The organism is Terrabacter sp. AAH1, from assembly GCF_054456855.1.
On record NZ_JBTJJV010000001.1, the window covers coordinates 112020 to 565570 of the forward strand.

Below are 453551 nucleotides of genomic sequence, written 5' to 3' on the forward strand. Positions count from 1 at the left end.
CAGCCCGGCCGGCACCTCGTAGGGCAGGCCCGAGACGCCGTACTTCTGCTTGACCGCCTCGACGAGGATCAGGGTCAGGCCGAAGGTGAGCAGGAAGTTGTAGAGCGGGTCGAGGGCGAGGAGCCAGCGCACGAGCAGCCGCTCCATCAGCACCCCGAACCCGAACATGAGGATCGGCACGACGACGAGCGCGACCCAGAAGCCGACGTGCAGCTCGGCGAGCAGCACCGCGGAGATGACGGCGCCGAGCATGTAGCAGGCGCCGTGGGAGAAGTTGACGACCCCGAGGACGCCGAAGATGACGGCCAGGCCCAGCGCGGACAGCGCGTAGAAGCCGCCGGCGGCCAGACCCTGGAGGGTGTACTGGAGGAATGCGCTCATGTCTCTCGCTCGCTCGCGGTCGATCGGGCTGGGACGGACCCTGCCGTATGCCGTCCGGTGCGGCCTCGTGGGACGCGGCCGGACGGCATACGGCCTCGGGTCAGCCCATCTTGCAGGCGGGGTTCGCCTCGCCGTACGCGTCGGCGGCGGGGATCGTCTTGACGATGTCCTCGTAGTCCCACTCCTCGGGTGCGGAGCTCTTGACCTTGGCGAGGTAGACGTCGTGCGTGACGGCGTGGTCGGCCTTGCGGACCTCACCGTTGCGGAGGAACACGTCGTTGATCTTCTTGCCCTCGAGCTTGCCCACGACGGCGTCGGCGTCGTCGGTGCCGGCCTCCTGGACGGCCTCGAGGTAGTTCATCGCGGCCGAGTAGTTGGCAGCGTGGGCGAACGACGGACGGGTGTTCGTCTTCTCCTTGAAGCGGTCGGCCCACTTCTTGTTCTGGTCGTCGAAGTTCCAGTACCACGCGTCGGTGAACTGGGTGCCGGCGAACTGGTCGACACCGAGCGAGTGGATGTCGGTGATGAACATCAGGCCGACGGCGAGCTGCGCCTTGCCCTTGAGCGAGCTCTGGTTGAACTGCTTGACGAAGTTGATGAGGTCGCCACCGGCGTGCATCGAGCCGATGACCTTGGGGCTGCCCTCACCGGCCTTGGTGATGAACGTGGCGAAGTTGTCGCTCGGGAACGGCGACGCGATCGACTGGCCCACCGATCCGCCGGCGGCCGTGACCTCCTTCGTGAAGGACTTGTTCATGTCCTGGCCGAAGGCGTAGTCGGGGTAGACGATGTTCCAGCTCGTCCCGCCCTCCTTGGTGATGGTGCCGGCGGTGCCGCGGGCGAGCATCGCGGTGTTGTAGGCCCAGTGGAACGTGTACTTGTTGCAGCTCTCGCCGGTGAGCTTCGTCGTGCCGGCGCCGATGTTGATGTAGAGCTTCTTCTTGTTCGCGGCCTGGGTCGCGACGGCGAGCGCGGCCGCCGAGTTCGGCACGTCGAGGATGATGTCGGCCTTCTGGCGGTCGTACATCTCCTGCGCCTTGGAGTTGGCGACGTCGGCCTTGTTCTGGTGGTCGGCCGTGACGATCTCGATGGTCTTGGCGACGGCCTTGTCGCCGTACTTCGCCTTGTAGTCGGCGATGGCGAGCTCGATGGCCGTCTTCGAGTTGGGGCCGGAGAGGTCCTTGTAGACGCCCGACTGGTCGTTGAGCAGGCCGATGACGATCTTGTCGTCGGTGAGCTTGCCCGAGCCGCCCGACTGCGGGCCGCCGGCGCCGCTGCCGCACGCGGCGAGCGCGAGGGAGGCGGTCGCCGCGATGACGACGGTGCCCTGGACTGTCCTGCTACGCATGTCCCCTCCTGGGGTGTGACGAGATGTGAGGTGGTGCGGTGACGTGGTGCGGTGACGTGCTGGTGGTCCGGCCGGTGCGACCCGCGGACGGGCCGACCGGGCGGCTACATCCCGAGATAGGTGAGCAGCTCGCTCTCGCGAGCCCGGAAGTCGTCGTTGCCGAGGTGCTCGACGACCTTCCCCTGCGCCAGCAGGTAGTGCCGGTCGGCGACCGTCGAGGCGAACTTGACGTTCTGCTCGACGAGGAGCACGCCGACCCCCTGGCCCTTGATCTCGCGGATGATCTCGCCGATGCGCTGGACGATGACGGGGGCCAGGCCCTCGCTCGGCTCGTCGAGCAGCAGCAGGCGCGAACCCATCCGCAGGACCCTGGCCATGGCGAGCATCTGCTGCTCGCCACCCGACAGCTTCGTGCCGGGGAAGTCGCGTCGTTCGTGGAGCACCGGGAAGAACTCGTAGACGCGCTCGAGCGGCCACGCGTCGGCGTGGACGACGGGCGGCAGCAGGAGGTTCTCGGCGACGGTGAGGCTGGCGTAGATGCCGCGGTCGTCGGGCACCCAGCCGATGCCGGCACGCGCGCGGGCGTCGGCCGACCTCCGCGTGAGGTCGGTGCCGTCGAGGCTGATCGTGCCCTCGATCTGGCGGTGCAGGCCCATGACCGACCGCAGGAGGGTCGTCTTGCCGGCACCGTTGCGACCGACGAGGGTGACGACCTCGCCGGGGGCGACGTCGATCGCCACGTCGGTGAGCACACGCGCCTCGCCGTACCAGGCGGACAGCCCGGTGACCTCCAGCATGCGGGAGGAGCCTTGCCCTGCAGGGGTCTCGGCAGCCGCGCCGGTGCGCTCGGTGGTGGTGGTCTCGTCACTCATGGGTGGCTCCGAGGTAGGCCGTGATGACGCGCTCGTCGGCGCGCACCTGCTCGTAGGGACCCTCGGCGAGGATCTGTCCGGACTGGAGCACGGTCACCTGGTCGGCGAGCGAGCCGACGACGTGCATGTTGTGGTCGACGAAGACGACGGTGCGCCCGGCCGACAGCTGCTTGACGAGGGCGATGGTTCGGTCGACGTCCTCGATGCCCATGCCGGCCGTCGGCTCGTCGAGGAGGAGCAGCTTCGGGTCGAGGGCCATCGCGATGGCGAGCTCGAGCGCGCGCTTCTGGCCGTACGCGAGCGACGAGGCCGGCGCGCCCGCGCGGTCGGCGAGACCGACCTGCTCGAGCAGGTCCATGGCCCTGTCCTTGAACGTCGCCATGCGGGTGACCGAGCGCCACCACTGCTTGCCCATGCCGGTGGGGCTGGCGAGGGCGAGCTCGAGGTGCTCACGCAGGGTCATCGCCTCGAACAGGCTCGTGATCTGGAACGAGCGGGCGATGCCGAGAGGGGCGATCTGCTCCGGCGCCCGGCCGGTGATGTCCTGCCCGTCGAAGGTGACGGTTCCGGAGGTCGGGGTGAGGAAGCCGGTCAGCAGGTTGAACAGCGTGGTCTTGCCCGCACCATTGGGGCCGACGAGGGCGTGGACGGTGCCCTGCGCCACCGTGAGGTCGACGTCCGAGACGGCCCGGAAGCCCCGGAACTCCTTCGTCAGGGCCCTGGTCTCGAGCAACGGGGTACCCGTCAAGACCTGCACCTCCTCGTGCGTCGCGCTCGCTGCGGGCCGACCGGTCGGTCGGCGGCATCTTCCGGTGGTCAGGCTCCGTGGCACGGAACCGGAAACTTCGGGCAAGCCTAGGAGGACCGCCTCCCAAAGTGACGGTGGGTACCCACACACCTGCGCTGGATCTGTGGTGCGGGCACACATGAGAGCGCGCGCACCCCTCGCTGGTCGCCGAGCCACCGACGCGCCCTGCCCCACACAGCCGGCCGTGCGGCCGGAGCCGTCCCAGCCCCCGTACGGCGGGGACGGCTCCGATCAGTCGGGCGAGCCGGTCTCGAGGAGCCGGCGAAAGCCGTCCTCGTCGAGGATGGTGAGCCCCAGCTCCTCGGCCTTGGCCGCCTTGGAACCGGCGTTCGCGCCGATGACGACGAAGTCGGTCTTCTTCGACACGGAGCCGGAGGCCTTGCCGCCGCGGCTGATGATCGCCTCCTTGGTCTCGTCGCGCGAGAAGCCCTCCAGCGACCCGGTGACGACGACCGTGCGCCCCTCGAGGGTGCGCTCGACGGAGGTGTCGACCTCGTCGGCCATCCGCACGCCGGCGTCGGCCCACTTGCGCACGATCTCGCGGTGCCAGTCGACCTCGAACCAGGCGGTGACGGCCTCGGCGATGACACCGCCGACGCCCTCGGCCTGGGCGAGCTCGTCGGTCGAGGCGGCCCGGATCGCGTCCAAGGACCCGAAGTGGGTCGCGAGCGCGCGGGCCGCGGTGGGCCCGACGTGCCGGATCGAAAGGGCGACGAGCACCCGCCAGAGCGGCTGCGACTTCGCCTTCTCGAGCTCGGCCAGCAGCTTCTCGCCGCCGGCGGACAGGACCCGCCCGTCGACGACGCGGTCGTCGGGATCACTCTTCTTCGCGGCGCGCGTGTAGAGCGGGACCTGCGCGAGCTTCTCGCGCGTGATGCCGTACTCGCCCGCGTGGGGGCTGTCATCGGCCGGCGTGAAGAGGTCGCCCTCGTCGGTGATGATGCCGGAGTCGAGCAGGGCGCTGGACCCCTCCCAGCCGAGGGCCTCGATGTCGAGCCCGCTGCGGGAGGCGAGGGCGAAGACCCGCTCGCGCAGCTGGCTCGGGCACGAGCGGGTGTTGGGGCAGCGGATGTCCTTGTCGCCCTCCTTCTCCGGGGCGAGGGTCGTGCCGCAGGCGGGGCACTCGGTCGGCATGACGAACGCCCGCTCGCTGCCGTCGCGCAGGTCGACGACCGGCCCCACGATCTCGGGGATGACATCGCCCGCCTTGCGCAGCACCACGGTGTCGCCGATGAGCACGCCCTTGCGCTCGACCTCGTACGCGTTGTGCAGCGTCGCCTGCTCCACCGTGGACCCCGCCACGACGACGGGCTGCATGACGCCGTAGGGCGTGACCCGGCCGGTGCGGCCGACGTTGACGCGGATGTCGAGGAGCTTGGTGTTGACCTCCTCGGGTGGGTACTTGAACGCGATGGCCCAGCGCGGCGCCCGCGACGTCGCGCCGAGCTGCCGCTGCAGGGGCACCTCGTCGACCTTGACGACGATGCCGTCGATCTCGTGCGCCCGGTCGTGCCGGTGCTCACCGTGGTAGGTGACGAACTTCTCGACGGCAGCGATGTCGTCGAGCACGCGTACCTCGTCGGAGGTGGGCAGCCCCCAGCCGCGGAGGCGGTCGTACGCCTCGCTCTGCCGCTCGATGTCGAAGCCGCGACGGGCGCCGATGCCGTGCACGAGCATTCGCAGGCGGCGGCTGGCGGTGACCTTGGGGTCCTTCTGCCGCAGGGATCCCGCTGCCGCGTTGCGCGGGTTGGCGAACGGCGCCTTGCCCGCCTCGACGAGCCCGGCGTTGAGGTCGGCGAACGCCGCCGTCGGGAAGAACACCTCGCCGCGGATCTCGACGAGCTCGGGCACGTCGTCGCCCGAGAGCCGCTCGGGGATGCCGTCGATGGTGCGGACGTTGTTGGTGACGTCCTCACCGGTGCGCCCGTCGCCGCGCGTGAGCGCGCGGACCAGTCGGCCCTTCTCGTAGAGCAGGTTGATCGCGAGGCCGTCGATCTTCAGCTCGGTGAGGAAGTGCGCCCCCGCCCCGACCTCGCGCTCGACCCGCTCGGCCCAGGTCTGCAGCTCCTGGAAGGAGAACGCGTTGTCGAGGCTCAGCATGCGCTCGACGTGGTCGACCGTCTCGAAGCCCGTCGCGAAGGCCGCTCCACCGACGTTCTGCGTCGGGCTCTCCGGGGTGCGCAGCGAGGGGTGTGACTCCTCGATCTCGTTGAGGCGCCGGATGATCTGGTCGTACTCCCCATCGCTGATCGTCGGCGAATCCTTGACGTGATAGGCGAACTGGGCCGCAGCGGCCTGCTCGGCGAGGTCGGCCCACTCCTGGTGGACCTCGGTCGGGACGTCGTCGGTGACGGGCGTTGGGCCGCTGGTCTCGCTCACGCGACCATCCTGCCAGCCACCCCCGACGCCACCGGGCCGTGAGCCTCGGCACGTCGCGCGCCAGGTCTGTTCACCGGGCGACCCAGCAGTAACAATGAACCCGAGCCCAGCGCCCCACCCCCTGCGAAGGAGCAGAGATGACCAACCTCGCCGCCAACCTCGTCGCCACGGCAGGGCGCGTTCCCGACAAGGTCGGGATCAAGCTCGACCAGGCCGAGGTCAGCTGGTCGGCCCTGCACCGGGCCGCAGCGGCCGTCGCGGGACAGCTGCGCGCGGCGGGGCTCGAGCCGGGCGACCGTGTCTCGCTCATCCTGCCGAACGTGCCCGCCTACCCGGTCACGTTCTACGGCACGCTGCTGGCCGGCGGGATCGTGGTGCCGATGAACCCACTGCTCAAGTCCGGCGAGATCCAGTACTTCTACGAGGACAGCGGCGCCCGGTTCAGCTTCGTCTGGCCCGACTTCGCCGAGGAGGCCGGCAAGGCCGCCGCCGAGACCGGCACGCGCCTCGTCGTGTGCGGTCCGATGGGCCCGGCCGACGGCCAGTTCGACACGTCCGAGACGGCGGCCGCCCCCGTGACCGAGCCGGTCGACCGCGCCGACGACGACACCGCGGTGATCCTCTACACGAGCGGGACCACCGGCAAGCCGAAGGGCGCCGAGCTCACCCACTTCAACCTGCACCGCAACGCCGAACGCTCGGCGACCGACATCATGCAGATCACCGAGGACGACGTGATCATGGGCTGCCTGCCCCTCTTCCACGTCTTCGGCCTGACGTGCGGCCTCAACACGTCGGTGCAGCGCGGCGCGACCCTGACGCTCATCCCCCGCTTCGACCCCGCCAAGGCCATCGAGGTGCTCGGGCGCGACCACGTGACGATCTTCCAAGGCGTCCCGACCATGTACGCCGCGATCCTCAACCACCCGAACGCCGACCAGGCCGACACGAGCAGCCTGCGCACCTGCGCCTCCGGCGGCTCGGCCATGCCCGAGGCGGTCATGAAGGCCTTCGAGGCGAAGTTCGGCTGCCAGATCCTCGAGGGCTACGGCCTGTCCGAGACGTCTCCCGTCGCCTCGTTCAACATGCCCGACAAGCCGACGAAGCCGGGCACGATCGGCCGCGCGATCCCGGGGTGCGAGATGAAGCTCGTCGACCTCGAGGGCAACGACACCCCGCCCGGCGAGATCGGCGAGATCGCGATCCGCGGCGAGAACATCATGAAGGGCTACTGGAACCGCCCCGAGGCCACGAAGGAGGCCATCCCCGACGGCTGGTTCCGCTCCGGCGACCTCGCCACCGTCGACGACGAGGGCTACTTCACGATCGTCGACCGCAAGAAGGACATGATCATCCGCGGCGGGCTCAACGTGTACCCCCGCGAGGTCGAGGAGGTGCTCTACACGCATCCCGACGTCCTCGAGGCGGCCGTGGTCGGGGTGCCTGACGACCTCATGGGCGAGGAGGTCGGCGCGGCCGTCGTCTTCCGACCGGGTTCGAGCGCGACGCTCGACGACGTCCAGGCCTACGTCAAGGAGCGGCTCGCGGCGTACAAGTACCCCCGCCGCCTGTGGACGCTCGACGAGCTGCCCAAGGGGCCGACCGGCAAGATCCTGCGCCGTGAGGTGCGCCCGGCCGACGCCTCCTGAGGCCGTGGGCGCGTCTGGGAGGCACTCGAGAAAGCCCCGAGAAGGGCCCGGGAACAGCCCCGAACGGCATAACGGCGGGTAGGCTCGGGTGCCCGCGGACGGCCTGCGACACGCGCAGTTTGGACTCGCCGTACGTTTTGGAGTATCAGGTCGCCATCGGTGACACTGGAGCAGGGTCTATCGACGCGCCGCACCCCGTCCCGCCGTGGGACGCCCGGCGTCGCGTCCGTGAAGGGTTTATTGAGCGTGAAGTCGAGCATCCGTACCGCCACAGTCTCGGGGATGGCCATCCTGGCCATGCTGGGCGTGACCGCCTGCAACGCCTCCGCCACGGCCGACAACGGCAAGCCGGCGAGCTCGTCGGCGTCCGCCGGGCCCGACAGCTCCGAGACGTCCACCCCGACGCCCACCACCGACCCGGTCGCCTACACGACGACCCCGGCCGCCGACGCCGACGACGTCGCCGTGGACACGCGGGTGACCGCCTCCGCCGAGAAGGGCACCCTCAAGAAGGCCTCGCTGTCCTACGTGAGCAAGAAGGGCAACAAGGTCACCGTCGACGGCACGCTCAAGGACGGCACGTGGACGGCCGGCGACCTGCTCGAGCCCGGCGTCAAGTACACCCTGGCCCTCGAGGCCGAGGACTCCGACGGCCGCACCGACGAGACGACCCGCTCGTTCCGCACCGCGAACCTCACGCTCGACGATCAGGTCTACACCTCGGTCTCCCCCCGCGACGGCGGCACGGTCGGCATCGGCATGCCGGTCGTCATGCGCTTCGACCTGCCGGTCAAGGACAAGGCGAACTTCGAGAAGCACATGGTCGTCACGTCGACGCCTGCGCAGGCCGGCTCCTGGTACTGGCTGTCGTCGAAGGAGGCCCACTGGCGCCCCAAGACGTACTGGAAGCCCGGCACCAAGGTCCACGTCGAGGCGAAGCTCAACGGCGTCTCCGCCGGCGGCGGTCGCTGGGGCGAGCAGTCGCGGACGTCCGACTTCACGATCGGCCGCTCCGTCATCGCCAAGGTGAACCTGCAGACGCACCAGATGGACGTCATGATCAACGGCAAGCTCGCGCGTCGCATCCCCGTCACTGGCGGTCAGCCCGGCTTCATCACCCGCTCCGGCGTCAAGGTGATCATGGACAAGGTCACCAACATCACGATGCGCGCCGAGACCATCGGCCTCAAGAAGGGCGACACCGGCTACTACGAGGACACCCCGGTCAAGTACGCCATGCGCGTCACGAACTCGGGTGAGTTCCTCCACACGGCCCCCTGGTCGGTCAAGGACCAGGGTCACCGCAACGTCAGCCACGGCTGCACCGGCATGAGCGACGCCAACGGCCAGTGGCTCTACGGCCAGACCCGCATCGGTGACGTCGTCGAGACGGTCGGCACCAACCGCCCGATGACCATGGGCAACGGCTACGCCGACTGGAACCTCAGCTGGTCCAAGTGGACGGCGGGCTCGGCGCTCTGAGCCCGCTCCCCCGGCACGGCGAAGGCCGGTCACCCTCGGGGTGACCGGCCTTCGCCGTGCCGGGCTGCCCGCTGGTCAGACGACGCTGCGCTCGTCCAGCTCGCGCACGGTCTCGACGGCTGCACGCTGGATGGTGCGGGCCAGCTCGGGGGTGGCAGCGGCCAGGCCGCACGCCGGCGTCACGACGACGTCGGCCAGCGAGGCGGACGGCATACCGATGCGGCGCCAGGCGTCGACGAAGCGGTCGGCGACCGCCTGGGGCCGGGTCAGGCTGCCGTCCGTCGGGATCGCTCCCGCGTGCAGCCGTATGCCGTCCTCGACCGCGACGGCGACGCCCTCCCACCCGCGCGGCCGCAGGAGCGAGGTGTCGACCGACAGGGCCGACGGGCCGGTCGAGCGCAGCAGCGCCAGGGGCGGGTCGGCGGCGCAGCAGTGCAGCACGGTCTCGCCGTCGTGCGCGGCGAGCACGGTCCTGATCCCGGCTGCAGCGACCTGCGGGTCGAGGCTCGGCAGGCGGCCGAAGCCCGAGGAGGTCGGCAGGCGGCCGGCGAGCACGGTGGGCAGCGACGGCTCGTCGACCTGCAGCACGATCTCGGCGCCCGGGACGAGCCGCCGGACGGCGCCGACGTGGAGGCGGACGCCCTCCGCGAGCGACTCGACGAGGTCGCGGCTCGCGCCCTCGTCGACGACCATCCGCTCGCCGCGGCCGAGCCACACGTTCGCGGCGAGCGTCCACGGCCCCACGACCTGGAGCTTGAGTCGACCCGCGTGCCCGTCGAAGGCCTCGGCGAGCTGGTCGAGGTCCTCCCGCAGGAACGCAGCGGTGCGGGCCGCATCGCGGCCGGGGCGGTCGACGAGCCGCCAGCCGACCGGCTGCAGGTCGACCGGCATCTCGACGAGCAGGCCGGCCGTGCGCCCCACCATGTCGGCGCCGGGCCCGCGGGCGGGCAGCTCGGGCAGGTACGGCAGGTGACCGTCGAGGATCTCGCCCACCTGTGCGAGGGCGTCGCGCACGGACGTGCCGGGCCAGGATCCGATACCGGTTGCCAGGGTCACCGCGCCAGCCTATGGGCAGCACGCTGCGGCTCGACGCAGGGGCGGGACCGCGGCCGGCGGGCGGTGTGCGGGAACCGGGGCGACGGACGGCCTCGGGCGCCCCTAGGCTGGCGCGATGCCGGCCGCACGTCGTGACTTCTCGGGGCCCGACGACCTGCGGGCGATGCAGGCCATGGCGTCGCGGCTGTGGTCCCCCACCAGCAGGTTCCACCCCGGCCAGCTCGCGTGGAGCCGCTACCACCGCCCCGTCGACCCCACCCGGCTGGACGAGGGCGAGGCGATCGCCGCCTGGAGCGACGGCGGCCAGGTCGTGGGCTTCGGCTGGGCCGAGGCACCGGACTGGGTGGAGCTGCAGGTGGCCCCCGACCGCCCGGACGTCGCCGAGGAGCTCGTCGACTGGTTCGAGGAGGTCAGCGACGCCGAGACGCAGTCGGCTCTCGTGATGGAGCACGACGTGGCCGGACCGGCCCTCGCCGCAGCAGGTTTCGAGCCACAACCCGACGCGTGGTGGTTCACCCACCACACCGTCGCGGTGGGCGACCTCGCCGCGGCGCCCCGCGTGGACGGCTACCGGTTCCGGCACGTCGAGCCGCACGAGGCTCGCGAGCGTGCCGCCGTGCACGCCGCAGCGTGGTCGGACTTCGGGCCGTCGAAGGTCGACGAGACCGCCTATCGGCAGCTCATGGCGGCGTGGCCCTACCGGCACGACCTCGACTGGGTGGCCGTCGACGCGGACGGCCGGATGGTGGCCTCGGTCGTCGTCTGGCTCGACGAGGCCACCGGGGTCGGTCTCGTGGAGCCGGTCGGGTGCGTGCCCGAGCACCGTGGCCGGGGCCTGGCCGGCGCCGTCACCCTCGCCGCGCTGAACCACCTCGGCGCGCTCGGCGGCTCGTCGGCACAGGTCAGCCCGCGGGGCGACGACGACTACCCCGGCCCGCAGCGCCTCTACCGGTCGCTCGGCTTCCGTCCGACCGCGCGCACCCTCACCTGGACCCGCACGCTCGACTGACGACGGCCGGCCGGTCCGACCGAGGGTCGCGACGGCCTGCCCTGCCGCGCTGCGGGCTCAGGCGACGGACGTGCGCTCGAGGCGTGCGGCGGCGATCGTCGAGGAGCCCACCACACGCGTGCCGTCGTAGAGGACGACCGACTGCCCGGGCGCCACCCCGCGGATGCGCTCGTCGAGCCGCACCTCGACGTTCTCGCCGTCAGCCCACGCGCGGGCTGGGTACTCGGCACCGTGCGCGCGCACCTGCGCACCCACCTCCACGACTCCCTCCGGCGCCGGGCCGCACCAGCGGGCGTGGTCGCCGGTGAGGGCGTTGACCCCGAGCAGGTCGGCGGTGCCCACGACCACCTGGTTGGTGTCAGGGCGCACCTCCACGACGTAGCGCGGCTGCCCGTCGGCGGCCGGTCGTGAGAGCCCGAGTCCGCGGCGCTGACCGACGGTGTAGGCGAACGCACCGTCGTGGCTGCCGACGACGGCACCCTCGGTGTCGACGATGTCGCCCGGCGCCTGCCCCAGCTCGCGCCCGAGCCAGCCCCGGGTGTCGCCGTCGGCGATGAAGCAGATGTCGTGGCTGTCGGGCTTGTTCGCGACGTAGAAGCCGCGCTCGGCCGCCTCCTGCCGGATCTGCGGCTTGGTGGTGTCACCGAGCGGGAAGAAGGAGCGGGCGAGCTGCTCGGCGTCGAGCACGCCGAGGACGTAGCTCTGGTCCTTCGCCGCGTCGACGGCCCGGTGCAGCTCGCGCCGCACGCCGCCGTCGATGTCCGGCACCTCGACCACCTGGGCGTAGTGACCGGTGGCGACGGCGTCGAAACCCAGCGCGACCGCCTTGTCGAGCAGGGCCGCGAACTTGATCTTCTCGTTGCACCGCAGGCAGGGGTTGGGCGTGCGGCCGGCGGCGTACTCGGCGCGGAAGTCGTCGACGACGTCGCGCTTGAACCGGGCCGCCATGTCCCACACGTAGAAGGGGATGCCCAGCACGTCGGCCACCCGCCTGGCGTCGCCGGCGTCCTCGATGGTGCAGCACCCGCGCGCCGACTCGCGCAGGGTGGCGGCGCTCTGCGACAGGGCGAGGTGCACGCCGACGACCTCGTGGCCCGCGTCGATCATGCGGGCGGCGGCGACGGCCGAGTCGACGCCGCCGCTCATCGCTGCGACGACCCTCACGACGCCCTCACGATGCGGTCGCCTCCCGCGCGCGGCGGGCCCGCTCGATGGCGGCCGGCAGCGCGTCGATGAAGGCGTCGACGTCGGCTTGGGTCGACGTGTGGCCCAGTGTCACGCGCAGCGCCCCACGGGCGTCCGCCTCGGGCACCCCCATGGCGAGCAGCACGTGGCTCGGCTGCGGCACGCCCGCCTGGCAGGCCGAGCCCGTCGAGCACGAGACGCCCGCCGCGTCGAGCAGGTAGAGGAGCGAGTCGCCGTCGCAGCCCGGCACGAGCAGGTGCGCGTTGCCGGGAAGGCGCGTCGTGCCGTCACCCGCGGCCCAGGCGCCGGTGACCCGGATGTCGGGCGAGAGGGCCATCGCCCGCTGGACGAGGTCGTCGCGCAGGGCCACGAGCCTGGCCGACTCGGAGTCGACGGCGGCCGTCGCCTCGACGAGCGCCGTGGCGAAGCCGACGACCGCCGGGGTGTCGAGCGTGCCCGAGCGGACCTGCCGCTCCTGCCCGCCGCCGTGGCTGAGCGGCACGAGCTTCACGTCACGCCGGACGACGAGCGCTCCCACGCCGATGGGGCCGCCGAGCTTGTGCGCGGTCACCGACATGAGGTCGGCCCCGCTGGCGGCGAAGTCGACGGGCAGATGACCGGCTGCCTGGACGGCGTCGGTGTGGAACGGGACGCCGTGCTCGTGCGCGACCTCGGCGATGGCGCGCACGTCCTGGACCGTGCCGACCTCGTTGTTGGCCCACATCACCGACACGAGCGCCACGGAGGCTGGGTCCGCCTCGATGGCCGCGCGCACCGTCGAGGGCTCGACGACGCCTTCGGGCGTGCACTCGAGCCAGGTGACCTTGGCGCCCTCGTGGGCGACGAGGAAGTCGACGCAGTCGAGCACGGCGTGGTGCTCCGTGACACCGACGAGCAGGCGCACCCGGGCCGGGTCGCGGTCGCGGCGGGCCCAGTAGGTGCCCTTGATGGCGAGGTTGTCGGACTCGGTGCCGCCGGACGTGAAGACGACCTCCGAGGGGCGCGCGCCGAGGCAGCGGGCGATCTTCTCGCGCGACTCCTCGACGGCACGCCGGGCCGCCCGGCCCGTGCGGTGCAGCGACGACGCGTTGCCCACGATCCCGAGCTGCCGGGTCATCGCCGAGATCGCGGCGGGCAGCATCGGCGTGGTCGCCGCATGGTCGAGGTACGCAGTCACCCACCGATTCTAGGACGGTCCCGAGCGTGCCCCGTCCGGCCGTCGCGGCCGCTACCCGGGCGTAACCTCGGTCGACCGCGCCTCGTTGGCCCTGCACATCGCCGTCTTCCACTGCAGCAGGACGGCCCTGCAGAGAGGCAACTCATGCGCTCCACCCCATCCCGTCGTCTCCGTCTGGGAGCGGCCACCCTGACCGCCGCCGCCGCGCTGACGTCGGCCTCCGTCGCGGCCGCGTCGCCCGCCCCGCAGGCCGGGCCCGCCACCGCCGTCGGAGGCCTCCTCGGCTCGGCCTCGGCGAAGGCACCCCTCTCGCCGTGGCTGTCGGCCAACTGGTCGACGCTGTCGGCCGCCACCCCCACGACCGTCATGGTCCACGCCGCCGACGTGGCCACCGCGCGCAAGGCCGCCACGGCGTCCGGGCTCGTCGTGCGCGAGACCTTCGACAAGATCGGCGTCGTCGTCGCCGCCGGCCTGCCCTTGCAGATCGACGCGGTGCGCTCGCAGTCCGGGGTCACCTATGTCGAGGGCAACGAGCCGATCGACATGTTCCTCTCGACCTCCAACACGGCCACGCGCGGCTCCGAGGCCCGTGCGACCCTGACCGGCGCCAACGGCAAGGCCCTCGACGGTTCCGGCGTCAGCGTCGCCGTCATCGACTCGGGCGTCGACCCGACCCACCCGTTCCTCCAGAACGCGAACGGCACGTCGGCCGTCGTCAAGAACCTCAAGATGGTCTGCGACCCGCTCGAGGTGCTCCCCTGCCAGCCTGTCGACGCCGGCAGCCTCGACACCGACCTGCTCGCCGCGGGCGGCCACGGCATGCACGTCTCGGGCATCGTCGCGGGCCGCGACGTGACGCTCTCCGACGGCACGAGGATGCACGGCGCCGCCCCCGGCGCCAGCATCGTCAGCCTCGGCACCGGCGCCGTCCTGCTCATCGTCGGAGCCGACTCGGCCCTCAACTGGGTGCTCGAGAACCACGCCGCCCCGTGCGGCGCCGGCGTGCCGGCCAGCACCTGCCCGCCGATCAAGGTCACGAGCAACTCCTACGGCCCCTCGGGCGGCGGCGAGTTCGACCCGAACTCCGCCACGGTCAAGCTCCAGCGCGCGCTCGTCAAGGAGGGCGTCGTCACGGTCTGGGCCAACGGCAACGACGGTGGCGACGGCTCAGCCAACCTCTCCAACCCGCCCGGCCAGGACCCCACCGGCGGCATCATCTCGGTCGCGTCCTACTTCGACCAGAACACCGGAACCCGCAACGGCACCGTGAGCGACTTCAGCTCGCGCGGCAAGCAGGGCCAGTTCGGCAGCTACCCCGACATCTCGGCCCCCGGTGAGGACATCACGTCGTCCTGCCGCGTCTACCTGCCGATCTGCTCGACCGGTGGCGACCCCCGCGAGGGCGGCGACTACAACACGATCAGCGGCACCTCGATGGCCACCCCGCACATCTCCGGCATCGTCGCGCAGCTCTTCCAGGCCAACCCGAACGCGACCCCGGCTCAGGTCGAGGCGGCGATCAAGTCGACGGCCTACAAGTACTCCGACGGCTCGGCGTACGTGGCCGACCCCACCGGCAACGGCACGACGTCGTTCGACAAGGGCCACGGCCTCGTCGACGTCGTGGCCGCCGCCGCAGCCGTCCGCTGACCGCTCGGGTCGGACACGCGACGGGCACGCGTCCGACGCGCGTCCGAACCGAGAGACGTCACCCCTGGGGCCGATCGACCTAGGATCGGCCCCATGGGTGACGCGCACCTGCAAAGTGGTGGCACCGGGGGCAGCCGTCTGCGTGCCCCGGCCGCCCACCGCGCCGTCTCGGCGCTGGCCTGCCCCGTCCTCGGCTTCTTCGTCGCGCGCCTCGTCCTGCGCCTCCTGCCCGGCATTCCCGCACCCGTCGCGTATGCCGTGTGCCTGGCTGTCGCGGTCGCCCTCGGCTGGCGAGCGTGGTCGGCCCGGATCGACCTCGGCGCGACGAGCCTGCGGGTGCACAACACGCTCGCGTCGACCACGGTCCGGCGCATCGACGTCCGCCGTGTGTCCTCCGGCGGCCGCCTCGAGTGGAGCCGCGACGACGGGCGGCCCGTGCGGCTGCCGTCGGAGGCCCTGCGGGGCGCCTGGTGGACGCTCGGCACCGGGAGGGCGGCATACGCCCTCAACCGCGAGCGCCTCGAGAGCTGGGCTCGCCTCGCCCGTGTCGACGTCGACCCCGAGGCCGCCTGAGCACGGCCGCGGCCAGGCCCCCTCGGCTGGTTGGTGACCCCGCACAGCACCGTGCCCACCCGACCGGTCGGTCGAGTGGGCACTGTGCTGCGGAAGAGTGGGAAGGGTTCAGTCCTTGGAGGCCTTGATGGCCTCGGTGGCCTGGGGCAGCACGGTGAAGAGGTCGCCCACGACGCCGAAGTCGACGAGCTCGAAGATCGGGGCCTCGTTGTCCTTGTTGACGGCCACGATCGTCTTCGAGGTCTGCATGCCGGCCCGGTGCTGGATGGCACCGGAGATGCCGCACGCGACGTAGAGCTGCGGGCTGACCTGCTTGCCGGTCTGGCCGACCTGGCTCGTGTGCGGGTACCACCCGGCGTCGACGGCCGCACGGCTCGCACCGACCGCGGCACCGAGGCTGTCGGCGAAGTCCTCGACCTTGGAGAAGTCACCACCGGTGCCGCGGCCACCGGAGACGACGATGGCCGCCTCGGTGAGCTCGGGACGCCCGGTGGCCTGCTTCGGCTTGGACTCGGTGATGCGCGCGCCCTTGGCGGCATCGGACGGGGTGAAGTCGACGACCTCGTCGGCGGCCGCACCGGCCGCCTCCTCCGGCGTCGCCGAGTTCGGCTTCACCGCGATGATCGGCGTGCCCTTCGTGACCGTCGCCGCAACCGTGTAGGAGCCGGCGAAGACCGACTGCGTCGTGGCCACGCCACCATCGGCAGCCTGCACGTCCACGGCGTCGGTGATCAGGCCCGACTCCGTCTTGACGGCGAGGCGGGCGGCGACCTCCTTGCCCTCCGGCGACGCCGGCACCAGCACGGCGGCCGGGGACTTCTCCGCGACGAGCTGCGCGAGCAGCTCGGCCTGCGGGACGACGAGGTGCTCGAGCACCTCGGGCGACTCGACGCGGTAGACCTTCTCGGCGCCGAAGCGGGCGAGGGACTCCTTCGCGGCGTCGAAGCCGGCGCCGACGAAGACCGCGGAGGGCTCACCGAGACGGCGGGCGATCGTCAGCAGCTCGGCTGTGGTCTTGCGGACCTTGCCCTCGACGTGGTCGACGAGCACGAGTACTTCAGCCATGGTGTGGATCTCCTTTGCTGGCTGGGAAGTTCGGGAGGAGAGAGCGGTCAGACGAACTTGCGCTCGGACAGGAACGCGGCGAGCTTGCTGCCGCCGTCACCCTCGTCGTTGACGATCTCGCCCTGCGTGCGCGGCGGGCGGGCGTCGAACGACGACACCTTCGTCCACGCGGCGTCGAGGCCGACCTGCGACGCGTCGACACCGAGGTCGGACAGCGCCCACGTCTCGACCGGCTTCTTCTTCGCGGCCATGATCCCCTTGAAGGAGGGGTAGCGCGGCTCGTTGATCTGGTCGGTCACCGACACGAGGGCCGGCAGCGTGGCCGTGATCGTCTGCGTCGAGGCGTCGCCGTCGCGGCGGATGGTGGCAGTGCCCCCGGCGCCACCGTCGACGGTCAGCTCGGAGGCGAAGGTGACGGCCGGCAGGCCGAGGCGCTCCGCGAGCATCGTCGGGACGACACCCATGGTGCCGTCGGTGCTGGCCATGCCGGTGATGACGAGGTCGACGTCACCGAGCTTCTTGATCGCCTCGGCGAGCACGAGCGAGGTCGCGACGGCGTCGGAGCCGTGGATCGCGGCGTCGTTGACGTGGACACCCTTGTCGGCGCCCATCTGCAGGGCCTTCTTGATGGCGTCGGCGGCCTGGTCGGGGCCGACGGTGAGCACCGTCACCTCGCCCTCGCCGGCCTCGACGATCTTCAGGGCCTCCTCGACGGCGTACTCGTCGAGCTCGGACAGCAGGCCGTCGACGTTCTCGCGGTCGGTCGTGTTGTCAGATGCGTTGAACGTGCGCTCGGCCTGGGCGTCCGGCACGTACTTGACACAGACGACGATGTTCATGGGTGAACGTCCTCTTCCGTTTGCGGATGGTGGTGCTCATGGAGCTGCCGGAGGTCGCTCCGGCACTGCCAGCCATCCTCTCACCGAGCGCTCGCTCCCCGAGCACGCCCGAGGCGTGACGCTCACCACCAGTGGCCTGCGCCACGCCTGACGGAGGGGCAACGCCGGGGCGCCGCCAGGGCGCCGTCAGGGCGCGCCGTCGGTCGGGGCGGTCTCGATGACGTGGAAGGCCGGCTCCTCGTAGGGGTGGGCGGCGCGCAGGGCCGCCACGACGGCGCCGCGCAGCGACCGCTCGAGCACGACCTCGACCCGATCCTCGGGGAGCCGCTCGAGGTCGCCCACCGTGCCGATCGCCGGCCGGGCGCCCGCGACGGGACGGAAGCGGCCCGTGCCGCGGGTCACGAACGCGCACTCGCGGTAGTCGCCGAGCGCGCCCGCACCGGCGCCGTGCACCGCCGCCAGGACGTCCTCGGTCGACTCGACGGGCGAGTAGAACACGAGGACGTCCAGCGGTGGTGTCATCGACCCTCGAACTGCGCCTTGCCCGGGCCGTGCTCGACGAAGGAGCTCATCCCGATCTCGCGGTCCTTCGTCGCGAAGAGCGAGGCGAAGAGCATCCGCTCGATCTCGAGACCGCTCTCGAGGTCGACCTCGAGACCGCGGTCGATGGCCTCCTTGGCGGCGCGGACGGCATACGACGCGGCACCGACGAACGAGCCGGCCCACTCGCGGGCGGCGGTGTAGACGTCGGCGGCCGGGACGACCTTGTCGGCGAGGCCGATCGCCAGGGCCTCCTGCGCGTCGACGAAGCGGCCGCTGAAGATGATCTCCTTGGCGCGCGAGGCGCCGACGAGGCGCGAGAGGCGCTGCGTGCCGCCGGCCCCCGGGATGATGCCCAGCAGGATCTCGGGCTGACCCAGCTTCGCGTCGTCGGCCACGAGGCGGAAGTCGCACGCGAGGGCGAGCTCGCAACCGCCGCCGAGGGCGTAGCCGGTGATCGCGGCGATGACCGGTTTCGGGATGCGGGCGACCGACGTGATGGAGCTCATGAGGGGCCCGGAGCGCTGGACCATGTCGGTGTACGACATGGTCTGCATCTCCTTGATGTCGGCCCCTGCCGCGAAGACGCGCTCACCGCCGTAGACGATGACGGCCTTGACGTCGGTGCGTGCCGTCGCCTCGGCAGCGGCCTCCCGGATCTCCTCCTGCACCTGGACGTTGAGGGCGTTCATCTTCGGCCGGTCGAGGCGGATCGTGCCGACGCCGTCCTCGACCTCGAGCCGGACGAACTCGCCCATCAGGCGGTCGGGCCGGCGGGCACGTCGTCGACGGGCAGCCAGGACTGGAAGAAGAAGCCGACGCTCTGGAGGATGTGGTTCACCGACAGCGGCACGAGGATCTCGAGGTCGGCGTTGGGGGTGATGACGTGCTCGGCCGAGACGACGAGGCTCTCCTGCACGAGCGAGAGCTTGACGATGTTGAGCTGCATCGTGAGGTCGTTGCAGCGGGCGATGCGCTCGTTGCGGTCGGGCGAGACGGGCTCGGCGAGCTGCCACTGACCGAAGAAGCGGACCAGGGCGAGGTCGCCCTCGGCCACGCGGGCGAAAAGGGTCGTGCTGGCACCCTCGTCGTCGACGATGGCGAACTCGAGGTCGCCGTCGCCGTCGATGGACGCCTCGATGCCGAGGCCCTTCAGCACCTCGAGGATGCGGTCGCGCACGGGGGTGGCGCTGGCGGGGGCCTGGCCGCCGTCGGGCCCGGCGTCGGGAGCGCTCGGCATGAAGTTGGGCAGCGAAGTCGGATCGGTCATGCGCCAACCGTAACGAGAGCGCGCGTCGAGGTCGATCCGGCCCGGACCCCGGCCCGGACCCCGACCGGCCCTCCACGGTCCGCCGGGGGCGTCGGGTCCGCCACCCCTCCCCCGGCCCCCTACGCTCGGATGCATGTGCCCGCCCCCGCCCGCGACGCCCGACCTCCCACCGGAGCTCGGCGCCCGGCTCATCGACGGCAGCGCGCAGTTCTCCGTCTACGCCGGCCACGCCCGCTCCGTGGAGGTGTGCCTCTTCGACGAGCTCCCCGACGGGTCGCGGGCCGAGCGCCGCGTCCTGCTTCGGCACCGTGCCCACGGGACGTGGTTCGACACGGTGCCCGGGATCGTCGCCGGGCAGCGCTACGCCTTCCGCGTCGACGGCGAGTGGGACCCCGACCGGTCGCTGCTGCACAACCCGGCCAAGCTGCTGCTCGACCCGTACGCCCGCGCGATCGAGGGCGAGGTCAGGCTCGACCCCGCCGTCTACGGGCACCGCGTCGGCCCTGACCTGCGGGGCGACCTCTGGGTGCGCGACGACCGCGACTCGGCGCCCCACATGCCGCGCTGCGTCATCGTCGAGGACGAGTTCGACTGGGGCACCGACGATTTCCCGCGCAGGTCATTGACCGAGTCGCTCATCTACGAGGTGCACGTCAAGAACGCCACGAGGCTGCACCCCGGCGTTCCCGAGGAGCTCCGGGGCACGTATGGCGGCCTCGCCCACCCGGCGTTCGTCGAGCACCTGCTGGGGCTGGGTGTCACCGCGGTCGAGCTGCTGCCCGTGCACACGTTCACCCACGAGCCCGACCTCGTGCTGCGCGGCCTGACCAACCACTGGGGCTACAACACCCTCGGGTTCTTCGCGCCGCACGCCCCCTACGCCGCGGCGACCGACCCCCAAGGCGTGCTCGACGAGTTCAAGGGCATGGTCAAGGCGCTGCACGCAGCCGGCATCGAGGTGCTGCTCGACGTCGTCTACAACCACACGGCCGAGAACTCCCGCGACGGCATGATGCTGTCGTGGCGCGGCCTAGACCAGCGCGCCTACTACCGGGTCGACGCGCGCGGCCGCGACATCGACGTCACCGGCTGCGGCAACACCCTCGACCTCACCCACCCGGTCGTGGCCCGCATGGTGCTCGACTCCCTGCGCTACTGGGTGCAGGAGTGCCACGTCGACGGGTTCCGCTTCGACCTCGCCGTCGCGCTCGGTCGCGGCAAGGACGACGGCTACGACCGCGACCACCCCTTCCTCGTCGCCCTGCGCACCGACCCGGTGCTGTCGCGCGCGAAGCTCGTCGCCGAGCCGTGGGACCTCGGCATCCACGGCTGGCGCACCGGACAGTTCCCGCCGCCCTTCTCGGAGTGGAACGACCGCTACCGCGACACGGCTCGCACGTTCTGGCTGCGCGACCTCGCCGCCTCGGCCGCGGGCGGCATGGGTCACGGCGTGCGTGAGCTCGCCACCCGCCTGGCCGGCTCGCAGGACCTCTTCGACAGCCACGACCGCGGCACCATCGCGTCGGTCAACTTCATCACGGCGCACGACGGCTTCACCCTCGCGGACCTCACGGCCTACGACACGAAGCACAACGGCGCCAACGGTCACGGCGGCACCGACGGCTCGAACGACAACCGGTCGTGGAACCACGGCGTCGAGGGTCGCACCGACGACCCCGACATCGTGACGGCGCGCAGGCGGTCGATGCGCAACCTCCTCGGCACGCTGCTGCTCTCGACCGGCGTCCCGATGCTCAACGCCGGCGACGAGCTCGGCCGCAGCCAGCGTGGCAACAACAACCCGTACTCCCAGGACAACGAGATCAGCTGGATGCGGTGGGACCTCGAGCCGTGGCAGGACGACCTGCTCGAGACGACCCGTCACCTCGTGCGGCTGCGACGCGACCACCCGGTGCTGCGTCAGCGGGAGTTCTTCTCCGGCAGGCAGATCCACGAGGGCGGGTCGACCGACCTGGCCTGGTTCGCCGCCGACGGCGAGCTCATGGGGCACCGCTGGGACGGCCCGGCCGTCGACGTGCTCCAGGCCCTCTACAACGGTGCGTGGTTCTCGCAGCAGTCGGTGCTCGTCGTGGTCAACGGGTCGGCGCGCAGGACCGAGGCCACGCTGCCCCACGCTCCCGGCGTGACCGCATACCAGCTGCTCTGGGACAGCGCCGACGAGCGTCCGGCCGCACCTGGCGAGCCGGTCCAGTCGCGCAGCATCGTCACGATGGACGCCGCCTCGATGCGCGTCTGGTGCTCCGTCCCGCCCCACTGACCGCAGACAGCGACGGCGCCTGACGGCATACGCGAGGAGCCCGGGCCCACACGGGACCCGGGCTTCTCGACGTGCGTCGGACGCGTCAGGCGTTGCGCGCGAGCCCGAGCTCGGCCGGGCCGGCGAGGCCCGCGTGCTTCGGCACGACGCGCACGCTGTAGCCGAACGACCCGGTGCGGCGCAGCGGCTGCGACCCGGCGAACTGGTGACGGCCGTCCTCGTAGGACTCGACGAGGTGGAGCGGGGCGACCTCCATGCCCCACAGCTCGTCGACGTCGTTGACGTGGCCGTGGACGAGCTGGACGTCGATGTCGTCGGGCGTCAGACCGTCGAGCGCGACGTAGGCGCGCAGGTCGAGGACGTCGCCGATCTGCGGCGAGTCCGACAGGCCCGAGGGCTCGACGTGCTCGACCTTGACCTTCGGCCAGGAGGCGCGGATCTTCGCCTTGAACGCTGCGAGGTCCTTGGCTCCGGCGAAGTCCGAGGCGATCACCGAGCGGCCCGCACCCGCGGCCGGGCTGTAGAGCTGTCCGGTGTAGTCCTGCACCATGCGGCTCGCGAGCACCTTCGGCCCGAGGGTCTTGAGGGTGTGGGTCATCATCGCGATCCAGCCCTGCGGCAGGCCGGCGGCGTCGCGGTCGTAGAACTTCGCGGCGACGTCGTTCTCGATGAGGTCGTAGAGCGCGGCGGCCTCGATGTCGTCACGGCGCTCGGGGTCCTCGACACCGTCGGCCGTCGGGATGGCCCAGCCGTTGCGGCCGTCGAACCACTCGTCCCACCAGCCGTCGAGGATGGAGAGGTTGAGGCCGCCGTTGAGGGCCGCCTTCATGCCGGAGGTGCCGCAGGCCTCGAACGGGCGCAGCGGGTTGTTGAGCCAGACGTCGCAGCCCGGGTAGAGGTGCTGGGCCATCGCGATGTCGTAGTTCGGCAGGAACACGATGCGGTGGCGCACCTCGGGGTCGTCCGCGAAGCGGACCATCTCCTGGATGAGGCGCTTGCCCGTCTCGTCGGCCGGGTGCGACTTGCCGGCGATGACGAGCTGGACGGGCCGCTCGGGGTGCAGCAGCAGCGCCTTGAGGCGGGCCGGGTCACGCAGCATGAGCGTGAGCCGCTTGTAGGTGGGCACGCGACGGGCGAAGCCGATCGTCAGCACGTCGGGGTCGAGCACGTCGTCGACCCAGCCGAGCTCGGCGTCCGTGGCACCGCGCTTCTGCCACGACGAGCGCACGCGGCGGCGGGCGTCGGCGACGAGCTTCTCGCGCATCTCGCGCTTGGTCGACCAGACGGCGTCGGCGGGCACCTCGTCGATGCGGCCCCACGCGTCGGTGCCGGCGATGTCGGCGGTGCCGAGGTGCTTGCGGGCGACGTCGTAGACGGCACGGTCGACCCACGTCGGGGCGTGGACCCCGTTGGTGATGCTGCTGATCGGCACCTCGACGTCGTCGAAGCCCGGCCACAGCCCGTCGAACATGCCGCGGCTGACGACGCCGTGCAGCTGGGAGACGCCGTTGGCGCGCTGTGCGAGGCGCAGGCCCATGACGGCCATGTTGAAGATGCCGGGCTGGCCGCCCTCGTAGTCCTCGGCGCCCAGGGCGAGGAGCCGCTCGACGGGCACGCCTTCGATGGCGTTGGCGCCGCCGAAGAAGAGGTTGATCTTCGCCGCGTCGAAGCGGTCGATGCCGGCCGGGACCGGCGTGTGCGTCGTGAACACCGTGGCAGCGCGCACGGCCTCGAGGGCCTCGTCGAAGGTGAGCCCGTGGTCACGCACCAGCTCGGTGATGCGCTCGATGCCGAGGAAGCCGGCGTGGCCCTCGTTGGTGTGGTAGACCTCCGGCGTCGGGGCGCCAGAGAGTCGCGACCAGAGGCGCAGGGCGCGCACGCCGCCGATGCCGAGCAGCAGCTCCTGCTCGAGGCGGGTGTCGCCGCCGCCGCCGTAGAGCGACTCGGTGACCTTGCGGGTCTGCTCGTCGTTGCCCGGGACGTCGGAGTCCAGCAGCAGCAAGGGAACTCGCCCGACCTGCGCCTTCCAGACGTGCGCGTTGAGCACGCGCCCCGCGGGCAGGTCGATCGTGACGACGGCCGGTGTGCCGTCCTCCTCGCGCAGCAGCGAGAGGGGCAGCCCGTCGGGGTCGAGCACCGGGTAGGTCTCGACCTGCCACCCGTCGCGGTTGAGCGACTGCTTGAAGTAGCCGGTCTTGTAGAAGAGGCCGACGCCGACGATCGGCACGCCGAGGTCGGAGGCCGACTTCAGGTGGTCGCCCGCGAGGATGCCCAGGCCGCCGGAGTACTGCGGCAGCACCGCGGTGATGCCGAACTCGGGGCTGAAGTACGCGATGGCGGCGGGCGCGGCCTTGCCGGCGGCCTCCTGCTCGCGGCTCCACGACTGGTACCAGCGCTCGTCGGTGAGGTAGTGGTGGAGGTCCTCGTTGGCCGCCACGACCCTGCTGACGAACTCGTCGTCGGCGGCGAGCGCGGCCAGCTCGTCGGCCGAGAGCCGCGAGAGGAGCTTGACGGGGTCCTCACCGGCGTCGGACCACTTGCGGGGACTGATGCTCTCGAACAGGGCGCGGGTCGGCGGGTGCCACGACCAGCGCAGGTTGCTCGCGAGGACGCCGAGACCTTCGATGCGGCTCGGCAGGACGGTGCGGACGCTGAAGCGACGGATGGCCTTCACAAGGGGACAGCATAGGGGTCGCCATGTCGTGTTCTTGCAACACTTGCAGCCGAGTTTCACCGGTTGGAACGTCGCGTGCCACGTCATGGGCGTAGCGCCCCAACTTCGATACGGTCGATCACGTGACTGGCTCAGCGAAGAAGTCCCGTTCCAGCAAGCCAACCCCCGTGCGCAGCACCGCCGCCGCACCAGCGGCACCCGAACCGTCCCCACGCCTCGACGCCAACCCCAGCGCCGACGAGGCCTTCGTCGACGACACCGAGGCCGGCGCCGTCCACCTCGCCCCCGAGCACCCGGTCAGCGCCGCCCCGACCGTCGAGGGCATGCCTGGCGGCGCCCTGCCGATCGGCCGCATCCCGGTGAGCGACGTGCGTCCGCTCGTCGACGGCGGCACGCGCCCCGCCAAGTCGGTCGCGGGCGAGGAGTTCACGGTGCGGGCCAAGGTCTTCCGCGAGGGCCACGACGCCGTCAACGCGACAGCCGTGCTGACCGACCCCGACGGCGGCGAGCACTTCTTCGCGATGCACAGCGACAACCCGGGGCTCTCCGAGTGGTCGACGACCGTCGTCGCCGACCGAGAGGGCTGGTGGACCTACCGCGTCGAGGGCTGGTCCGACCCGTACGCGACGTGGGTCCACGACGCCGGCATCAAGATCGCCGCGGGCGTGGACGAGGACCTCATGTGCGCCGAGGGTGTACGCGTGCTCGAGCGTTTCGCCGCCGCAGTCCGTGGTCTCGGCGTCGACGCGGCCGAGATCGACAAGGCCGTCGTCGCGCTCGGGGACACCCGAGCGCCGGCAGCGCACCGGTTCGGCGCCGCGACCTCGCCCGAGATCACCGGCCTGCACGCGCTCGTGCCGCTGCGCGAGTTCGTCTCGCCCTCCCCCGCCTACTCGCTCCTCGTCGAGCGCGAGCGCGCCCTCTACGGCGCCTGGTACGAGATCTTCCCGAGGTCCGAGGGCGCCCACCGCGACGAGAAGACCGGTGAGTGGGTCTCCGGCACGTTCCGCTCGGCGGCCAAGCGCCTGCCCGCGATCGCCGACATGGGCTTCGACGTGGTCTACCTGACCCCGATCCACCCCATCGGCACGACGGCGCGCAAGGGGCGCAACAACACGCTGACCGCCGAGCCGGGCGACCCCGGGTCCCCGTACGCCATCGGCTCGCCCGACGGCGGCCACGACGCCATCCACCCCGACCTCGGCACGTTCGACGACTTCGACGAGTTCGTCGCCGAGGCGCAGCGACTCGGCATGGAGGTGGCGCTCGACATCGCGCTGCAGGCCTCCCCGGACCACCCGTGGGTGCAGACGCACCCGCACCTGTTCACGACGCGGGCCGACGGCACCATCGCCTACGCCGAGAACCCGCCCAAGAAGTACCAGGACATCTACCCCCTCAACTTCGACAACGACCCGGCCGACGCCTACGCCGAGGTGCGTCGCGTCATCCAGGTGTGGCTCGACCACGGCATCCGCATCTTCCGCGTCGACAACCCGCACACCAAGCCGGTCGCCTTCTGGCAGTGGCTGATCGCCGACGTCGCCAAGGACCACCCCGACACCATCTGGCTCTCCGAGGCCTTCACCAAGCCGGCGATGATGCACCAGCTGGCCAAGGCCGGCTTCCAGCAGAGCTACACCTACTACGCGTGGCGCAACGCGCGGTGGGAGCTCGAGGAGTACGGCCGCGAGCTGGCCGGCGAGTCGAGCGGGGCGGCCTACATGCGGCCGTCGTTCTGGCCGACGACGCACGACATCCTCACGCCCTACATGCAGTACGGCGGCCCGACGGCCTGGAAGCTGCGGGCGGCCGTCGCGGCGACGATGGTGCCGACCTACGGCATCTACGCCGGCTACGAGCTGATGGAGCACGTGGCCCGGCCGGGCGCCGAGGAGCAGATCGACAACGAGAAGTACGAGTACAAGGACCGCCAGTGGTACCTCTACGAGCCCGGCGGCCCGCTCGAGAGCCGTTCGTTGGCGTGGTACCTCAAGCGGCTCAACGACATTCGCGGCTGGCACCCCGCCCTGCGGTGGCTGCGCAACCTGCGCTTCCACGCCGCCGACGACGAGAACGTGCTCGTCTTCAGCAAGTCGCGCGTCGTCGACCACGCCACGGGCGAGCGCGACACCGTGCTCGTCGTCGCGAACCTCGACCCCCACGCGACCCGTGAGACGTGGGTGCACCTCGACATGGATGCGCTGGGTATGGCCTCGTGGTCGACCTTCGACGCGCACGACCACATCACCAACCAGACGTGGGAGTGGCGTCAGGACAACTTCGTCCGCCTGGGTCCCGACTCCGAGCCCGTCCACATCATCCACGTGAGGAGCCATTGACCACATGCAGGGACTCAACCTCTCCCAGCCGGGGCTCAAGCACGACCCCCAGTGGTTCAAGAAGGCGGTCTTCTACGAGGTGCTCGTGCGGGCCTTCGCCGACAGCAAGGGCGTCGGGGCGGGTGACTTCACGGGACTGATCCAGCGGCTCGACTACCTGCAGTGGCTCGGGGTCGACTGCCTGTGGCTGCCGCCGTTCTACGCCTCCCCGCTGCGCGACGGCGGCTACGACATCTCCGACTACAAGGCCGTGCTGCCCGAGTTCGGCACGCTGCCCGAGTTCACCGAGCTCGTCTCGCAGGCGCACGCGCGCGGCATCCGCATCGTCACCGACCTCGTCATGAACCACACGAGCGACCAGCACCCGTGGTTCCAGGCCAGCCGCGCCGAGCCCGACGGTCCCTACGGCGACTTCTACGTCTGGTCCGACACGGACGACGGCTACGACGACGCGCGCATCATCTTCGTCGACACCGAGGTCTCGAACTGGACCTTCGACCCGGTGCGCCGACAGTTCTTCTGGCACCGCTTCTTCAGCCACCAGCCCGACCTCAACTTCGAGAACGAGGCCGTGCAGGAGGCGATGTTCGACATCGTGCGCTTCTGGATGGACCTCGGCATCGACGGCTTCCGCCTCGACGCCGTGCCGTACCTCTTCGAGGAGGAGGGCACCAACTGCGAGAACCTCCCCCGCACGCACGAGTTCCTGGCGCGGCTGCGGGCCATGGTCGACAAGGAGTACCCCGGGCGGATCCTGCTCGCGGAGGCCAACCAGCCGCCGGCAGAGGTCGTCGACTACTTCGGCTCGGAGGAGTCGCCGGAGTGCCAGATGTGCTTCCACTTCCCCGTCATGCCGCGGCTCTACTACTCGCTGCGCGAGGAGAAGGCGAAGCCGATCATCGACGTCCTCGCCGACACCCCCGCCATCCCGGGCGGCACGCAGTGGGGCACGTTCCTGCGCAACCACGACGAGCTGACGCTCGAGATGGTGACGCCCGAGGAGCGTGCCGCGATGTACGGCTGGTACGCCCCCGACCCGCGGATGCGCGCCAACGTCGGCATCCGCCGCCGCCTCGCTCCCCTGCTCGACAACAGCCGCCCGGAGATCGAGCTCATCCACGCGCTCGTGCTCTCGCTGCCTGGCTCGCCCTGCCTCTACTACGGCGACGAGATCGGCATGGGCGACAACATCTGGCTCAACGACCGCGACGCCGTGCGCACGCCGATGCAGTGGACCCCCGACCGCAACGCCGGCTTCTCCAACGTCGACCCCGGCAAGCTCTACCTGCCGGTCATCAGCAGCCTCGTCTACCACTACAACAACGTCAACGTCGAGGCGCAGATGGCCTCCTCGGCCTCGCTGCTGCACTGGGTCCGGGGCATGCTGCAGGTGCGCGGCCGCCACCCGGTCTTCGGGCTCGGCGCCTTCGACGTGGTCGATGCCGACAACGACGCGATCCTCGCCTTCACCCGGGTGCTCACCGGCGACGCCGACCACGCCGACGAGGCGGTGCTGTGCGTCAACAACCTGTCGAGCCGCCCGCAGGCCGCCACCATCCAGCTGCCCGAGCACCTGTCGGGACGCCAGCTCATCGACCTGTTCGGCGGTCAGGGTTTCCCGTGGGTCGCCAACGACGGCCGCGTCACGCTGACGCTGGGCTCACGCGACTTCTTCTGGTTGCAGCTGCGCGGCGGAGAGGACAACGGCTGATGGCCATCGTGCACAAGGGCGCGACGATCGTGCCCACCAAGACCGAGATCGTCACCGAGTGGATGCCGCGCCAGCGGTGGTACCACGGCAAGGGCCACGTGCCGCAGCTGCGTCGCGTCGGGGGCTTCCGCTTCGAGGATCCCGAGGGCGAGGTCGGGTGCGAGACGCTGCTGCTCGCCGACGAGGCCGTGACACCGGCCGTGGTCTACCAGGTGCCGCTCACCTACCGGAACGCGCCGCTCGAGGGCGCGGAGCACGCGCTGCTCGGCACGATGGAGCACAGCGTCCTCGGCACGCGCTGGGTCTACGACGGGCCGCACGACCCCGTCTACGTCTCGCAGCTCATGGCGACGATCCTCGGGTCCGGGGTCGCCGACGAGGCCCAGGCCTCGGTCGGCAGCAACGCCCTCGCCGAGGGCTCGAGCACCGGCCAGGTCGACGGTTCGGTCTCCTCGTCGTCGGTGCTCAGCGGCGAGCAGTCCAACACCTCGATCATCTGCCGCATGGCGGCCCCCGACGGCGGGCCGGCCGAGCCGCTCATCGTCAAGGTCTTCCGCACCGTGCAGGACGGCGACAACCCCGACGTCGTCGTGCAGTCGGCGCTCACCCGCGAGGGCTCCGACCGCGTGCCCATGGCGGTCGGACACCTGGCAGGAGCGTGGGACTCTCCTGCGGACGGCTCCGCGCAGCAGGGGCACCTCGCCTTCGCGCAGGAGTTCATCCCCGGCGTCGAGGACGCCTGGCGCGTGGCGCTCGTCGCAGCCGCCTCGGGAGCCGACTTCACCGCGCGCGCCCGTGACCTCGGTGTCGTCACGGCGCAGATCCACACGGCCCTCGCCCACGCTCTCGGCACCTCCGAGGTCACTCCCGAGTCGCGGGACGCGCTCGTCACCTCGATGCGACACCGGTATGCCGCCGCGGCCGCCCTCGTGCCCGAGCTCTCCTCCCATTCGGCCGCGGTCGACCGCATCGCGCAGTCGGTGCGTGACGTGCGCTGGCCCCCGCTCCAGCGGATCCACGGCGACTACCACCTCGGCCAGGTGCTCGACGTCCCCGAACGTGGCTGGGTGGCACTCGACTTCGAGGGAGAGCCGCTGCGCCCCCTGGCCGAACGGACGCAGCCCGACCTCACGGCGCGCGACGTCGCCGGCATGCTCCGCTCGTTCGACTACGCGGCCGGCTCTGTGGCGCTGGCGGAGTCACCGGTCGACGCGTCGGCCTGGGCCGCCGCCTGCCGACGGGCGTTCCTCGACGGATACGCCTCCGTCGCGGGCGAGCCCGACGCCGACGCGGTCGCCCTCACCCGTGCGCTCGAGCTCGACAAGGCGCTGTACGAGGTCGTCTACGAAGCCCGCAACCGCCCGTCCTGGCTGCCGATCCCGCTCGGCGCGGTCGAGCGGCTCATCACCCCGGAAGGCACGCCATGAGCAGCCACACGTCCCACGGACCCTCGCTCGACGAGGCCGCCATCACGGCCTTCGTCCACGGCCGCAACGGCCAGCCCCACGACCTGCTGGGGCACCATGTCGGTCCCGGAGGGCTGACCATCACGGCGTTCCGGCCCTTCGCCACGCGCGTGGCGGCTCGCCTCGACTCGGGCGACCGGGTCGAGCTGCAGCACGTGCGCGACGGCATCTGGTCGATGACCTCGCCCGACTTCGGCTCGACGCACGACTACCGCCTGCTCGTCGAGTACGGCGACGGCGTCGAGCACGAGCAGGACGACCCCTACCGCTTCGCGCCCACGCTGGGCGAGATCGACCGCCACCTCATCAACGAGGGACGCCACGAGCAGCTGTGGACCGTCCTCGGGGCCCACGTGCGCCACTACCCGGGTCCGCTGGGCGACGTCTGGGGCGTGTCGTTCGCCGTCTGGGCTCCGCGGGCCAAGGCGGTGCACGTCATCGGTGACTTCAACGACTGGGACCGGCGCTCGCACCCGATGCGGGCGCTCGGCGAGAGCGGCATCTGGGAGCTCTTCCTGCCGGGCGCGAGCGAGGGGATGAACTACCAGTTCGCCGTGCGCGGCCCCGACGAGCTCGTGCGGCTCAAGAGCGACCCCATGGCGCGGATGACCGAGGTCGCCCCGAAGCAGGCGGCCATCGTCACCGAGAGCCACTACCACTGGGGCGACGACGCCTGGATGGAGCACCGCCGCACCTCGAACGCCCACCAGGGGCCCATGAGCATCTACGAGGTGCACCTCGGCTCCTGGCGCCAGGACCTCGGCTACCGCGGCCTCGCCGAGCACCTCGTCAACTACGTGCGCGACCTCGGCTTCACCCACGTCGAGTTCCTGCCCGTCATGGAGCACCCGTACGTCCCCTCGTGGGGCTATCACGTCACGGGCTACTACGCGCCGAGCTCCCGGTGGGGCCGGCCCGACGACTTCCGCTACCTCGTCGACGAGCTGCACAAGGCCGGCATCGGCGTGCTGCTCGACTGGGTGCCCGGCCACTTCGCCACCGACGAGTGGGCGCTGGCGCGCTTCGACGGCCTCCCGCTCTACGAGCACCCCGACCCGCGGCTGGGATGGCACCCCGAGTGGGGCTCCAACATCTTCGACTACGGCCGACCCGAGGTGCGCAACTTCCTCGTCGCCAACGCCATCTACTGGCTCGAGGAGTTCCACATCGACGGCCTGCGCGTCGACGGCGTCGCCTCGATGCTCTACCTCGACTACGCCCGCGACGCGGGCGCCTGGGTGCCCAACAAGCACGGCGGGCGCGAGAACCTCGAGGCCGTCGAGCTGCTCAAGGAGACGAACGCGACCGCGTACAAGCGCGTCGGTGGCATCGTCACCATCGCCGAGGAGTCGACGACGTGGCCCGGCGTCACGAAGCCGACGAACCACGGCGGGCTCGGCTTCGGCTTCAAGTGGAACATGGGCTGGATGAACGACTCGCTGAAGTACCTCGGCGAGGAGCCCATCTACCGCAAGTACCACCACGGCAAGCTCACGTTCTCGCTGATGTACGCCTTCGACGAGAACTTCGTGCTGCCGATCAGCCACGACGAGGTCGTCCACGGCAAGGGCTCGCTGCTGCGCAAGTCGCGCGGCCCGCGCGAGGAGCAGGTGGCGACGCTGCGCGCGTTCCTCGCCTACCTCTGGTGCCACCCGGGCAAGCAGCTGCTCTTCATGGGCTGCGAGTTCGGCCAGGAGTCCGAGTGGTCGGAGGGCCGCAGTCTGGACTGGTGGTTGCTCGAGCAGCCCCTGCACTACCGCGTGCACAACCTCGTGAAGGACCTCAACGGCATCTATCGAGGCAACCGGGCCCTCTGGGAGCTGGACGCCGACCCGAGCGGCTTCGAGTGGCTCGAGGCCGACGACGCCGACCACAACACCTTCTCGTGGCTTCGCTTCGGCCGGGGTGACCGGGCGACCGGCGCCCCCGTCGTCGCCTGCGTCATGAACTTCAGCGGCGAGACGCAGCAGTCCTACCGCATCGGGCTGCCCCGTGGAGGCCGCTGGACGGTCGTGCTCGACACGGCCGGATACCACCCCGACGCCCCCAGCAGCGCCGGCATCGTCGTCGAGGCCCGAGCGGAGCCGTGGCACCAGCAGCCGTATGCCGCGGACCTGACGGTCCCCCGGCTGTCCACCGTCTGGCTCGTCCCGGTCGACGGGCCCACCTCGGCTGCGTCGGCCACCATCACCGGGACGGTCGGCTCCGATCCGACCACCGCCCAGCCCACGACGACGAACGGAGACCCCTCATGACCCACCCGCGCGCCGGCAAGCCGGCACAGGCCGAGGACCTCGTCGACGTCGACGCCCTCATCGGCGCGTACTACGACCGGCACCCCGACGTCGACGACCCCGACCAGCAGGTCGCCTTCGGCACGTCGGGGCACCGCGGGTCGAGCCTGCGCACGGCGTTCAACGAGGACCACATCCTCGCGACGACCCAGGCCATCGTCGACTACCGCGTGTCGCAGGGTTTCGACGGGCCGCTCTTCATCGGGCGCGACACCCACGGCCTCTCCGAGCCGGCCTGGCGCTCGGCGCTCGAGGTGCTCGTCGCCAACGGAGTCCGGGTGCTCGTCGACGACCGGGACGGCTTCACCCCGACTCCGGCCGTCTCCCACGCGATCCTCCGCGCCAACCACGGGAAGCCTTCAGGCGCAAGCGGTCTCGCCGACGGCATCGTCGTCACGCCGTCCCACAACCCGCCTGCCGACGGCGGGTTCAAGTACAACCCGCCGCACGGTGGCCCGGCCGACACCGACGCCACCTCCGTCATCGCGGCCCGGGCCAACGACCTCGTGCGTGGCGGCCTCAAGGACGTCAAGCGGGTCGCGTTCGAGAAGGCCCGGGGCGAAGCCGGCGCCTACGACTTCATGGGCACCTACGTCGACGACCTGCCCAACGTCGTCGACCTCGCGAAGATCCGCGAGGCCGGCGTCCGCATCGGCGCAGACCCGCTCGGCGGGGCCTCCGTCGCCTACTGGGGCGAGATCGGCGAGCGCCACGGCCTCGACCTCACCGTCGTCAACCCGCGGGTCGACCCGCAGTGGGCCTTCATGACGCTCGACTGGGACGGCAAGATCCGGATGGACTGCTCCTCCCCCTCGGCCATGGCCTCGCTCATCGGCAACAAGGACGCCTACGACCTCTCCACCGGCAACGACGCCGATGCCGACCGGCACGGCATCGTCACGCCCGACGCCGGCCTCATGAACCCCAACCACTACCTCGCCGTGGCGATCCAGTACCTCTACGGCGGCGCCCGGCCCGGCTGGGGCGCCGGCACGGCCATCGGCAAGACGCTCGTGTCGAGCTCGATGATCGACCGCGTCGCCTCCGACCTCGGGCGCCCCCTGCTCGAGGTCCCGGTCGGCTTCAAGTGGTTCGTGCCCGGGCTGCTCGACGGCACGGTCGGCTTCGGCGGCGAGGAGTCGGCGGGCGCGAGCTTCCTCCGGTTCGACGGCACCGTGTGGTCCACCGACAAGGACGGCATCCTCTTGGCGCTGCTCGCCTCCGAGATCCTCGCAGCCACCGGGCGCACCCCGAGCCAGCACTACGCCGAGCTGACCGCCCGGCACGGCGACCCGGCATACGCCCGCATCGACGCAGCGGCGTCGCGTGAGGAGAAGGCCAAGCTCGGCGCCCTCTCCCCCGACGACGTGAGCGCCGAAACCCTTGCGGGAGAGTCGATCACGGGCAAGCTGACCGCAGCGCCCGGCAACGGCGCGAAGATCGGCGGCCTCAAGGTGACCACCGACAGCGCCTGGTTCGCAGCTCGGCCCTCGGGCACCGAGGACGTCTACAAGATCTACGCCGAGTCGTTCCAGGGCGCCGAGCACCTCGCCCGCGTCCAGGCGGAGGCGAAGGACGTCGTGTCGGCGGCACTCGGCGGATGACGGCTTCCGTCCCCGAGCCGGCCGGCACCCCCGGCCGGCTCGTGCTCGTCACGGGCGCCGACGCGTCGAGCCTGGGCCGGCTGGGTCGCGCCATCGGCGAACGGCTGGGCAGCTCGGTCGTCGTCGACGGCCAGGTGCTCGACGCCATGCTCGTCGAGGCCGCCCAAGGCGACTCCGGCGGCGAGCTCACGGCCGTCGGACTGATTCGGCGCCAGCTGCTGCGCTGGTCGGCCGGCCTCGCGCTGGCGGAGACCTACCTCATCGAGGGCTACGACGTCGTCGTCGTCGACCGGGTCGAGGGTGACCGCCTGGAGGACTACCTCGACCTGGCGGCGCCGGCCCCGGTGCACCTCGTGGTCGTCGGCACCGGCATCGACCCGTCGACGCCGGGATGGGGGCTGTGGGTGACGACGCCGCCCGACACCGACGACGCGGAGTCGCTCGCGGGCACCGCCGCCGAGGTGGTCGAGCGCCTCGCCGAGTCGGTGGTCGACACCGCCACCACCGACTGACGACCGGGCGACCACCCGTCACCTCTCGATCGAGAGAACGCTCCGTCACCCTTCGACGGACGCAAGGAGCGGTCCGCCCCGAGGGACGGACCGCTCCTGCGCGAACACGTCAGAAGAGGGCGCTCATGAGCGACTTGCGGGCCCTGGCCACGCGCTCGTCGGCCGAGCCCACGACCTCGAAGAGCTCCACGAGGTGCTCGCGGGCCTTGTTGCGGTCGGCGTCCGCCGTGACTCGCACCGTGTCGATGAGGCGCACGAAGGCGTCCTCGACGTGACCTCCGAGCAGGTCGAGGTCGGCGACGAGGATCTGGGCGTCGACGTCGGCCGGGGCGGCGGCCGCTGCGGCACGAGCGGCTTGGAGGTCGACGTCCTGCGTGCGCTGCATGAGGCCGACCTGCGCGAGCCCGACCTTCGCGTCGACGTCGGCGGGACTCTGCAGGAGCGCCTCGCGGTAGGCGTCGGCGGCTCCCTCGAGGTCACCCGCCTCGATGGCGTCGAAAGCCTTTTGGTGCAGCGGCGGCAGCGGCGGCTCCTCGTCGACGTCGCCGGCGCCGTCCGACGGCTGCGCACCGTCGACCGCGACCGTGCCGGTCACCCCGTGCTGCGCGGCGAGAGCAAGCACCTGGTCGATCACGGCGGTGACCTGGTCGTCGGGCTGCACGCCCTCGAAGAGCGGCACGGGCTGACCCTGCACGAACGCGAAGGAGACCGGGACCGCCTGCACCTGGAAGGCCTGCAGGATGGTCGGGTTCGCGTCGACGTCGACCGTCACGAGCTGGAAGCGCCCAGCGTAGCGGCGGGCGATGGCGCCGAACGTCGCGACGAAGTCGGCCGACTCCTGCAGCCGCGGCGACCACAGCACCATGACGACCGGGTGGGTCGCCGAGGCTGCGAGCACATCGCGGATCGAGGCGTCAGTGCCCTCGACGACGAGGGAGGCAGCGTCCGCGGAGGTGGAGCCCGCGCCTGATGCGGGGCCACCCTGCGGGGCCGGACGCTTCAGCGAGGACAGGTCGACGGCACCGCGAAGTGCTGCTGCGGTGAATGGCTGGTGACTCATAGATCAATCCTGCCTCACCGACCCGAGCCGGCGACGAGCTGGTCCGAGGCGGCGACGATGCGGGCCTGTCCAGTCGCGGGGATGACGATGGCGACGACCTCGTTGGAGGTGAGGTCGGCCTCGGTGGTGATCTGCTTGATGCCGGTGAGGAGCGTGAGGTCCTTGGCCGGGGTGAGCTTGACCGGCGTGCGCATCGCGATGGTGTCGTGGCGCACGAGGTGGCCGAAGACGATCGCGCCGTTGCCGTCCTTGAGGCGCAGGCCGCCGATGACGCCCTTCGGCTCGTGGTCCTGGGTGAAGGCGCCCTGGTTCTTCAGGGCCTGCGACTGTGCGTTCGCGGACTGGCGCAGCTGCTCCGAGAGCGGGTCGGCGGCCAGCACCTTCGCCGCGGTCGGCTTCGGGAACTTCACCGAGGCGGCGAACGCTGCCAGGACGTCGTCGGGCGAGGCGACGAGGCCCTTGCCCTCGGCGACCGCGGCCGAACCGTCGCTCGTCGGGTCGAGCGCGTCGAGCTTCGCGTCGGGCAGCATCGGCGTCACGGCTGCGGCCTTGAACGCGCCACCGGCGTCGCCGACGAGGAGCACGAGCACGGCCGCGCCGGTCTTCTTGAGGGTCGTCTGGGCGAGGATCTGGCGCGGCTTGTCACCCTCGCGGGAGATCCCGAGCACCTTGACGCCCGTCGTGGCGAGCTCTGCCTCGGCCTTCTCCGCCGCCGTTCGACCGGGGAGGGTCTTCGCGTACGCGTTCGCCGACTCGAGAGCGACACCTGCGAAGGCCTTGTCGCGGGCTGCGGCTCCGCCGGCCGACGCGTCGAGCGACGCGGATGCGGCGGCCGCCACTGCCGAGGACGCGGTGGTCGCGGCGGCGTCAGGCGCCACCACGGGGGTCGCCGACACGCCGGTGCCGTCGGTGCCGTCGTCGGCGTTGCCGGTGCACGCCGAGAGCAGCGCGGTGGACGCGAGCACGGCGGCCATGGCACGTCGGATCGCAGGGCGGGGCATGGGTGAGCCTTTCGATGGTGCAGAGGGGATGCGGCCGAGGAGCCTCGACCGCGCCCCACGATACGGCGCAGGGCACCCGCAGCCCCAATCCGCCGAAAGGCGCGTCGCCGGACAATGACGGACAATCCGGGCGCGATTCGTGCGGGGTGACGCAAATTACCGGCCGGTTGGCCCTGTCGCCGTTTGTCCCCAGATGACCGCTGTGCGTCCCCCCGCCGCCGGCCGCGACCGACGGGATCGGACTCAGCCGAGCCGCATCGTGGGACTCGCCCGCCTCACCAGCCGCATCTCGGGGGCGCCGGTGGCCGGGTGCTGGTCGCGGCCGCCCTCGTCGACGAAGCCGCGCCGGGTGTAGAAGGCCCTCGCCCGGGCGTTGTCCTCGAGCACCCAGAGGGTCGCGTCACGGTCGTCGAGGAGCTCGTCGAGGAGCCGGTCCGCGACGCCGGTGCCCCGCGCGGCGGCGGCCAGGTTCACGGCATACAGCTCCCACTCGGTGGGTGCGTCGTCGTCGCGGCTCGGCCCGGCACTGCCGAAGCCCGCGAGCCGCCCCCTCTCGTCCACCACCACGAGGGTGCGCGCCGGGGCGTCAGGGGGCTGGCCGGCGACAGCACGCCAGCGGTCGGCGGACCGCTCGTCGCTGAGACCGGCGAGGTAGTCGTCGGGCATGATCCCCGAGTACGCGTCGCGCCAGACGGCGATGTGCACCCGCCCCAGCTCGTCGCAGTCATCGAGCGCGAGCGGCCTCAGCTGCCAGCGGTGCTCACTCATCTCGCTGACGGTCGAGAGCATCCTCGAGCCGCTCGAGCTTGCCGTCGAGCTCGCCCGTGAAGCCGGGCCGGATGTCCGCCTTGAGCACGAGACCGACACGCGGTGAGCTCTGCGCCAGCACGTCGCAGCACTGCTTCACGACAGCCATGCACTCGTCCCACTCCCCTTCGATCGTCGTGAACATGGCGTCCGTGCGGTGCGGCAGCCCTGAGTCACGGACGACGCGGATGGCACGGGCGACGGCCTCGGACACCGATCCGGTGTCGTCGGCCGCGACGGTGGGGGCGACGGAGAAGGCGATCAGCATGGCCTCACCGTATGCCGCCCGCACCGTCGCGCCGGAGTCACCCCACCCGTCTCCCGACCGTCGTCACCCCTGCGTCGCCCTGCCGGGAGTCAGAACGCCTTCTTCACCGACAGCGCCTCTTCGATGATCTCGAAGCCGAGGTCCTTGTTGATCTGGACCATCCACGGGTTCTGCTCGTCGTTCATCGTCTGGACCGACCGACGGTCCGGCGCGATGCGCGCCAGCTCGTCGAGGTTGGCGACCTTGACGGCCATGCCGAGGCGGTGACCACGGAACTCGGGCAGCACCAACGTTCCCCACTGGAACACCACGTCGGGATCGCCCGCCGGGACCGACAGGTCGGTGTAGGCGGCCACGACGCCCGTGGCCCGGTGCACGGCGACGGCCGTCACCATCCGGCGTCCCAGGTCGCGCTGGTGCTCGAGCATCGTCTGGTAGTCGTCGACCGTCATCGACTCCGGCTCGAACTCGACGTCACCCGTGGGCGCGTCGAGGATGAGCCGGTTGGAGGCGTCGCACACGCCCTGGCGCAGGTGCTCCGGCACCCCGTCGACGTGGACGCTCAGCTCGAACTCATCACCCATGGCCTCGGCCGAGCGCCGACGGTGCTCGGCGAGCACGTACGCCGGGACGGGCAGCGGGAGGGAGCGCACGATCTCGACGCTCGACACGGCATACCCACGCCTGAGGGCGAACTCGCGGTCGGCGTGCGACTCGCGGTCGCCGACGGGCACGTAGACCTCGGTCAGGAGCATGTCGCGGCCGGCGGCACGTGCCCGCTCCTCCGTCCACTCGAGCAGGGCCGAGCCGATGCCGCGGCCCCGGTGCTCCGGGTCGACCGCGAGGTCGTTCCAGCACTTGTCGAGGTTGTCGCGCTCGGGGAAGAAGACGCGCGTCCAGCCGACGGGTGAGCCGTCGACGACGGCGACGGCCCCCTCCTCGCGCTCCCCCGGGAACGAGAAGCGCACCATCTTGAGGAACTCGTCCTCGGAGCGCTGGATCGGCTGCACGCGGGAGACCGCCTCGCTGCGGGTCGCGACGCCGAAGAGCCCTTTGAGCATGACGTCGTCGTCACGGTCGAGCGGGATGATGTCCATGTCTCGACGGTGACACCGGGGCTCCCCCGCCGACAACGGGTTTTCGTGTGCCGCCGCCCTCGTCCTCCTGCCCCCCCGCAGTGACGCGTCCCCAAGGCACACACGAACTCCGCGGGATGCCTGGCGGTCGAGCAGGGTCGTGTCCGACGCGCGGTCAGGAGCCGAGCTGCTCCACCAGACGGTCCGCGGCGGCATACGGGTCGGTGGTGCCGGCAAGCACCTCGCGGGCCAGCGCCAGCACGCTGTCGCGACCGCCGAGGTCACCGAGCCGCGAGCGGAGCGTCGCGAGCGCGATGGTCTCGATCTCGTCGGCGGCGCGCCGCTCCCGACGCCGCGCGAGCTCACCGTTCTCCTCGACGTGGGCGCGGTGCTTGTCGAGCGCCTCCATTACCTCGTCGATGCCGACACCTTGTGCCGCAACGGTTTTCACGACCGGTGGCCGCCACAGGCCCGGCTCGGTGCGGTCGCCGAGCGAGATCATGTGCCGCAGGTCGCGCACGGTCGCGTCGGCACCGTCCCGGTCGGCCTTGTTGACGACGAAGACGTCGCCGATCTCGAGGATGCCGGCCTTGGCGGCCTGGATGCCGTCGCCCATGCCGGGCGCGAGCAGCACGATCGAGGTGTCGGCGAGCCCGGCGATCTCGACCTCGGACTGGCCGACGCCGACCGTCTCCACGAGCACGACGTCGCACCCCGCTGCGTCGAGCACCCGGATGGCCTGCGGCGTGGTCCAGGAGAGACCGCCGAGGTGTCCTCGGGAGGCCATCGACCGGATGTAGACCTCGGGGTCGAGGACGTGGTCCTGCATGCGGATGCGGTCGCCGAGCAGCGCCCCGCCCGAGAAGGGCGACGACGGGTCGACCGCGAGCACCCCGACCCGCAGACGTCGCTCGCGGAACGCCCCGACGAGCGCCGTGGTCGTCGTCGACTTGCCCACGCCGGGCGAGCCCGTGAGACCGATGACCCACGCCGAACCCGCATGTGGCGCAAGGGCGGCCATCACCTCACGCAGCGCCGGGTGGCCGTCCTCGACGAGGGAGATGAGACGCGCCACGGCGCGCGGCGAACCCGCCCTGGCCGACTCGACCAGGGCGGGGACGTCGACGGGTCGGCGCGCCACGCGGCTACGGATGGGCGGTTGTCAGGCGGACGCGGGAACGCGGACGATGAGCGCGTCGCCCTGGCCGCCACCGCCGCAGAGGGCGGCTGCACCGACGCCACCACCACGACGCCCCAGCTCGAGCGCGAGGTGCAGGGCGATGCGGGCACCGGACATGCCGATCGGGTGGCCCAGCGCGATCGCGCCGCCGTTGACGTTGACCTTGTCCACGTCGATCCCGAGCTCCTTGGCGGAGGCCAGACCGACCGCCGCGAAAGCCTCGTTGATCTCGACGAGGTCGAGGTCGGCGGGCGTGATGCCCTCCTTCTCGCAGGCGCGGGCGATGGCGCGGGCGGGCTGCTGCTGCAGGGTCGAGTCGGGACCGGCGACGACACCGTGGGCACCGATCTCGGCGATCCACGAGAGGCCGAGCTCCTCCGCCTTCGCCTTGCTCATGACGACGACCGCGGCGGCGCCGTCGGAGATCTGCGAGGCCGAGCCGGCCGTGATGGTGCCGTCCTTGCTGAACGCCGGGCGCAGGCCGGCGAGCGAGGCAGCGGTCGTGTCGGCGCGGATTCCCTCGTCGTTCTTGAACTCGACCGGGTCACCCTTGCGCTGCGGGATCGAGACGGGGACGACCTCGTCGTCGAAGAGGCCGTCCTTCCAGGCCTTGGCGGCGAGCTGGTGCGAGCGGGCCGAGAACTCGTCCTGCTCCTCGCGCGTGAAGGCCTGCGACCCGGTGTTGGCCTGCTCGGTGAGCAGCCCCATCGCCTGGTCGGTGAAGGCGTCCCACAGACCGTCGTAGGCCATGTGGTCGCGCATCGTCACGTCGCCGTACTTGTAGCCCTCGCGCGACTTCGTCATGAGGTGCGGCGCGTTGGTCATCGACTCCTGGCCGCCGGCGACGACGACGTCGAACTCGCCGGCGCGGATGAGCTGGTCGGCCATGGCGATGGCGTTGATGCCGGAGAGGCAGACCTTGTTGATGGTGAGGGCCGGGACGGTCATCGGGATGCCGGCGGCGTGCGCGGCCTGGCGGGCCGGGATCTGGCCGGCGCCGGCCTGCAGCACCTGGCCCATGATGACGTACTCGACCTGCTCGGGGGCCACGCCCGCCTTCTCGAGGGCGCCCTTGATGGCGATGCCACCGAGGTCCGATCCGGAGAAGTCCTTGAGCGAGCCGAGCAGCCGACCCATGGGGGTGCGGGCGCCCGCGACGATCACGGAGGTGGGACGGTCAGCAGTCATGGGTGAAGCCTCTTCCGACGTCATTGGGGATGTCCGCGTCAACTCTAGTCGCGCTCCCCGAGGGCCCCGGACGAGCATGACCAAGCGCACACGGCATACGGCGGCCGTATGCCGTGGGGCGTCCTACGTTGGGACCATGAGCGCGACTCCCGACCCCCTGTTCACCCACATCGACCACGTCGGCATCGCCGTGCCCGACCTCGACGCGGCCATCGCGTTCTACGAGGGCACCTACGGCATGCGGATGCTCCATGAGGAGACGAACGAGGAGCAGGGCGTGCGCGAGGCGATGATGGCGGTCGGCGACTCCGGGTCGTGCATCCAGCTGCTCGCACCGCTCTCGCCCGAGTCGACGATCGCGAAGTTCCTCGACCGCAGCGGTCCCGGCATGCAGCAGCTCGCGTACCGCGTCACCGACATCGAGGCCGTGTGCGAGACCCTGCGGGAGCGCGGGATGCGCCTGCTCTACGACACCCCCAAGCGCGGCACGAGCAACAGCCGGGTCAACTTCATCCACCCGAAGGACGCCGGCGGCGTGCTCGTCGAGCTCGTCGAGCCGGCGGCGGACGGTCACTGACCCGAGACGGTCAGTGCGGCGTGCCGGCCGCGACGAGGTCCTGGACCGGCACGCCGAGCAGCCCCCTGCGGCGCAGGCTCTCGAGCAGGGAGGGCAGCGCCGCCAGGGTGCCTGAGCGGTCGATGTCCTGGGGGTTGGCCCCGACGACGCGGCCGCCGTCGTGCGCGAGCAGCACGTCACCGGCCCGAAGCCCCTCCCCGACCTCGGTGCCGGCCGCGAACGGGCCGTCGTGCAGCGCCGACTCCAGACAGGCCGTCCAGAAGACCGACCGCAGCCCCAGGTCGCTCGTGCACCGGGCGACCGTCCGCGACGTCCAGCCGCGGGGCGGGCGCACCAGCTCGCCGCCGGCGGGGTCGTGGGCCATCACGGCGGCGCGGCCGCGCGTGAGCTGGTCGGCCACCGCAGCCGCCTCGATGCGGTCGAGCCAGAGGTGGTCGTGCGTGTGGTTCGAGAGGCGGTGCCCCTCGGCGACGATCCTGCGCGCCAGGTCGGGGTGGGCCTCGACGTTGCTGCCCACGGCGAAGAACGTGGCCCGGCACCCGTACGCGCGGAGCACGTCGAGCACGCCGGGCGTCCACCTCGGGTCGGGACCGTCGTCGAAGGTGAGGGCCACCCACGGCCGCGACGTGCGCACGCGGGTGATGCCGTGCGGGTCGACGTCGCGGCGCAGGGCCGGGCTGTCCGTCTCGTGCCCGGGGCCGCCAGGGTGCAGCGCCTCGTCGACCCGGGGCCAGGCGAGCAGGGCGCAGAGGCCGGCGACACCGGTCATGACCGACCGCCGGGAGACGGCCGAGAAGGCGTCGGCCCGGGGCCCCTCGTGGGAGCGTCCGGGGTGCTGGGCCTGTGACACGGCGACAGTGTGGCCGAGCGCGGGCGGCCGCGGGCCGGAACGCGCGAAGACGCGAAGATCGGCTCGTGACTCAGGTCACCTGTGGTGGGAGTCTCAGAAGTACTCACCAGTACTCGAGGCGTCGCTACGTTCGCTGCAGCAGGCACAGCCAGCCCACCAATGACGCTGCGACGTAAGGACCTTCAATGCAGGCCATCCGCGACGCCATCCTCTCCGGCGACCGCACCCAGGAGACCTACGCGAACCTCGAGATCCCCGGGACCTACCGGGGCGCCACGGTCCACAAGGACGAGGTAGGGATGTTCGAGGGGATCGCCACGCGCGACAAGGACCCCCGCAAGTCGCTGCACATCGACGAGGTGCCGGTGCCGGAGCTCGCGCCCGGCGAGGCCCTCGTGGCCGTGATGGCGAGCGCCATCAACTACAACACCGTCTGGACCTCGATCTTCGAGCCCGTGTCGACGTTCGGTTTCCTCGAGCGCTACGGCCGCATGTCGGAGTTCGCCAAGCGCCACGACCTCCCGTACCACGTCGTCGGCTCCGACCTCGCCGGCGTCATCCTGCGCACGGGCCCCGGCGTCACGAAGTGGAAGCCGGGCACCGAGGTCGTCGCCCACTGCCTCTCGGTCGAGCTCGAGGACGCCGAGGGCCACGACGACACGATGATGGACCCGCAGCAGCGCATCTGGGGCTTCGAGACGAACTTCGGTGGCCTCGCCGAGCTGGCCGTCGTCAAGGCGAACCAGCTCATGCCGAAGCCCGCGCACCTCTCGTGGGAGGAGGCCGCCTCCCCCGGACTGGTGAACTCGACGGCCTACCGCCAGCTCATCAGCAAGAACGGCGCGGCGATGAAGCTCGGCGACCGCGTGCTCATCTGGGGCGCGTCGGGTGGTCTCGGCTCGTACGCCACCCAGATGGCCCTCGCCGGCGGCGCCACCCCGATCTGCGTCGTCTCCTCGCCCGAGAAGGCCGAGATCTGCCGCGCCATGGGTGCCGAGCTGATCATCGATCGCAACGCCGAGGGCTACCGGTTCTGGAACGACGAGGGCACGGAGCAGAACCCGCGCGAGTGGCAGCGACTGGGCAAGAGGATCCGCGAGCTCACCGGCGGCTACGACGTCGACATCGTCTTCGAGCACCCGGGCCGCGAGACGTTCGGTGCGAGCGTCTACGTCGCGCGCAAGGGCGGCACCATCGTCACCTGTGCGTCGACGTCGGGCTACATGCACGAGTACGACAACCGCTACCTCTGGATGAACCTCAAGCGGATCGTCAGCTCTCACTTCGCCAACTACCGCGAGGCGTGGGAGGCCAACGAGCTCATCAACCGTGGTCTCATCCACCCGACGCTCTCCAAGACCTACACGCTCGACGAGGTCGGCCAGGCCGCGCTCGACGTGCACCGGAACGCCCACCAGGGCAAGGTCGGCGTGCTGACGCTCGCCCCCGAGCCCGGCCTCGGCGTCACCGACCCCGAGAAGCGCGCCGGCTTCGAGAAGGCCATCAACCGCTTCGCCGACCAGTAGCCCCATCCGTCACACGGACCGAGGGCCGGCCCACCGTCGCGGTGGGCCGGCCCTCGTCGTCGTCCAGGGCATGCGCGCACGGGCGCTGCTCGTCAGCGTGACTCGAGGACCCGTGTCAGCTGCTCCTCGGTGTCGTTCGCGAGCTTCTCGAAGACGAGCTTCATCGCCGGTGACGCGAGGTTGGCGAGCCCGTGCATGTCGAGGTCGGCGTGGTAGGTGATCTCGCTCCCCTCACCCGACGGCACCACGGTGATCGTGTCGGTGGACGTCGCGCTGTCGTTGCGGCCCACCAGCACCACCCGTGAGTCGGTGAGCTCGGTCAGCTCGTACTCGAGCTCGGTGGTCACTCCGGCGATCTTCGAGACGTTGTGCCAGCGAGCCCCCACTGCGACGGGCCCGTCCCCGACCCGGGTGCACGACTCGGTGCCAGGGTCCCACTCCTCGGCGTTGGCGAAGTCCTTCAGGTAGTCGATGACGGCGGCGGGTTCGCGGCGGACGGTGAAGCTCCGGGTGACGCTGGGCATGGTTTCTCCTCGTCAGGTCGGGTGCACAAGGGCACACGCAGCGCGCGCCCTCCCGCCTCGTACCCGGACGGCGACGCCGGGCCGTGGTCGATGCGGCCCCCGTCCCCGAGGCGACGACTCACGTAGGCTCGCGCACGTGAGCATCTGGGGACGCTGGTCGCGCTACCGGCGCGCTCAGCGTGCCCGGATGGACACCTTCCTCGCGCGCGACCTCGGCCTCGACGAGCGCCCCCCTGGCCCGGACGAGCCCACGCGCGACGGCGCGGGCAGGGACGTCCCCGAGCCTCCGGCGTCACCCGGCGACGTGGAGCCCGGATCGCCGAGCCGCACCCAGCACGACGCGTACGCCCCGGGTGCCGCACCAGGCGAGGAGGGCACCGACGACCCCCAGGGGAACGACGACGCGTACGCCCCGCCCGGACGACCCAAGGGCCCACGGCGCGACTTCGGCCCGACCGGCACCCCCTTCAACCGCCAGTCGCCGTTCTACGTCGGCTTCGTCGGTGCCGTCGGCGTGCTCACCGCGTATGCCGTCGTGCAGGCGGTCGGGCGCCTCGGCACCGTCATCACCCTGCTCGTCATCTCGCTCTTCCTGACCCTGTCGCTCAACCCTCTCGTCGAGGCGCTGACCCGTCGCCGGGTCTCGCGCGGGTGGGCGGTCACCATCGTCTTCCTCGGCGTGCTCGCGGTCTTCACGCTCGTGGGCTGGGTCGTCATCCCGCCCGTGGCCGAGCAGGGCTCCGAGCTGGCCACGAACGCGCCACGCCTCTTCGACAACCTGCTCGCGAACCCGTGGGTCCAGGAGGTCGACCACCGCTACCAGCTGATCCAGCGCATCCAGGAGGAGGTCAACCGTCGCGTCGCCGACGGCAACCTGTGGGCCGGCATCTTCGGTGGCGTGCTCGACGCCGGCAAGCTCATCGCGGCGGGCGTCTTCAGCGTGCTGACGGTCCTGGTCCTCACCCTCTACTTCCTCGCGTCGCTCCCGGCGGTCAAGCAGGCGGCCTACGCCCTGGTGCCCGCCAGCCGGCGCCCGCGCACCGTCTCCCTCTCCGAGGAGGTCATGCGACGCGTCGGGTCGTACGCGATCGGGCAGGTCGTCGTGGCCGCAATCAACGCCTTCTTCGCGTGGATCATGATGAGCCTCATCGACCTGAAGTTCGCCGCCGTGCTGTCCGTCGCCGTCGGCTTCCTGGGGCTCGTGCCCATGGTCGGCGCCACCCTGGGCGCCTCGGTCGTCGCGATCACGGCCTTCTTCGACGAGCCGAAGAAGGCGCTCATCGTCATCATCTACTTCGTCGTCTACCAGCAGATCGAGAACTACGCCGTCATGCCGCGCATCATGCAGCGCACGGTGGCCGTCCCGGGCGCAGTCACCGTCGTCGCCGCGCTGGCCGGCGGCACGCTGCTCGGTATCCTCGGCGCCCTGCTCGCGATCCCCTTCGCCGCCGGAGCGCTGCTGCTCTACGAGGAGGTGCTCGTCCCCAGGCAACGACGCCACTAGGCCCGGAGCACCCGGTGCGCACGCGTGTCGCCCCCGCCGTGGCTCGTACGCTGGCGGCATGGACGCGAGCGCCCGGGCCAGCGACTACTGGACGACCGACGCGGCCACCCGCCTCGGGTACGCGAACGGCGTCAGCGTCGACCCGGAGAAGCCTGCCGACGTCGAGCTGGTCGGTGACTTCCTCGCCCGGTTCCCCGAGTGGGGCGAGCGCGCCGAGGCGGGCGCCGACTACCTCGAGCTCGGATGCGGTGTGGGCGGCGGCCTCCTCGCGCAGCTCCAGCTCTTCCCGCGGCTGCGGGCGACCGCGGTCGAGATCTGCGCCGACCTCGTCGAGGAGGCACGCGCCCGGGCAGAACGGCTCGGGCTCACCGACCGCGTCGAGTTCGTCGTCGCCGACGCAGCGGCCCTCGACCGGCCGGCCAGCGCGGACCTCTGCTTCTGGAGCCAGTTCTTCTTCCCTGCCCCGTCACGGCCGGGGGCACGTGCGGCAGCGCACCGGGCCGTGCGCCCGGGCGGCCTCCTGGCGGCTCCGCTCGTCGCCGCTCCCGCTCGGGACGACGCGAGCCACGTCGCCGCCTTCCGAGCGAAGCTGGCCTCGTGGGACATCCCGCTGCGCACGCCCGCAGAGCTGGCGGCCGAGCTGCGCGACGCCGGCTTCGCCGATCCGCGCATCGTGCGTTCCCCGCTGGGCAGGTCGTTGTTGGTCCGGCGCCCCTGAGCCAGCGAGACCACGACGGTCCAGACTCGTCCGCCGCGTGGCAGGCTCGGCCCATGACCTTCCCGCAGACCTTCGCCCAGGACGTCATCGCCCAGCCGTCCAAGGCCCAGATCGAGTCCTTCGTCGACGAGCACCGCGCGGCGCTGCGGCAGAGCCTCGAGGGCCTGGGCGAGGCGGAGGCGAGGCGTTCCCTCGTGCCGTCGGCCACGACCCTGCTCGGGCTGGTGAAGCACGCGACCTACGTCGAGAAGGTGTGGTTCGACCAGGCCGTCACGGGCCGCAGCCGCGCCGAGATCGGCATCCCGGAGGACTCGAGCGAGTCGTTCCTGCTCACCGACGCCGACACGGTGGAGTCGGTGACACGGGCCCACGCCGAGACGTGCGAGGTCTCGCGCCGTGCGACGGCGTCCATGGGACTCGACGACGTGCTGACGGGCCACCGCCTCGGTGCGCTGCCGTTGCGCTGGGTCTACCTCCACGTGCTGCGCGAGCTCGCCCAGCACTGCGGGCACGCCGACATCCTGCGCGAGCAGGTGCTCGCCGAGCGCCGCTGAAACCGTTCAGCGGTACGCGTTGCCCGGCGGCCTGGCGTCGCGCTTCTGCCAGCACCCGGAGTGCCAGTGCCTCCGGTCGCCGAGACCACCGACGCCCTCGGCCGGCCACACGACGACGTGCGGAACGCCGGGCGGGACGTCCTGCTGGCAACCGGGGCACAGGTACGCCCGGGTGGCGGACGCCCCGCTCACGGCGCGCACGGTCCAGCGCGTGCCGGCATACGCCTCCTCGCGTGTCGACCCGCCCTGGATGCGCGTCACGTCGAGGGGGACGTGCTCGCGCGCGTGCTTGCTGGGTCGACGGCGCGAGGGCATGCCACCAGCCTAGGTGTCAGGCGTACGTGCGGAACCCGCGCCCCGTCTTGCGCCCGAGGTAGCCGGCGGTGACGAGGTGCTCGAGGAGCGGCGCCGGGGCGTAGCCGCGCTCGCGGAACTCGAGGTAGAGCTCGCGCTCGATGGCGAGCGACACGTCGAGGCCGACGACGTCGAGCAGCTCGAACGGGCCCATCGGCAGGCCGCAGCCGGTCTTCATCGCGGTGTCGATGTCGTCGGCCGTCGAGTAGTTGGCCTCGAGCATCTTCACGGCGTCGTTGAGGTACGGGAAGAGCAGCGCGTTGACGATGAAGCCGGCGCGGTCGCCGCACGTCACGGCGTGCTTGCCGATGCTCGCGCAGAGCGCCTGGACGGTGGCGACCACGTCGGGTGCGGTCGAGACCGTGTGCACGACCTCGACGAGCTTCATCACCTGGGCCGGGTTGAAGAAGTGCATCCCGATGACGTCCTGAGGGCGCTTCGTCGCGGCGGCGCACTCGACGACGGGCAGCGAGCTCGTCGTCGTCGCGAGGATCGCACCGGGCCGGCAGATCTCGTCGAGGTTCTCGAAGAGGGCGCGCTTGACGGTCAGGTCCTCGACGACGGCCTCGACGACGAGGTCGACCCGGGCGAGGTCGTCGAGACGCGTCGTGCCGGTCACGCGGGCGAGGGCGGCGTCGCGCTCCTCCTCGGTGGCCTTGCCCCGCTGCACGGCCTTCTCGAGGCTCTTGGCGAGGGCTGCCCGCACGGCCTCGACCTTGGCCTCGCTGCGTGCGACGAACGTGACGTCGAGGCCCGCCTTCGCGAAGACCTCGACCATGCCGGTCGCCATGGTGCCGGAGCCGACGACGCCGACGGTGCTGATCGTGCGAGCGGCACCCGCACCCGAGGCGGTCCCCTTCGGGGTCAGCGCGTCGTCGACGACCTGCGAGCTGCCCGGCTCGGCGTACGTGTAGAAGCCACGACCGCTCTTGCGGCCCTTGAGGCCGGCGCTGACCATCTGCTTGATGATCGGGCTCGGCGCGTGCAGGCGGTCACGCCCCTGCTTGTACATCGTGTCGAGGATCTCGTAGGCGGTGTCGAGACCGATGAGGTCCATCAGCGCGAGCGGGCCCATCGGGTAGCCGCAGCCGAGCTTCATCGCGGCGTCGATGTCCTCGCGCGTGGCGTAGCGGCTCTCGTACATCGACACGGCATGGTTGAGGTAGCCGAAGAGCAGGGCGTTGGCGATGAAGCCCGCCTTGTCGCCGACGATGACCGGCTTCTTGCCGAGCCGCTCTGCGAGCGCCTTGACGTCCTCGAAGATCTCGTCGCTCGTGATGACGGTCTTGATGACCTCGACGAACTGCAGCACCGGCGCCGGGTTGAAGAAGTGCATGCCGACGACCCGCTTGGGGTTGATCGTGGCCACGGCGATCTCGGTGACGGGCAGCGAGCTCGTGTTGGTCGCGAGGATCGCGTCGTCGCTGACGATCGTGTCGAGCCGGCCGAAGATCTCCTTCTTGAGGTCGAGGTGCTCGGGCACGGCCTCGACGACGAGCTGGCACTCCTTGAGGTCGGCCATGTCGCTCGTGAACTGCACGCGGTCGTGCAGCGCGGCCTGGTCGTCGGCGCTGAGCTTGCCGCGGGAGACGGCACGGTCGGTCGAGTGCTGGAGCACCCCCCGGCCCTTCTCGACCGCCTCGTCGGTGACCTCGACCGCGACGACGTCGATGCCGTTGCGTGCGAAGACCTCGACGATGCCGGCACCCATGGTGCCGAGTCCGATGACGCCAACCTTGGTGAACTCACGAGCCATGCGCCAGAGTCTCGCAGAGGGCGTGTGCCGCCCACACCCGTCCTCGGGGTGACGCTCCCCACGCCGGGTGCGCGCGAGCGCCTGCGCCCTGCCCTAGGGTGGTCCGGTGCGTCTCGTCATTGCCCGCTGCAGCGTCGACTACGACGGCCGGCTCACGGCCCACCTCCCGCTCGCGACCCGGCTGCTCCTCGTCAAGTCCGACGGCTCGGTGCTCGTGCACAGCGACGGCGGCTCGTACAAGCCGCTCAACTGGATGTCGCCGCCGTGCACCATGGCCGAGGTCGAGCCCGACGAGACGCAGGCCGGCGACGGCGTCGTGGCCGTGTGGCGCGTCCAGCACGCCAAGAGCGAGGACCGCCTCACCGTCCTCATCCACGAGGTGCTGCACGACTCGGAGCACGAGCTCGGCGTCGACCCGGGCCTGGTCAAGGACGGCGTCGAGGCGCACCTGCAGAAGCTGCTCGCCGAGCACATCCACACCCTCGGCCACGGCTGGTCGCTCGTGCGCCGCGAGTACATGACCGCCATCGGGCCGGTCGACATCCTCGCGAAGGACTCGTCGGGCGTCAGCGTGGCGGTCGAGATCAAGCGTCGCGGCGAGATCGACGGCGTCGAGCAGCTGACCCGCTACCTCGAGCTGATGAACCGCGACCCGCACCTGGCCCCTGTCACCGGCGTCTTCGCCGCGCAGCAGATCAAGCCGCAGGCACGCACCCTCGCCGAGGACCGCGGCATCCGGTGCGTCGTGCTCGACTACGACGCCCTCAAGGGCATCGACGACGCGGAGTCCCGCCTCTTCTGACACCGGCCCGGTATGCCGTCCGGCCGGCCCGCATCGTCAGCGCCCGACCCAGCGGGCCCGGAGCTCGGGCGGCAGCTTCTCGACGGCCAGGCGAACCGCCGACCTCGGCATCGTGTCGACGTGCGACTCGAGGAAGGCGACGAGTCGGTCGCGGTCGCGCTCGCCCGCGTGCTTGAGGAAGATGCCGACCGGCTTGTGCACCAACGGATCCCGGTCGTCGTGCAACGTCGAGGCGATCTCGTAGCCCGCCTCCACGTCGGTCACGTCGAGGAAGCCGAGGGGTGCCGTCATCGCGGTGCGACGGCGCAGCGGATCGGGTGACGCCGCGAGGTCGCGCAGGATCTGCTTGTCCTTGCCGACGAGCCACTGGCCGATGACACGCGGCGCGGCACGGTCGACCATGTCCCACGACGTGATGGCGTGGTGGTGCCCGAGGTAGGTGCGAGCCAGCGTGCCGCGCTCGTGCGCCCCGGTGCGCTTGCGCCGGGCCTTGAAGTCGAGCACGCAGAACGCTGCGAGCCGCGGCTCGTAGGCCGGGTGCGCCAGCAGCCGCTGCACCTCCGCGAGGGGCATTCCGGTGTGCGTCCTCGCCACGGCGAAGAGCGTGCCCATGCGGACGCCCAAGGCCGCCTCGCCGTCGGTGAGGCGGGCCTGTACCTTCGCGAGGTCCGCCTCGGTGGCTGCCTGCCCGAGCTCTGCGACGACCGCGGCAGCGGTCGACGCACGCGGCATCAGGCGAGTCCCTCGATGGGCTGGCGGGTCGTCCCGTCGGCGTCGACGAGCAGCATCACGGGCTCGGTGTCCGCGCCACCCCGCACGACGACGATGCACTCGCCGCGGTGGCGGTCGACGAGCTCGCCGAACCCCTCGGAACCGTCGTGGAGGTCACCGTGCCCGAGGTGCGAGGGCACGCCCAGGTCGTCCGCCAGGGTCTCGACGGGGCCCGTGTCGGGGACGTCGTCGGCGGCATACACCGCCTGGACCTTCTCGAGATGGATCGCCGAGGCGAGCCAGGCGACGTCGGACAGCCCCGGAGGGTTCACCACGACGATCCGTGCGGCGCACTGCAGGTCGCTCATGCTCCGACGCTACGCCAGTCAGGCCGGCGCGGTCTCGAGCGGCGCGAGTCCGCGAGCGGCCCGGATGACCCCGACCATCTCGCCCATGATGTCGTTGAGCCCGAAGTCCTTCGGGGTGAAGACCATCGCCACCCCGGCCGCCTTGAGGGCCGCGGCGTCGGACTCGGGGATGATGCCGCCGACGATGACCGGCACGTCGGCCGCACCTGCCGCCGCGAGCCCCCGCAGCACCTCGGGCACGAGCTCCATGTGCGAGCCGCTGAGGATCGACAGGCCCACGAGGTGGACGTCCTCGGCCACGGCGGCGGCGACGATCTGCTCGGGCGTCAGGCGGATGCCCTGGTAGACGACCTCGAAGCCGGCGTCGCGCGCCCGCACGGCCACCTGCTCGGCGCCGTTGCTGTGCCCGTCGAGCCCGGGCTTGCCCACGAGGATGCGCAGCTTCTCGCCGAGGTCCTCGCCCGTGCGGGCCACGAGGTCCCGGACCCGCGCCAGGGCGTCACCGGGCTCGCTGGAGCCGACGCCGACAGAGCCGGAGACACCTGTCGGAGCGCGGTACTCACCGAACTGCTCGCGCAGCGCGGCGGCCCACTCCCCCGTCGTCACCTCGGCCCGAGCACACTCGAGCGAGGCGGCCATGAGGTTGGTCCCGGAGGCCGCGTCGGCCCGAAGCCGATCGAGCGCCGCGACTGCCCGGTCGCGGCGGGCCGGGTCGGCGTCACGCGACTCGCGCCACACGCGTACGGCCTCGGCGGCCTCGCGCTCGACGCCCGCGTCGACGGTCTGGATGGCCGTGTCGAGGTCGGCGGTGAGCGGGTTCGGCTCGGTGGTCTCGAACTTGTTGAGGCCCACGATGATCGAGTCGCCTGCCTCGATGCGGCGCCGGCGCTCCGCGTGCGACGCGACGAGGGCGGACTTCATGTAGCCCGACTCGACGGCGGCGACGGCGCCGCCCATCTCCTCGATGCGCGCCATCTCGGCCTTGGCGCCGGCGACGAGCTCGGCGACCTTGGCCTGGACGACGACCGAGCCGGTGAAGAGGTCGTCGTACTCGAGCAGGTCGGACTCGTAGGCGAGCACCTGCTGCATGCGCAGGCTCCACTGCTGGTCCCACGGGCGCGGCAGGCCGAGCGCCTCGTTCCACGCCGGCAGCTGGATGGCCCGGGCCCGGGCGTCCTTCGAGAGCGTCACGGCGAGCATCTCGAGGACGATGCGCTGCACGTTGTTCTCGGGTTGTGCCTCGGTGAGGCCGAGGCTGTTGACCTGCACGCCGTAGCGGAAGCGACGCGCCTTGGCGTCGGTCACGCCGTAGCGCTCACGGGTCAGCTCGTCCCAGAGCTCGACGAAGGCGCGCATCTTGCACATCTCCTCGACGAAGCGCACGCCGGCGTTGACGAAGAAGGAGATCCGCGCGACGACGCTCGGGAACTCGTCGGCGGGCACCTGGCCGGAGTCGCGCACGGCATCGAGCACCGCGACCGCGGTGGACATGGCGTACGCGATCTCCTGGACGGGCGTCGCCCCGGCCTCCTGCAGGTGGTAGCTGCAGATGTTGATGGGGTTCCACTTCGGGATCTCGCGCACCGTGTAGGCGACCATGTCGGTGATGAGCCGCAGCGACGGCGCGGGCGGGAACACGTAGGTGCCCCGCGAGAGGTACTCCTTGATGATGTCGTTCTGCGTCGTGCCGGCGAGCGCGTGCACCCAGTCGGCGGGGTCGTCACCGGCCGCCTCGGCCTGCCGCTCGGCGGCGACCTGGTAGAGGGCGAGCAGCCACATCGCCGTCGCGTTGATCGTCATCGACGTGTTCATCTCGCGCAGCGGGATCGCCTCGAAGAGCGCCTCCATGTCGCCGATGTGGCTGATCGGCACGCCGACCTTGCCGACCTCGCCGCGCGAGAGCACGTGGTCGGGGTCGTAGCCGGTCTGGGTGGGCAGGTCGAAGGCGACGGACAGGCCGGTCTGGCCCTTGGCGAGGTTGCGGCGGTAGAGCGCGTTGCTCGCAGCGGCGCTCGAGTGGCCGGCATACGTGCGCATGACCCACGGACGGTCGGGCGTCACCCGGGCGGTCGGGTGCGGTGTGCTCTCCGTCGAAGACATGGCTCGACGGTAGCGGCGGGGTGCTGCGGTGGGGAGGCGCTCAGGCGGTGAGAGGCGCCACAGTAGCGGCCGGGTGGCGCGGCGCGAGGATCCGCTCCAGACGACAGCCACGCAGCAGACGCGTCGTGCGGTCGCTCGCGTCGACGAGGAGCAGGCGCCGCTCCGCGCGCGTGGCGCGGCGGTGCAGGTGGACGATGACCCCGAGACCCGTCGCGTCACCGATCTCGGCATCGCCCAGGTGGAGACGGAGCTCCCCCGGCCCGAGAACGATCACGGCGTGGATGGCGTCGCGGATGTCGGGAACGGTGTGGACATCGAGTCGACCCTCGATGATCACGTCATGGCCGTCGGGTGCATCAAGCACTCTGACCGGTCCCCTGCGGTGGGTGTTCAGCGTCATGTAGACCCCTCTCAACGCTGTGCCGTCACCCATGATGACGCGCCAGCCTCCCGAAACGTTGCCCCTAGGAGTCAAGAAGTGGTCAAGAAAATACGTACGTCGAGACAAAGTTCCAGGCCGCCCCGGAACGGCTTCCGGCGGGTCCGGACAAAGCGGGCAGCCAAGCCCGCAGTCGCGGGCGACCGGCCTCGGGCGGCCTCGGGCGGCCTCGGGCGGCCTCGGGCGGCCTACTCGAAGGGCGCGTCGTCGGGCTCGCGGGTGACGTCGGCGCCGAGGGCCCGAAGCGCCTCCTCGAACCGGGGATAGCCGCGGTCGATGTGGTGCACGCCGCTGACGAGCGTGTCGCCCTCGGCGACGAGCCCCGCCAGGACGAGGGCCGCACCGGAACGGATGTCGCTGCTCTCGACGGGCGCGCCCGAGAGGATCGGCACCCCGTGGATCATGACGTGGTGCCCGTCGACCTGGGCGTCCGCGCCGAGGCGGGCGAGCTCCTGGACGGTGCGGAAGCGGGCCTCGAAGAGGTTCTCGGTGATCATCGCCGAGCCCTCGGCGACCGCGTTGCAGGTGAGCGCGAAGGGCTGCAGGTCGGTCGGGAATCCCGGGTAGGGCAGCGTCGCGACGTCGAAGGCCCGCACGGTGCGCCCCTTCGCCGAGACGCGGAACCCGCGGTCGGTCGTCTCGACGTGGCACCCGGCCCGCTCCAGAGCGCCGAGCGGCGCCCGCAGGTGGTCGGCGACCCCGCCGACGACCTCGATGTCGCCGCGGGTCGTGACGGCGGCGAAGGCCCACGTGCCGGCCGCGATGCGGTCGGGCACGACGGCGTGCTCGCACGGTGACAGGGACTCGACACCGGAGACGGTGATGCGCGACGTGCCCGCACCCTCGACGCGGGCTCCCATGGCGTTCAGCATCTCGGCGATGTCGACGATCTCGGGCTCCTTGGCCACGTTGTCGATCGTCGTCGTGCCGCGGGCCAGGACCGAGGCGGTGAGGATGTTCTCGGTGGCGCCGACGCTCGGGAAGTCGAGCCGGATCTCGGCGCCGTGCAGACCGTGCGGGGCGGTTGCGACGAGGTAGCCGTGGGTGACGTGCACCTCCGCGCCCAGGGCCTCCAGACCGGCCGCGTGCAGGTCGAGGCCGCGCGAGCCGATCGCGTCGCCGCCCGGCACCGCGACGTCGGCCTCACCGACGCGGGCCACGAGCGGGCCGAGCACCGAGATCGAGGCACGCAGGGCACGCACGAGCTCGTAGTCGGCGCGGTGGCCGATGCGCTCCGGCACGTCGAGCACCACGGTGCCCGCAGCCGCGTCGTAGTCGACGCCCACCCCGAGCCGACGCAGCAGCTCGGCCATGATCGTCACGTCGGCGATGGCCGGCACGTTCGTGAGGGTGGTGCGGCCGACCGCGAGCAGGGCCACCGCCATGAGCTTCAGGGCACTGTTCTTGGCCCCCACGACGGCGACCTCGCCGACGAGGTTCGCGCCGCCGACGACCCGGAATCGCTCTCTCACCCACCGAACCCTATCGGCCACCGACCGCCGCCGAGCCCGGCTCCGGCGGGTGAGAGAGTGTGCCCATGGTCAACCTGACGCGGATCTACACGCGCACCGGCGACGACGGCACGACGAGCCTCGGCGACTTCTCACGGGTCAGCAAGAACGACGCCCGGCTCCACGCGTACGCCGACTCCAACGAGGCCAACGCGGCCATCGGCATCGCGGTCGCGTGCGGGGACCTCCCCGACGAGGTGACGGCGACGCTTCAGCGCGTGCAGAACGAGCTCTTCGACGTCGGGGCCGACCTGTCGACGCCCCTCCGGCACACGTACGACTACCCGCCGCTGCGGGTCGAGCAGCCGTGGATCGACGACCTCGAGGCCGACTGCGACCACTACCTCGAGTCGGTCGAGAAGCTGCGGTCGTTCATCCTGCCCGGCGGCACCGCAGGGTCCGCGCACCTGCACCTCGCGACGACGATCGTGCGTCGCGCCGAGCGCTCGGCCTGGGCGGCCGTCGACCAGCACGGCACCGAGCCGGCGCCCGAGGGCACCGACGTGCGCGGTGTCGGCGGCGTCAACGTGCTGACGGCCAAGTACCTCAACCGGCTCTCGGACCTGCTCTTCATCCTCGCGCGGGTCGCCAACAAGCCGATCGGCGGCGACATCCTCTGGCAGCCGGGTGGCGGCCGGGTCGAGAAGCCCGAGCGCCACCGCAAGCACTGACTCCACCCGAAAGACGCGGGTCGCCGCTGAGCAGCGCCGGTTTCGCTCAGCGACGTCGCAGGACTGCGGCGCTGCTGAGCGGCGCCCTGCCACGTGAGCCGGAACGGGGCACGTCCCGCGCCCCTGCTGCCCGGCGAGGTCAGGCGACGTTGACGTTGTAGCCGGGGGGCGCGGCCTCCTGCCACGACCGCAGCGCGGTGTAGGCCGGGCCCTGCAGGGCCAGCTCGAAGACCTTGTCACCGTCGGTGCAGGGGACGCGGCTCGCGTCGGGCAGCAGCGGGATCGAGTCGCGCCCGACGAGCAGCTCCGGGGCGTCGAGGATGAGCCGCTGGCGCAGCCACCGGTGCTTCGGGCGCACGGAGACGCCCCCGAGCGCGTGCCACTCGAGGGCGTTGTCACCGAACCGGATCAGACCCAAGCGCCAACGGTCGGTCTGCGTGCAGCGCAGACCGCAGAGCGTCAGGGGCAGGCCCTTGGCGATGTAGCGGCGGCGCAGGTACGTCGTCGCGAGGACGACCACCGCGACCACCAGGAGCGTGCCGATCACGATCTCGGTCGAGACGAGAACGGACGGCACGCGGTGGCCTCAGTTCGCCTGGAGCGACGACGCGTCGACGTGCTCGGCCACGATCGTGACCACGTCGGAGTCGACCGACAGGAAGCCGCCGTCGACGGTCACCGTGCGACGGTCGCCCTCGAGCGACTCGATGGCGACCTCGCCCTCGACGAGGACGCCGAGGAGCGGCGTGTGGCCGGGCAGGATGCCCAGCTCGCCCGAGATGGACCGGGCGCGTACGAACTTGGCCTCGCCCTCCCAGACCTTCCGGTCGGCGGCAACCATCTCAACCTTGAGCGAACTCACGTTTCCTCCGGATCGTGGGGGTGTGCTCTGCAGTTTAGTGCCTCTGGAAGGATGCTCCGTACGCGAGGTGGCACGGGCCGCCCGCGCCGATTCCCCACCTCCACAGGAGTCATTACCGATGAGCACTGCCGTGTCCGATGCCCTGCTCGAGCCGACCCGCCGCCCGGTGGCCGTCGCGACCCTCACCGACGTCATCGACGCCGAGGTCGCCGACAAGTCCGGCCTCGGGGGCGCCGCCGTCAAGGCCGGCTACGCCGCCGCGAAGAAGCTGGGCGGCAACTTCGTCTCGAGCGCCACAGACCGACTGCTCCCCCAGTTCGCCACGGCGCTCGACCCGTTCTGGGCGACCAAGGGAGAGCAGTCGTTCGGCGCGCACCTCGCCGCGCAGCCCGACGCCGCAGCCGACGCCCTGCTGGCCGTCACCGACACGAAGGCCGCGAGCACCTCGCACGGGGCGGCCGCGAAGGTCTACGGCTCGCTGCGCGGAAAGGCCAAGGAGCACGTCGTGGCCGCCCTCCCTCGCCTCGGTGCCGCCGTGGAGCGCCTCGTCCCCTGAGCGGCCTCCCGAGCCGTCCACCGGGCGTGCGCTGACGCCGACCACGTATGCCGCTGGGCCGGCTCCCGAGGGTGGGAGCCGGCCCAGCGGCGTCTCGTGACAGAGGCCGGTCAGTCGGCCTGGGCCTCGTGCGGTCGGTCCTTCTCGAGCCGAGGCAGCTCGGGGCTGTAGTCGGAACCGAGGTCGGCGATCGCCTGCCTCGCGAAGACCTGCTGCTCGGTCACGACCCGCTCGGAGCGGCCGCGCCCGATGAAGGTGACGACCCAGTGCAGCAGCGTCGTGATGCGGTGCTTGAAGCCGATGATGTAGACGAGGTGCACGGCCAGCCAGAGGATCCAGGCGAAGAAGCCGCTGAACTGGGCCTTGCCCACCGAGGCGACGGCCGAGAAGCGTGAGATCGTCGCCATCGAGCCCTTGTCGAAGTACTCGAACGGGCCCTTCGGCGGCTTGCCCTCGAGCCGGCGCTCGATCTGCTCTGCGGCGTAGCGACCGCCCTGGATCGCGACCTGCGCGACTCCCGGCAGGCCACGCAGGGCCATCATGTCGCCGACGACGAAGACCTCGGGGTGACCGGGCAGCGTGAGGTCGTCGTTCACCTCGACGCGGCCGGCGCGGTCGACGCCGGCTCCGGACTGCTCGGCGAGCCGGCGCCCGAGCGGCGACGCGCTGACGCCGGCCGCCCACACCTTGCAGACCGACTCGATGCGCTCGCGCGAGCCGTCGTCGGTCTCGACCTCGATGCCGGTGGAGTCGACGTCGACAACCTTGGCGCCGAGGCGCACCTCGACTCCCATCTCGGTGAGGCGCTTGACGGCGCGCTCGCCGAGCTTCTCGCCGAACGACCCGAGCACGGCCGGCGCGGCGTCGAGCAGGATGACCCGCGCCTTGGTCGGGTCGATGCGCCGGAAGTCGCGGCGCAGGGTGCGCTTGGCCAGCTCGGAGATCTGACCGGCCATCTCGACGCCGGTCGGGCCCGCGCCGACGACGACGAAGGTCATGAGGCGCTCGACCTCGGCCGGCGTCGAGGCGAGCTCGGCCAGCTCGAACGAGCCGAAGATGCGCCCACGCAGCTCGAGCGCGTCGTCGATCGACTTCATGCCCGGGGCGTGGCGGGAGAACTGGTCGTTGCCGAACCACGACTGGCCCGCACCCGCCGCGACGATGAGCGAGTCGTAGGGCGTGACGGTCTCGCGGCCGACCGCCGTGTGCGTCACGGTCCGCGCATCGAGGTCGATGTCGGTGACGTCGCCGAGCAGCACCTTGGCGTTGCGCTGCCGGTGCAGCACCTCGCGCGTCGAGGGCGCGATCTCGCCCTCGGACAGGATGCCGGTCGCCACCTGGTACAGCAGCGGCTGGAACAGGTGGTGCGTGGTGCGGGCGATGAGGGTGACGTCGACGTCGGCGCCCTTCAGCTTCTGTGTGCTGAACAGTCCTCCGAAGCCCGAGCCGATGACCACGACGCGGTGGCGCGACGCGGTGGACGGGGTGGGCGAGGTGGGCTGAGTCATGACGGCGGCTCCTTGCTGCTCGACAGGTTCTCGTCAACTCCTACAACGCGACGGCGCCGGCATCCCTTTCGGGACACCGGCGCCGGCGCATGTCTGCTCGATCACACTGGTGGTCGAGTGGTGCGAGCTCAGAGGTTCTTCTGGATCTCCGCCCACTGGCGCTCGACGTCGTCGAGGCCACCGCACATGAAGAAGGCCTGCTCGGCGACGTGGTCGTACTCGCCGTCGGCGATCTTCGTGAAGGCCTCGATGGTGTCGGACAGCGGAACCGTCGAGCCCTCGATGCCGGTGAACTGCTTGGCGACGTAGGTGTTCTGCGACAGGAACCGCTGGATGCGACGAGCGCGGTTGACGAGGATCTTGTCCTCTTCGGAGAGCTCGTCGATACCGAGGATCGCGATGATGTCCTGGAGCTCCTTGTTGCGCTGCAGGATCGACTTGATGCGCACGGCCGTGTTGTAGTGCTCGGTCGTGATGTAGCGCGGGTCGAGGATGCGCGAGGTCGAGGACAGCGGGTCGACGGCGGGGTAGATACCCATCGACGCGATGTCACGCGAGAGCTCCGTCGTCGCGTCGAGGTGCGCGAACGTCGTGGCCGGGGCCGGGTCGGTGTAGTCGTCGGCCGGCACGTAGATCGCCTGCATCGAGGTGATCGAGTGACCACGCGTCGAGGTGATGCGCTCCTGGAGGGTGCCCATCTCGTCGGCGAGGGTGGGCTGGTAGCCCACGGCGGACGGCATACGGCCGAGGAGGGTCGAGACCTCCGAGCCGGCCTGGGTGAAGCGGAAGATGTTGTCGATGAAGAGGAGCACGTCCTGCTTCTGGACGTCGCGGAAGTACTCCGCCATCGTCAGCGCCGACAGGGCGACACGAAGACGCGTGCCCGGCGGCTCGTCCATCTGGCCGAAGACGAGGGCGGTCTGGCCGAGGACGCCGGCCTCCTCCATCTCGACCATGAGGTCGTTGCCCTCACGGGTGCGCTCGCCGACACCGGCGAACACCGACACACCACCGTGGTCGCGGGCGACGCGGGCGATCATCTCCTGGATGAGCACCGTCTTGCCGACACCGGCGCCACCGAAGAGGCCGATCTTGCCACCCTGGACGTACGGGGTGAGCAGGTCGATGACCTTGATGCCCGTCTCGAACATCGTGGTCTTGGACTCGAGCTGGTCGAAGGCCGGGGCCTTGCGGTGGATGCCCCAGCGCTCCTTGACGTCGAGGGTCTCACCCTCCTTGAGGTTCATGCACACTCCGGTGGTGTTGAACACCTTGCCGAGCGTGACGTCACCCACGGGCACGGTGATCGGGCCACCGGTGTCCTGCACGGCCGAGCCACGCACGAGGCCGTCGGTCGGCTGGAGCGAGATGGCGCGGACCATGTTGTCGCCGATGTGCTGGGCGACCTCGAGGTTGAGCTCCCTCGTCTCACCGGCGAGGGTGACCTCCGTCGTGAGCAGGTTGTACTGCTCGGGCATCGCGTCGGAGGGGAACTCGACGTCGACGACCGGGCCGATGATGCGGGAGATGCGGCCGACGCCACCCGCGGCCGGAGCCGTCCAGGCGGTGTCGCTGACAGTTGCAGTCATGGTGGTCTGCTTCCTTACCTGTGGGCGTTACTTCGTGGCGTCGGCGAGGGCGTCTGCGCCGCCCACGATTTCGCTGATCTCTTGGGTGATGCCGGCCTGGCGGGCCTGGTTGGCGAGACGCTCGTACTTCTTGATGAGCTCGCCGGCGTTGTCGGTCGCGGACTTCATCGCGCGCTGGCGGGCGGCCAGCTCGGAGGCGGCCGAGCTGAGCAGCGCGGTGAAGATGCGGTTGCGCACGTACTTCGGCAGCAGCAGGTCGAGCACCTCGGCGGCACCCGGCTCGAAGGAGTACTCGGGCGGGATCTGCCCCTCCTCGTAGCGGTTCACCGACAGGTCGAGGTCGCTGTCCTCGCCGGCCTCGTCGGCCTCCACGACCTCGAGCGGCAGCAGCCGCAGGACGTGCGGGTCCTGGCGGACCATCGAGCGGAACCGAGTGAAGACGACGTGGATCTCGTCGTTGCCGCCCTCCTCGGTGTCCTTGAGGAAGTCGGCCGTGATGCGGTCGGCGATCTCCTTGGCGTTCTCGAACGTCGGAGCGTCGGAGAAGCCGGTCCACTCGGCGGCGTACTCGCGCTTGCGGAACTTGTAGTAGCTCACGGCCTTGCGACCGACGAGGTAGGGCACGACCTCCTTGCCCTCGGCGGTCAGCCTGGAGATCAGCTCCGCGCTCTCCTTGATCGCCGCGACGGAGTAGGCACCGGCAAGTCCGCGGTCCGCCGTGATGATGACGACGCCGGCCCGCTTCGCGGTCTCCTTCGCCGTCGTCAACGGGTGGTCCTCGTTCGTGTTGGTCGCCACCGCGGACACGGCGCGCGTCAGCGCGGTCGTGTACGGCATCGCCTCGGTGGCCCGCTGGCGGGCCTTGACGACGCGTGCGGCCGCGATCAGCTCCATCGCGTTGGTGATCTTCTTGATGGAGTTGACGGACTTGATGCGCTGGCGGTAGATCCGCATCTGCGCTCCCATGTGCTCCGCCTCTCTTGGTCTCTAAAGGTCTGTGGTTGCCGACAGGGTGGGCTCACGCCCGCTTCCGTATGCCGCCCGGCCGGGCCGGGCGGCATACGGAAGGTGTCACTTCTGCTTGACGATCTTCGCCTGGGTGATCTGGTCGTCGGCGATCTCGTCGAACTCCTCGTTGCCGGCCTCGAGGCCGTCACGCCCGGTGCCGCGGAAGGTGAACTTCACCTCGTCGACGACCTTGGTGAGGGCCGCCTCGGTGTCCTCGTCGAGCTTGAGGGTCTCGCGGATCGTCTGGAGGATCTTGCCGTCGCGACGCAGGGTCTCGAGCAGCTCGGTCTCGAACGCGCGGACGTCCTCGACGGCGACGTCGTCCAGCTTGCCGGTGGTGCCGGTCCAGATCGAGACCACCTGCTCCTCGACGGGGTACGGCGAGCTCTGCGGCTGCTTGAGCAGCTCGACGAGGCGCGCACCACGGGCGAGCTGGGCACGCGACGCGGGGTCGAGGTCGGAGGCGAACATCGCGAACGCCTCCATGGCGCGGAACTGCGCGAGGTCGAGCTTGAGTCGACCGGCGACCGACTTCATCGCCTTGATCTGCGCGGCACCGCCGACTCGGGAGACCGAGACACCCACGTCGATGGCGGGACGCACGTTGGCGTTGAACAGGTCGGCCTGGAGGTAGATCTGGCCGTCGGTGATCGAGATGACGTTGGTCGGGATGTACGCCGAGACGTCACCGGCCTTGGTCTCGATGATCGGCAGACCCGTCATCGAGCCGTGGCCCAGGTCGTCGGACAGCTTCGCGCAGCGCTCGAGGAGCCGGCTGTGCAGGTAGAAGACGTCACCCGGGTAGGCCTCGCGGCCCGGCGGACGGCGCAGCAGCAGCGACACGGCGCGGTAGGCCTCGGCCTGCTTGGACAGGTCGTCGAAGACGATGAGGACGTGCTTGCCCTGGTACATCCAGTGCTGGCCGATGGCCGAGCCGGTGTAGGGCGCGAGGTACTTGAAGCCCGCCGAGTCGGACGCCGGGGCCGCGACGATCGTGGTGTACTCGAGCGCGCCGGCCTCCTCGAGGGTGCCGCGGACCGACGCGATGGTCGAGCCCTTCTGGCCGATGGCGACGTAGATGCAGCGGACCTGCGCGTCGGGGTCACCCGACTCCCAGTTGCGCTTCTGGTTGATGATCGTGTCGATCGCGACCGTGGTCTTGCCGGTCTGGCGGTCGCCGATGATGAGCTGGCGCTGGCCGCGGCCGATCGGCGTCATGGCGTCGATCGACTTGATGCCGGTCTGCAGCGGCTCGTGCACCGACTTGCGCTGGACCACCGTGGGGGCCTGCAGCTCGAGGGCGCGGCGCGCCTCCGACGCGATCTCGCCGAGACCGTCGATGGGGTTGCCGAGCGGGTCGATGACGCGACCGAGGAAGTCGTCGCCGACCGGGACGGAGAGGACCTCGCCCGTGCGCTTGACGACCTGGCCCTCCTCGATGCCGGCGAAGTCACCGAGCACGACGACGCCGATCTCGTGAACGTCGAGGTTCAGGGCGAGGCCGAGCGTGCCGTCCTCGAACTGGAGCAGCTCGTTGGTCATGGCCGAGGGCAGTCCCTCGACGTGAGCGATGCCGTCACCGGCGTCGGTGACGCGGCCGACCTCTTCGCGGGAGGCCGCGCCGGGCTCGTAGGACTGGACGAACGAGTCCAGTGCGTCCCGGATCTCCTCCGGACGGATCGAAAGCTCCGTCATGTCAGATCTTCTCCTCGGTTTCGACCCGCGGAACGGGCCGGTGGTTGTTCACAGCTTGTGGTGGGCGCTGTGTCGGGCGCTGTGGTGGCGCTCAGGCGCCCATGGCCCGGCGGGCCGCGTCGAGCTTGCGGATGACGGTGCCGTCGATGACCTCGTCACCGATCTCGACCTTGACCCCGCCCACGACCCGGGGGTCGACGACGGTGTTGACGTGGACCGTGCCGCCGTAGATGGAGGCGAGGCCCGCGGCGAGGCGGGCGCGGTCGTCGTCGGTGAGCGGGACGGCCGAGGTGACGACGGCCGTCTGCTGCTCGCGGCGCCTCGAGGCCGTCTCGAGGTAGGACTCGACGACCCGGTCGAACCGGCGCCCGCGGGCGGCGACGACGGCCTGGCGAGCCAGCACGAGCGTCTCGGGCGCCACCTTGTCGCGAAGCAGCGAGGACACGAGGTCGGCACGCTTGTCGGCCGGCGCCTGGGAGTCGGTCAGGGCCGCCCGCAGCGCGGGGTCGGCCGCGACGATGCGCTCGAAGCGGAACAGCTCGTCCTCGACGCGGTCGGCGCGGTCGCCTGCCTCGGCCGAGGCGATGACGGACTCGACGGCATACGCCTCGAGGGTGTCGGAGAGGTCACGCTCGGAGCTCCAGCGCTGGCTGACGACTCCCTTGAGCACGACCAGCGCCTCGGCACTGACCTTGCCGGAGAGGAGCCGCTCGGCGAGCTGCGCCTTCTCGGAGCCCTCGCGCGAAGGGTCGGCGACCGCGCGACGCAGGGTCGCGTTGCCGTCGAGCAGGTCGACGACGGCGAACAGCTCCTCGGCCAACCGCGACCGGTCGGCACCGGCCGCGAGCGCACCGGTGAAGGCGTCGCGGCTGGTCGCCGCTGCTGCGCGTGAGGGTCCCTGCATCAGGCGTCTCCGCCCTGGCTGCCGGCGGGGCCGCCGACCTTCTCGCGCACGACCTCGCCCGACTCGAGCTCGGCGAGGAAGCGCTCGACGATGCCCTTCTGGCGGGTCTCGTCGTGCAGCGACTCACCGACGATGCGGCTCGCGAGGTCGGTCGAGATGCGGCCGACGTCGTTGCGGAGCGAGACCACGGCCTGCTGGCGCTCGGCCTCGATCTGCTTGTGCGCCGTGTCGGTGATCCGCGCCGCCTCGGAGGCTGCGTGCTCGCGCATCTCGGCGATGATCTGCGCACCCTGGGCCTTCGCGTCCTCACGGATGCGGGCGGCCTCGGAGCGGGCCTCGACGAGCTGTGCCTGGTACTGCTCGAGCGCGGCCTGGGCCTGGGCCTGGGCCTCCTCGGCCTTGTTCATGCCGCCCTCGATGGCCGCGGTGCGCTCGGCGTAGATCTGCTCGAGGCGCGGAACGACCTTCGTCTTGACGACGTAGTAGAGGATGGCGAAGCACGCGAGGCCGAAGAAGAACTCCAGCGGGTGCGGGATGATCGGTGCCGCGGTGGCCCAGAAGCCGCCCTCGCCGCCCTCGGCGGTCACGGTCACTGCTTGCATGAGGTGCTCCTCGTGAGAATCGAACGATGTCTCGGGATGCCCCGGGAAGGGGCGTCAGCCCTTGAAGACGAAGGCGAGCGCGATACCGAAGATGGCGAGCGCCTCGGTGATGGCCATGCCGAGGAAGGCGATCGGCTGGAGCATGCCGCGGGCCTCGGGCTGACGGGCGACGCCGTTGATGTAGGCGGCGAAGATCAGACCGACACCGATACCGGGGCCGATGGCGGAGAGGCCGTAACCGAGGATGGCGATGTTGCCAGTCATGTTTGTTCCATTCCTTCTTGTGTTGTCCGGCTGGCGGTTGTCAGCCGGGCTGGGCGAAGCTCGGGTCGTGCAGGTGGTGCAGTCGGTGAAATCGGTGGGCGCTCAGTGCTCGTCGGCGACCGCGCCGGCGATGTAAAGAGCGGCGAGCAGGGTGAAGACATAGGCCTGCAGGAACTCGACCAGCAGCTCGAAGAGCGTCATGACGAAGGCGAAGACCCACGTGACGCCGCCGGCGGCGATGAGGATGCCGCCCGAGGTGAGCATGTACCAGCCGCCGGTGATGAACAGCACCATGAGGATGTGACCGGCGAACATGTTGCCGAAGAGTCGCAGTGCCAGGGTGACGGGGCGGGTGAAGAGGTCGGTGATCAGCTCGAGGATGAAGATCGGGATGATCATGCCCTTGGGCAGGCCAGCCGGGACGAGCGACTTCCAGTAGCCGAGGAAGCCGTGCTTCTTCATGCCGACGACGTGGAAGACGACCCAGACGATGAGGGCCAGGGCGATCGGGAAGCCGATGCGGCTCATCGTCGGGTAGCTCATCGGCGGGATGACGCCGAAGAAGTTGTTGACGAGGATCAGCACGAACATCGAGAACAGCAGCGGCACGAACTTCATGAACTCGTGGCTGCCGATGAGGTCCTTGGCTACGCCGTTGCGCACCAGGCCGTAGACGGCCTCGGTGCCCATCTGCCCGCGGCTCGGGACGAGGGCCTTCTTCTTCGTGGTGGCGAGCAGCCACCAGATGATGAGGCCGGTCGCGAAGACCATCAGGAAGATGGGACGCGTGATCGCCCACGCACCGTCACCGATGAGGGGCTGCCAGAACTCCTCGACACCGGGGGCGGTGTAGTCCGTCGGGGCGGCGGCCACGATGCTCACGGGTTACTCCTTCGTAGGTTCTGGGCACTTCGGGTGACGCTCTGCGTCAGCGGTGCTGGATCAACGCCTGGCTTCGTGCTGCCGGCGGGATCCCAGGTCGGCGTGCTGGCTCGGTGCGCGCTGTGCGACAGCACGGGGGCCGCTGGGCTCAATGGGTACCGTATCGGAACCAGATCAGGTAGAGCGACAGGGCCATCCCACCCACGATCCCGGCTCCGACGAGCCACGACGTGCCGAGCCAGTGGTCGGCCAGGGCACCCAGGCCGCCGTAGACCAGCGGTCCTGACAGCAGGTAGGCGACGGCACGCCACGCCGAGTCCTGCTCGCGGCTGTTGAACGCACGCAGCTCCTCGGCCTTCTCGGCCGCCGTGGGCTCGGACGGCTCGGATGGCTCGGACGACGTGGTGGGCTCGTCGGGCGGTGTGGGGGTGGTCATGGTGACCTTCCGTGTCACGGCTCATCACGCGGCTCCCGGCTCTGCGGCTGGTCGAGCGAGGCCTCGCCGTCGGGGTCGTAGGCGAAGATGCGCAGCCGCTTGTAGGCGCGCATCTCGAAGAACAGCCAGACGACGGCGCAGACCGTGACGGACAGTCCGATGGCGTAGCCGGACGCCCAGGTGACGTCGCGCAGCGCGAACATGATGACGCCGAGGACGACCACCTTGAAGGTGTACGTCGCCATCACGATCATCATCGTCGTCGTGGGCGGGAGGTCGGCCGTGCGCTTCATGACGAGCAGCGTGAGGCTGAAGAAGAAGATCACGAGTGCGGCGCCCAGCGCGGCCGACCAGGCGGCCTTGGGGCTCGAGAAGAGTCCGACGACGACGCACACGAGGCCGGCGGCGGCGGTCGGCAGCAAGGACCCCCGGAGGAGCTGCGCGAACGCATCGGACTGTGATGCGCTCGGGGCCGGTGTGGCGCTCAAGAAAACCTGCCTGGGTGCGTCGTGAGGCGTAGTGCGGGCGGGACCTGGGCTTGATCCGGGTGAGGCTCGGATCGACTGCGCGTGAAGCGATTTCAGCGCCTCGGAGAGCCTCTCTCAGACTCCCCTCAGGTGCTTGTGAATGCTATCACAAGCGCTCGGAGGGCCTCCACCGCGGAAGCCAGACGGTGAGCACGACCCCCAGCGCGGCCGCCGCACCCACGACCGCGAGCGGACGCGGTCCGTCCCAGATCACGAAGGAGACGGAGCCGAGCGCCACGATGGCCGCCCACAGGTAGAGGATGAGCACGGCCCGGCGGTGGCCGTGCCCGATGCGCAGCATCCGGTGGTGCAGGTGCAGGGCGTCGGGGTGCCAGGGCCGCTTGCCGGCGCGGGTGCGCCGCACGACGGCGAGCAACATGTCGAGCAGCGGCAGCAGCAGCACCGCGAGCGGCACGAGGATCGGCAGGAACGCCGCGGACACCTCGTTGGTGCTGACCTCGCCGGGGTCGACGTTGCCCGTCAGGGTGATGGTCGCGGCCGACAGGAGCAGCCCGAGCGTCAGCGCACCGGAGTCCCCCATGAAGAGCCGGGCCGGGTGGAAGTTGTGCGGCAGGAAGCCGGCGCAGCACCCGACCAGGGCTGCGGAGATGAGGGTCGCCGTGGAGAAGACGTTGGCCGGCTGGAAGGCCTTGGACACCGAGTAGCTGTAGACGAAGAAGGCCAGGGCCGCGATGCCGACGACCCCCGCCGCGAGTCCGTCGAGGCCGTCGATGAAGTTGACCGCGTTGGTCGAGGCGATGACGACGACGACGGTCACGAGCACGAGCACCGGGGTGGGCAGGATCGTCGTGCCGAAGATCGGCAGCGAGAGCAGCTGCACACCCGTGTAGGCCATCAGCCCGGCGGCGAGCATCTGCCCCGCGAGCTTGGTCAGCCAGTCGAGCTCACGGATGTCGTCGAAGGCCCCGAGGAGGCAGACGATGCCGCCGGCGACGAGGACGCCCCACAGCTGGCGCGTCGAGAAGAGCCCGCCGAGGTACGGGAGCGCGCGGGCGACGAGGACCGCCGCGACGAAGCCCACGTAGATGCCCACTCCCCCGAGTCGGGGGATCGGCGTCTTGTGGACGTCGCGCTCACGGACGGCCGTGAAGGCCCCCGTCGCCACCGCGACGCTGCGGATGAAGGGTGTGGCGAGGTACGTGACCGCGGCGGCCACGATGAGGACGAGGACGTACTCGTGCACCTACCGACCTTCGTTCGTGCCCCGACGCGTGCGGGCGGACCCCACTCAGCGAGGGTATGCCGGGAAGCGCGTCACGAGGTCGGTGACCTCTGCGCGCACCTGCTTGCTCACGGCGTGCTCGGGGTCGGCGTCGCCCTTGGTCACGGCCGTGTGGATGAGGGAGGCGATGGTCTTCATCTCCTCGATGCCCATCCCCTGGGTCGTCACCGACGGGGTGCCCACGCGGATGCCCGAGGCGATGTTCGGCTTCTGCGGGTCGAAGGGGATCGCGTTCTTGTTGAGCACGATGCCCGCCGCGTCGGCGCGCTCCTCGGCCTCCTTGCCGGTGACGCCCACGCCCTGCAGGTCGAGCAGCGAGAGGTGCGTGTCGGTGCCGCCGGTGGTCGGGCGGATGCCGACCTCCTTGAGGCTCTCGGCGAGCTGCTGGCTGTTGGCGATGACGTCCTTGGCGTACTGGGCGTACTCGGGGCTCGCGGCCTCCTTGAAGTTGACCGCCTTCGCCGCGATGGTGTGCATCTGCGGGCCCCCCTGCATCATCGGGAAGACGGCCTTGTCGAGGGCGGCCTGGTGCTCGGCCTTGCAGACGAGCGCGCCGGAACGCGGGCCGCGCAGCACCTTGTGCGTGGTGAAGGTGACGACGTCGGCGTAGGGCACCGGCGACGGGATCGCCTTGCCGGCGACGAGACCGATGAAGTGGGCGGCGTCGACCCAGAGGATCGCGCCGACCTCGTCGGCGATGGCGCGGAAGCGCTCGAAGTCGATGAGCCGCGGGATCGCCGAGCCGCCGGCGCAGATCACCTTGGGCCGGTGCTCCTTGGCGAGCGCCTCGACCTGGTCGTAGTCGATGTCCTCGGACTGCTTGTCGACGCCGTAGTGGACGGCGTTGAACCACTTGCCGGAGAAGGAGACCTTCGTGCCGTGCGTGAGGTGGCCGCCCATCGGCAGCGCCATCGCGAGGATGGTGTCGCCCGGGGCCATGAAGGCGCCGTAGACGGCCTGGTTGGCGCTGGCGCCCGAGTGCGGCTGGACGTTCGCGTGGTCGGCGCCGAAGAGCTCCTTGGCGCGGTCGATGGCGATCTGCTCGGCCTTGTCGACCTCGGAGCAGCCGCCGTAGTACCGGCGACCGGGGTAGCCCTCGGCGTACTTGTTCGACAGGGTCGACCCGAGGGCCGTCAGCACGGCCGGCGAGCTGATGTTCTCGCTGGCGATGAGCTGCAGTCCCCCGCGGATGCGGTCGAGCTCGGACAGGAGCACCCCCGCGATGTCGGGGTCGAAGGACTGGAGGGCGCCGAAGTCGGAGCCGTAGAACGTGTCGTCAGCCATGGGGGATCTCCGGGTGGGTCGGGAGTGGGGCGCGAGCGCTAGCCAACTCTATGCCGTCGGGGGACGCTCGCCCGAGGGGCTCTCGGGCGGCGGCAGCTCGCCCTGGACGACGACCGCCGACGAGAAGCCGGTGGGCTCGTCGGAGGACACCGCCTCGGGCGCGGCTCCGGAGCCGTAGGGGTTGGTCTCGGGCTCGTAGTCGAGCCCGGCGTCGTCGGGCCCGTCGGCGCCGTCTGCCCCATCCGCCCCGTCGGCCCCTTCGGCTCCTTCGGCCCGGTCGGGTTCGGCCTCCGGCTCCAGCGCGGCGTCGATGTCGGCCTGCGAGAGGGCGCCGTGGCGCAGGGTCACGGGCGTCTCTCCCGTGCAGTCGACGATGGTCGACGGCTGTCCCTCGCCGGCCGGGCCGCCGTCGAGGTAGACCGCGACGGACTCGCCGAGCATCGCCACCGCCTCGTCGACGGTGCGAGCCGCGGGGTCGCCGGTCGTGTTGGCGCTCGTGACCGCCATCGGGCCGATGTCGCCGAGCAGCTCGAGGGCGAGCTCGTTGTCGGGCACGCGCAGCGCGACGGTGCCGTTGGTGTCGCCGAGGTCCCAGTGCAGCGACGTCTGGGCCTTGAGCACCAGCGTCAGCGGCCCCGGCCAGAAGCGCTCCATGAGGCGCTGGGCGTAGTCGGGCACCTGGGTGGCGAGCCCCTGGGCGGTGCGGGCCGTCGGGATGAGCACCGGCGGCGGCATGTCGCGGCCGCGGCCCTTGGCGGCGAGCACCGACGCGACGGCGTCGGCGTCGAAGGCGTCACACCCGATGCCGTAGACGGTGTCGGTCGGCAGGACGACGATCTCACCGCGTCGGACGGCGGCCCCGGCGGCCGGGATGCCCTCGGCGCGCTGCTCGGGATCGGTGCAGTCGTAGCGCTCGCTCACGGTGGCGAGCCTACTTGTCGCAGCTCGCCCGGCCCGGCCCGGCCCGCCGTACGCCGCTCGCGCTCCCTGCGCGGGACGGGCGGCGTACGGTGCGGGCGGGGCTCACAGGGCGTCGAAGGCCTGCTTGCTGCCGGGGGCGAGCGGGATCGGGTCGGTCTGCGGGCCGGTCTCGGCCGTCAGCTCCTTGGCGGCGGGGTGCACCTTGGCCAGCTCGGCGCTGCTCCCCCAGATCAGCTTCGTCAGGGCGCACGCGTTCGCGGCGGCGAAGTCGTCACGCACGAGCAGCACGTTGGGCACGACGATGGTCTTGACGTCGCCGGGCAGGCCGTAGGTGGCGGCCGGGACAGTGCCTTCGGCGTACACCGGGTTGACCTCCTTCATCTTGGGAAGGTTGGCGGTGATGTCGAGCAGCTCGACGGTGTCCTTCTGCGAGGTGAACAGGTCGGTGAGGGCGGGCGTCGGCAGGCCGCCGGACCAGACGAAGCCGTCGATCGAGCCGTCCTTCATCGCGTCGACGGTCTTGCCGAGCTCGAGGCGCTGCGCCGCGACGTCCGAGTTGATGTCGAGGCCGGCCGTCTTGAGCAACCGTGTCGCGATGACCTCGGTGCCCGACTTCGGTGAGCCCGTCGAGATCCGCTTGCCCTTCATGTCCGCGACGGTCTTGATGCCGGAGGCCTTGCGAACGACGACCTGCGTGTAGTTCGAGTGGATGCGGCCGAGGGCCTGCACCTTCTGGGGCTGCTTGAAGGCACCCTTGCCGGCGACCGCGTCGGCTGCCGTGTCGGCGAGCGAGAAGGCGATGTCGTACTGCCCCGCGGCGAGCTGCTGGATGTTCTGCACCGACGCACCGGTCTCGGCGGCCGTCGCCTTGAGCTTCGTCTTCGCCGACATGAGGCTCGCGATGCCGCCACCGAGCACGTAGTAGACGCCGGTGCTGTTGCCCGTGGCGATCGTGACCTGGCCCGCCGACGCCTCGCAGCCGCCGGCACCGGTGGCGCCGCCCGCGGCGCTGCCCTGTGGTTGCTTGCCGCCGCACGCACCGAGGGCGAGCGCCGCGACGGCAGCTGCGGCGACGAGCGGGACGGCTCGGCGACGGGTCCGGGAGGGCGTGGTGCGGGTGTGGGTCATGACAGCTCCTTCGCTGGCTGGGGTGCGGAGTTCGGCGAGAGTGGGGTCGGGGGTCCGTCGCGCCGGGAGCGCGACAGGTTGAGCAGCACCGCGGCCGCGAGGCAGGCGGCGCCGATGAGGATGGTGACGGGCTGCAGGAAGAGGAGCAGGCCGGCTGCCGGCACGCAGAGCAGGCGCTCGACCCCGTTCGCCGGGCGCAGCAGCCAGCCTCCGGTGACGGCGGCCAGAGCGGCGACCGCGAGCATCGAGACGGCGGTCGTCCAGACGATGTCGACCACCGGGCCCTGCAGCAGCAGGTGCGAGCCGTTGTCGGTCATGACGAACGCGAGCGGCGCGAGGAACGCGGGCAGCGTGTACTTCGCCGCCTGCCACATGGTCTTGATGGTGTCGCCGCCCGTGATGGCCGCCGACGCGACGGCGGCCAGGGCCGTCGGCGGCGAGACCTCCGACAGCACGGCGTAGTAGAAGATGAACATCGCCGTCTCCGGCCCGCTCACGCCGAGCGTCTGCAGGGCCGGACCGATGACGACCCAGCTGATGATGAAGCTCGCCGTGACCGGGACGGCCAGCCCGAGCAGGATGATCGCCAGCGCCGAGAGCACCGCCGTGATGACGATGACGAGGGCCGGGTTGTCGGTCACCGCGTTGGCGGCAGCGACAAGCAGGTTGGCGAGGTTCTGGCCGAGCCCGGTCTTGACGATGACCGACGTGATGATGCCGGCCGCCGCGCACACGGCGGCGACGGGGAGTACCGAGCGCACCCCGGCCGCGAGCGCCCGGTAGAGCTGCACGGCATACGTGAGCACGGCCCGACCGCGCGACTGCACCCTCGAGTCCGGGTCGAGCGGGTCCCGGCGGGAGACGAACCGCTCGACGAGGCCGACGGCCGCGGCCAGCGCGGTCGAGTAGATGACGGCCTTGAACGGCGGCACCCCGAGCGCGAGGAAGACGACGATGACGCCGAGCGAGAGCAGGTGGTAGCCGTAGCGGAGCAGCAGCCGCCACGGGTTGCGCCGCGGCACCTCCACGGCGTCCACCCCGAAGCGGCGGGCGTCGATCTCGACGGCGAGCACGATCCCGAGGTAGTAGAGCAGCGTCGGCACGCTGGCCCAGAGCAGCACCTGCAGGTAGCTCGTCTGCAGGTACTCGGCGATGATGAACGCCGCGGCACCCAGCGTCGGCGGCGACAGGATCGCGCCGATACCGGCCGCCGCCAGCATGCCGCCCGCGTTCTCGCGGGGGTAGCCGGCCTTCCTGAGGATCGGCCACGAGACCGCGCCGAGGCTGACGGCGGTGGCCGTGCCCGACCCGGACACCGTGCCGAGCAGGAAGCCGCTCAGCGTGACCGTGCGGCCCGGAGCGGTGCGCGAGCGGCCGAAGACCGAGAAGCTGAAGTCGATGAAGAACCGCCCGGCGCCCGTCGCGTCGAGCACGGCCCCGTAGATCGTGAACAGCACGATGTAGGAGGCGCAGACGTCGAGCGGCACCCCGTAGAAGCCGGACTGGTCGTTGTAGAAGCCGTTGACGATCTGGTCGAAGTCCACCCCGGCGTGCGAGATCGGCCAGCCGACCGGCAGGAACCCGCCGTAGTACGCGTACGCGAAGAAGGCGACGCAGACGACCGGCAGCACGAGCCCCGTCGTGCGGCGGCACCCCTCGAGGACGAGCAGCGTCAACAGCGTGCCCATGGCGACGTCGGTCGCGGTCAGCTGGCCCTGACGGTCGAGGAACGCGTTGAAGCCTCCCGCGCTGTCGCCGAGGGTGACGGGGAGCACCGGGTAGAGGCAGACGGCCAGGGTGACGAGGGCCAGCAGCCAGTCGTGGACGCGAGGATCGTCGCTGGGGCCGCGGTCGCCCGGTGCACGCTTGCGGCTGCGGTAGGTGACGAACACCAGCGGCAGGACGAGGCCGAGGAAGAGCATGAGGAAGAACTGGTTGCCCTGCCGCAGCGGCACGAACACCTGCAGCAGCACGAACACCGAGATGGCGAAGCAGTAGAGCGTCACGAGCGAGTCGAGCCGCTCCCCCAGCCGTCGCTGCGGACGCTCCTCGTCGTACTCGGCGATGAGGTCGTCGACGTCGACCGCCGAGGCCTCCGGATCCTGCTTGCTCGCCCGGACGCGATCGGGGCCTGCTGTCACCGCTTCGTTGAGGGACATGCCCGGGAGGCTGCCACCGATGGTGGCCCTCGAGAGGTCCGCGAACCGATTCTTAACACCCTCTTGAGGATTCAGCGGGCTAGCATCGCCGGATGCGTGTCCTCATCGTCGAGGACGACGACTCCGTCGCCTCCGCCCTCGCCGACGCCCTGCGGGCGACCGGCCACGACGTCGACCGCATCGACTCGGGAGTCGACGCCCTGCTGCGCCACCACGACCGCGAGGTCGTGCTGCTGGACCTGGGTCTGCGCGACGGAGACGGCTTCGAGGTGCTGCGCAAGCTGCGCCAGGTCAGCCGCGCCCCGGTGCTCGTCGTGACGGCCCGATCCGACGAGCGGTCGACGGTGCGAGCCCTGCACCTCGGCGCCGACGACTACCTCGTCAAGCCGATTCGTCTGCGAGAGCTGCTCGCTCGCATCGACGCGGTGACCCGGCGACAGCCCACGGCCAGCCCTCCCGATGATGTCGTGGCCACGCATGGGCTCCTGATCGACCTCGCGGCACGGACCGTGATCGGCGCGGACGACACGCCGATCTCCCTGACGGCCAAGGAGTTCGCTCTCCTCGCTGTTCTGGCGAGGCGTGTCGGCACCGCCGTGAGCCGCCAGCAGATCCTCGACGAGGTCTGGGGCGACGCGTTCGCGGCCGCCTCGCGGTCGTTCGACGTGCACCTGACCCAGGTCCGCGCCAAGCTCCCGGTGCCGGAGCTGATCACGACGATCCGCGGCTTCGGCTACCGCCTCGAGGCCTGACCGTGCGGACCCGGGTGCTGGCCCCGATCCTGGCGTGCGTGCTGCTCGTCGTCGTCGCCATCGCCGTGCCCGCGCTGCAGGCGATCTCGCGCGAGCGCACGCAGGAGCTCGTGCTCAAGAGGTCCACGTCCCTCGCCCGCTTCGCCAGCCTGGCACGCTCGAGCATCGACACCGGTGACACCACCGCCCTCCGGCAGCACGGAGAGACCTACCTCGAGCTCTACGGCGAGCCGGTGCTCGTCATCGACCCCTCCGGCACCGCGATCTTCCAGACGCCTGAGCTCACGCTCGACGATCCGGGAGTGGCGGGGGCGGCCACCGCGGCGCGCCGCAACCAGCCGATCGACACCCTGCCGGTCGTCTTCCCCTGGAGCCGGGCCGACCACCTCATGGCCCAGCCCGTCGTCGGCACCGCCGACCTGACCGGCGGGGCGGTGGTCACCCGTGTCGACGCCACCGCGGCCATCGGCGACGTGCGGGCGCGGTGGGCGCTGGCGCTCGCCGCAGCCGTCGCCGGTCTCGTCGTGCTGACGGTCCTCGGACTGTGGCTGGGCCGCTGGGTGCTGCGCCCGGTGCGCGAGCTCGACCTCGCCTCGCAGGCCCTCGCCGAGGGGCGCCTGCCCGACAGCCTCGGTCGCACCGGCCCGCCCGAGCTGCGGCGGCTCGCGGAGTCCTTCGACCGGATGGCCGCCTCGGTCACCGGCACCATCCGGGAGCGCGGCCGCCTCGTCGAGGACTTCTCGCACCGGCTGCGCAACCCGCTCGCGGCCCTGCGGCTGCGCGTCGACGCCCTCGCGCACGACGAGGTCGAGACCACCCGCGGCGCGTCGCTCGCGCAGGTCGACGGTGACCTCGACCGTCTCGAGCGGATGGTCGACACCATGCTCGACCTGGCGGAGGCGGAGCACCGCACCGGCGCCGGCTCGGTGCGTGGGCTGCTCGACCCCGACGAGCGTCCCCTCGAGCTGACCTGCGACCTCTTCGCCGACGAGGTCGTCGCGCGGTGGCTGGCTCAGGCCACCGAGCGAGGGGTCACGCTGCGTCGCAGCGGCCTGGACCACCTCGGGCTGCGCTGCTCGGCCATGGACGCCCACGACCTCGTCGACGAGCTCGTCGAGAACGCCCTGCGGTACGCCGGCCGCGACGCCGAGGTGGTGCTGCACCTTCGGATCGAGGACGGCACGGCGGTCGTCGAGGTCAGCGACACGGGCGCGGGCCTGCCCGCGGACGAGCTCGCCCTCGCGCTCGACCGCTTCTGGCGCTCCCCCGCCCACCGCGACACGGACGGCACGGGCCTCGGACTCGCCATCGTCGCGCAGCTCGCCCGGGCCAACGGCGGTGCCGTCGAGCTCGCCGCGAACGAGCCCACCGGCCTGCGGGTTCGGCTCGCGCTGCCGGTGGCGGAGGCGACGTGAGCACGCGCCCGACGTCACCGCGGTCTCGCCCCTCCCGTCGCACCGTCGTGCAGGCGGTTCTCGGCGGCGTCGGCGCGGCCGTGCTCCCGGTCGCCGGCTGCACCTCCTCCTCGAAGCCGGGACGCCTCGACATCGCGTGCGGTGAACCGGGAGGCACCTACATCCAGTTCGGACGGCTGCTCGGCGGAGCCGCCGTCGCCGAGGGTCTCGCCGAGTCGTCGACCGCCCTCGTCACCGCGGGCAGCGTCGACAACCTCGACCGGCTGCGGAGCGGATCCGCGGCCCTGGCCATGTGCCTCGCCGACTCCGCGCGTGAGAGCTCGTGGGCGCCGGCGGCCATCGGGCGGGTCTACCAGAACTACCTGCAGGTCGTCGTCCCGGCGGACAGCCCCGTGACCTCGGTCGAGCAGCTGCGTGACCGGCCGGTCTCGATCGGGGCACCGGCGTCGGGCACGGCGGCGACGACCCGGCGCGTCTTCGGCGCGCTCGGGCTGCTCGACGCGAGCACGCGTCCGGTGCGCGTCACCGAGCTCGTCCTGGCGGAGGCGGTCGCGCGTCTGCGCACTGGCGCGCTCAGCGCGCTCGTCTTCAGCAGCGGCATCCCGATCCCCGCCCTGACCGCCGTCGCCGCCGACCTTCCCGTGCGGCTGCTCGACCTCTCCGACGCCTTCGGGAGGCTGACGGCGGCGCAGCGGGAGGTGTTCGTGCGCACGACCGTGCCCGCGGCCACGTACGCCATGGCCGAGGACGTGACGACGGTCGGCGTCGCGAACCTCCTCCTGTCGCGGCCCGACCTGCCCGACGACACGGCCGCTCGCCTCGTCGACCTCGTGCTCGCCCGGGCCCGCGACCTCGTGCCACCGCCGTCGACCGGCATCCAGTACCTCACCCAGCAGACGCTCGTCGACACCTTCCCGATCGCGCTGCACCCCGGCGCCGCACGGCGCTACCGGGAGCTGCACGGCTGATCGACGGCCCCGCTCAGCCGGCCCGACGCGCCGTCGTGACCCGCGGGCGCCCCGACAGGTCGGCGTGGTCGGCCTCGTCGACCCACAGACCGGTCGAGGCCATCCGGCGCGGCAGGCTCTCGCCCTGGGAGTCGGCGTGCTCGACGAGCACGAGGCCGCCGGGACGCAGCAGCCCGGCCGCGACGCGCACGACCGCGAGCGGGATCGCCAGCCCGTCCTCACTGCCGCCGTAGAGCGCCATCTCGGGGTCGTGGTCGCGCACCTCCGGGTCGAGCGGGACCGCCCCGACCGGGATGTACGGCGGGTTGACCGTGACCACGTCGACCGTGCCGGCCCACTCGGGGAAGCACGGGGCCGTGGCGTCGCCGTTGGCGAGGCCGACGTCGAGACCGAGGCGGTCGCGGTTCGCCACGGCCCAGGCGTACGCGTCGGGTGACAGCTCGAGGCCGCGCACCTCGGCCACCGGGCACTCGTCCTTGAGGGCGAGCGCGATCGCGCCGGAGCCCGAGCAGAGGTCGACGACGCGCGCGCCGTCACCGCCGTCCGCGAGCTGCGCGAGCTCGGCCAGCGCGAGGTCGACGAGCACCTCGGTCTCGGGTCGGGGCACGAAGACGCCGGGGCCGACCGCCAGGGTGAGCCGCCTGAAGTGTGCCCGGCCCGTGAGGTGCTGCAGCGGGACCCGGCGGGCGCGCTCGTCGACGAGGACGGCATACGTCGGCGGCAACGACCGGCGACCGAGCACCATGAGGCGACGCACCTCGGACCCGTCGGTGCCCAGCACGTGGGCCGCGAGCTCGACCGCGTCGACGTCGGCCGAGGCGACGCCTGCGGCGCGCAGCTGCCCTGCGGCGGCGCGTATGCCGTCGCGCAGGTCGGTCACGCCGACGACCCCGTGCCCTCGGCGAGGGCTGCGAGCTTGGCCGCCTCGTCGGCGTCGAGGGCGGACTGCACCACCGGGTCGAGGTCGCCGTCGAGCACGGCGTCGAGGTTGTAGGACTTGTAGCCGGTGCGGTGGTCGGAGATGCGGTTCTCGGGGAAGTTGTAGGTGCGGATGCGCTCGGAGCGGTCGACGGTGCGCACCTGCGAGCGGCGGGCCGCGGACGCCTCGGCGTCGGCTTCGTCCTGGGCGATCTGGTGCAGGCGGGCCCGGAGCACGCGCATCGCGGCCTCCTTGTTCTGCAGCTGCGACTTCTCGTTCTGGCACGAGACGACGAGGCCGGTGGGCACGTGCGTGATGCGCACGGCCGAGTCGGTCGTGTTGACGCTCTGCCCACCCGGGCCGCTCGACCGGTAGACGTCGATGCGCAGGTCGTTGGGGTCGATCGTCACCTCGACCTCCTCGGCCTCGGGCATGACGAGCACGCCGGCCGCGGAGGTGTGGATGCGGCCCTGGCTCTCGGTGACGGGCACGCGCTGTACGCGGTGGACGCCGCCCTCGTACTTGAGGCGCGCCCAAGGGGCCTCGCCGAGACCGGGCGTGCCCTTGGCCCTGACCGAGACGCGCACGTCCTTGTAGCCGCCGAGGTCGCTCTCGGTGGCGTCCTCGATGGCCGTCTTCCAGCCCCGCTGCTCGGCGTAGCGCAGGTACATCCGCAGCAGGTCGCCGGCGAAGAGGGCCGACTCGTCACCGCCCTCCCCCGCCTTGACCTCGAGGATGACGTCGCGGTCGTCGTCGGGGTCGCGGGGCACGAGCATCCGCCGCAGGTGCTCCTCGGCGTCGGCGAGGCGGGCCTCGAGCGCCGGCACCTCCGCCGCGAACGACGCGTCCTCGGCGCCGAGCTCACGCGCTGCCGCGAGGTCGTCGCCGGCCGCGGTCCACTCACGAGCCGCAGCGACGGTTGGGGCCAGGGCGGCATACCTCTTGTTGAGGGTGCGCACGAGGTCCTGGTCGCTGTGGACGGCCGGGTCGGCGAGCCGGGACTCGAGCTCGGCGTACTCGTCGAGGATCGACTGCACGGAGTCCAGCACGGTGGGGTCCTTCGGTCGGAGCCGGCGTCAGGGGGACGTCAGGTCGGGGAGGAGGGAAAACGAACGCCGGCCCCCGACGACCGAAGTCGTGGGAGCCGGCGTGCGGGAGACCTACTTGGCGGCCTTCTTGCCGTAACGGGCCTCGAACCGGGCCACGCGGCCACCGGTGTCGAGGATCTTCTGCTTGCCCGTGTAGAACGGGTGGCACTGCGAGCACACGTCGGCAGAGATCTTGCCGGACTTCTCGGTGCTGCGGGTGGTGAACGTGTTGCCACAGGTGCAGGTGACCGTGGTCTCCACGTAGTCGGGGTGAAGGTCCTTCTTCAACGTCGTCTCCTCGAGGTAGTCGGCCGGGTCGGTGTCGTCGCTCGCCACCGTGGTGGGTCGCTCGGCCGTGAACCGGTCCAAAGGAAGAGTGTGCCAGAAAGGCGCACCTCCTCCCAAACGCGCCTGGGGAGGCGGGCATTCCCGTCGGGTGCTAGGCCATGACCCCTGCCGGCTGGGCCACCGGGAGCACGACCTGCATCGTCGAGCCCTCGCCCTCGACGGACGCGATGACGAGCTCGCCACCGTGGCCCTCGACGATGGCCCGCACGATCGCGAGGCCGAGGCCGGTGCCGGGGATGGCGGCCGCGGTCGCGTTGCCCGCGCGGAAGAACCGCTCGGACAGGCGGGCGAGGTCGGCCGCCGGGATGCCGATGCCGGTGTCGTGCACCGAGATGATGGTCGAGCCGCCGGAGCGCTCGGCGGTGAGCACCACCTCACCGCCCTCGGGAGTGAACTTCACCGCGTTGGAGCCGAGGTTGATGAGGGCGCGCTCGACCTGGCCCCGGTCGACCTTGACGACGAGGTCGTCGGGCACCACGGGGCAGATCAGCCGCACGCCGGAGGCCGCCGCGACCGGCTCCATCGTCTCGGTGACGGTGCGCAGCAGATCGCGCACCGCGACCTCCTCGGCGATCGCCTGCAGCCCGCTGATCTCGATCTTGTTGAGCACGAGGAGGTCCTCGATGAGACCCCGCAGGCGGGTCGCGTTGCGACCGATGATGTCGAGGGCGACGTGCTGGCCGTCGGAGACCTCGCCGAAGTCGCCGTCGACGAGCAGCTCGAGGTAGCCGCTGATCGAGGTGAGGGGCGTGCGCAGCTCGTGGCTCACGGTCGCCATGAAGTCGGTCTTCTGGCGGTCGAGCTCGGTGAGCCGCTGCACCTGCTCGTCCTGCATCTGCGAGAGGCGCAGCGACACGATGGACTGGGCGGCGATGGCGGCGCACTGCTGCGCGGCCTGGATCTCGTGCCGGTGCCAGCGCCTCGGGGCGTTCACCATGAGCACGGCCATGATCCCGAGGCCGCGCCCGCCCGTGCCGACGGGCAGCATGAGGAGCGAGAGCGCACCTGTGGCCCGGTGGAAGGCGCGGACCCGCTCGTCGGCGTACGCCCCGTGGGCGAGCAGGTCACCGAGGTCGAAGAAGCCGGCGTCGCGTCGCAGCTCGTCGTTGACGGCACCCACCTGCTGCGCGAGCGAGCGCGGCAGCGGCGGGAGGTCGGGCAGGTCGTCCGTGTGCCACTGGAGGCGGTCCTCGATGGACTGCCCGTCGTCGGCGAGCGTGTAGAGCAGCACGCGGTCGGCCCCCAGCCCCGCGCCGAGCTTCGACGTGACGCGCTGGAGCGCCTCGCGCACGTCGGCCGCCCCGCGGGCGCCCCGGCCGACGTCGAGGACGAGCTCCTGCATCTCGAGCACGGCCGCCTGCTGGTCGACGAGGCGCGCGTTGGCGCGCGTGAGGTCGTTGAAGTCGCGTGCCAGCATGCGCACCTCGAGCGCCCCCTCCTCCTGGTTGGCCATGGCGATGACGTCCTCCTCGGCCTGGCGGCGTACCACCTCGCGCAGCCTGGCCAGGGGGCGGCCGACTGCGCGGTCCATGCCGAAGCCGGCCGCGACCAGCACGATGAGCACGAGGGCCGCCGCGGCGATGATGACGCCCGACGTGATGCCCGTGGCCTCGCGGGAGTCGACGCGGGCGGCGTTTCGGTGGGCGCGGATGGTGTCGCCGAGGCTGGCGCTGGCCTGGCCGAACCGGGCGTATGCCGTCTCGGCGCGCGTGCGAGCAGCGGGGTCGACCGCCGGCGAGCCCGACGCGCTGCTCGGCGCCCCGGCGAGAGAGGCCTTCGCGGCTGCGAACCACTCGTCGACGGTCGCCCGCTCGGCCCCGAGGAGCGTGGCGTAGCGGGCCCGGTCGGCGGCTGCGAGCTCGGTGCTCTGGGTGCCCCGCTCGACGCGGTCGAGCTCGTCGTCGATGCGCGCCTGCAGCGACAGCGGGTCGACCGGGGCGGGTGCCCCGACGACGGCCTGGCGCCAGGCCCCCTCGGCGCGCGTCATGTCGAGGACCACGGAGCTGTTGGCCTCGGACGCGGGTCCGAGTGCCAGGGTGAGCGCGCGCACGGCGGCGCTCTGCGAGTGGATCGTGGCGACCGAGACGACGGCGCTCAGCGGGACGAGGATGACCAGGATCCCGATGAGCACACGGATCTGGCTGCCCACCGAACGCCTCGAGACGGCCGGTAGGCCGCCGCTCACGCGGCTTCCTCGTCGAAGCCGGTGCGGGTCATGACGCCCCAGACGTGCTTCTTGCCGCGCAGGCTCGACCACCAGCCCTCGAGACGCCACCACACCGTGAGCTGCCGGTAGCCGATGTTCTCGAGCACGGAGGCGGCGACCGTCTGCCAGATCGCGCGCCAGCGGTCGTGCTTGTGGAAGGCCCACTCGTCGACGACCATCGCCGCCAGGGTGACGAGCACGGCATACCCGTAGGCGAGGACGAGGAAGAGGATCGCGAACGGCACGTTGACGACACCCAGCAGCAGCGCCAGCGGCACGATGAGGATGCCGAAGAGCTCGAGGAGCGGGGCGATGAGCTCGAAGAGCCAGTAGTACGGCAGGGCCACGGATCCGATGCGGCCGTACTTCGGCCGGAACAGCATGCTGCGGTAGGCCCAGAGGGTCTCCCAGAGGCCGCGGTGCCAGCGACGGCGCTGGTTGCGCAGCACCTTGGCCGTGACCGGGACCTCGGTCCAGGAGACCGGCTCGGGCACGAACTCCACCTTGTAGTCGCGGCCCTCGTCGCGCATGCGCTTGTGGATGCGCATGACGAGCTCGAAGTCCTCGCCGATGCTGCCCGGGTCGAGGCCGCCGACCTCGACGACGACGTCGCGGCGGAAGAGCCCGAAGGCGCCGCTGATGAGGATGAGGCCCCCGAGGCGTGACCAGCCGGTGCGGCCCAGGAGGAAGGCCCGGAGGTACTCGACGAGCTGGATGCGCGGGATCCACGTCTGCGGCATCTCGACGCGCACGATGCGGCCCGAGACCACCCGGCTGCCGTTGACCGGACGGATCGCCCCGCCGGTGGCGACCATGCGGGTGGGGTCGTCGGCGAAGGGCCTCGTGACGTGGAGCAGGCCGTCGGGCTCGAGGATCGAGTCGCCGTCGATCATGGCGACCAGGGGCTCGCTCGCCGCGTTGATGGCGACGTTGATCGCCTCGGAGCGACCGGAGTTCTCCTTGCGCACCACGACGAGGCGCGTGCGTCCGTCGCGAGGCACCCAGATGCCGAGCACCCTGGCCCGGATGGGCACCTCGGCGGGCAGCTCGCGAGGCACCTGGACGAGGTCGAACGCCTCCTCGAGGCGCGCGAACGTCTGGTCGCTGCTGCCGTCGTCGACGACGACGACCTCGTGGCGCGGGTAGCGCAGGGTGAGGAACGACTTGACCGCCGTGACGATGCCGGCCTCCTCGTTGTAGGCCGGCACGAGCAGCGAGACGCCCGGGGCCATCCCGGCGCCCTGCCACGTGAGGGCCGTGGCACGCCGCCGCTGCTGGGCTCGGAACTCGAGGTAGGCGAGCCCGATCAGCAGCAGCAACGAGGAGTTGATGAGCACGAAGTAGATGATGATGGGGACGCTCGAGACGTCCATGACCCACACGACGAAGGACCGCAGCCCGTCGGTGAAACCGTCCCAGCTCATGCGTTCGCCTTCTGCAGACTGGCCATGAGCCGGGCGGTGCGCACCGCGGGATCGTCCTCGTGGCCGGCGAGTGCTGCACCGCCGCCGGGTCCGAGCACGAGCAGGGCGCTCGCGGCGAGCTCGGCGAGACGCGGGTCGGGGTCGTCGAGCAGGGCGGCGAGGGTGGGGACGGCGGTGTCGTCGCCCAGCTCGCCGAGCGCGTGGACACACGCACGGCGGAGCGAGAGGGGTTCGGTGGGCACCGTGTGACGGGACAGCACGGCGGCGTCCTCGTCGCGCCCCAGCCGGCCGATCGCCGTCGCGGCGGTCTCGCGGACGGTGAGGTCGGTGTCGTGGTCGAGCAGGTGCCGCAGCTCGGGCAGCCCACGGGTGAAGCTCCGCTCGCCGCTGAGGTGGGCCGCGACCATGCGGGTGCGGGCGTTGTCGTCACGCATGCCCTCGCGCAGGACCTCGGAGATGCCGACGCCCATCGACTGGAGCGCCTCGGCCGCCGTGGCCGCGGGCAGACCACGGTCGGGGGCGCCGATCGCCGCCAGCACGGCGCCGGCCGCGCTCGGGTCGCCGATGAGGCCCAGCGCGTAGGCGGCGCTGTTGCGCACCTCGACCGACTCGTCGCTCAGGGCCTCGACCAGCAGCGGGACGGTGTGGTCGGCGCGCGCGAGGCCCAGCAGCTGCGCGGCCCGGGCTCGTCGGACCGACGACCGGTGGGTCAGGTCGGAGACGGCCGCGTCGACGGCGCCGTGCACCTCGAGCACCCGGATGAGCTGGTCGCCGGGGCCGCCGCGGATCTTGGTCAGGAGCTCGACGATGTTGCTGTCGAGCACCGTGCGCGTGACACCTGTGGCCCACGTGAGCTGCTCGGCCGCGGACCCGTCGTCGTCCTCACCAGACGCCACGGTGATGAGCGGCACGCGCAGAGGGGACAGGAGCATCTGGTCGCGCTGGTTGCGGCTGCGACGCCTGGAGCGCACCGTGACCACGGCCAGGACGAGGAGCAGGCAGCCGCCGAGGACGGCGATCGTCGCGCCGATGAGCAGGGCACCGCCGACGATCACGACATGGCGCCGTTCGACGCGGTCGCCCGCCCGCTGGTCATAGGGCGGTTCACCGCGCCCGGGCGAGCATGCCGTTGACGCGGTGCAGGAGCTCACGCGGGCTGAACGGCTTGATGACGTAGTCGTCGGCGCCGACGGCGAAGCCGGTGTCGACGTCGGAGTCGCGCGACTTGGCGCTCAGGAGCAGGACCGGCACGGACGCGTGCTCGCTCTCGCGGATCTTGCGCAGCACGTCGATGCCCGACAGACCCGGCATCATCACGTCGAGCACCGCCAGCTGGGGCGGGTTGGCGGCGAACGCCTCCCAGGCGCTGATGCCGTCCGGAACGGCCTCGACGGCATACCCGGCCTGGGTCAGCTTGAACTCGACGAGGTCGCGGATGTCTGCGTCGTCGTCGGCAACCAGGACGCGGACGGAACTGGCATCGGGATCGCCGGCAGGCGCAGACATGGCACTCCATGGAGACGTTCGGGTATCGATCACCATTTTAGGAACAAATCACCCGAATGGGCCACGAAACGCCGAAGGGGAGCGGTGCTGTCAGGCACCACTCCCCTCCCGGCGCGACGTCGCGCGGACGTCGCTGCAGGACGCGCGTCAGGACACGTCGTCGAGCTTCGACCCGCTCGTCTGCTGGACCTGCGTCAGGAACTCGTAGTTCGTCCGCGTCTTCTTGAGGCGGTCGATGAGCAGCTCGATCGCCTGCTGCGCGTCGAGGCCACCAAGGACCCGGCGCAGCTTCCACATGATCTTCAGCTCCTCGCTCGCGAGCAGGATCTCCTCGCGGCGCGTGCCGGAGCTGTTGATGTCGACAGCGGGGAAGATGCGGCGGTTGGCCAGGTCGCGGCTGAGGCGCAGCTCCATGTTGCCCGTGCCCTTGAACTCCTCGAAGATCACCTCGTCCATCTTCGAGCCGGTCTCGACGAGCGCGGTCGCGAGGATGGTGAGCGAGCCACCGTTCTCGATGTTGCGCGCCGCGCCGAAGAACTTCTTCGGAGGGTAGAGCGCAGCGGAGTCGACACCACCAGAGAGGATGCGACCGCTCGCCGGCGCCGCCAGGTTGTAGGCGCGACCGAGCTTGGTGATCGAGTCGAGCAGCACGACGACGTCGTGGCCCAGCTCGACGAGACGCTTGGCCCGCTCGATGGCGAGCTCGGCGACCGTCGTGTGGTCCTCCGCCGGGCGGTCGAAGGTCGAGGAGATGACCTCGCCCTTGACGGCCCGCTGCATGTCGGTGACCTCCTCGGGGCGCTCGTCGACGAGGACGACCATGAGGTGGCACTCGGGGTTGTTCGTCGTGATCGCGTTGGCGAGGGTCTGCATGATCATCGTCTTGCCGGCCTTGGCCGGGGCGACGATGAGCCCGCGCTGGCCCTTGCCGATGGGGGCGACGAGGTCGATGATGCGCGTCGTCAGCACGTTCGGCTCGGTCTCGAGGCGCAGGCGCTGCTGCGGGTAGAGCGGCGTCAGCTTGCCGAACTCGACGCGCTTGGCGGCCTCCTCCGGCGTGGTGCCGTTGACCGTGTCGAGGCGCACGAGGGCGTTGAACTTCTGGCGTCCCACGTTGCCCGACGGCTGCTCGCCGTCGCGCAGCGCCTTGACGGCTCCGGTGACGGCGTCGCCCTTGCGCAGGCCGTTCTTCTTGACCATGCCGAGCGGCACGTAGACGTCGTTGGGGCCGGCGAGGTAGCCCGACGTGCGCACGAAGGCGTAGTTGTCGAGCACGTCGAGGATGCCGCCGACGGGCACGAGGACGTCGTCGTCGCCGACCTGCAGCTCGGCGTCGTTCCAGTCCTGGCCGCCCTCGCGGCCACGGCCCCGCTTGCGGTCGCGGCTGCGCTGGCGGTTGCGGCTGCGACGGCTGCCACCGGCGTCATCGTCGAAGTGCGACTGCTGACCGCGGGTGTCGCCCTGGCGGTAGTCCTGCTGCCGGTTGTCGCCCTGCCGGTTGTCGCCCTGTCGCATCTCGTGCTGGCGGTCGCCCTGGTCCTGCTGGCGGTCCTGCTGGCGGTCCTGCTGGCGTGCCTGCTGACGGTCCTGCTGCTGGTCCTGCTGGCGGTCCTGCTGGCGGTCCTGCTGGCGTGCCTGCTGACGGTCCTGCTGCTGGCCGCGCTCGTTCTGGCGCTCGGCGCGGCTGCCCTGCTGCCGATCCTGCTGGCGATCGGACTGCCGGCTGGAACGGTCTTCGCGGCGCTCGGACTGGCGCTCGGACTGGCGGTCGGACTGCTGGCCGCGGCCACGCTGTCGGCTGCCCCGGTCGTCGTGCTCGCCTTCGGCGCTCGTGCCGGCGCTACCGGCGGCCCCGTCGTGGGACGTGCGGGTGCCGGTGTCGGTGCCGGCGGACGAGTCGGCGGGAGCGGCCGCCCGGTCGGCGTCGGTGCGGCGTGCGGCCGGTTCTGCCCGGTGCGCCGTCTCGGCCGTCTCGGTCGTCTCGCTCGTCTTCTCTGCCTGGCCGGACGAGCCGGCCGGGCGGCTCACGCGACGGGACGTGCGGGCCGGCGCAGCGCCGTCGGACGTCTCGGTCTTCGCAGCTGCGGGGGCGGTGGCCGCCGGGGCCGACGAGCCGCCTGCCTGCCGGGCCTTGATGGCCTCGACGAGGTCGCTCTTGCGCATCTTCGTCGTGCCGGTGATGCCCATCGAGGACGCGACGCCCTTGAGCTCGTCCAGCTTCATGGCCGACAGACCGGACACCGGACGGGTGGTTGTTTCTGACACGAAGGATCCTTCCCCCTCGTTTGCGGCCCGGGAGACAGTGCGGGCCGGAGCTGGACCAGGTGACCTGGTCGTCTGAGATCCACTTCGGCGCAGAACGCGCCCAGAGGCAGGTGACTTCGCCTCAGCGTGGGGGTGATGCACCGTCCTGCGAGTGTCGCGGCTGTGGTGCGCGCCAAGAATACCATCCGACCGTTCCGCCGACCGGGCGGTTGCCCGGTGTGTCTTCGCTCGGGCGCTCTCAGCAGGCGCTGACGGTGGCGCCGTGGCTGGGCACGCCCGGGGTCAGCCGCTCCCAGTGCGGCGCGAGCCGGCCCGCCTGCACGCTCGCGGCAGCCTCGCGCGTCGTGAGCACGAGGACGCTGGGGCCTGCGCCCGAGACGACGGCCGCGTGCCCCTGCGAGCGCAGCTGGTCGACGAGCTCCATGGTGTCGGGATAGGACGGGCGGCGCGCCTCCTGGTGCAGCCAGTCGCGCGTGGCCGCGTGCAGGTGGGACGGGTCCGCCGTCAGCGCGTGCACGAGCAGCGCGGCTCTGCCCGCTCCCGCGGCAGCTGCAGCGAGCGGCACCGTGGCGGGCAGCACGGCGCGGGCCGTGCGGGTGGCCAGCTGGGTCTCGGGGACGAACACGACGACCTCGACGTCGGGGTGCGGCTCGATGCGCGCCGTGACGGTGCGCTCGCCGTGGTCGTGGCCGCTGTCGTCAGGCATCCAGCTCACGGTGAGGCCGCCGAGGGCGCTCGCCGAGGCGTTGTCGGGGTGCCCCTCGAGCTCGCTCGAGAGGTGCGTCGCCAGCCCGAGGTCGATGGGCACCTCGTCACCGGCGGCCGGCCAGCCGGCATACGGCTCGGCGTCACCCGGCTCAGTGACATCGGGGGTGACCCCGAGCGAGAGTGCCTGCGCGGCAACGACCCCCGCGACGATCGCCGTGGCGGACGACCCGAGTCCCCGGCTGTGCGGCACGCCGTTCACGGCGACGATGCGCAGCCCGGACGGCGGCTCGACTCCCAACGCGTGCCAGGTGTGCTGCATGGTGGCGTGCACCAGGTGGCGCTCGTCGGTGGGCACGTCGGCGGCGCCCTCGCCCGTCACCTCGATGACGAGGCCGAGCTCGTCGGACGTCGTCAGGACGTAGTCGTCCCAGAGGCCGAGCGCCAGACCGACGGAGTCGAAGCCCGGGCCGAGGTTGGCGCTGCTCGCCGGCACCCGGACGTGCACGGACCGCCCCGCGGGAACCCGGCTCACGCGCTCAGCCCTCGAGGCCGAGCGCCTGCGCGGCGCTGAAGGCGTCGACGCTGACCCGGGTGGGCACGACGTCGCTGCCGTCGGCGGTGCGCAGCGCCCACTGGGGGTCCTTGAGGCCGTGCCCCGTGACCGTGCACACGATGCGCGCGCCGGACGGCACCAGGCCGGCCGCGTGGGAGGCGAGCAGACCGGCCACCGAGGCGGCCGAGCCGGGCTCGACGAAGACGCCCTCCTCGGACGAGAGGTAGCGGTGGGCCTCGAGGATCTGCTCGTCGGTGACGGCGTCGATGCGGCCTCCGGACTCGTCGCGGGCCGCGACCGCCTGCTCCCACGACGCCGGGTTGCCGATGCGGATGGCGGTGGCGATGGTCTCGGGGTGGTCGACCGGGTGACCCAGCACGATGGGGGCGGCGCCGGCGGCCTGGAAGCCCCACATCGCAGGGAGGTGGGTCGCCGGGCCCGCAGGCGCGTCGGTCACCGGCGACGCGAGGTACTCGCGGTAGCCGCGCCAGTACGCCGTGATGTTGCCGGCGTTGCCGACCGGCAGGCAGTGGATGTCGGGGGCGTCGCCGAGGGCATCGACGACCTCGAAGCTCGCGGTCTTCTGGCCCTCGATGCGGGCCGGGTTGACCGAGTTGACCAGGTCGACCGGATAGGCCTCGGCGAGCTTGCGCGCGAGCGTCAGGCAGTCGTCGAAGTTGCCGTCGACCTGCAGCAGCGTGGCTCCGTGGGCGATGGCCTGGCTCAGCTTGCCCATCGCGATCTTGCCGTCGGGCACGAGGACCCCGCAGGCCATGCCGGCCTTCGTCGCGTATGCCGCCGCCGACGCCGACGTGTTGCCCGTGCTCGCGCAGATGACGGCCTTCGCGCCCTTTCGGGCAGCGACGCTGATGGCCGTCGTCATGCCGCGGTCCTTGAACGAGCCCGTCGGGTTGAGGCCTTCGTACTTGAGGTGCACCTCGGCGCCGACGCGCTCGGAGAGCTTCTCGGCGTGGATGAGGGGCGTGCCGCCCTCGTGGAGCGTGACGACCGGCGCACCCTCGAGCATCGGGAGCCGGTCGGCGTACTCGCGGATGACTCCGCGCCACTGGTGGGCCATCACGAACCTTCCACGCGCATCACGGAGTTGACGCCACGGACGACGTCGAGCGTGCGCAGGCGCTCGACCGTGGACGAGAGGGCCGCGTCGGTCGCGGTGTGGGTGACGATGATGAGGTTGGCCCGGGCGGACTCGCCGTCGGACGCCGCCACGAGCTGCTGGCGGACGGTCTCGATGGACACGTCGTGGTCGGCGAAGGCGGCGGCGACCTGCGCGAGCACACCGGAGCGGTCCTCGACGTCGAGGCTGATGTGGTACCTCGTCTCGGCGTCGCCCATGGTGAGGACGGGCAGGTCGGCGTAGCTCGACTCCCCCGGCCCCAGGCCCCCGCCGACGCGGTGGCGGGCGACGGCGACGAGGTCGCCGAGCACCGCGGAGGCGGTGGGGTCGCCACCGGCGCCCTTGCCGTAGAACATCAGCTCACCGGCGGCGTCGGCCTCGACGAAGACGGCGTTGAAGGCCTCGCGGACCCCCGCGAGCGGGTGCGAGCGCGGGATCATCGCCGGGTGCACGCGTACGCTGACGCCTCGCTCGCCGCGCTCGCAGATGGCGAGCAGCTTGACGACGGCGTCCATCTCGCGGGCCGCGGCGACGTCGGCCGCCGACACCTCGGTGATCCCCTCGCGGTAGACGTCGGTGCCCGAGACCCGGGTGTGGAAGGCGAGCGAGGCCAGGATCGCGGCCTTCGCGGCAGCGTCGAAGCCCTCGACGTCGGCGGTGGGGTCGGCCTCGGCGTAGCCCAGCGCCTGGGCCTGCTCCACGGCGTCGGAGAAGCCGGCGCCTGTGGTGTCCATCTTGTCGAGGACGTAGTTCGTCGTGCCGTTGACGATGCCGAGGACCTTGCGCACCTCGTCGCCCGCCAGCGACTCGCGCAGCGGACGCAGCAGCGGGATCGCGCCGGCGACCGCGGCCTCGTAGTAGAGGTCGACGCCCTTCTCGGCGGCGGCGGTGTAGAGCGCCGGGCCGTCCTCGGCGAGCAGCGCCTTGTTGGCGGTGACGACGGAGGCGCCGTGGTCCATGGCGCGCAGGATGAGCGAGCGGGCGGGCTCGATGCCGCCGATCACCTCGACGACGACGTCGGCCCGCGTCACGAGGTCGTCGGCGTCGGTCGTGAAGAGCGACGGGTCGACCCCGAGGTCCGAGCGGTCGCGCCCGGCCCGCCGCACGGCGATGCCGACGATCTCGAGCGGCGCACCGACGCGGGCGGCCATGTCGTCGGCGTGCTCTGTGAGCAGTCGGGCCACGGCTCCACCGACGACGCCGGCTCCGAGCAGGGCGACGCGCAACGGCCGAGGGTCACTCACAGGACTGTCCACGGTGCGAATCCTGCCGCCTGTCCGGGATCTGGACGGCCATTGTTTCGCGATCCGGACATGCCCGGTGCAGGATCTGCGGTGTCATCAGACGTCGAGCGCGAGCAGGTCGTCGATGGTCTCGCGCCTCACGATGAGGCGCGCCACGCCGTCGCGCACCGCGACGACCGGGGGGCGCGGCGTGTGGTTGTACTGGCTCGACAGCGACCGGCAGTAGGCCCCCGTGCCGGGCACGGCCACGAGGTCACCGGCGCTCACGTCGGCCGGCAGGAACTCGTCCTTGACGACGATGTCGCCGCTCTCGCAGTGCTTGCCGACGACCCTCGCGAGAACCGGGTCTGCCGTCGAGGCACGGTTCGCGAGGGTGCACGAGTAGTTGGCGTCGTAGAGGGCGGTGCGCACGTTGTCGCTCATGCCGCCGTCGACCGAGACGTAGACGCGCTGGGCCCCGCCGTCGAGGTCGACCGGCTTGACGGTGCCCACCTCGTAGAGGGTGAAGGTGCTGGGCCCGGCGATGGCGCGGCCCGGCTCGACCGAGATGCGTGGCACGGCGACGCCGTCGGCCCGGCACTCGCGCTCGATGATCTCGGCCATGCCCGCGGCGAGGTTCTTCGGCGGCAGCGGGTCGTGCTCGGTCGTGTAGGCGATGCCGAAGCCGCCGCCGAGGTCGAGCTCGGGCAGCTCGGTGCCGAGCTCGCGGGCGATCTGCGTGTGCAGGCCGACGATGCGACGGGCCGAGACCTCGAAGCCGGACGTGTCGAATATCTGCGAGCCGATGTGGCTGTGCAGTCCGAGCAGCCGCAGCGACTCGGGACGGGCCAGGATGCGCCGAGCCGCCTCGAAGGCGTGCCCGCCCGAGAGCGACAGCCCGAACTTCTGGTCCTCGTGGGCCGTCGCGATGAACTCGTGGGTGTGGGCCTCGACGCCCACGGTGACGCGGATGAGGACCGGGGCGACGACGCCCAGCTCGGTGGCGACCGCGGCCACGCGGTCGATCTCGTCGAACGAGTCGATGACGATGCGGCCCACGCCGTAATCGAGGGCGGTGCGGATCTCGGCGAGGCTCTTGTTGTTGCCGTGCAGGCCGATGCGCTCGCCGGGCACGCCGGCGCGCATCGCGACGGCGAGCTCACCCCCGGTGCAGACGTCGAGGCTCAGCCCCTCGTCGAGGATCCACCGCGCCACCTCGGTGCAGAGGAACGCCTTGCCGGCGTAGAACACGTCGGCGCCGCCGGAGAGGCTGTCGAACACCTCGGCATACGTCTGCTTGAAATCCCTTGCGCGGGAACGGAAGTCGTCTTCGTCGATGACGTATGCCGGCGTGCCGAACTCGCGCGCGAGGTCGGCGACGCTCACTCCCCCGACCGTCAGGGCGCCGTCGGAGCCACGTCCGACGGAGGTCGCCCAGAGCGAGGGCACGAGGGCGTTGACGTCGACGGGGGTCTGGAGCCACGCGGGGCCGCGATAGCCCTCGGCGTGCAGCGCTCCGGCTTCGTGTGCGCGCATTCCTACATCCTCTCGGGGGCCGCGGCCCCCAGTCGTGCGAGTCCATTGCGCAAGACGACGCGGACGGCGTCGGCGAGCAGCAGCCGGGCGGCGTGGACGGACCGCACGGGCTCCCCGACGACCGCGGGCCGGAGGGGGTGGTCCCACCCGTCGGCGAGGTCGGCGAGGTCGGTCACGGCCCGACGCTGCTGCGCCGGGTCGCCGGCATGGGTGTCGAGCCGCTGGGGCAGGTCGGCGAGCGCCACGAGCAGGTGCCGCTCGACCACGTGGGTCAGCCGCTCGACGCGGGCCGACGCGCGGCGCTCGACGCCGGCGGCCTCGGCGTTGCGGATGAGTCGGCAGAGTCGGGCGTGCGCGAGCTGCGCACCGAGGACCGGGTCACCTGGCGGCCTGCTGCCGGGCACCTCCGCGGGAACGGGCAGCACCGCTCCCCCGAGGGCGTACGCGTCCTGGTGCTCCAGGACGTGCTCGACGATGGCCGACCGCGGGGCGTCCTCGAGCGTCACCGCGATGAGGCCGCTCGGCGCGACCTCCACCGCGGCCACCGGCTTCTGCAGGGTGAGCCCCTGCGCGAGCACTCGGGCCAGGTCACGGGCGCCGAGACCCAGGCGCGGCGCCCACCGCTGCGCCACGGGCGTCACCCAGTCGGCCACGACCCCTGCCGCCCGGGTGTCGGTCGGCCGGAAGATCGCGCCGTCGGGCAGGCCGCCTGCGGCGCTCTCGGGCAGCTCCCCGCTCCTCGCCGCCTCCGCGGCGACCTGCTCGAGGAGGGCACGCAGCTGCTCCGGCGTCATGGCGGCGAGTCTACGAGTGGGCGTCGGGCCACCCGGAGCGGCACCCAAGGCGGCGTGACGGGCCCTGCCTCGGGGGTGCATTCAGCGATCGGGCGCCTCGGCTGCTAATCTCACCGGGCGCACGAAAGTGCGCATCGCCCCCGTAGCTCAGGGGATAGAGCACCGCCCTCCGGAGGCGGGAGCGCAGGTTCGAATCCTGCCGGGGGCACCACACCGGAAGAGGCTGGTCTGAAGACGCGAAGCGTCACTCGGATCAGCCTCTTCCCGTTTTGTGCCCCCGACGGATTCGAGGAGGTGCCTTCCGAGGAACGAGGACGGAACCGGAGTCCTGCCGGGGGCACCGAACGATGAGATCCGGTGCCACGATGGGGCGTGCTCATCTCGAAGCCGGTCGCCGAAGCCATCCGCGCGGGCACCGTGACGCAGGCCTTCCGGCGCTGGGACGTGCCACGGGTCAAGGTGGGCGGGCTGCAGCTCACACCGGCCGGGCTGGTGCGGTTCGACGCGGTGAGCCAGGTGCGCGACCCCGCGAAGCTGACCGAGCGCGACGCTCGCAGGGCGGGCGTCAAGAGCCTCGCGGCGCTGCAGAAGGCCCTGACCCCGACCGACCGCAAGCCGTCCGCCCGCGGTGGCCGCGGCGGCGACAAGGTCTACCGCATACGGCTGAGCTGGGCCGGCGAGGACCCACGAATAGCGTTGCGCGAGAAGGTGCCCGACGACCATGAGCTACAGGAGATCGCGACCAGGCTCGCTCGGCTCGATGCGCGACCGAGTGGCGCCTGGACCCGCGACATCCTCGAGTGGATCCGCGACAACCCTCGGGTGGTCTCGAAGGAGCTGGCTGCACTCCGTGGCTGCGAGTTGCTGCCGATGAAGGTCGACATCCGCAAGCTGAAGACACTGGGGCTCACCATCAGCCACGAGGTCGGATACGAGCTCTCGCCGCGCGGCGCGGCCTACCTCGGCTGGGCCGACCGGAACGACCGCTGACGGCGGCGGTGCCGACCCAGGAGTCGGCGAACGCCCTGGGGACCGTGACGGTGAGGAGGGCTCCCCCGCCGTCCGGTGCACTGAGCACGAGGTCTCCGCCGAGGTCGCGCACCGTGTCCCTCAGCAGGTGCAGGCCGACGTGCCCCTGCCCGGAACCCTTGTCGGCCCCGCGCGGTGCGAGGCCCCGCGCATCGCGCGGGCCGACGCCGTCGTCGCGCACGCTGACGACGACCTGGTCGGCGACGACCCGTGCCCGGAGCAGGACCGTTGACGCGTCGGCGTGCTTGAGGACGTTGCGCAGCCCCTCCCGGATCGAGCGGTAGACGACCTGGGCCATGGGGAGGCCGGTTGCGGCGACCGCCGGGTCGAGGTCGATCTCGACGGCGAGGCCTGCGGCGCGCGCCTGGTCGGCGAGCCGGTCGACGGCCGGCACCAGGCCGCCCTCGGCGAGGTCGGCCGGGTAGATGTCGGTCATGAGCGAGCGCAGCCCCTCGGCGTCGCGCTTGAGACCGCTCGAGAGGTCGCCGACGATGGTGCGGGCCCGGGTCGCCTCCGGCGGCAGGTCGTCGACGAGCGAGCCCATGAGGTAGCCGAAACCCGCGAGGTTCTGCAGCACCCCGTCGTGCAGGTCGTCCGCGATGCGGCGCCGCTCGAGGTCCGACGCCGACAGCGCGTGGCGCAGCATCCTGCTGCGGTCGGCCTCGCCGCGTTCGACCCTCCGGGCCAACGACACGGCGAGCGGGAGCACCATCACGGCGAAGAGCAGCAGCGACCCGAGGCCCAGCAACGCCAGCCGTCCGAGGAGGGCCGACTCGTCCTCGTGCACGGGGTCGGCGGTCCAGTAGGACTCGAAGACGAGGGGAACCCCCTCCGCGTCGTGGAGGCCGGCATACACCTCGAGGAGCTCGCCGCTGGCACGCTCGTCGGCGTTCTCGGCCTTGGACAGGTCCGACACGGCCGAGGTGACGTTCTCGGTGCCGAAGAGCTCGGCGACGTCCTCGTCGAGCGGGAAGGTCTTGCCGATGAGCTGCAGCTCGTCGGCCCAGAGCACCCGCCCCTCCGCGGTCCAGATCTTCGCGTGCACGATCGAGCCGTCGCGCATCCGGTTCTGCAGCAGGTAGGCCAGCGTCGACGTGGGACCGGGGTCACCGGCCCGCACTCGCCGGTCCACCAGGGGAGCCACGACGTAACGCGCCAGCCCCGAGCCGCGCACCGTGGCGTCGCGAAGGGCGATCTGCGACGCGAGAGGACGGGCCAGCAGCACCGTGCCGAGTCCGACGAGCGCGAGCGCGGCCAGCGTCCAGAGGAGGAAGCGCCGCAGCGCGGATCGCGTGACGCCGCCCGGCAGGGGGTCGGCCGAGCGCACCAGCGCCACGTCAGCCAGCCCCTCGGAGGCTCACCATCCCCAGGCGGCTCGCCGTGACCACGGCCTCGAGCTGTGAGTGGGCACCGAGCTTCGCGAGCACGCTCTTGATGTGCCCACGGCTCGTCAGCACCGAGATGCCGAGACTGCGGGCGATCTCGGTGGCGTCACGGCCCTCGGCGAGCAGCCCCAGCACCTCCGCCTCACGGGAGGTCAGGTCGACCGGTGGCAGGCCACGGGCCGGCTGGGAGCCGACGAGACCCCGGAGCAGCTTCGGGTGCACGTGGAAGCCGTCGCGCGACGCGGAGTGGATCGCCTCGATGACGTCCTCCCACGAGCCGTCCTTGGGCAGCAGCGCGCACGCGCCCGCGTCGGCCGCGCGGCTCATCAGGCCCTGGTCGAGGTGGGCGGTGAGCACGATGACCCGCAGGTCGGGCAGCCGCTTCGTCAGCTCCGCCGTGAGGTCGATCCCGTCGTCGTGGCCGAGCCGCACGTCCATGAGCACCGCGTCCGGGTGCTCGCGTTGCAGCAGCTCGAGCGCCGAGGCGGCCGAGTAGGCGACCCCGGCACAGGTGAGCCCGGCCTCTCGCTCGACGGCGAAGGCCATCGCGTCGGCCACCGCGCGGTGGTCGTCGACGACGGCGACCGCCAGCAGCTCCACGTGCTCGCCGGCGAGCTCGTCAGCATGCTTCAGGTGCCCTCCGGGCAGGCCACGACCCATCTGAATCCCCCATACGTCCGCGTGCGGGCCACCCCTCCCGTCCCGCAATTATCACAAGGCGCGGACGGCGACGTAGGCGTTTCACCCCAAATCTTGGGGAGGGCTCCCGCCCGCCGATGGGTGTTGCCGCCGAGCCTGCCACGACCCACCCTTGGACGTGCTCCCCCGCACCGACTCCCCCGCCGGTGACCCGGTCCTCCTGCCCTCCCCGGACCGGTGTCATCACCACGGTGGCCGCGCGCCACCGGCTGACGCCCGCCGAGCCGTCCCGGCGGGCGTCAGCGCTGGGTCGTGTCGGTGACCTCGCCGACGAGCTCCTCGAGGACGTCCTCGAGGAAGACGACGCCGGTCACGGCGGCGTCGCCGTCGATGACCCGGGCCAGGTGCGAGCCGCTCAGCTGCATCGTGGCGAGGACGTCCTCGATGTCGTCGCCGTCGCGGACGGTGGCCAGGCGCCGGATGCGCTTGGGCGGGATGGGCTGCTCGTGACGCTCGTCGTCGGCGTACAGCACGTCCTTGAGGTGGATGTAGCCCGCGATCTCGCCGGCCGCGTCGCGCACGGGGTAGCGCGAGAAGCCCTGTTTCGCGACGAGCCGCTCGATGTCGGCCGGGGTGGCGCCGAGCTGGACCGTCGTCAGCTCGGTGACGCCGACGGCGACGTCGCGGGCCAGCTTGTCGGAGAACTCGAGCGTCTTGGCGACGAGCCCGTGGCGCTCCTCCTCGATGAGCCCCTCCCGGCGTGACTCGCCGACGATGTGGGCGACCTCCTCGACGGTGAAGACCGAGGTGATCTCGTCCTTGGGCTCGACCCGGAAGAGCCGCACGAGGGCCTTGGCGACGGTCTCCATCGCGTGCACGATGGGCCGCAGGGTGCGCGAGATGAGGAAGAGGGGCGGCACGAGCACGAGTGCCGCCCGGTCGGGGCCGGCGATGGCGAGGTTCTTCGGGATCATCTCGCCGACGACGACGTGCAGGTAGCTGACGATGAGCAGCGCGAGCGCGAGGGCGACCCCGCCCGCCCAGGCCTCGGAGAGCCCCCACGCGTGGAAGACGGGCTCGAGCAGGTGGTGCAGCGCCGCCTCGGCGAGCGCACCGAGGCCCACCGAGCAGACGGTGATGCCGAGCTGCGCGGTGGCGAGCATCGAACCGAGCCGTTCGAGGGCGAGCAGGCACGACGCGGCGCGCTTGCTGCCGGCGTCGGCGAGCGGCTCGAGCGTCGAGCGGCGCACCGCCATGGCCGCGAACTCGGCACCGACGAAGAACGCGTTGCCGAGCAGCAGGAGGAGCGAGACGACGTAGACCCAGGGCCCGTTCACGATCGCTCCCCCTCGCCGGCGGAGGCCGTATGCCGGGTGCCCCCTCGTGCGGCGCCGCCCGGTTCGCTTCCTGCCGGGTCACCGGCGGCGCCGTCGCCCGAGTCGCCGTCGTCGCCGACGGCGCGCTCGGCGGCCGGCAGCGAGTCGGGGTCGGGCACGAAACGGAGCCGGTCGACCCGGCGCCCCTCCATCCCGACGACGTTGATGCGCCACCCGGGCAGCTCGACGACGTCACCGACGACGGGCACCCGGCCGAGCACGTGCATGACGTAGCCGCCCATCGTCTCGTAGGTGTGCCCGTCGGGGACGTCGGCGTCGAAGGCGTCGCGCACCTCGTCGGGACGCCACAGACCCGGGACGGTCCACGACCCGTCCACGAGCTCACGGCCGCCCTGCCGGCTGCGGTCGTGCTCGTCGGACACCTCGCCGACGATCTCCTCGACGACGTCCTCGAGCGTGACGATGCCGGACGTGCCGCCGTACTCGTCGACGACGACGGCCATCTGGAAGCCCCCCTCGCGCAGCTGGCGCAGCAGCGGGTCGAGCCGGATGGTCTCGGGCACGACGAGCCGCTCGGACATCAGCGCCGAGACGGGCACGTCCCGGCGCCGCTCGTGCGGCACCGCCATCGCCTTCTTGACGTGGACCACGCCGTCGATGTCGTCCCAGTCGTCGCCCAGCACGGGGAAGCGCGAGTGGCCGGTGCGCCGCGAGAGGCGCAGCACGTCGTCGGCGGACTCTTCGCGGTGGATGCCGGTGCAGCGCACCCGGGGGGTCATGACGTCGTCGGCGGTGCGCTCCCCGAAGCCGAGCGAGCGCGTCAGCATGCGCGCCGTGGTGACGTCGAGGGTGCCGGCCTCGGCGGAGCGCTGCACGAGGCTCGCGAGCTCCTGGGGCGTGCGGGCGCCGGAGAGCTCCTCCTGCGGCTCGATGCCGAGCGAGCGGAGGAAGGCGTTCGCCGACCCGTTGAGCACGACGATGAGCGGCTTCGCGATGACGGCGAACACGCGTACGGGCAGGGCGACGACCTTCGCCGTGGACAACGGCGCCGAGATGCCGAGGAACTGCGGCAGCAGCTCGCCGAAGACCATCGAGAAGACGGTCGCGAGGACGAGGGCGATCGTGCTCGAGACCGCCTCCACCGCGCCGTCGCCCAGACCGGACGCCTCGAGCGGTCCCGACACGAGCACGCCGATCGAGGGCTGTGCGAGGTAGCCGACGACGAGGGTCGTGATGGTGATGCCGACCTGCGCCGCGGACAGCTGGGTCGAGAGCTGCTTCAGCGACTGGAGCACGACGCGGGCCCGTGAGTCGCCCTCGTCGATGGCGCGCTGGACCGTCGGCCGGTCGAGCGCGACGAGCGAGAACTCGGCGGCCACGAAGACCGCCGTCCCCGCCGTCAGCAGCACGGCCCCCAGGACGAGCAGCCACTCGGTCACCGTCGCGCCACCCGTCGGGCCGGGACGGCGGGCACCTGGGCTCGGATGGACGTCATGGTGCGCCAACTATAGGGAGGCAGGCAGGTGGCGAGGCCACCAGCGCCCGGGCCGTGCGGGCGGGCTGCCGTCGACGGGACCCCGCCGGCCCCCGCCGGCTCTGTCCGGTCCGTCTGCCGCCGTGTGCCGTGTGGTTGAGTTGGGCGCATCAGGGGTCTCGGCGGGGCGAGCGAAAGAGGGCACGGTGGAGGGCGCACGAGCTGAGCGGGGCGGTCGCATCGAGGTGCGCGGGCTGACCAAGCGGTTCGGCTCCTTCACCGCCGTCGACCACCTCGACTTCGACGTCGAGCCGGGCCGGGTCACCGGGTTCCTGGGCCCCAACGGCAGCGGCAAGACGACGACGCTGCGCATGCTGCTCGGCCTCGTCCGCGCCACGGCCGGCACGGCCACGATCGACGGCCACCGCTACCGCGACATCCCCAACCCGCTCACGGTGGTCGGGTCCGCGCTCGAGGCCACGAACTTCCACCCCGGGCGTACGGGGCGCAACCACCTGCGCGTGCAGGCGGCGGTCGCGGGCGTGCCCGACCGGCGCGTCGACGAGCTGCTCGAGCTCGTCGGCATCCCCGCCGCCGCCCGCAAGCGCGCCGGCGGCTACTCGATGGGTATGCGTCAGCGGCTCGGCCTCGCCGCTGCCCTGCTCGGCGACCCCCGCGTCATCATCCTCGACGAGCCGGCGAACGGCCTCGACCCCGAGGGCATCCGGTGGCTGCGCGGCTTCCTGCGCCACCTCGCCGACGAGGGGCGCACGCTGCTCATCTCCAGCCACATGCTCTCGGAGGTCGAGCAGACCGTGGACGACGTCGTCATCATCGCCAACGGCAAGCGGGTCGCCCAGGGCACCGTCGCCGAGCTGCGGGGCAACCCGACGGCATACGTGCGCACGTCCGACCCCGACCGGCTGGCCGAGGGGCTTCGACGTCGTGGGCTCACCGTGACCGCGGCCGGCCGTGGCCTCCGCGTCACGACCGACGACCTCGCGAGCGTCGGCGACGTCGCCCACGCGAGCGACGTCGCGATCCACGAGCTGCGGTCGGAGCAGACCCACCTCGAGGAGCTCTTCTTCAACCTCACCGAGAGCGAGGAGTTCCGCAACCGCAACCTCCTCGCGGAGTCGGGTGGGGCCGCGGACGAGGTGGCGTCCGGGCCGCCGAGCGACCTGCCACCGCCCAGCGGCCCACCCGTCGACCCGGCGCTGCTCGCCGAACCGGGCCCCGACGCGCGTGAGCGCGAAGCCGGGGTCCACGGCCGACGCGACGGCGGCGCGCGATGACCGCCGTACGCGCCGAGCTGCGCAAGTTCTTCACGACCCGCCTGTGGTGGGGCATGGCGATCGCCGTGCTCGTGAGCGGTGCCGCCTTCGCCGTCCTCTTCGCCTTCTTCTTCACGAGCGACGCCGTCCAGGGCCCGCAGGGGGCGGTCGCGCCGCGCACCGACGCGGCCATCGCCAAGGCCGTCTTCACGGGTGGGCTGCAGGTCGGCTACCTGCTGACGCTGGCCGTCGGGGTGCTGACCATCGGGTCCGAGTACCGCCACCAGACGATCACCGCGACCTTCCTCGCCATCCCTCGCCGCGGGCGGGTCATGGCGGCGAAGGTGGCGGCGCTGCTCGTCATCGGCGCCTTCTACGGGGTGCTCTCGCTGGCCGGTGCCGTCGGCGCCGGGTCGCTCGTGCTCACCTCCAAGGGCGTGTCCCCCTACGCCGACACGTCCATCTGGCGCACCCTCGCGCTGTGCCTGCTCGTCCTGGGCCTCTGGGCCATGATCGGGCTGGGCGCCGGCATCCTCATCCCGAACCAGGTCGCGGCCCTGCTCATCTCGGTCGCCGTCGCCTGGATCGTCGAGCCGGTGCTGAGCCTCGTCCTCGCCCTCACCGAGTGGGGCAAGAGCATCTCGCCGTACCTGCCTAGCCGGGCCACGAGCGCGATGGTCGAGGCGACGAGCGGCGGCTTCGACGGGCAGCCGGTCGAGCAGCTCTCGTGGTGGGCGGGTGCTCTCGTCCTCACCGCGTATGCCGTCGTCATGGCCGGTCTCGGCACGTGGCGCACACTGCGCTCCGACATCAGCTGAGGCCTCTTCCGCACGCGTGCTGCCGTGCCGCACAGGGGCGCTCGGCGGCCACCGGTGTCAACGTGACGAAGCCCTCGTCGACGGCCCGGCTCGACATCCGAGCCGCCGTCCGGTATCGGAGCGTTCAGGGCTAGGCTTGACCCCTGTATACGCAACGTCGCTCCCAAGCCAAACGAAAGAGGCGCATTCGCCGTGTCCGATCAGTCCACGTCCGGTGACCCGATTGCAGCGTTCGGGCCGAACGAATGGCTCGTCGACGAGCTCTACCAGCAGTACCTGACCGACAAGTCGTCGGTCGACAAGGCCTGGTGGGGGTTCTTCGAGGACTACCGGCCGGGTGAGGCCGACTCGGGCCGGCCCAAGGGCACGGCAACGAGCGCGGCCCCGAGCCGCACGGCGACCGCGACGAAGGCCGAGCCGGCCGCCGCGCCCAGCAACGGGGCGAGCAACGGCTCCCCGGCGCCCGCGCCGGCCAAGGCCGCCCCTGCGCCCGCCGAGGCGAAGACCGCAGCACAGCCCAAGGCTGCCGCGCAGCCTCCGGCCACCGCGGCTGCGCAGCCTGCTCCCGCTGCCACCGAGGCGAAGACCGAGGCGAAGACCGAGGCGAAGACCGAGCCCAAGTCCGACCCGAAGGCAGAGCCGTCGGCCGAGGCGCCGAAGCCGCGCGACATCCCCGCCGTCAAGGGCACCGGTCCCGTCAACGAGGACGTCGTGACGCCGCTGCGCGGCGCCCCGTCGCGGGTCGTGTCGAACATGGAGGTCTCGCTGTCGGTGCCGACCGCGACGAGCGTGCGCGCCGTCCCGGCCAAGCTGCTCATCGACAACCGTGTCGTCATCAACAACCACCTCGCCCGCTCCCGCGGCGGCAAGGTCAGCTTCACCCACCTCATCGGCTACGCCATGGTCAAGGCCCTGGCGATCATGCCGGAGATGAACAACGGCTTCACCGAGGTGAACGGCAAGCCGGCGCTCGTGCAGCCCGCCCACGTCAACTTCGGTCTCGCCATCGACCTGCAGAAGCCCGACGGCAGCCGCACCCTCGTCGTCCCGTCGGTCAAGTCGGCCGAGGAGATGGACTTCGTCCACTTCTGGACCGCCTACGAGGACATGGTCCGCAAGGCGCGCAACAACAAGCTGACCGTCGAGGACTTCCAGGGCACGACGATCTCGCTGACCAACCCCGGCGGCATCGGCACCGTGCACTCGGTGCCGCGCCTCATGGCCGGCCAGGGCGCCATCATCGGCGTCGGTGCGCTCGACTACCCCGCCGAGTGGCAGGGCGCGAGCACCGAGACGCTCAACCGCAACGCCGTGAGCAAGATCCTCACGCTCACCTCGACGTACGACCACCGCATCATCCAGGGCGCGCAGAGCGGTGACTTCCTGCGCATCATCCACCAGCTGCTCCTCGGCGAGAACCGGTTCTACGACGAGATCTTCGAGTCGCTGCGCATCCCCTACGAGCCGGTCCGGTGGATCCAGGACATCGACTCCTCGCACGACGACGACATCAACAAGGTCGCGCGCGTGCAGGAGCTCATCCACGCGTACCGCGTCCGCGGCCACCTCATGGCCGACACCGACCCGCTCGAGTACAAGCAGCGTCGCCACCACGACCTCGACGTGACGACGCACGGCCTGACCCTCTGGGACCTCGACCGCACGTTCGCCACCGGCGGCTTCGGCGGCTTCCCGTTCCTCAAGCTGCGCAAGGTCCTCGGCATCCTGCGTGACTCCTACTGCCGCACCGTCGGCATCGAGTACATGCACATCCAGGACCCCGACCAGCGCAAGTGGATCCAGGACAAGGTCGAGCGGCCCTACGAGAAGGCCAACCGGGACGAGCAGATGCGCATCATGCGCCGGCTCAACGCCGCCGAGGCGTTCGAGACGTTCCTGCAGACCAAGTTCGTCGGCCAGAAGCGCTTCTCGCTCGAGGGCGGCGAGTCGGTCATCGCGCTGCTCGACCGCATCCTCTGCCGGGCCGCCAGCGAGAACCTCGACGAGGTCTGCATCGGCATGCCGCACCGTGGCCGCCTCAACGTGCTGGCCAACATCGCGGGCAAGTCCTACGGCCAGATCTTCCGCGAGTTCGAGGGCACCCAGGACCCGAAGTCCGTGCAGGGCTCCGGCGACGTGAAGTACCACCTCGGCACCGAGGGCGAGTTCGTCTCCGAGGACGGCAGCAAGACCAAGGTCTACCTCGCCGCCAACCCGTCGCACCTCGAGGCGGTCAACCCGGTGCTCGAGGGCATCGTGCGCGCCAAGCAGGACCGCCTCAACCTCGCCGGTGAGTCGTTCACCGTGCTGCCCGTGCTGCTGCACGGCGACGCGGCGTTCGCCGGCCAGGGTGTCGTGGCCGAGACGCTCAACCTCTCGCAGCTGCGCGGCTACCGCACGGGCGGCACGATCCACGTCGTCATCAACAACCAGGTCGGCTTCACCACCTCGCCGAGCAGCTCGCGCTCCTCGGTGTACTCGACGGACGTGGCCCGGATGATCCAGGCGCCGATCTTCCACGTGAACGGTGACGACCCGGAGGCCTGCGTGCGCGTCGCCGAGCTCGCCTACGAGTTCCGCCAGGAGTTCAACAAGGACGTCGTCATCGACCTCGTCTGCTACCGCCGACGCGGGCACAACGAGGGCGACGACCCGTCGATGACCCAGCCGCTGATGTACAACCTCATCGAGGCGAAGCGTTCGGTGCGCAAGCTCTACACCGAGTCGCTCATCGGCCGTGGCGACATCAGCGTCGAGGACGCCGAGGCCGCGCTGCGCGACTACCAGCAGCAGCTCGAGCGCGTCTTCGTCGAGACCCGCGAGGCGAAGAAGGCCCAGGCGGCCGGCACGCCGGCGCCCGCCGACCGTCGCGACTCCGACGCCCCCGACAACGCCGGACTGGAGCGGCCGATGGCGCAGGTGCTCGACGACGAGGCGCCGGTGCGGTCGGCCACCGAGACGGGCGTCCCGGCCAGCGAGATCGTCCACATCGGCGAGACGTTCGCCAACCCGCCGCAGGGCTTCACCATCCACCCGAAGCTCAAGCAGCTCATGGACAAGCGCGCCGCGATGGTCCACGACGGCGGCATCGACTGGCCGATGGCCGAGCTGCTCGCCTTCGGCACGCTGCTCAAGGAGGGCACCCCGGTGCGCCTCGCCGGGCAGGACAGCCGACGCGGCACGTTCGTCCAGCGCCACGCCGTCCTCATCGACAAGGACACCGCGGAGGAGTGGACGCCGCTGCTCTACCTCGGTGAGGGCCAGGCCCGGTTCTGGGTCTACGACTCGCTGCTGTCCGAGTACGCCGCGATGGGCTTCGAGTACGGCTACTCCGTCGAGCGGCCCGATGCGCTCGTGCTCTGGGAGGCCCAGTTCGGCGACTTCGCCAACGGCGCCCAGACCATCGTCGACGAGTTCATCTCCAGCTCCGAGCAGAAGTGGGGTCAGCGCAGCTCGGTCGTGCTGCTCCTCCCCCACGGCTACGAGGGCCAGGGTCCCGACCACAGCTCCGCGCGCATCGAGCGCTACCTGCAGCTGTGCGCCGAGAACAACATGACGGTGGCCTACCCGTCGACCGCGGCGAGCTACTTCCACCTCCTGCGCCGTCAGGCCTACGCCCGCCCGCGCACGCCCCTCGTCGTCTTCACCCCGAAGTCGATGCTGCGCAGCAAGGCGGCGGCCAGCCCGGTCGAGGCGTTCACGACGGGCGGCTTCCAGCCGGTGCTCGCCGACCACGAGGGCGTCACCAAGGACGTCACCCGCGTGCTGCTCGCGAGCGGCAAGATCGTGCACGAGCTCGACGCCGAGCGTGAGAAGCGCGGCGACACCGCGACCGCCATCGTGCGCGTCGAGCAGCTCTACCCGATCCCCGAGCAGGAGATCGTCGACGCCGTCGCGAAGTACCCCGGCGCCGAGCTGGTCTGGGTGCAGGACGAGCCCCGCAACCAGGGCGCCTGGCCGCTCATGGCGCAGTGGCTGCACGAGGACCTCTGCGGCATGGGTGAGACCCGTCCGTGGCGCGTCGTGGCGCGCAAGGCCGCCGCGTCGCCGGCCACCGGCTCGTCGAAGAAGCACGCCATCGAGCAGGCCGAGCTCATGGAGCGCGCGTTCGGGCGCTGACCCGGGCGGCCCTCGGGCCGGTGCACGAGACGGAGGGACCCCGCCACCACGGCGGGGTCCCTCCGTCCTTCCCGCCGCCGTGTGCCGTCCGCCTGGGCGCGTGTGCGACCGCTCACCGGCCCGCCTCCGCCGGGCCCCCGGCCAGTCGCGATAACCTCCACACGTGTACTTCACCGACAGGGGCATCGAGGAGCTGGCGGCCCGGCGCGGCGAGGAGGAGGTCACCGTCGAGTGGCTGGCCGAGCAGCTGCGCACGTTCGTCGACCTCAACCCCGAGTTCGAGGTGCCCATCGAGCGACTCGCCACCTGGCTTGCTCGGCTGGACGACGACGAGGACTGAGCACGTGAGAGACCGCAACACCGGGCCGCAGGCCACCCGGTCCCCCGAGGCCCCGCGCGAGCCCTACGGCGTGGGACCGGCCTACCCGTCGTCCCACACCCAGTTCACCGACGACGCCCCCGGTCGGTATGCCGCCGCGCCCGCCCCCGACGACGCCGCACCGTCCGACCCTCCCGCACCCGCTCCGCCCTCCCCGGCGGCGCCGCCCGTCGCGGACGACCCGTACTACACGCCGAGCGCCGAGTTCACGGTCGCCGAGGGCCTGCGCGACGTCGGGATGGTCTTCGTCGGCGCCTCGATGACGGCCGGCTACGGCGACCCCAAGGGCCTGGGCTGGGTCGGTCGCGTCGTGGCTCGCACGCAGCACCCCGACCTCGACCTGACGGCATACAACCTCGGCGTGCGGGGCAACACCTCGGGCGACGTGGTGACGCGCTGGGGGGCGGAGTGCCACCCGCGCTGGAAGGGCCGCAGCGAGCGCCGCCTCGTGCTGTCGGTCGGCACCAACGACGTGCTCTCGGGCATGACCATGGCCCGGTCGCGGCTCAACCTCGCCAACGTGCTCGACGAGGCCACCAACGCCGGCATCGGCGTCTTCGTGGTGGGGCTGACGCCGACGCTCGACGACGACCTCAACCGCCGCATCGAGGCCCTCGCCGAGGCCCAGGCCGACGTCTGTGCGCGGCGCGGCATCACCTACGTCGACTGCTTCCGGCCGCTCGCCACGCACGACCAGTGGATGGCCGACCTGGCGGCGAGTCCCGACCGCGCACACCCCGGGCAGGCCGGCTACGGCCTCATCGCCTGGCTCGTCCTGCACAACGGCTGGAACGACTGGCTCTCGATCAGCTGACGACGTCGGTCTCCGCGTCCGCCCCGTCCACCTCGTCGTGCCGACCCGGGCTCGACAGCGCGGCCACGATGCTCGCCACGGCGACCGCGGCGACGGCCAGCGCGACCGCGTCGCGCTCGGACTCGTGCAGCGACCACGCGACCGGCAGCAGCAGCGCGTTCCACAGCACCGTCGGGGTGCGTGCCCACTGCGACGCCCTCGCCCACGCCCTGGCGAGGGCCAGCAGCGCGATCCCGAAGACCAGGATGAGCGCTCCCGACGTGGCCGCCCGCGTCAGGTCGTCTGTGGCGCCCGTCACCATCTCGTAGACGTAGAAGGCGGCGAAGCCGAGGACGACGAGGGCCTCGACAAGCGTGAGCAGGGCTGCTGCGCGGTGGGATCGGCCCACCTCACGGCTCGGAGTGGTCGGTTGGGTCACCCCGGCAGCCTAACGACCCGGGGCACGCACGGCCCTCCCCGCTCCCCTGCGCACCCCATCGGGCCGCTCGAGGTCTGGAACTGGGAGCCGTCTGCCGATAGACTCCATCCTTGGTGTGACCAGCGCCCACGGCGTTGAAAACGGACACGGTTGCCGGTCACACTGGTTCATGGTCCACGACGCGTACGGAACAACTTCGTGCGCGTTTCCGTTGGTCAGGGGGTCATCCCCCGATGACCACCCCCGACACCATGACCAGGCTCCGACAACGACGCTGGCGCCCGAGCACATGCACCGCGACCGACAACCCGGACGCAAGGTGCCGAACACGACACATGAAGGAGCACGATCCACATGGATTGGCGCGACCGCGCTGCCTGCCTGGATGCCGACCCCGAGCTGTTCTTCCCCATCGGGAACACCGGACCGGCCATCCTGCAGATCGAGGAGGCGAAGGCCGTGTGCCGGACCTGTCCGGTCATCGACACGTGCCTCAAGTGGGCCCTTGAGTCCGGCCAGGACGCCGGCGTCTGGGGAGGCCTCTCCGAGGACGAGCGCCGCGCACTCAAGCGCCGCAACGCACGGGCCCGCCGAGCCGGCTGAGCCCGCACGAACCCCTCGTGCGCAAGCCCGGTGACCGACACGGTCGCCGGGCTTTTGGCTGCCCGGCCGCCCACCGTGCGGCGGGACCGGCGACGCTCAGCTGATCGGGCGCAGGCTCGCGGTGAACCGGGCCCGGGTGCCGTGCGGTGTCACGGGCTCCCACGTGATGCGGCCCTGGAGGTCGCCCACGAGCGACTGGACGATCTGCGTGCCCAGGCCGGACCCCGGCCGCCGTTCGGGGTCGATGCCCTTGCCGTCGTCCTCGACGGAGACCGCGAGCCTCGGCTGACCACGCTCGTCGGGCTGCCGCTCGATCGTGATGCGCACCTCGCCCCCCGCATCGCCGAGCCCGTGCTCGATGGAGTTCTGCACGAGCTCGCTCATGATCATCGCCAGCGAGGTGGCGTCCTCGGCCCGCAGCCGGCCGAACGACCCCTGCGTCACGGTGTGCACCGGCGCCCCGTTGGCTGAGACCTCGACGACCGCGTTGAGGCCGCGCTGCGCGATGCTGTCGAAGTCGACCGTCTCGTCGAAACCCTGGCTGAGCTGGTCGTGGACCATGGCGATGGTGCCGACCCGTCGCTCGGCCTCGGCCAGCGCGACCTTCGCCTCGCCGTCGGGCAGGCGCCGCGCCTGGAGGCGCAGCAGCGCGGCCACGGACTGCAGGTTGTTCTTGACCCGGTGGTGGATCTCGCGGATCGTCGCGTCCTTGGTCATCAGCTCGCGCTCACGTCGGCGCAGCTCACCGACATCACGCATGAGCACGATCGCGCCGAACCGCTGGCCCGCCTCGGTGAGCGGGATGGCCCGCATCGACACGGTGGTGCCACCGGCGACGACCTCGGTGCGCCACGGCTGGCGGCCCGTGACGACGAGGGGCAGTCCCTCGTCGACCGGATAGGACTCGCGCACGTTGTCGGTGACGATCTGGGCGAGGCTCGCCCCCACCACCTCGCCGAGGTGCCCGAGCCTGTGCAGCGCCGAGACGGCGTTGGGACTCGCGTAGGTGACGACGCCGTCGACATCGAGGCGGATGACGCCGTCGCCGACGCGCGGGGCGCCGCGCCGCAGGCCGGTCGGGGCGCCGCTGTGCGGGAACTCGCCACCGGTCACCATGCGGCAGAGGGCGTCGGCGGTGGCGAGGTAGGTCAGCTCGAGCCGGCTGGGGGTACGCGTCGTCCAGAGGTTCGTGTGCCGCGTCAGCACGGCCACGACGTGGCCGCCACGGACGACGGGGATGTACTCCTCGCGGACGGCCTGGTCGGGGCCCGGGTCGTGCGGCACGACGACCTGGCGCACCCGCAGGATGCGCTGCTCGGCGGCCGCCTCGTCGAGGAGGTCGCGGGTGCGCCCCGGGTCGGCGACCCTGCCGACCTGGTCCTCGACGAAGACGAGCTGGCCCGTGGTCGGCCGCACGTGCGCGACGGCCTCCCACCGGTCGCTCACCGAGCGGACCCAGAGCACGAGGTCGGCGAAGGAGAGGTCGGCGACGAGCTGCCAGTCACCGACGAGAAGCTGGAGCCACTCGACGTCGTGGTCGGGCAGGTCGGTCCGCCCGCGCAGGAGCTCGCTCAGGGTTGCCACGGCACGAGCCTAGTGAGCCGGCCCGCCCACCGGCCTCGCGGCCTCCTGCGCCCGCCCGAGCCCGGCCGTCAGGGTCGGGAGCGAGGCATGGCGGCACTCGCGGCGTGGAGCGTCGGCGGGAGTATGCCTTGACGCCCACTCCCAGCGCTCGGCTCCCGCCGCCGATGCCGCTCGCACCACCACGCCCCGCTCCCTCAGACCCGCCGGAGCAGCGGGCTCGAGTCAGGTGCGGGCTGCGGCGGCCACCTTCTTCGCTGCGGCCTTCTTGGTGGAGGGCGCCGCCTTCTTGGCCGAGGACGCAGCCTTCTTGGCGGCGGCCGTGGGTGCCGATGTCGCCGCCACCGCCTTCTTCGTGGCGTTGCCCTTCGTGGCGGTGCCCTTCTTGGCCGTCACCTTCTTGGCTGTGCCCTTCTTCGCCTGAGCCGCCTTCGCCGGCTTCGGGCTGGGTGGGCTCTTCTTCTCGGCGCTGGGCTGCGACGCCTCGGTCTGCACCGGTGCCGGCTGGCCCGACGAGGCGGGCTTGGTCACGGTGCGGAGCGTGCGCAGTGCGACGGACAGCGCGGCGATGCCGGCGTGGCTCATCCGCTCGATGCCGCCGAGGGCCGCACGGGCGCGGCCGAGCGCGTCGGCGTTGAGCTCGGACCACTCGGCGAGCCGGGCTGGTGCGTCGTTCTTGGGGTTGCTGACCTCCAGCACCGAGCGGGTGAGGCTCTCGAGCACGGCGTAGAGGTCGTCGCGCAGGGCCCCACGGGCCATGGCGTCCCACCGGTCGTCGCGCGGGAGCTTGGTGACGCGGGTCAGCATGGCGTCGATGGAGAACGTCTCGGACGTGAGGAAGTACGTCGGGACGACATCGGCGAGCTTCTCGCCCGTCTCCTCGGCGATCTCGATGCAGTCGAGCAGGGAGTACCCGTCGAGCAGGCAGGCGGCCGAGACCGCCAGCTCCTCGGGCACGCCCTTGCCCTCGAGCTCGCGAGCCCGGCGCTGGAGGCGCGTGCGCTCGCTGCCCTGGAGCAGCTCGGCGATACGGCCGCTGAAGGCCTGGATGCCGGGGCGGAACCGGGCCACCTCGGCAGCGATGTCGAGCTCTGCCGGCCGTGACGAGAGGAACCAGCGCACCGAGCGGTCGATGAGACGGCGGAACTCGAGGTAGAGCGCCGTCTGCGCACCGGTGCTCACGACGTTGTCGGTGGCCTCGACGCGTCGCACGAAGCCGGCCAGGTCGAAGATCTCGCGACAGACGACGTACGCGCGAGCGACCTGCTCGGGGGTGGCCCCGGTCTCCTCGCCGGCCCGGTAGGCGAACGTGATGCCACCACGGTTGACCATGGAGTTGGCGACAGCGTTCGTGATGATCTCGCGGCGCAGCGGGTGGGCCGCGATCTGCGCGGCGTACTTCGCGCGCAACGGCTTCGGGAAGTACTCGGCCAGCGTCGTCTCGAACCACGGGTCGTCGGGCAGGGTCGTTGAGATGAGCTGGTTCTTGAGGTAGAGCTTGGCGTAGGCGACGAGCACGGAGAACTCCGGCGACGCGAGCCCGAGGCCGTCCTTCTGGCGGCGCGCGATCTCGGCGTCGCTCGGCAGGAACTCGAGCGAACGGTCGAGGTCGCCCTTCTCCTCGAGGAACTGGATCAGGCGCTCGTGCACGCCGAGCATGGCGTGCTGCTGCGCCCGGGCGTTGCCGAGCAGCACGTTCTGCTCGTAGTTGTCGCGCAGCACCTGCTCGGCGACCTCGTCGGTCATCGAGGCCAGCAGGGTGTTGCGGCGCTTCATGGTCAGCTCGCCGGAGCGGGTCAGCTCGGTGAGGAGGATCTTGATGTTGACCTCGTGGTCGGACGTGTCGACGCCGGCGCTGTTGTCGATGGCGTCGGTGTTGACCCGCACGCCGGCGAGCGCCGCCTCGATGCGGCCGAGCTGGCTCGCGCCGAGGTTACCGCCCTCGCCGACGACCTTGCACCGCAGGTCGGCGCCGTTGACGCGGATCGCGTCGTTGGCGCGGTCGCCGATCTCGGAGTTCGTCTCGGCCGTCGCCTTCACGTAGGTGCCGATGCCGCCGTTCCACAGCAGGTCGACCGGCGCGAGCAGGATCGCCTTCATCAGGTCGGCGGGCGTCATGGACTTCGTGTTGGGGCGCAGCCCGAGCGCCGCGACCATCTGCGGCGACACCGGGACCGACTTGGCCGAACGGGCGAAGACACCGCCGCCCTTGCTGATCAGCTTCTCGTCGTAGTCGGCCCACGACGACCCGGGCAGGTCGAACATGCGGCGGCGCTCGGCGTACGAGGTGGCGGCGTCGGGGTCGGGGTCGACGAAGATGTGGCGGTGGTCGAAGGCCGCGACGAGCCGGATGTGCTCGGACAGCAGCATGCCGTTGCCGAAGACGTCGCCGCTCATGTCGCCGACGCCCACGCAGGTGAAGTCCTCGGTCTGGGTGTCGACGCCGAGCTCGCGGAAGTGGCGCTTGACGGACTCCCAGGCGCCGCGCGCGGTGATGCCCATGGCCTTGTGGTCGTAGCCGGCCGAGCCGCCGGAGGCGAACGCGTCGTCGAGCCAGAAGCCGTAGTCGGACGAGATGCCGTTCGCGATGTCGGAGAACTTCGCGGTGCCCTTGTCGGCCGCGACGACGAGGTAGGTGTCGTCCTCGTCGTGCCGGACGACACGCTCGGGTGCGACGGCGGCGCCAGCGACGAGGTTGTCGGTGATGTCGAGCAGGCCCGAGATGAACAGCTTGTAGGACGCGATGCCCTCGTCCATCCACGCGGCGCGGTCGACCGCCGGGTCGGGCAGCTGCTTGGCGTAGAAGCCGCCCTTGCTGCCGGTCGGCACGATGACGGCGTTCTTGACCATCTGCGCCTTGACGAGGCCGAGGATCTCGGTGCGGAAGTCCTCGCGGCGGTCGGACCACCGCAGGCCACCGCGGGCGACCTTGCCGAAGCGCAGGTGCACGCCCTCGACGCGCGGGCTGTAGACCCAGATCTCGAACATCGGGCGGGGTGCCGGCAGGTCGGGCACCTTCTTGGGGTTGAGCTTGAGCGAGACGTACGGCTTGGCGTGACCGTGCTCGTCGGGCTGGTAGAAGTTCGTGCGCAGGCTCGCCTGGATGACGCCGAGCAGCGCCCGGACGATGCGGTCGTGGTCGAGGCTCGCGACGTCGTCGAGGGCCTCGCGGACCTTCGTCACGACGTGCTTCTCGCGCGCGGCGCGCTTGTCGCGGCCGGCGTCGGTGGCGGGGAACGCGTCGGGGTGGAACCGTGCCTCGAAGAGCTCGACGAGGCTGCGGGCGATGCCGGTGTTGGCGACGAGCGCCGACTCGACGTAGTCCTGCGAGAAGGTCGAACCGGTCTGGCGGAGGTACTTCGCGACGGTGCGCAGGATGACGACCTGCCGCCACGTCAGGCCGGCCGCGAGGACGAGGGCGTTGAAGCCGTCGGACTCGGCGCGACCGTCCCACACCGCCCGGAACGCCTCCTCGAAGCGCTCGCGGACGTCGTCGGCGAGAGCGGCGTCGCCCGCACCCCACGTGCGGGCGTCGGCGCACAGGCCGAAGTCGAAGATGTGCAGGGTGCGGCCGTCGGAGCCCGGGATCTCGTAGGGGCGCTCGTCGGTGACCTCCACGCCGAGGTGGGTGAAGAGCGGGAGCACCTGGGTCAGCGACAGGTCGGCGCGGCGGTAGAGCTTGAACCGCCGCTCGCGCGGGTCGTCGGACGCCGGGTCGTCGTAGAGGTGCAGCCCGGTGGTGCGGTCGCCGTCGCCCAGCGCGTCGATGCGGTCGAGGTCCTCGACGGCGGTCTCGACGTCGAAGTCCTCCTTGTACGCCTCGGGCAGCGCCTTGGCGTAGGCCGCCATGGTGCGGGCCGCGCCCTCGAGCCCGCGGGCCTGTCCGAGCGCCTCCGAGAGGTCCTCGTCCCACGTGCGGGTGGCGTCGATGACGCGACGCTCGAGCGCCGCCTCGTCGACGTCGGGGATGTCGGTGCCTGCCGGCATACGCACGACGAAGTGCAGGCGGGCGAGGGTGGACTCGCTGACCCGCGTGGTGTTGTCGATGTTCTCGCCACCGAACGCCTGGAGCAGGATCGCCTCGATGCGCAGGCGGACCGTCGTGTTGTAGCGGTCGCGCGGGAGGTAGACGAGGCACGAGACGAAGCGGCCGAACTCGTCGCGGCGCAGGAAGAGCTTGGTCTTGCGGCGCTCCTGCAGGTGCAGGACGCTCGTCGCGATGTCGGCGAGCTGCTGGGCGCTCGTCTGGAAGAGCTCGTCGCGCGGGTAGGTCTCGAGGATCTGGAGGATGTCCTTGCCCGAGTGGCTGTCGGCGCTGAGGCCCGTGAGGCGCAGCACCTCCTGGGCCCGCACGTCGATGAGCGGGATGTCGTGGATCGTGTCGTTGTAGGCCGCCGAGGCGTAGAGCCCGAGGAAACGCTGCTCGCCGACGCACTCGCCGCGGGCGTCGAACTTCTTGATCGAGATGTAGTCGAGGTAGACGTCGCGGTGCACGGTGGCCCGCGAGTTGGCCTTGGTGATGATGAGGATGCTGGAGTCGCGGGCGGCTCGGCTCGCAGCCGGCGTGAGCACGAGTCCCTTTGCAGCGGAGGGCCGGTCGTAGCGGAGCAGACCGAGGCCGGTGCCCGGGACCTGGCGCGAGACGTCGTGGCCGTCCTCGTGAGAGAGGGAGTACTCGCGGTAGCCGAGGAAGGTGAAGTTGTTGTGGGCGAGCCACTCGAGGAAGCGGCTGGCCTCCCGCGCGTGGTGCGGGTCGGTGCCGGGGGGCGTGGCGGAGCGCAGCTCGCTCGCGATGGTCAGCGCGTGCGCGCGCATCTTCGGCCAGTCCTCGACGGAGTCGCGCACGTTGTCGAGGACGTGGCGCAGTCGCGCCTCGACGTCGGGCAGCGCGTCGGCGGGCAGGCGGTCGATCTCGAGGTGCATCCACGACTCGCGGACCAGGCCGAGACCCGACGACTCCACCGTGGTGGACCCGTCGGTGACGACCGACTTGAGCTCACCCGTGATGGTGCGCGACACGGTCATCTGCGGGTGCACGATGAGGTGCACGCCCCGGTCGAAGCCACCCAGGGCCGCCACGACCGAGTCGACGAGGAAGGGCATGTCGTCGACGACGACCTGCACGACCGTGTGACCCGTCGACCAGCCCTCGTCGTCGGAGCTGGGGTTGAACGCGCGGACGTTGAAGGTGCCCACGGGCCGGTCCTGCGCGAACGCGCGGTGCTCCGAGGCGATGGTGGCGAGCTCGCGCGCCGGACGGGCCAGGAGGTCCTCGGTGGCCACGAGGCGGTAGTAGGCGAGGAGGAACTCCTCGAACTCGGCCTGCGCGGTGCCGGCGGCCCGGCCCCGGCCCCGCTTGTTGGGAGGCGCCACTGCCGCGGCCGCGGCCTTGATGACGTCGATTCGAGACTGTTCGAGTGACGCTGACATGCGGTTGTCGGATTCCTCACCGTGCGGCCCGTGTCGCGGCACCTCGCTGTGCCGCGCATCTCACGATGTGAGCCTATCCCCGTCGAGGTCTCCGCCCGAACCACCCCCGGTGGAGAACTCGCGGGGACCACCGGGGTCAGTCCCTAGAGTGGTGCCATGAGCGAGGGGAACCGCGGTCGGCAGGGTCGCAGCGGCGCGGACCCCGCGACACTGCGGGCGCTCACGACCTCCCGCGCTGCCACCCGGTCGATGTCCGACGAGCTGCTCACCCACGTCCCCGACCTCGGTGACCTGCCCACGCAACGAGCGCTCGACACCTGGGTCGAGCAGGCCGCCGACACCCTGCGCGCCCTGTCCGAGGCGCTCGAGGAGCGCCTGCTGGACCTCGGTTCCGCAGCGTCCTCTGCGTCCTCTGCGTCCTCTGCGTCCTCGGCGTCCTCCGTGGTCGCCGACCCATCGGGCCGGGCGCCGCAGAGAGGCGCGGGATGAGCCTCTCCCCTGGCGACCCCGGTTCGGCCTCGGCGCTGGGCGGTGCCCTGCGCACCCAGGCGGGCCGGCTCGCCGACCTCGTGGTCGAGCTCGACTCCGCGGCGGCGCGCGTCACGCGGGCGGGCGCACCCGACCCGTCCGGTCACGAGCGCGACCTCGTCACGAGGGCCGCGACCGAGCTCGACCGCGTCGGTGGGCTGCTCCAGTCGTGGACGACCACAGCGGTCGAGTCGGCGGCGGGGCTCCGCTCGCTCGAGCCTGCCCTCGCCCGCAGCGACCTCGTCGTCGACGGGCAGCTCGTCGTCGAGCGGAGCGGTCCCAGCCGCGTCGAGCCGGCCCACCGGCTCGCCGAGCGCGAGCGCCTCCAGGAGCTGCTCAACCGGGTCACGGCCGTCCGCTCGCGCGAGCTGGCGCGGCTGCGGCGTGAGCTCGAAGCGTCGCACCGGTCGCTCGTGGCGCTCTCCGACCGGGCGAGGTCGGGCGGCTGAGGGCCCCGGCACCGGGCGCCCGCGAGCCGACGCCGGGGCGTCGCGTGCGCGTGCAATAGCGTGTGCGCCATGAGGATCACCGAGACGATCACGTATGCCGCACCCCCCGAGTCCGTCTACGCGATGGTCACCGACCAGGCCTTCCAGGAGCGCAAGTGCATCGAGGCCGGGGCGCAGCGGCACGAGGCCGCGGTCAGCGCAGTCGGTGACGGCGCCCGCGTCGTCACCAAGCGCGACCTGCCGGCCGACGACCTGCCCGACTTCGCGAAGTCGATCGTCGGGCCCACCCTCTCGGTGACCGAGACCTACGAGTGGGCGGCGGCCTCGGGCGACGGCGGTCGCGACGGCACCCTCACGGTCGAGGTCGCGGGCGCGCCCGTCGCGATGCGCTCGAAGATCCGGCTCGCTCCCTCGGGTGGCGGCAGCGTGATCACCATCGACGGCGACCTCAAGGCGTCCATCCCGCTCTTCGGCGGCAAGGTGGAGAAGGCCGCCGCGCCGGCCGTCATCGAGGCGATCCACAGCGAGCAGCGCACCGGCGCCGACTGGCTCTCCGAGCGCGGCTGACGGCCCCGCCGCTCACCGCGCGACACGTCGGGCCCGCCCCCTGCTGGGGACGGGCCCGACGGCATACCTGCTCGGACGACGGAGGCGTGCCTGCTCAGCCCATGTGCGGGTAGGTGTGGTTCGTCGGCGGGACGAACGTCTCCTTGATCGAGCGGACGCTCGTCCAACGCAGCAGGTTCTGGGCCGCGCCGGCCTTGTCGTTGGTGCCGGACGCCCGGCCGCCGCCGAAGGGCTGCTGGCCGACGACGGCGCCGGTGGGCTTGTCGTTGACGTAGAAGTTGCCGGCGGCGAAGCGGAGCCGCTTCGTGGCGTCGGCGATGGCGCGGCGGTCCTGGGCGATGATCGAGCCGGTGAGTCCGTACGGCGCGAAGCGCTCCATCTGGTCGAGCACCTTGTCGTACTGCGCGTCGGGGAAGACGTGGACCGACAGGATCGGGCCGAAGTACTCCGTGCGGAACGACTCGTCTGCGGAGTCCTTGATCTCGAGCACCGTCGGGCGCACGAAGTAGCCGACCGAGTCGTCGTACGTGCCCCCGGCGACGACGTCGATGCCGTCGGTGGCGTGCGCCCGGTCGATGGCGTCCTTGTGCTTGGCGAACGCGCGGTCGTCGATGACGGCACCCATGAAGTTGGACAGGTCGGTGACGTCGCCCTGGGTGAGGCCGTTCGTGATGTCGACGAGGTCGCCCTTGATCTGCTTCCACACCGAGGCCGGCACGTACGCACGCGAGGCCGCCGAGCACTTCTGGCCCTGGAACTCGAACGCGCCGCGGATCATTGCGGTGCGCAGCACGGCGGGGTCGGCGCTCGGGTGGGCGAGGATGAAGTCCTTGCCACCGGTCTCGCCGACGAGGCGCGGGTAGGTGCGGTAGCGGTCGAGGTTGGTGCCCACTTCGTGCCACAGGTGCTTGAAGGTGGGCGTCGAGCCGGTGAAGTGGATGCCGGCGAGGTCCTCGTCGGCGAGCGCTGCCTTGCTCACGTCGATGCCGTCGCCCGTGACCATGTTGATGACGCCGGGCGGCATCCCCGCCTCCTCCAGCAGTTCCATCGTCAGCGACGCGGCGAGCTGCTGGGTGGGGCTCGGCTTCCAGACGACGGTGTTGCCCATGAGCGCGGGTGCGGTGGGGAGGTTGCCCGCGATGGCCGTGAAGTTGAACGGCGTGATGGCGTAGACGAAGCCCTCGAGCGAGCGGTAGTCGGAGCGGTTCCAGATGCCCTTGGCGTTGAGCGGGGGCTGCTGCTCGAGGATCTGGCGGGCGAAGTGGACGTTGATGCGCCAGAAGTCGATGAGCTCGCAGGCGCTGTCGATCTCGGCCTGGTAGGCGGTCTTGCTCTGACCGAGCATCGTCGCGGCGTTGAGGCGCGCACGCCACGGCCCGGAGAGCAGCTCGGCCGCCTTGAGCAGGATCGCCGCGCGGTCGTCGAACGAGAGCTCGCGCCACATCGGCGCGGCGGCCTTGGCGGCGTCGACGGCCGCCTGGCCCTCCTGCACGGTCGCGTTGCGCAGCGTGCCGAGGACCTTCGCGTGGGCGTGCGGCTGGCGCACCGCGACCTCCACGCCGGTTCCCGTGACGCGCTCACCGTTGATGGTGTGCGGCAGGTCGCGCGGGGTGGCTCCCAGCTCGACGAGCGCGACCTCGAGCGCGGCTCGCTCGGGCGAGCCCGGGGCGTAGTCGAGCACCGGCTCGTTGGCCGGTGCGGGCACGTGGGTCACGGCGTCCATCAAGTTCTCCTGCGGGGTCGGCGCGGTGGTCGTCGCCCGGGACGGGCGATGGGGTGACCTCGCCTCGTGGGCGGGGCCACCCCATCGTTCCATGCGTGCAGGGTCGGGCCGTCAGCGCAGGATCGTGATGCTCCACGGGTAGCGGAAGGACTCGCCGCGGTTGGCGGCCATGGCGGCGCGGATGTGGAACCATAGCGCCGCGACGACCGCGACGATCCAGACGATGATCGCCAGCGGGATGAGGATCACGGTGAAGAACATGACCCAGCCGACGATGATCGCCGCCCAGACCGCCAGGTTGAAGTTGAAGGAGCCCGCGGCAGCCTGACGGACGAACGCGCTGCGGTCCTTGTAGATGGCCCAGATGAGGAGCGGACCGACGAAGCTGAGCCAGCCGACGGAGACGACGGCGGCGACGATGGCGGCGAGGTGCCCGAGGATCGCCCACGTGCGCTCGTCGCTGGTGGGCGTCGTCAGGTCCCGGCCGGACGGGTTGGGGATCGGTTGTGTCATGGGTCCATCGTGCCCGTCACCGGCGTGGAGCGCTGCCGGGGACGGCCCTGATCGGACCCTGAGCCGCCCCTGACCCGTGAGGGTCGAGACCGACCAACGGGCCTCAGGATCTGGCGCCGACCCTCAAGCGCTCGCGCCGACGCCGTCCTCGACGACGAGCGAGCAGACCGCGCTGTCGGAGGCGGCGATGCCCAGGGTCGACAGGAGGGTGAGCGTCATCTGGTGGTGGCCCCGGGCGCCCGGGTGGAACGCGTCGTCGAGCCAGCCCGCCGGGGCGACGTCGTCACCGGCCGCGGCGGCGGCGTCGTGCCACGCGGCCGCGTGGTCGACCACGAGGACACCCAGGTCGCGCGCCACCTCACGGACCGCCTCGGCGTAGAGCGAGATGAGACGAGGGTTGCGGCCGCCCTCCTCGAACACGGGCGGCGGGGTCTGCAGCACGACGGTCGCGCCCACGTCGCGCGAGCGCTGGACGATCTGGTCGATGCGGAAGCGGAAGCCGCGGACGCCGTCCTCGCCGGCGAGGATGTCGTTGGTCCCGAACATGACGAGCACCACGTCGGGTGCGAAACGTCCCGCGCGCCAGTGGAACTCGGGCAGCAGGTCCTCGGTGGTGGCGCCGGACACGCCGCTGTTGACGACGGTGTCTCCGCGCCGACCGAGCTCGCCGCGCACGCGCTCGGCGAAGTGCTCCACGTAGCAGCGGTAGCCGTGCGTGTGCGTGACTCCCTGGGTGATGCTGTCGCCCAGGAAGGCCCACGTCACGGGCGGTCCGGAGAGGATCTCGCGGAGTCGGTCGGCATCGCGGCGGGCGTACTCGTCGGCGGTGAAGTCCATTCGCGCAACGTAACAAGCGGGCACACCATCGCGACTCCCCCGGACCAGCACGTGGACGCTCAGGCAGCTCCCGCGACCGAAGCCCCGGCCGGCGTGGCCAGACCGTGCGGGAAGGGAGCCGGTCGCTCGTCGCCGTGCAGCGTGGCCTCGACGGGCAGCCGGTCGACGAAACGGGACACCGCTCCCCCGACGGCGGCGTCGGCCAGGACGCGGCGGTGGCCGAGGCCGGCGGTCGAGAGCAGCTGGGCGCCCGGCCACGACCGCACGAGGCGTGCCGACGGTTCGTGCGGCGCCTCGCGGTCGAGCAGGTCGTGCACCACCAGCAGCTCGGGTCGTTCCCGCACGCCGAGGCCGGTCGCGATGCGGACGAGGTCGAGGTCGTCGACGGCGTAGCCCGTGCGACGGCGCGCTCGCTCGGCGAGCAGGCCGGTCGCCCTCGGCCCGAGGCCCAGCTCGCGCCCGATGCGGTCGAGCAGGTCGGGTATGCCGCTCGGCGGAGCCACGAGGACGAGGCGCTCGGAGGCGAGCCATCCGTCGCGGATGGCGAGCAGGGTTGCGAGGGCTCCCATCGAGTGCGCCACGACCGCCCGCGCCGGGCCGAACCGCGCGGCCACTGCATCCAGGGCCCGGCCGAGCTCTACCGCGTCGCTGGAGCGCGGCCCGTGTGCACCCGCATCCGAACGGCCGTGGCTGAGGCCGTCGAACGCGACGACCTGCAACCCCCGGTCGAGCAACGGCGCGACGAGCGGCACCATGTGCTCGAGGCTGCCGCCCCAGCCGTGCACGAGGTAGACGACCGGTCCGTCGCCCCACGACCAGCCACGGACGGCCCGGCCCCGCAGGTGCACCTCGAAGGGCGCACCGAGCAGCTCGCGCACGGTGGCCGGCGGACCGTCCGCCGCATCTCGCGCGGTGGCCTGGGGCAGCCGGAACCACAGGCGCTCCGCCGTGCGGGCGGCCAGCGCGGGTGACGTGCGGGCGAGGAGGCTCGCGCTGCGACGTAGAATAGTCCGAACGATCGTGCTTTTCTTGGCTGACGTGTGTGCCATGGTGATCACCTGTCTTCGGGGTGGTAGGGGTGTGAGCCGGTCAGTGGACCGCCCGGCCCGGCCGGTCAGGCCGGGCGGGCCTCGCCGGCGCCCGGCCGGCAGCTGTCGAGGAGCCGTTCGAAGGCTCGACGGGCCCGCCCCTCGGCGGAGCTGTCGCGCATGAGACGGCGGGCGTGGTGGTGGGCGAGCACGATCCCCTCGAGCTCGTAGGCGAACTGCTCCGGGTCGACGTCGTCACGGAAGTGCCCCTCGGCCACGGCCGTGCCGACGATCATCGTCACCGACTCGGCCTTGTCGCGTTCGGCGCGCACGAGCTCGTCTCGCACGGCACCCTCCTGGTCGTCGAACTCACTTGCGGCGTCGACGAACACGCAGCCTCCCCCGAAAGCGGTGGACTGCCACGTGAGCCAGCGGTCGAAGTACTCGCGCAGCCGGGGCTCCCCTCGCGGCGTCGCCAGGGTCGGCCTCATGACGACGTCGACGAACTTCTCGCGGGCATGCCGCAGCACCTCGACCTGCAGCGACTCCTTGGACGCGAAGTGCGCGTAGAGACCGCTCTTGCTCAGCTTGGTGGCAGCGGCCAGGGTGCCGATGGTGAGACCACCCAGGCCGACCAGCGAGGCGAGCTCGGTCGCTTCGTCGAGGACGGCGGCCTTGGTGCCCTCTCCCTTGCCCACGACCCAATAAAAGCACGACCGTTCGGTTGTGACAAGCCCCGTGCGCGCGTCAACGGCGGGCCGACCAGTCGCGGAGCACCGCGGTCCACACGGCAACGCTGTCGGGCACGAGGCTGTCGGGCTCGTCCGTGATGCGCCGCAGCAGGTCGTCCACCGGCACCCACTCCCCCCACGAGACCTCCTCGGGCTGCCAGCGGATCGGCCCGTCCCACGACGTGACGAAGCGGAACGCCCGGTAGCGGGTGTGGTCGTCGGCGTAGTCCACCGGTGCGAGCTCCACGAGAGGCTCGCCTGACACCCCGAGCTCCTCCTCGACCTCGCGCACCGCGCCGTCGCGAGGGTCCTCCCCCGCAAGCACGACTCCCCCGGCCGCGAAGTCCAGCAGCCCCGGGTAGACGTCCTTCGTCTCCGTGCGCCGGTGCAGGTAGACCCGCCCGAGCCGGTCGCGCACCACCACCGACGACGCGGCGTGGCGCAGGTTCCGCGCCCGCATCACCGAACGCGGGGCCGACCCGACCACCTGACCGGCTTCGTCGTAGAGGGCGACTACTTCGTCGGCCACGGCGCCCCCTCAGCCGAAGAACGCGCGTACGTCGTCGAGCTCGGTGACGTCGTACCAGAGCAGCTCGTCGGCCTCCTCGTCGACCCCCGCCGTCACCTCGTCGTCGACGTGGAAGGAGGCGACCCGCGACAGCGGCACCGGGGCCGTCAGCACCACGCGGGACACCGGCCGGCCGTCACCCGGCGCCACCCAACCGGGATCGGCGTCGGCGGAGGCGACGACCCGCCGGTCGCGTGGCGTCGCCCGCAGCCCGCCCGCGGCCTCGACGGCGTCGCTGAAGGCGGCGTACTCGAGGTCCTCGACGTCGAGACCCGGCGCGCTCTGCTCGAGACCGGCCGTGACGGCATACGCGACCCTGGGGTTGCCCGGGCCGGCCGCGAGCGAGCCGCCCGCCGACAGCTCCTCGAGGCCCTCCCGGCCCAGTGGGACGTAGACGCGCACGACGGGCATCAGCCCTCCCTCCCGCTCGTCAGCTCGGCGAGCGACTCGACGATGGCCTGCCCGAGCACGTCGACGTCGGGCATCGCCTCGCGGTCGGCGTTGAGGCCGAAGTAGACCCCGCCGTTGTACGACGTGATGCCGATCGACAGCGCCTGCCCCTTGGCGAGCGGCGTCACCGGGTAGGTCGAGAGCATCTCGGCGTCGCCGGCGTACAAGGGCTCCTGGGGGCCGGGGACGTTGGTGATCATGACGTTGTAGAGGCGCCGCGACATCGCCGAACCGAGCCGGGCGCCGAGCGCGTGCAACGTCGGCGGCGCGAAGCCGGCGAGGTTGGCCAGCGACGTGGCCCCCACGGCCTGACCGCCCTCCATCTGCTGGCGCATGGCGAACGCGATCTGGTGCAGCCGCATGGAGGCGCCCGGCTCGCCGACGGGCAGGTTGACGACGCACGCCATGACCTGGTTGGCGTACATGCCCGCCGGGTCGTCGCCGTAGATGCTCACCGGCACCATGGCGCGCACGACCGTGTGCGGGCTGACCGGCTCGCCCCGGCCCAGCAGCCACGCCCGGAAGCCGCCGGCGATCGTCGCGAGCACGACGTCGTTGATCGTCACGTCCTCGGCGTAGGCACCGCGCGCGAGGCGCTTGCGCACCAGGCGGTAGTCGTCGAGGTCGGTGGCGACCATGACCCACCGACGGGCCGACCCGATCTCGGCGTTGAGGGGAGAGTCCGGCGCCGGGCGGGCCGCGGTGCGGGCGACGGTGGAGAGCACCTGGCCCGCCGACTCGACCGCCCGCAGACCGACGTTGAGGGCGTCGTTGAGACCGCCGCGCACGAGGTCGACGACCTGCGTCGGGCGCCGCACGGCGTCGACGACCGCCCCGGTGACGAGCTCGACGGACGAGGGGCCTCGCTGCGGCTCCCACGGCGGCGGGTCGTCGTCGAGGTCCTCCCCCTTCACGGCGTCGACGATCACGTGCGCGATGTCGAGGGCGTTGACGCCGTCGATGAGGGCGTGGTGCGTCTTCGTGACGATGGCGAACCGCCCGTCGTGCAGGCCCTCGACGAGGTAGACCTCCCAGAGCGGGCGCGTGCGGTCGAGCTTGCGCGGCTGCACGCGGGCGACGAAGTCCTGCAGCTGCCGGTCGCTGCCCGGACGGGGCAGGCCCGCGCGACGGACGTGGTAGCCCATGTCGAAGGCCTCGTCGTCGACCCACACCGGGTTGGCGATGCGCCCCGGCACGTCGCGCACCTTCTGGCGGAACCGCGGGATCGCGCCGATGCGACTCTCGATGATGCGCACCAGCTGGTCGTAGTCGAAGCCCTCGCGTGGCGGCTGGAAGACCATGACCGAGCCGACGTGCATCGACGTGGTGGACTCCTCGAGGTAGAGGAACGACGCGTCGAGCGAGGTCAGCCGGTCAGACATGGTCACACTCTGCCAGAACGCCTTACGTAGGATCGTGGCCATGCCAGCGTTTCGCGCCCTGCCGTATGCCGTCTGCGTGCTCGCCCTCGCGGGCGTCACCGCCTGCTCGTCCAGCAGCGCGACCGACGGCACCGCGGCGGCCACCGGCGTGAGCTCCACGGGCTCGGTCAAGCGACTCCAGGTCTCCGTCACGGGCACCACCGTCACGCCCGCTCCCGCCCAGGTCGAGCTGCCGGTCGGGTCGACGCTCGAGCTCGTCGTGACGTCCGACCACGACGACGAGCTGCACGCCCACGGCTTCGACGCCGAGACCGAGATCAAGGCCGGCGTGCCGGCGACGCTGCGCCTCACCGCCAAGGAGCCCGGCTCCTACGAGGTCGAGACCCACGAGCCGGCCCTCACGCTGCTCACGGTCGCCGTCCGCTGACGACGCCGCACCCGGAACGCCGACCGTCATGGCCCCTCCCGTAGCCCTCACCGCCGGCGCCGCGCCGGCCCTCGTCCCCTCGATCCCGGAGGCCGCGTGGCCCGCCGTCGCACCGGCGCACGGGGTCGGCAGCCGCGGCGACCTGCCCCTGCCCTTCGCGGCGCTCGTCATCGCTGCCCTCGCCGCGCTGGTCATCTCCTTCGTCGCCATCAGCACCCTGTGGCGCGAGCCGCGTCTGCGCGCCAGCGACGGCATCCTGCTGCCCGCCCCCGTCGCGGCCGTGCTCGACTCGCGGTGGCTGCGGCTCGCGGCGCGGCTGCTCGCGGCGCTGCTGACCGTCTGGACGCTCGTGGCGCTCGTCCTCGGTCCGGACTCGGCGCGCAACCCCGTTCCCCACGTCGTCTACGTGTGGCTGTGGGTCGGTCTCGCGTTCGCCTCGATGCTCCTCGGCCCGGTGTGGCGGGTCATCAACCCGCTCCGGGCCCTGCACGCCGTGCTGCTGCGGCTGGCCAGGGTCTCGCCCGACCTCGCGGCCCTGCCCTACCGGTGGGGACTCTGGCCCGCAGCGGTCGGACTCGGCGCCTTCACCTGGGTCGAGCTCGTCGCCGAGGACAACACGTCGATCGGCTTCCTCCGGGTGCTCGTCGCTGCCTTCATCGCCCTCTCGATGCTCGGCGCCGCCGTCTTCGGCCGAGCCTGGTTCGAGCAGGGCGACCCCTTCGAGGCCTGGTCGCGACTGCTCGGCCTGCTCTCACCCCTCGGTCGTCGCACCGACGGGCGCTGGGTGCTGCGCACTCCGCTCCACGGCGTGAACGGGCTGCGGGGCCGGCGGGGGCTCGTGCCCACGGTGGCCGTGATGCTCGGCGGGACGGCATACGACGGCTTCTCGGCGAACCTGTCGTGGGCCACGTTCGTGCAGACGTCCTCGGTGCCCTCGTCACTGCTCAGGACGGCGACGCTGCTCGCCTTCTTCGCCCTCGTGGCCGGGACGATCTGGCTCGCCTCGGTGGTGTCAGTGGCACTTGCCGGCGAGCCCCTGCGGCGCTCGTTCTCCTTCGTCAGCGACATCGCGCCGTCGCTCATCCCGATCGCCGGCGGCTACGTCGTCGCCCACTACTGGTCGCTGTGGGTCTACCAAGGGCAGTACGCCTGGGTGCTGCTCACCGACCCGCTCGGCACCGGCGCCGACGTGCTCGGAACCGCCGACCTCACGCCGGACGACACGCTCATCCAGCCGACGCTCGTCGCGACGATCCAGGCGGTCAGCATCGTCGTAGGCCACCTGCTGGGCGTCCTCGCCGCCCACGAGCGCGCGATCACCGTGCTCGAGCGGCGGGCCGCCGTGATCGGGCAGGTGCCGCTCATGGTCGTCATGATCTTCTACACGGTCGGTGGGCTGACGATCCTCTTCGCACCCTGAGGCCGCACGGCGACTCTCTCGATCGGCCCTGTCAGGCCTCGACCGCTGCCGCCGCGCGTCCCGACAGCCGCCTCCGGTGAGCCCGCCGATCCTTGTGGTGCCGACGGTCCCCGTCAGGAAGGGTCCACGGGAGCACCGCGCTCGCGAGGTCGGCGACGGCACGTCGCACCGGCGAGTCGGGCGCGTGCTCGACGACCGACCGGCCGGCGAGCAACGCCGCGTCGAGGGTGGCGGGGTCGTCGGGCACGAACCGCACCGAGTCGAGCCCGGCGAAGCGCAGCAGCGAGTCGGCGATGCGCGACTCGGGCCGCGACCCGACCGCCCCGGCCCGAACGCGGTTGACGACCGGCACCGGATCGCCCGAGGGCACGGTGCCGAGCTCTTGGAGACCGCGGACGAATCGCTGCAACGCCACGGGGTCCGCCCCGCCGACGGCCACGACGAGATCGGACGCGGCCAGCGACGTCAGTGTCGCCTCGTTGCGCCGGGGCGCGGACGTGTCGTAGCTCAGCTCCTCGTCGTCCTCGAGGCAGAAGCCGCAGTCGACGACCACGACACCGACGAGCGACCGGCTGAGGTCGAGCACGCGCTCGAGCGCGGCCGCCCGCACCTCGGGCCAGCGCTCTGCCTTCGGCAGGCCGGTGAGGACGCGCAGCCCGGGCACGACCTCGGGCGCCACCCGAGCCAGCATCGGCAGGTCGAGCAGGCCCTGGTCGGCCGCTCGGCACGCGGCCGCGATCCCGGGCGCCTCGTCGAGCAGGCCCAGCGACTGCGCGACGCACCCCCCGTAGGTGTCGGCGTCGACGAGCAGCACCTCGACGCCACGGCTGGCGACCTCTGCGGCGAGCGTCGTCGCGAGGACCGTGCGGCCGGGTGCCCCGGTCGGGCCCCAGACCGCGACGACGGGAGCCCTCTCCGGACCGCGGGGTGCGCCGTGACCCTGCCGCGGGCTGCGGCCGTGCGGATCGCTCGCCCCTGCGGACGACCTGTCCCCCTCGGGGAGTGCGCCGGAGGGAAGCCAACCGGTCGCGCCGTCAGCGCCTCCGGGCCGGTCGCCCTCTGACGGGGCGGCCCCGACCGCAGCCTGGTGCGCCGCGTCGACGCCGCTCGCACCAGATGCGCCGTCAGGCGTCGGCTCGGCCACCCCACCGGCGAGGGCGGCTTCGAGGTCGTCGAGGGTGGGGTCCTCGTCGAGGCACGCGGCCCAGCGGTCGGGCCCGGCGTCGACGGGCAGGGTGGTGCTGACGGTGAGCTGACGCAGCCGCCGCTCGGACTGCTCGTCGTCGGGCGGGTGGACGCCGATGATGCGGATCCGGTGGGAGCGCAGCCGGTCCACGACCGACAGGTCCAGACCGCGCAGGTCGGACGACACCACGGCGGTGTCGCCGAGCCCCGCCTCCGCCACCGACAGCAGCTCTGGCACGTCGGCACACCGTCGGCTGACGACGACGCCCCGGACGCCTTCGAGCGCCGTCGCGACCGCGGACTCCCAGCGGTGGCCCAGGGCGGTCAGGACCTCGGTCATGCCCCGCCGCCGGACACCGCACCGACCGAGGGCACGAGCGTCAGCTTGGCCTCCGCGTCGACCGCCTCGACGAGGGGCTGGACCTTGTCCGCCGGCACGTAGATCTGGACGGACGTCATCGACCCGGCCCCGAAGCCCCCGCTGCTCGTGAGCACGTTCGCGACAGCCGCAGAGCGCAGCACGCGCTGGGTCGAGACCGCGGCCCGCTCGCCGGTGGTCGCAGCCTTGGGCGTGACGAACACGTCGACCCGGCTGCCCCGCGTGAGGCCGGAGGTCGACATCGCGTCTGCCCGCACGGTCACCCGCTGGACGTCCACCTCGTCGGCCGCGCCGACGGCAGACGCGGGGACCAGCTCACCCGCCCGGACGTCGCGGAGCAGGAACGAGCCGGTGGGCGCCGGGGCGTCGGCACCGAGGTAGGCGTTCATGCCGTCGGCCAGGCGCACGTCGGCCCGCACGAACGACGTGGCCTCCACCGCGTCACCCGCGACGAGGTTGGTGGCGGCGACCCAGACGGGCACGCGGTCGTCGGCGCTCGCCACGGCCTTGGCGCCGAGCGTGGCGGCCACGATGACGAGGAGCACGCCCACGACGAGGCGGCTGTCTCGCCACGAGGGTCGTTGGAGTCTCTTGGCGCTCGGCCTGGCCAGCTCGGTCATGTGGGCCCCCTGTGGTCCGCTGTCGATGGCGACGCCGCCCGAGCACGAAGGCCGTCCGACGCCGGGAACATCTTGCATCAGGTGGCGGCACACCGCGCGCCCGGAGCCACAGCTGTGGACGGCGTGCCACGACGTGGTCGCCACGCAACTACGATGAGGGCGAGATCGTCGCGTGCCGGTGCCTGAGGAGGATTCAACGTGGCCCAGCGGTTCCTGCAGCTCGCCGAGGTGTCGGAGATCCTCAACATCTCCTCGGCCCAGGCGTACGCCCTCGTGCGATCGGGCGAGCTGCCGGCGATCAAGATCGGCGGGCGCGGCCAGTGGCGCGTCGAGGCGACCGAGCTCGAGAGCTACATCCAGCGCATGTACGCCGAGACCAAGTCGTTCGTGCAGGCCCACCCGTTCGGCGGCGGCGCCGAGGAGTGAGCCGGCGCCCTCCCGTGGGGCTGATCGCTGTCGCTGGTGGGCCGACCCGCCGCTCAGCTGATCCGGCGCACCGACCCCAGTGACCAGAAGGGCACGATCAGCCGACCGGTGACGTTGGCCGAGCGTCGCGCCTCGTCGGCAGCGTGCTCGGCCAGCTCGAGGTGGTCGGCACCGACGACGTCGATCGTGCCGGTCGCGAGGCGCCCGTCGACGTCGGCGAGCTCGACGACAGCCCGGTCGCGGCTCGCGGCCCGGAGCGCGGCGCCGAGGCCGAAGCGCTTCGCGACCACCGACGGCGTGCGGGCGCCCGGGCCGATGCCCGTGATCCCCCGGACGGCCGCGAGGGCCACCAGGCAGGGGCGCCCCGGCGCCGTCTCGACCAGCGCCCAGTCGGGCCCCACGTCGACGAGGCGACCCGTGACCACCCGCCCGGGCAGGTGCAGACCGACGCGGTTCGCGTCGACGTTGGCCAGCAGGCGCGTGTGGACGTCGAGCAGCGCCCGCTCTCGTCGCACGCGGTCGGCGACCTCCGAATCGAGCTCGCGGCTCTCGTCGAGGGCGAGCTGAGCCGCGAGGTCGTCGAACAGCCGGTCCCAGCGCATGGCCACACCCTTCCCTGCCGCGTGGCCGCGAGCCACCCGGCACGATCTTGACCAACACCATACTTGACCAAACGCAAGCAAACTGCATTGAATGAACGCATGCACAGGGGAACGCAGCGCGGGCAGGGCGCCACCACCGACAACCCCCAGGAGTCCCGGGGCCGCCCCGTCCGAGCGCCGGGGCGCTTCGCTCGCCTCCCGTCCGGCCTCTGGTCACGGCCGTTCCTCCGGGGCGTCGCCGCTGCCGCCGTCGGTCTCGGCGTGGCGCTCGCGGCCCTCCGGATGCTGGCGGCCGTCGCCATCCGTGGCACGGGCGCACCCGCCGGGGCCGCGCGACCCGACGACGTGCTCATCCTGCTCCTGGCCTGGGTGGGTGTCGCCCTCGCCGCCTGGCTGGCCCTGGGCTCGCTGCTCGGCCTGTTTGCAGCGCTTCCCGGCGCGGCCGGGCGCGTGGCGGCAGACCTCGCGCGGCGCATCACGCCGGTGGCGGCGCGCAAGGCGCTGACGCTGGTGCTCGGGGCCTCCGTCGGCTCCGTCGCCCTCCCCCCGGCGCAGGTGTCCAGCGCCGGCTCCGCACCCACGCACTCCGCCACGGCACGCGACGTGACCTCGGGGGCTCCCGTCGGGTCCTCAGCCCCGGAACCGGGATTCGCGCCCAGCGGGTCCGCTGCCGCCCCCGTCCCGGAGCTCGTCCCCGCCTTCGTCCCCACACCGGGCGCGCGCCCGGTGCCCGGCGGCGACACCGAAGGTCCCGGCTACGTCCCCTCCGCGCCGCCACGAGTGCTCCCGGCCGACCGCTCGCGGCTGCTGGCGCCCTCGCCCCGGGCGACCGCCGGCACCCATGACGTCGTGACCGTCCGCCGCGGCGACACCCTGTGGGCCGTCGCCGCACGGCACCTCGGACCCGACGCCTCCGACGCGCAGGTCGCTCGCGAGTGGCCCCGGTGGTATGCCGCCAACCGCGACGTCATCGGCGACGACCCCGACCTGCTCGTCCCGGGCCAGCAGCTGCGACCGCCTTCCCACCTGACCAGCGCGCCCACCGCCCACCACGCGGCGCCCGTCCCTGCCGAGCGAGGAGCACACCGATGAGCAGCGTCTCGAGCACCCCTGAGCACTCCCCCACCACGTTCCGCGAGATGGGCGCCCCCGCCGGCGTCCGCGGGCCGGAGGGCTTCGTCGTGCGCCGCATCCCGCAGACCGCGCCGCGGGTCATCAGCGCCGACGAGGCCTGGCACGGCGAGCAGCCCTACGCGCAGGACGCCCTCGCCCTCGACTTCTTCGGCGCACGCGACGACGAGGACTTCGGGCGCCAGCCGACACGCAGCAGCCTGCTCCCCGACCCGGCAGGAGTCGTGGGGCGGCTCGCCCAGGCCGTCGTCGAGGTGGTCTCCGGTCAGCGGCCGGCGCCCCAGCTGATCCGGCACACCGCGCCCACCGTCTACTCCGTGATCGCGCGACAGGCGATGGTGGCGGCGCGACGGCGCACCCCCGGCCCACGACGGGCGGCTGTGGTGCGGCGGGTCCGGGTCTGCGAGCCGGCCGACGGCATCGTCGAGGCCTGTGCCGTCGTGGTGTCGCACGGCAGGGTCCGGGCCCTCGCACTGCGCCTGGAGGGCCTCGACGGTCGTTGGCTGCTGACCGCGCTCACCATCGGGTGAGGTCACGGCGCCACTCATCGAGAAAGCGATCCGTCCGGCCGGACGGATCGCTTTCTCGATGGTTGGGTGGGGTGCCCGTGCGGGCGTGTGCCGTGCCGCGCACGTGCGTCACGGCATACGGGGTCAGCGGCGCTTGCGCTTGACCTTCTTGCCCCGGCGGTCGGCCTTGCGCTCCACGGTCTGCTGACCGCCCGTCTCGACGGCGCGGCCGTCCTCGCCCGGCGCGGTGTAGCGCAGTGTGCCGGAGCGCTGCCCGTCCGTGTCGAGGTCGACGCCCGAGACCTTGACGCCGGCCCCGAAGGCGCGGCTCCCGTTCGTGCCGACCGGCTCGTCCGCCGACGCGGCACCCGTGGTGTCGTCGGGCACCGGCGCCGCCGCGAGGCCACTCACGAGGTCGCCCACCGCCATGGGAGCCGCGCCCACCGGCGCTGCGGGCGCCTCGGGCACCTGGACCTCGACGGAGAACAGGTGCGAGACCGACTCCTCCTTGATGGCCTCCATCATCGCCTCGAAGAGCTGGAAGCCCTCGCGCTGGTACTCGATGAGGGGGTCGCGCTGGGCCATTGCGCGCAGCCCGATTCCCTCCTGCAGGTAGTCCATCTCGTAGAGGTGCTCGCGCCACTTGCGGTCGAGCACCGAGAGCACGACGCGGCGCTCGACCTCACGCATCGTCTCGGAGCCGAGCGTCTCCTCACGCTGGTCGTACGCGTGGTGCGCATCGGACATCAGCTGCTCGCGGAGCAGCTCGGCGGTCACGGCCTGCCGGCCGCCCGCCATGTCCTCGACCTCCTCGATGGTCAGCGACACCGGAAAGACCTGGCGCATCGCGTCCCACAGCTTCTCGAGGTCCCAGTCGGCGGCGAAGCCCTCGGCCGTGGCCGCGTCGACGTAGGAGTTCACGACGTCGTTGACGAAGAGTCGCAGCTGCTCGTGGAGGTCCTCCCCCATGAGCACCGCGCGACGCTCGTCGTAGATGACCTGGCGCTGGCGGTTCATGACGTCGTCGTACTTGAGGACGTTCTTGCGGATCTCGTAGTTCTGGGCCTCGACCGCGCCCTGGGCCTTCTGGATCGAGTTGGTGACCATCTTGCTCTCGATCGGCACGTCGTCCTCCATGCCGGCGGTCTGCATGAAGCGGTCGACGAGACCGGCGTTGAACAGGCGCATGAGGTCGTCGTTGAGCGAGAGGTAGAAGCGCGACTCGCCCGGGTCACCCTGACGGCCGGAGCGACCCCGCAGCTGGTTGTCGATGCGGCGCGACTCGTGCCGCTCGGTGCCCAGGACGTAGAGACCACCGAGCTCGGTCACCTCCTCGTGCTCGGCCGCCACGTCGCGCTCGGCCTTGGCGAGCGCCTCGTCCCAGGCGGCTTCGTACTCCTCCGGCGTCTCGTGGGGGTCGAGGCCGCGCCGCTTCAGCTCCGCGACGGCCCGGAACTCCGAGTTGCCACCGAGCATGATGTCGGTGCCTCGGCCGGCCATGTTCGTCGCGACGGTGACGGCGCCCTTGCGGCCGGCGTCGGCGACGATGGCGGCCTCGCGCTCGTGCTGCTTGGCGTTGAGGACCTCGTGCTTGATCCCGCGCTTCTTCAGCTGCTGCGAGAGGTACTCGCTCTTCTCGACGGACACGGTGCCCACGAGCACCGGCTGGCCCACGGCGTGCTTCTCGGCGATGTCGTCGACCACGGCGTCGTACTTGGCGACCTCGGTGCGGTAGACGAGGTCCGGCTGGTCCTTGCGGATCATCGGGCGGTTCGTCGGGATCGGGATGACGCCGAGCTTGTAGATCGAGTTGAGCTCGGCAGCCTCGGTCTGGGCCGTGCCCGTCATGCCGGAGAGCTTCTCGTACATGCGGAAGTAGTTCTGGAGGGTGATCGTGGCGAGCGTCTGGTTCTCGTTCTTGATCTCGACGCCCTCCTTCGCCTCGATCGCCTGGTGCATGCCCTCGTTGTAGCGGCGACCGGGGAGCATGCGTCCCGTGTGCTCGTCGACGATGAGGATCTCGCCGTTCATGACGACGTAGTCCTTGTCCTTCTTGAACAGCTCCTTGGCCTTGATGGAGTTGTTCAGGTAGCCGATGAGCGGCGTGTTGACCGTGTCGTAGAGGTTGTCGATGCCCAGGAGGTCCTCGACGCGGGCGATGCCCGACTCGAGCACGCCGACGGTGCGCTTCTTCTCGTCGACCTCGTAGTCGCCGCGGCCGTCCTCCCCGCGGTTGAGGCGCTGGGCGATGCGGGCGAACTCGACGTACCACTTGGTCGCGAGGTCGGCCGGGCCCGAGATGATGAGCGGCGTGCGGGCCTCGTCGATGAGGATCGAGTCGACCTCGTCGACGATGCAGAAGTTGTGGCCGCGCTGTACGAGCTCGGACGGGTCCCACGCCATGTTGTCGCGGAGGTAGTCGAAGCCGAACTCGTTGTTCGTGCCGTAGGTGATGTCCTTGGCGTACTCGGCCCGGCGCTGCTCGGGCGTCATCGACGCGAGGATGCAGCCGGTCTCCATGCCGAGCGCGCGGTGCACACGGCCCATCAGCTCGGACTGGTACTCGGCGAGGAAGTCGTTGACGGTGATGACGTGCACGCCCTTGCCGGACAGGGCGTTGAGGTAGCTCGGCAGGGTCGCGACGAGGGTCTTGCCCTCACCGGTCTTCATCTCCGCCACGTTGCCCATGTGCAGGGCTGCGCCGCCCATGATCTGCACGTCGAAGTGACGCTTGCCCAGGGTGCGCTTGCTCGCCTCACGGACGGCTGCGAACGCCTCCGGCAGGAGCATGTCGAGGGTCTCGCCGTTGTCGAGGCGCTCGCGGAAACCCTTGGTCTCGTCGCGCAGCTCCTCGTCGGTGAGCTTCTCGAAGTCGGCCTCGAGGGCGTTGACCTGCTTGGCGATGCCCTGGAGCTTCTTCAGGGTCCGGCCTTCGCCGGCGCGAAGCAGCTTCTCGATGACGGCCATCTGGTGATCTCACTCCCGACTGAACGTGTGGACTCGCCCGGTGGGCGGGCTCCATCGCCCGTGATGGGTCACGGGACCCGCCTAGGCTAGCCGCCTTCCCGACGGAACGACCAACGCACCGGCCGGCGCAGGGGTTCCGGATCGGCAACGGTGGGTGGGGCGACGATCAGGCCGCCGCGACGTCGATGCGCGCGAGGCCAAGCCAGGCAGCCATCGACTCGAGGTTGGCCACGAGCGCGGGTCGTGCCTCGGCCGGCGCGCCGGGCTCCCAGGACACCCGGTGGCAGCGCAGCACGCCGGCCGCGCGGTCGGCCTTGAGGTCGCAGCGCGCCACGAGCGCGTCGCCGAAGAGGAACGGCAGCACGTAGTAGCCGTGCACGCGCTTGTGGGCCGGCGTGTAGATCTCGATGCGGTAGTGGAAGTCCCACAGGGCGTGGATGCGCTCGCGTTGCCAGACCAGCGAGTCGAACGGGCTCAGGAGCGCCTCGGCGTGGGCTCGCCGGGGCAGCCTCGCGTCGGCGTGCAGCCACGCGGGCTTCCATCCGGGCACCGTCACCGGCACGAGCTCGCCGTCGGCCACCAGCCTCGCGATCGCCGGCCGGGCGTCCTCGCGGCGGATGCGGAAGTAGTCGGCCAGGCACAGCTCGGTGCCCACCCCGTGCGCCCGGGCGGCGATGCGCACGAGCTCGACGTAACGCTCGGGGTCGGCCTCCGCGCCGGGTCTGTGGGTCCAGGCCGGCCGCAGGGCGGGCGGGGCGGTGGCCGACAGGGCTGCGTAGCGGCGCTCGAACTGGCTCGTGCGTCCGGCGGAGCTGATGCGACCGGCCCAGAAGAGGTACTCGAGGGCCTGCTTGACCTCGGACCAGTTCCACCCCCAGTGCGCGGTGCTGCGGGGCTGGTCGTGCTCGAGGGCAACCTCGACCTCGCGTGCCGTCATCGGCCCGCGGGCCTCGACCTCGGCCTGGACGACGTCGACGAAGTCGGGCCGTTCCTCGAGGATGCGGCGCATGCCGCCCCAGGCCTTCTCGGCGGCGGCGCGCATGCGGAAGTCGAGCAGCGGCCACGTCGAGGGCGGCACGAGGCTCGCCTCGTGAGCCCAGTACTCGACGAGGCGGCGCGGCGCGCGGTCCCGCGCCCGGTCGAGCAGACCGGTGTCGTAGGGCCCGAGCCGGGCGAAGAGCGGGAGGTACTGGCTGCGGGTCAGCACGTTGACGCTGTCGATCTGGATGACGCCGACCCGGTCGACCACCCGCTGGACGTGCCGCATCGTCGCCGTGAAGGGCGCCGGTCGTGGGTCGAGCAGCCCCTGGGCGGCGATCGCGACGCGGCGTGCCTGGGCGCGCGACATCGCGCGCCCGCCTGTGGTCGCCACGGTCATGCGGTCACCCGGCGCTCACTCCTCGGGGTCGATGAGGCGCTGGCGGACGGCATACATGGCCGCCTCCATGCGCGAGTGCATCTGGAGCTTGTCGAGGATGTTGCGGATGTGGTTGCGCACCGTGTTCTCGGAGATGAACAGCTCGGTGGCGATCTCGCGGTTGAGCCTGCCGCGCGCGACGAGCCTGAGGATCTCCAGCTCGCGCTCGGTCAGCCGCGGCAGCTCGAGCCCGGGGGTGGGCGCGGGCACGGTCTCGCGCTGGCTGATCTGCGCGAACTCGAGGAGCAGCTTGGAGGCCATCAACGGCGACAGGAGCGACTGGCCGTGGAAGACACCGCGTATGCCGGCCGCGACCTCCTCGGGAGGGACGTCCTTGAGCAGGTAGCCGTTGGCGCCGGCCCGGACCGCCTCGAAGAGGTTGGCCTCGTCGTCCGAGCTGGTGAGCATGAGGATGCGGGCCGACGGGACCCGCTGCTTGATGACGCGGCAGGCGTCGATGCCACCGCGCTTGGGCATGCCGACGTCCATGACGATGACGTCGGGCAGCTTCTCCTCCGCCTGGTCGACCGCCTCGACCCCGTCAGCGGCCTCGCCGACGATCTCGATGCCGTCCTCGGTGGCGAGGACGGTCTGCAGCCCCCGACGGTAGAGCGCGTGGTCGTCGACGATGAGGACGCGGATGACGTCTGGCGGGGGGTTCACGCGCCTAGTTTGTCAAAGACTGCCGACACCGTGCCCGGTGAGGCGCACGACGAGGATCCGTGTCGGCGCGAACGCGGTCGGAAGAGGCGTCGAGGCACCCTCCGCAGCGGAGGGCGCCTCGACGTGGGGTGTCTGCGGACGACGGTGTCAGCCCGTCGCTGCGACGTCGACGTCGGTCTCGAGGTGCAGCACGCCGTAGCTCCATCCGCGCCGCCGGTAGACCACGCTCGGGCGGTCGGTGTCGGCGTCGTGGAAGAGGAAGAAGTCGTGACCCACGAGCTCCATCTGGTTCACGGCGTCCTCGAGCGACATCGGGGCCGCGGTGTGGATCTTCTCGCGCACCTCGATCGGTGAGTTGCCCAGGGCTCCGAAGCGCTCGAGGTCGTCGACACCGCCTTCTCCGGCTGCGGTGTCGGCCTCGACCGGACGCGTGCCGTTGGCGGACGCGTCGATGCGGGCGGTCGCCTGTGCGACCGACTCGGGGATCCGTCGTCCGCGGCTGACCCGCCGCTTGTCGTGCACCCGCCTCAGGCGTTCCATGAGCTTGTCCACAGCCGCGTCGAGAGCGGCGTACTTGTCGTCGAGACAAGCCTCCGCCCTGATCACGGGTCCCTTTGCGTGGCAGGTGATCTCGACCTTCTCGGACCCGCGGGCAACTCGCTCGTGGGTGACGACGACGTCGACACGGTGCACCTTGGGGGCGAGCGCCTGGACCTTGGCCAGTCGCTCGTCGAGCTGCTCACGGAATCGGTCGGGGATCTGGACGTGGCGTCCAGTGACGACGATCTCCACAGTTCCTCCTTGATCGCGCACGTCTTCTTCGTGCGGCGGCAGTGAGAGTGGTCCGGGCCTCTGGTCACCTAGGACAGGCCCGCGGTCAACGCGGCACCACCTCTTCCGGTCGATCACGTCCCGCGGAGTCCACCGGAAGGCCGCTCGCAGTGGGACGGGGGTCCATGACCCGACACTACTTGGGCCTCGCGTCCACTGGGAAGGCATCCGACGCAACCTGCTGGAACATCACATTCCGCTCGCTCGGCGGGCGCTCGAGAGCCCCGCCAGCGGCACCCGGGAGTCAGCCGCGGGTGCGCTGGGTGGCGGCGATCGTGGCGCCCACGACAGGTCCGGCGCCGACCGCTCTCAGGGCCCGTGCGGCCTCCGCGAGGGTGGCCCCGGTCGTCACGACGTCGTCGACGAGGAGACACCTTCGGCCACGAACGACGTTGTACCACAGGGGTTTCACCGTCAGCGCACCCTTCAGGTTGCCCCGCCGAGCGGCCGTGCCGAGTCCCGACTGGTCCTCGACGCGACGCACGTGCACGAGCGCGGGGGCCACCCGGATGACCAGGGCCGGGCCGGCGCGTTCGGCGCAGGGGACCCCGGTCGGGCGGGCACGTCCGACGATCCCGGCCGCCGCCTGACAGAGGCCCACCATCGGCGTGTCGCCGCGCTGCCGTTCGGCGTGCCGCGACGACGGCGCCGGCACGACGAGCACCTCGCCGTCATCCCAGCCCAGTCCGTCGAGCGCACCCACGATCGACGCCGCCAGCAGCGGCACGAGGACTCTGACGAGGTCGCGTCGGCCCCCGTCCTTCCACGCCGAGACGACGGCCCGGAGCGGGTCGGCGTAGATGCCCCAGGCATGCACCGGGGGCATCCCGGCCGGCGCGCGGTGCGGCACCACCCACGGGGCGCCTCCGCCCCGTCCCGGTCGCTCGTCATCCGGCGCGGGCGGTCCCACCCCGGCCGGCCGTCCGCCGTGGGCGCGCAGCCGCTCGTCCGCAGCCGGACGCGTACGGACCCGTGGTGGCCCCGCACCGGCCGCGGGCTCGGCGAAGGCGAGCGCCGCCAGGGCTCGGGAGCACCGCGCGCACCACTCGTCGCCGGGGCGGAGGCAGCCGCCGCACTCGCGCGGGAGCACCAGGTCGAGCAGCTCGCTCGCTCTCAGCGTGCGGGCCCGCCGCTCGACGAGCTCGCGGGTCCGGCGCGTCCAGCCCACCGACCTGCCGGCACCCATCCGGTCCCCCTCCGCTCGCCACGTCTCTCGCGACCAGCCAAGCGGATCCGTCGGTGGGCATCGACCCCGCCACCGGCCCTTGGGGACAAGGGCTCGACCGACAGAGGGGATGTGGAGGAGGATCCCGGCGCGGTGGATGCGGCCACGGTGGCCGCCTCAGCCGCCGGGCACCAGGACGTCGCTCCCCCGCTCGATGGGCGGCCAGTTCGACCCTGCCCGGGCCAGCACCCGGTTGTCGCTCGTGACGATGAGGATGCCGCGAGGCCCGCCGACCGACGTGATGGTCACGGCACCGGGCACCGCGTTGAGGCGCCCCGCCTCGCGCCGCGCGCCGTCCACGCCGGACCCGATCGTGGCGAGCCACGGTCGCATCGGGTCGTTCGGCGCCACCTGCCCGAGCAGCGCGTAGCTCGTCGGGTCGAGCCAGGTGACGTCCTGGATGCGGGTCAGGGACTGGGCCTGGCGCAGCGGCGCGGTCACGGACTTGGGTTCGCCGTTCGACGCCCTGACGACGCCGCTCAGGCCCACCTGCTCGTCGATGCCGTTGCGGTCGGTCGTGATGACCAGCAGCCGCGTCCCGTCTGCCGACATGGACAGCCGCTTGACCCTGCGGTCCTTGAGCCACGGCGTGGCAACGGCCCTGGGCGCAGCCTTCGGGTCGCTCGACACGGCGTCGAGCGCGAAGATGCGGTAGGCGCCCGACTCGTCCACCCCGGCGACCCAGAGGTAGCCCCCCGCGTCGTAGACCGGGCGGACCAAGGACGTCGCGAAGGGCGGCACCGCCCTGGTGGGGTCGGTTGCCCGCCAGATCGACAGGTCGTTCCGGTTGCCCGACACCGCGGCGACCTGCTTGCCGTCGGCCGACAGGGCCAGGTCGCGCCACGTGTCGGGGATGCGCCCGACGTCGATGTCCTTCGGTTTGAGGTCCGGACGCTTGACGGCCGGGGTGTCGGGCACGCGCGGGTCGATGCGTCGGATGGTGTCGCCCCGCCGCAGCAGCGCGGTGTCGAGCGCCGGCGTGGACACGACGTCGTAGCCGAGGTCGGCCGCCGACCCCACGGACGTGACGCCGCCGGGGAGCTCGAGCGGCGTGTTGTCGACGGAGAGGGACACCGACCCCACCGACGCGACCTGGCTGAGGGTCTTGGTCAGCTGGGCCCACATCGCGGCGCGACCGGCTGGGTCGGCCGAGAGGGCCTGGCTGCTCAGGTTCACCTGGGCGCGGCTGTTCGAGACCGGGACCGCGTTGACGGCGAGGGTCGTGCCGCGGGGCACCCCGGTCGTGACGGCCCCCAGCAGGTGCGTCGGCACGTCGCTCAGCTGGGCTCGCGCCAGGGTCGTCGCGAGACGAGACCCGTTGGGGAACCAGCGAGAGTCGGGCACGAGGTCGCGCCCCGTCGGACTGACGTAGTAGATGAACCGGTTGGCGAACACGCGGTTGAACTGGTCGTTGTCGAGCCACAGGCCGAACCCGCCGGTGGGCAGCTCGATCCGCCACTCGCCACCGACCCTCGCCATGCCGAGCAGGAGCCGCGCACGCTCGCCCGGCGGCTGCTCGACGTAGCGCCCGTCGGGGCTCACCCTGGCCAGCACGTCGGCGGTGACCTCGACGGAGTCCTCGTCGACCCGCCGGAACGAGAGGTCCCCGTCGTAGACGACGACGTCGGCGCTGGACCAGCGCCACAGGTCGACCGACTGGGGGGCGAGGAAGCTCTTGCCGGTGGCGTGCGTCTCGTCGGCGTCCTCACCTGCCCGGAGGAAGCCCCGCACCACGGCTTCCTGGCTGGCACCGTCGGCCGGACCGACCGCGACGACACGCACCGGCTCGTTGACGGCGTCGCCGAGCACCCGGCCCTCGACCACGGGGCCCGTGGTCGGCAGGCCGCCGCACCCCGCGAGGAGGGTGGCGACCGCCACGAGCAGGGCGACGAGCGCGCGCCGTCTCACGGGGAGCGCTCCACCGTGATGCGCCGCAGCCGCAGCGTGTCGTCGTCGGCGCCGCCGGCGGAGGCAGCCGCCTTGGCCGCACGAGCGGCCTCGGCCGCGAGCGGGCTCAGCGGCAGGGGCGAGCTCGTGATCGTCGCCTCGGCCTTGCGCGGGAGGGTCAGCCGGAAGCAGGAGCCCTCGCCCCGTGCACCCCACGCCTCGAGACGGCCGGCGTGCAGACGGGCGTCCTCCAGGGCGATGGCGAGACCGAGACCGGTGCCACCCGTCGTGCGCGCTCGTGCAGGGTCGGCGCGCCAGAACCGGGTGAAGACCAGCGCCGCCTCGCCGGGGCGCAGGCCGACGCCGTGGTCGCGGACGGTGACCGCGACGGCGGAGTCGTTGTAGCCGATGGTCACCTCGACCGGCTTGCCCTCCCCGTGCTCGATGGCGTTGGAGACGAGGTTGCGCAGGATGCGCTCGATGCGGCGCGAGTCCATGTCGGCCACGACCGGCGCCGCCGGCGTGTTGACGACGAGCCGGGTGCCCTTGCGGGCGGCGAGGGTGCGGTGGGCGTCGACGGCCCGCTCGACGCAGGCCCGCAGGTCGCCCGCCTCCACCTCCAGCACGGCGGCGCCGGCATCGAAGCGGGAGATCTCGAGCAGGTCGCTCAGCAGCGACTCGAACCGGTCGAGCTCACCGCGCAGCAGCTCGGCCGAGCGCGCCACCGTGGGCTCGAAGTCGCCCCGGGAGTCGTGGATGAGGTCACCGGCCATCCGAATGGTCGTGAGCGGCGTACGCAGCTCGTGGGAGACGTCGGAGACGAAGCGCTGCTGCACGCGCGAGAGGTTCTCGAGCTGCGCGATCTGCTGCTGGATCGAGGCGGCCATCCCGTTGAACGAGTTGCCGAGACGCGCGAGGTCGTCCTCCCCCTTCGCCCGCATGCGCTCGTTGAGGTTGCCCTCGGCGAACCGCTCGGCGACGGCGGCCGCGCGCCGGACCGGGTCGGCCACGAGGCGGGTGACGACGAAGGCGATGGCACCGATGAGGACGATGAGCGCGAAGCCGCCCACGAGGAAGGTGTTGCCGATCGAACGAATGATCTCGCGCTCGCGGTCCATCGGGTAGATGAAGTACAGCCCGTAGTTGCCGGCGACGGGCAGCACGACCGTCTGTCCGACGATGACGGCCGAGATGCTGTCGTTGCCCTCGTCGATGGTCGCGACCTGCAGGTGCTGGCGGTCGGTCTGGGTCGCCACCTGGCGGCGCAGCTCGTCGGGGATGTAGCGCAGGCCGACGCTGCCGCTCTCGATGGAGCGGACGGTGAACGGTGAGGTGTTGTCGTCGGAGCGCGTCAGCACGACGTAGCGGGTCTCGTTGCCGGCGTCGCGACGGTACGAGTTGACCAGCGTGGTGGCGAACTGCGTCAGCTTCGCCTCGGTGTCGGTCTGGTCGGTGGAGTCGAACTTGTCCTGCGCGTCCTGCGCGTCACGCAGGCTGTCCTCGGCCGCGATGCGCTGCCTGCTGTCGACGAGGTTCTGCGCGATGGATCCGTAGAGGTAGGTGCCCACCGCAGTGAGGACGAGGATGCCCAGCAGCATCGTCACGACGACGACGCGGAAGCCGAGGGACGCCCGCCACAGGTGCAGCACGCGCTGCCACCAGCCACGCAGCGTCGATCCGGCCCGCGAGGCCAGGCCCCCGAGTCCGCTGGTGGCCGCGCGCTCGCTCATCTCAGGAGGGACCGGCCTTGTACCCCACGCCACGGACGGTCACCACGATCTCGGGCCGCTCGGGGTCGTGCTCGATCTTCGAGCGCAGCCGCTGGACGTGGACGTTGACGAGGCGCGTGTCGCCGGCGTGGCGGTAGCCCCACACCTGCTCGAGCAGCACCTCGCGGGTGAAGACCTGCCAGGGCTTGCGGGCGAGGGCGACGAGCAGGTCGAACTCGAGGGGCGTCAGCGACAGCGCCTGGCCGTCGCGCTTGACCGAGTGGCCGGCGACGTCGATCTCGAGGTCGCCGATCGCGAGCTTCTCGGGGGCCGGCTCGTCGCCACGGCGCAGCCGGGCGCGCACCCGCGCGATGAGCTCCTGCGGCTTGAACGGCTTGACCACGTAGTCGTCGGCTCCGGACTCCAGACCGACGACGACGTCGACGGTGTCGGTGCGAGCCGTGAGCATGACGATCGGCACGCCGCTCTCGGCACGGATGCGTCGGCACACCTCCATGCCGTCGAGCCCCGGCAGCATGACGTCGAGGAGCACGAGGTCGGGCCGCGAGTCGCGGAACGCGCCGACGGCCTCGGAGCCGTCGGCCACGTGCGTGACCTCGAGCCCCTCGTTGCGCAGCACGATCCCCAGCATCTCGGCGAGCGCGAGGTCGTCGTCGACGACCAGAACCCGACCCTTCACGACACACTCCTTCCCGGGTCCGCGGACCACGGCCCCGTATGTCCTGACCAAATCATCACACACGCAGGTCAGCGGGCCGGTGCACGCCGGAGCCGGGCGCGCGCGCCGGCCTGCACGCACGCCCGCCGGCGTACCCGGTCGGGGCTCGGGTTCAGCCCTGCGTGATGTACCACTTCCCGGCGATCTTGACCGCCTTGAAGCTGGCGACGACATCAGCCGCCAGCGCCGGCTCGGTCGTGACGCTCTCGAACGTTGCGGTGTTGCCGCTGACGGTGGCGCCGTTGATCTGCAGCCCCTGGAAGGCCGCGCCCAGCTCCTTGATCTGGTCGAGCATCGGCGTGATCGACTTGCCGCACGCGGCCGCCGCGCCGGGGATGCTCGTGATCGCCTTGCCGCTCGCCGCCATGAGCGAGCACACGGAGTTGCCGTCGCCGGCGACCATGGAGCCGAGCCACGACGTCATCGCAGCCTCGGGGGTCGACTGGTCGATCGGGACGCGGGTCGCAGAGGCGGTCGCGGTGCCGGAGTCGTCAGCGGTGCCCGTCGACATGGAGTCGGTAGGGGTGGTCACGCTCGACGACGAGCCGGCCGGAGCGGACGGGGTGGCCGCTCCCTGGTTGGCCGACTTCGAGCAGCCGACGAGCGTGACGGACAGCGCCAGTGCGAGCGCACCGGGGAGGAGCTTGTTCATGGAGGGTTCCTGAGATCCAGGTGGTCGGTGAGTCCGGCAATCCTCCCACGGGCGAGCGCGGTCGGCCCGCCGTGGAGGCCGCCGCAAGAGCCCGCCAATCCACCCAAAACGCCCCGGACACGCGTACGAACGGGGATGATCGGGCGGTGACGAGCGACATGAGGGAACTCGCCGCGTCGACCGTCGCGTCGACCGTCGCGTCGACCGACGGCGAGGTCGACGCGAACCCGGCCCAGCCCACCGACGGCGGGGCCGCGGGCACGGCTGCCGCCCGCCGGTCGGTGCTGCCGCTGCTGCTGCGGCAGGTGCTGCCGGGACTCGTCGTGCTCTTCACCGTCCTTCGCGTGGTCCGGCCCGTCGACGACCCCGACACGTTCTGGCACATCGCGGCCGGCGACCGGCTGCGCGAGACGTGGTCGTTCAGCGGCCCCGACCCGTGGAGCACGATGTCGACGCAGCCCTGGCGGCTGCACGAATGGCTCCCCGAGCTGCTCATGAGCCTCGTGCAACAGGCCTTCGGTCTCGCCGGGGTCTCGTGGCTGCTCCCGGCAGGCGCCGCGGCGGTCGTCCTGTGCTTCTGGGTCGTCGTCCGCCGCCAGGCCCCGCTGCTCGTCGCGGCCATCGTGCTCGTCGTCGCCACGGTGGCGCTGAGCGGCAGCCTGTCGCTGCGTCCGCACCTGGTCTCGTTCGCCCTCGCCGCGGTGACCACCGGCGCGTGGCTCGCGACGCGCCGCGACCTGCGGCCCCGCTGGTGGCTCGTCCCGCTCACCTGGGTCTGGGCGTGCAGCCATGGCATGTGGTTCGTCGGTGTCGCGATCGGCGTCGTCGCCCTCGTCGGCTTCCTCCTCGACGGGACGGTCCGCGGCCGCGCCTGGCTGCGCCTCCTCCTCGTGCCTCTGGGCTCGCTCGCCGCCGCCGCCCTGACGCCCGTCGGCCCCGAGCTGCTCGTGGCGCCGTTCTCGGTGCGGGAGTACGCGAAGTTCGTCACCGAGTGGCGGGCCCCCTCACTGACCGACGTCGCCTTCGTGGCCCTGCTCGTCCTGGCGGCCCTGACCCTTCTCATCTGGTCCAGGGAGCGTCGACGCACCCCGTGGACCGAGATCCTGCTCGTCGGCCTGGCCATCGGCTTCTCCCTGCTCTACGTCCGCACGATCGCCGTGGGAGCCGCGATCATCGCGCCGATGGCCGCCATGGCGCTCGCGCGGGTCGTGCGGCTTCCTCGAGAGCCCCTCGCCAGGCGCGAGGTGGTGCTGACCCTGGGCCTCACGACGGCCGCGCTCGCCGTCGCCGGCCTGCTGGCGCCGGCCCGGGGGGCCCAGCCCGACTGGGGGCCCAACGACCTCGACCGGCAGATCGCGGCCCTGCCCGCGGGCACCGTACTCTGCAACGACTACGGCAGCGGTGGCTGGCTCATCTGGAAGCACCCCAACGTGCGCCCTGCCATCGACGGCCGCACGGAGATCTACGCCGTCCCGCACGTCGAGTCGTACATGACCTTCCAGAGCGCCGCGACCGGCTGGGACGACTACCTCGACGAGACCGGCTGCCGGTGGGCCCTCGTGCCCGAGGACCTGCCCGTCGCCGAGGCGCTCGTGCGCCAGGCCTCCTGGACCGTGGCTGCGCGCGGCTCGACCTACCTGCTGCTCGAGGCGCCCTCGAGCTGACAGCCGCACGGCAGTCGGCGCCGAGAGCACGTATGCCGCCCACCTCGCGAGGTGGGCGGCATACGTCATCGGTCGGCTGGGCCCGTGGGCCCGGGGCGGACCGTCAGTAGCGGTAGTGCTCCGGCTTGTACGGGCCGGCGACGTCGACGCCGAGGTACTCGGCCTGGCCCTTCGTCAGCTCGGTGAGCTGGACGCCGAGGGCGTCGAGGTGCAGGCGGGCGACCTTCTCGTCGAGGTGCTTCGGCAGCGTGTAGACCTGCTTGTCGTACTCGCCGGTCTTCGTGAAGAGCTCGATCTGGGCGATCGTCTGGTTCGAGAACGAGTTGCTCATGACGAAGCTCGGGTGGCCGGTGGCGTTGCCGAGGTTCATCAGGCGGCCCTCGGACAGCACGATGATCGAGCTGCCGCCCTCGAAGGTCCACTCGTGGACCTGCGGCTTGATCTGCGTCTTCGTGACGCCGGGCACGCGGGCGAGGCCGGCCATGTCGATCTCGTTGTCGAAGTGGCCGATGTTGGCCACGATCGCCTTGTTCTTCATCTTCGTCATGTGGTCGGCCGTGATGACGTCGTAGCAGCCGGTCGTCGTGATGAAGATGTCGGCGGAGTCGACGACGTCCTCCATGCGGGCGACCTGGAAGCCCTCCATCGCGGCCTGCAGCGCGCAGATGGGGTCGATCTCGGTGACGATGACGCGGGCGCCCTGGCCGCGCAGCGACTCGGCGCAGCCCTTGCCCACGTCGCCGTAGCCGGCGACGACAGCGACCTTGCCGCCGATGAGCACGTCGGTGGCGCGGTTGAGGCCGTCGATGAGCGAGTGGCGGCAGCCGTAGGTGTTGTCGAACTTGCTCTTGGTCACCGCGTCGTTGACGTTGATGGCCGGGAAGAGCAGGTCGCCGGACTCGGCCAGCTGGTAGAGGCGGTGGACACCGGTGGTGGTCTCCTCGGTGACGCCCTTGATGCCGGCGGCGACCTTCGTCCACTTCTGCGGGTCGGAGGCCATCGTCTGGCGCACGAGCTCCTTGAAGACGCCGAACTCCTCGGAGTCCTCCTCGGTGGTGGCGGGCACCTGGCCGGCCTTCTCCCACTCGAGACCCTTGTGGACGAGCATCGTGGCGTCGCCGCCGTCGTCGAGGATCATGTTCGGGCCCTCGCCGCCGGGCCAGGTGAGGATCTGGTCGGTGCACCACCAGTACTCGGGGAGCGTCTCGCCCTTCCAGGCGAAGACGGGGACGCCCTGCAGTTCGTCGGCCGAGCCGTTGGGGCCGACGACGACGGCCGCAGCGGCCTCGTCCTGCGTCGAGTAGATGTTGCAGGAGGCCCAGCGGACCTCGGCGCCGAGCGCGGTGAGCGTCTCGATGAGGACCGCGGTCTGGACGGTCATGTGGAGGGAACCGGCGATGCGCGCGCCCTTGAGGGGCTGGGCGGCGGCGTACTCCTCACGGATGGCCATGAGGCCGGGCATCTCGTGCTCGGCGAGACGGAGCTGGTGTCGGCCGGCCTCGGCGAGGCCCAGGTCGGCAACCTTGTAGTCGAAGGACATGAGTGATCGCTTCCTTTGATGGTCGGTGTGCAGACCCGGCGCGCCCCTCTGGGCTCATCTGGCGGGTCATCACCCACGCCGGCAGTCCCCGAGTCTAGCGGCGACGCCGCGTCGGCCCGAATGCCGTGTCGAGCGTTCGCGGCCACCACCCGCGACACCGCGCCTGCTCCGCCCCGGCGGAGTCGTGGCGGAGTCGTGGCGGAGTCGTGGCGGTGTCGCCGGCTCGAGAGCCGGCGCGTCAGTGGGCCGAGGCGGTCTCGTCGGCCTTCTTGCGGCGCGGCAGCACGTGCAGCACCGCGACGACGACCGCGCCCACGACGAGGCCGATCAGCGCGGAGGCCAGCGTGTTGACCAGCCAGGCGAGGATGCCGCCGACACCGGCGACCCCGGCGACGCCCTCCTCGAGGTGGTGCACGAAGTCGTAGAGCGGGTGCCAGCCGAGCTCGTCGACGCCGACGAGGAGGATGTGCCCGCCGACCCAGAGCATGGCCGCGATGCCGACGGTCGACAGGATCGAGAGCAGCCTCGGCATGCCCTTGACGAGCCCGCGGCCGATGCGCTGCGACGCGCCGGACTCGCGCCCGGCGAGCTTGAGCCCGACGTCGTCCATCTTGACGATGAGACCCACGACTCCGTAGACGAGCGCGGTGATGAGCAGCGCCACGATGACGAGGATGATGAGGCGCGAGACGAACGGCTCGGTCTCGACCTCGTTGAGCGCGATGACCATGATCTCGGCCGACAGGATGAAGTCGGTGCGGATCGCTCCCGCGACGACCGAACCCTCGTCGACCTCGCCCTCGGCGGCGTCCTGCTCCTCGTGGTGCCCCGAGAGCAGCTCCCAGACCTTCTCGGCCCCCTCGTAGGCGAGGTAGGCGCCGCCGACCATGAGGACCGGCGTCAGCAGCCAGGGCAGGAACTGGCTGAGCAGCATGATGACCGGCAGGATGATGAGCAGCTTGTTGCGCAGCGAGCCGAGCGCGATCTTCTTGATGATCGGCAGCTCGCGCTCGGGCGCCAGCCCCTGGACGTAGCGTGGGGTGACCGCGGTGTCGTCGACGACGACGCCCGTGGCCTTGACGCTGGCCTTCGCGGCGGCGGCCCCCACGTCGTCGACCGACGCCGCCGCGAGCTTCACGAGTGCCGCGATGTCGTCGAGAAGGGCTACGAGTCCGCCTGCCATGGCGTCATCCTAGGGGCGTCTGGGAAACGGCTGGGAACGCGCTCAGGCGCTCGGCTCGAGCCGCAGGCCGAGCAGGGCGTTCTCGACGACCTCGGCCAGCGCCGGGTGGATCCAGTACTGGCCGCGGGCCAGCTCGGCCACGGGGGTGTCGAGCGCGAGCGCCTGCACGAGCGGCTGGATGAGCGAGGTGGCCTGTGGTCCCATCAGGTGGGCGCCGAGGAGACGGCCGGTGGTCGGGTCCGCGACGAGCTTGCACACGCTGGACCGGTCCTCCATCGCCCAGCCGTATGCCGTGTCGCCGTACGCCTGCACGTACGTGACGTGGTGGCGGCCCTGCTCGACGCACTCCTGCTCGGTGAGGCCGACCGTGGCGATCTGGGGGTGGCTGAAGATGCCGGAGGGCACGTGGTCGTGCGGCAGCCGCCTCAGGTCGTCGGGGTGGACGAGGTTGTGCGCGATCACCCGGGCCTCGGCGTTGGCGACGTGCTTCAGCTGGAAGGGCGAGCTGACGTCGCCGAGCGCCCACACCCCGGGCGCGCCCGTGCGCCCGTACGCATCGACCTCGAGGCGTCCGTCGTTGAGCACGGTGAGCCCGCCGGCCTCGGCGCCGAGGGCCCCGGTGTTGGGGCGGCGTCCGGTGGCGACGAGCACCAGGTCGGCGTCGACGACCGCGGTGCTGTCGAGGTGAAGCCGGACGCCCGCTCCCCCGTCGCCACGTTCGAGTGCGGTGACGTTGCTGCTGGTGCGCACGTCCCACTGCTCTCGGGCGAGGTCGGTGAAGCGCTGCGAGATGTCGGTGTCGAGGTGCCGCAGCAGCTGCGAGCCACGCGCCACGATGGTCACGCGCACGCCGAACGAGGCGAAGACGTGCGCCATCTCGACGGCGATGAACCCGCCGCCGATGATCGCCAGCCGCCTCGGCAGGTCGCCGATGCGCATGATCGTGTCGGAGGTGTGGACCTCGACGCCCAGCTCGAGGCACGACCGGGTGACGACGTCGGGCAGCACGGGGTGGGCCCCTGCGGCGACGACGACCTGGTCGGCGATGACCGTCTCGCGGCCGCCGCCGTGCAGCTCGACCGCGAGGGTGCGGTCGCCGGTGAAGGTCGCGCGTCCGAGGAACGCCGTCGTGTTCGGCCCCTCCTGTCGGTAGCGGCGCCCACCGTCGGAGATGGGGTCGATGCGCCCGAAGACCCGGTCGCGCACGTCGGCCCAGCGCACTCCCTCGAACGTCGCGTCCACGCCGTAGCGGCCGGCCTCGCGCACCGTGGTCGCGACGTCGGCGGCGTAGACGAACATCTTCGTCGGGATGCAGCCGACGTTGAGGCAGGTGCCGCCGAAGGTGCCGCCCTCGATGACGGCCACCCGCTTGCCGTCGAAGTCGGGCGTCACGAGCGAGTTGCCGGAGCCACTGCCGATGATGGCCAGGTCGAAGTGCTGGGTCACCGGGGCAGGATACGTTCCGCACACATCCCGGGCTGCGCGCGGTCGGTCAGGTGCCTCGGGCACCGCGCAACAGGCGTACGTGCGGGGACGTGGCTGGGTCGAACCCGAAGCCGAGCGCGAGGTAGGTGGCGGCGAAGTCGGTGAGCGCCACGTGGTGCGCGAGCCGCAGCAGCGGGTCGGGTGCGTCGGCGTCGAGCAGCGACACGCGTACGCCGGCGTCCTCGGCCACGGACACCACGGTGTCAGCGAGGCGCGGGCCCTCGCCGCCGGACGTGTCGCGCAGCATGATGAGCCGCAGCGGCGGCCGGGTCGGACCGTCGAGGAACGGGTCGGCGAAGATGTCGTCCGTGCCGCCGCCCCCGGACTGCCCGGGCGCGAGCGGGCCGTCGAAGCAGGCGACGATCTGGCTCGCCGCGTCGGGCAGGCAGCCGTGGGCGACCGGGACGCGGCCGGTGCGGCCGAACATGGACGCGGCCCGGCGGGCCGTGACGTCGCCGAACGGGCCCTCACCCAGCACGATGGGGGTCGACTCGGCGAGCTCGGTCGCCAGCACCTTCGCCGGGTTGACGAAGGACTCGGACCCGGGGCGCGCGTCGGTCGCGACGCGGTCGAGCACGTCGGCGAGCTCGGTGAGGGTCTCGGGCGTGCAGGAGGCGATGCCCATGGCGTCGGCCGCGAGCAGCGCCGGCGTGGCCTGGGCCCACATCGACGTGCGCGACGAGGAGCCGACGACGGGGATCGGCACGTGGACGCCGTGGGCGCGAGCGGTGACGTCGGCGAGCGGCGACTCGTCGGCGCCCACGGTGACGAGGAAGGCCCCGCGACGTGCGGCCTCGGCGGCGAGGGCGAGCGTGCCGGCGGCTCGGCCGGACTGCGACACGGCGATGACGACGTCGAGCGCGCCGACCCAGCCGGGCAGCGACCCCGACGAGCAGCTCTGGACGGGCAGCGCGGCAGCCCCGTGAGAGACGGCCTCGAAGAGGTCGGCGACGGCGACCGATCCACCGGCAGCCGCCACCACGACGCCCCGCGGCTCGATGTCACGCAGCCGGTCGAGGCCGGCCTCACCGGCCGCGGCCATGGTGCGGCGCACCTGGGCGCCGGACCCGGCGAGCGCGCGCAGCGACTCGCTGCGGTCGAGGGCGCTCAGCGCACCGTCGTCGTCGAGGCGGGCTTCGTCGAACACGGCGCCCACGGAACTCAGCCGTCGGTGCGGCGGGCGAGGTCGACGAGCAGGACCGGGACGCCACCCTCGACGGGGTAGGCGAGGTGGCAGGTGTCGCAGCGCAGCTCGACGAGCTCGGCGCCGCCGGGTGCGGCCGCCACGTCGGCGACCTCGCCCTTGCACTGCGGGCAGCGGATGATCCCGCGCAGCCACGGCTCGATGGTCTGGTGGCTCTGGGTCACGAAGCGTCTCCTGCGTCCTGAGTGGTGGAGCTGGTGGTGGAGCTGGTGGTGGAGCCGGTGGTGGACCCGCTCCGGTCGTCTGTGGCGGCGGTGGCGTCCGAGCGGATCAGGGCGAGCAGCTCGTCGCGCACGTCCTGCATCGTCTCACGGTCGGCAGCCTCGACGTTGAGGCGCAGCAGCGGCTCGGTGTTGGAGGCGCGCACGTTGAACCACCAGGTCGGTGACTGGCCCTCGGGGCTGGTCACCGTCAGGCCGTCGAGCTCGTCGGTGCCGGCGCCACGCACCTTGGCCCAGGCGCGCACCTGCTCGACGACGGCGGCCTGGTCGGTGACGGTCGAGTTGATCTCGCCCGACGCGACGTAGCGCTCGTAGGCGGCGCAGAGCTCGGACAGCGGGCGCTCCTGCTCGCCAAGGGCCGACAGCACGTGCAGCGCGGCGAGCATGCCGGTGTCGGCGAACCAGAAGTCGCGGAAGTAGTAGTGGGCGGAGTGCTCGCCGCCGAAGACGGCTCCGGCGCGGGCCATCTCGGCCTTGATGAAGGAGTGGCCGACCCGAGTGCGCACCGGGGTGGCGTCGGCCTCGAGGACGACCTCACGCACTGCGGCGCTCGAGATGACGTTGTGCACGATCGCGACGTCGGTGTCGCCGCCCTCACGGGCGCGGGCGATCTCGCGCACGGCCACGAGCCCCGTGACCGCGCTCGGTGACACGGGCTCGCCGTCGGCGTCGACGACGAAGCAGCGGTCGGCGTCGCCGTCGAAGGCGAGGCCGATGTCGGCGCCGTGCTCGCGCACCGCGGCCTGCAGGTCGACGAGGTTGGCCGGGTCGAGCGGGTTGGCCTCGTGGTTGGGGAACGTGCCGTCGAGCTCGAAGTAGAGCGGGACGACCTCGAGCGGCAGCGCGGGCAGCCCGGCGCCCGTGCCGAGGACCGCGGGCACGGTGTGGCCGCCCATGCCGTTGCCGGCGTCGACGACGACCTTGAGGGGGCGGGAGCCGGAGAGGTCGACGAGCCCACGGAGGAAGGCGGCGTAGTCGCCGAGCAGGTCGCGGGTCGTCACCGTGCCGGGTCCGCCAACGGGCTGGGCGAGGCCCGAGCCGCCGTCGAGCATCCACTGGGCGAGGTCGCGGATCTCGGCCAGGCCGGAGTCCTGCCCGACCGGGCGGGCGGCCGAGCGGCAGAGCTTGATGCCGTTGTACTGCGCCGGGTTGTGGCTCGCCGTGAACATCGCACCGGGCAGGTCGAGGGCACCGCTCGCGTAGTAGAGGCCGTCGGTGGAGCACAGGCCGATCATCGTGACGTCGACGCCGCGCGAGGTCACCCCGGCGGCGAAGGCCGCGGAGAGCTCGGGCGAGCTCGGGCGCATGTCGTGGCCGATGACGATGCCGGCGGACCCGTCGGGAACGGCCACCACCTCGGCGAAGGCGGCTCCCAGCGCCTGCGCGACCGCCGGGGAGAGCTGGTCGGGCACGGTTCCGCGTACGTCGTAGGCCTTGACGAAGTCTGCGAGGCGAGGCACGCCGAACACCCTAGTGCTCAGGAGTCCTTGAGGATGCGCAGGTGTCCACGACGGCCCGACTCGACGGCGCCGGAACCGGCCTCCGCGTCGGCCTGGCCGCGGGAGGCGGTGCGGGGGTCGCTGCCGCGTGGGGCGCGGGGGCGGCCGGCCTCGCGCACGGCATCGGCCAGGGCGAGCAGGTCGTCGGCGGCCAGCGCGGGCTCGGGGAACTCCCCACCGACGCGGACGACCTCCCAGCCCCGCGGCGCGGTCATGCGCTCGGCGTGCTCGAGGCACAGGTCGTACGTGTGCGGCTCGGCGTACGTCGCGAGCGGACCGACGACGACGGCCCGGTCGGCATAGGCGTAGGTCAGGGTCGCGACGGCCGGGCGAGCGCATCCCGTCTTCGAGCAACCACGTGTCAGACCCACGATCCGGGACTCTAGCCCGCGCCCGCGCCGAGGACGAAACACCACGCCGTCCGCCGCCTCGTGAGGTCTCCGCGGCCCGGGCCGCCGGCACTCCCGCACCGACGGCGCCGGTCGCCGGAACGCCGTCGTCGAGGGCGGTCGCCGGTCCGGCGGTTCGGTGCGACCGCGCTCCCGGGTCGCGATCTAGAGTGGAGGTGTGGACACCGTCTCGCCCCGCACGCCAGCGCGACGCCGTCGACGTGACCGTCACGGGCGGGGCCGCCGGGGCCCGCTGGCCTGGCCGCCGGTTCCCGCCATGACCTCGCGCCGCGACGAGTTCGACGACTTCGTGCTCGATGCCGCGGCCCGCCTCGAGGCCACGTGCGGCCGCGCCTTCCCCGCCGTGGAGTTCGCGGTCGAGGACGTCCCGCGGGGTCCCGCGCCCTGGGACCACCGGGAGGTGCCGCTGGGGCGGCTCTACCCCGCGACCAACGCCCGCCCGGCCCGCATCGTCGTCTACCGCCGCCCGGTCGAGACCCGGGTGACCGACCGGCGCGACGTTGCAGCGCTCGTCGCCGACATCGTCACCGAGCAGGTCGCGGGGCTCCTCGGGGTCTCCCCCGAGGAGCTCGACCCCGGCTTCGGCGAGTGAGCCGACCGGCCCGGTCGACCTGTCTCCTTTCAGACCGTACGGAGACCGCGCGTCAGTTGCGCACCTGGCGCACCGGCACCGAGAGCGCCCTCACGGGGGCATCGACCAGCGGGGCCACCGAGTAGAACGGCACCCCCGCGTCCTGACCCGTCACGGACAGGGCGGCCCGCACGGTCCCCTCGACCGGCGTCACCCAGACGCCCGAGGCGGGGCCGACATCGACGACGGTCGTCGAGTCGGGGGCCACGGTCACCGTGGAGACCTTCGACGCGCCCGCACCCGACAGCCGGACGGTGACCGTGCTCTGGGCCGGACCAGCCGTGAGCAGAAGACGTTTCGTGGCGGTTGGCAGCCCCGGCAGGAGCACGCCCGCGACGCCGCGGATGGCGGGCGTGGCGGGGGCCCAGGCGAAGTCGCCCATCTGGTCGCCGGTGGTCGCGCGGCGCTCGGACCACGCGGCCCCGACCAGCGGCTGGTCGGACCGGATGCCGATGGCCGAGGCCGACGACACTGCGACCGGCACGTCGAGCGTCGACCCTGCCGGCACCCGGACCGCGCGCAGCGCGGCGGGCTGCTCGACGCCCTTCGCACCGAGCAGACGCACCTGGGCGAGGGCTTCCGTGTCGCCGGGGTTCGCGAGGCGCAGCAGCACCTGGGGTGCGGCCTCGATGCCCGGGACGACGAGGTCGGTGCCGGGCGAGGCAGCCCGCGTGGCGTCGTCGATGCCGCGTCCGGTGGCGCCGGAGATCCACTGGTCGTCGAGGACGGCCGACACGACGCCTCCCGTGGCCACGACATGGACGACCGGGCCGGCCTCGGCGGGCGCGATCGCGTCGAGCGAGATGACCTGTCGGGACAGCGGTGGGATCGGGATGCTGCGATCGGCGGAGCCCTCGACGCGGCCCGAGCGACCCAGGACGTCGAGCGACACGGAGACGGCGTTGGCGCCCGGGTTGCTCACGATGACGCGCTCGGTGCGGGACGCGCCCGCCCCGCCACCCACCAGCCAGACGTCGGACGACGGCAGCTGGCACGGGGTCAGGGCCACGCCTCGGTCGTCGTCGCCCGTGTGCCTCCACACCTGGGTGGCGACGAGGCCCGGCGCGAGGGCGCCGCTGGCCGCTGCGACCACCAGGTCCGGCGTCGAGACGTCAGCAGTGGCAGGGCTGCCCGCCGACGAGGACTGCGCGAGGCCGGTCGCCGACGTGCCGAGCGACAGCCGGACCGACCCGCTGGCGCCCGCAGCCGCTCCCGCGACGACGCCGACCTCCGGGGCCGCCGCGGCCACGGAGACGGTGCCCGCGACGTCGCGCAGGCCGACGGCGCCGAGACGTTGCTGGCCCGGGCACACCAGGGCGGCCTCGTCGACGAGCACGCTCGACGACTCCGGCAGGCCGGCACGTTCGTCGGCGGAGGCGAGCTGCACCGAAGCCCCCGAGGCCCCGACGCGCGTCGCGCCGACGGCGAGCGCGGCGGCGACGAGGGCGACCGATGCGACCCGGACGATGCCGGACGTGTTGTTCACGAGCGCCTCCTCGAGCGGCGGTTGCCGAAGGGCACGGCGAGGAAGACGACGAGGCCCACGAGCAGGGCCTGGCCCAGGCGCCACCAGGGCTGTGCGGCGGCGAGGTCGACGACGAGGTCGCCCGACGTCGGCGGCACGGCATACGTCGGCTGGGTCGCGCCCGGGACGGGGTCGAGGCGGCGACCGTCGAAGGTGACGACGGCCTGACCCGACCACTCGGTCGGCTCGGCCATCACGAGCAGCCGTCGGCCCGAGCCTGCCGGCAGCGTGGTCTCGACCGCGCCGTGCGGTCCGGTCGTGGGGACGACCTGGAGCAGGGCTCCGTCGGCGTCGACGAGCCGTGCCCGGGACGGGGCCGGCGCGACCGAGGCGCCGTTCGGACCGGGCAGCGGCTGCACCTTCCAGAGGATGCCCCGTTCGCTCGCGCCCAGCCGGCTGAGCCCTGCGGAGGAGTCGAGACGTCGGGTCAGGGGGGAGTCGCCGGTCGCCCCGACCTGCACGAAGCCGATGCCCAGACGGGCCAGCGCGGCGGAGTCGAGCGAGTTGGCACCTCGACCGCCCACGATGTTCGCGACCGCCTCGACGAGAGGGGCGTCGTCGGCGTCGGGAGCCCGGTCGAGGTCGCGCAGCACCTCGCCCGGCTCCTGCCCGGCCAGCACGAAGTCGACGACCTCGTCGGACGGGCGCAGGACGAGCAGTCGGTTGCCGAGCGGGCCGCTGCCCTGCTCGACGGCGACGGCAGGCAGGGTCGCCTGGCCGACGGACAGGGTGCGTCCGAGACCGTCGTACGCCTGGAGGCCGGCGGTCGTGAGGAGCGGCAGCACCGCGAGGGTGGCGGCGCCGACCGCCGCCGCGAAGCCCCAGCGGCGGCCGGGCCGTCGCAGTGAGGCGAGGACGGGCCGGCTGCCGGCCAGCAGGCCGACGAGGAGCCCGGCCAGCCAGAGCTGGACGCCGAGCCCCGCCCACAGGTGGGCGGGCCGTGACTCGCCGACGCCGGTCTCGGCCGAGCCGAGCACGACGACCTGCGAGGCGAGAGCCCCCGCCAGCCCCAGCAGCGCCACGAGCGAGCCGGCGGCGAGCCCGACCGACTCGGCGCGGCTGCGGCCACGGACGGCGAACCCGAGGAGTGCCAGGAACACGAGCGGTGCCCCGAGCCAGACCGCGACGCCGACACCGCCCGGCTGGCCGAGCACGACGGCGAGGACGCCCCAGGGGCCGCGGTCGTCGGACGTCGACAGGAGGCCGGGGCCGGAGAGCAGCAGTCGCCAGTCCTCGACGAAGCGCGCGGACCAGGGGCCGAGCAGGGCGGCCGGGACGACGAGGAGGACGAGAGCGCGCGCCCGGCGCAGGCCCGGCCCGAGGACCAGCAGCACGAACGCGGCGAAGGCGGAGAGCCCGAGCAGCGGCGGGGCGAAGGCGCCCAGCACCGCCGTCGCGAGCGCCGTGGCGAAGGTGGCCGTGAAGGTGCCGTCGCGGCGCCCCGCGAGGCAGAAGCCGGCCAGCACGAAGGGCAGGAGCACGTGCACCACGGCGACGCTGACGCGGCCCTGCGCGATGCCGCCCGCGGCGACGCCGGCGGTGCCCCAGGCGACGGCGCCGAGCGCGCGGGCCACGCGGGCCTGCGTGACGACGCGTGCGGCGAGGTAGGCGGACCACGCCGCGACGACGGGGGCGAGGAAGAGCAGCCAGGCAATGGTGACCCCGGCGCTCGATCGGCTCTCGGCCACGCCGGGCACCCGCTCGGCGAGCCAGGTCAGCAGCGAGAGGACGGCGAGGTGCGGCCCCGAGTCGGCCCCGGTGCCGAGTCCGGCGCCGTGCCAGGCGTCACGGAACGCGTGCCAGAGCCCTGAGGAGCCGGAGGTGACGGGACGCAGCTCTCCGCCCGCGACTCCCGTGTGGGTCGGCGAGAGGGCGCCGGTGCGGATCGCGTCACGCCAGGCCACGACGGTGGCGACGAGCACGGCGGCGACGGCGAGGAACCCGGGGTGGCTGACGATGCGCCTGGGCAGCGATGCCGGCAGGTGGTCGAGCGACTCGGACTCGTCGGCGACGGGCCCGGTCTCGGTGGTGGTCGCCGCCTCGCGACGCACTCGCGCACGCTCGGGAGTGATGGCGTCCTGGATGTGGTCGACGGTGGTGCGGGCCGCGACACCCGGCGGCACGAACAGCGTGCCGAGGTGGTCACGGCGCAGGCGCTTGGTGCGCCGACCGCGCCAGCGGGCGGCGAGCGTGGCGAAGGGGTGGAACAGGGCCGAGACGTCGGTCAGCTCGCGCCAGGCCTGCCGCGGCCGTTTGGCCACGAGCAGGGTCAGCGAGGCGACCACGGCCGAGAGCGCCATCCAGAGCGCGAGGAACGGTGCCGCGAACGGCGAGCAGCGAGCGAGGGTGACCTGCCGGGACGCACGTCGGGCACGACGTTCGAGCTCCCTGGGGCGGGCGCCGCCCGGGCGCTCACCGTCGAGGCCGGCCGAGGCGTCGCGGACCACGGCCGCGGGCACCACGACAACTCGGTGGCCGGCGAGCTGGGCCCGCCAGCCGAAGTCGAGGTCGGCGCCGTGCTCGACGAACGCGGGGTCGAACCCGCCGAGGTCGTCGTAGGCGGAGCGCCGGACGAGCATGCCACTCGTGCTGACGGCGAGCACGTCGGCACGGTGGTCGTACTGTCCCTGGTCGGCCTCGCCGCGGGCGGGCGACGCCAGTCGTCGGCCCGTGCGCGTGATCTGGATGCCCATCTCGACGAGACGGCGCGGGTCCTCCCAGCTGACGATCTTGGGGCCGGCGACGCCGACGGACTTCGAGCTCAGGCCGGTTTGAAGCAGCTGCGCGAGGGCGTTGCGCCGCGGGACGGTGTCGTCGTGCAGCACCCAGACCCAGCTCGTCGACGCGTCGTCTCCGACGGGGAGCCGGGACATGCCGCGCTCGATGGCGCGGCCGACGGGCACGCGGGACTCGAGTGGGAGCACCTCGACGGAGCTGATCCGCTCGCGCACGCCCTGGTGCGCCGTCGCGATGGCGACCGAGGTGTCGGTGCTCGCGACGTCGACGACGACGAGCCGCGCTGGCGGCAGCGTCTGGGCGGCCAGGCCGTCGAGACACTGCGCCAGCCACGCAGCTCCGTTGTGCACGATGACGATCGCGTCGACCGTCGCACTCGGTCGCTGCCCGGTGGAGGGAGGGGCAGGCAACGACATCGGCGACACACTCCCCGCTCCGGCGGGGGTGTTTCGGTCTTCGGTGAGCTCGTCGGGCACAGCGGCTACCTTCACCCGGACACCAGCGTGAAGGGCTGGGTGCCGGGTTCGTACCTCACGGTCAGACCGCGCGCTTCTTCAGCTTGCGGCGCTCCCGCTCGGAAAGCCCACCCCAGATGCCGAACCGCTCGTCATTGGAAAGGGCGTACTCGAGGCACTCGGACCGCACCTCGCAACCGACGCAGACCTTCTTGGCCTCGCGCGTGGAGCCGCCCTTCTCCGGGAAGAACGCCTCCGGGTCGGTCTGGGCGCAGAGCGAGCGCTCCTGCCAGGAGAGCTCACCCTCCTGCTCGCCCGTGTCCGACCAAACCACCATCAGCTCGTGCATGACCCCTCCTCGACCCTGACTCCTCTTGTGTCAGCACATGCTGTACCCGCCTGAACCCGTTTTCTGTAGGAATCGGACGAACTGCCCCGATCTTCACAGCGTCTGCGGAACCAACGAATACAACAATGAAATTACATGCGTGTCATACCCCCCACGTCAAGCGAGTTGGTGATATTCGCTGTCGGAAATGTCGGCATGCACCCCGCGCGACGGCACGCACGGCTCCTGCTGAGAGGATCGGTGCATGCGCATCACCGCCCTGGCCGGAGGAGTGGGCGGCGCCCGGTTCCTCCGCGGCCTGCTCCACCACGTCCGTGCCTCCCGCCCCGACGGGCACTCCCCCGATGCGGCCGAACCGGTCGAGCTCACGGTCATCGGCAACACCGGTGACGACATCACCCTCTTCGGCCTGCGGGTCTGCCCCGACATCGACACGCTGCTTTACACGCTCGGCGGCGGCATCCACGAGGGTCAGGGCTGGGGTCGTGCCGACGAGACGCACAGCCTCGCGGGCGAGCTGGCCGCGCTGGGGGCCGAGCCGCAGTGGTTCACCCTGGGAGACAAGGACTTCGCCACGCACGTCTACCGCTCGCAGCTGCTCGGCCAGGGTATGCCGCTGAGCGCGGTCACCGAGCGGCTCTCGGCACGCTGGGGGCTGGGCGAGCTCGGGGTGACCCTGCTGCCGATGACCGACACCCCCGTCGAGACCCACGTGGTCGTGTCGGCGGAGGGCGACGACGGCGGCGGTGACGGCGGGCAGCGCGCGATCCACTTCCAGGAGTGGTGGGTGAGGCACCGCGCCGAGCTGCCGGCCGAGCGCTTCGTCGTCGCCGGCCTCGACCGGGCGACGCCGGCCCCCGGCGTGCTCGAGGCCATCCGCGAGGCGGACGTCGTCGTCCTGCCGCCGAGCAACCCCGTCGTCTCCATCGGCATCATCCTCGGCGTGCCCGGGGTGCGTGACGCCCTGCGCGGCACCCGGGCGCCTGTCGTGGGCGTCTCGCCGCTCGTCGGCGGACGCCCGGTGCGCGGTCACGCCGACGTGTGCCTGCGCACCATCGGCGTCGACGAGAGCAGCGCCGGCGTGGCCGGGCTCTACTCCGACTTCCTCGACGGCTGGCTCGTCGACGAGGAGGACCCGATGCCCGATCGGCGCGGCCTGGAGGTCGTGCGCCGCCCCCTGCTCATGAGCTCCGTCGAGGCCGCCGCGGACATGGCGGGCGCCGCCCTCGACCTCGGGCTGCGGCTGCGCGCCGAGCGAGCCCCCGCGTGAGCGGGACCATCACGATCACCCCGCTCACCGGCATACCCGAGGTGGGCGAGGGCGACGACCTCGCGGACGTCATCCAGCTGGGCCTCGACCACGCGGGCGTCTCGCTCGCCGACGGCGACGTGCTCGTCGTCTCGAGCAAGATCGCGAGCAAGGCCCTGGGTCTCGTGACGCACGACCCCGACAAGGACCGCGTCGTGCGCGCCGAGACCGAGTACGTCGTCGCGGAGCGTGCGGTCGGCGACCGGGTCACCCGCATCGTGCGGGCCAAGGCGGGCCCGATCATGGCGGCCGCCGGCGTCGACGGATCCAACACGGGCGCTCGGGGTGGCTGGCTGCTGCTCCCCCACGACCCCGACGCCGTCTGCGAGCACCTGCACGACCGCCTGCTCGAGCGCCACGGCGTACGCGTCGGCGTCGTCCTCAGCGACACCGCCGGCCGGCCGTGGCGGGTCGGTCAGGTCGACTTCGCGCTGGGGGCGCACGGCCTGTCCGTGCTCGACGACCTCCGGGGCGGCGCGGACGCAGACGGCAAGCCGCTCGAGGTCACCACGCGAGCGGTGGCAGACGAGATCGCAGCCGCCGCCGACCTCGCCAAGGGCAAGGTCGCGGCGGTGCCGGCCGCGCTGCTCCGCGGCCTGCCGGACGTCCTCGTCGCCGAGCCGCTCGAGTCTCACCCGCGCGGCCGCGACCTGGTGCGCACGGGCCCGGGCGACTGGTTCGGCTACGGCCGGGTCGAGGCGGTGCGCGCCGCACTCGGGGTCGAGCCGGGCAGCGCCGACGCCTCCGCCGTCGGCATCGCTCCGGCCGGCGACGACACGAGGCTCGACGCCGTCGGGCGGGCGGTCCGGGTGGCGCTGCACGGCGTACCCTCGGCCACGGCCGACGTGGGTCCGCGCACGGTCACGCTGGGCGCCGACACGGCATACGACCTCGGGAGGCTCGTGTCGCGGCTGTGCACGGCCCTGTGGTGCGAATGGCTCGAAGGCTCGCCGGCCACCCCCTCGGCCGACGGGCTGTCGGTGGACGTGCACGTCTCGGGGGCCCACCCCGGCTGAGCCACCGCTGAGACCCGGCAGCGTCAGCCGACGGTGAAGACGACCTTGCCGAAGACGTCGCCCTCGACCATCCGCGCGAACCCGTCGCGGGCGTCGGCGAGTGGCACGACCGAGTCGACGGCGGGCTCGATGCCGCGCTGCTCGACGAGGCGGGCGAGCTGCGCGAGCTCCTCGCGGGTGCCCATCGTGGACCCGACGACGCGCAGCTGCTTGAAGAAGATCTTCGTCAGCTCCGCCTTGGCCGGGGCGTCGCCCGACGTCGCGCCGGAGATCACGACCGTGCCACCGGGACGCAGGCTGTTGATCGAGTGGCTCCACGTCGCCGCGCCGACGGTCTCCATGACGGCGTCGACGCGCTCGGGCAGCCGTTCGCCGGAGGCGAAGACCCGGTCGGCACCGATCGCGAGGGCGCGCTCCCCGCGGGCCTCGTCGCGCGAGGTCACCCACATGCGGTAGCCGGCGGCCGCACCGAGCTGCACGAGCGCGGTGGCGACGCCACCGCCGGCGCCCTGCACGAGCACGGTGCCACCCGGCTGCACACCGGAGTTGGTGAAGAGCATCCGGTAGGCCGTGAGCCACGCCGTCGAGAGGCAGGCCGCGGTCTCCCACGACATCGACGCGGGCTTGGGCACGACGTTGCCCGCCGGGACGAGCACCTTCTCGGCGAGGGTGCCGTCGTGCAGCTCAGACAGGAGCGTGCGGCGCGGGTCGAGTGTCTCGTCACCACGCCACCCCTCCGAGGGCACCACGGCGTGGACGATGACCTCGTTGCCGTCGGGGTCGACGCCGGCGCCGTCACAACCGAGCACCATCGGCAACCGGTCGGGGGCGAGGCCGACACCCTTGAGCGACCACACGTCGTGGTGGTTGAGGGCTGCCGCGCGCAGGTCGACGACGACCCAGCCCGGCCGCGCCTCGGGGTCGGGCCGCTCGCCGACGACGAGGCCGGAGAGGGGGTCGGACGCGGACTGACTGGCGGCGTAGGCAGCGAGCATTCCAGCACCTTAGTGACCGAGGCACCCGCCGGGCCCCGGTAGGGTCCTGCCGTGACCGACGACACCCGACTGACCGCATCGACCGCAGACGCACCCGCGGGCGTCTCACCGGCCCCGTCGCCAGTCCCGTCGGCTGCCTCGCCGGCGGAGGCCGTCACGGCTCCGGCCCGCGCGGTCGACGCCCAGTCCGTGGCGCTGGTCGCGGTGTTCACGGCCCTGCTCGTCGCCGCGGCCGTCGTGCCCGGCATCCCCGTCGGTGGCTTCGGCGTGCCGCTCACCCTGCAGACCCTCGCGGTCGTGCTCACCGGCCTCGTGCTCGGTCCCGTCCGGGGCGCCGTGGCCGTGGCCCTCTACCTGCTGCTCGGGTTCGTCGGCCTGCCCGTCTTCAGCCGCGGCCAGTCCGGGCTGCAGGTGCTGAACGGCCCCACGGCCGGCTACCTCGTCTCGTTCGTCGTGGCCGCGCTCGTCGTGGGGCTCGCGGCCCGGGTCGTGGTGCGCCGCACGCGCCGAGCGCTCTGGGTGCCGCTGCTCGTCGCCGCCTCCTTCGTCACGAGCCTCGCCGTCGTCCACGTCCTCGGCGTCGTCGGGCTCATGGTCAACCTCCGGGTGCCGCTCTCGGCCGCAGTGAGCGCAGACCTGCCGTTCCTGCCCGGAGACCTCGTCAAGGACGTCGTCGCGGTGCTGGCCGCCGTGGCGGTGCACCGTGCCTTCCCCGACGTGCTCGTGCGCCCGCACCGCCGTGCGGCCGCGACGGCTCGTCCTTGAGCACTCCCCGACCGGTGCCGTGACCGGTGGGTGAGGACACGGCGGTGACCGCGGTGCGACTGGCCGCCGCCACGGTCGAGGTGCCGCTCGACGACTCCCCCGGCCGGCTCACTCGCACCATCCTCGGCCCGGTCGACCTGTCCCTCGACCAGCGCCGGGTCAGCGTCATCGGTGCCAACGGGTCGGGCAAGTCGACCTTGCTGCGCCTGCTCAACGGGCTCGTCGCGCCGACGACCGGAACCGTCACGGTCGACGGCCTCGACACGGTGCGGCATGGGGCCCGGGTGCGCCGCCGCGTCGCCTTCGCCTTCACCGACCCGCTCTCCCAGCTCGTCATGCCGACGGGACGCGAGGACGTCGAGCTGTCGCTGCGTCGCCGCCACCGGTCGCGCAGCGAGCGCCGCCGGGCGGCGCAGGAGGTGCTGGAGCGGTTCGGTGTGGACCACCTCGGCGACCGGAGCGTCTACGACCTGTCGGGCGGCGAGCGCCAGCTGATGGCCCTCGCCGTCGTCCTGGCCACCGACCCCGCACTGCTGGTGCTGGACGAGCCCACGACCCTGCTCGACCGTCGCAACACGCGCCGGCTGCGCGAGCTGCTCGACGCCCTGCCGCAGACCGTGGTCGTCGCCACCCACGACCTCGACCTGGCGCTGGCCGCCGAGCGGACCCTCGTCGTCGACGCAGGTCGGGTCGTCTTCGACGGCGCCCCGGTCGAGGCGGTGGCCCGCTACACCGCGCTGGTCGACGAGTCGTGACCGCGCACGGGCTCTTCACCGCACACGTGCCCGGGACGTCGTTCGTGCACCGGATGCCTCTGTGGGCCAAGATCACCGGCGTCCTCCTCGTCGGGGCGACGCCGTGGCTGGCCCAGTCGGTGTGGCCGCTCGCCTGCCTGTCGGTGGTGCTCGCCGCCGTCATCGCCGGCGCCCGCCTCCCCGTCCGCCTGCTCGCACGGTCACTGCAGGGCCTGCTCCCGCTCCTCGTCGTCCTGCTCGCCTTCCAGTGGTGGTCGACCGACCTGGCGTATGCCGTCCGCGTCGTCCTCGGCATCGCCAACGCGTTCGTCGCGGCCGGCATCCTCACGGCCTCCACGCCGGTCACGGACCTGCTCGACGGCGCGGCGAGGGCGGCCCGCCCGCTGCGCCGCCTGGTCGATCCCGAGGTGGTCGCCCTGACCCTCGGCATCGTGGTCCGGTCGGTTCCATGGGTGGCCGGCTCGTTCTCCGACGTGCGCCAGTCCGCTCGGGCGCGCGGCCTCGACCGCAACCCGCGCGCACTCGTGGTGCCGACGGTGGTGCACGTCGTCGCCTTCGCCCGCTCGACGGGCGAGGCGCTCGCGGCGCGAGGCCTGGTCGACCCGCCTGACGACGGGCATGACGCGCTGGACGCGCAGGACGCGGACGACGGCGCGGCCGAGCGCGACGGGTAGTCGCGGCCGGGTCGGAGCAGGACGCGTTCGGCCCGAACGCTGTGGACACGCTGCGGTCGTACCGCCCCCGGCGCGGCACCGCCGGCCACTGACGGGCAGTGACCGGCGGCACCGGCTGGCTTGGGTCAGGCCCTCGGGGGGCGTCCGCCACCGGGGGCGAGCGCCGACACGGCAGCCGCGACCGCAGGCGCGACGCGCTCGTCGAACACGCTGGGCACCACGTGGTCCGCCGTCGGGCTCTCCACGAGACCGGCGATGGCGCGGGCCGCGGCCAGCTTCATGTCCTCGGTGATCCGCCCGGCACCGGAGTCGAGCGCCCCACGGAAGATGCCGGGGAAGGCCAGCACGTTGTTGATCTGGTTGGGGAAGTCCGAGCGCCCCGTCGCGACCACCTCGGCGAAGCGCGCGGCGACGACCGGGTGCACCTCGGGGTCCGGGTTCGCGAGCGCGAAGATGACGGCACGTGGCGCCATCCGGAGCAGGTCGCGCTCGGCGACCGTGCCTCCCGAGACCCCGATGAGCACGTCGGCGCCCGACAGGGCCTCCCCGATGTCGCCGGTGACGCCGCGCGGGTTGGTGAGCCGACGCAGCTCCTCCTTGTGCGGCGCGAGGTCGTCGCGGTCGGGGCCGAGGACCCCGCGCGAGTCGACGACGACGACGTCACGCACCCCCGCGGCGAGCAGGATCTTGCTGACGGCCACGCCGGCCGCGCCCGCTCCGGACACCACCACCGTCACCTCGGCGAGGGGCTTGTCGACGACCTGGACCGCGTTGATCAGCGCTGCCAGTGCCACGATCGCGGTGCCGTGCTGGTCGTCGTGGAAGACGGGGATGTCCAGCTGCTCCTGCAGCCGCCTCTCGATCTCGAAGCACCTCGGTGCCGAGATGTCCTCGAGGTTGATGCCGCCGTAGGTCGGTGCGATGCGGGCGACGGCGTCGACGATCTCGTCCACGCTGCCGGTCTGCATGCACACGGGAACCGCATCGACGTCGGCGAAGTGCTTGAAGAGGACGGCCTTGCCCTCCATCACCGGCATCGCGGCGAGCGGGCCGATGTCACCGAGGCCGAGCACGGCCGTGCCGTCGCTGACCACCGCGACGGTGTTGCGCCGCGACGTGTAGGCCGAGGCAAGGGTCGGGTCGGCCGCGATGGCCAGGGAAACCTGGGCGACCCCCGGTGTGTAGAGCAGGGAGAGGTCGGTTGCGTCGCGCAGCTGCGACGTGGCGTGTACCCCGAGCTTGCCGCCCTCGTGGACGCGGAAGACCGGGTCGCTCGGGTCGAAGAGCTGGCTGGTGGGCAACGCACTCATGCTGGAACACCTCGTTCGCATGGAGAAGAAAAGGGCCGACGCCCTCACTGGTGGAACAGTGCCGGGGGTCTGGCCTGCAAGCTTCGTTCTCGCGACGGGGGTTGCCCGAAGCCATCATTCTGGCACGTCGACTGCCGGCGGCCCAGTGTGCAGCGCGCGGTGTGACAGCAGTCTCAGCCGGTCTGGCTGCTGCTGCCGATCGTCTTGAGCAGGGCGTCGACGACGCGCGGGTCGTACTCGTAGCCCAGCCCGAGATAGATCCGCTCGACGGCTGCGTCACGGGCGCGTGCTGTCCGTGACCCTGCCGTGAGGTCCTCGTAGGCGTTGACGACCTTGACGATGCGGCTCGTCATCGGGATCTCCTCGCCGAGCTCGCGCACCTGCCGGTAGGGAGTCGTCTGGTGCTCGAGGATGAGAGCCACGCTCTCGAACACCTGGGTCTCACGGACGATGGCGACGGTGTCGGCCTCGATGCGTCGCTGGTCGGCGGGCGCTGCGAGAACCGTCGCGCCACCCGGGATCGGTTCGACGAGGGCGACCTGACCGATGTCGTGGAGCAGGGCGGCGTACTCGAGGTCGAGCAGCTCGCGCTCGGACAGGCCCAGCTCACGGCCGACACGGACGCTGAGGGCGGCCACCCGCTCGGAATGCCCCGACGGCGTGTAGCCCGCGGCATCGGTGAGGCGTGACAGGGTGCGGATGCTCTGCAGGTAGGTGGCCCGGATGCTGACGTAGCGCCGGAACGCGAAGAGCGTGAGCACCAGCGGGATGAGGAAGAGCGGCAGTGCCGCGATGCCCATGGGAGGCGCGGCCAGGGCGATCAGCACCCCCGTGACGGCGACGGCCATCGACATCGCGAACGACGAGCGCACCTCCTCCACGAAGGTCCGCCTGAGGTTGGCGCGGGCGGAGGTGGCCCGGAGCACCGAGGTGAAGAGCGTGTCGGCCACGAGGGCCGCGACGCACGTCAGGAGCATCAGCGCGGCCCGCTGCCAGGGGTCCAGGTGGTCGGCGGGAGCCGGACTGCCTGGCTCCTGCCCCAGGGCCACGTCGCGGTAGAGCACCGCCACGACGACCACCGACACGAACCGTCCCGTCGTCTCGACGATGCTCGTCTCGCGGCCGGCCAAGACGCGTACGGCCGTGCCGAGCGCCATGGCGACCGCCGTGGCGGCGATGACCAGGACGGAGCCGTACGTCACGTGCGAGCCGGAGGGGATCTCGGTGGTGAGGGCGAGACCGAAGGCGGCAGCCATGGCGATGGGTGCCGACCCGCGGAAGCCGGGAGCCGAGAGGTGGAACCACTCGCCGACCACGATCGTGACCGCGAAGGCGCACACGACACCGAAGGCGGCCTGGTCGTCGAGGCCCGGGAGGTCACCGGTCCGCAGCACGCCCATGACGGCGGCGACCAGGCCCACGAGGCCCAGCACCAGGGCGACGGGCTCGCGGCGCGCGGCCCCTCTCATGCGACCGAGCCGCTCGTGAGGGGGTGCGGCCAGACATGCTTCTCCAGTGCCGCGACCGTGGCGGCCACGACCTCGGGGTCGTAGCGTCCCGGATCCGACCGCAGTGCACGGGCCACGTCGCTGATCGAGGCGTGACCGGGCTCGTCCGGGTCGCCGACGAGGGCCTCCACCGCCGACGTCACTGCGACGATGCGGGCCGCGATGGGGATCGCCGAGCCCGCCAGGCCGTCCGGGCGCCCCGATCCGTCGAAGCGCTCGCTCTGGTGGCGGATGCCGGACCGCGCGTCCTCGAGGAAGTCGATGCCCTCGATCATGCGCGCTCCCATGACGCAGTGCCGTTCGATGGCGCGGCGCTCGACGGGCGTCAGGGACTCGGGCGGCCGGCGCAGCAGTCGGGTGGGAACGCCCAGGTGGCCGATCTCGTGGAGGGTCGCGGCGTAGCGGACCGTCCCGATCTGGCCCGGGCCGAGGCCGAGCTCCTCGGCCACCCACTCCGCCAGTCGGGCGGCGCGCCGGCTGCGGGCGACCGCCGCCGGCTCCTTGGTGCCGAGGGCCGTGACGAGGGTGTCGACGGTGCGCTCGTGCGACCGCACCTCCTCGCCGTACTGGATGAAGGCCCAGCGTGCCGCGAGGAGGGGCGCCATGACGAGCAGGGCGCTGAAGGCGCGCAGGTCGACGGGGTACCAGAGCACGACGAAGAGGAACCCGATGATGCCGTAGCCGACGTACGCGAGGCCGGAGCTCGCGAGCACGCTACGCAGCACGACCCCGACGGGCGCGCCCTGGTCGAAGTGGAAGACACCGGCGAGCAGCACGGCGTTGACGAGGCAGCCCACGACGTCGGCGGCGATGAGCGGGAGTCCCACCTGGAGGGCGAGGTCGACCGCACCGTCGAGACCGAGGGGGTTCGTCCTGCCCCCCACGAGACGGAAGACGACCGCGATCGACGTGCCGACAAGGCTGGTCATCGACATGTTGAAGAAGGTCGCCGACCACCGACGTTGGTTGCGGTCGATCGACAGGGAGACGAACCCGACGAGCCAGGCGCCGAACACTCCGGAGATGACCGCCGAGGCGAGCAGGATGATCGAGGTGAAGGAGAAGCCGAACTTCGAGCTCACCGCCGGCTCGCGCAGCTGGAAGCTGATGACGCCCATGAAGCACAGCAGGAGCAGGGGACCCAGCTCGTTCGGCGGGTCGTAGACCCACGCAAGGGCTCCCACCCCGACTGCCATCACCAGGACGGCAGCGAGGTACGAGCGGAGGCCGCGCGACGTCTTGCGCCGCTCCCGGTCGGCCGTGGTCTGGGTCACTGGTTCACGCTAGCGCGACGGCGCCGCAGCGGTTCACACCGCCACGGCGCCGTCCACCAGGGTTCAGGTCGATCAGCCCGGCCACGACCACACGTTGGCGAAGGCGGTGAGGGCGCGCGAGGCGAAGTCGTTGGTGGCGAGTGCTGACAGCAGGGCAGCGAACATGTTGGGGGGCTCCTTGACTCAATATGTGTTCCGGATGCGTGCGCCATGGAGGGGCGTTGCTGCGGCAGCACAGAACAACTGAGGTTTCCCTCGGGTAGCAGCGTCCCAGAATCGGCAGGCGCACATAAGGGATCCGATCGCCGTCGACCGGATCCATACCAAGATTTTACCGTTGAAGGGGCAAGGAGGTGGGCGAATCGTCCCCGAATTGGGCCGCCTGCGGCCGTTGTGGAAGAATCAGTGCTTCGTGCCCGCACGGGGACGAGACCGCAGCACCCAAGGAGAGCCGACGATGAGCAAGCGCGCCCGCAAGCGCCGCTCCCGCAAGGGCAACGCCGCCAACCACGGCCGCAAGCCCAACGCCTGAGCCGCAGACGTCAAAGGCCCGCACCCGATCAGATCGGGGCGGGCCTTCGTCGTCTCCGTCGTCTCAGCGTGCGGCGGGGTCAGCCCCGGTCGACCTGGATCACCGTCATCGAGATGCGCGACATGATCGTCATGCGCAGCGCCTCGGGTGCCTGCTCGCACTCGCACGAGCGCTTGATCAGCGACTTGAGCGTCGTGTCGAGGTCGTACTCCTTGAGGCACGGACCGCACTCGTCGAGGTGCGCCTGGATCTTGGCGCACTCCTCCGGACCCAGCTCGCCGTCGAGGTACTCGTAGACGCGCAGCAGCGCCTCGGAGCAGTCCGTGCGCGCCTCGTTGCCGGGCGCGCCCGCCGTGTGCTCGTTCATGACCGGCTTCCTTCCGTGCCGTCGCCCGTGGCCCCGGCGGTGCCGCCAGAGCCGGCCGTGACGAAACCGCGGTCGGCGGCATACGCCGAGAGGAGCTCGCGCAGCTGGCGCCTCCCCCGGTGCAGGCGACTCATCACGGTGCCGATGGGCGTGTCCATGATCTCGGCGATCTCCTTGTAGGAGTAGCCCTCGACGTCGGCGAAGTAGACGGCGAGCCGGAACTCCTCGGGGATCGACTGGAGGGCGCGCTTGACGTCGCTGTCGGGCAGGTGGTCGAGCGCCTCCGCCTCTGCCGAGCGCAGTCCGGAGGACGTGTGCGACTCGGCTCGTGCCAGCTGGTAGTCCTCGATCTCGGCCGCGTCGGACTCGAGGGGCTGGCGCTGCTTCTTGCGGTAGCTGTTGATGTAGGTGTTGGTGAGGATGCGGTACATCCACGCCTTGAGGTTCGTGCCCGGCTTGTACTGGTGGAAGGCGGCGTACGCCTTCGCGAACGTCTCCTGGACCAGGTCCTCGGCGTCGCTGGGGTTGCGCGTCGTGCGCAGCGCGGCGCTGTAGAGCTGGTCGAGCAGGGGCATCGCCTCGCGCTCGAAGCGGGCCCGGCGGTCGGTCTCGCTCTCGGCGGCGACGTCGACGCTCGCGTCGGCCGCCTGCTGGGCGGCCGCCTCGTCGACGGGGGCTACCGTCGACGCCGCTCCCGGCTCGGCGAGCCGCAGGGCGGCACTGGGGTCGGTGTTCTTGTCCTTTGCCATCGCGGTCCAGCCTAGACCGGTGGGCTGGGAGTTCCGGCCGCGCTCGACGGGCCGGCCGTGCCAGGGCAGCGCGGGGGCTTCCTCGGGTGCGCGGGTGGGGCTCGTGACCATGCCTGCTGCAACGACCCCTAGCCGGGCAGCATTCCCGCGATGGAGGTCAGGGCCTGGGTCAGGGCGCTGCGCGAGCCCTTCGGGAAGCTGTGCGCGCCCGGGACCTCGACGAGCGTCGTGCCCCCGGGGAGGTGGGGACGGAGCTCGTCGGGGGTGCCGAACGTGTCGTTGGTGCCCTGCACGACCCAGGAGGGGTCGGGCGCGAGGGCCAGCTCATGGGCGCGCAGCTTGTGGGGCTGCCCGGGCAGGTGCAGGGGAAAGCTGAGCAGCAGGCCGGCGTCGGCCTCGAGCGGGCCCGCCGTGCGGCAGGCGACCCGGGCCCCGGCACTGCGGCCGCCGACGACGAGCGGCCTCGGCAGCCTGCCTCGGCCGTTGATGAGCGCCTCGACGATGGAGACCCAGGCCTCGTCGAGGGTTGGAGGCCGTCCGGCCACCCTCCGTCCGGCTACGAGCCAGGGCTGCTCCACGAGGGCAACGGCCCAGCCGGCGCCGAGGAGCACCTCGCGGGCGATGGCGAGGTCGATGGCACCGAGCCCTCCCCCGGCGCCGTGGCCCAGCACCACCGTGCCGCGCGCTCGGGTGGGTCGCTGCACGTGCGCCCGCCCGGGACCGCCGGGGGTCTCGATCACGCGGACCGTCGCCCTCGTCGGGCCGCTCACGCGCCGATCACCTCGCCGGTCATGGGGTCCACCACGCCCTCCAGCTCGGATGCCGGGACGGGCTCGACCAGGGTGGGACCGTTGTTGCCGGTGGACCCGACGGCACGACTCACCGGGTGGGCCTCGAAACGGCCCGGGTCGGCGAAGTCGAGCACGCCCTGGACGTAGCCGGGGTCCTTCTCGTCGGGGTCGAGCCACTGCTCCCACTGCCCGCGCTCGAGGACGAGGGGCTGCCGGTCGTGGATGCGGTCCATGCCGGGGTCGGCCGCGGTCGTGATGATCGTGAACGACGTGAGCCAGGCACCGGGGTCGCCGTCGGGCAGGTCCTTGTCGCGCCAGAACTCGTAGAGCCCGGCGAAGGCCACCGGGTCGCCGTCGGCGCGATGGATGAAGAACGGCTGCTTGCGCGGCTTGCCCTTGGCGTCGACGACCGTCGGTGAGACCTGCCACTCGTACCACCCCTCGGCGGGCACGATGCACCGCCGGGACAGGGCTGCCTTGGCGAAGGCGCCCTTGCCGAGCACCGACTCGGCCCGCGCGTTGGTCATGCGCAGCCCCATCTTGACGTCCTTGGACCAGGCCGGCACGAGACCCCACGTGAGCAGGCGCAGCTGGCGGGTCGGCTCGGCGCCCTCGTCGGGACCGTCGCTGCCCCGGGGACGCCGCGTCAGCACGACGGGCGCCTGCTTCGAGGGGGCCATGTTCCAGTCGGGCTCGCCGGCCGGTGGGTTCTGCGGGTTCTTGAGCACGCTGCGCGTGGGCTCGGCCGTGTGGTCCTCGTCGACGTCGAACGCCTCGATGAGCTCATCGGGCCGCGCGCTCGCGGCATACCTCCCGCACATGCGGCACAGCGTATGCCGCTGGGCCGACGAGGGCTCGGCACCGGTGGGCGCGGCCACCGGGGCCGTGGGTATGTCGATACCGTAGGTGTCCACAGGTCCACGATGGTCGCGACGCTGGAACGCGCCGCCGGCCAGAGGAGGAGTTCCGCATGATCGTCCGCCGTCTCGCCCGCCCGCTGCTCGCATCCGTCTTCGTCGCCGCCGGCGTCGACGCCCTGCGCCACCCCGCGGCACGCACCGACCAGGCGGCACACCTGCTGCAGAAGGTGCCCGGCCAGGTGCCGGGGGCCGAGGTCGCCGCGAAGGACCCCGACCTCTTCGTGCGGGTCAACGGCGCCGCGCTGCTCGGTGGCGGCCTGCTCCTGGCGACCGGACGCATGCCGCGCCTCGCGTCGACCGTGCTCGCTGCCTCCGTCGTGCCGACGACGGCCATCGAGCACGCGTTCTGGGACGAGACCGACCCGACGCGCAAGGCGCAGAGCCGCAGCCTCTTCCTCAAGAACGTCGGCCTGCTCGGCGGCCTGCTCCTCGCCGCCGTCGACACCGAGGGCAAGCCTGGCCTGGCCTGGCGCGCCCAGCACGCCACGAAGACCACGCGCCGCGAGGCGCGGCACGCCAAGCAGACCGCCAAGCGCGAGGCCCGCCTCCTCGCCCATCGAGCACAGGACGTCGTGAGCTGAGTTGAGTCCCGCTGATCCATCGCCCCGGTCCCCCTCCCCGACCGGTGTCGCCGCAGGCGACACCCTGACGGCCGAGCCGGACTGGGCGGCGCCGCTGGCCCCCGGACCGCTCGACGCGACGGTCGCGCTGCCGGGCAGCAAGTCCCTGACGAACCGCTATCTCGTGCTGGCCGCGCTGGCCGGCGACCGCTCGCGCCTGCGGGCGCCGCTGCGCTCGCGCGACACGCTGCTCATGGCCGACGCGCTGCGGTCGCTGGGGGTGCGCATCGACGACGTGGCCCCCGAGGGTGAGTCGGCAGCCGGCACGGCCGGGGCCGTGCCCGACTGGCTCGTCACGCCGCCCGAGACCCTCACCGGGGGTGTCACCGTCGACTGCGGCCTCGCCGGCACGGTCATGCGCTTCCTGCCCGCGGTGGCTGCGCTCGCCGACGGGCCGGTGCGGCTCGACGGCGACCCCCAGGCGCGGGTGCGACCGATGGGCCCGGTCATCGACGCGCTGCGCGCCCTCGGCGCCGAGGTCGACGACGAGGGCGGCTGCCTGCCCCTGACCGTGCACGGGCGGGGCCGCCTGCGCGGCGGGTCGGTCACCATGGACGCGTCGGCGTCGTCGCAGTTCATCTCGGCACTGCTGCTCGCGGGCGCTCGCTACGACGAGGGCGTCACGGTGCGCCACGACGGCAAGCCGGTGCCCAGCGAACCGCACATCCTCATGACCGTCGAGACCCTGCGCGACGCGGGGGCCATCGTCGACGACAGCGAGCCGAACACGTGGCGGGTGGAGCCGTCCGAGATCAACGCCCTCGACGTCTCGGTCGAGCCCGACCTCTCCAACGCCGGCCCGTTCGTCGCGGCCGCCCTTGTCGCCGGTGGCACGGTGCGGGTTCCCGGGTGGCCACAGCACACGACCCAGGCCGGCGACCTGCTGCGCGAGATCCTCGACACGATGGGCGCCGACGTCCGGCTCGACCGCTCCGGGCTCACGGTGGTGGGCAGCGGCGAGCTCGTCGGCATCGACATCGACCTGCACGACGCCGCGGAGCTGACGCCGACCGTGGCCGCCCTGGCCGCCCTGGCGTCCACGCCCACGTGGATCCGTGGTGTCGCCCACATCCGCGGGCACGAGACCGACCGCCTCGCGGCACTGACGACCGAGCTCAGCGGACTGGGCTCGCACGTGACCGAGACCGACGACGGCCTTCGCATCGCCCCCGCCACCCTGCACGGTGGCCGGTTCCGCAGCTACCACGACCACCGGATGGCCACTGCGGGCGCCATCATCGGCCTGCGCGTCCCGGGCCTCGAGGTCGAGGACATCGGCACCACCCGCAAGACGCTGCCCGACTTCGTGGGCCTGTGGCGCGGGATGCTCGACGGCTCAGCGCCCGTGGTGCTGTCCCGATGAGCTGGCGGGACCTCGACGAGGGAGACGTCCGGGTCCGCCCGAGCCGCAAGGGATCGAGGCCCCGCACCAAGGAGCGTCCCGCCCATGCCGACGCCGTCGTCGCGATGGTCATCGGCGTCGACCGTGGCCGTTACACCTGTCTCGTGCCGAAGGGCGCGCTCGGCAAGAAGGAGCCCGAGCGGGTCGTCACGGCAATGAAGGCGCGGGAGATCGGTCGGACCCGCGTCGTCGTCGGCGACGACGTCGCACTGGTCGGCGACCTCGCCGGTGGCCCCGACGCCCTCGCCCGCATCGTCCGCATCGAGGAGCGCCGCTCCGTGCTGCGGCGCACGGCCGACGACACCGACCCCTACGAGCGCATCATCGTCGCCAACGCCGACCAGCTCGTCATCGTCACGGCCCTTGCCGATCCCGAGCCGCGCCCGCGCATGGTCGACCGGTGCCTCGTCGCGGCCTACGACGCCGACCTGGAGCCGCTGCTCGCCCTGACCAAGGCCGACCTCGTCGACCCGGCGCCGTTCCTCGCCAACTACGCCCCGCTCGAGGTCGAGCACGTCGTCACCTCTCGCACCGCCGACGGCTTCACCGGCCTCGAGGACCTGCGGGAACGCCTGTCGGGCAAGGTGTCGGTGCTCGTCGGGCACTCGGGCGTCGGCAAGAGCACGCTCGTCAACGGCCTCGTCCCGGGCGCCCTGCGTGCGACCGGGGTCGTCAACGACACGACCGGCCGCGGCCGACACACGTCGACGAACGCCGTCGCTCTGCGGCTGCACGGCGCCGACGGTGCCGACGACGGCTGGGTCATCGACACGCCCGGCATCCGCTCGTTCGGCCTGGCCCACATCGACGTCGACCGCATCATCGACCACTTCCCCGACCTCGCCGCCGGCACCGACGAGTGCCCCCGCGGCTGCACGCACGACGAGGAGGAGTGCGCCCTCGACGCCTGGGTCGCCGACGGCCACGCCGGCGCCGCCGGCCCGTCGCGGTTGGCCTCGCTGCGGCGTCTGCTGTCGAGCCGGTCGGGCGAGGAGCACTGAGCCGCAGCGGCATACGGCTCCTCGGTCGGCGTGCATGACGATCCGGAGAAGGCGCGCCCGTATGCCGGGTGCTCCCCGCCCGCTCGCCGGGCGATGCCGCTAGGTTGACCCGGTGACCTCCTACGACGACGACCTCCGTCTGGCCCACGTCCTCGCGGATGCCGTCGAGCGGGTGACCATCGCGCGCTTCCGGGCCGCCGACCTCGTCGTCGAGAGCAAGCCCGACCTCACTCCCGTGACCGACGCCGACCGCGCCGCCGAGGAGCTCGTGCGGACGCAGCTCAAGCGCACGAGGCCCCGCGACGCCGTCGAGGGCGAGGAGTTCGAGACCACCGGTCACGGACCACGCCGCTGGATCATCGACCCCATCGACGGCACGAAGAACTTCGTGCGCGGCGTGCCCGTCTGGGCCACGCTGATCGGCCTCGTCGTCGACAACAAGCCGGTGCTCGGGCTCGTGTCGGCACCTGCCCTGCAGCGGCGCTGGTGGGCGGCGACCGGGTCCGGGGCGTGGACCGGGCGGTCCCTGTCGTCGGCGCGGCGGATGTCGGTGTCGCAGGTCGGCCGGCTCGGCGACGCGTCGCTGTCGTACTCGTCGCTCGCCGGGTGGCGGGTGCGCGGACGCCGCGACGACTTCCTCGACCTCATGGACGACTGCTGGCGCACCCGCGCCTACGGCGACTTCTGGTCCTACATGCTCGTCGCCGAAGGGGCCGCCGACATCGCGGCGGAGCCCGAGCTGGCGGTGCACGACATGGCAGCCCTCGTCGCCATCGTCGAGGAGGCCGGCGGCCGGTTCACCGGACTCGACGGTCGCGACGGCTGCTGGAGCGGCAACGCCCTGGCGACGAACGGGCTGCTGCACGACGAGGTGCTGAGCCGCATCGGGATGCCCTCCGAATGAGCGGCCCGGCAGCGAGCTCCACTCTGCGACAGGGGTTGTCGACGTGAACGGCACCGACACAGCAGGCCCCGCCACGTCGGTGCGCGCGGCCACCGCAGGCGACGTGCCCACCCTCGCCGCCGTCGCCGCGGCCACGTTCGTGCTCGCGTGCCCGCCCTCGATGTCACCGGAGCGCGTGGACGCCTTCGTCTCGGAGGTGCTCTCGGCCGAGCGCTTCACGGCCTACCTGGCCGCCCACGACCGCCACCTGCTGCTGGCCGAGCGCGACGGCTCCGCCCTCGGCTACGCCATGCTCGTCGTCGGCGAGCCGGCAGACGAGGACGTGCGGCATGCCATCCGCCTGCGCCCCACGGTCGAGCTGTCGAAGATCTACGTCCTGCCCGAGGCCCACGGCACCGGGGCGGCAGCCCTGCTCATGCAGCGCGCCCTCGAGTGGGCCCGCGCCGCAGGGGCCGCTGGGGTGTGGCTCGGCGTCAACCAGCAGAACGAGCCGGCCCAGCGCTTCTACGCCAAGAGCGGCTTCGAGCGCGTCGGCACCAAGCGCTTCCTCGTGGGTGGGATCCATGAGGACGACTACGTCATGGAACGCACCCTGACGCCCCTCCCCTGACCGAACGCTGCGTTCGGTGGCGAACGCCGTGTTCTACCAGCGCTTTCGCCACCGAACGCGGCGTTCGGCGAGGGTTCAGAGGTCAGGCGTCCTGGACGACGGTGACGTCGCCGAGGCCGAGCCGCTGCAGCGCCTCGAGGTGCTGCGAGGCGTCACCGACCATGACGATCGTCCAGCCCGCGCCGGGTGCACCGGCGGCGATGCCGGCCCCGTCGGCGAACCGGGCGTAGGCCGCGTCGACACGGGCCCGGTCGACCGTGACGAGGTCGCGCAGGTTCGCTGTCGTGAACTCGGTGGTGCGGCCGTCGAGCGCCATGCCGACGGCCTCGTCGGCGATCGTGTCGGCGGTGGCGTAGCGGCCGGGAGCCGTCTTCGCGATGAAGTCGACGCCGGAGCGGACCTCCTTGTCGCTGAAGCCGTCCCGTCCGCTCTCGAGGATCTCGACGAGCAGCCGCAGCGACTCCGCCGTCGAGTCGGCACGCACCGACCCCGACGTGAGGAACACCCCCCCGCGCCGGCGTGGACGGAAGCTCGACCGGATGCCGTAGGTGTAGCCCTTCTCCTCGCGCAGCACGGCGTCGACGCGTGCGTTCGGCGAGCCACCGAGCACGAAACCGAGGACCGGGTACGGCGCCCAGCCTCCTTCGACGGACCGGTCGGGCCCCGGCGCGCCGATGACGAACTCCGTCTGCACCGAGCCGGGCCGCGAGACCAGCACGATGCGTCCGCGGTCGGGGGCCAGCGAGGCTGCGTGGTCGAGGTGCCGCGGTCGGTCCACGGGCCCCTTCCGCCAGCCACCGAGGGCCGACTCGACGAGCGCCGGGACGTCGAGACCCTCCAGGTCGCCGGCGACGACCGCGGTCACGCCCGAGGCGACGACGTGGCTCTCGTGGAACGCTGCGACGTCGTCGCGCGTGATCGCCTGGACGGTCTCGCGGGAGCCGCCCGTGGGCCGCGACGACCGGTCGTCGGCGGCGTAGAAGGTGCGGACGAACTCGAGCCCGGCGCGGTGGGCCGCCACGGAGCGCTCCTGCTCGATCTCCGCCAGGCGGGTGCGCACCTGCCTCGCGACCTCGGCCTGCGGGAACACCGGCTCGGTGAGGATCTGGCGCAGCAGGTCGAGCGCCGGCTCGAGGTTGCTCTTGACGACGTCGAGGTCGATGGAGAGGCCGGCATCGGCCATGCCGGCACCGAAGCTGACGCCCTTGCGCTCGAGCAGCCGCGCGAACTCCTCGGCCGTGTGGTTCGCCGTGCCCTCGTCGAGCGTGCGGGCCATGATCGAGGCCACGCCCTCCCGTTCGCGCGGCTCGTCACGCAGCGACACGGGCAGTCCGAGTCGCACCGACAGCACGTACTGCCCGGGCACGTCGTAGGTGATGAGCCGCAGACCGTTCGGGAGGTCGTGCTCCTGCCCCTCCGGGAAGCTCCACGGCTCGGGCGGGGCCACCACGGGGCGGGCGACGGCGGTCATGCGGCCTCCTCCGAGTCCTTGCCAGAGTTGTTGCCAGAGTTCTTGCCGGAGTCCTTGCCGGAGTCGCTGTCGTCGCTCGAGTCGTCCGGCTCCTCGGCGGGCACGCCGGGGTCGGCGAGGTAGCGCACCACGGCGCGCGACTGCGGGTCGAGCCACGCGGCAGCGGCGTCGCGGGCCTGCTCGCCCGTCACAGCGCGGATCCGCTCGACGAACGTGTTGACGTATGCCGGGTCGCCCGACAGCAGCGCGTGGTGGCTGATGTGGTCGGCGCGCTCCTCGATGCTCGCGAGGGCGCTCAGCCACGAGCGCTCGGTGTCGGCGATGACCGACTCCAGCTCGGCGGCATCCGGCCCCTCGGCGATGAAACGATCGATCTCCTCGCAGACCGCGGCCTCGACCTGCTCGACGTCGGCGCCCACGGAGACGTCGACGGTGATCGTGCCGAGGCCGACCCCGTCGACGAGACCCATGGTCCAGCCGCCGACGGCCACGGCCGTCTCGTCGGTGCGCACCAGGCGGCGCACGAGCCGCGAGCTGGCCAGCCCACCGAGCACGTCGACGGCCACCTGGCAGGCGAGGTAGTCGGGCGTGGTGTCGACGGGCAGCCGGAAACAGACGTAGATGCGGTCGTTGGGCACGTCCCCGACGCGGTCGAGGCGGACGGGCTCGGAGAGCGGCGGCAGCTGCTCGAGCCGCTCGCGTGTCTGCAGCTCGATGGGCGGCAGGGGTCCGAAGTACTTCTCGGCCGCGGCGAAGCCCTCGTCCGGGGTCACGTCGCCGACGAGGGTGAGCACCGTGTTGTTGGGACCGTAGTGCGCCCGGTAGAAGGCGTGGACGTCTTCGAGGGTCGCCGCGTCGAGGTCCTCCATGGAGCCGATCGTCGGATGGTGGTACGGGTGCCCCTCGGGGAAGACCGTGGCGTAGATGTCGATGAGCGCCTTGCCGTAGGGCACGTTGTCGTAGCGCTGGCGCTTCTCCTCCTTGACGACGTCCCGCTGGTTGTCGAGGTTCTCCTGCGTGACGGCGTCGAGCAGGTGGCCGTGGCGGTCGGCCTCGAGCCACAGCGCGAGGTCCATCGCGCCCGTAGGCACCGTCTCGAAGTAGTTCGTCCGGTCGAACCAGGTCGTCGCGTTGAGCCGCGCGCCCTCGTCCATGAGCGCAGAGAAGTGCTCGCCCGAGGCGACGTTGCGGCTGCCCTGGAACATGAGGTGCTCGAAGAGGTGGGCGAAGCCGGTGCGGCCCGGGCTCTCGTGGCGGCTGCCGACGCCCACCCAGAGGTTCACCGCGACGTTGGGCACCGTGTGGTCCTCACTGACGATGACGCGCAGGCCGTTGGCGAGCGTGCGCTCGACGAGGGGATACGAGATCGCTGTCACGGGCTCGACCCTATGCGACGAAACGGTGACGAACGGCAGGTGCGCCACTGCTGGGGCCACCGGCAGTGCACAATGCTCTCCGCCGCATCCGGCACAGAACCTTCACAGGAAGCACCGTCATCACATGAGCGAGCACACTCCCGCCGAGCAGGCGACCCCCGGGACGACGTCGGGAGCCGTCGTCCCGCCGGCACCCCAGTCCGGCACCAGCACGCACGAGACCGCCACCCCCGCGGCCGAGCCCTCCAAGCGGGCCGCCCTGGTCAAGCGGTTCGGCGGTGCGTTCCTCGCGATCATCGCCTTCTTCGCCTTCCGCGCCTTCACGGCGGACGACGGCACGCACGGCATCAAGTCCGGTGAGTGCGTCGCAGCCGTCGGCACCGACGACTTCAAGAAGGTCGACTGCACGGACTCGACGTCCTTGGGCACGGTGACCTTCATCCAGACCGACACGGCGACCGACGAGTCCTCGGCGATGACCCTGTGCGAGAAGCACGGCGCCCAGGGGGCGTTCACCAGCGCCGCCAGCGAGGGCGGCAAGGGCACCGTCGTCTGCGTCGCCGACCCGAAGTAGGCGCGCGAGCGTTCACCTCGTGACCAGCGCCCCTGCCGACCGCCGTCGGCAGGGGCGCTGTCATGTCCAGCACACTTGACCAATCAATGGTTATGTTTCGCGCCGATAGCATCACTTCGCGCTATGGTTGGTTCATGGCTGCATCCGGCGACCGCGACGACCTGCTGGCCGCGATCCGGGAGAGCGTGATCGGCGACGACCACGTCATGGTCGGCCCCTACGGGCCGCGCCGGGTCACGTACGCCGACTACACGGCATCCGGCCGCGCGCTCTCGTTCATCGAGGACTTCATCCGCGACGAGGTGCTCCCGCGCTACGCGAACACCCACACCGAGAGCTCCGGCACCGGCCTGCAGACCACGCGGCTGCGCGAGGACGCCCGGCGCACCATCCGCGACGCCGTCGGCGGCGACGAGGACACCGTCGTCGTCTTCGCCGGCTCCGGTTGCACCGGGGCGATCGACAAGCTCGTCGGCATCCTCGGCCTCCGAGTGCCCTCGAACTTCGAGGACCGCTGGCACGCGAGCGCGCTCGTTCCCGCAGACGAACGGCCCGTCATCTTCATCGGTCCCTACGAGCACCACTCGAACGAGGTCATGTGGCGCGAGTGCGTCGCCGACGTCGTCGTCATCCCGCAGGACCTCGACGGGCACGTCGACCTCGACGTCCTGCGCGAGCGCCTGACGGCATACGCGCACCGGCCCCTGCTCATCGGCTCCTTCTCAGCCGCGAGCAACGTCACTGGCATCGTCACCGACACCGACGCGATCTCGACGCTGCTCCACGAGCACGGCGCCCTCGCCTTCTGGGACTTCGCCGCGGCGGCGCCCTACGTCGACATCGAGATGTACGGCCGCGGCGGGCGCGGCGTGGCCCACCCGGCGGCATACAAGGACGCCGTCTTCCTCAGCCCCCACAAGTTCATCGGCGGGCCCAGCACCCCGGGCGTGCTCGTCGTCCACCGTGAGCTGATGACCAACCGGGTGCCCGACGTGCCCGGCGGCGGCACCGTCAGCTACGTCAACCCCGCCGACCACGACTACGTCACCGACCCCGCCCACCGTGAGGAGGGCGGCACGCCCGCCATCATCGAGGCCATCCGGGCCGGGCTCGTCTTCAAGCTCAAGCAGGCGGTCGGCGTCGAGACGATCCGGGCCCGCGAGGACCGGTTCCTCCGGCGAGCCGTGGAGGCGTGGCAAGCGGAGCCGTCCATCGAGATCCTGGGCAACCTTGAGGCAGAGCGGCTCTCGATCGTGTCGTTCGTCGTCCACGCCGCTGCTGGGCGCTACCTGCACCACAACTTCGTCGTGGCGGTGCTCAACGACCTCTTCGGCATCCAGGCCCGCGGCGGCTGCTCCTGCGCCGGCCCCTACGGCCACTACCTGCTCGGCATCGACCTCGAGAGGTCCCACGAGTTCGAGCGCGAGATCGGCCGGGGCTGTGAGGGCATCAAGCCCGGCTGGGTGCGGGTCAACTTCAACTACTTCATCTCCGACGTCGTCGCCGACTACGTCATCGAAGCCGTGCGCCTCGTCGCGCGCGAGGGCTGGCGCCTGCTCGACGACTACGACTTCGAGCCCGCCACGGGGCTCTGGAGGCACCGCAACGGCCCCGTCGAGCCGCCCCTGCGACTCGACCGGATCGGCTTCGAGCAGGGGCGCCTCACCTACCCCGCCCAGCTCGAGCGTGCGGGCGAGGAGGCGCTCGCGGGCTACCTCGACGAGGCCCGGGCGATCCTGGCGGCGGCCGAGCCGAAGCGCTGCGACGAGGCGCACGTCAACGTCGACTTCGACCACCTGCGGTGGTTCGAGCTGCCCGTCACCAGCCTGTCGCGCTGAACGCCTGCGTGTGGACGTCCGCGCTCGAGACGTCGATGCAGCAGGACGTGGCGCACCCGCCCGGGCACCCTGCTCTCCGGCCGGTCACCCGCCGGGCAGAGCACGTCGGTGGTCGACGAGATCCTCGAGGACCTCACCGACCCGCGCCACGAGCGAGACGTGGCCGACCCCCTCGAGCAGGTGAGACCGCGCCCCGGGCACGTGCGCGACGAGCCACTCGCCGTGGGCTGCGGGCACCATGAGGTCCTCACGGCCCTGCCACACCGCCACAGGCACGCTGAGCGACGCCACGTCGAAGCCCCAGTCGTCGCAGAACGCGAGGTCGTCCTCGACCCACCCCTGCGGGCCGACCCTGACCGCCTCGCGCCCGGAGGCGGCGACGTAGTCCGCGAGCGGGCCCTCCAGCGCCCGGAGGTCAGACGCGCTGAGCAGACCACCGAGCGCCTCCACGACCTGCTCCCCGGTGACGTGCCGGAACGACCGCGCCATCTCCTCGACGGCGGGCACGAGCGCCTCGCGTCCCCGGAAGGCCAGTGAGAACTCCTCGACGTTGTCGTCGCCCATCCCGGCCAGGAAGTCGAGGTCCGGCTGACGCGAGGGGGCGGCGCCGGCGATGGTCGCCGCCCCGAGGCAGCGGTCCGCGAGCAGCGCGGCGCACGCCAGCGCGTGCGGCCCACCTCCCGACCACCCGATCGTCACGAACTCGTCGAGTCCCAGGGCGTCGAGCACCACGGCACTGTCCGCGGCGGCATCGGCGACCGTGCGCCCAGGTCGCGGCGTGCTCGCGCCGTAGCCGGGGCGGCTGTAGGTCACCCAGCGCAGTCCCGACGTGCGCGCGGCCTCCATCGCAGCCGGCCACGGCACCGCGCCGCCCGGGGTGCCGGAGTGGTAGAGCAGCGGTAGCCCGTCACCACCTGCGTCGAGCACGTCGAGGGAACGTTCGTCGGGCGTCGTGACCGTGCGGGTGCCGGCGTCGGCGTGGGGGTGGCCCATCCGCCCACGCTAGAGGGTGGAAACGGGTACGTCCGAGCATCGCCACGTGGGGTCGTGCTGTCCTCGGCGCAGCATCCGTGACCGCGGCGTTGGATCCCTTGCTCCAGACGTGTCGAGCCAGAGGAAACACGAAAGGCCCCCACACTGTGGGGGCCTTTCGTCACCGCGCGATGCGCTGTTAGTAGCGGGGGCAGGATTTGAACCTGCGACCTCCGGGTTATGAGCCCGGCGAGCTACCGAGCTGCTCCACCCCGCGTCGGCAAGAGCAACGTTACGCGAAACCTCCCGCAGGACCAAATCGAGGTGACGACGCGCCCTCTGCACGCGACCCGACAAGCGAAACGGGCTGCGGCAGCACGCGATTCGCGTGCTGCCGCAGCCCGTTGGCGACGGGTCGGCGTCAGGGGCCGGCCGTCGGGGTCGACTTCGGCGACGCGTCGACCGCGCGCTTCAGGGCGTCCTTGAGCTTCGTCTGGGCCTGGCCGTACGCCGCGAAGTCGCCACGCTTCAGCGCTGCCTCACCCTCGGCGTACGCCGCCTCGGCGTCCTGCAGCGCCTTCGACAGGGCCGCCGCGTTCGGCGCGCCCGTGGCCGGTGGCGCGGTCGGGGTGCCCGTCTGCGTCGGCGTCGGGGTGGGTGCCGGCGGCGTCGGGGTCGTCCCGTTGTCACCGGCCTGCGCACCCGAGGAGCCACCGAAGAGGTCGTTGAGGGCCGCATCCAGGGATCCGGCCCAGGCGATCTTGTCGCCGAAGGCGACCGCCACCGCGGAGAGACGCGGGTAGGTGCCGGACCCGCTGGACTGGGCACGCACGTAGATCGGCTGCACGTAGAGCAGTCCCCCACCGACCGGCAGGGTCAGCTGGTTGCCGAAGATGACGCTCGCGCCGGTCGACGACGTCGTCGAGATGAACTGCGCCAGCGTGAGCTGCCGGCCGAGCGAGGCGTCGTTCGAGGTCACCGTGGACGTGCGCATGTCGTTGTAGACCTGGCCGGGACCCGTGGACCCGCCGTTGGTCTCGAGCAGCCGCATCTTGCCGTAGTTCGGCGACTTCTTGCCCGTCTCGGAGCCGGCGTCACCGTCGACGGCGAGGAACCCCGACAGGACGTTGCGGTCTCCCGTGGGGATGAAGGTCGACGTGAGCGAGAAGGCGGGCGCCTGCTGGCCCGGCATGGCCAGCGACAGGTAGTACGGCGGCTGGAGCAGGTCCTGCCCGGACTGCGTCGGGTCGTCGGGCACCCGCCAGAAGTTCTGGCCTCCGTAGAACGAGGCGGCGTCGCGGTCGTGGTACTTCTCCAGCAGGGTGCGCTGGACCTTGAAGAGGTCCTCCGGGTAGCGCAGGTGCGACATGAGCGAGCCCTTGATCGTGCTCAGCGGCTGGACCGTGCCCGGGAAGATCGACATCCACGCCTTGAGCACGGGGTCCTTCTCGTCCCACTGGTAGAGGGTGACGGTGCCGTCGTACGCATCGACCGTCGCCTTGACCGAGTTGCGCACGTAGTTGACCTGTCCGGCCTGCACGGCACGCACCGAGTTGCGCGTGCTCGTCACGGCGTCCTCGGTGGCGGTGTCGAGGGTCGTCGTCTCGGAGTACGGGTAGTTCGACGAGGTCGTGTAGCCGTCGAGCACCCACAGCACCCGGCCGTCGACGACCGCGGGGTACGCGTTGCCGTCGAGCGTGAGCCACGGCGCGACGCGCTGGACACGGTCCCGAGGGGTGCGGTGGTCGAGGATGCGCGACCCGTCGCTCACCTGGTCGGAGAGGAGGAAGTTGATCTCGCGGTACTTCACGGCATACGCGAGGCGCTTGGCGGCGTCGAGCGGGACGCCGCCCGTGCCCTTGTAGGTGTAGCTGATCTGGCCCGTTCCTTGCGGGTCCGGGTAGTCGAACTCCTTGTTGGCGCCGACGATGGAGTACTCCGGCGAGCTCTCGCCGAAGTAGATGCGCGGCTCGTACTTGCCGAGCGCGCCCTCGCTGCCGATCTGCGACTCGAAGAAGCTGGGCCGCCCGTCGGTAGTGCGCGTGTTGCCCTTGGCCGCGACGACGCCGTAGCCGTGCGTGTAGACGGTGTGGTCGTTGAGCCAGTTGCGCTGCCCGTCGGGCACGCCGCTGAGGTCGAGCTCGCGCGCCGCGATGACGGTGTCCTGGGACTTGCCGTCGATCTGGTAGCGGTCGACGTCGAGCACGTCGGCGAACTGGTAGTAGCCCTTGCTCGCCTCGAGCTGCTTGAAGGTGGGGCTCACGACGTTGGGGTCGATGAGGCGGATGCCCGGGACCGTCGCCGCGTCGTTGCGCAGCGCGTTCTGGGTGGCGACGCTCTTCGTGTCGTAGGGCTTGACGTCGATCTGGTCGAAGCCGTAGGCCACCCGGGTCGCGTCGATGTTGCGCTGGATGTAGGGCACCTCGAGCGACTTCTCGGAGGGGCGCACCTTGAGGGACTGCACGAGTGCCGGGTAGATGCCACCGACCGCGACGACGATGACGGCCAGGACCGCGACGCCCACGAGTGGCAGGCGCCACGAGCGCGTCCAGATCGTCGTGAGGAACATGATCGCGCACATCACCGCGGCGACCGCGAGGATGCCCTTGGTCGGGATGATCGCGTGCGACTCGGTGTACTGGATGCCGGTGATCTTCGTCGACTGGGCCGTTGCCAGGTTGTAGCGGTCGACCCAGAAGGCGACGGCCCGGACGAGCACGAGGGCCGCCGCGATGGCCGACAGGTGCACGCGCGCGGCGTGCGTCGAGCGCATCTTGTTGCCGGCGACGATGCCGCCGTAGAGGTAGTGCGTGAACGCGGCGGTGATGAAGCCGATGACGAGGATCATCGTCAGGAAGGCGACGACGAAGTTGACCCACGGCAGGTCGAAGACGAAGAAGCTGACGTCGAGGCCGAACTCGGGGTCGCTCGTGCCGAACGGGTTGCTGTTGCGCCACAGCAGGAACGTGTCCCACTGCGTCGCCGCCGAGAGGCCGGCGAAGAGCCCGACGGCGAGCGGCGCGGCGACGGTGGCGGTGCGACGCATCGGCTCGACGAGCTGGCGGTAGTGCTCCATCGCCTGCGTCTCGGGCGACGGCGCGTAGATCGGCCGGCTGCGGAAGGCGATGTGGATGCTCGACCACACCATCGCCGCCGTGAGGAGGCCACCGACCACCCCGAGGAGCAGCTTGGTGACGAGCTGGGTGGTGAAGACGCCGGAGAAGCTGACCGACTGGTACCACAGCACCTCGGTCCAGAACTGTGCCGCGATGGCGATGACCACCAGCAGGGCGGCGGCCACCACGAGGGCGGTGACGAGCGGGCGCCGGGTCGGCGGCAGCGTTGCCGCCTCCGCACGCCGGGGCGCGCCGGAGTCGTCGTCGTTGAAGTTGCCCGGCGGGGGGCCGAAGTTGCTGTCGCTCACGTGGCGTGCCTTGGGTGCGAGGGCGGGCAGGTGGTCGGGCGGACCCGGTGGCGGCCACCTCGGGCCGCCTGCGGCAACCATAACCCGCGCTCGCCGCGAGCCCGCGGGGCGATACCGCACCGTGACCCGCGCCCGCGTACTCATCCACCCCTACGCGCGTACGCGTCCACCGACCACGCGCGTACGCGTCCACCGACCACGCGCGTACGCGTGCACCACCTGCGCACGTACGTGCCGACCGGCCACCCCGCGCCATACGGCAGCATGGAGGCGTGAACGCGCAGCCCGTCATCGACCCCCTCGCCATCGCCGCCCTCGACACCGAGCGCCACGTCGCGGCCAGCGGCTGGGACCAGCCGGCCCGGCTCTTCGCGCTCGTGCGCACCGCCGACCTGCTCGAGCGCGAGCCCCAGCTGCGCGACCAGATGGGCCCGGCCGACCTCGCCGAAGGGGCCCTCACCGCGGTCGAGCAGGAGGGCCTGCCGACGACGAGCTCGCTCGAGACGCTGCTCGGCCGGCTCGCGTGGCCCGACGAGGTCGACGGCTGCGCCTTCGCCATCGAGCGCATGGTCGTGCCGCCGGAGGCCGAGCGCGACCTGCCCACGCGCGGCGACGACGCGGTCGACCACCTGGCCGCGCACCCGGACCGCAAGGACGTGCGCCTCGTCGTGGCTGTCCTGCGCGACGGCTCGTCGATCTGCCTGCTGCGCCAGCGCGACCACGACTCCGACGACGCCGTGGCGACGGGCAGGGACATCGCGCCCGGACTCGTCGAGGCGCTCAAGGCCACCTTCGAGGACTAGCCCGAGGCCGGGCCCGCGAGAGCCTCCGATGGTGCGGCGCCCCTCGGGCACGTCTCAGCAGCGCGGCAGCGAGCCCGTCTGTCCCTTGGCCACGGCCTCGACCGCCGCGCGGGCGTCGTCGAACGTGCCGACCTTGAAGACGTCGAGCCCGTCGGGCACGTGCCCGACCACCTCGTCGCAGTTGTCGGCCGGGGCGAGGAAGAACTCGGCGCCGTCGGCGCGGGCACCGGCGAGCTTCTGGTGGATGCCACCGATCGGCCCGACCTTGCCCTCGTCGTCGATGGTGCCGGTGCCGGCGATCTGACGCCCACCCGCCAGCGGGCCCGGCGTCAGCTTGTCGTAGATGCCGAGCGAGAACATCAGGCCGGCGGACGGACCACCGATCGCGCCCGCGTCGATCTTCACCGTGGCCGGGAAGTCGTGGTCGAGGCCGAGCAGCACGCCGAGCGCGGTGCGGCCCTGCTGACCCTCGATCGTCGGGACCTCGAGCTGCTGCTCCTTGCCGGCGCGGGTGATCGTGAGCGACACGGTGTCGCCCGGCCGCGACTTCTGCAGGGCGTCGCGGACGGCCTGCGTCGTCGTGATCGCCTCGCCGTCGATCTCGGTGATGCGGTCGCCGACCTTGAGCAGGTCCTTGGCCTTCGAGGCGTCGGTGAGGCCGGCGACGGCGATGTGGGTCGGCACGTCCTTGCCGATGGCGCGCAGTGCCACGGCGGTCGCCTCCTCCTGCGACCCCTCCATCTGGATCGCGTTCTCCTCGGCGACCTGCTCCTTGGTGACCTGGGGGTCGAAGATGTCGTCGACCGGGAAGACGTCGCGCGCCGGGTCGACCCACGCCTGCAGCACGTCCCAGGCGTCGACGGGGTAGCCGGGGCCACCCTCGACGCGGACCGTCGTGAAGCGCAGCGCGCCGTCGGTGGGGTAGGTCGGCAGGCCGGTGATCGAGATGATCGGGGTCTTCTTGCCGTCGCCGGACGCGCCGAGGGTGTCCTGCGTCGGACCCGGGCTCATGACGGCATACGGCAGGTGGACCACGGAACCGACGACGGCGATCACGAGGAAGAGGAAGAAGGCCGCGAGCACGGCCTTGTTGCCGCGGGTGAGGGTGCCCCGGCCCTCGCCCTCGAGGAGCTCGGCCCGGGTGGGCAGCGCCGCGTCGCTCGCCTGCTCGGGCACGCGCTTGATCGTCTTCACGGCAGGCCCACCCACTCGTCGGCGCCGTCGGCGAACTGCTGGTGCTTCCAGATCGGGATGGTCGCCTTGAACTCGTCGATCAGCTGGCGGCACACCTCGAAGGCCTCGCCGCGGTGCTCGGCGCTCACCCCGACGACGACCGCGATGTCGCCGACCTCGAGGTGACCCACCCGGTGCACGACAGCGATGCGCACGACCCGGCCGTCGGCCGCGATCCGCTCGGCGAGCGCCCGTGCCGTGTCGGCCGCCTGCGGGTGGGCGGAGTAGTCGAGGTGAGTCACTGCCCTGTCGCCGCGGGCTGCCCCACCCTCGCCCGCGGCGGCCTCCGACGGAGCGGGGGCGGCAGGGGCGTCGTGGTCGCGCACGGTCCCGACGAAGAGGCAGGTCCCGCCCGCGCGCGGGGAGGAGACGCTCGCGAGCACCTCGTCGACCGACAGAGGCGTCTCACGGATCTCGGCAAGGGTGACCGTCACGCGGGCAATCGTATGCCGCTGAGGGGACCGTCGCGCCCGGCGAGCCCGTCGGGCGACACCCCACCGGGGAACCAACGGGGTCGATCCGTGGTTGTCTTGGATGAGCGGCCGTGTGGCCGGCACGACACCATTTCGAGTGGGGATGAGCAGGCATGGCCGACGACCGCGGACGCGGTGACGACAACCGCAGCGACCGGGACGACGAGCACCCGGACACCCCGGAGCCCCGGGACGAGCAGCAGCCTCAGGAGCCCGAGCGCGCTCCCGGCGACTCCCCCTTCGGCCTGCCGTTGAACCGGCCCGCATCCGGCGGCGCCGGTTCTGGGTCGGTCGGTCCCGGCGGCATGCTCCCCGACCTCGGCGGGATGGACGCCTCCGACCTCGGGGCGATGCTCGAGAAGGTGCTCGGCGAGGCTGCCGAGAACCCCGAGCTCGCCGAGGCGATGCGCTCGATGGGCGTGGACCCGAGCGACCCTGCGACGCAGGCCGCCATGCGGGCCCAGCTCGGCACGTTCATGGCCGCCCAGCAGTCCCCGACCGGTTCGCGTGACCTCGCCACCGAGGTCGCCCGCCGGCACGTGCTCGCCGTCGAGGGCAACGACGTGCACGACGACGCGGCCTCGCGAGCCGTGCACGACGCCGTCGCGGTCGCGACGCTCTGGCTGGACGAGCAGACCACCCTCGACTCCCCGTCGTGGCGGGCCACCGGCCTCAGCCGCGCGGAGTGGGTCGACGCGACGATGCCGCGCTGGTTCGAGCTGATCGAGCCGGTGTCCGACGGAGTCACGGCCGCGACGTCCGACGCCATGCGCAAGCAGGTGGGCGAGCTGGGGCCCGAGGCCTTCGGCGAGGCGCTGCCCGAAGGCCTGCCCCCCGGCTTCGACCCGCAGCAGATGGTCGAGCAGTGGGCGCCGATGCTCGGCAACCTCAGCCGCCAGATGTTCTCCGCCCAGCTGGGCCAGGCGGTCGGGACCCTCGCCACCGAGGTGGTCAGCGGGACCGAGGTCGGCCTGCCCCTCACCGAGCCGGGCCTCGTCGCCCTGCTGCCCGGCAACGTGACACAGCTGGCCGAGTCGCTCGAGCTCGACGTCGCCCAGGTGCGCCTCTACCTCGCCGTGCGCGAAGCGGCCCGCGTGCGCCTCTTCTCCCAGGTGCCGTGGCTCGGGCCCCAGCTGCTCTCGGCCGTGTCCGACTACGCCCGCAACATCACCATCGACACCGAGGCCATCGAGTCCGCGCTGTCGACGATCGACCCGTCCGACCCGGAGGCCCTGCGCTCGGCCCTGCAGGGCAACCTCTTCCGGCCCCAGCCCACCGCGGCCCAGCGCACGGCCCTCGGCCGCCTCGAGACGCTGCTCGCCCTCGCCGAGGGGTGGGTCGACCACGTCACCGACCGCGCGACGGCGGCACACCTCCCGCAGTCGGCGGCGCTGGCTGAGACCATCCGGCGCCGCCGGGTCGGCGGCGCAGCCCAGAAGACCTTCGCCGGCCTCGTCGGCCTCGAGCTGCGGCCGCGTCGCCTCCGTGACGCCGCGAACCTCTGGGCCGCGCTCGAGAGCGCCGGCGGCCAGGGCTTGCGGGACGGCCGCTGGGACCACCCCGACCTCGCGCCCACCTCGGCCGACCTCGACGACCCCATCGGGTTCGTCGAGCGGGCCACCGGCGGTGCGACAGGCGGCCGGTCCACCGATGCCGACCTGGGCGATGGCCTGGGCGATGGCCTGGGCGATGGACTGGGCGACGACCTCGGCGCAGGTTTCGGTGACGACCTCGACTCGGTGCTCAAGGGGATCCTCGACGAGGCCGACCGCGAGCGCGGTGGCGGGAAGCCGACGACGCCCGAGGGCGACGGGCCGGGCGAGCCCGGGCGCCCCGGCGACATCGGCAACCACGACGAGCCCGGCGACACCGGCGACCCCGGCGAGCCCGGCGACCCCGACGACCCCGACGACCCCGGCGAGACCAGGTGACGGCGGCGACGGGTCCTGCCTGGCAGGTGCTGCACGACGACGCCGTCGCGCGCCTCGAGGCGTGGGTGGCCCCCGACGCCGAGCAGGAGCGGCTACGCCTCACCTACCTCGAGCACCTCCGCGCCCACCCCGACGCGGTGAGCAAGGCCGGTCCCCCGGCCCACCTCACGGGGAGTGTGATCGTGCTCGACGAGACCGGGCAGTCGGCGCTGCTGACCCTGCACCGGCGTGCCCGGCAGTGGTTCCAGTTCGGCGGGCACTTCGAGGCCGGCGACGAGTCCGTCTGGGCGGCGGCGACCCGCGAGGCCCGCGAGGAGTCCGGCATCCCTGACGTGACGGCCCTGCCCGAGATCGTGCAGCTCGACCGGCACGTGCTGGACGGCGACTTCGGCACCTGCCGGGAGCACCTGGACATCAGGTTCGCCGCCGTCGCGCCCCGCTCCGCCTCGACGGCCGTCAGCACCGAGTCGGTCGACGTGCGCTGGTGGCCGGTCGACGCCCTCCCTGAAGGCACCCGCGACGAGCTCGAGCCGCTGGTCTCGGCTGCGGTCCGCGCCATCCGTGCCCGCGCCTGAGCGGGACAGAACGCCCATATCGCCCATGGGGGCGCACCGCCGAGTGTGATCTGCGTCATGCTCCGCTCCCACGACACGCCGTGCACGCCCTCGCAGACCGGTGTCCGAGCCAGCGTTGTCGTGCCCTGACCGGTGTGGCGCAGGCACGGGGTGCGCAGCGGCGCCGCGGACCACGGACGCACGGTCAGTGACGGCACAGGGGCTCGCAGGCCGTGCCGCGCGGGCAACGGAACAGCGCGCCGGGAGGCTCGGCGGACGGACGCCAGGAGCCTCGCTGCGGCCGCCCGAGCCGGCCGGATGGCATACGGCCGCGGCGACCGGGCGACGAGGCGCCGGGGTCAGTCGTCGCTGAGGTCGAGCCCTGCGGCGGCCGACACGCCCTGGAGGTAGCCACGCGCGCGCTCGAGCCGTGGGTAGCCACGCAGCAGCTCCCAGAACTCAGGGCCGTGCCCGGGCTGCAGCAGGTGTGCGAGCTCGTGCAGCAGCACGTAGTCGACGACCCAGCCCGGCATGCCACGGAGCTTGTCGGACAAGCGGATCGAGCCCTCGGTGGGGGTGCACGAACCCCAGCGGGAGTTCTGGTTGCTCACCCACCGCACGCTCGACGGCACCGCCCGGCCGCCGAGGTGGTCACGGGAGAGCGTGAGCGCCCGCTGCTGGAGGTCGCCGTCGCTGCGCTGCCGGCGCTGCTCGGACGCCGCGACGCGAGCGACCATGGTGCGCACCCACTCGCCCTCCTCGGCCTGGCTCATGCGAGCCGGGACGAGCACGACGAGCCGCCCCTCCTGCCGGTAGGCGGACACCGTGCGGCGGCGCTTGGCGCTGCGGCGGACCTCGACGGTGACACCGTCGACCACGGTGTGCACCACCTCGCGCCGCGTCGTCGCCATGAGGGCAGGTTAAGCCAGCCGACCGACAACGGGGCGCAGCACGACACCGACACGTCCGGCAGCGCACGGCATACCCCATTTCGGGAGGCCACGCCAAGCGGGGATGAGCATGATTTCGTGCTCAGCGTGCTCTAGGGTTGAACGAGTCGAGGCGCCCGTCGGATGGGCGCCAGCAACAAGGAGACACCAATGGCTGACGAGACCTACAAGGGCGAGTTCTACTGCGTGAAGTGCAAGGAGAAGCGCGAGGCCGAGGGCAAGGTTGTCGTGTCCGACAACGGCCGTCGCATGGCCAAGGGCCAGTGCCCCGTCTGTGGCACGAACCTCAACCGCATCCTGGGCAAGGCCTGACAAGGTCACGCCGGCGTCGCTGACGCCGCAGATCGAGGGGGGCGGGACCACACGGTCCCGCCCCCCTCGTGCGTCCCCGGGTGGCCGCAGCGACCTGTGGACGACCGCGGCGGCCGCGCGCGTGCTGCTGCGAACCTGACGACCGAGGGTGGTGCCGCAGCCGGCGCCACCGGGTCAGGAGGTCCGATGTCTGCTGCCGTGCCGCCACATCCCCGAGTGCCCGTGTGGCTCCGGCCCCTCACGCGACGTCAGGGTGAGGTGCAGTTCGGGGTGCTGCCCGACGGGCCAGTCGTCGAGGGCATCACGAGCGCCGAGGCCGCCCTGCTGGCACGCCTGGACGGCGCGCTGCCCCTTGCCGCCACCGACCGCATGGCGGCGGAGGCCGGCGTCCCGGTGGACCGGTGGCGGGCCCTGCTCGGGCTGGCTCACGACCTCGGCGTCCTCGTCGACCGTGCGGGCGACCGCGAGCCCTCGAACACGGAGCGGCCGGCTCGCGTGGTCGTCGACGGCTCCGGGCACCTCGCCGCCGAGATCGTGGCCGCCCTGGTGTCGAGCAACGTCGGGGTGGTGCACGGACGGGCCGCCCTCGACCGGGCGACGGCCTCCCCCGACCGACCCCGCCCCGACCTCGTGGTGCTCATCGGCTCTCCCCTCGTCGACCCCCGTCGTGGCGACCTCTGGCTGAGGCACGGCGTGCCGCACCTCCCGGTCGCGCCGGCCGGGCCCCGCACGACCATCGGCCCGCTCGTTCTGGCCTCACGCGACGCCCCGTGCCTGTGGTGCCTCGAACATCACCGCGCCGACCGCGACGACGCGTGGCCCACGGTGATCACGCAGGCGACACCACCGCGGCATGTCGCGCTGGCGGGACCTCCCGACGGCGTGCACGAGGCCCTGCCACCCGGCCTGGCGCAGATCGTCGTCGGCACGGTCACGCTCCTCGTCACGGGCGTGCTCGAGGGGCACCCACCGCCGCCGGGCGTCTCCGTCGAGGTGAGCCTGCCCTGGCCGCGCATGGACCACCGCCGCTGGCCCACCCACCCACTGTGCACGGCACACCCCGCCTCTGCACGAACGGCCGGTGCCTCGCCGAGGCTGCCGGAGGCATCACGAGGTCTGCTCCGGCCGTCCGACGAGGCCCTCCGCCCCGGCGCCTGAGACACCCTGCATCGGTCTCTCGACTCGACGGCTGAACCGCTCGACGGGACGTCCCGGATCGAACGCCTGGACGCGTGCCATCACGCATCACGGCGTGCACGACATAGAGTCGGGTGCGGGAGCGAGCCCAGACGTGGCGCGCCCCGTTCGTCGTCGCCCTCGTGCCGCGAGGTCGACGTCGTCGATTCACCCGAGGAGGTGTGCCGTGACCGACCTGCCGCGCAAGGCCGTCGTGCGATCGGCCAAGCTCGCCTCCGTCCCCCTCGGCTTCGCCGGCCGCACGGCCCTCGGTCTCGGCAAGCGCCTCGGCGGACGGCCCGCCGAGATCGTCGCGGCCGAGCTGCAGGCGCGTACGGCCCAGCAGCTCTTCCAGGTGCTCGGTGAGCTCAAGGGCGGCGCGATGAAGTTCGGGCAGGCGCTGTCGATCTTCGAGGCCGCGCTGCCCGAGGACCTCGCGGTCCACTACCGGGCCACCCTGACCAAGCTGCAGGACAGCGCGCCGCCGATGCCCACGACGTCGGTGCACGGTGTCATGCGCGCCGCGTTCGGCACCCGCTGGCGCAGCCGCTTCGAGTCCTTCGACGACCACCCCGTCGCCTCGGCCTCGATCGGGCAGGTGCACCGCGCCGTCTGGAAGGACGGGCGCGACGTCGCCGTCAAGATCCAGTACCCCGGCGCCGGGGCCGCCCTCATGAGCGACATCCGGCAGATCAGCCGGGTGGCCAAGGTGGCCGCCGGCTGGGTGCCCGGCATCGAGCTCGGCCCCATCCTCGACGAGCTGCGTGACCGCATGGCCGAGGAGCTCGACTACCGCCTCGAGGCCGAGTCGCAGGCGGCCTTCGCCGCGGCCTTCGACGGCGACCCCGACTTCCACGTGCCCCACGTCGTCGACGGTCGCGAGCACGTCATCGTCTCGGAGTGGCTCGACGGCCTGCCGCTGTCGCGCATCATCGCCGATGGCACTCAGGAGCAGCGCGACACTGCCTCGCAGCTCTACCTGCGCTTCCTGCTCGCCGGGCCGGCGCGCGCGGGCCTGCTCCACGCCGACCCGCACCCGGGCAACTTCCGCATCACGCCGGACGGCCGGCTCGGCATCATCGACTTCGGCGCCGTCAACCGGCTGCCCGACGGCATGCCGCCCGAGATCGGACCGCTGCTGACCACCGGGCTCGAGGGCAGCGCCGAGGACGTGCTCGACGGGTTGCGCGAGATCGGCTTCGTCAGGAGCAACATCGACCTCGACCCGCAGCGGCTGCTCGACTACCTCGAGCCGTTCATGGCGCCGTTCCGCACCGACACGTTCACGTTCAGCCGTGAATGGCTGCGGGGGGTGTTCGCGCACATCAACGACCCGCGCCAGCCCAACTATGCCGTGGCCTACAAGCTCAACCTGCCGCCGGACTACCTGCTCATCCACCGGGTCTGGGGCGGGAGCATCGGCGTGCTCAGCCAGCTCGGCGGCACGGTGCACGGTCGCTCGCTGGTCGACGAGCTGCTTCCGGGAGCCGACCTGCCGCCCGTGGGCGAGGCGGGCTGACCGCTCGTCACCACCAGTCGGGGTCGAGCTTGCTCTCGATCGAGCGGAGGTTGTCGCGGCTGCAGCGCTCGCACGTCCATGTGGTGCGCCGGCCGTCGGTGCCGCGGCTCCAGGTGAGACGAGCCGCGGCCTGCTCGTCGGTGGGTGGGGTCGTGCCGCAGCCGGAGCAGACGAGCACCGGGACGATCTCTGAGGTGTCCATGGGGGTCCTCCCTTCCCTCCCTGTCAGTATCCGCCGGGGCGGGCGGCTCTCGTGGCGCCACGCGGGAATCCGGCGTGACCTTCAGGGGCAGCGACCCGACGCCTCGGGCGCGCGAGAAAGGCCCCGGGCATGAGGAACCGCGGGTGACGTGCGCGTCACCCGCGGCTCGCTCACTCGATTCAGTTGTCCTGCAACGCGCCCGACGGCGCGGTCGTTCACTTCTCGTTGTGGCGTCGCTTGGCGCGGATCTCCAGAGCGATCAGCCGGGCGCTGCGACGGATGCCGCTGCGCTCCAGACGCCGACTGTGCTCGTTGATCCGCTCGCGAGCCAGCATTTCGAGCTGGTTCATGACGATCTCCTGGTCTGTGAAAAAGGTTGGTGTTCAAGGTTTTCGACAACTGCGTCATGCGTCTTCACGCAAGCTCACGCAGCCACGGGGTGCTTGCGCGGACGGCCGCGGGGCCTCTTGCGAGCCACGACGGCGCCCTGGACGAGCAGCTGCCCGCCCCAGACGCCCCACGGCTCCTGGCGCTCGAGGGCGCCGGCGAGGCACTGCATCCGTGCGGGGCAGAGCCCGCAGAGGGTCTTGGCGAACTCGACGTCCTCCGGTCGCTCGGCGAACCAGAGCTCCGCGTCGTAGTCGCGGCACGGAATCGTCTCGCCGACCTGCTCGGCCTCGGTCCTCATGTCGATCAGTTCGCTCAGCTGCATCGTTCTCACCTCCGTCTCCGGGGCCCCCTCGGCCGGGCGCCCCTGCTCACTCGTCTCTGTCCTGCTCTCGGTACGGACCCGAAGGTCGGCACCGACGGTGCGCGACTCGGTCCTGCTGCTCGGCATCCGAGGAGTCATCTCTTGTGTCCCTGATCTGTCCGGCGCCCGGTGGGGCGCTCTGCTGCGGTGTCGGTTACTGCGGGGTGGGGCGGCAATCGTTCCGGGGGCCACGGGAGCTTCCGGGGAAACACGAAGGCCGCGGACCCGGTGATGTCGGGTTCGCGGCCTGGAGGTGAGGCTTCAAGGTCTGTGTCAGACCGGGGGCCTCCCAGAGCGGGAGCGAACGACATCGGTGGTCTTGTAGGCGGGGGCGGACGTGCGGCCGAGGACCGAGACGTCTCCCGTGATCGGGGCGCGGAAATCGGCAACGCGGCCGCCCATGACGGCGGCGACGGACACAGTGGTCCCCTGGCCCTCGAACGTGGAGTCCGCAAGACGGATCTGGCCGGCTGCGCGCGGACGCACGGAAAGGACGCAGGTTGCTGCGTTCATCGTCATCGTGGTGATGTCCATCTGGCCGACCCTCCTATCTGCTTCTCGCGGTCCCCAGCCGGCTACCTGAGCCGTTGGGCTTGACGTCCTAAAGGGTACGCGTGCGCGTTGCGGGCGAACAACTGATTTAACGAAGTTTTCGAGACTATTTTTCGCGGGACACCGTCATCCAGCGGATTCCTTTGCGGCAGAACGGCTTTCGAGCAACTCTTGCGGATCTGCCCCGCCCAGGATCGCCAGCACGTCGCTGCCGTACTGCTCCAGCTTGCGCGCCCCCACTCCGCTGATGGTCGAGAGGCCCGCCTCGTCGGAGGGTGCCTCCTCGGCGATCACCGTGAGGGTCGCGTCCGTGAAGACGACGTATGCCGGCACGCTGGCCTCGCGAGCCACCGCGAGCCGCCACGTGCGCAGGCGCTCGAACGTCGCCTCGTCGTAGGTGGGCGGGCAGTCGTCGCAACGGCCCACCTTCCGCTGCGCGGCCGAGACGAGCTCGGTGCCACAGCCACGGCAGTGCGCGATGCGCGCCACCTTGGGCGCGGACCGCTTGGAGGCGCCGGACCGGGCCTCGCTGCGCGCGCCCTGCCCGAGGATGCCTGCGGCCGGCGCGAGGAACCGCGAGACGCGACGGGTGGCGCGCGCACCCGGCGTGCGGGCTCCCGACCACGAGAGGAAGAGCTGCTTGCGCGCACGGGTGAGACCGACGTAGAGCAGGCGCCGCTCCTCCTCGATGGCATCCGGCCCCTCGGCCATCGAGATCGGCATCAGACCGTCGGACGCGCCCACGAGGAAGACGGTGTCCCACTCGAGACCCTTCGCCGCGTGGAGGCTGGCCAGGGTGACCCCTTGCACGGCCGGCGCGTGCTGCTCGGCAGCGCGCCTGTCGAGCTCGGCGACGAGCTCGGGCAGCCGCGCGTCGGGAGCGGCCGCAGCCATGTCGTCGGCGAGGGTGGCGAGCGCGCTCAGCGACTCCCAGCGCTCGCGGGTGGCGCCACCGCCCGACGGCGGCTCGTGCGACCAGCCCGCGCCGGTGATGACGTCGCGGGTGATCTCGCCGAGGGACTTCTCGCCGTCGTCGCTGCGGGCTGCGCCGCGCAGCAGCAGGATGGCGTCGCGCACCTCCTTGCGGGCGAAGAACCGCTCGCCGCCACGCACGAGGTAGGGCACGCCCGCGTCGGTGAGCGCCGACTCGAACGCCTCGGACTGCGCGTTGGTGCGGAAGAGCACGGCGATCTCTGCGGCCGGGTGACCGGACGCCACCAGGGACCGGATGCGCTCTGCCACCCCGGCCGCCTCGGCAGGGTCGTCGGGGTAGGAGGTCAGCTGCGGCTCGGGCCCGGGCTCACCCTGGGCGAGCAGCCGCACCGCACCTTCACGCGCCGCCTGCGTGCCGGACGCGACGATGGTGTTGGCCAGACCCACGATCTGCGGGGTGGAGCGGTAGTTGCGCACCAGGCGCACGACGTGCGCCTTGGGGAAGCGCTTGGAGAACCCGACGAGGTGCTTGGGGCTGGCGCCCGTGAAGGAGTAGATCGTCTGGGCCGGGTCACCGACGACGCACAGGTCGCTCCTCTCGCCGAGCCACTGGTCGAGCAGTCGCTGCTGGAGGTCGTTGACGTCCTGGTACTCGTCGACGACGAACTGGCGGTACTGGCCGCGCACCGTGCGTGCGATGTCCTCGCGCTCGTCGAGGATGCCGACGGTGAGCAGCAGCACGTCCTCGAAGTCGATGACGCCACGGCGCTGCTTGACGTCCTCGTAGGCCTCGAAGAGTCGCGCCATGGCCGTGAGGTCGAGGCCGGGTGGCTCACGCCGCTGCTCGCGGGCACGGGCGGCGTAGGACTGGGGGGTCAGCAGGTTGACCTTCGCCCACTCGACCTCGGCGGCGAGGTCGCGGATGGTCGTGCGGTCGAACTGCATGCGAAGCCGGCTGGCCGCCTCGGCGACGGCCGGCGCCTTGTGGCTCATCACCTCGGGCGCCGCGCCCCCGATGGCCTGCGGCCAGAAGAAGTGCAGCTGGCGCAGGGCGGCCGCGTGGAACGTGCGCGCCTGCACGCCCTGGACGCCGAGCCCGCGCAGGCGGGTGCGCATCTCGCCGGCGGCGCGCGCGGTGAAGGTCAGCGCGAGCACTCGCTGCGGCTGCTGCGCGCCCGAGTGGACGGCATACGCGATGCGGTGCGTGATGGCGCGGGTCTTGCCCGTGCCCGCACCGGCGAGGATGCAGAGCGGCCCGGGTGGGGCGAGGGCGACCTCGCGCTGCTCGGGGTCGAGCCCCTCGAGGATCTGGTCGGCGGAGGCGGAGGTCAGGAGCGATCACCCTTCGCGATGGCGAGCACCCTGGCGGCATGGTCGGGCACGTAGTTCTGGGAGTCCTGGGGCGGCCGCTCGTAGCCGCGCGGCGCGGGTCGCTTCGGGACCGCCGGGACGTCGGGGGTCATCGCGACGTGCGGGATGGAGCCGAGAAGGTGGTGCATGACGTTGATGCGCGAGCGCCGCTTGTCCTCGGACTCGACGACGTGCCACGGCGCCCACTCGGTGCTCGTGGCCGCCATCATGTGGTCCTTCGCCTCGGAGTAGTCCTCCCAGCGCGTGATGGACTCGAGGTCCATCGGCGAGAGCTTCCACTGGCGCATCGGGTCCTTCGCGCGCGAGCGGAAGCGCCGCTCCTGCTCGACGTCGGACACGCTGAACCAGTACTTGCGCAGGATGATGCCGTCGTCGACGAGCATCCGCTCGAACACGGGCGCCTGCTCGAGGAACCGGGCGTACTCCTCGTCGCTGCAGAAGCCCATGACGCGCTCGACCCCGGCCCGGTTGTACCAGGACCGGTCGAACAGGACGATCTCGCCGGCGGCGGGCAGGTGGGCGATGTAGCGCTGGAAGTACCACTGCGTCTTCTCGCGGTCGGTGGGCGCCGGCAGGGCCGCGATGCGAGCGACGCGGGGACTGAGGTACTCGGTGATGCGCTTGATCGCCGAGCCCTTGCCGGCCGCGTCGCGGCCCTCGAAGACGACGACGACACGCTGGCCGGTCGACCGGACCCACTCCTGGAACTCGACGAGCCCGGCCTGCAGGCGACGGACCTCGGCCTCGTAGACGTTCAGGTCCATCTTGCGGGGTCGCTTTGCACCTTGCCGGGCCATGGGGTCATCCTTGCATCGAGGGACGACGTCCGCGGGACCCGTCCCCAACCCGCTCGGGGCCCGGAGCCCCGGCGCCCCACCAGCACGACGCACGCACGACGATTGGGAACCGATGCCCGAGCTCACCCCGGTCACGCCCGACGAGGGCACGATCACGATGTTCACCACGACGTGGTGCGGCTACTGCACGCGGCTCAAGGGCCAGCTGTCGCGCGAGGGCGTCCCGTTCACCGAGATCGACCTCGAGGCCAACCCCCAGCACGTCGACTTCGTCGAGCGCGTCAACGCGGGCAACCGCACCGTGCCGACGGTCGTGTTCCCCGACGGCACGGCCGCGACGAACCCCTCGCTGGCCGAGGTCAAGCAGCGCCTCGCCGGCTAGTACGGCACGTCACCAGCTCGGGGCGCGGCCCGCGACGACGGACTCCACCGTCGCGCCGAGCCAGCGCTCGATGATGCGCTTCGCGATCGAGATGCCGCTCGGCGTGCGGATGGCATCGCTGCGCAGCAGGTCGCGGTACTCCTCGCGGGTGACCCAGCGTGCCTCGGCCATCTCGACGGGGTCGATCGTCAGCTCGGTCTCACGCGTCGTCGCCGCGAAGCCGATCATGACCGACGACGGGAACGGCCAGGGCTGGTTGCCGAGGTAGCGGGCCGAGTCGATCGCGATGCCGACCTCCTCCGAGACCTCCCGGGCGACGGCCATCTCGAACGACTCCCCCGGCTCGACGAAGCCCGCCAGCACGGAGAAGCGCCCCTCCGGCCAGTGCGCCCCCCGGCCCAGCAGCAGGCGGTCGTCGGCGTCGACCACGGACATGATGACCGCGGGGTCGGTGCGCGGGTAGTGCTCGGTGCCGTCGCGCTCGCACCGTCGCACCCAGCCCGCCTCGACCGGTTCGGTCGGCGCTCCGCACCGGGGGCAGAAGCGATGGGTGGCGTGCCAGTGCGCGAGCGCCAGCGCGGTGGTGAAGACCCCCGCGTCACGCCCTCCGAGGGCCTCCCCCGCCTGGCGCAGCGTGAGCCATTCGCGCGTCTGCGGGTCGCCGGCCTCGTCTGACACGTGGCCCGCCGGTTCCTCCGGTGCCACCACGCCGACGTATGCCGTGCCGTCGGCGTCGCGCCCGAGGTGGAGTGCGAGGCGGGTGCGGTCCTCGGGCTCGGGCGCCCGGAGGACGAGACCCAGTGAGCCGTCGCCGGCGGTGCCGTCGGGAGCCACGACGCGCATGCGGTCGCCCCGTACCTCGGCCACACGCGTGCCGGGGTCGGCGAGCAGCTCGGCGATGACACCGGGTCGCCGGCGTTCGTCGGCCGCCCGGTCCAGGGAGCTGCGGGAGAGTGCCAGGTCGGCCAGGGTCTCGTCGGTCAGGGCCACACGGCCCACCCTAGGACGGCCGGCGTCCCACGCGGCGGCGACCCGGCCCGGGCGCCGCCTCCCACGCTCAGGGGGCGCTTCGACTTACCGTGGACGCGTGACCCGTAGCCCGCTCTTCCTCGCCGCCCTGGCGAGCTCAGCCGTCCCGGGCCTCGACCCGGTGTCGGTGGAGGGCGTGCCGTCACGGGCCGGCGACCTCTTCGAGATCGCGTACGTGCAGGACTCCCAGGACCGCCGATGGGTCGTCAAGTGTCCTGCCACCCCCGCGGCCGGGGCCATGCTCGACGACATCGCACCGCTCTCGGGCCTGCTGGGGCGTCGTCTCGACGTCGCGATGCCCATGGTGCGCGGCTTCGCCCAGGTGCCTGAGGGCCGCGCCGCGGTCTACCTGCGGGTGCCGGGCCGGCCGCTGGATTTCGCGGGACTGCGACCGGGGAGCCTGGCCGCGGAGGTCGGCCGCACGCTGGCGCACATCCACAACGTCGAGCACCTGCTCTTCGAGGAGGCCGGGAGGCCGACCTACGACGCCGAGACCCACCGCCGACGCCGGCTGTCCGAGCTCGACCGCGCCGCGGCCACGGGGCACGTGCCGACGGCGCTGCTGACGCGCTGGGAGCACGCCCTCGAGGACGTCTCGCTGTGGCGGTTCGCGCCGAGCGCGGTGCACGGCACGCTCTCCGGCGAGAACGTGCTCGCGTCCTTCGAGGACGAGGACGACTCGTCCACGGGGCGGGTGCGCGGCGTGCTCGCCTGGGAGGAGAGCCGCATCGGCGATCCTGCCGACGACTTCGCCGAGCTCGCGAGGGTGGCACCGCCCGAGGCCCTCGACGCCGTGCTCGAGGCCTACTCGCAGTCGCGGGTCGAACGGCCCGACGTCCACCTCGTGCGCCGCGCCCGGCTCGCAGCCGAGATGGCGCCCCTGCGCACCCTGCTCCACGCGCTCGCCTCCGGCCGCCTCGACGTCGTCGAGCGCACGGCCGACGAGCTGCGCGCGCTCGATGCCCGGGTCGAGGCCGACGACCGCCGCCACGCGCGGGAGGACGCCGAGCGCAGCGAGCGCACGCGGGCTTCCCGTGAGCGCGCCGAGGCCGTGCTCGACCCGGACGACCCGGAGCGGCCCGAGCCCGCGTGGGACGCGACCCAGCCGCACACGCCGTTCCCGATGCTCGGCGAGACCCAGGCGATCTCGACGACCGACCTGCTCGACCGTCCCGACCGTCCCGACCGTCCCGAGCTCAAAGCCTCCGGCGGCGCCGCCGCCTCGGATGGCCCGACTGCCTGGGCCGGCTCGGACCGCCTGGATCGCTCGGACCGCTCGGCTGGTGCGGAGCCCCCCGAGCCGGCCTGGGACGCCACCCAGCCGCACACCCCCTTCCCGACGCCCGGCGAGACCCAGGCGATCGCGACGGCCGACCTGCTCGACGACGAGACCGACATCGCCGTCGAGGAGTCGCAGCCCGTGCCCCTCGTCGCAGCGCACGCGGGCGCCTCGCCGTTCGAGATCGACGAGGTCGAGGCGCTGCCCGACGGGGTGAGTGACCTGCACGAGGGCGCATCGGACTTCGTGCCCGTGAACCACCCGGGGCACCCGGGCGACGTCCGCCGCGCCTGAGCCTCCCCCGTCACGGCTCTGGTCTCCCGCCGTGTCCTGCGCCGGGCCCCCCGTGTCCCCGCTGTGTCCCCGCTGCCGCCCGGACGTCTACGCGGGAAGGGTGCGCAGCAGGTCGACGAGGTCGGACTCGCTCGGGATCTCCGGTCGCACGGTGATTCCCTCGGCCGCGTAGTAGAAGGCCGCGTCGACGTCACCCGGGTCGACGCCGCGCAGCCTGGCGAACGCGACGGCGTACGCGGCGAGCTGGATCGCGCGCACGCGGGCGTCGCGGCCCGTGGGACGTGCACCGGTCTTCCAGTCGACGACCGTCCAGCCGCCGTCGTCGCGGGCGAAGACGGCGTCGATGCGACCACGCACGGCGATGCCGTCGATGAGGGTCTCGATCGACAGCTCGATCTCGTCGGGCACGCGGTCGGCCCACTCGCTGGCGAGGAAGTGCTCCTTCATGACATCGAGGTGGGTGTCGTCGGACGCGCCTTCGTCGGCGCTGCCCGGGAGGTCGAGCAGGTCGACCATGGCGGCCCTCGAGTAGTGCTCCTCGATCCAGGCGTGGAAGGCCGTGCCCTGGCGCGCGGCCACGGCTGGGGCGCTCGGCATCGGGCGACGCAGGTTCATCGCGAAGGCCTCGACGTCGCGGGCCAACGACACGACGGCCGACGCCGACAGGTGGCGGGGCACGTCGACGACGGGCTCACCGCGCGAACGGCGCGCGGACTGCTCGGCCAGCAGCAGCCGCAGGTCGTCGAGGCGAGGGTCTCCGACGGGTGGTGCATCGCCCGACCGCACCGCCTCGGCGAGCCGGTCGACGACACCGTCGAGGGCCGCACGGCGGTGGGCCATCGGGTCGTGCGGCCACATCGCCGAGACGGGGTCGACGAGGTAGGGGTTCGTCGGCGCGACGGCACGCCCCTTGGAGTCCTCGACAGGGTCTGGCGCCGGGTGCCACACCTGCTGCGTGACGGCGTCGCCCAGAGCGTCGCGGATCTCCAGGAGGAAGCGGCTGGGCACCGAGAGGGTCTTCTTCGTCGCTCCCCAGACGTGGGTGGTGAGCAGCACGTCGTTGCGGGCGCGCGTCACGGCGACGTAGGCGAGGCGGCGCTCCTCCGCGACGGCGTGGCGCCCGCCCGCGAGCGCGAACTCCTCGATGGCGGCGCCGAGCTGCTTGCGGTCGGGGACGCTGCGCCAGTCGAGGTGCGGGAGCCCGTCGCGGTCGCCGCGCAGGTCGTAGGGCAGCGAGTCGAGCCCGACGAGCCAGCCCTTGTCCTTGGGGGTGCCCGAGCAGGCGTACTCGGGGGGGTCGGAGTCGGCGACGAGCGACACCGAGGTCGACGCGTGGTCGGGGAACGCCCCCTCGACGAGGGCGGGGATCGCGACGACGTCCCACTCGAGGCCCTTCGAGGCGTGGACGGTGAGCACCTGGACGGCGTCGGCGTCGGACTCGACGTGCCCGGCGTCGAGCCCGCGCTCCTGCTCACGGGCGGCCTCCAGCCACGCGAGGAAGCCGCTCAGCGTCGGGCGGTCGGCGCTCGTCGCGTAGCGAGCCGCGACGTCGGCGAAGGCGTCGAGGTGCACCCGTGCCGTCGAGGCGGTGTGCTCATGCCTGGCCAGCACCTCGATGTCGAGGCCGAGGGCGACCTCGGCCTCGGCGACGAGGTCGACGAGCGGCAGCGCCGTCAGACGACGCAGCCGGCGCACGACGTCGGCCAGGGCGTGCAGGCGGCGCAACGCCTCCGGCCCGATGCGGGCGCCGTCACGGGCGACCCAGCCGGGCCGTGGGAGCTCGTCGAGCGCCTCGACGAGCGTGGCCGTGTCGGCGCTGTCGGTGGCGAGGTCGCTCCCCCGCCGGTCGTCGTCGGACCGCTCGTTGTCAGCCGGCGGCTCTTCGGACGCGCCGCTGCTCGCGTCGGCGTGACCGACAGCCGTTGAGTCAGCAGGCGCTCCGTCGTCAGGCTGCTCCCCGGCAGCGCTGGGGGCCACGGGCCGGCCGTGCAGGTCGCGGGCCCACGCCCAGAGGCCGGCGAGGTCGGCGGCCCCAAGACGCACGAGGGGTCCGGTGAGCAGGCGCATGAGCTGGTCGCCGCGAGTCGGGTCCTGCACCACCCATAGCGCCGCGACGAGGTCGCTCACCTCGGGCGTCACGAGCAGTCCCCCGAGGCCCACCACCTCGACGGGCAGGTCGGCGGCCCGTAACGCGTCGATGACGAGCGGGAAGGACGAGCGGCGCCGGCACAGCACCGCTGCGGACCGTCCCGTGCGCCGCCCGCTCGGCGAACGCCAGCGCTCGGCCACCCAGGCCGCCACGTGCGCGGCCTCCACCTCGGCCGACTCGAGCCGGTCGATCGTGACGGTGCCCGGGCCCGCGCCCGGTCGCGCGGCCAGCGGCTGCACGTGCGCCGTCGCCAAGGGCGCGGCCGTGACGTTGGCGGCCGCGAGGATGAGCTCGTCGTTGCGCCAGCTCGTCGACAGCGGCAGCACGTCGGCCGGCCCGTGCGTACCGGCGAACTCGGCGGGGAACCGCAGCAGCGTGGTCGCGCTCGCGCCGCGCCATCCGTAGATCGACTGGTTGGGATCACCGACGGCCGTCAGCGCGACGGCGGGATCGTGGAAGAGGCTGCGGAGCAGCGTCAGCTGGGCCTCGGAGGTGTCCTGGAACTCGTCGAGCAGTACCGCCGTGAAACGCTCGCGCTCGATCTGGCCCACCTGCGGCATGGTCGAGGCGAGCCGGGCAGCGAGGGCGATCTGGTCGGCGAAGTCGAGCGACTCGCGCGAGCGCTTGAGCTCGAGGAACGCCTCGACGACCGGCAGCACGAGCCGGCGCTCGCGCAGCACGGTGAGCACCTCCTTGGCAGGTGTCAGGCTGCCCTTGCCGTCGCCGTCGGGCAGCGCGTCGAGACGGGCGAGCACCTCGTCCAGGTGCGCCGTCACCTCGGACGGCGTGCGGACGTGCTCGGCCATCTCGCCCGCGAGCGACATGACGGCGTCGATGATGTTGGCCTCGGACCGGGTCATGCCGTCCATGGGGCCGTCCCACCGTGACACGGACTCGGCCGCGAGCTGCCAGGCACCGGCCTCCGTGAGCACACGGAACTCCGGCTCGATGCCGACGCGGAGAGCGTGCTCGCGCACGAGGCGGCCGGCGTACGAGTGGTACGTGGAGACGGTCGGGGTGCCGCCGAGCACCTCGGCGCCCGTGCCGTCGTCGGCGGGCGGGGTCCACAGGCCGGCGCGCTCGAGACCGCGCAGTCGCTTGCCGATGCGGGCGGAGAGCTCGGCCGCGGCCTTGCGCGTGAAGGTGAGGCCGAGCACCTGGTCCGGGGTGACGAGGTCGTTGGCGACGAGCCACACGACGCGGGCGGCCATCGTCTCGGTCTTGCCGGAGCCGGCGCCGGCGACGACGAGGAGCGGCCCGGGCCCCGCCTCGATGACGGCCGTCTGCTCCGGTGTCGGCGGCGGTAGCTCGAGGGCGACCGCGATGTCGCGCGCGGAGTGGCGCACGGCAGTGGCGGGACGGTCGAGGGTCTCGGTCACAGCGCCTCACCTTCGGGCTGGACGGGACAGGACGAGCGCACCGGGCAGGTGCGGCACGTGCCCTGCGAGGCCGTGAACGTCGCGGCGCCCATCCCGTCGGCCGTGGCCTCGATGAGGGCGCGTGCCCAGGTGGGGTCGGTCACGCCGGCCAGCGCCTCCTGGGTCAGCACCGCGGGCTTGAGGCCGGAGAGCCCTCCCTTGCCGATGAAGACGAGTGCCGCCCCGGCGCTGTGGTCGCCGAGCTCGGTGAAGCCACCCTCCTCGACCGCCACCTGGTAGGCGCCGAGCTGGCCGTGCTCGGCGAGGTCGGCCCGGGTCGGCTTGCTCGTGCCGGTCTTGAGGTCGACGATGCGCAGGCCACCGTCGCGGTCACGCTCGATGCGGTCGACGCGGCCGGCCACCACGGCGCGACCCACCTGGACGCGGAACGGGGTCTCGACACCGACCCGCTCGCGCTCTCGCTCGGCCTCGTCGCGGTAGGCGACGAAACGGGCCACCATGTCGTGGGCCTCGCCGCGGGTGCGGTCGGTGACCCAGCCCGGTGGCAGGCCGAGCCGGCCCCACCGGGCGTCGACCTCGGCGTCGAGCTGCTCACGCGACGCGTCGGGCTGCTCGGCGACGATGTCGTGGACGAACGTGCCGACCGACGCCGCCCCGAGCTGCACCCCTTCGCCCCCCACGGCCGTGAGGAACCACCGCAGGCCGCACTCGTTGAAGTACGTCACCTTGGACGGGGAGACGGGCACCGGCTCGTCGGCGGAGCGCACCGGTCCGTCGCTCGTGACGTCGCGCAGTGCCCACCACGACGACGGGTCGGCGCCCCGCACCCCCTCGCGCGCGGCCACGGCGAGCAGGGCCATGGCACGCTCGGCCACCGCGGTGTCGGGGCTCGTGACCTCGCGCCGCAGCTCTCCGACGAGACCTGGCAGCGTCATCGTGCGGGCGACCTCGGTGTGCGGTCGCACCTCGTCGGAGAGGCGGGCGCTGGCGGGTGGGTCAACCAGGTCGAGGTAGACCGACGGCTGCTCGTCCTCGTTGCCCACCGCGGTGACGAGCAGCCGCTCGGTGGCCCGGGTGACGGCGACGAGGAAGAGGCGGGTCTCGTCGTAGCGCACCGCCGCCTGCGCGGCACGGAAGCCCACCGGGCGCTGGGCGACGACGTCGACGAGGTCTTCGGAACCGAGCACCGAACCGCGCAGGCGCAGGTCGGGCCACACGCCCTCCTGGACACCGGCGACGACGACGATGCGCCACTGGCGCCCGGCGGCGGTCTGCGGCGTGACGAGCGAGACGCGGCCGCCGGACTGCCCACCGACGAGCAGGGTGTCGCCGGGGACGTCCTGGCCCTGGATGTGCTCGAGGAAGGTGTCGGGTCCGGCCGTCGGCAGCCGGTCGACGAAGGCGCCCGCGGCGTCGAACAGGGCGAGCACGGCGTCGAGGTCGCGGTCGGCGCGTTCGCCCGTGGACCCGCCCGCGAGGGCTGCCCGCCGCCAGCCCTCGGCGACGCCGGCACCCTGCCAGATGGCCCACAGGACCGACTCGGCGTCGACTCCGCTGGCCCAGCGACCGTCGTCGCGCAGGCGGGCCGCGGCCGCTCCGGCGGCGAGGGCCGCCGCCACGCGGGCTGCGGGCCGGGCGACACCACCCATCAGTGCCGCCCGCGGGGCGTCGAGCAGCAGCTGCGCGAGCAGCTCGTCGCTGGAACGACCCCCACCCGACGCCAGCTCGTCGTGGCGCAGGTGGCGACGCAGCCGGCGCAGACCCACCGTGTCGGCGCCGCCGATCGGTGAGAGCACGAGGTCGGCCGCGCGCACCGGGTCGATGACGTGCTGCTCTCCGCGGTGCTCCCCCCGCGCGACCTCGAGGCTCTCGGCGAGCAGGTGCAGCAGGGGCCGCACGGCGCTCTCGTCGCGGACCGGGGTCTCGGCACTGCCCGCCTCCACCGGCACACCGGCCTGCCCCAGCAGACGGCGCATCGTGTCGGCGCGGGCCGAGCCGCGCACGACGACGGCCATCTCGGTCCATGGCACGCCCTCCACGAGGTGCGCCCGGCGCAGCAGCGCCGCGACGTGGGCCGTCTCCTGGGCCGCCGACCGCAGGAGGGCGACCTCGACGGTGGACCGCGGCGCGTCCGCCGCGGCCCTGCGGCGCTGCTCGCCGCCGCCGAGAGCCCCGATGCGCCGCGAGACGCGGTCGGCGACCGCGGCGAGGGCGGGACCCAGTCGGTGGCTGCGGTCGAGCACGACGGTCGCCGTGCCGCGGTGACCGCTCGCCCCGGCCCGACCGGCAGGTGTCTCGGGCTCGATGAAGTCGAGCAGCGTCGGCTCGTCACCGAGGGCGTACGGGTTGCGGGGGACCTCGCCGAGCTCGCTCCACCCGCTTGCGAGGAACCGGGGGTCAGCCCCACGGAAGGTCTGCACGGCGACATCAGGGTCCCCCAGCAGGACGATGCGGGGCCCGCCGCGCGCCACGACGCGCAGCAGGCGCGCGGCTGCCGAGGTGAGCTCCTGCGCCTCGTCGACCACGACGAGGCCGATGCGCTCGTGGAGGCGGTCGAGGGCCGAGGGGTCGTCGACGAGCAGCTCGGCGGCAGCGGTGAGCACCCACGCCGGGTCGTAGGACCCGTGCCGGCTGAACGAGGTGACCTGGTCGTACTCGCGGAGCACCTGCGCGGCCGCCACCCACTCGGGCCGGGCGTGCTGCAGGCCGAGCCGCGCGAGGTCGTCGGGGCCGAGGCCGTGCTCGACGGTGCGCATCAGCAGGTCGCGCAGCTCGTTGCGGAAGCCGCGGGTGCGCAGCGCGTCGCCGAGTCCGGCGGGCCAGCTGGGCCCCGGCACTTCTCCGGACGCGTGCCCGGCGAGCAGGTCGCGGAGGATGACGTCCTGCTCGGGCCCGTTGAGCAGCCGCGGCGGCGGCTGGCCGTGCAGCGCCGCCTCGGCCCGGAGGATGCCGAACCCGAAGGCCTGCCAGGTGCGTGCGAGCGACTCGGTGGAGGTGCCGTCGAGGCGGGCCGTGACCTGCTGCCGCAGACCCGCTGCCGCGCTGCGGCTCGACGTGAGCATGAGGCAGGCGTCCGCCCGCAGGCCGTGCCGGCGCACCGCGTCGACGACGAGCTCGACCGCGAGCGTGGACTTGCCCGAACCCGGGCCGCCGAGGACCCGCAGCACCTGAGCCTCCGAGTCGAGAGCCTCCTGCTGCCGCTCGTCGAGCCGCACCGCCGCCGACTCGACGGCGGGAGCTCGACGGAGGATGACCACCCGCAGATTCCACCACGGGGCACCGACAGGGTCACGACGCCCCGCCCGCCCGAGGCCGCGGCGTCCGCCACGCACCAGCGCACGGCATACGCCATCGGGTCGGCGTGCCGGCGATCGCGAAGGGCCCGGGTCGGCACGATGCCGACCCGGGCCCTCACCCCGCGGTCACGGGCGCGTCACGAGCGAGTCACGACGTCACTTCAGGTCGAACCGGTCGGCCTCCATGACCTTCGTCCAGGCGGCGACGAAGTCGTGGACGAACTTCTCGCGGGCGTCGTCGCTCGCGTACACCTCGGCCAGGGCCCGCAGCTGCGAGTTCGAGCCGAAGATGAGGTCGACGGCCGTCGCGGTCCACTTGCGCTCACCCGTGGCGACGTCGGTGATGTCGTAGACGTTCTCCTCCGACACCGACGTCTTCCACTGCGTGCCGGAGGCGAGCAGGTTGGTGAAGAAGTCGTTCGTCAGCACGCCGGGGCGGTCGGTGAGCACACCGTGGGCGGTGCCGCCGACGTTGTTGCCGAGCGCCCGGAGGCCGCCGACGAGAACCGTCATCTCCGGAGCCGTGAGGCCGAGCATGTACGCGCGGTCGACGAGCAGCACCTCCGGCTGCAGCTTCACGCCGGGACGCAGGTAGTTGCGGAACCCGTCGGCGCGGGGCTCGAGCACGGCGAACGACTCGGTGTCGGTCTGCTCCTGCGTCGCGTCGGTGCGGCCTGCGTGGAACGGCACGGTCACCTCGACCCCGGCGTCCCTGGCCGCCTTCTCGACGGCCGCGGAGCCAGCGAGCACGATGAGGTCGGCGAGCGAGACCTGCGCGCCGCCCGCCTCGTTGAACTCCTTCTGGATGCCCTCGAGCTTCTCGAGGACCTCGGCCAGCTGCTCGGGCTGGTTGACGGCCCAGCCGCGCTGCGGCTCCAGACGGATCCGCGCGCCGTTGGCGCCACCGCGCTTGTCGGTGGAGCGGAAGGTCGCGGCCGACGCCCACGCGGTGGAGACGAGCTGCGAGACGGACAGTCCGGAGCCCAGGACCTTCTCCTTGAGGGCTGCCACGTCGGCGTCGCCGACCGGCTCGCCCTCGGGGGACGGGACCGGGTCCTGCCAGAGCTGCGGCTCCGGGACCCAGGGCCCGAGGTAGCGCGAGACCGGGCCCATGTCGCGGTGGAGCAGCTTGTACCAGGCCTTGGCGAACGCCAGCGCGAACTCGTCGGGGTTCTCGAGGAACCGGCGCGAGATCTTCTCGTACTCGGGGTCGAAGCGAAGGGCGAGGTCGCTCGTCAGCATCGTCGGCTTGCGCTTCGGTGAGTCGGGCGTCGGGCCGGGGATGACCGCCTCGGCGTCCTTGGCGACCCACTGGTGGGCGCCGGCGGGGCTCTCCTCGAGCTCCCACTCGTACTTGAACAGGAACTCGAAGTAGTCGTTGCTCCACTGCACCGGGGTGCGGGTCCACGTCACCTCGAGGCCGGACGTGATGGCGTCGGCACCCTTGCCGGAGGCGTACTCGCTCTTCCAGCCGAGTCCCTGCTGCTCGAGGGGGGCGCCCTCGGGCTCCGGGCCGACGAGGTCGGGGTCGCCCGCGCCGTGGGTCTTTCCGAAGGTGTGGCCACCGGCGATGAGGGCGACGGTCTCCTCGTCGTTCATCGCCATGCGGGCGAAGGTGTCGCGGATGTCGCGGGCGGAGGCGACCGGGTCGGGGTTGCCGTTGGGACCCTCGGGGTTGACGTAGATGAGGCCCATCTGGACCGCACCGAGCATCTCGTCGAGCTGCCGCTCACCGGAGTAGCGCTCGTCGCCGAGCCAGCTGTCCTCGGGACCCCAGAAGATCTCCTCGGGCTCCCAGACGTCCTCGCGGCCGAAGCCGAAGCCGAAGGTCTGGAAACCCATGTCCTCGAGGGCGACGTTGCCGGCGAGCACCAGCAGGTCGGCCCACGAGATCTTCTGGCCGTACTTCTGCTTGACCGGCCAGAGCAGGCGGCGGGCCTTGTCGAGGTTGCCGTTGTCGGGCCAGCTGTTGAGCGGAGCGAAGCGCTGGCCGCCGTCGCCGGCGCCACCCCGCCCGTCGTAGATGCGGTAGGTGCCGGCGGCGTGCCAGCTGAGTCGGATCATGAGGCCGCCGTAGTGCCCGAAGTCGGCCGGCCACCAGTCCTGCGAGTCGTGCAGCACGTCGACGACGTCCTGCTTGAGCGCGTCGAGGTCGAGCTTGGCGAACTCGGTGGCATAGTCGAAGTCCGACCCGAGCGGGTTGCTCTTGGACGAATGGGTGCGCAGCACCGACAGGTCGAGGGAGTTGGGCCACCAGTCCTTGATGCCGTGCGGCCGGCCGCCGGTCTTGGGCGTCGGGGAGTCGAGGGCGGGGTTCTCGCTCTCGCTGCCCTGGGCCGTGGCGGAGTCGTGCATGACCGGGCAGCCGCCTCCAGCCTTGCGGTCCACCCCCTGCGGGCTCTCGGGCGTGACGTCGTTGGGGCTGTCGGTCATGAGTGGGTCCTTCCGGGCATCGTTGTCACTTCAGGCAATACGGGTGGTCAGGCAGTCGGGGCAGGTGCCCCAGTAGGTCACCTCGGCTTGGTCGATGACGAAGCCGTGGTCGTCGGAGGCCGTGAGGCAGGGGGCCGGGCCGATGGCGCAGTCGACGTCGGCGATGGTGCCGCACGAGCGGCACACGAGGTGGTGGTGGTTGTCGCCGACCCGGACCTCGTAGCGCGCGACCGAGCCGGCCGGCTGGATGCGCCGCAGCAGCCCGGCGTCGGTGAGGGCGCGGAGCACGTCGTAGACCGCTTGGTGCGAGATGTCGCCGGCGGCCTCGCGGACCCGGCGGATCACGGAGTCGGTGTCGGCGTGCGGGTGCTCCTCCAGCACCTCGAGGACCGCGACACGCTGCCGCGTGACGCGCAGCCCCGACTCGCGCAGCAGCGCTTCGACGTCAGTGAGGGGCATGTCCGGAGTCTTTCGGGTTTACTTGAACAAATCAAGTCTTGTGGCCCAACTCGCTGCGACATCCGCGGGGTGTCCCGGTGCTCCCTCTCGTACGATGCGCAGGGGGCGGACGGGCGGCCGCACCGCCAGGACGCGAGACCACTTCGCACACGCGGGGGCAGCGTATGTCACCAGGCACCGGCAGCCGGGAGTCGCCGTGGGGCCGCCTCGCCGACTGGGCGTGGCCGGGCCACCCGGCGACGTGGCGCGACGTCCCTGCCCGGCTGCGCCCCACCCTCGGCACCGTCCTGCGCCTCACCGCGGCCGCCGTGGCCGCCTACGTGCTCTCGCAGCTGATCACCCCCGGCAACCCCGACCTGACCGGGCCCCTCACGGCCCTGCTCGTCGTGCAGGCCTCGGCGTTCTCGACGATCAAGATGAGTGCCGTCCGGGTCGGCGCGGTGCTCTCCGGCATCCTCGTCGCCACCCTGCTCTCGACGTGGATCGGCCTGACGTGGTGGAGCCTCGGCGCCGCGATCGCGGCATCCCTGCTGCTGGCCAAGGTGCTGCGCCTCGGCGAGCAGGCGCTCGAGACGCCGATCAGCGCCATGCTCATCCTCGGGGTGAGCAACCACGACGTCGCGTCAGAGACGAGGATCGTCAACACCCTGGTCGGTGCCGCCGTCGGGGTGGCCTTCAACGTCGTCTACCCACCCGCCATGCCGATCGGGCAGGCGAGGCAGGCGCTGCTGCGGGTGGTCGAGGCCGCCGCCTCCGCACTCGACCACGCCGCAGAGCAGCTCGAGCAGGGCCCGGTGACCCGTGACGAGGTCGCGGCGTGGGTCGACCGGGTCCGCTCGGCGAACCGCGAGGTCGCCCGCGCCACCGGGACGATCGGCCACCTCAAGGAGAGTCGACGCTTCAACCCGCGGGCCCTCGGCACCGTGGACGTCGAGCCGGTCCTCGCCTCGGCCCTCGACACCTTCGAGCAGTGTCTCCTCGCCATCCGCGCCCTCTTCACCGTGCTGCTGGCAGAGCTGCCACCCGCGGGTGCCCCGGAGGACCCCTACGGCGCCGAGCTGCGCTCGGCGTTCGCCGTGGTCCTGCACGACAGCGCCGACTGCCTTCGCGCCTTCGGTGGCTTCGTCATCGCCGAGTCCGAGGGCCGCGACCAGGACACGGACACGGCGCTCGCCGAGAGCCTCGACATCCTCCGTGAGACCCAGGCGATCCTCACCGAGCTCATCCTCGTGCGGGCCAGGGAGGACACCTCGTGGCTGCTGCGCGGCTCCATCCTGGCCGCCGTCGAGCAGGTGCTGTCGCGGCTCGACCTCGAGGACCGGGCCCGCGTACACCAGCAGTGGAAGGAGGACCAGCAGCGTCGGCCGCTGGCGCAGCTCCCGCGGATCGTCGACGTCGCACTCCCCCATCCGGACCGTCCCTACCCCCGCGGGCTGCGGCCGGTGCGCGGTCGCCGCAACCCGCGCTGACACGCCACCATCGCCGACTAGCGCTCGGCCGCGACGACCTCGACCTCGAACCCCTCGCCGCTCTCGAGGTAGGCGGCGTAGTGCTGGGGACCACCGGCGTACGGGTGCGTGTCGGCGAACATCAGGGTCCAGCCTCCGTCGCCGCACTCCTCGACCAAGGCGTCGACCTCGGCGCGCGAACCACCATGGAAGGCAAGGTGGTTCAGGCCGGCACGCGTGCGCTCGTGGCGACCCGCCACGACGTCGGGGCCGGCCTCGAGCACGACGTAGAGCGAGCCGAGCTCCCACGCCTGGCCGTGGCCCCAGTCGTCGCCGAGGTGGTAGCCGAGGCGGCCCAGCAGCCACCCCCACTCGCGCCCGGCGGCGGCGATGTCGTCGACCCAGATCTCGACGTGGTGGAGGCCGCCGCGGGTGCCCGACGAGCCCGGGCCACCGGGCGCTCCGCCGAAGTCCCACCGGGCCCGGTCCATGTCGGCACGCCCACCGTCGACGAGACCACGCACCATCGGGGTGCCCTCGGCTCGCCAGTGCTCGACCGCCTCGTCCTCGAGCCCCTGTGGCGGACGGCCGTCGGAGCGGATGACGCGCCACCACGACACGTCGGAGCCGTAGCGGCTCATGACCGTGCCGACGGTCCGGGGGCCCATGCCGCCGAGGCGTTTCGCGATGTCGCCGTAGGCGAGCACCCGCCCCTCCGGGATCGTCGCGACGAGGTCGAGCACCCGCTCGGCGTGGTCCTCCAGCGGCACGGGCGTCCTCTCGCGGTCGGTGGTTCAGGCGTACGCGGGTGGCTCAGTACTCCGGTTGGCTCGGGTCGATCTCCCGCAGGTACGCGAGTATGCCGCCCTCGACGTTCGCGACGTCGGTGAGCCCCGCCCTCAGGGCCAGGCGAGTCGCCTCCGCGGAGCGGCCGCCGACCTTGCAGTGGATGAGCACCCTTCTGTCCGAGGGCAGCTCGTCGAACGCCTCACCGGACCGGAAGCGGTCGAGGTGGATCGCGACGGCACCGGGGATGCTCGCGATCGCCCGCTCCTCGTCGCCGCGCACGTCGACCAGGAGCGGCGGGTCGACGGCCTCGAGCTCGGCGGCCATCTCGCGGACCGTGACCGTCGGCAGGTCGCCCTCGTCGGGGGCTGCCGCGCCCGGCACGCCGCAGAACTCGACGTAGTCGACGAGCTCGGTCACGGTGGGTCGGTCACCGCAGACGGGGCAATCGGGGTCGGCGCGGACGGTCAGGGTGTCCCACGTCTGGCGCAGGGCGTCATGCACCATGAGCCGCCCGACGAGCGGCTCGCCGATGCCGAGCAGCAGCTTGATCGCCTCGGTCGACTGGACCGACCCGATGGCAGCGCACAGGACGCCGAGCACACCGCCCTCGGCGCAGCTCGGCACCGATCCCGGCGGCGGCGGGTCGGGGAAGACGCAGCGGTAGCAGGGTCCGTGGCCGGCCCACCAGACCGACACCTGGCCGTCGAAACGCAGGATCGAGCCCCACACGTGCGGCTTGCCGAGCATGGCGCAGGCGTCGTTGACGAGGTAGCGCGTCGGGAAGTTGTCGGTGCCGTCGACGACGAGGTCGTAGCCGCCGATGATCTCCAACGCGTTCGACGAGTCGAGGGCGACGTCGTGACGCACGACGGTGACGTGCGGGTTGACGCGGTGGACCGCGGCCTCGGCCGACTCGGTCTTGGGCCGGCCGATGTCGGCGTCGGAGTGGATGACCTGCCGGTGGAGGTTCGTGAGGTCGACGACGTCGGCGTCGGCGACGCCGATCGTGCCCACGCCCGCGGCCGCGAGGTAGAGCAGCGCCGGTGACCCCAGTCCCCCGGCGCCGACGACGAGCACGCGCGCCGCCGACAGCCGCTCCTGCCCGGCGCGCCCCACGTCAGGGAGCAGGACGTGCCGCGCATACCTTGTCGTCTCCGCCCTGGACAGCGGCCGACCCGTCTTGACCAGCGGATCCGTCGACATGCCCTCACCGTACTGCTCGGTATGGTGAGACGGACACGGTCGTCCGACTCGGCGGCCGGCGAGCAGGCACCAGCGACACGCGCAGACGCGAAGAGGACCCGCATGGCAGACGAGATGACCCCGCCGGGCCGCGGCCAGCGGCTGCCCCGATCCGAGCGCCGGGCCCAGCTGCTCGACGCCGCCCTCGGAGTGTTCGTCGAGAACGGCTACCACGCGGCCGCGATGGACGACATCGCCGCGCGCGCCGGGGTCTCCAAGCCCGTTCTCTACCAGCACTTCCCGGGCAAGCTCGAGCTCTACCTCGCCCTCATCGACCAGCACACCGGCGAGCTCGAGCAGCTCGTCCGCGACGCCCTGACGCTGCCCGACAACAAGGCCCGCATCAACACGATGACGCGGGCCTACTTCGACTTCGTCGGCCAGGAGGGCGCCGCGTTCCGGCTCATCTTCGAGTCCGACCTCGCCAACGAGCCCGAGGTCCGCCGGCGCCTCGACCAGATCGACCTCACGTGCGCCCAGGCGATGGCCGAGATCATCCGCAGCGAGACGTCGATGGACCAGGAGGAGGCCGTCCTCGTCGGCGTCGCCTTCGTGGGCCTCGCCCAGACCTCGGCGCGCCACTGGCTGACGCACGAGGCGACGCTCTCCAAGGAGACGGCGGTGCGCATCACCGCAGCCCTCATCCGCCGCGGTTTCGGCGCGTTCCCCGCGGTCGGCAAGGCGGAGGGCGACAGGCCGAGCGACGCGGCCCGGGAATCCGTCGGCACGACTGCTGGTTAAGGTGACGACGGGACGCGGTCGACCGCGTCCACACGAACTGAGAAAGCAGGTTTGACGTGGAGGTCCGCATCGGCGTGCAGAACGTGGCGCGCGAGATCACCTTCGAGACGACGCAGTCGAGCGAGGAGATCTTCTCCGCCGTCAAGGCGGCCCTGGGATCCGACGTGCTCGAGCTGACCGACGACAAGGGCGGGCGCATCATCGTCCCGTCCGCCTCGATCGGCTACGTCACGACCGGGGCAGAGCGCAAGGCGGGCGTGGGCTTCGGCGCACACTGAGCGCCGCCGGGGCGAGCAGCACTCTCCCCCAACGCATCCGGCGTCCCACCGGACGCCACAGAGGGCCGTCGACCATCAGGTCGGCGGCCCTCTGCGTCCCGTCCCGTATGCCGTGTCGTCAGATCACGGCCACGCGTGGGACAACGGCGCGACGGGGGTAAGGGGTTGGATGAGAGCGTGCCGGGACCACCGGTCGCCGTCGCCCGCCGCCCGGGCAACCAAGGAGGAACGCGAAGTCATGATCGGAACCATCCTGATGGCCCTCGTCGCGGGAGCGATCGTGGGCCCGCTGGCTCGGTTGGTGCTGCCCGGAAGGCAGAACATGGGCGTCCTGCTCACCGTCGTCCTGGGAGCCCTCGGCTCCCTCATCGGCGCCTTCATCTACTACAAGGCGACCGGGGTCAACGACACCAAGGGGATCGACTGGATCTCCGGCCTGATCGGTGTCGTCGTCGCGGCCGCGCTCATCGTCGGCTACGGGATGGTCACGGGCAACCGCCAGACGCGCTGAAGCGCAAATGTGACACGCCACATCCACCACTCCAGTCCCAAGCAGTGAGACATTGAGTTCGTTGCACGAACCGTCCGCACTCGCGGACCAGACGGTCACCACGCAGTGACCAGAAGGAGCTGTGAAACATGCTCAGCACCATCATCGGCGCAATCATCGTCGGCGCCATCATCGGCGCGCTCGGTCGACTCATCCTGCCCGGCAAGCAGAACATCTCGATCGTCGTGACGATCCTCATCGGCATCGTCGCCAACGTCATCGTCACCCTCGTGGTCCGCCAGATCGGCTACGCCAACAACGGCGGCATCGCCTGGATCCCGCTCATCCTGGGCGCCATCGTCGCCGCGATCCTGATCGTCGTCTACGGCCGCATGACCAGCAAGTCCGTCTGACACGCACCAGCACGACGAAGGGGCCCGACCGCAGTGGTCGGGCCCCTTCGTCGTGCACCGGCACCCGGAGGTGACCGGACGGCATACGCCCTCAGGCCGACAGGCCCAGGCGCTCCATGCGCCGCGAGTGCTCGTCGGTGAGTCGGGCGAACATGCGCCCCAGCTCGGCGAGGTCGGCCCCGGCGCGACCGGGTGCCCCGACGAGGATGCTCGCCAGCGCGTCGCGCTCGACACCGACCCGCTGGGCCTGGGTGAGCGCCTCGCCGACGAGCCGACGCCCCCAGAGCGCGAGCCTCCCGGCGAGCCTGGGGTCGGCCGTGATCGCCTCGCGGACCACCTTCACCGCGAACTCGGCCTGCCCGGTGTCCTCGAGGACGCTGACGACCAGCGAGCGGGTGTCCTCGTCGACGTAGCGCGAGATCTCGCGGTAGAAGTCCTGGGCGATGCCCTCGCCGACGTACGCCTTGACGAGCCCTTCCAGCCAGTCCGAGGCGCTCGTGCGCTCGTGGAAGGCATCGACCGCCGGCACGAACGGCTCCATCGCCGCCTCCGGCTCGACGCCGAGCGACTGGAGGCGCTCGGTGAGCACGGAGTAGTTCTTCAGCTCGTGGGCGGCCAGGGTGGCGACCGCCGACTTGTGGCGCAGCGTGGGCGCGAGCTCGGCATCCTTGGCCAGCTGGCTGAAGGCCCGCAGCTCGCCGTAGGCCAGCGCCCCCAGGAGGTCGGTGACCGCGGCGAGGTAGCCGGGCTCGTCCGTGCTTTCGGGCGTCGCGTCGTCGCTCATGGGCCCAATCTAGTGATTGGTTTCCGGCCTTTTGCCCGGGTGCCGGTAGAGTGAGCGGGACAACTCGGTGCCCGGTCGGCCCGATGGTTTGCCCAGATGGTGCTCGCGGACTCCCCGCGCACCGGTGGAGCCCGCCCAGCTGCGAGAGCCACCCACCGTCCCTGACAGTCTCCGATCGGCCCGTCACGCGCCACTGAGCTCCCGCATCGGCGGGGTGCTCGTGCCGATCGAGAGATGCCCATGACCCAGCCCCACGAGACCGCCGCCGACGCGGAGGTCACCACGGACGCGCCCGAGACGCTCGCGGACGCCTCCCCCGAGACCGCGGCCGAGGTGCTCGCCGAGGCACCGGCCGAGCCGGCCGCGCCCGCCCCGTCCTTCGCCGACTTCGACGTCCACCCCGACATCGTGTCCGCCCTCGCCGAGGCCGGCATCACGACCCCGTTCCCCATCCAGGCGATGACCCTGCCCGTGGCCCTCTCCGGCCACGACATCATCGGCCAGGCCAAGACCGGCACGGGCAAGACCCTCGGCTTCGGCGTGCCGATCCTGAACCGCGTCGTCGCCCCCGGCGACGAGGGCTTCGAGTCCCTCACGCGCCCCGGCAAGCCCCAGGCCCTCGCGGTCGCGCCGACCCGCGAGCTGGCCGTGCAGGTTGCCGGTGACCTCGAGCGCGCCGGCCGCAAGCGCGGCATCCGCGTGCTCACCGTCTACGGCGGCCGCGCGTACGAGCCGCAGATCGAGGCGCTCAGGGCGGGGGTCGAGGTCGTCGTCGGCACGCCCGGACGCCTGATCGACCTGTCCAAGCAGGGCCACCTCGACCTGTCGCAGGCCCGCACCGTCGTGCTCGACGAGGCCGACGAGATGCTCGACCTCGGCTTCCTGCCCGACGTCGAGACCCTCATGTCGCTGACGCCCGCGACGCGCCAGACCATGCTCTTCTCGGCCACGATGCCGGGCGCCATCGTCGCGCTGGCCCGTCGCTACATGTCGCAGCCGACGCACATCCGCGCGATGGGCGACGAGAACGAGAACGCCCACACCGTCAAGGCGGTCGAGCAGTTCGTCTACCGCGCGCACGCCATGGACAAGGTGGAGATGCTCTCGCGCATGCTCCAGGCGAAGGACCGTGGCCTCACCATCATCTTCAGCCGCACCAAGCGGACGGCCGCCAAGGTGTCCGACGAGCTCGTCGAGCGCGGCTTCGCGGCCGCCGCGATCCACGGCGACCTCGGCCAGGGCGCCCGCGAGCAGGCGCTGCGCGCGTTCCGCAACGGCAAGGTCGACATCCTCGTCGCCACCGACGTCGCGGCCCGCGGCATCGACGTCGAGAACGTCACGCACGTCATCAACTACCAGTGCCCCGAGGACGAGAAGACCTACCTGCACCGCATCGGCCGCACGGCCCGAGCCGGCAACACCGGCGTCGCGGTGACCTTCGTCGACTGGGACGACCTGCACCGCTGGGCGCTCATCAACAAGACGCTCGACCTCGGCATCCCCGAGCCGCAGGAGACGTACTCGAGCTCCGACCACCTCTACTCCGACCTCGACATCCCGACCGACGCCAAGGGCTACCTGCGCCGGTCCGAGCAGAAGCTCGCCGGCCTCGAGGCCGAGGAGATCGAGGATCTCGGCGAGACCGGCAAGCGCCACGGCCGCGGTGGCGGTCGTTCCGGCGAGCGCGGCGACCGGAGCGACCGTGGCGACCGGGGCCACCGAGGTGGTGACCGTGGCGGGCGCCGCGGGGAGCGTGACTCCCGCTCCGAGGGCGGCCGCGAGGCCCGTGAGGGCGGCGACGCGGAGAGCGGCGAGAGCCGCCCGCGTCGCAGCCGCAACCGCCGCCGTACGCGTGGGGCGGGCGCTGCTGCCGCAGGTGCCGCCGGCGCCACCGGAGCGGACGGCAGCGAGGCGCCGGCCTCCTCCGGCGGTCCGGCCGAGTCTGCGCCCGACGACGGCCAGTCCCGCCCGCCGCGCCGGCGCCGGCGCCGCGGCGGCTCCGGTCGCTCCAGCAGCGGGGAGGCAGCCGCGGCAGCCTCCGCCGACTCCGGCACCGACTGACCGGGGCTCGACCCCCACTCCTGACGAAGGGCTGCGCCCACCACCCGGTGGGCGCAGCCCTTCGCGTTGCCCTCCCCTGCTGGCCGGGACGAGTCCCCGCACGTCGGGAAGGGCCACTCGACGCATGCTGAGACCAGTCGAGTGCCCAGCTCGCGACGATCGATCCCGGCGATCGCCGCCTCCTGGAGCCCTTCGCTTGCCCGAATCCGGGCAGATTCTTGGCGTTGGCGCGAGCGATGCCGCATCATCGAGGGGTGCCCGACCCTGAACTCGTCGCCCGCGTGGCCGGCTCGACCGGCCTGTCGGAGGGCGAGGCGGCCCGTGTCGTCGGCGACGTCCTCGCCCACTACCGCGAGCCCGTCGAGGAGTACGTCCGGCGACGGCACACCCGGCTGCAGCTGCACGGCGCCCGCAACCCGGAGATCTACCGCATCATCGCGGCGGAGCTCGCCGACCGGGTCGTCGCCGCTCCCGAGCTGAGCGAGCGGCAGCTGCGTCGCATCATCTACGGCTGACACAGCATGCTGCCGGCGTGGCCCCGAAGGGCACGGCACGGCATACGCCCCCAGAACCGAAGACCAGGAGGTCACCCATGTGCGGCATCGTCGGATACGTCGGGCGCCAGCCGGCCGCCCCGATCCTCATCGAGGGCCTGACCCGGCTCGAGTACCGGGGCTACGACTCCGCCGGCATCAGCGTGGCCGGGCCGAGCGGTCAGACCGTCGTGCGCCGCGTCGGGCGCGTGCGCGAGCTCGAGGCCGCGCTGCCCAAGCGACTCGCCGGGACCGTCGGCATCGGCCACACGCGCTGGGCCACCCACGGCCCGGCGACCGAGGTCAACGCCCACCCGCACTCCAGCGCCGACGGTCGCGTGACCGTCGTGCACAACGGGATCATCGACAACGCCGCCGCCCTGCGTGACCGGCTGTCGCGCGAGGGCGTGCCCTTCACCTCTGACACCGACACCGAGGTGCTCGCGCACCTCGTCGCCCGGTCCTCCGCCGCCGAGCTCGAGGACCGCGTGCTCGAGGCGCTGGAGCAGGTGGTCGGCACGTATGCCGTCGCCGTCCTCGACTCGGAGGTGCCCGACCGGGTGGTCGTGGCCCGCAACGGCTCGCCCCTCATCCTCGGGGTCGGCGAGCGGGAGATGTTCGTCGCCTCCGACGTCGCCGCCCTGGTGCGGCACACCTCCTCCGTCGTCCACCTCGACGACGGCGAGCTGGCCGTCGTGACGGCGCGCGGCTACCGCACCTTCACGCGCGAGACGCCCGACACCGGGCGCGAGCCGACGACGATCGAGGTCAGCGACGAGGAGGTCGAGCTCGGTGGCCACGGCCACTTCATGGCCAAGGAGATGGCCGAGCAGCCCGAGACCGTCGCCCGCATGCTCCGCGGCCGCCTCGACACGCGGTTCGGCACGGCCCGCCTCGACGGCCTCAACCTCTCCCCCCGCGAGCTGCGCTCTTTCCGGCGCGTCAAGATCCTCGGCTGCGGCTCGGCCTACTACGTCGGCGAGCTCGGCGCCCTGATGATCGAGGAGCTGGCCCGCATCCCGGCGCACGCCGAGGCGGCGAGCGAGTTCCGCTACCGCAACCCGATCATCGAGCCCGACACCCTCTACGTGGCCGTCAGCCAGTCCGGTGAGACGGCCGACACCGCGTTCGCGGTGCGCGAGGTCAAGCGCAAGGGCGGCCAGGTCGTCGGGCTCGTCAACGTCGTCGGCTCGACGATCGCCCGCGAGTGCGACGGGGGCATCTACCTGCACGCCGGCCCCGAGATCTCGGTCGCCTCGACCAAGGCGCTCACGCACATGGGTGTCGGGTTCGCCCTGCTGGCCCTGCTGCTCGGCCGCGTTCGGGACCTGTCCGTGGCCGACGGTCAGCGCATCATCGCCGGCCTCGAGAGGCTGCCGGCCGACATCGCCCAGGTGCTCGACCACGGCGAGGCCATCGCCGAGGTCGCGCGCGAGCTCTCGGGCGCCGAGAGCCTCTTCTTCATCGGCCGGGTGCGTGGGTTCCCCGTGGCGCGCGAGGGCGCGCAGAAGTTCAAGGAGATCTCCTACCGGCACGCCGAGGCCTACCAGACGAGCGAGCTGAAGCACGGCCCCCTGGCCCTCATCGAGCCGTCCCGGCCGACCGTCGCGGTCATCCCGTCCGACGAGCTGACGTCACGCAACCTCGCCGCGGCCGAGCAGGTCATGGCCCGCGGTGGCCGCGTCGTCGCGGTGACGCACCCCGACGTCGACCTCGGCGAGGTGCGCGCGCGCCGCATCGACGTGCCGCGCAACGAGCCGGAGCTCGACCCGATCCTGCTCATGATCCCCATGCAGCTGCTGGCGTACCACGCTGCGGTCGCCCTCGGGCTCGACATCGACAAGCCTCGTAACCTTGCGAAGTCGGTCACCGTCGAGTGACGGCCCGAGGGTGAGGAGCCTGCGATGAAGCTGCACGAGCACATCGACGGTCGGCTGCGCGCGTTCATCGAGGCGCAGCACGTGTTCTTCGTGGCGACGGCCCCGCTCGCCGCGGACGGGCACGTCAACGTCTCGCCGAAAGGCATGGGCGACACGTTCGCGGTGCTCGACGAGCACACCGTCGCCTACCTCGACCTCACCGGCAGCGGCGCCGAGACGATCGCCCACCTGCGTGAGAACGGGCGCATCACCTGATGTTCTGCGCCTTCGAGGGGCCACCCAACATCGTCAGGCTCCACGGCCGCGGGCGTCACGTCGGGTTGGCCGATCCCGAGTTCGCCCCGTACCGAGGGCTTTTCGGGGACCATTCGGGCACACGTGGCGTCGTGGTCGTGGACGTCGAGCGGGTCTCGGACTCGTGCGGGTATGCGGTCCCGCTCATGAGCCACGACGGCGATCGCGACCTGCTCACCCGGTGGGCCGACAACCGCGGTGAGGACGGGCTGACGGCCTACCGGGAGGCGAAGAACGCCGTCTCGATCGACGGCCTCCCCGCGCTCGACCCGCCCTGACCCCGCAACACCCACCCTGCAACACACCCGGTAGCGGTCAACCGCGCAGGGCTGCAACCACCGCGGCCTGACCGTTGTAGGGTGTGTTGGCAGGGGACGACGACGGCCGGGCCCCCGCGGGACCCGGCCGAACGCATACGCCCTCGGTGGGGCGGACCAGAGATCAGGCGTTGATCGTCGAGGTGTCGATGACGAAGCGGTAGCGCACGTCGCCGGCCACCACGCGCTCGTAGGCCTCGTCGACCTGGTCGGCCGAGATGGTCTCGATCGTCGCCCCGATGCCGTGCTCGGCGCAGAAGGCGAGCATCTCGGCGGTGGCGGGGATGCCACCGATGTTGGAGCCGGCCACGACACGGCTGCCGCCGACGACGGCGCCGGGCGGGAAGTCGTAGTTGCCCGTGGGCAGCCCGACGTTGGCGATGACACCAAGGGGACGCAGCAGCCCGATGTAGGTCTGCATCGGCAGGTCGGCGCTGACCGTGTTGATGATGAGGTCGAAGGTGCCCTTGAGCCCCTTCAGCACACCCTCGTCGCCCGTGGCGTGGTAGCTCGTCGCGCCGAGCGCGAGACCGTCGTCCTTCTTGGCGTCGCTACGGCTCAGCACGCTGACCTCGGCGCCCATGGCGGCGGCGAGCTTCACGGCCATGTGGCCAAGGCCACCGAGACCGATGACGGCGACCTTCTTGCCCGGGCCGGCGCCCCAGCGCTTGAGCGGCGACCAGACGGTGATGCCGGCGCACAGCAGGGGCGCTGCGACGTCGAGCTCGATGCCGTCGGGGATCTTGACGGCGAAGCGCTCCGAGACGACGACCTGCTGGGCGTAGCCGCCCTTGGTCTCCTCGCCGTCGTAGCCGCGGCCGTTGTAGGTCATGACGGCGCCCTTGGTGCAGAACTGCTCCTCGCCGTTCTTGCAGTACTCGCACTCGCCGCACGAGTCGACCATGCAGCCGACGCCGACGCGGTCGCCGACCTTGTGACGGGTCACCCCGTCACCGACGGCGGAGACCACCCCGGCGATCTCGTGGCCAGGGACCATGGGGAAGATCGCGCTCCCCCACTCCTCACGGACCTGGTGGATGTCGCTGTGGCAGATGCCGGCGAACTTGATGTCGATGAGCACGTCGTCGTCACGCAGGTCGCGGTGCTCGACGGTGCGCGCCTCGAAGGCGGCTCCGGCGCTCGGGGCGACCAGTGCAGGCGTGGAAGTCAAGAGGGTCTCCTTCGTGGTGGGTTGGCGACACTCCTAGGTGCAGCACCTCCACGCGGCGGTTCATTCCCGCCGGGACCCGCGTGTCAGAGCCGGGCGAGCAGCGACGCGGCGACGTCGCGGTAGGCCTGGGCGCCCCTGGACGAGCGGGCCGTGCTGAGGATCGAGCGGCCCACGGCCGGGGCCTCGGCGAAGCGCACGGTCTTCGGGATGGGCGGGTCGAGCACCGGCAGGTCGTAGCGCTCCCCCACGTCGGCGAGCACCTCGCGGGCGTGGTTGCTGCGGCCGTCGAAGAGCGTCGGCAGGATGCCCCACACCTCGAGGTCGCGGTTGAGGATCTTCTGCACGTCGGCGACGGTGTCGAGCAGCTGCCCGACACCGCGGTGGCTGAGCATCTCGCAGGGCATCGGGATGATGAGGGCGTCCGCGGCGGTGAGCGCGTTGAGGGTGAGCACGCCGAGGCTGGGCGAGCAGTCGAGCAGGACGACGTCGTATGCCGCCTTGGTGTCCTCGAGGGCCGTGCGCAGCACGTACTCGCGTCCCGGGCGCGGCAGCAGCATGGCCTCGGCGCCCGCGAGGTCGATGGCGGACGGCACGAGGTCGACACCCTCGTCGCAGGTGACGACGACGTCACCGAGCTCGGCCGCGCCCGTCAGCACGTCGTGCACGGAGCGCTCGACCGTGTCGGGGTCGACGCCGAGCGAGAACGTCAGGCACGCCTGCGGGTCGAGGTCGACGAGCAGCACGCGCCGTCCCTGCTCGGCGAGAGCGGCGCCGATGCTGGCGACCGACGTGGTCTTGGCGACGCCGCCCTTCTGGTTGGCGAGCGCGATCGTCGTCGCACGGTCCGCGGGCGCCGGGTGCGACCCACGTCGTGAGGTGTCGGCGCTTCTCGAGCCACCGCGGGCAGCTCGGGGCAGGGCTGTGGTCGCGTCGCTCTTGCCGGTCCGGGGCGCCATGCGGCCCAGTGTGTCAGGCCGCCGGGTCAGAACGCCGAGATCGTCCGCGGGGCGCGCTCGGCACGTGACAGAGCCGACACCACGGCGCCCTGGCCGTGCCAGCGGACGGAGATCCGGGTGAGCAGTGCGAGCACCGGGGCGAGCACCTCGTCGGGCAGCCTGGGGGCGTCGAAGCCGAGGCTGGCGGCGACGTCCTCGCCGTGCACGACGACCTCCATCATGCGGCCGGTGAGGAAGTCGTCGCGCCGGAGCGCCCAGCCGGCCCACGGGATGAGGACGGCACGCTGCGCAGGCTGGGCGGCGAGCAGGTCGGGGAGGGCCGCCCGGGCGTCTGTCACCTTGGCCAGCACGGAGTCTCGGCCGGCCGCGGCCTGTGCGTCGCCCCCGGCCCGGATGGACACGTTCACGTCGTCGTCGAGACCGCCCTTGACCCACGCCGACCGGGCGTAGTGCTCGTCGAGGCTGATCGCATCGGACCACGGCTCGGCCCTGAGCAGGTCGACGGCGATCACCGGCTGGCTGGCGAGGTGCGCGACGAGACCACCGACGCTCCACTGCGGCAGCGCGCTGGGGGTCTCCCAGGCGGCGGCGACGTCGTCGCGCGCCACGATGGCGGCGACGTGGTCGACGGCGGCCAGGAAGGCCCACCGCAGGTCTCGGTGGACCGACCCCTCGGGGTGGGTCTCGGAGGGCGCGGGCTCAGGCATCGGCGCGCTCGTCAGGCGTGGAGTCGTAGCCGGCGGGCTCGAGACCGGCCCAGTCGGACTTCTCGGGACCGACCTGCTGGCCCTCGGGGCAGTGGGCCCGGAAGTCGCACCAGGAGCAGAGGGCCGAGGGCCGAGGCGCGAACCGGGTGGACTCGACCCCGACCTGCTTGAAGTCGGCATCGGCGCGGCGCAGGTCGGAGGCGATCGACTCGGCCTCTGCGACCTTGCGGGCGAGCGACTCGTCGGTGTGCTCGTGCACGGCGACGGTGCCCGAGGGGACGTGGTGCAGCTCGACCCGTCGGCACGGCCGGCGGAACATGCGCGCGGACGCGACGGCATACAGGGCCAGCGGGAGCGACGTGCGGGCGTCGTCGTCGGTGGGGACCTGGCGGCCGGTCTTGTAGTCGACGACGACGAGCTCACCGTCGCGGTCGTCGAGGCGGTCGATGCGTCCGGTGATGGCGACCTCGTCGGTCTTGAGCGACACGCTGCGCTCGATGCCGACGGGCTGGTTGTCGCGGTCGCTGCGGCGCAGGTAGTCGGTGACGGCGTCACGCACCCGCAGCCGCCAGGCCACCGACTGCTCGGGGTCGCGGAAGCCGACGTCGATCCACGACGTGCGCACGAGCTCGGCCACCCCTGCCGGCGTGCGCTGGGAGACGGGCAGGTCCCAGAAGTCGCGGAGCACGTTGTGGGTGGCGATGCCGACGGAGGTGTGCGCGCGCTGCGGCCGTGCCTGCGGTCGCGGGCGGTCGAGGTACTGCATGCGGTAGCGGCGCGGGCAGTCGAGGTAGGCCAGCAGCCGGGACGGCGAGCCGGAGTACAGCGGCGTGGGCATCCCCGCGAAGGTCGTCTGCTCAGCCGCGCCGGTCGTCACGCCGACACCCTACGGCCCGGCACCGACACGGTGCGGGAGCCGTGCACACGCGTCCCCACCCGCCTGTCTGCGAGTCCCGGGCAGCCGTCTCAGCCCTGGCCGCTGACGAACGCGCGCACCGAGTCGGCCACCATCTGCACGGCGATGGCCGACAGCAGCAGGCCGGCGATGCGGGTCAGCAGCATCGTGCCGCTCTCGCGGAGCAGCCCGCGCACCCGGCCGGCGAAGCGCAGCACGAGGTAGACGGCGAGCATGGCCGCGACGAGGGCGGCTCCCACGGCGACGTACTCCGCGGCGGTGTCCGAGCGCTGGACCGCGAGCATCGTCGCGACGATGGCGCCCGGCCCCGCGAGCAGCGGGGTGCCGAGCGGCACGAGAGCGACGTTGACGCCGGCGTCGGCGAGCGAGTCGGACTCCTTGCCGGTCAGCAGCTCGAGCGCGACGAGGAGCAGCAGGAGCCCGCCGGCACCCTGCAGGGCGGCGATCGAGATGTGCAGGTAGTCGAGGATGCTGCGGCCGAAGAGCGCGAACATGGCGATGACGAAGACGGCCACGAGAGAGGCGCGCCGGGCCGCCACGTTGCGCTGGACCTTCGTGAGCGACCCGGTGAGCGCGAGGAAGATCGGCACCGCGCCGGGCGGGTCGAGGATGACGATGAGGGTGATGAAGGTGCTGGGGAAGATGGTCGTGTCGAAGTAGCTCACGGCCTCAGCACCTCCGTGACGCCGCTCGAGGCCGCCTCGATGGCGTCGAGGACCTCCGGTGCCGTGGTGTTCTCGGCGAGGCGGTTGCGCTTGCCCTCGCCGTGGTAGTCGCTCGACCCCGTCAGCACCAGGCCCAGCCGGTCGGCGAGCGCCCTCGCCCGTTCGACCTCGGCAGGCCCGTGGTCCCGGTGGTACGCCTCGAGTCCGACGAGCCCGGCGGCAGCCATCCGCTCGATGAGCGCGTCGTCGAGGCCGCTCGACCGGGTGCGCGTGAACGGGTGGGCGACGACGGGCACGCCGCCCGCCGCCCGGACGAGCTCGACCGCCCGCACAGGGTCGGGCGCGTAGTGCCCCACGTAGTACGGCGAGTCGTCACCGAGCCACTCGCGGAACGCCTCGTCACGGTGCCGGATCGTCCCGTTCGCGATGAGCGCGTCGGCGATGTGGGGCCGCCCCGCGGTGGCGCCGGGGCCGACCTGGGCCAGCACCTCGGCATACGTCAGGGGTATGCCGTCGGCGGCCATGAGCGCGACCATGCGTTCGAGCCGCGTCGACCGGGAGTCGCGGGCCCGCGCGAGCTCGTGTGTGAGGGGCGCGTCACCGGGGTCGGTGAGGTAGCCGAGCAGGTGGATCGAGGTGTAGCGCCAGGCGCACGAGATCTCGATGCCGCGCACGAGGGTGATGCCGTGCCGACGTGCCGCGTCGGCAGCGTCGTCCCAGCCTGCGACCGTGTCGTGGTCGGTGATCGCGAGCACGTCGACGCCGGCGGTCGCCGCGGCGGCCACGAGCTCGTCGGGCGTCTCGGTGCCGTCACTGACGGAGGAGTGCGCGTGCAGGTCGATGACGGGCCCCGCTCCTGCCCCTGTCGACGTCACGCCCCAAGACTAGGGCTGGGTCAGCTCACACCCAGCCACCCTCCCCCGCAACACACCCGGCATCAGTCACCCCACATGGGTTACAACCCACCAGGTCTGACCGCTTCCGGGTGTGTTGCTGGGTGGTGCGGTCCCGGTGCGAGGCGCCTGCGGGGGTCGTGCGGTTCGCGTCATCCGGTGCGAGGTGACGGCCGAGCGGCGCGGAGCCTCGCGCCGAGGATCCCCGGACGGGCCAGCTCGTCCCAGACCACACGCTCGAACGGGTAGCCGAGCCGGCGCACCCGGTCCTCGCGTCTTTTCTCGAGCCACACCACCTCGCCGGGGTCGGCCGCCCCTGCATCGACGTCGTCGCGCGATCTCCCGTACTTGACCCGACCGTCGAACTCGAGGACGACGCCCTCGACCAGGAAGTCGACCCGGGCGAGGAACTCGCCGCGTGCGTCTTCGATGACGACCTGGCTGTCGTGCGCCAGACCGAGGTCGTCGAGGATGAGGCGCGTCCGGGACTCGCCCACGGACTCGGAACGCCCGTCCATCGCGAGGAGCGCGTCCAGTGCTCGGCCACGGCCCTGATGGGGCGAGACCAGCGCCGCCTCGGCCATGAGCGCCTCAGGTGTCACCAGGCCTGCACGCAGTGCGGCATCGCCGGCGACCACGGCGCACTCGCGGCCCATCGTGAGCGCGGTGCGAACGACGGAGCGCGCGACTGACACCGTCGCCACCCCGTCGACCTGCGACGTCTCGACGCCCGCTCCGGGGTGCAGGTGGAGGCCACTGCGAGCCGTGATCTGGCGGACGTCGGAGACGAGGTCGAACCGGCGCCTGTCGTGGCCCCACAGGGGCAGCCGGCGCAGGGCCAGTGCCGCATGGTGGCTGACGGCGTCACCGGGCCGGGTCCGCGCCACTGCAAGCACCGCGAGGCGGTATCTCTCGTCGACGTCGGCAGCCGACCACGACGCTCCGTCGACATGGGCACCGCGGCGCACCCGGACGAGCTCGCGGCGCGCGACCGCGCGCCGCAGTGCCAGATGGTCCGTGCCGACGGCGAGGGCGTCGGCGGCCGACACGACGCCGTGCTGGAAGCCGAGCAACGCGTGAAGTCGCGGGTATATGGGCCGACACTCGGCGGCATACGCACTCGGGGGAAGCGTTCACCGCGCCCCTGTGGAGGGTCGCCGGGAGCCCAGCGGGGCTGTGGACGGCCATCCCTGAGCCCAACACACCCGGTAACAGTCAGCTCGGCGCTGTTGCAGCACCGTCGTGATGACCGTTACCGGGTGTGTTGCGGGGTCGGAGGGGTGCGCAGCCGCTGCGGTCAGGCGGGCGACGCTGCGTCGGGGCCGGGCCAGTTGCGGTCGGGCACCGGCACCGGTCGGCCGGGCTGCTCGCCACCCCGCGCCTCGAGGTAGCTCTCCTTGGGCACCATCACCTTGCGCCGGAAGATGCACACCACCGTGCCGTCCTGCTTGTAGCCGATCGTCTCGACGTGCACGACGCCACGGTCGTCCTTGGACGTCGACTCCCACTTGTCGAGCACGCGCGTCTCGCCGTAGAGGGTGTCGCCGTGGAAGGTCGGGGCGACGTGGCGCAGCGACTCGATCTCGAGGTTCGCGATGGCCTTGCCGGAGATGTCGGGCACCGACATGCCGAGCAGGATCGAGTAGACGTAGTTGCCGACGACGACGTTCTGGCCGAACTGCGTGGTCTCCCCGGCGTAGTGCGTGTCGAGGTGCAGCGGGTGGTGGTTCATCGTCAGCAGGCAGAAGAGGTGGTCGTCGTACTCGGTGACCGTCTTCCCGGGCCAGTGCTTGTAGACCGCCCCGACCTCGAACTCCTCATAGCTGCGCCCGAACTGCATCCCAACTCCTCCGACCTACGACACGCGAAAAGCCAACGGCTCCCAGCCTGCCCGAGCACACGGCCCACGACCACGGGCGTATGCCGTGTGCTTGCTCACGGTCGGTCCGTGACCTCCGCGGCCGGCTCGTCGACGACCGCGTCATCCAGCGCCGACGCGGCCTCGAGCTCGACCATGTCGGAGAGGACCCGCGCCGACGAGAGCGTCGCGTCCGGCACCGGGTCCACCGGCAGGGTCGCCCCGGCGACCGGCCGGGGGCGTACGCCCTGCGAGCGGGCGACGAGCAGCCCGGCGAAGTACGTGCCGAGCGACACCCCGGCGGCGAGCCCGAGCCCGAGCCCGAAGGCCTGGAGCAGGGTCGGCACCCCGAGCGCGAAGCCGTTGCCGTCGGGGTTGGTGACGAGCTGTGAGATGCCCTCGTAGGCCATGCGCCCCGGCAGCAGCGGCACGATCGCGGCGGTCGTGACGGCGAGCGCCGAGATGGTGAGGCGCTTGGCGACGAGGCGCGACGCGAAACCGACGACGAGCGCGGCCAGCGCCGACCCCGTCACGGCACCGAGCTGCAGCGCCCGCTCACCGACGGCGAGGATCGCCCAACCGAGCCCACCCGCGATGCCGGCGACGGCGACGGCCCGGCCGCTCGCGTACGACATGACGGCGAAGGCGACCGAGATCACGACGGCACAGACGATCTGCACGCCCACGTCGTCGGTGAGCAGCGTCTGCGAGCTGATCGCGATCGGGTAGTCGAGCCGCTTGCCGAGCGACAGCACGATCGAGATGCCGACGGCGATGCCGAGCGAGAGCACGACGACCTCGAACGCCCGCGCCCCGGCGGTGACGTAGTAGCCCTCGAGCGCGTCCTCCGCCGCCCCCACGACCGACAGGCCGGCGAGGAGGAGCACGATCCCCGACGCCACGACGAGAGACGGCGAGACGCTGCCGAAGAAGGTGACTCCGGCGGACTGCGCGACGACGACGAGGGTCGCGACGGCCGTCGGGATGGCTGCGGCGACGATCTGGGCGAAGAACGCCGCGACACCGGCACCCGTGAGCCAGTTGAGCACCCGGCCCACGATCGTGGCCGTGACGAAGCTGAGCGCGACGATGAAGACGCCCGCCCCGACGAGCGCGGCAGCCCCGGCCGCCAGCGCCCCGCCGGCGACAGCGACGAGCCAGCGCCGGTACGGGTGCGGCGCGGTGATGACCGCGTCGAAGCGCACCCGCGCCTCCTCGACGGGCACGGGGTCCTGCGACAGGTCGACGATGAGCCCGCGCAGCCGCTCGAGGCGCGTGTAGTCCTGCACGCGGAACCGCACGATGCGCAGCACGGTGATCGGGTCGGCGTTCGGGCCGCGGTGGTAGGAGACGGTGACCGAGGTGTAGGTGACGTCGACGTGCACCGAGCTGAGGCCGTACGCCTTCGTCAGCGTGAGCACGGTCGCGGTGACGTCCGCCGCCGCCGCACCGGTCGCGATCATCGCGACGCCCGCCCGCATCGCGAGGTCGATGACGGCCAGGGCCGTGTGGGAGTCGACACCGTCGGGCGTGGTCCAGATCGGGATCTCGTCGGTCGGCGGCCCGCTCGGCCGCATGGCGCGGCGGGTGCTCGCTCGCAGCGACGGCAGCGTGCGGTGGGCGGTGGTCGGCCGGGACGTTCGCTCGGTGGGGGCCACCCCCAGACTGTATGCCGGGGCGTTCCCGAGGCCGGTACCCCCGAGGGGTCTCCGGAGCCTGCGCCGAGGCGGGCGGGCAGGCATCCCGGGGGCGGCGCCGGCCCGGAAACCGGGTTCGGCGGCCCTGTCGCTTCGTGACACGATGGCTCGGTGATGAGTGAAGAGCAGAAGGCCTCTCCGAGCCGCAAGCGCCCCACGACCGACGAGTTCCGGGCGTTCGTCGCAACCGGCTGGGCGCCCCGCAGCACCGGGGTGACCCCTCGGGCCGAGGTCGCCGACCACGCCGCCCGCCGCCGCGAGGCCGTGAGCGCGGCCTTCCCGGGCGAGCGCCTCGTCGTGCCGGCCGGCGGCCTCAAGGTGCGCAGCAACGACACCGACTACGTCTTCCGCCCGCACAGCGCCTTCGCCCACCTCACCGGCCTCGGCAGCGACCGCGAGCCCGACGCCGTGCTCGTCCTCGAGCCCCGGCAGGGCGGAGCCGACGGGGCCGGCGACCAGGCCGGTCACGAGGCCGTCCTCTACTTCCGGCCGCTCGCCGAGCGCGACACCGAGGAGTTCTTCGGCGACTCGCGCTACGGCGAGTTCTGGGTGGGCGCGCGCCCGACCCTGGCCGACATCGAGTCCGAGCTGGGCCTCACCGCCCGCCACATCGACGAGTTCTCCGACGCCGTGGGCAAGGACGCGGGCGAGGTGACGGTCCGGGTCGTGCGTGACGCCGACGCCGAGGTCGCCGCTCGGGTCGACCGGGCCCGCACCGCCGTCGCCGATGCCCAGGACGCCACCGAGGCCGAGACCCGCGCCGACCGTCAGCGCGAGGCCGACGAGCAGCTCGCCCACTTCCTCTCGACACTGCGCCTCGTCAAGGACGAGTGGGAGGTCGAGCAGATGCGCGACGCCGTCGACGGCACCCACAAGGGCTTCGACGCCGTCATCGCCGACCTGCCCGAGGCGGTCCGTCGCGGCCGCGGCGAGCGTTGGGTCGAGGGCATCTTCGGCCTGCACGCGCGCCACCACGGCAACGGCGTCGGCTACGACTCGATCTGCGCCAGCGGCGACCACGCCAACACGCTGCACTGGATCAAGAACACCGGCGACATCAGGGACGGCGACCTGCTCCTGCTCGACGCCGGCGTCGAGGTCGACTCGCTCTTCACCGCCGACATCACCCGTACCCTGCCGGTCAGCGGCACGTTCACCGACGCCCAGCGCAAGATCTACGACGCCGTCTACGCCGCCCAGGAAGCCGGCATCGCGGCCTGCAAGCCGGGCAACACGTTCAGCGACGTGCACGCCGCCGCGATCCGCGTCATCGCCGAGCACCTGCACGAGTGGGGCCTGCTGCCCGAGGGCGTCGACGTCGAGGGCACCCTCGACGCCGAGCACGGGCAGTACCACCGCCGCTGGATGGTGCACGGCACGAGCCACCACCTCGGCCTCGACGTGCACGACTGCGCGCTCGCCACCCGCGAGGAGTACTCCGACGCCGAGCTCAAGCCGGGCATGGTCCTCACCGTCGAGCCGGGCCTCTACTTCAAGGCCGACGACGAGCTGGTGCCCGACGAGCTGCGCGGCAACGGGGTGCGCATCGAGGACGACATCCTCATCACCGACGACGGCTGCGAGAACCTCTCGGCAGCGATGCCGCGCAGCAGCGCCGACGTCGAGGCCTGGATCGCCCGCATCTGGGCCGAGCGCGGCTAGGGGGTCGTCGGGAGGTCTGCCGCCGGGGTCGGTGGCGTCGGCAGGATGCCCGTGCCGGGACTGCCCCCCAGGCCGCCGCCCGTCGAACCCGGCACCTCCGTCGGCTGGTCGGGCACCGGCACCGGCAGGGGTGCCGGGCCGACCGACCCGTCGGACGAGACCGAGCCGTCCGGGTCGGGCCCGGGGATCGGCGGGCTCCACCGCTCGACGAGGTCGACGAGCCCACCGGCGTCAGTGCTCTCGAGGTTGGAGCCCAGCACCGCCGGGTCACAGTCCGGGTCGACGTTCACCTGGACGGCCGGCCCGACGGCATACCGGAGCACGAGGGTGAAGCGCCGGTCCGATGCGCCGCCCGAGCCCTGGCAGGTCCGGCCCGTAGGGCGCGTGGGCAGCCCCCGGAGAGCCGCGACCACCTCCGCCGAGCGGGCGGCGTCGAACGTGGTGGGCCGGATCGACCCGTCGGCCGCCTGGCGGCAGACGACCACGGCCGGCGCGCCCTCGGGCGCGAGCAGCCGGTCGTCACCGAGCCGCCCCCATGACCGCGCGCGGCACGACCCCCCGGTCCCGGGGGGCCGGGACGTCGCGCCGAAGATCGCGTCGAGCTCGACGCCGAGCGGGGCGCCGGAGACGAAGTCGCCGTTCGTCGCCGTCGAGCAGGCGTTCGCGTCGCCCTTGGCGGCCACCCAGACGATCGCGTCACCGTAGGCGGCCCCGACGAGGTATGCCGTCTCGTTGCCGGCCATGGCCGTGCACGCCCGCGGCTGCTGGTTGAAGCGCGGCGCCCAGGTCATCGACTCGACGACCGCGGAGCGCTGCGCCTGGGTCGCCACGGCACGCTTCTCCAGCGGGAACGGCGCCGTGAGCGGCGTGGTCGCACTGACGTCCATGACGGGGTAGCTGCAGACGACGAGCGAGACCGGCGGACGCTGCGGGAGCAGCCGCGCCGGCCCGTAGACCCCTTGCGGCTTCTCCGGAACGGTGGTGCCCAGCGAGTCCTTCAGCGAGGCAGGGCACTCGAGCGCGCCGTCGGCCGCCACGGGCTGGCTCGTCAGCGGCCGAGCGACCGTGGTCGGGCCACCCGTCGGGCCCTCGAACGCCGTGTCGCCGCAACCCGCCAGCGACAGCGCGACCAGCGGCGCGAGCACAGCGGCCGCCAGGGAGGGGCGCGCGGCATGCGGGAAGGGCTTGCGAGCCGGCATGGCGTGCTCCTTCGTCGGGTCCGTCATCCGATAGGACACGCGGTCGCACCCGTTCGTTGCAGCCGGCGGACGGCGAGTGGTGGGGCCGGTTCAGCCGACGGGTGGCGGCGGGTCGTCGGACCGCGCAGGGGCGCCCGGTGCTGCGGACGCGTCACCGGTGGTGCCCGGCGCCGGCGTCCCTGGCGCGGGGGCCACGGGGGCGATGCCGATGCTCGACTGCCCGCCCGGGGAGATGCCCGCCTTGGCGAGGATCTCGCGACCACGCTGGGCGACCTTGTGCTCGGCGAACACCTCGTAGCGGGTGGCCACGACCTGGCTGACCGACGAGAAGTCACGGGCGCCGCGCGTGAAGGCGTAGCCGACGAGCGACCAGATGAGACCGAACACGGCGCCGTAGAGGGCGGTCGACAGCAGTAGCGTGACCGCGCTCGTCGGCCGCGAGAACAGCGACAGGATGAGCCCGACGAAGAGCCCCAGCCAGATGCCCGAGAGCAGCCCGCCGAGGGCCACCCGCCCCCACGTCAGGCGGGCGGTCACACGCTCCAGCTGCTTGAGGTCGGTGCCGACGATGAGGCAGTTCTCGACCGGGAACTGGTTGTCGGACAGCGTGTCGACCGCCTTCTGGGCGTCCTCGTACTTGTCGAAGACACCGAGCGACATGGGGTACTCCAGGGACAGCGTCGCGAATCCCGGTCGTCCCCCCGGACCCTTCGGTTGCAGGCTCATGCCACCATCCTCGCACCCGCCCGGCCGGCCATCGGGCTTCGTCAAGCCTTGAGCTTGTAGTCCTCCACGAGCCGGCGGCCGATGATCATGCGCTGGATGTCGGCGGTGCCCTCGCCGATGAGCAGCATCGGGGCCTCGCGGTAGAGGCGCTCGATCTCGTACTCCTTCGAGTAGCCGTAGCCGCCGTGGATCCGGAAGGAGTCTTCGACGACCTGCGAGCAGTATTCGGACGCAAGGTACTTCGCCATGCCGGCCTCGAGGTCGTTCCGCTGGCCGGAGTCCTTCTTGCGTGCGGCCTTGACCATCATCTCGTGAGCGGCCTCGACCTTGACGGCCATGTCGGCGAGCCGGAACAGGACGGCCTGGTGGTCGACGATCTTCTTGCCGAACGTCTCGCGCTGCTGGGCGTAGGAGACGCCGAGCTCGAAAGCCCTTCTCGCGACGCCGCACCCGCGGGCGGCGACGTTGACGCGGCCCACCTCGACGCCGTCCATCATCTGGTAGAAGCCCTTGCCCGGCTCGCCGCCGAGGATCTGCGCGTCGGTCGTGCGGTGGCCCTCGAAGACGAGCTCGGTGGTGTCGACGCCCTTGTAGCCCATCTTGTCGATCTTGCCGGGCACGGTGACGCCCTGGGCGGTCTCGCCGAACCCGCTCTCCTTGTCGATGAGGAAGGTCGTCATGTTCTTGTAGACGGAGTCGGCGCCGGTGTCGGTCTTGACGAGGACCGCGACGAGGTTCGCAGACCCGCCGTTCGTGAGCCACATCTTCTGGCCGTTGATCGTCCACCCGCCGTCGTCGCCCTTGACGGCCTTCGTCTTGATGGCCGACACGTCACTGCCGCAGCCCGGCTCGCTCATCGAGAAGGCACCGCGGATCTCCCCGGTCGCCATCCTCGGCAGGTAGCGCTGCTTCTGCTCCTCGGTGCCGTGCTGGAGCACCATGTACGCGACGATGAAGTGCGTGTTGATGATGCCGCTCACGCTCATCCAGCCGCGGGCGATCTCCTCCACGCACAACGCGTACGTCAGCAGGGACTCGCCGAGGCCGCCGTACTCCTCGGGGATCATCAGGCCGAAGATCCCCATCTCCTTCATGCCGTCGACGATGGCCTGCGGGTACTCGTCCTTGTGCTCGAGCTCGGTGGCCACCGGGATGATCTGCTCTTCGACGAACTCGCGCACGAGCTTGACGAGCTCGTGCTGCTCCTCGGTGAGGCCTTCGGTCTGCTGGAGTCGGGACATGCGCGGATCGCCACCTTGCGAGTGCTCGGGCTGGGTGCTCTGGGCTGGGACAGCTTCGACCGAGTATGCCGCCGCGTCGGCTGCCGGGTCAGCGCCCTCGCGTGTGAGTACCGACACCTGTGTCGTGGCTCACCGACCGCCGGGTCACCAGAGCTGTCCGAAGCCGACCTTCTTCGACCGGGCCGGCCCCTCGAGCGTCGAGCGCTGGCTGAAGTCCCCCGCCTTGAGGCCGGCCGTGACCGTGCGCAGCAGCTCGGTGCGCGTCGCCGTGGGGGCGTCCTTCATGGCCTTGAGGAACAGGTAGGTGAACGCACCGTTCGAGCGACCGTCGAAAGTCGCGTCGGACGCCGTCTGGTCGGGCTTGCAGGCCGCGAACAGCACCGGCTTGGAGGCGGTCCCGCGGCTGCGGGTCAGCTCGACGAGGGCCTTGCGGTCGACGGTGCGCACGGGGGCGACTGCCCGGATGGCGCGCGTCTGCTCGAGGCCGCGGCGGGTGGGGGCCGGGAGGAACCGCGGCTTCCGGCCGAGAAGCTGGGCCTGCAGGATCTCCTCGAGGTCCTTCAGGCCGGTGCCGCTGTGGCAGGTGTCGAGGAGCACCTCGAGCAGGACACCGGACGGCACCCGTGCGAACAGGTCGCGCAGCTCGTCGTCGACGATGACGGTGTCGCGGTCCCACTGGTCGCCCTTCTGGCGGATGTCGTAGCAGGCGAAGGCCTCGTCGAGGTCGTCGGGCTCGATGTCTCCGCCGGGCTCGTTGGGCACCTGGGTGCCGTGGCTCGAGAGCGTGAAGACGAGGTGGTCGCCCGACTTGGCGCTGGTGACGAGCTGCGTCAGGGCAGCCATGACGTTCTTCTTCGTCGCGTCGGCGTCCGTCAGGACGGTCGTCGCCCTCGCCGTGAAGCCCAGTGGGCGCAGTGCCTTCGCGATGTCGTTCGCGTCGTTGACGCAGCCGGCGAGCCAGCTGGTCTGCGGCAGCGACGCGAACTCGTTGATCCCCACGCACAGAGCCCTGCGTGCCATGGTCGTTCCCTTCTGATCGGAACCCCTCGGGTGAGTGGGTTCGACTGTGACGTATGTCGTTTCAGACCTTCTCGAGGACGGCGTCGGGTCTCGCGTAGACGGCGTACGCGAGCCAGGTCGGGTCGCCCGCGGCGCGTGCCGCCTCGCGGGCGAGGGCACTGGCCCGCGACATCGGCGCACCACCGAGCAGCTCGTCGTAGAGCGTCTCGACGAAGACCTGCGCCGGCTCCTCCCGCACCGACCAGAGGCACGAGACGAAGGCCGAGGCGCCGGCATCGAGGAACGCCTTGGCGAACCCACCGGCGGTGGTGAGCAGCTCGCCCGAGCGACCGGTCTGGCAGGCGTTGAACACGACGAGCGGCCCCGTGACGCCGGGGTCGGTCCAGTCGAGGTTCTGCGAGACGTCCGTGGCGGTCAGGTACTGCTCCTGGACGGTCGAGCCCCGTCTCCGGCCGCGCAGCAGCACCTTCGCCTCGGCGATGTCGTCGGCATCGGCAGCGCCGTGGCCGGAGAAGTGCAGCAGGTCGAACCCGCCGCCGCGCAGCAGCCGTTCGACGCCGACCGGTGTCGCCGTGACCGGCTTGGCCCCGAACCGCTCACGCAGGTAGCCGGCCTCGGCCACGCCGACGTCGTTCTTGAACATGGGGTTCGCGTAGACGGGGCAGATCGACCGGGCACGTCCCGGCCGCACGCGCATCCGCTGCGGCGGGAAGCTGCCGAGCTGCCACCGCACCATCCCGCCGGAGCCCAGGAACCGCGGCTTCGTGCCCCGCTTGCCGCGTGGCGGCTTGAGGTGCACGAGCTCCCACGGGACGAGCGGCTCGTCGGTGTAGACGATGAGGTCGTGCACGAGGTCGCGGTGCGCCCAGAGGTAGGCCTGCAGGTCCTCGGGGAAGAACTGCTCGAAGAGCAGCGTGCCGGTGTTCTGCAGCTGCGACATCCGTTGGCGCGCAGTGAGATCGGGGTCCTTGATGACGCGCTCGACCTCGGCGATGCGTTGCCGCACGAAGTCGTCCCGTCCGGTGACGGGCGCCGACGTGAACACCCGGGCGGGCTGGCCCGGCACGAGGCGCAGCGCATAGCTGTAGATGTGCTCCCCCGTCGTCAGGCGGCCTTCGACGATGTCGAGGCACGGCAGTCCGGCGAGCTCCGGGGCAGCGACGCCGGGGTGCACGACGGCCCTGACCGTCTGCGGGCCTAGCAGGGTGGCGCCGTCGGCCGTGGCCTCGAGGGACAGCGTCGCCACGATCACGCTCCCCTGCCGGAGCACGATGGTGACGCCCACGGGTCCCGGGTCCAGGGCCCGCACCCGGAACGTCAGCTCGGCCGCCACGCCGTCGACCGACGAGAGCGCGAAGAGCTTCGGTTCCGCCTCCCGCACCTGCGCGTTGTCCTTGGCGTAGACCTGAACGCTCACCGCCTGCGACGCGTCGACCTGGATCGTCTCCTCGACGTGGACCGTGCCCGGGGTCGCCGTCAGGGGCGCCCGCGAGAGACGCACGCGCACGGTGAAGTCCGAGCCCGCGGTCACCACCGACGGCATCTCGGCCGCCAGCTCGGCGCTCGTCTCCTGCCGGGAGGCGGCTGCGGGCGGGGCCGGGGGCGGGGGCGCGGGGGCCGAGGGCGCGGGCGGCGGCGGGGGCGCGGGCGGCGGGACGGCCATGGAAGGTGGCGGCTCCGCCCCGGACCCCACCGGCTCCGGCTCGTCGGGCACGGCCCCGAGTCCACGGTCGTCCGGCGGCAGCGCCGCCGTCATCCATCCCGGGAGGTGCGACTCGTCGTCGGAGGCGCCGAGCCCCAGCGGCAGCCACTGGGCGATCTGGCCGATCACGCTCAGCTGGGCGAAGTAGTTGACGTGGTGGACGACGTCGTTCGTGCCCAGGGCGCACGTCTCGGTGACGCGGAGCCCGGAGCCACCGACCGTCGACATCGAGTCGGTGTCGACGACGAGGTCGTTGCGCCCCTCGAAGAGCCCGTCGACGAAGCCCTCGGCCAGCCGGACCGCGAGCTCCCGCGGGAACTCCGGCGGGTTGTGGTGGTCGTCGAAGAGCGACACGTGGAAGTCGGAGGTCACCACGTACCAGCTCGGCTCGTCCCCCCGCCGCAACGGTCGCACGGCATCCAGGGCGGTGACGAAGTCCCCGCCGGGGCGCATCGCCGCGAGTCCGGGCGCACCGTCGTCACCGGCGGCACACGACGCCAGGTACTTCACGAGCGTCCCGACGCCGCCCACGACGCCACCGACGATGGCGCGGAAGGGCGCTCCGCCCGGGAAGAGGGAGAGTCCGCTCGCGGTGGCCATGACGAGGTTCGTGTAGAGGTCGACGAGGTCGTGCCAGCGCTCGGGGTCGGCCAGGTGCGTGCCGGCGTTCGTCGCCGCGACGAGCACGACCGCGCCGACGGTGGCCCGCAGCCCAGAGGCGGGCAGCACGGCCTCGACGAACGACCGGGTCACGAGGCCGCCGCGGCTGTGCGTGACCACGTCGATGACGAGCTCTCCGTGGAACGGCTCGAGGAGGGCGACCAGCTCGTGGGCGTTGCGTTCCGGGTCGACGCTGAGGGTGCGGTGGTCGAAGCCGAGCACGGCGTCGTATGCCGTCACGAGCGTGTCGACGAAGCCCTCCGCCCCGGGCGTGACCGCGAGCGCCCCGAACGCACCGGTCGTCGACGAGAACGTGCCGTGCACGAGGAGCAGGATGCGGGCCGGGCGGTCGGTGGGGAGCGACGCGATCTCCTCGATGCCGTCGATGGGGCGCCACTCGTCGGGGCCAGTGACGTGGACCAGCCCGGTGCGCACGCCTGACTCGAGGTGTTCGACGAGGCGGTCGACGGCCGCCGGCACGGCGAAGCGCAGGACGGTGGCCTGCAGCGCGCCGTGCACGAGGTCGCCGAGCAGCCCGCGGTCCGCCCGGCCGGGCGACGTGCCGTGAGAGGTGCCTGGCCGCGTCGTCCGCGGCGCCGGCTGGACCGGGAGCGCGAACGACACCGTGCGCGGCCCGGGCTCGAGCGACCGCTCCTCACGCGCCGGGACGTGCCACGAGTAGACGCCGTCGCGTTCGAGGAGCACCACGGCGTCCTCGCCGGCGGGCACGTCGACGTCGACGTGCACGGTGCCGCGCCGGTTCGGCGGAGGCGGTGCATCGAGGTCGCGGCCGCGTCTCGGCGCCAGGTCGATGCGGTCCACGACGATGAAGTCGCTGTCACCGAGGAGGTCTGCCAGTGCGGCCCGGTCCGCCGCTCGCCGGCCGGGCTGCGGCAGGTCCGGCGGCAGGTCCGGCGGCAGGTCCGGCGGCAGGTCACGGTCCGCGCGGCCGGGCTCCCCGGCCGCGGACACGTCGTAGCCGCGGGGGGCGCGCACGCGCACCGCTCCCCCACCGAAGGACGCGGACGGCATACCTGGGCTCCCTCCCTGACGCTCCTCCTGCTCACACCGTAGAGGTGGACGACGCGTCCGGTGATACAACGCGACAACCTGCCCGCACGGAAATTCGGTTGCGCGGCGGTGGCGGCTCCGCCAGTCTCTACGCGAGCGCTGCGGCACACGGCTGCAGACCCTGGACCCAAGGAGGGTGACATGTCCATCACGGCCTCGGGCACGCCTGCCCACACCACTTCTTCCTTGGAGTTCAATTGTCTTTCAATGCTTTTCACGAAGATGAGTACGAGGTCTTCGATCCCCGCCTGACTGACGGGCGGTTCACCGACCTCGACCTCGAGTCGTTCGCGATCGACACCCAGCCCGACGCACCACCGGAGGGTGAGCGCTGGTCCAGCTGGGACGGCGCGACGCACGGCCCGAAGCCTCGCCCTGACTGGGTCATCACCGACCTCGGCGCGGTCGAGTCCGACCTGGGCGTGCTCAAGACCGGCAAGGAGGCCGACGTCCACCTCGTGCGCCGGTGGGTGCCCGGCTCACCGGACCGGGACGTCCTCATGGCCGGCAAGCGCTACCGGTCGAGCAAGAACCGCCTCTTCCACCGCGACTCGGGCTACCTCGAGGGGCGGCGGGTGCGCAAGTCGCGCGAGACGCGGGCCATCCGGACCCGCACCTCGTTCGGCAAGGAGCTGATCAGTGGCCTCTGGGCCTTCGCCGAGTTCGAGACGCTGGTCAGGCTGTGGCACGAGGGGCTGCCGGTGCCCTACCCGGTGCAGATGTCCGACGACGAGATGCTGATGGAGTTCATCGGCTCTCCCGACGGACAGGCCGCGCCCCGCCTCGCGCAGACCCGTCCCGACCCGGAGCTGCTGCCGGTTCTCTTCGAGCAGCTGCGCGAGGCGATGCTCCGGCTCGCCGAGCTCGGCTGGGCGCACGGTGACCTGTCGCCGTACAACGTGCTGCTCGACGGTGAGGGCGACGACGCCCGGCTGGTGCTCATCGACTGGCCGCAGGTCGTCGACGTCATCGGCAACCCGCACGGGCCCGAGTTCCTCGAACGCGACACACGCAACATGTGTGACTGGTTCACTCGACGTGGGTATGCGGTCGACGAGGGCCTGCTCTTCGGTGACCTCATCGCCGCGGCGACGTCCCGCTGGTGACCACCGCGAGGGCACGGACGCGATGGAGACCACCCGTTCGTGGGGTGGTCTCCATCCACGTCCGGCCCTCGGCGAGGTGGCCGGACGGCGGGTCGGCGCCGGGCTGTCAGTCGGCCAGGAAGTCGGCGGTGTGGCCGAACTTGCCGGAGTGCACGAAGGCCTCGAGCGGCAGGCGCGAGCGGGGCAGGCGCGCCCGCGTGCGCACCCAGTCGGGCATCTCGGCGTCACCGTCGGGCCCGGCGGGCAGGCCGAGCGCGATGCCCGTGGTCACGGCCCAGTGCGGCGGCACCGCGAAGACCTCGGTGGCCGCCCGGTGGTCGAAGCCGCCGAACTGACGCACCTGCAGGCCCATCGAACGCGCCTGCACGGTGATGTGGGCGACCGCCTGGCCGAGGTCGAACATCGCGTAGTCGCTGTAGGCGATCTCGTGGTCCTCGTCGGTCGCGACCTGGTGAAGGGTCAGGATGATCGCCGAGGCCGAGGGCGCCCAGACCTGGTTCGCCGACGACAGCAGCTCGACCATGGCGGCGTGGGTGTCGTCGCCGCGCAGGCCGACGATGAAGCCCCACGGCTGCGAGTTGCCGGCCGACGGTGACCAGCGCGCCGCCTCCAGGATCGCGCGCAAAGCGTCCGGCGAGAGGGTGTGGGAGCGGTCGTAGACGAGCACGCTCTCACGGTCGCGCAGCAGCGGCGTCAGCGTCTCCGGCTGCGCCGTCGAGCCCGCGGGCGTATGCCGTCCGCTCGGCACCGTCGTGTCACTCACGTCGCTCCTCCTCACGTTTCCGTCAACGATGCCCGACCCTGCTCTCTTCCCAGCCGTCCCTGTGGCCACCACCACTCAATGTACGGGCGGGCGATCAGTAGGCTCGGCCGACGACGGCGAGCACGCCCTCGTCGTCCTCGGACTCGGGCACCGACCCGTCGGGCATCGTCAGGCACCGCACGGTCACGGCGGCCTCGGCGAGAGTGGCCTCGCCGGCGGGGCCCAGCGTCGACCACGGGATCGTCGCCCAGCCGGTGCGTGCCGCCTCGCGAGCCTCGTCGAGGGTGGTGACCGCGGTGGTGTTGCCCGTCTGGTGGGCCAGCGCGGCTGCATACAGCGCCTCGTGGTCCTCCTCGAGCGCGGTGGTCACCGTGTCGACGACCCCGCCGAGCGGGACGGCCGACTTGCCGCCGGCGATGCGCCGCACCACGGTGACGGTGCCTTCCGCGAGGTCGCGCGGTCCGACCTCGACGCGCACCGGGATGCCCTTGAGCTCGGCGTCGACGGCGCGACGACCGAAGGGCGTGTCGACCCGGGCGTCGAGCTCGGCGCGCACGCCGCGGGCCAAGAGGTCAGCCACGACCTGCTCGGCCGCTGCTGCAACGCCCTCGCCGTCCTTGACCACCATGACGAGCGCCTGCACCGGTGCGAGCCGAGGGGGCACCCGCAGGCCGGCGTCGTCGCCGTGGCACATGATGAGGCCGCCGACCATGCGCGTCGACGTGCCCCACGACGTGGTCCAGCAGGTCTCCTGGCGCGACTGCTCGGAGAGGTAGGTGATGTCGAAGGCCTTGGCGAAGTTCTGGCCGAGCTCGTGGCTCGTGCCCATCTGCAAGGCCTTGCCGTCACGCATCATCGCCTCCAGCGCAAGGGTGTTCGTCGCGCCGGCGAAGCGCTCACGGGCGGTCTTGCGCCCGAGGACCACTGGCATCGCGAGCATCTCGCGCATGAACGCGGCGTAGACGTCGGCATGGATGCGCCTCGCGTAGGCGCGTGCGTCGGCCTCGGTGGCGTGCGCCGTGTGGCCCTCCTGCCACAGGAACTCGCTGGTGCGCAGGAAGATCCGTGGGCGCAGCTCCCAGCGCACGACGTTGGCCCATTGGTTGAGCAGGAGCGGCAGGTCGCGGTAGCTCTGGGTCCACTTCGCCATGTACTCGCCGATGACCGTCTCGGACGTCGGCCGCACGACGACCTTCTCCTCGAGCTCCTTGCCGCCGGCATGCGTCACGACCGCGAGCTCGGGGCTGAAGCCCTCGACGTGCTCGGCTTCACGCGTGAGGTACGACTCCGGGATGAAGAGCGGGAAGTACGCGTTCTTCGCGCCGGCCTCCTTGATGCGCCGGTCCATGTCGGCCTGCATCCGCTCCCAGATCGCGTAGCCGTACGGTCGGATGACCATGGTGCCGCGCACCGGCCCGTTGTCGGCCAGCTCCGCCTTCGCGATGACGTCCTGGTACCAGCGGGGAAAGTCCTCGGACTGGGGAGTGAGCACGGTCTTGGGCATGGCCCCGATCCTACGGACGAGACCACATCAGGCGCCCGCCTCGCGCGGGCTCGGGCCTGCTCAGGCGCGCCGCATCGTCGCGACCATGAACGCCTGCCACGCCCCACGCGAGTCGGCGAGCTCGCCCGGCCCACCGACCTGCTCGAGGATGCGGGTCGTGGCATCGCGCGTGACGTCGTCGAAGTCGCCGGTCGTCTCGACGTCCGTGCGGCCCCACACGTGGCGGCACATCGCCTGCACCGCCTGCACCTGCGCGTTGGACCGACGGATCAGCCGGGGCTGCTCGGGCCCGAACCGGCCGATGTCGACGTGGATGTGGTTCGCGTGCGCGCCGTCGAACAGGTAGGTCAGCACGTCGGCGAACTCGTGGTGCAGACCTGCCGCCGTGCGCCAGTAGAGGGACAGCCGCCGGCGCAGCTCGGTCGCCGGCGCGTCCCGCCACTGGTCGTAGCGCAGCGAGGTGAGGTCGCGACCACCCGACCGGAGCCGCGCGATGTCGATCGCCTCGCCGGAGCTGTGCCACGACGTCGACGACCCGCGCACCCACGCGCCGTAGGAGCGGATCTCGTCGGGCGCCTGACCGACGTGCTTGCGGTGCAGGGCGAGCCACCGGTCGAGCCTGGCCCCGAAGGGCTCGGTCACGTAGTACGTCACGGGACGGCCGGTGACCTCGTACGCGTACGCCGCCGTCCCGACGCGGCGACGGGCCTCGAGGGCCCGGAAGTCCACCGGCTGCGGGTCGATCCGCAGCTCCGGCGGGCGGGGCTCGCCGAGGCCGGGGAGCTGCGGGAGGCCCGGGAGGCCGGGACCGCGCGAGACGCCATACGCCCCACCCGCGGCGACAACCCCCAGCGCACCGAGCGTGAGGAGGCGGCGACGGGTCAGCCCAGCCCCGTTCGGCGCGTCGGCGGGCTCGGGCGGGCTCACCTGCCCGCGCTCGGTCGTCTCGGGCGCCATGACTGCTCCAACGCGCGAGGGCGCCCGTCCGATCCCGCACGGCGGATGAGCGGGTCGCCGACCTGTCGGGCCACCCGGGCCCTACGCTCCGTCCATGTCGACCGGACGGGCGCTGCGGCGGCGCGTGGTGATCCGCGCCGCGATCGGCCTCGGTGCCGCAGCGGTCTGGGTGCGCTGGCCGGGTGCGGCGACGCGCCCGACGGGGTGACGCTGGCCGAGGGCGTGCTCGACACGCGCTTCGACACGGACTCACCCCGGTGGCGTCTGGCGGTGCCCGCGGACGGCCGCCCCCGTGGCCTCGTCGTCGCCCTTCACGGCGCCGGCGGGGACGCCGACAACGCGTTCAGCCTGGGCTACGCCGACGCGGTGGCCTCCACAGGACTCGCGCTGGCATCGGTCGACGGGCGACGCACCTACTGGCACAAGCGAACCGACGGAAGTGACACGGGCGCGATGGTCCGTGACGAGCTGGTGCCACTGGCTCTGGAGCGGTCCGGGCTCGCGCCCACGTCGCGCGGCGGGCTGCTCGGGTGGTCGATGGGCGGCTTCGGGGCGCTGCTCATCGCGAGCGACCTGGGGCCGCGTCGCGTCACGGGCGTCGTCGCCGCGAGCGCCGCGCTCTGGCTCCGCGGCTCGCAGACCCCGGCCCGCGCCTACGACGGCGCGGCCGACTTCGACCGCCACTCCATCTTCAACCGGGTGGACCGGCTCGCCGACGTCCCCGTCCGGCTCGACTGCGGCCTGTCCGACCCGTTCATCGCCGCGAACCGCACCCTCGCCGGTCGCCTGGCGCACGCCGAGACCCACTTCGAGCCTGGCGAGCACGACGACGCGTGGTGGAGCGGGCACTCCGCCGCGGAGATGGCCTGGCTCGCGCGGCGCACCTGACGTCGCGCAGCCCGCCGCCGTCACGTGAGCGCGGCCGGCGCTCAGCAGCGCCGGAGTGCTGCGGCGCTCGTGAGCGCCGCCCCCGCCCCTGAGACGTCCCGGCTCCGCGGGTCAGCCGAGGGCGGCGATCGCCTCGGCGGTGGCGAGCACCTTCCGGGCCGTGTCGACGTGGAGGTTCTCGATGAGCCGGCCGTTGAGGGTTGCCACACCGCGCCCCTGCGCCTGCGCCTCCTCGAACGCCGCGATGACGGCTCGGGCGTCCTCGACCTGGGCCTCGCTCGGGGCGAAGACCTCGTTGGCCGGCTCGACCTGCCCGGGATGGATGAGCGTCTTGCCGTCGAAGCCGAGCTCGCGTCCCTGGCGCGCCTCGGCGAGGAAGCCCTCGGTGTCCTTGACGTCGTTGAAGACCCCGTCGACGATCACGACGCCGGCGGCCCGCGCCGCGAGCAGGGCGAGCTGCAGGCTCGCCGAGATCGCCGCACGGCCGGGCGCGAACGTCGCGCCGAGTTCCTTGTAGAGGTCGTTGGTGCCGAGCACGAGGCAGGCGAGCCGCTCTGAGGCGCGGGCGATCTCCTCGGCGTGCAGCACCGCGACCGGCGTCTCGACCATGGCCCAGAGGCGCGTGTGCTCCGGGGCACCCGCCGCCTCCATCGCTGCCACGAGACCGCGCACCTCGTCGGCGGAGTTCACCTTCGGCACGACGATGGCGTCGGGGCCCGCAGCAGCGGCCGCGGCGAGGTCGGCGTCGTGCCACTGCGAGCCGAGGCCGTTGACGCGGATCGTCAGCTCGCGGCGGCCGTACTCCCCCGAACGTGCTGCGGCGCAGGCGTTCTCGCGCGCTGCCTCCTTTGCGTCAGGCGCGACGGCATCCTCGAGGTCGAGGATGAGCGCGTCGACCGGCAGCGTCTTGGCCTTCTCGAGCGCCCGCTCGTTGGAGCTCGGCATGTAGAGGACGGAGCGGCGGGGGCGGTACGCGCGGGCACCGTCGGCGTATGCCGTCTGGTCGGGCACGGGGTCAGCCTTCCTGCGTGGCGGGCTCGGCGGCATACAGCTCGGCGAGCGCGGGGTCGGTCTGCGAGAGGCGCTCGGCGAGCTCGACGATGACGAGGCACTGCTTGAGGCTCGCGTCGTCCTCCATCTTGCCGTCGAGCATCACGGCGCCGGTGCCGTCGCCCATCGCGGCGACGACGCGTCGGGCGTGCGCGACGTCCTCGGCCGACGGGCTGAAGACGCGCTTGGCGATCTCGATCTGCACGGGGTGCAGCGACCACGTGCCGACGCAGCCGAGCAGGAACGCGTTGCGGAACTGGTCCTCGCACGCGACGACGTCCTGGATGTCGCCGAACGGGCCGTAGTAGGGGTAGATCCCGTGCATCGCGCAGGCGTCGACCATGCGGGCGATCGTGTAGTGCCACAGGTCCTGCTGGGCGGTGGCGCGCCGGCCCTGGACGTCGCCGTCGACGGGGTCGGTGCGCACGAGGTAGCCGGGGTGTCCGCCCCCGACGCGCGTCGTCTTCATGCGACGGTCGGCGGCGAGGTCGGCGGGTCCCAGCGAGAGTCCCTGCATGCGCGGCGAGGCACCGCAGATCTCCTCGACGTTCACCATGCCTCGCGCCGTCTCGAGGATGGCGTGCACGAGGATCGGGCGGGTCAGCCCGGCCTTCGCCTCGAGCTGGGCGAGGAGGCGGTCGACGTAGTGGATGTCCTCCGCGCCCTGCACCTTCGGCACCATGACGACGTCGAGCTTGTCGCCGATCTCGGTGACGAGCGTCGTGAGGTCGTCGAGGGCCCACGGGCTGTCGAGGGCGTTGATGCGCGTCCACAGCTGGGTGTTCTCGCCGAAGTCGGTGGCCTTCGCGATGTCGACGAGGCCGGCGCGGGCCGCCTCCTTGCGGTCGGCCTTGACGGCGTCCTCGAGGTTGCCGAGCAGCACGTCGACGGTGCCGACGAGGTCGGGCACCTTGGCGGCCATCTTCGGGTTGCTCGGGTCGAAGAAGTGGATGACCCGGGAGGGGCGGGCAGGCACCTGCGCCAAGGGCGTCGGCGCCCCCACCGCGAGTGGCCGGAAGAAGTCCTTGGCGCTGCGCATGGGCGCCAACGTAGCAACGCGTTGGAGACGCGCGTTATGACGACAGTCACGCACGCCGTCGATGAGGCCGGCATCACTATGGTGGCCGTGTGACCGAGCGCGCGACCGAGCCAGCAACCCCGCCGGCGAACCAGCCCGCCGACCCCTCGACGGCCGCGACCACGCAGGCAGAAGGGTCGACAGGGCAACCTGGCGAGCCCCGCCCGGCCAACGCGTCGGCGCTGCTCAACGAGGCGATGACGAAGTCCGGTCTGCTCTGGATCGAGGTGGCCGACGACCGCACCTGGCCGGCCTGGCACGTGTGGGACGACGGCGCCGCGCTCGTCGTCAGCGGGCCCGGGGAGCAGCCGCTCCCGTGGCTGCCCAAGGAGGTGCGGCTCATCCTGCGCAGCAAGGACACCGGCGGCCGCCTGCTCACGGTGCGCGCCCACGTCCACGTGCTCGAGCCCGGCACGCCCGAGTGGCAGCGCGCGACCGAGCTGCTGCGCGCCTCGCGCCTCAACGCCGTCGACGACTCGCTGACCCGCTGGGCGGCCGAGTGCACGGTCACGGCGCTCGTGCCCTTCGACAGCCCGCTCGAGTCGCCGGGAGCGTATGCCGCCCACGACCACCGCGAGGCGCCCGCGCGCACCAGTGCCACGACGACCTCGTGGCGACCGTGGCACTGGGGTGGACGCGGCGAGGAGAAGGCCGAGCGACAGCGGCTGCGTGACGAGAAGAAGGCAGCGCGCCGGGCCGCCAAGGAGCGGGCGAGGCTGCGCAAGAAGCGCCAGCGACGTGGCAGCCGTCGGCGGGGCCACTGACCCCATAGCCTTGCCTCATGAGTGCGAGCACCCGAGTCTTCGTCGCACGCCTGACGGGACTGAGCGTCTTCGACCCGCTCGGCGACCAGGTGGGCCGGGTGCGCGACGTCGTGGTGATGTTCGGCGCCAACCGTCCAGAGCCGCGCGTCATCGGCCTCGTCGTCGAGGTCCCGGGCCGCCGGCGCGTCTTCGTGCCGATGACCCGGGTGACGTCCATCGACGCCGGCGCCGTCATCACGACCGGGCTCGTCAACATGCGCCGGTTCGAGCAGCGCACCAACGAGGTGCTCGTCGCGGCCGAGCTCTTCGACCGCACCGTGCGCGTGACGACCCCCGACGCCGTCGAGGCCGGCTTCGCCGACGCCCTCGTCGAGGACATCGCCATCGAGCAGGGCCCGCGCCGAGACTGGCTCGGCACCCGCGTCTTCGTCCGGCAGGCCCCCATCGGCATCTCCCCCGCGTCCAAGGCCATGTCGCGCCTCACCCGGCGGCGTTCGGGCAAGACGATGCTCGTCGACATCCGCGACGTCGTCGGCCTGCACGAGCAGGCCGGGGCGCAGAGCGCCGAGCGCCTGCTCGAGACCTACGACGACCTCAAGGTCGCCGACCTCGCCGAGGTCATCCACGACCTCAACCCCAAGCGTCGCGCCGAGGTGGCCGCCGCGCTCGACGACGAGCGCCTCGCCGACGTGCTCGAGGAGCTGCCCGAGGACGACCAGGTCGAGATCATCGCCGGCCTCGACACCGAGCGGGCGGCCGACGTGCTCGAGGCCATGGAGCCCGACGACGCGGCGGACCTGCTCGCCGACCTCCCGCCCGAGCAAGCCGAGCAGCTGCTCCAGCTCATGGAGCCCGACGAGGCGGCTCCCCTGCGCCGGCTGCTCGCCTACGACGAGAAGACCGCCGGCGGCATGATGACCACCGAGCCGGTGGTGCTCGGTCCCGAGGCGACGATCGCCGAGGCGCTCGCCACGGTGCGCCGTGAGGAGCTCGCGCCCGCCCTCGCCTCCATGGTCTACGTCTGTCGCCCCCCGCTCGAGGCGCCCACCGGCCGCTACCTCGGGCTCGTCCACATCCAGCGGCTGCTGCGCGAGCCACCGCACGGCGCGGTCGGGTCGATCATCGACAAGGAGATCGAGCCGCTCGCCGCGAGCGCCTCGCTCGAGACGGTCACCCGCACCCTCGCGACCTACAACCTCGTCTCGTTGCCCGTCGTCGACGACGACGGCCGGCTCATCGGCGCCGTGACCGTCGACGACGTGCTCGACCACATCCTCCCCGAGGACTGGCGTGAGGTGCGGCACGAGCTGGAGGTGCGCCCGTGAGCGAACGCGCCGAGCGTCGACCCGGCACGCGCGCCTTGCGCGGCGACAAGCTCGACCAGCCCCAGGAGCAGCGCGCCCGCGTGCTGCCGCGCATGACCTTCTCGCAGGAGGCCTTCGGCGTCCTCTCCGAGCGGTTCGCCCGCTTCATGGGCACGGCCGGCTTCCTCATCGGCATGACGGTCTTCGTCGCGGCGTGGATCATCTGGAACACCCTCGCGCCCGACCGGCTCGTCTTCGACGCGTTCCCCTTCATCTTCCTCACGCTCATGCTGAGCCTGCAGGCGTCGTATGCCGCCCCGCTCATCCTGCTCGCGCAGAACCGCCAGGCCGACCGCGACCGCGTCGCCCTCGAGCAGGACCGCGCCCGCGACGAACGCAACCTCGCCGACACCGAGTTCCTCACGCGCGAGGTCGCCTCGCTGCGGCTGGCGCTGCGCGAGCAGGCCACCCGAGACTTCGTCCGCAGCGAGCTGCGCAGCCTCCTCGAGGAGCTCGAGGAACGCTCCCTCGTCCGCGGCCCCGACGACCCACCGGCCTCGCGGCACGCCGAGTAGGTCACGGCCACCAGCACCGATTCGCGGTCTGTCACGCCCTCGCGGTGTGTCGCGGTAGACAGCGGGCGTGGTCGGGAGGCCCCGCACGGCGGCATACGATGGAGGACATGTCTGTCCCCGCTCTGCCCAGCCGCGACGCCATGCTCACGGCGCTGTCGAAGGTCAACGACCCCGAGATCCGCAAGCCGATCACCGAGCTCGGCATGGTCAAGTCGGTCGAGATCGACGACGCCGGCAAGGTGGACCTCGCGATCTTCCTCACCGTGTCGGGCTGCCCCATGAAGGACACGCTGACCCGCGACACGAGCAACGCGCTGCTGGCCCTCGAGGGCGTCACCTCCGTGGAGGTCGAGCTCGACGTCATGAGCGACGAGCAGCGCGCCGAGCTGCGCGCGCAGCTGCGTGGCGGGGCCCCCGAGAAGGAGATCCCCTTCGCCAAGCCCAACAGCCTCACCAGGGTGTACGCCGTCGCGTCCGGCAAGGGCGGCGTCGGCAAGTCCTCGGTGACCGTGAACCTCGCTGCCGCGATGGCCGAGCAGGGTCTGCGGGTGGGCGTCGTCGACGCCGACGTCTACGGCTTCTCGGTGCCGCGCATGCTCGGCGTCGAGCAGCGCCCGACGCAGGTCGACGACATGATCCTGCCCCCCATCAGCCACGACGTGAAGGTCATCTCGATCGGCATGTTCGTGCCCGGCAACCAGCCCGTCGTGTGGCGCGGCCCGATGCTGCACCGGGCCCTGCAGCAGTTCCTCGGCGACGTCTTCTGGGGCGACCTCGACGTGCTGCTGCTCGATCTGCCGCCCGGCACCGGCGACATCGCCATCTCGGTCGCGCAGCTCATCCCGACGGCCGAGATCCTCGTCGTGACGACGCCGCAGCAGGCGGCCGCGGAGGTCGCCGAGCGGGCCGGCTCGATCGCGCTGCAGACCCATCAGCGGGTTGCCGGCGTCATCGAGAACATGAGCTGGCTCGAGCTGCCCGACGGCACCCGCCAGGAGATCTTCGGCTCCGGTGGCGGTCAGGCCGTGGCCGACTCGCTGTCCAAGAGCATCGGTGCGCCGGTGCAGCTGCTCGGTCAGATCCCCCTCGACACGCGCCTGCGCGAGGGCGGCGACACCGGCACGCCCGTGGTGCTCGGCGAGCCCGACTCGGCTGCCGGGGTCGCGCTGCGCGGCATCGCCCGTGGGCTCGGCACCCGCGCCCGCGGCCTCGCCGGTCGCAGCCTCGGCCTCACGCCCGCCGGCCGCTGACCCGCGGCCTCCCTTCTCCGATCGAAAGAACAGTTCGTCCTCGGACGAACTGTTCTTTCGATTGATGGAGCAGAGCCCAGCTGCCTCTTCATCGATAAAGCGATCCGCCCCACGGGCGGATCGCTTTCTCGATGTCATGGGGCGGGATGGGACGACAGTCGCCGCGCTCGGGTCCCTGAGACCTACCGTGAGCCTGGTCGGGCCGCCCGGCGAGCCGTCACGTGGCCTCGTCGTCCCAGGGCGTCGGCACGGTCGGGTCGTGCCACTTCGGGGTGCTGACCGGCTTGTCGACGGCAGGCGTCGGCTCGTCCTCGTCGGGGGGCGAGGCCAGCGCGTCGCGCACGATCTTCCGGGGGTCGTACTGGCGCGGGTCGTAGGCCTTCCAGTCGACGTCGGAGAACTCCGGCCCCATCTCGTCCTTGAGCTGCTGCTTCGCCCGGTCGGCCATCGTGCGCGCCTGGCGGACGAACTTGCCGAACTTGGCGGCGTACTCGGGCAGTCGCTCGGGACCGAGGATGAGGATCGCGAGCAGAGCGAGCAGGATCAGCTCCCACCCGTTGATGTCGAACACAGTCCCTCGCTTCCAGCGCGTCTCGGCGCCGCCATCCTATGTCGGCGGCCAGCCGTCGGCCGCGCGGGGACTACTTGCCCGGATCGGCCTCGAGCTTCATGGTCAGCTCGATCTCCTGGCCGCCGCGCTCGACCTTGAGCCTCACCGTGTCGCCGACGGCCCGCGCCCGGATGGAGACGATGAGCTGGTCGGGCGTGCGGATGCGCTTGCCCTCGAAGCCGATGACGACGTCGCCGGCCTTGACGCCGGCCTTGGCGGCGGGGCCGCCGGCCGTCACGGCGCCGGGCGCGTCGGACACCTGGGCGCCGTCGCCGGAGAAGGTGCGGTCGAGCGAGACGCCGATGATCGGGTGGGTGGCCTTGCCCGTCGCGATGAGCTGGTCGGCGGTGCGCCGGGCCTGGTCGCTCGGGATGGCGAAGCCGAGCCCGATGCTGCCGCCGGTGGAGCCGGTGGTGCCCGGGACCCGGGCGATGGCGCTGTTGATGCCGATGACGTCGCCGCTCATGTCGAGCAGGGGGCCACCCGAGTTGCCGGGGTTGATGGCCGTGTCGGTCTGGATCGCGTTGATGAACGAGGACTCGGGGCCCTCGCCGGCGCTGACCGGCCGGTTGAGCGCGCTGACGATGCCGGTGGTCACGGTCTGGTCGAGCCCGAGCGGCGCCCCGACGGCGATCACCTGGTCGCCGACGACGACCTTGTCGGAGGGCCCGAGCCGCAGGGGGGTCAGGTCGGTGCGCGCGATCTTCAGCACCGCGAGGTCGTAGCTGGTGTCGCGGCCGACGATCGTGGCCTTCTGCGCGTCGCCGTTGCTGAGCACGACCTCGATGTCGCCGCCCGGGGCCGCAGCGACGACGTGGTTGTTCGTCAGCACGTGCCCCTTCTTGTCGATGACGAAGCCCGACCCGGTGGCCGACCCCTCGCTGCCGCCGTCGACCTTGATCGTGACGACGCTGGGCAGGGCGGCCGCGGCGATGTTGGCGACCGAGCCGGGCGGTCGCGCGGTCGCACCGGGGCCGGGCTCGGGCAGCGTGGACGTGCCGGTGTTGATGCGGTCCTCGGCGAGCTGGCCGGCCACTCCGCCGACGAGTCCCGAGAGCAGGCAGAGCCCTGCCACCGCCGCGACGAGTCGACCGCGTCGCCGGCGGGCCGGGGCGGGAGGCTCGTCGGTCAGCAGCACGCCGCCGGCCGAGGGTCCGGCGGAGGGTGACCCGTAGGTCCAGCCCTGCGGGCCACCGCTTGCGTATGCCGTCGCGCCGGCGCTCGCGGCCCCGCTCGCTGCCGCTGCGGCATCGTCAGCGGTGGCCGGGCCGGCCGCAGGGGCGGCTACCGGCGTGCTCGGGTCACCGTCGTGCGCCGGAGGTGCGTAGGCGGAACGGTGCGCCTGCTCGGCTCTGGCGTCGGCGCGGTCGCTGCCCCAGGACGAGTCGGCCCTGGCCGGGACCCCGGCACCCTCGCCCGGGTGCTCGCCACCGAAGACGTCGAACCAGGCGTCGTCACCGTTGTCGTCGCCGCGACCGCCCGGCATCGAGCCGGTCGGGCCACCCGTGGGGGGCTCCGGCTGAGGGGCGGCGGCGGACGCGGGCGGGCCCGGCTGGGCCCCTGGTCCAGCCGGGATGGCCCGGGTGTCGTGCAGGTCGATGATGCCGGTCGGCTCACGGTCCGGGGCAGGTGCTGCGGCGACGGCGTCCTGCTCGGCGGGTCGCGCGGGTGAAGCGGGCTCGGGCACCTCTGCGGCAGGGGCCGGGGTCGGCTCGCGGTCCGGCGTCGTCGACTCGTCGGTCATGGGCTCGATTGTGCCGAACTGACGTCGGCGCCGCGCAGGAGGGCCCGCGCACCGGACGGCGTGGGCGCACGGTTGACGACGCGGGTGGTCACGACCCAGTAGGCCGAGCGGCTGGCGGCCTCGGTGCTGCGCTGCGCGTCGCGGTTCGTGACGCGCGCTGCCGGCAGCGCGGTGCCGCCGAGGTTGGACGAGCCCACGGTGGCACCGAGGTTCGCGACGGGAGGACGCACCACGGCCGCCCGGGTGCCCGGGACGGGCGTGATGGCCAGGCCCCACGCCGCGGCCACGGAGGCGCCGGCGGCGATCGAGGCGACCACCGCGGCGCGCATGGGCGAGCGGTGCAGGGCGGGGGCGGTCGGCCGCACGGTGGGCACGGGCTCGTAGGACGGCGTCGACGGCATACGGAAGCCGAGGGGGGGCATCGGCACGCGCGGCGCGTCGGTCCCCGGCGCGGACTGCGCAGGTGCGGCCGCGGCGAGCCCCATGAGCGAGGTGCGCAGGCTCATCGGCACGCCGGTGTCGGCCCGCAGCGACGCGACGATGCGCCGCTCCTGGTCGGCGGCGGCGCGGCACGACGTGCAGCACACGACGTGCTTGTCGTAGAGGTGCAGGAGCGCAGGCGGGAGCGCACGGTCGACGTACGCGCGTACGTGTCCCTTCAGGTGCGGCGTCACGACATCACCCCGGCCCCATCAGCGCGTGCTCGCCGCGACTCGACGACCGGGAAGGCGCAGGCCGGCGCGGCCGGTGCGCGTGCCGGGCTTGGCGGGGCGGGCCGCAGCGGCGACCTCGGGGGCCCGGTGGGCGAGGGCCTCGCGCAGCTGGGCGCGGCCGCGGTGGATGCGCGAGCGCACGGTGCCCAGCTTGACGCCGAGCGTCGCGCTGATCTCCTCGTAGGACAGGCCCTCGATGTCGCACAGGACGACGGCGGCGCGGAACTCCGGGGCGAGCGCGTCGAGGGCCCGCTGCACGTCGTCGTCGAAACGGGCGTCGTGATAGGTCTGCTCCGGGCCCTTCTCGAAGCTCGGGAGGCGGCCCGCGGCGTCGTCCGGGAGGGCGTCGAAGCGGATGCGCTGCTTGCGCCGCATCTTGTCGAGGAAGACGTTCGTGGTGATGCGGTGCAGCCAGCCCTCGAACGTGCCGGGCTGGTAGGAGTGCAGGGAGCGGAAGACGCGCACGAACACGTCGTGCGTCAGGTCCTCGGCGTCGTGGGGGTTGCCCGTCAGGCGGTAGGCCAGGCGGTAGACGCGGGCCGAGTGCTGCTCCACGATCTCCTCCCAGGTGGGAGGCGTCCATGTCGAGTCGGCCTGCTCCCCGGGGGCGGGAGAGGTGGACGTCACGCTGGTGCTCACTGGGGGCAGGGCCTTTCACGGGGACGGTTCATCGACATAACGCCGTCGATGTTCGATTCGTTCCCACTGATCGTCCCGACTCCGGCTGTCGGGGCGCCAGCCGGAACCTGTGGATCGCCTGTGGGTCGTGCTCGGTGTGGCGCGGACCGACGGTCACGGCGACTGCTCGGATCCGTCGTGCGGGACGGCCTCGTGATGGCGCCGGCCGTGGGTGCGACGGTCCTCCTTCATCTCGGCCTCGAAGAGGTGTCGGCGGCCGCCGGCGAGGTCGTCGCGGGCGAGCGCCTCGAGCCGCTTGAACGTCGCGTAGTAGCCGTCGTCGTACTCCTCGACGACCTGGAAGGTCCAGCGGCCCTCGATGACGTTGCGCCCCACGAGCTCGGTGGAGACCTGCTCGGCCAGCTCGGCGTGCCCCGCGTCGCGCAGCAGGTCCACGGCCTCGCCGAGCGCCAGGTCGGCCATCCCGGTCAGGCGGTGGAAGCCGTAGAGGTGCCCGCGTGCGTCCTCGACGACCTCGAGGGCCTCGGAGAGCTTGCCGAGCGCCTCCACGGTCGCGTCGTCGAGGCCCTCGGGGCGCCGGTGCTCTGTGGTCGGCCGGTCCGCTTCGTCCATGACCCGATCCTTACCCGATCGGGCACGAGAGGCAGCCGAAGTCGTCGATCCGGTCACAGTAGGGTGACGGACATGAGCACCCAGAAGGTCGCAGCCTGGTCGCACGCCGAGGAGTTCGTCGCCGCGAGCGAGCACGTCGACGAGGCCCGCCGGCGAGGTGAGGAGCTCGGCGCCGAGTCGGTCGGCAACGGCGTGGGGTCGGTGCTGCAGATGCTCGCGGCCGCCATCGGCGCCAAGGCGGTCATGGAGATCGGCACCGGCGCAGGCGCCTCCGGCCTGTGGCTGCTCGGCGGCATGCCCGCCGACGGCATCCTCACGACCATCGACCTCGACACCGAGCACCAGCGCGCCGCCCGCGAGGCGTTCGCGGCCGCGGGCATCGCCCACCAGCGCACCCGTGTCATCGCCGGGCGTGCTCTCGAGGTGCTCCCCCGCATGACCGACGCCGCCTACGACCTCGTCGTCGTCGACGCCGACAAGCAGGAGTACCCGGACTACCTCACCCAGGCCACGCGCCTGCTGCGCCCCGGTGGCACGCTCGTCATGACGTGGAGCGACAAGGAGTCCGACCCCGCCAACCGCGACACCGAGACCCGCACCCTGCGCGACGTCGGCCGTGCCATCCGCGACCACGACCAGTTCGCCGTGTCGCTGCTGCCCGTCGGCGAGGGCCTGCTCGTCGCCGTCAAGCGTTAGATCACGTATGCCGCCCGGCGGGCCGGGCGGCATACGTGATCGGTGGACCGGGCCGGGTGGATGTGGCCGGGGACGCGAAACGGCCCCCGACCTGGCGGTCAGGGGCCGTCGAACCTGGATCGGGCGAGGGGTCAGCTGACGCCGTCACAACCCTGGATCGCGTCACGCAGAGCTGCAGCCTCGTCGGGGGTCATCTCGACGACGAGCCGGCCACCGCCCTCAAGGGGCATCCGCAGCACGATGCCGCGGCCCTCCTTGACGACCTCGAGCGGGCCATCGCCGGTCCTCGGCTTCATTGCTGCCATGGTTCCCCTTCCCTAGGAATCCTCGGTCTTTGGTCCCATTATTCCGTGTCTCGTTTGCGAGACCTAATTGGGGATGTGAGAGTCCGCACGTCAGGGCCTTGCGGAGCCCGTCCCGCTTCCCCGCCGGGACGGATTGGGACAGAGTGACGCCCATGACCGAGACCGCCGACGACCGCCGTCCCGCCGAGAGCCCCGACTCCCCCACACCCCTGCTCGTCGAGGTGACCGACGGCGTCGCGTGGCTGCGGCTCAACCGGCCCGATGCCATGAACAGCCTCGACAACGCCCTCAAGGACGCCCTCGTGGCGGCGCTGCGCGAGGTCGGCGAGGACCCCGCGGTCCGCTGCGTGGTGCTGACCGGCAGCGGGCGCGCCTTCTGCGTCGGTCAGGACCTCAAGGAGCACGTGCGCAGCCTCGGCGACCCGAGCTCCACGCTCGCCACCACGGTCACCGACCACTACAACCCGATCGTCATCGCCCTGTCGACGATGAACAAGCCGGTCGTCGCGGCGCTCAACGGGGTGGCGGCCGGCGCCGGGCTCAGCTTCGCGCTCGCCTGCGACTTCCGCATCGCCTCCGACCGGGCGGGCCTCAACACCTCGTTCGCGGGGATCGCGCTCTCGTGCGACTCCGGCGCGTCGTGGTCGCTCCCCCGCCTCGTCGGGCCGGCGCGCGCCAAGGAGCTGCTGCTGATGCCGCGCACCGTCCCGGCCGACGAGGCCTTGGTGCTGGGGCTCGTGACGAGGGTCGTGCCGGCCGACGAGCTCGAGACCGCGGCCGGCGATCTTGCGCGGCAGCTCGCCGACGGCCCGACCCTGGCCTACGGTTCGATCCGGCGCGCGGTCGCCTACTCCGCGAGCGCCGACCTGGCGGACGCCCTCGCCAACGAGGCCGAGCTGATGGCCCTCACCGGGGCGAGCAACGACCACCGTGCGGCGGTCGATGCCTTCCTCGCCAAGCAGGCCCCGACCTACACCGGTACCTGACGTGGTCTGACGCGCAGGAGGGCGGTCGCACATCCGCCGGGCCATCCGTCATCGAGCACTCGGGTTGCCCCTCGGGCGGGTTCGAGCGTCGTCGGTCACGGGGGGAAGTCGCCGTTGGGCGACGGCACGTAGCGCCAGAGCACCTCGGTCCACCAGTACTGGCCCGCGACGAAGGCGAGCAGCAGCAGCACGAACCGCCACAGCAGGCGCCGCCACGTGTTGCCGCGCCGGTCGCCCCAGCCGGCGCCGAGCACGACGACGAGCAGCGGGAAGAGCGGCAGGAGGTAACGGAAGATGCTCGTGAAGGGGTCGAGCGAGGCGATGAGGTAGAAGGTGTAGCCCAGCGTCCAGGTGCGCAGGTCGGCGCCGAGGTTGCGGGCCCACGGGCCGGCGACCATGAGCAGCACGACGATCGGACCGCCGACGAGCCACGGCCCCCACGTGGCGTCCTGCAGCCGGTCGACGTAGGGCACGAACAGCTCGACCGTGTCGTAGCTGCGCCAGGCGGCCATCGTGTCGGCGTAGGCCGAGCTCGACCCGGTGCGCCACCACGCGATCGCGGGCCACAACAGCCCGGCGACGCCGCAGCCGACGAGCGAGGCGAGCATGGACGCGTACGTGCCGGTCGAGATCGGCGCCTCGCGCCGCCTGCGCCACCGCATCACCACGACCACGAGGGTCACGAGTCCCAACGGTGCCGCGATCGGCCGGGACAGGCCGGTGAGCAGCGCGACCGCGGTGGCGACGAGCCATCTCTCCCGCGAGAGCGCGTAGAGGTAGCCGACGAGCAGCAGCATCGCGAGCGACTCGGTGTAGGCGAGCTGCAGCGTGACCGAGGCCGGGAAGCTCGCCCACAGGACGACGACGAGGTATGCCGCCGGGTCGCCGATGCGCGGACGCAGCAGCAGACCCATGAGGACCGCGGCGCCGACGCCGCAGACCAGCGCGATGCTGGAGGCGACGGTCGGGAAGTCGAGACCGGTCAGCGTCATGCCGACCCGCGACAGCATCGGGAAGAGGGGGTAGAAGGCCCACGGGTTCTGGCCGACCCGGCCGGAGTCGCCGATCGGCAGCACGTCGGGGTAGCCGGTTGCGGCGATCTTGCCGTACCACTCGCCGTCCCACAGCGCGGTGAACGAGAAGAACGTGACCGGCACCCCGTCGCCGCCCGTCATGCTGCTCGGCACCTGCCGGGGCAGCACCACGAGCAGGATGGTCGTCGACACGACCCGGGCGAGCGCGTACGCGGCGAGCACCCAGCCGATGAAGACGCGTCGTGAGGTCGGGGGGCGCAGCGGGTGAACCACGGTCATGGGGTGCGTTCGTGCCCGCCGGTCGGGGCGGACGTCGCACGCGCGCCGCCCTCGTCGTCGACTCGCGTCCCGGACTCCGCGACCGGGTCCGGGGTCGGGGTCGGGCTGGGGTCGGGGTCGCGGACGGGTTCCGCGGTCCGCTCCTCGCCCGGCTCCGGTGCGGGCTCGGTGATCGGCTCGGCGGCCGCGTCGTCTGCCCGCTCCGACTCCGGGGACGCCTCGGCAGCAGCACCGTCGTTCTCAGCTCGCACGTGTGCGCCCCGCAGCACGGCGATCTCCTCGTCCTTCTCGCGCAGCTCGCGGCGCAGCCGGTCGACCACGCCGTCGACCTGGCTCATCCGGTAGCCGCGGGCACCGACGTCGAAGACGAGGTCGTCGAAGTCGGTGTCGGCGAGCGGCTCGTCGGGCAGCGGTTCGTGGCTCAGGCTCGAGCTCGCGCGCCCGAGCCCGCCGCCGGCGAGCCCGAGCAGGAGGGCGACGACGAGGCACAGGACGACGATCCCGACGAGGAGGATGAACCACTTCACGTGCGCGGCTCCTCGTAGGTGCGTATCAGTTTGACCGCCTCGTGGGGGTCGTCGGTGACGACGAGCCGGTCGACGTCGTCGGGGGTGATCATGCCGTTGTCGAGGACCGTCGTGCGCAGCCAGTCGAGCAGGCCCTGCCAGTACTCGCTGCCCATGAGCACGACGGGGAACTCGGTGACCTTCTGGGTCTGCGCCAGCGTCAGCGCCTCGAAGAGCTCGTCGAGCGTGCCGAACCCGCCGGGCAGCACGATGAACCCGCGGGAGTACTTGAGGAACATGACCTTTCGGGCGAAGAAGTAGCGGAAGTTGATGCCGAGGTCGACGTACTCGTTGAGGCCGGTCTCGAAGGGCAGCTCGATGCCGAGCCCGACCGAGGTGCCCTTCGCCTCGAACGCGCCGCGGTTCGCCGCCTCCATCGCGCCGGGGCCACCGCCGGTGATGACGGCGTAGCCCTCCTCGACGAGCAGGCGCCCGACCTCGACCCCCATGGCGTATGCCGCGTCGTCGGGTCGCGTGCGGGCGGAACCGAAGACGGCGACCGCCGGGCCGAGCTCGGACAGGGCGCCGAAGCCCTCGACGAACTCCGACTGGATGCGCATGACCCGCCACGGGTCGGCATGCAGCCAGTCGGTGCGCTGGTGGGCCTCGAGCAGGCGCTGGTCGGTGGTGGTGCGGGGCACCTTGTGACGCCGCAGGGTCACCGGGCCGGTCTGGCGGCGGTCCTCTCGCGGCTCCGCGGGCAGGCGGGGGTCGGGTTGTTCGTCGGTCACACCGACAACCCTATGCGGCGCGGCTATGCGAGCCAGCGCAGCAGCGCGGCCTCGGCGTCGGCGTACTGTCCGACGGGGCAGCGCTCGTCGTCCATGTGGGCCAGGTTGGGGTCGCCGGGGCCGTAGTTGACGGCGGGGATGCCCAGCGTCGAGAAGCGGGCGACGTCGGTCCACCCCTCCTTGGCGCTGACCGGCACGCCGAGGGCGTCGATGAAGGCCTTGGCCGCCGGCAGGAGCAGGCCGGGACGGGCGCCGTCGGCGGCATCGGTGAGCTCGACGTCGAACCCGTCGAAGACCTGGCGCACGTGGGCGAGCGCCTCGTCGGTGTTCTTGTCGGGCGCGTAGCGGTAGTTGACGGTGACGACGCACCGGTCGGGGATGACGTTGCCCGCGATGCCGCCGGAGATGCCCACGGCCTGGAGGGCCTCGTGGTAGTCGAGGCCGTCGACGGTGATGGTCTCGGCCTCGTAGGCGGAGAGGCGCGCCAGGACGGGAGCGGCGTCGTGGATCGCGTTGTGCCCCTTCCACGGGCGGGCGGAGTGCGCGGCGATGCCCTTGGTCGTGATCTCCACGCGGAGCGTGCCCTTGCAGCCCCCCTCGATGGCTCCGTTGGTCGGCTCGAGCAGCACGGCGAAGTCTCCGACCAGCAGCTCGGGAGAGGTCTGGGCGAGCCGCGCCAGGCCGTTGAACTTCCCGTCGATCTCCTCGCACTCGTAGAAGAGGAAGGTGAGGTCGCGGGCCGGCTCGGTGACCTCGGCCGCGATGCGGAGCATGACGGCGACGCCGCCCTTCATGTCGACGGTGCCGCGGCCCCACAGCACGTCGTCGACGCGGCGCGTCGGAAGGTTGGGGACGTCGGTCAGCGGCACCGTGTCGATGTGGCCCGCGAGCACGACGCGCTCCTCGCGCCCGAGGGAGGTGCGGGCGACGACGGTGTTGCCGTCGCGGGTCACCTCGAGGTGCGCGAGCGGACGCAGTGCCGCCTCGATCGCGTCGGCGAGCGCCTCCTCGTCCTGGCTGACCGACTCGATGTCGCAGATCGCCGCGGTGAGGGTCGTGACGTCGGCGCCGAGGTCGAGGACCGGGCCGGTCGCGGAGGTCTGGTCGGCGGGCAGCGGGGTCGACGGCATACGTGAGAGGCTAGCCGTCCCGTGCTGCGGGCGGGCGCCGGAGTCCGCTCCGCGGGTGCGTGTGCCGACCCGCGGCGCTGCCCCATATCCTTGCCGCCATGTCGGAGCGCAGCGCATGGGGTCACGGACTGACGACGATCACGGACGACGGGCAGGTGCTCGACACCTGGTTCCCGCAGCCCGCTCTGGGTGCGGCACCCGGTGACGCGGCGGTGCCGGAGGGGCTCGAGGCCCTGGTCGGCACCGACGAGGCCCGGCGCGTGCGCACCGAGGTGCGGCTCGTCGAGATCGACCTCGACGCCGCCCCCGCCGACGCCCCCGACGCGTACCTTCGCCTGCACCTGCTCTCGCACTGCCTCGTCGCCCCCAACACGATCAACCTCGACGGCGTCTTCGGCGCCCTGCCGAACATCGCCTGGACGAGCGCCGGCGCCTGCGCGGTCGAGGGCTTCGAGCAGACCCGGCTGCGCCTGCGGGCCCGGGGGCAGCACGTCGCGGTCTACGGCGTCGACAAGTTCCCGCGCATGACCGACTTCGTGGTCCCGCAGGGCGTGCGCATCGCCGATGCCGACCGCGTACGCCTGGGCGCCCACCTCTCTCCCGGCACCACGGTCATGCACGAGGGCTTCTGCAACTTCAACGCCGGCACCCTCGGCACGTCGATGGTCGAGGGCCGCATCGTGCAGGGCGTCGTCGTCGGCGACGGGTCCGACATCGGCGCCGGCGCGTCCATCATGGGCACGCTCTCGGGCGGCGGCACGGAACGCGTCAGCATCGGTGAGCGTTGTCTGGTCGGAGCCAACGGCGGCATCGGCATCGCTCTCGGCGACGACTGCGTCGTCGAGGCCGGGCTCTACGTGACGGCGGGGACCAAGGTGACGCTTCCCGACGGGTCCGTGGTCAAGGCCAAGGAGCTGTCGGGGTCGAGCAACATCCTGTTCCTCCGCAACAGCGTCAGCGGTGCCGTCGAGGCCCGTGACCGCAAGGGCACGGGCATCACCCTGAACGCCGCGCTGCACGCCAACGACTGAACCGACCCCCGCTCCCTTCGACCGGTTCAGACCAGAGCCGGACCACCTGAGGACCCCATGCCGACGACCCGACCGGGCCCCACCCTCGCCGAATCCCGCGGCCGCGGGTCATCGCGCGGGCAGACCCCCGCGCGCCGCCGACGCCGCTGGGTGACCCTGCTCGTCGTCGTCGCACTCGTGGGCGGAGCAGGGTGGTTCGCGGCCCGCCTGCTCATCTCCAGCGTCGTCAACCCGCAGTGCACCATCAAGGCCTCCGGCGTGACCGAGACCTTCGACCCCGACCAGACGGCCAACGCCGCGCTCATCTCGGCGCTGTCGGTGAAGCGGGACATGCCCCCGCGAGCAGCGACCATCGCGCTCACGACCGCCTTCCAGGAGTCGAAGATCCGCAACCTGCGCTACGGCGACCGCGACTCGGTCGGCCTCTTCCAGCAGCGGCCGAGCCAGGGCTGGGGCACCGAGAAGCAGATCCTCGACCCCGTCTACGCGACGAACCGGTTCTACGACGCCCTCGAGAAGTACAAGGGCTACGAGACGGCCGACATCACGAAGATCGCCCAGCGCGTTCAGAAGAGCGGCTTCCCCGAGGCCTACCGTGACCACGAGGGCCAGGGCCGCGTGCTCGCCTCGACGCTGACGGGCCACTCCCCCGCCGGACTCACCTGCCGCCTCGACGCCGTCAAGCAGTCGGTCTCCCCCTCCCGGGTGGTCGGCGACCTGTCGCAGCAGATGGGAGTCACCTCCGCGAAGGCCGGCGACGGGAAGGTCACCGTCTCGGCCGGCGACGCGACCATCGCCTGGGCGGTCGCGCACTGGTCGGTCGCCCGCGCCGAGATGTACGGCGTCACGTCCGTGTCGATCGGCGACCGCGCGTGGGACCGTGACCGCGGCGACGAGGGTTGGTCGCAGGGCACGGCCGGGACGACGGTCACCGTCACGCTCGGCTGACGGCATACCGGATCGGGCCGGTGAGGGCGGACCTCAGCCGGTGACCTTGTCGAGGTGCTGGAGCAGGTCGTGCGCCGCCAGCTCGACGTCCTTGTGCCGCCACTCCGACGCTCGGTAGACGCAGGCGATGAGCGCCGTGCGGTGGACCCGACGCAGGTCGCCGTAGACGAACGCGTAGCGCGCCTTCGTCTCGTCGTTCGCGCCCTCGGTGAGCCCGAGGTGCCACGCCGCGTACTCGTCCCAGGAGTGCTTCTCGAGGTACGCGTTCTGCGCCTCGGCCCCCGGCTGGACCTGCCCCCAGTCGCTGTCGAGGACGTACTGCCGGGCGTCGATGAGCTCGCGGCACCGGGCGACGGCCGCGTCGTTGACGAGGTACTTGGCCATCACCCCATCATGCCGATGCCCCCGTCCCTTGCGGGGCGGGGGCATCGGATGGATCCGGTCGAGCTCGACGCTCAGGCGGGGTAGCTGCGCTCGGCCTCGCCGGTGTAGATCTGGCGCGGGCGGCCGATCTTCGTCTCGGGGTCGTTCATCATCTCGCGCCACTGGGCGATCCAGCCCGGGAGGCGGCCGATGGCGAAGAGCACCGTGAACATCTTCGACTCGAAGCCCATGGCCTTGTAGATGAGGCCGGTGTAGAAGTCGACGTTCGGGTAGAGCTTGCGCTCGACGAAGTAGTCGTCGGCCAGGGCGATCTCCTCGAGGCCCTTGGCGATCTCGAGCAGCGGGTCGTTCTGGCCGAGCTTCTCGAGGATGTCGTCGGCGGCCTTCTTGATGATCGCGGCGCGCGGGTCGTAGTTCTTGTAGACGCGGTGCCCGAAGCCCATGAGGCGGACACCGTCCTCCTTGTTCTTGACCTTCTCCATGAACTTCTTCGGGTCGTCGCCCGACTCGTGGAGCTTGCCGAGCATCTCGAGGACGGCCTGGTTGGCGCCGCCGTGGAGCGGGCCCGACAGGGCGTGGATGCCGGCCGAGACCGAGTTGAAGAGGTTCGCGTGGGCCGAGCCGACCAGGCGCACCGTCGAGGTGGAGCAGTTCTGCTCGTGGTCGGCGTGCAGGATGAAGAGCAGGTCCAGGGCCTTGGCGACGGTCGGGTCGACCTCGTAGGGCTCCACGGGGTAGCCGAACGTCATGCGCAGGAAGTTCTCGACGAACGACAGCGAGTTGTCGGGGTACATGTACGGCTGGCCGACGCTCTTCTTGTGCGCCATCGCCGCGATGGTCGGCAGCTTCGCGAGGAGGCGGACGGTCGAGATCTCGACCTGCTCCTGGTCGAAGGGGTCGAGGCTGTCCTGGTAGAACGTGCCGAGCGCCGAGACGGCCGAGCTGAGCACGGGCATCGGGTGCGCGTCGCGCGGGAAGCCGTTGAAGAAGGCGCGGAGGTCCTCGTGCAGCATCGTGTGCCGGCGGATCGAGTCCTCGAAGCGCGTCAGCTCCTCGGGGGTCGGCAGCTCGCCGTAGATGAGCAGGTAGGCGACCTCGACGAACGTCGACTTCTCGGCCAGCTCCGCGATGGGGTAGCCGCGGTAGCGCAGGATGCCCTGGTCGCCGTCGATGTAGGTGATCGCGCTCTTGCACGATGCGGTGTTGACGAAGCCGACGTCGTAGGTGACGAGGCCGGTCTCCTTCAGCAGGGACCCCACACCGAGCCCGTCGTTGCCCTCCACGGCGTCGACGCCCGGGAACGTGAGTTCCTTGTCTGCGACCTTGAGTGTCGCGTCCACTGCCTTCGTCACTGTTCCTCGCCTCCTGTCACTCCGGCCCAAAGTCGCCGGACGTATCCGCGAGCGACGTTACCCCAGCGTGCTCCGCCCTGAGAAAACAGGTCCATCCACGGACGTGCGCCCGGCGACGCGTGGTGACATGGGTCACGCTCGGTGTCAGAGGCGCTCGCAGGCGGCGGCGATGCGCTCGTCGGTGGCGGTCAGCGCGATGCGCACGTGGCGGGCGCCGGCGGCGCCGTAGAACGACCCGGGCGCCACGAGGATGCCGCGGTCGGCGAACTCGGAAACCGTTGTCCAGCAGTCCTCTTCGCGGGTCGCCCACAGGTAGAGGCCTGCCTCGGAGTGGTCGACGCGCAGTCCCGCGCGGGTCACTGCCGCGAGCAGCTGCTCGCGCCTGCGGGCGTATGCCGTCCGCTGCGTCTCGACGTGCGCGTCGTCGCGGAGCGCCACCGCCATCGCGTGCTGCACCGGTGTGGGCATGATCATGCCCGCGTGCTTGCGCACCTCGAGGACGGTGCCGATGATCGCGGGGTCACCGGCGACGAAGGCCGCCCGGTAGCCGGCGAGGTTGGACTGCTTCGACAGGGAGTAGACCGCCAGCAGACCCGTGTGGTCGCCGCCGCAGACGTCGGGGTGCAGGATGCTCGGCGTCGAGGTGCCGAACTGGCCCTCGCGCCAGTCGAGCTCGGCGTAGCACTCGTCGCTCGCGACCACGACGCCGTGCTCGCGGGCCCACTCGACGACCTTGCGCAGGTGCTCGACGCCGAGCACCTGGCCGTTGGGATTGCCGGGGCTGTTGAGCCACAGGAGCTTCGGGGTCGTCGCCGCCGTGAGCGGCCCGAGGCTCGTCAACGACTGCGCGACGACAGCAGTGGCGCCGGCGATGCGCGCCCCGATGTCGTAGGTGGGGTAGGCGACGGCCGGGATGCCGACGACGTCTCCGGCGCGCAGGCCGAGGAGGGTCGGCAGCCAGGCGACGAGCTCCTTGCTGCCGATGGTCGGCAGCACGCCGTCGGTGCCGAGCCCCGTGACGCCCCGTCGGCGCGCGAACCACTCGACGACGGCCTCGCGCACATCGGTGGTGCCGATGGTCAGCGGGTAGCCGGGGGCGTCGGCCGCCTCGGCCAGCGCCCGGCGTACGACCTCGGGGGTCGGGTCGACCGGGGTGCCGACGGACAGGTCGACGATGCCCCCCGGATGCGCGACCGCTCGCGCCTTGTAGGGCGCGAGCGAGTCCCAGGGGAAGTCAGGAAGGTCGAGCCCGCGCACGGACCCGCCGGCGAGCGTCACTCGTCGTGCTCCTGCGGGGGCAGGGCCTCGATGAGCGGGTGGTCCTTGTCGATGACGCCGAGCTTCGCCGCGCCTCCGGGGCTGCCGAGGTCGTTGAAGAACTCGACGTTGGCGTTGTAGTAGTCGGCCCACTGCTCGGGAACGTCGTCCTCGTAGTAGATCGCCTCGACGGGGCACACGGGCTCGCAGGCGCCGCAGTCCACGCACTCGTCGGGGTGGATGTAGAGCGACCGCTTGCCCTCGTAGATGCAGTCGACCGGACACTCCTCGATGCAGGCACGGTCCTTCAGGTCGACGCAAGGCTGGGCGATGACGTAGGTCATGGGGAGCGGGACCTCCTGTGGAGCGTTCGGGAGCAGTTGCTGCACCGCCTAGTATGCCGGACATGAACGGCGAGCCCACGCACGGCCCCACCGATGAGACCAACTCCGACACGGGCCCGCGGACAGACTCTCCGACGGACTCTGGGAGGGGCTCTGGGAGGGACTCGGGGACGAGCGTTGCCGCCGGCACCGACACCCCCGGACACCGCCTCACCGCCGGCCTGACCATCGGCAACCGCGTCGTCCTGCGCTACCGCCTCGAGGAGGGTGAGGGTGCAGCCGCGACCGACTTCGTCGGCGAGCTCGTCGCCCGCAACACCGACTTCCTCGTCGTCGACACGAAGACCGAGCGCGTGAAGCTCATCCGCGCCGACGTGCTCGCCGCCAAGGACGTGCCGCCGCCCGCGAGCCGCGCCGGCAGGCCGCACGAGCGCGTGTCGGCCGACGACCTCGAGAAGCTCATGGCCAAGGGCTGGCAGGCGGTCGACCGCGGCGGCGTCGGCGACTGGGTGCTGCGCGCCTCGGGCGGCTTCACCGGGCGGGCCAACTCGGTGCTCGTCGTCGGCGACCCCAGCCTGCCGGTCGAGCGGGCCATCGACTTCGCCGAGAAGTGGTACGCCGACCGTGAGCGACCCGCGATCTTCCAGGTGCACGGCGAGACCGGCTTCGACGCCACCGAGCAGCCCACCGTCGCAGCGCTGCTCGAGCGCGGCTACGTGGTCGGCGGCGGCCACGACAACTGGCAGCGCGTGCTCGTCATGACCGGGCTCTCCGCCGCGGTCCCCCCGCTGACCGAGCAGTCCGCCCCGGTCACGGCAGACGCGCAGCTGCAGCTCGACTGGCTGACCGCGTACGGCGAGCAGCGCTCGATCGTGCCCGGCGCGACCGAGGCCGTGCTCACCGGCAGCGACGGCCAGCTCTTCCTCTCGGTCCGCGACCCGGACACGAACACGATCATCGGCCTGGCGCGCCTCGCGATCCACCCCGGTTGGGCGGGGATCTTCGGCCTGTGGGTGCACCCCGACCACCGGCGTACGGGCCTCGCCACCACGATCGTGTCGGCGGCCGCCATGGTGGCGCGCGAGAACAACATGCCGGCCATGTACCTCCAGGTCTCGGAGGACAACGCAGCGGGCGTCGCGTTCTGGCGCGACCTCGGCTTCACCGTGCACCACGAGTACACCTACGTGGCCAAGCCGTCGGCCTGACGTCAGCAGGGCCGGTCACGGCCCGTCACGGAGGCGTGGCGGCCGGGTTGGTGCAGACGACCTCGTCCTCCGGGATGTAGTGCGTGCGGACCGACTCGCTCTTCACGAGCGCCGTCGTGCCGTGGCGGAACCACTGCCGCGTGACCGTCACGTCGAAGCCGGGGTTCGGCTGCTGGGGGTAGCACTTCAGGCTGTCGCTGCGGATCGTCTTGGGCGGCACGACGTTTCGCCGCGGCCCCTTGACCGACTTGATGTCCCACGTCTTCGTGCTCCAGACACGTCCGTGGACGTAGCCACCCTCGACCCAGGTCTGCAGGAGCATCCCGAAGGGCGTGTCGTTCTTCCACTTGTTGTCGACGGTCGGCCAGTACACCGTCGCCTCGCGCCCCTCGGGGTAGCGCGGGATGAAGAAGGCGTGCGCGGTGAACTCCTGGATGTCGGCCCCGGCGAAGTAGGCCATGTTGTAGATCACCGTCGAGACCTGGCTGATGCCACCTCCCGTGCCACGCGTCAACCGGCCGTTGATGATGACGGTGCCGTCGGCGTACCCCTTGTCGGTGGTCCGCTCGCCGAGGATCCCGTTGAGGCTGAAGGTGCCGCCCGGCGGCACGTACGTGCCGTTGATGCGCTTCGTCGCCACGACGAGGTTGTTCGTGCGGGTCGTGTCGCTGGTCGGGAACGGGCTCTTGAAGTCGACGACCAGCGTCGTGACACCGGCCTTCTGGGCGTCCTCCGTCGTGAACGGCGGCCGCGCGACGGACGGGCTGACGTCGACGGTGCGGTTGGTGCCGGAGATGGCGGCGACGACCCGCTTGCCGACGGCGTCCGCATCGAGCGCCAGGCCGTCCACCGACGGGACCAGGCGCGGCTTGCCGTTGGCCGCCTCGAAGACCCAGCGCGCGCTGCTCGCGGCCTTGGTCGTGGCCCGCACCTTCGTCGACACGAGCTTCGTCAGGGCGGGCTCGTCGAAGGCCGGCTCGAGCCCGCCGGCGCCGTCGGGCACCACGGACACCATCGAGGCGTACTCCGCCGGTGCGAGCACGGCCCGGGTGGATCCGCTGACGAGGGTCAGCGGCCGTGACATCGCGGTGCTGCCGAACTGGTCGGCGGCCTGCTGGACGGTCTCGGCGCTGACCTGGGGGTCGGTCTCACGGACCGCCGCGGTCGCCTCCGTCGACTCGGGGAACGCCTTGCGCAGGGCGAGCTTGGTGGCCGCGATGTCCAGGGTGCGCCCGGGCACCGGCAGGTCCACCGCGACCGCGCCGCCGGGGAAGGTCACGCGCCCCTCGACCGGTGCCACGGCCACACCGGGCGCCAGCTTCTCGAGGTAGGCGGTGAGGCGGTCGTCGTCGGCGCTCGTGAGCAGCGGCGCCTCCACCGACCCGGTCAGCTTTTCCCAGACGCGCCGCGGGTCGAGCGTGAAACCGGTGAGCCCGTCGAGGGACCGGTCCGCGTCGACGCTCAGCCCGGCGTCGCGCGGCACCACCTGGACGGGCTCGGCGCGGCCGGGCACGGTCAGCGCGATCGGTGTCGCGAGCAGGGAGCGCGATCCCTTGTCGATGGCCGCCCGGGCGGTTTCGGGCGTCATGCCCCCGACCTGGATGCCGCCCACCGACACCGCCGACGGCACGTGCTGCGACGACCACGTGCACAGCCCGGCGTAGCCGCCGCCCAGCACGACGAGGGCGACGACGAGACGTAGCGCCGTGGACCGTCGCTCGCTGCGATCGTCACGGCTCGGCACGTACGGGTCGTCGGACATCGGCTCTCCGGTCGGTGGATCGGGTGCCACGAAGGTAACGCCCCGGGTCCGACATTTCGGCGAGGCGCGTCCCCGAGTTTCCCCCGTGACGCGATCGTTGCCGCCGATCGGTGGTGACCACGCGTTCTCTCGATTGCGAGCGGTTGCGAGGGTCGGTGACGGCGCGTTCTCTCGATCGGAGTCTCGTCCTCCAGGCCCGATCGAGAGAACGCCGCGTCACGTGCCCGCGTTACGACGCGTTCTCTCGATCGGGCTGGGCGAGGAGGTCGGTGCCTCGCCGGCCGGTGGGCTGCCAGGTGAGCGGGTCGACCTGACGGAAGCCCTCGCGGCCCGTCGTGCGCACCGCGATGAAGTTCGAGAGGGCGTGCACGTCCTCGCTCGCCACGACCACCTGGGTGGGGTGCGCCCTCAGGGCGTGGTTCTTCACGGCGCGGGCCGCGTCGTCCCGCACGACGTGGGTCACGGTGTCATCGTCGACGACCGAGGGCGGGAACGGGTCGTCCGCCGCGGGCACGACGAGCGCCGGCGCAGCCGGCCCTCCGTCGCCTGCCACTCCCCCGAGACCGGGCTCGTGCCACCACGCGGAGGTGTCCAGCAGCGCCGGGTCGGCCGACGCCAGCCACGCGCGGTCCTCACGTGCCCACCCGAGGGGCGTGACGATCTCGTAGGTGCGGGCCGGAAGCTCGGACGCGTCGAGCAGCTGCAGGGCGCGTCGGGTGACGCGGTGGGTCTGGACGTGGTCCGGGTGGCCGTAGCCGCCGTGCTCGTCGTACGTGACGACGACGTCGGGACGCAGCCGTCGCAGCACGTCGGCCACGAGCGCGCCGGCCTCGTCGAGGTCGGCGGCCGCGAAGGCGTCCGTGCGGGCGGCCGCCGGCGACCCGGCCATGCCGGAGTCGCGGTAGCGCGAGAGCCGCCCGTCCGACGGGTCGCACGCTTCGGCGCCGAGGACGTGCATCGACGCGCCGATGCGCGACAGGGCCTGCGTCAGCTCGCCGTGCCGGTAGGGCCCGAGGGCGTCGGACGGGTCCCCCTCGAGGTGCGCGAGGGCCGGCGGGATGACCTCGCCCTCCTCGCCGAGGGTGCACGTCAGCACGTGCACGTCGTCGCCGCGCGCGACGTGGTGGGCCATGGTGACGCCGCACGTCAGGGTCTCGTCGTCGGGGTGGGCGTGGACGAAGAGCAGGCGCGGCACGGGTGTCCTCTCGGTCGGTCGGTTCGGCGCGGTCCGCCGGTCAGCGCACCGACACGGTGGCGAGGTCGACGATGCCGCCGACGGCGTGGTCCTCGTAGGACCGGACGCCCGCCCCGTGCAGGTAGAGGGCCTTGGTCGCGGACAGCGCGATGTAGCCGACCTGGCTGCGGATCGTGCTGTCGGCCTGCTCCCACACCTTGGCCCGGGCCTTGGGGTCGGCCGTCACGTCGGCCTTGTCGATGAGCGCGTTCACGGGATCGCTCGAGAAGTAGCCGACGTCCTGGCCGGGGCCGGAGGAGTCGATGTTGATGCGCGAGTCGAACAGGGCCGGAAGCACTCCGCCCGCGGACGGCCAGTCGGGGGTCCACACGCCACGGAAGAGGTCGTAGGAGCCCACCGAGGTGGGCTTCTCGATCTCCTCGTAGTACTCCTCGGGTGCCACGCCCTTGAGCTCGACCTCGAAGCCCGCACGCTCCCACCCGGCGACCAGGGCGGCATACGCCTTGTCGGCCAGCACCGAGCGCGCGTAGACGAGGCGCAGCTTCACGGGCAGCTTGACGCCGGCCTGCTGGAGCATCCGGCGGGCCGCCTCGGGGTCGCCCTCGACGCCGGTGCCGGCCTGCGGCTTCACCGACTCGGGGTAGACCGCCGGCGACAGGACCGACCAGGTCGGCGTGCCAGCACCCTCGCCGCCCGTCGCCGTGACGTAGGTGGCGCGGTTGGTCGAGGCCGCGAGCGCCTTGCGCACGGCCGGGTCTGCCAACGCCTTGCTGCGCATGTTGAGAGCGAGGTAGTCGACGTTGCCCGTGTAGGGGAAGGTGAGCCGGGCCTGGAGGTCGGTGCCGGCCTGGTTGCGCAGCGTCGGGCTCGCCTGCACCCACGAGACGGCGTACGCGTCGTCGGCCTGCTGGTTGAGCAGCCGCTGGATGACAGCCGACTCGCCGAGCCCCGAGGACACCTGGATCTCGTCGGGGTAGGCCTGCCGGATCGGGTCGGTGCGGGGGTCCCAGTGCTCGTTGCGCACGAACGTGCCGCCCTTGCCGACGACCCACGGCGCCTCGAGGCGGTACGGCCCGCTCGACATGACGGCATACGACGCCTTGTCGGTCTTCGTGTCGGCCGACGCCTTGCGCGGGGCGAACTCGGGCAGCGCGACGATGTGCGGGAAGTCCGGCTCGGCGTCGCGCAGCCTGAAGGTGACGGTGCGCCCCTTGCACGAGACGGCGCGGTCGAAGTCGGCCTGGTGGGCGGTGTCCGACGGGCCGGCGTACACGGGCTTCTCGAGGCCCTCGGCGGTGACCCGCGTGGGCATGTCGAGCAGGTAGCTGGCGTAGTTGGTGCCGCCGACGTGGGTGCGCCGGTCGAAGGTGCGGGCCACGCCGTGGCGCACGTCGTCGCAGGTGATCGGCGAGCCGTCCTGCCACTGCAGGCCCTCACGGAGGGTGAAGCTCCACGAGCGCGCGCCGTCGGACGGCGTGCCCGCGTCGGTCGCGAGGTCCCCCTGCACCTCGCGCTGCTGCGTCCCGGTGCCGTATGCCGTGAGGCCCCTGACGAAGGTGCGCTGGGCGAAGAACGCCTCGGGGCCGACGTACATCAGCTGCGGGTCCCACGTCGCGATCGTGCCGGCGACGAGGACCTGCAGGGTGCCGCCGGGCTGCCCGCCCGTCGACGCCGACGAACCGGACGCGGCCGCCGGGCCGGGCGGGACGACGCTCTGCGCCGACGTGTCGCCCGTGCCCGAGCACGCCGTGGCACCGGCTGCCAGGAGGGCAGCGCCGAGCCCGACGGCCAGTGACCTCCTCAGCCCGCGTCCCACGGCGCGCACCGGTCGGTCAGCCCTCGGCCTTCGCCGCCGACCGCGCGCGGGAGGCGGTGCGAGCACGCTCGCCGGCGTCGAGGACGACCTTGCGGATGCGGACGGTCTCGGGCGTCACCTCGACGCACTCGTCCTCGCGGCAGAACTCGAGGCTCTGCTCGAGGCTGAGCTTGCGCGGCGGGACGATCTTCTCGAAGTTGTCGGAGGAGGAGGCGCGCACGTTGGTGAGCTTCTTCTCCTTCGTGATGTTGACGTCCATGTCGTCGGCGCGGGAGTTCTCGCCGACGATCATGCCCTCGTAGACCTCGGTCGTGGGCTCGACGAAGAGGACGCCGCGCTCCTGGAGGTTGACCATGGCGTACGAGGTGACGACACCGGTGCGGTCGGAGACCAGCGAGCCGCTCGTGCGGGTCGTGATGGTGCCGAACCACGGCTCGTAGTCCTCGAACACGTGGTGCGCGATGCCGGTGCCGCGCGTCTCGGTGAGGAACTCGGTGCGGAAGCCGATGAGGCCACGGCTGGGCACGAGGAACTCCATGCGGATCCAGCCGGTGCCGTGGTTGGTCATCTGCTCCATGCGGCCCTTGCGGGCGGCCATGATCTGGGTGATCGCGCCGAGGAACTCCTCGGGGGTGTCGATGGTGAGGCGCTCGACGGGCTCGTGGACCTTGCCGTCGACCTCGCGCGTGACGACCTGCGGCTTGCCGACGGTCAGCTCGTAGCCCTCGCGGCGCATCTGCTCGACCAGGATGGCGAGCGCGAGCTCGCCACGGCCCTGGACCTCCCAGGCGTCGGGGCGCTCGGTCGGCAGGATGCGCAGCGACACGTTGCCGATGAGCTCCTTGTCGAGGCGGTCCTTGACCATGCGCGCCGTGACCTTCGAGCCGCGCACCTTGCCGACCATCGGGCTGGTGTTCGTGCCGATGGTCATCGAGATGGCCGGCTCGTCCACCGTGATGAGCGGCAGCGGGATCGGGTTCTCGGCGTCGGCCAGGGTCTCGCCGATGGTGATCTCCGGGATGCCGGCGACGGCGATGATGTCGCCCGGACCGGCCTCCTCGGCGGGCTTGCGCTCGAGGGCCTCGGTCATGAGCAGCTCGGTGATCTTCACGCGCTGCTGCGAGCCGTCGTGGCGGCACCACGTGACCTGCTGGCCCTTGCGGATGGTGCCGTTGTGCACGCGCAGGAGGGCGAGGCGGCCCAGGAAGTTCGACGCGTCGAGGTTGGTGACGTGCGCCTGCAGCGGGGCCTCGTCGTCGTAGGTCGGCGCCGGGATGGTCTCGAGGATCGTCTCGAAGAGGGCCTCGAGGTCCTCGCCGTCCGGCAGGCCGCCGTTCTCGGGACGCTCGGTCGACGCGCGGCCGGCCTTAGCGGAGGCGTAGACGATCGGGAAGTCGATCTGCTCCTCGGTGGCATCGAGGTCGAGGAAGAGCTCGTAGGCCTCGTCGACGACCTCGGCGATGCGCGAGTCGGGGCGGTCGACCTTGTTGATGCAGAGGATGACCGGCATCTTCGCGGCGAGCGCCTTGCGCAGCACGAAGCGGGTCTGCGGGAGCGGGCCCTCGGAAGCGTCGACGAGGAGCACGACGCCGTCGACCATCGACAGGCCGCGCTCGACCTCGCCACCGAAGTCGGCGTGGCCGGGGGTGTCGATGATGTTGATGGTGACGCCGTCGGCGAGACCGCGGTCGGAGGCCGCCTTGCCCGTGTAGTGGATCGCGGTGTTCTTCGCGAGGATCGTGATGCCCTTCTCACGCTCGAGGTCACCGGAGTCCATCGCGCGCTCGTCGACGTGCTGGTGCTCGCCGAACGCGCCGGCCTGCCAGAGCATCTTGTCGACGAGGGTGGTCTTGCCGTGGTCGACGTGGGCGACGATGGCGACGTTGCGGATGTCCGCGCGGGTCTTCATGGGCATGGGGAACAGTCTCTCAGGGTTTCGGGGGTGGTCCTGACCACGGCGGGGGCGGTCACGGTGATGCGCGAGGGGCGTCAGGTGCTGCTGGTGCGGGCGAGCACGGCCTCGAGCTGCTCGACGATGGGCAGGTCGGCGGGCAGCCACGCCACGGCGCGCAGGTCGTCGAGCCCCAGCCACCGCAGCTCGTCGTGGTCCTCGATGGGCGCGGGGGTGCCCTCGACGACCTCGGCGAGCCACACCAGCATCTCGTAGCGCTCGCCCAGCGGCCAGGTGCTGCCCGGGAGGGGTCCCGGCAGGTGGGCTCCGAGCCGGACGCGTACGCCGAGCTCCTCGAGCACCTCGCGGTGCAGGGCCGCGAGGGGCGACTCGCCGTCGTCGACCTTGCCACCGGGCAGCTCCCAGCCCCCGGCGAGCGCTGTCGGCTCGGTGCGTCGGGCGGAGAGCAGCCGGGTGGGCCGCACGAGGTCGTCGACGATGGCGGCCCCGACGACGAGGCGCACGGGCTGGCGGGCGGTGGTGCTCATGCTGCTCATTGCGACGTCGATGGTGCCACACGGAGCAGCCGCAGCACGCCGCACGCGTCTGCCGTCACGTGAGGAGGGTTTACTGGTGCGCATGCGGCCCGCTGTCGAGGACCCTCCCGCGGGGCCACCGGAGGAGCTGCTCGCGCGATGGTCCGCCCGGCCGGACGGCGCCGTGGTGCGCGGGTGGATGGGCCGCGTGTGGCCCGTCGTCGGACCGGCGGGTGAGCGCTGGGTGGTCAAGGTCACGGACGCCCACCACCCGGCGACCTCCGAGGGCCCTGCCCTGCGCGCCTGGGCCGCCGCGCACGCGCGGGCCCGGGCACGGGTCGTGCGGCTCGTCGACGAGCACCGGGGCGCGCTCCTTCTCGAACGGCTCGGTCCCACGCCGCTCAGCGGGCTGCCGGGCATCGACGAGGCCGACGCCGTATTGGCCCGGTGCCTCGCTGACCTGGCACACGTCGCCGCACCGGATGGCACCCCACTGCTGGCCGACGAGCTCGACCGGATCGCCGCAGCGATCGTCGAGCACCGCTTCGACGCCCCGGAGGTGGGCGCCGGGCAGGTCGAGCAGGCCCTGGACACCCTGGCGGCGACCGGAGCCGACCTGAGGCGCTTGCCGACCGAGGGCCACGAGCTGCTGCACTTCGACCTGCACTACGACAACGTGCTGGCCGGACCGCGCGGGAGCGGGCGACCCTGGGTCGTCATCGATCCGCTTCCCCGCGCCGGGACGCGTGAGGTCGAGGTCGTCGCGGCCCTCCGCAACCGCTTCGCGGACGCGGTGGCGACCGGCGACCCCAGCGCGCACCTGCGCCGTCGCCTCGACCGGCTGGCCGAGGCCGGCGGGCTCGACCGCGCCCTCGCGCAGGCCCTGACGCAGGCCGTGGCAGTCGACAACGTGCTCTGGCTCGCCCGCCGGGATCCCGACCACTTCCTGCTGCCCGCGTACCGCGTCCTCGCGCAGTGGTGATCGGCGCGGCATGGCTCGCGCCGGTGAGCTCGGCCCGGCACACGGCATACGTCAGGGGTTTACTGGGGGCATGACACGACTGCTCACCGACGAGGAGATCGAGCGACAGCTCGGCGACCTGCCCGGCTGGACGCGTGACGGCGACACGATCCGGGCCTCCTACGAGGCTCCGGCGTTCCTCACGGGGATCGCCCTGGTGCAGGAGGTGGGCGCTGCCGCCGAGGCGATGGACCACCACCCCGACATCGACATCCGCTGGCGCACCGTGCGCTTCGCGCTCTCGACGCACTCGGAGGGCGGCCTGACGCAGCTCGACATCGAGCTGGCCCACCAGATCAGCCAGGAGGCCGCGCGCCGGGGCGCGACCGCGTCGTAACTTAGGATTGCCTCATGCGACCGCACTCACGCTCCGGCTCGCGCGCCGAGTCACGGGAGGGCCATAGTCCCTGGCCGGACCCCGTCCGGCCGTCCTCGCCCCACCACCTGCTCGTCCGGGTGGTGATCGCATGAGCACCGCCCTCGGCATCGGCCTGGGCATCCTGCTGATCCTCGCCCTCACCGCGGCGACCGGCTACTTCGTGGCGCAGGAGTTCGCCTACGTCGCCGTCGACCGCAACGCCCTCAAGCAGCTCGCCGACGAGGGTGACGCGGCGGCCGAGCGCGCGATGCGCGTCACGTCGCAGCTGTCGTTCACCCTGTCGGCCGCGCAGTTCGGCATCACCGTGACGGCCCTGCTCGTCGGCTACGTGTCCGAGCCGCTCGTCGGCGAGGGGCTCGCCGAGCTGCTCGACCCCGACATGTCGTATGCCGCCCGGCTGAGCCTCTCGGTCACCGCCGTCCTCGTCTTCTCGACCGTCGTGCAGATGGTCTTCGGCGAGCTCGCGCCCAAGAACCTCGCCATCGCGCGCACCGTGCCCCTCGCCCGGGCCCTCAGCCGCTCGACACTCGTCTACCTCAAGGTGTCGGGCCCCGTCGTCCGCCTCTTCGACCGCGCGTCGACGAGCCTGCTGCGCAAGGTGGGCATCGAGCCCGTCGAGGAGCTCGAGCACGGCGCCACCGCCGAGGACCTCACGCGGATCATCGACGAGTCGCACGCCGGCGGTCTGCTCGACGACGACCTCTCGGAGGTGCTCGAGGGCGGGCTGCGCTTCCGGGAGCTCGATGCCGGCGACGTCATGACCCCTCGCGTACGCGTCACGACCGTACGCGCGGACGCGACGGTGGCGCACCTCGTCGAGCTGCTCGACACCGGCTGGTCCCGCTTCCCGGTCACCGGGCGCGACGGTGACGACATCGTCGGCGTGGCCGGCATCGCCGAGGTGCTCTCGGTCGAGCCGTCGCGACGCGCCACGACCACCGTCGGCTCCGTCGTCTCCGACCCGACCGTCGTGCCGACGAGCGCCCCGCTCCCCCGCGTTCTGGAGCAGATCCGCGCCGACCACCGGCAGCTGGCCGTCGTCGTCGACGAGCACGGCGGCTTCGCCGGCATCGTCACCTTCGAGGACATCGCCGAGGAGGTCGTCGGCGACATCCTCGACGAGGACGACGCTCCGCAGCCGGGCGTCGTCGAGACCGGTCCCGACACGTGGGTGGTGCCCGGGCACCTGCGCCTCGACGAGCTCGAGACCGCCAGCGAGCTGGCGCTGACGAGCAGCGACGAGTACTCCACGCTCAGCGGCCTGATCCTCGAGCACCTCGGACGCACGGCCGTCCTCGGCGACGTGGTCGTCGTCGAGGCGAAGCGCGACGTCGTCGCGGATCACCGCCACGACCTCGTCGAAGCCGTCGACCACGAACCACGCTCTGCCGCAGGCGATCTCGGAGACGCCGAGGCGCGCCTCGACGGCGCGGGCGACCGCGACGGCGACGGCGACCGCGACGACAGACGTGGCGATGCGCGCGACGACGAGCGCGACGACGAGGAGCCCCGGCGCCTGCGGGTCTCCGTGCGCCTCACGGTCGCGGCGGTCGAGCGGCACGTGCCCTCGTCGGTGCGGGTCGAGGTGCTCGACCTCATGTCCGACCTCGAGGCCCTCGACGCCGACCTCGCCGCGGAGGACACCGAGCCGAACGCGCCGGCCGACGAGCGGTCGGAGGCCGGCCGATGATCACCGCCCTCCTCGTCTCGCTGCTCCTGCTGGTGCTCAACGCCTTCTTCGTCGCGGCCGAGTTCGCCATCGTCGCGAGCAAGCGCCACCGGCTCGAGGACCTCGCCGAACGCGGCAGCGTCGCCGCTCGGGCCGCCGTGAGGGCAAACCGCGAGCTGTCGCTCATGCTCGCCGGGGCCCAGCTCGGCATCACGCTCTGCACGCTCGGCCTCGGCTCGCTCGCCAAGCCCGCCGTCGCCGAGCTGCTGACCCCGGTGTTCACGTTCGCACGCGTCCCCGACGCGGCGGCCTACGTGGTCTCGGTCGTGCTTGCGGTGGGCATCGTCGTCTTCCTTCACATGGTCGTCGGCGAGATGGCTCCCAAGTCGTGGGCCATCGCCCACCCCGAGCGCTCGGCAGTGATGCTGGCACTGCCCTTCCGCGGCTTCGCGTGGGTCGCGCGGCCGGCCCTCAGCCTGCTCAACGCCATGGCCAACGGGTGCCTGCGCCTCGTGGGGGTCACCCCCCAGGACGAGCTCGGCCAGGTGCACGGGCCCAAGGAGCTGCAGCTGCTCATCGCCAGCTCGAAGGAGCACGGCATGCTCGCCGAGCCGGAGCACCGCGTGCTCGCCGGCGCGCTCGACCTCGACACGACCCCGCTCACCGAGGTCCTCGTTCCGATGAGCCAGGCGGTCGGTGTGCCGACGACCGCCAGCTGCGCGGAGGCCGAGGCCGTCTCGCGCGACACGGGCCGATCGCGGCTCGTCGTGCGCGAGGGTGGCACGCCGGTCGGCCTCGCCCACGTGCGCGACATCCTGCGCGCGTCGGCGCACGCCCCCGTCACCACCGTGACGGTGCCCGCCCTGCACGTCGACCAGGGACTGTCGCTGCTCGACACCGTGTCGCTGATGCGGGCCGCGCACGCCCAGCTCGTCATCGTCGACGGGCCTTCGGGGCCGGTCGGCCTCGTCACGATGGAGGACCTCCTCGAACGCGTCCTCGGCACGTTCGAGGACGAGACCGACATGTCCGCCGACGCCTAGCCACCGGCGTAGGCGGACACACGAGGACACTCCCCGACAGACCACTGCCGGGTCGCACGCGCGACCCTGCGGCGGGCAATCTTCCGGCTGCGCGGGCCAGATCGCCGGAAGATATCCACCGCGTCACGATTCGGCCACGTCGGTTGCTGCCCGTGCCGAGCCGTTGAAAGATGGGGCGCGCGGTCGTGGGGGACGGTAGGTTGCGGCTGCACATCAGCATGTTGGCGGCCGACCGGTCCCCGGCACCGATCACGACCCGGAGGTGACGGCACGTGAGCACTCCGCTGGAGACCGAACCCGGAGCCGCGACGGCGGCACCAGAGTCGGTGCTCGTGGGCGAGAAGCGGATCGAGGGTCGCTCGCTCGGCCAGATCGCGTGGGCGCGACTCAAGCGCGACAAGGTCGCGCTCGGGGGCGGGTTCTTCGTCCTCTTCCTCATCCTGGTCGCCGTCTTCGCACCCTTCATCGTCGGCGTGCTCGGCCACGACCCCAACGAGTTCCACCAAGAGCTCGTCGACCCCGACCTGCAGGTTCCGACGGCGCGGTTCGGGGGTGTCTCGTGGGACTTCCTCTTCGGCGTCGAGCCGGTCAACGGCCGCGACCTGTTCAGCCGGGTGCTCTACGGCTCGCAGATCTCGCTCCTGATCGCCTTCCTCGCCACCTTGCTCTCGGTCGTCATCGGCACCGCCATGGGCGTCATCGCCGGCTTCGTCGGTGGTGCGGTGGACGGCCTGATCAGCCGCCTCATGGACATCTTCCTGGCGTTCCCGCTCATCGTGTTCGCGCTCGCCCTCGTCGGTGTCATCCCCGACGCGGCGTTCGGCCTCCGGGGAGACGCGCTGCGCATCGCCGTCATCGTCTTCATCATCGGCTTCTTCAACTGGCCCTACATCGGGCGCATCGTCCGCGGCCAGACGCTGTCGCTGCGCGAGCGCGAATTCGTCGACGCGGCCCGCAGCATGGGAGCTCGCACTCCCTACATCCTGGTCAAGGAGCTGCTGCCCAACCTCGTCGCGCCGATCCTCGTCTACGCGACCCTGCTCATTCCGAGCAACATCCTCTTCGAGGCGGCTCTGTCCTACCTCGGAGTCGGTGTGCAGCCGCCCCGTGCCACATGGGGAGGCATGCTCGCCGACGCGGCGCGCTGGTACCAGGTCGACCCCTGGTTCATGCTCCCGCCAGGCCTGGCCATCTTCGTGACGGTTCTCGCCTTCAACCTGTTCGGGGACGGCTTGCGTGACGCCCTCGACCCACGGTCCCGGTAACCTCCGCGACCCGCACTTCCCGCTGTACCGAAAGCAAGGAGCGCAAACAACGATGAAGAAGACACGCATCATGGCAGTCGCCGCGGCGGCGGCCCTGGCCCTGGGGCTGTCCGCCTGTGGCGGCAGTGCCAGCAACACGGGCGGAGGCTCCGGCACCGGTGGCAGTGGTGGGGGAAGCTCTGCGCAGCCCGCCGCCGACGCCGCGATCGGCAAGATCTTCAACGCCTCCGACAAGAAGGGCGGCACGCTCCGCTTCGGCATGGCCGGTGACTGGGACTCCGTCGACCCCGGGGACACCTACTACGGCCTGTCCTGGAACTTCCTGCGCAACTACGCCCGCACCCTCGTCGTCTTCAAGGCAGCCCCGGGCGCGGAGGGCGCCAAGCTCGTCCCTGACCTCGCCACCTCCCTCGGTAAGCCGAGCGACGGCAACAAGACCTGGACCTACACGCTGCGCGACGGCCTGAAGTACGAGGACGGGTCGCCCATCACGAGCAAGGACGTCAAGTACGCCGTCGCCCGCTCGCTCGACAAGGACACCCTGCCGAACGGCCCTACGTACTTCAACGACTTCCTGGCCGACGTCCCCGACGGCTACTCGGTCTACAAGGACAAGAACCTCGACAACCTCAAGTCGATCGAGACGCCCGACGACAAGACGATCGTCTTCAAGCTGAAGACCGGCTTCGCCGGCTTCGACTACTTCGCCCAGCTGCCCTCCACGGCTCCCGTACCTCAGGCCAAGGACACCGGCACGAAGTACAAGGAGCACGTGATCTCGAGCGGCCCGTACAAGTTCACGGTGTACCAGCAGGGCAAGCGCATCGAGCTCGACCGCAACACGAACTACGACCCGGCGACCGACCCCGAGAGCGGCCGCAAGGCGCTTCCCGACAAGATCACCGTCGAGCTCGGTCTCAACGCACCCGACATCGACAACCGCCTCCAGAGCGGTGGCCTCGACGTCGACATCGCCGGCACCGGCGTGCAGGCCGAGTCGCAGGGCAAGATCCTCGCCGACCCGACCCTCAAGGCCAAGACCGACAACGCGTCGGCGGCCCGCACCTGGTTCTCGGTGCTCAACAGCGACGTCGCGCCGCTCGACAACATCGACTGCCGCAAGGCGATCGTGCTTGCCTACGACAAGACGGGCTACCAGCGCGCATACGGTGGCAAGACCGGTGGCGACATCGCCACGAGCCTGATGCCGCCGAACGTCCCGGGTCACTTGGACATGGATCTCTACGACTTCGCGAACAAGCCCCAGGGCGACGTCGAGGGTGCGAAGGCCGCGCTCGCCAAGTGCGGCCAGCCGAACGGTTTCGAGACCAACATCTCCTACCGCTCGGAGCGCCCGAAGGAGAAGGCGACCGCCGAGTCGCTCCAGCAGTCGCTGGCCAAGGTCGGTATCAAGCTGACGATCAAGCCGTACCCGACCGCCGACTACACGAAGCTGTACGCCGGCAAGCCGGACTACGCCAAGGCCAACAAGCTCGGCATCATCGTCTACGGCTGGGGCGCTGACTGGCCCGACGGCTTCGGCTTCCTGAGCCAGATCGTCGACAGCCGCGTCATCCGCCCGTCCGGTAACACGAACCTCGGCATCAAGGTGCCAGCGGTCGACGCCGGCATCGACAAGGCGATGGCCGAGAACGACCAGACCAAGCGTGAGGAGATCTGGGGCACCGTCGACAAGTCGGTCATGGAGGCCGCTGCCGTCATCCCCGGTGTCTGGTCGAAGGGTCTGCTCTTCCGTCCCGACACGATCACGAACGTCTTCGTCAACGACGGCTTCACGATGTACGACTACGCCGCGATGGGCGTCAAGCAGTAATACGACCCCTCGCCCGTCATCGCACCACGCCCGACCCACCTGAAAGTAGGTGAAGGCGCAGACGCGGTGGCGGTGGGCTCACAGTCCGCCGCCACCGCGTCCGGCCGATCCCCTTGCTGACGTACATGATCCGGCGCGTCCTCGGCGCCATCGTCCTGCTCTTCGTCGTGAGCGCGGTCACCTTTGCCATCTTCTTCCTCGTGCCACGCATCGGCGGCGCGACGGCCGACGACCTGGCCTCCCGCTACGTCGGCAAGAGCGCGGGCCCGGCGCAGATCCACGAGGCGGCCGTCCGCCTCGGCTTCACCGACCCGATCTGGGTCCAGTACGGGCGGTTCGCCAAGGGCCTCGTGGCCGGCTCCGAGTACAACACCGGCGCCGCCATCGACCAGTGCCCGGCACCCTGCCTCGGCTACTCATTCATCACGCAGAACCCCGTACTTCCCGACCTGCTCGACCGGCTCCCGGTGACCTTGTCCCTGGCGTCCGGAGCCGCGGTCCTCTGGCTGCTCGGCGGCGTCGCCACCGGCGTCGTGTCCGCCCTGCGCCGTGGCAGCGCGCTCGACCGCTCCGCCATGGGCGTCGCACTCGCCGGTGTCTCGCTCCCGATCTTCTTCACCGGGCTGCTGTCGCTGTCAATCTTCAGCTATGGCTTGGGCTGGACTGCCCAGGGCGGCAGCTTCACACCGCTGCAGGAGAACCCCGCCCAATGGGCGTACAACCTGCTGCTGCCCTGGATCACTCTCTCCTTCCTCTACGCAGCCGCGTACGCCCGCCTGACCCGCGCTGGAATGCTCGAGACGATGAACGAGGACTACATCCGGACAGCCCGCGCCAAGGGTCTGCGTGAGCGCGACGTCGTCGTCAAGCATGGCCTCCGCGCGGCCCTGACGCCGATCCTCACGATCTTCGGACTCGACCTCGGCCTGCTTCTCGGCGGCGCGATCCTCACCGAGACCACGTTCTCCCTCAACGGCATCGGCAAGTACGCAGTCGATGCCATCAACAACAACGACCTCCCCAAGGTGCTTGGTGTGACCATCCTCGGCGCCACCTTCATCATCGTGGCGAACTTGGTCGTTGACCTCCTGTATGCCGTCGTCGACCCGAGAGTGCGCACCGCATGAGCGAGCCCACCAACCAGACCGCCCCGACCGCTCCGTCCGCCGAGAAGCAGGACCGTCGGCGCAGCCGGCGCGCCGGAACGACGGTCAGTTCCGACGGCATCGGCGGCCTCGGCGCCCCGGCCGCTGAGGCGTTCCTGTCAGTACGCGACCTGCGGGTGCACTTCCCAACCGACGACGGCATCGTCAAGTCGGTTGACGGACTGTCCTTCGACCTGGCGCGCGGCAAGACCCTCGGAATCGTGGGCGAGTCGGGCTCGGGCAAGAGCGTCACGAGCATGTCGATCATGGGCCTGCACAAGCCCGGCACGGTCCGCATGACCGGCTCGATCCTGCTCGGCGGCGAGGAGCTCATAGGTGCCGGAAGCGAGAAGGTGCGCTCGCTGCGTGGCAAGCGCATGGCGATGATCTTCCAGGACCCCCTGTCGGCGATGCACCCGTTCTACACAGTGGGCCACCAGATCATCGAGGCTTACAAGGTTCACCACCAGGTGAGCACCCAGGTCGCGCGCAAACACGCGATCGACATGCTCGACCGCGTCGGCATTCCGCAGCCCAACACCCGCGTCGACGACTACCCGCACCAGTTTTCCGGCGGCATGCGCCAGCGCGCCATGATCGCGATGGCCCTGTCGTGCGACCCCGACCTGCTCATCGCCGACGAGCCGACGACGGCGCTCGACGTGACGGTCCAGGCGCAGATCCTCGACCTCATCCGCGACCTGCAGGCCGAGTTCAACTCGGCGGTCATCATCATCACGCACGACCTCGGCGTCGTCGCCGAGCTCTCCGACGACATCATGGTGATGTATGCCGGCCGTGGCGTCGAGTACAGCAACGCCGACGCCGTCTTCCGCGAGCCGCAGCACCCGTACACGTGGGGGCTGCTCAGCTCCATGCCGCGCCTCGACCGCGAACGCACCGAGCGGTTGCGGCCGATCAAGGGTGCCCCGCCGAGCTTGATCAACGTGCCGTCGGGCTGCCCGTTCCACCCGCGCTGCGCCTACGCCGACCGCACCGGTGGCCTGAGCCAGACCGAGCGGCCCCCCTTCGCCGAGGGGATCAGGGGGCACTACTCCGCCTGCCACCTCTCCCAGGAGGACAAGCAGTCCATCTGGGAGATCGAGATCCGGCCGACGCTGTGACCTCCTCACCCCTCATCCACGCCCCGTCCGGTCGCCCGCCACGCGACCACAGCACAGGAGCCACATCGTGACCAGCACCCACGTCGAGCCCACCGCGTCGAAGGAGGCTGGGGAGGCCCTGCTTCAGGTCCGAGGCCTGACGAAGCACTTCCCGATCCGTCGCGGCCTCCTCCAGCGCCAGGTCGGCGCGGTCCAGGCCGTCGATGGCCTCCACTTCGACGTCAGCCGCGGCGAGACTCTCGCGCTCGTCGGCGAGTCGGGCTGTGGCAAGACGACCACGGGTCGGATGCTGACCCGCCTGATCGAGCCGACGGACGGGCAGCTGCTCCTCGAGGGCGAGGACATCACCCACTGGTCCACCGCGAAGCTACGTCCGCTGCGGCGCGACGTGCAGATGATCTTCCAGGACCCTTACAGCTCGTTGAACCCCCGCCACACGGTGGGCACGATCGTCGGGGCCCCCTTCCACCTTCAGAACATCAAGACCGATAAGGGCATCAAGGCCACGGTGCAGGAGCTGCTCGAGGTCGTCGGTCTCAGCCCTGAGCACTACAACCGATACCCCCACGAGTTCTCCGGTGGCCAGCGCCAGCGCATCGGCATCGCGCGGTCGCTCGCCCTGAGACCGAAGCTCATCGTCGCCGACGAGCCCGTGTCGGCTCTCGATGTCTCGATCCAGGCGCAGGTCATCAACCTCCTCGAGGATCTCCAGGACGAGCTGGGCCTCACCTACGTCGTCATCGCGCACGACCTGTCGGTGGTGCGCCACATGTCCGACAGGGTCGCGGTCATGTATCTCGGCAAGCTCGTCGAGATCGCTGACTGCGACGAGCTCTACACACGGCCGATGCACCCGTACACCACGGCGCTCCTCTCGGCGGTTCCCGTTCCTGACACCGAGCGACGCACCAAGCGCGAGCGGATCCGGCTCGAGGGCGACGTGCCGAGCCCGGTCAACCCGCCGCCGGCCTGCCGCTTCCACACCCGCTGCTGGAAGGCCCAGGAGATCTGCAAGACGCAGGAGCCGCCGCTCGTTCAGCTCGCGCCGGGCCACGAGGTCGCCTGCCACTTCCCCGAGAACGTCGACGCCCCGGCTTCGAAGGCATCGTCTGAGGCAACCACCGCGCGGCCCGCGGGCGCGCTGGACAGCACCCGCGACAACGTCATCGACGACGGCTGACGAACCACCCGAGCTGAAGCACCTCACGCGAGGGGCCGCATGTCGTACGGGTGCGGTCACTTCGCGGGTCCGTCAGCCGGGGCAGCCTCAGGGGACGGGAAGCAATGGACCACATCGACGGTTGAAGTTTCCATGAAGGTCGAGATCTGGTCTGACGTTGCCTGCCCTTGGTGCTACATCGGCAAGCGCCGCTTCGAGAAGGCGCTGGCCGCCTTCCCCCACCGCGACGAGGTCGAGGTGCACTGGCGCAGCTACCAGCTCGACCCCGCCCTGCCCGAGCACCACGACGGCACCGAGCTCGACTACCTCGTCGGCCGCAAGGGCATGTCCCGCGACCAGGTCAGCCGGATGTTCGACCAGGTGACCGCGATCGCCGCCGACGAGGGTCTCGCCTACGACTTCGACTCCGTCGTGGTCGCCAACAGCTTCGCGGGCCACGAGCTGCTCCACCTCGCCAAGGCCCGGGGGGTCGGCGACGCCGTGAAGGAGGCCCTGCTGTCGGCCCACTTCGAGCACGGCGAGGACATCGGTGACCGTGACGTGCTCGTGCGCATCGGGGTCGAGGCCGGCCTTGACGCCGACGGGATCGTGCGTGACCTCGATGGCCACCGGTGGCGCGAGCACGTCGTCGCCGACATCACCGCTGCACAGCAGCTCGGCATCCGCGGCGTGCCCTTCTTCGTGATCGACGCGAAGTACGGAATCTCCGGCGCCCAGCCCACCGAGCTCTTCGCACAGGCGCTCGAGCAGGCGTGGCGGGAGTCGCACCCCGTCGTCATGCTCCAGCCCGTCACGAGTGGGGTCGCTACCGACGCGACCGACGCCGCAGCCTGCGGCCCCGCCGGCTGCTGAGGCCGTACCGGCTCCTGGGCCCGTACCGGCCCCTGGGCCCGAACCCTGCCGGGAGCCCGAGTCCGCGGGATCGCGTCAGAGCACCGCGGCCGCGACGAACGGCGCCACGGGGCTCAGCTGAAGCACCTCGTCGAGACGCCGGGTCACCCGCGTCGGCCCCTCGAGCGAGACACGACCCGAGCGGATCGCCACGGGCAGCGGCACTCGCCCCAGCCAGACGGCATACAGCGACGCGACGTCCGAGCTGATGGTCACGTCGACGGGGAACCCGGGGTCGGCCATGCAGACCGACGGGGTGCCGTGCTCGACGAGGATCCAGAACCGCCGAGCGTCGTCGGCGAAACGCACGTGCAGGACGTGCCGGTCGCCATCGAGGCCCGAGGTGTCGACGCGGGTGTGCATCCACCACACGAGCAGCTGGGCGTCGAGCTCCTCGGGCTGGGGGTCGCCGAACATCCACTCCGCGCCCCACTGCGCCATGCCGAAGACGACCGGCTCGAGGGCCCGTCCCGACGGTGACAGCACGTAGCGTGTACCTGAGCGCTCGACGACACCGAAGCGCTCGAGGTGGCGAAGTCGCTTCGTCAGGAGCGTGCGCGAGAGCCCGGGCAGGCCCCGAGCAAGGTCGTTGAAGCGGGTCGTGCCGGTCATCATGTCGCGCAGGATGAGCAGCGACCAGCGCTCTCCCACGACGTCGAGCGTTCGCGAGATCGGGCAGTACTGCCCGGCGCCGGGGTCGTGCCGTCCCATGCCCACCTCCGGTCGTGCTGGACGAGTGGCCGCCTCCCTCTCACCGGCAGCGGCCTTCCCAGTATCGGTCCTGGTTGTGGACCGCGTCAGTCCACAACGTGTACTGGGCTGCGACGGCGCGGAGGCCGACTCTTGGTGTGGAGGGCGACGACGCCGTCCGGCCGACGGGGGAAGCACCGGGCCGACCACGATGGAGGGACACCGCATGACAACGCACGCAGTGACGTCTGAGGCCGCAGCCGCGGACGCAGCACTCAAGGCCCGGCACGCGGCGATGTGGGCTCTGGGCGACTACCCGGCGGTGGCGCGGGAGGTGATCCCCGAGCTCGGCCGAGTCCTCGTGGACGCCTGTGGGGTCACCTCCGGCCAGCGGGTCCTCGATGTCGCAGCCGGGTCGGGCAACGCTGCCATCCCGGCTGCCCGCGCGGGCGCCGAGGTCATCGCCAGCGACCTCGCGCCCGAGCTGCTCGAGGTGGGCCGGAGGCTCGCGGAGGCCGCCGGTCTCGACCTGGCTTGGGAGCAGGGTGACGCCGAGGCGTTGCCGTACGCCGACGCGTCCTTCGACGTCGTCATGTCGTGCGTGGGCGTGATGTTCGCGCCGCACCACGAGCGCTCGTCGGCAGAGCTCGTGCGGGTCGTCAGGCCCGGCGGGACCATCGGGCTCGTCAGCTGGACGCCCGAGGGATTCATCGGGCGGATGTTCGCCGCCATGAGGCCGTATGCCGCCCCGCCACCTCCGGGGGCACAGCCCCCGCCGCTGTGGGGTAGCGAGGCGCACGTGCGCGACCTCCTCGGCGCCCGTGTGAACGGGCTCACCGCCGAGAGGCGCACTCTCGCAGTGCCTTTCACGAGCGGCGAGGAGTTCCGCGACTTCTTCAAGCGCACGTACGGGCCGACGATCGCCACCTACGGGCTGATCGCCGACGACGCCGCGAAGGTCGCCGCCCTCGACAACGCGCTGGCCGACCTCGGTCGGGAGGCGCTCGCCGACGGCGGCCCGATGCGGTGGGAGTACCTGCTGGTCACGGCCCGTCGCGCGACCTGACGCGACCCCTCCTGAGGGCGGCCGCTCATCGGATCCGGTGTGCGGTCGCCCTCCAGGTGCGTCGGGCGATCGGTCGGGTCAGACGCGGCTCTCGGGGGCGTCGGCACCACCGAGCCGCTGGGCAAGCCGACGGTGAACGTCGTGACGTCGATCTCGTCAAAGCTGAGCGCGAACACAGGCAACTGCCCGGTGAGCAGGCGGCGTCGGGGCCGCCACGGTCGATTTCGTCATGCGCGCCCGGTTGCGGCGCTAACCTCGAAGCAGGGGTTACGCGGACGCGAGGGGGTGTCGTGAGCGCGCTACAACCGCAGGTGATCTCACTGCACGGGCACGCCCTGTCGTTCGTCGACAGCGGGGCCGGTGAGACGATCCTCTTTGTCCACGGACTGCTCGGGTCGCACACGAGCTGGGGGCACCTCGTCGACCGCCTCGACGACCGGCACCGCGTCGTGGTGCCCGACCTCTTCGGTCACGGCGCCTCGGCCAACACGAACGGCGACTACTCGCTCGCCACGCACGCCGCCACGCTGCGCGACCTCATCGACCGCCTCGGCATCGACCGGGTGACCTTGGTGGGCCACTCGCTGGGCGGCGGCATCTCCCTCGAGTTCTGCTACCTCTTCCCGGAGCGCGTCGAACGGCTCGTGCTCGTCGGCAGCGGGGGGCTCGGGCGGGAGGTCAACCCCGCCCTGCGGGCCGTGACGCTGCCCGGCGCCGAGTGGGTGCTGCCGGCCCTCGCCTCCGGTTGGGTGCGCGGTCGGGTGGAGACGATCGGCCGCACGATGGCGCGCGCAGGCTGGCGGGCCAGCCACGACATGCGCGCCGCCTGGGACGGCTTCGCGCGGCTGAGCGACGCCGAGAGCCGCCGGGCCTTCCTCACGACGACGCGCGCCGTCATGGACACCCGCGGCCAGACGGTGACGGCTCGCGAGTACCTGCCCGACCTCGCGGGGCTGCCCGTGCTCGTCATCTGGGGCACGGACGACATGGTCATCCCGTCCCGGCACGCCGCACGGGCTGAGGAGGCGATCCCCGGGTGCCGCGTCGAGCTCTTCGAGGGCGCCGGTCACTTCCCCCACCTGGACGACCCCGAGCGGTTCGCCGACCTGCTGCGCGACTTCATCGCGACGACCGGGCCCGACATGACGGAGACCGCGAGCTGACGGCGGCCGTCGGCGCGGCGCTAGCGGGCGGCCGGGTCGCGAGCGCTGTCGACGATGACGTCGCGCAGCCGCTCGAGGGCGGCGGACCTCGCGCCCGCGAGCTGCGGCCGCGGGCCGACGTTGGCTGCGACCAGGTGCACGGGTCGCGGTAGCCCGGCGGCCTGACGGGACAGCTCGGCGACGAAGGCCGCGTGACGGCCCCACGTCCCGCCCACGACGACCATCTCCGGGTCGGCGAGCGCGACGGCCGCGGACAGCACGCCGCACACGGCCGTGGCGAGCGCGGCCAGAGTCACGCCGTCTGCGGCGCGCACCGCCTCGACCTCGATCGCGGTGGACCCCTCGCGGCGCAGGCCCAACCGGGCGAACACCTCGGTCAGCGGCATGGCCCGGCCGTCGGGCCCGGTCGTGACGACGTGCGCGATCTCGCCGGCAAGGCCTGCGTGGCCGCGCCGCACCGCGCCATCTGTGACGACGGCGCACCCGAGCCCTTCGTCGAGGTAGAGGTAGACGAAGTCGTCCGACGGGCCGGCAGCACCAGCGGCACCGGCTGCACCTGTAGCACTGACCGCCCTGCCAACCTCGGCCGCCTGCTCGGCCCTCGCCGCCCAGTTGACGTCGTTGTCGACGAGAACCGGCCCGTCGACCACCCCGCGGAGCAACGACGCGGGGTCGAGGTCGCCGACGAGAAAGGGCGAGTCGGGCAGGTGGACGAGCCTGCCGGACGCGCGGTCGACGGGGTCTGCGGCACTGACGGCAGCCGCGCGCACGCGAAGCGTCCCGGCCTCGCGAGCCACCGCGGCCACCGCCTCCACCACCCCTCGGGCGGCGCCGCCGGCGTCGGTGCCGCGGTCGAGGGGCACCTCGGCCGCGGCGGCCACGCGGCCGAGGGCGTCGACCGTCTCCGCGACGACGCCCTGGGGCGTGATGCTGACGACGAGTGCGAGCCCGCAGGCGGGCGAGAGGGAGTAGTAGGTGCCAGCCCTGCCGCGACCGTGGCTGCGCTCCCCCGTGTCGACGACGGCTCCGGCCTGCTCGAGCCGGCGGAACGCCTCGGAGATCGTCGGCTTGGAGATGCCGGTCAGCGCCGCCACCTCGGCCCGGGTCAGTCTCGGGCGACCCATCAGGGCCCGCAGCACGTGCTCGTCGGTGAGAGACCTCAGCAGCTCGAGGCTGGGCTTCGCGGAAGACATGGACACATCCTAGTTAGGACTCTTGCCCAAACATCTGAGGAGCGCTACCGTCTACTTCGTAAGGAGTCCTCACCAAAGGAAGCGCGCCATGACCGCAGCCCCCGCCACCCCGTCCGTCGCCGCCCTGCCGCACTGGGAGACGACGCCTGACGACCTCCCCCGAGCCGTCCGTGAGGTCAAGCAGGCCCTCCGGGCGCGCATCGAGGCGTCCGGCCGTAGCGTCGAGGAGGTCTTCGCGGTCGTCGAGCGGCAGATCGCCGAGCGTGTCGCCGAGATCCGCGCCGCGAAGGACAGTGGCGAGGAGGTCTGGCCCGTCATCGACTACGCCGACATCGCCGACGGCACGGTGGCCCCCGACCGGCTGGCGGCGCTCCGGCGGCGCGGGTGCCTCGTCGTGCGCGGCCACTTCCCGCGCGAGCAGGCGCTCGCCTGGGACGCCGGCATCGTCGCCTACGTCGAGGGCAACGGGTTCTTCGACAGCTACCGCGGCCCGGGCGACGACTTCTTCGGCAGCGTCGGCTCCAAGCCCGAGATCTACCCCATCTACTGGTCCCCCGCGCAGATGGAGGCCCGCCAGAGCGAGCGCATGGCGACCGTGCAGTCCTTCCTCAACAGCCAGTGGAAGCACGAGTCCGAGGGCACGACCTGGTTCGACCCCGACCGCGACTCGCTCTACCCCGACCGCATCCGCCGCCGTCCGCCGGGCGCCGACTCCGACGGCCTCGGCGCCCACTGCGACCCGGGCACGCTCGACCTCTGGATGACCCAGGCCTACCAGCAGGCCTTCCGGCACCTCTTCGACGGCACCGTCGAGGACTACGACCCGTGGGATGCCGCGCACCGCACCGCCGGCCCGCAGTACCCCGGCACCACGATGTGCTCCGCCTTCCGCACCTTCCAGGGCTGGACCGCCCTGTCCGACATGGCGCACGACCAGGGCGTGCTGCACACCGTGCCGATCCCGGAGGCGATGGCCTACCTGATGCTCCGCCCCCTGCTCGCCGACGTCCCCGACGACGAGATGTGCGGCGTCAGCACCAACCAGGTCTTCCCCGCCAGCGAGAAGTGGCACCCGCTGCTGCTCGAGGCGCTGAGCGGCATCCCGGACGTCCGGGCGGGCGACTCGGTGTGGTGGCACTGCGACATGATCCACAGCGTCGCACCGGTCCGCGACCAGCAGGGCTGGGGCAACGTCATGTACGTCCCCGCCGCCCCGTGGTGCGAGCGCAACGAGCGGTATGCCGCCGACGTCCTCGAGGCGTTCCTCAGCGGTTCCAGCCCAAGCGACTTCCCGGAGGAGCACTACGAGCGCAGCTGGCCCGACCGGTTCGCGCCCGAGCAGCTCAACGCCACCGGCCGCCGGGGGCTCGGTCTCGGCTGACCGGCCCCCGCCCCCGGAGCCCGCGCCTCTCCCCGGCGCGGCCTCCGGGCCGACAGGTCAGTCGGCCAGGAAGGCCGCGACGCGCTCCTTCGGCCGTCCGATGATCGCCCGGTCGCCCCGCACCAGGACCGGACGCTGCATGAGCCGCGGGTGCTCGGCCAGCACCGCGACGACCTGCTCGCGCGTCGCGACGTCGGCGTCGGTCAGTCCGAGCTCGGCGAAGTGGGAGTCACGTCGCACGAGGTCGCCCGGCGCGTCCTCCAGCTTGTCGAGCAACGCCCCGAGGGCCGTGGCGTCGAGCGGGTCGCGAAGGTAGTCCACGACCTCGGCCTGCAGGTGGGCCTCCTCGATGCGCTCCACCGCGGCTCGCGAGGTGGAGCACCGGTTGTTGTGCATGATCGTCAGGTCGTCGGTCATGCGCCGACCCTAGTGCGCTGCGCCCGGGTCCGAGGCTGCGGCCAGCACGTCGAGGTCACGAACCGCGTAACGGTGGTGCTCCCACTCCTCCTCGAGGATCGTGTGCAGGCACGACAGGACGGTCTCGTCGACCTCGGGAGCGTGCGGGTTGCGTCGTGGCTCGGCGAGCCCGGCAGACGAGATGCCCGCCAGGTGCTCTCGCACCATCGCCTGGCGTCCGGCCCGGGCCTCGAGGATCTCCGAGTGGGTCGGCGTGCGGTCCGTGAATGCCGACGCGTGGTGGGCCTGCGTCTCACCGTCGTCGTTGGGCAGCCCCAGCGGATGGAAGGGCTGGTCGAGGCCCAGGACGCCCCGACCGAGCCACGTGTCGGTGGCCGTGACCAGGTGCCTCAGGGTCTGCGCCAGCGACCACTCGCCGTCCACCGAGGAGTCGACGGCGCCCGGAGCCATCGCCGTCGCGCGCGCGAGCGTGGCCTCCCACGCAGCCTCCACCGCCGCCCAGGCGTCACGCAGGCCGGCGGGACTCGTCGCCGACCGCAGCTCGCGGCCGGGGAAGCGACGGTTCAGCTCCGCGTCGACGAGGGGGACGACGTCCACGCCGTTGACGAGCAGGCGGGCGCCGCCCTTCATCAGCCACGGCGAGTCCACCTCCATGCCCGCGACCTCGCTGCCCCGCACGACGACCCCGCTCAGGTCGCACCCGACGAAACGCGTGCCGCGCAGGTTCCGGTCGCGCACCAGCCGTGCGCCACGGCCCTCCTGCCCTCCCAGCCCGTCACGTCCACCCGTGTCCGCGTCCTCGACCCGCCCGTCGTCCATGGGGAGACCATGGCACGGCCCGCCGACACGGCATACGCGGGCGACCCCCCGAACGGCGACCGCAGGGGGAAGGCCGGCTACACGTTGAAGCGGAACTCCACCACGTCGCCGTCGGCCATGACGTAGTCCTTGCCCTCGATGCGCACCTTGCCGGCCGCCTTGGCCGCGTTCATCGAGCCGGCCGACACGAGGTCGTCGAAGCTGACGACCTCGGCCTTGATGAAGCCGCGCTTGAAGTCGGTGTGGATGACGCCGGCCGCCTGCGGGGCGGTCCAGCCCTTGCCGATCGTCCAGGCGCGCGACTCCTTGGGGCCGGCCGTGAGGTAGGTCTGCAGGCCGAGGGTGTGGAAGCCGGTGCGGGCGAGCTGGTCGAGGCCCGACTCGTCGGCGCCGAAGCTCTGGAGCAGCTCGAGCGCTTCCTCGGGCTCCATCTCCATGAGGTCCATCTCGAGCTTGGCGTTGAGGAAGACCGCGTCGGCGGGCGTCGCGAGCTCGCGCAGGGAGGCCTGCAGCTCGGCGTCGGAGAGCTGGTCCTCGTCGAGGTTGAAGACGTAGATGAACGGCTTCGTCGTGAGGAGTCCGAGCTGCTTGGCCTCGCCGAGGTCGATGCCCGCGGCCGCGGCAGCGGCGTACAGGGTGTGGCCCTCCTCGAGGATCTTCTGCGCGGCCTGCGCGAGCTCGAGGGTCGCCTTCTTGTCCTTGTTGATCCGGGCCTCCTTCTCGAGGCGCGGCACCGCCTTCTCGAGGGTCTGGAGGTCGGCGAGGATGAGCTCGGTGTGGATCGTCTCGATGTCGCCGGCCGGGCTGACCTTGCCGTCGACGTGCACCACGTCGCCGTCCTCGAAGGCGCGCACGACCTGGCAGATGGCGTCGGCCTCGCGGATGTTGGCGAGGAACTTGTTGCCCAGGCCCTCGCCCTCGCTCGCGCCACGCACGATGCCGGCGATGTCGACGAAGCTCACGGTCGCGGGCAGGATCTTCTCGGACCCGAAGATCTCGGCGAGCGCACCGAGCCGGGCGTCGGGCAGCGGTACGACGCCGACGTTGGGCTCGATCGTCGCGAACGGGTAGTTCGCGGCGAGCACGTTGTTCTTGGTCAGCGCGTTGAAGAGCGTCGACTTGCCGACATTGGGGAGACCGACGATTCCGATGGTGAGTGCCACGGGGTCAGGAGTCTACCGGCGCTGGGACCGGCTCCGGACCACGCCGCCTGCCGTGCGGCCCGCATCACTCGAGCGTCCACTCCCAGCCGGGCTGCCAGGCGAACGGGGCACCGACGAGCTGCTCGAGCGGCGTCCCGTCGAGGAGGTGCTGCAGCGCCCACCGGTTGGCCGAGTGGGCGACGAGGAGCACGCGCTGCCCCTCGTGGTGACGCCGCAGGTCGTCGAGGACGGTCGCCGTGGCCTCGACGACGTCGCGGTAGCTCTGCCCGCCACCGGGGAACGGGACGTCGACGTGGTCGAGTCGCACGCGGTCGAGGTCGGCGACGGTCCCGCCGTTGAGCACGCCGTAGTCGCACTCGCGCAGGCGCTCGTCGGCGACGAGCGGCACCCCGCTGCCGGCATACGCGAGGTGCGTGGTCTCGACGGCACGACCGAGGTCGGAGCTCCAGACGGCCGCGAACCCGCCGGCCGGGCGACGCCGCCCCAGCTCTGCAGCAAGGCTGCGGCCTTGGGCGGACAGGCGTCCCGGCAGCCAGCCGGTGGCGATCCCCGCCTCGTTGTCCTCGGTGATCGAGTGGGTCTCGTAGACGAGCTCGACGGCCACGGAGCGGCTCCCCTCAGCGCGGCATCCGCACGCCGCAGAGCTGGCGTGACTGGGCCACGAGGTTGCCGGCGGAGTCCCAGATCAGGGCGTCCTCCTCCATCATCCCGCCGCCGAGCGTCTCGCTCGACAGCGAGACCCGCAGCCACCCGGGCGCGGGACGGCGGCGGATGTGGCCGGTGAACTCGAGGGTCGGGGTCCAGCCGAGCAGGCCGAGGTCGAACGCCACCGGGGGGAGCGCGTCGAGCGCCATCATGAGCATCGTCGTGTCGGGCTCGCGGCCGTCGCGCAGCCGCAGCCAGCCACGCATGACGCCGCGCATCGACGGCTTGCCGAGGGCCCAGCCGGCCGTCGAGGGGTCGAGGCGCAGGTCGAGGCGCTCGAGGAACTTCGCGTTCGCGAGGAAGTCGGGTGGCGCCTGCTCGGCGGAGAGGCACCGGTCGGGCGGCGGCAGGTCCGGTGGGCCGGCCTGGCGCTGCACCTCGAGGTCGGTGAGGTTGCCGAAGGACCCGATGGCCCGCATGCGCTCGACCGGCTGCCCGTCGTCGCCCGCCTGGTGGATCGCCATCTGCCCGGTCGAGAGCGTGCGGCCGCAGCGCATCACCTCGGTGGTGACGGTGAAGGGGCCGGGCCGGGAGGCGGTCATGAAGTAGGCGGAGAGCACCACCGGGTCGACGTGCTCGGTGGTCTCGGTCGGGTCGGCATCGAGGTGCCCGCCGAGGGCACGCAGCGCGGTGGCCATGACGAGGCCGCCGTTGACGGCGTTGCCGATCATCCACTCCTCGTGGAAGGTCCCGTGCCACGTCGTCGGGTCGTCGCCGGCCTCGAGCCGGGTCGCGTCGTCGTACTCGCTCACGGGTCAAGGTCTAACAGACGCACCCGACCCCGTATGCCGGGGTGTCGCCTCCGCCACTGTCGGCGCCCTCTGCGACGGTGTGCGCATGGACACCACCGCGCTGCTCGTCGGGCTCCTCCTCGGCGGACTGGTCGGCGCCGTCGTCGCCTGGCTCGCGGCACGGTCGGCCCTGCTCGCCCGGTCCGCTGCGGCCGAGGCCGAGCGTGACGTGCTGCGCGAGCGCGTCGGCGACCTCGAGGCCGCACGCGAGGTAGACGACGCGACGGCGGCCCTCCTCGCCCCGCTGCGCGACACCATCGGGCGCGTGGAGCGCCAGGTCGGCGCGCTCGAGCGTGACCGCTCCGTGCAGTTCGGCCAGCTGGGCGAGCGTCTCACCGAGGTGGGCCGCTCCACCGAGTCGCTCCGTTCCGAGACGGCGACGCTCGCGAGCGCCCTCAACGCCTCGACGGTGCGCGGCGCCTGGGGCGAGGTGCAGCTGCGCCGGGTGCTCGAGCTGTCGGGACTCATCGCGCGCTGCGACTTCGACGAGCAGGTCACCCGCGTGAGCCGCCACGGCGCGACGGTGCGGCCCGATGCCGTGATCAACCTCCCGGGCTCGCGCCACGTCGTCGTGGACTCCAAGGCGCCGATGGCCCACTTCCTCCAGGCGCACGGCGACACCGTGTCCGAGGTCGAGCGGGCCGAGCTGCTCGCGGCCCACGCCACGTCGCTGCGACGCCACGTCGAGAGCCTCGCCGCCAAGGCGTACTGGACGGCCTTCGACCGGTCGCCCGAGGTCGTCGTGTGCTTCGTGCCCGGCGAGGCCATCCTCGCGACCGCGCTCGCCGACGACCCCGGCCTCTACGAGCACGCCCTGGCCCGCAAGGTCGTGCTGGCCTCCCCCGGCACCCTCTTCGCGGTGCTGCGCACCATCGGCGCCATCTGGCAGCAGGACGCGCTCGAGCAGAACGCCCGCGAGCTGCTGGTCATCGGCCAGGACCTCTACGCGCGGCTCGCCACGCTCGGCGGGCACGTGACCACGATGGGCCAGTCGCTCTCGCGCTCGGTCGAGCAGTACAACAAGTTCGTCGGCACCCTGGAGTCGAGGGTGCTCGTCACGGCGCGACGCATGCACGAGCTGCACCTGACGAGCGAACGGCCGCCCGAGCTCCTCCCCCTCGAGGTGGCGCCCCGGTCGCTCAGCTCGGCCGAGCTCACCGACGACCTGGGCCGCGACGCCCGCGACGACGCCTTCCTCGAGCGCGCCGCCGGCGAGCGCGGCGAGCAGTCGGCCTGACGACTCGGCGGTCGATGTCCGTTTTGTCCGGAAAATGGACACCCGTTGGGCGGCAACGGAAAATACGCGCGTGAGAACAGGTGCAGCGTGACCGGGGCGGGGGGCCCGGGTCCTGAGCGGCCCGGCGGTCCGGGTCGACGCGTCGGACCGTACGAGCAGAGCCTGCGCGAGTCGCGCGAGCGGGTCGAGGCCGCCGTGCGTGAGCGGGCGAGGCGACGTCGGCGCACGCGCGTGGCCGTCGGCGTCGCCGTCGCCGTGGTCGTCGCGGGCCTGGGCTACGGCGCGTACCGCTACCTCGGAGCCTCCGACGTCCCGACCGCGTTGCCCACGACGGCCCCGCGGCCCACGTCGTGCACCGACCCCGTCAAGGTCCGGGTGTCGGCAGCGCCTGCGATCGCCCCGGCCCTCGCTGCCGCGGTCGACGACCTCGCCAAGCAACCCGATGCCCCGTGTGCCGCCTTCACCGTCGACTCCGACGAGCCCTACGCGGTGGCGGGTTCGCTCGTCGGCGCCGGGCGCCCCGACGCCTGGGTCACCGACTCGACGACCTGGCTGAACCGGGCGAGCAGCGTCTCGGGTGCCGGCCTCGACGCCGGTGAGCCCTTCGCCTCCAGCGCCGTCGTCATCGCCATGAAGGACGCCCAGGCGTCCGCCCTCGGCAACCGCCTGGGCTGGGCCGACCTGCTGGGCGGGTCGGTGCAGATCCGGATCCCCGACCCGCGCCGCTCCGCGGTCGGCCAGGCGGCCGCCTCGGTCGCGGTTCCGCTGGTGCCGCAGGCACGCCTGCGAGCCGTCGCCGCTGCTGCCGGGGCGTCCGGCAGCGCCGTCTCGCTGGAGGAGGTGGCGACGTCGGACGGGCGCGTCGGCGCCGCGGTCACGCTGCCCCAGCTCGTCGCCTGGAACACCGCGCACCCCGACCAGTCCCTGGCCGCCGTGGCCCCGGCCGAGGGAGCCCCCGCCGTGGAGTACTCGGTCGTCTCGCTCGCCACGGACGCCGCGAAGAAGCCCCTCGTGGCGGCACTGCAGAAGCACCTGACGTCGGACGGCACCCGAAAGCTGCTGCAGGACAGCGGCTTCCGCACGAAGGCGGGCGATCCGGCCCAGCCCTCACCCCTCTACGGCACGATCTCGGTCGCCGGCGAGGCCGGCGGCGCCCCGCTCGCCACGGCGTCGAGTCTCTGGGCAGCCTCGTCGAAGCGCACCCAGGCGCTGATCGCCGTCGACGTCTCCGGCTCGATGCTCGAACGCGACAAGGAGGGCAAGCGGCTCGACGTCCTCCAGCGCGCGACCGTCCGCGCCGTCGGCGGTGCGAACCCCGACACCACCGCGTCGCTGTGGATCTACTCGCAGCACATCGGCGCACGCGGTGACGACTTCCGCCAGCTCGTCGACTACACCCCGCTCGGCGACGCCGCGCGGGTCGCCGGCTTCGACAAGGCGGTGGCCGGTCTGGACTCCTTCGTCGGCGGTGGCAGCGGCCTCTACGACACGATCGCGTCGACCTACGACCGCGCGAAGAGCACGTGGCGGGCCGGCTACACCAACACGGTGGTCATGGTCGTCGACGGCCCCAACGAGGACGACTTCGGCCTGAGCCTCGAGCTGCTCAAGCAGCGGCTGACCGCCGCGAAGGACCCCGCGCGACCGGTGCGGCTCGTCGTGCTCGGCCTCGGCGACCGCGTCGAGGCTTCGGCGATGCGCCAGGTCGTGGCCATCACCGGGGGCCAGTTCGTCGCCGCCCCGTCGCTGGACCGGTTGCAGCCGGCCCTCGTCAGCGCCCTCGGGGGCTGACCGCCCGCGGTGGCCGCCGGACGGCCCCCGGCCGCCCGCTCGGGGCACCGGGCTCTCAGTGGAGCGAGCCGGCGTCCTCGAAGGCGGCGTCGTGGCGCACCGTGCCCGAGTCCTCACCCTTGCGGGCCTTGAGGTCGCGGCGCAGCTCGTTGGGCAGTGAGAAGAGCAGCGACTCCTCCGCGGCGACCACCGCCTCCACGTCGGCGTAGCCGCGCTCGGCGAGCCAGCTCAGCACGTCGCGCACCAGCACCTCCGGCACGCTCGCGCCGGAGGTGACCCCGACGGTGCCCACACCCTCGAGCCACTCCTCCTGGATCTCGTCGGCGAAGTCGACGAGGTGCCCGTCACGCGCGCCGTGCTCGAGGGCCACCTCGACCAGGCGCACCGAGTTCGAGGAGTTGCGCGACCCGACGACGATCATGAGGTCGGTGTCCTTGGCCATCTGCTTGACCGCGAGCTGGCGGTTCTGGGTGGCGTAGCAGATGTCGTCGGAGGGCGGGCTCTGCAGGGCGGGGAACTTCTCCTTGAGGCGCGCGACCGTCTGCATCGTCTCGTCGACCGACAGCGTGGTCTGCGAGAGCCACACGACCTTCTCGGGGTCGCGGACGGTGACGTTCTCGACGTCGTCGGGACCGTCGACGAGGGTGATGTGCTCGGGCGCCTCACCGGCCGTGCCGACGACCTCCTCGTGGCCCTCGTGGCCGATGAGCAGGATGTCGAAGTCGTCGTCGGCGAACCGCACCGCCTCGCGGTGCACCTTCGTCACGAGGGGGCAGGTGGCGTCGATCGTCTTGAGGCTGCGGGCCTTCGCCTCCTCGTGGACGACCGGCGCGACGCCGTGCGCCGAGAAGATGACGGTCGCGCCCTCGGGCACCTCGTCGGTCTCGTCGACGAAGATGGCGCCGCGCTTCTCGAGCGTGGTGACGACGTGCTTGTTGTGCACGATCTGCTTGCGCACGTAGACGGGCGGGCCGTAGAGCTCGAGGGCCTTCTCGACGGTCACGACGGCCCGGTCGACGCCGGCGCAGTAGCCGCGCGGCGCCGCGAGGAGGACCTTCTTGGCGGACGTCTGGTCGGCGGGCTGGATCATGGCCCCATCGTAGAGGGCTGCTCACAGCCCGCCCCGATCCCCCGGTCCCGCCCGGGCGACCGACCGAGCAGGCCGCAGCCCACCGGGAGGAGGTGCCGGAGGGTTGTGACCGGCCCGGTAGGTTGCGGGGCCTAGGGTGACGCGGGTGAGCATGACCAGCCCGCTGCCCGACAAGGCCGCCGACACCACGGCCGAGCAGCCGTGGCCGGTGCGGGTGCTCAGCCTCAAGATCTCCGACTACGTCGACCGGATGAGCCAGCTCTGGGTCGAGGGGCAGGTCGTGCAGTTCAACCCGCGGGGCGGCACCGCGTTCCTCACGCTGCGCGACCCCGACGTCGACATGTCGCTGTCGGTGTCGGTGCCGATGAACGCCGTCAACGCCATGCCGATCCCCCTGGCGCAGGGCGCCCGGGTCGTGCTCCAGGCCAAGCCGACCTTCTGGACCAAGCGCGGCACGCTGCAGCTCGAGGCCCGCCAGATCCGTCCCGTGGGCATCGGAGACCTGCTCGCGCGCGTCGAGATCCTCAAGCGGACGCTGGCCGCCGAGGGCGTCTTCGACGCCGAGCGCAAGCGACCGATCCCGTTCCTGCCGCGGCGCGTGGGGCTCGTCACCGGCCGCAGCTCGGCCGCGGAGAAGGACGTCGTCGAGAACGCCCGGCGTCGCTGGCCCGGCGTGGTGTTCGAGATCCGCGAGGTGGCGGTGCAGGGCACGTCCGCGGTCACCGAGGTCGTCGCGGCCCTGCGCGAGCTCGACGCCCTGCCCACGGTCGACGTCATCGTCATCGCGCGCGGCGGCGGCGCCCTCGAGGAGCTGCTCCCCTTCTCCAACGAGGCGATGATCCGTGCGGTCGCCGAGGCCCGCACCCCGGTCATCAGCGCCATCGGCCACGACGTCGACCAGCCGCTCCTCGACCTCGTGGCCGACTGGCGCGCGTCCACCCCGACCGACGCCGGCAAGAAGGTCGTGCCCGACGCGGCCCGCGAGCGCAGCACCGTCGACGGGGCCCGCGACCGGCTCCGGCGCGCCCTCGGGCGCCGCGTCGAGTCCGAGAGGTCGGGGCTGCGTGCGCTCGTCTCCCGACCCGTCATGGCCGACCCCGTCGCACTCGTGCGGGCGCGTCGCCAGGAGGTCGCCGCCCTGCGCACGAGGGCCACCGCGCGCATCGAGGCACGGCTGCACCGTGCGGCCGACCAGACCGAGCACCTGCGCCGGCAGGTCGTCGCCCTCTCCCCGCAGTCGACCCTGGAGCGCGGCTACGCCGTCGTGCAGCACCGCGACGGCCGCATCGTCATGGACCAGGACGACGTGGGCGTCGGTGAGCTGCTGCGTGTGAGGGTCGCTCGGGGCGACTTCGGCGTGCGACCGGTCAGCGACGGCGCCGACGAGACCTCGGAGCGTGGGGCACCGCGTACGCGATCGGCGGGCGACGGGACGTCGGCTGCCCGGAAGACCGCGCGCGCCACGACCCGGGCGACGACCTCGCGCAGGACGGCCGCGACGCGGAGCGCGACCGAGGCCGTCGTCAAGGAGGGCGTGAAGCAGGCGGCACGCAAGCCGACCGCCAAGCAGGTCGGCAGGGCGGCGAGGAAGACGACCGGCTCTGCTCCCACTGGCTCTGCCGAGGCCCTCCCCCTCGACCCCCAGGAGTCTCCCGGCGGCGACGGCGGCGCCGTCGGCGACGTCACCCGCAGGTCATAGGGTGGCGCCCATGGCTGACGCGACCTCGACCGACGGCACGTTCCCCGACATCGCCGAGATGCGCTACGAGGACGCCCGCGAGGAGCTCATCGGCATCGTCGCCAAGCTCGAGGCAGGGCAGGCGCCCCTCGAGGACTCCATGCACCTGTGGCGCCGCGGCGAGGCGCTTGCCGCCCACTGCAGCACGTGGCTCGACGGAGCGCAGGCCGAGATCGAGCGTGCGACCCGGCCGGCAGCCGCGCCCTCGACCGGAGGGTCGGCGGGCAGCTCGGCCGGCAGCACCACCGGCACGTCCACCGGGGCCGCCCCTGCACCGCTGCACGCCGACGACGCGGTGTTCGACGACGAGGACGCCTGACGGCGCCTGACCTCAGGTCGTGGGCGACGGCGACGGACTGACGACCGGAGCGGGCGGCACCGGCGCCAGCGCCGCGACGAACGCCTTGAGCTCGTCGTCGGACGCCGTGCCGCTCGCCACCAGCGTCAGCCCCTTGGCACCGGTGCCGCGCACGAGGTACGCGACCTGCCCGGCGTCCTGGGCGACGAAGCGTTCGAGGGAACGACCCGACACCTGAACGGTGCCGGCCGGCGTGCCGTCGCCCACCGACCGGCGCACCCAGCCGTCCGTCACCCGGACCGCCTGCTTGAGCGCGATGTCCTTGCCGCCCGGCGTCGTCCACACCGTCGTGAAGGTGGGCACCCCCTCGGTGCCGGGAGCGTACGTCGCGACGGTCGGGACCCAGCCGTCGCCCAGGCCCTTGGGCAGCTGGACCGGCCAGGCCGTCTGCGCCGCGACCTGGCCCGCCTTGGCCGCCGCGTCGACGGCGGGGCGCTGCACCGACGTGATCCGCGGGACGATCGCCACGAGCGCAAGCACGAACAGGCCGATGACGAGCATCGAGCGCAGCATGTTCGGCAGGGTCCCCATCGAGTAGCGGCTCTTCGCCGGAGCCGGAGCCGGAGCCGGAGCCGCACCGGGTGCCGCAGGGGTTCCCGGCGTCGGGTCCGTCCCAGGCGCCGGCGAACCGGGCGCGGCAGTCTCGGTGGGCTCGGTGGGCTCGGTGGGCTCGGTGGGCTCGGTGGGCTCGGTGGGCTCGGTGGGCTCGGTGGGCTCGGGGGGCGTTGAAGGGACCGCGGACGACGGTGCGGACGACGGGGGTGTCGACGGCGTCGACGGGGTGCTCATGTCGTCCATGGTCGCCGACGTGCGGACGCCGTCCAAACCCGGGTGGGGCCACCGCTAGGCTGGCGCCGACTCGTTCTGCGCCGACGGAGGACCTTGATGAAGCACAGCCAGCCGGATCGCAACCTCGCTCTCGAGCTGGTTCGTGTCACCGAGGCAGCAGCCATGGCCGGCGGCCGCTGGGTGGGCCGCGGTGAGAAGAACAAGGCCGACGGCGCCGCGGTCGAGGCCATGCGCGCGATGATCTCGACCGTCAGCATGCGCGGGGTCGTCGTCATCGGCGAGGGCGAGAAGGACAACGCCCCGATGCTCTTCAACGGCGAGCAGGTGGGCGACGGCACGGGCCCTGAGGTGGACGTCGCCGTCGACCCCATCGACGGCACGACGCTCACGGCCAAGGGCATGAACAACGCGGTCGCCGTCATGGCCGTCGCCAACCGGGGTGCGATGTACGACCCGTCCGCCGTGTTCTACATGGACAAGCTCGCGACCGGCCCCGAGGCGGCCGACGTCGTCGACATCCGCCTCCCGGTCGCCGAGAACATCCGGCGCGTGGCCAAGGCCAAGAACGAGACCCCGGCAGACGTCACCGTGGTCATGCTCGACCGGCCCCGCCACGACGGCCTGGCCCAGGAGATCCGCGACACGGGCGCCCGCATCCGCTACATCGTCGACGGGGACGTCGCGGGTGCCGTCATGGCCGCCCGCCCCGGCACCGGTGTCGACCTGCTCCTCGGCATCGGCGGCACCCCCGAGGGCATCATCGCCGCCTGCGCGATCAAGTGCACCGGCGGCGTCATCCAGGGCCGCCTCTGGCCCAAGGACGACGACGAGCGCCAGAAGGCCATCGACGCCGGCCACGACCTCGACCGGGTGCTGGCCACCGACGACCTCGTCACCGGCGAGTGCTTCTTCGTCGCGACCGGCATCACCGACGGCGAGCTGCTGCGCGGCGTGCGCTACGGCGCCAAGTCGGCCCGCACCAACTCCCTCGTCATGCGCTCGCGCAGCGGCACGATCCGCACCATCGACAGCGAGCACCGCTTCGATCGCCCGGGCTGGTTCGGCAGCGCCGACATGATCGAGGACTGAGCACCGCCATGAGCCAGCCCACCCCCGTGCACACGCTCGTCATCGGCGAGGCCCTCGTCGACGCCGTCACCACACCGGGTGGCGCCACCGAGGAGCACGTCGGCGGCAGCCCCGCCAACGTCGCGTTCGGCCTCGCCGCGCTCGACCACCCCGTCGACCTCGCGACGTGGATCGCCACCGACGAGCGCGGACGCCGCATCGAGGACGTATGCCGTGAGCGAGGGGTCGCCCTGACCGCCGGCTCCCAGGGCGCACCCTTCACGTCGGTCGCCTACGCGACCCTCGACGACACGGGCGCCGCGACCTACGTCTTCGACCTCGAGTGGCAGGTGGCCTCGGTCCCCGGCCTCACGGCATACGGCCACGTCCACACCGGCAGCATCGGCGCCGTGCTCGAGCCCGGTGGCAGCCAGGTGCGCGAGATCCTCGCGGTCGCCCGCGGGCTCGGAGCCACGGTGTCCTACGACCCCAACGCCCGGCCGGCGCTCATGGGGCTGCCCGAGCAGGCCCGGCGCACCATCGAGGAGTCCATCCGTCTCGCCGACCTCGTGAAGGTCAGCGACGAGGACATCGCCTGGCTGTGCCCGGGAGAGTCCGAGGACGACGTGCTGCGCGGCTGGGCCAAGCTCGGCCCGTCGGTGATCGTCATGACCCGTGGCGGTGAGGGCGCCGTGGTGCGGGTCAGCCGCACCGGCGAGCAGCAGGCCCTGCCGGCGCCCCACGTCGACGTCGTCGACACCGTCGGCGCGGGCGACTCGTTCATGGCCGGACTCGTGTCGGGACTCCTCGACGCCGGACTGCTGGGCGGCCCCGAGTCGCGGGCCCGTCTGCAGCAGGCCGGTCTCGCCGACGTGCTGCCGGCCGTCGAGCGGGCCCTGGCCACCGGTGCGCTCACGGTGGGCCGGGCCGGCGCGCACGCGCCCACCCGCTCCGACCTGACCTGACCTGACCTGACCCGGCCGGCCCGGACCGGACCGGAGCCACCTGCGGTCGGCTCTCGACCCCCCGACCCGGGCCTGGGGCAAACCGTCTCGAAGTGCACCAGACCGGACAGATCGGTCATTCGACAAGATGCCTCGGGGTCAGGCACCATTCTGCGCGAGCCGCCGGGTAGTTTTGGCCGGTGGTTCACCCTGACGCCCCGGTGCCGGGGCGTCCTCATGTGAGGAAACCTCGTGTCCAACCCCACCCCTCCACAACGCCCGATGGGGCCGTACGAGAAGAGCCTGGTCGAGAGTCGGGCCAACCGTAAGGCGCTCGAGGCGAAGATCGCAGCAGCACGGCGCAACCGCATCATCGCGGCCGTGCTGGGTGTCGTGCTGCTCGCCGGCGCCGGCCTCGGCGGCTTCGTCTGGTGGCAGGGCCGCGAGTCCACGCCCGTGGCCGCCCTCACGGCGACCCCGGGCAAGAGCTGCCCCGAGCGGACGCCGGTGTCGCTCTGGGTGTCGGAGGCCGCGCAGCCCGCGGTGCTCGCGCTCGCCAAGGAGTACCAGGCCGACCCGCAGTCCCCCTGCGTCGACTACGTCGTGCGCGGCAAGGCACCCATCGAGGCGATGATCGGCCTCGGCCAGGGCCAGCCCGACCGGCCCGACGGGTGGATCCCCGACTCGCCGCGCTGGGTGGAGCGCGTCAACGAGACGGCCAAGCTCAACGCCAAGCCGGCGGGCGCCTTCGCGAAGAGCCCGCTCGTCATCGCGATGGACCCGCTGCAGGCCGGCACGCTCGACGGCCAGCCGAAGTGGCTCGACCTCGTCGCGTCCGACAACCCGATCCGCATGACCGACCCCCGCTCCACGACCGCCGGCATGCTGACGCTCGCGTCCGCCCTGCCGAAGCTGTCCGCCGAGCAGGGCCGCGTCGTCATCCCCAAGCTGGCGAAGGGCTCGGCTCCCTCGATCGACGACCTGTTCGGCGCCTACAACGCCTCCCCCGACAAGGCGTCGGCGTTCCCGGTGTCGGAGGCCGACCTCATCGACCACAACCGGCTCTTCCCCGACCACAGGATGGTCTCGGTGACCCCGAGCGAGGGCACGCCCGCCTTCGAGTTCTCCCTCGTCAACGTCGCGACCGACCCGGTGCGCGACCAGGCGGTCGAGCTGCTCCGCGCGTACCTCATGACGCCGAAGGCGGCCAAGATCTTCGCCGAGTACGGCATCCGCTCGACGGCGGTCCCGGTGACGATGCCGACCCCCCAGGGCAGCGTCGGCGAGGTGAAGATCGGCGCCACGCCCGACGCGGCCGCCGTGACCGCCGCCACCGACGTCTGGCAGACGGCCACGACCGACTTCTCGCTGCTGTCCGTCTTCGACGTGTCCGGCTCGATGAAGGACAAGGTCGGCAACACGACCCGCGTCGCGATCACGCAGGAGGCGGCCGGCATCGCGCTCGCCGCCCTGCCGAAGACGACGAAGCTGGGCCTCTGGGCCTTCTCCATCGGGCTCGGCGGCTCCGTCGACTACAAGGAGCTCGCCCCGATCGGCCGGCTCGACGACGACAGCCACCGGGCGCAGGCGGCCACCGCGGTCGCGTCGCTCTCCAAGAACGTCGGCGGCGGCACCGGCCTCTACGACACCATCTGGGCCGCGTACCAGAAGGTGAAGTCGCAGTACGACCCCCAGCGGGTCAACGCCGTCGTCATCCTGACCGACGGACGCAACGAGGACCCGAACGGCATCTCGCTCGAGCAGCTCAAGGCCAACCTGCGCGCCGCGAGCGACCCGAGCAGGCCGATCGCCATCACCACGATCGGCATCGGCCCCGACGTCGACCCGAACGCGCTGTCGCAGATCTCGAAGATGACGTACTCCGACTTCTACGCCGCTCCCTCGCCCGCCGACATGACGACGGTCCTGGCCCGGGCTCTGTTCGACCACAAGTGCAAGAACGGTCGCTGCGTCTGACCCGTCCCGTCACACCGTTCACACCCGAAACAGCTCGCGGCCCCCGGTCCTCCGGGGGCCGCGAGCTGTTTGTGGGTAGGTCACGGTGCAGTTTCACCCACTGGACCGGCCATGCCCGACGCGGTAGGAATGGAGTACTCGACGTGACGGTCGTCACGCCGATCGGTGGGGATCGACGCAGAACTCAACGACGAGGAGCGACCATGAGCGGTATCCCTAGACGGGCCCTGAAGGCAGGCGGGGTGGTCGGAATCGCCACGCTGGTGCTGGCCGGCTGTCTGCAGAACCCGAACGCGTCCGGTGGCTCCGGCGGTGCCGGGGGTGGCGGCACCATCGTCGACGGCGGCAGCGCCGACAACGACAAGAAGGTCACGATCCTCGGCGCCTTCGGCGGCGACGAGGAGAAGAACTTCAACGCCTCGCTCGCCGAGTTCGAGAAGAGCAGCGGCATCGACGTGCAGTACACGTCCGACCAGGACTTCACGACGACCATCAAGCAGAAGGTCGGCGCCGGCGACTCCCCCGACATCGGCCTCTTCCCCCAGCCCGGCGGCCTGCTCGAGTTCGCCGCGCAGAAGAAGGTCGAGCCGATCGACACGTTCCTCGACTACGACAAGCTCCAGGGCACCCTGCTCACCGGCTTCCTCGACGCGGGCCGCTACAAGGGTCGTGTCTACGGCGCCCCGATGCGCAACGCCGTCAAGAGCATCGTCTGGTACCCCAAGGCCGCCTACGAGAAGGGCGGCTACAACAAGGCACCGGGCTCGATCCAGCAGCTGCAGACCGACGTCGCCGACAAGATCGCGGCGGCCGGCATCACCCCGTGGTGCATCGGCTGGGAGTCGGCGCAGGCGACCGGCTGGGTGGGCACCGACTGGGTCGAGGAGCTGATGCTGCGCATGTACGGTCCCGACGTCTACGACGACTGGACCTCGCACCGCATCCCGTTCAACGACGACCGGGTCGTCAAGGCCCTCGACGAGGCGGCCAAGTTCAACAAGGACCCGAAGATGGTGCTCGGCGGCACCAAGGGCGTGCTGACGACCGCCTTCGGCAACGCGATGACCCCGGCCTTCTCCAACCCGCCGAGGTGCATGCTGCACCGCCAGGGCAACTTCGCCACGACCTTCTACCCGAAGAACGTCCAGGCGGACCTCGACAACCAGGTCGGCATCTACGTCTTCCCGAAGTTCGAGGGCGGCTACGACGGCCAGGCGATCCTCGGCGGCGGCGACCTCGCGGGCCTCTTCAACGGCAACGACCCCGACGCGAAGAAGGTCATGGAGTTCCTGACCTCCGACAAGTTCGGCGGCCCGTGGGCCAAGGCCGGCGGCTGGCTCTCACCGCACAAGACGTTCGACACCAGCAACTACCCCAACGAGACCACGAAGAAGATCGCCGAGATCGCCAACAGGGCGAGCGTCCTCCGGTTCGACGGGTCCGACCTGATGCCGAAGTCGATCGGCTCCGACGTCTTCTGGAAGGAGATGGTCAAGTGGGAGGGCGGCCAGTCGTCCAAGCAGACGGCTGACAACATCGAAGCCGCTTGGCCGAAGTCATGACCGCCGGCACGAGCGCGGCAGCGCCGCGCCAGAGTCTGCGCGCCGACGACGACCCGCAGGCAGCCCTGCGCACGCAGCCGGTCAAGATCGCCGTCGGCCTCGTCGGCATGATCCTCACCGTGTGGGCCCTGGGCAACCTGTTCCTGGCCTTCGGCTTCTACCCCGAGAAGTTCGGCAGCAAGATCGTCATCGGGCTGCTCGCGATCGTCGCGGGCGTCGGTGGCGCGGCCGTGATCTTCTACTTCCTCAACATGTTCGTCGAGGGGCTGCCGGCACGGCTGTCGGAGGGTCTGATCCCCTACGCCTTCATCCTGCCGGGCTTCGCGCTGGTCGCGCTGATGCTCATCTACCCGACGTTCCAGACGATCAACTACTCGTTCGCGAACTCCGACAGCACCGCGTACGTCGGGCTGCAGAACTACCGGACCATCTTCGGTGACTCGGAGTTCTGGTCGTCGATCGTCAACAACGTGCTGTGGCTGGTCATCGTGCCGGCGGTCGTGGTGGCGTTCGGCGTCGTCGTGGCGGTGCTGTCGGACAAGCTGTCGGCGAACGGCGAGAAGTTCGCCAAGAGCCTGATCTTCCTGCCGATGGCGATCTCCTCGGTCAGTGCCGTGTCCATCTGGGCCCTCGTCTACGCCTACAACAACCCGGGCCAGGCCCAGACCGGCCTGCTCAACGCGATCTGGACCAGCCTCGGTGGCGACCCGCAGACGTGGCTGCAGATCAGCACGGCCAAGCTCAACTCGATCCTGCTCATGGTGATCCTGATCTGGCTGCAGGCCGGTTTCGCCATGGTGCTGCTGAGCTCCGCGATCAAGGGCGTCCCCGAGGACACCCTCGAGGCGGCACGCATCGACGGTGCCGGCGAGTTCCAGATCTTCTGGCAGGTCGTCATCCCGCAGATCAAGGGCACGATCATCACGGTGTTCGTCACCGTCTTCATCACGGTGCTGAAGATCTTCGACATCGTCTACGTGTCGACCAACGGGCAGTACGGCACCAACGTCATCGCGAACCTCTTCTTCAACAAGCTGTTCGCGGCGAGCGAGGCGGGGCAGGCGACCGCCATCGTCGTCGTCCTGCTCCTCGCGGTGACCCCGCTCATCTGGTACCAGATCAAGCACTTCCGCGACGAGGAGGCGAACCGATGAGCCGCAAGCTGATGAAGGACGGGCGACCCCGCAGCCCGTTCTCGATCACCGTGATGGCCCTGCTCGCCCTCCTGTGGTCGATCCCCACGATCGGGCTGCTCATCACGTCGTTCCGCACCCGCGACGACGCCCAGTCCTCGGGCTGGTGGACGGCGCTGTTCAACCCCTTCGGCGCCAACTGGACGGCGAGCAACTACTCCGGCGCCTGGACCGGACAGGACTTCGGGTCGGGCTTCATCAACAGCCTCGTCGTCGCCATCCCGGCGACGATCATCCCGATCATGTTCGCGGCGTTCGCCGCCTACGCGTTCACCTTCATGGACTTCAGGTTCAAGGAGCTGTTCTTCCTGCTCATCATCGCCGTCATGGTCGTGCCGATCCAGGTGTCGTTCCAGCCGATGCTCGGCATCCTCGGCCCGCGCGGACTCGGCATCAGCGGGCAGTACATCGCGGTGTGGCTGTTGCACACGGGCTTCGGCATGCCGCTGTGCATCTACACGCTGCGCAACTACATGAGCACGCTGCCGCGCAGCGTCGTCGAGTCGGCGAAGATCGACGGCTGCAGCCACTACCAGACGTTCTGGCGACTCGTGGCCCCGATGTCGATCCCGGCCATCGCGGCCTTCGCGACCCTCCAGTTCCTCTGGGTCTGGAACGACCTGCTCGTGGCCAAGCTCTTCCTCAAGAGCGAGAACACGACGGTCATCGTGAAGCTCCAGCAGCTGCTCGGCACGCAGGGCCAGGGGCAGGAGCTGCTCACGGCCGGCGCGTTCATCTCGATCATCGTGCCGATGATCGTGTTCGTCACCTTGCAGCGGTTCATGATCCGCGGCATGACGAGCGGTGCCGTCAAGGGCTGACCCACCTCGGCCCGCGGCGGGCTCGCGCCCGTGGCACCTCGCGTCAGTCCCCTCCCGGCCGTTCACTAGGCTGGGAGGGGACTTTCGTATGCCGTGTGGCCGCCCAGCTCACCGCGGCATACGTCCGTGCGGTGGGCACCCCGGCCCGCCGGTGAGTGCAAGGAGCATGTCGTGGCCGACTTCGCCTACGAGGACCTGCTGCCGATCGGCGCCGACGAGACGCCGTACCGGCTGCTGACGACCGAGGGCGTGCGCACCGTCGAGGGCCCGGGAGGCCGCACCTTCCTCGAGGTCGACCCGGAGGCGCTGCGGCTGCTCACCGAGACGGCCATGCACGACATCGCGCACTACCTGCGGCCGGCGCACCTCCAGCAGCTGCGCAACATCCTCGACGACCCCGAGGCGAGCAACAACGACAAGTTCGTCGCGCTCGACCTGCTCAAGAACGCCAACATCGCCGCGGGCGGCGTGCTGCCGATGTGCCAGGACACCGGAACCGCGATCGTGATGGGCAAGCGCGGCCAGCACGTGCTCACCGCCGGCACCGACGAGCAGGCGATCAGCGAGGGCGTCTACGACGCGTACACCCGCCTCAACCTGCGCTACTCGCAGATGGCCCCCATCACGACGTGGGAGGAGAGGAACACCGGCTCCAACCTGCCCGCGCAGGTCGAGCTCTACGCCGACACGGCCCCCGGCCACGAGGCGCAGTACAAGTTCCTCTTCATGGCCAAGGGCGGCGGCTCGGCCAACAAGAGCTACCTCTACCAGGAGACGAAGGCGATCCTCAACGAGGACGCGATGATGCGGTTTCTCGACGAGAAGCTGCGCTCGCTCGGCACGGCGGCGTGCCCGCCCTACCACCTCGCCATCGTCATCGGCGGCACCAGCGCCGAGTTCGCCCTCAAGACGGCCAAGTACGCGTCGGCGAAGTACCTCGACTCGCTGCCCACGTCGGGGTCGATGACCGCGCACGGCTTCCGGGACACGGAGCTCGAGGACAAGGTGCTCGAGCTGACGCGCCAGTTCGGCATCGGCGCCCAGTTCGGCGGCAAGTACTTCTGCCACGACGTGCGCGTCGTGCGCCTCCCCCGTCACGGCGCGAGCCTGCCGGTCGCCGTCGCGGTCTCGTGCTCGGCCGACCGCCAGGTGCTCGGCAAGATCACGGCCGACGGCGTCTTCATCGAGCAGCTCGAGACCGATCCCGCGCGCTTCCTGCCCGACGCCGGCGCGGTCGACCTGGGCGAGCACGAGGACGACGCCGTCGGGGTCAGCTCGATCAGCCGCAACGTCGTCGTCAAGATCGACCTCAACCAGCCGATGGACGACATCCTTGCCGAGCTGAGCAGGCACCCCGTCAAGACGCGCCTGTCGCTCACCGGCCCCCTTGTCGTCGCGCGCGACATCGCCCACGCGAAGATCAAGGAGCGCCTCGACGCCGGCGAGGAGATGCCGCAGTACCTCAAGGACCACCCCGTCTACTACGCCGGCCCCGCCAAGACCCCCGAAGGTATGCCGTCCGGCTCCTTCGGGCCGACGACGGCGGGCCGCATGGACTCCTACGTCGACCAGTTCCAGGCAGCCGGCGGCAGCAAGGTGATGCTGGCCAAGGGCAACCGGAGCAAGCAGGTCACCGACGCCTGCGACGCGCACGGCGGCTTCTACCTCGGCTCGATCGGCGGCCCGGCCGCGCGGCTCGCGCAGGACTGCATCAAGCACGTCGAGGTGCTCGAGTACGAGGAGCTCGGCATGGAAGCCGTGTGGAAGATCGACGTCGAGGACTTCCCCGCCTTCATCGTCGTCGACGACAAGGGCAACGACTTCTTCGCCGAAGTCAGCAAGCCGATGGCCTTCACCATTACCAAGCGACCCGGACTGGAGTGACTGTGACTGAGAACGCCTCTGCCGCAAAAGGTTTCGACGACCTGATCGCGGCCAACCGCGCCTACGCCGACAGCTTCGACATGGCGGGCTTCGACGGCATCGCCCGGGCGGGCGTCGCCATCGTGACGTGCATGGACTCGCGCATCGACCCGCTGGGGCTCGTCGGGCTGCGCCCGGGCGACGCGAAGATCTTCCGCAACCCCGGTGGCCGCGTCGGCACGGACGCCCTCGAGGCGCTCGTCCTCGCGACCCACCTGCTGAACGTCAACCGCATCCTCGTCGTGCCGCACACGCGCTGCGCGATGGCCTCCAACACCGAGGCCGAGCTTCGCGAGCGGGTCGGTGCGAGCGCCGGCGAGGACGCCTCGTGGATGACCTTCCACGCGATCACCGACCAGGAGCGAGCGTTGCGCGAGGACCTCGCCAAGGTGCGCTCGCACCCGCTCATCGCTGCGGGCACCGAGGTCGCCGGCTTCGTCTACGACGTCGACACCGGCCTGCTCCGCCAGGTCGACTGACCCGGAAGCGTCTCCACCCCCGCCTCCACCCCCGCCTCTTCGTCGAACGCCGCGTTCGATGGCGAACGCGCTGCTGTGACAGTGAGCTCGTCACCGAACGCGGCGTTCGGTGGTGTCAGGAGGGCGTGGGAGTGCCGGCTCGCGTCTGCCACACGTGGTGGGCCACCACGGCGGCGAGCATCACTCCGAGGGCGAGCACGGTGATCCCGATGGGCGGCGCCACCGCCGCGACCGACAGCGCAGCCAGCCCGACCGCGACGCCGACGCGCCGCTCGACCATCGGCGCACCCGCCAGCGAGTGCATCGCCGTCAGGCACCACACGTAGACCGCGACGGCGCCGGCGAGCGCCAGTCCGACGACCCGCGGCGACGTGTGCGCCTCCTCCTGCACGAGGTCGACCGCAGCCGCCAGACCCGCACCCGTGGCGGCCACCGACGCGAACACGAGGTAGTGCCCGTAGCCGGTGAGGAAGATGCTGCCGATCGAGCCCTCGAAGAGCCCGGAGTGGTCGCGCTTGAAGTAGAGCCACCACATCGAGAAGACGAGGAGCAGCCCGCCCACCACGAGCGTGAGCAGCCCCGTTCTCGCGCCGGCGTCGAGCGCCCCCTGCACGGCCTGCACCGCGGCGAGCACCACCTCGCCCAGCACGATGAGCGTCAGCAGGGCGTACCGCTCGGCGATGTGGTGGGGGTGGAACGGCGTGAAGCCGCGGCGTTCGGCGAGCACGGGCACCATCAGCTCGAGGACCACGAGGGTGAAGAACGACGCCTTGAGCACGGCCTCCCCCTCGAGCAGCAGCCGCGCGATCCAGAGCGCCTGCACCGCGGTGATCCCGGCGGCATACGTCAGGGCGGTGCGGCGCCCCTCGGGGTGACCGCCGGCGGCACGCAGCCACATCGCGACCATGGCGAAGCGCATGAGCGCGTAGCCGCCGACGACGAGCCCTGACTGCCCGTCGTCGAAGAGGTCGGGGATGCCCGCCGCGAGCATGAGCGAGCCCACCATGATCGCGAAGGTCAGCAGGCGGTAGGGCACGTCGTCGCAGTCGTAGGACGAGGCGAACCACGTGTAGTTCATCCAGGCCCACCAGATCGCGAAGAAGACCATCACGAAGTTCACGAGGTCACCCAGGTGCCCCTCCGCGAGCCCGTGGTGCCACTGCGCGGCGGCGCTCGCGATGGCGACGACGAAGACGAGGTCGAAGAACAGCTCGAGCGGCGTCGCGACGCGGTGCGCCTCGTGCGGGTCACGAGGCTGCATGCGTCGAGAGAGCGGCACGGCGTTGACGTGGCTCACGGCCCGAGTCTGCCAGCAACCCCGCGACGGATCGACGGGTCACCCGAGGCCGCGACGCTCGAGCAGGTGCGTGATGTCGGCGTCGGAGCCCCGGAACTCCCGGTACGACTCGAGCGGGTCGGCGGCGCCGCCGATGCCGACGACGTGGCGACGGTAGCGGTCGCCGTTCTCCCGGGTCAGCCCGCCGTTGTCGTGGAACCAGGCCACCGTGTCGGCGTCGAGCACCTCGCTCCAGATGTACGCGTAGTACTGCGCGTCGTAGGAGTAGGAGAAGGTGTGCGCGAAGTAGGTCGACCGGTAGCGCGGCGGCACCAGCGGGTGCGCGAGCCCGACCCGCTCCAGCGCCTGCGCCTCGAAGGCCTCGACGTCGGTGACGGCGGCGGCCTCCTCGACGCCGAGCGCGTGCCAGGCCTGGTCGAGCAGCGCGGCCCCGAGGTACTCCCCCGTGCCGAAACCCTCGCCGAAGGACTGCGCGGCGACGAGCCGGTCGACGAGCTCCTGCGGCAGCCTCTCCCCCGTCTCGTGGTGCACCGCGTAGCTCGACAGCACCTCGGGCCACAGCATCCACATCTCGTTGACCTGGCTCGGGTACTCGACGAAGTCGCGGAAGACGCGGGTGCCGGCGAAGTGCGGGTAGGTGACGCGGGCGAGGAGCCCGTGGATGGCGTGCCCGAACTCGTGGAAGAAGGTGCGCGTCTCGTCGTAGGTGAGCAGCGTCGGCTCGCCGGCGCCCGGCTTGGGGACGTTGAGGTTGTTCATGACGACGGCGTGCGGCTGCTCGAGCAGCGCGTTCTGGTGCACGAGGCTGTTCATCCACGCCCCGCCCTTCTTCGTGTCGCGGGTGTAGAGGTCGAGCAGGTAGAGCCCGAAGGCCGACCCGTCGGCGTCGTGCACCTCGAAGACCCGCACGTCGGGGTGGTAGCCGACGAGGTCGTCGCGCTCGTGGAAGGTCAGCCCGTAGAGGCGCTCGGCGGCCAGGAAGATGCCGTCCTGGAGCACCCGCTCGGCCTCGAAGTACGGCCGCATCGCGGCGAGGTCGACGGCATACCTCGAGGCGCGCACTCGCTCGGCCCAGAAGGCCCAGTCGTGGGCCTCGACGGGCTCGCCTGCCTCCTCCTCGAGGAGCGCCCGCTCGGCCTCGATGTTGCGGGCCGCCGCGGGTGCGAGCCGTCCGAGGAGCCCCATGACGCGTTCAGGGGTGCGGGCCGTGGAGTCGGCGAGGGCGGCGTGGGCGTGCGAGGGGTAGCCGAGCAGGCGCGCCCGCTCCGCCCGGAGGCGCACGATCTCGAGGACGAGGGCCTTGGTGTCGTCGGCGTTGCCGCGGTTGCCGCGCGCGCTCTGGGCCTCGTGGAGGCGCCGTCGCACGTCTCGGTTCGTCAGCGACGCGAGGTGCGGGTGTCCGGTGGGCAGCACCAGCGTGATGAGCCACTTGCCGTCGTGGCCGTGCTCGCGGGCGGCCGCTGCCGCGGCGGAGATCTCGCCGGCGGTGAGGCCGTCGAGCTCGGCCACGTCGTCGACGAGGACGGCGAGGTCGTTGGTGTCGGCGAGAAGCTGCTTCTCGAAACGGGTGTTCAGGGTCGCGAGCCGGCCGTTGAGGTCGCGCAGGGCCGCCTTGGCGTCGTCGTCCAGGCCCGCACCGGCCACCGTCATCTCGGTGAGGTGTCGCTCGACGAGCCGGTGCGACTCGGGGTCGAGGGCGGCCATCGCCTCCTCGTCGTCGCGCACCGCCCTGATGCGCGCGTAGAGCCGGGGGTCGAGTCGTACGGCGTCGCCGTGGGCGGTCAGCTTCGGCGCGTACTCCTCCTCGATCGCCTGCACCGCGTCGGTCGCGAGCGAGCTCGAGGTGCCGAAGAACGCGAGGCTGACCCGGCTCAGGGTGCGTCCCGACCGCTCGAGCGCCACGAGGGTGTTCTCGAAGGTCGGCGCCTCGGGGTTCGTGGCGATGGCCTCGACCTCGGCGAGGTGCTCGGCCATGCCGAGGTCGAACGCCTCCGGGTAGTGCTCGTCATGGATCAGCGCGAAGGGCGGCAGCGAGAACGGCAGCGGGCTCTGGGCGAGCAGGGGGTTGGGCATGACGGAACCCTACGCAGGGCGACGCCGCGAGCTCCACGCAGTTTGGCCGCGTATGCCGTCACGCACCCGAAGGGGAGCCGCGGCGCACCTGCGCGGCTGGGTCACTCAGAGGCTGAGCTCGGCCTTCACGACCCCGACGAGGCGGTCGGCGAGCGTGCGGGCCTGGTCGCCGTCCGCGGCCTCGACCATGACGCGCACCACGGGCTCGGTGCCGGACTTGCGCAGCAGCACGCGTCCCGTCTCGCCCAGCTCGCCCTCGGCGACACGCACGGCGTCGGCGACGGCCGTGTTGGCCTCGAGCGCCGACTTGTCGACGTCCTTGACGTTGACGAGCACCTGCGGGAAGTGGGTCATCACGGCGGCGAGGTCCGACAGCGTGCGTCCGGTCGCGGCCACGCGCGAGGCGAGCATGAGCCCGGTCAGGGTGCCGTCGCCGGTGGTGCCGTGGTCGAGCATGACGACGTGGCCGGACTGCTCGCCGCCGAGCGAGAAGCCGCCGTCCTTCATGCCCTCGAGCACGTAGCGGTCGCCCACGGCCGTCTGCAGGACCTTGATGCCTGCGCTGCCGAGCGCCTGGATCATGCCGAGGTTGGACATGACGGTCGCGACGAGCGTGTCACCGCGAAGGACGCCCTGCTCCTTCATGGCGAGCGCGAGGATCGCCATGATCTGGTCGCCGTCCACCTCGCGACCGGCCGCGTCGACGGCCAGGCAGCGGTCGGCGTCGCCGTCGAGCGCGATGCCGAGGTCGGCGCCGGCGTCGACGACGGCCTGCTCGAGGTGCTCGAGGTGCGTGGAACCGTAGCCGTCGTTGATGTTGAGGCCGTCGGGCTCACCACCGATGAGCGTGACCCGGGCGCCCGCCTCTCGGAACGCCCGGGGCGCGACCTCGGAGGCGGCGCCGTGCGCGGCGTCGACGACGACGTGCAGGCCGTCGAGCCGGTGCGGCAGCACGGACAGCAGGTGGGCGACGTAGCGGTCGGCTCCGTCGACGAGAGGGGTGATGCGGCCGACGTCGCCGCCGGTGGGTCGCTCCCAGTCGGCGCGCAGCCGCTGCTCGATGCGGTCCTCGAGGTCGTCGGCCAGCTTGTGGCCGCCGCGGGCGAAGAACTTGATGCCGTTGTCGGGCATCGGGTTGTGCGACGCCGAGAGCATCGCGCCGAGGTCGGCGTCCTGCTCGCCCACGAGGTACGCGATCGCCGGGGTGGGCAGCACCCCTGCGTCGCGCACGTCGACGCCGGCCGACGCGAGACCGGCGGTCGTCGCTGCGGCGAGGAACTCGCCGGAGGCCCGGGGGTCACGGCCGACGACCGCGACGGGACGGTGGCCGTTGAAGGCTCCGACCTCGGCGAGCACGTGGGCTGCTGCGACCGACAGGTCGAGCGCCAGCTCTGCGGTGATGTCCTTGTTCGCCACACCACGGACGCCGTCCGTGCCGAAGAGTCGAGCCACGCTGTGTGCCTTCCGAGCGGGGCGGCCCCAGGCCTCCCGAGTTCATGTGCTGACCATCTCGTGGTCACGTGCTCGGACGACGATACCGCCCGAGCAGGGTACCGCCCGCCGGGGACCCCGGATCTTCGCGTGCCAGGACGAACCAGACAGACCGACGGTTCGCGCGAGGGCCAGACGCCTGGAGTGTGCGGCGCCCGAGCCAGCTGGCTGGCCCTGCGTACGTGTCGATGTTGGGGGCCGCGCACAAGCGGACAGCGCCGTGGAGACCGCACAGGCCCCCGAGCCTTCGCTCGGGGGCCTGTGCGCGGCCGGCATCCAGCCGCATCGGGGACGACCGGCGCGAGCAGGTGCGCTCGCCGCCGGCCGGACCGTCAGCGCTTGGAGTACTGCGGAGCCTTGCGGGCCTTCTTGAGACCGGCCTTCTTGCGCTCCGGGACGCGGGCGTCGCGGGAGAGGAAGCCGGCCTTCTTGAGGGCGGGACGGTTGAGCTCGGTGTCGACCTCGTTGAGCGAGCGGGCGACGCCGAGACGGACCGCGCCGGCCTGGCCGGAGGGGCCACCGCCGTGGACGCGGACGAGCACGTCGTAGGAGCCGTCGAGCTCGAGCAGCGTCAGGGGCTCCTTGACGATCTGCTGGTGCACCTTGTTGGGGAAGTACGCGTCGAGCGTGCGGCCGTTGATCTTCCACTCGCCCGTCCCGGGGACGATGCGCACACGGGCGATGGCCTGCTTGCGACGACCGGTGGCGGCGCCGGGGGTGGAGACCTGGCGGGCGCGCTTGGGCTCGCCGAGCGCGTCGGTCGCGGAGGACTCGCTCGTGTACTCGGTCAGCTCGGGCTCGTCGGTGTCGAGGACGTCCTCGTTGATGATGTCAGTCACTGGGTTTCTCTTTCTTCGCAGTCAGTGCTCGGTCGGGCTCAGCCGGGCGCTTACTGCGCGACCTGGGAGATCTCGAAGGGGACGGGCTTCTGGGCCGCGTGCGGGTGCTCGGCGCCGCGGTAGACCTTGAGCTTGGAGAGCTGCTGGCGGGCCAGCGAGTTCTTCGGGAGCATGCCGCGGATGGCCTTCTCGATGGCCTTCTCGGGGCTCTTGGCGAGCAGCTCGGTGTAGGAGGTCGCGCGCAGACCGCCCGGGAAGCCGGAGTGGCGGTAGGCCTTCTTCTGCTCGGCTTTGGCGCCGGTGAGGGCGACCTTGTCGGCGTTGATGATGATGACGAAGTCACCGGTGTCGACGTGCGGCGCGAACTGCGGCTTGTGCTTGCCCCGGAGGAGCACAGCGGCCTGGCTCGCGAGTCGGCCGAGGACGACGTCGGACGCGTCGATGACGTGCCACGTGCGAGTGACCTCGCCGGGCTTCGGGGTGTAGGTGCGCAATGGAGTCTGCCTTCGCTTCTGAAATGGTGGAGCCACTGGTGTGACGCTGGGCCCGGTCCGCGTCGCCGACTCCCTCGGGAGCATGGTTCGCCTGACGGCCCGCTGCACAACCTCACCAATGTTACGGGGTGCAGCCCCCGCTCCCAAATCGCGCCGGGGCACCCCCGGAACAGGCCCTGACCTGCAAAGACGCGCTGATGCGGCTCGCATGCACACCTCTTGTGCAAACAAACTGTGCAAAGGTATTGTGCACACTATGGCTGCACGCGACCGCTCGATGCCCCCCTCACCCGACCCGGAGGCCGGCGACCCCGACAATTTCTGGCTCACGCCCGAGAGCCTGCGGGTGCTCGCCCACCCGCTGCGTTCCCGCCTGCTCGGCGCGCTGCGCCGCCACGGCCCGTCCACCGCCACCGACCTCGCCACGCTGCTCGGCACCAACTCGGGCGCCACCAGCTACCACCTGCGCAAGCTCGAGTCGGTGGGACTCGTCCAGGACACCGAGGAGGGCGAGGGCAAGCGCCGCCTCTGGCGGGCCAGCTCCGAGTTCCACTCGTGGCACCCCAGCGACTTCGAGGGCGACGAGGACTCCGAGACCGCCCTCAACTGGCTGACCCGCGACTACGCGCGGCACTTCAGCGAGCAGTACGACAAGTGGCTCGACGTCTCGACGACGTGGCCCACCGCGTGGCAGGACGCCTGCGGCTCGAGCGACGCCTCGGTGCTCGTGACGGCCGAGTCCCTCGAGGCGATGCGTGAGGAAATGTGGGAGCTCATCGAGCGCTACCGCCGGGTCGGGCAGGGCAACCCGCAGGCCCGCCGCATCGCCGTCTACGCCTTCGCCTACCCCCTGGACCTCGACCGGCCACCCACCGCGGGAACCCGACGATGAGCCGCCCGCGCGTCCACGAGTCGTCACGGCGGCCGTATGCCGTCCTCTCCCCCACCGCGGCCCGCCGGGTGTTCCTGGCGCTCACCTTCACCCGCTGGTTCCCCGTGGGTCTCGTCGTCGGCCTGCTGACGCTCTGGCAGCTCGAGCGGGGCCTGACCGTCGCGCAGGCGATGACCGTGTCATCGGCCGCCGGCCTCACGATCTTCGCCCTCGAGCTGCCGACGAGCGGCTTCGCCGACGCGTTCGGACGACGCCCCGTCTTCGTCGTGTCGGCCCTGGTCAACGTCCTCGCGAGTGTCGTGCTGCTGCTCGCCCACGCGTTCTGGATGTTCCTGGCGGGGGCCGTGCTCACCGGCATCTTCCGCGCACTCGACTCCGGGCCGCTCGAGGCGTGGTTCGTCGACACCGTGCACGCGACCGACCCGGGAGCCGACGTCGACGGCTCGCTGGCCGCGCAGGGAACGGTGCTCGGCGGCGGCATCGCGGTCGGAGCCCTCGTGTCGGGCGCCCTCGTCTGGTGGCACCCGTTCACCGGCGCGTCGGCACTCGTGCTGCCCGTCGCCGTCTTCGTCGCCCTCAACGTCGTGCACCTGCTCGCCGTGCTCGTCCTGCTGCGAGAGCCCCGATCGGCCGAGCACGTCGACTCCTCCGGCGTGCGTCGGGCGCTCGCCTCGGCCAAGGAGTCGCCGGTCGTCGTGCGCGAAGGCCTCGGCCTGCTCCGCACCAACCCCGCCCTCCGCGGCATCGTCTGCGTCGAGATCTTCTGGGCGGTGGGCATGCTCGTCTTCGAGACCTTCCAGCCGATCCGTCTGGCCGAGCTCGTCGGGGGCGAGGAGCGGGCGGGCGCGCTCATGGGACCGGTCGCCGCAGCCGGCTGGGGCGTCTTCGCCCTGGGCGCCGCCCTCTCGGGCTGGACGAGCCGGCGCGTCGGCGTGGCCCGCACCGCGATCCTCGCCCGGGTGCTCAACGGCCTCGGTGCGGTCGTCATGGGTGTCGTGGCCGGTCCGGCCGCGCTCATCGCTGCCTATGGCGTGACCTACCTGCTCCACGGCTCCGCGGGGCCGGCCCACTCGGCACTGCTGCACCGCGAGGCACGAGCCCGCAACCGCGCGACCGTGCTGTCGATCAACTCGATGGTGGCCTCGGTGGCCTTCGGGGTCGCCGCTCCCCTCTTCGGCCTGTTGGCCGACCGGGTCTCGACGCAGGTCGCGATGGTGTGCGCGGGCGCGTTCAGCGTGCTGGGCGCGTGGTTCTACCGCCAGGCCCGCCGCGCCGAGCAGGCACGCACGGCCGGAGCAACGGACAAGGACAAGGACACTGACACGGACGCTGACACGGCCGACGGGGTCACAGCGGCGGTGACGTGATCTCGTCGAGCTCGGCGAGGTCCTCGGCCGTCGGCTCCCAGAGGCCCGCGCGCACGTTCTCGACGACCTGCTCGGGACGCGTCGCGCCGGCGATGACGGAGGCGACGGCCGGCTGGGCGGCGAGCCCGCCGATGGCGACGTCGATGGGCCGCAGGTCGCGCTGGACGGCATACGCCTGGAGGCGCTCGATCGTGTCCCAGTCGGCGGCGGCGAGCCGGTCGGGCAGTCCGGCGAGCCGCGTGCCGGTCGGGGCGGACTCGCCGCGCCGGTACTTGCCGGTGAGCAGCCCCGAGGCGAGCGGGAAGAAGGGCAGCAGCCCGACCCCCACGTGCTCGCACGCCGGGACGAGCTCCTCCTCGACGTCGCGTTCGAGCAGGGAGTACTCGTTCTGCGCGGAGACGAAGCGGGCCGTGCCGGCGGCGCGCGCCGTCCAGTCGGCGTCGACGACCTGCCAGCCGGTGAAGTTGCTGCTGCCGATGTAGCGGACCTTGCCCTCGGTGACCAGCTCATCGAGGGCTGCCAGCGTCTCGTCGATCGGCGTGACGGGGTCGGGACGGTGCAGCTGGTAGAGGTCGATCCAGTCGGTGCCGAGACGTCGCAGGCTCGCCTCGACGGCCTTGCGCACGTAGCGCCGCGAGCCCCGCACGCCCCAGTCGGGGCCGTTGCTGCCCTGCATGTCCATCCCGAACTTCGTTGCCACGACGACGTTCTCGCGCTCCGAGCCCAGGGCCAGCCCGAGCATCTCCTCGCTCGCGCCCTGGCCGTAGATGTCGGCCGTGTCGAAGAGGGTGACGCCGCTGTCGATGGCCTGCCGCACGACGGCGTTGGTGCCGTCCTGGTCGAGGCGCCGGCCGAAGTTGTTGCAGCCGATGCCGACGGTGGACACGGTCAGCCCGCTGTCGCCCAGCTGCCGGTAGGTCATGTCAGGAGTCGTCACTCGCCCAACCTATGCCTGCGCGCCACCCGGTCAGGGCGCAGCACCTGCACGCGCGAGCGCCGGCCCCCGCTCTCGCGGGGACCGGCGCTGCGTCGTGGGCGGGTCAGCGGGGCTGCACGAAGACGGCCACGGTGCGCGCGGGCACCGAGAAGGTGCCGGCACCAGCGTCGTAGGACGCCTGCTTCACGACGCTGTCGGCGCCGCCGGCCTGCACCGGGCTGAGGGCCATCGGGCCCGTGAGGCCCGGCACCCTCTGCGTGACCGTGCTCGGCGTCGCGTTGAACACGACGACGAGGCCGCGCAGCGCCGGGTCGGCGTCGACGCCCACGGTGTCGTCGACCCGCATGACGATCACGCCCTGCTTCGCGTCAGCCGTGCCCGAGACCGGGAAGCTCACCTTGGCGTTGATCGCCTCGGCGTTCCCGAGCCGGAAGAGCTTGCTGCTGAAGCGAAGTCGCAGCAGGTCCTGTGCCATCGCATCGGCTGCGCGCACGTCGGCCGCGGTCGGCTTGAGGGCGCTGTTGCCGAGCAGCGGCTTCATGAAGGGCCACTTCGCCGAGTTCTGCTCCTGCGGCGGCAGGCCGTGGCCGAAGCCGTTGTCGGCTCCGGTCCAGTCGAGCCGGTTGAACCAGTCACCGCTGTCGTAGGAGTCGCGGTTGAGCGACTTGCTGCGCAGCAGGTCGGCGCCGGCGTGCCAGAACGACGGGGTCTGCGCGAGAGCGGTCGTCGCGAGCGACAGGGTGTTCATGCGCACCCGGTCCTGCATCGACGTCGCGACGGGCAGCTTGTAGGTGAGCGAGTCGAAGAGCGTCTCGTTGTCGTGGGCGTCGACGTAGGTGACGACCTCGTCGGGCTGGTCGGCGTAGCCGGCCGGCGAGCCGTTGTAGTCGACCTTGTCGCCGGTGACGAGACCACCGCTGGCCTGGCTGCGGAAGCCGAACGAGCGCAGGTTGCCCGCGAGTCCGAGCTGCACGAGGTCGGTGTCGTGCGCGAGGTTCTTCACGGCGTCGCCGTTGATCGGTGCCCCGTTGGGGTCGGTGGCCTCACCGGAGCCGAAGCCCTGCTTGCGCGGGTCCTCGTCGAAGGGACCGCCGCCACGGACGGCGTCGCGCAGCCGGTCCGAGAAGGTGCCGATGCCGGTGCCGCCGAGCTGGCCCTGCGTCGCCTGGACGAAGAGCTTGTTGTTCGCCACCTCGCCGAAGTTCCAGCCCTCCCCGTACAGGTAGACCGCCTTGCCGTCCACGCCGTCCTTGGCGGGGGTGAGGGCGTCGAGGGCCGCGCGCACCGCGAGCATGTTGGCCTTGCTGTGGTGGCCCATGAGGTCGAACCGGAAGCCGTCCACCTTGTAGTTGCGTGCCCACGAGACCACCGAGTCGACCATGAGCTTCTCGGCCATCGCGTGCTCGGTGGCGACGTTCTGGCAGCAGGTCGACGTTTCGACCGCACCGCTCGCGTTGAGGCGCTGGTAGTAGCCCGGCACCACCTTGTCGAGCACCGACTTGTCGGCCTGCCCCGAGGCGTTGGTGTGGTTGAAGACCTGGTCGAGCACGACCCGCAGGCCGTCCTGGTGCAGCGCCCCGACCATGGTGCGGAACTCGGCGACGCGAGCACCGCCGTCAGCGGCCTTGGTGCTCGAGGCGTACGAGCCGTCGGGCACGCTGTAGTGGAAGGGGTCGTAGCCCCAGTTGAAGGCATCCTTGGACGCGACCGCGCTCGTGCACCGCTGCTGCTCCTCGCTGTCGGGGGCGTAGGAGGCGAGGTCGCACTTCGGCGTCTCCTGCTTCGCCGGGTCCTCCTCGATCGAGGCGATGTCGAAGGTCGGCAGCAGGTGCACGGTGTTCATGCCGGCCTTGGCGAGCGACCTGAGGTGCGCGCGCCCGTCACCGTCGGCGGCGAACGCGAGGTAGCTGCCGCGTATGCCGGCCGGCACCTTCGCGTCGGACGCCGAGTAGTCGCGCACGTGCAGCTCGTAGATCGTCGAGTCGACGCCTTGGGCGAGGGCCGGCGACTTCGTGGTGCGCCACGTCGACGGCATGAACGCGGGGTCGCGGAGGTCGACGGCCACGGACCGGGTCGAGTTCGGCGTCAGCGCCACCGAGCTCGGGTCGGTGACGAGGTTGGTCTCGACCTTGCCGGTCGTCGGCGCGTAGACCTTGACCTCGTAGAGGTAGCGGGCGCCCTTGGCCGAGGCGTCGAGCGAGGCCGACCACGAGCCGTCGGTGGCTCGGGCCATCGCGGTGCGCCTGGCCGTGCTCGCCGGCTGGTCGGCGCTGCCGGCCGGCCAGGTCAGCAGGCTGACGGACTGGGCCGTGGGGGCCCACACGGTGAAGCCGACGCGCCCGGTGCCCGAGAAGCTCGGCCCGTAGGTGCGGCCGCGCGCCGACGCGGCATACAGGGCGTCCACGGCGATGGCCGTCTGCGTGCCAGTGGCGTCGAGCAGGCGCCCGGTCGTGTCGTACATGCCCACCGCGACCTGGCCCTCGAGGATCTCGGGCAGCTGCCGCGACGTGGCCTTGTCGAGGCGCACGGCAACGGCGCCCTTGAGCTCCGGGTGGGCCGCGACGAGCGTGGCGGGAAGGCCGGCGGGGTCGCGGGTCAGGGTCGCGACCGAGCCGCCCGTCACGGCCTCGGCGTCGACGGCGAGGCCGCCGTCGGCCGACCAGTGCAGTCGCCACCGCAGGGTCGCGGGGTCGGTGCCGGCAGGCAGGGCCGATGCCGGCCAGGCCACGAGGTCGGGACCGACGACGAACGCCTTGGCCTTCTTGAGGTCAGGGGCGGCGCCCGCCTTGGACGTCTTGACGCCGACCTCATGGGTCGAGGCCTTGTAGGTGATGGTCGTGACGACGCCGTCGCTCGGCACGGTGAAGGCGACGTTGCTCGCCGGGTAGGACTCGTCCCACGTGCGGTCGACGGCCACCTTGAACTCGTAGCTGCCCGCGGGGATGCGGTCGGTGCTGAATGTGAAGGTGCCGTCGCCGTCGGGGTCCTGCAGCCACGAGCGCATGCAGTCGGGCGCCCAGTCGCCGGGGCAGCCGAGCTCGCTCTGGAAGCTGCCTGGGGCGGTGAGGATCGAGCCCTGTGCCGTGCTCGTCACCCAGTGGGTGCGGTGGTCGTAGAAGAAGTCGACCGAGCCACCGGGCGCCTTGTAGCCGATGTTGCCGCCACCGGGGGCTCCTCCGACGCCGTAGTTCTCGTCCCACGACTTGTTGATCGCGGCCTTGTACTCGTAGTCGCCAGCCGGGATGGTGGCCGAGCCCTTCCAGATGTCGTCCTTGGGGTCGAGCGTGAGCTGCGCCTGGTCGCAGTCGGGCTGCCAGTCACCGGGGCATCCCATCTCGGAGTTGTGGCTGCCGGGGACGCTGACCGCCTTCGGCTGCGTGACGGGTCCGACGCCACCGGAGTCGCCGCCGCCGGCCGTCTGGGGCTCCCCGACGATGCCGTAGGTCGAGGTCGCCGAGACCTTGCCGTTCAGGTCCTTCGCCACCATCCGGTACTCCACGAGGGAGCCCTTGGCCAGACCGGAGACGTCGTGGAAGACGCGGTACGGGGCGTTGTCGTCGGTGCCGATGGGCGTCCACTGCGTGGCGCCCGCAGGACGCTGGAGGAACGTCACGTCGGCGAACGTGCCGCCGTCGAGCGCGGCGCCGATCTCGGCGCGGCCGCCCACGACGCCGCCGGCGCCGGGCGAGGTCGGGATGATCGTCGGCGCGCTCGGCGACGAGGCCATCGTCGACGCGGCACGGTAGACGGCGACCGACAGCGGGGGCACGGTCACGGTGATGCGCCCCGACGTGACGGCGCGGAGGTCACCCGAGGCGCCGAGGAGCGGCACGAACCTGCTTCCGGCCGAGTACGTCTCGAAGGTCGCGGTCTTGGCCGTGGTGGCGTTGTTCGTCGCGACGACGTACTCGCGCTTCGCCGCCTTGTCGATGCGGCTGAAGGCGTAGATGCCGGCCGAGTCGGAGGCGTAGCGGTGCACCTGCGCGCCGTCGGCGAGCGCCGGGTGCGCCTGGCGCAGCGCCGAGAGCCTGCGGATGTGCTGGTAGAGCGGGACGTCCGTCGAGTAGTGGGCACCCGTGCCCTGCAGCTGCGGGCTGCCGACGATGACGTCGTCCTTGTAGATGTCGGTGCTCGTGCCGAACATGTCCTGGCGGGCGCGCTTGTCGTCGAACCCGCTCGTGGGACCGGTGAAGCCCTGCTCGTCGCCGTAGTAGACGACGGGGTTGCCGCGCGAGAGGAACATCAGCGAGTTGGCGAGCTCGGTGCGGGCGAGCAGCGCGTCGCCGGTGTAGCCCGCCGAGAGGAGCATGGCGCCGGAGCGGCCCATGTCGTGGTTGCCGAGGAAGGTGGGCAGCTCGTAGGCGTTCGAGTCGGTGTCGGTGTAGTAGTCGTCGCCGGCGAAGAGGTCACGGACGCCCGTCGTCGCCTTGCCCTGCGCGAAGCCGAGGGCCGCGCCCTGGAAGCCGAAGTCGAGCGTCGCCGGCAGCTTGCCCTTCGTCGTGAACTGGCTCGTGTAGGCGGGGTTGCCGTCGAAGACCTCACCGAACATGTTGAAGTCGGGGTTGCCGATCTCCTTGGCGTGCTTGAGGATCGCCGGAGAGAAGGCCTGCCAGAACTCCATGTTGACGTGCTTGACGGTGTCGATGCGGAAGCCGTCGATGCCGAAGTCGACCCACGACTTGTAGATGTCGGCCATGCCGGAGACGACGTCGGAGCGCTCGGTGAACAGGTCGTCGAGGCCGACGAAGTCGCCGTAGGTGGAGGACTCGCCGGCGAAGGTCGAGTCGCCGCGGTTGTGGTACATCGTCGGGTCGTTGAGCCAGGCCGGGACCTTCACGGTCTTGTCGGCGTCGCTGCGGAAGACCGGCTTGTAGGGGAACGACGAGGCGGCCGACAGGGCCGGGAAGCAGTCGGGGTAGGCCTTGGCCGTGCCTGCGCACATCGGCTTGCCCGCCACGGCGGCGTCGTCGAAGGCCGCACCGCTCGCGTCCTTGTAGGACGAGGCCTCCTTGGAGACGTAGCCGTGCTGGCCACCCTCGTAGTCGACGACGTCGGCAGTGTGGTTGGTGATGATGTCGAAGTAGACCTTCATGCCCTTGGCGTGGGCGGCCGAGATGAGGGCCTTCATGTCGGCGTTGGTGCCGAGGTGCGGGTCGATCCGGGTGAAGTCGGTGACCCAGTAGCCGTGGTAGCCGGCGCTGGCGTCCGAGCCCGACCCCTGCACGGGGCGGTTCTTGAACGACGGCGTCAGCCAGATGGCGGTGGTGCCGAGACCCTTGATGTAGTCGAGGCGCTGCGAGATGCCCTTGAGGTCGCCGCCGTGGAAGAAACCGGCGTCGGTGGGGTCGAAGCCGGTCTCGAGCCGCGAACCGGTGAGACCTCCCCGGTCGTTGGACGCGTCGCCGTTGGCGAAGCGGTCGGCCATGACGAAGTAGAAGCGCTCGCGCGTCGCGAGCTCGCGCAGGGAGGCCGAGGCGAGCTTCCCGTCAGCCGCGGTGGCCTTGCCCGGCAGGTCGGTGGGCGCGATGCCGACGGCGTGCGTGGTGTCGTCGTAGGTGAAGCGCAGCTTCGCCGCGTGCTGCAGCACCAGCGGGAGGTTGTTGCCGCCCTGCCCGTAGCTCTCGGCCCAGTCGTGGTTGATGGCGACCTTCAGCTCGTAGGAGCCGGCAGGCACCGTGAAGTCGGCGGCATACGTCGTCGAGCCGGGCTGCAGCACCAGGTCGGTGGCGGTGCAGGCCGGCGACCAGTCGGCGTCACAGCCGAGCTCGCTCTGCAGCGAGCCGACGAGCGTCGCGGTGCGCGGCGCCTCGGCTCGGGCGGCGGGAGCCCCCGTCAGCGGGACGCCGAGTCCGGCGATGACGAGGGCCGAGATGCTGGCGACGGACAGGGCCGGGCGGCGGCGCATGCGCACTCCTTCGTGGGCTCGGGTCGTCGCGCCCGTGTCTGGACGCTCGACCACCGCCGGAGAACCTAGCGCCCATTTCGGACAACACGCCAGACCTGGGCTGCAACTTTTTGCATTTGTCTTCAGGATGTTGCGCGATCTTGCTCCGTCACGTCACCCTTCGCCGCACGGACCCGCAGCCGGTCCCCTGCCTCACCCCTCGCGAACGGCGAGGTCGACGACCTCGGCGCCGGGCAGGGCGGCGAGGTCGGCCCCGTCGAGCAGCAGCTTGGCTCCGCGCACCCCGGCCCCGACGACGACCGGCCCCGCCGCCACCACCGACGTGTCGACGAGCAGCGGCCAGTCCGCGGGCAGCCCGACCGGGGTGATCCCGCCCTGCTGCATGCCGGTGAGCTCCTGCGCCCTGGCCTGGTCGGCGAACGAGATCCTGCGGGCGCCCAGGTGTCGCCGCACCACCCGGTTGATGTCGGCCCGGTCGGTGGCCAGCACCATGACCGCCGCGAGAGTGGTCGTCTCGCCCCGCCTCGCCTCCACGACGACGCAGTTCGCCGACGCCTCGGGTGCGACGTCGTAGGCCTCGCAGAACGCCGCGGTGTCGGCCAGGCTCGCGTCGATGGCGGCGACCCGCGCGCCGGGCACCTGCGCCAGCGCCGAGACCACCGGCGGCGCGAGCAGGTCGGGCCGCCCGGCGGCCGGCTCCCAGGACAGGTTTCCCTCAGCACTCGGCATGACGTCACCGTATGCCGCCACCCGGCGTGACGGCATACGGCGGGTCCGGCGATGGGTCAGGGACGCCAGGTGTCGCTCAGCGTGACCGTGCCCGACGCCGGCACCGTGACGGTCCGGTTGGCGCCCGACTCCCACGTGACCGTCCCGGCGGCGTCCTTGCGGAGGTACTTGTACTGCACGACCGAGCCCGGCGTCAGGGCGACGGTGCGGCGCCACACCGGGTAGGTGGCGGGATCCATCTTGAGCGCAGATCCCGGTGCCCACGCGCCCAGCGCGGGAGCGTCACCGACGACGTAGATGTCCTGGCCGGTCACGGTGGTCGCGTTGACCCCGAAGCCCACCGATGCCGATGCCGGTGCGCCGACCGTCGCCCCGACGTGCAGCGCCACCTGCTCGTTGGCACCGAGCGTGGCGGTGAACGCGCCGGACGAGCCGACGGCATACGTCGGCCCCGAGCAGGTGCCCCCGCTCACGGTCCCGTGCGTGACGTCGCAGTACGTGCCGGCGGGCAGCGACGTCTGGAAGGTCGAGGTCACCGGGCCGGTCTCGTGGTTGATGGCCACGTAGCCCTTGGCTCCGCGGCCGAAGCCGATTGCGTTGTTGCCGTTGGACCACCAGTTGGTCACGCCCGTACCGGCGACGGCGTTGCGGAAGCCGACCATCCCGGAGATCGGGGTCCAGGCGTGCTGGCACTTCCAGCCGTTGCTGTAGCAGGCGCTCACGGCTCCGCCCAGCGGCGGGCCGGCATCCGGGTCGCTCCACTCGTAGCCGGAGAAGACGTTCGGCGCGCCGTAGGGCCACGCCAGCAGGAAGACGTTGGCGAGCGTGTAGGTCGCACCCGCCTTGTAGCTGAGCGTCGAGCCGTTGCGCTCCGTGTCCCAGTTGTCGACGAAGCTGCGCGCCTGCCCGCTCGGCAGGTAGCCCCACGAGGCGCCCCAGTTCGACAGGTACGCAAGCTTTTCCGAGGTGAAGACACGCTTGAGGTCGTAGGCCGCCCGGAACTCGTCGACGTCGCCGGATCCCGTGTACTCGGTCGGCTGCACGGCCTCGCCCGCGCCGTAGATGACCTCGTGCACCCAGAAGATGTTCGGGTTGGTCAGCTTCGCCTTGATGGCAGCGAGGTCGGCGGCAGCGACGTGCTTGGCCGCGTCGATGCGGAAGCCGTCGACGCCCGCCGCGATGAGCGTGTTGAGGTAGGCGGCGACGGCACCGCGCACGTAGTCGCTTCCGGTGTCGAGGTCGGCCAGGCCGACGAGCTCGCACGTCTGGACGTTGGTGCGGTCGGCGTAGTTGCTGATGCTCTGCCGGCAGGAGTGGAAGTCACGGTCGGAGTACACGCTCGGGTAGGCGTACTTCGTGTAGCTGCTGCCGGCGGTGCCGGTGCCGGAGCCGGCGCTCATGTGGTTGATGACGACGTCGGCCACGACCTTGACGCCTGCGTTGTGGCACGCCGTCACCATCGAGCGGAAGGCGGCCTCGTCACCGAGCCGGCCGCCGATGCGATAGCTGACGGGCTGGTACGAGGTCCACCACTGGGACCCCTGGATGTGCTCTGCGGCGGGCGAGACCTCGACGAGGCCGTAGCCCTTGGGTCCGAGGACGTTGGTGCACTCGCGGGCCACGGCGTCGTAGCGCCACTCGAAGAGCGTCGCGGTGACGTCCTTGGTGCCGGGCGGCGTCGCACCTGCCTGCGGCACGACCGAGCTGGGGCCGGCCACGGGGACCGCGAGGGCGGCAGCTGCCGCGAGCATCGCCGTGACGATGCGGCGCCGGCGCAGCCGGGGCGGTGAGGGTCGGGTGGGCCTGGGCGTGCGCATGCGGCATCTCCTCGTTGAGACGGCGGGGCTGTGGCAGTTCTTGCCAGTGATGCAAGAACTTGCGGCAGTCAACCGCCGCGTGCGCCACCCCGCAACTCGAAAGCGCCAGGCCCCCGGATCCGCTCAGCGGCGGGACAGCTCAGCGACCACGGTCGCCGCCGGCACGGCACGCGCCGACCTCCACGCGGTGCCCGCCCAGAGGGCGAGCAGGTCAGGACGCTCGGCCTTCGCCGAGGCCCGCCGCAGCGGCACCGTGAGGTGGTGCACCTCGGGGTAGGCCGCCGGCGCCTCGCCGTCGTGTCTGCGCAGGAAGTCGGTCTCGAGACCCCGGGCCCAGCGCCCGGAGTAGGCGCGGGTCACCGCGGTGCCGGCGTAGGCCGCGTCGCCGAGCGCCCGACGGTAGGCCAGGCCCGTGCCCGCCTCGGGGGTCAGCAGCAGGGCGGTGCCGACCTGCACGGCGTCGGCTCCGGCCGCGCGCACCTGGTCGGCCCGCTCGCGGGTGCCGATACCGCCGGCCGCGACGAGCGGCACGTCGGTCTCGGCCCGCACCGAGACGACGAGCTCGACGAGGTCGAGGTTCGTGGGCTCCTTGACCGGGTCGAGCGTGCCGCGGTGACCGCCGCCGTCATGGCCCTGCAGGCAGAGCGCGTCGACGCCGGCCTCGAGCGCGGCGCGGGCCTCGTCGAGGTCGGTGACGGTCGCGACGGTCTCGATGCCGGACCGGCGCAATTCGCCGAGCACGGCGGAGGAGGGCAGCCCGAAGGTGAACGAGACGACCGGCACCTTCTCGCGCACGACGAGGTCGACCTTGCGCTCCCAGTCGTCGTCGTCGCCGGGCCGCGCCTCGCCGGGCTGCGCCCCGACCGTCTCGGCGTCGGCGACCAGCCGCTCGCGGTAGGCGGCGACGGCCGCCGCGCGGTGGGCGCCGGTCAGGGGCGCCGGCGCCCCCGGCGGAGCGGCATACGCGTTGGCCTGCTCGGGCACGAAGAGGTTGACGCCGAAGGGCCGCGAGGTGGCGTCCCAGACCTCGGCGATGGCCGCCGCGAGGGCGGGCGCTGTGAGGTAGCCGCCCGCGAGGAACCCGAGGCCACCGGCGTCTCCGACCGCCGCGACGAGCTCGGGCGTGGTGGGCCCGCCCGCCATGGGGGCGCCGACGACACCGGTGTCGAGCTCACGCAGCAGCATGGCCTCGACGCTACTCCGCTCAGCGCGGACGGACGACCCGGCCTTCGTCCCACACCGGCTCGTTCGACTCGTAGACGCGGCCGTCGGCGCCGAACACGAGGAACCGGTCGAAGCCGCGCGCGAACCACCGGTCGTGCGTGACCGCCACGACGGTGCCCTCGAAGCGGTCGAGACCCTCCTCGAGGGCCTCGGCCGACTGCAGGTCGAGGTTGTCGGTGGGCTCGTCGAGCAGCAGCATCGTCGCACCGGACAGCTCGAGCAGCAGGATCTGGAACCGCGCCTGCTGCCCGCCCGAGAGCGACTCGAAGCGCTGCTCTCCCGACCTCGCCAGCTCGTAGCGGTCGAGGGCCCGCGCTGCCTCCTCACGAGGCTTGCCGGCGCGGTGCTCGTCGCCGCGGTGCAGGATCTCGAGCAGGGTGCGGCCGAGCAGCGACGGGTGCTGGTGGGTCTGGGCGAACCAGCCCGGACGCACCCGCGAGCCGAGCCGCACGACGCCGGTGTGGGCCACGGGGTCGGGCCGCACGTCACCGACCGGCTGGTGCTCGCGCTCGGGGTCGGTGCCCCCGATCGCGAGCAGCCGCAGGAAGTGCGACTTGCCCGATCCGTTGCTGCCGAGGATCGCGACGCGCTCGCCGTACCAGACCTCGAGGTCGAACGGCTTCATCAGGCCGGTGAGCTCGAGGTCGGCCGCGACGATGGCGCGCTTGGCCGTGCGCCCACCCGTGAGCCGCATCTTCACCGACTGGGTCATCGGCGTCTCCTCGGGAGGCCCGGCCTGCTCGAACTTCGCGAGCCGGGTCTGGGCCGCCTGGTAGCGCGACGCCATCCCGTCGTTGTACTTCGCCTTGACCTTCAGCGTCTGCACGAGGGTCTTGAGCTTGACGTGCTCCTCGTCCCAGCGGCGCCGCAGCTCCTCGAGGCGCGCGTTGCGGTCGGCCCGCGCGGCGGCATACGTCGAGAACCGACCCGGGTGCACCCACAGGGTCGCGCCGGCGGCACCCGGCTCGAGCGTGGCGACGCGGGTCGCGACGCGGTCGAGCAGCTCCCGGTCGTGGCTGATGAAGAGCACCGTCTTGGGGCTCGCGACGAGAGCCTCCTCGAGCCAGCGCTTCGTCGGCACGTCGAGGTAGTTGTCCGGCTCGTCGAGCAGCAGCACCTCCTCTGGACCGCGGAGCAGCGCCTCGAGGACGAGCCGCTTCTGCTCGCCGCCCGAGAGCGTGTTGACCTTGCGCCACTGCGCCTTCTCGTAGGGCACGCCGAGCGCAGCCACCGTGCACTGGTCCCAGAGGGTCTCCTGCTCGTAGCCACGGGCCTCACCCCACTCGACGAGGGCGTGGGCGTAGGCCATCTGGTCGTCCTCGGAGTCGCGCTCCATCATGGCGAGCTCCGTGCGGTCGACCTCCTCCGCCGCGTGGCGGATGCGCTCGGGCGCGACGGACACCAGCAGGTCGCGCACGGTCGTGTCGTCGCGGACCTTGCCGATGAACTGGCGCATGACGCCGAGGCCGCCGGAACGCGTGACGGCCCCTTCGTGGGCGGCCAGGTCACCGGCGATGATCCGCGTCAGCGTCGTCTTGCCCGTGCCGTTGGGACCGATGAGGGCGATCTTGGCGCCCTCCCCCACCCGCACGGAGACGTCGTTGAGGAGCGGCCTGCCGTCGGGCAGGCTGAAGGAGACTGAGTTGACGTCGACGTGGCCCACGAGGGTCAAGCCTGACGTATGCCGGCCGGTCGAGTCACGCGGATAACCCGCGTCGTGGTCGGGCTGGGTCCTCAGCCCCACGACCATGAGTCGAGCACGGCACGGTAGACGTCGAGGGACTCCGGGTGGCCCGGGTCGTAGGTGAGACGGATGGCGAAGGCCTGCTCGGCGTACACCGCGACGTAGTAGACGTGTCGCAGCTCGTCCGACTGGTCGACGACGATGCCCATGGCGGAGTAGCCGCCGATCTGCCGCTCCGGCGCGGCCATCGGCCGGAAACCCTTGCCCTCGAAGCCGGTGCGCAGCCGCTCGACGGCCTCCTTCAGCGAGCTCGAACCGATGCGGATCGGGCGCTCGACGGCGATGAACGCCGGCACGTCGGTGTCGTCGGGCTGCACGAGGGTGTCGGGCGGCGGGTCGAGGTCGCGCTCACCCTCCGACCAGCCGACGGGCTTGAGGTAGCTGTAGTCGAAGCCGCGCACGCGCTCCTCGGAGAGGGCCGGGTGGCTCGAGGGGGCCGGCAGCTGCTGGATGCGGTGGCCGGCGCTGTCGGTCGTCGGCGCGGCGGACGTCGGCAGGTGCACGACACCGGTGTCGGTCGGCACCGCCTGGACCGGTCGGGGTGCGGGGTCGTCGGAGCACCCGGCCAGGGCCGAAGCCATGACCAGGCCGAGCGCCGGGAGCAGGGCCGCCGACGTGCTCAGTCGCCGCATCGGGCTACGTCCACGCCCAGGTCGAGAGCAGCTCGTCGAACTCGGCGAGGGCGTGCTCGGCGTCGCCCTGAGAGGAGCTGAGCGTCAGCAGGTAGACCTTGCCGTCGCGCTGCACGCCGTACGACCGGGCCAGAACCTTGACGCCGTCACGCTGAAAGGTCGTCGTGAAGCCGGCCGCAGGGGCACCGGCCACGGACCTGGCCGGGGCAGTGGAGACGGTGCGACCCGCTGCGGTCATCTGGTCGCGGCCCTTCGTCATCTCCTCCTCGAGCACGGACTGGTCACCGGGCGACGTCAGCACGACGAGGTTGTTGGCGAAGGAGCCGACCTTCTTCGACGACAGCAGCACCAGGTCGATGTTCGCAACCCCGTCGGCCTTGTCGGTGGCCTCGGTCCAGCCCTCCGGAGGCACGACGGTGAAGGCGCCGGAGCGGCTCCTGACCTCGTCGCCCGTGGCCGTGGCGGAGCCGGACCCTCCAGATGCACCCGCAGAGGGGGTGGTGGAGGTCGCGGAGGTGGCTTGGCCCGCACCGGAAGGGCGGGCCTGCCCGCCGGCCGGGTCCTTCGAGCAGCCGGTCAGCACCAGCGCGCACGTCAGGAGGCCGACCGAGACGGCACGGGTCGGGCGGGCGCTCATGACAGAGGATCCAACCACAGGGGCCCGCCCGGTGCGGGGTCGAGTCTCGGGGCTGAGACGAGCTGTCTCAGTGACGAGACAGGCTGGGAGCAGAGCGTCTGGCGGGCGTCAGGCGGGGTCGCGCCTCGCCCGGGTCATCGACGAGCGCGCGGCGAGATCCTCGTCGGCCGGGTAGACGACCTCCTCGAGGCTGAGGCCGTGGGCCGGCATGACGTGGATCCCCGGGGCCCGGTCGCGCCGCTCCTGGAGCAGCCTGGGCCAGTCCTTCTCACGGCGCCCCTCCCCCACCGGGACCACCGCCCCGACGAGCGAGCGCACCATGGAGTGGCAGAACGCGTCGGCCCGCACGGTGGCGGCGAGCACTCCGTCGTCGAGGCGCCGCCACGAGAAGTCGAGCAGGGTGCGCACGGTGGTGGCTCCCTCGCGCTGCTTGCAGAAGGCCGCGAAGTCACGCAGGCCCACGAGCGAGCGCGCCGCCTCGTCCATCGCCGTCGCGTCGAGCGGCTTGCGCCACCAGACCGTGTCGTGCCGGCGCAACGGGTCGCGCACGGCACCGGTGTCGGCGATGCGGTAGACGTAGCGGCGCTCCAGCGCTGCGAAGCGGGCGTCGAATCCGTTGGGCGCCAAGGCCGCCCGGCTCACCACGATGTCGTGGGGAAGCACCCCGCCGAGACGGCTGACCAGCGACGGGCCCGGCTCGCGGTCCGACCGGCCCGGCAGCCGTGCCCACGCCTGCGGGTCGAGGTCGGCGTGCACGACCTGACCGCGGGCGTGGACGCCCGCGTCGGTGCGGCCGGCCACCGTCACGCGTACGGGCTCGGTGCTGCGCAGCACCGTGGTGAGCGCCGTGGTGAGCTCGCCCTGGACGGTGCGCAGGCCTGGCTGGGCGGCCCAGCCGGAGAAGTCCGTGCCGTCGTAGGCGAGGTTGATCCGCACCCGCAACGGGGCGGCGGCCGCGTCGCCCGAACCCGTCTCCTCGCTCATCGCGACCGAGCCTAACGGGAGTGGGGCCAGGTGCGGGCACGACGTACCACCGGGCGGTCAACCACCTCTGACCCTCACACGTCTTGTGTGTGGAGCGTCGGGCACTGGGGCCCGGGCTCGCGGAAGGGGAACCTGACCATGAACACCATCTCTCGCCGGGTCGCGGCCGCGGCACTCGCCGCGACCCTCGCGGCACCGGCTGCCGTCGCCGCGACGACGTCGGCCTCGGCCGCGCCGTACTGCGGCATCACGTGGGGCTCGACCACCAAGGCGACGAGCCCGAGCCTGCTCTGGACGGGCCGCGTCACCTCGGCCAGGGCCGGGCAGCACGCCTGCTTCGACCGGGTCGTCTTCGACCTCGCACCGGGCCGGGGCACGCTCGGCTACCGGGTGCGCTACGTCAGCGCCGTGACGAGCCCCGGCAGCGGCCTCCCGGTCGCCGTCACGGGCGGGGCCAGGATCCAGGTCACGGTCGACGCGCCCTCGACCCTGGGCAGGAGCACCACGACCTTCACGGGGTGGCGCACCTTCCGGCAGCTGAAGGGCATCGGCAGCTTCGAGGGCTACACCGACTACGGCCTCGGCGTGCGAGCCCGGCTGCCCATGCGGGCGTTCGTCCTCGCCGACGCCGACGGCGGTCGTCGCCTCGTCGTCGACGTCGCCCACGCCTGGTGACGCCGGCGTGACGGAGCGTTCTCTCGATCGAGATCCCTTCGGGAGAACGCTCCGTCACCCGGGACAACGAAAGAGCAGCCCGCCCCGCGAGGGACGGACTGCTCTTTCGCTGCGTGCAGGGTGGCTCAGGAGCCGGCGCCGGCCTTCGTGAAGCCGGCCTTCTCGGCGTCCTCGGCCGTCTTGAACCAGAACTCCGCGATCGTCTGGTCGTACCACTGACCGTCGGGCTCGTGGTACTTGCCGGAGTCGGCGTTGCCCTTGACGGTGTAGCCCTCGGGGGCCGAGCCGTCCTCGTTCGCGGCGACGGCGCCCTCGGGCAGCTCGACGGCAGCGGCCTCGGTGGCCTCGGTCGTCTCGGCCTTCTCGGCGTCCTCGGCGGCCTTCGTCTCGGCGGCGGCCTGCTTCGACTCGCTCTGCTTCGCAGCGCGCTTCGTGGCGGCCTCGGCCTCCTTGACCGTCGCCTTCTTGGCCGACAGCGGCTCGCGGACGAGCTCGATGACGACCATGGGGGCGTTGTCACCCTTGCGGGCGCCGATCTTCGTGATGCGGGTGTAGCCACCCTCGCGAGCCGCCATGTCGGGGGCGATCTCGGCGAAGAGACGGTGGACGACACCCTTGTCGCGCACGACCGTGAGGACGCGGCGGCGGGCGTGGAGGTCACCGCGCTTGGCGAACGTGATGAGACGCTCGGCCAGCGGGCGCAGGCGCTTGGCCTTGGCCTCGGTCGTCGTGATCTTGTCGTGCTCGAAGAGCGACGTCGCGAGGTTGGCCAGGATCAGCCGCTCGTGGGCGGGGCCGCCACCGACGCGGGGACCCTTGGTGGGGGTGGGCATTTCGTTTCTCCTAGAAGTCCGACCAGGCCGTTCTCGATCAGGGCGTCGAGGGCTCGGTCAAGAAGCGGTTGGTCAGAGACGCTCGTCCTCGACGAACGACTGGTCGTCGTCGTCGCTGTAGTCATCGTCGCCGTAGCCGTCGACCAGGGCCGACGGGTCGAACCCGGGCGGGCTGTCCTTGAGGGCCAGACCCATGCCGACGAGCTTGGCCTTGACCTCGTCGATCGACTTCGCACCGAAGTTGCGGATGTCGAGCAGGTCGGCCTCGCTGCGGCCCACGAGCTCACCCACGGTGTGGATGCCCTCGCGCTTGAGGCAGTTGTAGGAACGAACGGTGAGGTCCAGGTCCTCGATCGGCAGGGCGAGGTCCGCGGCGAGCGCGGCGTCCGTCGGCGACGGGCCCATGTCGATGCCCTCGGCCTCGACGTTGAGCTCGCGCGCCAGGCCGAAGAGCTCGACCAGCGTCTTGCCGGCCGAGGCCATGGCGTCGCGCGGGGTCATCGAGTTCTTCGTCTCGACGTCGACGATGAGCTTGTCGAAGTCGGTGCGCTGCTCGACTCGGGTCGCCTCGACCTTGTAGGTCACGGTGAGCACCGGGCTGTAGATCGAGTCGACCGGGATGCGGCCGATCTCCTGGTCACCGGACTTGTTCTGCTGGGCCGAGACGTAGCCACGGCCACGCTCGACGGTCAGCTCCATCTCGAGCTTGCCCTTGTCGTTCAGCGTCGCGATGTGCAGGTCGGGGTTGTGCACCTCGACACCCGCCGGCGGCGTGATGTCGGCGGCGGTGACCGCACCCGGGCCCTGCTTGCGCAGGTACATGACGACCGGCTCGTCGTGCTCCGAGGAGACGACGAGGCCCTTGATGTTGAGGATCATCTCGGTGACGTCCTCCTTCACGCCCGGCACGGTCGTGAACTCGTGGAGCACGCCGTCGATGCGGATGGAGGTGACCGCCGCGCCCGGGATGCTCGAGAGCAGGGTGCGACGGAGGGAGTTGCCGAGCGTGTAGCCGAAGCCGGGCTCGAGCGGCTCGATGGTGAAGCGGCTGCGGGCCTCGACCACGACCTCTTCGGAGAGCACGGGACGCTGTGCGATGAGCACTGTTCAGTTCCTTCCCACGGGCGACCGCCATATGACGCCTCGTGAAACTGCCCGGTCGTGATCCGGGCGGGCCGGCACGGCTCTGTCTGCGAGCCGGCCCCGAGAATGAGGGGCGTATGCCGTGGGGCCGGGGCCCCACGGCATACGTCCTCGGGTCAGTTCTTCGAGTAGAGCTCGACGATCAGCTGCTCGGTGAGCTGCGAGTCGATCTGCGCGCGCACCGGGAGCTGGTGGATGAGGATCTGCAGCGAGCCGTCGACGACCTGCATCCAGGCCGGGACGGGACGCTCGCCGAACGTCTGGCGGGCCAGCTCGAACGGGAAGCTCTCGACGGACTGCTTGCGGACCGTGATGATGTCGTACTGCTCGACGCGGTAGCTCGGGACGTCGACGCGCACGCCGTTGACCTCGAAGTGACCGTGGGTCACGAGCTGACGCGCGTGGCGACGCGTGCGGGCCAGGCCCGCGCGGTAGACCACGTTGTCGAGACGGGACTCGAGGATCTGGAGGAGGTTCTCACCGGTCTTGCCGGGGCGCTTCGCCGCTTCCTTGTAGTAGCGGACGAACTGCTTCTCCATGACGCCGTACTGGAAGCGGGCGCGCTGCTTCTCCTGGAGCTGGGTCAGGTACTCCTTCTCCTGGATCCGGCGACGGCCGTGCTGGCCGGGCGGGAACGGGCGGAGCTCGAAGTTCTTGTCGCCGCCGACGAGGTCCATCTTGAGGCGGCGGGACTTCTTGGTGATCGGGCCGGTGTAACGAGCCATGACTTATCTACTCTTCCTGGTCTCTGGCCGGATCAGACGCGACGGCGCTTGGGCGGGCGGACACCGTTGTGCGGCGTGGGCGTGACGTCGCTGATCGCGCCGACCTCCAGGCCGGTGGCGGTGAGCGAACGGATCGCCGTCTCGCGGCCCGAGCCCGGGCCCTTCACGAAGACGTCGACCTTGCGCATGCCGTGCTCCATGGCGCGGCGGGCAGCAGCCTCGGCCGCCATCTGGGCAGCGAACGGGGTGGACTTGCGCGAGCCCTTGAAGCCGACCTGGCCGGCAGAGGCCCAGGCGATCACGGCGCCGGTGGGGTCGGTGATCGAGATGATCGTGTTGTTGAACGTGCTCTTGATGTGAGCGTGCCCGTGGGCGACGTTCTTCTTCTCCTTGCGACGAACCTTCGTCACGCGAGCCTTGGGAGGCATGTTTCTCCTACGTCAGAACTGAATGTCGGTGAGGACCACAGATGAGGGCGCCGAAGCGATCTCGATCAGGGTCACTTGGCCTTCTTCTTGCCGGCCACGGTGCGCTTCGGGCCCTTGCGGGTGCGCGCGTTGGTCTTGGTGCGCTGGCCGCGCACGGGAAGACCACGACGGTGACGGAGACCTTCGTAGGAGCCGATCTCGACCTTGCGGCGGATGTCGGCCTGCACCTCACGGCGAAGGTCACCCTCGAGGCGGTAGTTGCCCTCGAGGAAGTCACGAAGCGCAACGAGCTCGGTCTCACCGAGGTCCTTGACGCGGGTGTTGGGGTCGACGCCGGTGGCAACCAGCGCCTGCTTGGAACGGGTGCGACCGACACCGAAGATGTAGGTCAGCGCAACCTCGACGCGCTTCTCGCGCGGAAGGTCGACTCCAACAAGACGAGCCATGTTGGGTTTTCTCCTGGATTCTGTTTCGCGGAGGTCTGGAGCAGGCACCGATCCGGGTCGCGGACCGCCACACAGAAGGACGGGCCAACCGGTCCCCGGCCTCCGTGCCGGGGGTGACGTCCTGCGCCGACGCGACGGTCGGTCATCAGGGGCCGGGTGCTGCTTTCATTCACATGTCTTGCGTGCTGTCGAAGTCTGTCGACGGCGAGGTGGTGCTTCTGCTCAGCCCTGGCGCTGCTTGTGGCGCAGGTTCTCGCAGATCACCATGACCCGACCGTTGCGGCGGATCACCTTGCACTTGTCGCAGATCTTCTTGACGCTGGGCTGAACCTTCATCTGCCTGCTGTCTTCAGATCGCGCGCCTGCCTCCGCGGGCCCCGAGGGGCTCGTGTCGCCAGGTGCTTGGTTGTGTAATCGGGAGTTGGTGCCTCGCACTCGTCCCGGCCGGCGTGCCCGCTCGCGCGTGCCGCCAGGCCGACCCTGGTGCTCAGCGGTAGCGGAAGACGATCCGACCGCGGGTCAGGTCATAGGGCGAGAGCTCGACCACCACACGGTCCTCCGGGAGGATCCTGATGTAGTGCTGTCGCATCTTGCCCGAGATGTGTGCGAGCACCTTGTGACCGTTGGAGAGCTCCACCCGGAACATCGCGTTCGGGAGAGCCTCGACGATCGTGCCCTCGATCTCGATGACACCGTCCTTCTTGGCCATATCCTCCGTCTATCTGTTGGTGGCCGACCCGGACTGGACCGGCCTTGGGACGTGCCTGTCTGCCGCGCCCGGAGGTGTCTCCGGACGACAGGCGGTACTCAGGCGCCGAGGCACACGACACCCAACGCACAAGACTACGCCACGCCGGCGATTACCCGAAATCGGCGCAGCGGCCCTCCACGCTGGTATGCCGGCCCGCGGGTCAGCCGCGCAGCTCGGCCAGGCGCAGCGACACCACGCGTTCGAGCACGGGGTCGGGAACCGGCCGGTCGACGGTGAAGCGGATGGTGCCCTTGCTGAGCGAGAAGCCCTCGAGATCGGGGGCCACCGCCTCGACGACGGCGGGGCTGAACGGGAAGAGCGAGAGGTGCTTCGCGGCGGCCGTGACGCCGACCAGGGGCCGGCCGTCGAGCCGCAGGGCCGGCATGCCGTAGCTCGTGCCCTCCTCCGCCTCGGGTACGAGGCGCGATGCGATGTCGACAACGTGCTGCAGCGCCGCGCGTTGGTCCGGCCCGAGGCCTGCCAGGTAGTCGCCGATCGTCCCCACGTCGACGATCCTGCCACCGGCGCCGCGGTTCAGGGGTCGTATGCCGCGGGTACGTACGGCGGGCAGTCCCGCCGAGCCCCGCCCGACCTCCCTGGTCCCGGGAGCGGCACGGGTCTGCGGGGTGCCCACCCTCCAGGGCTCCCCTGCCGTTCGACACCCTCCACCAGCCGCCCTCCGACGCCTGACCCACGAAAGGCAGTCATGGCCGCTCGCACCCGCGCCCGCACTCGCACCTCCACGATCGTCGTGCTCCTCTGGCTCCTCATCGGGCTCGTCGCCGCCTTCCAGCGTGGCTACCTCGGCTCCTCGGAGCCGAGCTGCAGCCGTCTGTCGACGATCGCGGTGACGATCGTCGCCGGCCCGCTCAACTACGTCGGGCTCAACCCGAGGATCGGCTGCTCGACGCCCCAGCCGTCGAGGTAGGCCGCCGCGTCCCGACGTCGTGTCGGGTGCGCCGGGGTCGGTCCGCACACACGGACGCACACCCCGGCCACCCGGCATACTGGCGGGGTGACCGAGCCCGGCGACGACGCCGCCCACCCGACCGCAGCCGACGACCACGCTGACAACCCTGGCGACACCGTGAGCGCACCACCCACGGAGGCGGAGTCGGTCGAGGACTACTACGCCCGGATCGCGGCCGCGGCCGGCGACGACGGGCGGCTGCCGGTGGCCGTCGAGGAGATGCCCGGGTGGGACATCTACCCGTACGAGCTGGAGGGCCTGCGGCTCAAGCCGATCCGACCCCCGGCCGACGAGGAGCCGCAGCGCCGCGGCGAGGAGCAGGCAGACTGCTGGTGCGCTTCCGGCCCCTCGCCCGACACCGACGGGACCGTCGTGTGGACCAACACGCGCTGGCGGCTGAGCCTCAGCCGCGACACCGGGCTGCCGATCATGCTCGTGCTCCAGCCGGTCGAGCACCACGACCTGCCCACGCTGCCGGGTGACCTCGCCGCGGAGATGGGCCAGCTCGTGGTCGCCGTCGCCGACGCCGTCGAGCACGTGCCAAGCGTCGGGCGCGTCCAGCTCGCCAAGTGGGGCGACGGTGGAGCCCACCTGCACCTGGTCTTCCTCGGCCGGCCCGCGCGGATGCTGCAGTTCCGCGGGTCGCCGCTCATCGACTGGGAGGAGAACCTCCCGCGCGTGCCGCTTGAGGTGCTGCAGGCCAACGCCCGCGTCGTCGCCGAGCGCATGGTCGTGCACGTCGGCGGCCGCGCCGGTGACCTCGGACGCAGCGGGCCGCAGGGCTGAGCGCAGACGCCGCCGGCACATTACGGTGTGGCGCCGGCCGGGCGCCGGCCGGGACACGGGCCGACGCCACACGCCGTGACGGGGTCAGAGTCCGGCGGGCCAGCCGGGTCCGTTCGAGGCGGGCCACGCGGGCGGGTCGGCGACGTGCGCGAACGTCAGGCGCGGGTCGGTCGCCACGGCCTCGAGCTCGCCGTCGGTGACCCGCCGCGAGGCGGGGTCGGCCGAGCCGTCGAGGACCGAGGTGGCCGTGACGACCGTCGAGTCCACGGTGCGCCACAGCGTGGCCGTGGTGCGGGGCCCGTCGTGGGTCACCACCAGGGTGCCTCCGGACACCTGCCGCGCCACACACGCCGCCGCTCCCTGGGCCGACCGGCCCGCGAGCACCGACACCTCGCCGTTCGGCGCGATGTCGCCGACCTTGACGCGCGAGCCCCGGGCGTCGACCACCCGGCTGGAGGCGTCGCACACCCGCGGCCCCTGGGGAGCGTCGACGGGTCGCTGCGACATCAGCACCGTGAGGGTCTCGTCGTCGTCGACCCGGTAGACCGCCTGCCACTCGGTGGCCCTCGACGCCTGCGCGTCGGGCAGCGGCGTCGAGCGGGTCCAGTCGCTCGGGTAGACGTCGGTGGCGGTCCCCGGTCGCGCGACCGCGTCGTCGACGACCTGCACCAGCGTCTCGTCGACCGTCGAGCCTGCGACCCAGTCGGTCGACGACGCCGCGGCACCTGCCGCCGGCTGTGCAGCGGGCGGCACCGAGCGCTGGAGGGTGCCGGCGCCGACCACCGTCAGACCTGCGACGACGGCGGCCCCGGTGACCCCTGCCACCAGGGCCCCGCCGCGGCGCACGGCCCGACGACGCCGGCCTCCGGCGATGCTCGCGCCGAGGTCGGGCTCTGCAGGGACGGCGGAGGTGGCGCGGTCGAGGCGCTCCCTCAGTTCGTCCTCGATGACGCTGTGCGTGGTCATGCGCGTGCTCCTTCGCTGCTCGTCAACACGGTCTCCAGTCGTGACAGCGCCCGCGCGGCCTGGCTCTTGACCGTGCCCTCGGGCAGGTCGAGCACTCGCGCCACCTCGGCGACGGAGAGGTCCTCGAGGTAGCGCAGGACGACGACGGCGCGGTGCTTGGCCGAGAGCTGCGCGAGCGCCGCCATCAGCTGCGGATCGACGCCGTCGCGGGAGTCGACGCCCCGGTCGGGAACCTCGGCGACGAGTGGTTCGCGGGCCGCTCGCCGCGCCGCCGTGTAGCAGGCGTTGACGAGGGCGCGCCGCGCGTACGCGTCGCGGGTCTCGTCGTGGATGCGCGACCAGTGGACGTAGAGCCTCGTGAACGTCGCCTGGACGACGTCCTCCGCCGAGGCCCAGCTGCCGAGGATGGCGTAGGCGATCCGCATGAAGGCCCGCTGCCGCGCCTCGAAGTAGGCGCAGTAGTCGCCCTCCCACACGGGCCGTCGGCCCATCGTCCTCCCCCTTCGCCGTTCTGCTGTCCCCCTCCATACCTGCGGGAGGCCGATCCGGTTCCATCGTTTCGCACCGGAATCGCTGCGGCGGGCGACCGGCCGGAGGTGCGGCAGGACCGGCGTGGTCAGCCGTGGTGCGCCGGCCGCTCGAAGAAGAGCACGGCGACCACGCCGACGAGCAGCACGGCCGCGGGCAGCAGCATGGCCTGGGACATGGCGGAGGAGAACCCGTCGGCGACCTGGGGAGGCATCGCGCCGCCGCCGGCCCGCTGCATCGACCCGGACGACAGCTCGACATCGGGGAGGTTCGCCGCCATGCGCGCCTCGATGACGGCTGCGATGGCGGCGCTGCCGAGCACGGCACCGACCTGCCGCGTCGTGTTGTAGACGCCGGCGCCGGCACCGGCCGACGACAGGGGCAGGTTGCGGGTGGCCGTGGCCGCGAGTGGACCCCACATGAACGCGCTGCCCACACCCATCAGCCCCATCGGCAGGAGCAGCTGCCAGATCGCGGTCTCGGGACGCATGACCGCCGCGACCCAGAAGAGCGAGGCCGAGGTGAGCCCGAGACCGATGGGGGCGAGCAGCTTCGGGTGCACCTTGTCGGTGAGCCGGCCGCCGACGGGGGCGAGCGCCCCGGAGATGACCGCCATCGGAGCGAGCAGCAACGCGGACGACGTCGGGCTGAGGCCGCGGACCGCCTGCGCGTAGAGCATGAACGGGAAGGCCATCGCCGTGATCGCGAAACCCACGGTCGTGATGCCGATGTTGGAGACGGAGAAGTTGCGGTCGCGGAAGAGGCCGAGGGGCACCAGGGGCTCGTTCGTGTTGCGGGACTGCCAGACCAGGAAGAGCGCGAAGACGACGATGCCGACCCCGATGAGCAGCGGCACCGAGACGACGCCGCTGATCGTGCCCCAGTCGTAGGTCTCGCCCTCCTGGACCCCGAACACGATGAGGAACATGCCGACCGCCGACAGCGCGACCCCGAGCCAGTCGAAGGCGTGGCTATGGGTGCCCAGCCTCGGGACCAGCCGGGCCGCCAGAACGAAGGCGATGATGCCGACGGGCACGTTGATGAAGAAGATCCACTCCCAGCCGGGGCCGTCGACGAGCAGGCCGCCGACGACCGGGCCGACGAGGATCGCGACACCGGCGGTCGCACCCCACAGGGCCATGGCCTGCCCGCGAGAGGCCGCCGGGAACGTGCGGGTGATGACGGCCATCGTCTGCGGCGTCAGCATCGAGGCGCCGAGCCCCTGCACCACCCTGGCGACGATGAGGCCCGTGATGGTGCCGGTGAGGCCGCACCAGAGCGAGGCCAGGGTGAAGATGGTGAGCCCGGCGAGATAGACGTTCTTGGGACCGTAGCGGTCGCCGAGCCGTCCGGTGATGAGCAGCGGCGTGGCGTACGCGAGCAGGTAGGCACTGGTGACCCAGATGACGCTGTTGACGTCGGTGTCGAGGCCGCGCAGGATCGCGGGGGTCGCGACCGAGACGATGGTCGAGTCGACGAGGATCATGAAGAAGCCGATGACCATGGCCCACAAGGCCGGCCACGGGTTGTGGTCGGCCGGCACGCCACCGGGGGGCGCGGTGTCACCCACCTCGCCGGTCGGCCCGGTCGTCCTCGTCGTGCCTCCGTCACTGGCCACGGTGGGCCCCCTTCTGCTCATCCCGCACAGCGCCCTCGATTCTTCACCCGCGCACCGACAGTCGTCACTGCCACGGGCTGGACGGCTCGGGTCAGGTCCAGCGCGTCGAGAGCCACATCGGGTCGTAGCCGGTGAGCGGCACCATGCGCCAGGTCAGGTCCGCGTCGGCGCTCCGCAGCCGGGCCTCGACGCGGAAGCGATGAGGCGTCTCGATCGCGATGACCTCGGCCCGGAAGGTGTCCTCGTCGACCCACCCACCGCTCGACACGACGGGCAGCCGCGCTCCCCCGGCGACCATCTCGCCCTCACGCCAGGCTCCGTGGGCGACCGGCACGCGCACCCACTCACCCTTGCGGCTGAGCCCCAGCACGTGGCCGGGGCCCTCGCGGGTGACCGACACGGCGGTGTAGTCGGAGGCCAGGTCCGAGGCGCTCGAGCGGTTGAACTCCGCGTAGTCAGGCCCCAGCGCCTCGCCCGTCAGCGCCGGGATCTGCAACCCGGCCAGCCGCTCGGCCAACGCGGCGTCGGCCGCCTGGGACCCCGCCCCGCCGATCGCGGGCACGAGGTGGCGCCACAGCGCGTCGAGCGTCGACTGCATGCGCTCCTGCTCGGCCGTCACGGCCACGACGGTGTCGTGGTCGGGCAGCACGACGAGGAACTGGCCGTAGGCGCCGTCGCCGCGGAACCCGAAGCGCTGCATCCAGAACGAGTAGCCGTAGCCGCGCCGCCAGTCCTCGTCGGCGCCGGGGTCCTCGTTGAGCGGACCGAACGCGCGGGTGGCCTCCTCGACCCACTTCTCCGAGAGCAGCCGGCGCCCCTGCCAGACACCCCTGTCGAGGTAGAGCTGCGCGATCGAGGCGATCGTCTCGGTGGTCAGGTGCGAGCCGGTGAAGCCGAGCTCGCGCCCGGTCGGGTCGCGGTGCCACGGGATGAGCTCCTGCACCCCGAGCGGCACGAGCAGCCGCGGGTGGAGGTACTCGGAGATCCCGTCGCCGGTGAGCCGACGCACGATGAGCGCGAGCACGTACGTCGCGACCTGGTTGTACGCGAAGACGCTGCCGGGCGGTTGCGTCGGCGTGGTCGCGAAGACGCGCGGCACCCAGTCGCCCGTGGTGTCGAAGTCGTTGCCGCTCATCCGGTCGAACACGTGCGACCAGGCGTCCTCCTCGTGGCCCACCGTCATCGACAGGCAGTGACGCACCCGCACGTCGTCCCAGCCGGGCGCGACGGCGTCGCGGTCGAGGTCCGGGAAGTGGTCGAGCACCCGGTCGTCGAGCGCCAGCCGGCCCTCCTGCACGAGGAAGCCGACGGCCGTGGCCGTCACCGTCTTCGAGAGGGAGTACGCGAGGTGGACGCGGTCGGCGGCATACGGCCTCCACCAGCCCTCGGCGACGACGTGCCCGTGGCGCACGACCATGAGGCTGTGGAGGCCGAGGTGCTCTCGCTCCACGCTGTCGACGAGGTCGAGGATTCCGGTGGCGTCGACGCCCTGCGCCGACGGGGTGCTGCGGGGAAGGGTCACGAGCGTGAGGCTACGCGGAGCCGGTGCCGTGTGGGGCCGGTGGATGCCGTGTCGCTCGGTGAGCCCGACGGTCCGGTGCTCAGACCGAGACGTCGAGGGGTGCGTATGCCGCCCCGACCGACTCGAGGGCAGCCTTGCCACCGTCGATGGCCGTGAGGATCCAGAGCCCGTCCTCACGGACGGCGACCGAGTGCTCGGCGTGCGCAGCCCGCGACCCGTCCGCGGTGACGACGGTCCAGTCGTCGGAGAGCACCTTGGTGTCGGTGGACCCGAGCGTGATCATCGGCTCGATGGCGCCGGTGAAGCCGTCGACGAGCTTCGGGCCCGTCTCTCGCACGGCGTAGTTCGGGATCTGCGGGTCCATGTGCATCTGGGTGCCGATGCCGTGGCCGACGTACTCGTCGATGACGCCGTAGACGCGACCGTCGCGGTCGGCGGCACTCTCGATGCTCGCCTCGACGGCGTCGCCCACCGCGTACAGCCGGCCACCGACCTGCATCGCGGCGATGCCGGCATACAGGCTGGCCTCGGTCGCGGCGATGAGGGCGAGGTCCTCGGGACGCCCGGCCTCGGGGCCGCCGACGACCGCGGTGAACGCCGCGTCGCCGTTCCAGCCCTTGACCTCGGCGCCGCAGTCGATCGAGACGATGTCGCCCGCCTCCAGCACGCGCGTGCCCGGGATGCCGTGGACGACCTCGTCGTTGACGCTCGTGCACAGCGTGTGGCTGTAGCCCGGCACGAGCTGGAAGTTCGGGATGCCGCCGTGGCTGCGGATGAAGTCCTCGGCGAGGCGGTCGAGCTCGAGCGTGGTGACGCCGGGGCGCACCTCGCCCGCAAGCATCTCGAGGGTGCGCCCGACGAGCAGCCCCGCCTCGCGCATGAGGAGGAGCTGCTCGTCGGTGCGGCCCTGGAGCCGGGTGCGGCGTCCGAACATCAGGCGTGCTGGGGCAGGGCGGCGATGACGCGGTCGGTGACCTCGTCGACCTCGCCCATGCCGTCGACCTTCACGAGGAGGCCGACCTGGTCGTAGTGGTGCGCCAGCGGGGCGGTCTCCTTGCGGTAGATCGCCTGGCGCTCACGGATGACGTCCTCGGTGTCGTCGGCGCGACCCTCGGTCTGCGCCCGCTTGAGCAGGCGCTCGACGATGGCGTCCTCGTCGACCTCGAGCTCGAGGACCGCGTCGAGGGCGTGACCGTGGCGCGCGAGCATCGCGTCGAGCGCGTCGACCTGGCCCGACGTGCGCGGATAGCCGTCGAGGAGGAAGCCGTGGGTGGCGTCGTCCCAGGAGAGGCGGTCCTCGACGATCTCGTTGGTGATGTCGTCGGAGACGTAGCCACCCGACTTGATGATCTCGTCGACCTTGACACCCAGCGGGGTCTGGTCCTTGATGTTGGCGCGGAAGATGTCGCCGGTCGAGATGGCCGGGATGCCGAGGCGGTCGGCGATCCGCGCCGCCTGGGTGCCCTTACCGGCGCCGGGCGGGCCGAGGATGATCAGTCGCATTTAACGGAGGAACCCTTCGTAGTGACGCTGCTGCAGCTGCGCCTCGATCTGCTTGACCGTCTCGAGGCCCACACCCACGACGATGAGGATCGACGTGCCGCCGAACGGGAAGTTCTGGTTGGCGCCGACGAGCACGAGGGCCACGAGCGGGATGAGCGAGACGATCGCGAGGTAGATGGCACCCGGTACGGTGATTCGGGTCAGGACGTAGTTGAGGTACTCGGCCGTGGGTCGCCCGGCCCGGATACCCGGGATGAAGCCGCCGTACTTCTTCATGTTCTCGGCGACCTCGGTCGGGTTGAACGTGATCGAGACGTAGAAGAACGTGAAGAAGAGGATGAGGGCGACGTAGATCGCCATGTAGATGGGGTGGTCACCGCGGACCAGGTTCGACTGCACCCACGTCACCCAGTCGGGGTTGTTGCCGTCGGCGCGCGTGTTGAACTGCGCGATGAGGCCCGGCAGGGCGAGCAGCGAGCTGGCGAAGATGACCGGGATGACGCCGGCCATGTTGACCTTGAGCGGGATGTACGTGGACGTGCCGCCGTACATGCGCCGGCCGACCATGCGCTTGGCGTACTGGACGGGGATGCGGCGCTGCGACTGCTCGACGAAGACGACCGCGGCGATGACGAAGATGCCGAGGACGATGATGCCGAGGAAGGTGCCCCAGCCCTTGTTCTCGCGGATGCCCCAGAGCGAGGCGGGGAAGCCGGCGGCGATCGACGTGAAGATCATCAGGGACATGCCGTTGCCAACACCCTTGTCGGTGATGAGCTCGCCGAACCACATGATCAGGCCGGTGCCGGCCGTCATGGTGAGCACCATGATGACGATGGTGACCATCGACTGGTCGGTCATGATCGAGCTGCACGACCCGCCGAACAGGCTCGAGGGGTTGCGCGCGAAGGTGACGAGGGTCGCCGACTGGAGGATCGCGAGGCCGATCGTCAGGTAGCGGGTGTACTGGGTCAGCTTGGTCTGACCCGACTGGCCCTCCTCCTTGAGCGCCTCGAAGCGCGGGATGACCACCGTGAGCAGCTGGATGATGATGCTCGCCGTGATGTACGGCATGATCCCGAGCGCGAACACCGACAGCTGGAGCAGCGCACCGCCGCTGAAGAGGTTGGCGAGGTTGAGGAACCCGCTCTGGTCACCCGACTGGCCCTTGTTGGCCTCGAGACAGTTCTGCACGAGGCTGTAGCTGACACCGGGCGTCGGCACGTGCGAGCCGAGCCGGAACAGCACGATGATGCCGAGCGTGAAAAGCAGCTTCTTGCGCAGGTCCGGGGTACGGAACGCGCGTGCGAAGGCGGCGAGCACTGGGTCCTCCTGGGGGCCGCGCGGTGGCGCGGCGTCATTCATGCAATCCGTGGAAGGTTAACGCAAAGGCGCAGCGCCCCGAGCCTCCGACCGCGGTAACCGACGTCACGTCGGCGCGCGGCTGGCGCTCGGGGCGCTGCTCACACGAGGTGTGTGGGGGTCACGCTGGACCGGTCACTCAGCCTGCGATGGCGGTGACCGTGCCGCCGGCGGCCTCGATCTTCTCCTTGGCGGACGCCGAGAACTTGTGCGCCTCGACCTCGACCTTGACGGAGATCTCGCCCGTCCCGAGCACCTTCACCGGGAAGCCGTCGCGGACGGCACCCTTGGCGACGAGGTCCTCGACCGACACCTGGCCGCCCTCGGGGAAGAGGAGCTGCAGGCGGTCCAGGTTCACGACCTGGTACTCGGTGCGGAACGGGTTCTTGAAGCCGCGGAGCTTCGGAAGGCGCATGTGCATCGGCATCGAGCCGCCCTCGAAACGCTCCGGGACCTGGTAGCGGGCCTTGGTGCCCTTGGTGCCACGACCGGCGGTCTTGCCCTTGGAGCCCTCACCACGACCGACGCGGGTCTTGGCGGTCTTGGCTCCGGGGGCCGGACGCAGGTGGTGGACCTTGAGGGCGGACTCGCCCGACTTCTTGGCGTTGTCGGCCATGGTCAGTCAACCTCCTCGACGGTCACGAGGTGCGTCACCGTCTTGACCATCCCGCGGATCTCGGGACGGTCCTCCTTGACGACGACGTCGCCAATGCGCTTCAGACCGAGGCTGCGCAGCGTGTCACGCTGGTTCTGCTTGCCACCGATCTCGGAACGGGTCTGGGTCACCTTGAGACGAGCCATCACGCACCAGCCTTCGCAGCCTGGGCCTCGGCGAGGCCGGCCGCACGGGCCCTGAGCATGGCCGCCGGAGCGACCTCCTCGAGGGTCTTGCCACGACGGGCAGCGACCGACTCGGGGCGCTCGAGGTCACGCAGGGCCTGGGCCGTCGCGTGCACGATGTTGATGGCGTTGTCGGAGCCCAGCGACTTGCTGAGGACGTCGTGGATGCCGGCGCACTCGAGCACCGCACGCACCGGGCCACCGGCGATGACACCGGTACCGGGGGCGGCGGGGCGGAGCATGACGACACCAGCGGCCGCCTCACCCTGGACGGGGTGCGGGATGGTGCCCTGGATGCGCGGGACCTTGAAGAAGTTCTTCTTGGCCTCCTCGACACCCTTGGCGATGGCCGCGGGAACTTCCTTGGCCTTGCCGTAGCCGACACCCACGGTGCCGTCACCGTCGCCGACGACGACGAGGGCGGTGAAGCTGAAGCGACGACCACCCTTGACGACCTTGGCGACACGGTTGATGGTCACGACGCGCTCGACGTACTGGTTCTTGTCGTCACGGCTGTCGCGGTTGTCGCGGCCACCGCGGTTGTCGCGGCGGTCTCCGCGCTCGGTGCGCTCGCCGCCACCGGCGGGGCCGGTGCCTCGACGCTGCTGTCCGGGCATCAGATGTTCCTCATCTCAACAATTGCGGTCACGAAGTGCTTGGTCACAGGGACAGCCCACCTTCACGGGCGCCCTCGGCGATCGCGGCGACGCGGCCGTGGTACTTGTTGCCACCTCGGTCGAACACGACGGCCTCGATACCGGCGTCCTTGGCACGCGAGGCGACGAGCTCGCCGACCTTCTTGGCCTTGGCGGTCTTGTCACCCTCGAACGCGCGCAGGTCGGCCTCCATCGTCGAGGCCGAGGCCACGGTCTTGCCGACCGTGTCGTCGACGACCTGGACGAAGAGGTGACGGCTCGAACGCGACACGACGAGGCGGGGACGGGCGGTGGTGCCGCTGATCTTCTTGCGACCGCGGACCTGGCGACGGATGCGAGCGGCAGCCTTGGACTTGCCGCGCTTGATGATCATTGCCATGGCTTACTTACCGGCCTTTCCGACCTTGCGACGGATCTGCTCGCCCGCGTAGCGAACGCCCTTGCCCTTGTACGGGTCGGGCTTGCGCAGCTTGCGGATGTTGGCCGCGACCTCACCGACGAGCTGCTTGTCGATGCCCTGCACCGAGAAGCGGGTCGGGTTCTCGACGGCGAAGTTGATGCCGGCGGGAGCCTGGATGAGGATCGGGTGCGAGTATCCGAGCGAGAACTCGAGGTCCGAGCCCTTCGCGGCGACACGGTAACCCGTGCCGTGGATCTCCATCTTCTTCTCGTAGCCCTCGGTGACACCGAGGACCATGTTGTTGATGAGCGAGCGGGTCAGGCCGTGACGCGAGCGCGAGTCACGCTCGTCGTCGGGGCGCTTGACCTCGAGGTTGCCCTCGGCCAGCTCGACGGTGATCGGCTGAACGACGGTCAGGGAGAGCTCACCCTTGGGGCCCTTGACCGTGACGTCCTGGCCGCTGACGTTGACGTCCACACCCGAGGGGATGGAGACGGGAAGTCGTCCGATTCGCGACATGTCTTCGTCTCCTTACCAGACGTAGGCGAGGACTTCCCCACCCACGCCCTTCTCGTGTGCCTGCTTGTCGGTCAGCAGTCCCGTCGAGGTCGACAGGATCGCGACGCCGAGCCCGCCGAGAACCTTGGGCAGGTTCGTCGACTTGGCGTAGACGCGCAGACCGGGCTTGCTCACGCGGCGCACTCCGGCGATGGAGCGCTCGCGGTTGGGGCCGTACTTGAGGTCGATGGTCAGCGTCTGGCCGACCTCGGCCTCCTCGATCTTCCAGGAGGCGATGTAGCCCTCGGCCTGGAGGATCTCGGCGATGTTCTTCTTCAGCTTCGAGTACGGCATGGAGACGACGTCGTGGTGCGCCGAGTTGGCGTTCCGGACGCGGGTCAGCATGTCCGCAATCGGGTCAGTCATGGTCATGGTGGGCTCTCCGCCCTTCCTCACCGGGGTTTCGACCTCGGCATCTGCCGCCGGCATGTGCCGGGTGGTCGACCTACGGTGTCAGAGGTGTGTTGGTCTGGGTGGTGCTGGGCTCGGGAGCCGGTTACCAGGAGCTCTTGGTCACGCCCGGCAGCTCGCCCGCGTGAGCCATCTCGCGAAGGCAGATGCGGCAGAGGCCGAACTTGCGGTACACCGAGTGCGGGCGACCGCACTTCTGGCAGCGGGTGTACGCGCGGACCTTGAACTTCGGCTTCCGGTTCGCCTTGTTAACGAGCGCGGTCTTGGCCATGTCAGTTCTCCTTGAAGGGGAAGCCGAGCTGCTTGAGCAGCGCGCGACCCTCGTCATCGTTGGTCGCCGTGGTGACCACGGTGATGTCCATGCCTCGCACGCGGTCGATCTTGTCCTGGTCGATCTCGTGGAACATCGACTGCTCGGTCAGACCGAACGTGTAGTTGCCGTGGCCGTCGAACTGCTTCGGCGAGAGGCCACGGAAGTCACGGATGCGCGGCAGGGCGATCGTGACGAGGCGGTCGAGGAACTCCCACATGCGGTCGCCACGCAGCGTCGTGTGGGCGCCGATCGGCATGCCCTCACGCAGCTTGAACTGGGCGATGGACTTGCGAGCCTTGGTCACGACCGGCTTCTGGCCGGTGATGGCCGTGAGGTCGCGCACGGCGCCCTCGATCAGCTTGCTGTCCTTGGCCGCGTCGCCGACACCCATGTTGACGACGACCTTGACGACGCCGGGGACCTGCATGACGTTGGCGTGGCCGAACTGCTCCTGCAGGGAGCCCTTGATCTCGTCCTGGTAGCGCTGCTTGAGGCGCGGCTTGGTGCTGGTCTCAGTCATTCTCAGAGGTCCTTGTCCGACTTGACCGCGACACGGACGCGGGCCGCCTTCTGGCGACCGTTCCGCTCGACGGACTCGACACGCGTCTTGATGCGGGTCGGCTTCTTCGACTCGGGGTCGACGATCGCGACGTTGCTCACGTGGATCGCGGCCTCGGTGTGCGTCAGGCCACCGGTGCGCGTGCCACGGGCGGTCGCGCCCGCCTTGACGTGCTTGGTGACCCGGTTGATGCCCTCGACCAGCACGCGCTGGTTCCCCGGGAAGACCGCGATGACCTTGCCCTGCTTGCCCCGGTCGCCGCCGTTCTTCTGGCTGCGGCCGGAGATGACCTGGACGAGGTCACCCTTCTTGATCTTCATCTTGGTCGGCTTGTTCGCCATGTTCACAGCACCTCCGGCGCGAGCGAGATGATCTTCATGAACTTCTTCTCGCGAAGCTCGCGGCCCACCGGGCCGAAGATGCGGGTACCACGGGGGTCACCGTCGGTCTTGAGGATCACCGCAGCGTTCTCGTCGAACTTGATGTAGGAACCGTCGGCACGGCGACGCTCCTTGACGGTGCGGACGATGACGGCCTTGACGACGTCACCCTTCTTCACGTTGCCGCCAGGGATCGCGTCCTTGACGGTGGCGACGATCGTGTCGCCGATGCCGGCGTACCGACGGCCCGAGCCACCGAGAACACGGATGCAAAGGAGCTCCTTGGCACCGGTGTTGTCGGCGACGCGCAGCCGCGACTCCTGCTGAATCACTTCTAACTCCTGTCGTCGTGCTGGTTCTCACCGGTTGCCCGGATGAGCCTTGCCGAACGGAAATGGGGGGTGGCTTACTTGGCCTTCTCGAGGATCTCGACGATGCGCCAGCGCTTCGTCGCGGAGAGCGGGCGCGTCTCCATGATCAGCACGCGGTCGCCGACGCCGGCTGCGTTCTGCTCGTCGTGCGCCTTGACCTTGTTGGTGCGGCGGATGACCTTGCTGTAGAGGGCGTGCTTGACGCGGTCCTCGACCTCGACGACGACGGTCTTGTCCATCTTGTCGCTCACCACGTAGCCCTGACGGGTCTTGCGGTAGTTGCGCTCGTTCGCCTGGTCGCTCACGACCTTCTCCTGCTCGCTCATGCGTCAGCCTCCTGCGCCTTGTCAGCCTTCTTGGCCTTCTTCTCGGCCTTGTCAGCCTTCTCGGCCTTGTCAGCCTTGGCGGCCTTCTTCTCCGCCTTGTCGGCCTTCTCCTCCGCCTTGGGGGCGGCGGGGGCCGAGCCGATGCCGAGCTCACGCTCACGCATCTCGGTGTAGATCCGTGCGATGTCCTTCTTGACGGCGCGCAGACGGCCGTGGTTGTCCAGCTGACCGGTGGCCGACTGGAAACGCAGGTTGAACAGCTCTTCCTTGGCCTTCTTCAGCTCGTCCGCCAGCTTGGTGTCGTCGAGACCACGCAGCTGCTCGGGAGCCAGGTCCTTGGTTCCGACTGCCATCAGATGTCACCACCCTCACGCTGAACGAAGCGGCACTTCATGGGGAGCTTGTGCATCGCGAGACGCATGGCCTCGCGCGCCACCGGCTCGGCCACGCCCGAGATCTCGAACATGACGCGGCCCGGCTTGACGTTGGCGATCCACCACTCCGGCGAACCCTTACCGGAACCCATGCGGGTCTCGGCGGGCTTCTTGGTGAGCGGACGGTCGGGGTAGATGTTGATCCACACCTTTCCGCCACGCTTCATGTAACGGGTCATCGCGATACGAGCGGACTCGATCTGCCGGTTGGTGACGTAGGCGGGCTCGAGGGCCTGGATGCCGTAGTCGCCGAAGGCGATCGTCGTCCCACCCTTGGCCGCGCCGTGGCGGTTCGGGTGGTGCTGCTTGCGGTGCTTGACTCGACGGGGAATCAACATGGGTCAGGCCTGCTCATTCTCGGTGCTCGCCGCGGCGGGGGCCTCGGCAGCAGCGGTCTCGTTCACTGCCGGAGCAGCGGCGGTCTCGTTGCGGTCACCACGACGGGCGCGGTTCGGGCGGTCGCCGCCGTCACGACGCGGGCCGCGCGACGGGCGCGGGGCGGCGGCCTGCTGGGCCGCGAGCTCCTTCGCCGTCATGTCGCCCTTGTAGATCCAGACCTTGACGCCGATGCGGCCGAAGGTCGTGCGGGCCTCGTAGAAGCCGTAGTCGATCTGCGCACGCAGCGTGTGCAGCGGGACGCGACCCTCGCGGTAGAACTCGGTGCGGCTCATCTCGGCGCCGTTGAGGCGGCCCGAGACCTGCACGCGGATGCCCTTGGCGCCGGCGCGCTGGGCGGACTGCATGCCCTTGCGCATGGCGCGACGGAAGGCGACACGGGCCGAGAGCTGCTCGGCGATGCCCTGGGCGACCAGCTGGGAGACGATCTCGGGGTTCTTGACCTCGAGGATGTTCAGTTGGACCTGCTTGCCCGTGAGCTTCTCGAGCTCGCCACGGATGCGGTCGGCCTCGGCGCCGCGGCGGCCGATGACGATGCCCGGGCGGGCCGTGTGGATGTCGACGCGGACGCGGTCGCGGGTGCGCTCGATCTCGACCGAGGCGATACCGGCGCGCTCCATGCCCTTCTCCATCAGGCGACGGATGGCGACATCTTCCTTGACGTAGTCGCGGTAGCGCTGACCCGACTTCGTCGAGTCGGCGAACCAACGGCTCTTGTGGTCCGTCGTGATGCCGAGACGGAAGCCGTGGGGGTTGACCTTCTGACCCATCAGCGGGCTCCCTTCGTGTTCTCCGGCTGCGCGACGACCACGGTGATGTGGCTCGTGCGCTTGTTGATGCGACCGGCGCGGCCCTGGGCACGCGGACGGAAACGCTTCATCGTCGGGCCCTCGTCGACGAACGCGGCCGTGATGACCAGGTTGCGCTCGTCGAAGGCGACCGACTCGCGGTCGGCCTTGACGCGGGCGTTGGCGATGGCGCTCTCGAGCACCTTCTTGACCGGGTCGGAGGCCGACTGCGGGGCGAACGTCAGCGTGGTGACGGCGTCGGTGGCCGCCTTGCCGCGGATCAGGTCCACGACACGGCGAGCCTTCTGCGGGCTGACACGGACGTGCCGCGCCGAGGCCTTGGCTTCCATGACTTCTTCCTTGGATTCGATGGCCATCAGCGACGACGACCCTTCTTGTCGTCCTTCACGTGACCCTTGAACGTGCGGGTCGGTGCGAACTCGCCGAGCTTGTGGCCGACCATCGACTCGGTGACGAACACCGGGACGTGCTTGCGGCCGTCGTGGACGGCGAAGGTGTGACCGAGCATGTCCGGGCTGATGACCGAACGACGCGACCAGGTCTTGATGACGTTCTTCGTGCCCGCTTCGTTCTGGGCGTCCACCTTCTTCTGAAGGTGGTCGTCGATGAAGGGGCCCTTCTTCAGGCTACGAGGCATTCCAAAGGCTCCTTATCAGCGCTTCTTGCCAGTACGACGGCGACGCACGATGAGCTTGTCGCTTTCCTTGTGTCCCTTGCGGGTGCGGCCCTCGGCCTGACCCCACGGGGAGACGGGGTGACGTCCACCGGACGTCTTGCCCTCACCACCACCGTGCGGGTGGTCGACCGGGTTCATCGCGACACCACGGACGGTCGGGCGCTTGCCCTTCCAGCGCATGCGGCCGGCCTTGCCCCAGTTGATGTTGCTCTGCTCGGCGTTGCCCACCTCGCCGACGGTCGCGCGGCAGCGCGCGTCGACGTTGCGGATCTCACCGGACGGCATACGCAGCTGGGCGTAGGGGCCGTCCTTGGCGACGAGCTGCACGCGAGCACCCGCGGAGCGGGCGATCTTGGCGCCGCCACCCGGCTTCAGCTCGATCGCGTGGACGACCGTACCGACCGGGATGTTGCGCAGCGGGAGGCTGTTGCCCGGCTTGATGTCGGCCGCGGGGCCGTTCTCGATCGGGTCGCCCTGCTTGAGCTTGTTCGGCGCGAGGATGTAGCGCTTCTCGCCGTCGGAGTACTGGACGAGCGCGATGCGCGCGGTGCGGTTGGGGTCGTACTCGATGTGAGCGACCTTGGCCGGCACGCCGTCCTTGTCGTGGCGACGGAAGTCGATGACGCGGTAGGCGCGCTTGTGGCCGCCACCGATGTGACGGGTCGTGATGCGGCCGGCGTTGTTGCGGCCACCCGTCTTCGACAGGGGGCGCACGAGCGACTTCTCCGGCGTGGAGCGCGTGATCTCGACGAAGTCGGCGACCGACGAGCCGCGACGGCCCGGTGTGGTCGGCTTGTACTTACGGATACCCATGTGGTTTCAGTCCTTTTCGTCGATCTCAGGCGCCCGCACCGAAGATGTCGATCGAGCCCTCGCGGAGGGAGACGATCGCACGCTTGGTGTCCTTGCGCTTGCCGAGGCCGAATCGGGTGCGACGGGTCTTGCCCTGGCGGTTCAGGGTGTGGACCTTGTCGACCTTGACGTTGAAGATCTGCTCGATGGCGATCTTGATCTCCGTCTTGTTCGCACGCGGGTCGACGATGAAGGTGTACTTGCCCTCGTCGAGCAGCCCGTACGACTTCTCGGAGACGACCGGCGCGATCAGGATGTCGCGGGGGTCCTTGGCGTGGATGCTCACTTGGCGGCCTCCTTGTCGGCCTTGTCGGCCTTCACGGGACCGGCCACGAACGCGTCGAGGGCAGCCTGGGTGAAGACGATGTCGTCGGCGCACAGGACGTCGTACGTGTTGAGCTGGTCGGCGACCAGGACGTGGACGTTCTGCAGGTTGCGGACCGACTTGAACGACACCTCGTCGGTGCGCTCGAGCACGACGAGCAGGTTGGGACGCTCGGTCAGGCCGGCGAGCAGCGCGGCGGCGTCCTTCGCCGAGGGCACGTCGCCCGAGACGATGGCGTCGACGACGTGGATGCGGTCGAAGCGGGCCCGGTCGGACAGGGCGCCACGCAGGGCGGCGGCCTTCATCTTCTTGGGGGTGCGCTGCGCGTAGTCACGCGGCTGCGGGCCGTGGACGGTGCCACCGCCGGCGAACTGCGGGGCGCGGGTCGAGCCCTGACGGGCGCGGCCGGTGCCCTTCTGGCGGTACGGCTTGCGGCCACCGCCGCGGACCTCGCCGCGGGTCTTCGTGGAGTGCGTGCCCTGACGAGCGGCCGCGAGCTGGGCCACCACGACCTGGTGGATCAGCGGGACGTTCGTCTGCACGTCGAAGATCTCGGCGGGCAGGTTCGGGGTCTTGGTTGCCATGTCGATCATGCACCCTTCGCAGCCGTGCGGATCAGGACGATGCCACCGCGGGGGCCGGGAACGGCACCCTTGATGAGCAGCAGGCCCTTCTCGGCGTCAACGGCGTGGATCTGGAGGTTCTGGGTCGTCTGGCGAACGCCACCCATGCGACCGGCCATGCGCATGCCCTTGAAGACACGGCCCGGGGTCGAGCAGCCGCCGATGGAGCCCGGCTTGCGGTGGTTGCGGTGGGCACCGTGCGAGGACGAGACGCCGGCGAAGCCGTGACGCTTCATGACACCCGCGAAGCCCTTGCCCTTGGTCGTGCCGGTCGCGTCGACGCGCTGGCCCGCCTCGAAGGACTCGGCCGTGATCTCCTGGCCGAGCTCGTAGTCGGCGGCGTCGCTCGTGCGGAGCTCGACGAGGTGACGGCGCGGCGTGACGCCGGCCTTCTCGAAGTGGCCCGACATCGGCTTGTTCACCTTGCGCGGGTCGATCGCGCCGAAGGCGATCTGGACCGCGGAGTAGCCGTCGGTCTCGTCGGCGCGCACCTGCGTGACGACGCAGGGGCCGGCCTTGACGACGGTCACGGGGACGAGCTTGTTGTCGGCGTCCCACACCTGGGTCATGCCGAGCTTCTCGCCGAGCACGCCCTTGACGTTCTTCTGAGCAACAGTCATGTCAGCAACCGCCTCAGAGCTTGATCTCGATGTTGACGTCCGCCGGCAGGTCGAGACGCATCAGCGAGTCGACGGCCTTGGGCGTCGGGTCGATGATGTCGATGAGGCGCTTGTGCGTGCGCATCTCGAAGTGCTCGCGGCTGTCCTTGTACTTGTGCGGCGACCGGATGACGACGAAGACGTTCTTCTCCGTCGGCAGCGGGACGGGGCCCACCACGGTCGCGCCGGCGCGCGTCACTGTGTCAACGATCTTCCGGGCCGAGTTGTCGATGACCTCGTGGTCGTACGACTTCAGCCGGATGCGGATCTTCTGTCCCGCCATCTGATGAACGTCTCTCTCTCGCTTCTGACTTCCGGTTCCCTTGGCATCCGACCCCCGAGGTCGGGCGTGTCGCGCCCGCTTCGCGGCGAAAGTGACGCACTTCCGTGCTACTTCCGGTGTGGATTGCCCGGCCGAACCGGGTGGCTTGCGCTTCCCTCGGGCCTCCGAGAGGAGTCCGGGCGAGTCCCCGTCAGGAGGCTCTCAAGGGGCGGCGGCACCGACATGGGTCAGCGACGCGCGTCAAGCAACCTGAACAGTGTGCCAGAGGCGGCGACGCACTATCAAATCGAGGACGGGCGTCGTCGCAGGCCAGGGGTCCGTGGCGCGTCGGGCGTGCCGACCGAGCCATGCACGCAGGACCCTCGGGGTCACTCCCCAGCCGTCGACGCCGGCCGCGAGCACGCCGGCGTGCCTCCCGGCAGCCGGTGACGGTGCTCGGCGACCCAGCCGTACGCTCGGGAGGCCACCCGTGAGATGCCCGGAGCCATGAGCAGGTAGCCGACCGGTCGCCAGGCCGGCGCCCCGTGGGTGGCCGCGCTCGCGATGGCCCGGTGTCCCGAGCGGATCGAGCCGTCGGCGGTCACGAACTGGGCCGCCTCGTCGCAGTCCTCCGCCGAGAGGCCGACGGACGCGAGGTCGAGCTCCTGCCACGGTCGCACCGCGAAGCGGTCGCGTCGGTCGACCCAGCGCTTGGCGAAGAGGGCGCTGCGCGTGCAGAAGCCGCAGTCCGCGTCGTAGACGAGCGTCGGCCGGTCGGGCACGTCGAGCGCTGGGGCGTCCACGGGCCCATCCTCCCACGCCCGTCCACCCGCCGGCCGTATGCCGTCCCGCCGGCCGTATGCCGTCCCGCCACCCGGGCGGGTGAGCGCGCGTGGTGCCGGTCGGCTCTCAGGCGGGGGCGAGGAAGGCGCTCAGCGCGCCGGCATACATGGCCGGGTCGTCGGCACCCATCAGCTCACGGGTGCTGTGCATCGACAGGGCCGCCGCCCCGAAGTCGACGGTCGTGGCGCCGGTGAGGGACGAGGTGACCGGTCCGACCGTCGAGCCGCAGGGCAGGTCGCTGCGCGTGACGAACGTCTGCATCGGCACCCCGGCCTGCTCGCAGGCCAGCCGGAACGCCGCCGCGCCGACCGAGTCGGTGGCGTAGCGCAGGTTGGTGTTGACCTTGAGCACCGGGCCGCCGTTGACCCTGATCGTGTGCATCGGCTCGTGCCGCTCGGCGTAGTTGGGGTGGGTCGCGTGGCCCATGTCGCCCGAGGCGATGACGGTGGAGGCGAGGGCGCGCCAGTAGTCGTCGCGGGTGCCGCCGCCGGCCGCGACGATGCGCTCGAGCACCGACGGCAGCAGGGTCGAGGTGGCGCCGCGCTCGGACGTGCTGCCGATCTCCTCGTGGTCGAAGAGGACGAGCACCGGCACGTGGGTGGGCTCGGTGGCCACGGCGTCGAGCAGGGCCCGCACGCCGGCATACGAGGTGGCGAGGTTGTCGAGGCGGGGCGCCGCGATGAGCTCGCGCGAGCGGCCGAGGCGCGTCGACGGCTGGACCGGGTGGGTCATGACGTCCCACGACAGGACGTCCTCGCGGTCGACGCCGACCTGCTCGGCGAGGTAGCCCACGAAGTCGCCGGGCTCGTCGCCGACGCCCCACAGCGGCTCCATGTGCGCCTGCTTGTTGAGGCTGAGGGCCTCGTTCTGGGTGCGGTCGAGGTGGATCGCGAGCTGGGCGACGCGGAGCAGCGCGTCATGGCCGTGGAAGGTGCGCGACTCGACGCCGTCGCGGCCCCGCACGGCGACCCGGCCGGCGAGGCCGAGGTCGCGGTCGAGCCACGAGCTGAGGATGAGGCCGCCGTATGGCTCGACGCCGAGCAGCTGCCAGCCGGCCCGGCTGTGGTCGGGGTTCGGCTTGATGCGCAGGTTGGGGCTGTCGGTGTGCGCGCCGACGACGCGGAAGCCCGCCGCGGGACCGGCGCCGGCGCCGTGGGCACCCGTGGTGTCCCAGGCGATGAGCGAGCCCCCACGCACGAGGTAGTGGCGGCCGGGCTCGGTCGGCCACGCGGCACGCTCGTCGACCTCGGAGAAGCCCTCCGCCGAGAGCCTCCGGGCCGCCTGCTCGCACGCGTGGAACGGCGTCGGGCTGGCGTCGACGTAGTCGATGAGCCCCTGGGCTTCGGTGTCGGTGTCGAACGAGTGCGCCATGGCTCCCGACCCTATCCACCGGTGCCCGTCGAGCGCCGCGCGCCCCGGGTTGCGAGGATCGCTCGATGCCCGACGCCGCGCTGCCCCGACTCGTCGACGAACCTCGCCTGGCTCGGGGCGGCCCTGCCCGAGGTGACCCCGCGGTTCTGGAGGCGCGCGGGCGCCTGAGCCGGCCGGGCCCTCGACGTCGCGCGGACGTCGGGGAGTGCTCCCCATTGGCCGACGGTCGGCAGGCTGCCTAGGGTCGTCAGCAGCGGCCGCGCCCCGGTCGCGTCACCGATGCTCGGGGAGGGCACAGCCGTGGTCGTGTACAGGAAGGGCGCCGACCCCGACGCCCTCGAGCGCTCCGCCGGCCGGCTCGACCGTTTCGCCGGCGACTGCCGTGCGGCCCGGTCCGCCGTCGACCACGCCGTCGGATCCCTCGGCTCCGCCTGGGGCGGCGGCGACTTCGACTCCTTCCGGGGCGACTGGCGCTCGTCCGCCCCCGGCATCGACGCCCTCGAGCACGCCCTGACAGGTCTCGGCGCAAAGCTGCGCGAGAACGCCGCCCGGCAGCGCGGCACGAGCGGCGAGGGCGGCAGCGGACCGGGTGCGGCGAACGGCGCCGGTGGAGGCAGCCCGCTGGGCGGTTCCGTGCCGATGTCCTTCGGCGGGACCACGCCCTCGCCGTCGCCCGGCCCCGCTCCCACTCCCACCACTCCCCCGGGGCCCGCCACCACCGGCGTCGGTGGACCCGTCGACGGCTACGACTTCGGCGAGCCCGACAGGCCCGACATCGAGTGGGACGAGGGCTTCGCGTACGACTCCAAGGAGTCGAACTGGCACGACCACCTCGCCAAGCTCGAGTGGATGGCGAAGCTCGAGGCGGGCCGGGCCCTCAAGTCGGACCTCGACGACGCGACGGCGATGTACGCCCACTACTGGGACAACGACGGCGAGCCGGTGCGCTTCGACTACGAGGAGGGCGTGAAGGAGGACCCGTCGATCGCGGCGAACGTCAACGAGGAGGTGGCGCGCACCGCGGCTGCCGTCGACGAGATGGTTCGGGGCGGCAACACCCACTTCAGCACGACGGGCGAGGCCCACCCGGCCACCGCCTACCCCGAGACCGAGAACTGGCAGAAGACGATCGGCGGCTACCAGCAGTGGAGCAGCGCCGACGTCACCGTCGAGAACGGCCAGGTCTCCATGCAGGTGACCGTCCACGCCGAGGACTACTACAACTTCAACCCCGACCAGTCCGACATCGCGAGCGGCGCGGGCGACAACGAGAACGGCCGCTTCACCGAGATCGGCTGGGCCAAGCCGTTCCCGTCGAGCGGTGACGTCACGCGTACGATCACGTGGCCGGTCGGCTCGCCGCCGCCCACCATCGACGTGGGCACGGGCGACGTCGAGCGCACGCCGGGGTTCGGTCGCGAGGACCGAGCCGACGAACGAGGAAGCAGCCGATGAGCCACCGCCGCCGCGCCCTGGCGACCGCCGCCGCCCTGCTGACCCTGACCGCAGCCGGAGCGTGCAGCACCCAGCCCGACCCGTCCACCGACCGCACGAGGAGCACCGTGAGCAGCGCCGCCCCTGGCACCAAGACCGGCACCGGTGAGGTGCGCACCGACCTCGAGCCGTTGACGAAGCGCTTCAGCGCCCTGGGCCAGCCGGTCTCTGCGACGTGGATGTCGGGCACGCTCGGTGGGGACGCGCCCGGTCCCTCCACCTACTGGATCGACGCCGTGGTGGAGGTGACGCCCGAGACCGCCGCCACCCTGCGCGCAGCCGCTCCCCAACCGACCGCCGTGACCCCCGAGGTCGAGGGCGGCGTGCGCTCGGCCGTGCCGTCCGGCCGGCTGCTGACCTCGAAGGCGCTCGACGCCCTCTTCGCCCAGGGCTCCTTCCGGGCCACCGCCTACCTCGCGGCCGACTCAGACACCGTCGTCCTCGTCGCCCTCGGCCAGTAGCAACCATGAGCCGGCCGCTGAAGGTTGGCGTCCAGCTGCCCGAGGTCGAGCGGCGGGTCGGCTGGCCCGAGCTGCTCACCATGGCGCGCACCGCCGAGGACGTCGGCCTCGACTCGCTGTGGCTCGGCGACCACCTGCTCTACGACCTGCCCGGCGGAGTGACGCGCGGCCCGTGGGAGGTCTGGACCTCGCTCGCCGCCGTCGCCGCCGTGACGTCACGCGTGGAGCTCGGCCCCTTCGTCGCCTCGACGGCCTTCCACGCCCCGGCGATGCTCGCCAAGATGGCCGCCACCGTCGACGGCATCTCCGGCGGCCGCCTGGTCCTCGGCCTCGGCGCGGGCTGGAACGAGCGCGAGTACGCCGCCTACGGCTTCCCCTTCGACCAGCGCAGCTCGCGCTTCGAGGAGGCCTTCACCGTGATCCGGACCCTCCTGCGCGAGGGTCGCATCGACCACCACGGCCGGTTCCACGACCTGACCGACTGCGTGCTCGACCCGCCGCCGGCGAGGCCCGGCGGACCGCCGCTCATGCTGGGTTCGACCGGCCCGCGGATGCTGCGCATCGCGCTGCCCCACGTGGACCTGTGGAACACGTGGTGGAGCGACTACGGCAACTCCCCCGACGAGTTCGCCCGGCTCCGTGAGCGCGTCGACTCTGCAGCCGCCGAGGCCGGCCGCGCCCCGAACGAGGTCGGCGCCACTGCCGCCGTCTACGTCCAGCTCGAGGGAGGCACCGGGCGGGTCATGGGCGACTCCGCGTATGCCGCCGCGGTGAGCCCCGTCGCGGGCGACCCCGGCGCCGTGGCCGAGCACCTCCACGCCATGGCCGAGGCCGGAGCCGTCCACGTCCAGCTCGTCCTCGACCCCATCACCACCGACACCATCAAGACCGTCGGCCGGGCCCTGACCCTCCTCGACGCCGACTGACTGTCGGGTGACGCGAGCCACGCCGCGCATCGCGCGGCCGCGGGCCGGCTACGACGGGAGCGCGAGACGTCAGTCGCGGGAGGTACGCGGAAGGGCCCGCCCCGCCGAAGCGGAACGGGCCCTACGCGTACTGCGGTGGATCTGTGCTGCGGAGGCAGCGTCAGGTCACTTGTTGATCTTCGTGACCTTGCCGGCGCCAACCGTGCGGCCGCCCTCGCGGATGGCGAAGTTGAGGCCCTCCTCCATGGCGATCGGCTGGATGAGCTCGACCGACATGTCGGTGTTGTCGCCGGGCATGACCATCTCGGTGCCCTCGGGGAGGTGCACGACGCCGGTCACGTCCGTGGTACGGAAGTAGAACTGCGGACGGTAGTTGTCGTAGAACGGCGTGTGACGGCCACCCTCGTCCTTGCCCAGGATGTAGACCTGAGCCTCGAACTCGGTGTGGGGCGTGATCGAGCCGGGCTTGACGACGACCTGGCCGCGCTCGACGTCCTCGCGCTTGACACCACGAAGGAGCAGGCCGACGTTCTCACCGGCGCGACCCTCGTCGAGCAGCTTGCGGAACATCTCGACACCGGTGACCGTGGTCTTCGTGGCCGGGCCGGTGTGGATGCCGACGATCTCGACGTCCTCGTTGACCTTGAGGACACCGCGCTCGATGCGGCCGGTGACGACCGTGCCACGACCGGTGATCGTAAAGACGTCCTCGACGGGCATGAGGAACGGCTTGTCGATGTCGCGCTCGGGCTCCGGGATGTAGGTGTCCACGGCGTCCATGAGGTCGAGAACCGACTGACCCCACTCGGCGTCGCCCTCGAGGGCCTTGAGCGCCGAGACCTTGACGACCGGCAGGTCGTCGCCGGGGAACTCGTAGCCGGAGAGGAGCTCACGGACCTCCATCTCGACGAGCTCGAGGATCTCCTCGTCGTCGACCATGTCGGCCTTGTTGAGCGCCACGACGATGTAGGGGACGCCGACCTGCTTGGCGAGCAGGACGTGCTCCTTCGTCTGCGGCATGGGGCCGTCGGTGGCAGCGACCACCAGGATGGCGCCGTCCATCTGGGCCGCACCCGTGATCATGTTCTTCACGTAGTCAGCGTGACCCGGGCAGTCGACGTGGGCGTAGTGACGACCCTCCGTCTGGTACTCGATGTGCGCGATCGAGATGGTGATACCGCGCTGGCGCTCCTCGGGAGCCTTGTCGATGTCCTCGAACGCGAACTGGGGGTTCAGGTCCGGGTACTTGTCGTGCAGAACCTTGGAAATCGCAGCCGTCAGCGTCGTCTTGCCGTGGTCGATGTGACCGATGGTGCCGATGTTGACGTGCGGCTTGGTCCGCTCGAACTTTGCCTTCGCCACTGTGGTCCTCCTCAGGACTTTCTAGTGTTACGCCGTACGACCAGGGCAGGACGTGGCGCTGTGGGGTGGTTTCCGATGGAAGAGACTACGGGATGGCCCGCAGTCACTCCCCGCGGGTCTTCTTGATGATCTCCTCGGCGACAGCCTTGGGGACCTCTGCGTAGGAGTCGAACTCCATGGAGAAGCTCGCACGGCCCTGCGTCTTGGAGCGCAGGTCTCCGACGTAGCCGAACATCTCGGACAGCGGGACGAGGCCCTTGACGACCTTGGCGCCGCTGATGTCCTCCATGCCCTGGATCTGGCCACGGCGAGAGTTGATGTCGCCGATGACGTCGCCCATGTAGTCCTCGGGCGTGCGCACCTCGACGGCCATCATCGGCTCGAGCAGGACCGGGTCCGCCTTCTTGATGGCCTCCTTGAGGACCATCGAGCCGGCGATCTTGAACGCCATCTCCGAGGAGTCGACGTCGTGGTAGCCACCGTCGATGAGGGTGGCCTTGATCCCGACGAGCGGGTAGCCGGCGAGCACGCCGTACTGCATGGCGTCCTGGATGCCGGCGTCGACCGACGGGATGTACTCACGCGGGACGCGGCCACCGGTGACGGCGTTGACGAACTCGTACATCGAGCCGTCCTCGGTCTCGCCCAGGGGCTCGAAGGACACCTGGACCTTCGCGAACTGGCCGGAGCCACCGGTCTGCTTCTTGTGCGTGTAGTCGTACTTCTCGACGGCGCGGCGGATCGTCTCGCGGTAGGCCACCTGCGGCTTGCCGACGTTGGCCTCGACCTTGAACTCGCGCTTCATGCGGTCGACGAGGATGTCGAGGTGGAGCTCGCCCATGCCGGCGATGATCGTCTGGCCGGTGTCCTCGTCGAGGTGCACCTGGAAGGTGGGGTCCTCGGCGGAGAGCTTCTGGATGGCCGTGGAGAGCTTCTCCTGGTCACCCTTCGTCTTCGGCTCGATGGCGACCTGGATGACCGGGTCGGGGAACGTCATCGACTCGAGCACGATCTGCTCGTTCGGGTCGCTGAGCGTGTCGCCCGTCGTGGTGTCCTTCAGGCCGATCGCGGCGTAGATGTGGCCGGCGAGGGCCTCGTCGACCGGGTTCTCCTTGTTGGCGTGCATCTGGAAGAGCTTGCCGATGCGCTCCTTCTTGCCCTTGGTCGTGTTGATGACCTGCGAGCCGGCGGCGATGCGCCCGGAGTACACGCGGATGAAGGTGAGCGTGCCGAAGAACGGGTGCGCGGCGACCTTGAAGGCGAGCGCCGAGAACGGGGCGTCCTTGCTGGGCTCACGCGTCAGCTCGACGCTCTCGTCGCCGGGCTTGTGACCGACCATGGCCGGCACGTCGATCGGCGACGGGAGGTAGTCCACGACGGCGTCGAGCATCGGCTGCACACCGCGGTTCTTGAAGGCGGAGCCGCAGAACACCGGGTAGATCTCGGAGTTGACGGTGAGCTTGCGGATGCCCGCCTTGAGCTCGTCGACGGTGAGCTCCTCGCCGCCGAGGTACTTCTCCATGAGGTCGTCGTCGGCCTCGGCCACGCGCTCGACGAGAGCCATGCGGTACTCCTCGGCCTTGGCCTGGAGGTCCGCCGGGATCTCGGCGATCTCGTACTTGGCACCCATGGTCACGTCGCCCTTGGCGTCGCCGGGCCACACGAGGGCACGCATGTAGATGAGGTCGATGACGCCGAGGAAGTCGTTCTCGGCACCGATCGGCAGCTGCATGACGAGCGGCTCCGCACCGAGGCGGTCCTTGATCGTCTGCACGGTGAAGTAGAAGTCCGCGCCGAGCTTGTCCATCTTGTTGACGAAGCAGATGCGCGGCACGTTGTACTTGTCGGCCTGGCGCCACACCGTCTCGGACTGCGGCTCGACACCCTCCTTGCCGTCGAACACCGCGACGGCACCGTCGAGGACGCGCAGCGAGCGCTCGACCTCGACCGTGAAGTCCACGTGTCCGGGGGTGTCGATGATGTTGATCTGGGTGCCCTCCCAGAAGGAGGTCACGGCGGCAGACGTGATCGTGATGCCGCGTTCCTTCTCCTGCTCCATCCAGTCGGTGGTCGACGCACCGTCGTGGGTCTCACCGATCTTGTGGTTGACACCGGTGTAGAAGAGGATGCGCTCCGTCACCGTGGTCTTGCCTGCGTCGATGTGCGCCATGATGCCGATGTTGCGGACCTTCTTGAGGTCCGTCAGGACGTCGAGTGCCACGTCAGGTTTCTCGTCTCATTCGTCGTGGAGTGAAATCTCGGGGCCCGGGCCGTCACGGTCGTCCGTGAGGGGCGGGCGTGGCCCGAGCCGTATGCCGCCCAGCGGGCCGGGCGGCATACGGCCGGGACCGCTGTCACCAGCGGTAGTGCGCGAAGGCCTTGTTGGACTCGGCCATCTTGTGGGTGTCCTCGCGACGCTTGACCGCGGCACCGAGGCCGTTGCTCGCGTCGAGAATCTCGTTCATCAGGCGCTCGGTCATCGTCTTCTCGCGACGCTGACGGGAGTAGCCGACGAGCCAGCGCAGGGCCAGCGTCGTGCTGCGGCCCGGCTTGACCTCGATCGGCACCTGGTAGGTCGCGCCACCGACGCGACGGCTCTTGACCTCCATGGCCGGCTTGACGTTGTCGAGCGCACGCTTGAGCGTGGCGACGGGGTCGGTGCCGGTCTTCTGGCGGCAGCCCTCGAGGGCGCCGTAGACGATCGTCTCGGCGATCGACTTCTTGCCGTCGAGGAGGATCTTGTTGACGAGCTGCGTGACGAGCGGGCTGGCGTAGACCGGGTCGACGACGAGCGGGCGCTTCGGAGCGGGTCCCTTACGAGGCATCAGCTCTTCTCCTTCTTCGCGCCGTAACGGCTACGAGCCTGCTTGCGGTTCTTGACACCCTGGGTGTCGAGCGTGCCGCGGACGATCTTGTAACGCACACCCGGGAGGTCCTTCACTCGGCCACCGCGCACGAGCACGATCGAGTGCTCCTGCAGGTTGTGGCCGACGCCGGGGATGTAGGCCGTGACCTCGATGCCCGAGCTGAGGCGCACGCGGGCGACCTTGCGGAGGGCAGAGTTCGGCTTCTTGGGGGTGGTGGTGTACACGCGGGTGCACACACCGCGGCGCTGGGGCGAGCCCTTGAGCGCCGGGGTCTTGGCCTTGCTGGCCTTGTCCTGGCGGCCCTTGCGGACCAGCTGGTTGATGGTAGGCAACCTGGTTACTCCATAACGTTGCTCGTTGTCGGCCGTCCCGGAGGACGGCTCCTTGGCTGTTCGGTTCCTCGACCCCCGAGGTCGGGTGTGTCGGAACCGGTTCTTCCCCCTGCACTTCCCGCTCCTGCCATGGCCTCACGGCGCTCGGAAGGGACGGGTTGCCCGGCGGAAGGTGTGCTCTGGACCCAAGTGGTGTCGCATCCGCTGCGTGCGGGTGGACAGGGCACCGGGGCCGTCATCGCGCATGCCTGAGTGCATGCCTCAGACACAGTGTTCAAGCGTACCGGGGTGCGGCACGCCGACCAAATCGGTTGAACCGGCTCCGCGCCTCCCGATGCGGTATGCCGCCGCGTGGAGCCGGGCGCACCCGGCGCCGTCGCGGGGTGGGCTCAGCCGAGTCGCCAGTCGCCGGCGTACATGTGCAGCACCGGCACGCCGAGCGCCTCGCGAGCCCGGGAGGCCCAGTCGCGGTGGAAGGTGTCCTCGACGGCGTGCGGCTCGGTGACGACGACGACCTCGCGGGCCCCCAGCCTGGCGACCTCCTCGACGAGGGTCGGCATGGGGTCGTCGGAGGTGATCTCACCGGTGGCGTCGACGTCGCGGCGCTCGAACTCGGCCAGGGTCGTCGACAGCGCGGTGTCGGCGTCGGCGTGGGCGCCGGTGCGGTCGACGGGGCGCAGCGCCTCGAGGGCCTCGCGCATCTCGAAGAGGCTGAGGTGGTTGAGGAAGGAGCTGAGCAGGTTGCGCTGGGTGTCGGCGGGCACGAGCACGCGGTAGGTGGGCCGGTCGTCCTCGTGCAGGCCGATGATCTTGGCGACGTCGGCCGGCTTGAGGGCCTCCTCGGTGAGCACGATGATCGTGGGCGTCGGACCGTCGGGGCCGCCGGGCGCCCCCGTCGTCTCCGTCGTCTCCGTCGTCTCTGCGGGCTCGGCGGGCTCGGGCGCGTGCGGCACGTCGGCCGTGGGCTCGGTCATGCACCCACCCTATCGATGCGGCTGCGTGCGACGGGTCAGCGGTTGGTCATGCGCCACCGGGCGAGCAGCACCCCGAGACGGTCCTCGACAGGACGGGGCGAGGTGCCCGAGAAGTTGCTCATCATCACGAAGACGTAGCGGCGCCCGTCGGCGCCCGACACGTAGCCGGCGAGCGACGTGACGCCCGTGAGGCTGCCGTTCTTGGCGCGCAGGTTGCCGGCCGCGGCGGTGCCGCGCATCCGTGAGGCGAGCGTGCCGCCCTGCCAGCGCACGGGGTCGACGCCGGCGACCGGAAGCGCCGCCCGGAAGGTCGCCCACCAGGGCGCGCGCTGGGCCTTGTCGAGCAGCATGGCGAGCTGGTTCGGGGTGAGCCGGTTGGCGCGGGCCAGCCCCGAGCCGTCGACGAAGCGGAGCCCCGTCACCGGGATGCCGATCGACACGGCATACGCCCGGAGCGCGGCCGTGCCGTCGGCCCAGCTGCCGGGCCGGCCCGTCCGCGCACCGAGGGTCTTGGTGATGGCCTCGGCGTGGGAGTTGTTGCTCAGCTTGAGGAAGGGCACGAGCAGCTGCCCCAGCGTCATCGAGGAGTGCCGGGCGAGGAGGGTGCGCGCCCTGGGGGTCGTGCCGCGCACGGCGGTGCCGTCGACCCGGATGCCCGCCGCGAGCAGACGAGCCCGCAGGGCGCGTGCGGTCATGAGGGCGGGGTCGTTCACCGTCACCCACTTGCGGGTGGCCGCGTGCCGCACCGGCACCTGACCGCTCACGGTGATGGTGTTGGTGCCCGCGGCGCGGGTCACCGCGATCGTCGTGGCGGTGCCGGCTGCCGAGGTGCGCGCCCGGTTGACGAGGCGCACGTGCGAGGCCGCGGAGGCCGGCGTCACCGTGAGGCGCGGCACGGCCGTCGTCGAGGTGCCGGGGGTCGCGGTGACGATGATGGTGCCGGCGTCGTAGTCGGTGTTCGGCGACAGCGTCAGCGCCGACACCTGTGCGGCGTAGTACGACGACGCGTACGACGAGGACCAGTACGGGTTGTAGCGCACCTCGTCGAACGCGGAGGCGTCGGCGACGACGTCGCCGGCGATGCGCGTGACGCCGCGCGACCTCAACGCGGAGGCGAGCGCGGTGAGGTCCTGCTCGCGCAGCGTGGGGTCGCCGCTCCCGCGCAGGTAGAGGCGGCCCGACACCACTCCCCCGGCCCCGACGGGCGCGCCGGCGTAGACATCCGTGGGCCAGCGGTAGCCGGCGCCGAGGCGGGTGAGCGCCGCTGCAGCGGTGAAGGTCTTCTGGGTCGACGCCGGCGCGAGCGGGGTGTCCGAGCCGCGCAGGTAGATGTTCGTGCGGGTCGAGGCGTCCCTGACGACGGCCCCCACCCTCGCCGTCGAGGCGGTGACCCGGGAGTCGGCGAAGACCCTGCTGATCTCGCGACGCAGCGCGGCGTCGCGGGTGTCGTAGACGGTCGCGCCGCTGCCGCGCGGAGCCGACGAGAGGACCGCGGCGACGGCCAGCATGACGACCGCCAGGAGGAAGGGCCAGCGGACGGGTTGCGTGCGTGGGCCGCGGGGGCCGCGCACGATCTTGGACGCTCGTGGAGTACGGACCATGACGACCTCCCGACGGGTGCCGCCGACGGCCCCGAGCGCCGCCGTCCGACCACCTCCCGAGCGAGGCTAGTCCGATTTGTCCGTTTTGGGGAGGGGCGCCGGCCGGCAGCTCCCCGCAGACGCCGAGGGCCGGCTCCCCTGACGGGGAGCCGGCCCAGCGGCATACGTGGTCGGGGCGTGTGCCCCGGGAGACCGGTCAGAACTGGTCGAGACCGAGAGCCTCGTCGTCGAGACGGATGGCCTCGCCCGAACCCGAACCGAAGCCTGCGTAGTCGTAGGCGTCGTAGTTCGGCAGCGAGTACATCGCGGCCTTGGCCTCCTCGGTGGGCTCGACCTTGATGTTCCGGTAGCGGGGCAGGCCCGTGCCGGCAGGGATGAGCTTTCCGAGGATGACGTTCTCCTTGAGGCCGAGCAGCGGGTCGGACTTGGCCTCCATGGCGGCCTGCGTGAGCACGCGGGTCGTCTCCTGGAAGGACGCGGCCGACAGCCACGACTCGGTCGCGAGCGAGGCCTTGGTGATGCCCATGAGCTCGGGACGTCCGGCAGCCGGGCGGCCACCCTCGGCCATGACCTTGCGGTTCTCCTCCTCGAAGCGACCACGCTCGGCGAGCTCGCCGGGCAGCAGGTCGGCGTCGCCGGCCTCGATGATCGTCACGCGACGCAGCATCTGGCGCACGATGACCTCGATGTGCTTGTCGTGGATCGACACACCCTGCTGGCGGTACACGTGCTGGACCTCGTCCACCAGGTGCTTCTGCGCCGCGCGCGGGCCGAGGATGCGAAGGACCTGCTTGGGGTCGATCGCGCCCTGGACCAGCTTGGTGCCGACCTCGACGTGGTCGCCGTCGCTCACGAGCAGGCGCGAACGCTTGCTCACGGGGTACGCGTGCTGCTCGGAGCCGTCGTCGGGCGTGAGCAGGACGCGGCGCGCCTTGTCGGTGTCCTCGATCTCGACGCGGCCGGTGGCCTCGGCGATCGGGGCGACACCCTTGGGCGTGCGGGCCTCGAAGAGCTCGACGACACGCGGCAGACCCTGGGTGATGTCGTCGGCCGCGGCCGCACCACCGGTGTGGAAGGTACGCATCGTCAGCTGCGTGCCGGGCTCACCGATCGACTGGGCCGCGATGATGCCGACGGCCTCGCCGATGTCGACGAGCTTGCCGGTCGCGAGCGAACGGCCGTAGCACTTCGCGCACGTGCCGACGCGGCTGTCGCAGGTGAGGACCGAGCGGACCCGGACCTCGTCGACGCCCGCGGCGTAGAGCGCGTCGATGACGACGTCACCGAGGTCGATGCCGGCCTCCGCGAGGACGGTGCCGTCCTTGTCGGTGACGTCCTCGGCGAGCGTGCGGGCGTAGACCGAGGCCTCGACGACCTCGCTCGGCGCGCGCGTGCCGGTGACCTCGTTGACCTGCGCGATCGGCAGCTTCAGGCCGCGCTCGGTGCCACAGTCGTCCTCACGGATGATGACGTCCTGCGACACGTCGACGAGACGACGCGTGAGGTAGCCGGAGTCGGCGGTACGAAGAGCCGTGTCGGCCAGACCCTTACGGGCACCGTGCGTCGAGATGAAGAACTCGAGCACCGTGAGGCCCTCACGGAAGTTCGCCTTGATCGGGCGCGGGATGATCTCGCCCTTCGGGTTGGCCATGAGGCCACGCATGCCGGCGATCTGACGGATCTGGAACCAGTTACCACCAGCACCCGAGGACACCATCCGGTAGATGGGGTTCGTGCGCGGGAAGTTGGTCTCCATCTCCTTGGCGACCTGGTTGGACGCCTGCGTCCAGATCTCGACGAGCTCCTGACGGCGCTCGTCGTCGGTGATCAGACCACGCTCGTACTGGGTCTGGACCTTCGCGGCCTTCGTCTCGTAGCCCTCGAGGATCTCCGCCTTGTTGTCCGGCGTCGTGACGTCGGCGATGGAGACGGTGCAGCCCGAGCGGGTCGACCAGTGGAAACCGGCCTCCTTGAGGGCGTCGAGGGACGCGGCGACCTGGACCTTGGAGTAGCGCTCCGCGAGGTCGTTGACGATCGCCGACAGGCGCTTGCGGTCGACGGCCCGGTTCTCGAACGGGTAGTCGACGGGCAGCGTGTCGTTGAAGATCGCGCGGCCGAGCGTCGTGTCGAGGGTCAGCACCGGCACGAGGCCGTCCTCGCCGGGCTCGACACCCTCGGGCAGCTCGAAGCCGGCCGGGGGCACCGCGTCGGTGAGGCGCAGCTTGATCGCCGAGCCGATCTGGATCTCGCCACGGTCGAAGGCCATGCGGGCCTCCGAGGGCGACGTGAACGCACGGCCCGCACCGAGACCGCCACCGTCGACGGCGTCGGTCAGGTGGTAGATGCCGGTGATCATGTCCTGGGTCGGCATGGTGACGGGGCGACCGTCGGCCGGCTTCAGGATGTTGTTGCTCGACAGCATGAGGATGCGGGCCTCGGCCTGCGCCTCCGCCGACAGCGGCACGTGGACGGCCATCTGGTCACCGTCGAAGTCGGCGTTGAAGGCCGAGCAGACGAGCGGGTGGATCTGGATGGCCTTGCCCTCGACGAGCTGCGGCTCGAACGCCTGGATGCCGAGACGGTGCAGCGTGGGTGCACGGTTGAGCAGCACCGGGTGCTCGGTGATGACCTCTTCGAGGACATCCCACACGACCGGGCGGGCACGCTCGACCATGCGCTTGGCCGACTTGATGTTCTGCGCGTGGTCGAGGTCGACCAGGCGCTTCATCACGAACGGCTTGAACAGCTCGAGGGCCATCTGCTTGGGCAGACCGCACTGGTGCAGCTTCAGCTGCGGGCCGACGACGATGACCGAACGGCCGGAGTAGTCGACGCGCTTGCCGAGCAGGTTCTGGCGGAAACGACCCTGCTTGCCCTTGAGCATGTCGGACAGCGACTTGAGCGGACGGTTGCCGGGGCCCGTGACCGGGCGACCACGACGGCCGTTGTCGAAGAGGCTGTCGACGGCCTCCTGGAGCATGCGCTTCTCGTTGTTGACGATGATCTCGGGCGCACCGAGGTCGAGCAGGCGCTTCAGGCGGTTGTTGCGGTTGATGACGCGACGGTAGAGGTCGTTGAGGTCCGAGGTCGCGAAGCGGCCACCGTCGAGCTGCACCATCGGGCGCAGGTCCGGCGGGATGACCGGGATCGCGTCGAGGACCATGCCCGACGGGTGGTTCGTCGTCGTCTGGAACGCGGTGACGACCTTGAGGCGCTTGATGGCGCGGGTCTTCTTCTGGCCCTTGCCGGTGGCGATGATCTCCTGGAGGAGCTCGGCCTCGGCCTCGAGGTCGAAGGACTCGAGGCGCTTCTGGATCGCCGCGGCGCCCATGCCGCCCTCGAAGTACAGACCGAAGCGGTCACGCATCTCGCGGTAGAGGATCTCGTCGCCCTCGAGGTCCTGGACCTTGAGGTTCTTGAAGCGGTCCCAGACCTGCTCGAGGCGCTCGACCTGCTGGTCGGCACGCTTGCGGATGTTGTTCATCTCGCGCTCGGCCTGGTCGCGGACCTTGCGCTTCGCGTCGGCCTTGGCACCCTCGGCCTCGAGCTCGGCGACGTTGCGCTCGAGCAGCTGCGCGCGGGCCTCGACGTCGGCGTCGCGGCGGTTCTCGATCTCCTTCTTCTCGACCTGGATCTGCGCCTCGAGCGAGGGCAGGTCGGCGTGACGCTGCTCCTCGTCGACGGACGTGATCATGTACGCCGCGAAGTAGATGACCTTCTCGAGGTCCTTCGGGGCGAGGTCGAGCAGGTAGCCGAGGCGGCTCGGGACGCCCTTGAAGTACCAGATGTGGGTGACGGGGGCGGCGAGCTCGATGTGGCCCATCCGCTCACGACGCACCTTGGCGCGCGTGACCTCGACGCCACAGCGCTCACAGATGATGCCCTTGAAGCGGACACGCTTGTACTTGCCGCAGTTGCACTCCCAGTCCCGGGTGGGGCCGAAGATGCGCTCGCAGAAGAGGCCCTCCTTCTCGGGCTTCAGCGTGCGGTAGTTGATGGTCTCGGGCTTCTTGACCTCGCCGTGGCTCCACTGGCGGATGGATTCCGCGGTGGCGAGGCCGATGCGCAGCTCGTCGAAGAAGTTGACGTCGAGCACGTGGTTCCTTCTCTCGTAACTCTCGTTAAGTCTTTGGTCTGAGTGGGATTCGAAGACGTGGGGTGCGTATGCCGCTCGGCGGGCCGGACGGCATACGCACCGTCAGTCGTGTGGTGGCCTTTCTCAGACCTCTTCGACGCTGGACGGCTCGCGCCGGCTCAGGTCGATGCCGAGCTCCTCCGCCGCGCGGAAGACCTCCTCGTCGGACTCCTTCATCTCGATCGTCGTGCCGTCGGAGCTCAGGACCTCGACGTTGAGACACAGCGACTGCATCTCCTTGAGGAGGACCTTGAAGGACTCCGGGATGCCCGAGTCGGGGATGTTCTCGCCCTTGACGATCGCCTCGTAGACCTTCACGCGGCCGGGGACGTCGTCGGACTTGATCGTCAGCAGCTCCTGGAGCGTGTAGGCGGCGCCGTACGCCTCGAGGGCCCAGACCTCCATCTCACCGAAGCGCTGGCCACCGAACTGGGCCTTACCGCCGAGCGGCTGCTGGGTGATCATCGAGTAGGGGCCCGTCGAGCGAGCGTGGATCTTGTCGTCGACGAGGTGGTGCAGCTTGAGGATGTACATGTAGCCGACCGCGACGGGCTCGGGGAACGGCTCGCCGGAGCGGCCGTCGAAGAGGCGCGTCTTGCCCGACGCGTCGATGAGGCGGACCCCGTCGCGCGTCTTGAGCGTCGAGTCGAGCAGACCGGTGACGACGTCCTCGGACGCACCGTCGAAGACCGGCGTCGCCACGCGCGTGCCCGCGGGGGCCTCGTGCGCGTCGGGCGCGATCTCCTTGGCCCACTCCGGGCTGCCCTCGATCTTCCAGCCGCGCGAGGCGGCCCAGCCGAGGTGCAGCTCGAGGATCTGGCCGAGGTTCATACGACGCGGAACACCGTGCGGGTTGAGCACGACGTCGACCGGCGTGCCGTCCTCGAGGAACGGCATGTCCTCGACCGGGAGGATCTTCGAGATGACGCCCTTGTTGCCGTGGCGGCCGGCGAGCTTGTCACCGTCGGTGATCTTGCGCTTGTTGGCCACGTAGACGCGCACGAGCTGGTTGACGCCGGGCGGCAGGTCGTCGCCCATGTCGGCGCGGAACTCCTTGACGCCGATGACCGTGCCGGTCTCGCCGTGGGGCACCTTGAGGCTCGTGTCGCGGACCTCGCGCGCCTTCTCACCGAAGATGGCGCGCAGCAGGCGCTCCTCCGGGGTCAGCTCGGTCTCACCCTTGGGCGTGACCTTGCCGACGAGCAGGTCGCCGTCGCGCACCTCGGCGCCGACGCGGATGATGCCGCGCTCGTCGAGGTCGGCGAGGACCTCCTCGGAGACGTTCGGGATGTCCCGGGTGATCTCCTCGGGGCCGAGCTTCGTGTCGCGGGCGTCGACCTCGTGCTCCTCGATGTGGATCGAGGAGAGGACGTCGTCCTGGACGAGACGCTGGCTGAGGATGATCGCGTCCTCGTAGTTGTGGCCCTCCCACGACATGAACGCCACGAGCAGGTTGCGCCCGAGCGCCATCTCGCCACCGTCGGTCGCGGGACCGTCGGCGATGACGCCGCCGGCCTCGAGACGGTCGCCCTCGTTGACGACGACGACCTGGTTGTAGCTCGTGCCCTGGTTGGAGCGCGCGAACTTGGCGATGCGGTAGGTCTGGTAGGTGCCGTCGTCGTTGGCGACGGTGACCAGGTCAGCCGACACCTCCTGCACGACACCGGCCTTCTCGGCGCGGACGACGTCGCCCGAGTCGAGGGCGGCGCGGAACTCCATGCCGGTGCCGACGATCGGCGCCTCGCTCTTGACGAGCGGGACGGCCTGACGCTGCATGTTGGCGCCCATGAGGGCACGGTTGGCGTCGTCGTGCTCGAGGAACGGGATCATCGCGGTCGCGGCCGACACCATCTGGCGCGGCGAGACGTCCATGTAGTCGACCTCGTCGCCGGGGACGAGCTCGACCTCTCCACCCTTGGTGCGCACGAGCACGCGGTCCTCGGTGAAGTTGTTCTGCTTGTCGAGCGGCGCGTTGGCCTGGGCGACGACGAAGCGGTCCTCCTCGTCGGCCGACAGGTAGTCGACGTCGTCGGTGACGTGGCCGTCGACGACCTTGCGGTACGGCGTCTCGATGAAGCCGAACGCGTTGATGCGACCGTAGGACGCGAGCGAGCCGATGAGGCCGATGTTCGGGCCTTCCGGCGTCTCGATCGGGCACATGCGGCCGTAGTGCGACGGGTGGACGTCACGGACCTCCATCTGGGCACGGTCGCGGGAGATACCACCCGGGCCGAGCGCGGAGAGGCGACGCTTGTGCGTCAGACCCGCGAGCGGGTTGTTCTGGTCCATGAACTGCGAGAGCTGCGAGGTGCCGAAGAACTCCTTGATCGACGCCACCACGGGGCGGATGTTGATCAGGGTCTGCGGGGTGATCGCCTCGACGTCCTGCGTGGTCATGCGCTCGCGGACGACGCGCTCCATGCGGGACAGGCCGGTGCGGACCTGGTTCTGGATGAGCTCGCCGACGGAGCGCAGGCGACGGTTGCCGAAGTGGTCGATGTCGTCGACCTCGACGCGGACGTCGATCTCCTCGCCGTTCTTGACGCCCTTCATCGAGTCCTGGCCGTCGTGCAGCGTGACGATGAACTTGATCGTCTTGACGATGTCGTCGATCGACAGCGTCGAGTCGTTGATCGAGCCGTCGAGGCCGAGCTTCTTGTTGACCTTGTAGCGGCCGACCTTGGCGAGGTCGTAGCGCTTGCCGTTGAAGTAGAGGTTGTCGAGCAGCGTCTGCGCGGCCTCCTTCGTCGGCGGCTCGCCCGGGCGCAGCTTGCGGTAGATGTCGAGCAGCGCGTCGTCCTGGCCCTGGGTGTGGTCCTTCTCCAGGGTGAGGCGCATCGACTCGAACTCGCCGAACTCCTCGAGGATCTGCGCCTCGGTCCAGCCGAGGGCCTTGAGCAGCACCGTGACGGACTGCTTGCGCTTGCGGTCGACGCGGACGCCGACCATGTCGCGCTTGTCGATCTCGAACTCGAGCCAGGCACCACGGCTCGGGATGATCTTCGCCGTGTAGATGTCCTTGTCGGACGTCTTGTCGGGGGTGCGCTCGAAGTAGACGCCCGGGCTGCGGACGAGCTGCGAGACGACGACACGCTCGGTGCCGTTGATGATGAAGGTGCCGCGCTCGGTCATGAGCGGGAAGTCACCCATGAACACCGTCTGGCTCTTGATCTCGCCCGTCTGGGCGTTCATGAACTCGGCGGTGACGAAGAGGGGTGCGTCGTACGTCTGGTCGCGCTCCTTGCACGACTCGATCGTCTTGCGGGTCTCCTCGAAGCGGTGGTCGCGGAACGACAGCGACATCGAGCCGCTGAAGTCCTCGATCGGGGAGATCTCCTCGAAGATCTCCTCGAGCCCGGACCGGTCCGGGACGTCGGTGCGCCCCTCGGCCTTGGCCGCGGCGACGCGAGCCTGCCAGCGCTCGTTGCCGAGCAGCCAGTCGAAGCTCTCCGTCTGAAGCGCCAGGAGGTCGGGGACCTCGAGTGGTTCGCGAATCTTCGCGAAGGACAGACGCCCCGAAGGGGTCTGTGCGGTGGACATGTTCGTCGCAGTACGCGAGGCAGCCAAGGAGGGTCCTTCCACGGGCCTTTTTCGAATCTTCAGATCCGCGTTGCCGCATGGCTCCGCTCGCGGGTCCGATGGTCGGGCCGGATGCCGTGTGGCATGGTGAATGGCCTGACCGAGGTCGCGAAAGGTGGGCATGGGCAGCGCAAAGGCTTAGCCTACCGTCGAAGGGCAGGAGTGTCCAGCCGGGTCAAGAGGCGGAGATCGTCGGCCGAGGTACGGTCCGGTCTCGAACGACCGGACGCCCTCGGCGTGACCTGCTACGCCTCCCGGACCGGGAGCTCGCGATGCGAACGCGACGAATATGGCCCGGCGAGGCCCTGACGTCAAGACCCTCCCACGTCGTAGGCGCGTCGTAGGCGCCTCGGAGCCGCCTCGGAGGCGTCTCGGAGGCGCGTCGCGGCCCCTGCTGCAGCACGGTCGGCACCTAGCATGGGCGGGGCAGCCAGTTCCGTAGACGCCACCTCCGAGAGGGAAGCCTTGTCCGACCAGAACCCGCCCGAGCAGCCGTCCTTCAACCGCCCCGCCGGCGACCCGACCACGCCGCTGCCGTCCGGCCAGCCCGGCCAGCCCGGCCAGCCCGGCCAGCCCGAGACGTCCCCAACCGGCAGCGGCAGCACCCCGCCGCCCCCTCCCCCGCCCTCCGACTACTCGAGCGCCCCGACCGACTACTCGACCGGCCAGACCGGCCCGTCCGGCCCGTCCGGGCCGTCCGGGCCGTCCGGGCCGTCCGGGCCGTCCGGGATGTCGAGCCTGCCCAACTCGGCCCGCGAGGGCGCCGGGTTCTTCAGCGCCCTGTTCGACTTCAGCTTCACCAACTTCGTGACGCCGATCCTCGTGCGGTTCGTCTACCTGCTCGCGACCGTGGCGCTCGTGGCCACCTGGCTGGTGCTGCTCTTCGCGAGCTTCCTGCGCGGCTTCGGCAGCGGCCTGTCGGTGCTCGTCCTCGGACCGATCTTCCTGGTCATCTACCTCGCGGTGATCCGCATGACGCTCGAGTTCTACCTGTCGGTCGTGCGCATGAGCGAGGACATCCACAAACGCCTCCCCCAGGCCTGAGCGTCCCGTCGAGTGCTCACTTCCGGGCCCTCCCGGGGGCCGTCGCCTCGGGCAGGGACGTCCGGAAGTGAGCACTCGACGTCAGAGTGACGGCTGTTGCTGGGTGATGCAGTGGATGCCGCCGCCGCGGTCGAAGAGCGGGCGGGCGTCGACACCGACGACCCGCCGGCCCGGGTAGGCCTCGGCGAGCACCGCCAGCGACGCCTCGTCCTGCGGGTCGCCGAACGTGCACGCGATGACGCCGTCGTTGACGACGAGGTGGTTGAGGTAGCTCCAGTCCACGGGCCCCTCGTCGTCGGCGAGGGTGCGCGGCGCCGGCACCCCGACCACCTCGAAGCGCTCGCCCCGGGCGTCTCGGGCGTCCTCGAGCAGGGCCCGCAGCTCGCGCGAGACGGCGTGGTCGGGGTGACTCTCGTCCTGCTGCTCGTGGAGCAGGACGACGCCCGGGCTCGGGATCGCCGCGACGATGTCGACGTGGCCGCGGGTGCCGAACTCGTCGTAGTCGCGGGTCAGGCCGCGGGGCAGCCAGATGCAGGCCGTGGCGCCGATGGTGCGGGCGAGCTCGGCCTCGACGTCGGCACGGGTCAGGCCGGGGTTGCGGCCCGGGTCGAGCTGCACGGTCTCGGTGAGCAGCACGGTGCCGAGGCCGTCGACGTGGATGCCGCCGCCCTCGTTGACCAGGGTCGAGCCGACCACCTCGGCGCCGCTCAGGCCGGCGACGAACGAGCCGACGCGCGCGTCGTGCTCCCAGCGGGCCCAGGACTGCGCACCCCAGCCGTTGAACACCCAGTCGACCGCCCCGAGCCGGGAACCGTCGGCCGAATGCACGAAGGTGGGGCCGATGTCGCGCATCCACGCGTCGTCGAGCTCGGCCGGGACCAGCTCGACGTCGGGGTTCAGGTGCTCGCGCGCCACGGCGAGGTCGTCGGGCACGACGACCATGCGCACCGGCTCGAACTCGGCGACGGCGTTGGCGACCGCGGCCCACGTGCGCCGCGCCTTCGTCGCCTCTTCCGCCGTGTCACCGAGCGTGTAGCCCTGGCTCGGCCACGCCATCCACGTGCAGTCGTGGGGGGCGGTCTCGGAGGGCATGCGCCAGCCCGGCGCCGTGGCGCCTGCCACCTCGCCTGACACCGACCCCGACACCGGTGCCGACCCCGACGCCGAGGCCTCGACGGCGTCGGTCACCGGGCCACCTCGCGACGGTGCTCGGTGCGCACGGGGGCGGTCAGGGCGGCATAAGAGTCGGGTCGGCGGGTCTCGAGGAACGGGAACAGCTCGAGCCAGTCACGACGCTGGGCGAGGTCGAGGTCGGCGACCAGCACTGCCGCCTCGTCGCGCGGGGCCTGCACGAGGATGCGGCCGTACGGGTCGGAGATGAACGAGCTGCCGTAGAAGGTGATGAGGCCTTCGGTGCCGAAGCGGTTGGGGACGACCATGAAGAGGCCGTTCGCGATGCCGTTGCCGACGATGACCTGCTGCCACAGCGGCTGCGTGTCGAACTCGGGGTGGTCGGGCTCGGACCCGATGGCCGTCGGGTAGCAGAGCACCTCGGCGCCGCCGAGGGAGTAGAGCCGTGCGACCTCGGGGAACCACTCGTCCCAACACGTCGGCAGGCCGAGCCGCACCGACGGGTCCTGCAGGGACACAACGGGATACGCGTCTTCGGGGGGACCGGGGCGGAAGTACTTGTCCTCGTAGTAGCCGGCCGTCACCGGGATGTGCGTCTTGCGGGTGCGGGCGACCAGCTCGCCGCTCGGGGCGACGACCACGGCGGTGTTGAAACCGAGCCCGTCACCGGCGTCGGCGCGCTCGTACAGGGAGGCGTGGACGTGGACGCCGAAGTCGCGGGCCGCGTCGCGCGCGAAGGTGACGGTGGGCCCCGACTCGAGGTCCTCGGCGATGGCGGAGGGTGTGCCCTCGGGCAGGGTGTCGGCCGGGTAGCGCGACAGGGTCAGCTCGGGCAGGAAGACGATGGTGGCGCCCGCCTCGGCGGCGGCGCGGATGCCGTCACGCAGGGTCGCGACGAGCGCTCCGGGGTCGTCGACCCACTCGTGCTGGACGACGCCCACCCGCACGGGGGCGGCCTCCGGCTGGTCGACGCGGGCAAGGGACACAGGGACGCCATCGGCCTGGATCAGCTTCACAGCAGGCAGTATGCCGCAGCGCCGGGAGTCGCTCCGACCCGCGCCGAGGTGGCGCCTCGGTCCCGGACGTCGGGGTCGACGCCCGGGACCTTCCCCCAGGTTCCCCCTGGTCGGGAGCCGGCCTGGAGCTGACGGTCAGAACGCAGAGAGCTCGCTCACGAGCCAGCGGTCGCCGACCTTCCGCATCGTGGCGATGACCCGGTTCTGGTCGATCGCCGGGGCCTGCTGCGCCTTGGTGGTCGTGGCCTGGTTGACGAAGGCCATGACGCGCACCGTGGTGCCCTCGCCGCCGTCGCCCGTGGTGTCCATGACGCCGGCCTCGTAGACCTTGGCCTGCACGGTCGCCTCGTTCTTGACGGCCATGGGCTTGATGTCGCTGGCGGCGACCTTGGTGAACTGGTCCTTGAAGGGTGCCGTCAGCTGCGGGGACACCTCGCCGACGTGCTTGTCGAACGTCGAGCCGCTGTAGCTGAGCAGGCTCTCGAGGGTGGTGCGGGCCGAGCTGACCGCTGCCGTGCGGTCGCCGTCGGACACGGTCGGCCGCAGGCCGTAGACCAGTGCGGTGACGAGCAGGGCGAGAGCCACTGCGGCGCCGATGGCAGACGCCCACAGCGGGCCGCGACGGGTGCGCCGGTCGGCAGGGTCGGCGTTCGCGGCAGGGTCGGCGATCGCGTCAGCGGCGACCGTGGCGTGAGCCGACGCGTCGTCGGTCTCGACGAGGTCGGTGCCACGGGCGAGCTGGGCGTCGCGCTCGACGTCGGTGTCGGCCTCAGCGGTGTCGGCCTCGAGATCGGTGTCGGGCTCGAGGTCGGTGGGTCGGTCGAGCACGAGGGTGCCGGTCGCGGTGTCGCGGCCGCGCCGTCGGGCACCGGCGACACGACGACGCGAGCCTGCGGCTGCTGCGGCAGGGCGTCGGGGGTCAGCTGACGAAGTCAAGGGAGCTCACCTTCCACGAGTCGCCGACCTTCACGAGGTCGAGCCGGAGCCGGTAGGTCTTCTTCTCGGCCTTGGGGGTCGAGGCGTTGGTCGTGGGCGCGACCACGCCGACGATGACCTTGGCCGAGTCGGCGTCGCCCGAGACGAGCGAGGCCTCGGCCCGCTCGACGGTCGAGACGGTCTTGTTGGCTGTCACGACCGGCTTCAGCTGGGCCAACGTCGCGCTGTACTCCTTCTGGAACGAGCCCGTGGAGTCGGCGAGGACACGCTTGGTGTCGGCGTCGAACGTCGAGGCGTTCATCGTCACGAAGTTGACCGCGATCTGGCGGCCCGCCGCGAGCGCCGTGTCGCGGGCGTCCGCGGCGCGCTGGGCCTGCCAGGCCGAGCGGCCGAGCGTCGCCGCCACGGCCACCGCCGCGAGGAGCAGCACCGCCGCGAGTGCCCAGAGCAGTCGTGAGGTGGGTCGCCACGTGCGGACACCCCTGAGGCCCGCACGTGGCGCGTCGTCGCGGCCGGGAGCGGCGGTGTCGCGCTCGGCCACGGTGTCGCTGGAGCCGCGGGTGTCGCCGGCAGCCGGGCCGTCGGGTTGGGGTGACCGGTTGGGGAGCTCGGTCTCCGCAGGGGAGGTCGAGCGGGTGGGGGCCATCGTCATCGAGGGGATTCCTTCCGTCACCGGCTCAGCGGAGCGCCTCCTGCATCATCCAGAGCCAGCTCGTGCCGTTGTCGGTCCGTGCGTCGCCACCGGCCGGGACGACCGGCGACTGGACTGACAACGACGCAGGGCTGCCCGAGGTCACGGCCGGGTTGCCCAGAGTCACGGGAGTGGGACCGAACGCCATCGGGTAGCTCTGGCCGCCCTGCCCGGAACGGGAGGGTTTGGGCGCGTTCTGCGCCCCTCGCACGTTGACGCCGGAACCCCGCGAGGCGGCGCAGTGCGCATCGAGGTTGACCGGCGGCAGACCGGCGGTGCGGTGCGGGTCGACCTTCTTCGTGCCCTCGTAGCCCGCCGTGCACGCCTTGGGGTCGTCGGCGTTGAGCACGAGCCCGAAGTGGGCGGTGCCGTCGCCCGGCACGACGGTGAAGCCGCCGTTGACGACGTCGGGGTAGGTGACGAGGAGCTGCTCGATGCCGTCGAGGCGCGCCGTGGTCACGTTGCCGACCGTGATGAAGTTGGCGATGAGCGCCGCGAGGCTCTGCTTGTTCTCGGCGATGAGCGCGTCGAGCTCCTTGGCGGCGACGGCGCCACGGTCGAGCACGACGCGCAGGTCGGGATCGGCCTGACGCAGGGCGTCGGCCACGTCGGCGAAGCCGGAGACGCTGGTGCGGATGTCCTTGCCCGACTTCACCTGGGTGTCGAGGACGATGCGTCCGTCGTCGATGAGCTTCGTCGTCTCGGGCAGGGCCTCGGAGGCGGCCGCGGTCAGGGCGTTGCCCGAGTCGATGAGCCGCTGCAGGTCGGCGCCGCCGCCCTTGAAGGCCTCGGCCAGCTCGTCGACGGTGGTGACGAGCGCGTCCTTGGGCACGGATGCGACGGTGTTGTCGACGTGCTGGAGCAGCTGGTCGATGCGGATGGGGAACGCCGTGCGGTCGCGTGGGATCACGTCGCCGGCCGCGAGGTAGGGCGCGCTCGACGTGCGCGGCTGCAGGTCGAGATACTGCTCCCCCACCGCGGAACGGTTCTCGACGACGGCCCTCGCATCCTTCGGCACCTCGGTGCCGCGGTCGAGCCGTGCGTCGACGACGACACCGTCACCCGAGAGACGCATCGTCTCGACCTTGCCGACCGTGACGCCGCGGTAGGTGACCTCTGCCCCGACGAAGATGCCGCCCGACTGGGCCAGGTCGGCGGACACGACGTAGCTGCCGCCGGCGATCTTGTCGGTCAGCCCGACGTAGTTCGCGGAGAGGACGGCGACGAGGACCACCGAGAGCAGGGCGAACGCGGCGAGCTGGAGCCGCACGGTGCGGGTGATCATCGGGAGCCTCCCGTGGGGAAGAGGGCAGACCACGAGGCCTGGTCGGCCTGGGCGCTGCCCTGCGGCGCACCGAGCAGGCCACCGGGCAGAGTCGTGGGTATGCCGGTGGGCAGTCCGGGCGCGGACGGCACCGGGATGCTCGGGCGCGGCACCGACGGCAGCGGCACCGACGGCAGCGGCACGCCCGGGACGGCGGGCAGGTTGGGCAGCCTGCCGACCCCGAGGTTGCCGGCGATCGTGTCGACGTTGGTGTCGAGGGTGGCCCAGAGGTTGGTGAAGTCACCCTTGATGGTGTTCTGGGCGTTGTTGGGGAACGGATAGGTCAGCAGCAGCTGGAAGCTCTTGGGCAGGTCGTCTCCGGCCTTGTTGAGCTGGCGCAGGATCGGGCTGACGGCCCGCAGGTTGGCCTCGAGGTCGGCTCGCGACCCGCGGATGACGCGGGTGCCGACCTCGCCGAGGTCGCGCAGGGCCGTGAGCATCGCGGTGAGCTGGCGGCGCTGGTCGGCGAGGATCTTGAGACCCTTCGGCAGCTCGTCGAGGGCCTTGGCGATCTTCTCCTGGTTCTTGGCCAGGGTGCCGGAGAGCCGGTCGATGCTGTCGATGGCGCGGACGATCTCGCCCTTCTGGGCGTCGAGCCCGCCGACGAACGTGTTCAGCTGGCCGACGAGGTCCTTGACGTCGCCGGTGCGACCGCGCAGCGCGTTGTTCAGCTCGACCTCGATGGTCTTCAGCTGCGCCACGCCGCCACCGTTGAGCAGCAGCGACATCGCGCCGAGGACCTCCTCGACCTCGGGGTTGCGGCTCGTGCGGGCCAGCGGGATGCGGTCACCCTCGCCGAGACGGCCCTGCGGCTTCGCGTCGGTGGGGGCGGCGAGCGCGACGTACTTCTCGCCGAGCAGGGAGGTCTGCTTCAGCTCCGCCGTGGCGTTGTCGGGCAGCACCACGGTCGCGGGCAGGCGGAGGCGGACCGTCGCGGTCCACCCGGTGACCTGGATGTCCTCGACCGAGCCGACCGTCACCTGGTTGACCTTGACGGACGACTGCGGCACGAGGTCGAGAACGTCGGCGAACTCGGCCGAGACCGTGTACGAGTTGTCGCCGGTGCCGGCGCCGCCCGGGAGCGGCAGGTCGTAGGCGCTGCAGCCACCGAGGGCCAGGGCGCCGAGCACCACCGCGGCTAGCGCGGCACGTGAGCGGGAGCGGACGGCATACGTCATCGGGAACCTCCGAGGAGTCCGCCGAGGGTCGGGTCGGCACCGCGCAGGTTGACCAGCCCGCCGGGCTGCGGGCTGCCTTGCAGCGCAGCGCCGTTCGGCAGCGAGGGGAGCTGGGGCAGCTTGGGCACCACGGCCTTCTTCAACGAGTCGCACAGGCGCGTGTTGCCGGTGTTGGTGGGTCCGGTGAGGATCGAGCAGACGAGCAGGAGCGGGTCGTCGAAGCCCTTGGCGTTGTTCCGCGTGTCGAGCGTGCCCGTCTCGGGGTGGTAGGCGTTCTGCAGGTTCGACAGGGCCACCGGGGCGTTCTCGAGCACCTGGGCCAGGGCCTGGCGGTTCTTCGCGAACGCGCCCGTCACGGTGACGGCACGGTCGAGGTTGCTCTTGAGCAGGGACCGGTTGTCGGACACGAACCCGGACACCTCGTCGACCGCGACCCCCAGGCTGCTGAGCGTCGCCTTGAGGTTCTCGCGCTCCTCGCTCAGCTGCACCGCCACGGTGGCGAGGTCGCTGTTGAGCCGACGCACCTGCGCGTTGTTCGTGGCGAGCATCGAGGTGAAGGACTGGAGGTTCTTCACCGTTCCGAAGAGGTCGTCGCGGCTGCCCGAGAGGGTCGACAGGGCCGTCGACAGGTCGCGCACCGTCGAGTTCAGCTTGTCGCCGTTGCCGTCGAGGTTCGCGGCGGAGGTCTGGAGCAGCTGGTTGAGGGCGCCGTCCTTGTTGGCGCCGTCGGGACCGAGCGCGACCATGAGGTCGTCGAGGCTCTGCGACACCCGGTCGAGCTCGACCGGGACAGCCGTGCGCGAGACCGGGATGCGCGTGCCCGCGGCGAGCGCCGGGCCGGCCTCGTAGACGGGGAGCAGCTGGACGTAGCGGTCGGAGACGAGCGACGGGGCCACGATGGCGGCCTTCGCCGTCGCGGGCACGCGGTACTTCTCGTCGTAGCTGAACGTGACGTGCACGTGGTCGCCCTCGGGCACCACCGCGTCGACCTGGCCGACCCTGACGCCGAGGATGCGTACGTCGGAGCCGGGGTAGAGCCCGACGGCCCGGGTGAAGTCGGCGCTGACGGTCGTCTGCTGCTGCCGCGGCCAGAAGAGGAACGCGGCCGCGACGAGGGCGACGACCACGAGGCCGGTGACGACCTTGCCGAGCACGGTCGCAGGCCCGTGGAACCGGCCGAACGGCATACGGCTGCGGGTCTCGGTGACCATCAGCGAGCACCTCCCGTGAGGCCCGGCAGGAGCAGGTCGGGCAGCTGCGTGCCGGGCAGTGCGAGGCCGGGGCTGCCGACCGGCACGACGAGGTTGGACACCCAGGTGTCGAACCAGCGGCCGGTGCCGAGGGTGTTGGCGTAGACGCGGGTGAAGGGTGCCATGGCGCGGATCGTCTTCTGGAGGTCGGTGTCGTGCTTCTGGAGCAGCGCGAGGGTCTTGTCGAGCTCGGCGAGCGCGGGCTTCAGCTGGGCCCTGTTGTCGCGGGCCAGGCCGGTCAGCTGCGTGGCGAGCGCCGACGTGTTGCGGAACAGCGTGCGGATGTCGTCGCGACGCTTCACCAGCTCGACCATGAGCAGGTCGGCATCCTTGATGAGCGTGCCGACCTGCTGGTTGCGGCTGCGCACGAGACCGGTGACGCTGTTGGCGCGCTGCAGCAGCGACCCGAGCTCGGCGTCGCGGCTCGCGACGGTGCGGGACAGGCGCGACAGCCCGTCGAGCGTGGAGCGGACGTACTGCGGGCTGTCCTTGAACTCGGTCGCGATGACCGACAGCGACTGGGCCAGCTGGCCGGTGTCGATGCGCTCGGTCGTGGTCGTGAGGTCCTGGAAGGCGTTGATGACGTCGTAGGAGCTGACCGTGCGCGACACCGGGATCTGGCTGTCGGCGTCGAGCTGCCCGTCGCCCTTGGGGTCGAGCGCGACGTACTTCTCCCCGAGGATCGTCTTCATCCGGATGGAGGCCCCGGTGCGGGTGCCGAAGGAGGCGTCCTCGGTGACGGTGAAGTCGACGCGGACGTGGCCGTCTTCCAGGTCGACCCCGGTGACCTTGCCGACCTTGACGCCCGCGATGCGCACGTCGTCGTCGGGCCGGATGCCGCCCGCCTCGGTGAAGGCCGCACTGTACGAGGTGCCGCCGCCGATGAAGGGCAGGTTCGAGGCGTTGAACGCGAGGAAGAGCAGCAGCCCGAGGATCGCCAGACCGGCGGCGCCGATCGGCACGGGGTTGCGCTCGCGGAAGGGCGTGCTCATGAGTTGCACCTCGCGGACGCGACGGAGTAGGTGGGCGAGACACCGGGCAGCAGGGGGCTCTTGGTGTCGAACCGGCACAGGTAGAAGTTGAACCACGAGCCGTAGGTGGCCGTGCGCGTCAGGGTCGTGATGCGCTGCGTCGCGCTCGAGATGAAGTCCTCGAACTGCTTGACGTTGGCCGGCTTGTTGAGCGTCGTGGCGAGCGTGCGCAGCTGGGCGACGTCGTCCTTGATGAGCGGCCGCGTCGACACCAGAAGGTCGGCCGTTTCGGCGGAGAGCGTGTTGATGCCCGACAGCGAGCGACCGATCGTCTCGCGGTCGGCCGCGAGCCCGCTGGTGAAGCGCTGCAGCTGGTCGATGAGCGAGAGCAGCTGCTGGTCGTGGGCGTCGACCGTGCCCAGCACCGTGTTGAGGTTGTCGATGGTGCGGCCGATGACGGCGTCGCGGTCGGCGATCGTCGAGGTGAGGCTCGCGGTCTTGGCGAGCAGGCTGTTGATGTCGCCGCCCTCGCCCTGGAGGGTCTGGATGAGCAGGCCCGAGAGCTCGTTGACGTCGCTCGGCGAGAGCGCCGCGAACAGCGGCTTGAAGCCGTTGAAGAGGACGGTGAGGTCCAGTGCCGGGTGGGTCCGGGAGAGCGGGATCGTCGCACCGTCAGTGAGCGCGGCCGGGTTGCCGGCGCCCTGCGTCAGCGCGAGGTAGCGCTGGCCGACGAGGTTGCGGTACTTGACCGTCACCTCGGTGCCCTGGGTGAGCACCGAGCTCTTGAGCACCGAGAACTCGATCGCTGCGTTCGCGTGGTCGGAGCCGGCGCCGGGCGCGACCCGCACGTCGGTCACCTCCCCCACGCGTACGCCGGCGATGCGGACGTCCTGGCCCGCGATGACGCCGGTGGCGTCGCTGACGAGGGCCGTGTAGGTCGCCTTCGAGCCGAGCTGGATGTTGGCGATCGTCAGGGCGAGGATGCTGGTCGCGAACAGGGTGACGGCCGCGAAGAGGATGAGCTTGACGAGGGAGCCTTTGACCTTCATCGGGTGCTCACCACCGTTCCGCGCATCATCGGTCCGGCGAGCAGCGTGCGTATGCCGTCCGAACCGTCAGGGGTGCCGCCGCTGCCGTGGCGGCCGTCGCCGGCGAAGAGCGCACTCACGACGCGCTGCTCGTCGACCGTGCCCGCCGTTCCCGAGTCGGCCGAGGCGTCGCCCAGCAGGGCCTGCGGCACGCCGGAGAAGGCCTCGCTCGCCGGCTTCGTGCCGTCGTCGAAGTGGTTGCCGGCGAAGGGGTTCGACTGCGACCCGTCGGGGCTCGGCAGCCCGTAGCAGCGCGGCCCGCGCTTGTCGCCCCAGCTGGGCTCCTCCCCGGGCTGGTAGGCCTTGCGCGGCTTCACGACCTCGAGCGTGATGTGGAAGGTGCCTCCCGAGAACGCCTGGTTGGCCCGCGGCAGCCAGTTGACCATGCCCGAGGCGACGCAGGGGTAGATCGGCGAGTACTCGGCGAGGACGGCGAGCGTCGGCCGGCTCACCTGCCCGACCTGGATGATGCGCTCCTCGTTGTCGCGGAGGAACCCGGCCGCCTGGTTGGCGAAGCCAGCGGTGCCGACGAGGAAGGCGGCCAGCTGCTGGTCCTTCTCGACGATGGTGCGGTTCGTGACGCGCAGCGACTCGGTCAGGCGGAAGAAGTCGGGGGCGACCCCGTTGTAGAGGTCTGCGGTGTCGGCGAGCAGGGAGATGTCCTTCTGGATCGTCGGCATGCTGGGGTTGAGCGCCTTGAGGTAGCGGTCGACGAGCACGAAGTTGCGGCCGATCTGGTCGCCGCGACCGTCGAGCGTCGTCGACAGGGCGTTCAGCGTCGTCGCCAGCTTGGCGGGCTGCACCGTGCGCAGCAGGGGGTAGAGATTGTCGAAGACGGTCTCGAGCTCGATGGCGACCTTGCTGCGGTCCTGCGGGATGACGTCGCCGGCCCGGATCGACCGCTGGCTCGGACCCGCCGTGACGAGGTCGACGTAGCGCTCGCCGAAGAGCGTCTTGGGCAGCAGCCGGGCGGTGACGTTGGAGGGGATCTTCGCCACGTCGTCGGGCTGCAGCGCCAGCTGGAGGCGGGCACCGGTGGGCGTCGCCTCGACCGTGCGCACCTCGCCGACGAGCAGGCCGCGCAGCTTGACGTCCGAGCTCTCCTGCATCTGGCTGCCGAGGCGGTTCGTCTCGAGCGTCACCATGACGACGGGCGTGAACCGCTTCTGGAACGACGCGATGCTGAGTCCGAGCAGCAGGGCCAGCACCACGAGGAACACCAGGCCGTAGCCCTTCTGCCCCAGTCGCTTTCGCGTGTGCTGGGTGATGGGGCCCGGCGTCGAGTCGGTGCTGACGTCGTCGGGCGCGGCGGTCTTGGTGGCACTCATCCGGCGATCCGAACACTCGTGGTCGCGCCCCAGATGGCGAGCGACAGGAAGAAGTCGACGATGTTGATGGCGACGATCGAGGTGCGCACCGCGGTGCCGACCGCGACCCCCACGCCGGCCGGGCCGCCCGATGCGGTGTAGCCGTAGTAGCAGTGGATGAGGATGATCACGACCGCGAACACCATGACCTTGGCGAACGACCAGAAGACGTCGCCCGGTGGCAGGAACAGGTGGAAGTAGTGGTCGTAGGTGCCCTCGGACTGCCCGAAGTAGGCGGTGGAGATGAACCGCGTCGCCGCGTACGAGCTGAGCAGCCCGAGCACGTAGAGCGGGATCACGGCGATGAAGCCGGCGATCATGCGGGTGGTGACGAGGAACGGCAGCGACGGGATGCCCATCACCTCGAGCGCGTCGACCTCCTCGGAGATGCGCATCGCGCCGAGCTGGGCCGTGAAGCCGCAGCCGACCGTGGCGGCGAGCGCCAGGCCCGCGACGAGCGGCGCGATCTCTCGGGTGTTGAGGTAGGCCGAGAAGAAGCCGGTGAAGGCGCCCGTGCCGAGCTGGTCGAGCGAGGAGTAGCCCTGGAGGCCGACCTCGGTGCCGGTGAAGAAGGCGAGGAAGGCGATGACGCCGACGGTGCCGCCGATGACCGACAGCGCGCCGGTGCCGAGCGACACCTCGGCGAGGAGGCGCACGACCTCCTTCTTGTAGCGGCGCAGCGTGCGCCCGCTCCACGCGAGGGAGCGCACGTAGAAGCGCATCTGCTCGCCGAGCGAGTCGAGCGCGCGGGAGGGGCCGCCGGCCAGCTGGAGCAGGCGCTCCGCGCTCTGCGAGCCCTGCGCGCGCGAGGGACGGGTCCGGGTCTTGGTCGCCATGGTCGGTTCTCAGATCTTCTGCGGGACGACCTGGAAGTACACGGCCGTGATGACGAAGTTGACGACGAACAGGAGCATGAAGGTGATGACGACGCTCTGGTTGACAGCGTCGCCGACCCCCTTCGGGCCACCTCCGGCGCCCAGGCCCTTGTAGGCCGCGACCACCGCCGCGATCGCCCCGAAGACGAGCGCCTTGATCTCGGCGGTCCAGAGGTCGGGCAGCTGGGCCAACGCGGTGAAGCTCGCGATGTACGCGCCGGGCGTGCCGCCCTGGACGATGACGTTGAAGACGTAGCCGCCGACGACGCCGACGACCGACACGAGGCCGTTGAGCAGCACCGCGACGAGCATCGAGGCGAGCACGCGCGGCACGACGAGGCGCTGGATCGGGCTGATGCCGAGCACCTCCATCGCGTCGATCTCCTCGCGGATCTTGCGCGAGCCGAGGTCGGCGCAGATGGCCGAGCCGCCGGCCCCGGCGATCAGCAAGGCGGTGACGATCGGGCTGGCCTCGCGCAGCACCGCGAGCACGCTCGCGGCGCCGGTGTAGGACTGCGCGCCGAGCTGACGGGTCAGGGTGCCGAGCTGCAGCGCGATGACCGCACCGAACGGGATCGACACGAGCGCGGTCGGCAGGATCGTGACGCTCGCGATGAACCACGCCTGCTGGATGAACTCCTTGACCTGGAACGGGCGCTTGGGCAGCGCCCGGAACACGTCGAGCGCGAGCGCGAAGAGCGAGCCCGACTGGCGCAGCGCGCCGGTGAGGGGTGCGGCCACGTCAGCCCACCTCCCCCGCGAACGCGGGCGAGCCGGCATACGGGCCCGGGGTGGCGGCAGCCGGCGACGGCGACGGCGACGGCGACGCGATGGCGCCGGCGGCGACGGTCGAGGTCTCGAACGACCCGGGCGGCGGGGTGACGCCGTTCTGGCGGCACCACTCACCCGCGGGGCGCGCCGTGCGCCGCACGGAGCCGTCGCTCGTCGGCAGCTGGAGCGCGATCGGCGGCAGGGGCGGCAGCTCCTGGCCGGACTCGGCCGCCAGCTCGTCGGCGTCCTTCTCCTCGGACATGCCGATGGGCCCGACGCGCTGGGCGTTGAGGAACTGGCGCACGACCGGCTCCTCGGAGCTGAGCAGCATCTCGCGCGGGCCGAACATCGCCAGGTGCCGGTGGTAGAGCAGCCCGATGTTGTCGGGCACCGTGCGGGCGGTGTTGATGTCGTGCGTGACGATGAGGAAGGTCGCCTCGATCTGCGCGTTGAGGTCGACGATGAGCTGGTTGAGGTACGCGGTGCGCACCGGGTCGAGGCCCGAGTCGGGCTCGTCGAAGAGGATGATCTCGGGGTCGAGCACCAGGGCCCGGGCGAGGCCCGCGCGCTTGCGCATGCCGCCGGAGATCTCGCCGGGCAGCTTGCCCTCGGCGCCCTGCAGGCCGACCAGGTCGATCTTCTCGCCGACGATCCGCTTGATCTCCGCCTCGGTCTTCTTCGTGTGCTCGCGGAGGGGGAACGCGATGTTGTCGTAGAGGTTCATCGACCCGAAGAGCGCGCCGTCCTGGAAGAGCACTCCGAAGAGCTTGCGCACCTCGTAGAGGTCGTGCTCGCGCAGCCGCGTCAGGTCGCGGCCGTTGATGACGATCGAGCCTGTGTCGGGCTTGAGCAGCCCGACGAGCGTCTTGAGGAAGACGGACTTGCCGGTGCCCGAGGGGCCCAGCATGACCGAGATCTCACCCGCGGGAAGCGTGAGGGTCACGTCCCGCCAGATCGTCTGCGACCCGAAGGTCTTGGTCAGCCCGGTGACCGCGATCTCCACACCCATGTGGCATCCACCTATATCTCTCTTGCCGTCTCGACTCGGCTACGGGGGAAACGAGGGGGGCGGGCGGAAGTTACGCGCGAGTTCGGTTTGCCCCTGCGGCGCGTCGGCGGTGGTTACCCTGTGTGCACCGTCACGGAGGAGGGGTGCATGCGAGCGGAGCTGCGCGAGTCGCAGGTGGGTCCCGGCGCCGTGCTCGAGGTCGAGGGCACGCGCCACCGCGTCGTCGGCAGCCTGCGCTTCGACCTCGACGGCATCGTCTGGGGCGAGCACTGCATCACCGCGTCCGGGCCCCGCGAGTGGGTGTCTCTGCGACCGCGCGGTGCCACCTCGATCATCCACTGGCGCCTGCGTGGCGACCTCTTCGGCGACCCCGACCTCGCCGGGATGACGCTCGACGGCCGCCACTGGACCCTCCTCGAGTCCGGCTCGCTGACCTACACCGCCGAGGGCGACACCGGCACCGGCACACGCGGGACGTGCGACTTCGTCGAGTTCACCCACGGCGACGACCTGCTGCTCGTCTTCGAGAGCTTCGACGGCTCGGTCTGGGAGATCAGCGTCGGCCGGCTCGTCGACCCCGCACAGGTGCGCGGCTACCACGAGGCCGCCCGCGCCTGACGTCAGCGGGTGGCGGTCACCTCGTGGCTCACCGTGTCGCCCTCGACGCGCACCGTGAACGCCGCGACGCCCGGCCCACCCGTGCCGCCCTGGTGGCCTAGGCGCGCCAGCACGTCGGCCAGCCGGGTGAAGGTGTCGGGAGTGGGCACCGGGGCCTGGCCGTCCGCGTTGCCGGACAGGCCGGTCAGGCGGTGGTCGGCGTCGAGGGTCAGGGCTGCGGTCAGGCGCTGCACGGACGTGCCGCGCTGGGCCTCGATGCCCTGGCGGAGCACGGCCCCGACCTCGTCGAGCACGGCGCCGACGCCCCTGTCGTCGCTCGCACCCGTCGCCGTATGCCGTGTGGCGGCGTCGCCGGGCCGGGTGGAGTGTCCTTCGCTGAGGAAACCGACGGCCGCGAACTCGATCTTGCCGAAGTCGACCTCGGCGTCGCGCGCGAGCGAGTTGTCGATGACGTACGCGAGGTTGACCGCGAGGTCCTTCATGCCCGGGTGCAGCTGCTGCCCGACGAAGCGGGCGCAGAGCAGCATCGCGTGGACCCGCACCATGGGCCGGCCCTTGCGGTCCTCGACCCGCTGCTCCGGCTCGACCCGTCCTACGTCGAAGCCGTCGCCCGGGTAGAAGTGCACGGGCCTCTCGAGCACGAAGAGCGAGTAGTCGGGTCGGTCGGAGCCGGGCATGAGCCGGTAGAGCTCGCCGTTGAGGGGCAGCTGCCACTCGAGCTCGGGCGGAGCCGTGTCGAAGTGGGTGACGCTCACCAGCGGGCCGTAGCGGCCGGCCGCCGTGGAGGACCGGTTGGGTGCCGGTGCCGGCACCGGGTCGGGCGTCGGAGCGGCCCCGGCCCCGGCGCCGGCGGCCGGGCCGTCAGGCACGGGGTGGGGCGCGAGGGGGACGGGCGGACCCGACTGGCCGGCAGCGGAATCGGGGTGCTCCCGCGGCGCAGCCGGCGCGGACGCCGAGGTGTCATCGCCAGACCTGAACGTGCGCGACAGCCATCCCATGCGGGCAAACCTACCCGGCAGCGCAGCAGAATCCTGCGGGCGTCGGTGCGGCGCATCCGGGGTGTCGATGCGTCAAGGTGGCGAGGGGCCGGTCGTGCCTGACCTGCCGCTGGTGGAGGACAGGGACTGCGCGCGCCTCCGGGTGCGCATGGCCGGCCCGATCCACTGCGGCCCGGGCGGCCCGCTCGTGGTTACGGTGGGTGGGTGACGACAGTGAGCAAGGACGCTCCCGACCTGCCCGCCCTCGACGACCTCGCCGCGACGCTGGCTCCGGGCGCGCTGCTGACCGAGCCCGACAGCACCGCCGCCTACCGCTTCGACTACACGGCCGACGCCGGGGCAGGCACACCGCTCGCGGTGGTGCGGGCCACATCGGCGGCCGACGTGCAGGCGACGGTGCGCTGGGCCGGCGCACACGGCATACCCGTGGTGCCCCGCGGCGCGGGCAGCGGCCTGTCGGGTGGCGCCAACGCCGTCGACGGCTGCATCGTGCTGAGCCTCGAGCGGATGCGCGCCGTCGAGATCGACCCGACGACGCGGACGGCCGTCGTCGAGCCGGGGGCCCTCAACGCCGAGGTCAAGCGGGCTGCGGCGCAGCACGGCCTGTGGTACCCACCCGACCCGTCCTCCTTCGAGATCTGCTCGATCGGCGGCAACGTCGCGACGAACGCGGGTGGCCTGTGCTGCGTGAAGTACGGCGTCACCACAGACTACGTGCTCGGCCTGGACGTCGTGCTCGCTGACGGAACGCTCGTGCGGCTGGGCGGCCAGCGGGTCAAGGACAGCGCCGGCCTCTCGCTCGTCAAGCTCTTCGTGGGGAGCGAGGGCACCCTGGGCGTCGTGACCCGCGCGACCCTGCGGCTCGTCCCCGCGCAGGCACCACCCGCCACGCTCGTCGCCACCTTCGACGACGTCGAGGCGGCCGCACGCGTCGTCGTCGCCATCGGCGCCAGCATGCGGGCCTCGATGATGGAGCTCATGGACCAGGCCTCGATCAACGCCGTCGAGGACCACCGCAGCATGGGCCTCGACCGCAGCGCCGGTGCGATGCTGCTCGCGCAGTCCGATGCGCCGGGTGCGGCGCGCGGTGAGGAGATTGCCGAGATGGAGCGCATCTGCTCCGCCGGCGGCGCCCGCGAGTGCTTCACCACGACCGACGCCGACGAGGGCGAGATGTTCGTCGCCGCACGCCGGTCGGCGATCGTCGCCATCGAGCGGCGCGGCGCCATCATGCTCGAGGACGTCGGCGTGCCCGTGCCCCGCCTGCCCGAGCTGCTTACCGGCATCGCGGCGATCGCAAGACGGCGCGAGGTCGAGATCCCGGTCGTCGCCCACGCCGGCGACGGCAACACGCACCCGATCGTCGTGCACCCGCCGGCCGACCCCGACGCCAAGGATCGGGCGGCCCTGGCCTTCTCCGAGGTGATGAGCCTCGCGATCAGCCTCGGCGGCACGATCACCGGCGAGCACGGGGTCGGCCGCCTCAAGCGCGCGGCCCTGCCCGAGCAGCTCGGCCCTGACGTCATGGCCCTCACCCACCGCATCAAGAACGCCCTCGACCCGCAGGGCATCCTCAACCCCGGAGCCGCATTCTGATGACGACCAGGCCCCCCACCACCTCGCCCCGCCCCGTCGCCGAGCGCCACCTCTTCGGGCCGGGCCCCTGCAACCCCTACCCCGAGGCCACCCTCGCGCTCGCGGCGCCCCTGCTCGGCCACCTCGACCCCGACTTCCTCGCGGTGATGGACGAGACGTGCGACCTGCTCAGGTACGTCTGGGGCACCGACAACCGTCGTACGCTCCCGCTCTCGGCCACGGGCTCGGCCGGCATGGAGGCCGCCTTCGTCAACACCGTCTCCCCCGGCGACGTCGTCGTCGTCGCCGTCAACGGGCTCTTCGGTGAGCGCATGGTCGACGTGGCCGGTCGGCACGGCGCCGAGGTCGTCCGGGTCGACCACGCGTGGGGTACCCCCGTCGACGCCGAGCGCGTCGCCGCCGCCCACCCGTCGCCGAAGATCATCGCCGCCGTGCACGCCGAGACCTCGACCGGCGTCCGCTCCGACATCGCCGCGCTCGGCGCGGTCAAGGGCGACGCCCTGCTCCTCGTCGACGCCGTGACGAGCATCGGCGGCATCGAGCTGCGCGCTGACGACTGGGGCGTCGACATCGGCTACGCCGGCACCCAGAAGTGCCTCGGCGTCGCCCCCGGCCTCGCCCCCTTCACGATCAGCGACCGCGCGTTCGAGCGCCGCGTCGAGAAGCCGTCGTCGTGGTACCTCGACCTCGGGCTGCTCGGCGGCTACGTCGGAGAGGCCTCCGGCGCGGGCAAGCGCACCTACCACCACACCGCCCCGACGGCGATGGTCGCGAGCCTGCACGCCGGGCTGCGCCGCGTCGCCGACGAGGGGCTCGAGGAGGTGTGGGACCGTCACGCCGAGGCCGGCCGTCTCCTGCAGGACGGTCTCGAGGAGATGGGTCTCGAGCTGTTCGCGCAGGAGGGCTCACGCCTGCCGGAGCTGACGACGGTGCGGGTGCCCGACGGGGTCGACTCGGCGGCCGTTCGCGGCTACCTGCTCGAGCGGCACAACCTCGAGATCGGAGCCGGCGTCGGCGAGTTCGCCTCCACGGTCTGGCGCATCGGTCTCATGGGCCACAACGCCCGCCCCGACCGTGTCGCCCTCGTCCTCGCCGCACTCATGGACGCCCTGACCCACACCGCCTGACCGCGGGGCCGCCACGTGGGGAGCAGGGCGCGGCGGTGGGCGCGGCATCGGCGGCGGCCACCGGGCATACGCAAGGAACGGGTGGGCTGGGACGGCCGCCGACGCTCCACGCCGCGAGCGCCGCCACGGCCCGCGCCCAGCCAGCCGACGCCCGCGGCAGAGCAAGCGAAAGGCGGGCCCGACCAGTGGTCGGACCCGCCTTCGCGGTAGAGCAGTGATCCCGGCCGGGCCGGGTCAGATCACTTGAGCTCGACGGTGGCGCCGGCGCCCTCGAGCTGCTCCTTGGCCTTCTCGGCCGCAGCCTTGTCGACACCCTCGAGAACGGGCTTGGGGGCGCCGTCGACGAGGTCCTTGGCCTCCTTGAGGCCGAGGCTCGTGAGCGCGCGGACCTCCTTGATGACCTGGATCTTCTTGTCGCCGGCGGCGGTGAGAACGACGTCGAACGAGTCCTTCTCCTCCTCCTCGACGGCGGCAGCGCCGCCACCGGCAGCCGCGGGGGCGGCGGCAACGGGGGCAGCAGCGGTGACCTCGAAGGTCTCCTCGAACTGCTTCACGAACTCGGAGAGCTCGATGAGGGTCATCTCCTTGAAAGCGTCAAGGAGCTCGTCGGTGCTGAGCTTCGCCATGGTGGCTTCCTTCCTAGATATTGCCGTGAGTGGCGTGTTGTTGAATCGAGCTGGTGCGCAGGTGCGCGATCAGCTCTCGTCGCCACCCTCGGCGACGTCGGTGGTTGCCTCGGCGGCCGGAGCCTCCGTGGCGGGAGCCTCGTCGGCGGCAGCCGGCGTGGCGGGACCCTGCGCCTCGACCTTCTGGCGCAGGGCGTCGACCACGCGGGCCGTCTGCGACAGAGGAGCGACGAAGAGGTAGGCGGCCTTGTTGAGGGAGCCCTTCATGGCACCCGCAAGCTTGGCCAGCAGAACCTCGCGGGACTCGAGGTCCGCGAGCTTCGTGATCTCCTCGGGGGACAAGGCCTTGCCGTCGAGGACGCCGGCCTTGATCACGAGGAGGGGGTGTGCCTTGGCGAAGTCACGCAGACCCTTGGCCGCCTCGACCGGGTCACCGGTGACGAAGGCGATGGCCGACGGGCCCTGGAGGTGGCCGTCGAAGGCCGAGATCCCGGCCTCCTTCGCGGCGAGCTCCGTGAGCGTGTTCTTGACCACGGCGTAGGTGGCGTGCTCTCGGATCGAGTTGCGCAGCTCGGAGAGCTGCTTCACGGTCAGGCCGCGGTACTCGGTGAGAACGGCCGCACCGGACTCGCGGAACTTGTCCGCGATCTCGGCAATGGCTGCGCTCTTCTCGGCGTTCGCCATCTGGGCCTCCTTCCCTTGCGTGGTGACGCCGGCGAAGGGGCCCGGAGGGCCTGCACGAGAAGAGCCCCGGCGCAGGGCGCTCGGGGCTCGAAGCGGCATACTCGACGTATGCCGTGAGGCTGAGTGTCCTGCGCTGGCTGCCCGCATCGTGCGGGACCTTCGAGAGATCGTGGTTGCCCACGCCCTCCAACCGGCGGTCATTGGTCGTGGACCAGAGTACGGGCAGTCCCCCGTCCCGACCAAATCGGGGCCGCACGTGCTCGGCCGCCCGCGCGTCACGGGTGCGCTGCTCGCAATACGCGGGTAGGTGACCTAGCGTGACCCGTATGGCGCGAGGCAGCGTGGAACGCCGCCCCACCCCCCGTCAACGGCAGGCGATCCGCCGACGACGCACGTGGGCGGGTCTGGCCGTCATGCTCTGCGTCGCCGCGGACGTCTGGTCGGTGACGGGCGCGGGAGCCCGCGAGCCGGTGACGCCGGCCGGGCTCTTCAGCGTCGACCGGGTGGCCCTGGCCGCGGGGTTCGCCCCGGCCGTCGCCGTCGACCAGGTCGAACGTGTGCCCGACGCGCAGGTCGACTCACAAGCTGGGTCGTTGGGCGAAGAGGCGGCCGGTGCCGGCGCGTCTGCCACCAGGGCGGCCACCACGGGTGCGGCTGCGAAGGCGGCCGCCGGCTCGAGCGCCGGCGCCGCGAACGACGGCAAGGACGCGAAGGGCGCGGTCATCGAGTCGGGCACCGGGCGCTTCACGGTCGTGGCCGTGCCGGCCAAGGCCGTACGCCCGGCCCCGTCGGGCGGACGTGCGGTGCGCTACACGGTCGAGCTCGAGGGCGGCCTCGACGTGTCCGGCGAGCAGCTGGCCACTGTGGTCGGCACCGTCCTGACCGACCCCCGGGGGTGGCAGGCCAAGGATGGCGTCCGGTTCGTCAACGTCTCCCCCGCCGCAGCCTCGAAGGGGGCAGGCATCGACCTGCGGATCACTCTCGCCAGCCCGAACACCACCGACAAGCTGTGCGCGCCGCTCCAGACCCGCGGCCAGGTGAGCTGCCACAACACGGGACGCGTCGTGCTCAACCTGCGCCGGTGGGTGCTCGGCGCCGACGCGTACGGCACCGACATCGCCGGCTACCGCACCTACCTCGTCAACCACGAGGTAGGTCACGGCATCGGCCACGCCCACGCGTACTGCGGCGGACCGGGCAAGGTCGCGCCCGTGATGATGCAGCAGACCTACGGCCTCAAGGGCTGCACCGCCTGGCCCTGGCCCACCGCGAAGCCCGCCTGACGGGCGGCGTGCGTGCTCCACTCCGAACCAGCCCGGTGAGCGCGCGTGGATGGAAGCTACGCGGGAACCGGACTGGGCCCAACGCGATACGGTGAGCCGGTAGAGGCTCAGGCCAATTTGCTGTTCGAGTAGCCGATCCTGACGACCGACCCCGTCGGCAGCCCACCGACCGCCCTGTTGAGCACGACCTCGAGCATGATGACCTCGAGCGAGCTGGATGTCCTCGTGACCTTGTGGAAGGTCACCGTACCGAGCGACGGGATGGTCACGACCGTGTTGGGTCGGACGGTGTCGCTGATGGTCGGGAACCCTGCCACCTTGAGGCCGACGAACCGCGACGAGTCGCGCGCCGTCGGGGCCAGAACGCCCGACTGGGCGACGGAGGTGTCGGCGGTGACGGCCGAGGCGGTGATGACGCCCAGCAGCACGTTTGGCGACGCGATGGCATTTTTCACCGTTACGGACCTGCTGCTCGACGAGGTCGCGGACCGCGTCGTCGTCTGCGTCGTGCCGGACGTGAGCAGCCCCGGCACCGAGACGTGGGCGACGCTGCTCGCCGCGTCACCCGTCGAGCATCGCGGGTAGACGAGTGCAGTGGGCGAGGACAGTACCCGCCCGTCGAGGGCCGTCACCGACGTGGCGTAGCCCTTGCCGCCGACCAGTCCCCTCAGGGGCGCCGAGAGGTAGGCCTTCGACTGGGCGACGTCGATGCGCGAGCCCACCGGCAGCCCGAGTGGGTTGCTGCTGTCGATGAGCACGGTGACGGCGGCCGTCGCGACCCGGAGCTCGCCGTTGGAGGTGACCCGCTCCTGCTTGTTGACGATAGCCGTAGCGAACGGGACCTTGCCCACCTGCCCGAACCGGATGCGGGTGTTGGGCCCCGTGCTCGCGCTCACGCGCCGTCCGGAGATGACTAGGTTGCTGAGCACCGCCGCGTTGCGGCCGGTGTACTTCGAGGCCGTGTCGACCGAGGCCGTGCTCGTCGTGGACAGGGCGTCGGCCCGCACGAGGCCCCCGAGCAGGTTCACCCCCGCGACGCGCGACGTCGATGTGCTCGACCTGCTCGTCAGGGTTTGTGCCGAACGTGCGGACGTCGTGACGGCCCCGGTCGAACCGGCGACGGGGAGAGTGGCCGACGCGATGCTGCCCGAGGTGCCCTTCGGCGCAACGGTCGTGCACCCTATGGAACTCAGGGCGCTCGGGCCGGAGCGGACGACACCGCCGGCAGTGAGCTGAGTCCCGAACGCCTGCGCGGTGAAGGCGACCTGGGGAAGTGCGGCTGCGGCTGCCGGTGTGGCAGCGACCGGTGCGGCCATGCCTGAGATGGCCGCCGCGGCAAGGACTGCGGTGAGTTTCCTGTTCATCTGACGTGCTCCTGTCATCGATGCCCCGCCATCGATCCCCTGACCGATGTACATGGATCAACGACTCGACCACGTGAGACGTTATGCGTCGAATGGTGGGAATGTGGTAGGCGCCTGCTTTGTCAGACACGGGGCGGCCGAGAGACGACCGAGGCCGCCCTAGGGACGGCCTCGGTCGGCATGCTGCAAGGATCAGCGAGGGTGCACGACCATCGCCGAGCCACCGCCGCGGCGCACCGTCTCGGCGGCCGCCTCGAACAGACCGCCGTCGAGGCTGCGGATCGCCGTGACCGCACCGATCTCGTTCGGTGTGCCGGCCGATGCGAGCTTGTGGCCGAGCGCGGTCAGGGCGGCACCGGTGGGCCCGTCGAGGATCGCCGGTTCTGCGCCCTCGGTGCTGCCGTTGCGCGAGCTGAGGCGCGGCGCCGCGATGGCGTCGACCAGCGGCAGCCCACGGTCGAGGTAGCCGAGGATCGTCTGCGACACCGAGGTGATGATGGTGGCCCCACCCGGAGAGCCGACGGCGAGGAACGGCTTGCCGTCCTGAAGCAGGATCGTCGGGCTCATCGACGAGCGCGGCCGCTTGCCGGGGCCCGGGAGGTTCGGGTCGGGCGCGTCGCCCTGGGTCGGGGCGAAGTTGAAGTCGGTCAGCTCGTTGTTGAGCAGGAAGCCATAGCCCGGCACCGTGATGCCCGAGCCACCCGTCTGCTCGATGGTGAGGGTGTAGGAGGCGACGTTGCCCCACCGGTCTGCCACGGTCAGGTGCGTGGTCGACTGCCCCTCGCTGGGCTGTGCCGACACAGGTGCGGTGGCGCACGAGGTGTATGAGCCGTCAGGGACGCCCGGCGGGATGGGCCGCGGCGAGTAGGCCTTGGCCGGGTCGAAGAGGCAGGCGCGCTCGCCGGCGAAGCCGGTGCTCGTCAGCTCACCGACGGGGACGCCCGGCACGTCGCCGACGTAGCGGTTGCGGTCGGCGAAGGCCGTGGCCGACGCCTCGGAGAAGCGGTGGAGGTACTGCACCTGGTCGACGTCGCGCGTCGTCACGCCGGTGCGCTGCTCGTAAGCCGTCATGAGGTTGAGGATCTCGGCGACGGCGATGCCACCCGAGCTGGGGACCGGCATCCCGTAGACGTCGAACCCCTTGTACTGCGAGTGGATCGGCGCCTTGGTCAGCGCCCGGTAGGAGGCGAGGTCGCGCAACGTCAGCTGCCCGCCCATGACGCTCACGCCCGGCGCCGTGTGCGGCGCGTTCGACTCTCGGACGATCGCCTCACCCAGGCGCCCGCGGTAGAGCACGTCGGTGCCCCGCGTGCGCAGCGCGCGGTAGGCCTTGGCCATGTCGGGGTTGCGGAACACGGAGCCCACGACCGGCGGCTGGTTGCCCGGCAGGAAGACCCGCTGGGTCTCGGGGAACTTGCGGAAGCGGTCGGCGTTCTGCGCGGTCTGGTCGCGGAAGGTCTGGTCGACGACGAAGCCCTGCGCCGCGAGCCGCTCGGCCGGCTTGAGCGCGGCGTTGAGCGAGAGCGTGCCGTGGTCGCGCAGAGCCTTGGCCCAGAGGGCCGGCGTGCCCGGGACACCCACTGACAGGCCGGAGCTGACCACCGTCGGGAAGTCGAGCGCATTGCCCGTCGCGGGGTCGGTGAACGTCTTGTCGGTGAACGTCGCCGGAGCCGTCTCGCGCCCGTCGATGGTCGACACCTTCTTCGAACGGGAGTCGTAGTAGACGAGGAACCCGCCGCCGCCGATGCCGGCGCTGTAGGGCTCCGTGACGCCGAGTGCGGCGGCTGTCGCGACGGCGGCGTCGGCGGCGTTGCCGCCCCGTGCCAGCACGTCGATGCCGACCTGCGAGGCGTCGCGGTCGACGGAGCTGACCGCCCCGCCGGACCCGACCATGACCGGCGCCTTGGGCAGCGTCGTCGGCTGGCCGTGCCAGCCCCTGTCGCGCTGCGGTGACGGCGCCACCGTGGGCTGGGCTCCCGCGGTCGTGGGGAGCAGCGAGAGCGGGAGGCCGACGACGAGAGCGCCGAGGACCCATCGGGAACGTGTCGTGGTGCGTGCGCTGAGACGACTCATCTTTCGACCGTACCCGCGCAAACCCCGCGGATCGCGTCGAGCACCCCACCGATCCGAGGTGACGGAGTGTTCTCTCGATCGGGCTGACGGGGGCGCTCCCGTGCGCGGCGCGGTGACGGAGCGTTCTCTCGATCGGGCTGACAGGGATGGCCCGTGCTCGGCGCGGTGACGGAGCGTTCTATCGATGGGGGAACGCGAGAGCCCGCCACCCCAGAGGGTGACGGGCTCTCGGTGCGTCGGGTCAGGCGATCAGGCCTGCTCCTCCTCGACGAGGAGGTTGCGCGTCTTGGAGAAGTCGAGCGGGATGCCCGGGCCCATCGTCGTGGAGACGGTGGCCTTCTCGATGTAGCGGCCCTTGGAGCTGGCCGGCTTGAGACGCAGGATCTCCTCGAGGGCAGCGGCGTAGTTCTCGACGAGCTTGGCCTCGTCGAAGGACGCCTTGCCGATGATGAAGTGGAGGTTCGCGTGCTTGTCGACGCGGAACTCGATCTTGCCGCCCTTGATGTCGGCGACGGCCTTGGCGACGTCCATCGTCACGGTGCCGGTCTTCGGGTTCGGCATGAGGCCACGCGGGCCGAGCACCTTGCCGAGTCGACCGACCTTGCCCATGAGGTCAGGGGTCGCGACGACGGCGTCGAAGTCGAGCCAGCCGCCCTGGACCTTCTCGAGCAGGTCGTCGGAGCCGACGTGGTCGGCGCCGGCCTCACGGGCGGCCTCGGCCTTGTCGCCGTTGGCGAAGACGAGGACGCGGGCGGTCTTGCCCGTGCCGTGCGGCAGGTTGACCGTGCCGCGGACAGCCTGGTCGGCCTTGCGCGGGTCGACGCCGAGGCGCATCGCGACCTCGACGGTCTCGTCGTACTTGGCCTTCGCGGTCTGCTTGGCGACGCGGACGGCCTCGAGCGGGGCGTAGACCTTGCCGGGCTGGACGAGCTCGGCGGCTGCGCGGTAGTTCTTGCTGCGCTTCATGGAACTGCTCCTTGCGTGGATTTCGTGGAGTCGTGGTGCGGGCCAGCGCTGGCCCTCCCACGTGGCCGACGGCACACGGTCCGTATGCCGTGCGGCCGGGGTGACGATCGAGCTGAGAGCTGGGCTCAGAGCTCGGTGTCGATGCCCATCGAGCGAGCGGTGCCGGCGATGATGCGCGCCGCCATCTCCTCGTCGTTGGCGTTGAGGTCTTCCATCTTCTGGCGGGCGATCTCGAGGACCTGGTCGCGCGAGAGCTTGGCGACCTTGGTCTTGTGCGGCTCACCCGAGCCCTTGGCGACGCCGGCAGCCTTCTTGATGAGCTCGGCGGCCGGCGGGGTCTTCGTCACGAAGGTGAACGAGCGGTCCTCGTAGACCGTGATCTCGACCGGGATGACGTTGCCGCGCTGGGACTCCGTCGCGGCGTTGTACGCCTTGACGAACTCCATGATGTTGACGCCGTGCTGGCCGAGGGCCGGGCCGACGGGCGGGGCGGGGGTGGCCTGACCGGCCTGGATCTGCAGCTTGATGAAGCCGGAGACCTTCTTCTTGGGGGGCATGGGTGCCTACCTTCTTCGTTGTGGGCCGACGCCGTGGGCGATGACCCGGTTGCATGCCGGTGCGGTGTGCCGCACCGAACGTGGTGGGACCTTGCTCAGATCTTGGCGACCTGGGCGAAGGAGAGCTCGACCGGGGTCTCCCGGCCGAAGATCGAGACGAGCACCTTGAGCTTCTGCGTGTCGGTGTTGATCTCGGAGATGGTGGCGGGAAGGGTCTCGAAGGGCCCCTCCATGACGGTGACCGACTCGCCGACCTCGAAGTCGACGACGCGGACGTCCTTCGGGGCGCTGGATTTCGCGCCGGCCGTGCCCTCGGCGGAGGCGGCGGCCTCGAAGGTCGGGGCGAGCATCGTGAAGACCTCGTCGATCGACAGCGGCACGGGCTGGTGCGCGTTGCCGACGAAGCCGGTCACACCCGGCGTGTGGCGCACGGCGCCCCAGCTCTCGTCGGTGAGGTCCATGCGGACGAGGACGTACCCGGGCATCCGGACGCGACGGACCTGCTTCTTCTGGCCGTTCTTGATCTCGGTGACCTCCTCCATGGGGACCTCGATCTCGAAGATGAAGTCCTCCATGTTGAGGGTCTGGATGCGCGTCTCGAGGTTCGCCTTCACGCGGTTCTCGTAGCCCGCGTAGGAGTGGATGACGAACCAGTCGCCGAAGCGGCTGCGCAGGTCGGCCTTGAAGTCGGCGACCGGGTCGCCGCTGCCGGTGGCGACGGGGGCGTCGGCGTCCTCGGCCTCGTCGGCGTCCTCGGTCTCGTCGGCGTCCACGGTCTCGTCGGACTCGTCGGCGTCGGTGGTCTCAGCGGCCTCGTCGGTGGTCTCGACTGCGGTCTCGTCGGTGGCCTCGGCGTCCTCAGCACCCGGGGCGACGTCGGAGGCCGAGAGCTCGTCGGACAGGTCCGTGGGGTCGACGACATCGGTCCCGGTGCTCTCGCCGTTCGGGGCGCCCTCGTGGGCGAACTGCTCGGACACGCTCTGACCTACTTCCTTGCTCGTGGACCAGCCGGTGGCGGCTGGCGGTGACATCCCGGGGCGCCGGCGAGGCGCCCGCGCGTCAGATCGTCGCGCCGGTGAGGGCCCACGAGATCAGCTTGCTCAGACCGAAGTCGAGCCCCGACACGAGGGCCATCATGATCACGACGAACACGACCACGACGGTGGTGTAGCGCACGAGCTCGGGGCCCGTGGGCCGCACGACCTTGCGCAGCTCGTCGAGGATCTGGCGAACGAAGAGGCTGATCGCGCCGAGGAACCGCGACACCGGGTTGCCGCCACGGGCCTTGTCAGCCCGGCCGGACCCGCGCTTGGCGCTCGTCTCCGTCACGATTCCTTCTTTCTGCCTGGGTTTCGGCCCGCGACAGCGCCCCGGCTCGTGGGGTGTCCACGTCGGGGCGAGAGCCGCGTGCCGCCTTGCACGACGACCACATCACTGGGATGCGCAGGGCAAGAGGGACTCGAACCCCCAACCGCTGGTTTTGGAGACCAGTGCTCTACCAATTGAGCTATTGCCCTTCGCCGTGACCGTTGGGGCGGTCGCGGCGGGACGGCATGCGTCAGCATGGCCAGCGAAGCCGTCCGAGGGTCGATCATACGGGACGATCCGAGTGCAAAGCCAACCGAGCCGCGCCCGGGCCCGATCGGCGCGCCCGACCCCCTGGCGAGCGCACCACCCGTGCAGTATCCGTGCACCGTCCGTGCACTGTCCCGGGACGACCCGGGCACCACCCGGCATACGGACCGGGCTGCTCGCGAGCACACCCGAGTGGCAGGATCGGGAAGGTGACGAACCCGCGCACCGCCCTCGCGTCCCTGTCCGACGACGACCTGGCCGGCTTCCTCGCCGAGCAGCGTGAAGCCTACGCGGCCCTCAAGGCCCGCGGGCTCAAGCTCGACCTCACGCGGGGCAAGCCGTCGGCCGCGCAGCTCGACCTCTCGAACGACCTGCTGACGCTGCCGTCGACGACGAAGGACCGTGCCGGCGTCGACGTGCGCAACTACGGCGGCCTCGAGGGCCTGGCCGAGCTGCGCGAGATGTTCGCCGAGCTGCTCTGGGTGGAGCCGTCGCAGGTCGTCGCGGGCGGCAACTCGAGCCTGACGATGATGTACTCCACGATCGTCGACTTCCTGCTCTTCGGCGGCGTCGACTCCCCTCGGCCGTGGTCGGAGGAGGAGAAGGTCCGCTTCGTCTGCCCGGTCCCGGGCTACGACCGCCACTTCTCGATGCTCGCCTCGTTCGGCATCGAGATGGTCACCGTCGACATGCACGACGACGGCCCCGACGTCGCCGCGGTCGAGGCGCTCGTCAAGGACGACCCGAGCATCAAGGGCATCTGGATCGTGCCGACCTACGCCAACCCGTCGGGCGCCGTCGTGTCGCAGGAGGTCGCGGCCCGCCTCGCGGCGATGCCCGCCGCGGCCCCCGACTTCACGATCTTCTGGGACAACGCCTACGCCTTCCACCACCTCACCGAGGACGAGGCCAAGAGCGCCGACATCCTCACGCTCGCCGCGGCGTCGGGACACCCGAACCGCCCGATCATGTTCGCCTCGACGTCGAAGATCACGTTCGCCGGCGCCGGCGTCGCCGTGCTCGCGGCCAGCGAGGCCAACGTGAAGTGGTACCTGGGGCACCTGTCGATGAGCTCGATCGGGCCCGACAAGGTCAACCACCTGCGGCACGTCGAGTTCTTCAAGGACGCCGACGGCGTGCGGGCCCACATGCGCGGCCACCGCGACATCATCGCGCCCAAGTTCGCGGCCGTCGACCAGGCGCTGACCGAAGGCCTGGAGGGCCTCGAGGTGGCGGAGTGGACCCGCCCGACCGGTGGCTACTTCGTCAACCTCGACGTGCTCGACGGCACGGCGTCGCGGGTCGTGGCCCTGGCCAAGGAGGCCGGCATCGCCCTCACGCCGGCAGGCGCGTCCTTCCCGCTCGGGCGCGACCCGCGCGACCGCAACATCCGGCTCGCCCCCACCTTCCCCGTGCTCGACGAGGTGCGCACCGCCATGGCCGGCGTCGCCACCTGCGTCGCCCTCGCCGCCGCCGAGAAGGTGACCGCCGACCGGTCCGCCGGGGTAGGGGACGTGAGCGACGCCGCAGCGTCGACGACCGAGTCCGCCACCGAAGGAGCCGCCCGATGAGCGAAGACAACGAGAACATCGACGACGACCTCACCAGCTACAGCGTCGACGACGAGGACCAGCTCCAGCCCGAGGACACCCTCGAGGACGGTGAGCTGGAGGACGTCCTCGACCGCGGCTACTCCCCCAACGACCGGCCGCAGGGCGTCACCGCGCATGGCACGACGGCGTACGAGGAGTCGATCGACGAGACGATCGACGAGCGCATCCTCCAGGAGGAGCCCGACCCGAGCTCCGCCTACGGTCGGCCCGACAACGAGAGCGGCCTCGACGACGACCGCATCGGCGGCGACGACCCCGACTCGATCGACGCCGAGGACGACTGGCTCGGTGACAACGAGGTCGGCGACGCGCGCGCCGGACGTCTCGTCGCCGACGACGAGGGCGCCCACGACGACGACGAGAAGCAGGCGTGGGCCAGCGATGTCGGCGTCGACGGCGCCGGCGCCTCGGCCGAGGAGGCTGCGATGCACGTCGTCGACGAGATCGCCGACGAGCCCGACGAGCGCTGAGCGGCTCTCCCCTGTCCCGTATGCCGGGTAGCCGGCCGGGCGGGCCGGCGGGCGCGGCCGGCCGGTCCGGCGCGAGCGCCGGGTGACACACTTGCCCGCATGACGCGTGCGGTGGAGACCCTCCCCAAGGCCCACCTGCACCTGCACTTCACCGGCTCCATGCGCATCGGAACCGTGCGCGACCTCGCGGCGCAACACGGCATCCGGCTGCCCGACGCTCTGGTGAAGGGGTGGCCACCGCGGCTGGCCCGCGCCACCGACGAGCGCGGCTGGTTCCGCTTCCAGCGTCTCTACGACGCCGCACGTGCCTGCGTGCGCACCGAGGCCGACATGCGTCGCATCGTGCGCGAGGCGGCCGAGGACGACGCCGCCGAGGGCTCCCGCTGGCTGGAGATCCAGGTCGACCCGACGTCGTACGCACCCTTCGTGGGCGGCATCACGCCGGCCCTGGAGATCGTCCTCGACGAGGCGCGTGCCGTCTCGTCGGAGGGCCGCATCGGCGTCGGTGTCGTCGTCGCCGCGAGCCGCATGCGCCACCCGCTGGAGGCGCGCACCCTCGCCAGACTGGCCGCCCACCACGCCGGCGAGGAGGCCGGCGACGTCGTCGGCTTCGGACTCTCGAACGACGAACGGCGCGGGCTCGTGGCCGACTTCGCCCCGGCCTTCGCCATCGCCCGCAAGGCCGGGCTCGCGCTCGTGCCGCACGGGGGTGAGCTGCTCGGCGCCCAGTCGGTGATGGAGACGCTGGAGCACCTCGATCCCGACCGCATCGGGCACGGCGTGCGCAGCGTCGAGGACCCGCAGGTGCTCGACGCCGTCGCCGAGGCCGGCGTCACGCTCGAGGTGTGCCCGGGCAGCAACGTCGCCCTCGGCGTCTACGCCGACCCCTCCGAGGTGCCGCTGCGCCGCATCGTCGACTCGGGGATCCCGGTGGCGCTCGGCGCCGACGATCCCCTCCTCTTCGGCTCCCGCCTCGCGGCGCAGTACGCCGCCGCCCGCGTCCTCGGCTTCGACGACGACGGGCTGGCCGGCCTGGCCCGGGGCTCGCTCGAGGGCAGCCGCATGCCGTCCCGACTCCGCGCGGCCGCCCTCGCCGAGGTGGACGAGTGGCTCGCGCAGCCCGGGCAGGAGACCGACCCGGCCGGCACCGGCTACCGGGGGCTGGCCGCCGAGCGTGCCTGAGCGACGGACACCGTGACTCGGGCCACACCGAGGAGTGGGGCACACCGGGGCAAAGCACCCCATGTGCAGGTGGATGTCGGAGTCCGCGCCGGTGCACCGAGTTTGCTCAGGGTCGGTGCGCCCGGTCATGCTGGTGCGGACATGAAGACTCCTGCCGCCGCCCTCGCCCGCCCCTCGACCGCCTCCGGCGCCCACCTCCGACGACTCGCCGTCGTCGGTCTCGTCGCCCCCGTCGTCGCCCTGGCGGCTTGCAGCGGTGAGTCCCCCGTGACCGCCGACCCGACCGCGCCCGCCCGCGCGACCGCGCCCGCCGGCGCGACCGCGTCGTCGGCGACAACGCCCGAGACGACCAGGACGACGGGGCCGACGACCTCCGCCTCGCCAACCGAGTCCGCGGGCGTTCCGAACGAGCGCACGTCGTACGCGACCGTGAAGGCCGTGATCAAGGACCCCGACCTCGGACACACGATCACCGCGGTTCGCGTGGCCCGCCATCTCAGCTGGCCGACTGGACAGCCGATCGGCGCGGCGCAGTTCGAGATCGTCGGCGTGCGACTGTCTGCGACGGCAGGCTCGCGCTACTCGGCGACCATCGACCCGCAGATGTTTACGCTCGTCACGTCGAGCCCCAAGCAAACGGTCACCCCGACCAATGAGTTTGCATCCCGTTGGAGGGCCACACCGCTGAAGGCAGCTCAGCGTGCGGCAACGACCTCTGGCTGGGTGTTCTTCAAGGTCGACCGCGGCACGACGAGCGCGCTCAAGCTCGGCTTCAACCGCCCGGCGTACCAGGTCAGCACGACCGGCAAGAAGCTGCCGGCCAAGACCTTCACCGCCGTCCTGACGAAGTAGTCGCGGACGAGGTAGTCGCGGACGAGGTAGTCGCGGACGAAGTAGCCGCCGCTAGAGGGTCTCGCCGAGCAGCACGGGCTCGTTGACCAGGGAGACCCCGAAGGCGTCACGCACGCCGTCGCGCACCTGGCGCGCGAGCGCCACGACGTCGCCCGCCGTGGCGCCACCGCGGTTGGTGACCGCCAGCGTGTGCTTCGTCGACAGCGCCGCCGGAGCGGGCAGACCGAAGCCCTTGCCGAACCCGGCGTGCTCGATGAGCCACGCCGCGCTCGTCTTGACCCGGCCGTCGGGCTCGGCGAACCGCGGAGGTGTCGGGCCCTCCCAGCCGAGCCGCTCCCCCACCCGCTCGACGAGGTCGTCGAACTGCTGCCGGCTGAGGATCGGGTTGGTGAAGAAGGACCCGCACGACCACGTGTCGGGGTCGGCGTCGTCGAGCACCATGCCACGGGAGCGGCGCTGCTCGAGCACCGCCTCGCGGGCGTCCTGGAGCGGCACCCGCGTGCCGAGCGGGACGTCGAGGCCCTTCGCCAGGGCGGCATACGCGACGGGACGGCTGAGGTCGGCCACCTCGAACTGGAAGAGCACGTCGAGCACGACGTAGCGGGCGTTTCCCTTGAAGAGCGAGTGCCGGTAGGTGAAGGCGCAGTCGGCGTTCATGAAGGTGCGCACGGTCTGCTCCCGGCGATCCCACGTGCGCACCTGGGCGACCGTCTGCGACACGTCCTGGCCGTAGGCACCGACGTTCTGGATCGGCGTGGCGCCCGTGCGGCCCGGGATGCCGCTGAGCGCCTCGACGCCCGCCCAGCCCTCCGCGACCGCTCGCTCGACGACGTCGTCCCAGACCTCGCCCGCCGCGACGCGCACCATGGCTCCACCGCAGGAGTCGGCGGACTCGGGCGTGACGCCGCTCGTGACGATGTGCACGACGGTGCCCTGGAAGCCGTCGTCGGGGACGACGAGGTTCGAGCCCCCCGAGAGGACGAGCAGCGGCTCGTCGGCGTCGTCGACCTCACGAACGGCGTCGACGAGCTCGTCGGTGGTCTCGACCGTGACGAGCCGGGCGGCCGGGCCGCCGACGCGCATCGTCGTCAGGGTCGACAAAGGGACGTCGTGATCCTCGCGCACGCGCTGGCCCCTGTTCAGTCGAGCCGTGCGACGGCCAGGGCCCGGCCCAGGACCTTCTCGCCCGCGGCGGTCGCGGTCAGCTCGACCGTGACCTGCTTCGTCTCGGGGTCGGCCGACTTGACGACGCCGGAGACCTCGATGTCGGCGCCCGTGTCGTAGGGCACCACCACCGGGCGCGTGAACCGCACGCCGTACTCGACGACGCGGCCGGCGTCGCCCACCCAGTCGGTGACCAGGGTGACGGCCGAACCCATCGTGAACATGCCGTGCGCGATGACGTCGGGCAGGCCGACCTTCTTCGCGAAGGGCTCGTCCCAGTGGATGCGGTTGCGGTCGAGGGACGCCCCGGCGTACTGGACGAGGCGGGCGCGGTCGACGTGGACGGTCTGCGGCGGCAGGGCGTCACCGACGGAGACGCTGTCGAACGCCCGCACGGTCGTGTGGTCACGCGGCTGGGTGCTCATCACTCGCCTCCTCGGATGACGATCGTCGACGTGGCCGTGCAGACCGGCTCGCCCGCCTCGGTGGCGAGCTCGGTGCGGGTGGTCACCATGGCGTGCCCGCCCGCCTCGCGCACCGCGTCGACGTGGAGTGTGCCGATGACGGCGTCACCGGCCGTGAGCGGGCGGTGGTGGGTGAAGCGCTGCTCGCCGTGCACCACCCTGGAGAAGTCGATGCCGGCCTCGGGGTCGCGGATCAGCTGTGCGTCGCACTGCTGGGCGATGAGGACGGCGAACGTCGGCGGTGCGATGACGTCGGCGTAGCCGCGGGCCCGGGCGACCTCGGCGTCGACGTGCACGGGGTCGGCCGAGCCGACCGCCTCGGCGAACTCGCGGATCTTGGCGGCACTGACCCGGTAGGTCTCGGTGGGCGGGTAGACCCGGCCCTGGAAGTCTGCGTTCACCGGCATACGGGCACCCTACCGACCGCCGGGGTCAGCGGCTCGGGGCGTCTCGACCCGGCCGTCAGCGGCGCCGGACCGGCCGGGAACGACGACGCTCCCCCGGCCGGTGGCCGAGGGAGCGTTGACGTCGAGCGCTGGGGTCAGCGGGTCTCGCGGTGCTCCGTGTGCTTGCCACACTTCGGGCAGAACTTGTTCATCGCGAGACGGTCGGGGTTGTTCCGACGGTTCTTCTTCGTGATGTAGTTGCGGTCCTTGCAGTCCACGCACGCCATCGTGATCTTGGGACGGACGTCGGTGCTCTTGCTGGCCACGGCAACCTGCTCTTTCGGGAACGTACGGGGTCTTCTGTCGTCTTGCGACGGGTGTCGCGCGGCGCGTCACGCGTTCCGGGCTCCCGGGTGACACGCAGGCGCGACGTCCTAGGTTACGCGACACCCCGGCGATTGGAGAAATCGACGTCGGTGCGCGCGGAAGTGGTAGCGGGAGCGGGGCTCGATCCCGCGACCTCACGATTATGAGTCGTGCGCTCTAACCAGCTGAGCTACCCCGCCATGGGCTGCCGCCCCGGCCTCCTCGCGATGCCGCGAGATGGCCGGGACCGGCGGCCCAGAGCCCCAATAGGGAATCGAACCCTAGACCTTTTCCTTACCATGGAAACGCTCTGCCGACTGAGCTATTGGGGCACGGCCGACGCTGTGGAACCGTCACGAGAACGGGCCCGCTTCGACCTGCTGTGCGACGGCGAGACTACACGGTCGCGGCCACGGATACGAAATCGGGCGGTGCCCGTGCGCGGGACCTGCCCGCCCGACGCCGTCGGGGTGCTCGCGGCGCGCGCTCGCGGGGTCAGCCCTCGGCGTCGTGGTCGGCGAGCGCCTGCTGCGCCGACTCCTCCTCCTGCTCGCGCCGATCGCGTACGCCGGTCGCCTCGTCGAGCTCGGCGGTGACCTTCTCGAGCCGGCCCCGGGCCGTCGCCAGCCGCCGCTCGAGGTCGGCGATTCCCTCGGTCACCTCCTCGTGGCGGGCCGTCAGCACCGCCACCTGCCGGTCGGCGTTGCGCAGCTCGGACCGGGCCGTCTCGAGCGCCGCCTGCAGCCGGGCCCGCGCCGCAGCTCGCTTGGCCCTGCGCCGCTCCTCGAGGTCGACGGCCTCGTCGCCCTCGTCGCCCTCGTCGCCCTCGTCGTCCGCGCCGTCCCCCGCTGCGGCGCCCGCGCCCCCGCGCAGCACCGACAGCGACGGCCGGCGGGTCCCGTCCTCGCCGCCGTCGGTCCCGAGCGCCACGACGTCCTCCACGTCGACGGAGCCGAAGCCCGAGTAGCTGAGGGCGCGCACCAGCGAGCCGGTGAGCACCGAGGCCTCCGCGTCCTCGTCGGCGATGAGGGCGGTCAGGGTGTCGCGCACCTCCTGCGCCACCCCGGCACCGAGCTTCTGACCGGCCTCGGCCGACGTCTCGGCGATGCGGTCGGCCAGGGCGTCGACGCGCCTCGACCGCTCCCGACCGAGCAGGCGCAGCTGGTCGGCGTCGAGACTGCGCTGGGCCTCGCGGAGCAGCTCGGCGAACTCACGGAAGTCCTCGAGCTCGTCGGCGTGCTCGCGCACGAAGTGGTTGACCGCCCACGCTGCGACCGTCGGCTTGCGCAGGGCCCCGATCGAGGTGGCCAGCTCCTTGTCGCCGGCCTGCTTCGCCACGGCCACCAGCTCGGACCGCAGCGGCGTGAAGCGGGACGGCAGGGCGGCATACAGCTGCTCGACGGCGGCGCGCAGGTGCAGGATCACGCGTGCATCCTCCCGCAAACCCGCTGGTGCGGCGCGGCGCGGACGGGCAGGCTGGTCGCGTGATCTGGATCTGTGCGACCTGCGCCGTGGAGACCGACGACCTGACGCAGCCTCCACCCGAGTGCGAGGTGTGCGAGGACGACCGGCAGTGGGTGCCCGCCACGGGGCAGCGGTGGACGACCCTCGACGAGCTGCGCGAGGCCGGGACCCGCATCACCGTCGCCCCCGTCGAGCCCGACCTGTGGGGGCTTCGTGCCGATCCCGAGGTCGGCATCGGCCAGCAGACGATGGTCGTGCGCACCCCCGAGGGCCTCCTGCTCTTCGACTGCGTCGGCTACGTCGACGACGCCGCCGTGGAGCTCGTGCAGTCGCTCGGTCCGACGCTGGCCGTGGCGGCGAGCCACCCCCACATGTACGGCGTGCAGACGGAATGGGCCCGGGCCCTGGGCGGCGTGCCGGTGCTCGTCGCCGACCGCGACGCCGAGTGGGTGCGGCGCAAGGACCGGCTCGTCGAGCTCTACAACGAGTCTCGCGAGGTCGCACCCGGGCTGACCCTCCACCGCGTCGGTGGGCACTTCCGCGGCCAGGCCGTGGTCGAGTGGCAGGCCGGCGCGGAGGGGCGTGGCGTGCTGCTCGCGGGCGACGCCGTCTTCCCCAACCCGGACCGGAGGTCGGTCAGCTTCCTGCGCAGTTATCCCAATCGGATTCCCCTGTCGGGCAACGTGGTCCAGCGTGTCGCAGGTCAGCTCGAGGGGCTGCACTACGACCGGCTCTACAACAACTTCGGGGCCGTGGTGCCGCAGGACGCCAAGGCCGTGGTGCGGTTCTCGGCCGACCGGCACGCCGCGTGGACCCGCGGCGACTTCGACCACCTCACCTGACGTCGCGAGAGGGCCCACGGTCGGGCTACGCGGTCGGGGAACGCGGTCGCCCGGCCGCAGCCGGCCTCCGGTCAGCCGGCCTCGAGCGTCGACTGCTTGTGCGCGGCCCGCGCGCCCGTCTTCTCGGACTCGACGATCCAGTACGGGTCGTCCTCGCTCGCCTTGAACTTCTGCCCGTCGAACGTGAACTCCTTGACGCGCCGCTCGACCGCCGTGCCGGTCGTCCGGCCCTGCGAGGTGTTCCAGTGGACGGTGTCTCCCTTGCTGATCGCCATGGCCCGATCAGAACACGCGCGAGGGCGTCGTGCCAGAGCGAACGGGAGTGGGTAGGTGCTGAGGCGACGGCGTCGTCCGGCGCCGCCTGGAATCAGCTAGAGGAGAAGCGATGAGCGACAACCCGCTGGACCCGGTGAGCGACGACCCGACGACCGAGGGGCCGGCTGACGGCGGAGCCGACACCACCAGCCATGACGGTGGTGCCGACGGCGGAGCCGACACCGCGCTCGGATCAGACACCGAGTCCGACCTCGGTTCCGGCATGGGCTCGGACGCCGGCTCCACGGGCGAGGGCCCGGCGGACGGCGGCGCCGACACCGGCTCTCACGACGGCGGCGCCGACGGCGGGGCCGACACCGAGGGACCCGCTGACGGCGGAGCCGACACGAGCAGCCACGACGGTGGTGCCGACGGCGGGGCCTGATGACTGCTGCCACGACGAGCCGGGTGTCCGCCGCACGGGGCGGGCACTCGGCTCTGCGGCGACTGGTCCCGGTCGACCCCGAGACCTTCGCCCGGGAGCACTGGTCGCGCCGCCCGCTCGTCACGACCTCTGCTGACCTGCCCGGCGGTCTGGCCGACCTCTTCGACGAGGACGCGGTCGACGAGCTCGTGTCCCGCCGCGGCCTGCGCGCGCCCTTCCTCCGGGTCGCCCGCGACGGCCGCACCCTCGGCGACCGCGAGTTCACCCAGGGCGGCGGCGTCGGCGCGACGGTCGCCGACCAGGTCAGTGACGACAAGCTGCTGCGCCTCTTCGGCGACGGGTCGACCATCGTCCTGCAGGGCCTGCACCGCACGTGGGGGCCGCTCATCGACTTCACCCAGCTGCTCGCCGAGGAGCTCGGGCACCCGGTCCAGGCCAACGCGTACGTCACCCCGAGCCAGAGCACCGGCTTCAGCGACCACTACGACGTGCACGACGTCTTCGTGCTGCAGATGGCAGGCGAGAAGCGCTGGCGTCTGCGCGCTCCCGTGCACCCGTCACCGCTGCGCGACGAGCCGTGGACCGACCACCGCGCCGCCGTCGAGGAGGCCGGACGCGCCGAGCCGGAGCTCGAGTTCACCCTGCGTCCGGGCGACGTGCTCTACCTCCCCCGCGGCTGGATCCATTCGGCCACCGCCCTCGGCGGCGTGAGCACCCACCTGACGCTGGGGGTCCACGTGTGGACGCGACGTCACCTCGCCGACGAGCTGGTGCGGCTGGCCCTCGAGTCCGCGAGCCGCGACGAGCGGGTTCGCGCCTCCCTCGGCGTCACCCCGTCGGGCTTCGACCGCGACTCCCTCGGGTCGGACATCGACCTCGTGCGCGAGAGCCTCGTCCGAGAGCTCCAGACGCTCGACGCAGCAGCCGTGGTCGACGCGCTAGAGTCACGGGTGCGCGGCGCCCAGCGACCGGCGCCGATCCAGCCCCTCGCCCAGCTGACCGCCGCCTACGCGCTCGAGCCGGGCACGTGCCTGCGGCTGCGCGCCCACGTCGACGCGCGCCTCGTCCCCGACGAGCACGGCTCGGTGACGCTGCGCAGCCGCCTCGGCGCCCGAGCGGTCGAGCCACACGACGTCGGCACGTTCGTGGCGCTCGTGGGCGGCGGCGTGCTCCGGGCCGACATGGTCGGACTCGAGCTGGCCCGCCGGCTCATGCGCGAAGGACTCCTCGTCTCCGCCGACGACACCTGAGCAACCAGGACTGGCCTCTCAGGTGGCGACGGCGGCCGCCAGGCCGTCGCGTGCGCCGACGAGTGACGGGCCGTACCACGTGAGCAGCCGGCCGCTGACGAGCGAGGTGCGCGCCGTCGTGAACGCCTCGGGACCGTCGTGCGCCGTGAACACGTAGGGCTCGTCGGGGAGCAGGACGGTGACGCCGTCGCGGTCGAGCTCGGCCAGGTCGACGTGGGGGTAGCGCTCGGGTGAGTCGGCCAGCACGTTGCGCCAGCCCAGCCGGGCCACGACGTCGCCGGTGAAGGTGTCGCGACCGACGGCCATCCACGGGTCGCGCCAGATCGCCACCGCCACGTCGAGGCTCGTCTCGGGCACGGGTCCGTCCCACTCGCGTCGTGCGGCCGACAACCAGCCCGGCGTGCCGACGTCGAGCACGTCCACGAAGAGGCGCTCCAGCGAGTCGAGCGCCGCCGGCACCGTCTCGATGTCGGTCACCCACACGGGTATGCCGTCAGCCCGCATCCTCTGGACGTCGAGCTCGCGGTTCTCCTCCTTGTTGGCGACGACGAGGTCGGGCTCCAGTGCTGCGATCGTCGCCCGGTCGGGGTTCTTGGTGCCCCGGACCCGTTGCACCGCGAGGTCGTGCGGGTGGGTGCACCAGTCGGTCGCCCCGACCAGCCGCTCCGGGCACGTCACCGCCAGAGCCTCCGTGATCGACGGGACCAGCGACACGAGGCGGCGGGGCGGCGTCGCGAACGACACGGCACACGCCAGGTCGTCGAGGAGCTCGCGCACGGTCCCTCAGACGTTGCGGCGGTACTGGCCGCCGACCTCGAAGAAGGCCTCGGTGACCTGCTGGAGCGAGCAGACCCGGGCCGCCCGCATGAGCACCTCGAAGACGTTGCCGCCCTCGATGGCGACCGCCTTGAGCTCCTCGAGCGCAGCCTTCGCCTCGACCTCGTGCTCCGCGCGGAACGCGCGGACCCGGGAGAGCTGGCTCTGCTTCTCGTCCTCGGTGCCGCGGGCCAGCACGACCTTGCGGGGCTCCTCCCCCTCGTGCGGGTTGCGGAAGGTGTTGACGCCGATGATCGGCAGGCTGCCGTCGTGCTTGCGGTGCTCGTAGAGCATCGACTCGTCCTGGATGCGGCCGCGCTGGTAGCCGGTCTCCATCGCGCCGAGCACGCCGCCGCGCTCGGTGATGCGGTCGAACTCCTTGAGCACCGCCGCTTCGACGAGGTCGGTGAGCTCGTCGATGACGAACGAGCCCTGCAGCGGGTTCTCGTTCATCGCGAGGCCCCACTCGCGGTTGATGATGAGCTGGATCGCGAGCGCCCGACGCACCGACTCCTCGGACGGCGTCGTGACGGCCTCGTCGAAAGCGTTGGTGTGCAAGGAGTTCGCGTTGTCGTAGATCGCGATGAGTGCCTGCAGCGTCGTGCGGATGTCGTTGAAGTCCATCTCCTGCGCGTGCAGGGAGCGGCCCGACGTCTGGACGTGGTACTTGAGCTTCTGGCTGCGGTCGTTCGCGCCGTACTTCTCCTTCATCGCCACGGCCCAGATGCGGCGCGCGACGCGGCCGAGGACGGAGTACTCGGGATCCATGCCGTTGCTGAAGAAGAAGCTGAGGTTGGGCGCGAAGTCGTCGATCTTCATGCCCCGCGCGAGGTAGCTCTCGACGTACGTGAAGCCGTTGGCGAGGGTGAACGCGAGCTGGCTGATGGGGTTCGCCCCGGCCTCGGCGATGTGGTAGCCCGAGATCGACACCGAGTAGAAGTTGCGGACCTTCCGCTCGATGAACCACTCCTGGATGTCGGCCATCATCTTCAGGCTGAACTCGGTGCTGAAGATGCAGGTGTTCTGGCCCTGGTCCTCCTTGAGGATGTCGGCCTGCACCGTGCCGCGCACGTTCGCGAGGGCGTATGCCGTGAGCTCGGCACGCTCGTCGTCGCTCGGCTCGCGCCCCTCCCGCTCCCGGAACGCGTCGACCTGCTGGTCGATCGCGGTGTTGAGGAAGAAGGCGAGGATCGTCGGCGCGGGACCGTTGATGGTCATCGAGACGGACGTCGTGGGCGAGACGAGGTCGAAGCCGTCGTAGAGCGCCTTCATGTCGTCGAGCGTCGCGATCGAGACTCCGGACGTGCCGACCTTGCCGTAGACGTCGGGTCGCGGGTCGGGGTCGCGGCCGTAGAGGGTCACCGAGTCGAAGGCCGTCGACAGGCGCGTGGCCGGCTGGCCCTCGGAGAGCAGCTTGAAGCGGCGGTTGGTGCGGAACGGGTCGCCCTCGCCGGCGAACATGCGGGCGGGGTCCTCGCCCTCGCGCTTGAAGGGGAAGACACCGGCGGTGAAGGGGTAGTAGCCGGGCAGGTTCTCGCGCCGCAGGAAGCTGACGAGCTCGCCGTGGTCGCGGTAGCGCGGGAGCGCGACTCGGGGGATCTTGTTGCCCGACAGCGACTCTCGCGTGAGGGCGTTGCGGATCTCCTTGTCGCGGATGGTGACGACCTGCTCGTCGCCCGAGTAGGACTCGACGACCGACGGCCACGCGGCGAGCGCGTCGGACACCTCTGTGGGGACGGCCTTGCGGGCGCCGTCGAGCAGCTCCTCGACGCCGTCGGCGGGCGAGCCCGCGTCGGTGAGCTCGTCGCGCACCGACTCGAGGCGCTGCACGCGACTGGCCGCGGCGGCATACGTGCGGGTCTTGTCGTGGTAGCCGCGGACGGTGTCGCTGATCTCGGCGAGGTAGCGCACTCGGGCGGCGGGGACGATGGTCGCGATGCGCGTGGACTGCTTGGTCGTGACTTGGGGCAGCACACCCTCCTCGACCGGCATCCCCTTCTCGGAGAGGAGGGTCCGCAGCTGCTGGTAGAGCGCGGTGACGCCGTCGTCGTTGAAGGTGGCGGCGCTGGTGCCGAAGACGGGCATGTCGGCGGGGCTCTTGCCGAAGGCCTCGCGGTTGCGCACCATCTGGCGGCCGACGTCGCGCAGGGCGTCCTCGGCGCCGCGGCGCTCGAACTTGTTGATGGCGACGACGTCGGCCTGGTCGAGCATGTCGATCTTCTCGAGCTGGCTGCTCGCGCCGAACTCGGGCGTCATCACGTAGAGCGAGATGTCGGAGTAGCGCACGACCGCCGCGTCACCCTGGCCGATGCCGGGCGTCTCGAGGATGACGAGGTCGAAGCCCGCCGCGCGCACGACGTCGAGCACGTCGTCGAGGTGCGCCGGCACCTGGGACTCGCCGCGGGTGGCGAGGCTGCGGAAGAAGACGCGGTCGCCGTCGAGCGAGCTCATGCGGATGCGGTCACCGAGCAGGGCGCCGCCACCGCGGGAGCGGGTGGGGTCGATGGCGAGCACCGCGACGCGCAGCTTGTCCTGCTGGTCGAGGCGCAGGCGGCGCACGATCTCGTCGGTGAGGCTCGACTTGCCGGAGCCGCCCGTGCCGGTGATGCCGAGCACCGGCACGCGTCGGCGGCCGGCTGCATCGCGGATGCCGGTGAGGATGGCCTCGTCGAGCTCACCCTCCTGCGCGCCGGTGATGGCGCGCGCCACGGCCGAGCGGTCGCCGGCGAGGAGCGCCTCGAGGGAGGGCGACCCGATCTCCCACGGGTCGAAGTCGCAGTCGGCGACGACGCGGTTGATCATGCCGGCGAGGCCGAGCCGCTGGCCGTCCTCGGGACTGAAGATCGTGACGCCCGACTCGCGCAGGCGCGCGATCTCGTCGGGCACGATGACGCCGCCACCGCCGCCGACGACGCGGATGTGGTCGGCGCCGTTCTCCTTGAGCAGCTGCACGAGGTACTCGAAGTACTCGACGTGACCGCCCTGGTAGGAGCTGACGGCGACGCCCTGCACGTCCTCCTCGATCGCCGCGTCGACAACCTCCTGGACCGAGCGGTTGTGCCCCAGGTGGATCACCTCGGCGCCCTGCGTCTGCATGATGCGCCGCATGATGTTGATCGACGCGTCGTGCCCGTCGAAGAGGCTGCTCGCCGTGACGAGGCGGACGTGGTGAGACGGGTGGTGGAGATCGCGCTTCGCTGCGTCGGACATGCAAAAATAGTAGGACTTCCTACTAATGGACGTCAACGCGTCTGCGACCTACGATGGCGCCATGACTGCGGACTCGACGAGTGCCGTCCCCGGCCTGGGCTTCGACCCGATCGCGCGCGCCCGCGAGCAGTGGCTCGAGCAGGGCTGGGACGCCGCCGCCGACGGCATGGCCGCGATCACCTCGCTCATGCGCGCGCACCAGATCGTCCTCGCGCGGGTCGAGGCGACCCTCAAGCCGCTCGGCGTGACCTTCGCCCGCTACGAGGTGCTCATGCTGCTGTGGTTCAGCAAGCGGGGGTCGCTGCCGATGAAGGTCATCGGCAGCCGCCTGCAGGTGCACCCCACGAGCGTGACGAACGCCGTCGACCGGCTCGAGGATGCCGGCCTGGTGACGCGCTCGACCCACCCCGAGGACCGCCGCGCCATGCTCGTCTCCCTGACGCCGTCGGGCCGCGAGCTCGCCGAGCGCGCGACCAAGGCGCTCAACACCGAGGTGTTCGAGCAGCCCGACCTCGGGGCCCGCGACGTCCACGCCCTCGTCGACGTGCTGACGCGCCTGCGGCGCGGCGCCGGCGACTTCTGACCCCACGCGGCCACCCGTCCCGTCCCGTCCCGACACCACGCCGGACAGCACGACGGCACGCGACGGCACGCGACGGCACGCGACGCCACGCCCGGCTCGTTGGCGGGACCTGCAGCGCCCGAGCCCGGTTCTCGGCAGACTGGGTCCATGGCCGATGCCCCTCCCCCGCCCGCCGACCACCTCGACTGGCTCGACGAGCAGCGACGTCGCATGCGCACCCTCGTGCGGCGCGCCCAGAACCCCGCCGGCGGCTTCGGCTGGCTCACCGACGACGGCGACCTCGACCCCGACAAGGGCGTCGAGCTGTGGATCACGGCACGGATGACGCACGTGGCCGCGCTCGCGGTGCTCGAGGGCGACTCCGGGTCGGCAGAGCTCGTCGACCACGGCGTCGCGACGTTCACGGAGGGCGGACTGCTGCACGACGCCGAGCACGGCGGCTGGTTCGCCTCGGTGCACCGCGACGGCTCACCCGACATCTCCGACAAGCGTGCCTACGAGCACGCGTTCGTCGTGCTCGCCGCGACCAGCGCGTCGGCGGCGCGCCGCCCCGGCGCGGACGACCTGCTCGACACCGCCCTGCAGACGTTCGAGCAGCGCTTCTGGCGCGAGTCCGACGGCCTCGCCGTCGACGTGTGGGACCGCACGTGGACCGAGCTCGAGGACTACCGCGGGGTCAACGCGAACATGCACTCCTTGGAGGCGCTGCTCGCGGCCTGGGACGTGACGCGCGACCCACGGTGGCTCGGCCATGCGCTGCGCATCACCGAGAACGTCGTGCACGGCTTCGCTCGGTCGTGGAACTACCGGCTGCCCGAGCACTTCGACTCGACCTGGAAGCCGCGTCCCGACTACAACCGCGAGCGCGCGACCGACAAGTTCCGTCCCTTCGGCGTCACCCCCGGCCACCTGCTCGAGTGGGCACGGCTGGCGCTGCACCTGCGTCGCGCCCTGGGCGCCGAGGCGCCGCCGTGGCTGCTCGACGACGCCCGCTCGCTCTTCGACGTCGCGGTGCACGAGGGCTGGCACGTCGACGGCAACGAGGGCTTCGTCTACACCACGGACTTCGAGGGCCACCCGGTCGTGCGTGACCGTCTGCACTGGGTCGTCGCCGAGGCCATCGGGGCTGCCCGCACGCTCGACCTCGCCACGGGAGACCCGACGTATGCCGCGTGGTACGACCGCTGGTGGCAGCACGCGCAGCGCTGGTTCGTCGACGGTGAGCAGGGGTCGTGGAGGCACGAGCTGTCACCCGAGCTCGTCCCGTCGAGCGTTGTGTGGCAAGGACGCCCGGACGTCTACCACGCCTACCAGGCCTGCCTCGTCGGCGCGCTCGGCGAGATCACGTCGTTCGCGGGCGCGCTGCGCGAAGGGGTGCTGTCCTGACCGTCAGCCGATGACGCGGTCGAGCCAGGCGTTGCCGAAGACGCGCTCGGGGTCGACCCGGTCGCGCAGGGCGCGGAAGTCGCCCATCCGCGGGTAGAGCGGTGCGATGGCGTCGGACCCCGCGACGAAGCACTTGCCCCAGTGCGGGCGCGCACCCAACGGCAGCAGCGCCTCCTCGATCGCGGGCAGGACGGCATACACCCGCTCCTCGTCGCGCACCCACGTGAAGTGCACCCCGAGCACGTCGTGACCGTAGGAGCTGCTCAGCCAGTGCTCGTCGGCGGCGACGGTGCGCAGCTCGCACACCTGCAGCACCTGCGCCAGGCGCGGGCCCAGCGCACGCAGCCGCTCGACCGCGGCCAGGGCCTCGGCGCGGGGCAGCAGGTACTCGCTCTGCAGCTCCTCGCCGCGGCTCGGCGTGAACTCCATGCGGAAGTGCGGCAGCCGGTGGAGCCACGGGCCGAACACGCCGCCCTGCTCGGTGACGGACTCGGTGGGCGCCCCCTCCAGCATGTGCAGCGTGCGCGCGGCCGGCTGCGCCCCGTGCAGGTCGAGCGGCGCCTCGTCGACCCGGCTCTTGCGCCAGACCTGCTCGATGCCGGCGTCGGTCCACCGCGTGAACAGGCTGACGCTGTAGGCACTTCGGGTGACCTCTTCGATGTTCTCCACGAGTGACTCCCAGCCCAGTCCGGTGTAGACGTCCTGGCGCACGTCGTAGGTGGGCTCGATGTCGAGGGTGAGTGCGGTGACCACCCCGAGGGCGCCAAGCGACACGATGCTGCCCGGGTGGTCGGCGTCGCCGCGGCTGACGGTGCGCACCTCGCCGTCGGGCCCGACGATGTCGATGGACGCGACCGCCGTTGCGAGAGAACCGTTCTCGATGCCGGACCCGTGGGTGCCGGTCGCGACTGCACCGGCCACCGAGATGTGGGGCAGCGATGCGAGGTTGCCGAGCGCCCAGCCCGCCGCATGAAGCTGCGTGGCGACGTCGCCGTATGCCGCCCGCCCGGTCACGCGGGCCGTGCGGGTCGCCGGGTCGACCTCCACCGTGGTCGGCAGGTCGGTCAGCGACACCAGCACCCCGTCGTCGACGTCGGTGATGTCGGTGAGGTCGGTGAACGAGTGGCGCGACCCCAGGGCACGCACGCGCGGCGCCGCGGCGACGAGCTCCTGGAGGTGCTCGACCGAGCGCACTCGCTCGATGCGCGAACGGTAGGTGTGGTTGCCGGCCCAGTTCTTCTCCGCCGTCACGTCCGTCATGGGCCCAGTCTGGCAAGGGGCCCCACCCGGGCTCGACGAGCAGGCGCCGCGGCCGCGTGGCCGGGCGTTCGCCGCGCGCCGCGGCTAGTGGCGGCGTCGGTGCGAGCGGTCCTGGTGCAGCTCGGGGTGCACGTCCTCGGGCAGCTCCTCGGGCTCGGCCCCCTCGCCGGGTGTCGCCACGCCCCAGCCCTCGGGGCTGATCGTGTCGACCGGCGGGTTGCCCACGAGGTGCGAGCGTTCCGCGCCCTCGGGGTGGTCGCGACGTTCCTGCTCCGTGCGGTCGCGATGCGAGTTCATGGAGTCCATCGAGTCACCCTTGCGACCGGCGCGTCGCGGCTCGACCATGATGAAGCCGATGACGAGGATGACGATGACACCGAACAGGACGAAGATTCCTACGCGATCACCCATGGCACCTCCCGGAAGCGGTCCGATGCTCTCGACGGTACTCCCGTAGGGGGCCGGCGAGGAGCCCATGCGCGGAACCGCTTCCGCGGGTGCATCTCGGCGCTCGGAGGTCGGCGCCGTCGTGAGGCGTCGGCGGTCAGCGCTGCTCGCGGGCGGCCTCGGCCGCCGTCACCCGGGCCTCACGCTCACGCGCGAGGCGGGTCTTGGGGTCGTTGCCCTCGCCCAGCTGGGCCGGGCCGAAGATCGTCAGGCCGATCATGCGCAGCCGGTAGCCGATGCGGTATCCGACGGACAGTCCCTTGGACTTCGAACGCGCCACGCGCTGCCTCCATAGTTAGTGTGCTAACTGTTAGTGTACAGGCAAACGCGTACCGCTCCGACGACGAGGTGAGATGACCCCGCCCACCGCCACCCGACGCGACGACCTCGCACAGCCGACCGACGGTCCACCCGATGACCTCCTGCGCCTGGACCAGCAGGTGTGCTTCGCCCTCGCCGTCGCCACCCGGAACGTCATCGGCCTCTACCGCCCGGTGCTCGAACCGCTCGGACTGACCCACCCGCAGTACCTCGTGATGCTCGCGCTCTGGGAGCGGTCGCCACTGACGCTCCGCGAGATCAGCCGCCTGCTCAGCCTCGAGCCCGCCACCCTGTCACCGCTGCTCAAACGGCTCGAGGCCGCCGGGCTCGTCACCCGCGACCGCCACCCGGAGGACGACCGGGCCCTCGCCATCGCCCTCACGCAGCGCGGACGCAGGCTGCGCACCAAGGCCCTTCAGGTGCCACCCCAGATCGTCGAGACGCTGGGCATGGACCTCGCCGAGCTGGAGGCGCTGCACGGGGCGCTGACCCGCGTCATCGCCGCCACCACCCCGCCGGGCTGACGACAGCAGGGCCCCGCCGGTTTCGGCGGGGCCCTGCTGCGTCAGAGCGACGGCGGAGAGTCGAGGGGTACCGAGGGCGGAGGCTCAGGCGGCCTCGACCTGGTGCTCGACGAGAGCGCCGAGCGCGTCGCGCAGACGGCCGAAGACCTGCGGGTCGCCGAGCACGTCGGTGTCGATGGTCGACTGCGAGACGACGACCTCGTCGAGCACGACGGCACCCGCGATGCCGGCCGAGCGACGCGCGTCCTCGTGGGCCCACTTGCCGCCGTAGGGCGTCGGCGTCGCGCCGATGACGGCGAAGGGCTTGCCGGCGATGGCACCCTGGCCGAAGGGACGCGAGAGCCAGTCGATGGCGTTGTTGAGCACGGCCGGCATGGTGCCGTTGTACTCGGGCGTCACCGCGAGCACGCGGTCGGCGCCGGCGACGGTCGCACGCAGCGCGGCCGCCGCGTCCGGGACGTTCTCGCCGTCGACGTCCTCGTTGTAGAACGGCAGCGCGGCGAGACCGTCGACGATCTCGACCTCGACGCCCGCGGGCGCCTGGTCGCGCAGGCTCTCGGCGATGCGGCGGTTCACGGAGTCGGCGCGAAGGCTGCCGACGAGGACGGCGACGCGGGTGGGGGTGCTGGGGCTGGGCGTGGAAGTCATGGACACCTAAACGGACTGTGGTCCGCTTCTATTCCGAGCCCGCCCTGCAGCCACCCGCCTAGGATCACGTCCGTGTCCACGGAGCCGTCGGTCGAGCGAACCACGTTCGACCTGCACGCCCATCCGGAGCGTCCCGAGCGACGCGACGCAGCGCGCAACCGCGAGCTGCTCCTCGACGCCGCCCATCGGCTCGTCGACCGCGACGGGGTCGAGGCCGTGACGATGGATGCCGTCGCCGCCGAGGCCGGGGTGGGCAAGGGCACGGTCTTCCGCCGTTTCGGCAGCCGCGCCGGCCTGATGACGGCCCTGCTCGACCACGCCGAGGCACGCTGGCAGGGCCGGGTCATCTCGGGCCCGCCTCCGCTCGGCCCGGGCGCCCCTCCTCTCGAGCGGCTGCTCGCCTTCGGCGCCTCCCGTCTCGACCGCACCATCACGAGCGCCGACCTCATGGTCGCCGCGGCCGGCCGACACGGGCGCTCCGGTCCCGCCGTCGCGTTCTGGACCGTGCACGTGCGTCACCTGCTCACCGAGCTCGGCGTGACCGGCGACCTCCCACTGCTCGCCATGGCCCTGCTCGCCCCGCTCGACGTGACGATCGTGGGCCAGCAGCTCGAGGCCGGCGTCAGCCGCGAGCGCATCCTCGCCGCCTGGACCGACCTCGTGGGGCGCGTCGTCGCGGGCTGCTGACCGACCCCCACCGGACGGTTCGGTCACCCACCCGTCGGACGTTGGGACGCGGCTGCCGCACCGAGGTCCTGCAGGGTCAGCGCGTGCCGCGGCTCGTCGTCGATGACGGGCAGCTCGGTCACGCCGAGGTGCTCGTCCACGCTGAGCAGCACCCCGGGCTCGAGCATGCGCCACCGGTCGTCGTCGTCGAGGCGCTCGCTCGCCACGACGACGGCAGGGGCGTCCGACAGCTCGTGGGACACGACGCGGGTGCCGGCGGCCGACCGGTGGTCGAGCCGACCCCGCGGCTCGTGGCGTTCGAGCACCCACAGCGCGTGCGTGGCCGGGTAGCGCACCGCCCACAGACGGTGCGGCATCGTCAGGACGACGTTGACGGCATACACGGGCAGCTCTGCCGCGACCCATCGCAGCGCCGCGGTCACGCCCGCCGCGACGTCGCCACCGGCAGCCTCGGTCTCGCGCGTGACGAGGGCGAAGAGCCGCTCCGAGTCGGTGTCGCCCAGGACCCGTCGCCGGTCGTCGCCGAGGTGCCGGTCCAACACGTCGAGCCCCTCGACGACGCCGTTGTGCGCGAAGAGCCGGCCGTCCAGCTCGAACGGGTGGGTGTTCTCGGGACGCACCGCGGCACCCGAGGAGTGGCGCACGTGGGCCACGAACGTCGCGCTCGTGCGGGCACGCGCCTCACGGGCGAAGGCGGTGTCGTCCCACGCCGCGAGCGCCTGCTTCTCGACGACAGCGCGCCCCTGCTCGTCGAAGGTGCCGAGTCCCGTCCCGTCGGGGTTGGCGTGCGACTGCGCGGACAGGCTGTCCGGGGCGTCGAGCAGCCAGAAGGTGGCACGGACGCGGGTGCGCCCCGCGGTGAGACCGAAGAGACGGCACACGCCCGGCGCCCGGTCAGCGGCTCTCGAGGGCCTCGCGCGACTTCGCGATCGCGAAGCCCCAGCCCTGCGCGAGCGTCGGCTTGGGCGGCACCGCCACCTCGTCGGGGTTGGTCACGACGTCGAGCAGCACCGGGCCGGCGGTCGCCAGCGCCCACCCCACCGCGTCGTCGAGCTCGTCGGCGTCGGTGACCCGTCGAGCGGCGAGACCCATGGCCGTGGCGACGGCGGCGAGGTCGGGGTTGTCGAGCTCGGTGCCGAACTCGGGCAGCCCGCCCTGCTCCTGCTCGAGCTTGACCATGCCGAGGCGGCCGTTGTCGAACACGACGACCTTGACGGGCAGCTCGTGCGTCACCGCCGTGCGCAGGTCGCCGAGCAGCATCATGAGCCCGCCGTCACCCGAGAACGAGACGACGGGCCGGCTGCGGTCCAGGGCCTGCGCGCCGAGCGCCATCGGCAGGGCGTTGGCCATCGAGCCGAGGTTGTAGGAGCCGACGAGCCGCCGGGTGCCGCGCATCGTGACGAAGCGGGAGAGCCACGCGGTCGACATCCCGGTGTCGCTCGTGAAGATCGTCGTGTCCGGCGCCAGTCGGTCGACGGCCGCGGCCAGCGCCTCGGGGCGGATCCGCACGTCGGGGTTGTCGAACACCGCCCTGGCCCGGCCGAGCAGGGAGGAGTCGTGGTCGGGGTCGAGCAGCGCCCGCTGCCGCTCGTGCCAGGAGCGGTACGCCTTCACCGCCGTGTCGAGGTGCGCCCGGTCGTCGCGTCGCGACAGCAACGGGAGCAGCGCCTCGAGCGTCGCCTTCGCGTCTCCGACGAGCGCGTGGCCGACCGGGGTGCGGCGACCGATGTGCTCACCACGCGAGTCGACCTGGACCACGACCTTCCCGGTCGGGTACCAGTCGCGGTAGGGGAAGTCGGTGCCGAGCAGGACGAGCACGTCGCAGGAGTCCATCGCCTTGGCGGCGGCCGGGTTGCCGATGAGGCCCGACTGGCCCACCTCGAAGGGGTTGTCGCGCTCCAGCCCCTCCTTCGCCTTGAGGGTGAGCACCATCGGCGCGGCGAGCACGTCGGCCAGCTCGAGCACCTGTGCGCGAGCCTCCCGGGCACCGGACCCGACGAGCAGGGTGACGGCGCCGTCGCCGCCGAGCAGGTCCGCGACACCGCGTACGGCGTCGGCGGGCGCGGCGGCCGCCACGGGCGTGGGCGCGAAGACGGGCGTCGTCGCGTGCTTCGGCACGTCGAGGTCGCCGACGTCCCCCGGCACCGTGAGCACCGCGACCCCGCGCTGCGCGTACGCGGCGTTGACGGCCTGCTCGAGCAGGTGCGGCAGCTGCGCCGGGGCGCTGAGGGTGTGGGCCCACACGCTCACGTCGGCGAAGAGCGTGTCGTTGTCGACCTCCTGGAAGAAGTCGGTGCCGATCTCGGGGCTGGGCACCTGTCCGCAGATCGCCAGCACCGGCGCGTGCGACTTCTTCGCGTCGTAGAGCCCGTTGAGCAGGTGGATCGATCCCGGCCCGACGGTGCCCATGCACACGCCGATGGTGCCCGTGAGCTGGGCCTGGGCGCTGACCGCGAAGGCGGCGACCTCCTCGTGGCGCACCCCGATCCACTCGACCCGGTCGTCCCGGCGAATGGCGTCGGTGAGCGGGTTGAGGGCGTCTCCGACGACGCCCCAGACCTGGCGCACGCCGGCGTCCGCGAGGGCGGTGACGATGTGCTCGGCGACAGTGGTCATGAGGGTCCTTCCTCAGAGGTGGCTCGGTGAGGCGTGCGGCGCGAAACGGTCGGGCGTGGCGACGCTCCAGTCGGCGGCCCAGTCCCGTGGCGGTTCGGCGAGCAGCTGCCCCGGCTCGAGCCACTCGTAGAGCTCGGCGTACGAGAGTGTCGTCGTCGCGCTGACGTTGCGGCGCAGGTGGTGCGGGTTCAGCTGCGACGGGTCGGTGACCCCCATGGCGGCCATGATCTTCGTGGCCGAGGCGACCGTGGCCTCCTGGTAGCGCTGGACGCGCACGCTCTTGTCGCCGACGTCGAGCGCCCTTGCGCGGCGGGCGTTCTGGGTGGCGACACCACTCGGGCACTTGTCGGTGTGGCAGCGCTGGGCCTGGATGCAGCCGGCCGCCATCATCATCGCGCGGGCGGCGTTCGTGTAGTCCGCGCCCTGGACCAGCCGCTTGACGATGTCGTTGCCCGCAGCGACCTTGCCGCTCGCGCCGATCCGGATGCGGTCGCGCAGTCCGACGCCGACGAGGGCGTTGTGCAGCGTCATGAGGCCGTGCGTGAGCGGCATGCCGACGTGGTCCTCGAACTCCAGCGGAGCCGCGCCTGTGCCTCCCTCGGAGCCGTCGACGACGATGAAGTCCGGCGCCGTACCGACCTCGAGCATCGCCTTGCAGATCGAGAGCACGTCGACGCGCGAGCCGACGCACAGCTTGAAGCCGGTGGGCTTGCCGCCCGCGAGCTCACGCATCCGGCCGATGAACTCGACGAGCTCGACGGGTGTGTGGAAGACGCGGTGCGACGACGGGCTGACACACTTCTCCCCCTGCGGCACCTGCCGGATGTCGGCGATCTCCTTCGTCACCTTCGCGGCAGGCAGCACGCCGCCGATGCCGGGCTTCGCGCCCTGGCTCAGCTTGAGCGAGACGCACTTGACGGCGTCGTGGGCAGCCTTCTCGCGGAAGGAGTCCGGGTCGAAGTCGCCGTCCTTCGTGCGAGCCCCGAAGTAGCCGGTGCCGATCTCCCAGACGATGTCTCCACCGTTCTCGAGGTGGTAGGGCGAGAGACCGCCCTCGCCGGTGTCGTGCGCGAAACCACCTAGTGCGGCGCCCTTGTTGAGGGCACGGATCGCGTTGGCCGACAGGGCCCCGAAGCTCATCGCCGACACGTTGAGCAACGCCATGGCGTACGGCTTCGAGCAGTCGGGACCGCCCACCACGACACGGGCCGGGTGCTCCGGCGGGTCGGTCGGGGCCACGGAGTGGACGAGGTACTCGTAGCCGACCTCGTTGACGTCGAGCTCGGTGCCGAAGGGCCTCTCCCCGTGGATGCCCTTGGCCCGCTCGTAGATGACCGAGCGCGTGTCACGGTCGAACGGCCTGCCGTCCCAGTCGCGCTCGATGAAGTACTGCTGCAGCTCGGGCCGGATCCCCTCGAGGAGGTAGCGCAGGTGCCCGATGACCGGGTATCGGCGCAGGATCGTGTGCTTCTTCTGCAGGAGGTCCCACGAGCCGAGCGCGACGATGCCGGCTCCCAGACCTCCCGCGACCGCGCCGAGGCCGTTGACGCGCTTGCCACCGGGCATGGGAACTCCTTCACCGTCGCTGCCGAGGCCGTCCCGTGCGAGAACACGGGTCCGCTCCTTGGCGATACCCACCACCGCACCCGAGCAACCTGAGCGTTTGCTGCACGCCGCGCGTCGCACAGGAGACGTCCAGCGACCGTCCAGCGAGCGCGGAGCCGGGCACGGGATCCTCGGCCGCATGGGCACCCGTCAGTCGGGGCCGCCGGCTCCCCACCGTTCCGCACGCCTGCTCACCGCCGTCCACGCGGCAGCCACGCTCGTCGCCCTGGTGCTGACCCTCGTGGCCCGCCGCCGCCCCGGACCGGTGGCCGGCGAGGACCTCTTCGGCCTGTTCAACGTCCCCGTGGCACGCACCTTCGTCTCCGTCGTGGTGCTCGCGCTGGTCACGCGAGCCCTTCTGGGACGCAAACGAATCGGGCTCTGGCTTGTCGCCCTCTTCCAGGTGCTCGGCCTCTACGTCGGGGTGGTCGCGCTCGTGCCTGCCGCCCGCCTCCCGCTCGTCCGGATGTGGGAGAGCCGCGGCGACCTGGGCAGGGGCCTCGACATCGCCTCGATGGTCGTGGCCGTCGCCGCCCTCTGGTGGCTGCGCCGCATCCGTGAGGCGTTCACCGGCCGGCTGCAGCGTGGGTCGTGGTGGGTGGCCCTGGCGGCGCTGGTGGTGGGCAGCGCCGTCACGGTCGCTCTGGCGTGGGCCCTGCTCGGAGTGGTCGGAGCACCCCGCTCCGAGGTCGATGCCATCGTCGGCACCGTGCTCGCCGCCTTCGGCGGGGTGACGCGCCGCGCCCTCGTCGGCGTGCCCGAATGGGTCGTCGAGGCCGTGGCGGCCTGCGCCGGCCTCACCATCCTCACGACCGTCGCCCTGTTCCTGGCGTCGGCCAGACCAGGCAGCCGGTGGTCGCCCGACCGCGAGATCGCCCTCCGGCGCCTGCTCGCGCGGCACGGCGCCGACGACTCGCTCGGCTACTTCGCCACGCGCCGCGACAAGGCCTCCGTCTTCTCGCCCGACGGCCGAGCGGCGGTGACCTACCGGGTGCTCGCGGGTGTGTCGCTGGCCTCGTCCGACCCCGTCGGGCACCCGGACAGCTGGCGCGCGGCGATCGAGGCCTGGCGCGCCGAGGCGCGCGAGTTCGGCTGGGTCCCGGCGGTGCTGGGCACGAGCGAGCGCGGCGCACGGGCGTATGCCGCATCGGGCGGGATGCGTGTGCTGCGGCTCGGCGACGAGGCGGTGCTCGACCCGGCCCGGTTCGACCTGCGCCGGGCCTCCCTGTCCCCGGTCCGTCACGCCGCGACGCGCGCGGCCCGGGCGGGGGTCACCGTGCAGGTGCGTCGCCAGCGCGACCTGGCGCGGGACGAGCTGGCCCACGTGGTCGCGCGCGTCGACGACTGGCGCCACGGTGAGACCGAGCGCGGCTTCTCGATGGCCCTCGGTCGCCAGGGTGACCCGTCCGATGGGGACGTCCTGCTCGTGACGGCCCACCTGGCCGGGCAGGCGGGCCCGGCGCTCGTCGGCGTGCTCGGCCTCGTGCCGTGGGGCCGCCGCGGCGTCTCGCTCGACGTCATGCGGCGGTCACCCGAGGCCCCGAACGGTGTCACCGAGCTCATGGTGAGCGAGCTGCTCGACCGGGCGTCGCAGCTCGGGCTGCGGCGGGTCTCGCTCAACTTCTGCATGTTCCGCGCCGTCTTCGAGGACGCCGAGCGCCTCGGCTCGGGCTCCCTCACCCGGGTCGGCGCCTCGGTGCTGGGACGGCTCGACCGCTTCTGGCAGCTCGAGCGTCTCTACCGGTCCAACGAGAAGTTCGAGCCCGCGTGGGAGCCCCGTTTCCTCTGCTACGACGACGCGGTGTCGCTGCCGCAGGTCGCCGTGGCGGCCGCGGCCGTCGAGGGCTTCGTGCCGTGGCCGGGCCCTCGAGGCACCGGCGGCTCACTGGACCCCGAGCACCTCGCCGAGCTGGACGAGGTCGCCGCCGAGACCCTTGCGCCGGACCCCGCCGCGTTGGGCCCCCGACGCACCGACCAGTTCCGGCACCGCGCGGCGACCCTCGACCGGATGCGTGCCGCCGGGCTGGACGCCTACCCGGTCGCGGCGGCCGGCCCCACCACGTCCGTCGGCGCCCTGCCACCCGGCGCCTGGCAGCAACCGACCCGGCTCTCGGTGGTGGGCCGGGTGCGTGACCTGCGCGACCACGGCGGCGTGGTCTTCCTCCGCCTCGTCGAGGGCCGGGACGAGCTCCAGGTCCTGCTCGATGCGGCGGTCATCGGCCGTCGCTGTCTCGACCAGCTCACGGCGGTCGTCGACGTCGGCGACCTCGTGCGCGTCGACGGGGTCACCGGGCGGTCGCGAGCCGGCACCCCCAGCCTGCTCGCCGACGGCTGGCGCATGGAGGCGAAGTCCCTGCACCCCGTGCCGTTCCGCTCGTTCGACGACCCGACCGCCCGCGCGCGCCAGCGGTCGATCGACCTGCTCACGCACCCCGAAGGGCTCGATCTGCTCCGCCAGCGGTCGGCCGTCGTCGGGTCGCTCCGCCGCACGCTCAGCGGCGACGGCTTCCTGGAGGTGGAGACGCCGATGCTCCACACGGTGCACGGCGGCGCGACCGCGCGTCCCTTCCGGACGTTCATCAACGCGTACGGCGTCGACCTCTCGCTGCGCATCGCCCCCGAGCTCTACCTCAAGCGGCTGCTCGTCGCGGGGCTCGGGCCCGTCTTCGAGCTGGGCCGCAACTTCCGCAACGAGGGGGCCGACGCGACGCACAACCCCGAGTTCACCTCCCTCGAGGTCTACCGGCCGCACGCCGACTACACCACGATGCGCCGCCTCACGGAACGGCTCGTCAAGGAGGCGGCCCGGACCCTCCACGGCCGCGAGGCCCTGCCCCTTCCGCGAGCCGACGAGCTGCGCACGGGCCCAGGCTCCGCCGAGCTCGTCGACGTGAGCGGGCCCTGGCGGGTCGTGCCCGTGCTGACCGCCGTCTCCGAGGCCGTCGGGCGGCCGGTCTCGCTGGAGACCGACATGGACGAGCTGCTCCGGCTCGCCGACGTGCACGGCGTCCGGCTGCGCCCCGACATGGGTGCGGGCGCCGTCCTCGAGGAGCTCTACGCGACGCTCGTCGAGCCCCGCACGGTGCGGCCGACGTTCTACACGGACTTCCCGGTCGAGACCTCACCGCTCGCTCACCCTCACCGCTCCGAGCCGGGACTGGCCGAGCGCTGGGACCTCGTCGTCGCCGGCATGGAGATCGGCACGGCCTACAGCGAGCTCACCGACCCCGTCGACCAGCGAGCCCGGCTGACCGAGCAGTCCCTCAGGGCCGCTGCCGGCGACCCCGAGGCGATGGAGGTCGACGAGGACTTCCTGCTCGCCCTCGAGCTCGGGATGCCACCCAGCGGGGGGCTCGGCATCGGCGTCGACCGGCTCGTCATGCTGCTGACCAACACCCCGATCCGCTCGATCCTCACCTTCCCCTTCATCCGGCCCCTGGCGGACCACCGGAGTCCCTCGTGGAGCTGACCGACACGAGCCTCGTCGTCGTCCTCGCCGTGCTGGCACTGGCACTCTTCGGACTGGTCGTCGCCGGTGTCCCCCACATCGGGCGTCCGCCGGTCCGGCTGGCAGTGCGCGCCGCCCAGGTGCTGCTGCTCAACGTGCTCGTCGTCGCCCTGTGCGGCGCGGCCCTCAACGACCAGTACTTCTTCTACTCGAGCTGGGGCGACCTCTTCGGGAGCCGGTCGCCGGCCCTGGACGTGCACCACGGCGGCACGCCGCGCGAGGCGGTCGTGGCATCGGTGAAGGGACCGGGTCTGCGCGGGGTGACGACGCCCGTGACCCTGCCACCGCTGCCCCAGCCCGGTTCCCGGCTGCAGACCTACACCGTCGTCGCCGGGCGCTCTCACGCCGAGGGCCAGGTGTACGTCCACCTCCCCGTCGGCTACGACCCCCGATCGAGTCGCACCTACCCCGTCATCGTCGGCCTGCACGGCTTTCCCAGCGGCCCGAAGAGCTTCCTCCGGCTCGGCTTCCTCTCCGACATCGACACGCTCACCCTCGAGCACCGGATGGCCCCGTCCATCGTCGTCGTGCCCCGCATCGACACCCCCGCCGGGCTCGACACCGAGTGCGTCGACGGCGCGCCGGGCCAGCCGCAGACCGACACGTGGCTCGCCCGCGACATCCCCGCCTGGACGGTCCGCCACTTCCGGGTCGAACGGGCGCGATCCGGTTGGGCGACCATCGGCTACTCCTACGGGGCGTGGTGCGCCGCCTCGGTCTCGATGCGCCATCCCGACGTCTTCGGCGCGGCCATCGTGCTGCTGGGCTACTTCCGGCCCGACTTCTCGCGCGCCTACGACCCCCTGACGAGCCGCACCCAGCGCGCCTACGACCTCGTCGCCATGGCGCGGACCGATCCCCCACCCCTGGCGATGTGGGTGCTCACGTCGCGCGAGGACCAGCTCTCCTACCCGAGCACCTCGAGCTTCCTCAGCGCAGCCCGCGCGCCGCTCGACGTCGCCGGCACCGTGCTCGCCCACGGAGGCCACCGCGACGGCGTGTTCAGCCCGTTCATCCCCGCCGCCCTCACGTGGCTGGCCCAGACGCTGCCGGGCTTCCGTGCCTGACAAGCGGTCGCGTATGCCGTCAGGTGCGTCCGCGGAACGGTCGGCTCGGTGGTCGGCCCGGACGGGCAGCCCCCGCTCGCACCACGTCGTCGCAGCCGTCCTCGGGCTCGTCGTCCTCGTCGCGCTGGTCGTCACCGGCGTCGTGCCCGGCACGGGACCCGGGCCCGGCTCGGGCGCCGCCGGCGTGGGCGCGAGGGCGAGCGCGACGGGTGCGTCCGGCGGGGCCGGCGGGGCCGGCGGGGCCGGCGGGACGGCATACGCCAGCTCTCGCCCCTCCCCCACGCCACCGGGACCGCTGACGGTCGTCGGTCTCGGCGACTCCGTGCCGTCCGCCGACACGTGCGGCTGCACCGGCTACGTCGAGCAGGTCGGCACCCAGCTGGAACGCCTCACGCAGCGGCCCTGGGTGGTGCACAACGACGCGACCGGCGGCTGGACGACGACCGACGTCGCCGACGACCTGCTCACCTTCCCGACGCGGGAGCACCTGGCCGGCGCCGACCTCGTCATGGTGCAGGTGGGCGCCAACGACTTCGACCTCGGCGGCGTGGCCGACAAGGCGTGCCTGCCCGCGGCCACCTCCGACTGCTGGTCGGCGACGCTCGCCGGCCTGCGCGACGGGCTGACCCGGATCATGCACGGCGTGAGGCTGGTCGACACCCGTCCCGACCTGCGCATCGCGGTGCTCGGCTACTGGAACGTGACGCTCGACGGCGCCGTCGGCCGCGCCCTCGGCTCCGACTTCGTGCTCGGCAGCGACGCGCTCACGCGCCTCGTCAACTCGACCGTCGCGCAGGTGGCGGCGGGCACCGGCGCGGTCTACGTCGACGCCTACACGCCGCTCAAGGGCGAGTCGGGCGAGCGTGACCCGACCGGCGACCTGCTCGGGGACGGCGACCACCCGAACGCCACCGGCCACACGCTGCTGCGGACCGCCGTGATCGACAGCCTGGCCGACGACGGGGCGGTCGCGGTCTGGCGTGGCCTGCCGCGATGAACCTCCGGACATACCCGTTTCGACGAGACCCTAACTCGCACAAGCGCACCCACGGCTCGACCGTTGACGACGGGGCCGAGGTGCGGTTGCGTGGGTAGGCATGACGGTCATCGGATTCCACTGCTCGCACGAGCAGATCGCCCCGGCGCAGCTGCTGCGCGACGTCCAGGCGGCCGAGGCCGCCGGGTTCACGGCCGGCATGTCGTCGGACCACCTCGTGCCCTGGAGCACCCGGCAGGGCGAGTCCGGCTACGCGTGGAGCTGGCTCGGCGCGGCCCTCGCCACCACGGCCCTCCCATTTGGGGTGGTCAACGCACCCGGGCAGCGCTACCACCCGGCCGTCGTGGCACAGTCGATCGCGACCCTCGGGCAGATGTTCCCCGGCCGATTCTGGGCGGCCCTCGGCTCGGGCGAGGCCGCCAACGAGCGGGTCACCGGAGCCGAGTGGCCCCGCAAGGAGGTCCGCGACGCCCGGCTCGTCGAGTGCGTCGATGTCATCCGGCGGCTGCTGCACGGCGAGGAGGTGAGCCACGACGGGCTGGTGACGGTGAACCGCGGCCGCCTGTGGACCCTGCCCGATCCGGTGCCAGACCTCGTGGGCCCGGCGGTCACGCCCGAGACGGCGGCCCGACACGCTGCCTGGGCCGACGGCCTCATCACCGTCAACCAGCCGAGCGACACCCTGCGACGGGTGCTCGCCGCCTACCGGGACGCCGGTGGCCGAGGCCCAGCGCGCCTCCAGATCCACCTCAGCTGGGCGCCCACGGAGGACGAGGCCCTCTCCACCGCCCACGACCAGTGGCGCAGCAACGTGCTGGGACCACCGGTCGCCTGGGACACCGAGAGCGTCGAGGCCTTCGACCTCATCGGCGAGCTCGTGCCGCCCGAGAAGGTGCGCGAGTCGGTGCTCGTCTCGGCCGACCTCGCCCAGCACGCACAGTGGCTTCACGAGTACGTCGAGATGGGCTGGGACGAGCTCTACCTCCACTTCGTCGGCCAGCACCAGGCGCCGTTCATCGACGCCTTTGCCGAGCACGTGCTGCCGCAGCTGGAGCCGAGCAGGCCTGCGCCGACCGCGGTTCCCAGCCTCGAGGTCAGGCAGGGGGCATCGCGATGAGGGTCAGCGACACCGGCGACCTCTGGTGGAAGAACGCCGTCCTCTACTGCGCCGACGTCGAGACCTTCCACGACTCCGACGGCGACGGCGTGGGCGACCTGCGCGGCATGACCGACCACATCGAGTACCTCGCCGACCTCGGCGTCACCTGCCTCTGGCTCATGCCCTTCTATCCGACCGCCCGCAAGGACGACGGCTACGACATCACCGACTTCTTCGGGGTCGACCCGAGGCTGGGCACGCTGGGCGACTTCGTCGAGCTCGTCCGCACGGCCCGGGCCCACGGCATACGGGTCATCGTCGACTTCGTCATGAACCACACGTCCGACAAGCACCCGTGGTTCAGGTCGGCGCGCCGCAGCCGCGAGGACCCCTACCGCGACTACTACGTCTGGAGCCGCACCAAGCCGAGGTCGAGCAAGAAGGACGTCGTCTTCCCCGACCAGGAGGACAGCATCTGGGAACGCGACGAGAAGACCGGCGACTACTACCTCCACCACTTCTACAAGCACCAGCCCGACCTCAACGTCGCCAATCCGGCTGTGCAGGAAGAGATCTCGCGCACCCTCGGCTTCTGGCTCGAGCTCGGGGTGTCCGGCTTCCGCGTGGACGCGGTGCCCTTCCTCTTCGCGCGCGACGGTGTGCCGGGCGTCGACGACGCCGACCAGGAGGCCTTCAACCCCGACCGCTACCTCGGCGACGTGCGCTCCTTCGTGACCCGACGGGCGGGCGACGCGGTGCTGCTCGGCGAGGTGAACCTGCCCTACCCGGAGCAGCGGCGCTTCTTCGGCGGCGACGACGGCGACGGGCTCAACATGCAGTTCGACTTCATCGGGATGCAGCGGATGTACCTCTCGCTGGCCCGCGGCGAGGCGGCCCCGCTCGCGGACGCGCTGCGCGAGCGACCGGCTCTCGACGTGACGAGCCAGTGGGCCAGCTTCGTGCGCAACCACGACGAGCTCACCCTCGACAAGCTGACCACGTCCGAGCGCCGCGAGGTCTTCGACGCCTTCGGGCCCGACCCCGGCATGCAGCTCTACGACCGCGGGCTGCGACGGCGGCTGCCCCCGATGGTCGGTGGCGACGAGCGGCGCCTGCGCCTCGTCTACTCGCTGATGTTCTCGCTGCCCGGGACCCCCGTGCTCTTCTACGGCGAGGAGATCGGTATGGGCGAGAACCTCGACATCCCCGGCCGTCTCGCGGTGCGCAGTCCGATGCAGTGGAACAGGGGACCGAGCGGCGGGTTCTCCACGGCCCCCGCCCGCCGGCTCACCCGCCCCATGCCCGACGGCCTCTTCGGCCCGGACCACGTCAACGTCGCCGACCAGCGCCGCGACGCCGGGTCGCTGTGGTGGTTCATCCGCGGGCTGGTGCGGCGCTACCGGCAGCTGCCGCAGAGCGGCTGGGCCGCGGTGGAGGTGCTCGAGCACCCGGTGGCCTCGACCCTGGCCCACCTGAGCCGCACGGACGACTGGGCCATGGCCGGTCTCCACAACTTCGGCCCGGACGGCGCCGTGGTCCCCCTGACCCTGCCCGACGTGGCGCCGGGGTCCCGGCTCATCGACGTCCTCGACGAGCGCCGTGAGACCGAGGTCGGGGCGGGCGGAGCCGTCGAGCTCGACATCGAGCCGTACGGGTACCGGTGGCTGCTCGTCGTCGCGGAAGGCCAGGACCCCGGGATCTGAGGGCAGCGCTGTCACGCCGGCGATGGTCGAGCCGCCGCGACGGGTAGGTGCATCGGGTCACCACTTCGAGGAGCCCAGCGTGTCTGCCGTGCCGTCGCCATGTCGATCAACCTGATCTACCTCATCGCCGGCGCGGCGATGTTCCTCGCAGCTGTCCTCCCCACCGTGCTCGACCGCTATGCCGTCTCGGCCGCGATGGTGCTCCTCGTCCTGGGGATGGGCATCGGCCTGCTGCCGCTGCCCGAGGGGATGCGCCTCGACCCCCTCGTCATCAGGGCCCAGGTCGAGCGCATCACGGAGTTCACCATCCTCGTGGCGCTCATGGGCGTCGGTCTCGCGATCGACCGGTCCTTCGAGTGGCGCCGTCGGTCGGCATGGGCGTCGTGGTCGTCGACGTGGCGGCTGCTCGCGATCGCGATGCCCCTGACGATCGCGTCGGTTGCCCTGCTCGGCTGGTGGGTCGGCCTCGCGCCCGCGGCAGCCCTGCTGCTCGGTGCCGCGCTGTCGCCCACCGACCCGGTGCTGGCGAGCGACGTCCAGGTCGAGGGCCCTCGAGTCGAGACCGACGAGACGGACGACTCCGACGACGAGGCGCTCGGCGAACCCGTCGACGAGAAGGACGACGTCCGCTTCTCACTCACCTCCGAGGCCGGGCTCAACGACGGCCTGGCGTTCCCGTTCGTCACCGCCGCCGTGCTGCTCGCGTCGGCCGGGAGCGCCGGCTCATGGGTCGCCGGCTGGTTCGCGTGGGACCTCGTGGGCAAGGTCGTCGTCGGCGTCATCGTGGGTGTCGCAGTCGGCTGGGGCCTCGCCCGCATCGCCTTCCGGTCGCCGCGACGCTCACTCCGTCTCGCCGAGCAGGGTGAGCCCCTGCTCGCGCTCGCCGCCCTCGTCATGACCTACGGCGTGAGCCAGCTCGTCGGCGGCTACGGCTTCGTCTCGGTCTTCGCCTGCGGGCTGACGCTGCGGGCGGCCGAGCGCAACCACCACTACCACCGCTCGATGCACGAGGTGGTGCAGCGCCTCGAGCGGCTGCTCACGCTCATCATCCTGCTCATGCTCGGCATGGCCATGACCAAGGGAGTCCTCGACGAGCTCGACTGGCGAGGCGTGCTCATCGCCCTGTCGCTCGTCTTCGTGCTGCGCCCGCTCGCCGGCTGGGTCAGCCTGCGGGTGCGGGCCCGCGGCAGCGACCTCCCCGGCGGCCTCGGCCGGCACGAGGCACTCGCCACCGCCTTCTTCGGCGTCCGCGGGGTCGGCTCGCTCTACTACCTCGCGTTCGCGGCCGGTGAGCACTCCTTCCCCGAGGAGCGGTGGCTGTGGTCGACGACGGCGTTCACCATCCTCGTCTCGGTCATGGTGCACGGCGTCCTCGCGACGCCCGTCATGCGCTACCTCGACCGGCACCGCGACGCCGTGGCCTCCTGACCGACCGGGACGACAGGACCGGCCCCGGGGAGATCCCCCTCCGCGGGGCCGGTCGTGAACTGACCTCAGGCGACCTACCCTCCCCGGGGTCCTCGCCTGTGGACGGAGGTGGCGCAACGTGACCGTTCCTGTCGGCAGCTCCGGGCACGTGCCTCGACAAAGGCCCAGTGCCACGCGAACCGGCTGATCCCCCGTTCCCCCGAGCGGTCCGCGCCCACGACGGTCCGGCCCGTCCTCGCGGACGGGTTCACGTGCCGTTCCCCACCACTGCGGCCCACGTGACGGGCCGTGTGCCGTCGATCCCTGCCTGCCAGGTGGTCCCGGCCACGTCGCTCACCTCCTGCTCCATCGTGCGGCGGCCGAGGTGTCCCGAGACAGGTGCTTCCGACCTGTCCGGGTCGGGACCTTCGGCCCGAACCGCTGCGACCTTCGTCCGTGTCGCGGGGCCCTGCTCACGTCGCACCATCGAGGAGGCGTCAGGCCCGGCGCCCCACACCGACCGGGAGAGCCCATGTGCACCGTCCTCATCACGTACTCGACCCCGCCGCCTCCGGCAGCCGGCGGGGTGCCCGAAGACCGGGACCCCCACGACGACACCGACGCCGCCTCCGTGCAGCTCATGATCGCGGGCATCGACGAGGCCGTCGCCGAGACGATCGCGACGGGGCTCGCGCGGGCCGGGCACCAGGTCACCTGCCGGCCGTGCGTCGCGAAGACCACCACCGAGCGGGGCTTCGACCTCGTCGTGGTCGTGGACCATCTGCACGTCACCCACCACAGCGACACGGCGTGGCCGCGCGTCAGCGGCGGGGCGGAGGGGACCCCGCCGTATGCCGCCGGTCAGGCCGGCGCCGCCGCCACCCCGGGCGTACGGGAGCACGAGACCGCTGCCGCCGGCCGTGCCGCCCAGCTGGGACAGGCGACGATCCCCATGACATGGTGCGCGGACTTCCGGGCGGTCGAGGCCTGGGGGCAGAGCATCGCCGACCACCTCGTCCGCTTCCTCGAGCTGCGGGCCGAGCTCGTGCGCCTCCGGGCCGAGCTCGTGCGCTGCAAGGCGCTGCTCAAGGCCGTGACCCCCGAGCCGCGGGCGGCATCCGCCGTCGAGCTCGGCCGCCCGGTCGGCGGGGGCCGACCGCTGCACGCCGGCGAGCGCCGCGCCGCCCAGGCCAGACCCGGAAGGAGCTGAGATGACCATGACCCAGCACCCCGTCACCCAGGGACGAGGCGGGCCGCCGGCCAGGCGGTCCGGCCGACGACCAGCCAGCACCGACCTCAGCCCCGCCGACTGCCAGGCGCTCCTGGAGTCACGCAGCATCGGCCGCATCGGCTGGACGGCCGGGGACGGCCCGCAGATCTTCCCCGTCAGCTACGCCTTCGTCGCCGACCTCATCGTGTTCCGCACGTCGCCCTTCGGCGTCCTGTCGGAGCTGGTGCGTCCCGCCCAGGTCGTCTTCGAGGTCGACGAGCTCGACGAGCGGGCCCAGTCCGGGTGGAGCGTCATCGCGCGCGGGCGCGCCCAGGCCGTGGCGTCCCCCGCGCTGCTCACCCACCTGTGGACCGTCGACGGTGCCGAGCCGTGGGCGGCCGGCACCCGCAACCTCTTCATCGGCATCGAGGTGGAGCGTCTCACCGGGCGCACGTTCGGGGCCCGTCGGCCGCCTTCGGCCGGCCGATGACGCTGCCGGCCGCCGTGCGCGCGGGCGCCAGCAAAGGCCCACGCCCGCGGGAGCTCGGTCCTAGCCTTGGTGCATGAGGCCGGCGCCGGCGAGAACCACCCGCACGAGCGGGTCGTGCTGCCCACGGCGCCGGTGGACGGCGGCCTCCTGATGGTCGAGACCGTCACGCCCGGGCCGACCGGCCCGCACTCGTCGGAGGACCGCCTCCGCGGCCTGCTCGCCGCCAACCGGTCCGTGGTGTCCGAGCTGGCGCTGCCCGCCGTCCTGCGGCGCATCGTCGAGGCCGCGAGAACGGTCTCCGGCGCGGACTACGCGGCGCTGGGGGTCATCGGAGCCGACGGCCGGCTCGAGCAGTTCGTGCACTCCGGGATGGACCCTTCCACCGTCGAGCGGGTCGGGCACCTACCCACCGGCGTGGGCGTCCTCGGGGCCGTCATCGACGAGGCGGCCCCGATCCGGCTGCACTCGATCTCCGCCGACCCCCGCGCGAGCGGTTTCCCGCCTGGACACCCGCCGATGCGGACGTTCCTCGGGGTGCCGGTGCGCTCACGCGGGCAGGTCTACGGCAACCTCTACCTGGCCGACCGGTTCGACGGTGCCGACTTCAGCTCCGACGACGAGGACCTCGTCGTCGCCCTCGCCGCGAGCGCCGGCATCGCCATCGAGAACGCCCGGCTCTACGAGGAGTCGCGGCGCCGGCAGGAGTGGCTGCGCGCCTCGGCGGAGATCAGCCGCGACCTGCTCCGCCCCCGGCTCGGCGAGGCGGTGCTCGTGCGCATCGCCGATGCCGTGCTGCGGCTCGCGGATGCCGACGCGGCCACGATCGACCTGCCCGCCCGACGGCCGCCCGGGGACGGAGCCGGCACGTCGTCGTCGGCTCGTGCACCCTCGCGGCCGCCGTATGCCGCTGAGCCCGTCGCCGCGCCCGTGGGCGAACCCGTCGTCGAGCTCGTCGAGCTCGTCGTCGAGGTCGCGCGGGGAGCCGGCGCCGAGACCCGCGTCGGCACCTCGTACGCCGCCTCGTCGTCGCTCGCCGGAAGGGCCATGCGCGAGCGCCGGGCCGTGGTGACCGCCCCGGCCCCCGGTGAGGCCGAGGCAGGTTCCGGCGTCGACGGCGACCAGGACGGCTCCGAGGGGGCGGCGATGGCGTGCCCGCTCGTCGGCGACGCGGGCGTGCGCGGCGCCGTCGTCGTGACGCGACGCCCCGGTCGAGCCGCCTTCAGCGCCGCGGACGTCGAGATGGCCGAGCAGCTCGCCACGCACGCAGCCGTGGCCCTGGAGCTCGCCGACCGTCGCGCGGACGAGGAACGGGTCGCCATCCTCGAGGACCGGCACCGGATCGCCCGGGACCTGCACGACCACGTCATCCAGCGGATCTTCGCCATCGGCCTCACCCTCGACTCGGTGGCCGAGCGCAGCGACGGGGCGCACGGCGCCGCCTCCGACGCGCCCGCCGTGCGCGAGATCCTGGGTCGGGCCGTCGAGGACCTCGACGAGACGATCCGGCAGATCCGGGCGTCCATCTTCGAACTCCAGGAACCGACCGGCATCACCGCCTCGCGGGCGCGCCTGCGCGAGGTCGTCTCCGCAGCGGCCGCACCCCTCGGGTTCGAGCCCTCGCTGCGCCTCGACGGACCCGTGTCGAGCGTGCTCGAAGCCAGCCTGCTGCACGACGTGACGGCGGTGCTGCGCGAGGCCCTGACCAACGTCGTCAAGCACGCCGGAGCACAGGCGGTCGACGTCCGCGTAGCGGTGGCCGACGGGACTCTCTCCGTCGAGGTCACCGACGACGGGCCGTGCGGTCGGACCGCTGCGAGGGGCGAGCGGCCGATGGGCGAGCGGCCGATGGGCGAGCGGCCGATGGGCAGCGACGTGACTCGGCGGCCCGGGGAGGACCTGACTGCCGTGGGTGAGCCGGCGCCGCCTCGGCATCGCGGACTCGCCAACCTCACGAGCCGGGCGGTGGCCCGCGGCGGCACCTGCTCCCTGCTATCCGACGAGAGGACGACGGTGCTGACATGGACGGCCCGGCTGGACCTGTGACGCGACAGCCCGCGACCGGCGCGACCGGCGCGCCCGGCCACGATCCCGTCACGGTCTTCCTGCTCGACGACCACGAGATCGTGCGCCGCGGGCTCGTCGACCTGCTCGAGTCGCACCACGGCTTCACGGTCGTCGGTGAGGCCGGCACGGCCGCCGAGGCCCTGCGGCGCATCCCGCTCCTCGCTCCCGACGTCGCGCTCCTCGACGCCCGCCTGCCCGACGGCAACGGCATCGACGTCTGTCGCGAGGTCCAGGTCAGCAGCCCTGGCACGCGGTGTCTCATCCTCACCTCGTACGACGACGACGACGCGCTGTTCGCTGCCGTGATGGCGGGCGCGTCCGGCTACCTGCTCAAGCAGATCCGCGGCACGTCGCTGACCGAGGCGGTGGCGCACGTCGCGGCAGGTCACTCGCTCATCGACCCGACACTCGTCGAGCGTCTCCTCGACCGCTTGCGCCGCCCCGAGGCCGAGACCGGTGCAGGAACCGGCTCGGGCGCGCAGTCCGGCCCGCCGCACCATGTGGCCGCGCTCACCGACCGCGAGCAGGAGATCCTCACCCTCATCGCAGAGGGACTGACGAACCGCCAGATCGGCGAGCGGCTCTACCTGGCCGAGAAGACCGTGAAGAACTACGTCTCGGGCCTGCTCGCCAAGCTGGGATTCGAACGACGCACCCAGGCAGCGGTGTACGGCGCGCAGCACCGCGACGAGTCTGGTCGCTGACGACGGCTCGGCCCACCCGGCGCAGACGGTCGCGTGACCTCTCGGCCGGCCTCGAGGTCACCGCCGTGTAACGATCCTGCGCGTGCCGCGATGGAACGGCTGAGGCGGCACCCGATCCCCCGAGCGGGTGCCGCCTCGCTCTGTGCGCGCAGGCGGGTGCGGAGCCGACTGCCTACCTCGCTGTTTCTCATGAGGGGCCCTCGGTCCCCTAGGCTGGATGCTCACCTGTTGCGGTCTAGCCCTGGCCGGCGACGGGGATCTCGTAGGAAGTCAGCTGATGGAGCCGCACGAGACCGCCGGTGCGTCCCGCGGGTCTGCGATGGGCGAAGGACCCGAGTCCGTCGTTCCCGATCGAGCCGAGGTGACCGCCCACGTCGACGCCGTCTTCGCGACGTCACCGGGCGCGTCACGGCTGACGCCCGTCGAGGCGTACCTCCTCGAGGCCCTGGAGCGGCTCGACACTGCCGAGACGAAGGCCTCCCAGCTCGAGACCGCACTGGGGCACAGCCGCGAGATCGGCGCCGCCATCGGGGTCCTCATGGCGCTGCGCAAGCTGACCCGCGACCAGGCCTTCGACCTGCTGCGCCGGGCGAGCATGGCCCAGAACGTCAAGGTGCACGTGCTCGCCGCCCGTGTCGTCGAGACGGGTTCCACCGACCCCGGCTGACGCACCCGGCAGAGCCCGTCTCAGTGTGCTTCGAGCACGAAGAAGATGAAGCAGATGAAGGCGGTCCGGTCGCCGAGGTCCGGCGGCAGCAGCTCACGGGGCGTGTCCGGCGAAAAGGGGGGCTCGCTGATCCGCGCGATGCGGAAGCCCGCCCCGGTGAACGCGTCGGACATGGCGTGCAGGGGCCGGTGCCAGTAGGTCAGCACGGCCTGCTGGTCGCCGAACGTGTACTCCTCGGAGTACTTCGTGACGGCGAAGTAGTCGGCCTCGGGCGCGCTCGACTCGAGAATGCGAGGGTGGTTGACCGACAGGAGGAGCCGCCCGCCCGGCTTGAGGATGCGGCGCAGCTCGGCGAGCGGCTCGGTCCAGTCCTCGAGGTAGTGCAGGACGAGTGAGACGACGACGTCGTCGAACTCACCGTCGGCGTACGGGAGCGGCTCGCTGAGATCGGCCACCCGCAGTTCGGCGTCGTCCCCGAGTCGTTCGCGTGCCAGCTCGAGCATGGCGACGCTGGAGTCGAAGCCCGACACGTCGGCACCTCGTGCACGGAGGTCGTCGAAGAGTGGACCGGAACCGCACCCTGCGTCGAGCACCCGGCGACCGCGCACGTCGCCGGCGAGCTGGATCATCGCCGGTCGCGCGTAGTAGTTGTTGAAGAGGCCCGCCTCGTTCGCCGTCGCGTAGCTCCGGGCGAAGCTGTCGTAGTGGTCGGCCCTCATCCAGTCCCCCATTCGTCGTGACTCCGGCGCGCCCCGGCCGGGCGACCCGGGCAAGCCTCGCACGGCCCGAGCGGTCCCGCCTGCCCAAGCCGGCGGGAGGTAGCGGAAGTCGTCGGGCCGGCCCCACCGGGAGCTCGGCGCGCAGTAGCCCGTGACGTGGTAGCCCCACGGGGGGACGTACGGGTGGGGGCCGCGCTCCTCACATCTCCTCGTGCGTGTCGGGGTCACCCCCGAAGAGCCGACCGTCCTTGCGGCCCAGGGCCGAGATCGCGGCCATCTCGGCGTCGTCGAGCTCGAAGCCGAAGACGTCGAGGTTGGTCCGCTGCCGCTCGGGGTCTGCCGACTTGGGCAGCGGCAACGCACCGAGCTGCACCTGCCACCGCAGGATCGCCTGCGCCGGGGTGACGCCGTGCGCCTCTGCTGCGGCCGCGACGGGGTCGGCGCCGAACGGGGCGTTGCGCTTGCCCAGAGGACTCCAGCTCTCGGTGCGGATCCCGAGGCGGTCGTGCACGGCCCTCAGCTCCTCCTGCGGGAAGAGCGGGTGCAGCTCCACCTGGTTGACGACCGGCACGACACCGGTGGCGTCGATGATCTCAGTGAGGTGCTTCTCGGTGAAGTTGCTGACGCCGACCGACCGCACGAGGCCCCGCTCGCGGCACTCGACGAGGGCGCGGTAGGCGTCGACGTAGAGGCCGACGCTCGGGTTGGGCCAGTGGATGAGGGCGACGTCGAGCTGGTCGATGCCGAGCCGCTCGAGCGTGCCCTCGACCGAGGCGACGGCCTTGTCGAAGGCGTGGTCGCGCCCGGGCACCTTGCTCTGCACGACGAGGTCCTCGCGCGCGATCCCCGAGCGGCGGATCGCCTCGCCGACCTCGGCCTCGTTGCCGTAGTTCACGGCCGTGTCGAGCAGCCGGTACCCGGCCTCGACGGCCGACACCATCGCGCGGATGCCGTCCTCGCCCGTGAGCGGGTAGGTGCCGAAGCCGATCGCCGGGATCGACGTGCCGTCGTTGAGGGTGCGCGTGGGAACCGTCGTCATGTCGCCAACCTACGGTGCTCGCCGCGGCCCTCGCGAGGGTCGTCCCACCCGGACGGGCCCGCTCGGCGCGTCTCACCGAACGGGCCGATTGGGACGATGACGGCTGATTGAATAAGGTAAGGCGAACCTAAGCGAACACGTCGGCCGTCGACGCGACCGACACCCCCGAGACCGGGCGTCCGTGTCGACGCCGCCCCGCGCGCCTCCGGTCTCGGCGACCCGATGGAGGACCCGTGACCACCCGACGCACCGCTCTCGTCGCCGGACTGGGCGCCGCAGCCATGCTCGCCCTGTCCGCCTGCGGCAGCAGCCTCGAGGCGGGCGAGGAGCTCGACCCGGGCAAGCTGACGATCTACAGCGCCCAGCACGAGAACCTCACCGACGCATGGGCCAAGGCGTTCAAGGAGAAGACGGGCGTCGACGTACAGATCCGCTACGGCGGCGACTCGGCCATGGCGGCCCAGCTCGTGCAGGAGGGCCAGCGCTCCCCCGCCGACGTCTTCCTCACCGAGAACTCCCCGGCCATGACCACCGTGCAGAACGCGAACCTGCTGGCGCCGGTCACGCCTGCGACGCTGGGCCAGGTCGGCAAGGAGTACGCGCCGTCGACCGGCAAGTGGGTCGGCATCGCGGCCCGCTCGACCGTGCTCGTCTACAACCCCAGCAAGATCTCCGAAGCACAGCTGCCCACGTCGATCATGGACCTCCAGAAGCCGGAGTGGTCGGGCCGCTGGGGCGCGGCCGCGGGCGGCGCCGACTTCCAGGCGATCGTCTCGGCCATCGCCGCCCTCGAGGGCAAGGACAAGACGGCGGCCTGGCTCAAGGGGCTCAAGGACGGCGCCAAGATCTACAACAACAACATCGCCGTCATGAAGGCCGTCAACGCCGGCGAGGTGCCGGTCGGCATCATGTACCACTACTACTGGTACCGCGACCAGGCGCTCAGCAAGGACGGCAGCGGCAACACGAAGCTGCACTACTTCAAGAACCAGGACCCCGGCGCCTTCGTCAGCCTCTCGGGCGGCGGCGTGCTCGCGTCGAGCAAGCACGCGGCCGACGCGCAGAAGTTCCTCGCCTTCGTCACGGGCAAGGAGGGGCAGGGCATCCTCGCGTCCAGCGACGCCAAGGAGTACGCCGTCGGCACGGGTGTCGAGTCCGACCCGGCCCTGCCCAAGCTCGCCTCGCTCGAGGCCCCGCCCGTCGACCCCTACACGCTCAACGGTCCCGAGGTCATCTCGATGATGACCGAGGCGGGCATCCTCTGACGTGAGTGCCCACGTGCTCGGACGCAGCTCCACCCGCAGGCCCGGTCGCCACTGGCGACCGGGCTCCGTGGCGTCCCGGCTCGTGGCCGGGCTGGTCGCGCTCGTCTGCTGCACGCCGCTCGTCGTCATCGTCACCAAGGCCCTCGCCGTCGGCCCCGAGAAGGCGGCCCAGCTGCTGTGGCGCCCGCGGGTGGGTGAGCTCCTCGGCAACACGCTGTCGCTTGTCGTGCTGACGGTGTCGATCACCGTCGTGCTCGGGGTGGCCGCGGCGTGGCTCGTCGAGCGCACCGACCTGCCGTTGGCGGGTCTGTGGCGGGTCGTGCTCGTGTGCCCGCTGGCGGTCCCGGCCTTCGTCAACGCGTACGCGTGGGTGTCGATCCGACCCGACCTCAACGGCCTGACGGGCGCGGTGCTCGTCACCTCTCTCTCGTACTTCCCTTTCGTCTTCCTCCCCGTCGCTGCGGTCCTGCGCGGGCTCGACCGCAGCCTCGAGGACACGGCCCGCTCTCTCGGCCTCGGCCCGTGGCGGGCGTTCCTGCGCGCGACGCTGCCGCAGCTGCGCCCGGCCCTCATGGGCGGCGCCCTGCTCGTCGCCCTGCACCTGCTCGCCGAGTTCGGGGTGCTCGCGCTCGTGCGCTTCCCGACGTTCACGACGGCGATCCTCGACCAGTACCAGGTGGCCTTCGACGACGCGGCGGGCAGCGTGCTGGCCTCGGCGCTGCTGGCCCTCTGCCTCGCCTTCCTCACCATCGACCTCGTGAGCCGCGGGCGCGCCCGGCACGCGCGACTCGGCCGCGGCACCCCGCAGCGACCCACGCCGGTTCGCCTCGGCCGCCTGACGCCGGTGGCCCTCGGCGGCATCGGGCTGCTGGTGCTGCTCGCCATCGTGGTGCCGGTCGGCAGCATCGGCAGGTGGCTCGTCATGGGCGCCGACTCCCTGTCGGCCGGCGACCTGCTCGGCCCGGTGTGGAGCAGCCTGCGCCTCGCAGCCACCGCCGCGGTGCTGACGACCGTGGCCGCCTTCCCGGTTGCGTGGCTCGTCGTGCGGGCGACCGACCGCTTCGACCGGTGGGTCGCGGTGGCCGTCGAGCGCTCCACCTACCTCGCCTCGTCACTGCCCGGTGTCGTCGTCGCGCTCGCCCTCGTCGGGCTGGCCGTGCGCTACCTGCCGTCCGTCTACCAGACGTCGGCGCTGCTCGTCCTGGCGTATGCCGTCCTCTTCGTCCCGCGCGCCATGGTCTCGATCCGCGCGGCCCTCGCCCACCTGCCGCCCGAGCTGGGCGACGCGGCGCGGGCCCTCGGTGACAACCCGGTTCGCGCGTTCCTGCGGGTCCAGCTGCCGCTTGTGCTGCGCGGCACGCTGGCCGGTTTCGCCCTCGTCTTCATCGCGGTCTCCACGGAGCTGACCGCAACGCTGCTGCTCGCCCCCACGGGCACGCGCACCCTGGCCACGGCCTTCTGGGCCGCGAGCGAGTCGCTCGACTACGCTGCCGCTGCTCCGTACGCCGCCGCCCTCGTCATCCTGTCGGCGCCGGTGACCTATCTGCTCATGCGACGAACGGAGGAGGTGACCGCGACGTGAGCGAGGTCCGCATCACCGATGTCACGGCATCCCACAACGGCCAGCCCGTGCTGCGGGGCATCGACCTGCACGTGCCCGAGGCGTCCACGACGGTCATCCTCGGCCCGTCGGGCTGCGGCAAGACGACGCTGCTGCGCGTCATCGCCGGCTTCCAGGCGCCCGACAGCGGTTCGGTCGCCCTCGGCGACGACGTCGTCGTCGGGCCGGGCCTGTGGCGGGCCCCCGAGCGACGCGGCGTGGGCTACGTCGCGCAGGAGGGCAACCTCTTCCCGCACCTCAGCGTCGGGGCCAACGTCGTCTACGGCCTCGACCGTGCGGCCCGTCGCGACACGGCGCGCCTGGGCGAGCTGCTGCGTCTCGTCGGGCTCGACGTGAGCCTCGCCGACCGCCGGCCCGACCAGCTCTCGGGTGGCCAGCAGCAGCGCGTCGCGCTCGCCCGTGCTCTCGCGCGCCGGCCCAAGGTGCTGCTGCTCGACGAGCCCTTCTCGTCGCTCGACGCGGCGCTGCGCACCTCGACGCGCGAGGCCGTCGCCGACGTGCTGCGCCGCCAAGGCGTCACGTCGATCCTCGTCACCCACGACCAGTCCGAGGCGCTGTCGATGGCCGACCAGGTCGCGATCATGCACGACGGGCGCTTCTCGCAGGTGGGCTCGCCGGCCGACGTCTACGACCGTCCCGCCGACACCCGGTCGGCCGGGTTCCTCGGCGACGCGGTGACGCTCGCCGGCCGGGCCGACGCCGGAACCGTGCGCCACGCGCTCGGGGTCGTCTCGGTGGAGCACGTGCCCGACGGACCCGTCGACGTGCTGCTGCGTCCCGAGCAGATCGCGCTCGTGGCCCAGGGCTCCGGCCGTCCCGCCACCGTGCTCTCGTCGACCTACTTCGGACACGACGCCCTCATCGACCTCGACCTCGGCACCGAAGCGCGCGACGGCGACCCCGCCGGCCCACCCGCAATCGTGCGGGCCCGGGTGCGCGGGCAGGACGTGCCGCCGGCCGGCACCGTCGTCAGCCTCCAGCTGCTCGGCGAGCCGCTCGTCTTCCCGCACCCGACCAGCGCCTGAGAGCGGTCCCGTCCGGCCGTCCGGCCGGGAGCAGACCCGACGGCGCGGGCGCCCCCGTCGGGACGGGCGAATGCCGTCCGGCCCGACGGGGCGCGCTCGACCACCTGCTCGGCGGCCTACGAGCGGCGCAGCGGCCAGAGGGTGGGCCGCGGGTCGAAGCGCGTGGCGAGGCGCTGCAGGGCGACCGCTGCCAGCAGCAGCCCGAAGTCGCGCAGGGCGACGTCGTAGAAGCCCGGGACGAGCAGCAGGTTGACGATGATGCCGGCGAGCCAGGCCGCGACCACGACAGCACCGAGGCGCGGGTGCAGGAACACGACGATCCCCGCGACGACCTCGATGACGCCGACGGCATACATGGCCTGGTGCGGCGTGACGGGCAGCGGGTCCGACAGCACGGGCGCGAGGTAGCGGTCCCACTGCACCAGCAGGTTGGTGAACTTGTCGAGGCCGAACACGATCGGTGCGACCGTGAAGGCGGCGCGCAGCACGGCGTACGCCTGGTACGTCGCGTCGCTGCGCGCGTGGGATGTCGGGGCCCCTGTGGGGCTGAGGGTCGTGGCCATGCTGACCTCCAGGGTCGGTCTCCAGGTCGTCCTCCCGTGGCGGCAGCCCGTGACGCGGGCAGGCAGCGGTGGGAGGCTTGCACCGTGTTGGCGGCACGGACGGGCACGCGTCTTACCGGCGGGAGCAGACGCTCCGACCGTGGCCACGCCCTGCCGCGCGGGCCGGGTAAGACCGGGACGGCTGCCTGCAGCCAACGAGGCATGACCATCCAGCAGACCAGCCACAGGGCGCCGTGCCTCTCGCCCGGGCCGCCGCTCGACGTCGTCGCGTGGCGCGTGTGCCGGCTGCGCGAGGCCGGCTTCCCGGCCGCTCTCGCGGAGGCGCTGGCGCGCCAGCGGGTCGACCTGCACGCGCTGCTCCAGCTCGTCGACGCCGGCTGCCCGCCCGAGCTCGCCGCCCGCATCCTCGCCCCCACCGACGACCCCCGGGGGTCCCGGTGACCGCCCTGAGCCGGGACGACCTCCCCCCACCCGGCGGCGGACCGGGCACGACGACCCGCCCGGTCCCCCCGGGCGGGCTCGCCGGGTCGGCACGCACCGAACCTGTCGACTGGGTCGTGGCGCTCTCGACACCCGGCCCGGAGCAGCAGCACGCACTGCGGCTGCTGCACCAGCTCATGGTGCGGGCGGCAGCCCACCAGGTCTGGCGCCTGCGTCACGCCCTGCCCGACGACTCCCCAGCCG

At 71.6% G+C, this 453551-nt stretch carries 421 protein-coding genes and 5 tRNA genes (2 of these 426 cut by a window edge); 149 read left to right on the plus strand and 277 right to left on the minus strand.

Annotation, left to right across the window (positions count from 1 at the left end):
- The 5 genes from ACXR8F_RS00545 to ligA all read right to left on the minus strand — a co-directional run.
- A protein-coding gene (locus ACXR8F_RS00545) for a branched-chain amino acid ABC transporter permease (RefSeq protein WP_458798342.1) crosses the window boundary here: on the minus strand, window positions 1–381 show its 5' end (the start). The gene continues 489 nt to the left of window position 1, outside the view; 381 of the gene's 870 nt are visible here — the first part of the coding sequence; it begins with the start codon at window positions 379–381; its stop codon lies beyond the left edge, outside the window.
- A gap of 100 nt (window positions 382–481) precedes the next feature.
- Window positions 482–1729 carry an ABC transporter substrate-binding protein gene (locus ACXR8F_RS00550; RefSeq protein ID WP_458798343.1) on the minus strand — a complete coding sequence of 416 codons (1248 nt, stop codon included), beginning with the start codon at window positions 1727–1729 and terminating at the stop codon, window positions 482–484.
- A gap of 104 nt (window positions 1730–1833) precedes the next feature.
- Window positions 1834–2601, minus strand: a complete 768-nt coding sequence (locus ACXR8F_RS00555; protein ID WP_458798344.1) for an ABC transporter ATP-binding protein — start codon at window positions 2599–2601, stop codon at window positions 1834–1836.
- Entirely contained in the window at window positions 2594–3349 is a 756-nt protein-coding gene (locus ACXR8F_RS00560) for an ABC transporter ATP-binding protein (protein WP_045188580.1), read from the minus strand. Before ACXR8F_RS00560 ends, ACXR8F_RS00555 begins: the two co-directional genes overlap by 8 nt.
- Before the next feature lie 291 nt (window positions 3350–3640).
- Entirely contained in the window at window positions 3641–5788 is a 2148-nt protein-coding gene (gene ligA / locus ACXR8F_RS00565; RefSeq protein WP_045188519.1) for an NAD-dependent DNA ligase LigA, read from the minus strand.
- A 137-nt stretch (window positions 5789–5925) separates the two neighbouring features.
- On the opposite strand from ligA, the gene ACXR8F_RS00570 reads away from it, so the two are divergent.
- Both ACXR8F_RS00570 and ACXR8F_RS00575 read left to right on the plus strand, forming a co-directional pair.
- Complete coding sequence (locus ACXR8F_RS00570; RefSeq protein WP_458798345.1) at window positions 5926–7437, plus strand: long-chain-fatty-acid--CoA ligase; 1512 nt, start codon at window positions 5926–5928, stop codon at window positions 7435–7437.
- A 282-nt stretch (window positions 7438–7719) separates the two neighbouring features.
- Entirely contained in the window at window positions 7720–8919 is a 1200-nt protein-coding gene (locus ACXR8F_RS00575) for a L,D-transpeptidase (protein WP_458798346.1), read from the plus strand.
- A 75-nt stretch (window positions 8920–8994) separates the two neighbouring features.
- On the opposite strand, the gene ACXR8F_RS00580 is transcribed toward ACXR8F_RS00575, so the two are convergent.
- On the minus strand, window positions 8995–9975 hold the full coding sequence (locus ACXR8F_RS00580) for a uroporphyrinogen decarboxylase/cobalamine-independent methonine synthase family protein (RefSeq protein ID WP_458798347.1): 981 nt from the start codon (window positions 9973–9975) through the stop codon (window positions 8995–8997).
- A 115-nt stretch (window positions 9976–10090) separates the two neighbouring features.
- Between ACXR8F_RS00580 and ACXR8F_RS00585 the strand changes: the two genes are divergently transcribed.
- Window positions 10091–10984 carry a GNAT family N-acetyltransferase gene (locus ACXR8F_RS00585; protein ID WP_458798348.1) on the plus strand — a complete coding sequence of 298 codons (894 nt, stop codon included), beginning with the start codon at window positions 10091–10093 and terminating at the stop codon, window positions 10982–10984.
- A gap of 57 nt (window positions 10985–11041) precedes the next feature.
- On the opposite strand, the gene mnmA is transcribed toward ACXR8F_RS00585, so the two are convergent.
- Window positions 11042–12148 carry a tRNA 2-thiouridine(34) synthase MnmA gene (gene mnmA, locus ACXR8F_RS00590; RefSeq protein WP_458798349.1) on the minus strand — a complete coding sequence of 369 codons (1107 nt, stop codon included), beginning with the start codon at window positions 12146–12148 and terminating at the stop codon, window positions 11042–11044.
- 7 nt (window positions 12149–12155) lie between these two features.
- Window positions 12156–13346: a cysteine desulfurase family protein gene (locus ACXR8F_RS00595; protein WP_082080723.1), complete on the minus strand. Its 1191-nt coding sequence runs from the start codon at window positions 13344–13346 to the stop codon at window positions 12156–12158.
- A gap of 144 nt (window positions 13347–13490) precedes the next feature.
- Between ACXR8F_RS00595 and ACXR8F_RS00600 the strand changes: the two genes are divergently transcribed.
- A complete protein-coding gene (locus tag ACXR8F_RS00600; protein WP_458798350.1) occupies window positions 13491–14996 on the plus strand; it encodes a S8 family peptidase in 1506 nt (501 codons plus the stop codon).
- 93 nt (window positions 14997–15089) lie between these two features.
- Window positions 15090–15569, plus strand: coding sequence for a hypothetical protein (locus tag ACXR8F_RS00605; RefSeq protein ID WP_458798351.1), 480 nt, complete (start codon window positions 15090–15092; stop codon window positions 15567–15569).
- Window positions 15570–15677: 108 nt separating this feature from the next.
- Here the strand turns inward: ACXR8F_RS00605 and ACXR8F_RS00610 are convergent, their stop codons facing one another.
- From ACXR8F_RS00610 to ACXR8F_RS00630, 5 genes are all read right to left on the minus strand, one after another.
- Window positions 15678–16634, minus strand: coding sequence for an electron transfer flavoprotein subunit alpha/FixB family protein (locus ACXR8F_RS00610; protein WP_045188501.1), 957 nt, complete (start codon window positions 16632–16634; stop codon window positions 15678–15680).
- A gap of 47 nt (window positions 16635–16681) precedes the next feature.
- Window positions 16682–17473, minus strand: a complete 792-nt coding sequence (locus tag ACXR8F_RS00615) for an electron transfer flavoprotein subunit beta/FixA family protein (protein WP_045188499.1) — start codon at window positions 17471–17473, stop codon at window positions 16682–16684.
- Window positions 17474–17659: 186 nt separating this feature from the next.
- Window positions 17660–17995 (minus strand): hypothetical protein, encoded by a 336-nt coding sequence (locus ACXR8F_RS00620; protein ID WP_458798352.1) that lies wholly within the window; start codon window positions 17993–17995, stop codon window positions 17660–17662.
- On the minus strand, window positions 17992–18771 hold the full coding sequence (locus tag ACXR8F_RS00625) for an enoyl-CoA hydratase/isomerase family protein (RefSeq protein ID WP_458798353.1): 780 nt from the start codon (window positions 18769–18771) through the stop codon (window positions 17992–17994). Before ACXR8F_RS00625 ends, ACXR8F_RS00620 begins: the two co-directional genes overlap by 4 nt.
- Window positions 18771–19283 (minus strand): type III secretion system chaperone family protein, encoded by a 513-nt coding sequence (locus ACXR8F_RS00630; RefSeq protein WP_045188494.1) that lies wholly within the window; start codon window positions 19281–19283, stop codon window positions 18771–18773. The genes ACXR8F_RS00625 and ACXR8F_RS00630 overlap by 1 nt, the downstream gene beginning before the upstream one ends.
- 133 nt (window positions 19284–19416) lie before the next feature.
- Here ACXR8F_RS00630 and glgX point away from each other — a divergent pair, with 133 nt between their 5' ends.
- Window positions 19417–21561, plus strand: coding sequence for a glycogen debranching protein GlgX (glgX, locus tag ACXR8F_RS00635; protein ID WP_458798354.1), 2145 nt, complete (start codon window positions 19417–19419; stop codon window positions 21559–21561).
- An 85-nt stretch (window positions 21562–21646) separates the two neighbouring features.
- On the opposite strand, the gene glgP is transcribed toward glgX, so the two are convergent.
- On the minus strand, window positions 21647–24235 hold the full coding sequence (gene glgP, locus ACXR8F_RS00640) for an alpha-glucan family phosphorylase (RefSeq protein ID WP_458798355.1): 2589 nt from the start codon (window positions 24233–24235) through the stop codon (window positions 21647–21649).
- A gap of 323 nt (window positions 24236–24558) precedes the next feature.
- On the opposite strand from glgP, the gene ACXR8F_RS00645 reads away from it, so the two are divergent.
- From ACXR8F_RS00645 to ACXR8F_RS00670, 6 genes are read left to right on the plus strand one after another with little or no spacing between them, the layout of a single operon-like run.
- The gene (locus ACXR8F_RS00645; protein ID WP_458798821.1) at window positions 24559–26577 is read left to right on the plus strand and encodes an alpha-1,4-glucan--maltose-1-phosphate maltosyltransferase; all 2019 of its coding nucleotides are present in this window, start codon (window positions 24559–24561) and stop codon (window positions 26575–26577) included.
- Window positions 26578–26581: 4 nt separating this feature from the next.
- Window positions 26582–28288, plus strand: a complete 1707-nt coding sequence (gene treS / locus ACXR8F_RS00650; RefSeq protein ID WP_045188488.1) for a maltose alpha-D-glucosyltransferase — start codon at window positions 26582–26584, stop codon at window positions 28286–28288.
- Window positions 28288–29715, plus strand: coding sequence for a maltokinase N-terminal cap-like domain-containing protein (locus ACXR8F_RS00655; protein ID WP_458798356.1), 1428 nt, complete (start codon window positions 28288–28290; stop codon window positions 29713–29715). The genes treS and ACXR8F_RS00655 overlap by 1 nt, the downstream gene beginning before the upstream one ends.
- Entirely contained in the window at window positions 29712–32009 is a 2298-nt protein-coding gene (gene glgB / locus ACXR8F_RS00660; RefSeq protein ID WP_458798357.1) for a 1,4-alpha-glucan branching protein GlgB, read from the plus strand. The genes ACXR8F_RS00655 and glgB overlap by 4 nt, the downstream gene beginning before the upstream one ends.
- Window positions 32006–33652 carry a phosphoglucomutase (alpha-D-glucose-1,6-bisphosphate-dependent) gene (gene pgm / locus ACXR8F_RS00665; RefSeq protein WP_458798358.1) on the plus strand — a complete coding sequence of 549 codons (1647 nt, stop codon included), beginning with the start codon at window positions 32006–32008 and terminating at the stop codon, window positions 33650–33652. The genes glgB and pgm overlap by 4 nt, the downstream gene beginning before the upstream one ends.
- Window positions 33649–34164, plus strand: coding sequence for a hypothetical protein (locus tag ACXR8F_RS00670; protein WP_045188481.1), 516 nt, complete (start codon window positions 33649–33651; stop codon window positions 34162–34164). Before pgm ends, ACXR8F_RS00670 begins: the two co-directional genes overlap by 4 nt.
- Window positions 34165–34273: 109 nt before the next feature.
- Here the strand turns inward: ACXR8F_RS00670 and ACXR8F_RS00675 are convergent, their stop codons facing one another.
- The 7 genes from ACXR8F_RS00675 to ACXR8F_RS00705 form a co-directional block, all read right to left on the minus strand.
- On the minus strand, window positions 34274–35224 hold the full coding sequence (locus tag ACXR8F_RS00675; protein WP_458798359.1) for a co-chaperone YbbN: 951 nt from the start codon (window positions 35222–35224) through the stop codon (window positions 34274–34276).
- A gap of 14 nt (window positions 35225–35238) precedes the next feature.
- The gene (locus tag ACXR8F_RS00680) at window positions 35239–36225 is read right to left on the minus strand and encodes a hypothetical protein (protein WP_458798360.1); all 987 of its coding nucleotides are present in this window, start codon (window positions 36223–36225) and stop codon (window positions 35239–35241) included.
- Window positions 36226–36468: 243 nt separating this feature from the next.
- A complete protein-coding gene (locus tag ACXR8F_RS00685) occupies window positions 36469–36993 on the minus strand; it encodes an N-acetyltransferase family protein (RefSeq protein WP_458798361.1) in 525 nt (174 codons plus the stop codon).
- On the minus strand, window positions 36986–37300 hold the full coding sequence (locus tag ACXR8F_RS00690) for a thiamine-binding protein (RefSeq protein ID WP_458798362.1): 315 nt from the start codon (window positions 37298–37300) through the stop codon (window positions 36986–36988). The genes ACXR8F_RS00685 and ACXR8F_RS00690 overlap by 8 nt, the downstream gene beginning before the upstream one ends.
- Window positions 37301–37389: 89 nt before the next feature.
- Window positions 37390–38397 (minus strand): GNAT family N-acetyltransferase, encoded by a 1008-nt coding sequence (locus ACXR8F_RS00695; RefSeq protein WP_458798363.1) that lies wholly within the window; start codon window positions 38395–38397, stop codon window positions 37390–37392.
- A gap of 154 nt (window positions 38398–38551) precedes the next feature.
- Complete coding sequence (gene meaB / locus ACXR8F_RS00700; protein ID WP_045188467.1) at window positions 38552–39517, minus strand: methylmalonyl Co-A mutase-associated GTPase MeaB; 966 nt, start codon at window positions 39515–39517, stop codon at window positions 38552–38554.
- 21 nt (window positions 39518–39538) lie between these two features.
- Window positions 39539–40744, minus strand: coding sequence for an acetyl-CoA C-acetyltransferase (locus tag ACXR8F_RS00705; protein ID WP_045188465.1), 1206 nt, complete (start codon window positions 40742–40744; stop codon window positions 39539–39541).
- Between the two features lie 136 nt (window positions 40745–40880).
- Here ACXR8F_RS00705 and mce point away from each other — a divergent pair, with 136 nt between their 5' ends.
- Window positions 40881–41321, plus strand: a complete 441-nt coding sequence (gene mce, locus ACXR8F_RS00710; protein WP_045188463.1) for a methylmalonyl-CoA epimerase — start codon at window positions 40881–40883, stop codon at window positions 41319–41321.
- Between the two features lie 10 nt (window positions 41322–41331).
- Here the strand turns inward: mce and ACXR8F_RS00715 are convergent, their stop codons facing one another.
- A complete protein-coding gene (locus ACXR8F_RS00715; RefSeq protein WP_458798364.1) occupies window positions 41332–42171 on the minus strand; it encodes a polysaccharide deacetylase family protein in 840 nt (279 codons plus the stop codon).
- Window positions 42172–42356: 185 nt separating this feature from the next.
- Here ACXR8F_RS00715 and ccrA point away from each other — a divergent pair, with 185 nt between their 5' ends.
- Window positions 42357–43697, plus strand: coding sequence for a crotonyl-CoA carboxylase/reductase (ccrA, locus tag ACXR8F_RS00720; protein WP_458798365.1), 1341 nt, complete (start codon window positions 42357–42359; stop codon window positions 43695–43697).
- 92 nt (window positions 43698–43789) lie between these two features.
- Here ccrA and ACXR8F_RS00725 read toward each other — a convergent pair whose 3' ends face one another.
- Entirely contained in the window at window positions 43790–44221 is a 432-nt protein-coding gene (locus tag ACXR8F_RS00725) for an SRPBCC family protein (protein WP_458798366.1), read from the minus strand.
- A gap of 136 nt (window positions 44222–44357) precedes the next feature.
- On the opposite strand from ACXR8F_RS00725, the gene ACXR8F_RS00730 reads away from it, so the two are divergent.
- Genes ACXR8F_RS00730 through ACXR8F_RS00740 form a run of 3 tightly spaced genes read left to right on the plus strand, consistent with a single transcriptional unit; the run spans window position 44358 to window position 46997 of the window.
- Window positions 44358–45725 carry an AI-2E family transporter gene (locus ACXR8F_RS00730; RefSeq protein WP_458798367.1) on the plus strand — a complete coding sequence of 456 codons (1368 nt, stop codon included), beginning with the start codon at window positions 44358–44360 and terminating at the stop codon, window positions 45723–45725.
- Window positions 45726–45783: 58 nt separating this feature from the next.
- Complete coding sequence (locus ACXR8F_RS00735; RefSeq protein ID WP_458798368.1) at window positions 45784–46443, plus strand: SAM-dependent methyltransferase; 660 nt, start codon at window positions 45784–45786, stop codon at window positions 46441–46443.
- 53 nt (window positions 46444–46496) lie between these two features.
- The gene (locus ACXR8F_RS00740) at window positions 46497–46997 is read left to right on the plus strand and encodes a DinB family protein (protein WP_458798369.1); all 501 of its coding nucleotides are present in this window, start codon (window positions 46497–46499) and stop codon (window positions 46995–46997) included.
- Window positions 46998–47003: 6 nt separating this feature from the next.
- Here the strand turns inward: ACXR8F_RS00740 and ACXR8F_RS00745 are convergent, their stop codons facing one another.
- Both ACXR8F_RS00745 and ACXR8F_RS00750 read right to left on the minus strand, forming a co-directional pair.
- Window positions 47004–47312, minus strand: coding sequence for a hypothetical protein (locus ACXR8F_RS00745; protein ID WP_458798370.1), 309 nt, complete (start codon window positions 47310–47312; stop codon window positions 47004–47006).
- Between the two features lie 16 nt (window positions 47313–47328).
- The gene (locus ACXR8F_RS00750) at window positions 47329–49107 is read right to left on the minus strand and encodes a 3-hydroxyacyl-CoA dehydrogenase family protein (protein WP_458798371.1); all 1779 of its coding nucleotides are present in this window, start codon (window positions 49105–49107) and stop codon (window positions 47329–47331) included.
- A gap of 106 nt (window positions 49108–49213) precedes the next feature.
- Between ACXR8F_RS00750 and nucS the strand changes: the two genes are divergently transcribed.
- Entirely contained in the window at window positions 49214–49909 is a 696-nt protein-coding gene (nucS, locus tag ACXR8F_RS00755; protein ID WP_045188450.1) for an endonuclease NucS, read from the plus strand.
- Window positions 49910–49945: 36 nt separating this feature from the next.
- Here nucS and ACXR8F_RS00760 read toward each other — a convergent pair whose 3' ends face one another.
- From ACXR8F_RS00760 to murA, 5 genes are all read right to left on the minus strand, one after another.
- Window positions 49946–50641, minus strand: a complete 696-nt coding sequence (locus ACXR8F_RS00760; RefSeq protein WP_458798372.1) for a DNA alkylation repair protein — start codon at window positions 50639–50641, stop codon at window positions 49946–49948.
- The gene (locus tag ACXR8F_RS00765) at window positions 50641–50988 is read right to left on the minus strand and encodes a hypothetical protein (RefSeq protein ID WP_458798373.1); all 348 of its coding nucleotides are present in this window, start codon (window positions 50986–50988) and stop codon (window positions 50641–50643) included. Before ACXR8F_RS00765 ends, ACXR8F_RS00760 begins: the two co-directional genes overlap by 1 nt.
- Window positions 50989–51006: 18 nt before the next feature.
- Window positions 51007–53025, minus strand: coding sequence for a protein meaA (locus ACXR8F_RS00770; RefSeq protein ID WP_458798822.1), 2019 nt, complete (start codon window positions 53023–53025; stop codon window positions 51007–51009).
- A 103-nt stretch (window positions 53026–53128) separates the two neighbouring features.
- Window positions 53129–53488 (minus strand): STAS domain-containing protein, encoded by a 360-nt coding sequence (locus ACXR8F_RS00775; RefSeq protein WP_045188441.1) that lies wholly within the window; start codon window positions 53486–53488, stop codon window positions 53129–53131.
- A 227-nt stretch (window positions 53489–53715) separates the two neighbouring features.
- Window positions 53716–54999 carry a UDP-N-acetylglucosamine 1-carboxyvinyltransferase gene (murA, locus tag ACXR8F_RS00780; protein ID WP_458798374.1) on the minus strand — a complete coding sequence of 428 codons (1284 nt, stop codon included), beginning with the start codon at window positions 54997–54999 and terminating at the stop codon, window positions 53716–53718.
- Window positions 55000–55064: 65 nt separating this feature from the next.
- On the opposite strand from murA, the gene ACXR8F_RS00785 reads away from it, so the two are divergent.
- The gene (locus ACXR8F_RS00785; RefSeq protein WP_045188435.1) at window positions 55065–55709 is read left to right on the plus strand and encodes a cob(I)yrinic acid a,c-diamide adenosyltransferase; all 645 of its coding nucleotides are present in this window, start codon (window positions 55065–55067) and stop codon (window positions 55707–55709) included.
- Window positions 55710–55848: 139 nt separating this feature from the next.
- Here the strand turns inward: ACXR8F_RS00785 and ACXR8F_RS00790 are convergent, their stop codons facing one another.
- Both ACXR8F_RS00790 and ACXR8F_RS00795 read right to left on the minus strand, forming a co-directional pair.
- Window positions 55849–56286 (minus strand): DUF2550 domain-containing protein, encoded by a 438-nt coding sequence (locus ACXR8F_RS00790; RefSeq protein WP_045188433.1) that lies wholly within the window; start codon window positions 56284–56286, stop codon window positions 55849–55851.
- Between the two features lie 9 nt (window positions 56287–56295).
- A complete protein-coding gene (locus ACXR8F_RS00795) occupies window positions 56296–56571 on the minus strand; it encodes a F0F1 ATP synthase subunit epsilon (RefSeq protein ID WP_045188430.1) in 276 nt (91 codons plus the stop codon).
- Between the two features lie 118 nt (window positions 56572–56689).
- Here ACXR8F_RS00795 and ACXR8F_RS00800 point away from each other — a divergent pair, with 118 nt between their 5' ends.
- Window positions 56690–57127 (plus strand): DUF6918 family protein, encoded by a 438-nt coding sequence (locus tag ACXR8F_RS00800; protein ID WP_045188428.1) that lies wholly within the window; start codon window positions 56690–56692, stop codon window positions 57125–57127.
- A 110-nt stretch (window positions 57128–57237) separates the two neighbouring features.
- Here ACXR8F_RS00800 and ACXR8F_RS00805 read toward each other — a convergent pair whose 3' ends face one another.
- The 15 genes from ACXR8F_RS00805 to ACXR8F_RS00875 form a co-directional block, all read right to left on the minus strand.
- Window positions 57238–58635 (minus strand): NAD(P)/FAD-dependent oxidoreductase, encoded by a 1398-nt coding sequence (locus tag ACXR8F_RS00805; protein ID WP_045188426.1) that lies wholly within the window; start codon window positions 58633–58635, stop codon window positions 57238–57240.
- A 128-nt stretch (window positions 58636–58763) separates the two neighbouring features.
- Entirely contained in the window at window positions 58764–60224 is a 1461-nt protein-coding gene (gene atpD / locus ACXR8F_RS00810) for a F0F1 ATP synthase subunit beta (protein ID WP_045188425.1), read from the minus strand.
- A 27-nt stretch (window positions 60225–60251) separates the two neighbouring features.
- Window positions 60252–61190: a F0F1 ATP synthase subunit gamma gene (locus ACXR8F_RS00815; RefSeq protein ID WP_458798375.1), complete on the minus strand. Its 939-nt coding sequence runs from the start codon at window positions 61188–61190 to the stop codon at window positions 60252–60254.
- Between the two features lie 105 nt (window positions 61191–61295).
- Window positions 61296–62927, minus strand: a complete 1632-nt coding sequence (atpA, locus tag ACXR8F_RS00820; protein WP_045188422.1) for a F0F1 ATP synthase subunit alpha — start codon at window positions 62925–62927, stop codon at window positions 61296–61298.
- Window positions 62928–63018: 91 nt separating this feature from the next.
- On the minus strand, window positions 63019–63831 hold the full coding sequence (locus tag ACXR8F_RS00825) for a F0F1 ATP synthase subunit delta (protein ID WP_458798377.1): 813 nt from the start codon (window positions 63829–63831) through the stop codon (window positions 63019–63021).
- Window positions 63831–64433 carry a F0F1 ATP synthase subunit B gene (locus ACXR8F_RS00830; protein WP_045188417.1) on the minus strand — a complete coding sequence of 201 codons (603 nt, stop codon included), beginning with the start codon at window positions 64431–64433 and terminating at the stop codon, window positions 63831–63833. Before ACXR8F_RS00830 ends, ACXR8F_RS00825 begins: the two co-directional genes overlap by 1 nt.
- A gap of 54 nt (window positions 64434–64487) precedes the next feature.
- Complete coding sequence (atpE, locus tag ACXR8F_RS00835) at window positions 64488–64697, minus strand: ATP synthase F0 subunit C (RefSeq protein ID WP_020142944.1); 210 nt, start codon at window positions 64695–64697, stop codon at window positions 64488–64490.
- Window positions 64698–64799: 102 nt separating this feature from the next.
- Window positions 64800–65579 (minus strand): F0F1 ATP synthase subunit A, encoded by a 780-nt coding sequence (atpB, locus tag ACXR8F_RS00840; RefSeq protein WP_045188412.1) that lies wholly within the window; start codon window positions 65577–65579, stop codon window positions 64800–64802.
- A gap of 148 nt (window positions 65580–65727) precedes the next feature.
- Window positions 65728–66015, minus strand: a complete 288-nt coding sequence (locus ACXR8F_RS00845; protein WP_458798378.1) for a hypothetical protein — start codon at window positions 66013–66015, stop codon at window positions 65728–65730.
- Between the two features lie 14 nt (window positions 66016–66029).
- A complete protein-coding gene (locus tag ACXR8F_RS00850; protein ID WP_458798379.1) occupies window positions 66030–66503 on the minus strand; it encodes a hypothetical protein in 474 nt (157 codons plus the stop codon).
- 145 nt (window positions 66504–66648) lie between these two features.
- Complete coding sequence (locus ACXR8F_RS00855; protein ID WP_045188408.1) at window positions 66649–67746, minus strand: glycosyltransferase family 4 protein; 1098 nt, start codon at window positions 67744–67746, stop codon at window positions 66649–66651.
- Between the two features lie 45 nt (window positions 67747–67791).
- Complete coding sequence (locus ACXR8F_RS00860; protein ID WP_458798380.1) at window positions 67792–69069, minus strand: serine hydroxymethyltransferase; 1278 nt, start codon at window positions 69067–69069, stop codon at window positions 67792–67794.
- A gap of 48 nt (window positions 69070–69117) precedes the next feature.
- Window positions 69118–69990 carry an L-threonylcarbamoyladenylate synthase gene (locus ACXR8F_RS00865; RefSeq protein ID WP_458798381.1) on the minus strand — a complete coding sequence of 291 codons (873 nt, stop codon included), beginning with the start codon at window positions 69988–69990 and terminating at the stop codon, window positions 69118–69120.
- Window positions 69991–70092: 102 nt separating this feature from the next.
- Window positions 70093–71118, minus strand: a complete 1026-nt coding sequence (locus tag ACXR8F_RS00870; protein ID WP_458798382.1) for a TAXI family TRAP transporter solute-binding subunit — start codon at window positions 71116–71118, stop codon at window positions 70093–70095.
- Window positions 71115–73277, minus strand: coding sequence for a TRAP transporter permease (locus tag ACXR8F_RS00875; protein WP_458798383.1), 2163 nt, complete (start codon window positions 73275–73277; stop codon window positions 71115–71117). The genes ACXR8F_RS00870 and ACXR8F_RS00875 overlap by 4 nt, the downstream gene beginning before the upstream one ends.
- 92 nt (window positions 73278–73369) lie before the next feature.
- Between ACXR8F_RS00875 and ACXR8F_RS00880 the strand changes: the two genes are divergently transcribed.
- The 3 genes from ACXR8F_RS00880 to ACXR8F_RS00890 are packed head-to-tail and all read left to right on the plus strand — an operon-like array spanning window position 73370 to window position 76412.
- Entirely contained in the window at window positions 73370–74029 is a 660-nt protein-coding gene (locus tag ACXR8F_RS00880; RefSeq protein WP_458798384.1) for a response regulator transcription factor, read from the plus strand.
- Window positions 74030–74043: 14 nt separating this feature from the next.
- Window positions 74044–75444, plus strand: a complete 1401-nt coding sequence (locus tag ACXR8F_RS00885; protein ID WP_458798385.1) for a HAMP domain-containing sensor histidine kinase — start codon at window positions 74044–74046, stop codon at window positions 75442–75444.
- Window positions 75441–76412: a TAXI family TRAP transporter solute-binding subunit gene (locus ACXR8F_RS00890; protein ID WP_458798386.1), complete on the plus strand. Its 972-nt coding sequence runs from the start codon at window positions 75441–75443 to the stop codon at window positions 76410–76412. Before ACXR8F_RS00885 ends, ACXR8F_RS00890 begins: the two co-directional genes overlap by 4 nt.
- A 13-nt stretch (window positions 76413–76425) precedes the next feature.
- Here ACXR8F_RS00890 and prmC read toward each other — a convergent pair whose 3' ends face one another.
- The 13 genes from prmC to ACXR8F_RS00955 all read right to left on the minus strand — a co-directional run bounded on the left by prmC (window position 76426) and on the right by ACXR8F_RS00955 (window position 92120).
- Window positions 76426–77292: a peptide chain release factor N(5)-glutamine methyltransferase gene (prmC, locus tag ACXR8F_RS00895; protein WP_458798387.1), complete on the minus strand. Its 867-nt coding sequence runs from the start codon at window positions 77290–77292 to the stop codon at window positions 76426–76428.
- Window positions 77289–78380, minus strand: a complete 1092-nt coding sequence (gene prfA / locus ACXR8F_RS00900) for a peptide chain release factor 1 (RefSeq protein ID WP_045188392.1) — start codon at window positions 78378–78380, stop codon at window positions 77289–77291. The genes prmC and prfA overlap by 4 nt, the downstream gene beginning before the upstream one ends.
- Window positions 78381–78491: 111 nt before the next feature.
- A complete protein-coding gene (gene rpmE / locus ACXR8F_RS00905; RefSeq protein ID WP_045188565.1) occupies window positions 78492–78707 on the minus strand; it encodes a 50S ribosomal protein L31 in 216 nt (71 codons plus the stop codon).
- Window positions 78708–78858: 151 nt separating this feature from the next.
- A complete protein-coding gene (locus tag ACXR8F_RS00910) occupies window positions 78859–80952 on the minus strand; it encodes a HAMP domain-containing sensor histidine kinase (RefSeq protein ID WP_458798388.1) in 2094 nt (697 codons plus the stop codon).
- Complete coding sequence (locus ACXR8F_RS00915; RefSeq protein ID WP_045188390.1) at window positions 80949–82397, minus strand: glycosyltransferase family 2 protein; 1449 nt, start codon at window positions 82395–82397, stop codon at window positions 80949–80951. The genes ACXR8F_RS00910 and ACXR8F_RS00915 overlap by 4 nt, the downstream gene beginning before the upstream one ends.
- Entirely contained in the window at window positions 82394–83452 is a 1059-nt protein-coding gene (locus ACXR8F_RS00920) for a HEAT repeat domain-containing protein (RefSeq protein WP_458798389.1), read from the minus strand. Before ACXR8F_RS00920 ends, ACXR8F_RS00915 begins: the two co-directional genes overlap by 4 nt.
- A 49-nt stretch (window positions 83453–83501) precedes the next feature.
- Window positions 83502–83903 (minus strand): response regulator transcription factor, encoded by a 402-nt coding sequence (locus tag ACXR8F_RS00925; protein WP_045188385.1) that lies wholly within the window; start codon window positions 83901–83903, stop codon window positions 83502–83504.
- Window positions 83904–84050: 147 nt separating this feature from the next.
- The gene (gene rho / locus ACXR8F_RS00930) at window positions 84051–86126 is read right to left on the minus strand and encodes a transcription termination factor Rho (protein ID WP_458798823.1); all 2076 of its coding nucleotides are present in this window, start codon (window positions 86124–86126) and stop codon (window positions 84051–84053) included.
- A 280-nt stretch (window positions 86127–86406) separates the two neighbouring features.
- Complete coding sequence (locus ACXR8F_RS00935; RefSeq protein ID WP_458798390.1) at window positions 86407–87408, minus strand: homoserine kinase; 1002 nt, start codon at window positions 87406–87408, stop codon at window positions 86407–86409.
- Between the two features lie 4 nt (window positions 87409–87412).
- Window positions 87413–88507, minus strand: coding sequence for a threonine synthase (gene thrC / locus ACXR8F_RS00940; RefSeq protein ID WP_458798391.1), 1095 nt, complete (start codon window positions 88505–88507; stop codon window positions 87413–87415).
- Entirely contained in the window at window positions 88507–89823 is a 1317-nt protein-coding gene (locus tag ACXR8F_RS00945) for a homoserine dehydrogenase (protein ID WP_458798392.1), read from the minus strand. The genes thrC and ACXR8F_RS00945 overlap by 1 nt, the downstream gene beginning before the upstream one ends.
- Before the next feature lie 84 nt (window positions 89824–89907).
- Entirely contained in the window at window positions 89908–91326 is a 1419-nt protein-coding gene (gene lysA / locus ACXR8F_RS00950) for a diaminopimelate decarboxylase (RefSeq protein ID WP_458798393.1), read from the minus strand.
- A 2-nt stretch (window positions 91327–91328) separates the two neighbouring features.
- Entirely contained in the window at window positions 91329–92120 is a 792-nt protein-coding gene (locus tag ACXR8F_RS00955; RefSeq protein WP_045188374.1) for a DALR anticodon-binding domain-containing protein, read from the minus strand.
- A 136-nt stretch (window positions 92121–92256) separates the two neighbouring features.
- On the opposite strand from ACXR8F_RS00955, the gene ACXR8F_RS00960 reads away from it, so the two are divergent.
- Window positions 92257–92331 (plus strand) — tRNA-Arg (locus ACXR8F_RS00960).
- A 161-nt stretch (window positions 92332–92492) separates the two neighbouring features.
- Window positions 92493–93110, plus strand: a complete 618-nt coding sequence (locus ACXR8F_RS00965; RefSeq protein ID WP_458798394.1) for an ASCH domain-containing protein — start codon at window positions 92493–92495, stop codon at window positions 93108–93110.
- Here the strand turns inward: ACXR8F_RS00965 and ACXR8F_RS00970 are convergent.
- From ACXR8F_RS00970 to ACXR8F_RS00985, 4 genes are all read right to left on the minus strand, one after another.
- Window positions 93034–94485 (minus strand): sensor histidine kinase, encoded by a 1452-nt coding sequence (locus ACXR8F_RS00970; RefSeq protein WP_458798395.1) that lies wholly within the window; start codon window positions 94483–94485, stop codon window positions 93034–93036. The genes ACXR8F_RS00965 and ACXR8F_RS00970 overlap by 77 nt on opposite strands.
- Window position 94486: 1 nt before the next feature.
- Window positions 94487–95194 (minus strand): response regulator, encoded by a 708-nt coding sequence (locus tag ACXR8F_RS00975; RefSeq protein WP_458798396.1) that lies wholly within the window; start codon window positions 95192–95194, stop codon window positions 94487–94489.
- 278 nt (window positions 95195–95472) lie between these two features.
- The gene (locus ACXR8F_RS00980; protein WP_458798397.1) at window positions 95473–96510 is read right to left on the minus strand and encodes a hemolysin family protein; all 1038 of its coding nucleotides are present in this window, start codon (window positions 96508–96510) and stop codon (window positions 95473–95475) included.
- Window positions 96507–97949, minus strand: coding sequence for a hemolysin family protein (locus tag ACXR8F_RS00985; protein ID WP_458798398.1), 1443 nt, complete (start codon window positions 97947–97949; stop codon window positions 96507–96509). The genes ACXR8F_RS00980 and ACXR8F_RS00985 overlap by 4 nt, the downstream gene beginning before the upstream one ends.
- A 241-nt stretch (window positions 97950–98190) precedes the next feature.
- Here ACXR8F_RS00985 and ACXR8F_RS00990 point away from each other — a divergent pair, with 241 nt between their 5' ends.
- The 5 genes from ACXR8F_RS00990 (at window position 98191) to ACXR8F_RS01010 (ending at window position 105388) form a co-directional block, all read left to right on the plus strand.
- On the plus strand, window positions 98191–99279 hold the full coding sequence (locus ACXR8F_RS00990; RefSeq protein ID WP_458798399.1) for an ABC transporter ATP-binding protein: 1089 nt from the start codon (window positions 98191–98193) through the stop codon (window positions 99277–99279).
- Window positions 99276–100076 carry an ABC transporter permease gene (locus ACXR8F_RS00995; RefSeq protein ID WP_045188361.1) on the plus strand — a complete coding sequence of 267 codons (801 nt, stop codon included), beginning with the start codon at window positions 99276–99278 and terminating at the stop codon, window positions 100074–100076. Before ACXR8F_RS00990 ends, ACXR8F_RS00995 begins: the two co-directional genes overlap by 4 nt.
- Window positions 100077–100268: 192 nt before the next feature.
- Window positions 100269–104195 carry a multifunctional oxoglutarate decarboxylase/oxoglutarate dehydrogenase thiamine pyrophosphate-binding subunit/dihydrolipoyllysine-residue succinyltransferase subunit gene (locus ACXR8F_RS01000; RefSeq protein WP_458798400.1) on the plus strand — a complete coding sequence of 1309 codons (3927 nt, stop codon included), beginning with the start codon at window positions 100269–100271 and terminating at the stop codon, window positions 104193–104195.
- A 163-nt stretch (window positions 104196–104358) separates the two neighbouring features.
- On the plus strand, window positions 104359–104535 hold the full coding sequence (locus ACXR8F_RS01005) for a DUF6104 family protein (protein ID WP_458798401.1): 177 nt from the start codon (window positions 104359–104361) through the stop codon (window positions 104533–104535).
- Between the two features lie 4 nt (window positions 104536–104539).
- On the plus strand, window positions 104540–105388 hold the full coding sequence (locus tag ACXR8F_RS01010; protein WP_458798402.1) for a GDSL-type esterase/lipase family protein: 849 nt from the start codon (window positions 104540–104542) through the stop codon (window positions 105386–105388).
- Here ACXR8F_RS01010 and ACXR8F_RS01015 read toward each other — a convergent pair.
- Window positions 105381–105806, minus strand: coding sequence for a hypothetical protein (locus tag ACXR8F_RS01015; RefSeq protein ID WP_458798403.1), 426 nt, complete (start codon window positions 105804–105806; stop codon window positions 105381–105383). The two genes, ACXR8F_RS01010 and ACXR8F_RS01015, sit on opposite strands and share 8 nt — an antisense overlap.
- A 354-nt stretch (window positions 105807–106160) precedes the next feature.
- Between ACXR8F_RS01015 and ACXR8F_RS01020 the strand changes: the two genes are divergently transcribed.
- A complete protein-coding gene (locus tag ACXR8F_RS01020) occupies window positions 106161–106409 on the plus strand; it encodes a WhiB family transcriptional regulator (RefSeq protein ID WP_045188353.1) in 249 nt (82 codons plus the stop codon).
- Between the two features lie 96 nt (window positions 106410–106505).
- Here the strand turns inward: ACXR8F_RS01020 and ACXR8F_RS01025 are convergent, their stop codons facing one another.
- Both ACXR8F_RS01025 and ACXR8F_RS01030 read right to left on the minus strand, forming a co-directional pair.
- Window positions 106506–107993: a sensor histidine kinase gene (locus tag ACXR8F_RS01025; protein WP_045188350.1), complete on the minus strand. Its 1488-nt coding sequence runs from the start codon at window positions 107991–107993 to the stop codon at window positions 106506–106508.
- 222 nt (window positions 107994–108215) lie between these two features.
- Window positions 108216–113420, minus strand: coding sequence for an NAD-glutamate dehydrogenase (locus tag ACXR8F_RS01030; protein WP_458798404.1), 5205 nt, complete (start codon window positions 113418–113420; stop codon window positions 108216–108218).
- Window positions 113421–113576: 156 nt separating this feature from the next.
- On the opposite strand from ACXR8F_RS01030, the gene ACXR8F_RS01035 reads away from it, so the two are divergent.
- From ACXR8F_RS01035 to ACXR8F_RS01045, 3 genes are all read left to right on the plus strand, one after another.
- Complete coding sequence (locus ACXR8F_RS01035) at window positions 113577–113909, plus strand: hypothetical protein (RefSeq protein ID WP_458798405.1); 333 nt, start codon at window positions 113577–113579, stop codon at window positions 113907–113909.
- Entirely contained in the window at window positions 113906–114397 is a 492-nt protein-coding gene (locus ACXR8F_RS01040) for a hypothetical protein (protein ID WP_045188344.1), read from the plus strand. Before ACXR8F_RS01035 ends, ACXR8F_RS01040 begins: the two co-directional genes overlap by 4 nt.
- A gap of 69 nt (window positions 114398–114466) precedes the next feature.
- Entirely contained in the window at window positions 114467–114964 is a 498-nt protein-coding gene (locus tag ACXR8F_RS01045) for a DUF2505 domain-containing protein (protein WP_045188341.1), read from the plus strand.
- Window positions 114965–115058: 94 nt separating this feature from the next.
- Here ACXR8F_RS01045 and pruA read toward each other — a convergent pair whose 3' ends face one another.
- The 8 genes from pruA to ACXR8F_RS01085 all read right to left on the minus strand — a co-directional run bounded on the left by pruA (window position 115059) and on the right by ACXR8F_RS01085 (window position 122196).
- Window positions 115059–116687 (minus strand): L-glutamate gamma-semialdehyde dehydrogenase, encoded by a 1629-nt coding sequence (gene pruA / locus ACXR8F_RS01050; protein ID WP_458798406.1) that lies wholly within the window; start codon window positions 116685–116687, stop codon window positions 115059–115061.
- 111 nt (window positions 116688–116798) lie between these two features.
- Complete coding sequence (locus ACXR8F_RS01055; RefSeq protein ID WP_045188337.1) at window positions 116799–117200, minus strand: DUF4870 domain-containing protein; 402 nt, start codon at window positions 117198–117200, stop codon at window positions 116799–116801.
- 123 nt (window positions 117201–117323) lie between these two features.
- On the minus strand, window positions 117324–118037 hold the full coding sequence (locus ACXR8F_RS01060) for an SGNH/GDSL hydrolase family protein (RefSeq protein WP_458798407.1): 714 nt from the start codon (window positions 118035–118037) through the stop codon (window positions 117324–117326).
- 59 nt (window positions 118038–118096) lie between these two features.
- Window positions 118097–119086, minus strand: coding sequence for an alpha/beta hydrolase (locus tag ACXR8F_RS01065; RefSeq protein ID WP_458798408.1), 990 nt, complete (start codon window positions 119084–119086; stop codon window positions 118097–118099).
- A gap of 65 nt (window positions 119087–119151) precedes the next feature.
- Window positions 119152–119763 (minus strand): TetR/AcrR family transcriptional regulator, encoded by a 612-nt coding sequence (locus ACXR8F_RS01070; protein WP_458798409.1) that lies wholly within the window; start codon window positions 119761–119763, stop codon window positions 119152–119154.
- A 49-nt stretch (window positions 119764–119812) separates the two neighbouring features.
- Window positions 119813–120325, minus strand: a complete 513-nt coding sequence (locus ACXR8F_RS01075; protein ID WP_045188332.1) for an NUDIX hydrolase — start codon at window positions 120323–120325, stop codon at window positions 119813–119815.
- Window positions 120326–120334: 9 nt separating this feature from the next.
- The gene (locus ACXR8F_RS01080; RefSeq protein WP_458798410.1) at window positions 120335–120775 is read right to left on the minus strand and encodes a DUF6912 family protein; all 441 of its coding nucleotides are present in this window, start codon (window positions 120773–120775) and stop codon (window positions 120335–120337) included.
- Window positions 120775–122196 carry a WS/DGAT/MGAT family O-acyltransferase gene (locus ACXR8F_RS01085; protein ID WP_045188330.1) on the minus strand — a complete coding sequence of 474 codons (1422 nt, stop codon included), beginning with the start codon at window positions 122194–122196 and terminating at the stop codon, window positions 120775–120777. Before ACXR8F_RS01085 ends, ACXR8F_RS01080 begins: the two co-directional genes overlap by 1 nt.
- Window positions 122197–122236: 40 nt before the next feature.
- Here ACXR8F_RS01085 and ACXR8F_RS01090 point away from each other — a divergent pair, with 40 nt between their 5' ends.
- Window positions 122237–122623 carry a cupredoxin domain-containing protein gene (locus ACXR8F_RS01090; protein WP_458798411.1) on the plus strand — a complete coding sequence of 129 codons (387 nt, stop codon included), beginning with the start codon at window positions 122237–122239 and terminating at the stop codon, window positions 122621–122623.
- A gap of 28 nt (window positions 122624–122651) precedes the next feature.
- The gene (locus ACXR8F_RS01095) at window positions 122652–124043 is read left to right on the plus strand and encodes a hypothetical protein (RefSeq protein ID WP_458798412.1); all 1392 of its coding nucleotides are present in this window, start codon (window positions 122652–122654) and stop codon (window positions 124041–124043) included.
- A gap of 31 nt (window positions 124044–124074) precedes the next feature.
- On the opposite strand, the gene ACXR8F_RS01100 is transcribed toward ACXR8F_RS01095, so the two are convergent.
- Window positions 124075–125568, minus strand: a complete 1494-nt coding sequence (locus ACXR8F_RS01100; protein ID WP_458798413.1) for an AAA family ATPase — start codon at window positions 125566–125568, stop codon at window positions 124075–124077.
- Entirely contained in the window at window positions 125565–126227 is a 663-nt protein-coding gene (locus ACXR8F_RS01105) for a CpaB family protein (protein WP_458798414.1), read from the minus strand. The genes ACXR8F_RS01100 and ACXR8F_RS01105 overlap by 4 nt, the downstream gene beginning before the upstream one ends.
- Before the next feature lie 198 nt (window positions 126228–126425).
- Between ACXR8F_RS01105 and ACXR8F_RS01110 the strand changes: the two genes are divergently transcribed.
- Window positions 126426–126653, plus strand: a complete 228-nt coding sequence (locus ACXR8F_RS01110; protein WP_045188324.1) for a helix-turn-helix domain-containing protein — start codon at window positions 126426–126428, stop codon at window positions 126651–126653.
- Between the two features lie 53 nt (window positions 126654–126706).
- Here the strand turns inward: ACXR8F_RS01110 and ACXR8F_RS01115 are convergent, their stop codons facing one another.
- A complete protein-coding gene (locus ACXR8F_RS01115; protein ID WP_045188552.1) occupies window positions 126707–127255 on the minus strand; it encodes a hypothetical protein in 549 nt (182 codons plus the stop codon).
- Between the two features lie 99 nt (window positions 127256–127354).
- Here ACXR8F_RS01115 and ACXR8F_RS01120 point away from each other — a divergent pair, with 99 nt between their 5' ends.
- Window positions 127355–128347, plus strand: a complete 993-nt coding sequence (locus tag ACXR8F_RS01120) for a LysM peptidoglycan-binding domain-containing protein (RefSeq protein WP_458798415.1) — start codon at window positions 127355–127357, stop codon at window positions 128345–128347.
- Window positions 128344–128916, plus strand: a complete 573-nt coding sequence (locus ACXR8F_RS01125; RefSeq protein ID WP_052677081.1) for an Rv3235 family protein — start codon at window positions 128344–128346, stop codon at window positions 128914–128916. Before ACXR8F_RS01120 ends, ACXR8F_RS01125 begins: the two co-directional genes overlap by 4 nt.
- Window positions 128917–129039: 123 nt before the next feature.
- Here the strand turns inward: ACXR8F_RS01125 and secA are convergent, their stop codons facing one another.
- From secA to ACXR8F_RS01170, 9 genes are all read right to left on the minus strand, one after another.
- Window positions 129040–131862 (minus strand): preprotein translocase subunit SecA, encoded by a 2823-nt coding sequence (secA, locus tag ACXR8F_RS01130; RefSeq protein WP_045188322.1) that lies wholly within the window; start codon window positions 131860–131862, stop codon window positions 129040–129042.
- Window positions 131863–132028: 166 nt separating this feature from the next.
- Window positions 132029–133240 carry a winged helix-turn-helix domain-containing protein gene (locus ACXR8F_RS01135; protein ID WP_045188319.1) on the minus strand — a complete coding sequence of 404 codons (1212 nt, stop codon included), beginning with the start codon at window positions 133238–133240 and terminating at the stop codon, window positions 132029–132031.
- Between the two features lie 15 nt (window positions 133241–133255).
- Window positions 133256–133942 carry a response regulator gene (locus ACXR8F_RS01140; protein ID WP_045188317.1) on the minus strand — a complete coding sequence of 229 codons (687 nt, stop codon included), beginning with the start codon at window positions 133940–133942 and terminating at the stop codon, window positions 133256–133258.
- Between the two features lie 147 nt (window positions 133943–134089).
- On the minus strand, window positions 134090–134734 hold the full coding sequence (gene hpf, locus ACXR8F_RS01145; RefSeq protein WP_045188315.1) for a ribosome hibernation-promoting factor, HPF/YfiA family: 645 nt from the start codon (window positions 134732–134734) through the stop codon (window positions 134090–134092).
- Window positions 134735–135017: 283 nt separating this feature from the next.
- On the minus strand, window positions 135018–135959 hold the full coding sequence (locus ACXR8F_RS01150) for a ComF family protein (RefSeq protein ID WP_458798416.1): 942 nt from the start codon (window positions 135957–135959) through the stop codon (window positions 135018–135020).
- 156 nt (window positions 135960–136115) lie between these two features.
- On the minus strand, window positions 136116–137906 hold the full coding sequence (locus ACXR8F_RS01155) for a GerMN domain-containing protein (RefSeq protein ID WP_458798417.1): 1791 nt from the start codon (window positions 137904–137906) through the stop codon (window positions 136116–136118).
- Window positions 137903–139615 (minus strand): MtrAB system histidine kinase MtrB, encoded by a 1713-nt coding sequence (gene mtrB / locus ACXR8F_RS01160; RefSeq protein ID WP_458798418.1) that lies wholly within the window; start codon window positions 139613–139615, stop codon window positions 137903–137905. Before mtrB ends, ACXR8F_RS01155 begins: the two co-directional genes overlap by 4 nt.
- A 1-nt stretch (window position 139616) precedes the next feature.
- Window positions 139617–140294, minus strand: a complete 678-nt coding sequence (gene mtrA, locus ACXR8F_RS01165) for an MtrAB system response regulator MtrA (protein WP_045188310.1) — start codon at window positions 140292–140294, stop codon at window positions 139617–139619.
- A gap of 151 nt (window positions 140295–140445) precedes the next feature.
- Window positions 140446–140985 carry a hypothetical protein gene (locus ACXR8F_RS01170; protein WP_458798419.1) on the minus strand — a complete coding sequence of 180 codons (540 nt, stop codon included), beginning with the start codon at window positions 140983–140985 and terminating at the stop codon, window positions 140446–140448.
- Between the two features lie 158 nt (window positions 140986–141143).
- Here ACXR8F_RS01170 and ACXR8F_RS01175 point away from each other — a divergent pair, with 158 nt between their 5' ends.
- Window positions 141144–142649, plus strand: coding sequence for a hypothetical protein (locus tag ACXR8F_RS01175; protein ID WP_458798420.1), 1506 nt, complete (start codon window positions 141144–141146; stop codon window positions 142647–142649).
- A 103-nt stretch (window positions 142650–142752) separates the two neighbouring features.
- On the opposite strand, the gene ahcY is transcribed toward ACXR8F_RS01175, so the two are convergent.
- The 7 genes from ahcY to ACXR8F_RS01210 form a co-directional block, all read right to left on the minus strand.
- The gene (gene ahcY, locus ACXR8F_RS01180; protein ID WP_458798421.1) at window positions 142753–144189 is read right to left on the minus strand and encodes an adenosylhomocysteinase; all 1437 of its coding nucleotides are present in this window, start codon (window positions 144187–144189) and stop codon (window positions 142753–142755) included.
- Window positions 144190–144427: 238 nt separating this feature from the next.
- On the minus strand, window positions 144428–145372 hold the full coding sequence (locus tag ACXR8F_RS01185; protein ID WP_458798422.1) for a DUF808 domain-containing protein: 945 nt from the start codon (window positions 145370–145372) through the stop codon (window positions 144428–144430).
- A 42-nt stretch (window positions 145373–145414) separates the two neighbouring features.
- A complete protein-coding gene (locus ACXR8F_RS01190; protein WP_458798423.1) occupies window positions 145415–146818 on the minus strand; it encodes a mycothione reductase in 1404 nt (467 codons plus the stop codon).
- A 46-nt stretch (window positions 146819–146864) separates the two neighbouring features.
- On the minus strand, window positions 146865–148004 hold the full coding sequence (locus ACXR8F_RS01195) for an SIS domain-containing protein (protein WP_458798424.1): 1140 nt from the start codon (window positions 148002–148004) through the stop codon (window positions 146865–146867).
- 14 nt (window positions 148005–148018) lie between these two features.
- Window positions 148019–148225, minus strand: coding sequence for a Trm112 family protein (locus ACXR8F_RS01200; RefSeq protein WP_458798425.1), 207 nt, complete (start codon window positions 148223–148225; stop codon window positions 148019–148021).
- Window positions 148222–149751: a phosphomannomutase/phosphoglucomutase gene (locus ACXR8F_RS01205; protein ID WP_458798426.1), complete on the minus strand. Its 1530-nt coding sequence runs from the start codon at window positions 149749–149751 to the stop codon at window positions 148222–148224. The genes ACXR8F_RS01200 and ACXR8F_RS01205 overlap by 4 nt, the downstream gene beginning before the upstream one ends.
- Window positions 149752–149759: 8 nt before the next feature.
- Window positions 149760–150152 carry a DUF3499 domain-containing protein gene (locus tag ACXR8F_RS01210; RefSeq protein WP_045193302.1) on the minus strand — a complete coding sequence of 131 codons (393 nt, stop codon included), beginning with the start codon at window positions 150150–150152 and terminating at the stop codon, window positions 149760–149762.
- Between the two features lie 295 nt (window positions 150153–150447).
- Between ACXR8F_RS01210 and ACXR8F_RS01215 the strand changes: the two genes are divergently transcribed.
- A complete protein-coding gene (locus ACXR8F_RS01215) occupies window positions 150448–150783 on the plus strand; it encodes a metallopeptidase family protein (RefSeq protein WP_045193300.1) in 336 nt (111 codons plus the stop codon).
- Window positions 150784–150835: 52 nt separating this feature from the next.
- Here ACXR8F_RS01215 and ACXR8F_RS01220 read toward each other — a convergent pair whose 3' ends face one another.
- The 3 genes from ACXR8F_RS01220 to ACXR8F_RS01230 form a co-directional block, all read right to left on the minus strand.
- Window positions 150836–152308: a DUF5719 family protein gene (locus ACXR8F_RS01220; protein WP_458798427.1), complete on the minus strand. Its 1473-nt coding sequence runs from the start codon at window positions 152306–152308 to the stop codon at window positions 150836–150838.
- Window positions 152305–155499 carry a glycosyltransferase family 2 protein gene (locus tag ACXR8F_RS01225; protein ID WP_458798428.1) on the minus strand — a complete coding sequence of 1065 codons (3195 nt, stop codon included), beginning with the start codon at window positions 155497–155499 and terminating at the stop codon, window positions 152305–152307. Before ACXR8F_RS01225 ends, ACXR8F_RS01220 begins: the two co-directional genes overlap by 4 nt.
- Before the next feature lie 121 nt (window positions 155500–155620).
- Window positions 155621–155887: a WhiB family transcriptional regulator gene (locus ACXR8F_RS01230; protein WP_020143018.1), complete on the minus strand. Its 267-nt coding sequence runs from the start codon at window positions 155885–155887 to the stop codon at window positions 155621–155623.
- 244 nt (window positions 155888–156131) lie between these two features.
- On the opposite strand from ACXR8F_RS01230, the gene cofD reads away from it, so the two are divergent.
- Together cofD and ACXR8F_RS01240 are read left to right on the plus strand one after the other, a co-directional pair.
- Window positions 156132–157157, plus strand: a complete 1026-nt coding sequence (gene cofD, locus ACXR8F_RS01235; protein WP_458798429.1) for a 2-phospho-L-lactate transferase — start codon at window positions 156132–156134, stop codon at window positions 157155–157157.
- Window positions 157154–158212, plus strand: a complete 1059-nt coding sequence (locus ACXR8F_RS01240; protein ID WP_458798430.1) for a coenzyme F420-0:L-glutamate ligase — start codon at window positions 157154–157156, stop codon at window positions 158210–158212. The genes cofD and ACXR8F_RS01240 overlap by 4 nt, the downstream gene beginning before the upstream one ends.
- A gap of 23 nt (window positions 158213–158235) precedes the next feature.
- Here ACXR8F_RS01240 and ACXR8F_RS01245 read toward each other — a convergent pair whose 3' ends face one another.
- Window positions 158236–159207, minus strand: coding sequence for a zinc-binding dehydrogenase (locus ACXR8F_RS01245; protein ID WP_458798431.1), 972 nt, complete (start codon window positions 159205–159207; stop codon window positions 158236–158238).
- Between the two features lie 51 nt (window positions 159208–159258).
- Here ACXR8F_RS01245 and ACXR8F_RS01250 point away from each other — a divergent pair, with 51 nt between their 5' ends.
- The 3 genes from ACXR8F_RS01250 to ACXR8F_RS01260 are packed head-to-tail and all read left to right on the plus strand — an operon-like array spanning window position 159259 to window position 161401.
- The gene (locus ACXR8F_RS01250; RefSeq protein WP_458798432.1) at window positions 159259–159972 is read left to right on the plus strand and encodes a biotin transporter BioY; all 714 of its coding nucleotides are present in this window, start codon (window positions 159259–159261) and stop codon (window positions 159970–159972) included.
- A 44-nt stretch (window positions 159973–160016) separates the two neighbouring features.
- Window positions 160017–160727 carry an energy-coupling factor ABC transporter ATP-binding protein gene (locus tag ACXR8F_RS01255; RefSeq protein WP_458798433.1) on the plus strand — a complete coding sequence of 237 codons (711 nt, stop codon included), beginning with the start codon at window positions 160017–160019 and terminating at the stop codon, window positions 160725–160727.
- The gene (locus tag ACXR8F_RS01260; protein ID WP_458798434.1) at window positions 160724–161401 is read left to right on the plus strand and encodes an energy-coupling factor transporter transmembrane component T family protein; all 678 of its coding nucleotides are present in this window, start codon (window positions 160724–160726) and stop codon (window positions 161399–161401) included. Before ACXR8F_RS01255 ends, ACXR8F_RS01260 begins: the two co-directional genes overlap by 4 nt.
- Before the next feature lie 125 nt (window positions 161402–161526).
- Here ACXR8F_RS01260 and ACXR8F_RS01265 read toward each other — a convergent pair whose 3' ends face one another.
- The 3 genes from ACXR8F_RS01265 to ACXR8F_RS01275 form a co-directional block, all read right to left on the minus strand.
- A complete protein-coding gene (locus ACXR8F_RS01265; RefSeq protein ID WP_458798435.1) occupies window positions 161527–162711 on the minus strand; it encodes an NAD(P)-dependent malic enzyme in 1185 nt (394 codons plus the stop codon).
- Between the two features lie 173 nt (window positions 162712–162884).
- A complete protein-coding gene (locus tag ACXR8F_RS01270) occupies window positions 162885–164180 on the minus strand; it encodes an HD-GYP domain-containing protein (protein ID WP_458798436.1) in 1296 nt (431 codons plus the stop codon).
- Window positions 164177–165493, minus strand: a complete 1317-nt coding sequence (locus ACXR8F_RS01275; protein ID WP_458798437.1) for an HD-GYP domain-containing protein — start codon at window positions 165491–165493, stop codon at window positions 164177–164179. Before ACXR8F_RS01275 ends, ACXR8F_RS01270 begins: the two co-directional genes overlap by 4 nt.
- Before the next feature lie 457 nt (window positions 165494–165950).
- Between ACXR8F_RS01275 and ACXR8F_RS01280 the strand changes: the two genes are divergently transcribed.
- On the plus strand, window positions 165951–166025 hold the full coding sequence (locus tag ACXR8F_RS01280; protein WP_369791897.1) for a 50S ribosomal protein bL37: 75 nt from the start codon (window positions 165951–165953) through the stop codon (window positions 166023–166025).
- Between the two features lie 79 nt (window positions 166026–166104).
- Here the strand turns inward: ACXR8F_RS01280 and rsrA are convergent, their stop codons facing one another.
- The 4 genes from rsrA to ACXR8F_RS01300 all read right to left on the minus strand — a co-directional run bounded on the left by rsrA (window position 166105) and on the right by ACXR8F_RS01300 (window position 168753).
- A complete protein-coding gene (gene rsrA / locus ACXR8F_RS01285) occupies window positions 166105–166392 on the minus strand; it encodes a mycothiol system anti-sigma-R factor (RefSeq protein ID WP_045191324.1) in 288 nt (95 codons plus the stop codon).
- Window positions 166389–167141, minus strand: coding sequence for a sigma-70 family RNA polymerase sigma factor (locus ACXR8F_RS01290; protein ID WP_082080949.1), 753 nt, complete (start codon window positions 167139–167141; stop codon window positions 166389–166391). The genes rsrA and ACXR8F_RS01290 overlap by 4 nt, the downstream gene beginning before the upstream one ends.
- Window positions 167142–167269: 128 nt before the next feature.
- Window positions 167270–167911, minus strand: a complete 642-nt coding sequence (locus tag ACXR8F_RS01295) for an alpha/beta hydrolase family protein (RefSeq protein WP_458798438.1) — start codon at window positions 167909–167911, stop codon at window positions 167270–167272.
- The gene (locus tag ACXR8F_RS01300; RefSeq protein ID WP_458798824.1) at window positions 167908–168753 is read right to left on the minus strand and encodes an SOS response-associated peptidase; all 846 of its coding nucleotides are present in this window, start codon (window positions 168751–168753) and stop codon (window positions 167908–167910) included. Before ACXR8F_RS01300 ends, ACXR8F_RS01295 begins: the two co-directional genes overlap by 4 nt.
- Window positions 168754–168902: 149 nt before the next feature.
- Here ACXR8F_RS01300 and ACXR8F_RS01305 point away from each other — a divergent pair, with 149 nt between their 5' ends.
- The 5 genes from ACXR8F_RS01305 (at window position 168903) to ACXR8F_RS01325 (ending at window position 173389) form a co-directional block, all read left to right on the plus strand.
- A complete protein-coding gene (locus ACXR8F_RS01305; protein ID WP_458798439.1) occupies window positions 168903–169433 on the plus strand; it encodes a DoxX family membrane protein in 531 nt (176 codons plus the stop codon).
- 1 nt (window position 169434) lies between these two features.
- On the plus strand, window positions 169435–170835 hold the full coding sequence (gene aroA, locus ACXR8F_RS01310; protein ID WP_458798440.1) for a 3-phosphoshikimate 1-carboxyvinyltransferase: 1401 nt from the start codon (window positions 169435–169437) through the stop codon (window positions 170833–170835).
- On the plus strand, window positions 170832–171875 hold the full coding sequence (gene rsgA / locus ACXR8F_RS01315; protein WP_458798441.1) for a ribosome small subunit-dependent GTPase A: 1044 nt from the start codon (window positions 170832–170834) through the stop codon (window positions 171873–171875). Before aroA ends, rsgA begins: the two co-directional genes overlap by 4 nt.
- A gap of 112 nt (window positions 171876–171987) precedes the next feature.
- A complete protein-coding gene (gene hisN, locus ACXR8F_RS01320) occupies window positions 171988–172779 on the plus strand; it encodes a histidinol-phosphatase (protein ID WP_458798442.1) in 792 nt (263 codons plus the stop codon).
- Between the two features lie 43 nt (window positions 172780–172822).
- Window positions 172823–173389: an N-acetyltransferase family protein gene (locus ACXR8F_RS01325; RefSeq protein WP_458798443.1), complete on the plus strand. Its 567-nt coding sequence runs from the start codon at window positions 172823–172825 to the stop codon at window positions 173387–173389.
- 82 nt (window positions 173390–173471) lie between these two features.
- Here ACXR8F_RS01325 and ACXR8F_RS01330 read toward each other — a convergent pair whose 3' ends face one another.
- Window positions 173472–174860, minus strand: coding sequence for a M16 family metallopeptidase (locus ACXR8F_RS01330; protein ID WP_458798444.1), 1389 nt, complete (start codon window positions 174858–174860; stop codon window positions 173472–173474).
- On the minus strand, window positions 174857–176236 hold the full coding sequence (locus ACXR8F_RS01335; RefSeq protein WP_458798445.1) for a M16 family metallopeptidase: 1380 nt from the start codon (window positions 176234–176236) through the stop codon (window positions 174857–174859). Before ACXR8F_RS01335 ends, ACXR8F_RS01330 begins: the two co-directional genes overlap by 4 nt.
- 124 nt (window positions 176237–176360) lie before the next feature.
- On the opposite strand from ACXR8F_RS01335, the gene ACXR8F_RS01340 reads away from it, so the two are divergent.
- Both ACXR8F_RS01340 and ACXR8F_RS01345 read left to right on the plus strand, forming a co-directional pair.
- Window positions 176361–176810, plus strand: coding sequence for a hypothetical protein (locus ACXR8F_RS01340; protein ID WP_458798446.1), 450 nt, complete (start codon window positions 176361–176363; stop codon window positions 176808–176810).
- A gap of 134 nt (window positions 176811–176944) precedes the next feature.
- Window positions 176945–178648 carry an aminotransferase class V-fold PLP-dependent enzyme gene (locus ACXR8F_RS01345; RefSeq protein ID WP_458798447.1) on the plus strand — a complete coding sequence of 568 codons (1704 nt, stop codon included), beginning with the start codon at window positions 176945–176947 and terminating at the stop codon, window positions 178646–178648.
- An 84-nt stretch (window positions 178649–178732) separates the two neighbouring features.
- Here ACXR8F_RS01345 and ACXR8F_RS01350 read toward each other — a convergent pair whose 3' ends face one another.
- From ACXR8F_RS01350 to ACXR8F_RS01360, 3 genes are all read right to left on the minus strand, one after another.
- A complete protein-coding gene (locus tag ACXR8F_RS01350) occupies window positions 178733–179641 on the minus strand; it encodes an alpha/beta fold hydrolase (protein WP_458798448.1) in 909 nt (302 codons plus the stop codon).
- A 182-nt stretch (window positions 179642–179823) separates the two neighbouring features.
- Window positions 179824–179897, minus strand: a tRNA-Met gene (locus ACXR8F_RS01355).
- Between the two features lie 144 nt (window positions 179898–180041).
- Window positions 180042–183044, minus strand: a complete 3003-nt coding sequence (locus tag ACXR8F_RS01360; protein WP_458798449.1) for a UPF0182 family membrane protein — start codon at window positions 183042–183044, stop codon at window positions 180042–180044.
- Between the two features lie 272 nt (window positions 183045–183316).
- Here ACXR8F_RS01360 and ACXR8F_RS01365 point away from each other — a divergent pair, with 272 nt between their 5' ends.
- Complete coding sequence (locus ACXR8F_RS01365) at window positions 183317–183847, plus strand: PPA1309 family protein (RefSeq protein WP_082081153.1); 531 nt, start codon at window positions 183317–183319, stop codon at window positions 183845–183847.
- A gap of 54 nt (window positions 183848–183901) precedes the next feature.
- Here ACXR8F_RS01365 and ACXR8F_RS01370 read toward each other — a convergent pair whose 3' ends face one another.
- Window positions 183902–185041 (minus strand): YlbL family protein, encoded by a 1140-nt coding sequence (locus ACXR8F_RS01370; RefSeq protein WP_458798450.1) that lies wholly within the window; start codon window positions 185039–185041, stop codon window positions 183902–183904.
- Window positions 185038–185514: a molybdenum cofactor biosynthesis protein MoaE gene (locus tag ACXR8F_RS01375; protein ID WP_458798451.1), complete on the minus strand. Its 477-nt coding sequence runs from the start codon at window positions 185512–185514 to the stop codon at window positions 185038–185040. The genes ACXR8F_RS01370 and ACXR8F_RS01375 overlap by 4 nt, the downstream gene beginning before the upstream one ends.
- A gap of 152 nt (window positions 185515–185666) precedes the next feature.
- On the opposite strand from ACXR8F_RS01375, the gene ACXR8F_RS01380 reads away from it, so the two are divergent.
- Entirely contained in the window at window positions 185667–187484 is a 1818-nt protein-coding gene (locus ACXR8F_RS01380) for a zinc-dependent metalloprotease (protein ID WP_458798452.1), read from the plus strand.
- Entirely contained in the window at window positions 187481–188059 is a 579-nt protein-coding gene (locus ACXR8F_RS01385) for an NUDIX hydrolase (RefSeq protein ID WP_458798453.1), read from the plus strand. Before ACXR8F_RS01380 ends, ACXR8F_RS01385 begins: the two co-directional genes overlap by 4 nt.
- Window positions 188060–188397: 338 nt before the next feature.
- On the opposite strand, the gene ACXR8F_RS01390 is transcribed toward ACXR8F_RS01385, so the two are convergent.
- Window positions 188398–188949 carry a YgjP-like metallopeptidase domain-containing protein gene (locus ACXR8F_RS01390; RefSeq protein ID WP_458798454.1) on the minus strand — a complete coding sequence of 184 codons (552 nt, stop codon included), beginning with the start codon at window positions 188947–188949 and terminating at the stop codon, window positions 188398–188400.
- Between the two features lie 189 nt (window positions 188950–189138).
- Between ACXR8F_RS01390 and ACXR8F_RS01395 the strand changes: the two genes are divergently transcribed.
- The 3 genes from ACXR8F_RS01395 (at window position 189139) to ACXR8F_RS01405 (ending at window position 191995) form a co-directional block, all read left to right on the plus strand.
- Window positions 189139–189300, plus strand: a complete 162-nt coding sequence (locus ACXR8F_RS01395) for a DUF5679 domain-containing protein (RefSeq protein ID WP_020143053.1) — start codon at window positions 189139–189141, stop codon at window positions 189298–189300.
- Between the two features lie 186 nt (window positions 189301–189486).
- Window positions 189487–190458 (plus strand): hypothetical protein, encoded by a 972-nt coding sequence (locus ACXR8F_RS01400; RefSeq protein ID WP_458798455.1) that lies wholly within the window; start codon window positions 189487–189489, stop codon window positions 190456–190458.
- Between the two features lie 205 nt (window positions 190459–190663).
- Complete coding sequence (locus ACXR8F_RS01405; RefSeq protein ID WP_045193293.1) at window positions 190664–191995, plus strand: ABC1 kinase family protein; 1332 nt, start codon at window positions 190664–190666, stop codon at window positions 191993–191995.
- A gap of 7 nt (window positions 191996–192002) precedes the next feature.
- Here the strand turns inward: ACXR8F_RS01405 and ACXR8F_RS01410 are convergent, their stop codons facing one another.
- The 6 genes from ACXR8F_RS01410 to ppk2 form a co-directional block, all read right to left on the minus strand.
- Window positions 192003–192197, minus strand: a complete 195-nt coding sequence (locus ACXR8F_RS01410) for a hypothetical protein (RefSeq protein ID WP_458798456.1) — start codon at window positions 192195–192197, stop codon at window positions 192003–192005.
- A 215-nt stretch (window positions 192198–192412) separates the two neighbouring features.
- Window positions 192413–192547 carry a hypothetical protein gene (locus ACXR8F_RS01415; RefSeq protein ID WP_458798457.1) on the minus strand — a complete coding sequence of 45 codons (135 nt, stop codon included), beginning with the start codon at window positions 192545–192547 and terminating at the stop codon, window positions 192413–192415.
- Between the two features lie 74 nt (window positions 192548–192621).
- Window positions 192622–192909, minus strand: a complete 288-nt coding sequence (locus ACXR8F_RS01420) for a WhiB family transcriptional regulator (RefSeq protein WP_458798458.1) — start codon at window positions 192907–192909, stop codon at window positions 192622–192624.
- A 312-nt stretch (window positions 192910–193221) separates the two neighbouring features.
- On the minus strand, window positions 193222–193482 hold the full coding sequence (locus ACXR8F_RS01425) for a hypothetical protein (protein ID WP_458798459.1): 261 nt from the start codon (window positions 193480–193482) through the stop codon (window positions 193222–193224).
- 144 nt (window positions 193483–193626) lie between these two features.
- Window positions 193627–195741, minus strand: coding sequence for an ATP-dependent DNA helicase UvrD2 (locus tag ACXR8F_RS01430; protein ID WP_458798825.1), 2115 nt, complete (start codon window positions 195739–195741; stop codon window positions 193627–193629).
- A gap of 20 nt (window positions 195742–195761) precedes the next feature.
- Window positions 195762–196601, minus strand: a complete 840-nt coding sequence (gene ppk2 / locus ACXR8F_RS01435) for a polyphosphate kinase 2 (protein ID WP_458798460.1) — start codon at window positions 196599–196601, stop codon at window positions 195762–195764.
- A gap of 112 nt (window positions 196602–196713) precedes the next feature.
- Here ppk2 and ACXR8F_RS01440 point away from each other — a divergent pair, with 112 nt between their 5' ends.
- A complete protein-coding gene (locus tag ACXR8F_RS01440; protein ID WP_045193243.1) occupies window positions 196714–196983 on the plus strand; it encodes a mycoredoxin in 270 nt (89 codons plus the stop codon).
- 9 nt (window positions 196984–196992) lie between these two features.
- On the opposite strand, the gene nudC is transcribed toward ACXR8F_RS01440, so the two are convergent.
- Entirely contained in the window at window positions 196993–197973 is a 981-nt protein-coding gene (gene nudC / locus ACXR8F_RS01445) for an NAD(+) diphosphatase (protein ID WP_458798461.1), read from the minus strand.
- A gap of 97 nt (window positions 197974–198070) precedes the next feature.
- Between nudC and ACXR8F_RS01450 the strand changes: the two genes are divergently transcribed.
- On the plus strand, window positions 198071–199585 hold the full coding sequence (locus ACXR8F_RS01450) for a phosphotransferase (protein ID WP_458798462.1): 1515 nt from the start codon (window positions 198071–198073) through the stop codon (window positions 199583–199585).
- Window positions 199586–199672: 87 nt separating this feature from the next.
- Here ACXR8F_RS01450 and ACXR8F_RS01455 read toward each other — a convergent pair whose 3' ends face one another.
- The 4 genes from ACXR8F_RS01455 to ACXR8F_RS01470 form a co-directional block, all read right to left on the minus strand.
- Window positions 199673–203113, minus strand: coding sequence for an ATP-dependent helicase (locus ACXR8F_RS01455; protein ID WP_458798463.1), 3441 nt, complete (start codon window positions 203111–203113; stop codon window positions 199673–199675).
- Window positions 203110–206370 (minus strand): ATP-dependent helicase, encoded by a 3261-nt coding sequence (locus ACXR8F_RS01460; protein ID WP_458798464.1) that lies wholly within the window; start codon window positions 206368–206370, stop codon window positions 203110–203112. Before ACXR8F_RS01460 ends, ACXR8F_RS01455 begins: the two co-directional genes overlap by 4 nt.
- A 195-nt stretch (window positions 206371–206565) precedes the next feature.
- Complete coding sequence (katG, locus tag ACXR8F_RS01465) at window positions 206566–208842, minus strand: catalase/peroxidase HPI (RefSeq protein ID WP_458798465.1); 2277 nt, start codon at window positions 208840–208842, stop codon at window positions 206566–206568.
- Window positions 208843–208872: 30 nt separating this feature from the next.
- Entirely contained in the window at window positions 208873–209301 is a 429-nt protein-coding gene (locus ACXR8F_RS01470; protein WP_458798466.1) for a Fur family transcriptional regulator, read from the minus strand.
- A gap of 164 nt (window positions 209302–209465) precedes the next feature.
- Here ACXR8F_RS01470 and ACXR8F_RS01475 point away from each other — a divergent pair, with 164 nt between their 5' ends.
- Complete coding sequence (locus ACXR8F_RS01475) at window positions 209466–210770, plus strand: FUSC family protein (RefSeq protein WP_458798467.1); 1305 nt, start codon at window positions 209466–209468, stop codon at window positions 210768–210770.
- 17 nt (window positions 210771–210787) lie between these two features.
- On the opposite strand, the gene ACXR8F_RS01480 is transcribed toward ACXR8F_RS01475, so the two are convergent.
- Window positions 210788–211519 carry an MGMT family protein gene (locus ACXR8F_RS01480; RefSeq protein WP_458798468.1) on the minus strand — a complete coding sequence of 244 codons (732 nt, stop codon included), beginning with the start codon at window positions 211517–211519 and terminating at the stop codon, window positions 210788–210790.
- A 43-nt stretch (window positions 211520–211562) separates the two neighbouring features.
- Window positions 211563–212741, minus strand: coding sequence for a molybdopterin-synthase adenylyltransferase MoeB (moeB, locus tag ACXR8F_RS01485; protein WP_458798469.1), 1179 nt, complete (start codon window positions 212739–212741; stop codon window positions 211563–211565).
- Window positions 212742–212843: 102 nt separating this feature from the next.
- Between moeB and ACXR8F_RS01490 the strand changes: the two genes are divergently transcribed.
- From ACXR8F_RS01490 to ACXR8F_RS01505, 4 genes are all read left to right on the plus strand, one after another.
- The gene (locus tag ACXR8F_RS01490) at window positions 212844–213521 is read left to right on the plus strand and encodes a TetR/AcrR family transcriptional regulator (RefSeq protein WP_458798470.1); all 678 of its coding nucleotides are present in this window, start codon (window positions 212844–212846) and stop codon (window positions 213519–213521) included.
- A 56-nt stretch (window positions 213522–213577) separates the two neighbouring features.
- On the plus strand, window positions 213578–213799 hold the full coding sequence (locus ACXR8F_RS01495; protein WP_045193239.1) for a DUF3107 domain-containing protein: 222 nt from the start codon (window positions 213578–213580) through the stop codon (window positions 213797–213799).
- 238 nt (window positions 213800–214037) lie between these two features.
- On the plus strand, window positions 214038–214310 hold the full coding sequence (locus ACXR8F_RS01500; RefSeq protein WP_458798471.1) for a GlsB/YeaQ/YmgE family stress response membrane protein: 273 nt from the start codon (window positions 214038–214040) through the stop codon (window positions 214308–214310).
- A gap of 128 nt (window positions 214311–214438) precedes the next feature.
- The gene (locus tag ACXR8F_RS01505) at window positions 214439–214702 is read left to right on the plus strand and encodes a GlsB/YeaQ/YmgE family stress response membrane protein (RefSeq protein WP_458798472.1); all 264 of its coding nucleotides are present in this window, start codon (window positions 214439–214441) and stop codon (window positions 214700–214702) included.
- A gap of 91 nt (window positions 214703–214793) precedes the next feature.
- Here the strand turns inward: ACXR8F_RS01505 and ACXR8F_RS01510 are convergent, their stop codons facing one another.
- A complete protein-coding gene (locus ACXR8F_RS01510) occupies window positions 214794–215486 on the minus strand; it encodes a ferritin-like fold-containing protein (protein WP_045191792.1) in 693 nt (230 codons plus the stop codon).
- Between the two features lie 240 nt (window positions 215487–215726).
- Here ACXR8F_RS01510 and ACXR8F_RS01515 point away from each other — a divergent pair, with 240 nt between their 5' ends.
- From ACXR8F_RS01515 to ACXR8F_RS01535, 5 genes are all read left to right on the plus strand, one after another.
- Window positions 215727–217547, plus strand: a complete 1821-nt coding sequence (locus tag ACXR8F_RS01515; RefSeq protein ID WP_458798473.1) for a DEAD/DEAH box helicase — start codon at window positions 215727–215729, stop codon at window positions 217545–217547.
- 254 nt (window positions 217548–217801) lie between these two features.
- Complete coding sequence (locus tag ACXR8F_RS01520; RefSeq protein ID WP_458798474.1) at window positions 217802–218062, plus strand: hypothetical protein; 261 nt, start codon at window positions 217802–217804, stop codon at window positions 218060–218062.
- Window positions 218063–218139: 77 nt separating this feature from the next.
- Window positions 218140–219960, plus strand: coding sequence for a glutamine--fructose-6-phosphate transaminase (isomerizing) (gene glmS, locus ACXR8F_RS01525; RefSeq protein WP_458798475.1), 1821 nt, complete (start codon window positions 218140–218142; stop codon window positions 219958–219960).
- A 24-nt stretch (window positions 219961–219984) separates the two neighbouring features.
- Complete coding sequence (locus ACXR8F_RS01530; RefSeq protein WP_458798476.1) at window positions 219985–220215, plus strand: pyridoxamine 5'-phosphate oxidase family protein; 231 nt, start codon at window positions 219985–219987, stop codon at window positions 220213–220215.
- Window positions 220216–220346: 131 nt separating this feature from the next.
- Entirely contained in the window at window positions 220347–220532 is a 186-nt protein-coding gene (locus tag ACXR8F_RS01535; RefSeq protein WP_458798477.1) for a hypothetical protein, read from the plus strand.
- 163 nt (window positions 220533–220695) lie between these two features.
- Here the strand turns inward: ACXR8F_RS01535 and ACXR8F_RS01540 are convergent, their stop codons facing one another.
- The 9 genes from ACXR8F_RS01540 to ACXR8F_RS01580 all read right to left on the minus strand — a co-directional run bounded on the left by ACXR8F_RS01540 (window position 220696) and on the right by ACXR8F_RS01580 (window position 229395).
- Entirely contained in the window at window positions 220696–221742 is a 1047-nt protein-coding gene (locus tag ACXR8F_RS01540; protein ID WP_458798478.1) for an NAD(P)-dependent alcohol dehydrogenase, read from the minus strand.
- Between the two features lie 83 nt (window positions 221743–221825).
- Window positions 221826–222698 carry a ParA family protein gene (locus tag ACXR8F_RS01545; protein WP_458798479.1) on the minus strand — a complete coding sequence of 291 codons (873 nt, stop codon included), beginning with the start codon at window positions 222696–222698 and terminating at the stop codon, window positions 221826–221828.
- A 26-nt stretch (window positions 222699–222724) separates the two neighbouring features.
- Window positions 222725–223405, minus strand: coding sequence for a maleylpyruvate isomerase N-terminal domain-containing protein (locus ACXR8F_RS01550; RefSeq protein WP_458798480.1), 681 nt, complete (start codon window positions 223403–223405; stop codon window positions 222725–222727).
- Window positions 223398–224282, minus strand: coding sequence for a RecB family exonuclease (locus ACXR8F_RS01555; RefSeq protein ID WP_458798481.1), 885 nt, complete (start codon window positions 224280–224282; stop codon window positions 223398–223400). Before ACXR8F_RS01555 ends, ACXR8F_RS01550 begins: the two co-directional genes overlap by 8 nt.
- Before the next feature lie 89 nt (window positions 224283–224371).
- Complete coding sequence (locus ACXR8F_RS01560; RefSeq protein ID WP_458798482.1) at window positions 224372–224986, minus strand: MarC family protein; 615 nt, start codon at window positions 224984–224986, stop codon at window positions 224372–224374.
- A complete protein-coding gene (locus ACXR8F_RS01565; RefSeq protein WP_458798483.1) occupies window positions 224983–225861 on the minus strand; it encodes a PHP domain-containing protein in 879 nt (292 codons plus the stop codon). Before ACXR8F_RS01565 ends, ACXR8F_RS01560 begins: the two co-directional genes overlap by 4 nt.
- Window positions 225862–226031: 170 nt before the next feature.
- Window positions 226032–226952 carry a hypothetical protein gene (locus ACXR8F_RS01570; protein ID WP_458798484.1) on the minus strand — a complete coding sequence of 307 codons (921 nt, stop codon included), beginning with the start codon at window positions 226950–226952 and terminating at the stop codon, window positions 226032–226034.
- 224 nt (window positions 226953–227176) lie between these two features.
- Window positions 227177–227719, minus strand: a complete 543-nt coding sequence (locus tag ACXR8F_RS01575; RefSeq protein ID WP_458798485.1) for a MaoC family dehydratase — start codon at window positions 227717–227719, stop codon at window positions 227177–227179.
- 95 nt (window positions 227720–227814) lie between these two features.
- Window positions 227815–229395, minus strand: coding sequence for a threonine/serine exporter family protein (locus tag ACXR8F_RS01580; protein WP_458798486.1), 1581 nt, complete (start codon window positions 229393–229395; stop codon window positions 227815–227817).
- 153 nt (window positions 229396–229548) lie between these two features.
- On the opposite strand from ACXR8F_RS01580, the gene ACXR8F_RS01585 reads away from it, so the two are divergent.
- Window positions 229549–231096: an aminopeptidase P family protein gene (locus ACXR8F_RS01585; protein WP_458798487.1), complete on the plus strand. Its 1548-nt coding sequence runs from the start codon at window positions 229549–229551 to the stop codon at window positions 231094–231096.
- On the opposite strand, the gene ACXR8F_RS01590 is transcribed toward ACXR8F_RS01585, so the two are convergent.
- The 5 genes from ACXR8F_RS01590 to ACXR8F_RS01610 all read right to left on the minus strand — a co-directional run bounded on the left by ACXR8F_RS01590 (window position 231093) and on the right by ACXR8F_RS01610 (window position 238676).
- Entirely contained in the window at window positions 231093–232295 is a 1203-nt protein-coding gene (locus ACXR8F_RS01590; RefSeq protein ID WP_458798488.1) for a hypothetical protein, read from the minus strand. The genes ACXR8F_RS01585 and ACXR8F_RS01590 overlap by 4 nt on opposite strands.
- A gap of 90 nt (window positions 232296–232385) precedes the next feature.
- A complete protein-coding gene (locus tag ACXR8F_RS01595) occupies window positions 232386–233021 on the minus strand; it encodes a general stress protein (RefSeq protein WP_458798489.1) in 636 nt (211 codons plus the stop codon).
- A 41-nt stretch (window positions 233022–233062) separates the two neighbouring features.
- Entirely contained in the window at window positions 233063–234262 is a 1200-nt protein-coding gene (locus ACXR8F_RS01600; protein WP_458798490.1) for an acyl-CoA dehydrogenase family protein, read from the minus strand.
- Between the two features lie 144 nt (window positions 234263–234406).
- On the minus strand, window positions 234407–235282 hold the full coding sequence (locus tag ACXR8F_RS01605; protein WP_045191808.1) for a caspase family protein: 876 nt from the start codon (window positions 235280–235282) through the stop codon (window positions 234407–234409).
- A gap of 61 nt (window positions 235283–235343) precedes the next feature.
- Window positions 235344–238676: a DUF7379 domain-containing protein gene (locus ACXR8F_RS01610; protein ID WP_458798491.1), complete on the minus strand. Its 3333-nt coding sequence runs from the start codon at window positions 238674–238676 to the stop codon at window positions 235344–235346.
- A gap of 236 nt (window positions 238677–238912) precedes the next feature.
- Between ACXR8F_RS01610 and ACXR8F_RS01615 the strand changes: the two genes are divergently transcribed.
- A complete protein-coding gene (locus tag ACXR8F_RS01615; protein WP_458798492.1) occupies window positions 238913–239821 on the plus strand; it encodes a serine protein kinase RIO in 909 nt (302 codons plus the stop codon).
- Between the two features lie 106 nt (window positions 239822–239927).
- On the opposite strand, the gene ACXR8F_RS01620 is transcribed toward ACXR8F_RS01615, so the two are convergent.
- From ACXR8F_RS01620 to ACXR8F_RS01630, 3 genes are all read right to left on the minus strand, one after another.
- Window positions 239928–240584: a nitroreductase family protein gene (locus ACXR8F_RS01620; RefSeq protein ID WP_458798493.1), complete on the minus strand. Its 657-nt coding sequence runs from the start codon at window positions 240582–240584 to the stop codon at window positions 239928–239930.
- A 94-nt stretch (window positions 240585–240678) separates the two neighbouring features.
- Window positions 240679–242088: a proline--tRNA ligase gene (gene proS, locus ACXR8F_RS01625; protein WP_458798494.1), complete on the minus strand. Its 1410-nt coding sequence runs from the start codon at window positions 242086–242088 to the stop codon at window positions 240679–240681.
- 60 nt (window positions 242089–242148) lie between these two features.
- On the minus strand, window positions 242149–243045 hold the full coding sequence (locus ACXR8F_RS01630) for an extensin family protein (RefSeq protein ID WP_458798495.1): 897 nt from the start codon (window positions 243043–243045) through the stop codon (window positions 242149–242151).
- Between the two features lie 204 nt (window positions 243046–243249).
- Here ACXR8F_RS01630 and ACXR8F_RS01635 point away from each other — a divergent pair, with 204 nt between their 5' ends.
- Window positions 243250–243933 carry an alpha/beta hydrolase-fold protein gene (locus tag ACXR8F_RS01635; protein ID WP_458798496.1) on the plus strand — a complete coding sequence of 228 codons (684 nt, stop codon included), beginning with the start codon at window positions 243250–243252 and terminating at the stop codon, window positions 243931–243933.
- 111 nt (window positions 243934–244044) lie between these two features.
- On the opposite strand, the gene ACXR8F_RS01640 is transcribed toward ACXR8F_RS01635, so the two are convergent.
- Both ACXR8F_RS01640 and ACXR8F_RS01645 read right to left on the minus strand, forming a co-directional pair.
- Window positions 244045–244944 carry an HpcH/HpaI aldolase/citrate lyase family protein gene (locus tag ACXR8F_RS01640; RefSeq protein ID WP_458798497.1) on the minus strand — a complete coding sequence of 300 codons (900 nt, stop codon included), beginning with the start codon at window positions 244942–244944 and terminating at the stop codon, window positions 244045–244047.
- 4 nt (window positions 244945–244948) lie between these two features.
- Window positions 244949–246022, minus strand: a complete 1074-nt coding sequence (locus ACXR8F_RS01645) for an HpcH/HpaI aldolase/citrate lyase family protein (RefSeq protein ID WP_458798498.1) — start codon at window positions 246020–246022, stop codon at window positions 244949–244951.
- A gap of 89 nt (window positions 246023–246111) precedes the next feature.
- On the opposite strand from ACXR8F_RS01645, the gene ACXR8F_RS01650 reads away from it, so the two are divergent.
- The 4 genes from ACXR8F_RS01650 (at window position 246112) to ACXR8F_RS01665 (ending at window position 249954) form a co-directional block, all read left to right on the plus strand.
- A complete protein-coding gene (locus ACXR8F_RS01650) occupies window positions 246112–246825 on the plus strand; it encodes a hypothetical protein (RefSeq protein WP_458798499.1) in 714 nt (237 codons plus the stop codon).
- 17 nt (window positions 246826–246842) lie between these two features.
- A complete protein-coding gene (locus tag ACXR8F_RS01655) occupies window positions 246843–248150 on the plus strand; it encodes a magnesium transporter MgtE N-terminal domain-containing protein (RefSeq protein ID WP_045191813.1) in 1308 nt (435 codons plus the stop codon).
- Window positions 248147–248704 carry a DUF1003 domain-containing protein gene (locus ACXR8F_RS01660; protein WP_045191814.1) on the plus strand — a complete coding sequence of 186 codons (558 nt, stop codon included), beginning with the start codon at window positions 248147–248149 and terminating at the stop codon, window positions 248702–248704. Before ACXR8F_RS01655 ends, ACXR8F_RS01660 begins: the two co-directional genes overlap by 4 nt.
- A gap of 107 nt (window positions 248705–248811) precedes the next feature.
- Window positions 248812–249954 carry an Mrp/NBP35 family ATP-binding protein gene (locus ACXR8F_RS01665; protein ID WP_045191815.1) on the plus strand — a complete coding sequence of 381 codons (1143 nt, stop codon included), beginning with the start codon at window positions 248812–248814 and terminating at the stop codon, window positions 249952–249954.
- A 217-nt stretch (window positions 249955–250171) separates the two neighbouring features.
- Here the strand turns inward: ACXR8F_RS01665 and ACXR8F_RS01670 are convergent, their stop codons facing one another.
- From ACXR8F_RS01670 to ACXR8F_RS01690, 5 genes are all read right to left on the minus strand, one after another.
- Window positions 250172–250525 (minus strand): twin-arginine translocase TatA/TatE family subunit, encoded by a 354-nt coding sequence (locus tag ACXR8F_RS01670; protein WP_045191816.1) that lies wholly within the window; start codon window positions 250523–250525, stop codon window positions 250172–250174.
- 70 nt (window positions 250526–250595) lie between these two features.
- Window positions 250596–252308: a S1C family serine protease gene (locus ACXR8F_RS01675; RefSeq protein WP_458798500.1), complete on the minus strand. Its 1713-nt coding sequence runs from the start codon at window positions 252306–252308 to the stop codon at window positions 250596–250598.
- Window positions 252305–252982, minus strand: a complete 678-nt coding sequence (locus tag ACXR8F_RS01680; RefSeq protein WP_458798501.1) for a hypothetical protein — start codon at window positions 252980–252982, stop codon at window positions 252305–252307. Before ACXR8F_RS01680 ends, ACXR8F_RS01675 begins: the two co-directional genes overlap by 4 nt.
- Window positions 252983–253000: 18 nt before the next feature.
- Complete coding sequence (gene sigE, locus ACXR8F_RS01685; RefSeq protein WP_458798502.1) at window positions 253001–253648, minus strand: RNA polymerase sigma factor SigE; 648 nt, start codon at window positions 253646–253648, stop codon at window positions 253001–253003.
- A gap of 165 nt (window positions 253649–253813) precedes the next feature.
- Entirely contained in the window at window positions 253814–254272 is a 459-nt protein-coding gene (locus tag ACXR8F_RS01690) for a hypothetical protein (RefSeq protein ID WP_045191820.1), read from the minus strand.
- A gap of 72 nt (window positions 254273–254344) precedes the next feature.
- Here ACXR8F_RS01690 and ACXR8F_RS01695 point away from each other — a divergent pair, with 72 nt between their 5' ends.
- A complete protein-coding gene (locus ACXR8F_RS01695) occupies window positions 254345–254968 on the plus strand; it encodes an O-methyltransferase (RefSeq protein WP_045192006.1) in 624 nt (207 codons plus the stop codon).
- 131 nt (window positions 254969–255099) lie between these two features.
- Here the strand turns inward: ACXR8F_RS01695 and ACXR8F_RS01700 are convergent, their stop codons facing one another.
- A complete protein-coding gene (locus tag ACXR8F_RS01700; protein ID WP_076262632.1) occupies window positions 255100–255273 on the minus strand; it encodes a DUF3117 domain-containing protein in 174 nt (57 codons plus the stop codon).
- Window positions 255274–255425: 152 nt separating this feature from the next.
- Between ACXR8F_RS01700 and ACXR8F_RS01705 the strand changes: the two genes are divergently transcribed.
- Window positions 255426–256259, plus strand: a complete 834-nt coding sequence (locus ACXR8F_RS01705; protein ID WP_458798503.1) for an enoyl-CoA hydratase/isomerase family protein — start codon at window positions 255426–255428, stop codon at window positions 256257–256259.
- A gap of 95 nt (window positions 256260–256354) precedes the next feature.
- Here the strand turns inward: ACXR8F_RS01705 and ACXR8F_RS01710 are convergent, their stop codons facing one another.
- Genes ACXR8F_RS01710 through dapE form a run of 4 tightly spaced genes read right to left on the minus strand, consistent with a single transcriptional unit; the run spans window position 256355 to window position 259999 of the window.
- On the minus strand, window positions 256355–257572 hold the full coding sequence (locus tag ACXR8F_RS01710) for a hypothetical protein (RefSeq protein WP_458798504.1): 1218 nt from the start codon (window positions 257570–257572) through the stop codon (window positions 256355–256357).
- Window positions 257569–258099, minus strand: coding sequence for a cell division protein DivIVA (locus ACXR8F_RS01715; protein WP_458798505.1), 531 nt, complete (start codon window positions 258097–258099; stop codon window positions 257569–257571). Before ACXR8F_RS01715 ends, ACXR8F_RS01710 begins: the two co-directional genes overlap by 4 nt.
- The gene (locus tag ACXR8F_RS01720) at window positions 258096–258869 is read right to left on the minus strand and encodes an LOG family protein (protein WP_045191823.1); all 774 of its coding nucleotides are present in this window, start codon (window positions 258867–258869) and stop codon (window positions 258096–258098) included. The genes ACXR8F_RS01715 and ACXR8F_RS01720 overlap by 4 nt, the downstream gene beginning before the upstream one ends.
- Window positions 258870–258892: 23 nt before the next feature.
- Window positions 258893–259999, minus strand: a complete 1107-nt coding sequence (gene dapE, locus ACXR8F_RS01725) for a succinyl-diaminopimelate desuccinylase (protein WP_458798506.1) — start codon at window positions 259997–259999, stop codon at window positions 258893–258895.
- Window positions 260000–260097: 98 nt separating this feature from the next.
- On the opposite strand from dapE, the gene dapD reads away from it, so the two are divergent.
- Both dapD and ACXR8F_RS01735 read left to right on the plus strand, forming a co-directional pair.
- Window positions 260098–261030, plus strand: coding sequence for a 2,3,4,5-tetrahydropyridine-2,6-dicarboxylate N-succinyltransferase (gene dapD, locus ACXR8F_RS01730; RefSeq protein ID WP_045191826.1), 933 nt, complete (start codon window positions 260098–260100; stop codon window positions 261028–261030).
- A gap of 57 nt (window positions 261031–261087) precedes the next feature.
- Window positions 261088–261978 (plus strand): hypothetical protein, encoded by an 891-nt coding sequence (locus ACXR8F_RS01735; RefSeq protein ID WP_458798507.1) that lies wholly within the window; start codon window positions 261088–261090, stop codon window positions 261976–261978.
- A 33-nt stretch (window positions 261979–262011) separates the two neighbouring features.
- Here ACXR8F_RS01735 and ACXR8F_RS01740 read toward each other — a convergent pair whose 3' ends face one another.
- The 4 genes from ACXR8F_RS01740 to fdxA all read right to left on the minus strand — a co-directional run bounded on the left by ACXR8F_RS01740 (window position 262012) and on the right by fdxA (window position 265315).
- Window positions 262012–262362 (minus strand): hypothetical protein, encoded by a 351-nt coding sequence (locus ACXR8F_RS01740; protein ID WP_045191827.1) that lies wholly within the window; start codon window positions 262360–262362, stop codon window positions 262012–262014.
- A 71-nt stretch (window positions 262363–262433) separates the two neighbouring features.
- Window positions 262434–263714, minus strand: coding sequence for a citrate synthase (locus ACXR8F_RS01745; protein ID WP_082080999.1), 1281 nt, complete (start codon window positions 263712–263714; stop codon window positions 262434–262436).
- 144 nt (window positions 263715–263858) lie between these two features.
- Window positions 263859–264992, minus strand: coding sequence for a succinyldiaminopimelate transaminase (gene dapC / locus ACXR8F_RS01750; RefSeq protein ID WP_458798508.1), 1134 nt, complete (start codon window positions 264990–264992; stop codon window positions 263859–263861).
- A complete protein-coding gene (gene fdxA / locus ACXR8F_RS01755; RefSeq protein WP_020143133.1) occupies window positions 264989–265315 on the minus strand; it encodes a ferredoxin in 327 nt (108 codons plus the stop codon). Before fdxA ends, dapC begins: the two co-directional genes overlap by 4 nt.
- A gap of 62 nt (window positions 265316–265377) precedes the next feature.
- Here fdxA and ACXR8F_RS01760 point away from each other — a divergent pair, with 62 nt between their 5' ends.
- A complete protein-coding gene (locus ACXR8F_RS01760) occupies window positions 265378–266523 on the plus strand; it encodes a GNAT family N-acetyltransferase (protein ID WP_458798509.1) in 1146 nt (381 codons plus the stop codon).
- Window positions 266524–266548: 25 nt separating this feature from the next.
- Here the strand turns inward: ACXR8F_RS01760 and ACXR8F_RS01765 are convergent, their stop codons facing one another.
- From ACXR8F_RS01765 to ACXR8F_RS01785, 5 genes are all read right to left on the minus strand, one after another.
- On the minus strand, window positions 266549–268285 hold the full coding sequence (locus ACXR8F_RS01765) for a VanW family protein (protein WP_458798510.1): 1737 nt from the start codon (window positions 268283–268285) through the stop codon (window positions 266549–266551).
- A 229-nt stretch (window positions 268286–268514) separates the two neighbouring features.
- A complete protein-coding gene (gene mshB, locus ACXR8F_RS01770; protein ID WP_458798511.1) occupies window positions 268515–269480 on the minus strand; it encodes an N-acetyl-1-D-myo-inositol-2-amino-2-deoxy-alpha-D-glucopyranoside deacetylase in 966 nt (321 codons plus the stop codon).
- 40 nt (window positions 269481–269520) lie between these two features.
- Window positions 269521–271296, minus strand: a complete 1776-nt coding sequence (locus tag ACXR8F_RS01775; protein ID WP_458798512.1) for an ABC transporter substrate-binding protein — start codon at window positions 271294–271296, stop codon at window positions 269521–269523.
- A 16-nt stretch (window positions 271297–271312) separates the two neighbouring features.
- Window positions 271313–273211, minus strand: a complete 1899-nt coding sequence (gene typA / locus ACXR8F_RS01780) for a translational GTPase TypA (RefSeq protein WP_045191833.1) — start codon at window positions 273209–273211, stop codon at window positions 271313–271315.
- A gap of 74 nt (window positions 273212–273285) precedes the next feature.
- Window positions 273286–273735, minus strand: coding sequence for a (deoxy)nucleoside triphosphate pyrophosphohydrolase (locus ACXR8F_RS01785; RefSeq protein WP_458798513.1), 450 nt, complete (start codon window positions 273733–273735; stop codon window positions 273286–273288).
- 91 nt (window positions 273736–273826) lie between these two features.
- Here ACXR8F_RS01785 and ACXR8F_RS01790 point away from each other — a divergent pair, with 91 nt between their 5' ends.
- The 10 genes from ACXR8F_RS01790 (at window position 273827) to ACXR8F_RS01835 (ending at window position 285235) form a co-directional block, all read left to right on the plus strand.
- Window positions 273827–274705 (plus strand): aminoglycoside phosphotransferase family protein, encoded by an 879-nt coding sequence (locus ACXR8F_RS01790; RefSeq protein WP_458798514.1) that lies wholly within the window; start codon window positions 273827–273829, stop codon window positions 274703–274705.
- A gap of 70 nt (window positions 274706–274775) precedes the next feature.
- Window positions 274776–275081 carry a 4a-hydroxytetrahydrobiopterin dehydratase gene (locus ACXR8F_RS01795; RefSeq protein ID WP_458798515.1) on the plus strand — a complete coding sequence of 102 codons (306 nt, stop codon included), beginning with the start codon at window positions 274776–274778 and terminating at the stop codon, window positions 275079–275081.
- 130 nt (window positions 275082–275211) lie between these two features.
- Window positions 275212–276813 carry a hemolysin family protein gene (locus ACXR8F_RS01800; protein WP_458798516.1) on the plus strand — a complete coding sequence of 534 codons (1602 nt, stop codon included), beginning with the start codon at window positions 275212–275214 and terminating at the stop codon, window positions 276811–276813.
- Window positions 276810–277835: a hemolysin family protein gene (locus ACXR8F_RS01805; protein WP_458798517.1), complete on the plus strand. Its 1026-nt coding sequence runs from the start codon at window positions 276810–276812 to the stop codon at window positions 277833–277835. The genes ACXR8F_RS01800 and ACXR8F_RS01805 overlap by 4 nt, the downstream gene beginning before the upstream one ends.
- Window positions 277836–278107: 272 nt before the next feature.
- The gene (locus ACXR8F_RS01810) at window positions 278108–279100 is read left to right on the plus strand and encodes an ABC transporter permease (RefSeq protein ID WP_458798518.1); all 993 of its coding nucleotides are present in this window, start codon (window positions 278108–278110) and stop codon (window positions 279098–279100) included.
- Window positions 279101–279152: 52 nt separating this feature from the next.
- Window positions 279153–280934 (plus strand): ABC transporter substrate-binding protein, encoded by a 1782-nt coding sequence (locus tag ACXR8F_RS01815; RefSeq protein WP_458798519.1) that lies wholly within the window; start codon window positions 279153–279155, stop codon window positions 280932–280934.
- Window positions 280935–281059: 125 nt separating this feature from the next.
- Window positions 281060–282061 (plus strand): ABC transporter permease, encoded by a 1002-nt coding sequence (locus tag ACXR8F_RS01820; protein ID WP_458798520.1) that lies wholly within the window; start codon window positions 281060–281062, stop codon window positions 282059–282061.
- Complete coding sequence (locus ACXR8F_RS01825; protein ID WP_458798521.1) at window positions 282058–283203, plus strand: ABC transporter ATP-binding protein; 1146 nt, start codon at window positions 282058–282060, stop codon at window positions 283201–283203. Before ACXR8F_RS01820 ends, ACXR8F_RS01825 begins: the two co-directional genes overlap by 4 nt.
- Window positions 283204–283270: 67 nt before the next feature.
- Complete coding sequence (locus ACXR8F_RS01830) at window positions 283271–284383, plus strand: ABC transporter ATP-binding protein (RefSeq protein WP_458798522.1); 1113 nt, start codon at window positions 283271–283273, stop codon at window positions 284381–284383.
- Between the two features lie 132 nt (window positions 284384–284515).
- Window positions 284516–285235, plus strand: a complete 720-nt coding sequence (locus ACXR8F_RS01835; protein WP_458798523.1) for a DsbA family oxidoreductase — start codon at window positions 284516–284518, stop codon at window positions 285233–285235.
- A 75-nt stretch (window positions 285236–285310) separates the two neighbouring features.
- On the opposite strand, the gene ACXR8F_RS01840 is transcribed toward ACXR8F_RS01835, so the two are convergent.
- Window positions 285311–285985, minus strand: a complete 675-nt coding sequence (locus ACXR8F_RS01840; protein WP_458798524.1) for a winged helix-turn-helix transcriptional regulator — start codon at window positions 285983–285985, stop codon at window positions 285311–285313.
- Between the two features lie 205 nt (window positions 285986–286190).
- On the opposite strand from ACXR8F_RS01840, the gene ACXR8F_RS01845 reads away from it, so the two are divergent.
- Both ACXR8F_RS01845 and ACXR8F_RS01850 read left to right on the plus strand, forming a co-directional pair.
- Entirely contained in the window at window positions 286191–287030 is an 840-nt protein-coding gene (locus tag ACXR8F_RS01845) for a class I SAM-dependent methyltransferase (RefSeq protein ID WP_458798525.1), read from the plus strand.
- Between the two features lie 290 nt (window positions 287031–287320).
- On the plus strand, window positions 287321–288193 hold the full coding sequence (locus ACXR8F_RS01850) for an alpha/beta fold hydrolase (protein WP_045191846.1): 873 nt from the start codon (window positions 287321–287323) through the stop codon (window positions 288191–288193).
- A gap of 20 nt (window positions 288194–288213) precedes the next feature.
- Here ACXR8F_RS01850 and ACXR8F_RS01855 read toward each other — a convergent pair whose 3' ends face one another.
- Window positions 288214–289386 (minus strand): ROK family protein, encoded by a 1173-nt coding sequence (locus tag ACXR8F_RS01855; RefSeq protein ID WP_458798526.1) that lies wholly within the window; start codon window positions 289384–289386, stop codon window positions 288214–288216.
- Window positions 289387–289474: 88 nt separating this feature from the next.
- Between ACXR8F_RS01855 and ACXR8F_RS01860 the strand changes: the two genes are divergently transcribed.
- Entirely contained in the window at window positions 289475–290767 is a 1293-nt protein-coding gene (locus ACXR8F_RS01860) for a DUF1479 domain-containing protein (protein WP_458798527.1), read from the plus strand.
- Window positions 290768–290824: 57 nt separating this feature from the next.
- Here the strand turns inward: ACXR8F_RS01860 and ACXR8F_RS01865 are convergent, their stop codons facing one another.
- The 5 genes from ACXR8F_RS01865 to ACXR8F_RS01885 form a co-directional block, all read right to left on the minus strand.
- A complete protein-coding gene (locus tag ACXR8F_RS01865; RefSeq protein WP_458798528.1) occupies window positions 290825–291184 on the minus strand; it encodes an ArsC/Spx/MgsR family protein in 360 nt (119 codons plus the stop codon).
- Window positions 291185–291193: 9 nt separating this feature from the next.
- Window positions 291194–292003: a DinB family protein gene (locus ACXR8F_RS01870; protein ID WP_458798529.1), complete on the minus strand. Its 810-nt coding sequence runs from the start codon at window positions 292001–292003 to the stop codon at window positions 291194–291196.
- A 77-nt stretch (window positions 292004–292080) separates the two neighbouring features.
- Window positions 292081–293166: a redox-regulated ATPase YchF gene (ychF, locus tag ACXR8F_RS01875; RefSeq protein ID WP_458798530.1), complete on the minus strand. Its 1086-nt coding sequence runs from the start codon at window positions 293164–293166 to the stop codon at window positions 292081–292083.
- Window positions 293167–293230: 64 nt separating this feature from the next.
- Complete coding sequence (locus ACXR8F_RS01880) at window positions 293231–293770, minus strand: histidine phosphatase family protein (protein WP_458798531.1); 540 nt, start codon at window positions 293768–293770, stop codon at window positions 293231–293233.
- 13 nt (window positions 293771–293783) lie between these two features.
- A complete protein-coding gene (locus ACXR8F_RS01885; protein WP_045191854.1) occupies window positions 293784–294623 on the minus strand; it encodes a thioesterase family protein in 840 nt (279 codons plus the stop codon).
- Window positions 294624–294708: 85 nt separating this feature from the next.
- On the opposite strand from ACXR8F_RS01885, the gene ACXR8F_RS01890 reads away from it, so the two are divergent.
- Window positions 294709–295899: a DNA recombination protein RmuC gene (locus ACXR8F_RS01890; RefSeq protein WP_458798532.1), complete on the plus strand. Its 1191-nt coding sequence runs from the start codon at window positions 294709–294711 to the stop codon at window positions 295897–295899.
- An 87-nt stretch (window positions 295900–295986) separates the two neighbouring features.
- Window positions 295987–297690 carry a substrate-binding domain-containing protein gene (locus ACXR8F_RS01895; RefSeq protein ID WP_458798534.1) on the plus strand — a complete coding sequence of 568 codons (1704 nt, stop codon included), beginning with the start codon at window positions 295987–295989 and terminating at the stop codon, window positions 297688–297690.
- 55 nt (window positions 297691–297745) lie between these two features.
- Here ACXR8F_RS01895 and ACXR8F_RS01900 read toward each other — a convergent pair whose 3' ends face one another.
- Entirely contained in the window at window positions 297746–298780 is a 1035-nt protein-coding gene (locus ACXR8F_RS01900) for a 4-hydroxy-3-methylbut-2-enyl diphosphate reductase (protein WP_458798535.1), read from the minus strand.
- 151 nt (window positions 298781–298931) lie between these two features.
- Here ACXR8F_RS01900 and xseA point away from each other — a divergent pair, with 151 nt between their 5' ends.
- Both xseA and ACXR8F_RS01910 read left to right on the plus strand, forming a co-directional pair.
- Window positions 298932–300479 carry an exodeoxyribonuclease VII large subunit gene (gene xseA, locus ACXR8F_RS01905; protein ID WP_458798826.1) on the plus strand — a complete coding sequence of 516 codons (1548 nt, stop codon included), beginning with the start codon at window positions 298932–298934 and terminating at the stop codon, window positions 300477–300479.
- A 10-nt stretch (window positions 300480–300489) separates the two neighbouring features.
- On the plus strand, window positions 300490–300837 hold the full coding sequence (locus ACXR8F_RS01910; RefSeq protein WP_082081025.1) for an exodeoxyribonuclease VII small subunit: 348 nt from the start codon (window positions 300490–300492) through the stop codon (window positions 300835–300837).
- Between the two features lie 12 nt (window positions 300838–300849).
- On the opposite strand, the gene ACXR8F_RS01915 is transcribed toward ACXR8F_RS01910, so the two are convergent.
- Window positions 300850–301665: a DUF4245 domain-containing protein gene (locus ACXR8F_RS01915; protein WP_458798536.1), complete on the minus strand. Its 816-nt coding sequence runs from the start codon at window positions 301663–301665 to the stop codon at window positions 300850–300852.
- Between the two features lie 96 nt (window positions 301666–301761).
- Between ACXR8F_RS01915 and glpX the strand changes: the two genes are divergently transcribed.
- The 8 genes from glpX (at window position 301762) to ACXR8F_RS01955 (ending at window position 311632) form a co-directional block, all read left to right on the plus strand.
- Entirely contained in the window at window positions 301762–302754 is a 993-nt protein-coding gene (gene glpX, locus ACXR8F_RS01920) for a class II fructose-bisphosphatase (RefSeq protein WP_045191858.1), read from the plus strand.
- A gap of 8 nt (window positions 302755–302762) precedes the next feature.
- The gene (locus ACXR8F_RS01925; RefSeq protein ID WP_458798537.1) at window positions 302763–303698 is read left to right on the plus strand and encodes a carbohydrate kinase family protein; all 936 of its coding nucleotides are present in this window, start codon (window positions 302763–302765) and stop codon (window positions 303696–303698) included.
- Window positions 303699–303929: 231 nt separating this feature from the next.
- The gene (locus ACXR8F_RS01930; RefSeq protein WP_458798538.1) at window positions 303930–305654 is read left to right on the plus strand and encodes a substrate-binding domain-containing protein; all 1725 of its coding nucleotides are present in this window, start codon (window positions 303930–303932) and stop codon (window positions 305652–305654) included.
- A gap of 203 nt (window positions 305655–305857) precedes the next feature.
- Window positions 305858–307216 carry an ABC transporter substrate-binding protein gene (locus ACXR8F_RS01935; protein WP_052677383.1) on the plus strand — a complete coding sequence of 453 codons (1359 nt, stop codon included), beginning with the start codon at window positions 305858–305860 and terminating at the stop codon, window positions 307214–307216.
- Window positions 307213–308370 carry a carbohydrate ABC transporter permease gene (locus ACXR8F_RS01940; protein ID WP_082081005.1) on the plus strand — a complete coding sequence of 386 codons (1158 nt, stop codon included), beginning with the start codon at window positions 307213–307215 and terminating at the stop codon, window positions 308368–308370. Before ACXR8F_RS01935 ends, ACXR8F_RS01940 begins: the two co-directional genes overlap by 4 nt.
- A complete protein-coding gene (locus ACXR8F_RS01945) occupies window positions 308367–309230 on the plus strand; it encodes a carbohydrate ABC transporter permease (RefSeq protein WP_045191862.1) in 864 nt (287 codons plus the stop codon). The genes ACXR8F_RS01940 and ACXR8F_RS01945 overlap by 4 nt, the downstream gene beginning before the upstream one ends.
- Before the next feature lie 171 nt (window positions 309231–309401).
- Complete coding sequence (locus ACXR8F_RS01950; protein WP_458798539.1) at window positions 309402–311114, plus strand: fumarate hydratase; 1713 nt, start codon at window positions 309402–309404, stop codon at window positions 311112–311114.
- A 2-nt stretch (window positions 311115–311116) separates the two neighbouring features.
- On the plus strand, window positions 311117–311632 hold the full coding sequence (locus tag ACXR8F_RS01955) for a beta-class carbonic anhydrase (RefSeq protein ID WP_045191864.1): 516 nt from the start codon (window positions 311117–311119) through the stop codon (window positions 311630–311632).
- Between the two features lie 115 nt (window positions 311633–311747).
- Here the strand turns inward: ACXR8F_RS01955 and ACXR8F_RS01960 are convergent, their stop codons facing one another.
- The 5 genes from ACXR8F_RS01960 to rplM form a co-directional block, all read right to left on the minus strand.
- Entirely contained in the window at window positions 311748–312929 is a 1182-nt protein-coding gene (locus tag ACXR8F_RS01960) for a low temperature requirement protein A (RefSeq protein ID WP_458798540.1), read from the minus strand.
- 39 nt (window positions 312930–312968) lie between these two features.
- Window positions 312969–315002, minus strand: a complete 2034-nt coding sequence (locus ACXR8F_RS01965; RefSeq protein ID WP_458798541.1) for a M3 family metallopeptidase — start codon at window positions 315000–315002, stop codon at window positions 312969–312971.
- A 105-nt stretch (window positions 315003–315107) separates the two neighbouring features.
- The gene (glmM, locus tag ACXR8F_RS01970) at window positions 315108–316454 is read right to left on the minus strand and encodes a phosphoglucosamine mutase (RefSeq protein ID WP_458798542.1); all 1347 of its coding nucleotides are present in this window, start codon (window positions 316452–316454) and stop codon (window positions 315108–315110) included.
- A 371-nt stretch (window positions 316455–316825) separates the two neighbouring features.
- On the minus strand, window positions 316826–317332 hold the full coding sequence (gene rpsI / locus ACXR8F_RS01975) for a 30S ribosomal protein S9 (protein WP_045191868.1): 507 nt from the start codon (window positions 317330–317332) through the stop codon (window positions 316826–316828).
- Between the two features lie 50 nt (window positions 317333–317382).
- On the minus strand, window positions 317383–317826 hold the full coding sequence (rplM, locus tag ACXR8F_RS01980; protein WP_045191869.1) for a 50S ribosomal protein L13: 444 nt from the start codon (window positions 317824–317826) through the stop codon (window positions 317383–317385).
- 256 nt (window positions 317827–318082) lie between these two features.
- On the opposite strand from rplM, the gene ACXR8F_RS01985 reads away from it, so the two are divergent.
- Together ACXR8F_RS01985 and ACXR8F_RS01990 are read left to right on the plus strand one after the other, a co-directional pair.
- Complete coding sequence (locus ACXR8F_RS01985) at window positions 318083–318718, plus strand: helix-turn-helix domain-containing protein (protein WP_458798543.1); 636 nt, start codon at window positions 318083–318085, stop codon at window positions 318716–318718.
- Window positions 318715–320085 (plus strand): MFS transporter, encoded by a 1371-nt coding sequence (locus ACXR8F_RS01990; RefSeq protein WP_458798544.1) that lies wholly within the window; start codon window positions 318715–318717, stop codon window positions 320083–320085. The genes ACXR8F_RS01985 and ACXR8F_RS01990 overlap by 4 nt, the downstream gene beginning before the upstream one ends.
- Here the strand turns inward: ACXR8F_RS01990 and ACXR8F_RS01995 are convergent.
- The 9 genes from ACXR8F_RS01995 to truA form a co-directional block, all read right to left on the minus strand.
- The gene (locus ACXR8F_RS01995) at window positions 320066–321007 is read right to left on the minus strand and encodes an aldo/keto reductase (protein ID WP_045191871.1); all 942 of its coding nucleotides are present in this window, start codon (window positions 321005–321007) and stop codon (window positions 320066–320068) included. The genes ACXR8F_RS01990 and ACXR8F_RS01995 overlap by 20 nt on opposite strands.
- A 118-nt stretch (window positions 321008–321125) precedes the next feature.
- Window positions 321126–326927 carry a pullulanase-type alpha-1,6-glucosidase gene (pulA, locus tag ACXR8F_RS02000; protein WP_458798545.1) on the minus strand — a complete coding sequence of 1934 codons (5802 nt, stop codon included), beginning with the start codon at window positions 326925–326927 and terminating at the stop codon, window positions 321126–321128.
- A 192-nt stretch (window positions 326928–327119) separates the two neighbouring features.
- Window positions 327120–327656: a YbaK/EbsC family protein gene (locus ACXR8F_RS02005; protein ID WP_045192027.1), complete on the minus strand. Its 537-nt coding sequence runs from the start codon at window positions 327654–327656 to the stop codon at window positions 327120–327122.
- Between the two features lie 56 nt (window positions 327657–327712).
- Window positions 327713–329473 carry a carbohydrate-binding module family 20 domain-containing protein gene (locus ACXR8F_RS02010; protein ID WP_458798546.1) on the minus strand — a complete coding sequence of 587 codons (1761 nt, stop codon included), beginning with the start codon at window positions 329471–329473 and terminating at the stop codon, window positions 327713–327715.
- A gap of 123 nt (window positions 329474–329596) precedes the next feature.
- On the minus strand, window positions 329597–330658 hold the full coding sequence (locus ACXR8F_RS02015; RefSeq protein WP_458798547.1) for a nitronate monooxygenase: 1062 nt from the start codon (window positions 330656–330658) through the stop codon (window positions 329597–329599).
- Window positions 330659–330677: 19 nt separating this feature from the next.
- The gene (locus ACXR8F_RS02020) at window positions 330678–332360 is read right to left on the minus strand and encodes an ABC-F family ATP-binding cassette domain-containing protein (RefSeq protein ID WP_458798827.1); all 1683 of its coding nucleotides are present in this window, start codon (window positions 332358–332360) and stop codon (window positions 330678–330680) included.
- Between the two features lie 71 nt (window positions 332361–332431).
- On the minus strand, window positions 332432–333073 hold the full coding sequence (locus ACXR8F_RS02025; RefSeq protein WP_045191875.1) for a hypothetical protein: 642 nt from the start codon (window positions 333071–333073) through the stop codon (window positions 332432–332434).
- 4 nt (window positions 333074–333077) lie between these two features.
- Complete coding sequence (locus ACXR8F_RS02030) at window positions 333078–333710, minus strand: hypothetical protein (RefSeq protein WP_458798548.1); 633 nt, start codon at window positions 333708–333710, stop codon at window positions 333078–333080.
- 108 nt (window positions 333711–333818) lie between these two features.
- Window positions 333819–334694, minus strand: coding sequence for a tRNA pseudouridine(38-40) synthase TruA (truA, locus tag ACXR8F_RS02035; protein ID WP_458798549.1), 876 nt, complete (start codon window positions 334692–334694; stop codon window positions 333819–333821).
- Between the two features lie 138 nt (window positions 334695–334832).
- Here truA and ACXR8F_RS02040 point away from each other — a divergent pair, with 138 nt between their 5' ends.
- The gene (locus ACXR8F_RS02040) at window positions 334833–335369 is read left to right on the plus strand and encodes an AMIN-like domain-containing (lipo)protein (RefSeq protein ID WP_045191878.1); all 537 of its coding nucleotides are present in this window, start codon (window positions 334833–334835) and stop codon (window positions 335367–335369) included.
- 125 nt (window positions 335370–335494) lie between these two features.
- Here ACXR8F_RS02040 and rplQ read toward each other — a convergent pair whose 3' ends face one another.
- From rplQ to ACXR8F_RS02080, 8 genes are all read right to left on the minus strand, one after another.
- Window positions 335495–336202, minus strand: coding sequence for a 50S ribosomal protein L17, sunset domain variant (rplQ, locus tag ACXR8F_RS02045; RefSeq protein WP_458798550.1), 708 nt, complete (start codon window positions 336200–336202; stop codon window positions 335495–335497).
- 72 nt (window positions 336203–336274) lie between these two features.
- Window positions 336275–337306, minus strand: coding sequence for a DNA-directed RNA polymerase subunit alpha (locus ACXR8F_RS02050; RefSeq protein ID WP_045191880.1), 1032 nt, complete (start codon window positions 337304–337306; stop codon window positions 336275–336277).
- Window positions 337307–337461: 155 nt separating this feature from the next.
- On the minus strand, window positions 337462–338070 hold the full coding sequence (gene rpsD / locus ACXR8F_RS02055) for a 30S ribosomal protein S4 (protein ID WP_045191881.1): 609 nt from the start codon (window positions 338068–338070) through the stop codon (window positions 337462–337464).
- A 32-nt stretch (window positions 338071–338102) separates the two neighbouring features.
- Window positions 338103–338498, minus strand: a complete 396-nt coding sequence (gene rpsK / locus ACXR8F_RS02060) for a 30S ribosomal protein S11 (RefSeq protein WP_020143208.1) — start codon at window positions 338496–338498, stop codon at window positions 338103–338105.
- A gap of 71 nt (window positions 338499–338569) precedes the next feature.
- Window positions 338570–338944: a 30S ribosomal protein S13 gene (gene rpsM / locus ACXR8F_RS02065; RefSeq protein WP_045191882.1), complete on the minus strand. Its 375-nt coding sequence runs from the start codon at window positions 338942–338944 to the stop codon at window positions 338570–338572.
- A gap of 222 nt (window positions 338945–339166) precedes the next feature.
- Window positions 339167–339280 carry a 50S ribosomal protein L36 gene (rpmJ, locus tag ACXR8F_RS02070; protein WP_006592630.1) on the minus strand — a complete coding sequence of 38 codons (114 nt, stop codon included), beginning with the start codon at window positions 339278–339280 and terminating at the stop codon, window positions 339167–339169.
- 151 nt (window positions 339281–339431) lie between these two features.
- On the minus strand, window positions 339432–339653 hold the full coding sequence (gene infA, locus ACXR8F_RS02075) for a translation initiation factor IF-1 (protein WP_013493543.1): 222 nt from the start codon (window positions 339651–339653) through the stop codon (window positions 339432–339434).
- A 202-nt stretch (window positions 339654–339855) separates the two neighbouring features.
- A complete protein-coding gene (locus ACXR8F_RS02080) occupies window positions 339856–340200 on the minus strand; it encodes an iron chaperone (protein ID WP_045191883.1) in 345 nt (114 codons plus the stop codon).
- 201 nt (window positions 340201–340401) lie between these two features.
- On the opposite strand from ACXR8F_RS02080, the gene ACXR8F_RS02085 reads away from it, so the two are divergent.
- Together ACXR8F_RS02085 and ACXR8F_RS02090 are read left to right on the plus strand one after the other, a co-directional pair.
- Window positions 340402–340623, plus strand: coding sequence for a hypothetical protein (locus ACXR8F_RS02085; RefSeq protein WP_045191884.1), 222 nt, complete (start codon window positions 340402–340404; stop codon window positions 340621–340623).
- An 87-nt stretch (window positions 340624–340710) separates the two neighbouring features.
- A complete protein-coding gene (locus tag ACXR8F_RS02090) occupies window positions 340711–341451 on the plus strand; it encodes a hypothetical protein (RefSeq protein ID WP_458798551.1) in 741 nt (246 codons plus the stop codon).
- Window positions 341452–341535: 84 nt separating this feature from the next.
- On the opposite strand, the gene ACXR8F_RS02095 is transcribed toward ACXR8F_RS02090, so the two are convergent.
- The 30 genes from ACXR8F_RS02095 to ACXR8F_RS02240 all read right to left on the minus strand — a co-directional run bounded on the left by ACXR8F_RS02095 (window position 341536) and on the right by ACXR8F_RS02240 (window position 361014).
- Window positions 341536–342417: a hypothetical protein gene (locus ACXR8F_RS02095; protein WP_458798552.1), complete on the minus strand. Its 882-nt coding sequence runs from the start codon at window positions 342415–342417 to the stop codon at window positions 341536–341538.
- Window positions 342414–342908 carry an RNA polymerase sigma factor gene (locus ACXR8F_RS02100; protein WP_045191886.1) on the minus strand — a complete coding sequence of 165 codons (495 nt, stop codon included), beginning with the start codon at window positions 342906–342908 and terminating at the stop codon, window positions 342414–342416. Before ACXR8F_RS02100 ends, ACXR8F_RS02095 begins: the two co-directional genes overlap by 4 nt.
- Before the next feature lie 125 nt (window positions 342909–343033).
- Window positions 343034–344449 (minus strand): DHA2 family efflux MFS transporter permease subunit, encoded by a 1416-nt coding sequence (locus tag ACXR8F_RS02105; protein ID WP_458798828.1) that lies wholly within the window; start codon window positions 344447–344449, stop codon window positions 343034–343036.
- A 205-nt stretch (window positions 344450–344654) separates the two neighbouring features.
- The gene (locus ACXR8F_RS02110; RefSeq protein WP_052677385.1) at window positions 344655–346085 is read right to left on the minus strand and encodes a serine hydrolase domain-containing protein; all 1431 of its coding nucleotides are present in this window, start codon (window positions 346083–346085) and stop codon (window positions 344655–344657) included.
- 79 nt (window positions 346086–346164) lie between these two features.
- Window positions 346165–347019: a type I methionyl aminopeptidase gene (map, locus tag ACXR8F_RS02115; RefSeq protein WP_045191887.1), complete on the minus strand. Its 855-nt coding sequence runs from the start codon at window positions 347017–347019 to the stop codon at window positions 346165–346167.
- Window positions 347019–347588, minus strand: coding sequence for an adenylate kinase (locus ACXR8F_RS02120; RefSeq protein ID WP_045191888.1), 570 nt, complete (start codon window positions 347586–347588; stop codon window positions 347019–347021). The genes map and ACXR8F_RS02120 overlap by 1 nt, the downstream gene beginning before the upstream one ends.
- A complete protein-coding gene (gene secY, locus ACXR8F_RS02125) occupies window positions 347589–348911 on the minus strand; it encodes a preprotein translocase subunit SecY (protein WP_045191889.1) in 1323 nt (440 codons plus the stop codon). It abuts the gene before it with no gap.
- Window positions 348912–349089: 178 nt separating this feature from the next.
- Complete coding sequence (gene rplO / locus ACXR8F_RS02130) at window positions 349090–349566, minus strand: 50S ribosomal protein L15 (RefSeq protein ID WP_045191890.1); 477 nt, start codon at window positions 349564–349566, stop codon at window positions 349090–349092.
- Window positions 349567–349568: 2 nt separating this feature from the next.
- On the minus strand, window positions 349569–349751 hold the full coding sequence (rpmD, locus tag ACXR8F_RS02135) for a 50S ribosomal protein L30 (RefSeq protein WP_045191891.1): 183 nt from the start codon (window positions 349749–349751) through the stop codon (window positions 349569–349571).
- Window positions 349751–350407: a 30S ribosomal protein S5 gene (gene rpsE, locus ACXR8F_RS02140; RefSeq protein WP_045191892.1), complete on the minus strand. Its 657-nt coding sequence runs from the start codon at window positions 350405–350407 to the stop codon at window positions 349751–349753. The genes rpmD and rpsE overlap by 1 nt, the downstream gene beginning before the upstream one ends.
- A 43-nt stretch (window positions 350408–350450) precedes the next feature.
- Window positions 350451–350825 (minus strand): 50S ribosomal protein L18, encoded by a 375-nt coding sequence (rplR, locus tag ACXR8F_RS02145; protein ID WP_045191893.1) that lies wholly within the window; start codon window positions 350823–350825, stop codon window positions 350451–350453.
- Between the two features lie 3 nt (window positions 350826–350828).
- The gene (gene rplF / locus ACXR8F_RS02150; RefSeq protein ID WP_045191894.1) at window positions 350829–351365 is read right to left on the minus strand and encodes a 50S ribosomal protein L6; all 537 of its coding nucleotides are present in this window, start codon (window positions 351363–351365) and stop codon (window positions 350829–350831) included.
- 12 nt (window positions 351366–351377) lie between these two features.
- Window positions 351378–351776, minus strand: coding sequence for a 30S ribosomal protein S8 (gene rpsH, locus ACXR8F_RS02155; RefSeq protein ID WP_045191896.1), 399 nt, complete (start codon window positions 351774–351776; stop codon window positions 351378–351380).
- A gap of 124 nt (window positions 351777–351900) precedes the next feature.
- A complete protein-coding gene (locus ACXR8F_RS02160) occupies window positions 351901–352086 on the minus strand; it encodes a type Z 30S ribosomal protein S14 (RefSeq protein ID WP_020143231.1) in 186 nt (61 codons plus the stop codon).
- A gap of 1 nt (window position 352087) precedes the next feature.
- A complete protein-coding gene (gene rplE, locus ACXR8F_RS02165) occupies window positions 352088–352648 on the minus strand; it encodes a 50S ribosomal protein L5 (RefSeq protein WP_458798553.1) in 561 nt (186 codons plus the stop codon).
- A 2-nt stretch (window positions 352649–352650) separates the two neighbouring features.
- The gene (rplX, locus tag ACXR8F_RS02170; RefSeq protein ID WP_458798554.1) at window positions 352651–353028 is read right to left on the minus strand and encodes a 50S ribosomal protein L24; all 378 of its coding nucleotides are present in this window, start codon (window positions 353026–353028) and stop codon (window positions 352651–352653) included.
- Between the two features lie 2 nt (window positions 353029–353030).
- A complete protein-coding gene (gene rplN / locus ACXR8F_RS02175; protein WP_045191900.1) occupies window positions 353031–353399 on the minus strand; it encodes a 50S ribosomal protein L14 in 369 nt (122 codons plus the stop codon).
- A gap of 74 nt (window positions 353400–353473) precedes the next feature.
- Entirely contained in the window at window positions 353474–353764 is a 291-nt protein-coding gene (rpsQ, locus tag ACXR8F_RS02180) for a 30S ribosomal protein S17 (protein WP_045191901.1), read from the minus strand.
- Window positions 353761–354117 (minus strand): 50S ribosomal protein L29, encoded by a 357-nt coding sequence (gene rpmC, locus ACXR8F_RS02185; protein WP_045191902.1) that lies wholly within the window; start codon window positions 354115–354117, stop codon window positions 353761–353763. The genes rpsQ and rpmC overlap by 4 nt, the downstream gene beginning before the upstream one ends.
- Window positions 354117–354536, minus strand: coding sequence for a 50S ribosomal protein L16 (gene rplP / locus ACXR8F_RS02190; protein WP_020143237.1), 420 nt, complete (start codon window positions 354534–354536; stop codon window positions 354117–354119). Before rplP ends, rpmC begins: the two co-directional genes overlap by 1 nt.
- Before the next feature lie 3 nt (window positions 354537–354539).
- A complete protein-coding gene (gene rpsC, locus ACXR8F_RS02195; RefSeq protein ID WP_030194229.1) occupies window positions 354540–355364 on the minus strand; it encodes a 30S ribosomal protein S3 in 825 nt (274 codons plus the stop codon).
- Window positions 355364–355732 carry a 50S ribosomal protein L22 gene (rplV, locus tag ACXR8F_RS02200; protein WP_045191904.1) on the minus strand — a complete coding sequence of 123 codons (369 nt, stop codon included), beginning with the start codon at window positions 355730–355732 and terminating at the stop codon, window positions 355364–355366. The genes rpsC and rplV overlap by 1 nt, the downstream gene beginning before the upstream one ends.
- 26 nt (window positions 355733–355758) lie before the next feature.
- Complete coding sequence (gene rpsS, locus ACXR8F_RS02205) at window positions 355759–356040, minus strand: 30S ribosomal protein S19 (protein WP_026864141.1); 282 nt, start codon at window positions 356038–356040, stop codon at window positions 355759–355761.
- 15 nt (window positions 356041–356055) lie between these two features.
- Window positions 356056–356892 (minus strand): 50S ribosomal protein L2, encoded by an 837-nt coding sequence (gene rplB / locus ACXR8F_RS02210; RefSeq protein WP_020143241.1) that lies wholly within the window; start codon window positions 356890–356892, stop codon window positions 356056–356058.
- Window positions 356893–356917: 25 nt separating this feature from the next.
- Complete coding sequence (gene rplW / locus ACXR8F_RS02215) at window positions 356918–357217, minus strand: 50S ribosomal protein L23 (protein ID WP_026864143.1); 300 nt, start codon at window positions 357215–357217, stop codon at window positions 356918–356920.
- Complete coding sequence (gene rplD, locus ACXR8F_RS02220) at window positions 357214–357849, minus strand: 50S ribosomal protein L4 (protein ID WP_045191906.1); 636 nt, start codon at window positions 357847–357849, stop codon at window positions 357214–357216. The genes rplW and rplD overlap by 4 nt, the downstream gene beginning before the upstream one ends.
- Complete coding sequence (rplC, locus tag ACXR8F_RS02225) at window positions 357846–358499, minus strand: 50S ribosomal protein L3 (protein ID WP_386050631.1); 654 nt, start codon at window positions 358497–358499, stop codon at window positions 357846–357848. Before rplC ends, rplD begins: the two co-directional genes overlap by 4 nt.
- A 13-nt stretch (window positions 358500–358512) precedes the next feature.
- Window positions 358513–358821, minus strand: a complete 309-nt coding sequence (gene rpsJ, locus ACXR8F_RS02230) for a 30S ribosomal protein S10 (RefSeq protein WP_009775966.1) — start codon at window positions 358819–358821, stop codon at window positions 358513–358515.
- A 368-nt stretch (window positions 358822–359189) separates the two neighbouring features.
- Window positions 359190–359603 (minus strand): thiol-disulfide oxidoreductase DCC family protein, encoded by a 414-nt coding sequence (locus tag ACXR8F_RS02235; RefSeq protein ID WP_458798555.1) that lies wholly within the window; start codon window positions 359601–359603, stop codon window positions 359190–359192.
- 106 nt (window positions 359604–359709) lie between these two features.
- Window positions 359710–361014 carry a M18 family aminopeptidase gene (locus ACXR8F_RS02240; protein ID WP_458798556.1) on the minus strand — a complete coding sequence of 435 codons (1305 nt, stop codon included), beginning with the start codon at window positions 361012–361014 and terminating at the stop codon, window positions 359710–359712.
- A gap of 300 nt (window positions 361015–361314) precedes the next feature.
- On the opposite strand from ACXR8F_RS02240, the gene ACXR8F_RS02245 reads away from it, so the two are divergent.
- From ACXR8F_RS02245 to ACXR8F_RS02255, 3 genes are read left to right on the plus strand one after another with little or no spacing between them, the layout of a single operon-like run.
- Window positions 361315–362469 carry a WXG100 family type VII secretion target gene (locus ACXR8F_RS02245; RefSeq protein WP_458798557.1) on the plus strand — a complete coding sequence of 385 codons (1155 nt, stop codon included), beginning with the start codon at window positions 361315–361317 and terminating at the stop codon, window positions 362467–362469.
- The gene (locus ACXR8F_RS02250) at window positions 362466–362969 is read left to right on the plus strand and encodes a hypothetical protein (RefSeq protein ID WP_458798558.1); all 504 of its coding nucleotides are present in this window, start codon (window positions 362466–362468) and stop codon (window positions 362967–362969) included. The genes ACXR8F_RS02245 and ACXR8F_RS02250 overlap by 4 nt, the downstream gene beginning before the upstream one ends.
- Before the next feature lie 5 nt (window positions 362970–362974).
- Window positions 362975–363895: an LLM class flavin-dependent oxidoreductase gene (locus ACXR8F_RS02255; protein WP_458798559.1), complete on the plus strand. Its 921-nt coding sequence runs from the start codon at window positions 362975–362977 to the stop codon at window positions 363893–363895.
- A 165-nt stretch (window positions 363896–364060) separates the two neighbouring features.
- Here the strand turns inward: ACXR8F_RS02255 and tuf are convergent, their stop codons facing one another.
- The 8 genes from tuf to rpoB form a co-directional block, all read right to left on the minus strand.
- A complete protein-coding gene (gene tuf / locus ACXR8F_RS02260; RefSeq protein ID WP_045191911.1) occupies window positions 364061–365257 on the minus strand; it encodes an elongation factor Tu in 1197 nt (398 codons plus the stop codon).
- Between the two features lie 103 nt (window positions 365258–365360).
- Window positions 365361–367478: an elongation factor G gene (gene fusA / locus ACXR8F_RS02265; protein WP_045191912.1), complete on the minus strand. Its 2118-nt coding sequence runs from the start codon at window positions 367476–367478 to the stop codon at window positions 365361–365363.
- Window positions 367479–367611: 133 nt separating this feature from the next.
- The gene (gene rpsG / locus ACXR8F_RS02270) at window positions 367612–368082 is read right to left on the minus strand and encodes a 30S ribosomal protein S7 (protein ID WP_045191913.1); all 471 of its coding nucleotides are present in this window, start codon (window positions 368080–368082) and stop codon (window positions 367612–367614) included.
- Window positions 368082–368456: a 30S ribosomal protein S12 gene (rpsL, locus tag ACXR8F_RS02275; RefSeq protein WP_020143255.1), complete on the minus strand. Its 375-nt coding sequence runs from the start codon at window positions 368454–368456 to the stop codon at window positions 368082–368084. Before rpsL ends, rpsG begins: the two co-directional genes overlap by 1 nt.
- Before the next feature lie 389 nt (window positions 368457–368845).
- Entirely contained in the window at window positions 368846–369430 is a 585-nt protein-coding gene (locus ACXR8F_RS02280) for a hypothetical protein (RefSeq protein WP_458798560.1), read from the minus strand.
- Between the two features lie 35 nt (window positions 369431–369465).
- Window positions 369466–371031: a D-alanyl-D-alanine carboxypeptidase/D-alanyl-D-alanine endopeptidase gene (gene dacB, locus ACXR8F_RS02285; RefSeq protein ID WP_458798561.1), complete on the minus strand. Its 1566-nt coding sequence runs from the start codon at window positions 371029–371031 to the stop codon at window positions 369466–369468.
- A 196-nt stretch (window positions 371032–371227) separates the two neighbouring features.
- Window positions 371228–375127, minus strand: coding sequence for a DNA-directed RNA polymerase subunit beta' (locus ACXR8F_RS02290; protein ID WP_458798562.1), 3900 nt, complete (start codon window positions 375125–375127; stop codon window positions 371228–371230).
- 123 nt (window positions 375128–375250) lie between these two features.
- The gene (gene rpoB, locus ACXR8F_RS02295) at window positions 375251–378733 is read right to left on the minus strand and encodes a DNA-directed RNA polymerase subunit beta (protein ID WP_045191915.1); all 3483 of its coding nucleotides are present in this window, start codon (window positions 378731–378733) and stop codon (window positions 375251–375253) included.
- A gap of 477 nt (window positions 378734–379210) precedes the next feature.
- Between rpoB and ACXR8F_RS02300 the strand changes: the two genes are divergently transcribed.
- The gene (locus ACXR8F_RS02300; protein ID WP_458798563.1) at window positions 379211–379789 is read left to right on the plus strand and encodes a DUF4282 domain-containing protein; all 579 of its coding nucleotides are present in this window, start codon (window positions 379211–379213) and stop codon (window positions 379787–379789) included.
- Window positions 379790–379870: 81 nt separating this feature from the next.
- Here ACXR8F_RS02300 and ACXR8F_RS02305 read toward each other — a convergent pair whose 3' ends face one another.
- From ACXR8F_RS02305 to ACXR8F_RS02365, 13 genes are all read right to left on the minus strand, one after another.
- Complete coding sequence (locus tag ACXR8F_RS02305; protein ID WP_458798829.1) at window positions 379871–380881, minus strand: agmatine deiminase family protein; 1011 nt, start codon at window positions 380879–380881, stop codon at window positions 379871–379873.
- Window positions 380882–380973: 92 nt separating this feature from the next.
- Complete coding sequence (locus ACXR8F_RS02310) at window positions 380974–381936, minus strand: nitrilase-related carbon-nitrogen hydrolase (RefSeq protein WP_458798564.1); 963 nt, start codon at window positions 381934–381936, stop codon at window positions 380974–380976.
- Between the two features lie 135 nt (window positions 381937–382071).
- Window positions 382072–382872 carry a hypothetical protein gene (locus ACXR8F_RS02315; RefSeq protein ID WP_458798565.1) on the minus strand — a complete coding sequence of 267 codons (801 nt, stop codon included), beginning with the start codon at window positions 382870–382872 and terminating at the stop codon, window positions 382072–382074.
- A complete protein-coding gene (locus ACXR8F_RS02320) occupies window positions 382856–383545 on the minus strand; it encodes a hypothetical protein (protein ID WP_458798566.1) in 690 nt (229 codons plus the stop codon). The genes ACXR8F_RS02315 and ACXR8F_RS02320 overlap by 17 nt, the downstream gene beginning before the upstream one ends.
- A 4-nt stretch (window positions 383546–383549) precedes the next feature.
- Window positions 383550–384848 carry an MCE family protein gene (locus tag ACXR8F_RS02325; protein WP_458798567.1) on the minus strand — a complete coding sequence of 433 codons (1299 nt, stop codon included), beginning with the start codon at window positions 384846–384848 and terminating at the stop codon, window positions 383550–383552.
- A complete protein-coding gene (locus ACXR8F_RS02330; protein ID WP_458798568.1) occupies window positions 384845–386065 on the minus strand; it encodes an MCE family protein in 1221 nt (406 codons plus the stop codon). Before ACXR8F_RS02330 ends, ACXR8F_RS02325 begins: the two co-directional genes overlap by 4 nt.
- Window positions 386062–387276 carry an MCE family protein gene (locus ACXR8F_RS02335; protein ID WP_458798569.1) on the minus strand — a complete coding sequence of 405 codons (1215 nt, stop codon included), beginning with the start codon at window positions 387274–387276 and terminating at the stop codon, window positions 386062–386064. The genes ACXR8F_RS02330 and ACXR8F_RS02335 overlap by 4 nt, the downstream gene beginning before the upstream one ends.
- Entirely contained in the window at window positions 387276–388307 is a 1032-nt protein-coding gene (locus ACXR8F_RS02340; protein WP_458798570.1) for an MCE family protein, read from the minus strand. Before ACXR8F_RS02340 ends, ACXR8F_RS02335 begins: the two co-directional genes overlap by 1 nt.
- A complete protein-coding gene (locus tag ACXR8F_RS02345) occupies window positions 388304–389335 on the minus strand; it encodes an MCE family protein (protein ID WP_458798571.1) in 1032 nt (343 codons plus the stop codon). The genes ACXR8F_RS02340 and ACXR8F_RS02345 overlap by 4 nt, the downstream gene beginning before the upstream one ends.
- Complete coding sequence (locus tag ACXR8F_RS02350) at window positions 389332–390702, minus strand: MCE family protein (RefSeq protein WP_458798572.1); 1371 nt, start codon at window positions 390700–390702, stop codon at window positions 389332–389334. The genes ACXR8F_RS02345 and ACXR8F_RS02350 overlap by 4 nt, the downstream gene beginning before the upstream one ends.
- A complete protein-coding gene (locus tag ACXR8F_RS02355; protein ID WP_045191923.1) occupies window positions 390699–391577 on the minus strand; it encodes an MlaE family ABC transporter permease in 879 nt (292 codons plus the stop codon). Before ACXR8F_RS02355 ends, ACXR8F_RS02350 begins: the two co-directional genes overlap by 4 nt.
- Before the next feature lie 9 nt (window positions 391578–391586).
- Window positions 391587–392357, minus strand: coding sequence for an MlaE family ABC transporter permease (locus tag ACXR8F_RS02360; protein WP_458798573.1), 771 nt, complete (start codon window positions 392355–392357; stop codon window positions 391587–391589).
- A gap of 1 nt (window position 392358) precedes the next feature.
- On the minus strand, window positions 392359–393396 hold the full coding sequence (locus ACXR8F_RS02365) for an ABC transporter ATP-binding protein (protein WP_458798574.1): 1038 nt from the start codon (window positions 393394–393396) through the stop codon (window positions 392359–392361).
- A gap of 147 nt (window positions 393397–393543) precedes the next feature.
- On the opposite strand from ACXR8F_RS02365, the gene ACXR8F_RS02370 reads away from it, so the two are divergent.
- A complete protein-coding gene (locus ACXR8F_RS02370) occupies window positions 393544–394014 on the plus strand; it encodes a DUF4178 domain-containing protein (protein ID WP_458798575.1) in 471 nt (156 codons plus the stop codon).
- 2 nt (window positions 394015–394016) lie between these two features.
- Here the strand turns inward: ACXR8F_RS02370 and ACXR8F_RS02375 are convergent, their stop codons facing one another.
- Window positions 394017–395012, minus strand: a complete 996-nt coding sequence (locus ACXR8F_RS02375) for a hypothetical protein (RefSeq protein ID WP_458798576.1) — start codon at window positions 395010–395012, stop codon at window positions 394017–394019.
- A 213-nt stretch (window positions 395013–395225) separates the two neighbouring features.
- Here ACXR8F_RS02375 and ACXR8F_RS02380 point away from each other — a divergent pair, with 213 nt between their 5' ends.
- A complete protein-coding gene (locus ACXR8F_RS02380) occupies window positions 395226–396608 on the plus strand; it encodes an FAD-binding oxidoreductase (protein WP_458798830.1) in 1383 nt (460 codons plus the stop codon).
- Window positions 396608–397735, plus strand: a complete 1128-nt coding sequence (locus ACXR8F_RS02385) for a pyridoxal-phosphate-dependent aminotransferase family protein (protein WP_458798577.1) — start codon at window positions 396608–396610, stop codon at window positions 397733–397735. The genes ACXR8F_RS02380 and ACXR8F_RS02385 overlap by 1 nt, the downstream gene beginning before the upstream one ends.
- Window positions 397736–397974: 239 nt before the next feature.
- Here the strand turns inward: ACXR8F_RS02385 and rplL are convergent, their stop codons facing one another.
- A complete protein-coding gene (gene rplL, locus ACXR8F_RS02390; RefSeq protein ID WP_045191930.1) occupies window positions 397975–398361 on the minus strand; it encodes a 50S ribosomal protein L7/L12 in 387 nt (128 codons plus the stop codon).
- Window positions 398362–398430: 69 nt separating this feature from the next.
- The gene (gene rplJ / locus ACXR8F_RS02395; RefSeq protein ID WP_045191931.1) at window positions 398431–399045 is read right to left on the minus strand and encodes a 50S ribosomal protein L10; all 615 of its coding nucleotides are present in this window, start codon (window positions 399043–399045) and stop codon (window positions 398431–398433) included.
- Window positions 399046–399371: 326 nt separating this feature from the next.
- Between rplJ and ACXR8F_RS02400 the strand changes: the two genes are divergently transcribed.
- On the plus strand, window positions 399372–400328 hold the full coding sequence (locus ACXR8F_RS02400; protein WP_458798578.1) for a DUF3152 domain-containing protein: 957 nt from the start codon (window positions 399372–399374) through the stop codon (window positions 400326–400328).
- Between the two features lie 107 nt (window positions 400329–400435).
- On the opposite strand, the gene ACXR8F_RS02405 is transcribed toward ACXR8F_RS02400, so the two are convergent.
- From ACXR8F_RS02405 to ACXR8F_RS02435, 7 genes are all read right to left on the minus strand, one after another.
- Window positions 400436–401746 (minus strand): choice-of-anchor P family protein, encoded by a 1311-nt coding sequence (locus ACXR8F_RS02405; protein WP_458798579.1) that lies wholly within the window; start codon window positions 401744–401746, stop codon window positions 400436–400438.
- Between the two features lie 138 nt (window positions 401747–401884).
- Window positions 401885–403765: a gamma-glutamyltransferase gene (gene ggt, locus ACXR8F_RS02410; protein ID WP_458798580.1), complete on the minus strand. Its 1881-nt coding sequence runs from the start codon at window positions 403763–403765 to the stop codon at window positions 401885–401887.
- Between the two features lie 249 nt (window positions 403766–404014).
- Window positions 404015–404731 (minus strand): 50S ribosomal protein L1, encoded by a 717-nt coding sequence (rplA, locus tag ACXR8F_RS02415; protein WP_045191934.1) that lies wholly within the window; start codon window positions 404729–404731, stop codon window positions 404015–404017.
- A gap of 125 nt (window positions 404732–404856) precedes the next feature.
- The gene (rplK, locus tag ACXR8F_RS02420) at window positions 404857–405288 is read right to left on the minus strand and encodes a 50S ribosomal protein L11 (protein ID WP_030194100.1); all 432 of its coding nucleotides are present in this window, start codon (window positions 405286–405288) and stop codon (window positions 404857–404859) included.
- Between the two features lie 95 nt (window positions 405289–405383).
- On the minus strand, window positions 405384–406265 hold the full coding sequence (gene nusG / locus ACXR8F_RS02425) for a transcription termination/antitermination protein NusG (protein WP_458798581.1): 882 nt from the start codon (window positions 406263–406265) through the stop codon (window positions 405384–405386).
- Between the two features lie 82 nt (window positions 406266–406347).
- Window positions 406348–406617: a preprotein translocase subunit SecE gene (gene secE / locus ACXR8F_RS02430; protein ID WP_045191936.1), complete on the minus strand. Its 270-nt coding sequence runs from the start codon at window positions 406615–406617 to the stop codon at window positions 406348–406350.
- Window positions 406618–406732: 115 nt separating this feature from the next.
- Window positions 406733–406805, minus strand: a tRNA-Trp gene (locus ACXR8F_RS02435).
- A 267-nt stretch (window positions 406806–407072) separates the two neighbouring features.
- Here ACXR8F_RS02435 and ACXR8F_RS02440 point away from each other — a divergent pair.
- The 4 genes from ACXR8F_RS02440 to ACXR8F_RS02455 all read left to right on the plus strand — a co-directional run bounded on the left by ACXR8F_RS02440 (window position 407073) and on the right by ACXR8F_RS02455 (window position 410980).
- Window positions 407073–408434, plus strand: a complete 1362-nt coding sequence (locus ACXR8F_RS02440) for an aminotransferase class I/II-fold pyridoxal phosphate-dependent enzyme (RefSeq protein ID WP_458798582.1) — start codon at window positions 407073–407075, stop codon at window positions 408432–408434.
- On the plus strand, window positions 408431–408946 hold the full coding sequence (locus ACXR8F_RS02445; protein WP_458798583.1) for a DUF5709 domain-containing protein: 516 nt from the start codon (window positions 408431–408433) through the stop codon (window positions 408944–408946). Before ACXR8F_RS02440 ends, ACXR8F_RS02445 begins: the two co-directional genes overlap by 4 nt.
- A gap of 99 nt (window positions 408947–409045) precedes the next feature.
- Entirely contained in the window at window positions 409046–410128 is a 1083-nt protein-coding gene (locus ACXR8F_RS02450; protein WP_458798584.1) for an adenosine deaminase, read from the plus strand.
- 267 nt (window positions 410129–410395) lie between these two features.
- Window positions 410396–410980, plus strand: a complete 585-nt coding sequence (locus ACXR8F_RS02455) for a hypothetical protein (RefSeq protein ID WP_458798585.1) — start codon at window positions 410396–410398, stop codon at window positions 410978–410980.
- Window positions 410981–411031: 51 nt separating this feature from the next.
- Here ACXR8F_RS02455 and ACXR8F_RS02460 read toward each other — a convergent pair whose 3' ends face one another.
- The 7 genes from ACXR8F_RS02460 to ACXR8F_RS02490 all read right to left on the minus strand — a co-directional run bounded on the left by ACXR8F_RS02460 (window position 411032) and on the right by ACXR8F_RS02490 (window position 414785).
- Window positions 411032–412105 (minus strand): UDP-N-acetylmuramate dehydrogenase, encoded by a 1074-nt coding sequence (locus tag ACXR8F_RS02460; RefSeq protein ID WP_045191941.1) that lies wholly within the window; start codon window positions 412103–412105, stop codon window positions 411032–411034.
- Window positions 412106–412119: 14 nt separating this feature from the next.
- On the minus strand, window positions 412120–412569 hold the full coding sequence (locus tag ACXR8F_RS02465; RefSeq protein ID WP_458798586.1) for a MaoC/PaaZ C-terminal domain-containing protein: 450 nt from the start codon (window positions 412567–412569) through the stop codon (window positions 412120–412122).
- Window positions 412569–413015 carry an FAS1-like dehydratase domain-containing protein gene (locus ACXR8F_RS02470; protein WP_045191943.1) on the minus strand — a complete coding sequence of 149 codons (447 nt, stop codon included), beginning with the start codon at window positions 413013–413015 and terminating at the stop codon, window positions 412569–412571. The genes ACXR8F_RS02465 and ACXR8F_RS02470 overlap by 1 nt, the downstream gene beginning before the upstream one ends.
- Window positions 413016–413149: 134 nt before the next feature.
- Window positions 413150–413320 carry a 50S ribosomal protein L33 gene (gene rpmG / locus ACXR8F_RS02475; protein ID WP_034801502.1) on the minus strand — a complete coding sequence of 57 codons (171 nt, stop codon included), beginning with the start codon at window positions 413318–413320 and terminating at the stop codon, window positions 413150–413152.
- A gap of 163 nt (window positions 413321–413483) precedes the next feature.
- Window positions 413484–413560, minus strand: a tRNA-Met gene (locus ACXR8F_RS02480).
- Between the two features lie 59 nt (window positions 413561–413619).
- Window positions 413620–413692, minus strand: a tRNA-Thr gene (locus ACXR8F_RS02485).
- A gap of 163 nt (window positions 413693–413855) precedes the next feature.
- Window positions 413856–414785 (minus strand): hypothetical protein, encoded by a 930-nt coding sequence (locus tag ACXR8F_RS02490; RefSeq protein ID WP_458798587.1) that lies wholly within the window; start codon window positions 414783–414785, stop codon window positions 413856–413858.
- A 59-nt stretch (window positions 414786–414844) separates the two neighbouring features.
- Here ACXR8F_RS02490 and ACXR8F_RS02495 point away from each other — a divergent pair, with 59 nt between their 5' ends.
- Window positions 414845–415666, plus strand: coding sequence for an MBL fold metallo-hydrolase (locus tag ACXR8F_RS02495; RefSeq protein WP_458798588.1), 822 nt, complete (start codon window positions 414845–414847; stop codon window positions 415664–415666).
- Window positions 415667–415737: 71 nt separating this feature from the next.
- Here the strand turns inward: ACXR8F_RS02495 and ACXR8F_RS02500 are convergent, their stop codons facing one another.
- Window positions 415738–415941 carry a hypervirulence associated TUDOR domain-containing protein gene (locus ACXR8F_RS02500; protein ID WP_458798589.1) on the minus strand — a complete coding sequence of 68 codons (204 nt, stop codon included), beginning with the start codon at window positions 415939–415941 and terminating at the stop codon, window positions 415738–415740.
- A gap of 110 nt (window positions 415942–416051) precedes the next feature.
- Between ACXR8F_RS02500 and ACXR8F_RS02505 the strand changes: the two genes are divergently transcribed.
- The gene (locus tag ACXR8F_RS02505) at window positions 416052–416366 is read left to right on the plus strand and encodes a hypothetical protein (RefSeq protein ID WP_045191946.1); all 315 of its coding nucleotides are present in this window, start codon (window positions 416052–416054) and stop codon (window positions 416364–416366) included.
- Window positions 416366–417616, plus strand: a complete 1251-nt coding sequence (locus ACXR8F_RS02510; RefSeq protein WP_458798590.1) for a cupin domain-containing protein — start codon at window positions 416366–416368, stop codon at window positions 417614–417616. The genes ACXR8F_RS02505 and ACXR8F_RS02510 overlap by 1 nt, the downstream gene beginning before the upstream one ends.
- Before the next feature lie 18 nt (window positions 417617–417634).
- Here ACXR8F_RS02510 and ACXR8F_RS02515 read toward each other — a convergent pair whose 3' ends face one another.
- Together ACXR8F_RS02515 and icmF are read right to left on the minus strand one after the other, a co-directional pair.
- Window positions 417635–418393, minus strand: a complete 759-nt coding sequence (locus ACXR8F_RS02515; protein WP_458798591.1) for a helical backbone metal receptor — start codon at window positions 418391–418393, stop codon at window positions 417635–417637.
- 6 nt (window positions 418394–418399) lie between these two features.
- On the minus strand, window positions 418400–421642 hold the full coding sequence (gene icmF, locus ACXR8F_RS02520) for a fused isobutyryl-CoA mutase/GTPase IcmF (RefSeq protein ID WP_458798592.1): 3243 nt from the start codon (window positions 421640–421642) through the stop codon (window positions 418400–418402).
- Between the two features lie 61 nt (window positions 421643–421703).
- Between icmF and ACXR8F_RS02525 the strand changes: the two genes are divergently transcribed.
- Window positions 421704–422225 (plus strand): MarR family transcriptional regulator, encoded by a 522-nt coding sequence (locus ACXR8F_RS02525; protein WP_045192048.1) that lies wholly within the window; start codon window positions 421704–421706, stop codon window positions 422223–422225.
- A gap of 147 nt (window positions 422226–422372) precedes the next feature.
- Complete coding sequence (locus ACXR8F_RS02530; protein ID WP_045191950.1) at window positions 422373–423611, plus strand: AGE family epimerase/isomerase; 1239 nt, start codon at window positions 422373–422375, stop codon at window positions 423609–423611.
- A 3-nt stretch (window positions 423612–423614) separates the two neighbouring features.
- On the opposite strand, the gene ACXR8F_RS02535 is transcribed toward ACXR8F_RS02530, so the two are convergent.
- The 3 genes from ACXR8F_RS02535 to ACXR8F_RS02545 all read right to left on the minus strand — a co-directional run bounded on the left by ACXR8F_RS02535 (window position 423615) and on the right by ACXR8F_RS02545 (window position 425598).
- A complete protein-coding gene (locus ACXR8F_RS02535; protein WP_045191951.1) occupies window positions 423615–424871 on the minus strand; it encodes a D-arabinono-1,4-lactone oxidase in 1257 nt (418 codons plus the stop codon).
- Window positions 424872–424955: 84 nt separating this feature from the next.
- Complete coding sequence (locus ACXR8F_RS02540) at window positions 424956–425282, minus strand: hypothetical protein (RefSeq protein WP_045191952.1); 327 nt, start codon at window positions 425280–425282, stop codon at window positions 424956–424958.
- A 133-nt stretch (window positions 425283–425415) separates the two neighbouring features.
- Complete coding sequence (locus ACXR8F_RS02545; RefSeq protein WP_458798593.1) at window positions 425416–425598, minus strand: hypothetical protein; 183 nt, start codon at window positions 425596–425598, stop codon at window positions 425416–425418.
- A gap of 73 nt (window positions 425599–425671) precedes the next feature.
- Here ACXR8F_RS02545 and ACXR8F_RS02550 point away from each other — a divergent pair, with 73 nt between their 5' ends.
- Window positions 425672–426163: a MarR family winged helix-turn-helix transcriptional regulator gene (locus ACXR8F_RS02550; RefSeq protein WP_458798594.1), complete on the plus strand. Its 492-nt coding sequence runs from the start codon at window positions 425672–425674 to the stop codon at window positions 426161–426163.
- A gap of 84 nt (window positions 426164–426247) precedes the next feature.
- Here ACXR8F_RS02550 and ACXR8F_RS02555 read toward each other — a convergent pair whose 3' ends face one another.
- Window positions 426248–426811 carry an NADPH-dependent FMN reductase gene (locus tag ACXR8F_RS02555; protein ID WP_045191955.1) on the minus strand — a complete coding sequence of 188 codons (564 nt, stop codon included), beginning with the start codon at window positions 426809–426811 and terminating at the stop codon, window positions 426248–426250.
- A gap of 72 nt (window positions 426812–426883) precedes the next feature.
- Between ACXR8F_RS02555 and ACXR8F_RS02560 the strand changes: the two genes are divergently transcribed.
- Window positions 426884–427498 carry a helix-turn-helix domain-containing protein gene (locus ACXR8F_RS02560; protein WP_082081015.1) on the plus strand — a complete coding sequence of 205 codons (615 nt, stop codon included), beginning with the start codon at window positions 426884–426886 and terminating at the stop codon, window positions 427496–427498.
- 23 nt (window positions 427499–427521) lie between these two features.
- Here the strand turns inward: ACXR8F_RS02560 and ACXR8F_RS02565 are convergent, their stop codons facing one another.
- From ACXR8F_RS02565 to ACXR8F_RS02575, 3 genes are read right to left on the minus strand one after another with little or no spacing between them, the layout of a single operon-like run.
- Window positions 427522–428379 carry a class II glutamine amidotransferase gene (locus ACXR8F_RS02565; RefSeq protein ID WP_458798595.1) on the minus strand — a complete coding sequence of 286 codons (858 nt, stop codon included), beginning with the start codon at window positions 428377–428379 and terminating at the stop codon, window positions 427522–427524.
- 13 nt (window positions 428380–428392) lie between these two features.
- Window positions 428393–430114, minus strand: a complete 1722-nt coding sequence (locus tag ACXR8F_RS02570; protein WP_458798596.1) for a thiamine pyrophosphate-dependent enzyme — start codon at window positions 430112–430114, stop codon at window positions 428393–428395.
- A gap of 12 nt (window positions 430115–430126) precedes the next feature.
- On the minus strand, window positions 430127–431680 hold the full coding sequence (locus tag ACXR8F_RS02575) for an FMN-binding glutamate synthase family protein (protein ID WP_045191958.1): 1554 nt from the start codon (window positions 431678–431680) through the stop codon (window positions 430127–430129).
- Between the two features lie 178 nt (window positions 431681–431858).
- On the opposite strand from ACXR8F_RS02575, the gene lysX reads away from it, so the two are divergent.
- The 11 genes from lysX (at window position 431859) to ACXR8F_RS02630 (ending at window position 446635) form a co-directional block, all read left to right on the plus strand.
- Window positions 431859–435188, plus strand: coding sequence for a bifunctional lysylphosphatidylglycerol synthetase/lysine--tRNA ligase LysX (gene lysX / locus ACXR8F_RS02580; protein ID WP_458798597.1), 3330 nt, complete (start codon window positions 431859–431861; stop codon window positions 435186–435188).
- A complete protein-coding gene (locus tag ACXR8F_RS02585) occupies window positions 435179–436294 on the plus strand; it encodes an alpha/beta hydrolase (protein ID WP_458798598.1) in 1116 nt (371 codons plus the stop codon). Before lysX ends, ACXR8F_RS02585 begins: the two co-directional genes overlap by 10 nt.
- A complete protein-coding gene (locus tag ACXR8F_RS02590; RefSeq protein WP_458798599.1) occupies window positions 436287–437291 on the plus strand; it encodes an SGNH/GDSL hydrolase family protein in 1005 nt (334 codons plus the stop codon). Before ACXR8F_RS02585 ends, ACXR8F_RS02590 begins: the two co-directional genes overlap by 8 nt.
- A 100-nt stretch (window positions 437292–437391) precedes the next feature.
- Window positions 437392–438408: a TIGR03885 family FMN-dependent LLM class oxidoreductase gene (locus ACXR8F_RS02595; protein ID WP_458798600.1), complete on the plus strand. Its 1017-nt coding sequence runs from the start codon at window positions 437392–437394 to the stop codon at window positions 438406–438408.
- The gene (locus ACXR8F_RS02600) at window positions 438405–440093 is read left to right on the plus strand and encodes an alpha-amylase family protein (RefSeq protein ID WP_458798601.1); all 1689 of its coding nucleotides are present in this window, start codon (window positions 438405–438407) and stop codon (window positions 440091–440093) included. The genes ACXR8F_RS02595 and ACXR8F_RS02600 overlap by 4 nt, the downstream gene beginning before the upstream one ends.
- 99 nt (window positions 440094–440192) lie before the next feature.
- A complete protein-coding gene (locus ACXR8F_RS02605; RefSeq protein WP_458798602.1) occupies window positions 440193–441521 on the plus strand; it encodes a cation:proton antiporter domain-containing protein in 1329 nt (442 codons plus the stop codon).
- A gap of 511 nt (window positions 441522–442032) precedes the next feature.
- Complete coding sequence (locus tag ACXR8F_RS02610) at window positions 442033–442710, plus strand: hypothetical protein (RefSeq protein WP_458798603.1); 678 nt, start codon at window positions 442033–442035, stop codon at window positions 442708–442710.
- Between the two features lies 1 nt (window position 442711).
- Window positions 442712–443200: a pyridoxamine 5'-phosphate oxidase family protein gene (locus tag ACXR8F_RS02615; RefSeq protein WP_458798604.1), complete on the plus strand. Its 489-nt coding sequence runs from the start codon at window positions 442712–442714 to the stop codon at window positions 443198–443200.
- Between the two features lie 69 nt (window positions 443201–443269).
- Window positions 443270–445243: a sensor histidine kinase gene (locus tag ACXR8F_RS02620; RefSeq protein WP_458798831.1), complete on the plus strand. Its 1974-nt coding sequence runs from the start codon at window positions 443270–443272 to the stop codon at window positions 445241–445243.
- Window positions 445219–445968: a response regulator gene (locus ACXR8F_RS02625; protein WP_458798605.1), complete on the plus strand. Its 750-nt coding sequence runs from the start codon at window positions 445219–445221 to the stop codon at window positions 445966–445968. Before ACXR8F_RS02620 ends, ACXR8F_RS02625 begins: the two co-directional genes overlap by 25 nt.
- A 277-nt stretch (window positions 445969–446245) precedes the next feature.
- Window positions 446246–446635 carry an ANTAR domain-containing protein gene (locus ACXR8F_RS02630; protein WP_458798606.1) on the plus strand — a complete coding sequence of 130 codons (390 nt, stop codon included), beginning with the start codon at window positions 446246–446248 and terminating at the stop codon, window positions 446633–446635.
- 20 nt (window positions 446636–446655) lie between these two features.
- Here the strand turns inward: ACXR8F_RS02630 and ACXR8F_RS02635 are convergent, their stop codons facing one another.
- On the minus strand, window positions 446656–447354 hold the full coding sequence (locus ACXR8F_RS02635) for a class I SAM-dependent methyltransferase (protein WP_045191966.1): 699 nt from the start codon (window positions 447352–447354) through the stop codon (window positions 446656–446658).
- 199 nt (window positions 447355–447553) lie between these two features.
- On the minus strand, window positions 447554–448393 hold the full coding sequence (locus ACXR8F_RS02640; RefSeq protein ID WP_458798607.1) for an aldo/keto reductase: 840 nt from the start codon (window positions 448391–448393) through the stop codon (window positions 447554–447556).
- Window positions 448394–448626: 233 nt separating this feature from the next.
- Here ACXR8F_RS02640 and ACXR8F_RS02645 point away from each other — a divergent pair, with 233 nt between their 5' ends.
- The 3 genes from ACXR8F_RS02645 to ACXR8F_RS02655 are packed head-to-tail and all read left to right on the plus strand — an operon-like array spanning window position 448627 to window position 452304.
- Complete coding sequence (locus ACXR8F_RS02645; protein WP_458798608.1) at window positions 448627–449658, plus strand: iron ABC transporter substrate-binding protein; 1032 nt, start codon at window positions 448627–448629, stop codon at window positions 449656–449658.
- Window position 449659: 1 nt separating this feature from the next.
- Window positions 449660–451240 (plus strand): ABC transporter permease, encoded by a 1581-nt coding sequence (locus ACXR8F_RS02650; RefSeq protein ID WP_458798609.1) that lies wholly within the window; start codon window positions 449660–449662, stop codon window positions 451238–451240.
- Window positions 451237–452304, plus strand: coding sequence for an ABC transporter ATP-binding protein (locus ACXR8F_RS02655; RefSeq protein WP_045191969.1), 1068 nt, complete (start codon window positions 451237–451239; stop codon window positions 452302–452304). The genes ACXR8F_RS02650 and ACXR8F_RS02655 overlap by 4 nt, the downstream gene beginning before the upstream one ends.
- 116 nt (window positions 452305–452420) lie before the next feature.
- Here ACXR8F_RS02655 and ACXR8F_RS02660 read toward each other — a convergent pair whose 3' ends face one another.
- Window positions 452421–452867, minus strand: a complete 447-nt coding sequence (locus ACXR8F_RS02660) for a hypothetical protein (RefSeq protein ID WP_045191970.1) — start codon at window positions 452865–452867, stop codon at window positions 452421–452423.
- A gap of 201 nt (window positions 452868–453068) precedes the next feature.
- Between ACXR8F_RS02660 and ACXR8F_RS02665 the strand changes: the two genes are divergently transcribed.
- Entirely contained in the window at window positions 453069–453308 is a 240-nt protein-coding gene (locus ACXR8F_RS02665; RefSeq protein ID WP_458798610.1) for a hypothetical protein, read from the plus strand.
- Window positions 453305–453551, plus strand: the start of a protein-coding gene (locus ACXR8F_RS02670; protein WP_458798611.1) for an RNA polymerase sigma factor. Its footprint extends 467 nt past the window's final position; 247 of the gene's 714 nt are visible here — the first part of the coding sequence; its start codon is at window positions 453305–453307; its stop codon lies off the right edge, out of view. The genes ACXR8F_RS02665 and ACXR8F_RS02670 overlap by 4 nt, the downstream gene beginning before the upstream one ends.

What these genes read in the sequence shown, in the direction of transcription:
- ACXR8F_RS00550 (WP_458798343.1), bottom strand. Translation starts at nt 1,729, where the DNA reads ATGCGTAGCAGGACAGTCCAGGGCACCGTCGTCATCGCGGCGACCGCC.
- ACXR8F_RS00765 (WP_458798373.1), bottom strand. Translation starts at nt 50,988, where the DNA reads ATGAGCGACCTGCAGTGCGCCGCACGGATCGTCGTGGTGAACCCTCCG.
- rplE (WP_458798553.1), bottom strand. Translation starts at nt 352,648, where the DNA reads ATGACTGAGACCAGCACCAAGCCGCGCCTCAAGCAGCGCTACCAGGAC.
- rpsD (WP_045191881.1), bottom strand. Translation starts at nt 338,070, where the DNA reads ATGGCTCGTTACACCGGCCCGATCACCAAGAAGTCCCGCCGCCTCAAG.
- rplP (WP_020143237.1), bottom strand. Translation starts at nt 354,536, where the DNA reads ATGTTGATTCCCCGTCGAGTCAAGCACCGCAAGCAGCACCACCCGAAC.
- rpmC (WP_045191902.1), bottom strand. Translation starts at nt 354,117, where the DNA reads ATGGCAGTCGGAACCAAGGACCTGGCTCCCGAGCAGCTGCGTGGTCTC.
- rpsG (WP_045191913.1), bottom strand. Translation starts at nt 368,082, where the DNA reads ATGCCTCGTAAGGGACCCGCTCCGAAGCGCCCGCTCGTCGTCGACCCG.
- ACXR8F_RS00770 (WP_458798822.1), bottom strand. Translation starts at nt 53,025, where the DNA reads ATGCGCACGTATGCCGGCCACTCGAGCGCCGCTGCGAGCAACGCGCTC.
- ACXR8F_RS02095 (WP_458798552.1), bottom strand. Translation starts at nt 342,417, where the DNA reads ATGACCACGCACAGCGTCATCGAGGACGAACTGAGGGAGCGCCTCGAC.
- ACXR8F_RS02040 (WP_045191878.1), top strand. Translation starts at nt 334,833, where the DNA reads ATGAACACCATCTCTCGCCGGGTCGCGGCCGCGGCACTCGCCGCGACC.
- dapE (WP_458798506.1), bottom strand. Translation starts at nt 259,999, where the DNA reads ATGCCGTCGACCCCGCTGCCCGCCGACCAGACCTCCGCGACCGGCCCG.
- ACXR8F_RS01510 (WP_045191792.1), bottom strand. Translation starts at nt 215,486, where the DNA reads ATGAGCGACGACGCGACGCCCGAAAGCACGGACGAGCCCGGCTACCTC.
- ACXR8F_RS01840 (WP_458798524.1), bottom strand. Translation starts at nt 285,985, where the DNA reads ATGGGACGGCACGACCCCGGCGCCGGGCAGTACTGCCCGATCTCGCGA.
- ACXR8F_RS00575 (WP_458798346.1), top strand. Translation starts at nt 7,720, where the DNA reads ATGGCCATCCTGGCCATGCTGGGCGTGACCGCCTGCAACGCCTCCGCC.
- ACXR8F_RS00845 (WP_458798378.1), bottom strand. Translation starts at nt 66,015, where the DNA reads ATGACCACCCCCACACCGCCCGACGAGCCCACCACGTCGTCCGAGCCA.
- rpsE (WP_045191892.1), bottom strand. Translation starts at nt 350,407, where the DNA reads ATGCCCGGACAGCAGCGTCGAGGCACCGGCCCCGCCGGTGGCGGCGAG.
- ACXR8F_RS01910 (WP_082081025.1), top strand. Translation starts at nt 300,490, where the DNA reads ATGGCTGACGCGACCTCGACCGACGGCACGTTCCCCGACATCGCCGAG.
- ACXR8F_RS01700 (WP_076262632.1), bottom strand. Translation starts at nt 255,273, where the DNA reads ATGGCAGCAATGAAGCCGAGGACCGGCGATGGCCCGCTCGAGGTCGTC.
- rplB (WP_020143241.1), bottom strand. Translation starts at nt 356,892, where the DNA reads ATGGGTATCCGTAAGTACAAGCCGACCACACCGGGCCGTCGCGGCTCG.
- ACXR8F_RS01835 (WP_458798523.1), top strand. Translation starts at nt 284,516, where the DNA reads ATGAAGGTCGAGATCTGGTCTGACGTTGCCTGCCCTTGGTGCTACATC.
- pulA (WP_458798545.1), bottom strand. Translation starts at nt 326,927, where the DNA reads ATGCGCCGCCGCCCGGCCCTGTCCGTCGCCAGCATCTCGGCCCTCGTC.
- ACXR8F_RS01940 (WP_082081005.1), top strand. Translation starts at nt 307,213, where the DNA reads ATGACCGCCGGCACGAGCGCGGCAGCGCCGCGCCAGAGTCTGCGCGCC.
- ACXR8F_RS02340 (WP_458798570.1), bottom strand. Translation starts at nt 388,307, where the DNA reads ATGAGCACGCCCTTCCGCGAGCGCAACCCCGTGCCGATCGGCGCCGCC.
- ACXR8F_RS00955 (WP_045188374.1), bottom strand. Translation starts at nt 92,120, where the DNA reads ATGACGCCGGAGCAGCTGCGTGCCCTCCTCGAGCAGGTCGCCGCGGAG.
- ACXR8F_RS01865 (WP_458798528.1), bottom strand. Translation starts at nt 291,184, where the DNA reads ATGACCGACGACCTGACGATCATGCACAACAACCGGTGCTCCACCTCG.
- rsrA (WP_045191324.1), bottom strand. Translation starts at nt 166,392, where the DNA reads ATGAACGAGCACACGGCGGGCGCGCCCGGCAACGAGGCGCGCACGGAC.
- rsgA (WP_458798441.1), top strand. Translation starts at nt 170,832, where the DNA reads ATGAGCTGGCGGGACCTCGACGAGGGAGACGTCCGGGTCCGCCCGAGC.
- ACXR8F_RS00860 (WP_458798380.1), bottom strand. Translation starts at nt 69,069, where the DNA reads ATGGCTGACGACACGTTCTACGGCTCCGACTTCGGCGCCCTCCAGTCC.
- ACXR8F_RS02510 (WP_458798590.1), top strand. Translation starts at nt 416,366, where the DNA reads ATGACTGCTGCCACGACGAGCCGGGTGTCCGCCGCACGGGGCGGGCAC.
- ACXR8F_RS01095 (WP_458798412.1), top strand. Translation starts at nt 122,652, where the DNA reads ATGGCCCCTCCCGTAGCCCTCACCGCCGGCGCCGCGCCGGCCCTCGTC.
- rplD (WP_045191906.1), bottom strand. Translation starts at nt 357,849, where the DNA reads ATGATCGACATGGCAACCAAGACCCCGAACCTGCCCGCCGAGATCTTC.
- ACXR8F_RS01125 (WP_052677081.1), top strand. Translation starts at nt 128,344, where the DNA reads ATGAGCAGCGTCTCGAGCACCCCTGAGCACTCCCCCACCACGTTCCGC.
- ACXR8F_RS01230 (WP_020143018.1), bottom strand. Translation starts at nt 155,887, where the DNA reads ATGCACGAGCTGATGGTGGTTTGGTCGGACACGGGCGAGCAGGAGGGT.
- ACXR8F_RS00785 (WP_045188435.1), top strand. Translation starts at nt 55,065, where the DNA reads ATGGTCAACCTGACGCGGATCTACACGCGCACCGGCGACGACGGCACG.
- lysX (WP_458798597.1), top strand. Translation starts at nt 431,859, where the DNA reads ATGGGCACCCGTCAGTCGGGGCCGCCGGCTCCCCACCGTTCCGCACGC.
- ACXR8F_RS01870 (WP_458798529.1), bottom strand. Translation starts at nt 292,003, where the DNA reads ATGGACGACGGGCGGGTCGAGGACGCGGACACGGGTGGACGTGACGGG.
- ACXR8F_RS01380 (WP_458798452.1), top strand. Translation starts at nt 185,667, where the DNA reads ATGGCCGACGACCGCGGACGCGGTGACGACAACCGCAGCGACCGGGAC.
- ACXR8F_RS00750 (WP_458798371.1), bottom strand. Translation starts at nt 49,107, where the DNA reads ATGGCTCGTGAGTTCACCAAGGTTGGCGTCATCGGACTCGGCACCATG.
- ACXR8F_RS00925 (WP_045188385.1), bottom strand. Translation starts at nt 83,903, where the DNA reads ATGTCTGCGCCTGCCGGCGATCCCGATGCCAGTTCCGTCCGCGTCCTG.
- ACXR8F_RS02365 (WP_458798574.1), bottom strand. Translation starts at nt 393,396, where the DNA reads ATGGGTGTGGAGATCGCGGTCACCGGGCTGACCAAGACCTTCGGGTCG.
- secA (WP_045188322.1), bottom strand. Translation starts at nt 131,862, where the DNA reads ATGGCCGTCATCGAGAAGCTGCTTCGCGCCGGCGAAGGCCGGACCCTG.
- rplQ (WP_458798550.1), bottom strand. Translation starts at nt 336,202, where the DNA reads ATGCCCACCCCCACCAAGGGTCCCCGCGTCGGTGGCGGCCCCGCCCAC.
- ACXR8F_RS02325 (WP_458798567.1), bottom strand. Translation starts at nt 384,848, where the DNA reads ATGATCACCCGCACCGTGCGGCTCCAGCTCGCCGCGTTCGCCCTGCTC.
- ACXR8F_RS01945 (WP_045191862.1), top strand. Translation starts at nt 308,367, where the DNA reads ATGAGCCGCAAGCTGATGAAGGACGGGCGACCCCGCAGCCCGTTCTCG.
- ACXR8F_RS02100 (WP_045191886.1), bottom strand. Translation starts at nt 342,908, where the DNA reads ATGGGCCGACGGCCCGTGTGGGAGGGCGACTACTGCGCCTACTTCGAG.
- rpsK (WP_020143208.1), bottom strand. Translation starts at nt 338,498, where the DNA reads ATGCCTCCCAAGGCTCGCGTGACGAAGGTTCGTCGCAAGGAGAAGAAG.
- rpmD (WP_045191891.1), bottom strand. Translation starts at nt 349,751, where the DNA reads ATGGCTCGTCTCAAGGTGACCCAGACCCGTTCCGAGATCGGTGGCAAG.
- ACXR8F_RS00675 (WP_458798359.1), bottom strand. Translation starts at nt 35,224, where the DNA reads ATGAGTCACCAGCCATTCACCGCAGCAGCACTTCGCGGTGCCGTCGAC.
- ACXR8F_RS01710 (WP_458798504.1), bottom strand. Translation starts at nt 257,572, where the DNA reads ATGACCGTGGTTCACCCGCTGCGCCCCCCGACCTCACGACGCGTCTTC.
- truA (WP_458798549.1), bottom strand. Translation starts at nt 334,694, where the DNA reads ATGAGCGAGGAGACGGGTTCGGGCGACGCGGCCGCCGCCCCGTTGCGG.
- atpE (WP_020142944.1), bottom strand. Translation starts at nt 64,697, where the DNA reads ATGACTGGCAACATCGCCATCCTCGGTTACGGCCTCTCCGCCATCGGC.
- ACXR8F_RS01760 (WP_458798509.1), top strand. Translation starts at nt 265,378, where the DNA reads ATGAACGGCGAGCCCACGCACGGCCCCACCGATGAGACCAACTCCGAC.
- ACXR8F_RS00645 (WP_458798821.1), top strand. Translation starts at nt 24,559, where the DNA reads ATGCCTGGCGGCGCCCTGCCGATCGGCCGCATCCCGGTGAGCGACGTG.
- ACXR8F_RS01215 (WP_045193300.1), top strand. Translation starts at nt 150,448, where the DNA reads ATGACCTCGCGCCGCGACGAGTTCGACGACTTCGTGCTCGATGCCGCG.
- ACXR8F_RS02465 (WP_458798586.1), bottom strand. Translation starts at nt 412,569, where the DNA reads ATGAGCACCCAGCCGCGTGACCACACGACCGTGCGGGCGTTCGACAGC.
- ACXR8F_RS01600 (WP_458798490.1), bottom strand. Translation starts at nt 234,262, where the DNA reads ATGTCCCGACTCCAGCAGACCGAAGGCCTCACCGAGGAGCAGCACGAG.
- ACXR8F_RS01825 (WP_458798521.1), top strand. Translation starts at nt 282,058, where the DNA reads ATGAGCGAGCCCACCAACCAGACCGCCCCGACCGCTCCGTCCGCCGAG.
- ACXR8F_RS01090 (WP_458798411.1), top strand. Translation starts at nt 122,237, where the DNA reads ATGCCAGCGTTTCGCGCCCTGCCGTATGCCGTCTGCGTGCTCGCCCTC.
- pgm (WP_458798358.1), top strand. Translation starts at nt 32,006, where the DNA reads ATGACCCACCCGCGCGCCGGCAAGCCGGCACAGGCCGAGGACCTCGTC.
- rplC (WP_386050631.1), bottom strand. Translation starts at nt 358,499, where the DNA reads ATGACTGTTGCTCAGAAGAACGTCAAGGGCGTGCTCGGCGAGAAGCTC.
- ACXR8F_RS01505 (WP_458798472.1), top strand. Translation starts at nt 214,439, where the DNA reads ATGCTCAGCACCATCATCGGCGCAATCATCGTCGGCGCCATCATCGGC.
- ACXR8F_RS00915 (WP_045188390.1), bottom strand. Translation starts at nt 82,397, where the DNA reads ATGAGCTGGGACGGTTTCACCGACGGGCTGCGGTCCTTCGTCGTGTGG.
- ACXR8F_RS01265 (WP_458798435.1), bottom strand. Translation starts at nt 162,711, where the DNA reads ATGAGTGCGTTGCCCACCAGCCAGCTCTTCGACCCGAGCGACCCGGTC.
- ahcY (WP_458798421.1), bottom strand. Translation starts at nt 144,189, where the DNA reads ATGTCCTTCGACTACAAGGTTGCCGACCTGGGCCTCGCCGAGGCCGGC.
- ACXR8F_RS01990 (WP_458798544.1), top strand. Translation starts at nt 318,715, where the DNA reads ATGAGCCGCCCGCGCGTCCACGAGTCGTCACGGCGGCCGTATGCCGTC.
- ACXR8F_RS01855 (WP_458798526.1), bottom strand. Translation starts at nt 289,386, where the DNA reads ATGTCTTCCGCGAAGCCCAGCCTCGAGCTGCTGAGGTCTCTCACCGAC.
- ACXR8F_RS01410 (WP_458798456.1), bottom strand. Translation starts at nt 192,197, where the DNA reads ATGGACACCTCAGAGATCGTCCCGGTGCTCGTCTGCTCCGGCTGCGGC.
- ACXR8F_RS01935 (WP_052677383.1), top strand. Translation starts at nt 305,858, where the DNA reads ATGAGCGGTATCCCTAGACGGGCCCTGAAGGCAGGCGGGGTGGTCGGA.
- ACXR8F_RS01630 (WP_458798495.1), bottom strand. Translation starts at nt 243,045, where the DNA reads ATGGCGCCCGAGACGACCGAGCGCGGGCAGGTGAGCCCGCCCGAGCCC.
- ACXR8F_RS01035 (WP_458798405.1), top strand. Translation starts at nt 113,577, where the DNA reads ATGAGCGAGGGGAACCGCGGTCGGCAGGGTCGCAGCGGCGCGGACCCC.
- dapD (WP_045191826.1), top strand. Translation starts at nt 260,098, where the DNA reads ATGTCGGAGCGCAGCGCATGGGGTCACGGACTGACGACGATCACGGAC.
- ACXR8F_RS01925 (WP_458798537.1), top strand. Translation starts at nt 302,763, where the DNA reads ATGAGCCAGCCCACCCCCGTGCACACGCTCGTCATCGGCGAGGCCCTC.
- rho (WP_458798823.1), bottom strand. Translation starts at nt 86,126, where the DNA reads ATGAAGCTGGACGAGCTCAAGGGCGTCGCGTCCTCGATGGGCATCACC.
- ACXR8F_RS01805 (WP_458798517.1), top strand. Translation starts at nt 276,810, where the DNA reads ATGATCACCGCCCTCCTCGTCTCGCTGCTCCTGCTGGTGCTCAACGCC.
- atpA (WP_045188422.1), bottom strand. Translation starts at nt 62,927, where the DNA reads ATGACGGAGCTTTCGATCCGTCCGGAGGAGATCCGGGACGCACTGGAC.
- ACXR8F_RS00585 (WP_458798348.1), top strand. Translation starts at nt 10,091, where the DNA reads ATGCCGGCCGCACGTCGTGACTTCTCGGGGCCCGACGACCTGCGGGCG.
- infA (WP_013493543.1), bottom strand. Translation starts at nt 339,653, where the DNA reads ATGGCCAAGAAGGACGGTGTCATCGAGATCGAGGGCACGATCGTCGAG.
- ACXR8F_RS00690 (WP_458798362.1), bottom strand. Translation starts at nt 37,300, where the DNA reads ATGCTGATCGCCTTCTCCGTCGCCCCCACCGTCGCGGCCGACGACACC.
- ACXR8F_RS00600 (WP_458798350.1), top strand. Translation starts at nt 13,491, where the DNA reads ATGCGCTCCACCCCATCCCGTCGTCTCCGTCTGGGAGCGGCCACCCTG.
- glmS (WP_458798475.1), top strand. Translation starts at nt 218,140, where the DNA reads ATGTGCGGCATCGTCGGATACGTCGGGCGCCAGCCGGCCGCCCCGATC.
- ACXR8F_RS02335 (WP_458798569.1), bottom strand. Translation starts at nt 387,276, where the DNA reads ATGGTCACCGAGACCCGCAGCCGTATGCCGTTCGGCCGGTTCCACGGG.
- ACXR8F_RS02015 (WP_458798547.1), bottom strand. Translation starts at nt 330,658, where the DNA reads ATGCTGCTGCGTGAGCTCGACACCGGTGTCGTCGGCGCCCCCATGGCG.
- ACXR8F_RS00870 (WP_458798382.1), bottom strand. Translation starts at nt 71,118, where the DNA reads ATGACCCACACCCGCACCACGCCCTCCCGGACCCGTCGCCGAGCCGTC.
- ACXR8F_RS01655 (WP_045191813.1), top strand. Translation starts at nt 246,843, where the DNA reads ATGAGTGCGAGCACCCGAGTCTTCGTCGCACGCCTGACGGGACTGAGC.
- ACXR8F_RS02250 (WP_458798558.1), top strand. Translation starts at nt 362,466, where the DNA reads ATGAGCCACCGCCGCCGCGCCCTGGCGACCGCCGCCGCCCTGCTGACC.
- rplF (WP_045191894.1), bottom strand. Translation starts at nt 351,365, where the DNA reads ATGTCGCGAATCGGACGACTTCCCGTCTCCATCCCCTCGGGTGTGGAC.
- ACXR8F_RS01345 (WP_458798447.1), top strand. Translation starts at nt 176,945, where the DNA reads ATGGCTGCATCCGGCGACCGCGACGACCTGCTGGCCGCGATCCGGGAG.
- rplA (WP_045191934.1), bottom strand. Translation starts at nt 404,731, where the DNA reads ATGAAGCGCAGCAAGAACTACCGCGCAGCCGCCGAGCTCGTCCAGCCC.
- ACXR8F_RS02570 (WP_458798596.1), bottom strand. Translation starts at nt 430,114, where the DNA reads ATGACCACTGTCGCCGAGCACATCGTCACCGCCCTCGCGGACGCCGGC.
- ACXR8F_RS01915 (WP_458798536.1), bottom strand. Translation starts at nt 301,665, where the DNA reads ATGAGCACCCCGTCGACGCCGTCGACACCCCCGTCGTCCGCACCGTCG.
- glgX (WP_458798354.1), top strand. Translation starts at nt 19,417, where the DNA reads ATGTGCCCGCCCCCGCCCGCGACGCCCGACCTCCCACCGGAGCTCGGC.
- ACXR8F_RS01415 (WP_458798457.1), bottom strand. Translation starts at nt 192,547, where the DNA reads ATGAACCAGCTCGAAATGCTGGCTCGCGAGCGGATCAACGAGCACAGT.
- ACXR8F_RS01735 (WP_458798507.1), top strand. Translation starts at nt 261,088, where the DNA reads ATGCCGACGACCCGACCGGGCCCCACCCTCGCCGAATCCCGCGGCCGC.
- ACXR8F_RS01045 (WP_045188341.1), top strand. Translation starts at nt 114,467, where the DNA reads ATGAGGATCACCGAGACGATCACGTATGCCGCACCCCCCGAGTCCGTC.
- ACXR8F_RS01425 (WP_458798459.1), bottom strand. Translation starts at nt 193,482, where the DNA reads ATGGACATCACCACGATGACGATGAACGCAGCAACCTGCGTCCTTTCC.
- ACXR8F_RS00805 (WP_045188426.1), bottom strand. Translation starts at nt 58,635, where the DNA reads ATGACTCAGCCCACCTCGCCCACCCCGTCCACCGCGTCGCGCCACCGC.
- ACXR8F_RS01065 (WP_458798408.1), bottom strand. Translation starts at nt 119,086, where the DNA reads ATGGCACACACGTCAGCCAAGAAAAGCACGATCGTTCGGACTATTCTA.
- ACXR8F_RS01400 (WP_458798455.1), top strand. Translation starts at nt 189,487, where the DNA reads ATGTCTGCTGCCGTGCCGCCACATCCCCGAGTGCCCGTGTGGCTCCGG.
- rpmJ (WP_006592630.1), bottom strand. Translation starts at nt 339,280, where the DNA reads ATGAAGGTTCAGCCCAGCGTCAAGAAGATCTGCGACAAGTGCAAGGTG.
- ACXR8F_RS01040 (WP_045188344.1), top strand. Translation starts at nt 113,906, where the DNA reads ATGAGCCTCTCCCCTGGCGACCCCGGTTCGGCCTCGGCGCTGGGCGGT.
- ACXR8F_RS01595 (WP_458798489.1), bottom strand. Translation starts at nt 233,021, where the DNA reads ATGAGCCTGCAACCGAAGGGTCCGGGGGGACGACCGGGATTCGCGACG.
- ACXR8F_RS02375 (WP_458798576.1), bottom strand. Translation starts at nt 395,012, where the DNA reads ATGGGATGGCTGTCGCGCACGTTCAGGTCTGGCGATGACACCTCGGCG.
- ggt (WP_458798580.1), bottom strand. Translation starts at nt 403,765, where the DNA reads ATGAGTCGTCTCAGCGCACGCACCACGACACGTTCCCGATGGGTCCTC.
- ACXR8F_RS02160 (WP_020143231.1), bottom strand. Translation starts at nt 352,086, where the DNA reads ATGGCCAAGACCGCGCTCGTTAACAAGGCGAACCGGAAGCCGAAGTTC.
- ACXR8F_RS01785 (WP_458798513.1), bottom strand. Translation starts at nt 273,735, where the DNA reads ATGAGCACCACCGCCCGCCAGCCCGTGCGCCTCGTCGTCGGGGCCGCC.
- ACXR8F_RS01860 (WP_458798527.1), top strand. Translation starts at nt 289,475, where the DNA reads ATGACCGCAGCCCCCGCCACCCCGTCCGTCGCCGCCCTGCCGCACTGG.
- ACXR8F_RS00880 (WP_458798384.1), top strand. Translation starts at nt 73,370, where the DNA reads ATGCGTGTCCTCATCGTCGAGGACGACGACTCCGTCGCCTCCGCCCTC.
- ACXR8F_RS02530 (WP_045191950.1), top strand. Translation starts at nt 422,373, where the DNA reads ATGGCCGATGCCCCTCCCCCGCCCGCCGACCACCTCGACTGGCTCGAC.
- ACXR8F_RS02615 (WP_458798604.1), top strand. Translation starts at nt 442,712, where the DNA reads ATGACCATGACCCAGCACCCCGTCACCCAGGGACGAGGCGGGCCGCCG.
- ACXR8F_RS02370 (WP_458798575.1), top strand. Translation starts at nt 393,544, where the DNA reads ATGCGAGCGGAGCTGCGCGAGTCGCAGGTGGGTCCCGGCGCCGTGCTC.
- ACXR8F_RS02605 (WP_458798602.1), top strand. Translation starts at nt 440,193, where the DNA reads ATGTCGATCAACCTGATCTACCTCATCGCCGGCGCGGCGATGTTCCTC.
- ACXR8F_RS02350 (WP_458798572.1), bottom strand. Translation starts at nt 390,702, where the DNA reads ATGAGTGCCACCAAGACCGCCGCGCCCGACGACGTCAGCACCGACTCG.
- ACXR8F_RS02665 (WP_458798610.1), top strand. Translation starts at nt 453,069, where the DNA reads ATGACCATCCAGCAGACCAGCCACAGGGCGCCGTGCCTCTCGCCCGGG.
- ACXR8F_RS02600 (WP_458798601.1), top strand. Translation starts at nt 438,405, where the DNA reads ATGAGGGTCAGCGACACCGGCGACCTCTGGTGGAAGAACGCCGTCCTC.
- typA (WP_045191833.1), bottom strand. Translation starts at nt 273,211, where the DNA reads ATGCCCATGAAGACCCGCGCGGACATCCGCAACGTCGCCATCGTCGCC.
- ACXR8F_RS01515 (WP_458798473.1), top strand. Translation starts at nt 215,727, where the DNA reads ATGACCCAGCCCCACGAGACCGCCGCCGACGCGGAGGTCACCACGGAC.
- ACXR8F_RS01120 (WP_458798415.1), top strand. Translation starts at nt 127,355, where the DNA reads ATGCACAGGGGAACGCAGCGCGGGCAGGGCGCCACCACCGACAACCCC.
- ACXR8F_RS02385 (WP_458798577.1), top strand. Translation starts at nt 396,608, where the DNA reads ATGACGACCAGGCCCCCCACCACCTCGCCCCGCCCCGTCGCCGAGCGC.
- rpsH (WP_045191896.1), bottom strand. Translation starts at nt 351,776, where the DNA reads ATGACCATGACTGACCCGATTGCGGACATGCTGACCCGCGTCCGGAAC.
- ACXR8F_RS01340 (WP_458798446.1), top strand. Translation starts at nt 176,361, where the DNA reads ATGAGCGAGCACACTCCCGCCGAGCAGGCGACCCCCGGGACGACGTCG.
- ACXR8F_RS01500 (WP_458798471.1), top strand. Translation starts at nt 214,038, where the DNA reads ATGATCGGAACCATCCTGATGGCCCTCGTCGCGGGAGCGATCGTGGGC.
- ACXR8F_RS02255 (WP_458798559.1), top strand. Translation starts at nt 362,975, where the DNA reads ATGAGCCGGCCGCTGAAGGTTGGCGTCCAGCTGCCCGAGGTCGAGCGG.
- ACXR8F_RS02120 (WP_045191888.1), bottom strand. Translation starts at nt 347,588, where the DNA reads ATGCGACTGATCATCCTCGGCCCGCCCGGCGCCGGTAAGGGCACCCAG.
- ACXR8F_RS01985 (WP_458798543.1), top strand. Translation starts at nt 318,083, where the DNA reads ATGGCTGCACGCGACCGCTCGATGCCCCCCTCACCCGACCCGGAGGCC.
- ACXR8F_RS00655 (WP_458798356.1), top strand. Translation starts at nt 28,288, where the DNA reads ATGGCCATCGTGCACAAGGGCGCGACGATCGTGCCCACCAAGACCGAG.
- ACXR8F_RS02500 (WP_458798589.1), bottom strand. Translation starts at nt 415,941, where the DNA reads ATGGCGATCAGCAAGGGAGACACCGTCCACTGGAACACCTCGCAGGGC.
- ACXR8F_RS01530 (WP_458798476.1), top strand. Translation starts at nt 219,985, where the DNA reads ATGAAGCTGCACGAGCACATCGACGGTCGGCTGCGCGCGTTCATCGAG.
- ACXR8F_RS02105 (WP_458798828.1), bottom strand. Translation starts at nt 344,449, where the DNA reads ATGGTCATCGGCTTCTTCATGATCCTCGTCGACTCGACCATCGTCTCG.
- ACXR8F_RS02575 (WP_045191958.1), bottom strand. Translation starts at nt 431,680, where the DNA reads ATGCCCGGTGGCAAGCGCGTCAACGGCCTCGGCGCGGTCGCGGGAGGT.
- ACXR8F_RS02635 (WP_045191966.1), bottom strand. Translation starts at nt 447,354, where the DNA reads ATGAGGGCCGACCACTACGACAGCTTCGCCCGGAGCTACGCGACGGCG.
- ACXR8F_RS01475 (WP_458798467.1), top strand. Translation starts at nt 209,466, where the DNA reads ATGTCACCAGGCACCGGCAGCCGGGAGTCGCCGTGGGGCCGCCTCGCC.
- rpsS (WP_026864141.1), bottom strand. Translation starts at nt 356,040, where the DNA reads ATGCCTCGTAGCCTGAAGAAGGGCCCCTTCATCGACGACCACCTTCAG.
- ACXR8F_RS01300 (WP_458798824.1), bottom strand. Translation starts at nt 168,753, where the DNA reads ATGTGCGGGAGGTATGCCGCGAGCGCGCGGCCCGATGAGCTCATCGAG.
- rpsC (WP_030194229.1), bottom strand. Translation starts at nt 355,364, where the DNA reads ATGGGTCAGAAGGTCAACCCCCACGGCTTCCGTCTCGGCATCACGACG.
- ACXR8F_RS02355 (WP_045191923.1), bottom strand. Translation starts at nt 391,577, where the DNA reads ATGGCGACCAAGACCCGGACCCGTCCCTCGCGCGCGCAGGGCTCGCAG.
- ACXR8F_RS00830 (WP_045188417.1), bottom strand. Translation starts at nt 64,433, where the DNA reads ATGCAAGCAGTGACCGTGACCGCCGAGGGCGGCGAGGGCGGCTTCTGG.
- ACXR8F_RS02555 (WP_045191955.1), bottom strand. Translation starts at nt 426,811, where the DNA reads ATGACTTCCACGCCCAGCCCCAGCACCCCCACCCGCGTCGCCGTCCTC.
- rpsM (WP_045191882.1), bottom strand. Translation starts at nt 338,944, where the DNA reads ATGGCTCGTCTTGTTGGAGTCGACCTTCCGCGCGAGAAGCGCGTCGAG.
- ACXR8F_RS00680 (WP_458798360.1), bottom strand. Translation starts at nt 36,225, where the DNA reads ATGCCCCGCCCTGCGATCCGACGTGCCATGGCCGCCGTGCTCGCGTCC.
- mce (WP_045188463.1), top strand. Translation starts at nt 40,881, where the DNA reads ATGAGCGCGACTCCCGACCCCCTGTTCACCCACATCGACCACGTCGGC.
- ACXR8F_RS01610 (WP_458798491.1), bottom strand. Translation starts at nt 238,676, where the DNA reads ATGCCGTCCGCGTCCTTCGGTGGGGGAGCGGTGCGCGTGCGCGCCCCC.
- ACXR8F_RS01575 (WP_458798485.1), bottom strand. Translation starts at nt 227,719, where the DNA reads ATGCAGTTCGGGCGCAGCTATGAGGAGTTCGAGGTCGGGGCGGTCTAC.
- ACXR8F_RS02630 (WP_458798606.1), top strand. Translation starts at nt 446,246, where the DNA reads ATGGAGCCGCACGAGACCGCCGGTGCGTCCCGCGGGTCTGCGATGGGC.
- ACXR8F_RS00695 (WP_458798363.1), bottom strand. Translation starts at nt 38,397, where the DNA reads ATGGACATCATCCCGCTCGACCGTGACGACGACGTCATGCTCAAAGGG.
- glgB (WP_458798357.1), top strand. Translation starts at nt 29,712, where the DNA reads ATGAGCAGCCACACGTCCCACGGACCCTCGCTCGACGAGGCCGCCATC.
- ACXR8F_RS01420 (WP_458798458.1), bottom strand. Translation starts at nt 192,909, where the DNA reads ATGCAGCTGAGCGAACTGATCGACATGAGGACCGAGGCCGAGCAGGTC.
- ACXR8F_RS01550 (WP_458798480.1), bottom strand. Translation starts at nt 223,405, where the DNA reads ATGCCTGAGCCCGCGCCCTCCGAGACCCACCCCGAGGGGTCGGTCCAC.
- lysA (WP_458798393.1), bottom strand. Translation starts at nt 91,326, where the DNA reads ATGCGCGCACACGAAGCCGGAGCGCTGCACGCCGAGGGCTATCGCGGC.
- ACXR8F_RS01105 (WP_458798414.1), bottom strand. Translation starts at nt 126,227, where the DNA reads ATGACCGAGCTGGCCAGGCCGAGCGCCAAGAGACTCCAACGACCCTCG.
- ACXR8F_RS01585 (WP_458798487.1), top strand. Translation starts at nt 229,549, where the DNA reads ATGAGTGAAGAGCAGAAGGCCTCTCCGAGCCGCAAGCGCCCCACGACC.
- ACXR8F_RS00555 (WP_458798344.1), bottom strand. Translation starts at nt 2,601, where the DNA reads ATGAGTGACGAGACCACCACCACCGAGCGCACCGGCGCGGCTGCCGAG.
- ACXR8F_RS01175 (WP_458798420.1), top strand. Translation starts at nt 141,144, where the DNA reads ATGAGGGAACTCGCCGCGTCGACCGTCGCGTCGACCGTCGCGTCGACC.
- ACXR8F_RS01765 (WP_458798510.1), bottom strand. Translation starts at nt 268,285, where the DNA reads ATGTCCGACGACCCGTACGTGCCGAGCCGTGACGATCGCAGCGAGCGA.
- ACXR8F_RS01390 (WP_458798454.1), bottom strand. Translation starts at nt 188,949, where the DNA reads ATGGCGACGACGCGGCGCGAGGTGGTGCACACCGTGGTCGACGGTGTC.
- ACXR8F_RS00605 (WP_458798351.1), top strand. Translation starts at nt 15,090, where the DNA reads ATGGGTGACGCGCACCTGCAAAGTGGTGGCACCGGGGGCAGCCGTCTG.
- ACXR8F_RS01695 (WP_045192006.1), top strand. Translation starts at nt 254,345, where the DNA reads ATGAGCACCCAGAAGGTCGCAGCCTGGTCGCACGCCGAGGAGTTCGTC.
- ACXR8F_RS00630 (WP_045188494.1), bottom strand. Translation starts at nt 19,283, where the DNA reads ATGACCGATCCGACTTCGCTGCCCAACTTCATGCCGAGCGCTCCCGAC.
- fdxA (WP_020143133.1), bottom strand. Translation starts at nt 265,315, where the DNA reads ATGACCTACGTCATCGCCCAGCCTTGCGTCGACCTGAAGGACCGTGCC.
- ACXR8F_RS02085 (WP_045191884.1), top strand. Translation starts at nt 340,402, where the DNA reads ATGGCCGCTCGCACCCGCGCCCGCACTCGCACCTCCACGATCGTCGTG.
- ACXR8F_RS00735 (WP_458798368.1), top strand. Translation starts at nt 45,784, where the DNA reads ATGGACGCGAGCGCCCGGGCCAGCGACTACTGGACGACCGACGCGGCC.
- ACXR8F_RS01055 (WP_045188337.1), bottom strand. Translation starts at nt 117,200, where the DNA reads ATGACACAACCGATCCCCAACCCGTCCGGCCGGGACCTGACGACGCCC.
- mtrB (WP_458798418.1), bottom strand. Translation starts at nt 139,615, where the DNA reads ATGAGCGAGCGCGCGGCCACCAGCGGACTCGGGGGCCTGGCCTCGCGG.
- ACXR8F_RS02525 (WP_045192048.1), top strand. Translation starts at nt 421,704, where the DNA reads ATGACTGCGGACTCGACGAGTGCCGTCCCCGGCCTGGGCTTCGACCCG.
- ACXR8F_RS01820 (WP_458798520.1), top strand. Translation starts at nt 281,060, where the DNA reads ATGATCCGGCGCGTCCTCGGCGCCATCGTCCTGCTCTTCGTCGTGAGC.
- ACXR8F_RS02450 (WP_458798584.1), top strand. Translation starts at nt 409,046, where the DNA reads ATGACGCGTGCGGTGGAGACCCTCCCCAAGGCCCACCTGCACCTGCAC.
- ACXR8F_RS00995 (WP_045188361.1), top strand. Translation starts at nt 99,276, where the DNA reads ATGACCGCCGTACGCGCCGAGCTGCGCAAGTTCTTCACGACCCGCCTG.
- ACXR8F_RS00610 (WP_045188501.1), bottom strand. Translation starts at nt 16,634, where the DNA reads ATGGCTGAAGTACTCGTGCTCGTCGACCACGTCGAGGGCAAGGTCCGC.
- rplV (WP_045191904.1), bottom strand. Translation starts at nt 355,732, where the DNA reads ATGGAAGCCAAGGCCTCGGCGCGGCACGTCCGTGTCAGCCCGCAGAAG.
- ACXR8F_RS02610 (WP_458798603.1), top strand. Translation starts at nt 442,033, where the DNA reads ATGTGCACCGTCCTCATCACGTACTCGACCCCGCCGCCTCCGGCAGCC.
- ACXR8F_RS00570 (WP_458798345.1), top strand. Translation starts at nt 5,926, where the DNA reads ATGACCAACCTCGCCGCCAACCTCGTCGCCACGGCAGGGCGCGTTCCC.
- rplJ (WP_045191931.1), bottom strand. Translation starts at nt 399,045, where the DNA reads ATGGCGAACGCCGAGAAGAGCGCAGCCATTGCCGAGATCGCGGACAAG.
- ACXR8F_RS02305 (WP_458798829.1), bottom strand. Translation starts at nt 380,881, where the DNA reads ATGCCCTCCGAGACCGCCCCCCACGACTGCACGTGGATGGCGTGGCCG.
- ACXR8F_RS01740 (WP_045191827.1), bottom strand. Translation starts at nt 262,362, where the DNA reads ATGGCCAAGTACCTCGTCAACGACGCGGCCGTCGCCCGGTGCCGCGAG.
- ACXR8F_RS01270 (WP_458798436.1), bottom strand. Translation starts at nt 164,180, where the DNA reads ATGAGAGGGGCCGCGCGCCGCGAGCCCGTCGCCCTGGTGCTGGGCCTC.
- ACXR8F_RS02625 (WP_458798605.1), top strand. Translation starts at nt 445,219, where the DNA reads ATGGACGGCCCGGCTGGACCTGTGACGCGACAGCCCGCGACCGGCGCG.
- ppk2 (WP_458798460.1), bottom strand. Translation starts at nt 196,601, where the DNA reads ATGGCCCGGCAAGGTGCAAAGCGACCCCGCAAGATGGACCTGAACGTC.
- treS (WP_045188488.1), top strand. Translation starts at nt 26,582, where the DNA reads ATGCAGGGACTCAACCTCTCCCAGCCGGGGCTCAAGCACGACCCCCAG.
- ACXR8F_RS01350 (WP_458798448.1), bottom strand. Translation starts at nt 179,641, where the DNA reads ATGGGCCACCCCCACGCCGACGCCGGCACCCGCACGGTCACGACGCCC.
- ACXR8F_RS01030 (WP_458798404.1), bottom strand. Translation starts at nt 113,420, where the DNA reads ATGTCAGCGTCACTCGAACAGTCTCGAATCGACGTCATCAAGGCCGCG.
- ACXR8F_RS01020 (WP_045188353.1), top strand. Translation starts at nt 106,161, where the DNA reads ATGGATTGGCGCGACCGCGCTGCCTGCCTGGATGCCGACCCCGAGCTG.
- ACXR8F_RS00670 (WP_045188481.1), top strand. Translation starts at nt 33,649, where the DNA reads ATGACGGCTTCCGTCCCCGAGCCGGCCGGCACCCCCGGCCGGCTCGTG.
- map (WP_045191887.1), bottom strand. Translation starts at nt 347,019, where the DNA reads ATGTTCGGACGCCGCACCCGGCTCCAGGGCCGCACCGACGAGCAGCTC.
- ACXR8F_RS02030 (WP_458798548.1), bottom strand. Translation starts at nt 333,710, where the DNA reads ATGAGCGCCCGCCCGACCCGTGCCGTCTCGGTCGGCCTCCTGACGTGC.
- ACXR8F_RS01900 (WP_458798535.1), bottom strand. Translation starts at nt 298,780, where the DNA reads ATGATCCAGCCCGCCGACCAGACGTCCGCCAAGAAGGTCCTCCTCGCG.
- ACXR8F_RS01185 (WP_458798422.1), bottom strand. Translation starts at nt 145,372, where the DNA reads ATGGCAGGCGGACTCGTAGCCCTTCTCGACGACATCGCGGCACTCGTG.
- thrC (WP_458798391.1), bottom strand. Translation starts at nt 88,507, where the DNA reads ATGGCCCACCAGTGGCGCGGAGTCATCCGCGAGTACGCCGACCGGCTC.
- ACXR8F_RS01590 (WP_458798488.1), bottom strand. Translation starts at nt 232,295, where the DNA reads ATGCCGGCTCGCAAGCCCTTCCCGCATGCCGCGCGCCCCTCCCTGGCG.
- ACXR8F_RS01995 (WP_045191871.1), bottom strand. Translation starts at nt 321,007, where the DNA reads ATGACCTACCGGCAGCTGGGCGACAGCGGGCTGACCGTGTCCACCGTC.
- ACXR8F_RS02345 (WP_458798571.1), bottom strand. Translation starts at nt 389,335, where the DNA reads ATGAAGGTCAAAGGCTCCCTCGTCAAGCTCATCCTCTTCGCGGCCGTC.
- ACXR8F_RS01395 (WP_020143053.1), top strand. Translation starts at nt 189,139, where the DNA reads ATGGCTGACGAGACCTACAAGGGCGAGTTCTACTGCGTGAAGTGCAAG.
- ACXR8F_RS01800 (WP_458798516.1), top strand. Translation starts at nt 275,212, where the DNA reads ATGAGCACCGCCCTCGGCATCGGCCTGGGCATCCTGCTGATCCTCGCC.
- ACXR8F_RS01545 (WP_458798479.1), bottom strand. Translation starts at nt 222,698, where the DNA reads ATGGCGCCCCGGACCGGCAAGAGCGACGCGACCACAGCCCTGCCCCGA.
- ACXR8F_RS02240 (WP_458798556.1), bottom strand. Translation starts at nt 361,014, where the DNA reads ATGGCGCACTCGTTCGACACCGACACCGAAGCCCAGGGGCTCATCGAC.
- ACXR8F_RS01135 (WP_045188319.1), bottom strand. Translation starts at nt 133,240, where the DNA reads ATGACCGTGGCGACCACAGGCGGGCGCGCGATGTCGCGCGCCCAGGCA.
- cofD (WP_458798429.1), top strand. Translation starts at nt 156,132, where the DNA reads ATGCGCATCACCGCCCTGGCCGGAGGAGTGGGCGGCGCCCGGTTCCTC.
- ACXR8F_RS00875 (WP_458798383.1), bottom strand. Translation starts at nt 73,277, where the DNA reads ATGTCCCTCAACGAAGCGGTGACAGCAGGCCCCGATCGCGTCCGGGCG.
- ACXR8F_RS00685 (WP_458798361.1), bottom strand. Translation starts at nt 36,993, where the DNA reads ATGAGTGAGCACCGCTGGCAGCTGAGGCCGCTCGCGCTCGATGACTGC.
- ACXR8F_RS00975 (WP_458798396.1), bottom strand. Translation starts at nt 95,194, where the DNA reads ATGGGTCGTGGCCTGCCCGGAGGGCACCTGAAGCATGCTGACGAGCTC.
- rpsQ (WP_045191901.1), bottom strand. Translation starts at nt 353,764, where the DNA reads ATGAGCGAGCAGGAGAAGGTCGTGAGCGACCAGGCGAACGAGCGCAAC.
- ACXR8F_RS01150 (WP_458798416.1), bottom strand. Translation starts at nt 135,959, where the DNA reads ATGGGTGCCGGCAGGTCGGTGGGCTGGACGCGCCGGACCCGCGAGCTC.
- ACXR8F_RS01815 (WP_458798519.1), top strand. Translation starts at nt 279,153, where the DNA reads ATGAAGAAGACACGCATCATGGCAGTCGCCGCGGCGGCGGCCCTGGCC.
- ACXR8F_RS01705 (WP_458798503.1), top strand. Translation starts at nt 255,426, where the DNA reads ATGACCGAGACCGCCGACGACCGCCGTCCCGCCGAGAGCCCCGACTCC.
- ACXR8F_RS02640 (WP_458798607.1), bottom strand. Translation starts at nt 448,393, where the DNA reads ATGACGACGGTTCCCACGCGCACCCTCAACGACGGCACGTCGATCCCG.
- moeB (WP_458798469.1), bottom strand. Translation starts at nt 212,741, where the DNA reads ATGTCGACGGATCCGCTGGTCAAGACGGGTCGGCCGCTGTCCAGGGCG.
- ACXR8F_RS02540 (WP_045191952.1), bottom strand. Translation starts at nt 425,282, where the DNA reads ATGGGTGATCGCGTAGGAATCTTCGTCCTGTTCGGTGTCATCGTCATC.
- rplX (WP_458798554.1), bottom strand. Translation starts at nt 353,028, where the DNA reads ATGGCGAACAAGCCGACCAAGATGAAGATCAAGAAGGGTGACCTCGTC.
- proS (WP_458798494.1), bottom strand. Translation starts at nt 242,088, where the DNA reads ATGCCCAAGACCGTGCTCACTCCCCAGTCCGAGGACTTTCCCCGCTGG.
- ACXR8F_RS00815 (WP_458798375.1), bottom strand. Translation starts at nt 61,190, where the DNA reads ATGGGAGCGCAGATGCGGATCTACCGCCAGCGCATCAAGTCCGTCAAC.
- ACXR8F_RS01085 (WP_045188330.1), bottom strand. Translation starts at nt 122,196, where the DNA reads ATGTCTGACCGGCTGACCTCGCTCGACGCGTCGTTCCTCTACCTCGAG.
- rplK (WP_030194100.1), bottom strand. Translation starts at nt 405,288, where the DNA reads ATGCCCCCCAAGAAGAAGGTCTCCGGCTTCATCAAGCTGCAGATCCAG.
- ACXR8F_RS00800 (WP_045188428.1), top strand. Translation starts at nt 56,690, where the DNA reads ATGAGCACTGCCGTGTCCGATGCCCTGCTCGAGCCGACCCGCCGCCCG.
- ACXR8F_RS02595 (WP_458798600.1), top strand. Translation starts at nt 437,392, where the DNA reads ATGACGGTCATCGGATTCCACTGCTCGCACGAGCAGATCGCCCCGGCG.
- ACXR8F_RS01100 (WP_458798413.1), bottom strand. Translation starts at nt 125,568, where the DNA reads ATGACCGAGGTCCTGACCGCCCTGGGCCACCGCTGGGAGTCCGCGGTC.
- ACXR8F_RS00760 (WP_458798372.1), bottom strand. Translation starts at nt 50,641, where the DNA reads ATGCCGCGTGCGTCGACCGCTGCCGCGGTCGTCGCAGAGCTCGGGCAG.
- ACXR8F_RS02025 (WP_045191875.1), bottom strand. Translation starts at nt 333,073, where the DNA reads ATGCGGCGACTGAGCACGTCGGCGGCCCTGCTCCCGGCGCTCGGCCTG.
- ACXR8F_RS01645 (WP_458798498.1), bottom strand. Translation starts at nt 246,022, where the DNA reads ATGCGCAGCGCCAAGGACTTCTTCCGGCCACTCGCGGTGGGGGCGCCG.
- ACXR8F_RS01170 (WP_458798419.1), bottom strand. Translation starts at nt 140,985, where the DNA reads ATGAACAAGCTCCTCCCCGGTGCGCTCGCACTGGCGCTGTCCGTCACG.
- ACXR8F_RS01490 (WP_458798470.1), top strand. Translation starts at nt 212,844, where the DNA reads ATGGCAGACGAGATGACCCCGCCGGGCCGCGGCCAGCGGCTGCCCCGA.
- ACXR8F_RS02280 (WP_458798560.1), bottom strand. Translation starts at nt 369,430, where the DNA reads ATGACCGAGCCCACGGCCGACGTGCCGCACGCGCCCGAGCCCGCCGAG.
- ACXR8F_RS02405 (WP_458798579.1), bottom strand. Translation starts at nt 401,746, where the DNA reads ATGTACATCGGTCAGGGGATCGATGGCGGGGCATCGATGACAGGAGCA.
- ACXR8F_RS02550 (WP_458798594.1), top strand. Translation starts at nt 425,672, where the DNA reads ATGACCCCGCCCACCGCCACCCGACGCGACGACCTCGCACAGCCGACC.
- ACXR8F_RS02470 (WP_045191943.1), bottom strand. Translation starts at nt 413,015, where the DNA reads ATGCCGGTGAACGCAGACTTCCAGGGCCGGGTCTACCCGCCCACCGAG.
- ACXR8F_RS01440 (WP_045193243.1), top strand. Translation starts at nt 196,714, where the DNA reads ATGCCCGAGCTCACCCCGGTCACGCCCGACGAGGGCACGATCACGATG.
- pruA (WP_458798406.1), bottom strand. Translation starts at nt 116,687, where the DNA reads ATGGACGCCGTGACCCACGTGCCCGCACCGGCCAACGAGCCGGTGCTC.
- ACXR8F_RS02400 (WP_458798578.1), top strand. Translation starts at nt 399,372, where the DNA reads ATGGCGCGAGGCAGCGTGGAACGCCGCCCCACCCCCCGTCAACGGCAG.
- ACXR8F_RS01965 (WP_458798541.1), bottom strand. Translation starts at nt 315,002, where the DNA reads ATGCCCAACCCCCTGCTCGCCCAGAGCCCGCTGCCGTTCTCGCTGCCG.
- ACXR8F_RS01330 (WP_458798444.1), bottom strand. Translation starts at nt 174,860, where the DNA reads ATGACCGCCGTCGCCCGCCCCGTGGTGGCCCCGCCCGAGCCGTGGAGC.
- ACXR8F_RS00625 (WP_458798353.1), bottom strand. Translation starts at nt 18,771, where the DNA reads ATGGGCGAGTTCGTCCGGCTCGAGGTCGAGGACGGCGTCGGCACGATC.
- ACXR8F_RS01115 (WP_045188552.1), bottom strand. Translation starts at nt 127,255, where the DNA reads ATGCGCTGGGACCGGCTGTTCGACGACCTCGCGGCTCAGCTCGCCCTC.
- ACXR8F_RS01845 (WP_458798525.1), top strand. Translation starts at nt 286,191, where the DNA reads ATGACAACGCACGCAGTGACGTCTGAGGCCGCAGCCGCGGACGCAGCA.
- rplL (WP_045191930.1), bottom strand. Translation starts at nt 398,361, where the DNA reads ATGGCGAAGCTCAGCACCGACGAGCTCCTTGACGCTTTCAAGGAGATG.
- ACXR8F_RS01470 (WP_458798466.1), bottom strand. Translation starts at nt 209,301, where the DNA reads ATGCCCCTCACTGACGTCGAAGCGCTGCTGCGCGAGTCGGGGCTGCGC.
- ACXR8F_RS01290 (WP_082080949.1), bottom strand. Translation starts at nt 167,141, where the DNA reads ATGGCAAAGGACAAGAACACCGACCCCAGTGCCGCCCTGCGGCTCGCC.
- ACXR8F_RS01675 (WP_458798500.1), bottom strand. Translation starts at nt 252,308, where the DNA reads ATGACCGACGAGTCGACGACGCCGGACCGCGAGCCGACCCCGGCCCCT.
- ACXR8F_RS00725 (WP_458798366.1), bottom strand. Translation starts at nt 44,221, where the DNA reads ATGCCCAGCGTCACCCGGAGCTTCACCGTCCGCCGCGAACCCGCCGCC.
- icmF (WP_458798592.1), bottom strand. Translation starts at nt 421,642, where the DNA reads ATGTCCGACGCAGCGAAGCGCGATCTCCACCACCCGTCTCACCACGTC.
- dacB (WP_458798561.1), bottom strand. Translation starts at nt 371,031, where the DNA reads ATGGTCCGTACTCCACGAGCGTCCAAGATCGTGCGCGGCCCCCGCGGC.
- ACXR8F_RS01605 (WP_045191808.1), bottom strand. Translation starts at nt 235,282, where the DNA reads ATGGCACGCAGGGCTCTGTGCGTGGGGATCAACGAGTTCGCGTCGCTG.
- ACXR8F_RS02010 (WP_458798546.1), bottom strand. Translation starts at nt 329,473, where the DNA reads ATGCGCACGCCCAGGCCCACCCGACCCTCACCGCCCCGGCTGCGCCGG.
- atpD (WP_045188425.1), bottom strand. Translation starts at nt 60,224, where the DNA reads ATGACTGCAACTGTCAGCGACACCGCCTGGACGGCTCCGGCCGCGGGT.
- ACXR8F_RS00740 (WP_458798369.1), top strand. Translation starts at nt 46,497, where the DNA reads ATGACCTTCCCGCAGACCTTCGCCCAGGACGTCATCGCCCAGCCGTCC.
- ACXR8F_RS00825 (WP_458798377.1), bottom strand. Translation starts at nt 63,831, where the DNA reads ATGCAGGGACCCTCACGCGCAGCAGCGGCGACCAGCCGCGACGCCTTC.
- ACXR8F_RS00745 (WP_458798370.1), bottom strand. Translation starts at nt 47,312, where the DNA reads ATGCCCTCGCGCCGTCGACCCAGCAAGCACGCGCGCGAGCACGTCCCC.
- ACXR8F_RS01790 (WP_458798514.1), top strand. Translation starts at nt 273,827, where the DNA reads ATGCGGCCCGCTGTCGAGGACCCTCCCGCGGGGCCACCGGAGGAGCTG.
- ACXR8F_RS01225 (WP_458798428.1), bottom strand. Translation starts at nt 155,499, where the DNA reads ATGTCGTTGCCTGCCCCTCCCTCCACCGGGCAGCGACCGAGTGCGACG.
- ACXR8F_RS02660 (WP_045191970.1), bottom strand. Translation starts at nt 452,867, where the DNA reads ATGGCCACGACCCTCAGCCCCACAGGGGCCCCGACATCCCACGCGCGC.
- ACXR8F_RS01890 (WP_458798532.1), top strand. Translation starts at nt 294,709, where the DNA reads ATGGACACCACCGCGCTGCTCGTCGGGCTCCTCCTCGGCGGACTGGTC.
- rplR (WP_045191893.1), bottom strand. Translation starts at nt 350,825, where the DNA reads ATGGCAATGATCATCAAGCGCGGCAAGTCCAAGGCTGCCGCTCGCATC.
- ACXR8F_RS02445 (WP_458798583.1), top strand. Translation starts at nt 408,431, where the DNA reads ATGAGCGAAGACAACGAGAACATCGACGACGACCTCACCAGCTACAGC.
- ccrA (WP_458798365.1), top strand. Translation starts at nt 42,357, where the DNA reads ATGCAGGCCATCCGCGACGCCATCCTCTCCGGCGACCGCACCCAGGAG.
- katG (WP_458798465.1), bottom strand. Translation starts at nt 208,842, where the DNA reads ATGACCGACAGCCCCAACGACGTCACGCCCGAGAGCCCGCAGGGGGTG.
- ACXR8F_RS02505 (WP_045191946.1), top strand. Translation starts at nt 416,052, where the DNA reads ATGAGCGACAACCCGCTGGACCCGGTGAGCGACGACCCGACGACCGAG.
- rpsJ (WP_009775966.1), bottom strand. Translation starts at nt 358,821, where the DNA reads ATGGCGGGACAGAAGATCCGCATCCGGCTGAAGTCGTACGACCACGAG.
- ACXR8F_RS01060 (WP_458798407.1), bottom strand. Translation starts at nt 118,037, where the DNA reads ATGGACTTCACCGCCGACGAGTACGCCCGCCGCGATGCCGACCGACTC.
- ACXR8F_RS01690 (WP_045191820.1), bottom strand. Translation starts at nt 254,272, where the DNA reads ATGGACGAAGCGGACCGGCCGACCACAGAGCACCGGCGCCCCGAGGGC.
- xseA (WP_458798826.1), top strand. Translation starts at nt 298,932, where the DNA reads ATGACCAGCCCGCTGCCCGACAAGGCCGCCGACACCACGGCCGAGCAG.
- ACXR8F_RS00705 (WP_045188465.1), bottom strand. Translation starts at nt 40,744, where the DNA reads ATGACTGCTGACCGTCCCACCTCCGTGATCGTCGCGGGCGCCCGCACC.
- ACXR8F_RS00620 (WP_458798352.1), bottom strand. Translation starts at nt 17,995, where the DNA reads ATGACACCACCGCTGGACGTCCTCGTGTTCTACTCGCCCGTCGAGTCG.
- ACXR8F_RS01245 (WP_458798431.1), bottom strand. Translation starts at nt 159,207, where the DNA reads ATGCTCGCTGCCTACGCCGCCAGTCAGTCCGCGTCCGACCCCCTCTCC.
- ACXR8F_RS00775 (WP_045188441.1), bottom strand. Translation starts at nt 53,488, where the DNA reads ATGACGCTGAACACCCACCGCAGGGGACCGGTCAGAGTGCTTGATGCA.
- ACXR8F_RS00615 (WP_045188499.1), bottom strand. Translation starts at nt 17,473, where the DNA reads ATGAACATCGTCGTCTGTGTCAAGTACGTGCCGGACGCCCAGGCCGAG.
- ACXR8F_RS02535 (WP_045191951.1), bottom strand. Translation starts at nt 424,871, where the DNA reads ATGACGGACGTGACGGCGGAGAAGAACTGGGCCGGCAACCACACCTAC.
- ACXR8F_RS02005 (WP_045192027.1), bottom strand. Translation starts at nt 327,656, where the DNA reads ATGCCGAGTGCTGAGGGAAACCTGTCCTGGGAGCCGGCCGCCGGGCGG.
- ACXR8F_RS02330 (WP_458798568.1), bottom strand. Translation starts at nt 386,065, where the DNA reads ATGACGTATGCCGTCCGCTCCCGCTCACGTGCCGCGCTAGCCGCGGTG.
- ACXR8F_RS01795 (WP_458798515.1), top strand. Translation starts at nt 274,776, where the DNA reads ATGACACGACTGCTCACCGACGAGGAGATCGAGCGACAGCTCGGCGAC.
- glpX (WP_045191858.1), top strand. Translation starts at nt 301,762, where the DNA reads ATGAAGCACAGCCAGCCGGATCGCAACCTCGCTCTCGAGCTGGTTCGT.
- ACXR8F_RS01305 (WP_458798439.1), top strand. Translation starts at nt 168,903, where the DNA reads ATGATCGTCCGCCGTCTCGCCCGCCCGCTGCTCGCATCCGTCTTCGTC.
- rplO (WP_045191890.1), bottom strand. Translation starts at nt 349,566, where the DNA reads ATGGCCGACAACGCCAAGAAGTCGGGCGAGTCCGCCCTCAAGGTCCAC.
- ACXR8F_RS01080 (WP_458798410.1), bottom strand. Translation starts at nt 120,775, where the DNA reads ATGCCCGTCGTGCGCGTCTACGTCCCACTGGGCCGGGAGGGCCTCGAG.
- ACXR8F_RS01665 (WP_045191815.1), top strand. Translation starts at nt 248,812, where the DNA reads ATGTCTGTCCCCGCTCTGCCCAGCCGCGACGCCATGCTCACGGCGCTG.